Annotated in this window: 399 protein-coding genes, 15 tRNA genes, 3 rRNA genes, 1 other RNA gene, 1 CRISPR repeat array and 1 riboswitch (2 of these 420 cut by a window edge); of the genes, 241 read left to right on the forward strand and 177 right to left on the reverse strand. The window is 57.0% G+C overall.

The window, feature by feature from the left end; translation table 11 throughout:
- The 3 genes in view from DUD43_RS04200 to DUD43_RS04210 are tightly spaced (at most 9 nt apart) and all read right to left on the reverse strand, a layout consistent with a single transcriptional unit that may run on beyond the window.
- On the reverse strand, positions 1-893 hold the 5' portion of the coding sequence (locus DUD43_RS04200; RefSeq protein ID WP_153229276.1) for an N-acetylmuramoyl-L-alanine amidase. It extends 478 nt beyond the left edge of the window; only the first 893 of its 1,371 coding nucleotides appear in the window; it begins with the start codon at positions 891-893; the stop codon falls past the left edge of the window.
- Positions 857-1,357 (reverse strand): tRNA (adenosine(37)-N6)-threonylcarbamoyltransferase complex ATPase subunit type 1 TsaE, encoded by a 501-nt coding sequence (gene tsaE, locus DUD43_RS04205; RefSeq protein WP_153229277.1) that lies wholly within the window; start codon positions 1,355-1,357, stop codon positions 857-859. The genes DUD43_RS04200 and tsaE overlap by 37 nt, the downstream gene beginning before the upstream one ends.
- Positions 1,358-1,366: 9 nt before the next feature.
- On the reverse strand, positions 1,367-2,263 hold the full coding sequence (locus DUD43_RS04210) for an AEC family transporter (protein ID WP_153229278.1): 897 nt from the start codon (positions 2,261-2,263) through the stop codon (positions 1,367-1,369).
- Positions 2,264-2,471: 208 nt separating this feature from the next.
- On the opposite strand from DUD43_RS04210, the gene DUD43_RS04215 reads away from it, so the two are divergent.
- Entirely contained in the window at positions 2,472-3,410 is a 939-nt protein-coding gene (locus DUD43_RS04215; protein ID WP_022983479.1) for a tripartite tricarboxylate transporter substrate binding protein BugE, read from the forward strand.
- A gap of 72 nt (positions 3,411-3,482) precedes the next feature.
- Here DUD43_RS04215 and DUD43_RS04220 read toward each other — a convergent pair whose 3' ends face one another.
- Entirely contained in the window at positions 3,483-5,771 is a 2,289-nt protein-coding gene (locus tag DUD43_RS04220) for an NADP-dependent malic enzyme (RefSeq protein ID WP_153229279.1), read from the reverse strand.
- A 149-nt stretch (positions 5,772-5,920) separates the two neighbouring features.
- On the opposite strand from DUD43_RS04220, the gene DUD43_RS04225 reads away from it, so the two are divergent.
- Positions 5,921-6,916: a LysR substrate-binding domain-containing protein gene (locus DUD43_RS04225; RefSeq protein ID WP_153229280.1), complete on the forward strand. Its 996-nt coding sequence runs from the start codon at positions 5,921-5,923 to the stop codon at positions 6,914-6,916.
- 220 nt (positions 6,917-7,136) lie between these two features.
- Here DUD43_RS04225 and DUD43_RS04230 read toward each other — a convergent pair whose 3' ends face one another.
- Genes DUD43_RS04230 through dctP (DUD43_RS04255) form a run of 6 tightly spaced genes read right to left on the reverse strand, consistent with a single transcriptional unit; the run spans position 7,137 to position 13,142 of the window.
- Positions 7,137-8,621 carry an aldehyde dehydrogenase gene (locus tag DUD43_RS04230; protein WP_153229281.1) on the reverse strand — a complete coding sequence of 495 codons (1,485 nt, stop codon included), beginning with the start codon at positions 8,619-8,621 and terminating at the stop codon, positions 7,137-7,139.
- Positions 8,622-9,509 carry a 4-hydroxy-tetrahydrodipicolinate synthase gene (dapA, locus tag DUD43_RS04235; protein WP_153229282.1) on the reverse strand — a complete coding sequence of 296 codons (888 nt, stop codon included), beginning with the start codon at positions 9,507-9,509 and terminating at the stop codon, positions 8,622-8,624. It lies immediately after the preceding gene.
- Positions 9,510-9,544: 35 nt separating this feature from the next.
- Positions 9,545-10,195 (reverse strand): GntR family transcriptional regulator, encoded by a 651-nt coding sequence (locus DUD43_RS04240; RefSeq protein ID WP_153229283.1) that lies wholly within the window; start codon positions 10,193-10,195, stop codon positions 9,545-9,547.
- Between the two features lie 24 nt (positions 10,196-10,219).
- Positions 10,220-11,539 (reverse strand): TRAP transporter large permease, encoded by a 1,320-nt coding sequence (locus tag DUD43_RS04245; protein WP_153229284.1) that lies wholly within the window; start codon positions 11,537-11,539, stop codon positions 10,220-10,222.
- Positions 11,536-12,057: a TRAP transporter small permease subunit gene (locus DUD43_RS04250; RefSeq protein WP_153229285.1), complete on the reverse strand. Its 522-nt coding sequence runs from the start codon at positions 12,055-12,057 to the stop codon at positions 11,536-11,538. The genes DUD43_RS04245 and DUD43_RS04250 overlap by 4 nt, the downstream gene beginning before the upstream one ends.
- A gap of 26 nt (positions 12,058-12,083) precedes the next feature.
- Complete coding sequence (gene dctP, locus DUD43_RS04255) at positions 12,084-13,142, reverse strand: TRAP transporter substrate-binding protein DctP (protein WP_042483708.1); 1,059 nt, start codon at positions 13,140-13,142, stop codon at positions 12,084-12,086.
- Between the two features lie 553 nt (positions 13,143-13,695).
- Here dctP (DUD43_RS04255) and DUD43_RS04260 point away from each other — a divergent pair.
- Positions 13,696-13,770, forward strand: a tRNA-Arg gene (locus DUD43_RS04260).
- A gap of 241 nt (positions 13,771-14,011) precedes the next feature.
- On the opposite strand, the gene DUD43_RS04265 is transcribed toward DUD43_RS04260, so the two are convergent.
- Positions 14,012-14,341 (reverse strand): hypothetical protein, encoded by a 330-nt coding sequence (locus DUD43_RS04265; RefSeq protein ID WP_153229286.1) that lies wholly within the window; start codon positions 14,339-14,341, stop codon positions 14,012-14,014.
- 293 nt (positions 14,342-14,634) lie between these two features.
- Between DUD43_RS04265 and DUD43_RS04270 the strand changes: the two genes are divergently transcribed.
- Positions 14,635-15,231, forward strand: a complete 597-nt coding sequence (locus tag DUD43_RS04270) for a low affinity iron permease family protein (RefSeq protein ID WP_322742796.1) — start codon at positions 14,635-14,637, stop codon at positions 15,229-15,231.
- 25 nt (positions 15,232-15,256) lie between these two features.
- On the opposite strand, the gene DUD43_RS04275 is transcribed toward DUD43_RS04270, so the two are convergent.
- Positions 15,257-15,868, reverse strand: a complete 612-nt coding sequence (locus DUD43_RS04275) for a hypothetical protein (protein WP_125303644.1) — start codon at positions 15,866-15,868, stop codon at positions 15,257-15,259.
- 326 nt (positions 15,869-16,194) lie between these two features.
- Between DUD43_RS04275 and DUD43_RS04280 the strand changes: the two genes are divergently transcribed.
- Positions 16,195-16,620 (forward strand): PACE efflux transporter, encoded by a 426-nt coding sequence (locus DUD43_RS04280; RefSeq protein WP_009461311.1) that lies wholly within the window; start codon positions 16,195-16,197, stop codon positions 16,618-16,620.
- 60 nt (positions 16,621-16,680) lie between these two features.
- On the opposite strand, the gene DUD43_RS04285 is transcribed toward DUD43_RS04280, so the two are convergent.
- On the reverse strand, positions 16,681-17,073 hold the full coding sequence (locus DUD43_RS04285) for a winged helix-turn-helix transcriptional regulator (RefSeq protein ID WP_153229287.1): 393 nt from the start codon (positions 17,071-17,073) through the stop codon (positions 16,681-16,683).
- A gap of 151 nt (positions 17,074-17,224) precedes the next feature.
- On the opposite strand from DUD43_RS04285, the gene DUD43_RS04290 reads away from it, so the two are divergent.
- Both DUD43_RS04290 and DUD43_RS04295 read left to right on the forward strand, forming a co-directional pair.
- Entirely contained in the window at positions 17,225-17,836 is a 612-nt protein-coding gene (locus DUD43_RS04290) for an NAD(P)-dependent oxidoreductase (protein ID WP_153229288.1), read from the forward strand.
- A 16-nt stretch (positions 17,837-17,852) separates the two neighbouring features.
- Positions 17,853-18,332 carry a nuclear transport factor 2 family protein gene (locus tag DUD43_RS04295; protein WP_153229289.1) on the forward strand — a complete coding sequence of 160 codons (480 nt, stop codon included), beginning with the start codon at positions 17,853-17,855 and terminating at the stop codon, positions 18,330-18,332.
- A gap of 173 nt (positions 18,333-18,505) precedes the next feature.
- On the opposite strand, the gene DUD43_RS04300 is transcribed toward DUD43_RS04295, so the two are convergent.
- The 3 genes from DUD43_RS04300 to xerD all read right to left on the reverse strand — a co-directional run bounded on the left by DUD43_RS04300 (position 18,506) and on the right by xerD (position 21,504).
- A complete protein-coding gene (locus DUD43_RS04300) occupies positions 18,506-19,735 on the reverse strand; it encodes an MFS transporter (RefSeq protein WP_153229290.1) in 1,230 nt (409 codons plus the stop codon).
- Positions 19,736-20,097: 362 nt separating this feature from the next.
- Positions 20,098-20,592: a Cys-tRNA(Pro) deacylase gene (gene ybaK / locus DUD43_RS04310; protein WP_153229292.1), complete on the reverse strand. Its 495-nt coding sequence runs from the start codon at positions 20,590-20,592 to the stop codon at positions 20,098-20,100.
- A gap of 15 nt (positions 20,593-20,607) precedes the next feature.
- Positions 20,608-21,504, reverse strand: coding sequence for a site-specific tyrosine recombinase XerD (gene xerD / locus DUD43_RS04315; RefSeq protein WP_153229293.1), 897 nt, complete (start codon positions 21,502-21,504; stop codon positions 20,608-20,610).
- 187 nt (positions 21,505-21,691) lie between these two features.
- Here xerD and modA point away from each other — a divergent pair, with 187 nt between their 5' ends.
- The 3 genes from modA to DUD43_RS04330 are packed head-to-tail and all read left to right on the forward strand — an operon-like array spanning position 21,692 to position 23,838.
- A complete protein-coding gene (modA, locus tag DUD43_RS04320; RefSeq protein ID WP_153229294.1) occupies positions 21,692-22,441 on the forward strand; it encodes a molybdate ABC transporter substrate-binding protein in 750 nt (249 codons plus the stop codon).
- An 18-nt stretch (positions 22,442-22,459) separates the two neighbouring features.
- Positions 22,460-23,140 carry a molybdate ABC transporter permease subunit gene (gene modB / locus DUD43_RS04325; protein ID WP_042483729.1) on the forward strand — a complete coding sequence of 227 codons (681 nt, stop codon included), beginning with the start codon at positions 22,460-22,462 and terminating at the stop codon, positions 23,138-23,140.
- Positions 23,137-23,838, forward strand: a complete 702-nt coding sequence (locus tag DUD43_RS04330) for a sulfate/molybdate ABC transporter ATP-binding protein (protein WP_045930992.1) — start codon at positions 23,137-23,139, stop codon at positions 23,836-23,838. The genes modB and DUD43_RS04330 overlap by 4 nt, the downstream gene beginning before the upstream one ends.
- Here the strand turns inward: DUD43_RS04330 and DUD43_RS04335 are convergent.
- Positions 23,828-24,640 carry a TOBE domain-containing protein gene (locus tag DUD43_RS04335; RefSeq protein WP_042483735.1) on the reverse strand — a complete coding sequence of 271 codons (813 nt, stop codon included), beginning with the start codon at positions 24,638-24,640 and terminating at the stop codon, positions 23,828-23,830. The genes DUD43_RS04330 and DUD43_RS04335 overlap by 11 nt on opposite strands.
- A gap of 108 nt (positions 24,641-24,748) precedes the next feature.
- Between DUD43_RS04335 and DUD43_RS04340 the strand changes: the two genes are divergently transcribed.
- From DUD43_RS04340 to DUD43_RS04385, 10 genes are all read left to right on the forward strand, one after another.
- On the forward strand, positions 24,749-27,397 hold the full coding sequence (locus DUD43_RS04340; RefSeq protein WP_153229295.1) for a PD-(D/E)XK nuclease family protein: 2,649 nt from the start codon (positions 24,749-24,751) through the stop codon (positions 27,395-27,397).
- The gene (locus DUD43_RS04345; RefSeq protein WP_153229296.1) at positions 27,397-30,699 is read left to right on the forward strand and encodes a UvrD-helicase domain-containing protein; all 3,303 of its coding nucleotides are present in this window, start codon (positions 27,397-27,399) and stop codon (positions 30,697-30,699) included. The genes DUD43_RS04340 and DUD43_RS04345 overlap by 1 nt, the downstream gene beginning before the upstream one ends.
- A 16-nt stretch (positions 30,700-30,715) precedes the next feature.
- An RNA gene (gene ffs / locus DUD43_RS04350) (signal recognition particle sRNA small type) lies at positions 30,716-30,813 on the forward strand.
- A gap of 115 nt (positions 30,814-30,928) precedes the next feature.
- Complete coding sequence (dnaX, locus tag DUD43_RS04355) at positions 30,929-33,379, forward strand: DNA polymerase III subunit gamma/tau (RefSeq protein WP_153229297.1); 2,451 nt, start codon at positions 30,929-30,931, stop codon at positions 33,377-33,379.
- 41 nt (positions 33,380-33,420) lie between these two features.
- Positions 33,421-33,747 (forward strand): YbaB/EbfC family nucleoid-associated protein, encoded by a 327-nt coding sequence (locus tag DUD43_RS04360; protein WP_153229298.1) that lies wholly within the window; start codon positions 33,421-33,423, stop codon positions 33,745-33,747.
- Positions 33,747-34,358 (forward strand): recombination mediator RecR, encoded by a 612-nt coding sequence (gene recR, locus DUD43_RS04365; protein WP_003803396.1) that lies wholly within the window; start codon positions 33,747-33,749, stop codon positions 34,356-34,358. The genes DUD43_RS04360 and recR overlap by 1 nt, the downstream gene beginning before the upstream one ends.
- A gap of 103 nt (positions 34,359-34,461) precedes the next feature.
- Complete coding sequence (locus tag DUD43_RS04370; protein WP_153229299.1) at positions 34,462-35,502, forward strand: ABC transporter substrate-binding protein; 1,041 nt, start codon at positions 34,462-34,464, stop codon at positions 35,500-35,502.
- On the forward strand, positions 35,495-36,301 hold the full coding sequence (locus DUD43_RS04375; RefSeq protein WP_153229300.1) for an ABC transporter ATP-binding protein: 807 nt from the start codon (positions 35,495-35,497) through the stop codon (positions 36,299-36,301). The genes DUD43_RS04370 and DUD43_RS04375 overlap by 8 nt, the downstream gene beginning before the upstream one ends.
- 1 nt (position 36,302) lies before the next feature.
- The gene (locus DUD43_RS04380; protein WP_009463067.1) at positions 36,303-37,097 is read left to right on the forward strand and encodes an ABC transporter permease; all 795 of its coding nucleotides are present in this window, start codon (positions 36,303-36,305) and stop codon (positions 37,095-37,097) included.
- 287 nt (positions 37,098-37,384) lie between these two features.
- On the forward strand, positions 37,385-38,122 hold the full coding sequence (locus tag DUD43_RS04385) for a class I SAM-dependent methyltransferase (RefSeq protein ID WP_153229301.1): 738 nt from the start codon (positions 37,385-37,387) through the stop codon (positions 38,120-38,122).
- Between the two features lie 52 nt (positions 38,123-38,174).
- On the opposite strand, the gene tal is transcribed toward DUD43_RS04385, so the two are convergent.
- The gene (gene tal / locus DUD43_RS04390) at positions 38,175-39,137 is read right to left on the reverse strand and encodes a transaldolase (protein WP_153229302.1); all 963 of its coding nucleotides are present in this window, start codon (positions 39,135-39,137) and stop codon (positions 38,175-38,177) included.
- Positions 39,138-39,306: 169 nt separating this feature from the next.
- On the opposite strand from tal, the gene carA reads away from it, so the two are divergent.
- The 4 genes from carA to DUD43_RS04410 all read left to right on the forward strand — a co-directional run bounded on the left by carA (position 39,307) and on the right by DUD43_RS04410 (position 45,543).
- Positions 39,307-40,470, forward strand: a complete 1,164-nt coding sequence (gene carA, locus DUD43_RS04395) for a glutamine-hydrolyzing carbamoyl-phosphate synthase small subunit (RefSeq protein WP_042483754.1) — start codon at positions 39,307-39,309, stop codon at positions 40,468-40,470.
- An 8-nt stretch (positions 40,471-40,478) separates the two neighbouring features.
- Positions 40,479-43,721, forward strand: coding sequence for a carbamoyl-phosphate synthase large subunit (carB, locus tag DUD43_RS04400; RefSeq protein WP_153229303.1), 3,243 nt, complete (start codon positions 40,479-40,481; stop codon positions 43,719-43,721).
- Between the two features lie 141 nt (positions 43,722-43,862).
- Positions 43,863-44,759 (forward strand): lipid A hydroxylase LpxO, encoded by an 897-nt coding sequence (gene lpxO / locus DUD43_RS04405; protein WP_153229304.1) that lies wholly within the window; start codon positions 43,863-43,865, stop codon positions 44,757-44,759.
- Positions 44,760-44,772: 13 nt separating this feature from the next.
- Positions 44,773-45,543, forward strand: coding sequence for an SDR family oxidoreductase (locus DUD43_RS04410; protein WP_153229305.1), 771 nt, complete (start codon positions 44,773-44,775; stop codon positions 45,541-45,543).
- A gap of 21 nt (positions 45,544-45,564) precedes the next feature.
- On the opposite strand, the gene DUD43_RS04415 is transcribed toward DUD43_RS04410, so the two are convergent.
- Complete coding sequence (locus DUD43_RS04415) at positions 45,565-46,203, reverse strand: histidine phosphatase family protein (RefSeq protein WP_153229306.1); 639 nt, start codon at positions 46,201-46,203, stop codon at positions 45,565-45,567.
- A 320-nt stretch (positions 46,204-46,523) separates the two neighbouring features.
- Between DUD43_RS04415 and DUD43_RS04420 the strand changes: the two genes are divergently transcribed.
- Complete coding sequence (locus DUD43_RS04420; RefSeq protein ID WP_153229307.1) at positions 46,524-47,849, forward strand: solute carrier family 23 protein; 1,326 nt, start codon at positions 46,524-46,526, stop codon at positions 47,847-47,849.
- 407 nt (positions 47,850-48,256) lie between these two features.
- Positions 48,257-48,733, forward strand: coding sequence for a transcription elongation factor GreA (greA, locus tag DUD43_RS04425; protein ID WP_153229308.1), 477 nt, complete (start codon positions 48,257-48,259; stop codon positions 48,731-48,733).
- 96 nt (positions 48,734-48,829) lie between these two features.
- Here greA and DUD43_RS04430 read toward each other — a convergent pair whose 3' ends face one another.
- A complete protein-coding gene (locus DUD43_RS04430) occupies positions 48,830-49,426 on the reverse strand; it encodes a YhbY family RNA-binding protein (protein WP_026485246.1) in 597 nt (198 codons plus the stop codon).
- A 17-nt stretch (positions 49,427-49,443) separates the two neighbouring features.
- Between DUD43_RS04430 and DUD43_RS04435 the strand changes: the two genes are divergently transcribed.
- The 5 genes from DUD43_RS04435 (at position 49,444) to DUD43_RS04455 (ending at position 55,163) form a co-directional block, all read left to right on the forward strand.
- Positions 49,444-50,082, forward strand: a complete 639-nt coding sequence (locus DUD43_RS04435; RefSeq protein WP_153229309.1) for an RlmE family RNA methyltransferase — start codon at positions 49,444-49,446, stop codon at positions 50,080-50,082.
- A 107-nt stretch (positions 50,083-50,189) separates the two neighbouring features.
- Entirely contained in the window at positions 50,190-52,103 is a 1,914-nt protein-coding gene (gene ftsH, locus DUD43_RS04440) for an ATP-dependent zinc metalloprotease FtsH (RefSeq protein ID WP_153229310.1), read from the forward strand.
- Between the two features lie 26 nt (positions 52,104-52,129).
- On the forward strand, positions 52,130-52,972 hold the full coding sequence (gene folP / locus DUD43_RS04445; RefSeq protein ID WP_194273438.1) for a dihydropteroate synthase: 843 nt from the start codon (positions 52,130-52,132) through the stop codon (positions 52,970-52,972).
- A complete protein-coding gene (glmM, locus tag DUD43_RS04450) occupies positions 52,969-54,312 on the forward strand; it encodes a phosphoglucosamine mutase (protein ID WP_153229311.1) in 1,344 nt (447 codons plus the stop codon). Before folP ends, glmM begins: the two co-directional genes overlap by 4 nt.
- Positions 54,313-54,380: 68 nt before the next feature.
- Positions 54,381-55,163, forward strand: coding sequence for a GNAT family N-acetyltransferase (locus tag DUD43_RS04455; RefSeq protein WP_045931004.1), 783 nt, complete (start codon positions 54,381-54,383; stop codon positions 55,161-55,163).
- Positions 55,164-55,483: 320 nt separating this feature from the next.
- On the opposite strand, the gene DUD43_RS04460 is transcribed toward DUD43_RS04455, so the two are convergent.
- The gene (locus DUD43_RS04460) at positions 55,484-56,974 is read right to left on the reverse strand and encodes a Ppx/GppA phosphatase family protein (protein WP_153229312.1); all 1,491 of its coding nucleotides are present in this window, start codon (positions 56,972-56,974) and stop codon (positions 55,484-55,486) included.
- 240 nt (positions 56,975-57,214) lie between these two features.
- Between DUD43_RS04460 and ppk1 the strand changes: the two genes are divergently transcribed.
- From ppk1 to pstB, 5 genes are all read left to right on the forward strand, one after another.
- The gene (ppk1, locus tag DUD43_RS04465; protein WP_153229313.1) at positions 57,215-59,287 is read left to right on the forward strand and encodes a polyphosphate kinase 1; all 2,073 of its coding nucleotides are present in this window, start codon (positions 57,215-57,217) and stop codon (positions 59,285-59,287) included.
- A gap of 96 nt (positions 59,288-59,383) precedes the next feature.
- A complete protein-coding gene (pstS, locus tag DUD43_RS04470) occupies positions 59,384-60,427 on the forward strand; it encodes a phosphate ABC transporter substrate-binding protein PstS (RefSeq protein ID WP_153229314.1) in 1,044 nt (347 codons plus the stop codon).
- Between the two features lie 220 nt (positions 60,428-60,647).
- A complete protein-coding gene (pstC, locus tag DUD43_RS04475) occupies positions 60,648-61,586 on the forward strand; it encodes a phosphate ABC transporter permease subunit PstC (protein ID WP_153229315.1) in 939 nt (312 codons plus the stop codon).
- A 12-nt stretch (positions 61,587-61,598) separates the two neighbouring features.
- The gene (gene pstA / locus DUD43_RS04480; RefSeq protein ID WP_153229316.1) at positions 61,599-62,462 is read left to right on the forward strand and encodes a phosphate ABC transporter permease PstA; all 864 of its coding nucleotides are present in this window, start codon (positions 61,599-61,601) and stop codon (positions 62,460-62,462) included.
- A 33-nt stretch (positions 62,463-62,495) separates the two neighbouring features.
- On the forward strand, positions 62,496-63,275 hold the full coding sequence (pstB, locus tag DUD43_RS04485) for a phosphate ABC transporter ATP-binding protein PstB (protein ID WP_009463840.1): 780 nt from the start codon (positions 62,496-62,498) through the stop codon (positions 63,273-63,275).
- 217 nt (positions 63,276-63,492) lie between these two features.
- Here the strand turns inward: pstB and DUD43_RS04490 are convergent, their stop codons facing one another.
- The gene (locus tag DUD43_RS04490) at positions 63,493-65,118 is read right to left on the reverse strand and encodes an acyl-CoA synthetase (RefSeq protein WP_153229317.1); all 1,626 of its coding nucleotides are present in this window, start codon (positions 65,116-65,118) and stop codon (positions 63,493-63,495) included.
- A 253-nt stretch (positions 65,119-65,371) separates the two neighbouring features.
- Complete coding sequence (locus DUD43_RS04495) at positions 65,372-65,794, reverse strand: VOC family protein (RefSeq protein ID WP_153229318.1); 423 nt, start codon at positions 65,792-65,794, stop codon at positions 65,372-65,374.
- Between the two features lie 216 nt (positions 65,795-66,010).
- Here DUD43_RS04495 and DUD43_RS04500 point away from each other — a divergent pair, with 216 nt between their 5' ends.
- From DUD43_RS04500 to DUD43_RS04510, 3 genes are read left to right on the forward strand one after another with little or no spacing between them, the layout of a single operon-like run.
- On the forward strand, positions 66,011-66,559 hold the full coding sequence (locus tag DUD43_RS04500; protein ID WP_153229319.1) for a PepSY domain-containing protein: 549 nt from the start codon (positions 66,011-66,013) through the stop codon (positions 66,557-66,559).
- A 1-nt stretch (position 66,560) separates the two neighbouring features.
- Entirely contained in the window at positions 66,561-67,226 is a 666-nt protein-coding gene (locus tag DUD43_RS04505) for a response regulator transcription factor (protein ID WP_153229320.1), read from the forward strand.
- Positions 67,223-68,584, forward strand: coding sequence for a sensor histidine kinase (locus DUD43_RS04510; protein ID WP_153229321.1), 1,362 nt, complete (start codon positions 67,223-67,225; stop codon positions 68,582-68,584). The genes DUD43_RS04505 and DUD43_RS04510 overlap by 4 nt, the downstream gene beginning before the upstream one ends.
- 19 nt (positions 68,585-68,603) lie before the next feature.
- On the opposite strand, the gene DUD43_RS04515 is transcribed toward DUD43_RS04510, so the two are convergent.
- Entirely contained in the window at positions 68,604-69,005 is a 402-nt protein-coding gene (locus DUD43_RS04515) for a DoxX family protein (protein ID WP_009457944.1), read from the reverse strand.
- Positions 69,006-69,087: 82 nt separating this feature from the next.
- Between DUD43_RS04515 and DUD43_RS04520 the strand changes: the two genes are divergently transcribed.
- Positions 69,088-69,813 (forward strand): transporter substrate-binding domain-containing protein, encoded by a 726-nt coding sequence (locus DUD43_RS04520; protein ID WP_153229322.1) that lies wholly within the window; start codon positions 69,088-69,090, stop codon positions 69,811-69,813.
- On the opposite strand, the gene DUD43_RS04525 is transcribed toward DUD43_RS04520, so the two are convergent.
- Entirely contained in the window at positions 69,797-70,702 is a 906-nt protein-coding gene (locus tag DUD43_RS04525; RefSeq protein WP_153229323.1) for a LysR family transcriptional regulator, read from the reverse strand. The two genes, DUD43_RS04520 and DUD43_RS04525, sit on opposite strands and share 17 nt — an antisense overlap.
- A gap of 97 nt (positions 70,703-70,799) precedes the next feature.
- On the opposite strand from DUD43_RS04525, the gene DUD43_RS04530 reads away from it, so the two are divergent.
- A complete protein-coding gene (locus DUD43_RS04530; protein ID WP_153229324.1) occupies positions 70,800-71,237 on the forward strand; it encodes a PACE efflux transporter in 438 nt (145 codons plus the stop codon).
- A gap of 95 nt (positions 71,238-71,332) precedes the next feature.
- Here DUD43_RS04530 and DUD43_RS04535 read toward each other — a convergent pair.
- A tRNA-Pro gene (locus DUD43_RS04535) sits at positions 71,333-71,409 on the reverse strand.
- Positions 71,410-71,695: 286 nt separating this feature from the next.
- Here DUD43_RS04535 and DUD43_RS04540 point away from each other — a divergent pair.
- Positions 71,696-73,324, forward strand: a complete 1,629-nt coding sequence (locus DUD43_RS04540; protein ID WP_153229325.1) for a flavin monoamine oxidase family protein — start codon at positions 71,696-71,698, stop codon at positions 73,322-73,324.
- Complete coding sequence (locus DUD43_RS04545) at positions 73,321-73,737, forward strand: c-type cytochrome (protein WP_153229326.1); 417 nt, start codon at positions 73,321-73,323, stop codon at positions 73,735-73,737. The genes DUD43_RS04540 and DUD43_RS04545 overlap by 4 nt, the downstream gene beginning before the upstream one ends.
- Positions 73,738-73,767: 30 nt before the next feature.
- Here DUD43_RS04545 and DUD43_RS04550 read toward each other — a convergent pair whose 3' ends face one another.
- From DUD43_RS04550 to DUD43_RS04570, 5 genes are all read right to left on the reverse strand, one after another.
- Positions 73,768-74,028: a hypothetical protein gene (locus DUD43_RS04550; RefSeq protein WP_153229327.1), complete on the reverse strand. Its 261-nt coding sequence runs from the start codon at positions 74,026-74,028 to the stop codon at positions 73,768-73,770.
- Between the two features lie 100 nt (positions 74,029-74,128).
- Positions 74,129-75,007, reverse strand: a complete 879-nt coding sequence (locus DUD43_RS04555) for a bifunctional helix-turn-helix transcriptional regulator/GNAT family N-acetyltransferase (RefSeq protein ID WP_153229328.1) — start codon at positions 75,005-75,007, stop codon at positions 74,129-74,131.
- A 148-nt stretch (positions 75,008-75,155) separates the two neighbouring features.
- A tRNA-Pro gene (locus DUD43_RS04560) sits at positions 75,156-75,232 on the reverse strand.
- A gap of 59 nt (positions 75,233-75,291) precedes the next feature.
- Positions 75,292-77,181 (reverse strand): LTA synthase family protein, encoded by a 1,890-nt coding sequence (locus DUD43_RS04565; protein WP_153229329.1) that lies wholly within the window; start codon positions 77,179-77,181, stop codon positions 75,292-75,294.
- A gap of 240 nt (positions 77,182-77,421) precedes the next feature.
- The gene (locus DUD43_RS04570) at positions 77,422-80,979 is read right to left on the reverse strand and encodes an indolepyruvate ferredoxin oxidoreductase family protein (protein ID WP_153229330.1); all 3,558 of its coding nucleotides are present in this window, start codon (positions 80,977-80,979) and stop codon (positions 77,422-77,424) included.
- 127 nt (positions 80,980-81,106) lie between these two features.
- On the opposite strand from DUD43_RS04570, the gene DUD43_RS04575 reads away from it, so the two are divergent.
- Complete coding sequence (locus tag DUD43_RS04575; RefSeq protein WP_194273493.1) at positions 81,107-82,060, forward strand: LysR family transcriptional regulator; 954 nt, start codon at positions 81,107-81,109, stop codon at positions 82,058-82,060.
- Positions 82,061-82,063: 3 nt separating this feature from the next.
- Here the strand turns inward: DUD43_RS04575 and DUD43_RS04580 are convergent, their stop codons facing one another.
- Positions 82,064-83,365, reverse strand: a complete 1,302-nt coding sequence (locus tag DUD43_RS04580; protein WP_153229332.1) for a phospholipase A — start codon at positions 83,363-83,365, stop codon at positions 82,064-82,066.
- Between the two features lie 269 nt (positions 83,366-83,634).
- On the opposite strand from DUD43_RS04580, the gene DUD43_RS04585 reads away from it, so the two are divergent.
- From DUD43_RS04585 to DUD43_RS04595, 3 genes are all read left to right on the forward strand, one after another.
- Positions 83,635-83,711, forward strand: a tRNA-Arg gene (locus tag DUD43_RS04585).
- Positions 83,712-83,926: 215 nt separating this feature from the next.
- Positions 83,927-84,235, forward strand: coding sequence for a DUF485 domain-containing protein (locus DUD43_RS04590; protein WP_026485267.1), 309 nt, complete (start codon positions 83,927-83,929; stop codon positions 84,233-84,235).
- Positions 84,232-85,950 carry a cation acetate symporter gene (locus DUD43_RS04595; RefSeq protein ID WP_063692375.1) on the forward strand — a complete coding sequence of 573 codons (1,719 nt, stop codon included), beginning with the start codon at positions 84,232-84,234 and terminating at the stop codon, positions 85,948-85,950. The genes DUD43_RS04590 and DUD43_RS04595 overlap by 4 nt, the downstream gene beginning before the upstream one ends.
- A 208-nt stretch (positions 85,951-86,158) precedes the next feature.
- Here DUD43_RS04595 and paaX read toward each other — a convergent pair whose 3' ends face one another.
- From paaX to DUD43_RS04615, 4 genes are all read right to left on the reverse strand, one after another.
- Positions 86,159-87,118, reverse strand: coding sequence for a phenylacetic acid degradation operon negative regulatory protein PaaX (gene paaX, locus DUD43_RS04600; RefSeq protein ID WP_153229333.1), 960 nt, complete (start codon positions 87,116-87,118; stop codon positions 86,159-86,161).
- A 162-nt stretch (positions 87,119-87,280) separates the two neighbouring features.
- On the reverse strand, positions 87,281-88,750 hold the full coding sequence (locus DUD43_RS04605) for a phospholipase D-like domain-containing protein (protein ID WP_153229334.1): 1,470 nt from the start codon (positions 88,748-88,750) through the stop codon (positions 87,281-87,283).
- 4 nt (positions 88,751-88,754) lie between these two features.
- Positions 88,755-88,991 carry a hypothetical protein gene (locus tag DUD43_RS04610; protein ID WP_153229335.1) on the reverse strand — a complete coding sequence of 79 codons (237 nt, stop codon included), beginning with the start codon at positions 88,989-88,991 and terminating at the stop codon, positions 88,755-88,757.
- Positions 88,992-89,358: 367 nt separating this feature from the next.
- Positions 89,359-89,434: transfer RNA gene (locus DUD43_RS04615), tRNA-His, on the reverse strand.
- 198 nt (positions 89,435-89,632) lie between these two features.
- On the opposite strand from DUD43_RS04615, the gene DUD43_RS04620 reads away from it, so the two are divergent.
- The 6 genes from DUD43_RS04620 (at position 89,633) to DUD43_RS04645 (ending at position 94,248) form a co-directional block, all read left to right on the forward strand.
- Positions 89,633-90,259: an L-threonylcarbamoyladenylate synthase gene (locus DUD43_RS04620; RefSeq protein WP_153229336.1), complete on the forward strand. Its 627-nt coding sequence runs from the start codon at positions 89,633-89,635 to the stop codon at positions 90,257-90,259.
- A gap of 158 nt (positions 90,260-90,417) precedes the next feature.
- Positions 90,418-91,068, forward strand: a complete 651-nt coding sequence (locus tag DUD43_RS04625; protein ID WP_153229337.1) for a site-2 protease family protein — start codon at positions 90,418-90,420, stop codon at positions 91,066-91,068.
- Positions 91,069-91,147: 79 nt separating this feature from the next.
- On the forward strand, positions 91,148-92,053 hold the full coding sequence (gene dapA, locus DUD43_RS04630) for a 4-hydroxy-tetrahydrodipicolinate synthase (protein ID WP_153229338.1): 906 nt from the start codon (positions 91,148-91,150) through the stop codon (positions 92,051-92,053).
- Entirely contained in the window at positions 92,050-93,183 is a 1,134-nt protein-coding gene (gene bamC, locus DUD43_RS04635; RefSeq protein WP_153229339.1) for an outer membrane protein assembly factor BamC, read from the forward strand. The genes dapA (DUD43_RS04630) and bamC overlap by 4 nt, the downstream gene beginning before the upstream one ends.
- A 359-nt stretch (positions 93,184-93,542) precedes the next feature.
- Positions 93,543-93,863, forward strand: a complete 321-nt coding sequence (locus tag DUD43_RS04640; RefSeq protein ID WP_153229340.1) for a sigma factor-like helix-turn-helix DNA-binding protein — start codon at positions 93,543-93,545, stop codon at positions 93,861-93,863.
- A 10-nt stretch (positions 93,864-93,873) separates the two neighbouring features.
- Positions 93,874-94,248 carry a FecR/PupR family sigma factor regulator gene (locus DUD43_RS04645; RefSeq protein ID WP_045931023.1) on the forward strand — a complete coding sequence of 125 codons (375 nt, stop codon included), beginning with the start codon at positions 93,874-93,876 and terminating at the stop codon, positions 94,246-94,248.
- 16 nt (positions 94,249-94,264) lie between these two features.
- Here the strand turns inward: DUD43_RS04645 and bioD are convergent, their stop codons facing one another.
- The 7 genes from bioD to mutS form a co-directional block, all read right to left on the reverse strand.
- Positions 94,265-94,957 carry a dethiobiotin synthase gene (bioD, locus tag DUD43_RS04650; protein WP_153229341.1) on the reverse strand — a complete coding sequence of 231 codons (693 nt, stop codon included), beginning with the start codon at positions 94,955-94,957 and terminating at the stop codon, positions 94,265-94,267.
- Positions 94,954-96,294: an adenosylmethionine--8-amino-7-oxononanoate transaminase gene (gene bioA, locus DUD43_RS04655; protein ID WP_153229342.1), complete on the reverse strand. Its 1,341-nt coding sequence runs from the start codon at positions 96,292-96,294 to the stop codon at positions 94,954-94,956. The genes bioD and bioA overlap by 4 nt, the downstream gene beginning before the upstream one ends.
- A 6-nt stretch (positions 96,295-96,300) precedes the next feature.
- Positions 96,301-97,467: an aminotransferase class I/II-fold pyridoxal phosphate-dependent enzyme gene (locus tag DUD43_RS04660; protein ID WP_153229343.1), complete on the reverse strand. Its 1,167-nt coding sequence runs from the start codon at positions 97,465-97,467 to the stop codon at positions 96,301-96,303.
- Entirely contained in the window at positions 97,464-98,660 is a 1,197-nt protein-coding gene (locus tag DUD43_RS04665; protein ID WP_153229344.1) for a cytochrome P450, read from the reverse strand. The genes DUD43_RS04660 and DUD43_RS04665 overlap by 4 nt, the downstream gene beginning before the upstream one ends.
- Before the next feature lie 342 nt (positions 98,661-99,002).
- A CRISPR array of direct repeats spans positions 99,003-99,330; the repeat unit is 28 nt; unit sequence GTTTGCTGCCGTGTAGGCAGCTTAGAAA.
- 315 nt (positions 99,331-99,645) lie between these two features.
- A complete protein-coding gene (locus DUD43_RS04670) occupies positions 99,646-100,890 on the reverse strand; it encodes a benzoate/H(+) symporter BenE family transporter (protein ID WP_153229345.1) in 1,245 nt (414 codons plus the stop codon).
- Positions 100,891-101,439: 549 nt separating this feature from the next.
- A complete protein-coding gene (locus DUD43_RS04680) occupies positions 101,440-102,630 on the reverse strand; it encodes a JmjC domain-containing protein (protein ID WP_153229346.1) in 1,191 nt (396 codons plus the stop codon).
- Positions 102,631-102,867: 237 nt separating this feature from the next.
- On the reverse strand, positions 102,868-105,504 hold the full coding sequence (gene mutS, locus DUD43_RS04685; protein WP_153229347.1) for a DNA mismatch repair protein MutS: 2,637 nt from the start codon (positions 105,502-105,504) through the stop codon (positions 102,868-102,870).
- Between the two features lie 217 nt (positions 105,505-105,721).
- Between mutS and DUD43_RS04690 the strand changes: the two genes are divergently transcribed.
- From DUD43_RS04690 to DUD43_RS04710, 5 genes are all read left to right on the forward strand, one after another.
- A complete protein-coding gene (locus DUD43_RS04690; protein ID WP_153229348.1) occupies positions 105,722-106,834 on the forward strand; it encodes a YncE family protein in 1,113 nt (370 codons plus the stop codon).
- Positions 106,835-106,846: 12 nt separating this feature from the next.
- Positions 106,847-109,042 (forward strand): TonB-dependent receptor, encoded by a 2,196-nt coding sequence (locus DUD43_RS04695; protein ID WP_153229349.1) that lies wholly within the window; start codon positions 106,847-106,849, stop codon positions 109,040-109,042.
- A 320-nt stretch (positions 109,043-109,362) separates the two neighbouring features.
- Positions 109,363-110,541 (forward strand): efflux RND transporter periplasmic adaptor subunit, encoded by a 1,179-nt coding sequence (locus DUD43_RS04700; RefSeq protein WP_153229350.1) that lies wholly within the window; start codon positions 109,363-109,365, stop codon positions 110,539-110,541.
- Complete coding sequence (locus DUD43_RS04705) at positions 110,535-112,493, forward strand: ABC transporter permease (protein WP_153229351.1); 1,959 nt, start codon at positions 110,535-110,537, stop codon at positions 112,491-112,493. The genes DUD43_RS04700 and DUD43_RS04705 overlap by 7 nt, the downstream gene beginning before the upstream one ends.
- A gap of 2 nt (positions 112,494-112,495) precedes the next feature.
- A complete protein-coding gene (locus DUD43_RS04710) occupies positions 112,496-113,926 on the forward strand; it encodes an efflux transporter outer membrane subunit (RefSeq protein WP_228125891.1) in 1,431 nt (476 codons plus the stop codon).
- Here the strand turns inward: DUD43_RS04710 and DUD43_RS04715 are convergent.
- From DUD43_RS04715 to DUD43_RS04740, 6 genes are all read right to left on the reverse strand, one after another.
- Positions 113,879-114,643 (reverse strand): glucosamine-6-phosphate deaminase, encoded by a 765-nt coding sequence (locus DUD43_RS04715; RefSeq protein ID WP_153229352.1) that lies wholly within the window; start codon positions 114,641-114,643, stop codon positions 113,879-113,881. The genes DUD43_RS04710 and DUD43_RS04715 overlap by 48 nt on opposite strands.
- A gap of 132 nt (positions 114,644-114,775) precedes the next feature.
- Positions 114,776-116,620 (reverse strand): ABC transporter ATP-binding protein, encoded by a 1,845-nt coding sequence (locus DUD43_RS04720; RefSeq protein WP_153229353.1) that lies wholly within the window; start codon positions 116,618-116,620, stop codon positions 114,776-114,778.
- A gap of 413 nt (positions 116,621-117,033) precedes the next feature.
- Complete coding sequence (locus DUD43_RS04725) at positions 117,034-118,641, reverse strand: gamma-glutamyltransferase family protein (protein ID WP_153229354.1); 1,608 nt, start codon at positions 118,639-118,641, stop codon at positions 117,034-117,036.
- Positions 118,638-119,666: a Bug family tripartite tricarboxylate transporter substrate binding protein gene (locus tag DUD43_RS04730; RefSeq protein WP_153229355.1), complete on the reverse strand. Its 1,029-nt coding sequence runs from the start codon at positions 119,664-119,666 to the stop codon at positions 118,638-118,640. The genes DUD43_RS04725 and DUD43_RS04730 overlap by 4 nt, the downstream gene beginning before the upstream one ends.
- Before the next feature lie 75 nt (positions 119,667-119,741).
- Entirely contained in the window at positions 119,742-120,668 is a 927-nt protein-coding gene (locus DUD43_RS04735) for a LysR family transcriptional regulator (RefSeq protein WP_153229356.1), read from the reverse strand.
- A complete protein-coding gene (locus DUD43_RS04740) occupies positions 120,665-121,663 on the reverse strand; it encodes an LLM class flavin-dependent oxidoreductase (RefSeq protein WP_045931039.1) in 999 nt (332 codons plus the stop codon). Before DUD43_RS04740 ends, DUD43_RS04735 begins: the two co-directional genes overlap by 4 nt.
- A gap of 88 nt (positions 121,664-121,751) precedes the next feature.
- Between DUD43_RS04740 and DUD43_RS04745 the strand changes: the two genes are divergently transcribed.
- From DUD43_RS04745 to DUD43_RS04755, 3 genes are all read left to right on the forward strand, one after another.
- Positions 121,752-122,360, forward strand: coding sequence for a class I SAM-dependent DNA methyltransferase (locus DUD43_RS04745; RefSeq protein ID WP_153229357.1), 609 nt, complete (start codon positions 121,752-121,754; stop codon positions 122,358-122,360).
- A gap of 528 nt (positions 122,361-122,888) precedes the next feature.
- Positions 122,889-123,701 (forward strand): mechanosensitive ion channel family protein, encoded by an 813-nt coding sequence (locus DUD43_RS04750; protein WP_194273494.1) that lies wholly within the window; start codon positions 122,889-122,891, stop codon positions 123,699-123,701.
- 207 nt (positions 123,702-123,908) lie between these two features.
- Positions 123,909-124,844, forward strand: coding sequence for a LysR substrate-binding domain-containing protein (locus tag DUD43_RS04755; protein WP_153229359.1), 936 nt, complete (start codon positions 123,909-123,911; stop codon positions 124,842-124,844).
- Between the two features lie 25 nt (positions 124,845-124,869).
- On the opposite strand, the gene DUD43_RS04760 is transcribed toward DUD43_RS04755, so the two are convergent.
- The 11 genes from DUD43_RS04760 to DUD43_RS04810 all read right to left on the reverse strand — a co-directional run bounded on the left by DUD43_RS04760 (position 124,870) and on the right by DUD43_RS04810 (position 136,145).
- Positions 124,870-125,799 (reverse strand): acyltransferase domain-containing protein, encoded by a 930-nt coding sequence (locus tag DUD43_RS04760; protein WP_153229360.1) that lies wholly within the window; start codon positions 125,797-125,799, stop codon positions 124,870-124,872.
- Between the two features lie 2 nt (positions 125,800-125,801).
- The gene (locus tag DUD43_RS04765; protein ID WP_153229361.1) at positions 125,802-126,764 is read right to left on the reverse strand and encodes a triphosphoribosyl-dephospho-CoA synthase; all 963 of its coding nucleotides are present in this window, start codon (positions 126,762-126,764) and stop codon (positions 125,802-125,804) included.
- Positions 126,754-127,458 (reverse strand): malonate decarboxylase holo-[acyl-carrier-protein] synthase, encoded by a 705-nt coding sequence (gene mdcG / locus DUD43_RS04770; RefSeq protein WP_153229362.1) that lies wholly within the window; start codon positions 127,456-127,458, stop codon positions 126,754-126,756. Before mdcG ends, DUD43_RS04765 begins: the two co-directional genes overlap by 11 nt.
- Positions 127,458-128,171, reverse strand: coding sequence for a biotin-independent malonate decarboxylase subunit gamma (gene mdcE / locus DUD43_RS04775; protein ID WP_153229363.1), 714 nt, complete (start codon positions 128,169-128,171; stop codon positions 127,458-127,460). Before mdcE ends, mdcG begins: the two co-directional genes overlap by 1 nt.
- Positions 128,168-129,070, reverse strand: a complete 903-nt coding sequence (locus tag DUD43_RS04780; protein WP_153229364.1) for a biotin-independent malonate decarboxylase subunit beta — start codon at positions 129,068-129,070, stop codon at positions 128,168-128,170. Before DUD43_RS04780 ends, mdcE begins: the two co-directional genes overlap by 4 nt.
- On the reverse strand, positions 129,067-129,417 hold the full coding sequence (mdcC, locus tag DUD43_RS04785; protein ID WP_026484239.1) for a malonate decarboxylase acyl carrier protein: 351 nt from the start codon (positions 129,415-129,417) through the stop codon (positions 129,067-129,069). The genes DUD43_RS04780 and mdcC overlap by 4 nt, the downstream gene beginning before the upstream one ends.
- 34 nt (positions 129,418-129,451) lie before the next feature.
- Entirely contained in the window at positions 129,452-131,134 is a 1,683-nt protein-coding gene (gene mdcA / locus DUD43_RS04790; protein ID WP_153229365.1) for a malonate decarboxylase subunit alpha, read from the reverse strand.
- A gap of 57 nt (positions 131,135-131,191) precedes the next feature.
- A complete protein-coding gene (locus tag DUD43_RS04795; protein WP_153229366.1) occupies positions 131,192-132,472 on the reverse strand; it encodes an amidase in 1,281 nt (426 codons plus the stop codon).
- A gap of 9 nt (positions 132,473-132,481) precedes the next feature.
- Positions 132,482-133,891, reverse strand: a complete 1,410-nt coding sequence (locus DUD43_RS04800) for a short-chain fatty acid transporter (protein ID WP_153229367.1) — start codon at positions 133,889-133,891, stop codon at positions 132,482-132,484.
- Between the two features lie 489 nt (positions 133,892-134,380).
- The gene (locus DUD43_RS04805) at positions 134,381-135,151 is read right to left on the reverse strand and encodes an IclR family transcriptional regulator (RefSeq protein WP_121738390.1); all 771 of its coding nucleotides are present in this window, start codon (positions 135,149-135,151) and stop codon (positions 134,381-134,383) included.
- 145 nt (positions 135,152-135,296) lie between these two features.
- Positions 135,297-136,145 carry an RNA methyltransferase gene (locus DUD43_RS04810; RefSeq protein ID WP_153229368.1) on the reverse strand — a complete coding sequence of 283 codons (849 nt, stop codon included), beginning with the start codon at positions 136,143-136,145 and terminating at the stop codon, positions 135,297-135,299.
- 108 nt (positions 136,146-136,253) lie between these two features.
- Between DUD43_RS04810 and DUD43_RS04815 the strand changes: the two genes are divergently transcribed.
- Genes DUD43_RS04815 through DUD43_RS04825 form a run of 3 tightly spaced genes read left to right on the forward strand, consistent with a single transcriptional unit; the run spans position 136,254 to position 139,574 of the window.
- A complete protein-coding gene (locus tag DUD43_RS04815) occupies positions 136,254-137,045 on the forward strand; it encodes an inositol monophosphatase family protein (protein WP_009457824.1) in 792 nt (263 codons plus the stop codon).
- Positions 137,046-137,103: 58 nt separating this feature from the next.
- A complete protein-coding gene (locus tag DUD43_RS04820; protein ID WP_153229369.1) occupies positions 137,104-138,687 on the forward strand; it encodes a TerC family protein in 1,584 nt (527 codons plus the stop codon).
- A 26-nt stretch (positions 138,688-138,713) separates the two neighbouring features.
- The gene (locus DUD43_RS04825) at positions 138,714-139,574 is read left to right on the forward strand and encodes an undecaprenyl-diphosphate phosphatase (RefSeq protein WP_153229370.1); all 861 of its coding nucleotides are present in this window, start codon (positions 138,714-138,716) and stop codon (positions 139,572-139,574) included.
- Positions 139,575-139,709: 135 nt separating this feature from the next.
- On the opposite strand, the gene DUD43_RS04830 is transcribed toward DUD43_RS04825, so the two are convergent.
- The 4 genes from DUD43_RS04830 to DUD43_RS04845 form a co-directional block, all read right to left on the reverse strand.
- The gene (locus DUD43_RS04830) at positions 139,710-142,316 is read right to left on the reverse strand and encodes an autotransporter outer membrane beta-barrel domain-containing protein (RefSeq protein ID WP_194273439.1); all 2,607 of its coding nucleotides are present in this window, start codon (positions 142,314-142,316) and stop codon (positions 139,710-139,712) included.
- A gap of 568 nt (positions 142,317-142,884) precedes the next feature.
- Entirely contained in the window at positions 142,885-143,682 is a 798-nt protein-coding gene (locus DUD43_RS04835) for a UDP-2,3-diacylglucosamine diphosphatase (RefSeq protein ID WP_153229372.1), read from the reverse strand.
- A complete protein-coding gene (locus DUD43_RS04840) occupies positions 143,672-144,181 on the reverse strand; it encodes a peptidylprolyl isomerase (RefSeq protein ID WP_194273440.1) in 510 nt (169 codons plus the stop codon). Before DUD43_RS04840 ends, DUD43_RS04835 begins: the two co-directional genes overlap by 11 nt.
- Before the next feature lie 169 nt (positions 144,182-144,350).
- Positions 144,351-144,962, reverse strand: coding sequence for a tetratricopeptide repeat protein (locus DUD43_RS04845; protein ID WP_228125893.1), 612 nt, complete (start codon positions 144,960-144,962; stop codon positions 144,351-144,353).
- Between the two features lie 264 nt (positions 144,963-145,226).
- Between DUD43_RS04845 and cysS the strand changes: the two genes are divergently transcribed.
- From cysS to DUD43_RS04890, 10 genes are all read left to right on the forward strand, one after another.
- Entirely contained in the window at positions 145,227-146,678 is a 1,452-nt protein-coding gene (cysS, locus tag DUD43_RS04850) for a cysteine--tRNA ligase (protein ID WP_035270889.1), read from the forward strand.
- Positions 146,663-147,334 carry a DNA-3-methyladenine glycosylase family protein gene (locus DUD43_RS04855; RefSeq protein WP_042483969.1) on the forward strand — a complete coding sequence of 224 codons (672 nt, stop codon included), beginning with the start codon at positions 146,663-146,665 and terminating at the stop codon, positions 147,332-147,334. The genes cysS and DUD43_RS04855 overlap by 16 nt, the downstream gene beginning before the upstream one ends.
- A gap of 26 nt (positions 147,335-147,360) precedes the next feature.
- Positions 147,361-148,326: an acetyl-CoA carboxylase carboxyltransferase subunit alpha gene (locus DUD43_RS04860; RefSeq protein WP_042483971.1), complete on the forward strand. Its 966-nt coding sequence runs from the start codon at positions 147,361-147,363 to the stop codon at positions 148,324-148,326.
- 130 nt (positions 148,327-148,456) lie between these two features.
- Positions 148,457-149,404, forward strand: coding sequence for a tRNA lysidine(34) synthetase TilS (tilS, locus tag DUD43_RS04865; RefSeq protein WP_416202945.1), 948 nt, complete (start codon positions 148,457-148,459; stop codon positions 149,402-149,404).
- Positions 149,405-149,571: 167 nt separating this feature from the next.
- Positions 149,572-150,825, forward strand: coding sequence for an aspartate kinase (locus tag DUD43_RS04870; RefSeq protein ID WP_153229374.1), 1,254 nt, complete (start codon positions 149,572-149,574; stop codon positions 150,823-150,825).
- A 60-nt stretch (positions 150,826-150,885) separates the two neighbouring features.
- Positions 150,886-150,978: transfer RNA gene (locus DUD43_RS04875), tRNA-Ser, on the forward strand.
- 419 nt (positions 150,979-151,397) lie between these two features.
- A complete protein-coding gene (locus tag DUD43_RS04880) occupies positions 151,398-151,958 on the forward strand; it encodes a hypothetical protein (protein WP_228125895.1) in 561 nt (186 codons plus the stop codon).
- Positions 151,959-152,130: 172 nt separating this feature from the next.
- Complete coding sequence (locus DUD43_RS19095; RefSeq protein ID WP_022983530.1) at positions 152,131-152,271, forward strand: hypothetical protein; 141 nt, start codon at positions 152,131-152,133, stop codon at positions 152,269-152,271.
- Positions 152,261-153,181: a prohibitin family protein gene (locus DUD43_RS04885; protein WP_153229375.1), complete on the forward strand. Its 921-nt coding sequence runs from the start codon at positions 152,261-152,263 to the stop codon at positions 153,179-153,181. Before DUD43_RS19095 ends, DUD43_RS04885 begins: the two co-directional genes overlap by 11 nt.
- Before the next feature lie 89 nt (positions 153,182-153,270).
- A complete protein-coding gene (locus DUD43_RS04890) occupies positions 153,271-153,630 on the forward strand; it encodes a DUF4870 family protein (RefSeq protein ID WP_153229376.1) in 360 nt (119 codons plus the stop codon).
- On the opposite strand, the gene DUD43_RS04895 is transcribed toward DUD43_RS04890, so the two are convergent.
- The 3 genes from DUD43_RS04895 to DUD43_RS04905 form a co-directional block, all read right to left on the reverse strand.
- On the reverse strand, positions 153,631-154,614 hold the full coding sequence (locus DUD43_RS04895; protein ID WP_153229377.1) for a helix-turn-helix domain-containing protein: 984 nt from the start codon (positions 154,612-154,614) through the stop codon (positions 153,631-153,633).
- Between the two features lie 212 nt (positions 154,615-154,826).
- A complete protein-coding gene (locus tag DUD43_RS04900; RefSeq protein ID WP_153229378.1) occupies positions 154,827-155,897 on the reverse strand; it encodes a nitrilase in 1,071 nt (356 codons plus the stop codon).
- Between the two features lie 220 nt (positions 155,898-156,117).
- Positions 156,118-156,375, reverse strand: a complete 258-nt coding sequence (locus DUD43_RS04905; protein ID WP_022983531.1) for a hypothetical protein — start codon at positions 156,373-156,375, stop codon at positions 156,118-156,120.
- Positions 156,376-156,488: 113 nt separating this feature from the next.
- On the opposite strand from DUD43_RS04905, the gene DUD43_RS04910 reads away from it, so the two are divergent.
- The gene (locus tag DUD43_RS04910; RefSeq protein ID WP_153229379.1) at positions 156,489-157,082 is read left to right on the forward strand and encodes a phenylacetic acid degradation protein PaaY; all 594 of its coding nucleotides are present in this window, start codon (positions 156,489-156,491) and stop codon (positions 157,080-157,082) included.
- Between the two features lie 281 nt (positions 157,083-157,363).
- Positions 157,364-158,155: a hypothetical protein gene (locus DUD43_RS04915; protein WP_153229380.1), complete on the forward strand. Its 792-nt coding sequence runs from the start codon at positions 157,364-157,366 to the stop codon at positions 158,153-158,155.
- A 177-nt stretch (positions 158,156-158,332) separates the two neighbouring features.
- Here the strand turns inward: DUD43_RS04915 and DUD43_RS04920 are convergent, their stop codons facing one another.
- The 3 genes from DUD43_RS04920 to DUD43_RS04930 are packed head-to-tail and all read right to left on the reverse strand — an operon-like array spanning position 158,333 to position 162,076.
- A complete protein-coding gene (locus tag DUD43_RS04920; RefSeq protein ID WP_153229381.1) occupies positions 158,333-159,337 on the reverse strand; it encodes an extracellular solute-binding protein in 1,005 nt (334 codons plus the stop codon).
- A gap of 16 nt (positions 159,338-159,353) precedes the next feature.
- Positions 159,354-161,021, reverse strand: a complete 1,668-nt coding sequence (locus DUD43_RS04925; RefSeq protein ID WP_153229382.1) for an ABC transporter permease — start codon at positions 161,019-161,021, stop codon at positions 159,354-159,356.
- 5 nt (positions 161,022-161,026) lie between these two features.
- Positions 161,027-162,076, reverse strand: coding sequence for an ABC transporter ATP-binding protein (locus DUD43_RS04930; protein WP_153229383.1), 1,050 nt, complete (start codon positions 162,074-162,076; stop codon positions 161,027-161,029).
- Positions 162,077-162,732: 656 nt separating this feature from the next.
- On the opposite strand from DUD43_RS04930, the gene DUD43_RS04935 reads away from it, so the two are divergent.
- Genes DUD43_RS04935 through DUD43_RS04945 form a run of 3 tightly spaced genes read left to right on the forward strand, consistent with a single transcriptional unit; the run spans position 162,733 to position 165,609 of the window.
- On the forward strand, positions 162,733-163,851 hold the full coding sequence (locus DUD43_RS04935) for an NAD(P) transhydrogenase subunit alpha (RefSeq protein ID WP_042484046.1): 1,119 nt from the start codon (positions 162,733-162,735) through the stop codon (positions 163,849-163,851).
- 4 nt (positions 163,852-163,855) lie between these two features.
- Positions 163,856-164,176, forward strand: a complete 321-nt coding sequence (locus DUD43_RS04940; protein WP_009457776.1) for an NAD(P) transhydrogenase subunit alpha — start codon at positions 163,856-163,858, stop codon at positions 164,174-164,176.
- The gene (locus tag DUD43_RS04945; RefSeq protein ID WP_153229384.1) at positions 164,173-165,609 is read left to right on the forward strand and encodes an NAD(P)(+) transhydrogenase (Re/Si-specific) subunit beta; all 1,437 of its coding nucleotides are present in this window, start codon (positions 164,173-164,175) and stop codon (positions 165,607-165,609) included. Before DUD43_RS04940 ends, DUD43_RS04945 begins: the two co-directional genes overlap by 4 nt.
- 80 nt (positions 165,610-165,689) lie before the next feature.
- Here the strand turns inward: DUD43_RS04945 and DUD43_RS04950 are convergent, their stop codons facing one another.
- The 3 genes from DUD43_RS04950 to DUD43_RS04960 all read right to left on the reverse strand — a co-directional run bounded on the left by DUD43_RS04950 (position 165,690) and on the right by DUD43_RS04960 (position 166,762).
- Positions 165,690-166,025 (reverse strand): hypothetical protein, encoded by a 336-nt coding sequence (locus DUD43_RS04950; protein ID WP_153229385.1) that lies wholly within the window; start codon positions 166,023-166,025, stop codon positions 165,690-165,692.
- A 341-nt stretch (positions 166,026-166,366) separates the two neighbouring features.
- Positions 166,367-166,443, reverse strand: a tRNA-Arg gene (locus tag DUD43_RS04955).
- A 163-nt stretch (positions 166,444-166,606) separates the two neighbouring features.
- Positions 166,607-166,762: an ATP-binding protein gene (locus DUD43_RS04960; protein WP_153231536.1), complete on the reverse strand. Its 156-nt coding sequence runs from the start codon at positions 166,760-166,762 to the stop codon at positions 166,607-166,609.
- Positions 166,763-166,917: 155 nt separating this feature from the next.
- Here DUD43_RS04960 and DUD43_RS04965 point away from each other — a divergent pair, with 155 nt between their 5' ends.
- Complete coding sequence (locus DUD43_RS04965) at positions 166,918-167,391, forward strand: hypothetical protein (protein WP_153229386.1); 474 nt, start codon at positions 166,918-166,920, stop codon at positions 167,389-167,391.
- A gap of 197 nt (positions 167,392-167,588) precedes the next feature.
- Complete coding sequence (locus DUD43_RS04970; RefSeq protein ID WP_153229387.1) at positions 167,589-168,743, forward strand: FAD-dependent oxidoreductase; 1,155 nt, start codon at positions 167,589-167,591, stop codon at positions 168,741-168,743.
- 56 nt (positions 168,744-168,799) lie between these two features.
- Here DUD43_RS04970 and DUD43_RS04975 read toward each other — a convergent pair.
- Positions 168,800-168,876, reverse strand: a tRNA-Arg gene (locus DUD43_RS04975).
- A 291-nt stretch (positions 168,877-169,167) separates the two neighbouring features.
- Between DUD43_RS04975 and DUD43_RS04980 the strand changes: the two genes are divergently transcribed.
- Positions 169,168-170,337: an alpha-hydroxy acid oxidase gene (locus tag DUD43_RS04980; protein ID WP_153229388.1), complete on the forward strand. Its 1,170-nt coding sequence runs from the start codon at positions 169,168-169,170 to the stop codon at positions 170,335-170,337.
- On the opposite strand, the gene DUD43_RS04985 is transcribed toward DUD43_RS04980, so the two are convergent.
- The 7 genes from DUD43_RS04985 to DUD43_RS05015 form a co-directional block, all read right to left on the reverse strand.
- A complete protein-coding gene (locus DUD43_RS04985) occupies positions 170,331-171,344 on the reverse strand; it encodes a glutathione S-transferase family protein (protein ID WP_153229389.1) in 1,014 nt (337 codons plus the stop codon). The two genes, DUD43_RS04980 and DUD43_RS04985, sit on opposite strands and share 7 nt — an antisense overlap.
- A gap of 14 nt (positions 171,345-171,358) precedes the next feature.
- Positions 171,359-171,958 carry an NAD(P)H:quinone oxidoreductase gene (gene wrbA, locus DUD43_RS04990; protein WP_009457766.1) on the reverse strand — a complete coding sequence of 200 codons (600 nt, stop codon included), beginning with the start codon at positions 171,956-171,958 and terminating at the stop codon, positions 171,359-171,361.
- A 179-nt stretch (positions 171,959-172,137) separates the two neighbouring features.
- Entirely contained in the window at positions 172,138-172,545 is a 408-nt protein-coding gene (locus tag DUD43_RS04995; protein ID WP_026484264.1) for a PaaI family thioesterase, read from the reverse strand.
- 6 nt (positions 172,546-172,551) lie between these two features.
- On the reverse strand, positions 172,552-172,866 hold the full coding sequence (locus tag DUD43_RS05000) for an I78 family peptidase inhibitor (RefSeq protein ID WP_153229390.1): 315 nt from the start codon (positions 172,864-172,866) through the stop codon (positions 172,552-172,554).
- Between the two features lie 58 nt (positions 172,867-172,924).
- On the reverse strand, positions 172,925-173,542 hold the full coding sequence (locus tag DUD43_RS05005; RefSeq protein WP_153229391.1) for a DNA-3-methyladenine glycosylase: 618 nt from the start codon (positions 173,540-173,542) through the stop codon (positions 172,925-172,927).
- The gene (locus DUD43_RS05010) at positions 173,535-174,572 is read right to left on the reverse strand and encodes an adenosine deaminase (protein WP_153229392.1); all 1,038 of its coding nucleotides are present in this window, start codon (positions 174,570-174,572) and stop codon (positions 173,535-173,537) included. Before DUD43_RS05010 ends, DUD43_RS05005 begins: the two co-directional genes overlap by 8 nt.
- A 57-nt stretch (positions 174,573-174,629) precedes the next feature.
- Positions 174,630-175,010 (reverse strand): DUF423 domain-containing protein, encoded by a 381-nt coding sequence (locus tag DUD43_RS05015; RefSeq protein ID WP_153229393.1) that lies wholly within the window; start codon positions 175,008-175,010, stop codon positions 174,630-174,632.
- Positions 175,011-175,102: 92 nt separating this feature from the next.
- On the opposite strand from DUD43_RS05015, the gene DUD43_RS05020 reads away from it, so the two are divergent.
- From DUD43_RS05020 to DUD43_RS05055, 8 genes are all read left to right on the forward strand, one after another.
- Positions 175,103-176,107, forward strand: coding sequence for a magnesium and cobalt transport protein CorA (locus DUD43_RS05020; RefSeq protein ID WP_153229394.1), 1,005 nt, complete (start codon positions 175,103-175,105; stop codon positions 176,105-176,107).
- Positions 176,108-176,148: 41 nt separating this feature from the next.
- The gene (locus tag DUD43_RS05025) at positions 176,149-177,750 is read left to right on the forward strand and encodes an acyl-CoA dehydrogenase family protein (RefSeq protein ID WP_153229395.1); all 1,602 of its coding nucleotides are present in this window, start codon (positions 176,149-176,151) and stop codon (positions 177,748-177,750) included.
- A 102-nt stretch (positions 177,751-177,852) separates the two neighbouring features.
- Complete coding sequence (locus tag DUD43_RS05030; protein ID WP_228125896.1) at positions 177,853-178,425, forward strand: thermonuclease family protein; 573 nt, start codon at positions 177,853-177,855, stop codon at positions 178,423-178,425.
- Positions 178,419-180,605 carry an ABC transporter substrate-binding protein gene (locus DUD43_RS05035; RefSeq protein ID WP_153229396.1) on the forward strand — a complete coding sequence of 729 codons (2,187 nt, stop codon included), beginning with the start codon at positions 178,419-178,421 and terminating at the stop codon, positions 180,603-180,605. Before DUD43_RS05030 ends, DUD43_RS05035 begins: the two co-directional genes overlap by 7 nt.
- On the forward strand, positions 180,605-181,582 hold the full coding sequence (locus tag DUD43_RS05040) for an ABC transporter permease (RefSeq protein ID WP_153229397.1): 978 nt from the start codon (positions 180,605-180,607) through the stop codon (positions 181,580-181,582). The genes DUD43_RS05035 and DUD43_RS05040 overlap by 1 nt, the downstream gene beginning before the upstream one ends.
- 7 nt (positions 181,583-181,589) lie before the next feature.
- Entirely contained in the window at positions 181,590-183,044 is a 1,455-nt protein-coding gene (locus tag DUD43_RS05045; RefSeq protein WP_153229398.1) for an ABC transporter permease, read from the forward strand.
- The gene (locus DUD43_RS05050; RefSeq protein ID WP_153229399.1) at positions 183,041-184,726 is read left to right on the forward strand and encodes an ABC transporter ATP-binding protein; all 1,686 of its coding nucleotides are present in this window, start codon (positions 183,041-183,043) and stop codon (positions 184,724-184,726) included. The genes DUD43_RS05045 and DUD43_RS05050 overlap by 4 nt, the downstream gene beginning before the upstream one ends.
- An 87-nt stretch (positions 184,727-184,813) precedes the next feature.
- A complete protein-coding gene (locus DUD43_RS05055) occupies positions 184,814-185,290 on the forward strand; it encodes a DUF1178 family protein (RefSeq protein ID WP_153229400.1) in 477 nt (158 codons plus the stop codon).
- Here the strand turns inward: DUD43_RS05055 and DUD43_RS05060 are convergent.
- Entirely contained in the window at positions 185,241-187,130 is a 1,890-nt protein-coding gene (locus DUD43_RS05060; RefSeq protein ID WP_228125897.1) for a sigma-54-dependent Fis family transcriptional regulator, read from the reverse strand. The genes DUD43_RS05055 and DUD43_RS05060 overlap by 50 nt on opposite strands.
- A 242-nt stretch (positions 187,131-187,372) precedes the next feature.
- Here DUD43_RS05060 and DUD43_RS05065 point away from each other — a divergent pair, with 242 nt between their 5' ends.
- Together DUD43_RS05065 and DUD43_RS05070 are read left to right on the forward strand one after the other, a co-directional pair.
- Complete coding sequence (locus DUD43_RS05065) at positions 187,373-188,899, forward strand: aldehyde dehydrogenase family protein (RefSeq protein WP_026484276.1); 1,527 nt, start codon at positions 187,373-187,375, stop codon at positions 188,897-188,899.
- Between the two features lie 135 nt (positions 188,900-189,034).
- Positions 189,035-190,183 (forward strand): iron-containing alcohol dehydrogenase, encoded by a 1,149-nt coding sequence (locus DUD43_RS05070; protein ID WP_153229401.1) that lies wholly within the window; start codon positions 189,035-189,037, stop codon positions 190,181-190,183.
- A gap of 274 nt (positions 190,184-190,457) precedes the next feature.
- Here DUD43_RS05070 and DUD43_RS05075 read toward each other — a convergent pair whose 3' ends face one another.
- The 4 genes from DUD43_RS05075 to DUD43_RS05090 all read right to left on the reverse strand — a co-directional run bounded on the left by DUD43_RS05075 (position 190,458) and on the right by DUD43_RS05090 (position 196,159).
- Positions 190,458-192,161 (reverse strand): ATP-dependent nuclease, encoded by a 1,704-nt coding sequence (locus DUD43_RS05075; protein ID WP_153229402.1) that lies wholly within the window; start codon positions 192,159-192,161, stop codon positions 190,458-190,460.
- A gap of 265 nt (positions 192,162-192,426) precedes the next feature.
- Positions 192,427-193,257, reverse strand: a complete 831-nt coding sequence (locus tag DUD43_RS05080; protein WP_153229403.1) for an SDR family NAD(P)-dependent oxidoreductase — start codon at positions 193,255-193,257, stop codon at positions 192,427-192,429.
- Between the two features lie 11 nt (positions 193,258-193,268).
- Positions 193,269-195,131 (reverse strand): TRAP transporter large permease subunit, encoded by a 1,863-nt coding sequence (locus DUD43_RS05085; protein ID WP_153229404.1) that lies wholly within the window; start codon positions 195,129-195,131, stop codon positions 193,269-193,271.
- Positions 195,132-195,148: 17 nt separating this feature from the next.
- A complete protein-coding gene (locus DUD43_RS05090; RefSeq protein ID WP_153229405.1) occupies positions 195,149-196,159 on the reverse strand; it encodes a TRAP transporter substrate-binding protein in 1,011 nt (336 codons plus the stop codon).
- Positions 196,160-196,388: 229 nt separating this feature from the next.
- Between DUD43_RS05090 and DUD43_RS05095 the strand changes: the two genes are divergently transcribed.
- The 5 genes from DUD43_RS05095 (at position 196,389) to DUD43_RS05115 (ending at position 201,658) form a co-directional block, all read left to right on the forward strand.
- A complete protein-coding gene (locus DUD43_RS05095; protein ID WP_153229406.1) occupies positions 196,389-197,189 on the forward strand; it encodes an IclR family transcriptional regulator in 801 nt (266 codons plus the stop codon).
- A gap of 65 nt (positions 197,190-197,254) precedes the next feature.
- On the forward strand, positions 197,255-198,424 hold the full coding sequence (locus tag DUD43_RS05100; protein WP_153229407.1) for an acetyl-CoA acetyltransferase: 1,170 nt from the start codon (positions 197,255-197,257) through the stop codon (positions 198,422-198,424).
- The gene (locus tag DUD43_RS05105) at positions 198,421-200,043 is read left to right on the forward strand and encodes an acyl-CoA synthetase (protein ID WP_322742797.1); all 1,623 of its coding nucleotides are present in this window, start codon (positions 198,421-198,423) and stop codon (positions 200,041-200,043) included. The genes DUD43_RS05100 and DUD43_RS05105 overlap by 4 nt, the downstream gene beginning before the upstream one ends.
- The gene (locus DUD43_RS05110) at positions 200,037-200,906 is read left to right on the forward strand and encodes a hypothetical protein (RefSeq protein ID WP_153229408.1); all 870 of its coding nucleotides are present in this window, start codon (positions 200,037-200,039) and stop codon (positions 200,904-200,906) included. The genes DUD43_RS05105 and DUD43_RS05110 overlap by 7 nt, the downstream gene beginning before the upstream one ends.
- A complete protein-coding gene (locus tag DUD43_RS05115; RefSeq protein WP_153229409.1) occupies positions 200,906-201,658 on the forward strand; it encodes an SDR family NAD(P)-dependent oxidoreductase in 753 nt (250 codons plus the stop codon). Before DUD43_RS05110 ends, DUD43_RS05115 begins: the two co-directional genes overlap by 1 nt.
- 93 nt (positions 201,659-201,751) lie before the next feature.
- Here the strand turns inward: DUD43_RS05115 and efp are convergent, their stop codons facing one another.
- From efp to prpB, 11 genes are all read right to left on the reverse strand, one after another.
- Positions 201,752-202,309 carry an elongation factor P gene (gene efp, locus DUD43_RS05120; protein ID WP_153229410.1) on the reverse strand — a complete coding sequence of 186 codons (558 nt, stop codon included), beginning with the start codon at positions 202,307-202,309 and terminating at the stop codon, positions 201,752-201,754.
- Between the two features lie 72 nt (positions 202,310-202,381).
- A complete protein-coding gene (gene earP / locus DUD43_RS05125) occupies positions 202,382-203,521 on the reverse strand; it encodes an elongation factor P maturation arginine rhamnosyltransferase EarP (RefSeq protein ID WP_228125899.1) in 1,140 nt (379 codons plus the stop codon).
- A gap of 1 nt (position 203,522) precedes the next feature.
- Positions 203,523-204,734 (reverse strand): DUF2863 family protein, encoded by a 1,212-nt coding sequence (locus tag DUD43_RS05130; protein ID WP_228125900.1) that lies wholly within the window; start codon positions 204,732-204,734, stop codon positions 203,523-203,525.
- Between the two features lie 160 nt (positions 204,735-204,894).
- A complete protein-coding gene (locus DUD43_RS05135) occupies positions 204,895-206,817 on the reverse strand; it encodes a TRAP transporter large permease (RefSeq protein ID WP_153229412.1) in 1,923 nt (640 codons plus the stop codon).
- Positions 206,814-207,446, reverse strand: coding sequence for a TRAP transporter small permease subunit (locus DUD43_RS05140; protein ID WP_026484281.1), 633 nt, complete (start codon positions 207,444-207,446; stop codon positions 206,814-206,816). The genes DUD43_RS05135 and DUD43_RS05140 overlap by 4 nt, the downstream gene beginning before the upstream one ends.
- A gap of 140 nt (positions 207,447-207,586) precedes the next feature.
- Positions 207,587-208,753 carry a TRAP transporter substrate-binding protein gene (locus DUD43_RS05145; RefSeq protein WP_153229413.1) on the reverse strand — a complete coding sequence of 389 codons (1,167 nt, stop codon included), beginning with the start codon at positions 208,751-208,753 and terminating at the stop codon, positions 207,587-207,589.
- Positions 208,754-209,055: 302 nt separating this feature from the next.
- Positions 209,056-211,641 (reverse strand): bifunctional aconitate hydratase 2/2-methylisocitrate dehydratase, encoded by a 2,586-nt coding sequence (gene acnB / locus DUD43_RS05150; RefSeq protein WP_153229414.1) that lies wholly within the window; start codon positions 211,639-211,641, stop codon positions 209,056-209,058.
- A 139-nt stretch (positions 211,642-211,780) separates the two neighbouring features.
- Positions 211,781-212,056, reverse strand: coding sequence for a GNAT family N-acetyltransferase (locus tag DUD43_RS05155; RefSeq protein WP_153229415.1), 276 nt, complete (start codon positions 212,054-212,056; stop codon positions 211,781-211,783).
- 11 nt (positions 212,057-212,067) lie between these two features.
- Complete coding sequence (locus DUD43_RS05160; RefSeq protein ID WP_153229416.1) at positions 212,068-212,469, reverse strand: hypothetical protein; 402 nt, start codon at positions 212,467-212,469, stop codon at positions 212,068-212,070.
- An 88-nt stretch (positions 212,470-212,557) separates the two neighbouring features.
- A complete protein-coding gene (prpC, locus tag DUD43_RS05165; protein WP_153229417.1) occupies positions 212,558-213,721 on the reverse strand; it encodes a 2-methylcitrate synthase in 1,164 nt (387 codons plus the stop codon).
- Between the two features lie 103 nt (positions 213,722-213,824).
- Positions 213,825-214,724 (reverse strand): methylisocitrate lyase, encoded by a 900-nt coding sequence (prpB, locus tag DUD43_RS05170; protein WP_153229418.1) that lies wholly within the window; start codon positions 214,722-214,724, stop codon positions 213,825-213,827.
- A 254-nt stretch (positions 214,725-214,978) separates the two neighbouring features.
- Here prpB and prpR point away from each other — a divergent pair, with 254 nt between their 5' ends.
- Positions 214,979-216,892 carry a propionate catabolism operon regulatory protein PrpR gene (prpR, locus tag DUD43_RS05175; protein ID WP_153229419.1) on the forward strand — a complete coding sequence of 638 codons (1,914 nt, stop codon included), beginning with the start codon at positions 214,979-214,981 and terminating at the stop codon, positions 216,890-216,892.
- A gap of 67 nt (positions 216,893-216,959) precedes the next feature.
- Here the strand turns inward: prpR and DUD43_RS05180 are convergent, their stop codons facing one another.
- Positions 216,960-218,408 carry an MFS transporter gene (locus DUD43_RS05180; protein ID WP_153229420.1) on the reverse strand — a complete coding sequence of 483 codons (1,449 nt, stop codon included), beginning with the start codon at positions 218,406-218,408 and terminating at the stop codon, positions 216,960-216,962.
- 101 nt (positions 218,409-218,509) lie between these two features.
- Between DUD43_RS05180 and DUD43_RS05185 the strand changes: the two genes are divergently transcribed.
- Positions 218,510-219,325: a helix-turn-helix transcriptional regulator gene (locus DUD43_RS05185; protein ID WP_153229421.1), complete on the forward strand. Its 816-nt coding sequence runs from the start codon at positions 218,510-218,512 to the stop codon at positions 219,323-219,325.
- Positions 219,326-219,514: 189 nt separating this feature from the next.
- Here the strand turns inward: DUD43_RS05185 and DUD43_RS05190 are convergent, their stop codons facing one another.
- Complete coding sequence (locus DUD43_RS05190) at positions 219,515-220,504, reverse strand: malate dehydrogenase (protein WP_042484133.1); 990 nt, start codon at positions 220,502-220,504, stop codon at positions 219,515-219,517.
- Between the two features lie 289 nt (positions 220,505-220,793).
- Between DUD43_RS05190 and DUD43_RS05195 the strand changes: the two genes are divergently transcribed.
- From DUD43_RS05195 to DUD43_RS05245, 11 genes are all read left to right on the forward strand, one after another.
- A complete protein-coding gene (locus DUD43_RS05195) occupies positions 220,794-221,564 on the forward strand; it encodes a GntR family transcriptional regulator (RefSeq protein WP_153231540.1) in 771 nt (256 codons plus the stop codon).
- Between the two features lie 102 nt (positions 221,565-221,666).
- Positions 221,667-222,080 (forward strand): succinate dehydrogenase, cytochrome b556 subunit, encoded by a 414-nt coding sequence (gene sdhC / locus DUD43_RS05200; RefSeq protein WP_153229422.1) that lies wholly within the window; start codon positions 221,667-221,669, stop codon positions 222,078-222,080.
- Complete coding sequence (gene sdhD / locus DUD43_RS05205) at positions 222,080-222,463, forward strand: succinate dehydrogenase, hydrophobic membrane anchor protein (protein ID WP_003802535.1); 384 nt, start codon at positions 222,080-222,082, stop codon at positions 222,461-222,463. Before sdhC ends, sdhD begins: the two co-directional genes overlap by 1 nt.
- Positions 222,464-222,466: 3 nt before the next feature.
- Positions 222,467-224,245 (forward strand): succinate dehydrogenase flavoprotein subunit, encoded by a 1,779-nt coding sequence (gene sdhA / locus DUD43_RS05210; RefSeq protein ID WP_022983547.1) that lies wholly within the window; start codon positions 222,467-222,469, stop codon positions 224,243-224,245.
- A gap of 13 nt (positions 224,246-224,258) precedes the next feature.
- Positions 224,259-224,975 (forward strand): succinate dehydrogenase iron-sulfur subunit, encoded by a 717-nt coding sequence (locus DUD43_RS05215; RefSeq protein ID WP_003802530.1) that lies wholly within the window; start codon positions 224,259-224,261, stop codon positions 224,973-224,975.
- An 18-nt stretch (positions 224,976-224,993) separates the two neighbouring features.
- The gene (locus DUD43_RS05220; RefSeq protein WP_003802528.1) at positions 224,994-225,254 is read left to right on the forward strand and encodes a succinate dehydrogenase assembly factor 2; all 261 of its coding nucleotides are present in this window, start codon (positions 224,994-224,996) and stop codon (positions 225,252-225,254) included.
- An 18-nt stretch (positions 225,255-225,272) separates the two neighbouring features.
- Positions 225,273-226,577, forward strand: a complete 1,305-nt coding sequence (gene gltA / locus DUD43_RS05225; protein ID WP_153229423.1) for a citrate synthase — start codon at positions 225,273-225,275, stop codon at positions 226,575-226,577.
- Between the two features lie 262 nt (positions 226,578-226,839).
- Positions 226,840-226,912, forward strand: a riboswitch (Fluoride riboswitch).
- 82 nt (positions 226,913-226,994) lie between these two features.
- The gene (locus DUD43_RS05230; RefSeq protein ID WP_153229424.1) at positions 226,995-228,236 is read left to right on the forward strand and encodes a voltage-gated chloride channel family protein; all 1,242 of its coding nucleotides are present in this window, start codon (positions 226,995-226,997) and stop codon (positions 228,234-228,236) included.
- Between the two features lie 326 nt (positions 228,237-228,562).
- The gene (locus tag DUD43_RS05235; protein ID WP_153229425.1) at positions 228,563-229,321 is read left to right on the forward strand and encodes a class I SAM-dependent methyltransferase; all 759 of its coding nucleotides are present in this window, start codon (positions 228,563-228,565) and stop codon (positions 229,319-229,321) included.
- Positions 229,322-229,649: 328 nt separating this feature from the next.
- Positions 229,650-230,285: a YbhB/YbcL family Raf kinase inhibitor-like protein gene (locus DUD43_RS05240; RefSeq protein ID WP_153229426.1), complete on the forward strand. Its 636-nt coding sequence runs from the start codon at positions 229,650-229,652 to the stop codon at positions 230,283-230,285.
- A gap of 141 nt (positions 230,286-230,426) precedes the next feature.
- Complete coding sequence (locus DUD43_RS05245) at positions 230,427-231,203, forward strand: helix-turn-helix transcriptional regulator (RefSeq protein WP_228125901.1); 777 nt, start codon at positions 230,427-230,429, stop codon at positions 231,201-231,203.
- Positions 231,204-231,516: 313 nt separating this feature from the next.
- Here the strand turns inward: DUD43_RS05245 and DUD43_RS05250 are convergent, their stop codons facing one another.
- Entirely contained in the window at positions 231,517-233,811 is a 2,295-nt protein-coding gene (locus tag DUD43_RS05250) for an NADP-dependent malic enzyme (RefSeq protein ID WP_153229427.1), read from the reverse strand.
- A 520-nt stretch (positions 233,812-234,331) separates the two neighbouring features.
- On the opposite strand from DUD43_RS05250, the gene DUD43_RS05255 reads away from it, so the two are divergent.
- From DUD43_RS05255 to DUD43_RS05275, 5 genes are all read left to right on the forward strand, one after another.
- Positions 234,332-237,199: a 2-oxoglutarate dehydrogenase E1 component gene (locus DUD43_RS05255; protein ID WP_153229428.1), complete on the forward strand. Its 2,868-nt coding sequence runs from the start codon at positions 234,332-234,334 to the stop codon at positions 237,197-237,199.
- A 34-nt stretch (positions 237,200-237,233) separates the two neighbouring features.
- The gene (odhB, locus tag DUD43_RS05260) at positions 237,234-238,445 is read left to right on the forward strand and encodes a 2-oxoglutarate dehydrogenase complex dihydrolipoyllysine-residue succinyltransferase (protein ID WP_153229429.1); all 1,212 of its coding nucleotides are present in this window, start codon (positions 237,234-237,236) and stop codon (positions 238,443-238,445) included.
- A gap of 161 nt (positions 238,446-238,606) precedes the next feature.
- Complete coding sequence (gene lpdA / locus DUD43_RS05265) at positions 238,607-240,034, forward strand: dihydrolipoyl dehydrogenase (protein ID WP_153229430.1); 1,428 nt, start codon at positions 238,607-238,609, stop codon at positions 240,032-240,034.
- Between the two features lie 217 nt (positions 240,035-240,251).
- Positions 240,252-241,343, forward strand: coding sequence for a cell division protein ZapE (gene zapE / locus DUD43_RS05270; RefSeq protein ID WP_042484467.1), 1,092 nt, complete (start codon positions 240,252-240,254; stop codon positions 241,341-241,343).
- Between the two features lie 75 nt (positions 241,344-241,418).
- Entirely contained in the window at positions 241,419-242,741 is a 1,323-nt protein-coding gene (locus tag DUD43_RS05275; RefSeq protein WP_153229431.1) for a tryptophan--tRNA ligase, read from the forward strand.
- 300 nt (positions 242,742-243,041) lie between these two features.
- Here the strand turns inward: DUD43_RS05275 and DUD43_RS05280 are convergent, their stop codons facing one another.
- The 3 genes from DUD43_RS05280 to DUD43_RS05290 all read right to left on the reverse strand — a co-directional run bounded on the left by DUD43_RS05280 (position 243,042) and on the right by DUD43_RS05290 (position 246,803).
- Positions 243,042-243,698 (reverse strand): CatB-related O-acetyltransferase, encoded by a 657-nt coding sequence (locus DUD43_RS05280; RefSeq protein WP_153229432.1) that lies wholly within the window; start codon positions 243,696-243,698, stop codon positions 243,042-243,044.
- A gap of 240 nt (positions 243,699-243,938) precedes the next feature.
- Positions 243,939-244,451 (reverse strand): hypothetical protein, encoded by a 513-nt coding sequence (locus DUD43_RS05285; RefSeq protein WP_153229433.1) that lies wholly within the window; start codon positions 244,449-244,451, stop codon positions 243,939-243,941.
- Between the two features lie 3 nt (positions 244,452-244,454).
- Positions 244,455-246,803, reverse strand: a complete 2,349-nt coding sequence (locus tag DUD43_RS05290) for a Tex family protein (RefSeq protein ID WP_153229434.1) — start codon at positions 246,801-246,803, stop codon at positions 244,455-244,457.
- A gap of 160 nt (positions 246,804-246,963) precedes the next feature.
- Here DUD43_RS05290 and DUD43_RS05295 point away from each other — a divergent pair, with 160 nt between their 5' ends.
- The gene (locus DUD43_RS05295; RefSeq protein ID WP_153229435.1) at positions 246,964-249,018 is read left to right on the forward strand and encodes an ATP-dependent DNA helicase; all 2,055 of its coding nucleotides are present in this window, start codon (positions 246,964-246,966) and stop codon (positions 249,016-249,018) included.
- Between the two features lie 29 nt (positions 249,019-249,047).
- Here DUD43_RS05295 and DUD43_RS05300 read toward each other — a convergent pair whose 3' ends face one another.
- On the reverse strand, positions 249,048-249,527 hold the full coding sequence (locus tag DUD43_RS05300) for a hypothetical protein (RefSeq protein WP_153229436.1): 480 nt from the start codon (positions 249,525-249,527) through the stop codon (positions 249,048-249,050).
- 164 nt (positions 249,528-249,691) lie between these two features.
- On the reverse strand, positions 249,692-250,105 hold the full coding sequence (locus DUD43_RS05305) for a winged helix-turn-helix transcriptional regulator (protein WP_153229437.1): 414 nt from the start codon (positions 250,103-250,105) through the stop codon (positions 249,692-249,694).
- Between the two features lie 91 nt (positions 250,106-250,196).
- Here DUD43_RS05305 and DUD43_RS05310 point away from each other — a divergent pair, with 91 nt between their 5' ends.
- The 7 genes from DUD43_RS05310 to DUD43_RS05345 all read left to right on the forward strand — a co-directional run bounded on the left by DUD43_RS05310 (position 250,197) and on the right by DUD43_RS05345 (position 256,727).
- Positions 250,197-251,084: an NmrA/HSCARG family protein gene (locus DUD43_RS05310; RefSeq protein ID WP_153229438.1), complete on the forward strand. Its 888-nt coding sequence runs from the start codon at positions 250,197-250,199 to the stop codon at positions 251,082-251,084.
- A 357-nt stretch (positions 251,085-251,441) separates the two neighbouring features.
- Positions 251,442-251,807 carry an ethanolamine utilization protein EutQ gene (locus DUD43_RS05320; protein ID WP_228125902.1) on the forward strand — a complete coding sequence of 122 codons (366 nt, stop codon included), beginning with the start codon at positions 251,442-251,444 and terminating at the stop codon, positions 251,805-251,807.
- Positions 251,804-253,129 carry an NAD(P)/FAD-dependent oxidoreductase gene (locus tag DUD43_RS05325; RefSeq protein WP_153229439.1) on the forward strand — a complete coding sequence of 442 codons (1,326 nt, stop codon included), beginning with the start codon at positions 251,804-251,806 and terminating at the stop codon, positions 253,127-253,129. The genes DUD43_RS05320 and DUD43_RS05325 overlap by 4 nt, the downstream gene beginning before the upstream one ends.
- A 48-nt stretch (positions 253,130-253,177) precedes the next feature.
- Entirely contained in the window at positions 253,178-254,170 is a 993-nt protein-coding gene (gene dctP, locus DUD43_RS05330) for a TRAP transporter substrate-binding protein DctP (RefSeq protein WP_153229440.1), read from the forward strand.
- Positions 254,171-254,190: 20 nt separating this feature from the next.
- Complete coding sequence (locus DUD43_RS05335; protein WP_153229441.1) at positions 254,191-254,697, forward strand: TRAP transporter small permease; 507 nt, start codon at positions 254,191-254,193, stop codon at positions 254,695-254,697.
- Positions 254,698-254,699: 2 nt separating this feature from the next.
- Positions 254,700-255,995, forward strand: a complete 1,296-nt coding sequence (locus DUD43_RS05340) for a TRAP transporter large permease (protein WP_153229442.1) — start codon at positions 254,700-254,702, stop codon at positions 255,993-255,995.
- 51 nt (positions 255,996-256,046) lie between these two features.
- Positions 256,047-256,727, forward strand: coding sequence for a TetR/AcrR family transcriptional regulator (locus DUD43_RS05345; protein ID WP_051316344.1), 681 nt, complete (start codon positions 256,047-256,049; stop codon positions 256,725-256,727).
- A gap of 256 nt (positions 256,728-256,983) precedes the next feature.
- Here DUD43_RS05345 and DUD43_RS05350 read toward each other — a convergent pair whose 3' ends face one another.
- Positions 256,984-257,781, reverse strand: coding sequence for an outer membrane protein assembly factor BamD (locus tag DUD43_RS05350; RefSeq protein WP_026484309.1), 798 nt, complete (start codon positions 257,779-257,781; stop codon positions 256,984-256,986).
- A gap of 95 nt (positions 257,782-257,876) precedes the next feature.
- On the opposite strand from DUD43_RS05350, the gene DUD43_RS05355 reads away from it, so the two are divergent.
- From DUD43_RS05355 to phaR, 5 genes are all read left to right on the forward strand, one after another.
- Positions 257,877-258,842: an RluA family pseudouridine synthase gene (locus DUD43_RS05355; RefSeq protein WP_153229443.1), complete on the forward strand. Its 966-nt coding sequence runs from the start codon at positions 257,877-257,879 to the stop codon at positions 258,840-258,842.
- Positions 258,824-259,591, forward strand: coding sequence for a peptidoglycan editing factor PgeF (pgeF, locus tag DUD43_RS05360; RefSeq protein WP_153229444.1), 768 nt, complete (start codon positions 258,824-258,826; stop codon positions 259,589-259,591). Before DUD43_RS05355 ends, pgeF begins: the two co-directional genes overlap by 19 nt.
- A gap of 142 nt (positions 259,592-259,733) precedes the next feature.
- On the forward strand, positions 259,734-261,365 hold the full coding sequence (locus tag DUD43_RS05365) for a PHA/PHB synthase family protein (protein WP_153229445.1): 1,632 nt from the start codon (positions 259,734-259,736) through the stop codon (positions 261,363-261,365).
- Positions 261,366-261,490: 125 nt separating this feature from the next.
- A complete protein-coding gene (phbB, locus tag DUD43_RS05370) occupies positions 261,491-262,228 on the forward strand; it encodes an acetoacetyl-CoA reductase (protein ID WP_153229446.1) in 738 nt (245 codons plus the stop codon).
- 59 nt (positions 262,229-262,287) lie between these two features.
- A complete protein-coding gene (gene phaR / locus DUD43_RS05375) occupies positions 262,288-262,830 on the forward strand; it encodes a polyhydroxyalkanoate synthesis repressor PhaR (protein WP_153229447.1) in 543 nt (180 codons plus the stop codon).
- Between the two features lie 4 nt (positions 262,831-262,834).
- Here phaR and DUD43_RS05380 read toward each other — a convergent pair whose 3' ends face one another.
- Positions 262,835-263,977 carry a GNAT family N-acetyltransferase gene (locus DUD43_RS05380; protein ID WP_153229448.1) on the reverse strand — a complete coding sequence of 381 codons (1,143 nt, stop codon included), beginning with the start codon at positions 263,975-263,977 and terminating at the stop codon, positions 262,835-262,837.
- A gap of 140 nt (positions 263,978-264,117) precedes the next feature.
- Here DUD43_RS05380 and DUD43_RS05385 point away from each other — a divergent pair, with 140 nt between their 5' ends.
- Positions 264,118-265,083: a hypothetical protein gene (locus DUD43_RS05385; RefSeq protein WP_153229449.1), complete on the forward strand. Its 966-nt coding sequence runs from the start codon at positions 264,118-264,120 to the stop codon at positions 265,081-265,083.
- A gap of 217 nt (positions 265,084-265,300) precedes the next feature.
- Here the strand turns inward: DUD43_RS05385 and DUD43_RS05390 are convergent.
- Positions 265,301-265,377: transfer RNA gene (locus DUD43_RS05390), tRNA-Met, on the reverse strand.
- Between the two features lie 826 nt (positions 265,378-266,203).
- Positions 266,204-266,280 (reverse strand) — tRNA-Met (locus DUD43_RS05395).
- 132 nt (positions 266,281-266,412) lie between these two features.
- Between DUD43_RS05395 and scpB the strand changes: the two genes are divergently transcribed.
- The 10 genes from scpB to DUD43_RS05445 all read left to right on the forward strand — a co-directional run bounded on the left by scpB (position 266,413) and on the right by DUD43_RS05445 (position 279,668).
- Positions 266,413-267,372: an SMC-Scp complex subunit ScpB gene (gene scpB, locus DUD43_RS05400; protein ID WP_153229450.1), complete on the forward strand. Its 960-nt coding sequence runs from the start codon at positions 266,413-266,415 to the stop codon at positions 267,370-267,372.
- Positions 267,373-267,374: 2 nt separating this feature from the next.
- A complete protein-coding gene (rluB, locus tag DUD43_RS05405; protein ID WP_153229451.1) occupies positions 267,375-269,195 on the forward strand; it encodes a 23S rRNA pseudouridine(2605) synthase RluB in 1,821 nt (606 codons plus the stop codon).
- A gap of 323 nt (positions 269,196-269,518) precedes the next feature.
- Positions 269,519-270,010 (forward strand): ribosome maturation factor RimP, encoded by a 492-nt coding sequence (gene rimP, locus DUD43_RS05410; protein WP_042484488.1) that lies wholly within the window; start codon positions 269,519-269,521, stop codon positions 270,008-270,010.
- Positions 270,007-271,491, forward strand: coding sequence for a transcription termination factor NusA (gene nusA / locus DUD43_RS05415; RefSeq protein WP_042484214.1), 1,485 nt, complete (start codon positions 270,007-270,009; stop codon positions 271,489-271,491). Before rimP ends, nusA begins: the two co-directional genes overlap by 4 nt.
- Positions 271,492-271,558: 67 nt before the next feature.
- A complete protein-coding gene (gene infB, locus DUD43_RS05420; RefSeq protein ID WP_153229452.1) occupies positions 271,559-274,615 on the forward strand; it encodes a translation initiation factor IF-2 in 3,057 nt (1,018 codons plus the stop codon).
- Positions 274,616-274,618: 3 nt separating this feature from the next.
- Complete coding sequence (rbfA, locus tag DUD43_RS05425; protein ID WP_009457603.1) at positions 274,619-275,032, forward strand: 30S ribosome-binding factor RbfA; 414 nt, start codon at positions 274,619-274,621, stop codon at positions 275,030-275,032.
- Positions 275,033-275,065: 33 nt separating this feature from the next.
- The gene (gene truB, locus DUD43_RS05430) at positions 275,066-275,818 is read left to right on the forward strand and encodes a tRNA pseudouridine(55) synthase TruB (RefSeq protein ID WP_022983561.1); all 753 of its coding nucleotides are present in this window, start codon (positions 275,066-275,068) and stop codon (positions 275,816-275,818) included.
- 3 nt (positions 275,819-275,821) lie between these two features.
- Positions 275,822-277,639: a translational GTPase TypA gene (gene typA / locus DUD43_RS05435; RefSeq protein WP_153229453.1), complete on the forward strand. Its 1,818-nt coding sequence runs from the start codon at positions 275,822-275,824 to the stop codon at positions 277,637-277,639.
- Positions 277,640-278,004: 365 nt separating this feature from the next.
- Entirely contained in the window at positions 278,005-279,195 is a 1,191-nt protein-coding gene (locus DUD43_RS05440; RefSeq protein ID WP_153229454.1) for an NAD(P)/FAD-dependent oxidoreductase, read from the forward strand.
- Positions 279,196-279,209: 14 nt separating this feature from the next.
- Positions 279,210-279,668, forward strand: a complete 459-nt coding sequence (locus DUD43_RS05445) for a DUF1641 domain-containing protein (RefSeq protein WP_194273441.1) — start codon at positions 279,210-279,212, stop codon at positions 279,666-279,668.
- 75 nt (positions 279,669-279,743) lie between these two features.
- Here the strand turns inward: DUD43_RS05445 and hisM are convergent, their stop codons facing one another.
- The 4 genes from hisM to DUD43_RS05465 all read right to left on the reverse strand — a co-directional run bounded on the left by hisM (position 279,744) and on the right by DUD43_RS05465 (position 282,716).
- Entirely contained in the window at positions 279,744-280,445 is a 702-nt protein-coding gene (gene hisM, locus DUD43_RS05450) for a histidine ABC transporter permease HisM (RefSeq protein WP_153229455.1), read from the reverse strand.
- The gene (locus DUD43_RS05455; protein ID WP_153229456.1) at positions 280,445-281,134 is read right to left on the reverse strand and encodes an ABC transporter permease; all 690 of its coding nucleotides are present in this window, start codon (positions 281,132-281,134) and stop codon (positions 280,445-280,447) included. Before DUD43_RS05455 ends, hisM begins: the two co-directional genes overlap by 1 nt.
- Before the next feature lie 16 nt (positions 281,135-281,150).
- Positions 281,151-281,945, reverse strand: coding sequence for an ABC transporter substrate-binding protein (locus DUD43_RS05460; RefSeq protein WP_153229457.1), 795 nt, complete (start codon positions 281,943-281,945; stop codon positions 281,151-281,153).
- 102 nt (positions 281,946-282,047) lie between these two features.
- The gene (locus DUD43_RS05465) at positions 282,048-282,716 is read right to left on the reverse strand and encodes a TIGR00730 family Rossman fold protein (RefSeq protein WP_153229458.1); all 669 of its coding nucleotides are present in this window, start codon (positions 282,714-282,716) and stop codon (positions 282,048-282,050) included.
- On the opposite strand from DUD43_RS05465, the gene polA reads away from it, so the two are divergent.
- Complete coding sequence (polA, locus tag DUD43_RS05470) at positions 282,715-285,432, forward strand: DNA polymerase I (protein ID WP_153229459.1); 2,718 nt, start codon at positions 282,715-282,717, stop codon at positions 285,430-285,432. The two genes, DUD43_RS05465 and polA, sit on opposite strands and share 2 nt — an antisense overlap.
- Positions 285,433-285,523: 91 nt before the next feature.
- Here the strand turns inward: polA and DUD43_RS05475 are convergent, their stop codons facing one another.
- Both DUD43_RS05475 and DUD43_RS05480 read right to left on the reverse strand, forming a co-directional pair.
- Positions 285,524-287,188 (reverse strand): Na/Pi cotransporter family protein, encoded by a 1,665-nt coding sequence (locus DUD43_RS05475; RefSeq protein ID WP_153229460.1) that lies wholly within the window; start codon positions 287,186-287,188, stop codon positions 285,524-285,526.
- Between the two features lie 60 nt (positions 287,189-287,248).
- Positions 287,249-287,698 (reverse strand): MarR family winged helix-turn-helix transcriptional regulator, encoded by a 450-nt coding sequence (locus tag DUD43_RS05480; protein ID WP_153229461.1) that lies wholly within the window; start codon positions 287,696-287,698, stop codon positions 287,249-287,251.
- A gap of 177 nt (positions 287,699-287,875) precedes the next feature.
- Here DUD43_RS05480 and aceE point away from each other — a divergent pair, with 177 nt between their 5' ends.
- The 5 genes from aceE (at position 287,876) to DUD43_RS19205 (ending at position 292,846) form a co-directional block, all read left to right on the forward strand.
- Complete coding sequence (aceE, locus tag DUD43_RS05485; RefSeq protein WP_153229462.1) at positions 287,876-290,551, forward strand: pyruvate dehydrogenase (acetyl-transferring), homodimeric type; 2,676 nt, start codon at positions 287,876-287,878, stop codon at positions 290,549-290,551.
- Positions 290,552-290,736: 185 nt separating this feature from the next.
- Positions 290,737-291,681 carry an alpha/beta hydrolase gene (locus tag DUD43_RS05490; RefSeq protein ID WP_153229463.1) on the forward strand — a complete coding sequence of 315 codons (945 nt, stop codon included), beginning with the start codon at positions 290,737-290,739 and terminating at the stop codon, positions 291,679-291,681.
- A gap of 62 nt (positions 291,682-291,743) precedes the next feature.
- Positions 291,744-292,202 (forward strand): GNAT family N-acetyltransferase, encoded by a 459-nt coding sequence (locus DUD43_RS05495; RefSeq protein ID WP_153229464.1) that lies wholly within the window; start codon positions 291,744-291,746, stop codon positions 292,200-292,202.
- Between the two features lie 39 nt (positions 292,203-292,241).
- On the forward strand, positions 292,242-292,550 hold the full coding sequence (locus DUD43_RS19200) for a hypothetical protein (RefSeq protein WP_228125904.1): 309 nt from the start codon (positions 292,242-292,244) through the stop codon (positions 292,548-292,550).
- On the forward strand, positions 292,547-292,846 hold the full coding sequence (locus tag DUD43_RS19205; protein WP_228125905.1) for a GyrI-like domain-containing protein: 300 nt from the start codon (positions 292,547-292,549) through the stop codon (positions 292,844-292,846). The genes DUD43_RS19200 and DUD43_RS19205 overlap by 4 nt, the downstream gene beginning before the upstream one ends.
- Before the next feature lie 88 nt (positions 292,847-292,934).
- Here DUD43_RS19205 and htpX read toward each other — a convergent pair whose 3' ends face one another.
- On the reverse strand, positions 292,935-293,816 hold the full coding sequence (htpX, locus tag DUD43_RS05505; RefSeq protein ID WP_009457574.1) for a protease HtpX: 882 nt from the start codon (positions 293,814-293,816) through the stop codon (positions 292,935-292,937).
- 245 nt (positions 293,817-294,061) lie between these two features.
- Between htpX and DUD43_RS05510 the strand changes: the two genes are divergently transcribed.
- The 11 genes from DUD43_RS05510 (at position 294,062) to DUD43_RS05560 (ending at position 303,459) form a co-directional block, all read left to right on the forward strand.
- Positions 294,062-294,970 (forward strand): DMT family transporter, encoded by a 909-nt coding sequence (locus DUD43_RS05510; RefSeq protein WP_153229465.1) that lies wholly within the window; start codon positions 294,062-294,064, stop codon positions 294,968-294,970.
- Positions 294,963-295,814, forward strand: a complete 852-nt coding sequence (locus DUD43_RS05515) for a sulfurtransferase (RefSeq protein ID WP_153229466.1) — start codon at positions 294,963-294,965, stop codon at positions 295,812-295,814. Before DUD43_RS05510 ends, DUD43_RS05515 begins: the two co-directional genes overlap by 8 nt.
- 181 nt (positions 295,815-295,995) lie before the next feature.
- On the forward strand, positions 295,996-296,262 hold the full coding sequence (locus DUD43_RS05520; RefSeq protein WP_003802451.1) for an exodeoxyribonuclease VII small subunit: 267 nt from the start codon (positions 295,996-295,998) through the stop codon (positions 296,260-296,262).
- Position 296,263: 1 nt separating this feature from the next.
- Entirely contained in the window at positions 296,264-297,172 is a 909-nt protein-coding gene (locus tag DUD43_RS05525; RefSeq protein ID WP_022983568.1) for a polyprenyl synthetase family protein, read from the forward strand.
- A 114-nt stretch (positions 297,173-297,286) separates the two neighbouring features.
- Complete coding sequence (gene dxs / locus DUD43_RS05530) at positions 297,287-299,152, forward strand: 1-deoxy-D-xylulose-5-phosphate synthase (RefSeq protein WP_153229467.1); 1,866 nt, start codon at positions 297,287-297,289, stop codon at positions 299,150-299,152.
- Positions 299,153-299,301: 149 nt separating this feature from the next.
- Positions 299,302-300,105 (forward strand): GTP cyclohydrolase FolE2, encoded by an 804-nt coding sequence (gene folE2 / locus DUD43_RS05535; protein ID WP_153231543.1) that lies wholly within the window; start codon positions 299,302-299,304, stop codon positions 300,103-300,105.
- Between the two features lie 143 nt (positions 300,106-300,248).
- On the forward strand, positions 300,249-300,647 hold the full coding sequence (gene rpsF, locus DUD43_RS05540) for a 30S ribosomal protein S6 (RefSeq protein WP_003802446.1): 399 nt from the start codon (positions 300,249-300,251) through the stop codon (positions 300,645-300,647).
- 13 nt (positions 300,648-300,660) lie between these two features.
- Positions 300,661-300,978, forward strand: coding sequence for a primosomal replication protein N (gene priB / locus DUD43_RS05545; RefSeq protein WP_153229468.1), 318 nt, complete (start codon positions 300,661-300,663; stop codon positions 300,976-300,978).
- A gap of 89 nt (positions 300,979-301,067) precedes the next feature.
- Positions 301,068-301,340 carry a 30S ribosomal protein S18 gene (rpsR, locus tag DUD43_RS05550; RefSeq protein WP_003802444.1) on the forward strand — a complete coding sequence of 91 codons (273 nt, stop codon included), beginning with the start codon at positions 301,068-301,070 and terminating at the stop codon, positions 301,338-301,340.
- Between the two features lie 18 nt (positions 301,341-301,358).
- On the forward strand, positions 301,359-301,814 hold the full coding sequence (gene rplI / locus DUD43_RS05555) for a 50S ribosomal protein L9 (RefSeq protein WP_153229469.1): 456 nt from the start codon (positions 301,359-301,361) through the stop codon (positions 301,812-301,814).
- Positions 301,815-302,088: 274 nt separating this feature from the next.
- The gene (locus tag DUD43_RS05560; RefSeq protein WP_121738462.1) at positions 302,089-303,459 is read left to right on the forward strand and encodes a replicative DNA helicase; all 1,371 of its coding nucleotides are present in this window, start codon (positions 302,089-302,091) and stop codon (positions 303,457-303,459) included.
- A 328-nt stretch (positions 303,460-303,787) separates the two neighbouring features.
- Here DUD43_RS05560 and DUD43_RS05565 read toward each other — a convergent pair whose 3' ends face one another.
- The 5 genes from DUD43_RS05565 to DUD43_RS05585 all read right to left on the reverse strand — a co-directional run bounded on the left by DUD43_RS05565 (position 303,788) and on the right by DUD43_RS05585 (position 308,550).
- Complete coding sequence (locus DUD43_RS05565; protein WP_153229470.1) at positions 303,788-304,759, reverse strand: bile acid:sodium symporter family protein; 972 nt, start codon at positions 304,757-304,759, stop codon at positions 303,788-303,790.
- Complete coding sequence (gene pdxA, locus DUD43_RS05570; RefSeq protein ID WP_153231544.1) at positions 304,756-305,748, reverse strand: 4-hydroxythreonine-4-phosphate dehydrogenase PdxA; 993 nt, start codon at positions 305,746-305,748, stop codon at positions 304,756-304,758. The genes DUD43_RS05565 and pdxA overlap by 4 nt, the downstream gene beginning before the upstream one ends.
- 117 nt (positions 305,749-305,865) lie before the next feature.
- Positions 305,866-307,590: a PhoH family protein gene (locus DUD43_RS05575; protein WP_153229471.1), complete on the reverse strand. Its 1,725-nt coding sequence runs from the start codon at positions 307,588-307,590 to the stop codon at positions 305,866-305,868.
- 52 nt (positions 307,591-307,642) lie between these two features.
- Positions 307,643-308,110 (reverse strand): peroxiredoxin, encoded by a 468-nt coding sequence (locus tag DUD43_RS05580; protein ID WP_153229472.1) that lies wholly within the window; start codon positions 308,108-308,110, stop codon positions 307,643-307,645.
- Positions 308,107-308,550, reverse strand: a complete 444-nt coding sequence (locus tag DUD43_RS05585; RefSeq protein WP_153229473.1) for an Mth938-like domain-containing protein — start codon at positions 308,548-308,550, stop codon at positions 308,107-308,109. The genes DUD43_RS05580 and DUD43_RS05585 overlap by 4 nt, the downstream gene beginning before the upstream one ends.
- Positions 308,551-308,717: 167 nt before the next feature.
- Here DUD43_RS05585 and alaC point away from each other — a divergent pair, with 167 nt between their 5' ends.
- The 5 genes from alaC (at position 308,718) to speG (ending at position 313,478) form a co-directional block, all read left to right on the forward strand.
- Entirely contained in the window at positions 308,718-309,905 is a 1,188-nt protein-coding gene (gene alaC / locus DUD43_RS05590; protein WP_153229474.1) for an alanine transaminase, read from the forward strand.
- Positions 309,902-311,200 (forward strand): homoserine dehydrogenase, encoded by a 1,299-nt coding sequence (locus DUD43_RS05595; protein ID WP_153229475.1) that lies wholly within the window; start codon positions 309,902-309,904, stop codon positions 311,198-311,200. The genes alaC and DUD43_RS05595 overlap by 4 nt, the downstream gene beginning before the upstream one ends.
- On the forward strand, positions 311,200-312,609 hold the full coding sequence (gene thrC / locus DUD43_RS05600; RefSeq protein ID WP_153229476.1) for a threonine synthase: 1,410 nt from the start codon (positions 311,200-311,202) through the stop codon (positions 312,607-312,609). The genes DUD43_RS05595 and thrC overlap by 1 nt, the downstream gene beginning before the upstream one ends.
- A 94-nt stretch (positions 312,610-312,703) precedes the next feature.
- A complete protein-coding gene (locus DUD43_RS05605; protein WP_153229477.1) occupies positions 312,704-312,880 on the forward strand; it encodes a hypothetical protein in 177 nt (58 codons plus the stop codon).
- Between the two features lie 40 nt (positions 312,881-312,920).
- Positions 312,921-313,478 carry a spermidine N1-acetyltransferase gene (gene speG / locus DUD43_RS05610; protein ID WP_153229478.1) on the forward strand — a complete coding sequence of 186 codons (558 nt, stop codon included), beginning with the start codon at positions 312,921-312,923 and terminating at the stop codon, positions 313,476-313,478.
- 134 nt (positions 313,479-313,612) lie between these two features.
- Here speG and hpnE read toward each other — a convergent pair whose 3' ends face one another.
- Genes hpnE through hpnC form a run of 3 tightly spaced genes read right to left on the reverse strand, consistent with a single transcriptional unit; the run spans position 313,613 to position 316,626 of the window.
- Positions 313,613-314,899, reverse strand: coding sequence for a hydroxysqualene dehydroxylase HpnE (gene hpnE / locus DUD43_RS05615; protein WP_153229479.1), 1,287 nt, complete (start codon positions 314,897-314,899; stop codon positions 313,613-313,615).
- The gene (gene hpnD, locus DUD43_RS05620) at positions 314,896-315,759 is read right to left on the reverse strand and encodes a presqualene diphosphate synthase HpnD (RefSeq protein ID WP_153229480.1); all 864 of its coding nucleotides are present in this window, start codon (positions 315,757-315,759) and stop codon (positions 314,896-314,898) included. The genes hpnE and hpnD overlap by 4 nt, the downstream gene beginning before the upstream one ends.
- A 6-nt stretch (positions 315,760-315,765) precedes the next feature.
- The gene (gene hpnC / locus DUD43_RS05625) at positions 315,766-316,626 is read right to left on the reverse strand and encodes a squalene synthase HpnC (RefSeq protein ID WP_153229481.1); all 861 of its coding nucleotides are present in this window, start codon (positions 316,624-316,626) and stop codon (positions 315,766-315,768) included.
- 70 nt (positions 316,627-316,696) lie between these two features.
- On the opposite strand from hpnC, the gene alr reads away from it, so the two are divergent.
- The 12 genes from alr (at position 316,697) to phoU (ending at position 327,428) form a co-directional block, all read left to right on the forward strand.
- Entirely contained in the window at positions 316,697-317,827 is a 1,131-nt protein-coding gene (gene alr / locus DUD43_RS05630; RefSeq protein ID WP_153229482.1) for an alanine racemase, read from the forward strand.
- 18 nt (positions 317,828-317,845) lie between these two features.
- A complete protein-coding gene (locus tag DUD43_RS05635; RefSeq protein ID WP_153229483.1) occupies positions 317,846-318,562 on the forward strand; it encodes an SDR family oxidoreductase in 717 nt (238 codons plus the stop codon).
- Positions 318,563-318,571: 9 nt separating this feature from the next.
- Positions 318,572-319,957 (forward strand): DNA repair protein RadA, encoded by a 1,386-nt coding sequence (gene radA, locus DUD43_RS05640; protein ID WP_153229484.1) that lies wholly within the window; start codon positions 318,572-318,574, stop codon positions 319,955-319,957.
- A gap of 5 nt (positions 319,958-319,962) precedes the next feature.
- The gene (locus DUD43_RS05645) at positions 319,963-320,742 is read left to right on the forward strand and encodes a sulfite exporter TauE/SafE family protein (protein WP_153229485.1); all 780 of its coding nucleotides are present in this window, start codon (positions 319,963-319,965) and stop codon (positions 320,740-320,742) included.
- Positions 320,743-320,751: 9 nt separating this feature from the next.
- Positions 320,752-321,471, forward strand: coding sequence for a 3-deoxy-D-manno-octulosonic acid kinase (locus DUD43_RS05650; RefSeq protein WP_153229486.1), 720 nt, complete (start codon positions 320,752-320,754; stop codon positions 321,469-321,471).
- Positions 321,472-321,548: 77 nt separating this feature from the next.
- Positions 321,549-322,655: a polyamine ABC transporter substrate-binding protein gene (locus tag DUD43_RS05655; protein ID WP_153229487.1), complete on the forward strand. Its 1,107-nt coding sequence runs from the start codon at positions 321,549-321,551 to the stop codon at positions 322,653-322,655.
- 6 nt (positions 322,656-322,661) lie between these two features.
- The gene (locus DUD43_RS05660) at positions 322,662-323,792 is read left to right on the forward strand and encodes an ABC transporter ATP-binding protein (protein WP_153229488.1); all 1,131 of its coding nucleotides are present in this window, start codon (positions 322,662-322,664) and stop codon (positions 323,790-323,792) included.
- Positions 323,789-324,709, forward strand: coding sequence for an ABC transporter permease subunit (locus tag DUD43_RS05665; RefSeq protein ID WP_153229489.1), 921 nt, complete (start codon positions 323,789-323,791; stop codon positions 324,707-324,709). The genes DUD43_RS05660 and DUD43_RS05665 overlap by 4 nt, the downstream gene beginning before the upstream one ends.
- Positions 324,706-325,512, forward strand: coding sequence for an ABC transporter permease subunit (locus DUD43_RS05670; protein WP_153229490.1), 807 nt, complete (start codon positions 324,706-324,708; stop codon positions 325,510-325,512). The genes DUD43_RS05665 and DUD43_RS05670 overlap by 4 nt, the downstream gene beginning before the upstream one ends.
- Positions 325,513-325,539: 27 nt before the next feature.
- On the forward strand, positions 325,540-325,884 hold the full coding sequence (locus DUD43_RS05675) for a Spx/MgsR family RNA polymerase-binding regulatory protein (RefSeq protein WP_153231545.1): 345 nt from the start codon (positions 325,540-325,542) through the stop codon (positions 325,882-325,884).
- 38 nt (positions 325,885-325,922) lie between these two features.
- Positions 325,923-326,606 (forward strand): ribose-5-phosphate isomerase RpiA, encoded by a 684-nt coding sequence (gene rpiA, locus DUD43_RS05680; RefSeq protein WP_153229491.1) that lies wholly within the window; start codon positions 325,923-325,925, stop codon positions 326,604-326,606.
- A gap of 87 nt (positions 326,607-326,693) precedes the next feature.
- Positions 326,694-327,428 (forward strand): phosphate signaling complex protein PhoU, encoded by a 735-nt coding sequence (gene phoU, locus DUD43_RS05685; RefSeq protein ID WP_153229492.1) that lies wholly within the window; start codon positions 326,694-326,696, stop codon positions 327,426-327,428.
- Between the two features lie 111 nt (positions 327,429-327,539).
- Here phoU and DUD43_RS05690 read toward each other — a convergent pair whose 3' ends face one another.
- The 3 genes from DUD43_RS05690 to argA form a co-directional block, all read right to left on the reverse strand.
- Positions 327,540-328,826: an EAL domain-containing protein gene (locus DUD43_RS05690; RefSeq protein WP_153229493.1), complete on the reverse strand. Its 1,287-nt coding sequence runs from the start codon at positions 328,824-328,826 to the stop codon at positions 327,540-327,542.
- A 497-nt stretch (positions 328,827-329,323) separates the two neighbouring features.
- Positions 329,324-329,596, reverse strand: a complete 273-nt coding sequence (locus DUD43_RS05695) for an oxidative damage protection protein (RefSeq protein WP_009461661.1) — start codon at positions 329,594-329,596, stop codon at positions 329,324-329,326.
- 70 nt (positions 329,597-329,666) lie between these two features.
- Positions 329,667-331,022, reverse strand: coding sequence for an amino-acid N-acetyltransferase (gene argA / locus DUD43_RS05700; RefSeq protein WP_153229494.1), 1,356 nt, complete (start codon positions 331,020-331,022; stop codon positions 329,667-329,669).
- 72 nt (positions 331,023-331,094) lie between these two features.
- On the opposite strand from argA, the gene hrpA reads away from it, so the two are divergent.
- From hrpA to DUD43_RS05740, 8 genes are all read left to right on the forward strand, one after another.
- Complete coding sequence (gene hrpA, locus DUD43_RS05705; protein ID WP_153229495.1) at positions 331,095-334,886, forward strand: ATP-dependent RNA helicase HrpA; 3,792 nt, start codon at positions 331,095-331,097, stop codon at positions 334,884-334,886.
- 157 nt (positions 334,887-335,043) lie between these two features.
- Entirely contained in the window at positions 335,044-338,520 is a 3,477-nt protein-coding gene (gene dnaE, locus DUD43_RS05710; protein ID WP_153229496.1) for a DNA polymerase III subunit alpha, read from the forward strand.
- Positions 338,517-339,623: a glycosyltransferase family 4 protein gene (locus tag DUD43_RS05715; RefSeq protein ID WP_153229497.1), complete on the forward strand. Its 1,107-nt coding sequence runs from the start codon at positions 338,517-338,519 to the stop codon at positions 339,621-339,623. The genes dnaE and DUD43_RS05715 overlap by 4 nt, the downstream gene beginning before the upstream one ends.
- Positions 339,620-340,462: a polysaccharide deacetylase family protein gene (locus DUD43_RS05720; protein WP_153229498.1), complete on the forward strand. Its 843-nt coding sequence runs from the start codon at positions 339,620-339,622 to the stop codon at positions 340,460-340,462. Before DUD43_RS05715 ends, DUD43_RS05720 begins: the two co-directional genes overlap by 4 nt.
- Positions 340,435-341,241: a glycosyltransferase family 2 protein gene (locus tag DUD43_RS05725; RefSeq protein ID WP_153229499.1), complete on the forward strand. Its 807-nt coding sequence runs from the start codon at positions 340,435-340,437 to the stop codon at positions 341,239-341,241. Before DUD43_RS05720 ends, DUD43_RS05725 begins: the two co-directional genes overlap by 28 nt.
- 33 nt (positions 341,242-341,274) lie before the next feature.
- On the forward strand, positions 341,275-341,991 hold the full coding sequence (locus DUD43_RS05730; protein ID WP_153231546.1) for a polysaccharide deacetylase family protein: 717 nt from the start codon (positions 341,275-341,277) through the stop codon (positions 341,989-341,991).
- Positions 341,988-343,166, forward strand: coding sequence for a glycosyltransferase family 4 protein (locus DUD43_RS05735; RefSeq protein ID WP_153229500.1), 1,179 nt, complete (start codon positions 341,988-341,990; stop codon positions 343,164-343,166). Before DUD43_RS05730 ends, DUD43_RS05735 begins: the two co-directional genes overlap by 4 nt.
- A gap of 152 nt (positions 343,167-343,318) precedes the next feature.
- Positions 343,319-344,461 carry a glycosyltransferase family 4 protein gene (locus DUD43_RS05740; protein WP_153229501.1) on the forward strand — a complete coding sequence of 381 codons (1,143 nt, stop codon included), beginning with the start codon at positions 343,319-343,321 and terminating at the stop codon, positions 344,459-344,461.
- A gap of 55 nt (positions 344,462-344,516) precedes the next feature.
- On the opposite strand, the gene DUD43_RS05745 is transcribed toward DUD43_RS05740, so the two are convergent.
- Genes DUD43_RS05745 through DUD43_RS05755 form a run of 3 tightly spaced genes read right to left on the reverse strand, consistent with a single transcriptional unit; the run spans position 344,517 to position 346,452 of the window.
- A complete protein-coding gene (locus tag DUD43_RS05745; protein WP_153229502.1) occupies positions 344,517-344,789 on the reverse strand; it encodes a YkgJ family cysteine cluster protein in 273 nt (90 codons plus the stop codon).
- On the reverse strand, positions 344,786-345,550 hold the full coding sequence (locus DUD43_RS05750) for a YdcF family protein (RefSeq protein ID WP_153229503.1): 765 nt from the start codon (positions 345,548-345,550) through the stop codon (positions 344,786-344,788). Before DUD43_RS05750 ends, DUD43_RS05745 begins: the two co-directional genes overlap by 4 nt.
- Positions 345,547-346,452, reverse strand: a complete 906-nt coding sequence (locus DUD43_RS05755) for a glycosyltransferase family 9 protein (RefSeq protein WP_153229504.1) — start codon at positions 346,450-346,452, stop codon at positions 345,547-345,549. The genes DUD43_RS05750 and DUD43_RS05755 overlap by 4 nt, the downstream gene beginning before the upstream one ends.
- Positions 346,453-346,599: 147 nt before the next feature.
- Between DUD43_RS05755 and msbA the strand changes: the two genes are divergently transcribed.
- From msbA to DUD43_RS05770, 3 genes are all read left to right on the forward strand, one after another.
- Positions 346,600-348,393, forward strand: a complete 1,794-nt coding sequence (msbA, locus tag DUD43_RS05760) for a lipid A export permease/ATP-binding protein MsbA (RefSeq protein WP_153229505.1) — start codon at positions 346,600-346,602, stop codon at positions 348,391-348,393.
- A 30-nt stretch (positions 348,394-348,423) separates the two neighbouring features.
- On the forward strand, positions 348,424-348,882 hold the full coding sequence (locus tag DUD43_RS05765) for a hypothetical protein (RefSeq protein ID WP_153229506.1): 459 nt from the start codon (positions 348,424-348,426) through the stop codon (positions 348,880-348,882).
- A 130-nt stretch (positions 348,883-349,012) separates the two neighbouring features.
- Positions 349,013-349,543: an AAA family ATPase gene (locus DUD43_RS05770; RefSeq protein WP_221079792.1), complete on the forward strand. Its 531-nt coding sequence runs from the start codon at positions 349,013-349,015 to the stop codon at positions 349,541-349,543.
- Positions 349,544-349,583: 40 nt separating this feature from the next.
- Here DUD43_RS05770 and rng read toward each other — a convergent pair whose 3' ends face one another.
- A complete protein-coding gene (gene rng, locus DUD43_RS05775; protein WP_153229507.1) occupies positions 349,584-351,047 on the reverse strand; it encodes a ribonuclease G in 1,464 nt (487 codons plus the stop codon).
- Positions 351,048-352,729: 1,682 nt separating this feature from the next.
- Here rng and DUD43_RS05785 point away from each other — a divergent pair.
- The 6 genes from DUD43_RS05785 (at position 352,730) to DUD43_RS05810 (ending at position 360,215) form a co-directional block, all read left to right on the forward strand.
- Positions 352,730-354,266: ribosomal RNA gene (locus DUD43_RS05785) — 16S ribosomal RNA — on the forward strand.
- Positions 354,267-354,359: 93 nt separating this feature from the next.
- A tRNA-Ile gene (locus DUD43_RS05790) sits at positions 354,360-354,436 on the forward strand.
- An 11-nt stretch (positions 354,437-354,447) separates the two neighbouring features.
- A tRNA-Ala gene (locus DUD43_RS05795) sits at positions 354,448-354,523 on the forward strand.
- A 377-nt stretch (positions 354,524-354,900) separates the two neighbouring features.
- Positions 354,901-357,784 (forward strand): 23S ribosomal RNA (locus DUD43_RS05800).
- Between the two features lie 180 nt (positions 357,785-357,964).
- A 5S ribosomal RNA gene (gene rrf / locus DUD43_RS05805) occupies positions 357,965-358,077 on the forward strand.
- Together the 16S, 23S and 5S rRNA genes with 2 tRNA genes alongside form the textbook arrangement of a ribosomal RNA operon.
- Positions 358,078-358,634: 557 nt before the next feature.
- Positions 358,635-360,215, forward strand: coding sequence for a phytoene desaturase family protein (locus DUD43_RS05810; protein WP_153229508.1), 1,581 nt, complete (start codon positions 358,635-358,637; stop codon positions 360,213-360,215).
- A gap of 9 nt (positions 360,216-360,224) precedes the next feature.
- Here DUD43_RS05810 and glcC read toward each other — a convergent pair whose 3' ends face one another.
- Positions 360,225-360,989: a transcriptional regulator GlcC gene (glcC, locus tag DUD43_RS05815; protein ID WP_153229509.1), complete on the reverse strand. Its 765-nt coding sequence runs from the start codon at positions 360,987-360,989 to the stop codon at positions 360,225-360,227.
- 195 nt (positions 360,990-361,184) lie between these two features.
- Between glcC and glcD the strand changes: the two genes are divergently transcribed.
- From glcD to glcF, 3 genes are read left to right on the forward strand one after another with little or no spacing between them, the layout of a single operon-like run.
- Positions 361,185-362,684 (forward strand): glycolate oxidase subunit GlcD, encoded by a 1,500-nt coding sequence (glcD, locus tag DUD43_RS05820; RefSeq protein ID WP_153229510.1) that lies wholly within the window; start codon positions 361,185-361,187, stop codon positions 362,682-362,684.
- On the forward strand, positions 362,684-363,769 hold the full coding sequence (gene glcE, locus DUD43_RS05825) for a glycolate oxidase subunit GlcE (RefSeq protein WP_153229511.1): 1,086 nt from the start codon (positions 362,684-362,686) through the stop codon (positions 363,767-363,769). Before glcD ends, glcE begins: the two co-directional genes overlap by 1 nt.
- On the forward strand, positions 363,754-364,974 hold the full coding sequence (gene glcF / locus DUD43_RS05830; protein ID WP_153229512.1) for a glycolate oxidase subunit GlcF: 1,221 nt from the start codon (positions 363,754-363,756) through the stop codon (positions 364,972-364,974). The genes glcE and glcF overlap by 16 nt, the downstream gene beginning before the upstream one ends.
- A gap of 198 nt (positions 364,975-365,172) precedes the next feature.
- Here glcF and DUD43_RS05835 read toward each other — a convergent pair whose 3' ends face one another.
- Positions 365,173-366,639: an aldehyde dehydrogenase family protein gene (locus DUD43_RS05835; RefSeq protein WP_153229513.1), complete on the reverse strand. Its 1,467-nt coding sequence runs from the start codon at positions 366,637-366,639 to the stop codon at positions 365,173-365,175.
- 219 nt (positions 366,640-366,858) lie between these two features.
- On the opposite strand from DUD43_RS05835, the gene DUD43_RS05840 reads away from it, so the two are divergent.
- Positions 366,859-367,836, forward strand: coding sequence for an AraC family transcriptional regulator (locus tag DUD43_RS05840; RefSeq protein ID WP_153229514.1), 978 nt, complete (start codon positions 366,859-366,861; stop codon positions 367,834-367,836).
- A 21-nt stretch (positions 367,837-367,857) separates the two neighbouring features.
- On the opposite strand, the gene DUD43_RS05845 is transcribed toward DUD43_RS05840, so the two are convergent.
- A complete protein-coding gene (locus DUD43_RS05845; protein ID WP_153229515.1) occupies positions 367,858-368,292 on the reverse strand; it encodes a hypothetical protein in 435 nt (144 codons plus the stop codon).
- Positions 368,293-368,610: 318 nt separating this feature from the next.
- Between DUD43_RS05845 and DUD43_RS05850 the strand changes: the two genes are divergently transcribed.
- Positions 368,611-369,669 carry a DUF1176 domain-containing protein gene (locus DUD43_RS05850; protein ID WP_194273445.1) on the forward strand — a complete coding sequence of 353 codons (1,059 nt, stop codon included), beginning with the start codon at positions 368,611-368,613 and terminating at the stop codon, positions 369,667-369,669.
- A gap of 102 nt (positions 369,670-369,771) precedes the next feature.
- On the opposite strand, the gene DUD43_RS05855 is transcribed toward DUD43_RS05850, so the two are convergent.
- Positions 369,772-369,847 (reverse strand) — tRNA-Thr (locus DUD43_RS05855).
- A 111-nt stretch (positions 369,848-369,958) separates the two neighbouring features.
- On the opposite strand from DUD43_RS05855, the gene DUD43_RS05860 reads away from it, so the two are divergent.
- On the forward strand, positions 369,959-370,342 hold the full coding sequence (locus DUD43_RS05860) for an MAPEG family protein (protein ID WP_194273500.1): 384 nt from the start codon (positions 369,959-369,961) through the stop codon (positions 370,340-370,342).
- A 104-nt stretch (positions 370,343-370,446) separates the two neighbouring features.
- Here the strand turns inward: DUD43_RS05860 and DUD43_RS05865 are convergent, their stop codons facing one another.
- Entirely contained in the window at positions 370,447-371,535 is a 1,089-nt protein-coding gene (locus DUD43_RS05865) for an AI-2E family transporter (protein WP_153229517.1), read from the reverse strand.
- A 170-nt stretch (positions 371,536-371,705) separates the two neighbouring features.
- The gene (locus tag DUD43_RS05870; protein WP_194273446.1) at positions 371,706-373,283 is read right to left on the reverse strand and encodes a Na/Pi cotransporter family protein; all 1,578 of its coding nucleotides are present in this window, start codon (positions 373,281-373,283) and stop codon (positions 371,706-371,708) included.
- A gap of 217 nt (positions 373,284-373,500) precedes the next feature.
- Between DUD43_RS05870 and DUD43_RS05875 the strand changes: the two genes are divergently transcribed.
- Entirely contained in the window at positions 373,501-373,947 is a 447-nt protein-coding gene (locus tag DUD43_RS05875) for an IrmA family protein (protein WP_153229518.1), read from the forward strand.
- Positions 373,948-374,059: 112 nt separating this feature from the next.
- Here the strand turns inward: DUD43_RS05875 and DUD43_RS05880 are convergent.
- Positions 374,060-374,135 (reverse strand) — tRNA-Asn (locus DUD43_RS05880).
- Between the two features lie 546 nt (positions 374,136-374,681).
- Here DUD43_RS05880 and DUD43_RS05885 point away from each other — a divergent pair.
- Complete coding sequence (locus DUD43_RS05885; RefSeq protein ID WP_153229519.1) at positions 374,682-375,824, forward strand: porin; 1,143 nt, start codon at positions 374,682-374,684, stop codon at positions 375,822-375,824.
- Between the two features lie 261 nt (positions 375,825-376,085).
- Here the strand turns inward: DUD43_RS05885 and DUD43_RS05890 are convergent.
- Positions 376,086-376,161, reverse strand: a tRNA-Asn gene (locus DUD43_RS05890).
- Positions 376,162-376,493: 332 nt separating this feature from the next.
- On the opposite strand from DUD43_RS05890, the gene DUD43_RS05895 reads away from it, so the two are divergent.
- On the forward strand, positions 376,494-377,414 hold the full coding sequence (locus DUD43_RS05895; RefSeq protein ID WP_153229520.1) for a DMT family transporter: 921 nt from the start codon (positions 376,494-376,496) through the stop codon (positions 377,412-377,414).
- 18 nt (positions 377,415-377,432) lie between these two features.
- On the opposite strand, the gene DUD43_RS05900 is transcribed toward DUD43_RS05895, so the two are convergent.
- Positions 377,433-378,656, reverse strand: a complete 1,224-nt coding sequence (locus tag DUD43_RS05900) for a DUF3734 domain-containing protein (protein ID WP_153229521.1) — start codon at positions 378,654-378,656, stop codon at positions 377,433-377,435.
- A gap of 122 nt (positions 378,657-378,778) precedes the next feature.
- Positions 378,779-379,684 carry a LysR family transcriptional regulator gene (locus DUD43_RS05905; protein WP_153229522.1) on the reverse strand — a complete coding sequence of 302 codons (906 nt, stop codon included), beginning with the start codon at positions 379,682-379,684 and terminating at the stop codon, positions 378,779-378,781.
- Positions 379,685-379,784: 100 nt separating this feature from the next.
- Between DUD43_RS05905 and DUD43_RS05910 the strand changes: the two genes are divergently transcribed.
- Positions 379,785-380,840, forward strand: a complete 1,056-nt coding sequence (locus DUD43_RS05910; protein WP_153229523.1) for a YeiH family protein — start codon at positions 379,785-379,787, stop codon at positions 380,838-380,840.
- A gap of 75 nt (positions 380,841-380,915) precedes the next feature.
- Here DUD43_RS05910 and DUD43_RS05915 read toward each other — a convergent pair whose 3' ends face one another.
- Positions 380,916-381,296, reverse strand: coding sequence for a SirB2 family protein (locus DUD43_RS05915; RefSeq protein WP_153229524.1), 381 nt, complete (start codon positions 381,294-381,296; stop codon positions 380,916-380,918).
- Positions 381,297-381,413: 117 nt separating this feature from the next.
- Positions 381,414-382,280, reverse strand: a complete 867-nt coding sequence (locus DUD43_RS05920) for an MBL fold metallo-hydrolase (RefSeq protein WP_153229525.1) — start codon at positions 382,278-382,280, stop codon at positions 381,414-381,416.
- Positions 382,281-382,354: 74 nt separating this feature from the next.
- On the opposite strand from DUD43_RS05920, the gene DUD43_RS05925 reads away from it, so the two are divergent.
- Genes DUD43_RS05925 through DUD43_RS05935 form a run of 3 tightly spaced genes read left to right on the forward strand, consistent with a single transcriptional unit; the run spans position 382,355 to position 383,520 of the window.
- On the forward strand, positions 382,355-382,681 hold the full coding sequence (locus DUD43_RS05925) for an ArsR/SmtB family transcription factor (RefSeq protein ID WP_153229526.1): 327 nt from the start codon (positions 382,355-382,357) through the stop codon (positions 382,679-382,681).
- Positions 382,668-383,099, forward strand: coding sequence for a YeeE/YedE family protein (locus DUD43_RS05930; RefSeq protein ID WP_259672551.1), 432 nt, complete (start codon positions 382,668-382,670; stop codon positions 383,097-383,099). The genes DUD43_RS05925 and DUD43_RS05930 overlap by 14 nt, the downstream gene beginning before the upstream one ends.
- Before the next feature lie 10 nt (positions 383,100-383,109).
- Positions 383,110-383,520: a DUF6691 family protein gene (locus DUD43_RS05935; protein ID WP_153229527.1), complete on the forward strand. Its 411-nt coding sequence runs from the start codon at positions 383,110-383,112 to the stop codon at positions 383,518-383,520.
- Positions 383,521-383,538: 18 nt separating this feature from the next.
- On the opposite strand, the gene cadR is transcribed toward DUD43_RS05935, so the two are convergent.
- Positions 383,539-383,970, reverse strand: coding sequence for a Cd(II)/Pb(II)-responsive transcriptional regulator (cadR, locus tag DUD43_RS05940; RefSeq protein ID WP_042487623.1), 432 nt, complete (start codon positions 383,968-383,970; stop codon positions 383,539-383,541).
- Between the two features lie 78 nt (positions 383,971-384,048).
- Between cadR and DUD43_RS05945 the strand changes: the two genes are divergently transcribed.
- A complete protein-coding gene (locus tag DUD43_RS05945) occupies positions 384,049-386,370 on the forward strand; it encodes a heavy metal translocating P-type ATPase (RefSeq protein ID WP_228125907.1) in 2,322 nt (773 codons plus the stop codon).
- A gap of 347 nt (positions 386,371-386,717) precedes the next feature.
- Positions 386,718-388,436 carry a SulP family inorganic anion transporter gene (locus DUD43_RS05950; protein WP_228125908.1) on the forward strand — a complete coding sequence of 573 codons (1,719 nt, stop codon included), beginning with the start codon at positions 386,718-386,720 and terminating at the stop codon, positions 388,434-388,436.
- A gap of 191 nt (positions 388,437-388,627) precedes the next feature.
- Here DUD43_RS05950 and DUD43_RS05955 read toward each other — a convergent pair whose 3' ends face one another.
- The 4 genes from DUD43_RS05955 to glpK all read right to left on the reverse strand — a co-directional run bounded on the left by DUD43_RS05955 (position 388,628) and on the right by glpK (position 393,812).
- Positions 388,628-389,737, reverse strand: coding sequence for a formylglycine-generating enzyme family protein (locus DUD43_RS05955; protein WP_153229528.1), 1,110 nt, complete (start codon positions 389,735-389,737; stop codon positions 388,628-388,630).
- A complete protein-coding gene (locus DUD43_RS05960) occupies positions 389,724-391,445 on the reverse strand; it encodes an arylsulfatase (protein WP_194273447.1) in 1,722 nt (573 codons plus the stop codon). Before DUD43_RS05960 ends, DUD43_RS05955 begins: the two co-directional genes overlap by 14 nt.
- Positions 391,446-391,838: 393 nt before the next feature.
- Positions 391,839-392,291: a TM2 domain-containing protein gene (locus DUD43_RS05965; RefSeq protein WP_153229529.1), complete on the reverse strand. Its 453-nt coding sequence runs from the start codon at positions 392,289-392,291 to the stop codon at positions 391,839-391,841.
- A gap of 27 nt (positions 392,292-392,318) precedes the next feature.
- Positions 392,319-393,812, reverse strand: a complete 1,494-nt coding sequence (gene glpK, locus DUD43_RS05970) for a glycerol kinase GlpK (RefSeq protein WP_153229530.1) — start codon at positions 393,810-393,812, stop codon at positions 392,319-392,321.
- 199 nt (positions 393,813-394,011) lie between these two features.
- On the opposite strand from glpK, the gene DUD43_RS05975 reads away from it, so the two are divergent.
- Positions 394,012-395,610: a glycerol-3-phosphate dehydrogenase/oxidase gene (locus DUD43_RS05975; protein ID WP_153229531.1), complete on the forward strand. Its 1,599-nt coding sequence runs from the start codon at positions 394,012-394,014 to the stop codon at positions 395,608-395,610.
- 124 nt (positions 395,611-395,734) lie between these two features.
- Here the strand turns inward: DUD43_RS05975 and DUD43_RS05980 are convergent, their stop codons facing one another.
- Positions 395,735-396,232 carry a C40 family peptidase gene (locus DUD43_RS05980; RefSeq protein WP_153229532.1) on the reverse strand — a complete coding sequence of 166 codons (498 nt, stop codon included), beginning with the start codon at positions 396,230-396,232 and terminating at the stop codon, positions 395,735-395,737.
- Positions 396,233-396,669: 437 nt separating this feature from the next.
- Here DUD43_RS05980 and flhD point away from each other — a divergent pair, with 437 nt between their 5' ends.
- The 14 genes from flhD (at position 396,670) to flhF (ending at position 413,146) form a co-directional block, all read left to right on the forward strand.
- Complete coding sequence (gene flhD / locus DUD43_RS05985) at positions 396,670-396,996, forward strand: flagellar transcriptional regulator FlhD (protein ID WP_153229533.1); 327 nt, start codon at positions 396,670-396,672, stop codon at positions 396,994-396,996.
- Between the two features lie 30 nt (positions 396,997-397,026).
- The gene (flhC, locus tag DUD43_RS05990) at positions 397,027-397,677 is read left to right on the forward strand and encodes a flagellar transcriptional regulator FlhC (protein WP_153229534.1); all 651 of its coding nucleotides are present in this window, start codon (positions 397,027-397,029) and stop codon (positions 397,675-397,677) included.
- 191 nt (positions 397,678-397,868) lie between these two features.
- Positions 397,869-398,744, forward strand: a complete 876-nt coding sequence (gene motA / locus DUD43_RS05995; protein ID WP_153229535.1) for a flagellar motor stator protein MotA — start codon at positions 397,869-397,871, stop codon at positions 398,742-398,744.
- 12 nt (positions 398,745-398,756) lie between these two features.
- Positions 398,757-399,695 carry a flagellar motor protein MotB gene (gene motB, locus DUD43_RS06000; RefSeq protein WP_153229536.1) on the forward strand — a complete coding sequence of 313 codons (939 nt, stop codon included), beginning with the start codon at positions 398,757-398,759 and terminating at the stop codon, positions 399,693-399,695.
- 86 nt (positions 399,696-399,781) lie between these two features.
- The gene (gene cheA, locus DUD43_RS06005; protein ID WP_153229537.1) at positions 399,782-401,878 is read left to right on the forward strand and encodes a chemotaxis protein CheA; all 2,097 of its coding nucleotides are present in this window, start codon (positions 399,782-399,784) and stop codon (positions 401,876-401,878) included.
- 16 nt (positions 401,879-401,894) lie between these two features.
- Positions 401,895-402,395, forward strand: coding sequence for a chemotaxis protein CheW (locus tag DUD43_RS06010; RefSeq protein WP_094196094.1), 501 nt, complete (start codon positions 401,895-401,897; stop codon positions 402,393-402,395).
- A 127-nt stretch (positions 402,396-402,522) separates the two neighbouring features.
- Entirely contained in the window at positions 402,523-404,259 is a 1,737-nt protein-coding gene (locus DUD43_RS06015) for a methyl-accepting chemotaxis protein (RefSeq protein ID WP_153229538.1), read from the forward strand.
- Positions 404,260-404,263: 4 nt separating this feature from the next.
- The gene (locus DUD43_RS06020; protein WP_222668598.1) at positions 404,264-405,106 is read left to right on the forward strand and encodes a CheR family methyltransferase; all 843 of its coding nucleotides are present in this window, start codon (positions 404,264-404,266) and stop codon (positions 405,104-405,106) included.
- 63 nt (positions 405,107-405,169) lie between these two features.
- Positions 405,170-406,228 (forward strand): protein-glutamate methylesterase/protein-glutamine glutaminase, encoded by a 1,059-nt coding sequence (locus DUD43_RS06025; protein WP_021446831.1) that lies wholly within the window; start codon positions 405,170-405,172, stop codon positions 406,226-406,228.
- A gap of 44 nt (positions 406,229-406,272) precedes the next feature.
- Positions 406,273-406,662, forward strand: a complete 390-nt coding sequence (gene cheY, locus DUD43_RS06030) for a chemotaxis response regulator CheY (protein ID WP_153229539.1) — start codon at positions 406,273-406,275, stop codon at positions 406,660-406,662.
- A 13-nt stretch (positions 406,663-406,675) separates the two neighbouring features.
- Positions 406,676-407,317, forward strand: a complete 642-nt coding sequence (cheZ, locus tag DUD43_RS06035) for a protein phosphatase CheZ (RefSeq protein ID WP_153229540.1) — start codon at positions 406,676-406,678, stop codon at positions 407,315-407,317.
- A gap of 215 nt (positions 407,318-407,532) precedes the next feature.
- Positions 407,533-408,684 carry a flagellar biosynthesis protein FlhB gene (flhB, locus tag DUD43_RS06040; protein WP_153229541.1) on the forward strand — a complete coding sequence of 384 codons (1,152 nt, stop codon included), beginning with the start codon at positions 407,533-407,535 and terminating at the stop codon, positions 408,682-408,684.
- A gap of 5 nt (positions 408,685-408,689) precedes the next feature.
- Positions 408,690-410,801, forward strand: a complete 2,112-nt coding sequence (gene flhA / locus DUD43_RS06045; RefSeq protein WP_153229542.1) for a flagellar biosynthesis protein FlhA — start codon at positions 408,690-408,692, stop codon at positions 410,799-410,801.
- Positions 410,798-413,146 (forward strand): flagellar biosynthesis protein FlhF, encoded by a 2,349-nt coding sequence (gene flhF / locus DUD43_RS06050; RefSeq protein WP_153229543.1) that lies wholly within the window; start codon positions 410,798-410,800, stop codon positions 413,144-413,146. The genes flhA and flhF overlap by 4 nt, the downstream gene beginning before the upstream one ends.
- A gap of 41 nt (positions 413,147-413,187) precedes the next feature.
- Here flhF and DUD43_RS06055 read toward each other — a convergent pair whose 3' ends face one another.
- The 5 genes from DUD43_RS06055 to flgA form a co-directional block, all read right to left on the reverse strand.
- Complete coding sequence (locus tag DUD43_RS06055; RefSeq protein WP_153229544.1) at positions 413,188-414,462, reverse strand: type II toxin-antitoxin system HipA family toxin; 1,275 nt, start codon at positions 414,460-414,462, stop codon at positions 413,188-413,190.
- 20 nt (positions 414,463-414,482) lie between these two features.
- Entirely contained in the window at positions 414,483-414,746 is a 264-nt protein-coding gene (locus DUD43_RS06060; RefSeq protein ID WP_052363008.1) for a helix-turn-helix domain-containing protein, read from the reverse strand.
- A gap of 241 nt (positions 414,747-414,987) precedes the next feature.
- Positions 414,988-415,437 (reverse strand): flagellar export chaperone FlgN, encoded by a 450-nt coding sequence (gene flgN, locus DUD43_RS06065; RefSeq protein ID WP_153229545.1) that lies wholly within the window; start codon positions 415,435-415,437, stop codon positions 414,988-414,990.
- Between the two features lie 16 nt (positions 415,438-415,453).
- The gene (flgM, locus tag DUD43_RS06070) at positions 415,454-415,744 is read right to left on the reverse strand and encodes a flagellar biosynthesis anti-sigma factor FlgM (protein ID WP_153229546.1); all 291 of its coding nucleotides are present in this window, start codon (positions 415,742-415,744) and stop codon (positions 415,454-415,456) included.
- 84 nt (positions 415,745-415,828) lie between these two features.
- A complete protein-coding gene (flgA, locus tag DUD43_RS06075; RefSeq protein WP_153229547.1) occupies positions 415,829-416,533 on the reverse strand; it encodes a flagellar basal body P-ring formation chaperone FlgA in 705 nt (234 codons plus the stop codon).
- Between the two features lie 175 nt (positions 416,534-416,708).
- Between flgA and flgB the strand changes: the two genes are divergently transcribed.
- From flgB to DUD43_RS06155, 16 genes are all read left to right on the forward strand, one after another.
- Positions 416,709-417,125, forward strand: coding sequence for a flagellar basal body rod protein FlgB (gene flgB, locus DUD43_RS06080; RefSeq protein ID WP_153229548.1), 417 nt, complete (start codon positions 416,709-416,711; stop codon positions 417,123-417,125).
- Positions 417,126-417,137: 12 nt separating this feature from the next.
- Positions 417,138-417,542: a flagellar basal body rod protein FlgC gene (gene flgC / locus DUD43_RS06085; protein WP_009458120.1), complete on the forward strand. Its 405-nt coding sequence runs from the start codon at positions 417,138-417,140 to the stop codon at positions 417,540-417,542.
- A gap of 22 nt (positions 417,543-417,564) precedes the next feature.
- Positions 417,565-418,257, forward strand: coding sequence for a flagellar hook capping FlgD N-terminal domain-containing protein (locus DUD43_RS06090; protein WP_153229549.1), 693 nt, complete (start codon positions 417,565-417,567; stop codon positions 418,255-418,257).
- 54 nt (positions 418,258-418,311) lie between these two features.
- Positions 418,312-419,700 carry a flagellar hook protein FlgE gene (locus DUD43_RS06095; protein WP_153229550.1) on the forward strand — a complete coding sequence of 463 codons (1,389 nt, stop codon included), beginning with the start codon at positions 418,312-418,314 and terminating at the stop codon, positions 419,698-419,700.
- A gap of 8 nt (positions 419,701-419,708) precedes the next feature.
- The gene (flgF, locus tag DUD43_RS06100; RefSeq protein WP_153229551.1) at positions 419,709-420,458 is read left to right on the forward strand and encodes a flagellar basal-body rod protein FlgF; all 750 of its coding nucleotides are present in this window, start codon (positions 419,709-419,711) and stop codon (positions 420,456-420,458) included.
- Positions 420,459-420,502: 44 nt separating this feature from the next.
- Positions 420,503-421,288 carry a flagellar basal-body rod protein FlgG gene (flgG, locus tag DUD43_RS06105; protein WP_021446824.1) on the forward strand — a complete coding sequence of 262 codons (786 nt, stop codon included), beginning with the start codon at positions 420,503-420,505 and terminating at the stop codon, positions 421,286-421,288.
- 19 nt (positions 421,289-421,307) lie between these two features.
- Entirely contained in the window at positions 421,308-421,994 is a 687-nt protein-coding gene (locus DUD43_RS06110) for a flagellar basal body L-ring protein FlgH (protein ID WP_153229552.1), read from the forward strand.
- A gap of 26 nt (positions 421,995-422,020) precedes the next feature.
- The gene (locus tag DUD43_RS06115; RefSeq protein ID WP_153229553.1) at positions 422,021-423,151 is read left to right on the forward strand and encodes a flagellar basal body P-ring protein FlgI; all 1,131 of its coding nucleotides are present in this window, start codon (positions 422,021-422,023) and stop codon (positions 423,149-423,151) included.
- Positions 423,151-424,116, forward strand: coding sequence for a flagellar assembly peptidoglycan hydrolase FlgJ (gene flgJ / locus DUD43_RS06120; protein ID WP_153229554.1), 966 nt, complete (start codon positions 423,151-423,153; stop codon positions 424,114-424,116). The genes DUD43_RS06115 and flgJ overlap by 1 nt, the downstream gene beginning before the upstream one ends.
- Positions 424,117-424,221: 105 nt before the next feature.
- Positions 424,222-425,937 carry a flagellar hook-associated protein FlgK gene (flgK, locus tag DUD43_RS06125; protein ID WP_153229555.1) on the forward strand — a complete coding sequence of 572 codons (1,716 nt, stop codon included), beginning with the start codon at positions 424,222-424,224 and terminating at the stop codon, positions 425,935-425,937.
- A gap of 35 nt (positions 425,938-425,972) precedes the next feature.
- Complete coding sequence (gene flgL, locus DUD43_RS06130) at positions 425,973-427,190, forward strand: flagellar hook-associated protein FlgL (RefSeq protein WP_153229556.1); 1,218 nt, start codon at positions 425,973-425,975, stop codon at positions 427,188-427,190.
- Between the two features lie 67 nt (positions 427,191-427,257).
- A complete protein-coding gene (locus tag DUD43_RS06135; protein WP_416202941.1) occupies positions 427,258-428,682 on the forward strand; it encodes a methyl-accepting chemotaxis protein in 1,425 nt (474 codons plus the stop codon).
- Entirely contained in the window at positions 428,682-429,119 is a 438-nt protein-coding gene (locus DUD43_RS06140; RefSeq protein ID WP_153229557.1) for a hypothetical protein, read from the forward strand. Before DUD43_RS06135 ends, DUD43_RS06140 begins: the two co-directional genes overlap by 1 nt.
- A gap of 21 nt (positions 429,120-429,140) precedes the next feature.
- On the forward strand, positions 429,141-430,847 hold the full coding sequence (locus DUD43_RS06145) for a methyl-accepting chemotaxis protein (RefSeq protein ID WP_153229558.1): 1,707 nt from the start codon (positions 429,141-429,143) through the stop codon (positions 430,845-430,847).
- Positions 430,848-430,967: 120 nt separating this feature from the next.
- On the forward strand, positions 430,968-432,878 hold the full coding sequence (locus tag DUD43_RS06150; protein ID WP_153229559.1) for a DUF294 nucleotidyltransferase-like domain-containing protein: 1,911 nt from the start codon (positions 430,968-430,970) through the stop codon (positions 432,876-432,878).
- A complete protein-coding gene (locus tag DUD43_RS06155) occupies positions 432,875-433,564 on the forward strand; it encodes a PolC-type DNA polymerase III (protein ID WP_153229560.1) in 690 nt (229 codons plus the stop codon). Before DUD43_RS06150 ends, DUD43_RS06155 begins: the two co-directional genes overlap by 4 nt.
- Here DUD43_RS06155 and fliR read toward each other — a convergent pair.
- The 20 genes from fliR to DUD43_RS19105 all read right to left on the reverse strand — a co-directional run bounded on the left by fliR (position 433,561) and on the right by DUD43_RS19105 (position 449,727).
- Positions 433,561-434,346: a flagellar biosynthetic protein FliR gene (gene fliR, locus DUD43_RS06160; protein WP_153229561.1), complete on the reverse strand. Its 786-nt coding sequence runs from the start codon at positions 434,344-434,346 to the stop codon at positions 433,561-433,563. The genes DUD43_RS06155 and fliR overlap by 4 nt on opposite strands.
- 95 nt (positions 434,347-434,441) lie before the next feature.
- Positions 434,442-434,711 carry a flagellar biosynthesis protein FliQ gene (fliQ, locus tag DUD43_RS06165; protein ID WP_153229562.1) on the reverse strand — a complete coding sequence of 90 codons (270 nt, stop codon included), beginning with the start codon at positions 434,709-434,711 and terminating at the stop codon, positions 434,442-434,444.
- A 9-nt stretch (positions 434,712-434,720) separates the two neighbouring features.
- Complete coding sequence (fliP, locus tag DUD43_RS06170) at positions 434,721-435,488, reverse strand: flagellar type III secretion system pore protein FliP (protein WP_228125911.1); 768 nt, start codon at positions 435,486-435,488, stop codon at positions 434,721-434,723.
- 7 nt (positions 435,489-435,495) lie between these two features.
- On the reverse strand, positions 435,496-435,771 hold the full coding sequence (gene fliO, locus DUD43_RS06175; RefSeq protein WP_153229564.1) for a flagellar biosynthetic protein FliO: 276 nt from the start codon (positions 435,769-435,771) through the stop codon (positions 435,496-435,498).
- Between the two features lie 30 nt (positions 435,772-435,801).
- Positions 435,802-436,305 (reverse strand): flagellar motor switch protein FliN, encoded by a 504-nt coding sequence (fliN, locus tag DUD43_RS06180; RefSeq protein ID WP_153229565.1) that lies wholly within the window; start codon positions 436,303-436,305, stop codon positions 435,802-435,804.
- Entirely contained in the window at positions 436,302-437,309 is a 1,008-nt protein-coding gene (fliM, locus tag DUD43_RS06185; RefSeq protein ID WP_153229566.1) for a flagellar motor switch protein FliM, read from the reverse strand. Before fliM ends, fliN begins: the two co-directional genes overlap by 4 nt.
- Complete coding sequence (locus DUD43_RS06190) at positions 437,310-437,795, reverse strand: flagellar basal body-associated FliL family protein (RefSeq protein ID WP_228125912.1); 486 nt, start codon at positions 437,793-437,795, stop codon at positions 437,310-437,312. It abuts the gene before it with no gap.
- Between the two features lie 212 nt (positions 437,796-438,007).
- Positions 438,008-439,354 (reverse strand): flagellar hook-length control protein FliK, encoded by a 1,347-nt coding sequence (locus tag DUD43_RS06195; RefSeq protein ID WP_228125913.1) that lies wholly within the window; start codon positions 439,352-439,354, stop codon positions 438,008-438,010.
- Positions 439,355-439,366: 12 nt separating this feature from the next.
- Positions 439,367-439,816, reverse strand: coding sequence for a flagellar export protein FliJ (fliJ, locus tag DUD43_RS06200; protein WP_153229568.1), 450 nt, complete (start codon positions 439,814-439,816; stop codon positions 439,367-439,369).
- A 2-nt stretch (positions 439,817-439,818) separates the two neighbouring features.
- Positions 439,819-441,261: a flagellar protein export ATPase FliI gene (fliI, locus tag DUD43_RS06205; RefSeq protein ID WP_409049744.1), complete on the reverse strand. Its 1,443-nt coding sequence runs from the start codon at positions 441,259-441,261 to the stop codon at positions 439,819-439,821.
- A complete protein-coding gene (fliH, locus tag DUD43_RS06210; RefSeq protein ID WP_153229569.1) occupies positions 441,261-442,001 on the reverse strand; it encodes a flagellar assembly protein FliH in 741 nt (246 codons plus the stop codon). The genes fliI and fliH overlap by 1 nt, the downstream gene beginning before the upstream one ends.
- A gap of 85 nt (positions 442,002-442,086) precedes the next feature.
- Positions 442,087-443,097 carry a flagellar motor switch protein FliG gene (gene fliG / locus DUD43_RS06215; protein WP_153229570.1) on the reverse strand — a complete coding sequence of 337 codons (1,011 nt, stop codon included), beginning with the start codon at positions 443,095-443,097 and terminating at the stop codon, positions 442,087-442,089.
- The gene (gene fliF, locus DUD43_RS06220; RefSeq protein WP_153231557.1) at positions 443,084-444,817 is read right to left on the reverse strand and encodes a flagellar basal-body MS-ring/collar protein FliF; all 1,734 of its coding nucleotides are present in this window, start codon (positions 444,815-444,817) and stop codon (positions 443,084-443,086) included. The genes fliG and fliF overlap by 14 nt, the downstream gene beginning before the upstream one ends.
- 104 nt (positions 444,818-444,921) lie before the next feature.
- Positions 444,922-445,257: a flagellar hook-basal body complex protein FliE gene (gene fliE, locus DUD43_RS06225; RefSeq protein ID WP_009458068.1), complete on the reverse strand. Its 336-nt coding sequence runs from the start codon at positions 445,255-445,257 to the stop codon at positions 444,922-444,924.
- Between the two features lie 142 nt (positions 445,258-445,399).
- Positions 445,400-445,720, reverse strand: coding sequence for an EscU/YscU/HrcU family type III secretion system export apparatus switch protein (locus DUD43_RS06230; protein WP_153229571.1), 321 nt, complete (start codon positions 445,718-445,720; stop codon positions 445,400-445,402).
- A complete protein-coding gene (locus tag DUD43_RS06235; protein ID WP_153229572.1) occupies positions 445,710-446,999 on the reverse strand; it encodes a flagellar hook-length control protein FliK in 1,290 nt (429 codons plus the stop codon). Before DUD43_RS06235 ends, DUD43_RS06230 begins: the two co-directional genes overlap by 11 nt.
- Complete coding sequence (locus DUD43_RS06240; protein ID WP_021446816.1) at positions 446,996-447,331, reverse strand: flagellar protein FliT; 336 nt, start codon at positions 447,329-447,331, stop codon at positions 446,996-446,998. The genes DUD43_RS06235 and DUD43_RS06240 overlap by 4 nt, the downstream gene beginning before the upstream one ends.
- A gap of 78 nt (positions 447,332-447,409) precedes the next feature.
- Positions 447,410-447,841 carry a flagellar export chaperone FliS gene (gene fliS / locus DUD43_RS06245; protein ID WP_153229573.1) on the reverse strand — a complete coding sequence of 144 codons (432 nt, stop codon included), beginning with the start codon at positions 447,839-447,841 and terminating at the stop codon, positions 447,410-447,412.
- Positions 447,842-447,847: 6 nt separating this feature from the next.
- Positions 447,848-449,236, reverse strand: a complete 1,389-nt coding sequence (gene fliD, locus DUD43_RS06250; protein WP_153229574.1) for a flagellar filament capping protein FliD — start codon at positions 449,234-449,236, stop codon at positions 447,848-447,850.
- A gap of 89 nt (positions 449,237-449,325) precedes the next feature.
- Positions 449,326-449,727: a flagellar protein FlaG gene (locus DUD43_RS19105; protein WP_194273448.1), complete on the reverse strand. Its 402-nt coding sequence runs from the start codon at positions 449,725-449,727 to the stop codon at positions 449,326-449,328.
- A 237-nt stretch (positions 449,728-449,964) separates the two neighbouring features.
- Between DUD43_RS19105 and DUD43_RS06260 the strand changes: the two genes are divergently transcribed.
- The 3 genes from DUD43_RS06260 (at position 449,965) to DUD43_RS19325 (ending at position 451,422) form a co-directional block, all read left to right on the forward strand.
- Positions 449,965-450,726 carry an RNA polymerase sigma factor FliA gene (locus DUD43_RS06260; RefSeq protein WP_153229575.1) on the forward strand — a complete coding sequence of 254 codons (762 nt, stop codon included), beginning with the start codon at positions 449,965-449,967 and terminating at the stop codon, positions 450,724-450,726.
- A 129-nt stretch (positions 450,727-450,855) separates the two neighbouring features.
- Complete coding sequence (locus DUD43_RS06265; protein ID WP_153229576.1) at positions 450,856-451,107, forward strand: type II toxin-antitoxin system prevent-host-death family antitoxin; 252 nt, start codon at positions 450,856-450,858, stop codon at positions 451,105-451,107.
- Between the two features lie 150 nt (positions 451,108-451,257).
- Positions 451,258-451,422 carry a hypothetical protein gene (locus tag DUD43_RS19325; protein WP_265588070.1) on the forward strand — a complete coding sequence of 55 codons (165 nt, stop codon included), beginning with the start codon at positions 451,258-451,260 and terminating at the stop codon, positions 451,420-451,422.
- Positions 451,423-451,510: 88 nt separating this feature from the next.
- Here DUD43_RS19325 and DUD43_RS06275 read toward each other — a convergent pair whose 3' ends face one another.
- From DUD43_RS06275 to DUD43_RS06285, 3 genes are all read right to left on the reverse strand, one after another.
- Entirely contained in the window at positions 451,511-454,633 is a 3,123-nt protein-coding gene (locus DUD43_RS06275) for a tetratricopeptide repeat protein (protein ID WP_194273449.1), read from the reverse strand.
- Between the two features lie 187 nt (positions 454,634-454,820).
- Entirely contained in the window at positions 454,821-455,897 is a 1,077-nt protein-coding gene (locus tag DUD43_RS06280; protein ID WP_153229578.1) for a FliC/FljB family flagellin, read from the reverse strand.
- A gap of 460 nt (positions 455,898-456,357) precedes the next feature.
- Positions 456,358-458,448 (reverse strand): PhoX family protein, encoded by a 2,091-nt coding sequence (locus DUD43_RS06285; protein WP_153229579.1) that lies wholly within the window; start codon positions 458,446-458,448, stop codon positions 456,358-456,360.
- Between the two features lie 487 nt (positions 458,449-458,935).
- On the opposite strand from DUD43_RS06285, the gene DUD43_RS06290 reads away from it, so the two are divergent.
- Together DUD43_RS06290 and DUD43_RS06295 are read left to right on the forward strand one after the other, a co-directional pair.
- Positions 458,936-460,417, forward strand: coding sequence for an SrfA family protein (locus DUD43_RS06290; protein WP_153229580.1), 1,482 nt, complete (start codon positions 458,936-458,938; stop codon positions 460,415-460,417).
- A gap of 16 nt (positions 460,418-460,433) precedes the next feature.
- Positions 460,434-461,373, forward strand: partial view of a virulence factor SrfB gene (locus tag DUD43_RS06295; protein ID WP_153229581.1) — the 5' portion only. It continues 2,279 nt past the right edge of the window; 940 of the gene's 3,219 nt are visible here — the first part of the coding sequence; it begins with the start codon at positions 460,434-460,436; its stop codon lies off the right edge, out of view.

Below are 461,373 nucleotides of genomic sequence, written 5' to 3' on the forward strand. Positions count from 1 at the left end.
AGGTCTGCTTTTACCCGACGAGCCTTTTGCACACGCACTTGCAGCGGCACGAAGAAGTCCGAGTCACGCGTCAAATAAGTACGCATATTGGGCTGCGCATCAATCAGACGCTTCAAGCGTCGGGCGATGTTCAGCACCACATCTTTTTCACGCGTGCCACCGGGGCCGATGGCACCGGGGTCCTCACCACCATGGCCGGGGTCCAACGCAATCAGCAGAGGGCGATTGGGCGTGCCAGGCGTAGCCGCAGGCGAAGGAGAGCGCGGTGGCGTGGTAACAGGCGGAGGCGTGTTGCGGGCGACAGGCGGCAAAGTTTGCCCTTGTACCGTAGGCACAGGAGCGTCAGGCGAGTTTTGAGCCAGACTTTCCAGAACGGAAGCCAGGGGATCGTTGTCGTCCTGAATTTGCAAAGCCAGCAGCGGGTCTTGAGCTACGCGCGGGTACAAGTCCAGCACCAGACGGTACTTGTATTCGCCAACGGGCTTAAGCGTAAAGATCTGGGGAGCGACGGCCTGTTTCAGATCCAGCACCAGGCGCACGACGTCGGGGCGGTTCTGGCCCACGCGCACGGAGCGAATGTAGGGATCGTTAGGACGGACCTTGGAAACCAGCTCCTCGATGGTGCGGTTCATGGTCAGGCCCTGGATGTCCACCACCATGCGATGGGGGTTTTCCAGTGTGAAATGCTCTGCCTTGAGCTCGCTATCCATTTCCAGGGTAACGCGGGTGTATTCGTCTGCCGGCCAGGTACGGACGGCCACGATAGTGCTGGCATTTGCCAGTCGCGGGATGACGGGAAGCAAGAACAGCGTAGTGGCCGTGGCGACGAATCGGCGACGGGCCTTGCCGGCTGGGGCTACTTCTGCTGGCTGGGGGCGAGTGTCGTAATCCATAGCGTTCCTTTGGCGCTGCGTGCATCCAGGGTGGCCAAACGACCGTCACCACAATAATCCAGGTGTAAATCCAGATCGGGCTCGGGCAATAAATCCCCTGCTTTTTCGGGCCATTCGATCAGCACAACAGCATTGTCTTGCAAAATATCGCGAAAACCTGCGTCGACCCATTCTCGTGGATCGCTAAATCTATAAAAATCAAGATGATAGAAGTATAAGCTAGAAACTTTATAACTTTCAAGCAAAGCGTAGCTGGGACTTTTGATACGACCGGTAACGCCGCAGGCCCGCAACAGGGCTCGAACAAAGTGGGTTTTACCGGCGCCCAGGTCACCATGAAGATGAATTCGGCCACCTGCAGGCACGCCGGAAACCTGACCGCCAAGCAGCGGAGCAAGGCGCTCGGCCAGGGCCGTGGTGGCGTCCTCGTCAGGCAAGGACAGGGTTAAAGCTTGCGGATTCATAGGCTTGGATCAGGTGGTGAGGGATAACCACAATGGAATGGTCAAGCCAGCTAGTATAGTGCCGATCGACATGGTCAGCGCGACCAGACGGCTATCGGCTCCCATGCGAGCGGCCAGTACGTGGGCAGAAGAGGCCGTAGGCAGAGCCGCAAATACCAGTAACATCTGGCGCTCCAATGTGCTCATATCCAACACCCAGGCAATCGCCAGGGCGGCCAGAGGCAAAGCCAGCAGCTTGATCGCCGTAATCCAGCTGATCAAAGCGCCTGCCCGGCGAGAGCCTTGCAGCGACAAGGTGGCGCCCACACACAACAAACCAATCCCCAAGGCGCAGGCCCCCAGGCGGCTAAAGGCCAATTGAACCGGGCCAGGTACGGACAAACCGGCCAGATTCCAGGCCAGAGCGGCCACGGTAGACAGGATCAGGGGATTTTTAAGCAGCTCGATGGCAATGCGGCCTTGCTGCCCACGCGCCAGTACGGTTACCGCCACCATATTGGCCATGGGAACAGAAAAGCCCACCAGCAAAGCCATGACAGCGACACCCGATGGCCCGGCAATCGCACTGGCCAGAGACATCCCCAAATAGGTATTGAAGCGAAATGCGCACTGTGTCAGGGCTGCGTGCTGCAGATGCTCGGGTTTCAGAATGGGCAGGGCCAGCCAGGCCAGTATCGTGCCCACGGCAATTAAAACAGCCGCGGCCACCAGTAAAGGCCAGGTATCACCCAGATTGAGCGGGATGCGAGTAATGGAATCAAACAGCAGGGCTGGAAACAGGACGTAATAGACCAGCTTTTCTGCGCCCTGGAAAAAATCCCGGCTGAAATGGAAGCGATGCAGCAGTAAAGCCCCTAGTGCAATCAGCAGAAAATCGGGCAGGATCAGCGGGAATATTGTGGCCATGATGACGGTAAATAGAAGCAGATATAGGTATATCCCCTGTAGGTATCTGCTTTCAGAATTAACAATTAATGGGGTTTAGCTGCGCTATTATTGGTTGGTTCCCCTTACCCAGGGGATGGATCTACAAAAAGACTAAAGAGGAGATGTTCCCATGATAGAGAAGTTTCCCAAGAAATTTGCGCTGCTATCCCTTTGTGCAAGTTTGTCCATGATCGGCACGGCGAATGTCGCTCATGCTCAAGCGGATTATCCTAACCAGGCAATTCGCGTCATTGTTCCTTTTGCACCCGGTGGCTCCACCGATATTGTGGCGCGTATTGTGACCAAAGGCATGAGCGAAGTGCTGGGCCAGTCCATGGTTGTAGAAAACAAGGGCGGTGCTGGTGGCGCTATTGGAGCGGCAGAAGCTGCTCGCGCCAAACCTGATGGCTATACCTTGTCGATTGCCACTATTTCGACGCTGGCCGTGAATCCCGCTTGCCGCCCCAATGATTTGCCTTACGATCCCTTGAAAGATTTTGTGCCGGTCAGCAACTTTGCCAACCTGCCCAACGTGATCGAGGTCAATCCCAAATTTCCGGCACAGAACTTCAAGGAGTTCGTGCAGCAGCTGAAAGACAACCCCGGTAAATACTCCTACGGCAGTTCGGGTACCTGCTCGGTGCTGCACTTGTTTGGCGAAGCCTTCAAGCTGGAAACCGGCACTGACATCGTGCACGTGCCTTACCGTGGAGCCGGCCCGGCTGTGACGGATGCGGTGGGCGGCCAGATCAATGCCATGTTTGATAACCTGCCTTCGTCCATGGCCCAGATCCAGGCTGGCAACTTGCGCGCACTGGCCATTGCCTGGCCCGAGCGTCTGCCTGCTCTGAAGGATGTGCCTACCCTGGCCGAAGAAGGTTACCCGCAACTGAACAGCCCGGCCTGGTACGGTCTGCTGGCTCCCAAGGGTACACCTCCTGAAATCGTTGCCAAGTTGCATGCCGCTGCTGCGGAAGCCTTGAAGAAGCCCGAAATTATTTCGGCTCTGGAAAAGCAGGGTGCAACACCGTCGGGCAACTCGCCTGAAGAGTTCGCCAAGGAAATCAAGGAGCAATACGACTGGGCTCACGACGTGGTCAAGAAAGGCAATATCAAGCTGGAATAAGCCTTGGACTGTAAACGTCAGCCATAAAAAAACCGGCCTTCACAGGCCGGTTTTTTATTTCAGCCCCAAGGCTTAGCTGCGATTGGCTTGCAGCACGGTCAAGGCCGTCATATTGATAATGCGGCGTACGGTCGAGCTGTAAGTCAGGATGTGCACAGGAGCATTGGCGCCCATCAGGAAAGGGCCGATGGCCACGTTGCTGCCAGCAGCGGTTTTCAGCAGGTTGTAGCTGATGTTGCCAGCGTCCACGTTCGGGCAGACCAGCAGGTTGGCCGAGCCTTTCAGCGAGGAGTTCGGCAAAGTGCGGCTGCGCAGGGCTTCGTCCAGCGCGCAGTCGGCGTGCATTTCGCCGTCCACTTGCAGGTCGGGGGCCTGTTCATGAATCAGCTTCAGGGCTTCGCGCATCTTGGGACCGGAAGCGGCCGAGTCCGAACCGAAGTTGGAGCGCGACAGCAGGGCCACCTTGGGTTCCAGGCTCAGCGTGCTCAACATGCGGGCCGCTTCAATCGTGTATTCCGCAATTTCCTGTGCGTTCGGATCGTCGTTGACGTGCGTGTCGGTCAGGGCAACCGTGCGCTCGCCCAGCAGCAGGATGTTCATGGCGGCGTACACGCTGGAGTCGGGTTTGCGACCGATCATCTCGTCGATGTAGCGCAGGTGGTTGTGGTAGGAGCCGATGGTGCCGCAGATCATGCCATCAGCATCGCCCAGGTGCACCATGGTCGAGCCAATCAGGGTCAGGCGGCGACGCATTTCCACGCGGGCCATTTCCTTGCTGATACCGCGACGGCACATTTTTTCCCAGTACGTTGTCCAGTACTGGTGGAAACGGTCGTCGGACTCGGGGTTGGTCACTTCCACATCCACGCCCAAACGCAGGCGCAGACCAAATTTCTTGATGCGGGACAGCAGCACGGCAGGGCGGCCAACCAGAATCGGGTGAGCCAGCTTCTCGTCCACAATCACTTGCACGGCACGCAGAACGCGTTCTTCTTCACCTTCGGTAAAGACGATGCGAGCCTTGCCGCCTTCGCGTACCAATTGCTTGGCCACGGCAAACACGGGCTTCATGAATGCGCCGGAGTGGTAGACGAACTGCTGCAACTTGGCGATGTAGCCTTCCAGGTCAGCGATAGGGCGGGTTGCCACGCCTTCTTCCATGGCGGCCTGAGCCACGGCGGGGGCGATACGCACGATCAGACGTGGGTCGAATGGCTTGGGAATCAGGTAATCGGGGCCAAAGCTCAAACCGTAACCACCGTAGGCAGCGGCCACGGCTTCGTCTTGCTCTTCTTCAGCCAGGGCGGCAATCGCGCGGGCAGCCGCTTTTTCCATGCCACGGGTAATCGTGGTCGCACCCACATCCAGCGCACCGCGGAAGATGTAGGGGAAGCACAGCACGTTATTGACCTGGTTCGGGAAGTCCGAACGGCCGGTTGCCATGATCACGTCGTCGCGAGCGGCTTTGGCCACTTCAGGCAGAATTTCGGGAGTGGGGTTGGCCAGTGCCATCACGAAAGGACGGTCTGCCATTTTTTGCAGCATTTCAGCTTTCAGCACGCCACCGGCGGACAGGCCCACGAACACGTCAGCGTTTTCGATCACATCGGCCAGCTTGCGGGCTTCGGTTTCTTTGGCGAAACGGGCCAGCTCAGGCACTTGATGACCGGGGCGACCTTTGTAGACCACGCCATCAATGTCCGTGACCCAGACGTTTTCTTCAGGCAGACCCATATCCACCATCAAGTCCAGGCAAGCCAACGCGGCTGCACCGGCACCGGAGGTCACAACCTTGATCTTCTTGATGTCTTTGCCGACGACTTTCAGGCCGTTCAGGAAAGCGGCCGTCACACAAATGGCGGTGCCGTGCTGGTCGTCGTGGAAGACGGGGATGTTCATGCGTTCGCGCAGCTTGCGCTCCACTTCAAAACACTCGGGTGCCTTGATGTCTTCCAGGTTGATGCCACCAAAAGTAGGCTCCAGACCGGCGATGATATCTACCAGCTTGTCGGGATCGGTTTCATTGATCTCGATGTCAAACACGTCCAGACCAGCAAACTTCTTGAACAGAACGGCCTTGCCTTCCATCACGGGCTTGGAGGCCAGGGCACCAATATTGCCCAGACCCAGCACAGCGGTACCGTTGGAGATCACACCCACCAGATTGCCACGGCCGGTGTAGCGGAAGGCGTTTTTCGGGTCGACCACGATTTCTTCGCAGGCGGCAGCAACACCAGGGGAATAGGCCAGGCCCAGGTCACGTTGGCTGACCAGGGGTTTGGTCGCGGCAATGGTGACTTTGCCGGGAATGGGGAACTCGTGGTAATCCAGGGCGGCTTGTCGATCTACAGGTGAACTCATCGTGTCCTCTTGCTCAGGCGCCAAACAGGTGTTTGGTGAAATCCAGGGAAGGCGTGGCGAATAGCGCGTCACTGCCGGCTTTCAACAAGTGTAGATAATTAAACAGGCTTGGATATTAGGGCTTATTATTACCCCATTAGTAAATGCTTATGGATAGGGGTAAAGGCTTGGAAACAAACGATATCGCTCATCGCCTGGTGCAACGACTCAAGCTGCGTCATTTGGCCTTGCTGATCGAGATCGAACGCTTGGGTTCGCTGACCAAAGTGGCGGATTTAATGGCGATGAGCCAGCCCGCGGTAACCCAGGCTCTGGCCGAGGTGGAACAAGTCTTTGGCACGCCGCTATTCCTGCGCTCCTCCCGTGGCATGGAGGCAACACCCCAAGGGCAGATCGTGATTTCACGTGCTCGTGCCATGGTGCAGGACATGGAGTTGTTGAGTCTGGACTTGCAGGCGCACAGCATGGGGCGGCAAGCGCATTTGCGACTGGGGGTGATTCCCCTGGTGTCCGGCAAGCTGGTTTCCACGGCCTTGCGGGCGACCCGCCCCCAAGGACAAGTAGTTTCCGTCAGCATTACTGAAGGGCTGACGGAAACCCTGCTGGAACAACTGCGCGATCACGCCCTGGATGCGGTGGTTGCACGCAGCTCTCCGGATTTGAATATGAAAGGCTTGCGGCATGAGGCGCTATACGCACAGCAACCGCGCCTGATCGCCAGCCGGGAGCTGGCAGGCCGACTGGGGCGGCGCAAGCTGGACTGGTCGCAATTGCAGGATCTGGATTGGATTCTGGGACCGCGCAATACCCCGATGCGGCGGCAGGTGGCGAACCTGTTTTTACGGGCTGGTTTGCTGGAGCCGGTGCCCAGTGTGGAAACCTCCTCACCCAAGCTGATCGGGGAGTTGATCGTGAACCACTCCCGTGCCGTGTCTGTGGTGCCTACCGAAATTGCTGAAGAGCTGGTGCGCGTGTCCGGGGTGGCAATTGTGCCGTATTCCTTTGAGTGGGGATTGTCGCCCATCGCCTTGTTTACGCGCGCTGCGGGCCCGCAGCGCCCGGTGGATAAATTATTCGCACAGGAGCTGAAACGGGTGTGTACCGACAAGACGGTGCCGCTGGAGCGAGGGGCGTTTTTCTACTAGTGTCGCTCTGTCTGTTGCGGGCTGATTGCTAGGGTCACATGGTGAATGCTTCATGCCGAGGGAGCCGGACGAGATCTCGAAGCAGGATGTCATACCTGCCCAGGAAACCGAAGCAGCTCAATGGCAAGAACCACCCCCCCGTTTTGATGTCCAGAAATCTGGGAGGGGGGGCGGTGTACAGCGGCCTGCTTAGTGCTGCCTGGGCTATGCAAGCAGCGGCTTACTGATTGACATACCAGATCGCCTTGGTTTGCTGGTACTGATCCAGGGCTTCCATGCCCTTGTCCTTGCCGCCAAAACCGGACAGTTTGAAGCCGCCAAAGGGAGCGGTGATGTCGCCTTCTGAAAAGCCATTTACCGACACTGTGCCCGCTTTGATCTTGCGCGAGACACGTTGTGCTCGGCGCACATCAAGGGTGTAGATGGAGGCGGCCAGACCATATTGGGTATCGTTTGCCAAGGCGATCGCTTGCTCTTCTGTCTCGAAGGTAGTGACGGCCAGAACGGGGCCGAACACTTCTTCCTGGAACAGGCGGTCTTCCGGGGTAATGTGATCGAAGATAGTGGGTTCGATATACCAGCCACTGCCCAAGTCACTATGAATGCGTCCGCCATGAACCAGCTTGGCATTTTTTCCGGGATTTTCCAGAAAGCTGGCCACTTTTTCAAAGTGTGCTTTTTCCACCATCGGTCCGATAGATACATCCGGATCCGTAGGCAAGCCCACTTTCCAGGAGCCTAGCCCCTGTTTGAGTTTTTGCAGCAGTGTGTCTTTCAGGCTGCTGTGTACGATCAGGCGGGAGCCGCAACTGCAGTTTTCGCTCATGTTCCAGAATGCGGCCGCCAGGATGGAGGGGACCGCTTCGTCCAGCAGGGCATCTTCAAAAACGACCTGGGGGCTTTTTCCGCCGCATTCCAGCACGACTTCCTTCAGGTTGCTTTCTGCGGAGTATTTCAGAAACAGGCGACCCACTTCAGTGGAGCCGGTGAACGACACAATGTCCACGTCCTCGTGCCGTCCCAAAGGCTCCCCGACTTCCTCGCCTGTGCCGGTGATCAGGATCAGTGCCCCTGCGGGGATGCCTGCCTGGTGTGCCAGCTGTGTCATGCGGTAGGCGCTAAGGCTGGTCAGCTCGGACGGTTTCACAATGACCGAGTTGCCGCACACCAGAGCAGGAGCCACTTTCCAGGCGTACATCTGGGCCGGGAAGTTCCAGGGCAGGACGGCCGCCACCACCCCAATGGGTTCCTTGGTGATCAAGCCCAACGCGTCTGAGCCGGTTGGGGAAATGCGGCCAAAGCATTTATCAGCCGTTTCCGCATACCAACTGAAGGTGTCGATGGTGGCGGGCATGTCGGTGTTCAGGCATTCAGTGATGGGTTTGCCTGCATCCACGCAATCGAGTGCAGCCAGTTCCTCGGCATATTGCTCCAGCAAGGCCACCCACTTGAGCATGATCTTTTTACGTTCTGCCGGAGACAACTCAGACCACTCACCGGACTCAAAGCTTGTGCGTGCGGCAGCGACAGCCGCTTGCACATCCGAGGCTTGGCCAGCAGCGATTTTGCCAATCACGGCCAGGTCGATAGGGCTGATGTTATCGAGCAGGGCCGAAGCCGTGGTTTGATGGCCCGGAATCAAATGGGAAGCGTGCAGCTTTCCGGCGCGGGCCAATTCAAAGACAGTCTCTTTCTGCGTGGGCATTCAAGCCTCCTGTTCTACTTGGTAAGCGTTGATCTGGGCCAGGAAGTCGTCGCGTTCCTGCGCTTGAACCGGCAGCAGGGGCAAGCGCACCGAACCGACATCAATGCCGTGACGCACGCAGCCCAGTTTGGCTTTCTGGTTGTAGTTGCCGGACTCCATGGCGGCAATGGCGGGCAGCATGGCTGCCATCATGCGACGTACGCTGTCCCAGTCCTCTTGCTCGGCTGCCTTGAGCATTTGAACCTGCTCGGCAGGAAACACATTGGCCCCGCCGCTGATCCAGCTGCGCACGCCCCAGAACAGGAAGTCGGCAGCCTGATCATCACACCCGCAAACAACCTGGAAGTCGGGCAGATTGGCATTGACCATGGCAACCACCCGGCTGAAGTTGCCGCTGCTCTCCTTGATGCCCACAATGTTCTTGACCTTGGCCAGCTCGTAGACGGACTCCAGCTCAATTTGTATGCCAATGCGCGCCGGGAAGTTGTACATGACGATGGGTAGTTCAGTGGCCGCAGCGACCTCCTTGAAATACGCCACCACTTCATTTTGGCCGGGCAGGCTGTAGGGGGTGGGGGAGAGCATCAGCGCTTCGTAACCCAGCTCCTCGGCTTCACGGATCCGGCTGATTGCTTCGGCAGGTGACATGGAGTTCACGCCGGCAATCAGTGTTGTACGGCCACGGCCGGTTTTGGCAACAATCTCCAGTACGCGGCGACGTTCCTGTGCGCTCAGTGCGTAGTATTCGCCTGTGGTACCGCAGGCCACGATGCCGCCCACTCCGGCCTCAATAAAGCACTCAACCAGACGCTCCAGAGCGGCTTCATTTAACTGGTTGTTGGCGTCAAACGGGGTAACGATGGGAACGAGAATGCCGTTCAGATTCATGATGTCTCCAGATTATTAATAGTTGATCTATTGGTTTACTCAATGACTTTGCGGGTGAAGGCGCTGAGGTAGGCCATCAGCGTTTCAGAGCCCTGCAAAGCCATGTCGGGATTGCCGTCCTGGATTCCTTCAGCCAGGGTCAAGTGGGCTTGAGCCCCGGCTTCCAGGTCGCCTTCATATTGGTAGGCGTACCAGAATCGTCTGCACTGAACGATCATGGGTGTGACCGCTTGCACAGCAAAAGTGTTGCGACAGGCCTGGTGGATTACCTCGTCCAGATGCTGGTCGGCCAGCATATAGGCGTCGATATCCTTGGCATTGGCGGCATCCACCATGGCCTGGGCGTGGCCGAGCAAGGTGCTGCGCTGGGCCGGGGTCGCCCAGCGGGCGGCTCCCTGCACAATCAGGCGTTCCAGAACCCGGCGCGTTTCAATCAGAGTCAGGTGTTCAGCCACACGGATTTCACTGACACGCAAACCACGGCGTGGCTGCTGCTCGATCAATCCCAGGGCCACCATGCGCATCAGGGCTTCACGCAAGGGGGTGCGCCCCAAACCTGTCATTTCCACCAGATCACTTTCCACAATGGCCTGACCAGGCTCCAGTTTGAGAGTGGCAATTAACTGCTCAATCGCTTGATAGGCGGTTTCAGCGGCACGAGAAGAAGGGGTGGGGGCGCTACTCACGGAGACTCCAATATAAAAATTGCGTTAAAAGCCGGATACTTGCTGGGGCAGCCAGGTTGCAATCGCGGGAAACAGGGCCACGATCAACAAGGTCAGCAACTGGGCAAGAATAAACGGCACGACACCTCGACAAACTTGTCCGTATGTCATGTCTTTCGGGGCAATGGACAGCAGGTAGAAAATGGATGAGGCCAGGGGTGGTGTCAGATAGCTGGTCTGAATGACAACGATCACCATCACGCCAAACCATAAGGGGTCCAGCCCGGTTGCCACAATAAAGGGCAGGAAAAGCGGAACGCAAATCAGCACGTTCGCTGTCCAGTCCAGCACAAAGCCCAGCAGAAAGACGATGCCCAGGAACAGAATGATCGTACCTGTACTGCCCAATCCCAGGTCGCTGGTCAGCATCTGCACCAGCTTGGCGCCACCATTGGCTGCGAAGGCGCCGGTAAACATGGTGCCTCCAGCCACAATCAGCATGATCATTGCCGTAATGCGTACCGTAATCCGCAAGGCTCCACTGAAGACTGCCCAGTTGAACTGACGGTAGAAGATGCACAAAACAGCGGCGGCAGCAGCGCCCAGGGCAGCGGCCTCGGTAGGCGATGCGATCCCTTTCATCAAGGAGCCCAGAACCGCGATGATCAGCAGCATCATGGGCACCAGACCACGCATCGTGATACTGATTTTTTCCCCTAAAGGCCGGCGCATATCCTCATCATCGGCCCGCGGCCCCAGTTCCGGCTTGAGCGTGGTAGCGATCAGGATGTAAGCCACAAAGAGCGTGGTCATCAACAGGCCTGGGAAGAGCATGGCGGCAAACAGCTCGCCAACCGGAACCTGTGCCAGGGAAGCATAGACGACCGCGACCACCGAGGGCGGGATCATGGTGCCCAGAGAGCCCCCGGCGCAGATCGTGCCAGCGATCAGCGAGTTGTTGTAGCGAAAGCGCTTCATGGCCGGGATGGCCATCAGCCCCACCATGATCTCCACCGCGCCAACCACCCCTGCCGCAGCGGCAAAGGTCGCCGCCATGGCGATGGTGGCAATGGCCAATCCACCTGGCAGACCACCCAGCCATAACTGCATGGTGCGAAACAGACGTGCGGCAATGCCTGAGCGCTCCAGCAGGGCTCCCATCAGAACAAACATGGGAATCGCTGACAGGATATGGTTGGTGGCCGCGCCGTACAAAGCGCCATACATCTGGTCAAAGACCATGGGGCCAAAGGCGTACCAACCGGCCAGAAAGGCGGGCAGGATCAGCGCAAAAGCCACGGGCATGCCCTGAAAAATCAACAGGAACAGGGCAGGGAACATCAGTCCGGCGATCCATAAATTCATGGGTTCACCTCGACGTCAGCAGGGCTTTGTTCTTTGACTGCACAGCGCAGGCCATGGGCCAGCAATTGCAAGGTAAAGGCGATCAGGCCAAGGGCAATGCAGGCGTAGAACGGCCACATCACCGGAGCCCAGGGGCTGACCATTTCCACTTCGTTCAGCTTCCAGGCCATCCAGGCTTTGTTGACTCCGACTTTGCTCAACACCGCAAACAGGGGAAACAGCACCAGCAGGTACAGGACCACGTCTGAAATGCGGGCAAGGGACTTGGGCAAGTGCTTGCGAACCACATCAATGCTGATGTGTTCGTTCTGGCGCATTACCCAGGCCATGCCCAGCAGAAAAATAGCCCCGTTCATCATGTAGGCGACATCGAAGGCCCAGACCGTAGGAGCATGCAGGACGTAGCGGGCAAAGACCTCCCACACCATGGCCGTGACCAGGATGGCCGCAGCCAGCTCCGCCAACCTGGCACTGACAAGGGCAACAAAGTCGATCAGTTTTGAAATAGGCTGCAGCATGGCAGCTCTCCTTCAGAAAGTAGGACTTAGTCGCGGATCAAGTAATTGCTTTCGCTGCGCCAACGATTCAGAAAACCATCGTAGTCAGTCAGCAGGTTTTTCATGTAGTCGTTGCCGGACTGTGCCTGGGCGTCGGCTTTTTTGTGTACCCAGTCATTGCCAGCCTCGGCCAGCTGCTTGATGAAGGCCGGATCTAGGGTGATGACTTCGTTGCGTCCCTGGCGATACTTCTCCATGGCCTTGATGTCGGCGTTGTAGAAGTAGTCCAGCGATTGATGGGTGGTCAGCTCGGCGGCAGCCTCAATTAACTGCTGCAGATCGGCGGGCACCTTGTCCCAGGTTTCCTGCTTCAGCACGACTTCCCACATGAAAGTAGGTTGATGCACACCTGGTACGACGATGTATTTGGCGGCCTGATGAAAGCCTTCTGGCGTATTGGAGGAGGGGGTTGCCCATTCCACTGCATCCACCCCTTTGCGTTGCAGCAGGGTGTAGGTATCGCCGGGAGGAACCACCGTGGGAACGGCACCGAAATAGTCTTTCATCACATCGGCCCAGGCACCGGAGGTACGGTACTTCAGCCCTTTCAGATCTTCAGCTGTCCGAATCGGGGTATTGGAGTGCGCCAGGACTTCGGTGGAGCCCAGCCCCACAATCATGGTTTTCAGGCCATTTTTGGAACGCAGCTCCTGCAGCTTTTCCTTGCCACCGCCTTCATATAGCCAGACACGATAGGCATCGGGTCCCATGCCGCCGGGATAACCTGCAAAAATCGCATTGGCCGGGTCTTGATTGACCAGATAGCTGGAGGTGGAGTGGCCCGCTTCCACAACGCCTGTCTCTACCGCTTCAAAGACTTTAAGGGCGGGAACGATAACCCCGGCTCCAAAGGGCTGAATCTCGACACGATCCCCCGTCATGAGTTTCACGTTCTTTGCAAAACGTTCCAGAAAGTTTTGATAGAACGGGGAGCCTTCGGGTACAGAAGTGGGTACGCGCCAGCTGATTTCGGCTGCTTGTGCCGAGGCCATGCTGCCCAGCAAAAACAGGCCAGCCAAGGTGGATGCAACAAGTTTGGATTTCATGTTTGTCTCCGGTGGTTTTTTTATAGTTCAGCTCTGTCAGAGGCCGACGGCCAGCTTCAGAGCATGGGATGGATATTAATATTTTCTAAATATATTAACAACATATTTAGATTGGGGTTTGTCCTAGAAAGTGCCGGAGGTGGCTTGCTGATTGGCTTTCAGTGTTCGTTCCTAGTGTTGAAACGGTAGGGGGCGGACGTTCCTGGTCTGGTTTTGATGCGGATTTCAGGGTTGAAGTGATGGGTGATGCGGATCTTTTTTATGCTTGTGTGAAGCATCATGGGGCAGCCTTGTTTAGCTGTTTCAATCCTTTCGTCCCTGCGGTCTAGCTGGTACACTTTGCGACTGCTTTTTTATAAGCACGCGGCGGCAGGACAGGGTCTTTGGACCGTTCTTTTGCTGCAGCACTTTCTGTAGCAGCAGGCAGGAAAATAGCTGGTTTTTTTACGGACTGGAGAGGGCGTCGGATCTGCCCTTGTGTGTTGTAAAGCCAGGATTCCTGCGGTGCATGTAGTGTCTGGCCCGCCTGGGCCCACTGCGCAGACCAGCCACCGGGCCCATAGTTAAATGGATATAACTTTCCCCTCCTAAGGGAAGATTGCAGGTTCGATTCCTGCTGGGCCCGCCATTTTGCTGCATGAGGCCCGTCTGCCTTCATGGCTTTTAGCTCCGCACCTGATAGGCCGAGCGTTGAAATCTCACTTGATGACTGATCTTCCGCGATGTGTGCGGAGCGCCCCGTGTGTCTGCTCGCTTTGCGTTTAATCGAGCCAGCCTTGTTGTGAGAAAACAAGGCTGGCAGGAAGCGAAAGACGATTGTTTCACGACTGAAACTTGATGGGCATGCGCGTTCTGGAGAGTCAGTAGCGCTAATGGAGCGGCCGAGTGCCAAGACTTGTGGGTGAGGTTCTGGGGGCTTGTGCACTGCCCCAAGCATTCACAAGCCCTTTTGTTGAGGCCAGATAGTCATCCACACTACCGGTCCAGAGCTTGAATCCCAGACAACTTTTCCATTTGTCTTGTTGATAAAGCCAGTGGGTCTGGCAAACGGAGCAGCGAAACAGGCTCTGTGCTCCCTGGTCGCCATAGTCCTCTGTTTTGGTGACGCGTTCCATGTAGGCATGCTTGGGTGTATGCGCTTTGGAAAGCGGCAGCGTCTGGCACAAAATACACATTGTTTTATGGTCGATCTTGCCCACTTCTTGCTCCTTTTTAAATAAAGGCTATGGAAATAGCGTGTTTTAAAAAAAGACAGCAATGTGCTTTCTACAAAAACTATCAACCTGAAAGCAAGATAGTCAGACGCATCTTACAAAGCTTGTCGTGACCTGGGTAGTGGCGGCTGTAAAAAATCATTTCGTTCGCAAAAACCCGTAAGAAGAAACTCTGAAAAACGTAGCCATTGCTCGTTCAGCCTAGGGGAAAGTCGGTCTGAACGTCTGGGCTGGGCCGGAGCCGGTGTTTTTTACAGGGCAGGGTTGGCAAAACAGTTGTGTCGCTGTTTGAGCTGCGTTTGAATTTTGCCCAGTTTCGTTTTTATTTGAAATATATGCGCGGGTCCCACGACTACACTGCTTTTATTTATAAGGGATTTGCCATGAAAAACGACAAGCATTCCTTGGAAAAAGATCCGCTCTCTTCTGCTTCTTCTTCTGCTGCATGCAGGCAGGAGGACCCCCCGTTGGTCAAGCCGTGCAAGCCAGATTCGGTAGACAGTTTTTTTGATCGCTTTGCCAAGGCGGTGACACGCTTTGCCGGCTCCCCCATCATGTTTTCCGTTGCTGTTTTAGCGGTGCTGGTGTGGGCCTTGTCCGGGCCGTATTTTAATTATTCGGAAACCTGGCAATTAATTATTAATACTGGCACGACTATTATTACTTTCTTGATGGTTTTTTTAATTCAGCAAAATCAAAATAAAGATAGCAAGGCATTGCATATAAAGCTTGATGAGTTAATTATTTCACTGACAGATGCCAATGAGCGTTTGATTGATGTTGAAGAGCTGGATGAAAAGCAGCTTAAAAAACTGGAGGCCTATTATTCCTCCATTGCTTTGAAAGCTCGCCGACGTTTGGACGGCGGGGAATAAAGAAAAGGGCCTTGCGGCCCTTTTTTTATAGCAATTTGCTGCGTTGCTGCTCGGCTCGCGAGGCTCCGATTGGCGTTTCGACTTGCTTTTGCTCTTCTGGGGGTGGCAGTACCGCAGGAAAGCCCAGGGACTGAATCCACAGTTCGCGAGACCAGCCCTGAGTGTGGTAGAGATGATGGCCTTCATCGGGAGCGACGGCATCGTGCGCCTGCTTGAGCAGCGTCGCCAGCTTTTTGTCTTTGCTCTGCTCGCCAACTAGGCCAATCAACTGCCAGTTCAGATGATCTTTGGTTTCGGCCAGAATCACGCATTCGGACGCCACCAGCTCAGCGGCTTTCGGGTCCCCAGCCTGTTTAGCCAGATCCATCGCCTTGACCAGTGCCGAGGCGATTTGTTTCAGCACTTGTCGGCCGGGTGTTTGTTTGGCGGGGTCCAGTGCCAGCTCCTCAAAGATACTTTTCAGCACCTGTTGATGTGTCAGCGTTTCTTCCAGGTAGCCTTCCCATTCTTTCTTTAGATCCGCGTTCTTGGCACAGGAAATGGCTGCTTTATAGACTTGCTCCCCGCCCAATTCGGTTTCCAGGGCTTGATACAAGAGTTCATGCAGCTGCTCGGTGTTGGCTTTATGTAATGTCATTGTTCGCTCCAGTCCATAGGTTGAGGGGTAGAACCATCACCATAAATGCTGGAGCACACACAGATTATTCGATTTGATGAGGAGTGATACGGGCTGTGAATGGCGTAAGGCCAGGGTAACAATATGCCTGGGCAGGGCTTGAAAAGGGTTATTGGAGCTGGCCTAGCAAACCGTCTGCGTGCCTGTGGTAGGATTGTGCGCTTTATCGCAGCTTCGATGCGGGCCGGGGGCCCTCTCGTCAGGCTTGCCATTCCATTTTTGAACGCATCGTCTTGTCGGGCTGAACCGCGTTCAGCGCCAGGCTGATGCACCGCAGCAGGTTAGTCATGACACTCCAAGGTTGGAAACGCCGCGTTTTTTACGTGGGTTTGTTCGAGTTTTTTGCCATTGTTTTTTCTTCGTTTCTGCTGGCGTATTTTGCCGGTGGAGAAGCCTCGGAATCTGCGCCTATTGCAGTAGCGATCTCGGTGATTGCGATTGTCTGGAACTATGTGTTCAACACGGCGTTCGAGCATTGGGAGTCCCGCCAGGCCGTCAAAGGCCGCAGTCTGTTGCGTCGCAGTGTGCATGCGATCAGCTTTGAGGCCGGCCTGGTGATTGCCATCGTGCCTTTGTATATGTGGTGGTATCAGGTCGGTTTGCTGGAAGCGCTGCGTATGGAAGTGGCCATTCTGGTGTTCTTCCTGATTTACTCGTTTATCTTCAGCTGGACCTTTGATCGGGTGTTTGGCTTGCCGGCCAGCGCGGCCTGAACTCCATCGCCCAATAAAAAAGCCGCGTCATGCGGCTTTTTTGTTTCTGCTGAATTGACTCTATCCCCCCACCTGAGCCTCCCGACGCGCCTGGCAGATGCGCCCATGATGTACGTCCGCCCATTTCACCAGTTCCCGCATGGGCACCAGAAAGGACTGCCCCAATTCGGTCAGCGTGTATTCCACGCGCGGCGGCACTTCTGCGTACAAGGTCCGTTGTACAAATCCATCAGTTTCCAGCCGCTTGAGGGTGCGCGAGAGCATTTGGCGGGAAATATCGCCGATTTCCCGACCCAGCTCGTTAAAGCGCATAGTGCCCGGCGCCAGGGATTCCAGGATCAGCAGGCTCCATTGGTCGCCAATTCGATCTAGTACATCCCGGATGGGACAGGGTTGCTCAAATTCTTCCTGTATGGGGCTGGAAGCCAGTGTGGCTGCGCTTGTCGAGGGCATGGCGAGTTGCTTTCCTGTGTTCAATAGTCACTTCCGTGTGACCTGGTATGGCCTGCGTGACTTCTTGTGGACTGTGAAAAAACTGTCTAGCATCACGCTTAATGGTCTACTTTATAGACCAGGTCTTTATTTGAGCACACAAGGAGCTGTTATGTCTCGTATTGCATTGATAGGTGCTTCTGGCGAAGTCGGTTCGCGCCTTTTGAAAGAACTCTCGGATCGCGGTCATACGGTGACAGCGATTGCTCGCCATACTGAAAAAATTGCCAGCCTGCCCAATGTCACGGCTGTTCAGGGTGACGTGAATGATCTGGACGGTTTGATTGCGCTGTTGAAAGGGCACGATATTGCGATCAGCGCGGTGCGTTTTGCGTCGTCCGATCCTTCCAAGCTGATCACGGCCGTTCGTGCTGCCGGTGTGACGCGCTATCTGGTTGTGGGTGGTGCAGCTAGCCTGGAAGTGGCTCCCGGCCAGCGATTGATTGATCAGCCTGCCTTCCCAGACGCTTACCGTACCGAGGCTCTGGGTGGCATTGCCTTTCTGGATCAGCTGCGTCAGGAGAAAGAGCTGGATTGGACTTTTCTGTCGCCTTCGGCAGAGTTTGGTCCCGGTCAGCGCACGGGCAAATTTCGTATCGGCAAAGACAGCCTTTTGGTCTCCGACCAGGGCAGCAAGATTTCTTATGAGGATTACGCCATCGCTTTGGTTGACGAGATTGAACGTCCTGCCCATTCGCGCCAGCGCTTCACCGTAGGTTATTGAACAAGGAGTGGGACTGATGAAAGGTTTAATCCGATGGGTATCTCCAGTGTTATTAGCGGGCTCTTTCTTGTTGAGCACAAATGCAGTGTTGGCTGCCAATTCGCAGACTCGTGATGTGGCTCAGGAAGAAAGCAATCGCAAGCTAGTGGTCGATTTTTACGACAGCTTCTTCAACAAGCAGCAGGTGCAGGAAGCGGCAGCAGTCGTGGCCGAGGACTATATCCAGCACAATCCGGAAGTGCCGGATGGAAAGGCGCCTTTTGTGGGTTATTTTGGTGGTTATTTCAAAGAGAACCCGGAGTCTCGTGCGCGGATTGTGCGTAGTGCCGCAGACGGGGATCTGGTCTATCTGCATGTGCATTCGACCAATGGCAACGCCGATCGCGGACAGGCGGTAATTGATATTTTCCGGGTGCAAGACGGCAAGATTGTGGAGCATTGGGATGTGATTCAGGCTGTGCCGGAGCAGGCTGCCAATAGCAACACTATGTTCTAAGGACACTAGTTTGGGGTGGATGTTGAGCCCCGGTGCAAAGAGGATGTATGTGTACCAGAAATAAAAGACCCGCCATCACTGGCGGGTCTTTTTGTTGCTGGGGTAGTTAAACGGAATTCTTGCCGGGGCAACCGTTTTTGTTTTTGCTTTGCGGTGTTTCGATTTAGAGTCGTCTAAGCCGCTTGCATCTTGATCTTGGCTTCGCGTATCGGCAGATTGACAATGGCAGCCAGTACAGCCAGCACAATATCCGCCCACCACATCCAGCTGTAGTCACCAAAACGAGTCAGGGCAATACCACCCAGCCATGCGCCCAGAAACCCGCCGATCTGGTGCGAGAACAAGGCCAGACCGAACAGGGTTGCCAGATAGCGCGTACCAAACAGCTTGGCGACGATATTGGCGGTAGGCGGCACGGTAGCCAACCAAGTCAGACCCAGGCCGATGGCAAAGATGTAAAACACCAGATCGGTTTTAGGCATCATCAAGTACCACAGGATCAGCACGGCGCGCGAGGCATACATCAACGCCAGCACGTACTTGCTGCGCCAGCGGGCAATGCAGGAACCGGCGGCAATACTGCCAAAGATATTGGCCAGGCCGATCAAGGCCAACGACCAGCTTGCTACCGACGGTGGCAGACCGCACAGGTCAATTTCCCCCGGCAGGTGGGTGACCAGAAAGGCAATGTGAAAACCGCAGGTGAAAAAGCCCAGGCTCAGCAGCAAGTAGCTGCGATCCTTCATGGCGCTTTTCAGTGTCTCGGCCAGACCTGGACCGCTGGCAACCGGAGACGGGGTGGGGGCAGCCGCGGCTTTTTGGGACTTGTCGCCTGGGCTCAGTTTACGGATCAGGGGCAGGGTCAGCAGGGCGGTCAGGGCCAGGACCCAAAAGGTCGACATCCAGCCTACCCAGCCAATTAGCTTTTGCACGACCGGGGCAAAGACAAACTGCCCGAAGGAGCCGCCTGCATTGATCAGGCCCGAGGCCTGACCACGTGCGTGATCAGGAATACGCTGGGCGGCAGCGCCAATCAAGGTGGAGAAACTGGCTGCACCCGAGCCGATATTGGCCAACAGTCCCAGGGTCAAGGTCAGACCCAGGCCAGTGCCAATAAATGGAGTGACGGCGCAGCCCAGTGCCAGAATCAGGAGGCCCGCGATCAGAACCCGGTCCGGGCCCCAGCGGTCGGAACAGGCACCGGCAATAGGCTGGATCGCACCCCAGGCCAGTTGGCCCACGGCCATGGCAAAGCTGATGGACATGATGCCCATGCCGGTTGCTTTATCAATGGGGCCGACGAACAGGCCAAAGGATTGGCGTATCCCCATGGTGACCATCAGGATGCCAGCAGCAGCCAAAGTCACCGTCATCACGGCGGGCTGGCGCAAGGATTGAAACATGGGGTCCCCTCTTATTATTCAGGTTTGAATTATCTGGCGAAATGCCAAGGAGGTGCAATCACCTTGGCTGACGAAAAGCGATTGGGTGGACAGTGTTGTAGAGCGCCGTGATCCAGCTCCAGTTCTAGTTCCAGCTGCGGGAGGGAGGAGGAGGAGGAGGTGGTGGTGGTGGTGGTGGTGGTGGTGGTGGTGGTGGTGGTGGTGGTGGTGGTGGGCTGAGCGTGGCAGGAAGTGCAGGGTGCAGAACCAGACTGTTTATTGCGGCGTTTGATGGTTCAAGCAAGCGAGGGGCATAAAAAAAGACGGGCTAATAGCTCCGTCTTTTTTGTATTTGCTGCTCAATAAGATCAGCCTTTTTAAGCTCAACCTTTTTCCAGACCCGCTTGTACTGGTCGTGCCCCCAGCTTGTCGATCAGAACCTGGGGGTTGATACCCAGCAAATAGCCGCGTCGGCCACCATTGATGTAAATGGTGTCGAACTCCAGCAGTTCTTCTTCCAGCCACACAGGCATGGCCTTGCGGGTGGCAAAGGGCGAGGTACCGCCAACCATATAACCGGAATGGCGCTGGGCCACATCCGGTTTGCAGGGCGCGATCTTTTTCGCGCCGGTTTGACGGGCCAGATTCTTGGTAGAGACTTCACGGTCGCCGTGCATCACGATGACCAAGGGCTTGGCGTTTTCATCTTCCATGATCAGGGTCTTGGCCACCCGGTGCAGGTCCAGACCCAACTGGGCCGCTGCTTCCATGGCTCCGCCATGATCGACATAGTTGTAGCTATGCTCGGTAAAGGAAATGCCATTTTTACGTAGCCATTGCGTGGCCGGTGTTTCGCTAACGTGTTTTTCTTTAGCCATATCTTGGTAGGGCGCTCAGGCGCGTGGATGATGGGCTGCGTGCAAGGCTTTCAAGCGCTCACGTGCCACATGAGTATAAATCTGGGTCGTGGAAATGTCGGCGTGTCCCAGGAGCATCTGCACCACGCGCAAGTCGGCGCCGTGATTGAGCAAATGGGTCGCAAAAGCATGGCGCAAAACGTGCGGGGACAAGGGGGCCAGAATCCCGGCCTGCAGCGCATATTTCTTGACGATCAGCCAGAAGGACTGGCGGCTCATGCAGGTGCCACGCCCCGTAATAAAGACAAAGTCACTGCGGCGCTGGCCCAGCAGGGCAGGGCGGGATTCCTGCATATAGCGCTCGATCCAGTGCAGGGCTTCCTGCCCCAAGGGCACCAGCCTGTCCTTGCCGCCCTTGCCCTGGTCGATGCGCAGTACGCCATCGCTCAGGCTCAGGTTTTGCAGGGGCAGTTCAGTCAGCTCCGTGACGCGCAAACCGCTGGCATACAGGGTTTCCAGCATGCAGCGATCGCGCAGTCCCAAAGGATTATGGATGTCCGGTGCGGCCAGCAGGCGTTCAACCTGCTCTTCAGACAAGGTGTGCGGGATACGCGGGGCTTGTCGGGCGCTGCTCAAGTCCAGACAGGGGTCGTCCTGCCGCATGCCTTCTTGCACTGTCCAATCGTAAAAGCGGCGCAAGGTGGCCAGTCTGCGGTTGGCCGTGCTGGCCTTGCTCTGGTCGGCCTGGCTGGCCATCCATTCGCGCAAATCACTGGCTTCCAGTTGCTCCAGTGCTTTGCCTTCGCGTTCTTGCTGTGCCCATTCCTCCAGGCGCTCCAGGTCCTGCCGATACGCTTGCTGCGTGTTGGCGGACAGGCCGTCTTGCAACCAGAGCATGGTGATGAAATCGGAAATCAGACTGGCTTGCGTCATGGGGATGAAAGAGTCGTAAAGCGGGGCGGTCAGCGAGCTTTTGGGAGCCGGAATGAAGCGGGAAAGCCATCATGCTATCACTCCGGGGTGATGACCTTCATTCAGTGGATGGGTAGATTTACGCTATATACCTATATATATTTCCTGATTATACTAATTCGTTACACCCGTCCCGGAGGAGAAAACAATGTTCAAACGCGTCGTATCGGTAGCCGCCTTATCCCTGTTTCTGCAAAGTACAGCACAAGCTGATGAGTTGGTTGTGGCCGCGGCTGCCAGCCTGACCAATGCTTTCAAGGAACTGGCAGGCCAGTTTGAGGCAGAGCACCCCGGCACCAAGGTGCTGACCAGCTTCGCCGCATCGGATGTATTGCTGCAGCAGATCGTCAATGGTGCTCCGGTGGATGTGTTTGCCTCGGCCGACCAGAAAGCCATGAACAAGGCGGAAGAAGCCAAGGCTGTGGATCCTGCTACCCGCAAGAATTTTGTACAGAATCAGGTTGTGCTGATTGTGCCGACTGATAACCCCGCCAAAGTGAGCAACGCTGGCGATCTGGGCAAGGCAGAAGTCAAACGCGTGGCTTTGGGTAACCCGGCTGTTGTGCCTGTAGGCCGCTACACCCAGGCTGCTCTGGAAAAGGCCGGTCAGTGGGACGCAGTCAAACAACGCGAAATTCTGGGGCAAAACGTGCGCCAGGTGCTGGATTACGTTGCCCGCGGTGAAGTGGAAGCCGGTTTCGTGTTCGCTACCGACGCGGCCATCATGAAAGACAAGGTGGAAGTGCTGGAAGTGCTCAAGACCACGGAACCTGTCACTTACCCCATCGCCCTGGTGCAGCGCGAAGGCCGTAATGACAAGGCTCAGGCCTTCCAGGATTTCGTCATGTCCGAATCCGGGCAGCAAGTGCTGGCAAAATACGGTTTTGCCAAGCCTTGATAGGATTTTGATAGACGGATGACTTCACTTTGGATTCCCCTGTGGTTATCGCTCAAGGTCGCCGGTTGGGCGACCTTGTTCGCCTGTGTGCTGGGTATAGGGGTGGCCTATGCCTTGTCACGCTGGCAGTCGCGTTGGTGTGACCTGCTTGATTCCATCCTGACCTTGCCCATGGTCTTGCCGCCTACCGTTATCGGCTATTACCTGCTGGTCTTGCTGGGTCGACGCAGTACCTTTGGGCAATGGCTCTCCAGTATGGGGATTGAACTGGTCTTTACTTGGCAGGGCGCGGTGATTGCCGCGACTGTCGTAGCTTTTCCCATGATTTTGAAGGCCGCGCGTGCGGCTTTTGAGGATGTGGACCCCCGTCTGGAAAATGCCGCCAGCGTGCTGGGCCTGAAACCTTTGGCCATTTTCTTTCGTGTCAGCCTGCCTTTGGCTGCGCGTGGCATCATGGCCGGTGTTTTGCTGGCCTTTGCCCGCGCCCTGGGCGAGTTTGGCGCGACCTTGATGATTGCTGGCAGCATACCGGGGCGCACCCAGACCATGTCCATCGCCATTTACGAGGCGGTGCAGGCGGGCGAGGATCAGCAGGCTTTAGTGCTAGTCGCCATTATTTCGATTACTTGTGTGCTGGTCTTGTGGAGTACCAGTGCTTTGTCACCCCGTCACGTACGCCGCAAAAGAGGGATGCAATGAGCCTGAATGTACAGATTCAACGCACAGTGGTCAGCGAGGCCCGTCATTTCGACTTGAATATTCAGATTCAAACTGAAGCCCGTCATATTGCCTTGTACGGGCCTTCGGGCTCGGGCAAGTCCCTGACGGTGCAAAGCGTGGCGGGCTTGTTACGGCCCGATCATGGTCGTATTCAGATTGGCGATCAGGTCTACTTTGATTCTGAAAAAGGCATCAACCTGAAGCCGCGCGAGCGTCGGGTGGCCTATCTGTTTCAGGACTACGGTCTGTTCCCGCATCTGACAGCGGCACAGAATATTTGCTTTGGTTTGAATACAGGCTTGTTCAACCGCTCCGTGCGGGACATGCCTGCAGCTGCCCAGCGTTGGGTAGAAGCGTTTCAGCTGGAGTCGGTATTGAGCAGCTACCCCGCCCAATTGTCGGGCGGGCAAAAGCAGCGTTGTGCCTTGGCGCGAGCCTTGGCTATTCAACCTCAACTGCTCTTGCTGGATGAGCCTTTGGCGGCCCTGGATCAGGATTTGCGTGCTCGTTTGCGGGCTGAACTGGCTCAGTTGCAAAGCCAGATCGATATTCCCACCATCTTGATCACACACGATCCCGAAGATGCCAGGGCCTTAGCCCAAGAGGTCTATCGTATTCGCGAGGGGCGCATCATTGAATGCTGTACCAGCGCGGATCTGGAAGTCCTTACAGCGTAGCGATCATCACGCTGGATGCCTTGAACAGCGCATAGGCGGACTGGCCTGCTTCCAGGTGCAAGCGCTGTGTGCTGTCCAGGGTGATGCTGGCGGTTACTGTCAGGCCCTGTGGTAGTTCCAGGCGTACTTCTGCATTGACGGCACCGGTAATGACGTCCGTAATGGTGCCGGGTAGCTGATTGCGAGCGGATAGAGAGTTGCGGGTGTCGCCCGTGCCAATCATGATCGAGGACGCTTTCAGAAAGGCCAGAACCTTCTGCCCTTCACGCAGGCCCAGGTTTTCTGTGCTTTCCCGTGTAATCGAAGCAACAACGGTTTGGCCTTGGCCAATATCCACATGAATTTCGTCATTGACGGCGCCGGTCTTGATCGTGGTAACGATGCCGGGCAGTTGGTTGCGAGCCGAAGTTTGCATGATCATGGTTTGGAGTAACTCCATTTGAGTCGCCACGGAAGGCATTAAACGACCAATACGGCTCATGAAGCGTTGATGCAGCCGGTCGTAGGTTTGATACAGCTCCAGCAGTTCGATGGCTTTGGGCGTTAGGGTGGCACCGCCACCACGATGACCGCCCGTACTGCGCAGCACCAGAGGTTCGCCCGCCATATTGTTCATGATGTCGATGGCGTCCCAGGCCGCCTTGTAGCTGATGCCAATATGACGGGCAGCGGCAGAGATCGAACCCTGCTCGGCAATGGCCGCCAGCAAGGCCATACGGCGGGCGCTGCCCCAGGTATGGTCGCCAGTACGCAGCGACAGGCTGCCGGTTAATTCGGTATTGGGAGTGTTTGAACTAGACATGGTGATAAGTGTAAGGGCGGGAGCAAACTAGGGATAGAGCGCCGGTACAATGGCCGGATCAGCGCTGCTGGCCGTTCTGTTTTCTTGCAACCTTAACTGGTTTTTTCTATGTACGACACCCCTGCTGTTTCCATGGCTCAATTGCAGGAGCTCAATAGTGCCGAGACGGTTGTCCTGACCGTGAACAAGCGCTATGCGCGCCGCCTGCTGGGACATTTGTCGGCCCGTCTGGCCGGAGCAGGCGGGACGGTGGCCGTGCCGGAAATCGTGCCCTTGGGCGCGTGGTTGGCACAGGCCAGCGATCAGCTCTGTTTTTCCGAACAGTGGCAACCGGCCGCGCACCAGATGGATCGTTTCGCCGCCTTGCAGCGTTGGGAACACAGCATCGAGCAGTGCGAGGAAGAGGGCTATTTTCTGGATGTAGGCCAGGCGGCGCGTCTGGCTTGTGAAGCCGATACCTTGCTGGATGAATGGAGTATCGAGCTGAAACCCGGTGAAGCCAGTGTGGATTTCGAGCGCTTCATGCAATGGCGCTCTCATTATCGGCAAAGCCTGGAGCAGGCAGACCTGGATGACGCGAATCTGGCTGCCGAGCGCGTGCTGAAAGCGGTGCAGGCTGGAGCCTTGCACATACGTCATCGCCATATGGTGCTGCATGGTTTTCACGAATATTCGCCGCGTCTGCAAAGCCTCTTGAGTGGTTTGCAGGATATGGGGGTAGAGATTCTGCAGCTGCAGCATGAAGAGGCCCTGGCGACTGAGGTACATCGAGTACAGGCGCAGGATGCGGATACGGAATGGCGCTTGGCCGTGCAATGGGCGCGTCGTCAATTGGACGAGGACCCGAATCGCACGGTAGCCATTGTGGCGGCGCAGCTGGAAACACAATTGCCGCTGGTGCATCGTCTCTTGCGGCAGGCCATGCACACGGATCAAGGCGCTTTGCCCTATAACGTGGCAGCGGCCCGATCCTTGGCTGAATGGCCGGTAGTTGAAGCTGCCCTGGCCTGGTTGAAAGCCTTGTTTACGCTGGCGACCAAGGGGCAGGCCGAGCCGGCCATGCTGGGCGAAGCCTTGCGTTTCGGGGCATGTCAGGCCGAGCAGTCCGAAGCGGGTGGCCGTGCCCGTATTGACAAGGCTTGGCGCGACAATCGCATCACGCAAGTGAGCCGTAAAGAATTTGCCGACATGCTCAGCTTCCACACGCCCGAACTGGCTCTGGCCTGGGGCAAGGCGGTGGAGCGCTTCGAGTCCGTGTCGTCAGGCGCTCAAGGGGTGGATACCTGGGCGTCGGTCATGCGCCAATGTCTGGAAGCCTTGGGCTTTCCGGGAACCAACCGTCTGGACAGTGCCCAGTTTCAAACCTTGGAAGCCTTGGAAGCCTTGCTGCTGCAACTGGCACAGCAAGCGCCTGTCCTGGGGCGTATCAGTGCCTTGAGGGCGCAAAGCGCTCTGGCTCGCATGGCCCGTGAAAATCTGTTCCAGCCACAACGAGACCCGCGTTCCCGTCTGGACGTGCTGGGTTTTCTGGAAGCGGAAGGTGGGCGCTGGGATGCTGTATGGGTGCTGGGCCTGACTGACGATATTTTGCCCGCCGCCGTCAAACCGAATCCCTTGATTCCTGCCCAGGTGCTGCGCCGGGTGCAAGCTCCCCGCAGCACGCCAGAGCGGGAGCTGGAATGGGCGCGCTGGATGTTGAGCGCCTTGCTGCGCTGTGGCAATCAGGTTTTGCTAAGCGCACCTTTGCATCAAGGCGAACAGGAACTAAGACCCAGTCCCTTGATTGCCCAGTGGCCTGTGTTGGAAATGCCGTGGGCGGTGCAGGCAGAGCAGGCCGTCGCACAGGAAGCCCTGCTGGACGAGCAAGGTCCCAGCCTGAAGCTGGAAGAGCGTATACGCGGCGGGATCAGTGTGCTGGATACGCAGGCTCGCAATCCCTTGTGGGCTTTTGTGAAGTTCCGCCTGCATGGTCAGGCCTTGCCCGATTACGCCCGTGTCGGCGATATGAATACACGTGGGATGTTCCTGCACCGCGCCGTCGAATTGTTCTGGCTGCGTGTGAAGGATCAGGACAGCCTGCATGAGCTGATTGGCGAGGATTCGCTGCTGGATGTGGTGCAAGCATGTATCGAACAGGCCGCTCAGGAAGAGCTGGCCGATTACGGCCCGGTGTTGCGCAGCCTGGAAATGGAGCGCGGTCTGGTGGTCCTGAATGAGTACGCTCATCAGGAAGCCCAGCGTCCGCCATTTGCGCTGGGGGCGACGGAGCACGAGTTGAGCTGGAACCGTGGCTTGTTGCGCCTGAACCTGCGTCTGGACCGTCTGGATGATCTGGCCGATGGCGAGCAATTGCTGCTGGATTACAAAACCGGCATAGGCGAGCTGCGGCCTGATAAAGACTGGCTGCGACCCAGGCCCGTGAATCTGCAATTGCCGTTTTATGCTGCCGCCTTGCAGGATCAAGGCCGTAGCGTCAGTGGCTTGGCCTTTGTGCGCTTGCATGCCCGTCAGGTGGGCCTAAGCGGCTTGGCCGCACCCGGTATGGATATTGAGGGCCTGACCGAACTGGAAAGCGCCCAGCAGTGGACCGCACAAATCGTGCAGTGGAAACAGGCGGTAGAAGGCTTGGCGGATGAGTTCCTGCAAGGGCAGGCGGCCAACCAGATCTGGAACCGCAACGATTTGCTGTATTGCGATGTTTTGCCCTTTTTACGTTTGTTCCAGGAAGACCTCCAAGACAATGGAGGAGAGGTGTAATGCTGACAGTCCCTAGCGATAGCCCCGCCCGTGCACGGGCACTGGACCCCGAGTCCTCCTTTCTGGTGCAAGCCCCAGCCGGCTCCGGCAAGACGGAACTGCTGACTGACCGGATTCTGGCCTTGCTGGCTCGCGTGCAGCGGCCAGAAGAAATTGTGGCCATTACCTTCACCCGTAAAGCCGCGGCTGAAATGCATGCGCGTGTGCTGGAGAAGTTGGCCGCTGCCAATCAGGAACGTCCTGCCGAGCCTTATCGGGTACGTAGTTGGGAGCTGGCGCGCGCGGCCATGCAGCGTAATCACGAACAGCAGTGGGATTTGCTGGCCTATCCGGCACGCTTGAGTATCCGTACCATCGATTCCTTGTGTGCTCACCTGGTGCGTGCCATGCCCTGGATTACGGGGTTGGGTGGGGTGCCCGCTATTACCGATAAGGCACAGGAGCATTACGAAGCGGCGGCCTGGGCCACGCTGGAGATGGCAGAAAGCGTGCCCAGCGTGGCGCGCTTTCTGGAGCATATGGATGTGAACCTGCTGCAGGCGCAAGCTCTGTTGGCCGGTATGTTGGCCAGCCGCGATCAGTGGTTGCCAGCCGTGGGGCAGGGCGGTGATGTGGCCTTGCTGCAAGAGAGTTTGCGCAAGGTAGTAGAGCATCAGCTGCAACAGCTAAGCGATTCTTTGCCACCCGGCTGGGCGCGGACCTTGGCCCCCTTGGCCTGCTTTGCGGCCTCGAATCTGGAAAGCGGCGATGTGTTGGCCCTGGCGGATTGGCACGGTGACAACCTGGCCCCGGTCATGGATGATTTGCCGCGCTGGCGTGGTCTGGCAGCCTTGTTGCTGACGGATAAAGGCGATCTGCGCAAAAGCCTGACGGTGCGTAATGGCTTTCCCCCGAAAACGGCACAAAAAGAAATTCTGACCGAATGGTTGGGCAATTGTCTGGGGGCAGAACCCTGGATTGCTCGCCTGGCTAGTGCGCGCCTTTTGCCAGAGCAATATTCCGCGCAGCAGCAAGAAGTCCTGTCCAATTTGATTCAGGTTTTATGGCTGGCTGCGGCGCAATTAAAGCTGCGCTTTGCCGAGAAAGCCGAGGTCGATTTCACCGAGATTGCTCAACGTGCCCTACAAGCCCTGGGTGACGCAGACGAGCCGGGCGAGCTGCTCTTGCGCATGGACAGATCCATACGACATTTGCTGGTCGACGAGTTTCAGGACACCAGCCAATCCCAGGTGCAATTGCTGGAGCGCCTGACCAGCGGCTGGGAACCGGGTGACGGGCGCAGTCTGTTTCTGGTGGGTGACCCCATGCAGTCCATTTACCGTTTCCGCAAGGCGGAAGTGGGTTTGTTTCTGCAAGTCTGGCAAGCCCGATGCCTGGGTGAAGTGGAGCTGGAACCGCTGAACCTTAGCAATAACTTCCGGTCGCACCCGCGCTTGGTGGAGTGGGTAAACAAGGTGGGGGCGCAACTGTTTCCGGCGCGACCTGACCCGGATCTGGGCATGGTCACCTACGAACACTCGACTGCCTTCAAACCGGACATTCCCGAGTGGGCGGTGCACTTCCACCCTTCCTGGCATTTCCGGGTAGCACGGGGAGAGGATGCCGTGCCTTCGCAGCAAGCGGCTCAGGAACGTGCAGTGGAAGAGGCGGTTCAATGCGCGGCTCAAGCTCTGGAGCGTTATCAGGATAGCGAACACCCGGTGGCGATTCTGGTACGAGCCCGCTCCCACTTGCATGGTTTGGTGCGCAAGCTGGGCGAGCAGGGCATCCCGTGCCGAGCCGTAGAGCTGGAGCCCTTGCAGCAGCGCCCTGTGGTGGCGGATTTGGTGCAACTGGTCCGTGCCTTGGCCCACCCGGCAGATCGACTGGCCTGGCTGTCCGTATTGCGTTCGCCATTGATCGGCCTGCGTTTGGAGAGCCTGCATCGCCTGTGTGCCTTGCATCCTACGCAGACCTTGGCCGAGCTTACACACAATCAGGATTTTGCAGATTGGGATGCCAACGAGCGCTCCCGTCTGCTGTTTGCCTGCCAGATCTTGCTGGATAAAGGCAATCGCAGTGGCTTGATGCCTTTTGCTGCCTGGGTACAGGAATGCTGGACGCGCCTGGGCGGGCCGCAAGTCTACCCAAGTCTGGCCGATCAGGCGGATGCGGAACAAGTCTTGCGCCTGCTGGAAGAGCTGTGCCCCTACGGGCCGCCCGATCAGCAGCAATTGCAGGCCCGCGTGGAATCGCTGTACGCCACTCCGCAAGGTACGGGCAAGGCCGTGGAGGTGATGACGATTCACAAATCCAAGGGTCTGGAGTTTGAAACCGTTATCTTGTTTGGCTTGCACAAGCAGTCGGCAGCCGATTCCGAGCCCTTGATTCGTCTGGAGCACAGCGCCGAGCGCCTGATTCTGGGACCGATCAGTCACAAGGGCAGTGAGCAGCGTGACCCGGTATCGCAGTTTCTGGCGGCGCGGGAGCGTATCCGAGCCGAGCAGGAAAGCCATCGTCTTTTATACGTAGCCCTGACGCGAGCTCGTCAGGAACTGCATCTGTTTGCGGAACTGAGCATCACCCAGGACAAGGGCCTGCGTGAGCCGGATGGCCGTTCCTTGTTGAGCCGGGTCTGGCCTGTCCTGGATCAGCCGCAGGCTCCGGTGTGGCAAGCCGAGCAGGGCGGACAGCAAGAGGAGTCCGGGCAAAGTTCTGCTGCACTATTGCAGCGTGTGGTGAGCCCGCCCGCTGCAGCGCCCGAGCAGTTGCAGAGTGCCAGCCCGCAATATCAAAGCTGGCAGTGGTCCCTGGATACAACTCATGAAAAAGCCATCGGTACGGTTGCCCACGACTGGCTGGAAAAGCTGGGTCGTGAAGGTCTGGAGCAGTGGCCGGTAGAACGCTTGCGGCAAAGCCGCGCCGTGATGCGTCGCCAGTTGCAGCGGGCCGGTGTGCCCGCCACCTATCTGGATGATGCTGCCCAGTCCTTGTTTGAGGCCATTGCCGCAACTGTGCAGACCGAACGGGGCCGCTGGTTGCTGGGTGTCAGCCGCGCGTATCGGGAATGGTCCTTGCTGGACGTTAGTGGCCGGGTGTCGATTATCGACCTGGCCATTTCCCAGGAAGATCACTGGCTGGTGGTGGATTACAAGACCGGACGGCCTGCCGAGCATGAAAGTCTGGATGATTTCAAGGCCCGAATGCTGGATCGTTATGCACCGCAATTGCAGCGTTATTGTGAGCAGGTGCAGGCTCTGGATGGACGGCCCGCGCAGGCTGCGCTTTATTTCCCGAGAGCCGATCTTTGGCTGCCGTATTAATGCTACACTATTGGTCGGCGGGCCCCTCCGCATGGTTCGGCGGTGAATCTGGTCAGGTCGGGAACGAAGCAGCCACAGCCGTGCAGAATCAGTGCCGGAGTCAGGCTCGCCACTTCATTTGCTTATCGGGTTATGCGCGCCCGGTCTATCTGCTTCCCTTCAGCACCGAATCCGGTACACTTTTCCTTTCGCTTATTTGTATTGATGGTTCACGCCGTCCGGAATTCGCATGACCTATCTCGTTCTGGCCCGCAAGTGGCGCCCTCGCTCCTTTGACACCCTGGTTGGTCAGGACCACGTGGTGCGCGCTCTGACGCACGCCCTGGATACCCAGCGCCTGCACCATGCCTGGCTGTTTACGGGCACACGCGGCGTGGGCAAGACCACCTTGTCGCGTATTCTGGCCAAGTCGCTGAACTGTGAAACCGGCATCACCTCCAAGCCCTGTGGCGTTTGCCGCGCTTGTACCGAGATTGATGCTGGCCGTTTTATTGATTATGTAGAGCTGGACGCCGCCTCCAACCGCGGCGTGGAAGAGATGACCCAGTTGCTGGAGCAGGCGGTCTACGCCCCCAGCTCGGGCCGCTACAAGGTCTACATGATTGACGAAGTTCACATGCTGACCGGGCACGCTTTCAACGCCATGCTCAAGACGCTGGAAGAACCGCCAGCGCACGTCAAATTCATTCTGGCCACCACGGACCCGCAAAAAATTCCGGTTACGGTCTTGTCGCGCTGTCTGCAATTCAATTTGAAGCAGATGACAGTGCCTGCGATTGTGGGCCATTTGCAGGACATTCTGACCCAGGAAGAAATGCAGTTCGAGCTGCCCGCCTTGCGTTTGCTGGCACAGGCAGCCGATGGCTCCATGCGGGATGCCTTGTCGCTAAGCGATCAGGCCATTGCTTATAGCGCGGGCGATCTTAGCGCCCAGGCTGTGCAAGCTATGTTGGGCACCATTGATCAACGCCATCTGGCGCAATTGCTGCAAGCGCTGGTCGCTTACGATGCGCAGGCCATTATGGGTGTGGCTGATGATCTGGCCTTGCGTGGCCTGTCTTATTCGGGTGCTCTGGCGGATTTGGCCACCTTGTTGTCCCGTATCGCCATCGAGCAGCGCATTCCCGGCACGATTTCTGATGATGATCCTTTGGCAGAAGCAGTGCGGCAATTGGCGCCCACGCTCTCGCCCGATCATGTGCAGTTGTTTTATTCGGTAGCGGTGCATAGCCGTCAGGAGCTGTCTTTGGCTCCGGATGAGTACGCCGGTTTTGTGATGGCTTGCTTGCGCATGCTGGCCTTGTTGCCCGAGCCTGTCTCGGCGTATGTGCCACCGCCAGCAGGGCCTTCGGGGTCTGATACTGCTGGTGCTGGTGCTGGCGCGGCTCAGGCTGCTCCCGCTCCTGCGACAGCCCCCGCTGCCTCAGAGCTTGCGTCGGCATCAGTTGCTTCTGCAGCCTCTGTTGATACCGCCTCTGCCGCGCCTGTACAGCCAGCTGCGCAGGGAGCGCAAACAGAGCCGAGCACGCAAACCGCACAAGCCGTACAAGCAGCGCAAACAGCTCAGCCTGCGGTTGACCCACAGGCCGCGTCTCAGCAGGCACAGGCTTCTGCCCCCACAGCCGCCCCGGCCGCTGGTGTTGCCAGTGCACATGCAGCCCAAGCAGCGCCTGTCGCAGAATCCATTCCTGTGGACGACGATTTTGTCCCAGCCTGGGAAGATGCTCCCGAACCTGCCGGGGCAGGGGGTAGCTATGACTCTTCAGAGTCTGCCCCAGCGGATGCAAACTTTGACGCCCGTTCCGCGACCAGTCAGCCTCAAGAAGCTGCGACCGCAGTTGCTGACAGCAGCGCTGTTGAAGCCGCCCAAGCGCCATCAACGCCATCCGCTTCGTCAGCCCAGCCAGCCGCAGAGTCCACCTCCGCAGACCAGGCAGACTCCTCTGCCGACCCTGCAGCAGAACCTTCCAAAACCCAGGGCAAAAGCAGTGCTCAGCCCCTGATGTCCTCTCAGGCTCAGACAGCCGCTCGTGTAGAGCCCGTGGCCGAAGAAGCTCCGCCAGCCGCCTCCACCCAGGACGGCCCGGAAGAGCCCGCCTGGTTGTCCGAGGGCATGGACGAAGAGTTCGAGAATTACCAGCCTTTGGATATGGACGCGGCTCGTGCCGAAGAAGATGGCGATGTACCGTCTGTGTCCATGTCCGATCGCTTCATGCCCGACACCGAACTGGGACTACCCGTGCCGCAAGGCGGCTCGGACAGCCCGCGTGCGGTTCGTCTGGGTGGCATGAAACCGGAAACCTGGCCCGATGTGGCAACCAGCTTGCCCTTAAGCGGCTGGGCCGCCGAACTGGCTCGCCAGAGCGAATGGCTGGGCGTGAAAGGCCAGGAAATCCACCTGCGTGCCAAAATCAAGGCCACTGAAGGCAGCCAGGGCAAAGCGCGCTTGCGCACCGTCTTGTCGGAATACTTTGCCCAGTCCATTCAGTTGGTCATCGAATACGGGGATACGGGCGATGCCACCGCGCATGCCGTGGAGCAGGCCAAGCTGGCCGAGCGTCAGCGGCAGGCCGAAGAGCAGGTTGCCCAGGATCCCTTTGTCTTGAGCCTGATCCAGGACTTTGATGGCAGCGTCAAAGCCGGGTCGATCAAGGCTGCTCCTTTGGTTCGGGCCGCCTGAATGGCCCCTTGTCAATTTATATCAATCAGGAAAACCAAACCATGATGAAAGGTCAGATTGCCGGCTTGATGCGCCAGGCGCAGCAAATGCAGGAAAACATGAAAAAGGCCCAGGAAGCCTTGGCCGATATCGAGGTCGAGGGCGTTTCCGGTGGTGGTCTGGTCAAGGTCACCATGAACTGCCGCCATGATGTGCGCCGCGTCTCTATCGACCCCAGCCTGCTGGAAGACGAAAAAGAGATGCTGGAAGATTTGATTGCTGCTGCCTTTAACGATGCACAGCGCAAAGCCGAGGCAACATCGCAGGAAAAAATGGCGGGTGTAACCGCTGGCCTGCCACTGCCACCCGGTATGAAGTTCCCGTTCTAATGAACGAACCGCAGATCGCTGAGCCCGAACCACTTCGGGCTCTGATCCAGGCTCTGCGTCGGTTACCCGGTGTGGGCGAGCGTAGTGCTCGCCGCATGGCCTACCACTTGTTGCAACACGACCTGGTGGGCGCCGACCAATTGAGCCGCGCTCTTGAACATGCCACGACGGCACTGCAGCACTGCCAGCGCTGCAATGGTTTCACTGTCCAACCTATCTGTGAAACCTGTGCCAATCCCCGCCGTGATCCGGCGTTGTTGTGTGTGGTGGAGACGCCTGCTGATCAAAACATGATTGAGGCTACGCATGGCTATCGAGGTCTTTACTATGTGCTGATGGGGCGTTTGACGCCGCTGGAAGGCATAGGCCCGGATGCCTTGCAATTTGACCGCTTGCTAGAGCGAGCCGGTGATGGCCAAGTGCAGGAAGTGATTCTAGCGACCAATTTCACCGCAGAGGGCGAGACCACCGCCCATCATCTGGCGGAGATGCTGACTAGCCAAGGTTTGAAAGTGACTCGTCTGGCCCGCGGTGTGCCAGCTGGGAGCGAGCTGGAGTATGTAGACCCCAGCACCATTGCCTGGGCCTTGATGGAGCGTCGCGCCACCTAATCAGGTTTGACCGCGTAGCGGACAAGGGGGGTATCCCCCTTTTGTTTTTAGTATAAGTATCAAACCTAAATAGTTAATGACCAACAACAAGAAGGGGATTGCCATGAAACTGACACGTCGTCATGCACTCAAGCTGGTTGGAGCATCGGGACTGGCACTTTCGCTGCCAACTCTGGCCCGTGCACAGGAAATAGAAAAAAAGAGCATCACGATTGCCGTCGGTGGCAAAGCGCTGATCTACTATCTGCCCTTGTCCATTGCCGAGATCAATGGCTACTTTGATGACGAAGGTCTCAAAGTCAAAGTGGCGGACTTTGCCGGTGGCTCCAAAGCCCTGCAAGCCGTCGTGGGCGGTAGTGCCGATGTGGTATCGGGCGCTTTTGAACACACAATCAATTTGCAGGCCAAGGGCCAGATGTACCGTGCCTTTGTGCAGCAGGGACGTGCGCCCGCCATTGTTTTGGCTGTGTCCAATAAGACGATGGCTGACTATAAGTCGCCAGCCGATCTGAAAGGCAAGAAAATCGGTGTGACTGCACCCGGTTCCTCGACCAATATGATGGTCAACTTCTATCTGGAACAAAACGGTCTGAAACCCTCGGACGTGGCCTTTATCGGTGTGGGCGCTGGCGCCGGTGCCGTGACCGCCATGCGTACAGGTCAGATCGATGCCATGGCCAACCTGGACCCGGTTATCGGCACCTTGCTCAAAGAAAACGAAGTGCGCGTCATTGCTGACACCCGTACTGTTGCTGACACCAAGACCATTTTTGGTGGCAATATGCCTTCGGCCTGCTTGTACGCCTCTGAAGACTTCATCACCAAGAACCCGAACACGGCTCAGGCTCTGGCCAACGCCATCGTGCGCGCCGACAAATGGATTCAGGCCAACGACGCTGAAACCATTGCCAAGACCGTGCCTGCGACCTACCTGCTGGGTGATGTAGAGCTCTACAAGCAATGTCTGGATGCCAATAAAGAAGCACTCTCGCCGGATGGTCTGGTTGATTCTGATGGCCCGACTACCGCCTTGAATGCACTGGCCGCTTTTGTGCCGAATCTGGATGCATCCAAGATTGATATCAGCAAGATCTACACCAACGAATTTGCTGAAAATGCCAACAAGAAGTACCCCAATGTCTGAGGCGGCACTTTCTTTAGATAACATCAGCTGTGTTTTTGCCTCCCGGGATGGCAAAGGTACGTACACAGCGGTTCGTGACGCCAGCCTGAGCATTGCTCCAGGCGAATTTGTGTCGGTTGTAGGCCCAACGGGCTGCGGCAAGTCCACGCTCCTGAACGTAGGGGCGGGTTTGCTGAGCCCTTCGTCGGGCGAAGTGCGTGTGTTCGGCAAACCCCTGGAAGGGGTGAACGAGCGCGCTGGCTACATGTTCCAGGGTGAAGCACTGATGCCCTGGCGCAGTGCCGAATCCAATGTGATGGCCGGTCTGGAGTTTGCCGGTGTCCCGCAGGACGAGGCCCGCGCTCGCGCCCAGGACTGGCTCAAACGGGTTGGCCTGGGTGGTTTCGGGGATCGTTACCCGCATCAAATGTCTGGCGGCATGCGCAAACGCGTCATGCTGGCCCAGACCCTGATTCGTGATCCCGACATCATTCTGATGGACGAGCCGTTCTCGGCACTGGACATTCAGACCCGTCAATTGATGGAAAACGAAGTGCTGGAGATCTGGATGGCGCAGCGTAAAGCGGTGCTGTTCATTACTCACGACCTGGACGAAGCCATTGCCATGAGCGATCGAGTGGTGGTTCTGTCTGCCGGGCCGGGCACTCACCCCATCGGCGAATTTCATGTCGATCTTCCACGCCCTCGTGACGTGGCCGAAGTACGCAACGACCCCCGCTTTGTCGAATTGCATGCGGCAATCTGGGCCGTCCTGCGTGATGAGGTTCTGAAGGGTTATGCCCAGCAAAAGCGTGCCTGATATGTCTAAATCTATTACTCAATCCAAGCTGGCCCTGCGCGGCTGGCAAATCTCGCTGCTCATCGTCATTCTGGCTGCCTGGCATTTCTTCACGCTGGACCCCAAAGTGGCCTTCTTCTTTGGGCAGCCACTGGAAGTGGTCAAGGTGATCTGGGCCTGGTTCGTCACCAACGGTGATATTTACCTGCACCTGGGCGTGACCTTGAGCGAAACCCTGCTGGCCTTTGCCATCGGTACGATTGCCGGTCTGGCTTGCGGCCTGTGGTTAGGTCTGTCGCCCCGTGCGGCGGCCCTGCTGGACCCGTACCTGACGGCGGCCAACTCCATGCCTCGCGTGATTCTGGCGCCTATCTTCGGCATGTGGTTCGGCCTGGGTATCTGGTCCAAGGTTGCCTTGGCGGTGACGCTGGTGTTTTTCATCGTGTTCTTCAACGTGTACCAGGGTGTGCGTGAAGTCAGCTCCACGCTGCTGGATAACGCCCGCATGTTGGGTGCCAGCCGTCGTCAGTTGCTGCGTCATGTCTACATTCCTTCGGCTACCAGCTGGGTGTTTTCCAGCTTGCACACCTCGGTCGGTCTGGCCTTTGTGGGTGCTGTGGTGGGTGAATACCTGGGTTCAGCCAGTGGGGTCGGTTATCTGATCCTGCAGGCAGAGGGCACGCTGGATGTGAATACGGTGTTCGCCGGTATTGTGGTCCTGACGGTATTTGCGCTGATTCTGGATGGCCTGGTCAGTGTGTTTGAAGATCGCCTGCTGGCCTGGCGGCCTCAGGGTGGCGGTACAGAGAAACTCTGATCGTATGCCTGATCAAGTCATTGATTAGCTTGCTATGCGTTGAAAAACCGGCTTCTGTTTCAGAAGCCGGTTTTTTTTATGTTTGCTCTTCGTAGCAGGAGCCAGGAAACAGTTAGGCACTTAAATAGATAGAAAAAGATCCGGAAATGCAGGGGTATGTTTTTTCCGTGCGATAGCGGCTTCAACAAAGTGCTATAGAAAAAGGCCGTACCGCGTGATCGGTGGGTTCAAGCAGTCTCAATACATCGTGGTTTTGTTTTCAGACAAACGGAGATGGAGAGTTGAACATGGAAAAACAGCATGACTACAACGCAATCGGTACGATTTACGAGGAGTTCAACCGGACCTCGCCCGCCCGCTTGGCGGAGGTGGCCACTGTGGAGCAATTGTTGGGGGAGGTGAAGGGCAAGTCGGTACTGGATCTGGCCTGTGGCTATGGCTTTTTCGGGCGCAGCGCCTACGAGCAGGGGGCGGCCAGGGTCGTGGGTGTGGATATTTCAGAGAGCATGATTAATCAGGCCAAAGACATTTCCAGACAGCAAAAGGAGGAGATCGAGTTCCGGGTGGGGGATGTACTGGAAATGGGGGTGATCGGGCAGTTCGACCGGGCCATTGCGGCTTTTCTGTTCAATTATTCCCGTTCGCTGCAGGAGCTGGAGCAGATGTTTCAGGCGGTGGCAGACAATCTGAAACCGGATGGTCGTTTGGTGGCATATACCGTTAATCCGGATTTTCAGTTGGGCAAGGAGGATGTCGCCAAATACGGCTTGAAAGTGTTGACTGAGGAGCCATACCACGAGGGCTTTCGGCATACGGCCCATTTCAATGTGGGGCCGCCGATTCGCTTTACCTATCACCGCTGGGGCAGACAACACTATGAAGCAGCCTTGAAAAAGGCAGGTTTTCGTTCCTTCCGCTGGCAGGCGCCGGTAGTGACGCAGCAAGCTTTGGATGCCTATCCACCAGGGTTTTGGGAGGACTACGAGAAGAACTGTCCGCAAATCAGCTTGCTGTGCGAGCGTTGATAGAAAAAGGCCGCAATCTATGCGGCCTTTTTTAGGGGGGCGAAGGGATAGGTCAAGCCTGCTGACGTGCCTGTTGAATCAGGGTATCCAGCTTGATGCCATCTGCGGTGAACTGACGGATGCCTTCGGCCAGTTTTTCAGTGGCCATTGCGTCTTGGTTCAGGTCGGTGCGGAAGGTTATTTCGTTGCTGGCACGCCATTCGGGGGCGACGGCCTTGGCGCGGGCCACATCCAGCATGGCAGGGACTTCACCTTGAGCCGCATCCAGCTGGCCCAGCAGATCCGGGCTGATGGTCAGCAGATCGCAACCAGCCAGGGCCTTGATCTGGCCGATATTACGGAAGCTGGCGCCCATGATCTCCGTGGGGATGTCATAGGTTTTGTAGTACTCGTAAATGCTGCGTACCGAGCGTACGCCGGGATCGTTTTCGCCCTGGTTGGCGCTTTCGTCCCAGTCCTGGCCGGCAGTTTTCTTGAACCAGTCGTAGATGCGGCCCACAAAGGGCGAGATCAGGGTGACTTTGGCCTGGGCGCAGGCAATGGCTTGCGGCAGGCAGAACAAGAGGGTCAGGTTGCAGTTGATGCCTTCGGCTTGCAGCGTTCGGGCGGCCTGAATGCCTTCCCAGGTGCTGGCCAGCTTGATGAGCACGCGTTCGCGGGCGATACCGGCTTTTTCGTAATGCTGGATGATGTGGCGGGCGCGCTCGACGCTGGCCAGGGTATCAAAGGACAGGCGGGCATCCACTTCGGTGGAGACACGGCCCGGCACAATATCCAGAATCTGGCGGCCAAAGGCGACCAGCAGCAGATCGCTGGTTTCAGCCAGGCTGGCATGAGGGTGGTCGGTGATGACGCGTTCCAGCAACGGTCGATAGGCCGCTTGCTGGACAGCCTTCAGAATCAGGGAAGGATTGGTTGTTGCATCGGTAGGGCGATACGCACGCATCGCTTCAAAATCGCCCGTATCGGCCACTACGGTTGTGCACTGGCGCAGGGAGTCAAGCTGAGTAGTCATGTCTGTTACTAGTCCATCGCAAAGCCATCAAACCAATCGATTACTGTAGTCGATTTTCCAAGTTTTCGTGCCTGGTTTCAGTGTTATTACCGATAAACTACCGGAAAAACGCCGTTTGAGCATATAATTAGAAGGTTTAATATTAATTTCAGAATCCGGGGTTTTTAACGTGCTGCCGTCTTTATTTCCTGAGGAGTCCCGCACTATCACTAGTGCCGTCCTAGCCCTGGCGGATGGAACCCTATTCAAAGGGGTATCAATCGGTGCCGAGGGGCACTGTGTTGCTGAGATCGTTTTCAATACAGCCATGACGGGCTATCAGGAAATCCTGACAGACCCAAGCTACAGCGGGCAAATTGTTACGCTTACCTATCCGCACATCGGTAATACCGGTGTCAATCCAGAGGACTCCGAATCCACCAAAGCCCACGCTGCCGGGCTTGTCATTCGCGATTGTCCCGCCCGCCTGTCCAACTTCCGCTCCACCCAGTCCTTGCCCGACTACCTGAAAGCTCAGGGCGTTGTGGCCATCTCCGGTATCGATACCCGCAAGCTGACCCGCATTCTGCGCGAGAAAGGCTCCATGGGTGCCTGCATCCTGGTCGGTGACGATGCCGAACGTGCTCTGGAACTGGCCCGCTCTTTCCCTGGCCTGAAAGGTCAGGATCTGGCCAAGGTGGTTACCACCGACAAGACCTACAACTGGACCGAAGGTTCGTGGGAACTGGGCCAAGGTTTCTCCAAGCCCGAAGGCGAGCGCTTTCACGTGGTGGCTTACGACTTTGGCGTCAAGGCCAACATCCTGCGCCTGATGGCAGACCGTGGCTGTAAGGTCACTGTGGTGCCTGCGCAAACTCCATTGGCCGATGTGCTGGCTTATGAGCCCGACGGCGTGTTCCTGTCCAACGGCCCTGGCGATCCGGAGCCTTGCGATTACGCCATCGAAGCCTGCAAGGGCTTGCTGGAGCGCAAGCTGCCTGTGTTTGGTATTTGCCTGGGTCATCAGATCCTGGGTCTGGCCGTGGGTGCTCAGACCTTGAAGATGAAAAACGGCCACCACGGTGCCAACCACCCTGTACAGGAACTGGCCAGCGGCCGCGTGTTCATCACCAGCCAGAACCACGGCTTTGCGGTGGATGCCACCACCTTGCCAGCCAATGCCAAGGTCACGCACATTTCTTTGTTCGACCAGAGCCTGCAAGGCTTCGAGTTGACAGATCGCCCCGCGTTTTGCTTCCAGGGTCACCCCGAAGCCACTCCCGGCCCGCGCGATATTGCCTCGCTGTTCGACAAATTCATCAGCCTGATGGCTGCTCACCAGGCCAATAAATAAATCGCACTATGCCAAAGCGTTCAGACTTAAAAAGCATTCTTATCATTGGCGCAGGCCCGATCATCATTGGTCAGGCTTGTGAATTCGACTACTCGGGAGCCCAGGCATGTAAGGCCCTGAAGGCCGAGGGTTACCGGACTGTGCTGGTCAACAGCAACCCGGCCACCATCATGACGGACCCGGACACGGCCGACGTCACCTACATCGAGCCCATCACCTGGCAAGCTGTCGAGAAAATCATTGAAAAAGAGCGTCCCGATGCGCTCTTGCCCACCATGGGCGGCCAAACCGCGCTGAACTGCGCCCTGGATCTGGCCAAGCATGGCGTGCTGGAAAAATTTGGTGTCGAGCTGATCGGTGCCAATGCCGCCGCTATCGAAAAAGCCGAAGACCGCCTGAAGTTCAAGGACGCCATGACCTCCATCGGTCTGGAGTCCGCCAAGTCCGGCGTGGCTCATTCCATGGACGAGGCCTGGGCTGTTCAAAAGCGTATCGCTGAAGAAATCGGCACAGCCGGTTTCCCCGTCGTGATTCGCCCCAGCTTCACGCTGGGCGGTACGGGCGGCGGTATTGCCTACAACCCTGAAGAATTCGAAACCATCTGCCGTCGTGGTCTGGAAGCATCGCCTACCAACGAACTGCTGATTGAAGAATCCCTGCTGGGCTGGAAAGAGTTTGAAATGGAAGTCGTGCGCGACCGCGCCGACAACTGCATTATTGTGTGCTCCATTGAAAACCTGGACCCCATGGGCGTGCACACGGGTGACTCCATCACCGTGGCTCCTGCCCAAACCCTGACCGACCGCGAATACCAGATCATGCGTAATGCTTCGATCGCCGTACTGCGCGAAATCGGTGTGGATACCGGTGGTTCGAACGTGCAGTTTGCGGTGAACCCCGATAACGGCCGCATGATCGTTATCGAAATGAACCCGCGCGTGTCCCGTTCCTCGGCCCTGGCTTCCAAAGCCACGGGTTTCCCTATCGCCAAGATTGCTGCGCGTCTGGCTGTGGGTTACACCCTGGACGAGCTGCTGAACGAAATCACCGGCGGTGCTACCCCCGCTTCGTTCGAGCCCACCATCGACTACGTGGTTACCAAAGTGCCACGTTTCGCCTTCGAAAAATTCCCTCAGGCCGACTCGCGCCTGACCACCCAGATGAAATCCGTGGGTGAAGTGATGGCCATTGGCCGTACTTTCCAGGAATCCTTCCAGAAAGCCCTGCGTGGCTTGGAAGTGGGTGTGGATGGTCTGAACCAGAAAACCACCGACCGCGAAAAACTGCAGGTCGAGCTGGGCGAACCCGGCCCAGAGCGTATCTGGTACGTAGGCGATGCTTTCGCTCAAGGCCTGAGCCTGGACGAAGTTCACAACCTGACCAAGATCGACCCCTGGTTCCTGGCCCAGATCAAAGAGATCGTGGACATCGAACTGGCTCTGGAACAAAAGACGCTGGCCGATCTGGACCGCGACACCTTGTTCGGTCTGAAGCGCCGTGGTTTCTCCGACCGCCGTCTGGCTTTCCTGCTGGATACCGTGGAATCGGAAGTGCGCAAACTGCGTCACCAGCTGAACGTGCGTCCTGTCTACAAGCGTGTGGACACCTGCGCTGCTGAATTCTCCACCGATACGGCCTACATGTACTCGACCTACGAGGAAGAGTGCGAATCTAATCCTACGGACAAGAAGAAGATCATTGTTCTGGGTGGTGGTCCTAACCGTATTGGTCAAGGTATCGAGTTTGACTACTGCTGCGTGCACGCTGCTCTGGCATTGCGCGAAGATGGTTACGAAACCATCATGGTCAACTGCAACCCCGAAACTGTTTCTACCGACTACGACACCTCCGACCGTCTGTACTTCGAGCCTCTGACTCTGGAAGACGTGCTGGAAATCGTCCACATCGAAAAACCAGTGGGCACCATCGTTCAGTACGGTGGCCAGACTCCTCTGAAATTGGCCCGTGCTCTGGAAGCCAACGGTGTACCTATCATCGGTACCAGCCCTGAATCCATTGACGTGGCCGAAGACCGTGAGCGCTTCCAGAAGCTGCTGACCAAGCTGGGTCTGCGTCAGCCACCAAACCGTACCGCTCGTACCGAAGGCGAAGCCATTTCCCTGGCTGCTGAAATCGGTTACCCGCTGGTGGTGCGCCCAAGCTACGTGCTGGGTGGCCGTGCCATGGAAATCGTGCACGAACAGCAAGACCTGGAGCGCTACATGCGCGAAGCGGTCAAGGTCAGCAATGACTCGCCCGTGCTGCTGGATCACTTCCTGAACAACGCCACGGAAGTGGACGTGGACTGCCTGGCCGATGGCGAGCGCGTCTTTGTGGGCGGTGTGATGCAACACATCGAGCAGGCTGGTGTTCACTCCGGTGACTCCGCTTGCAGCTTGCCTCCTTACTCGCTCAGCGACGAAACCGTGGCTGAAATCAAGCGCCAGACCGCACTCATGGCCAAGGCCCTGAACGTGAAGGGCTTGATGAACGTGCAGTTCGCCATTCAGGACGGTGATGTTTACGTGCTGGAAGTGAACCCACGTGCTTCGCGTACCGTGCCGTTCGTCTCCAAGGCTACCGGTTTGCAGCTGGCCAAGATCGCCGCTCGTGCCATGGCCGGTCAGACTCTGTCCGAGCAAGGCATTACCGAAGAAGTCACGCCGCCTTACTACAGCGTGAAAGAAGCCGTGTTCCCCTTCGTGAAGTTCCCTGGTGTGGATACCATTCTGGGACCTGAAATGAAGTCCACCGGCGAAGTCATGGGCGTGGGCACCTCGTTTGCCGAAGCCTTCGTGAAGTCGCAGATGGCTGCCAGCGTGAACCTGCCCAAGGGCGGTCTGGCCTTCATCAGCGTGCGTGCTCAGGACAAACCTCAAGCCGTTGAAGTGGCTCGTGGCCTGATTTCGCTGGGCTTCAAAGTTGTGGCTACTCGCGGTACCGCCAGCGCCATCGAACAGGCCGGTCTGGCTGTTCAAGTGGTGAACAAGGTTACCGAAGGTCGTCCGCACATTGTGGACATGATCAAGAACGGCGAAATCTCCTTGGTCATCAATACGGTTGAAGAGCGTCGCAACGCTATCGTTGATTCGCGTACAATCCGTACACATGCGCTGGCTGCCAACCTGGCCTACTACACCACCATTGCCGGTGCTGTAGCTGCGGTTCAAGGCTTGCAGTATCTGAGCCAAGGTGAAGGCTTGAAGGTTTACGCGGTTCAAGAGCTGCACGCTCTGCTCGCGAAACACTAAGTCTTGCCCAGCTGGAAAGGCGCACCTTAGCGGTGCGCCTTTTTTTGTTCTTGCATCAGACAAGACCAAGCCGTCGTATTGGGGCAGCACGCAGGCCACCGCCTGCACAGTGCAGAAGTTTTCTTCTTTGGAGATCATGTCGTGAAATGGTTCATTCTTGCCTTGTTCATCGTGTGCACGATTGTTGTGCACTTCAGGGGTCGAGTCAGGCACCGCTTTTCCCGCCAGTTGCTGGACCATTCCACCTTCACGGCTCCTCTGAACGTCTTCATGTATGGCTTTTCGGCAGTGCCCAACGAACCGTATCTGGATCTGAAGCACTTTCCCGAGCTGAACAAGCTGCTGGAGCACTGCGACGAAATCCGTGCCGAGGCCGAGCAGCTATTTGGTGAGGGCCATATCAAGGCCTCGGACAAATACAACGATGCGGGCTTCAACTCCTTCTTCAAAACCGGCTGGACGCGCTTTTACCTGAAGTGGTATGACGCCGACCACCCTTCGGCGCGCGAGCTGTGCCCGGTGACGACCAATCTGCTCAAGGATATTCCTTCGATCAAGGCGGCCATGTTCACCTCCTTGCCGCCCGGTGCCCGTTTGCCGCGTCACCGCGACCCTTATGCGGGTTCGCTGCGTTTTCACATGGGCTTGATGACGCCCAATAGCCCCGATTGCTATATCGAAGTGGACGGCCAGAGGTATCACTGGCGTGACGGCGAGGCTGTGGTGTTTGATGAAACCTTTATTCACTATGCCGAAAACAAGACCGATCAGAACCGCATCATCCTGTTTGCCGACGTAGAGCGCCCCATGCGTTACCGCTGGGCTCAGGCGGTCAACCATGCCGTGGGTGGTTTCTTGCTGCGCGCTGCTGCTGCTCCCAACCAGGAAGGGGACCGCACGGGTGGCATCAACCGTATTTTCGGTACGGTTTATGCGGTACGTCGTTTCGGCAAGGCGATCAAGAAAAAGAACGAAACCCTGTACTACATCCTCAAGTGGTTGCTGGTGCTGGGTATTGCAGCCCTGATCTTCCTGTAAAGTGCGGCTGACGATGCAAACCGTCTTTATTACAGGTGCCAGCAGCGGTTTGGGTAAGGCGCTGGCCCAGGAATACGCAGCCCAGGGCGCTTGCCTGGGTTTGCTGGGACGGCGTCAGGAAGAACTCCAGACGCTGGCCGACAGCCTGCCCGGTGAGCACCGTATTTACGTTGCGGATGTGCGTGACAGAGACGCTTTGCATCAGGCGGCCCAGGACTTTTTGCAGTTCACGGGGCAAAAGATTGATGTGGTCATTGCCAGTGCAGGAATCAGTGCTGGCACCTTGACGGAAGAAACCGAAGACTTCGCTGTCTTCAAAGCCATTGTGGATACGAATCTGCTGGCCATGGTGGCAACTTTCGAACCCTTTATCGGCACCATGAAAGCGACAGGCAAGGGCACTTTGGTGGGCATTGCCAGCGTGGCCGGTATACGTGGTTTGCCGGGTGCAGGTGCTTATAGCAGTTCCAAGGCCGCGGTCATTGCGTATTGCGAAAGCCTGCGTCTGGAGCTATCGCTGCACGGTGTATCCGTGGTCACCATTACTCCCGGTTATATTCGCACGGCCATGACGGAGCATAATCCGTACTCCATGCCGTTCCTGATGCCTGCCGAGGACTTTGCCCGTAAAGCCCGTAAAACGATAGAGCAGGGTGTTTCCTACCGGGTCATCCCCTGGCCGATGGGTATTGTGTCCCGTCTGATGCGTCTGCTGCCCAACTGGCTGTACGATCGCCTGGCCCGTGGAGCACCGCGCAAGCCGCGCTTGAAGAAAGACTCCTGAGCTTGCCCTGAAACAGGCTGCTTAGCGTTGCTCGTCCAGCGCCGTATTCAGATGTGGTAACTGCCCCCACTGCGTACAGGTCCAGTTCAAGTCTGCATCAATGCTGAAGAAGTTCAGGCTGGTATTCAGAATTGCGTGAGTGCGTTTTGCATTCAGCGGTTGCTGGTTCAGCTTGCGCCAGACCATATCAATAACGCCACCGTGTGCAAAAACCAGCAGGTTCTTGCCTGCATTTTGCTGGGACAGCTCTTCAAAGCAGCTCAGTATCCGTGTCTGGAATTGGCGTAGCGACTCACCACCTTCTACCGCGTAGTCGATATCCACCGTGTCGTCTGGCTGATCGGGGCCGTGGCGACCCGCTGCATCCCAGGCCTGGCCTTCCAGTGTGCCAAAGCCGCGCTCGCGTAGCCCCTGAACGTGCTGGACTTCAATATCCCAGTGCTGACAGGCAATCGCCGCTGTTTCCGAGGCGCGTTGCAGATCACTGCTGATGACGGCGTCCACAGACATGTGAAACGCTGGGGAGCTCAGATAGCTTTGCAGGGCGCGGGCCTGTTCGCGGCCAGTCTCGTTCAGTTCTATATCCTGCCAGCCCTGTAAACGGCGTACGGCATTCCAGGCGGTTTCACCATGGCGGATCAGACAAATAGACGTACTCATGCTGGTGTAATCACTCTGCTAGGGAATCGGACTGCCAAAGGCAGGCTGATTGTCTATTGTAATGGGCCCGTCAAGCGCAGGCAGATAGAGGGGGTATATACCGCATATAGCGCGAGCATCGACGCCAAAAGGCAGTTTGAAACCTCTATTAGCTAGAACCATGTTGGGGTTTACCGCGTACTGCCTTATTTTCAGGTGCCTTGTTGAGTCTTTCACGTTTAAAATCATGCCTCAACGAATCGGCCAGTCCCTTGCGGGTATGCTGCGCCAACGTCTAACGAATTGCGCTGTATTTCTTTATTCCTTTTCTGGAACCCTTTATGTCTCAGTCTTACTTCCCGCGTTGGCGCCGTGTGTCCGGCAGCGAACCCGGTGCGGTTGTGCAGCCCGACGAATGTCTGGCCACACCGCAAAACATTGCCATGGGTGCGCAGCACGTGGTGGCCATGTTTGGCTCCACCATTCTGGCTCCCTTGTTGATGGGCTTTGATCCCAATCTGGCCATCCTGATGTCCGGTATTGGTACGCTGATTTTCTTTGTGTTTGTCGGTGGCCGGGTTCCCAGCTACCTGGGTTCCAGCTTTGCCTTTATTGGTGGTGTGATTGCGGTTACCGGCTACGCTGGCAGCGGCCCGAATCCCAATATTGGCGTGGCCTTGGGGGCCATTATCATCTGCGGTTTGGTCTACACGCTGATCGGTATTCTGGTCTGGGTGTTCAATGCCCGTACCCAGGGTGGGGCAGCGCGTTTGATCAACCACTGGATGCCGCCTGTTGTTACCGGCTCGATTGTGGCGGTGATTGGCCTGAATCTGGCTCCTATTGCCGCCAAGGGCGCCATGGGTAGCGGCACCTTCGATTCCATGATGGCCCTGATGACCGTCCTGTGCGTGGGCGGTATCGCGGTCTACACCCGTGGAGTTGCCCAGCGTTTGCTGATTCTGGTGGGTCTGGCTCTGGCTTGCGTGCTGTACTGGGTTTTCACCAACGTGATGGGCTACGGCACGCCCATCAACTTTGCGCCGGTTGCGCAAGCGGCCTGGTTGGGTCTGCCCAGCTTTGCTGCTCCTGTGTTCCAGGCTCATGCCATGACCGTGATTGTGCCAGTGGCCATCATTCTGGTGGCCGAGAACCTGGGGCACATCAAGGCTGTTAGCGCCATGACGGGTCAGGATCTGGATGGTTATCTGGGTCGTGCCTTCGTGGGTGATGGCGTGGCGACCATGCTGTCCGGCTCCGTGGGCGGTACCGGTGTGACGACCTACGCTGAAAATATCGGCGTAATGGCTGCTACCCGTATCTACTCCACGCTGGTATTTGCCTTTGCCGCCGTAATTGCGATTTTTCTGGGTTTTTCGCCCAAGTTTGGCGCGGTGATCCAGTCCATTCCTGGTCCTGTACTGGGTGGCATGTCCATCGTGGTGTTTGGTTTGATTGCCATTGCTGGTGCCCGTATCTGGGTGGTGAACCAGGTGGATTTCAGCGATAACCGTAATCTGCTGGTGGCTGCCGTCACCCTGATTCTGGGCGCTGGTAACTTCTCCTTGCAGTTTGGCGTGATTCGTCTGGACGGCATTGGCTGCGCCACTTTTGGTGCCATCTTGCTGCACGCTCTGCTGCGAGGCCGTCGCCAGAATATGCTGTAGTCGGCCCAAGGCTGATCAATACTGGCCCGGCTCCGAGAAGTTTGAGCAGCAGCCTGTCGCTAGTCTTGAAATGGCCTGTTCCAAACCCTTGGCCCTTGAGCCTCTGTTTTTTTACACAGGGGTTTCAGGGGCTTGCTATTTTCAGGCAGTTTGCCGACAATAGATCTCACACCCCGGTTCTTCGCGGGGTTTTTTTCTGCCACAGAATTTCTCTGTGTCGGAAAAGCCATATTGGGGCAGCCGGCAGGTTTGGCTTGAGCAGTGTGTTTGAACGTACGCTGTAGGGTCAGCAGGACTTTCAAGTCGGCCGATTCAACCTGTTTGATTGTTTGCCCCATCATCGTTATCCCCCTATCTTCCAGGCGCTCCTGCTACGGAGCGTCTTTTACTTGTTGAGCAGGAATACTATGTCTGCGATCCCATTGACTGCGCAGGGCGCACAACGTTTGCAAGTCGAATTACACCGCCTCAAGACGGTGGAACGCCCGGATGTAATTAACGCCATCGCTGAAGCGCGAGCACAAGGCGATTTGTCCGAGAACGCCGAGTATGATGCCGCGCGCGAGCGCCAAGGCTTTATCGAGGGTCGGATTGCCGAACTGGAAGGCACTTTGTCCAATGCCCAGATCATCGAACCGGCTGCGCTGCAGGCGGATGGCCGTATCGTGTTTGGTGCCACGGTTGAAATCGAGGACCTGGAGTCCGGCAACACCGTGACGTACCAGATCGTGGGCGACGTCGAAGCCGACATCCGTGCCAACAAGATCTCCATCTCCAGCCCCGTGGCTCGTGCCCTGATTGGCAAGAGCGAAGGCGATGTGGTCGAGGTCAAGGCGCCCGCCGGTATTCGTGAATACGAAATCCTGACGATCAATTACGTTTGATCTTGCCTCTGACAGCAGGTTTGCCCTGCTGTTGATTCGAGCGCGCAAAAGAAAGGCCCCTGCACATTGTGCGGGGGCCTTATAATTTACGGCAGTTTAGCGTTTGCCCGAACCGCCCAGTCCGCGACGGGCGCCGGCCCGCAGGGACATGGCGCTGCCAGGACGGTTGGTATTGCTACGGGGCGCAGCAGCCGGCTTGACGGCCGAGAACTTCTGAACGCTGCGTGGTGCGGCCGAAGCTTTTTTCTCCTGGGTGCTGCTGCGTTCAGCTTGCATTTCCGCACGACGAGCACGTTCCGTCTTGCGTGTACGCTGAACACCGGAAGCGGCCAGTTTCTTGGGCGTGTAAGGCTCCGAGGGCTTGCGCACCGCACGGGTGGGTTTTTCAACAGGCGCTCCCAAAACAGGGGGGCGTTCGATATTGGGTCTGTAGATGGTCAGGATTTTGCCCAGATGATGAATAGGGGCAGCATCGAGCGCATCGCAGATTTGTTCTAACATGGTCAGACGGGCCTGACGGTCATCACCGGCCACACGGATCTTGATGAGCTGGTGAGCCTGCAGGTGGACGGTGATTTCTTTGATCACGGCGTCGGTCAGGCCATTGTCTCCAATCAGGACAACTGGGCGCAGAGCGTGAGCAGCAGCACGAAGTTCGCTGCGCTCATGAGGTGTAAGGTTGAGTTTTGGCATAAAGAGATTGTACGGGAATGGCCAAGAAAAAATTCTCTAAAGAGTGGGTTCAGCAGCATATAAATGACCCCTACGTCAAATTGGCGCAACAAAAAGGGTATCGCGCGCGTGCGGCCTTCAAGCTCAGTGAAATATTGGATCTGGAGAAGATTCAGGTTCAGGGCAAGGTGGTGGTGGACCTGGGGTCTACGCCGGGCAGCTGGTCGCAATTGATACGTGAACGCATGGTCGGCCCTGGCGGTGTGCTCAATGGTCGCATTATCGCACTGGATATATTGGAAATGGAACCAATTGCCGGGGTAGAGTTCATGCAGGGCGACTTTCGCGAGGACTCGGTGCTGGCGCAATTGCAGGATTCCTTAAAAGGTGCCGCGGTAGACCTTGTGATTTCGGATATGGCCCCCAACTTGTCTGGTGTGGCATCGGCCGATTCCGCCCGCATCCAGCATTTATGCGAGCTGGCACAGGAATTTGCCCTGCAGCATCTGACCGATGAAGGGGTACTGATCGTCAAAGCCTTCCACGGCAGCGGGTTTTCCCAGATCGTGGAGTCTTTCAAGCAGAATTTTGTCAGAGTCGTCGAGCGTAAACCCAAGGCTTCGCGTGATAAATCCTCCGAAACCTTTCTCGTTGCCCGAGGCTTGAAGCGCAGGTAATTTATGACTTGCCGGTCTTTGAATCGGGTAGAATGAACTATGTATGGCGCTTGTTCAGGTGTGTGTAAGCATATTTGGCAAGTTATCGCAATCGCAGGAGATTGGCTTTGAACAATTCGTTTTCCAAAGTCGCGATCTGGATGGTTATTGCGCTGGTGCTGTTTACTGTTTTCAAGCAGTTTGACGGCCGGCCACCAGCCACTGATGGCGTCACTTACACACAATTCATGAATGATGCCCGCTCCGGCCGCATCAGCAAGGTAGATATTCAGGGCGATACCCTGCATGTCACGCCGGATTCTGGCCGCAGCTACTCGCTGACGTCCCCCGGTGACCTGTGGATGGTGCCTGAACTGGTGAAATCCGGTGTGCAGGTATCGGGTAAAGCCCGCGAAGAGCCTTCCTTCCTGACCAGCCTGTTCATCTCCTGGTTCCCCATGCTGCTCTTGATTGGCGTGTGGGTGTTCTTCATGCGCCAGATGCAAGGTGGTGGCAAGGGCGGGGCATTCAGCTTTGGCAAATCGCGTGCGCGTTTGCTGGACGAGAACTCCAATCCTGTTACCTTTGCGGACGTGGCCGGTTGCGACGAAGCCAAGGAAGACGTACAGGAGCTGGTGGACTTCCTGCGCGACCCAAGCCGCTTCCAGCGTCTGGGTGGCCGCATTCCACGCGGTATCCTGATGGTCGGCTCGCCCGGTACGGGTAAGACCCTGCTGGCCCGTGCCATTGCAGGCGAAGCCAAGGTGCCTTTCTTCAGCATTTCCGGTTCCGACTTCGTGGAAATGTTTGTTGGTGTGGGTGCTTCCCGCGTTCGCGACATGTTCGAGACCGCCAAGAAGCAATCGCCTTGCATTATCTTTATCGACGAAATCGACGCCGTGGGCCGTCAGCGTGGTGCTGGCCTGGGCGGTGGTAACGACGAACGCGAACAGACACTGAACCAGTTGCTGGTTGAGATGGACGGTTTTGAAACCGGCCAAGGCGTACTGGTGATTGCCGCTACCAACCGTCCTGACGTACTGGACCCCGCTTTGCTGCGTCCTGGTCGTTTTGACCGTCAAGTAGTTGTTGGCCTGCCTGACATCCGTGGTCGCGAGCAAATCCTGAAAGTGCACATGCGCAAAGTGCCTCTGGCTCCCAACGTGGATGCCGTGGTGCTGGCTCGTGGTACTCCCGGTTTCTCCGGTGCCGATCTGGCCAACCTGGTGAACGAAGCCGCCTTGTTCGCTGCGCGCCGTAACGGTCGCACCGTGGATATGCAGGACTTCGAACGCGCCAAGGACAAGATCATCATGGGTGCAGAACGCCGCACCATGATCATGCCCGAGGAAGAGCGTCGCAACACCGCTTACCACGAAGCCGGTCACGCTCTGGTAGCTTGCATGCTGCCCAAGACGGACCCGGTTCACAAAGTCACCATCATTCCTCGTGGTCGTGCTTTGGGTGTCACCATGCAATTGCCGGAAGGCGATCGCTACAGCATGGACAAAGAGCGCCTGTTGAACATGATTGCCGTGCTGTTCGGTGGTCGTATCGCTGAAGAAGTGTTCATGAATCAAATGACCACCGGCGCATCGAACGACTTTGAGCGTGCCACGCAAATTGCACGAGACATCGTGACTCGCTACGGCATGACAGACTCCCTGGGTCCTGTTGTGTACGCCGAGAACGAAGGCGAAGTGTTCCTGGGCCGCAGCGTCACCAAAACAACGCATGTATCCGAAGCCACCATGCAGAAAGTGGACTTCGAGATCCGCAAGATTATCGACGAACAGTACGCGGTTGCCCGCAAGCTGATCGAAGACAATATGGACAAGATGCATGCCATGGCCAAGGCCTTGCTGGAGTGGGAAACCATTGATGCCGACCAGATCGACGACATCATGAAAGGTCTGCCACCACGGGCTCCACACGTGCCCAACAGCAATGACAACACACCCTCCGATGGCTCCACGCCACCAGCCGCTGGTCCTAGCCCAGCCGATGACAAGGGTGCCGCGGCTACAACGCCTGTTGCTTAACTTACAACATAGGCCACGCCTATTTCATGAATTACCCTGAGTGGTCTTGTGGGCGCTTCCAGTTTGGGCTGGAGCGCCCTTTGGTTATGGGGATTGTGAATGTCACCCCAGACTCCTTTTATGACGGCAATACACACAATGATTTGCCTCGGGCGCTGGACCACGCCCGTCAATTAATCGCCGAAGGCGCAGATATTCTGGATATTGGTGGCGAATCTACTCGCCCCGGTGCCGAACCCGTTTCCCTGGAACAAGAGCTTGAGCGTGTGATCCCCCTGATCGAGGGCTTGCGCGACAGCGGTGTGGCCTTGTCGGTGGATACGTTCAAACCCGAGGTCATGCGTGCCAGCCTGGCGGCAGGTGCAGACATGATCAATGACATCTATGCCTTGCGCATGCCCGGTGCGATCGAGGTCGTCAAGGACTCCAACTGCGGTCTGTGCATCATGCACATGCAAGGCGAGCCCAGGACCATGCAAGAGCAGGTTCACTATGATGATGTGGTCGTTGATGTACGTCATTTTTTGCAACAACGATGTGACGCCATAGTGAGCGCAGGCATTCAATCCGAGCGTATCATGCTGGATCCCGGCTTTGGCTTCGGTAAAACAGCGGCACATAATTATCAGTTGCTACGGGATTTGCAGCAGGCGGCAGTGCCTGGTTATCCCTGGTTGATCGGCTTGTCGCGCAAATCCATGATTGGCCATGTCACGGGGAAACCCGCCAGTGAGCGTTTGATTGGCAGTCTATCGGCAGCCCTTGCCTGCGTGGCACGGGGCGCAAAAATTGTCCGCGTCCATGATGTAGCCGCCACGCGCGAAGCGCTGGATGTGTGGAACGCGGTTGAATGTGGAGTCTCTGAATGAGCGATCGTAAGTATTTCGGCACCGATGGTGTCCGCGGTGAAGTAGGTGGCCCAACGATTAACCCCGAGTTCGCTTTGCGCCTGGGTTACGCTGCCGGGCAGGTTCTGGCCGCCCAATATGAAGGCACAGGCCGCCCCACCGTGGTGATTGGCAAGGACACCCGTATTTCCGGCTACATGCTGGAATCGGCGCTGGAAGCCGGCTTGTCGGCCGCCGGGATCGATGTATTGCTGGCTGGCCCCGTGCCTACGCCCGCTGTGGCTTATTTGACGCGTACGCTGCGCCTGACGGCCGGTATCGTGATCTCTGCCTCGCACAACCCGTATTACGACAACGGCATCAAGTTCTTCTCCGCCCAAGGCACCAAGCTGCCTGACGAGATTGAGCTGAAAATTGAGCAGGCCATTGACCAGCCCATGCACTGGGTGAAGTCCGAATCCCTGGGCCGTGCCCGTCGTCTGGCTGACTCGGCTGGCCGCTATATTGAATTTTGCAAGAGCGCCTTCCCGAATGACTTGAACCTGAACGGGCTCAAGATTGTTGTGGATGCGGCTCATGGCGCGGCGTACAACATTGCCCCGCACGTATTCCGCGAGCTGGGTGCTGAAGTGATTGCTGTGGGTGTCCAGCCTGATGGTTTCAACATCAATCAGGAAGTGGGCGCGACCTATCCCGAGAAGCTGGCCGAAGAAGTACGCAAGCACAGTGCTGATTTGGGTATTGCTCTGGACGGTGATGCAGACCGTCTGCAGATGGTCGATTCCCAGGGACGCATCTACAATGGCGACGAACTATTGTATCTAATTGTTGCTGATCGTCTGCAGTCTCAGCCCGTAAAAGGCGTGGTTGGCACGCTGATGACCAACCTGGGTTTCGAGAAGAAAATGCAGGAACTGGGGGTGGAATTTGCACGCGCCAAAGTGGGCGACCGCTACGTGCTGGAACTGATGCAGCAAAATGGCTGGGTGTTCGGTGGCGAAAGCTCGGGTCACTTGCTGTGTCTGGAATGGCACACGACAGGCGATGGTATTATTGCCGCCTTGCAAGTTCTGACCGCCCTGTGCCATAGCGGCAAGAGTCTGCCTGAGCTGATGGAAGGTCTGAAGATGTACCCGCAAATCATGGTCAACGTGCCATTGCAAGCGGGCCAGGACTGGAAAAACCATGCAGGTTTGCAACAGGCAACCCGGGAAGTGGAGCAAATGTTGGGTGACCGTGGGCGAGTGCTTATTCGCGCATCGGGCACAGAACCCAAGCTGCGCTTGATGGTAGAAGCAGAACAAGCGGATCTGGCTCAAGCAGGCATCGATACCTTGCTTGCAGTGGATTTAATGAAATAGTAATGTGGCTATCAAATACCTGAAACATTGTTTGTGCATGATGCACGAAAGTGTTTGGAGTCATCACGATGCTAAATCTTGAGCGCGAACGTACTGAAGTGGATTGGGCTAATACTTGGGCAGGTCATACCGTTGGAGGCCTGGCCTTGCGCCTGGCTCGTACCCAGGCAGAGCTTGAATGCCTTCAGCGCTTGCGTTTTCAGGTTTTCACCCAGGAAATGAACGCCGTCTTCCCAGACCAGCATAATGGTCTGGATATCGACCGTTTCGATCCCTGGTGCGAGCATTTCATGGTTACCGAACCCGAAGAAAATCGGGTTGTAGGAACCTACCGCTTGCTGACCCCTGAAAATGCCAATAAAGCGGGCGGCTATTACTCAGAGTCCGAATTCGATATCAGCGCCCTGGATGCGCTGCGCCCCAGCCTGGTTGAGGTTGGGCGCTCCTGCATCCACCCCGACTACCGTAATGGCTCGGCCATCATGATGCTGTGGGGCGGTATTGCTGCCCTGACGCGTGTAGGCGGTTACCGCTACCTGCTGGGTTGTGCCAGTGTCAGCCTGCGCGACGATGGTGTCACTGCTGCCGAAGTCTGGCGTGTGGCTCAGAAGTCCATGCAAGACAACAAGCACATTCCGCATGTGCAGCCCTTGAATCGCTATCCGGTTGAACGACTGAACAGCGATTTGCCAGCGCGTATTCCACCGCTGATCAAAGGCTATCTGAAGTTGGGTGCCACGATTTGTGGTGCGCCTGCCTGGGATCCGGATTTCAATACGGCAGACTTTCCTGTGCTGCTGGATCTGGAGGCCATGGACGAGCGTTATAAACGCCACTTTGGCCTGGTCTGATTGCGTACTGCTCAGGCCTGACCAAGTCGGGCCTGAATAGGGCCTGCGGATAAAAAGAACCCCCGAAAGTTGGATGGGCATCCAACTTTCGGGGGTTTTTTAGGTTCTGATGATCTGCGTGGCGTGGCGTGGCGTGGCGTAGTATGGCGTGGCTTGTGGCTTGGCTCTGCTGAGTGTGGCTGAGCCAGTTAGCAGTTTGGTACGCTAGTGCGAACTACACGCCAGTCACAGCGTCTCTCAGCCTGGGCTGGAGCAGCGACAAGCCGGGTGGATAGTTTTTCAACAGGCCCACCCAGCCTCCAGGCACTCAGCTGGTCCTGTCAGACCAGCTCCAGGCTCAGGTCATTGATATCGCTTTGCCAAGCCTGTACTTCGGCCAGCAAGGAGGCCTGGGACAAGGGGTGGCTGGCCATCCACTCATGATCCAGATGAATCATGACGGTCTTGCCACGCGCTTCCAGACTAAGCGGCAGGGTTTCCCGGTCCTCACGACGGCGCATCAGCATGACGGCCAGGCGCAGGCTCAGCAAGGTCAGCCACCAGGCGTTATTGGTTTCAAAGCGCTTGAGCTTGCCCAGTTTGCCCTGGTGACCCAGGCTCAGGAAACTCAACAAGGCTTGGTCGTCGTTGGAAAAGCCAGGCATATCGGCATGCTCCAGCACGTAGGCCGTGTGCTTGTGGTAATCCGCATGCGCAATGCTCAGGCCCACTTCGTGCAGATCGGCCGCCCAGCCCAATTGGCGTTGCAGTTCCTGCACTTCGGGGCTATCAGGCAGCTTCAGCTGTGCGAAGAACGTCATGGCCGCGTCGTGCACACGATGTGATTGGCGTGTGTCGATCTGATAGCGCTTCATCATCTGCTGAACCGTCTGGTCGCGCTGATCGTGTTCCGATTCGCGGCCCAGCATGTCGTAGAGCACGCCCACACGCAGAGCGCCTTCACCGGGCAGCATCTGACGAATCTTCAGCTCCTGGAAGGCGGCCATCATGATGGCCAGACCTGCCGCCAGCACGGGCGCGCGGTGCGGCTTGATGCCGCTCAGATTGCGCGTGTCCACCTTGCCATCGTGCACCAGGCGTTTGCGCAGCAACTCCATGCCTTCCAGGGTAATCCCCTTTTTGGACATGCCGTTCTCTTGCAGGATGGCGATCAGGCCCTTGGCGGTCCCGGAGGAGCCATAAGCTTCCTGCCAGCCCGTCTTGCGGTACTGGCGCGTAATCCCTTCCAGCTCGCGACGAGCCGTCAGGATCGCATTGCTCATGCGCTCTTCGGTGATCACGCCATCGGAGAAGAATTTGTCGGTATAGCTGACACAGCCCATGTACAGGGAGGACAGCAGCAGGGGTTTGAGGCCCTTGCCAATAATCACTTCGGTCGAACCACCGCCAATATCAATCATCAGACGGCGATTGGGGGAGGGGGGCAGCTCGTTGCTGATTCCGGAGAAAATCAGACGGGCTTCCTCGTGGCCGGAGATGACCTCGATAGGAAAGCCGAAGGCCGCCTCGGCAGCCGGCAAAACCTCGCTTAAATTGCGTGCCACCCGAAAGGTATTGGTGGCCACGGCACGAACGCGATTGGGGTGAAAACCGGCCAGACGTTCGTTAAATCGTTTCAGTATGACTACCGCGCGTTCAATGGCATCGGGGCTGATGTACTTGTCGGGGCCCATGCCGGCGGCGAGTCGGACGGATTCATTAAGGCGGTCAATGGTGTAGATCTGGGCATGACCGTTGTGCTGAACCACTCGTCCAATGGATAAACGAAAGCTGTTGGAGCCCAGGTCCACAGCGGCAAGAAGTTGTTCCATGAGGCATCGCTCGGGATGATTACTGTGCGATTATAAGGACATTAATCATGGGTTTTGTTACATAAACCGGAAAATTAAGAAAAGTTAGACGAAAGCATCTTTGGAAAGGCGATGTGGTATTTGTGCTCCGGCTGCAGATCGGTGATTTAGACTTGAATGGCCCCTGGGTCATAGAGCTGTAACATTCATGTAGTAAAAGTCTCACGATCCCATTTTCTTTGGCTTTTTAACGACCTCACCATGCTGCCTTCTCCAGATTCAACCTTGCTAAACCGTGAGTTGTCCTTGCTCAAGTTCAATGAGCGAGTGCTGGCCATGGCCGAAAATTCGACCACGCCTTTGCTGGAGCGCTTGCGCTACATCTGTATCGTGAGCTCTAACCTGGACGAATTCTTTGAAATTCGCATTTCCAGTCTGAAAGAACAGATTTTGCAGAATCCTCATCAAGTGGGGGATGACGGGTTTTTGCCTCAGCAGGCTTTTGACAAAGTGCAGGCTGCGGCGCACCAACTGGTCGAGAAACAAAACGACCTCCTGATGGACGAGGTCTTGCCTACCTTGATGGATGAGGGCATTGGCCTGTTGCTGACCGCGCTATGGACACCGGCCCAGCGCGAGTGGGCCTATCAAACCTTTTTGCGTGATGTCATGCCTTTACTCACGCCTATTGGTCTGGACCCGGCGCATCCCTTTCCTCGCGTCTACAACAAAAGCCTGAACTACATTGTCGAGCTGAGCGGTGAAGACGCCTTCGCCCGCACCGGCACGATTGCGATTGTGCAGGCCCCCCGTGCCTTGCCCCGTGTGATCCGCGTGCCTGACGATATCGCCGGCATTCCCCAGGGCTATATGCTGCTGACTTCCCTGATCAGCGTGTTCGTGGGCGAGTTGTTCCCCGGCATGGACGTAAAGGGTTGCTATCAGTGGCGCGTTACCCGCAACAGCGATCTGTTTGTGGACGAGGAAGAAGTCACCAACTTGCGCGCCGCCTTGCAGGGCGAGCTGTCCCAACGTAATTTCGGCGCGGCTGTGCGTCTGGAAATTGACCGTTCCATGCCCGAGCGCCTGGAGCGCTTTCTGCAAAGCGAGTTCTCGCTGGATGTGCCCGATACCTACCGCGTCAGTGGCCCGGTCAATCTGACGCGCCTGATGCAGCTGTGCAATGTGCCGGACCGTCCGGATCTGCTGTTCCCGGATTACCGCGCACCGATTCCTGCGCCTTTTGATTCTTCCTTCGAGTCTCCCGCCCAGTTTTTTGAGGCGATTGCTCGCAAGGATCAATTGCTGCATCACCCCTACCAGTCCTTTCAGCCTGTCCTGAGCTTTTTGCGTGCAGCAGCGGCGGACCCGGCTGTGGTGGGCATCAAGCAGACCATTTACCGGACCGGTGAAGATTCGGAGCTGATGAACATCCTGCTGTCGGCTGCCCGTGCGGGTAAAGAAGTAACGGTGGTGGTGGAGCTGATGGCTCGTTTTGACGAGCAGACCAATATCAACTGGGCCGCCAAGCTCGAAGAGGTGGGGGCACACGTCAGTTACGGGGTAGTGGGTCACAAGACGCATGCCAAGATGGCTTTGGTGCTGCGTCGTGAAGAAGGGACGATACGCCGTTACGGCCACCTGGGAACGGGTAACTATCACCCGCGTACCGCTCGTCTGTACACGGACTTTGGCTTGATTACCGCGAATCAGGAAGTGTGCGAGGACATGGACAAGGTGTTCTCCATGCTGACCGGGCTGGGTGCCTGGCGGCCTTTGAAGCGCTTGTTGCAGTCGCCGTTCACCTTGCATGACAGCATGATGGATCGCATCCAGGCTGAAACCGAGCGCGCCTTGGCAGGCAAGAAAGCCCGCATCATGGCCAAGATGAACTCCCTGCTGGAGCCCAAGATCATTCAGGCGCTTTATGACGCCAGCCAGGCCGGGGTCAAGGTGGACCTGATCGTGCGCGGTGCTTGCGCCTTGCGTCCGGGAGTAAAGGGTTTGTCGGAGAACATCCAGGTACGTTCGATCATCGGACGCTTTCTGGAGCACTCGCGTGTTTTCTATTTCTACAATGGCGGGCAGGAAGAGGTCTTTATTTCCTCGGCTGACTGGATGGACCGCAATTTCTTCCGTCGCGTGGAGCTGGGTGTGCCGGTACTGGACCGCAGCCTGAAAAAGCGCGTCATTGCCGAAGCCTTCACCTATGCCTTGCGTGACAACCAACTGTCCTGGAAGGCCAGCCCGGATGGCACGTATAACCGTATCCGCAGTCGCGGCGCCCCGTTCAATCTGCATCTGAGCATGATGCAGCGTCTGGGCGGTGTGTGAAATACAGACTGTCATGAACGTGTCACATAGCCTGTTTACTATGACGACACATACAGGGTGGGCCTGTGATCTGACTATCATCAAGAGGATTTCTCGATGTTAAAACGTGTATTCAACAAGGTAAGTATTGCTCTGGCGTTCAGCGCTTTTGCGGCTACTGCCACAGCTGCAGACGTAACCGGTGCTGGTGCGTCGTTCCCTTACCCAATCTATGCCAAATGGGCGGCTGAATACGCCAAACAAACGAATAACCGCGTCAACTACCAGTCGATTGGTTCGGGTGGTGGTCAGCAGCAGATTATTGCCAAGACCGTGGACTTCGGTGCTTCGGACGACCCAATGAAGGTCGAAACACTGGAAAAAGAAAATCTGTTGCAGTTCCCCGCCGTGATCGGTGGTGTGGTACCTGTGATCAACGTCGAAGGCATTGAGCCTGGCAAGCTGAAGCTGTCCGGTAAAGTGCTGGGCGACATCTACCTGGCCAAGATCACCAAGTGGGACGACGCTGCCATCAAGGCACTGAACCCTGATCTGACCCTGCCTAACAAGGACATCGTGGTGGTTCACCGCTCCGACGGTTCGGGCACCACCTTCGGTTGGACCAACTACCTGTCCAAAGTCTCCCCAGACTGGAAATCCCAGGTTGGTGAAGGCAAGGCTGTGAAGTGGCCTACCGGTCAAGGTGGCAAGGGTAACGAAGGCGTGGCCGCTTACGTGCGCCAGCTGCAGAACTCGATCGGCTACGTTGAATACGCTTACGCCAAGCAAAACAAACTGTCCTGGACCCAGCTGCAGAACAAGGACGGCCAATTCGTCCAGCCTGGTCAGGAAAGCTTTGCTGCCGCCGCTGCGAACGCAGACTGGGCCGGTACGCCTGGCATGGGTGTGATTCTGACCGAAGAGCCTGGTGCACAATCCTGGCCTATCACGTCGGCTACCTTCATCTTGATGCACAAGGTGCAGGACAAGCCTGAGAACGGTAAAGAAGTGCTGAACTTCTTTAACTGGGCTTTCGAGAACGGCGCCAAATCGGCTGAAGAGCTGGACTACGTAGCCTTGCCTAAAGACGTGACCGACAAGATCAAAGCAGCCTGGGCATCGGAAATCAAGTCCAAAGACGGCGCTGCGGTCTGGAAGTAAGATTCGTGTTCAAATACAGGTCAGTTGTAAATTGATCTTGTGAGACGGCCCACCTCTAGGTGGCGCCGTCTTTATTATGTAAAAATTACGGTTTTGTCTTGAACGCACAGCGCGTAGCGTTAACTGCTTTGCCGGACTGAAACAGCCCTGGCTGTTACAGAATCTGTGAATCGGTTGCAGTGCGTTTGTCCCATTCCGGCCTGACCCTTCATCTGTCTACATGAAATCAAATCAGAACGCCTTTATGGACGGCATTTTCAAGAACATGACGCGCTCGTTTGCGTTCCTCGTGTTCATATTGCTGGCTGCCATCTCTATTTCCCTGATCTATGGAAGCCGGGAATCCATTGCCGAATACGGTTTCTCTTTTCTCTGGACGAATAACTGGGATCCGGTCAATAACGAATATGGCGCATTGGTGCCCATTGCCGGTACCTTGCTCACCTCCCTGATCGCGCTCTGTATTGCAGTGCCGGTCTCCTTCGGGATTGCAATGTTCCTGACGGAACTCTCGCCCGCCTGGCTGCGTCGCCCTCTGGGCACAGCCATTGAAATGCTGGCCGCGATTCCTTCCATCATCTACGGTATGTGGGGCCTGTTTGTCTTTGTGCCCCTGTTCCAGCGCTATGTGCAGCCCAGCCTGATCTCCCTGTTTGACGGGGTGCCGGTGCTGGAGCAGATCTTTGCGGGCCCTCCCTTCGGGATTGGTGTGTTCACCGCCGGTCTGATTCTGTCTATCATGGTGATCCCCTTCATTACCGCCGTGATGCGCGACGTGTTCGAGCTGGTTCCTCCCATGCTCAAGGAGTCCGCTTACGGTCTGGGCAGCACGACCTGGGAAGTGATGTGGCGTGTGGTTCTGCCTTTCACCAAGAACGGGGTCATTGGCGGGATCATGCTGGGTCTGGGACGTGCACTGGGTGAGACCATGGCCGTCACCTTTGTAATTGGTAACTCCTTTAACTTGCCCAGTTCGCTGTTCTCGCCGTCGAACTCGATTGCGTCGGCACTGGCCAACGAGTTTAACGAAGCCGGTGGCATGCAGAAATCTGCCTTGCTGGAGCTGGGTCTGATCCTGTTCCTGATCACCACGGTTGTATTGGCGATCTCCAAGTTGCTCTTGTTGCGTCTGGCCAAGAACGAAGGCACGTCGCGCTAAGGATCACCTACCATGTTTGATAAAAAATCCGCAATTAGTCTGAGCAACCCGATCTACAAACGCAGGCAGGTGTTTAACCGCCTGATGCTGGGTGTGTCTTTTACTGCCTTGATCTTCGGCCTGTTCTGGCTGTTCTGGATCATCTGGACCCTGATCGAAAAGGGCAGCAGCGCCATGGCCTGGTCCTTGCTGTTTGAAAGCACACCGCCTCCCGGTGGTGAGGGTGGTCTGCTGAACGCCATTGTCGGCAGTGTCATGATGGCGGGCGTTGGCACCCTGATCGGCACGCCTATCGGTATTCTGGCTGGCACTTACCTGGCCGAGTACGGTCAGCGCGGCTGGCTGGCTCCGGCAACCCGCTTTCTGAACGACGTGCTGCTGTCGGCACCGTCCATCATTATTGGTCTGTTCATCTACGCCGTGTACGTGGCCCAGGTAGGACACTATTCGGGTTGGGCCGGTTCGCTGGCGCTGGCCATTCTGGTGATCCCCGTGGTGGTGCGTTCTACCGACAATATGCTGATGCTGGTTCCCAACGGTTTGCGTGAAGCGGCCTCGGCATTGGGCTGCCCCAAGTGGAAAGTGGTGATGGCCATCTCTTACCGCGCAGCCTTGCCCGGTATCGTGACGGGTGTTCTGCTGGCCGTAGCTCGTATTGCCGGTGAAACCGCTCCGCTGTTGTTTACAGCGCTGAACAATCAGTTCATGTCCCTGAACATGAACGCACCGCTGGCCAACTTGCCTGTGGTGATTTTCCAATATGCTGCCAGCCCCTTTGAGGACTGGAACCGTCTGGCCTGGGCAGGTGCGGTGCTGATTACCTTGCTGGTGTTGGGTATCAATATCCTGGCTCGCAGCCTTTTCCGCCAAAAATAACGTTTTCACGGAGCGCCCTAGTCGGCCAACGCTATGAGTCAAATTATTACCTCCGACGAATCGACCAAGATTGAAATCCGTAACCTGAATTTCTTCTATGGCAAATTCCATGCCCTGCGCAATGTGAACATGTCTATCAAGGAAAAGAAGGTCACGGCCTTTATCGGACCATCCGGTTGCGGTAAATCCACCTTGCTGCGCACGCTGAACCGTATGTACGAGCTGTACCCCGGCCAACGTGCTGAAGGTGAAATCCTGCTGGACAATGAAAACCTGCTGACCTCCAAGCAGGACATTTCCCTGATCCGCGCCAAAGTGGGCATGGTGTTCCAGAAACCGACACCGTTCCCCATGAGCATTTACGACAACGTGGCCTTTGGCGTGCGTTTGTTCGAGCGCCTGAGCAAAGGTGAGATGGACGAGCGTGTGGAATGGGCCTTGTCCAAAGCCGCGCTGTGGAACGAAGTGAAAGACAAGCTGCACCAAAGCGGTAACGGCCTGTCCGGTGGTCAGCAACAACGTCTGTGTATTGCCCGTGGTGTGGCGATCAAGCCCGAAGTTCTGCTGCTGGACGAACCCTGCTCGGCGCTGGACCCGATTTCCACAGCCAAGATCGAAGAGCTGATTGCCGAACTGAAAGCGGACTACACCGTGGTGATCGTGACTCACAACATGCAGCAGGCTGCACGTTGCTCGGACTACACCGCGTACATGTACCTGGGCGAGCTGATGGAATTTGGTGAAACTGACCAGATTTTCGTGAAACCGGCTCGCAAGGAAACCGAAGACTACATCACGGGTCGTTTCGGTTAATCAGACGGTTACGGGCAGAGCGGCCTTGCGGCGCTTTGCCTGGAGTTTGATGAAAGCCATACCTCCACATCGGGACAGTCGTTCCTGTGTGGCAAACACCCCAATCGCTGGATTCATGTCCACTGATTGGGGTGTTTTTTTATTCCTTGGCGCGGCGATGTGGAGTTGGCTCCGGTAATGGAGGGAACGACGGTCTTGAGTCATGCAGCTTGTGCGTTTACTGGCTCAATTTGCGTAAAGCATGACGTATGACTTTGCCGGTGGTCGTCATGGGCAGGGCATCTACAAATTCAATCAGCCGTGGGTATTCATGCGCAGCCACTCGGCGTTTGATGTGTTCCTGAATCTCCTTGACCAGCGCTTGTGACGGCTCTACATCTTCTTTGAGCACAATAAAGGCCTTCACGACTTCAGTGCGCTCCGGGTCGGGCACACCGATCACTGCTGCCATGGCGACAGCGGGATGCCCCATCAGGCCATCTTCAATCGGGCCGGGGCCAATGCGGTAGCCGGAACTGGTGATCACATCATCATCCCGGCCTACGAACTGGATATAGCCATCCTCGTCCTGCATGCCTTTGTCGCCAGTCAGCAGCCAATCGCCCACGAATTTCTCGCGGGTCGCCTCGGGTCTTTGCCAGTAGCCCAGAAACATCACCGGATCGGGAGCTTGCACGGCAATATGGCCTTCGACACCGGCTTTCTGAATTTGCCCCTGATCATCCACAATCGCGACCTTGTGCCCAGGCACCGCCTTGCCGATCTTGCCTGCCTGACCGGGAAACCAGGCCGAGCAGGAGGACACGATCATATTGCACTCGGTTTGCCCGTAGAACTCGTTGATGGTGATGCCCAGTTCCTGCTTCGCCCAATCCAGAAGTTGCGCGCCCAGTGACTCCCCGCCGCTGGCAATGGATTGTAGCTTCAAGGGCCATTGCTCGCGTGACCATTGGCTGCGGCGCAGCATTTTCAGGGCAGTAGGGGGCAGGAAGGTATGCGTGACGCCGTGCTCGGACATCAGCTTCCAGGTGGCCTCGGCGTCGAATTTGGGGAAGCGGTAGGCCAGCACGGGTATACCGTGATGCCAGGCGGGCAGCAGCACATCCAGCAAGCCGCCAATCCAGGCCCAATCGGCGGGTGTCCACATCAAGCCTTCGCCCGTAGGCAGGAAGTTGTGCGACATCTCTACGCCCGGCAGATGTCCCAGCAGTACACGGTGGGCATGCAGGGCGCCTTTGGCCGACCCCGTGGTGCCGGAGGTATAGATAAGCACGGCAGGATCGTCTGCGCGGGTGTTCAGTGTGCGTGGTGCCGGTTCAGGGTGTGCGGCAATGGCTTGCCACAGCGACAGTGCCTGCCCCTGATCCTGCTGGCTATCACTTTGATAAAGATGTTTAAGCTGAGGCAACTGCTCGCGCAAGGGCAGCACGGTCTCCAGGCCCTGTTGATCGGTAATCAAGGTGCTGGCACCGGAGTCATTCAGCCTATAGCGCAGCGCGTCCGTGCCAAACAGGGTGAACAAGGGCATGGCGATGGCGCCAATCTTGTAGGTCGCCAAATGCGCCAGAGCCGTTTCCAGTCCCTGCGCCAAAAAGATGGCGATACGATCGCCTGCCTGTATGCCCTGGGCTTGCCAGGCGGCGGCCAGCGAGTCGGACCAGGCTTTGAGTTGATCGAAGGTGTAGCGCTTGACCTGACCATCGGGCAATTGCTGGATCAGGGCCAGACGCCCGGAGCCATCGGCCCACTTGTCGCAGGTGTCGTGAGCGATGTTGTAGTGCTCGGGGATGGACCAGTGAAATTCCGAGTAGCTTTGTGAGTAAGCAGAATCAGCAGACAGCATGAGAGACTCTTTTCCCAAAGGTGAAACAGACCTTCATCCTAACGCCTTGGGCGGGATGACCCTATCGGGGCTAATCAGTAGAAAAGAAAAACGGCGCCAGGGGATGCGCCGTTTTTCGTCCTGCTTGCTTGCCACTGCCTTAATGGTGGTGGCAAGGTCCAACTACCGACTTTGACTGCTAAAAGAACGATGTGTTGTCACTTCAAACTACTGCTTGCGAACATCAACTGCTTAGGGGAAAGTGATTCCGTGATCAGGATTTGGCAGCCTCTTTCGTGGCGCTATCTTGACGGGCTTCGTGCCCTGGGCGGTGACCACGGCGATGCTGACCGTCTGTTTTGCGCTCTACAACGGTGAAGGCACCGTTTTCACCTTCGGAGCGGACACGGACAACTTTGCCGTCTTTATCCACGACCATGGCCATGATGTGGTCGCCACGCTGGTGCAGGCTGCCTACTTTGGTGTAGCCAGCATCTTTCAGGCGCTGGTAGGCGGGGCCAATGTCTTTCACTTCGTCGGCTGTCAGGGGCTTGTGATCACGAGCCTGACGGGTTTGTTTCTGGGCGGTTTGTGCCGGAGTGGTAGCAGCAGTCGCGGCTTCCTGGGCAATGGCGGCGGTGCCGCCCAACAGGCCTGCGCTCAGAACCAAGGCGGAGAAAAGGGAAGTGCGTTTCATGTGTTGCTCCTTCAAGTCATCAAAAAGTAATGCTGTCAGATTCCTGGGGTAGCTTCCGTTTGATGGGGAAGTGGTGTTTTCCTGTCAGCTTGGTGCCCATTATGCGCAAGCGGCTCTGAATCTAAACTGAAGCCGCTGTTCATGTTATGTTCATCCGCAGCTTGCTATATAAGGGGGGCGTGATCTTTTGATCCCTCTTTTTTTGTTGTGCACCTTATGACGTCCATTAAACAATCCGCACTGCTGATGTGTTTGGCCGCTGTTCTGACGGCGGTGATGCCATTGGCTCTCGCTCATTCTCATGATTCCTCGGACTGCGGTCGTAAACAGCAGCGGGGGGACTCGTCGTGGGACCGGGACCAGCGTGCGGATTGGTCTGAACATGATTACTTCGGGGACGATGACTGTTTTCGGCGTCTACCCCCTCCGCCACCTCCACCCGAGCCTCCCCCTCCCAACGAGCGTTTTGGTCCCAGCCCGTACTGGCCTCCGGGACCGGCTTATCGTGGCCACGATCAGGCCCGTGAAGCCGTGCGTCGTGGTGAGGCCTTGCCCTTGCGGGAAGTCCTGAAGCGAGTGCGCGAGACCTATCCCGGACGAGTGCTGCGTGTGCAGTTTGAATATGACGAGCGCTTTGAGCTTTGGGTGTATGACTTGCGCATGCTGGTTGATGACAACCGCCTGTTGCGTCTGAAAGTGGACGCCTTGACCGCCAAAGTGCTGCTTGTGCGTGGCGTAAAGCGCTCGCATTCCCGAGGACATTGATATGCGGATACTGGTTGTCGAAGACGAGCCTACCTTGGCAGCGCAATTGCAGCAGGCGCTGGAGCGGGCAGGCTACGCGGTTCAGGTGGCTCATGATGGTGAGCAAGGCCATTACCAGGGCGAGGTTGAAGCCTTTGATGCCGTGGTGCTGGATCTGGGTTTGCCGGGCATGGACGGGGTATCGGTCCTGCGCCGCTGGCGCGCGTCGGATATCAATATGCCGGTGCTGATTCTGACAGCCCGCAATGATTGGCACGACAAGGTCGAAGGCATGGATGCTGGTGCGGACGACTACGTGGCCAAACCCTTTCACATGGAAGAGTTGCTGGCCCGTATGCGCGCCTTGTTGCGCCGTGCGGCCGGGCAGGCGAACCCGCGTTTGCAACTGGGCCAATTGGAACTGGATGCGCGCTCGTCCTCGATCAGTTGTGCGGGCATGGTCCTGTCGCTGACCAGCCATGAATATCGCTTGCTGGCGTTCATGATGCATCACCCTGGTCAGGTGCTGTCGCGCACCCAACTGACCGAGCATATTTACTCCCAGGACTTCGAGCGCGATTCCAATACCATCGAGGTTTTTATTGGCCGTCTGCGCAAGAAATTGCCCGCCGGTTATATCGAAACGGTGCGAGGTATGGGCTACCGTCTGGTGGACCCTGAAGCATGATCGCCTTGCGGGGTCACACTATTTTGGGTTCTTTGCGCGGCCGCTTGCTGCTGGGGACGCTGGCCTGGATTCTGATCAGTATTGTTCTGGCCGGTTTGGGCCTGAATCGCCTGTTTCAGGACCACGTTTATCGTCAGTTCGAGCAGCGTTTGCAAACCCATCTGGATCAGATCATGGCGGACGTGAATCTGGACAATGCCGATGGCGTCACCCTGCAATCGCGCCTGAGCGACCCTTTATTTGAACAGCCTTATTCGGGTATGTACTGGCAGATCGCACGCCAGGAAGCGGGTAGTGATCAGTGGACGGTGGTCTTGCGTTCAACCTCTTTGTGGGACGAGGCTCTGGATGTGAATGCTCCCGATACGCCGAATGGCGTCTTGTCGCTGACGGGACCGGAAAAGCAGCGTCTGGTGGTGCTGCGTCAGGAGCTGGACGAGGTTAATGACAAGGGCCAAAGCTTGCAGATCATGGTGGCCGGCAACCGTGAGTTGCTGGCCGAGCCACTGGCCCGTTTCGAGCGGATTCTGTTCCTGTCTCTGGGCGGTTTGGCCGTGGGTTTGATTCTGGCTGCAATCTTGCAAGTGGTGCTGGCCTTGTATCCGCTGCATCTGTTGCGACGCCGTTTGCTGGATGTGCAGGAAGGTCGGGAGCCGCAAGTCAGCGGCAGTTTTCCCAGCGAAATTCAGCCCTTGGTGGATGACTTCAATGCCGTGCTCAGTGCCAATGCGGGCATGGTGGATCGCGCACGGGCGCAGGCAGGAAACCTGGCCCATGCTGTCAAAACCCCGCTGACGATTATGGGCAACGCAGCCCAGGCGGAAGATCCGCATCTGGCGGCTTTGGTCAGCGAACAGGTGGCCTTGGCTCAGCGACAGGTGGATCACCATTTGTCACGTGCACGGGCCATGGCGGTACGTGCCATCGGCGTGCGTACGGATGTGTCCAGCTGCCTGCAATCCTTGTGCCGGGTGATGGGACGTTTGCATAGCGACAAGCAGATTCACCTGGATTTGCCTGATCAGGAATTGATCTTTAAAGGTGAAGAGCAGGATTTGCAGGAGATGGCCGGGAACCTGCTGGATAACGCCTGCAAATGGGCGACGCAGAATGTGTGGTGCCACGTGTGGCAGCAGGACAATGTGCTGCATCTGGTGGTGGAAGATGATGGTCCAGGTCTGGACCCGGAGCAGTTGGAGCGTGTGTTTGGCCGTGGTCAGCGTGCGGATGAGCGGCATCCTGGCTTTGGGTTGGGGCTGGATATTGTGCGTGAACTGGCTCGCAGCTATCAGGGTAAGGTGCGAGCCAGTGCGTCAGAGAAAGGTGGTTTGCGGCTGGATTTGACCTTGGCGAGTTAAGGCCGGAATCAGGGCAGCATTAGTTCCAAGGGCCGCCATCGCCACCCAGGCTGTAACGTCCGGCGCCAATCAAACCGACTGTCAGCGCGCCAATCAGGAACATGCCTTGCAGCTCCAGAGCCCAAATACCTTGAGCATTGAAACTGCCGATCTGGTTGCTATGGGCCAGCAACAAGGCAATGACCATGTTCATGGCTACAATCAAACCGCCGGCGCGGGCGTAAAAGCCCAGAATCATCAGGACGGGAGCAATCACTTCGCCTATGTACACGCCCCAGGCCAGAAAGCCGGGCATATTGTTGGCGATCAGCATTCTTTCGATTCCTCCGATGCCATAACGTATCTTGGCGATGCCGTGCAGCAGGATCAACACACCGACCGTGACACGCAGCAAGAGTTTTCCAAGATCATCACGAGACATACAGACGCTCCATTATGTAGTGGGACAGGAAGGTGCGTTATTGTAGAAGACCGGGTTCTTAAAAGTATGACGGAGCATTTACATGACACAAAAGCAGGCTGTCGCAGCAGAACTGGCCCCCAGCGGGGTTTTGCGTGTTGCCATGAATTATGGCAATCCCGTCCTGGCCCAACGCGGTGCCAATGAGCAGTCGCCCAAAGGGGTGTCGGCCGATCTGGCGCGCAGCGTGGCGCAAGAGCTGGGCTTGAGCGTGCAATTTCATGGCTACGATGCGGCCCAGGCCGTCGTTGAGGCGGTCTACAAGGGCGAGTGGGATCTGGCCTTTTTGGCGATTGATCCCAAGCGTGCGGAAAAGATCCGCTTCAGTGAAGCCTATGTGCATATCGAAGGCACCTATCTGGTGCGCGAAGAGTCTGCCTTTCAGACCGTAGACCAGCTGGATCAGCAAGGCGTGTGCATTGCGGTTGGCAAAGGTGCGGCCTATGACTTGTTTCTGAGCCGTCATTTAAAACATGCCGATCTGGTACGGGCGACGACTTCTGCTGATGCGATTGATCTGTTTGTAGAGGAAGAACTGGACGCCGCTGCGGGTGTGCGCCAGCCCCTGGAGCGCTATGCGCGTTCCCGCAGTGGCTTGCGGGTGCTGCCCGACAGCTTCACCGTGATCCGTCAGGCCATGGCGGTGCCGTCCGAGCGCACGCTGGCCCATGCCTGGGTCGAGGCCTTTATTGCCCGGCAGAAGAAAGAAGGGATGGTGGCGCAGTTTCTGGCCGATAGCGGCCAGGCCAATGTCACCGTGCCGGAATAGACTGAAGGCGCGTATTCAGTTCGTCTTGCAGGGCCTGTCTGAACAGGGCCTGCGCTTTACCTGCATCCTGCCCCTTGGATTGCAGCAGATAAATGGGCAAGTCCAGCCCATTGCTGCCAGTGGAAAACTGGATGCGGCTCAGGCGACCGGATTCCAGTGAAGGCCCCAGGCAAGACATGGGCAGATTTGCCCATCCCAAACCCCGCTCCACTAGCTCCAGCGTCATGGGCAGGCTGTCCGTTTTCCATTGACGCAGGCTGAGCATGGAGCGGTCCTTGCCTATGTCGTTGTCCGGGCTGGTAATCACGATCTGCCTGTAGGCTTTCAAATCTTCCAGAGGCCGGGGGCTGTCTTGTAGCAAGGGATGGCCCGGTGCCGCCACGGCGCTAATGGTTTCGGTCCACAGCGACTGCACAATCCCCACGCTTTCCAGTTCCAGCCCGCCATAGGCAATGCACAGATCCAGCTCGCGCTTTTTCAAGGCTTCGACCAGTGTGTCTTGCGGCGCGGTTCGCAGTTCTATGTCCAGACCGGGATAGTGTTGCTCCAGCGCCTGCAAGGCAATCAAAGCCGGTTTGGGGTCTACATCACAGACGATGCCCAGTCGCAAATGGCTTTCCAGTCCCCCCGACAATTCCTGCAAATGCAGCCGCAAGCCCTGCAAGCGGCTGGCGATCAGCTTGGCATCGGGCAGCATGGCCAGCAGCTCGGCTGTGGGGACGGGTTCACGGCGGCTGCGGTCAAACAGCGTCAGGTCCAGTTCGGCCTCCAGATTGGCTACCGCCATGCTGACAGCCGATTGCGTACGTCGCAACGCCCGTGCGGCGGCAGAGAAGGAGCCGTGCTCGACCACGGCAAGCAGGAGTTCAAGATGATCACTGGTAAGCATGGTTAAACCATAAGTAAAACTGATGGAATCTGACTTTTTCTAAAAGCTGTACTGCGGATAATCATGCTTTCTGAGGTTTTGATCAAGGATATTTATCGTGCAGGGATGGAAAAGAAGAGTTGTCTACGTAGGCATGTTCGAGTTGTTGGGCATGATGGTAGCGGCAACCGTATTGGGGCACTTGAGTGGGGCGGGGGCGATGGAAAGCGGGGTGCTGTCTTTCATGATCAGCACCTGCGCGGTATCGGTGAACCTGTTCTACAACATGCTGTTTGAAGCCTGGGAGCGTCGTCGTCAGATTCAGGCGCGCACGTTCTGGCACCGGGTGCTGCATGTGGCCGGTTTTCAGATTGTGCTGGTGTCTTTGCTGATCCCGCTGATTGCGTGGTGGCTGAATGTCAGCTTGTGGAAGGCTTTTCTGATGGAAGCGGTATTGCTGGCTTTCTTTCCCATCTTCGCTTTCATCTACAACTGGGCATTTGATTCTATTTTTGGTTTGCCCGACTCGGTGGGGGTGAGCGCCAGCCAAAGTTAAAGGCTGTTGCGGTGCCGGCGGTGAATGAGGGTAATGAACTGAACCGGCAAAACTAAAAGGCCTTGCAGATTGCTCTGCAAGGCCTTTGAATTTTTTGGTCGGGGCGGCGGGATTCGAACTCGCGACCCTCTGGTCCCAAACCAGATGCGCTACCAGGCTGCGCTACGCCCCGACTAAGAAAAAAATTATATCTCGTCGTGGGGAACTTGGCAAGCATATGCCTGCATGAAAAAGGGGCTTGCAAGCATTTATCTGAAGTCAGCTAATTTTCAGCCCTGTAAAGATATGTTTCTTATGTTGGGCTTAAACATTTTAGGTGCTTATAGTTAAGTGGCAAGCTGATCATAAAGCATTGTGTTCTTTGTTTTTTTCCACACGAGTAGCATTCATGCACCGGGGGCAGGCAAAGAAGTTGGGGGCGAATGCTGCTCATCATTTTTCCAAAAGGAGAAAGGACGATGAGCCAAGTTTCACAGGGTGGAATACTGACACGGCGGCATTTCCTGACCATGGTCGGGTATGCCGCAGGTGGCGCGGCCATGTATCAGGCCATGATGCGCCTGGGCCATGCGGCGGAGGGCAGCTATGATGGCCCGATTCGCCTGGAAGGCAAGCCCAAGCCAGGGACCTCTGTGGTGATCCTGGGGGCGGGTCTGGCTGGCATGGTGGCCGCTTTGGAACTGCGCAATGCAGGGTACAAAGTCAAAATCCTGGAATATCGCGAAAAAGTAGGGGGGCGAAACTGGTCCTTGCACGGCGGGGACAGTTTTACCGAACTGGGCGGGGCCAAACAGGATGTGAAGTTCGACAAGGATCAGTACATCAATCCGGGGCCTTGGCGTATCCCTTTCCATCACAGAGCGCTGATCGATTATTGCAAGCGTCTGAAGGTTCGGCTGGAACCCTTTATCCAGTACAACTACAACGCCTATCTGCATAGCAGCAAGCACTTTGACGGCAAGCCACAGCGCTTTCGCCATATTCATGCCGACTTTCAGGGGCACGTGTCCGAGCTGCTGTCCAAAGCCATCAATACGCAGGCACTGGATGCGCCCTTGTCCAAAGAGGATCAGGAAAAACTGCTGGAAGCCCTGCGTACCTGGGGGGCGCTGGACAAGAACATGGCTTATGTAAAAGGCCATAGCAGTTCCGAGGTGCGAGGCTTCGAGAAGGATCCGGGCGGTGGTCTGAATGCCGAGCCGGTGTTTTCCGAGCCCCTGAAACTGGACGATATTGTGCGCTCCAGCGTTTGGCACAATATGGGTATGCATGATCTGTACGAGTTCCAGCAGACCATGTTCCAGCCTGTGGGCGGCATGGACCAGATCGGGGTGGCCTTTGGCAAGGAGCTGGAAGGGCTGTTCACCTTCCATGCCAAGGTGACGTCCATCAAGCAAAGCGACGGCAAAGTCACCGTCACCTATACCGACCAGCTTAAAAACGAGGAGCACAAGGAAACCGCAGACTGGTGTGTGTGCACCATTCCCTTGTCGGTGCTGAGCCAGATCGAGGTGGACTCCAGCAAGGAAATGCGTGCAGCTATTGATGCCGTGCCTTATGCCCCTTCCGTGAAAATCGGGCTGCAGTTCAAGCGACGTTTCTGGGAGGATGATGAGGCCATTTACGGCGGTATCAGCTATACCGATTTGCCGATCACCCAGATTTCCTACCCCAGTGGCGGGATGAATGGCGGTGGTAAAGGTGTTTTGCTGGGCGGCTATATGTTTGGGCCCAGCGCCTCGGAATGGTCGTCGCTCAGTCCGGAAGACCGTATCAAGCACGCATTGGAATATGGCGCGCAAATTCACCCGCAATACAAGGACGAGTTTGAAAGCGGGGTTGCCGTGGCTTGGCACCGGGTGCCGTGGACTCTGGGTTGTTATGGCTTGTGGACTGATCAGACCCGCAAGGCGCACTACGAAAACCTGTGCCAGATAGACGGGCACCTGGTTCTGGCGGGCGAGCACGCGTCTTATATCAACGCCTGGCAGGAGGGGGCGATTCTATCTTCCCTGAATGCGATTATGCGCTTGCATAGCCAGGCCGTGGGTAATCAGCAAGCCGATTCCAAAGGAGCCCAGTCATGATGATGCGATCTTTAGCGATACTGCTGGCTTCGGGCTTTCTGACGGTCAGCTATGCCGATACGGCAGTGGTGGGAGGCGACACCCAGGTCTTTACCCAGAAAACGGGCAAGGAGCTGTATGAGCAGGTCTGTGCCTCTTGCCACATGATTGATGCCAAAGGGGCGACGGGGGCGGGGACCTATCCTTCGCTGTCCAAAAACCCCAAGCTGGGGGCACCGGCCTATGCCGTGTTCATGGTCACCCAAGGTAATCGGGCCATGCCGGGTTTAGGGGGCCTGATGAATGACGAGCAAATTGCCGAGGTGGTCAATTACGTGCGCTCGAATTTTGGCAACGAGTTCAGCGATAAGGTCACGGCCAAGGATGTGGCGGCCCAACGGCCTAAAGACCATCAATACGTTGATCTGAACTGACAGGAAGCATGGAAAGGCAGGGCAGGGCCATCAGGCCCGGTAGCCCTGCTGAATCCACTGCATGCAAAACAGGAAGGTAAAGATCGCAACCGGGATCGGCAGCAGGGCAAAGAGCCGAATCCCCAGGCTGTGTGCCTGGCCGCGCAGGCCGCGTCTGTATACGTAGAGGCTGATCAGACACGCCGCAAGCGGGAACAGAAAAACCGGCAGAAGCAGAAACAGGGTAGGCACGGTCAGCAGGCACAGCAACAAGGCCAGCGTGCTCAAGCCCAGAATTTTTGAATTGCTCATTTCCTATTCCTGGTCAGAGGGTGTGCCCAGAGCATAACGCAAATGGCCTGACAAATTTGGCGCTGTTGGCAAGCAGGCGTAAGGCGGGTTTGGTGAAGTATTAAAGCGACTTCTCGAACCAGTAATGGGCGTAGGGGTTGTCGTTATAGGCGGGGATCTCGGTATAGCCATTTTTCAGATACAGCAAACGGGCTTCACCCAGGCTGCGGTTGGTATCCAGCTGGATTTTCTGCAGACCAGCCTGACGCGCCAGTTCTTCCGTGGCTTGCAGGATGCGGTGGGCCAGGCCTAAACCTCGTGCGCTGGGCGCGACCCACATGCGCTTGATTTCACCAATACGCTCATGCACTTTCAGGGCTACGCAGCCTACAGTTTCGCCGTCCAGCCAGGCCAGCAGGAAGTACCCGGCAGGCGGTGTCAGTTCTTCTGACTTGGCTGAAGTTGTTATCTCTGGATTGAAGCCGTTTTCAAAGCGTTGCCGCAGCTCGCTGAAATACGCATCAATGCAGGCACGGGCTTCGGGGGAATCGGGGTGGGCTATTTCCACTTTCAGGGCGGAGGCGCGCAGAAAGCGCTCCACTTCCGACATGGCTTGCAGCAGGCGTTCGCGTTGATGGTCTGGCAGTGGGGCAATCAGGGACTGGGCCAGATGGTCCGAACGTTTGTCCAGAGATTGCCATTCAGTCAGCCCGGCGGGGCTAAGGCGGACGCGTCGTACCCGGGCGTCGGATTCGTCCGGGCTGTTCTTGACCAGCCCATCTTTTTCCAGCGAACGTAGCAGGCGACTCAAATAGCCGGGGTCAAAACCCAGGCGTTGTCGCAGTTCGCGTACCGTGCAGCCGTGCTGACCAATTTCAAACAGCAGGCGGGCCTCGGCCAGAGGGCGGCCTGTACCCAGATAATTGGCATCCAGCAGTCCGGCGCGTTGCGAGACGGTGCGGCTGAAGCGACGTACGGTTTGAATATCCTGAGCTTGCATTGTTTGACTACGGTCAATTAATAATAATTGATCTTAGTCAGCTAAATAAATAGCGTCAAGATAGGCGTGCCAAGAGAAGCTCAATAGCGAGCAGGCAAAGAAAAAGGCTTAGTTCACTATGCAATGAACTAAGCCTTTAATTCTTTAATGGTCGGGGCGGCGGGATTCGAACTCGCGACCCTCTGGTCCCAAACCAGATGCGCTACCAGGCTGCGCTACGCCCCGACTAAAGACAAGCATAATAGAACGGATTCAGGGCTTCGTCAAGCCCTGCGCTCTTGGTTTTAGCGTTTTTGCAGATGGGGCAGGGTGTAAGCCTGTTCGTGATACGCCCAGCTAGGCCAGAGCACGTGGGCCAGGGCTTCCTTGGCCAGCGCTTCGTCTATCTGCTCCAGTGGCTCGTACTTGTCCGGTGCGGTATAGCGATATTGGCAAGGCGGCAGGTGCGGCATCAGTACGGTCAGGATGTCGCCTTTCAGATAACCGTAGTTCTCGAAGTACTGCATCATGGCCCGGTCGCTGTCTTGCTGGGTCAGGTCGCGCCCGATCATGGGGTGCTCGCTTTCAATACCCATCAGGGACAGCAGGGTGGGAGCCAGGTCAATCTGGCTCATGATGCGCTCGTCCTGACGGCTAGGCACGCCTGCGCCCAGAATCAGGGCGGGAATATGGAAGTGACGCACAGGCACCAGATTGGCACCACCCACACGCGAGTCGTGGTCGGCCACAATCAGGAACACGGTGTTGTCCCAATAGTCGGATTCGCGTGCTTTCTTGAAGAAATCCCCAATGGCCCAGTCGGCGTAACGCACGGTGTTCTCTACCGTGGCGGGATCGCCTTCCACCTGAATACGGCCTGCCGGGTATTCCCAGGGCGAGTGATTGCTGACAGAGAAGGCCAGCGTCAGGGTAGGTTGTTCGCTGTCCTGGCTAAGCAGTTGGTGCAGCTTGTTGAACATATCCTCGTCGCTGGCGCCCCAGGTGCCGACAAATTCAGGGGACTCGAAGCTGGATTGCTCATATAGCTCATCAAAGCCATTGCCCAGGAAAAAGCTCTTCATATTGTCAAAGTGGGCTTCACCGCCATAGATAAAACGTGAGCGGTAGCCTTGCTCTTTGAGCAATTGGGCCAGGGTGAAAAAGCGGGTTTGCGAGCCGGGCAGGCGCAGCACGGCGTCGGCCACGGTTGGGGGGAAACCGGCGGAAACCGCCTCCAGACCCCGTACCGAACGGGTGCCGGTAGCGTAGGCGCGGCGGAAGTTCCAGCCGGTTTGGGCCAGCTTGTCCAGTTCGGGGGTCAGGTTGGCGCCGCCCAGATTGCTGACATATTGGGCACCCAGGCTCTCTTCTACAATCAGGACCAGATTGGGTTTGCGTTCGCGTTTCTGCGCGGGCGTCTGACGGTGCAGTGTGGGCAATGTATCAGGACCAGCCGGTAAGGCAGCCGCATCGCGCACGATCTGGTTCATTTCGGCAGCGTCCAGACCACCGTAAATGTCTTCGGCCGAACGCTCGTTTTTCATGCTGTAGATGGCGTAGGCCACGTTGTACAGCGAGTTCAAGGGCAGCGTGTTGAGCATGCTGTCGCTGCTCCAGGCTACCGACGAGGGGTTGATGGGGCGGTGGGCCAGGGTGCCACGAATCGCCAGGGCGCACAGGGCCGCGCCAATCAGCATCCAGATGGGACGCAGCCACCAGCTCATTACCGGGTCAGCGGAAACATGACCAAAAATAGACCAACCCGAATACACAATCAGCCCCAGACCAATCAGGGCGATGCCTATCATCAGCTTGTAGCCCTTCCATAGCATGCCCACCACTTCTTGAGGGTGCTTCAGGTAGTCCACATACAGCCGGTTGGGGCGGGTGTCGTATTCAATAATGAATTGGGGTGTGGAGACTTCCAGCAAGGTCAGCAGAAACCAGGCGAAGGTAAACCAGATGGCGGCAATCGTCGTCATGATGGGATAGTGCCCAAGCCAGGGGGCCAGCAAGACCACGGGGGCGCTGAGCGCGGCGATCATCAGGGCGTCGATACGCAAGCCGCCAATCAGGATGGGCAGCAGACCTCCGGCCTGACGCACACGCGGCCATTGCCACAAGGCAAAAGCCAGCCTGAAAGCGGTCAGCAAAATCAGGGCTGAAGGAACAAAAACGTAAACAAGATGGCGCATAAGAATGTGGTCCTGGTCGACCTAAATGCCACGGACGGTGGCACTGGCATCGAATTGCACGATTGTATGTCAGTTTAATGAGCAAACTATCCTGCTAAACGCTAGGGCTTTTCAGGGAAGGGCGGCTGCATGCCGGTTCAGGGTTTAAAGACGAAAAAAAAGCAGGCCGCTTTGAAAGACAGCCTGCTGCTAAGGAGGAGCTAGGGGGAGCCAGCCCTGTGTCCAGGGCTGGCGATAGGTTTAGGCAACGCGTTGGCTGGGTTCGGTACGGGAACGGAACTGGCTGCGTTGTTGTTCACGCTGGGCGTAGGCTTTGACGTGGCCCGCATCTTTGACATGGCCGTAGCCACGGATCAGATCCGGGTAGTTCAACCAGCGCTGGGCCACTTCCATATTGTCCGCATCCAGGTGGGCGCTGACTTCATTCAGGTCGGCCAGATAGTCTTCAATGTTCTGGCGTTCCTGACGGCGTTCCTGGGTGTAGCCAAAGATATCCAGGGCTCCCCCACGCAAACCGCGCAGACCGGCCAGAATCGTGAACAAGCTGCGGGTCGAGGGACCAAACTTGCTCTTGATAGGCTGGCCCTGGCTGTTCTTGCGACCCAGCAGGGGCGGAGCCAGATGGTATTCAATCTGGTAGTCCTTGCCAGGTTCACCCGCAAACTGGGCGCGCAGCTTGTCCAGGAAAGCAGGGTCGGTGTACAGACGGGCCACTTCGTACTCGTCCTTGTAGCTCATCAGCTTGGCCAGTTGCGTGGCGGCGATGCGAGTCAGGGGCAGAGCCTTGTCCTGATCCAGACGCGATTCGCGTTCCATGACCTTGTTGATGGCATCGCGATAGCGCTTGGCCCAGGCCGGGTTCTGGTACGCCGTCAGGTGCTCTTCCATACGCTTGATCAGGGATTGCACGCTTTCCGGGAAAGTGACTGCGCGGGCTTTGGGTGTGGCACCTTCCATCAAGGCTTCGATACCTTTTTCAGCAGCCAGACGACCCCACTGGAAGGCTTCACGGTTGGCTTTGACAGAAACCCCGTTCAGCTCGATGGCGCGCAACAGGCTGTCCATATGCAGAGGAATCCAGCCGCGCTGGAAGGCGTAGCCCAGCAAGATGGGGTTGGCGTACAGTGCGTCGCCCATTACGTGCACTGCCAGGGCATTGGCATCCAGGTAGCGAATGTCCTGGCCCACTGCGTTTTCAATATCCGTGCAGGCGGTTTGCAGCGGGAATTTCCAGTGCGCATTGCCGATCAGGTCCGAAGTCGGGCTGGCAGCGGTATTGATAATGGTGTGCGTGCGGTCGCGGCTGACACGGCTCAGTACGTCTGTGGAGGCGCTGACCAGGGCATCACTACCAATCAGCAAGGAGGCCTCGCCAGTCGGAACGCGGGTAGCGTGGAGCAGATCGGGCTGGCGTGCAATTTGCACGTGGCTCAGCACGGCACCGCCTTTCTGCGCCAGACCGGCCATATCCAGAACGCTGACGCCTTTTTGCTCGATATGAGCGGCCATACCCAGCAGGCCACCTACCGTTACAACACCCGTGCCGCCAATACCGGCGATCAGAATGCCGTAGGTCTTGTCCAGATCCGGCAGTTTGGGCAGAGGCAAATCGGCCAGATTGAAGGACTCCAGCGAACGGCCCTGAGCTTCCGGCTTGCGTACTTGCGCCCCTTTCAGGGTGACAAAGCTGGGGCAGAAACCGTTAACGCAGGAGAAGTCCTTATTACAGGAGGATTGGTTGATGCGGCGCTTGGAACCCATGGGGGTGTCCAGCGGCTCAACTGACAAGCAGTTGGACTTGACCGAGCAGTCCCCGCAGCCCTCACAGACCGTGTCATTGATAAAGGCGCGCAGCGCTGGGTCCGGGTAAGTCCCTTTCTTGCGGCGACGGCGTTTTTCCGTGGCGCAGGTCTGGTCATACACCAGGATGGTGGTGCCGGGCACTTCGCGCAGCTCGCGCTGTACGCGGTCCAGCTCATCGCGGTGATAGATAGGTGGGTTGCCCGCCAGGGTAATGCCCTTGAATTTTTCCGGCTCGTCGGTGACCACCACAATCTTGCGGGCGCCCTCGGCATGGACCTGGGCAATCACATCCGTGACTTTCAGGATTCCGTCTACGGGCTGGCCGCCTGTCATGGCGACGGCATCGTTGTACAGAATCTTGTAGGTGATATTGGAGTTGGCCGCGATCGAGGCTCGAATCGCCAGAATTCCCGAGTGGAAATACGTGCCATCGCCCAGGTTGGCGAAGACGTGTTTTTCATCGGTAAAGGGTTGCTGGCCAATCCAGGCGACGCCTTCGCCACCCATATGACTGAAGGTGGAGGTGCTGCGATCCATCCAGACCGTCATGTAGTGACAGCCAATCCCGGCCATGGCGCGCGAGCCTTCAGGTACGCGGGTGGAGGTATTGTGTGGACAGCCTGAACAGAACCAGGGTTTGCGCTCCACGCTGACGCGCGGCATGCGGGCTTCGCGGTCCTTGGCGTCCAGAATGGCCAGACGGGCCTGGATGCGGGCTTGCAGTTCCTCGGGAAGATCCATCGTGCCCAGGCGGCGGGCAATGGCGCGCGCAATAATCGCGGGGGAAAGCTCGCCTTGAGGAGGCAGCAACCAGGGGGAGCGCGATAGCGACCATTCGCCGCCACCGTGCTCGGTCTCGTCAAACTTGCCGTAGACCTTGGGGCGCACGTCATCGCGCCAGTTGTACAGCTCTTCTTTAAGTGCGTATTCCAGAATCTGGCGTTTTTCTTCTACCACCAGAATTTCGGACAGGCCGGTTGCGAACTGGCGGGCGTCCTGCCCGTCCAGAGGCCAGATACAGCCCACTTTAAAGAGTCGGATGCCTAGCTCGGCACAGAGTTCGTCGGACAGACCCAGATCGGCCAGTGCCTGGCGGGTGTCCAGATAGGCTTTACCAGCCGTCATGATGCCAAAGCGGGCTTCAGGCGAATCAATCTCGACGCGGTTCAATTTGTTGGCGCGCACATAAGCCAAAGCGGCGTACCACTTGTGGTTCATCATGCGGGCTTCTTGCGCCAGTGGCGGGTCCGGCCAGCGGATGTTCAGGCCATCGGCGGGCATGTCCTCGATCTCGGGCAGGACGATATTCAGGCTGTCCGGGTCCAGGTCCACCGAGGCGTTCGATTCCACCACTTCGGTGACGCACTTCAAGGCTACCCACAGACCGGAGAAACGGCTCATGGCCCAGCCATGCTGGCCAAAGTCCAGGTATTCCTGCACGTTGGCCGGATACAGCACGGGGATACCGGCGGCGGCGAAAACGTGATCGGACTGGTGGGCAACAGTGGAGGATTTGGCGCCGTGGTCATCGCCTGCCAGTACCAGCACACCGCCGTGGCGGGCGCTGCCGGCCGAGTTGGCGTGCTTGAACACGTCCATGGAACGGTCCACGCCGGGGCCTTTGCCGTACCACATGGCAAAAGTGCCGTCGAAGCGGGCGCTGGGATACAGATTGGTTTGCTGGCTACCCCAGACGGCGGTAGCGGCCAGGTCTTCGTTCAGACCGGGTTTGAACACGATGTCGTGTTCTTTCAGGTGTTTGCTGGCTTGCCACAGGGCCTGGTCTACGCTCCCTAATGGGGAGCCCCGGTAGCCAGAGATAAAGCCAGCCGTATTCAGACCCGCGCGCCGGTCCCGTTCTTTCTGCAACATGGGCAAGCGCACCAGGGCTTGGGTGCCGCTCATATAGGCGCGGCCCTTGGTGACAGTGTATTTGTCGTCCAGGGACACGGATTCCAACATGGCCTTGTAAGGTTTGTTGAGTGGGGCATTCATGAGTTTGTCTCCTGCAAGAAGGATGGTTTTCGTGCAAGTTGTTGTAGTTTGTTCTTTAGTCTAGGGCAGCTTTTTGTTATCGTAAAATCAAATTTACGTGTACCTGATATCTGAAAAACGGATGGCTATGAAACACGAAGTGACCCTGAGACAGTTCCGATATTTCATTGCTGCGGCGGTCAGCGGGCAGTTCTCCGCGGCGGCCCAGGCGGAGAATGTTTCGCAGTCGGCCATCAGTAATGCGGTGCAAAGTCTGGAGCGCCAGCTGAATGTGGCCTTGTTTGAGCGCTTGCCCCACGGCGTGGAATTAACGCCACAGGGGCAGGCGTTTTTTCACCACGCTCATCACGTGATTGATGCGGTCAGCGATGCGCTGAACCATGCGGATTTGCGGCGGCAAAATATCGAAGGGCAGATTCGGGTGGCGGCGGGCTATACGGTCCTGGGCTATTTCCTGCCTGACCTGATCAGCCGTTTCAAGCACAGCTATCCCAATATCGACATCGAGCTGGTTGATATGGAGCGCCCCGAAATGGAAGCGGCCCTGGAAGCCGAGCGCATCGATCTGGGTGTTGCTATTTTGTCGAATATCACCGATTTGGCCATGTTCGGGCACCATCGCCTGAGCAGTTCCCGTCGTCGTCTATGGGTGTCGGATCAACATGCTCTGGCTAACGAGTCCAGTGTGTCCCTGGGGCAGATCAATAATTATCCCTACATCTTTCTGACGGTAGACGATGCTGATACGGCGGCCATGCGTCATTGGGGCAGTCCTGGCTTTCCGGAACGCGTGGCCATGCGGACGCGCTCTCTGGAGGCGGTACGTGGTCTGGTGGCTTACGGCTTTGGGGTGACGATTTTGTCCGATATGGTTTACCGGCCCTGGTCTCTGGAAGGCAAGCGCATTCACGCGATCGGGATTAACGATACGGTGGAGTCTGTCGAGGTGGGTTTGTTGTGGCCCAAAGGACGTGAGCCGGAGGGATTGGTGGCCTTGTTCCAGCGCTTTCTGATCCAGGCCTGTGATCATGATATGGCCCGCGCCGGCATGGGCAGCCGACGCGGTGGGGGGCTGCTGTAAGGATCAGGGCACCAGTGCCAGACCGATACGGAATTGCGAAGAGCGGTCGCGGTAGCCCAGCATGGTTTCCGCATAGCCCGAGAAGTACTGGCCGTAGATATAGCCATTCATGTTCAATGGCGTGCGGTTCAGTGGCCAGGCAATCGAGAACTCATGCGTATTGCGGCTGCCCGTGCCCTTGTTGTACATACCAGACAGTACCAGCCCATTGTCCTGGGCGTAGCGGACCTTCCAGTCGTAACGGCCACGGTAGTGGGCCCAATCTGCGTTCTCGCCCATGAACACATAGTGCTTGATGCGTGGGGCAATCGTCAGCGTGGCACCGTGATCAAAGCGGTAATTGAACTCGGGCTGGATGAAGACCTCGTTCATGGAGCGCGAGTCATCCCCGGCCTTGCCGTTGGAGGCGTGCTCATAGCCGGTTGCCAGGCCCATGAACAGACGCTTCTGCTCGGACTCCCAGATGGAGTCCTTGCGCCAGAAGAAGCTGGGGCGGTAGGTGGTGTCTACAAAGGGTTTGGAGTCTGCATGCAGATCCCACAGTGCGGTTTGCGTATAGCCGATGTAGAAATGATCGTAGAGCTTCGGATTGCTAGGATCTTCCGGCGAGTGCAGGCGGTACTTGAAGCTCAGCTGGAAGCGGGCATTCGTGCCGCCTTTATTGCCAGCAATAAAGTAGGTCGGGTCGTGGGCCGAAATCGCGTTGCTGAAGTTCTCGAAACTGGAGTTCGCGGGTTTCAGGCCTTGTCCGTTATTGATGGCTGGCCCTTCGCGTTGTGCTCCGGCCGCGACGGCCTGGGCATAGGGCAGGGCGGGGTCAATGACACGGGGGTCATGGCCAGCACCTGCGTTCACCACAGCGGCGTTTGCCGGTTGCGAGGTAATCGGGCTTTGGCCTTCCGGATTGGTGTCCAGCGCCAACATCACACGTTCGCCTTCAATATTGACGGCTTGCAAGCCGGTCAAACCATTGGGGACTACGGCTCGCCAGCTGTAGGCGGTGAAGTTGTTGGTGGGGATGGACGCTCGGGGCCGCGGGCTAACCAGCTCGGCCAGGCTGCGGATGACCTTGCCGTTATTGTCGCGCCACTGCAAAACCAGGTTTTGCGGGGCGGTCCAGCTCATCAAGCTGCCTGTGTCGTTATAGACGATGGCGTCAATATCAACGGTTTCACCAGAACTGGCCTGCACCTGGCGCAGCTGATAGCTGATACCTGCCTGTGCGGTATTCAGGACTGCGCTCAAGATAAGAAGGGGGGCCGATAGTATTAAAGAGTGCTTGCTTAGTTTCTTTTTGGTCGGCATGGAGAAGGATCCAGGAAAACGGGTTAATCCGTACACGACTGTACCATTCGGAGTCAGAAATACTACTTATAATTATTTTTCTTACAGTGTTCACACTCTGACTGGCTTGCTGCTTATCTAAAACAGCTTTTCAGGCTAGAATATTCGATTGTCCTTTTCAGGTCTGTTTTTTTACAAAAAACAGGCGTTGAAAGCGGTCCCGACTCCTTACGGGCCGTTATCTCGGACCTTGCATCGCCTGACTGTTTTGACGATGCCACCATCACCTGGCGGGTGTAGCTCAGTTGGATAGAGCACAGGCCTTCTAAGCCTGGGGCCGGGGGTTCGAACCCCTCCACCCGCGCCAACCTTACTCCCCTTTTTCTTGCGTGTTTTTCTGCTCCTAGGCATAACCCTGAGCCGATGCAATTAGTAAGTATGGTGTAAGTGTCGGGCTCTAATGTTCACCGCATAGACGTCGGCAGGCGTCTTCATAGCGCCGTTTTCAGCCTTTTCGGGCTGGGCCGGTTCAATAAGATACGCCAGCAAAATAAGGCGTTCAGAACAATGCGGAGACAAACTATGCAAGACCCCCTTGTAGGTCGGATTACGGCCAATCCTCGCTATCAGAATCTGGTCAAGACCCGGCTGCGGCTGGGTTGGATACTTACCATCGTCATGCTGGTGGCTTACTACAGTTACATCGGCATTATTGCTTTCGACAAGGAATTGTTTGCAGAGCGCTTGGGTGATGGCGTCATGACCCTGGGTATTCCTATCGGTTTTGGAGTCATTGTGTTGGCCGTCGTGATCACAGGCATTTATGTCTGGCGCGCCAATACCAAGTTTGACCAAATGGCCAAGGAAGTCCTTGAGGAGGTGCGTAAATGAAGCATTCCTATCTTCGTTCCGGCCTGGCTCTGGGCCTGATGCTGGCCAGCCCCGCCTTGCTGGCGGCTGGTGGCGACCTGGGCGAGCTGCAAAAGCAGCCGACCAACTGGACTGCGATTGGCATGTTCGCGGTCTTTGTGCTGGCGACCTTGTGGATTACCAAATGGGCGGCTGCCCGCACCAAGTCGGTCTCTGACTTCTACACGGCAGGGGGCGGTATTACGGGCTTTCAAAACGGCCTGGCCATTGCCGGTGACTATATGTCTGCGGCTTCCTTTTTGGGTATTTCGGCGGCGGTGATGATCAACGGCTACGACGGCCTGATCTACTCCATCGGCTTTTTGGTCGGCTGGCCCATCATTACGTTCCTGCTGGCAGAAAAGCTGCGTAACCTGGGCAAATTCACCTTTGCCGACGTGGCGGCTTACCGCTTCCGCCAAGGTCCGATTCGCGCCTTTGCGGCTTCGGGCACGCTGGTTGTGGTTCTGTTCTACCTGATCGCACAGATGGTTGGTGCAGGCCAGTTGATCAAGCTGCTGTTTGGTCTGGAGTACTGGGTTGCCGTGGTGCTGGTGGGTGTGTTGATGATGGTCTACGTACTGTTTGGCGGTATGACAGCCACGACCTGGGTGCAGATCATCAAGGCTGGCTTGCTGCTGTTTGGTGCTTCCTTCATGGCCATCATGGTATTGGCACAGTACGGTTTTTCCCCTGAAAAACTGTTTGCCGCTGCCGTTCAGGTCAAGACCGATGCCGCTATTGCTGCCGGTAAGGATGCGGTTCAGGCCTCCACGATTGGTCAAGCCATCATGGGCCCTGGCAACTTCATCAAGGACCCCATCAGCGCGATTTCCTTCGGTATGGCTCTGATGTTCGGTACGGCTGGTCTGCCACACATCCTGATGCGCTTCTTCACCGTGCCTGATGCAAAAGAAGCACGTAAATCCGTGTTCTGGGCAACGACCTGGATTGGCTACTTCTACATCCTGACCTTCATCATTGGTTTCGGCGCTATCGTGCTGGTGTCCACCAACCCCCGCTTCCTGGAAATTGGCGGCGACCTGATTGGCGGCTCCAATATGGCTGCCGTGCACTTGGCTGATGCTGTGGGTGGGGACGTGTTCCTGGGCTTCATGTCGGCAGTTGCTTTCGCCACGATTCTGGCTGTGGTGGCTGGTTTGACACTCTCCGGTACATCGGCTGTGTCGCATGACCTGTACTCCACGCTGATCAAGAAGGGCGAAGCCACGAACGAGGAAGTGATGCGTGTATCGCGCACTACCACCTTGATCCTGGGTGTGGTTGCCGTGTTGCTGGGCATTATTTTCGAGAAGCAGAACATCGCTTTCATGGTGTCTCTGGCCTTTGCGATTGCCGCTTCGGCTAACTTCCCTGTCCTGTTCCTGTCCATTCTGTGGAAAGGTTGCACGACACGTGGTGCCACGATTGGCGGTTTCCTGGGCCTGATCGTTGCCTTGCTGCTGACCTTGCTCTCCCCATCGGTGTGGGAAGCTACGCTGGGTAACCCTGCTGGTTCGGCTCCGTTCCCTTATGCATCGGCTGCCTTGTTCTCCATGCCTTTGGCCTTTATTGCGATCTGGTTCTTCTCGATCACCGATAAAAGCCCACGTGCCGAGATTGATCGTGCCGGTTTCGAGGCTCAGTCGGTACGTTCCGAAACAGGTGTGGGTGCAGAAGCTGCCTCTGCGCACTAATCTGCTCTGACAGGCCGGGCTTTGGCGCCCGTGCCTGATCCTGACAGCGTACAAAAAACCCCGGTGTGATTCGAATCACACCGGGGTTTTTATTTGTCCCTTCGTCAGTCCCTTCGTCAGTCCCTTCGTCAGTCCCTTCGTCAGTCCCTTCGTCAGTCCCTTCGTCAGTCCCTTCGTCAGTCCCTTCGTCAGGCTGCAGGTTCAGGTATCAGGCTTGGCTCTCGGATGGAACCGGCAGTCCGTCAAAACGCTCGTAGAAGTAAGCGGCGGCTTCCGGCGCCTGCTCATCCTCGGCACGCAGGGTAGACAGGATATAGCGTTCGGCCTTGCCGCAAACCTGACGATACACATCCCGGCACAGCTCATACGCCTGTTTTCCCGCCCAGCCTGCCGGCAGCAGTTCAATAGGCAGTTGCGGGTCGTGCAGCTGAATACGGCGGAACTCGTGAATCAGCAGGGTGCGTATCACAAAGGCCAGTTCGTCGTTGTAATCGTGGCCTGCGTCCAGCATGGCCAGGGCAGGCGCAAAGCGCTGGATGAACTGACCGTAGCCGCTGGCTACCTGAGCCAGATCCCAGCTGTCCTGAATCAGCTGAGACAGGGGGCGGGTCTGAGGTAGTTGAGACGGCTCCAGCTTGCCCACATACACCTGCGACTGCGCCTGTGTCGCCTGCAGGATGTAATCCAGAATCGTGTGATCCGGGTTCGGGTGCAGGAAGGCGGTGGGTGACAAGGCGCAAAAGCCTTCCCACAGCAGTTCCTTGCGCAGGTCGGCCCGTTGCTTGGAGTTCATCATCAGGCTGGGCATGCTGAAGATCAGCGTCCATTGACCGTCCCAGGCCAGATAGGTGGGGGTGTAGATGCGCTGATAGGCGTGCTCGAAGCGCTGGCTGGCTTCGGGGCGTAGGGTGTACTGGCTGCGTCGCCCTTCACGTTGCGCGCTCAGCCAGCCCTCCTCGGCCAGCCTGTACACGCTGGTACGCACCAGCCGATCGCTGATCCCGAAGGGGGCCAGCAACTGAATCAAACTACCCAGCCAAAGTTTGCCCCCATGCGGACGAATCACGTCGCCAAACAAGGTCATGACCAGGGACTTGGCACGGGGAGGGCGGTTTTCCAGATGATGGGCGGCCCATTGGGCCAGGTCGGAATAAGAAAGCTCGGACATTGTTTTTTTAAAGGCGCTCAAGGCTGTATGGGAACGGCACGCCTGTCTGTGTAGACCGTTTAAGCGCTTGATTATAAAGGGTGGGTACGCCAGCGGATTGAAAGATTGTGCAAGCCAAGGGCTTTCTTGAAGCTTGCAGCAGTTTTATGTGAACACACACTACTACAGATAGGGGCTGGCCAGCCAGATCAGGCGGTTGCGCAAGCGCTTGCCAAAGCCAATCGAACTCAAGGATTCCAGGCTGACGGCTTCAGCCTCTTCAATTTCCAGATCAATCAGGTTCTGGATCTGGCGGGCCGTATCGCGGCTGTAGATTTCCACGTCCAGTTCGAAGTTCAAACGCAAGCTGCGCGGGTCCAGATTGGACGAGCCTATATAGGACCAGACGCCGTCAATGGTCATCAGCTTGGAGTGGTTGAAGGGGCCGCAAGCGCGCCAGACTCGGCAGCCTGCGCGCAGAACCTGATCCAGCTGGGCTGTCATGGCGTAATTGACCAGACGCAGATTGTTTTGTCCGGGGATGACGATATCGACCTGGATACCGCGGCGGGCGGCCGTGTTCAAGGCCCCCAGCAGGATCTGGTCAGGCAGAAAGTAGGGGGACTGAATACGGATATGGCGCTGAGCAATGGCAAACGCCCCTTGCAGCATATGGTGGGTGCTGGCCATGAAACGATCCGGGCCGGAAGCAATGCAACGCGCCGGAACGTGAGGTCTGGGGGCGGGCGAGGAACTGGCATGCCAGTAGGCGGGGGACAAATCCTCGCGAGTGGTGAATTGCCAGTCGTGGCGGAAGGAAGCCAGCAATTGCATGACGGCAGGCCCTTCCAGGCGGAAATGGGTGTCCTGGGACGGCTTGCCGTCGCTGTACTGCGCCATAAAGGATTCACGCAGATTCATGCCGCCGGTAAAGCCTACCGTGCCATCCACAATCAGCAGTTTGCGGTGACTGCGTAGATTAGCGTAGGGCATGCGCAAAAAGCCCAGGGGGTTGGTCATGAACAGGGCGCAGCGTATGCCTTCGCGGCGCAGCAATCGCACAATGGGTGTGCGTGAATATTTGGCACCAATAGCATCGACCAGCACGCGAATCTGCACACCACGTTGATGGGCGCGAGACAGGGCGCTGACAAATTCGCGCCCCAGGCGGTCGCTATCGAAGATATAGCTTTGCAGGGCAATGGTGCTGTGGGCTTGATCAATGGCTTCCAGCATGGCGGGATAGGCCTGATCACCACCGACCAGAACGCGCACATTATTGCCATTACGTAGCTGGCTGCGGCTGACGCGGTCGCCCAGAATTTGCAGAGAGCGGAACGGTGCGCCTACCAGGGCGCCAATGTCTGAGACGGGAGGGTGCAGATACGTGACCTGTTCATAGAACACGTCCGCACTTTGTTCCAGGCGGCTTTGTCTGCGTACCCGGTTGATCCCCGCGATCAAATACAGAAACGGTCCCAACAGGGGCGACATGATGATGACGCCTACCCAGCTGATGGCCGCGCGGACATCATTTTTGGTCATGGCGGCATGAATGGCCGCGGAAGCGCCCAGTATCACGCTGAGCGCCAGAGCCAGATGCGGCCAGTAATCGTGCAGCAGGGAGCGCAGGTGTATCAGATGCTCTTGCATGGGTTCAGGTGCTACGGTTCTTGTCGGGCAGGTCCGGACGTTGGTAAAGGCTGTGCATCCAGGACGGGTTCGGTTCTCCGCGGGCGGCAAACTGCTGCAGGCGGGAGGGAGAGCGCCATACGCCACCGCCTATGCCGGGCGAGGGCTGGACGCCATACCAGAACCATTGGCCGTCTTCATCCTGTGCAAGCCAGTCCCAATTGGCGGGTGCCTGATCCCAGCAGGGGAAACCGAGTGTCATCAGCAAACTTCCAGAAAATGGGACAGATTAGAGTATAAGAAAGCGTGGTTTTGTGCCAGTTTCTATTACAGAGGGTGCGGGCTGAAATGACGGGTGTCTGATGGAGGAGGGGCTTTTGCCTTGCGGGCCTGCCAACTTGAAGTGCAGCGCAGCAGGTGAAAGTGAGCACTGGCCTGGGGTTCACAATCGAACACAGTTTATTGTCCTGCCCGAACTTGCGTGGGGGTGTGCGAAGGCGCCAAACTTGCTACGATGAACAAACGCAAAAAAGCCCGCTGCGTGGCGGGCTTTCAAGTCTGTTCTTTTCCAGTTCCTGGTCTTGTCACCATTTAAGGAGATCTGCAAAACCTTGGAAGCGGTAAATTTCTGGGGTGACCGATGGGGCTCGAACCCACGACAACCGGAATCACAATCCGGGACTCTACCAACTGAGCTACGGTCACCACTGTGTACTGCTTTTTTTTTGCTTCTGGCCTACATCAAGGTGGGCTGCGAAGTAAAAAATGTATTCTAGCATGATTTTTTCAAATAGTGCAACACTCGTGCAAGAATACTTCGACCCTGAGTCGTGCTCCGGTCTTGCCGGTCACGGCGAGACTCAGGTTTAATGATTTCCCCTCGTAATAGCAAGGAAGCGCGAAATGTCTCAATTATTCGTCGTTCATCCCGAAAACCCCCAACCCCGCGCATTGGCTCAAGCAGCCGAACTATTGGCTAAAGGAGGGCTGCTCGCCATTCCTACCGATTCCAGTTATGCCGTTGTCGCTCGCCTGGACGACAAGTCCGCCGCTGACAGCCTGCGTCGTTTGCGTGGCCTGGATGATCGTCATCATCTGACCTTGCTGTGTCGTGATCTGGCCGAGATCAGCCACTTTGCCAAAGTGGACAACCCGCAGTATCGCTTGTTGAAAATGGCCACCCCTGGCCCGTGGACATTCATTCTGGAAGCCACCAAGGAAGTGCCGCGCCGCGTGTCGCACCCTTCGCGCAAAACCATTGGTATTCGTGTGCCCGACCAGAAAGTGGCCCTGGCCCTGATGGAACAAGTTGGCAGCCCCTTGATTTCCACCACGCTGATTCCTGACGGCGAAGACGAACCCCTGAACGATGCCCAGGAAATTCTGGATCGTTACGCCCACCAGTTGGCGGCGGTTGTCGATGGTGGACCGTGCCCCTTGCAGGCCACTACCGTGATCGACCTGACCGGCCCCACGCCGGAAGTGCAACGTCGTGGCTCGGGCGATCCTGCCATCTTGGGCTTGTCCTGATCTTCGGACTTGCACAAAACTCGCGTCCAGGTGCCTATCCGTGTTTCAATTCTGAACCTTGGGGCAGCACTCGCTGTCCCAATCAGACAGGCTGATTGCAGGCGACTTATCGTCTTGAAAAGTAGGGGACAAGTCCCCGGCCTGGACCAAGGATCACCATGGACTCTTTTATACAGACCTTGACGGTCTATGCTTTACCAGTCATTTTCGGTATTACGCTGCATGAAGCCGCCCACGGCTACGTCGCCCGCATGTTTGGCGACCCGACAGCCATGCTGGCCGGTCGTATCAGCCTGAACCCACTGCGTCATATCGACCCTATCGGCACGATTGTGGTGCCGGCCGTCCTGTTGCTGTCCAGCGCCATGATGGGCATGGGCGGCATTCTGTTTGGCTGGGCCAAACCCGTCCCCGTGGACTGGGGCCGCCTGCGCAATCCCAAGCGCGACATGCTCTGGGTTGCCCTGGCCGGACCAGCCTCCAATATGGTGATGGCGATTTTGTGGGTTCTGTATGCCCATTTGATGGTCAAGATCGGGCAGGGCGACAGCCGCTTCTGGATGGGTATGGCGGTGGCCGGCGTGCAGGTCAACCTGGTTCTGATGGCACTGAATCTGCTGCCTTTGCCACCTTTGGACGGCGGGCGCATTGTATTTAGTCTATTGCCTAATCGTTTGGCCTATCATTATTCTCGTATCGAGCCTTATGGCATGGTCATTCTGATCCTGCTGATGTTTACCGGCGCACTTTGGACCCTGATGAGTCCCTTGATTGCGCTGGGCGAAGGCATATTGAAATGGTTCTTATGATTTAACGGCTTATCCGTTAAACTTGTGAGTCATACTTTTTTTCGGCTATAGGGCCTTAAACCCGGAGATTCATCTCATCATGGCAAGTTCGGACTCTGCTATTTCCAATTTTCAGGGCAGCATGGTTGCCCTTGTTACACCCATGGATCCCAATGGGGGTCTGGATTTTGCCGCTTACCGAAAGCTGATCGACTGGCACATTCAGGAAGGAACGCGTGTGCTGGTGGTCGTTGGAACCTCGGGCGAATCGCCCACGGTGTCGGTTGATGAGCACGCTGAACTGATCAAGGTTGCCGTTGAGCACGCTGCTGGCCGTGTGCCCGTGATTGCCGGTGTGGGTGGCAACTCCACTCGCGAGGCCATCGAACTGTCGCGCCACGCCCAGGAAGTGGGTGCAGACGCCGGTTTGTCGGTGGTGCCCTACTACAACCGTCCTACCCAGGAAGGCATGTACCAGCACTTCCGCGCGATTGCAGAAGCGGTGGATCTGCCCCAGTTCCTGTATAACGTGCCCGGCCGTACCGTAGCCGACCTGCAGAACGACACCGTGCTGCGTCTGGCTCAAATCCCCAACATCATCGGTATCAAGGATGCAACGGGCGATCTGGCCCGTGGTGGCTTGCTGCTGCGTGATGCACCGGAAGATTTCATTGTGGTCAGCGGTGATGATCCTACTGCTGCTTCGTATATCTTGCTGGGCGCCAAAGGCAATATCTCCGTGACGGCCAACGTGGCCCCACGCCTGATGAGCCAGTTGTGCCAGGCCGCTCTGGATATGGATGTACCGACGGTACGTCGTTTGAATGCCTACCTGGCAGGTCTGAACAAGAGCCTGTTTGTTGAGGCTAACCCCATTCCCGTGAAATGGGCCGTTGCAGAAATGGGCCTTACTCAGCTGGGATATCGTTTACCATTGACGCCGTTAAATGCACAGCATCACGAATTGCTGCGTCAATCTTTGAAACTTGCGGATCTTCTTCCATGATTGCTAAGCCAGTTAATAAAAGCCTGATCGGGCTGTCTCTAAGCCTGTTGGTGCTGTCGGGCTGCTCGACGATGGACCAGATTATGGGCCAGGGCGAGTCGGTTAATTACAAGAGTACGGTTGCAGGCGATCCCTTGAGCATTCCGCCGGATCTGACCCAGGCTAACCGCGACGCACATTACCGTGCGCCAGAAGGTGCCACGTCTTACTCGGTCTACTCGCAAGGTCAAAATGCGCAGCAGGCCAAGGGCGGTGCCGATACGATCCTGCCTCAGTCCGAGGCCATCAAGGTGATGCGTGACGGCGATCTGCGCTGGCTGGTTGTAGACCGCCCCGTGGAAGACCTGTTCCCCCGCATCGTCGATTTCTGGGGTGATCATGGCTTCACCATTCAGTCCCAGGACCCTCGTGCTGGCTTGATCCAGACCGACTGGGCTGAAAACCGTGCCAAGATTCCAGAAAGCTGGATACGCAGCGCCCTGGGCTCCATCATTGACCAGGTCTTTGACAGCGGCGAACGTGACCGCTTCCGTACCCGCTTTGAGCGCGTCGGCAACAAGACCGAAATCTATGTGTCCCACCAGCACATGGAAGAGACCCCAACGGCAGACGGTTCCGCCTTTAAATGGGTGTTCGCCAAAGAAGATCCAGGTCTGAATGCAGCCATGCTGGCTCGCATGATGGTCTTCCTGGGCTCTGACATTGAAACAGCACGTGAACAAGTGGCTAACGCCTCCAAGGATCCTGCTGGCGTTCAAGTCCAGGCTTCCGACAAGGGCGATCAGGCCGAGCTGGTGCTGAACGAGTCCTTTGACCGCGCATGGCGTCGTGTTGGCGTAGCCATCGACTCCGCCGGTTTCTCGGTGGAAGATCGTGACCGTTCCGCTGGTGAGTTCTTCATCCGCTATCTGGATTCGGATACCGGCGAGAAGATCGAACAGCAAAACATCATTGGCCGCATCTTTGGCAGCCGCAATACCGCCGAAGCCACACCATTCCGCATCAAGCTGAGCGCCCAAGGTGCTGGCACGCGCGTAACGGTGCTGGATCAGCAAGGTCAGGAACAGACCACGGCGACAGCCAAGCGCATCATCAATGTGCTGTCCACTAATCTGCGCCCCGGCAACTGATTGTTTTGAGTCGGCCTGCGGGCCGTCTGGAAAAAGCCCTGGTTTCATGCCAGGGCTTTTTTTTATGTCCGCGATTCGTCCTGAATCAGCTTGTTCTCCCTTGATAGAAGCAGAGCTGGTTGGGGCTTTTCCAGAACGGGCATAGTGTTTCTGTGCAGGCCGCGCTGGGTTCCGTTGGTAGCGGCTGCCTCGCTGCCACCTTTGAAATGGCAGAAGGCTTTTTTGGCGAGAGCAGTTTGAGAAGAGCGGCTATTTATTTTGTGAGCAGAGTTAATCTTTATCGAACAGGGCTGGACTTTCTCTAAAACAGTAAAGATAATAGGAACCATTATCATTTGACGTGTTTTAGGGAGTGGCCCATGCTGAAATCGTTTTACCGTAACGGTTTAAGTTTTTGCCTGCGTATGCTGCGTGGCACACAAGCCTCTGCTCACGCTCCTTCAGAACCACGTGCTCGTATGCTGGCCATGATCGAGGCCCTGCCTCGTCGTCGCCGTGAAGCCTTTGTGCTGCATCGCTTCGAGGGCCTGAACTACAAAGAAATAGCGACTCGCATGGGCACCAGCCCCCGAGTCGTTGAGCACTATATCCGCATGGCCATGCTGGCGTGCCGTCATAATCCGGCGCCGGTCAATCGGGTGGACGGGGCTGTGCCGCGTCCGGCTGGTTCGTATGTCTAAGGACGAACACATGCAGCACATTGATGAGCAGGCCTTGAGCTGGCTGCTCAAACAGCACGATCCCAAACATCAGAACGATGCCCGCAGCCAGTCCGCATTTCGGGCCTGGCTGTCCATTGATCCTGAGCATCAGGCCGCTTTCTTGCGCTGGAAGCTGGAGTGGGAAGCTATGGACGGAATCAGCGAGGAGCATCTGAGCCGTTTGCGTGCAAATTCCCGGCAAGCCGCAGACGCGGCAGGGCAGGGAACATGGCGTCAGCGCTTGTTAAATAGCTGCGTGGACGCCTGGTCTGCCAACCCCGCCTTGCGCTTTGCCTTGGGCGGCGCGGTCTGTCTGCTGCTGGGCGTGGCGTTTCTGGGTAGCGTCGGCAGCTACTTTCTTTAAGTCTTGTAAAAAGCGCTTAGTCTTTATCTTCCCAGGGTGAACGTAGATATTGTGCAGCTTGCTGGATACGATCATCCAGTGTGGTGGCATTCAGTCTTGGAATGACACCTAGACAAGGGCCGGGCAGATAGTCATGCAGCGTTTGCAGGTTCTCCTTGGCATAACTCATCTCCGGGGCGATGTGGTTGGCGACCCAGCCCAGCAAGGGCAAACCGCTGGCGCGTATGGCTTGAACCGTCAGCAAAGCATGATTCAAGGCACCCAAACGTAAGCCGATAACCAGCACCACGGGCAACTGCAAAGCTTGCGCCAAATCTACACCCGTCCGTTCTTGCCCCAAGGGCAGCATGAAACCTCCCACTCCTTCAACGACTGCATAGTCGGCTTGTTCTGCCGCTGCTTGAACTGACTTTTGGATCAAGGCCGGATCTAATTCGATTCCTGCCTGCTCAGCCAGAATGTGGGGTGCCGCAGCTGGTTTAAACAAGTACGGCGTTAGGGTCTCAGGAGCAGGTTTCAGGCTGGAGTGCCGTGCCAGAGCATCCACATCTTCGTTATGCAGACGGCCCTCTATTTCTTCGGCTCCTGAGGCAATAGGCTTGATCCCCAGCGTGCGTGCACCGCTTTGGCTTAGTAAATGAAGCAAGGCCGAACTGACCAGCGTTTTGCCAATTTCCGTATCAGTGCCCGTCACAAAGCAGGCCTTCATGCGTATTCCTTCAACAGACGACCCAGGCCATTCAAGCAATGCTCTACCTCTTTCGTACCCCAGAGATAGCCTGGCATCAGGTACACCGTATTGCCGATAGGACGCAGCATCAGCCCCTGTTGCAGGGCAGAGCGGTAAAAGCGTCGGGCAAAACCCTGGTGATCGTAGCGAACCGGGCCGGTGTCCAGATCAAAGGCCCAGATCACCCCGCAGCGGCGCAGGTGTTGCATCTTGGGATATTGCAGGTTCAGTCTGTGCAAACCCTCATCCAGTGCTTGACCCAGTGTTTTTTGCAGCTCGTAGACGGGGTATTGCTGGAACAAGTCCAGAGTGGCCAGCGCTGCGCGGCAGGCCAGGGGATTGCCGGTGTAGGAGTGGGAATGCAGAAAGCCTCGGCGCAAATCCTGGTCATAAAACCCTTGATAAGTCGTGGGGCTGGAGAGCACCACCGACAAGGGTAGCGTGCCGCCGGTAATTCCCTTGGACAGGCACAGCAAATCAGGCCAGATACCCGCTTGCTCGCAGGCAAAGAAGGTGCCGGTACGCCCGCAACCCACGGCAATTTCGTCCAAAATCAAATGCACCTGATAGCGGTCGCATAGCTCGCGCACACCGCGCAGATACTCGGGGGAGTGCATGTGCATGCCAGCCGCACATTGGACCAGCGGCTCCAGAATCACGGCGGCAATGTCCTGATGGCTCTCCAGAATCTGTTCCAGCGATTGCAATGCGTTAGCGGTGACCTGACTGTGTTCGTCCGGGCTATGGGCCTGGCGCAGATCGGGACTGGCTGCGGTGTATTGCTGGCCCAGTTGTGAGCCATAGTTTTCCCGGAACAAGGGCACATCAGTGACAGCCAGAGCGCCCAGCGTTTCGCCGTGGTATCCCTGTGCAATGCCTACAAAACGGTGCTTGTGCTCCTGGCCCTGGTTGCGCCAGTAGTGCACGCTCAGTTTCAGGGCAATCTCCACTGCAGAAGCGCCGTCGCTGGCATAAAAAGCATGGCCTAGACGATGATTGCTCAAGGCGGCCAATCGTTCGGAAAGCTGCACAACCGGCTCATGGGTCAGGCCGCATAGCATGATGTGATCCAGTTGCTGAACCTGATCGCTAATTGCCTGCACCAGATGCGGGTGGCTATGTCCAAAGAGATTCACCCACCAGGAGCTGATGGCGTCCAGATAGGCGTTGCCGTCGGCATCATAAAGCCAGGCGCCTTGGGCGCGTTTGATCGCCAGCAGCGGCACGCCTTGATCGTGATGCTGCATCTGAGTGCAGGGATGCCAGACCGCTTGCAAGCTGCGTTGGGCCAAAGGGGGAAAGGAGTTGGAGTTCATGGCAAATCACCGTAAAGAGTGGGCGGCTTCATGTAGTGCCTGGACCAGTTTTTCAATATCCTGACGCCGGTGGGCGGCAGACAGGGAAATGCGTAATCGGGCTTGATGGCGGGGAACAGTAGGCGGGCGTATGGCCGGTGCCCAAATCCCTTTTTGCAGGAGGATTTCGGACAACTGCAAGGCAGGTTCCACCTCGCCCATCAGCAGGCTTTGCACGGGCGTATCGGATGGAGCCAGGCGCCAGGGCAGATCCTGGTTCAAGGTTTGCAGAGTCTGGATGTGTTCTTTCAGCGAGGCCCGCTGGGGCTGGGCTTGTTTGATCAGTTGCAGGCAGGCCAGCAAGGATGCGCAGTGCGCGGGAGCCAGCCCCGTGCTGTACACATAGCTGCGGGCGGATTGGGTGAACCAGTCGGCCAGACTGTGGGAGCAGGCAATAAAAGCCCCGCCTTGCCCGGCTGCCTTGCCAAAAGTCCCCAGATAAATCAGGCGCTGACGCTGTGTGGTATTGAGCAGGAAATGCTCAGGCGCTCCGCGCCCGTTTTCGCCCAAAACTCCCAGGCCATGAGCATCGTCCAGATACAGCAAAGCGTCGTGGCGTTCGCATAAGGCGATCAGCTCATCGACCGGGGCAACCGTCCCGTCCATGCTGAACAGGCTATCCGAGATCACCAGCTTGAATCCCGTCGTTGGCCGGCTGAGCAAATCATCCAGACGTGCCATATCTCTATGGGGATACACACGCAAACGAGCGCCGGATAGACGGCTGGCATCAATCAGGCTGGCGTGGTTCAGCCTGTCGCAGAAGATCGTGTCGCCAGTGCCGACCAGCGCGGGAATCACCCCCAAGCTGGCTTGATAGCCGCTGACAAAAAGACGGCAAGCCTCAAAGCCGCTCCAGTCAGCCAGCTCCTGCTCCAGCTGCTGAGCCAGCGTATGATGCCCGCAAATTAGCGGGGAGGCCGTGGCTCCGGCGACGTCTTGTGCTTTTAGTAGTTTGAACTGTGGATGCTGACTAAGACCCAGATAGTCATTGCTGGCGAAGTTCAGCAAGACTTGGCCATTGCGCTCGATATGCGCGTTCGGCAAGGGATGGCTGATTGCTCTTTGCCGCCACAGATTTCTGGTCTTCAAAGCCTCCAGTTGCTGATCCAGATGAGTGAGAAAAGCACTCATGACTGCGTAGCCCGGTATTGAACCGGCAAGCGGTTCCAGCCCCGATAGGCGGGGAGCTGAATACGCTCACCTTGAGCCAATTGCAGGCGAGGCAGCAAAGGCAGGAACTGCTCAAGTAGCAGTTTTGCCTCCAACTGCACCAAACCGGCACCCAGACAATGATGAATCCCGTGGCCCATGGACAGCTCGGCCTGATTGTCGCGGCTGAAGTCCAGTTCATCGGGATTGGCAAAAACCTCCGGGTCCCGGTTGGCAGCGCCCAAGAGCAAGAGCAGCAACTGTCCTTTACGCAAATGCTGACCGTGCCAGTGCTGGTCCTGCATCAAACGCCTGGCCGTGTACTGAATCGGGCTGTCGTAACGCAGCACCTCTTTGATCGCAGCAGGGATCTTCTGCGGATTCGATAGCAAGTCCTGCAGCTTTATGGAGTCGCCAAGCAGAGTCTGAAACAGGGAGCTGAGCAGGTGCCGGGAGGTTTCATAGCCCGCAAAGAGCAACATACAGGACTGCGCCAAACGCTCGCGCCTGCCTTGAAGAGAGAGTTGCTCGTCATGCAAAAGCCGCCAGGCCAGCCCACCTTCTTGCAGATTGGTGCTGTCCCCCAGAAAGTCAGCCATATCCAGCAAGGCGTCCTGTGTGTCCATCAACAGAGGCAGATCCGGCGTCGCCTGCCCGATAAAGCGTGCCAGTTGCTCTGACCAGGCCTGAAAAACAGACAAAGGTAGTTGCTGCAAGCCAAGCACATCCATCATGACCAAGGCGGGGAGCGGACGACAGACCTCATCAACCAGATCCGCAGAGCCGTCTCGCAGCTTGTCTTTCAAACCACGATGGATTTGCGCAGTGCGATTCTTGATCGTGCCGTGCAGGGATTCCAAACCCTTCGCGCTAAACCCCGCATTCACCACCCGCCTTACGCGTGTGTGGCGGGGACGGTCCAGAAAAACCAGCGTCCGGGCCATCAAGCCCTTGAAGGCTTGCAGGCGAGGGGAGGGAGCAGCGCCCGCCTGGGCCACCCACCCGCCAACACGCCGCACGCTTAAATCGGGATTACGCAGGGCGGCTTGTACATCACAGTGTCGGTGAACCAGCCACGCCCCACCACAGAAATCCGCATCCCACACCACAGGCGGCCCCTGCCGAAGGCCGGCATAAGCCGCATAGGGAGACGCAAGATTGAAATCGCCAAACATGACACCGTTTCCTGAAGATCAAAGCCAGCGCAGGCTAGCACTTGAGCCGGAAAGAGGCAGTCAGGAGATTGTGTCTATTAGTTCTTTCTGGGTGTTTTGAGTGAATTAGAAGTTTATTTGCGGTTTATGGGGGAAATTGCTTGATCTTGTGTGACTATTTTTTACAATAAATTTGATTAGTGCATTCGGGATGATTGCCTTCTCCTTGCAGAAACCCTTTTTTTATTGGTTTTGAAATCTTATTTAAAATCAGATGCTTATGAAATGGCCTGAAAAAAGGGTTTTGGTGGCAGAAAAAGCCATAAGATAGAACCTGCTTGGCCTTCAGGGATAGACGCTCTAGTTTGCTGCCGTGTAGGCAGCTTAGAAAATCAGCCGCGCCATGTTGCCTTGAGCACCGATGTTTGCTGCCGTGTAGGCAGCTTAGAAATTGATGCGGCCAGCGCACACCAGCGGCCAGACGTTTGCTGCCGTGTAGGCAGCTTAGAAAAGCTCGGTGATGGCAGCGATCAGATAGATAGAGTTTGCTGCCGTGTAGGCAGCTTAGAAAGTGACAGCTAAAGAATGGAACCTGCCCGGCCTGTTTGCTGCCGTATAGGTAGCTTAGAAATTTCGATGGCCAGGGATGCTATGCACAAAATAGTTTGCTGCTGTATAGGCAGCTTAGAAAATACTGGGACGTTGTGGGCTGGTTGTCCACCCGGTTTGCCGCTGAATAGGTGGTTTAGAAACGCTGATCGTTCGATGGGGGGCTGATTCAAATGTTTCTGTTGCCTAAGCAGCGTGGAAAAGCTTGTGGGTCTCTCTCATGCACATGCAAAGTTTGCTGCTCTATGAGCCGCTGAAAAATCGTTTAATTTCAGCTGTTTAGTCAGGTTTTTGTAATTGGCTATCGCCTGTCCAGTTGCTAGACCGCTGCTAGTAGCGTCCCTGCCGCATATGCAGGTTAGGGCTTACAGCCCCAGCCTGCATTAATTCCAACTAATCACCGAGCATCAGAAGCCGCTGGAAGTCCTTCATTACCCAGTTTTTCTGTTTTACGCTGCGGCAACTTCCCATTCAAAATGAAGTACGCCAGCAGACCGATCACCAGTCCCCAGAAAGCCCCGCCAATCCCGAACAGCGTGATATTGGCTGCCGAAGCCAGGAAGGTAATCAAGGCTGCTTCCCGCGACTTGACGTCTGCCATGGCCCCCGCCAGGCTGCCGCCAATGGTGCCCAGCAGTGCCAAGCCCGCCAGCGTGGTGATAAAGGTTGCGGGGAAGGCCATGAATACAGCGGCCAGCGTGACCCCAAAGACTCCAACCAGAATGTAGAACACACCGGCGGCAACCCCGGCGACCCAGCGTTTGGAGGGATCCTGGTGCGCCTCCGGCCCGGTGCAGATAGCGGCGGTGATGGCGGCCACGTTCATGGCGTGGGAGCCAAAGGGAGCCATAATTAGCGAACCCAGGCCTGTCACCCACACAATCGGGTTGGCGCTGGTACGGAAGCCGTCGTTACGCAGGACTAGCATGCCGGGCATGTATTGGCCAGTCAGCGTGATCAGAAACAAGGGCAAGGCCACGCTTAGCAAGGCATTCAGGGTGAAGACCGGCATGGTGAACACTGGCGCGGCCAGTTCCAGTTTCAGGCCGCTCAGGTCCACACGATGTTCCAGCAGCAGGAAGCTCAGGCCCAGGATCAGAATGCCCACCACAGCGTAACGTGCGGAAAAACGTTTGATGATCAGGTAGGCCAGAATCAGCAAGCCAGCCAGCTTCGGATCCAGCGTCATGCTGCCAAAGGCTCCAATGCCAAATTGCAGCAGAATCCCGGCCAGCAGGCCTGCGGCGATGCCGTTTGGAATCAGGCGGATCAGGCGCTCGAAGTAGGAGGACAGGCCCAGGACTACAAAGGCCGCTGCCGAAATCAGGTAGGCGCCGACGGCTTCCTCGTAGGGGGTGCTGGCCAGAGCTGTCACCAGAAATGCGGCTGCCGGAGTAGACCAGGCGGTGATGATGGGTTCACGCGACACCCAGCTCAAGAGCAGACCCGTAACACCCACACCAATGGAAATCGACCAGACCCAGGAGGCGGTCAGCTCAGGGCTGAGGCCGGCGACTTTGGCGGCCTGGAAAACCAGAATAAAGGTGCCGCCATAGTTGACGATGACCGAGATCAGACCGGCCACGATAGGCGGGATCAGGTCGCTGATTAAATAGGATGAGGACGATCGAGAGGTAGACATAGTGCTCTGCGCTTTCCAAAAGGAGAGATGACAAATGAGCACTATTTATAGCGATTAAATGGACTGGCCAGATAGGACGCTTTCTGGATATAGGGCAGACCACTTTTGAATTGGGTAGGTGCCTGACTATATTGAGTGGGATGGCTACGTGATTCTTGAGTGTGGCCCGAGCTGGATTGAAGCTGGGCTGCAAAGCCACTAAGGGTGGCTTTATGACGAGTTGCTCGTCTTGTGAATCGTGTTTTGCATGATAGTACTTTTTCTTGCTGTACGGCGTGAATAATACTGCCGCAACCGCAACCGCAACCGCAACCGCAACCGCAACCGCAACCGCAACCGCAACCGCAACCGCAACCGCAACCGCAACCGCAACCGCAACCGCAACCGCAACCGCAACCGCAACCGCAACTGCAACTGCAACTGCAACTGCCACCGTAATCAGCAAATATATCGGGCTTTCGATTCCTGGGGGCTAGAAATGAAAAAGCGAGGCAGCCTGCAAGCTGCCCCGCTTTTTTTCTGAACTTGCCAGCGCTAGTGGCTCAGTGCTCAGTTTTCTTTGAACTGCAGCCAGCCGTCATCCAGCCAGGCATTCAGCATTTCGCGCTCATCTTCATCCAGGGCTTCAAAACTGTCGCCGGGAATTAAGAGTTCACGCTGGTCAGCCAGTTGTTTCAGGGCAGGGCTGGCCGGGCAGGGGGCGACTTCACCGTTGATGTACAGCTCATCACCGCGATACATCATGCGCGAGCAGCGGTCCAAAGCCAAGCGGCCTTCAGGCAGTTCGGGGTCGTGCAGATCAACCGGGTCTTCGGCAATGTCGAACCAGCTATTGCTGGGCAATTCGGTCAGCCAGACGCCCAGAAAACGGGAGGCCAGCGCTTCGTCAAAACGAATGGCGTTCAAGGCATCCAGCGACTTCTGAATCAGGTTTTCCGGCAAGGCGGCAGGTGTGGTGCTGGCCTGTGCCTCCGGGTCGGTGTAGCGCTGCTGCATGGCCTCGGGCATGGACATCGGTGGGTCGGCGTACAAGCCAAAGCCTTCGCCACTGGCGGCAGCCAGTTGATCCGATGCGGCATCCATCAAGCCACGGGCAAGTGTTGCCTGGGTAGGCGAACGAAAGCCGATGGAAATCGTCATGCAGTCGCCAATCGCAATCCCGTCATGCGCCACGTGCGGGGGCAGATAGAGCATGTCGCCGGGTTCCAGGGTGAACTCTTCTTCTACCTGGAAATTGCGCAAAATCTTCAAGGGCAGGTCGGGCACCAGACTCAGGTCTTTTTGCTGGCTGATGCGCCAGTGACGCTTGCCGTGGGCTTGCAGCAGGAATACGTCGTAGCTGTCGAAGTGCGGGCCTACGCCACCGCCGTCAGAAGCAATGCTGATCATGGCGTCGTCCAGACGGGCATCGCCAATGAAGCGGAACTGACGCATCAAGGCAGCGGTATTGTCGTCGTGCAGATCCACGCTTTGTGCCAGAGCGGTCCAGTTGGGCTGCGAGGCGGGTGGCAGCTCGTCAAAAGGCCCGGTTTCCATTTCCCAGTCTTTGCCGTCATGGATGATCAGGCGCGACTCGACTTCTTCACGCGTTACCAGCTCGCGGATATTGTCTATGCTCAGCGAGTGCTTGAAATTAGGGATGGCGCCGCGTATCAATAAAGGTTTGCGTTGCCAGTAGGTTTGCATGAACTCATGCGCGCTGATGCCGCCCAAAAGGGTCAATGGCTGGTCGATATTCATGGACTGCCCGAACAAGAATTAAATTAGCCCGTAGCTTAACTGATCCGGCTTGTCCCGGTGTATGGCTAGCCAGCGTATCAGGCGTATCCAGCGCAAAGAATTCAGAGAAATACTCACGAAATAGAGTGATTGATTCACGGTGGAAAGGCTAAGAATGATTGATTGTCGATCTGCTCGCCAACGGCCCTCGGAAAACTGCATAAAAAAGGGAGCCTCTTGGGCTCCCTTCTGGGCTGTTTAACCAGCCGCCTTCATCTCTTTTTTCCAGCGATACAGCAGATCCAGGGCATCGCGTGCGCTCAAGTCATCCACATCGAGCTGCTTGAACTGATCCAGCAGGTCCAGTGCTTTTTCTGTGGTCGGGTCAGGTTCGGCGACCGTGGCTTCCGGAGCGCTGCCCGCATTGAACAAATCCAGTTGTGCACTAGGATCGTTTTGCGCTTCCAGGCGGCTCAGCTCGCGGCTGGCCTGACGGATAACGGCAGAGGGAATGCCGGCACGCTGTGCAACCTGAATCCCGTAACTGCGGCTGGCCGGGCCTTCCTGAACTTCATGCAGGAACACAATGCCTGAAGCCGATTCTGCGGCGGCCAAGTGCACGTTGGCAGCGGCAGGCAGCTCGTTGGGCAGGCGCGTGATTTCAAAGTAGTGCGTGGCAAACAAGGTCAGTGCCTGATTGTGGCTGAGCAGGCGATGCGCAATGGACCAGGCCAGGGCCAGACCATCGTAGGTGGAGGTGCCGCGACCAATCTCATCCATCAGCACGAGGCTGTAAGGGGTGGCACCGGCCAGAATCGCGGCTGCTTCGGTCATTTCCATCATGAAGGTGGAGCGGCCACCGGCCAGATCATCAGCCGCGCCGATACGGGTAAAGATGCGGTCGATCTGGCCAATACGGGCCGTGCTTGCCGGTACAAAACTACCGATGCGGGCCAGCAAGGCAATCAGGGCAACCTGACGCATATAGGTGGACTTACCGCCCATATTCGGGCCGGTAATCAGCAACATGCGGCGCTGCGCGTGCATTTCACAATGGTTGGGCGTGAAGCGCTCGATGCTGTGTTCCACCACAGGGTGACGGCCTGCCTCAATCCAGATGCCAGCCTGTTCGGTCAGCTCGGGGGCGACCCAGTTATTGTCCAGCGCATGCAGCGCCAGGGAGGACAGGGTATCCAGTTCAGCCAGGGCGCTGGAGCACAAGGCCAAGGGCCCTGCATAGCTTTGCAGCTTGTCCAGCAGCTCATCGAACAGGAACTTCTCGCGGCTCAGGCTGCGGTCCTTGGCGGACAGGACTTTGTCTTCCCACTCTTTCAGTTCAGGCGTGATGAAGCGCTCGGCGTTTTTCAGTGTCTGGCGTCGGCGGTAGTCGTCAGGAACTTTGTCGGCCTGACCGCGGCTGACTTCAATAAAGAAACCATGCACACGGTTGTACTCGACGCGCAGGGTGGCAATGCCGGTGCGCTCGCGTTCGCGGGCTTCGATCTTGACCAGCACATCGCCGCTGTCGCTGGCCAGGCTGCGCAGCTCGTCCAGATCGGCGTCGTAGCCGTCTGCAATGACACCGCCATCGCGTATCAGCAAGGCAGGCTCGGAGGCGATGGCAGACTGCAGCAAGCAGGCCAGTTCCGGATCCAGAGCCAGGCTCAACAAATGTCCATGCAGATGTTCAGACTGACCAAAGTTTTGTTCCAGCTCCTGACGTAGTTCAGGTAGTGTTACCAGCGCATCGCGCAAGCTGGCCAGTTCCCGAGGACGTACGCTGCGCAGGGAAATACGCGTGGCAATACGCTCCAGGTCCGGGAAGCGGCGCAGGGCATGGCGCAGCACACCCAGAGGATCGCCTGCATTCAGGCTGGCGCTTTGCTGGGTTTGGAAAAACAGGGATACCACATCCTGGCGCTGCTGAACGGCTTGATTCAGGCGCAAAGGGTGGTGCAGCCAACGGCGCAGCAAACGGCTGCCCATGGGGGTCTGGCAATGATCCAGCGTGGAGAACAGGGTTGGGCTGGTTTCACCGCTAATGGTTTCGGTAATTTCCAGGTTCTTGCGCGTGACAGCATCCAGCACCAGAAAGTCCGAGCTGTGCTGAACGCGGATAGCGGTGATGTGAACCAGGGACTGGGATTGCGTGCTGCCTACATAGCGCAGCAAGGCTCCGGCTGCCGCCGTTGCCGCAGGCAGATCGTCCAGACCAAAGCTGGCCAAGGAATCCAGATCAAAATGGTCCAGCAGGGTTTCGCGTGAACCGTCTTGCGCAAAGTGCCAGTCCGGCAAGGTGTGGCAGCTGGCTTGCGGCCGTTCCGGGGCAGGGCGCAGCGATTCGGGGTAGACCAGTTCTACAGGACCGATACGGTTCAGTTCCGTATCCAGCATGCCCGGCTCGCACTGGCTGACCAGAAATTCGCCACTGGCCAGGTTCATCCAGGCCAGCCCCACCATTTCCTGACGTTGCACCTTGATCAGAGTGCAGGCGGCGATCAGGCGGTCTGCCTTGGGAGGCAACAAGGCGTCATCCGTCAGTGTGCCAGGGGTGACCACACGCATGATCTTGCGCTCCACCGGGCCTTTGCTGGCCGCCGGGTCACCGACTTGCTCACAGATGGCGACGGACTCGCCCAAGGCCACCAGACGCGCCAGATAACCTTCCATGGCATGAAAAGGCACACCCGCCATCGGAATAGGCTCGCCGTTGGAGGAACCACGCTTGGTCAACGTCAGGTTCAGCAGGCGTGCGCCACGTTCGGCATCGGCGTAGAACATCTCATAGAAGTCCCCCATCCGATAGAACAACAGATGCGAGCCAGCCTCCGCTTTGAGCTGAAGGTATTGACGCATCATGGGCGTGTGGGCGGACAGATCGGCAGCAGAAGTCATAGCGCAGTACAGGTCAGGGAATTCAACAACAAGGCCGCCCAGAAGGCGGCTGAGTCGATATTGTAGCGAGCGCAGTCAAGTGGGGGATAGGGAGCGGGCTGATTTAGTCCCGCGTATTTCCCCTTAAAAAGAAGGGATATCCCGATTTTGAGCATGGAAGTACTTGATGTAATAATGCAAATGATAATCACTTCTATTTCGAAAACAGGATATCGTCATGTTCACACGTCGCCTTGCCTTGTCTGTGTTGTCTGCCGCTTTGCTCAGCGCAGGATCGCTTGCCTACGCCCAATTGTCCGAGGCGGTCTCGCTGCCCCTGACGCCGGAGCTGGCACAAAAGACCTCGATTACGTCAGAAGGAGCCTTGCGCAAGGATCTGGCCTACGGGATTTACCAAACGGTTTACAGCCCCTTTGACAATTCCTTGTATGTAGCCTCGGCAGAGCGGGCACCCTCGGTTCGTGGTGGTGTGATCTACAAACTGGACCCCATCACCCTGGATGTGAAGGGGACGATTTATACCGACGAGAGCAACTTCGGCCTGGCAAGGAACGCGTCGGGTGACACCCTTTATGTCACCAATAGTCTGGCTGCGGCCGCCTCCAAAGTGGAGTTGAAGGAGGACGGGGGCATAGAGCGCGTCCGTTTCAGCAACAAGAGCTTTGATGACACCAAAATGGGGCCGCGCACGATTCGTCACGATCCCCAGCAAGGCCGTGTGTATGTGGGCGCCGTAGGCGCGCCTGCCGTGATCTGGGTATTGGATGATCGTAATCTGGAGCTGATCGACACCATTGAAAACGCAGGCAAATGGGTGACCGGCCTGCTGGTGGATTCGCCATCGCATCGTTTGTATGCCGCCAATGGCGATGGCGAAGTGATGGTGGTGAACACCCAAACCAACAAGATCGAACAGCGCTGGAAACCGGCTGGCGTCAAACCCGCCTTGCTCTTGAATTTCGCGCTGGATTCGGCCCGCAATCGTCTGTATGTGACGGAAACCAAAGACCAGAAGACCGTGTATGTGCTGGATGCCCGCGACGGTAAATTGCTGCAGGAACTGCCGGTGGGCGATGCCCTGGACGTGTTGTACAACGCCGATCGTGACGAGCTGTATTTGACTCATCGCGAGCAGGGCAAGGTGTCTGTACTGGATGGCGCCAGCTATGCGATCAAGGCGCAATACAACTTGCCCGATAACCCCAACAGCCTGGAGCTGGGCCCGGATAGTCAGTTGTACGTCACTGTTAAAGCACCGTTCACCCCTCAGTACAAAGCCAGCAAGCGAGAAAGTGTGGTGCGTATTGACCTGAAGAACATCAAGGGTTGATAGGTAATCGTGATGACCAATCTATTCAAGCCTTGCCTGGGACGTTCTCTTGTCTTGTCCCTGTTTGCTCTTCATTTTCAGGCTCAGGCGCAAAACCAGGCTGATGCTACCCAGGCGCAGGAGTTGTCCACCATCACCGTTAATGCCAGCGCGGATGCTTCGCGTCAGGGTTTGCTGCCCGAGTATGCGGGCGGCCAGGTCGCCAGCGGTGGCCGGGTGGGGATATTGGGTTCCCTGGAAAACATGGACTCGCCCTTTAGCGTCAACAGCTATACCAGCCGCTATATCGAGCAATTGCAGGCGTCCACGGTAGCCGATGTGGTGCGCCATGATCCTTCCGTGCGTGTGGCCCGTGGCTTTGGCAACTTCCAGGAAAGCTTTTTCATTCGGGGCTTTTTGACGGCTTCCGACGATATTGCCTACAACGGCCTGTTTGGTTTGCTGCCCCGGCAAGCGACTGCGGCTGAACTGGCGGAGCGTATTGAAGTGCTGCATGGAGCCGGCGGCTTTCTGTACGGTGCCGCCCCTTCTGGCGGTGGCATTGGGGGCACGATCAATGTGCTGCCCAAGCGAGCGGGGGAGAATCCGCTGACCAAGGTCGGTGTGGGTTATGGCAGTGGCGGGCAAAGCCAGATCAAGGCGGACATTTCGCGTCGTTTTGCGGATGATGCGGCAGGCATTCGCGTCAATGCCATCAAGCGCAGTGGCGATACGGCGGTCGACAATGAGCACACCAACCTGGATCTGTACACGGTGGGGATGGATTGGCGTGGTGAGCGCCTTCGTTTGTCCGCCGACCTGGGCTATCAGGAGCACAAGCTGCGCGAGGTCCGGCCCAATGTCACCTTGCAGGCAGGTTTGTCGGCCTTGCCGGAGCTGCCGTCTCACAAGCGTAACTTCGCTCAGCCCTGGACCTATTCCAATGAGAAAACCGTCTTTGGCACGGTGCGTGGGGAATACGACCTGAATGATTCCATCACGCTGTGGGCGGCCTATGGCATGAAAAATGGCAAGGAAGAAAACCAGCTGGCGGGTCTGACGGTGACCGACGCAGTTTCAGGCAAATCCACCTTTTCGCGTTTCGATAATTCCCGGCGCGATGAGGTAAAAACAGGCGAGCTGGGCTTGCGAGCCAGTTTTGAAACCGGGCCTGTGCTGCATGAGCTGGTGGCGGCTGCCTCCCTGTATGACCACAAGGAGAAAAACGCGTGGGCCATGGGCAGTGCGCAGGACAGCAATCTTTATGATCCTGTGAATCACGCTTTGCCACCCATTGCCTTTTCGGGTGGGGATCTGGGCTCGCCCGCTTTGGTGGGGCGCACCAAATTGAGCAGCTACACCTTGGGCGATTTGATGTACCTCTGGGATGACAGGCTGGAAGTCATGCTGGGTTTGCGTCATCAAATTATGGAAACACGCAGCTATGACTATGGCACCCAGGCTTTGCAGCGCAAAGATCGTCAGCAACACACCAGCCCCGCGGCGGGTGTGGTGTTCAAGCTGACTGATGAATGGGCCTTGTACGGCAATTACACGGAAAGCCTGGCGCAAGGCGATCTGGCACCGACCCGCTTTAACAATCAGCCGGTTCAAAACGCCGGGCAGCGTTTGTCGGCCTTTGTGGCCAAGCAAAAAGAGCTGGGAATCAAGTATGACAACGGCTCCATGGGGGGCGGGCTGACTTTCTTCACCACGACCAAACCGCGTGGTGTGGTGAATGATGATCTGCGCTTTGTGGAGGCGGGCAAGGATCGCCATAACGGCTTGGAGCTGAGCTTTTACGGTCAGTTGACGGATTCTCTGCGCATTCTGGGCGGTGTGACCGCCCTGGATACCAAGCAGAAAAACACGGGTGATCCGCTTAGCGAAGGTCAACGCGTAATTGGCGTGCCGCGCTGGCAAGGCAGCCTGGGCCTGACCTGGGATGTGCCGCAGGTGACAGGCTTGTCGCTGGATACGCAGTTGCTGGCAACCGGCGCCCGTTATGCGGATTCGGCCAATGCGATCCGTGTGCCAGGCTGGGTGCGTTGGGATCTGGGAGCCAGCTATCAGCGCAAGGTTTCCGGTGTGCCCATGACGTTCAGGGCCAGTGTCGAGAACGTAGCCGATACGGCGTATTGGGCTTCGGTAGGTGGCTATCCCAATAATGGCTATCTGGTCTTGTCGCAGCCACGCACGTTCATGCTGAGTGTCTCGGCAGAGTTTTAAGGAAGGGAGCAGGCAGGGGATCAAAACCCTGCCTGCTTCGACTCCTACACCCTTATTTCCAGCCCATCGCCATAACTTTTACAAAATAAATGTCCGGAAAGTGGGCTCTCAAACGTCTTTATAAGGAAGGCCTGAAAAAGGACCTCTTGCCTTGTCCGCTTGATTGCACTGTTCAGGTGTGAACCCAGGCTGTCTGCCAGGCAGCCTGGAGTCAGTTTCGGTGCAAGCAAGTCTCTGCCTTCTTGACCACTATTACTTTTTTGATCACCTGCCACGCATGACACGGCGGGTGTAGATCTACGGTTTTAACGGGATTATTTATGAAGTCCAAAGCAGTAAAGCGCCGCTGGGCGTTGGCCCTGGTGGCGGTGCTGGTACTGGGGGCGCTGGCCGCACAGGCCGGGCGTTCTTCAGAGCAGTTTGAAACGGTGGCCGTGGAGCAAAGCGATATACGCGCTACCGTTGCTGCGGTGGGGACCTTGAAACCCAGTCGCTATGTCGATGTGGGTGCGCAAGTGTCGGGGCAGATTACGGCTTTGCCGGTTGCGCCGGGCGATCAGGTTGAGCAGGGCCAGTTGCTGGTGGAAATTGATCCCAGTGTGCAGCAAGCCACCGTCGATGCAGGCCGCGCTTCTTTGGCCGCGTTCCGTGCCCAGTTGGCCGAGCAGCAGGCGCAGCTTTTACTGGCGCGTCAACAGTTGACTCGTCAGCGTCAATTGGAGCGCCAGCAGGCTAGCCGTCAGGAGGATATTCAGATTGCGCAAGCCAATCTGGCGACTTCGCAGGCTCGGGTAGCGCATGTACAAGCGCAGATGGAGCAGACTCAGGCCACGCTGAAAGCTGATGAGGCGCGCTTGGGCTACACGCGTATTTATGCGCCCATGAGTGGCACGGTCATTGGCGTGCAGGCTCGTGAAGGCCAGACGCTCAATGCCACGTACCAAACTCCCAATATTCTGCGCATTGCAGACCTGAGCACCATGACGGTGTGGACCAGCGTGTCCGAGGCCGATATTCGTCGTATCAAGCCCGGCATGACGGTTACCTTCACAACCTTGGGTGAGCAGGGCGAAACGCAGGCGCGGCAATGGCAGGCCAAGGTTCGTCAAATCATGCCTGCGCCGGAAGGCAGCACCCAGGATGAAAGCACGGCGGCGGCACCGACGGCCACGCAGGCCATCATGTATACGGTGCTGTTTGATGTGGACAATGAAGATGGCGAGCTGATGCCGCAGATGACAGCGCAGGTGCTGTTTGAGATTGATCGTGCCGACCAGGCTTTGCTGGTGCCCCTGGTGGCTTTGCGTCCCGATCCTGCTCGTGGTCCTGAGGCTTTTAGGGTGCCGGTGCTGGAACGGGGCAAGTTGCAGGAAAAGCCGGTTGATCTGGGGGTGCGCAATCGCCATCAGGTGCAGGTCGTGGAAGGGCTGGCTAAAGGAGAGCAAGTTATTCTGGCGGTGGTCACTCCCGAGCGTGGCTGGCGGTGGTTGCAATGGTAGGGTCTGCACCTCCTTTGATTGAGCTGCGCGACATTAACCGTATCTACGGCGGTCCTCCCAGCACCAAGCCTGCTGTGCAGGTTTTGTTTGATGTCAGCCTGAGTATTGAGCCGGGCGAGTTCGTGGCGATTGTGGGGGCCTCGGGCTCGGGTAAATCGACGCTGATGAATCTGCTGGGTTGCCTGGATAAACCCAGCAGCGGCACCTATCTGTTTCAAGGTCGGGATGTCGCGCAGCTCAGTCCTGATGAGCTGGCTCAGTTGCGCCGTGAAACCTTTGGCTTTGTGTTTCAGGGCTATCACCTGATTCCGACTGAAAGCGCCAGTGAAAATGTCCAGATGCCCGCCATTTATGCGGGCATGGATGAGGACGCACGTGCCGCACGGGCTGCAGAATTGCTCAGCAGCCTGGGACTGGCGGACAAGCTGGATAACCGGCCGAATCAGTTGTCGGGCGGCCAGCAGCAGCGGGTGTCCATTGCTCGTGCCTTGATGAACGGTGGCCGTGTCATTCTGGCTGACGAACCGACGGGCGCACTGGATTCGCGCAGTGGTGCAGAAGTAATGGCCTTGTTGCGCAAGCTGTCTGACTCCGGGCACACCATTATTCTGATTACGCACGACCATGAAGTCGCGGCCATGGCAGACCGTATCATTGAAATCCGTGACGGCTGCATTCTCTCGGATAGTCGTCCTGAAATGGCTTCGGAGAGCAAGCTCAAGCAGCCCTTGCCACAGCCCGAACACCGCCGCTCGCCCTGGTTTTCGGAAATCAAGGATGCCACCCGCAGCGCCTTGCGCAGCATGTTCATTAACCGTCATCGCACGGCCTTGACCTTGTTGGGGGTGATTATCGGCGTGGCCTCGGTCATTGTGATGCTGGCGGTGGGCGAAGGTGCTCGCCAACGTGTCATGGACCAAATGGGCACGATGGGGACCACGATCATTTACTTGAGTAGCTCATCGCCGCCCAATGGCGTGGCCAAGGGGCAACTGACGGAAGAGGATCTGGAGGCCATTGGCGAGCTGCCCTTGATACGGCGTGTCATGCCGGTGATCGGTGATCCGATTACTGTTCGGCGTGGCAGCGTGGACCGTCAGGTATATGTGTTTGCCGCCAATGAAACCATGCCGGATATTCACCGCTGGGAGCTGGCACAAGGCCGTTACTACACTGATACCGAGGACCGGGATCTGGCTCCTCTGGTTGTTCTGGGACACCGTGCCGCCAGGCATTTCTTCCCCGATATGGAGGTGCCTTTGGGGCAGCAGCTCCTGATCGGCAATTCCCCTTTTGAAGTGATTGGGGTGATGCAGGAGCGCGGTGCCGACTCGGGCGCACAGGACTATGACGATATGGTGTTTGTGCCCTATCACGCGGCGCGTGCCCGTGTGTATCAGGCCCAGACGCAGCCCGATTATGTGGTGATTGATGCGCAGGACAGTTCCACCGTTCTGGAGGCGGAACAGGAGATGCGTCAGTTGCTGACACAGCGTCATGGCGGGCGAGAGGACTTTTCAATCGGGAATGCGGCAGCTCGCTTGCAGGCGGAAGCGTCCACGCGTCAGGCCATGAGCATGATGCTGGGCCTGATCGCCGCCGTGTCTTTGGTGGTGGGCGGCATCGGCGTCATGAACGTGATGTTGATGACGGTGCGTGAACGCACGCGGGAAATTGGCATACGCATGGCAACGGGTGCGCGACAAAGCGACATCATGCGCCAGTTTCTGACTGAGGCGGTTTTGTTGACGATTACAGGCGGTTGTTTGGGTGTGCTGGCTGGTGCTGTTGTGGGCATCGGCCTGATTTTTGGTGGGGTAGATGTGGTGTTTTCCTTGCGGGCGGCCTTGGGCGCCTTTGGCTGTGCCGTGGTGACGGGCATGGTTTTTGGCTATATGCCAGCACGTACGGCGGCCGCTCTGGACCCCGTTCAGGCTTTGGCAGGAGAGTAAGCATGGCTCATTACCGATGGATAGTGGGGGCCATGAGCACGCTCTTGCTGCAAGCGTGCAGCTCCTTGTCCTCTGATCTGGACAAGACCCCGCCGACCTTGCCCCAGGCGTATCAACAGCAAGGCAAGGCAGCACCTGGCCCGGCTCTGGCTCAGGTAGAGCCGGAGTGGTGGCGTGCCTATAACAGTCCTGCCCTGAATAGTCTGATGCAGGAAGCTTTGAAAGATGTGGCGGTGCTGCGTCAGGCCCAGGCCCGGATCTTGCAAGCGCAGGCTCAGGCACGAATCTCCGGTGCCAGTTTGCTGCCAGAGTTGCAGGGCAATGTGTCCGCGCAAAGAGATGCGCCGTTTTCTTCGTCTCATGGCGATTCCCGCTCGCAATATGTGGCCGGTGTGTTCATGAGCTACGAGCTGGATCTGTGGGGGCGCAATCGTGCTCAGGCCGACAGTGCCGTGTTCCTGGCCCAGGCGGCAAATTATGAGCTGGATGTGCTGCGTGTCAGCGTGCAGGCGCAGGTGGTGCATTTAAGCCTGCAGGCCCTGGGTGATAAACAGCGTGTCGCCATTGCACGTCAAAACCTGGCTGTTGCACAGCGCTTGTTGAGTTTGCTGGAGGCGCGCTTGCAGGCGGGGGCGGCTTCGCCGTTGGAACTGGCACAGCAACGTCAATTGCTGGCTTCGCAACAGCGCAAATTGTTCGTGATTGAAGAGCAGGCCATTCGCACGCGGGTGGAGCTGGCGACCTTGTTGGGTCGTACGGAGATCATGCCCGAACCGCAGGAAGATATTGCCAGCTTGCAGGTGCCAGAGCTGGAAGCAGGGCTGCCTTCACAGCTATTGTCGCAGCGTCCTGATATTGCGCGCATCGAGGCCCAGTTGTTAGCCGCTCATGCCGATGTGCATGTGGCTCGCGCTGCCATGTATCCCAGCCTGACTTTGGGGGCGCGGGCAGGGGCATCGGGTAGTCATTGGGAAGAAAGCTTGCGCCATCCGGTCTACAGCCTGATCAGCGGGCTGGTGGCTCCTATCTTCAATGCCGGTCGTCTGGAGGCGGGCAAGGATTTAAGCGACGCCCGTTTGCAGGAATGGCTGGCGCAGTATCGTCAGACCATTGTGCAGGCCTATATGGATGTGGAAGGTGTGTTGGCGCAGCTGCATAGCCTGGATGCCCAGGCGCGGACCATGGAGCTGGAGTGGGAGCAGGCCAGACTGGCGTTTCAACTGGCCGAAGCACGTTATCGCTCCGGCTCGGAAACCTTGCTGTCTTTACTGGATGCGCAGCGTACCTTGTACGCCGCTCAGGATGTGCGCGTCAGCTTGATGCAGTCGCGTTTGCAGTCCCGCGCGGCGCTCTTCCGAGCGCTGGGCGGGGGCTGGCAAGCCAGTTCAGGCAGCCTGACTGATCAGGGGACGGTGGCAGAGGTTGGGGTCTAGCAGGCTGGCAGCCGCCTCATCCAGCAGGATGTGGGTGTTGGCGTGTTGCTTCAAGGCCGTGAAAGGCAGCTCGGGCGTGACACCGCCTTCCTGATAATTGAGCATGGTGCGAGCCTTGTGCTCGCCCGTCACTACCAGGGCAATTTCACGAGCGCTCAGAATATCGGCAATCCCCATGGTGATGGCCGATGCGGGCACTTCGTCCATGGAATCAAAAAAGCGGCTGTTGTCGATACGGGTGCGCTCGGACAGGGCAACGATATGGGTGCGGCTGTCAAAGGGAGTGCCCGGTTCGTTAAAGCCGATGTGGCCGTTGGTGCCTACGCCCAGCAGTTGCAGGGCAACACCCCCGCTGGCGGCAATCGCCGCGGAGTAGTCCTGGCAGTGCTGTTCCAGTTCTTTGGTCAGGCCATTGGGCAGATGCAAACGGGCAGCATCAAAAGGCAATTGGCCGAACAGGTGCTGGCGCATGTAGTAGGCGTAGCTTTGCTCGTGCTCTGCCGACAAACCTACATACTCATCCAGATTGAAGCTGTTGATTTTGGAGACATCCAGCCCATTGGCACGCACGTCCTGCACGAAACGGGCATAAACGGGTTCCATGGTCCCCCCGGTTGCCAGACCCAGAGTCGCTTGTGGATCCTGACGAATAATGTCCTGAAGACGGGCGCTCAGGTGTGCCGCAATGGCGGCGGAATCGGGGAAGACTAAAAACATAATCTTGTTCTTCGTATGGGCTGAATAAGTTGAAAAAAAACTTCGCCGCAAGCACGGCGAAGTTTGATCTTCCGAAATTCTAATGGGACAAAGACGTAACGTCAGTTTTTTTTTGCAAGCAAGTGACACCTTTTAGACATCTTGCTTGCCGGTCTCTCCCAGGAATCCGCCACTTTGACGTGCCCACAAACGAGCATACAAACCACCTTTTTCCAGCAATTCCTGGTGGCTGCCTTGTTCGATGATGCGGCCCTGATCCAGCACAATCAAGCGGTCCAGCGCCGCAATGGTGGACAAGCGGTGGGCAATGGCAATGACCGTCTTGCCGTGCATCAGGGTGTTCAGGCTTTCCTGAATGGCGGCTTCCACTTCGGAATCCAGTGCGCTGGTGGCTTCATCTAGTAACAGGATGGGGGCGTCTTTAAGCATGACGCGGGCAATCGCCACACGCTGACGCTGGCCGCCAGACAGTTTCACACCGCGCTCACCCACGTGCGCATCCAGACCTTCACGGCCCTGGCGGTCGTGCAGTTGCGGGATGAAGTCGGCAGCGGCGGCACGGTCTACCGCCATATGCAGCAGCTCGTCGTTGGCATCGGGGCGGCCATACAGAATGTTGTCGCGCATGGAGCGGTGCAGCAGGGAGGTATCCTGCGTCACCATGCCAATGGCGGCACGCAAACTGTCCTGGGTGACATGGGCAATGTCCTGGCCGTCAATGCGGATGGTGCCGCTATCCACGTCATGGAAACGCAGCAGCAGGTTGACCAGTGTGGATTTGCCCGCGCCCGAACGTCCAATCAGGCCAACGCGCTCGCCTGGTTTGATCACCAGATTGAGCTTGTCGATAACCTGACGGCTTTTATCGCGGTAGGCAAAGCTGACGTCCTGAAATTCGATACGGCCTTGCTCGATTTGCAGGGGCTTGGCATCGGGCGCATCCACCACGGTGGGTTCTTGCGTCAAGGTGTTGATGCCGTCCTGAATCGTGCCCACGTTCTCGAACAGATTGGTCAGCTCCCACATCAGCCAATGGGAATGGCCGGACAGGCGCAGTGCCATCGCAATGACAGCCGCCACTACACCGGCGGTGGATTGATCAATCGACCACAGGTACAAGGCCAGACCTGCCGAGCTGATCAGCAAGAGGGTGGCCAGCACATGGTTGGCCACTTCAAACATGCTGATCAGGCGCATCTGGGCATGGCCGGTTTCCTGGAAACGGCGCATGGCGTTCTTGGCATGGTCTGCTTCACGGCGTGTGTGGGCAAACAACTTGACCGTGTTGATATTGGTGTAGGCGTCGGTAATACGGCCCGTCATCAGCGCACGGGCGTCAGCCTGCGCCGCACCGACTTTGCCCAGACGGGGCACAAAGTACACGCAGGCCAGGGCGTAGCCCACCAACCAGAACAGGAAGGGCAGGATCAGCAGGCGGTCAAAGCTGCCAGCCAGAATCAGAATACCGATCAGGTAGGCGCTCATGCCCACGACCACTTCCACGGCCATGAACAGGGTTTCACGCACCGCCAGAGCGGTTTGCATGATCTTGGTGGTTATGCGACCGGCGAACTCGTCCGCGTAAAAGGACATGCTCTGGTTCAGCATCAGCTTGTGAAACAGCCAGCGCAGGCGCATGGGGAAATTGATGGCCAGCACCTGGTGCATGACCAGCGTATGCAGGCCAATCAGCATCACACTGCCCAGCAGCACAGCAGCAATAGTCAACAGCGTGCCGCCCTGCTGGCTCCAGAATTGGGCAGGTTCAATCGAGGGCAGCCAGTCCACGATATAGCTGAGCAGGGCAAACAGCATGGCCTCGTAGGCCGACAGGCCGATGGAGGTCACGGTCATCAGGCCAATCCAGCCGCGTGAGTTTTTTGTACAGGCCCAGATGAAGGGGAAAAAACCTTTGGGAGGAGTGGCTACGTGTTGTTCGGGATAGGGATCTAATCGACGTTCAAAGAATGACAGCACCGAATGGGCTCCAGCGGACGGCCCCAAGGATGACAGGGCCGTTTAGACAAATAGAAAACCGCTTCCGGGGTATGGAGCGGCAATTTTTGATGGTACAGCAGTCATTCTGTCTGGCTGAAGAAAACCTGATAAAAACACAGTCTTTGTGTATGAAAAGTGTCAGATATTGACCACGGTGTACGTTTAGTGAGCCAAGCCGATGTTGGTGTCTGCTGTGGCAGAGCATGGCTCTTTGGTGGACAGTGCAGGGTGTCGAAGGAGACTGAAGGGATGGGGCCCTGGTACGCGTGTTTTTGTTGTGTTGAGCGGTTTGCCTACATAGAGATAGGGAGGCCCAAAGGTATTTGGGGTCTGGATAAGGATATCCAGACCCCAATCAGAGAGCGGCAGTGATCTCTGGAAGGTAAGCAGGCTTAGTAAGCCACCACCTGCCCGTCTTTGCGCGGGTCAGAGCCACCCACGTAATGATTGCCCTGGCGCAGAATCAGTTGTGCGCCGCCAAAGGCGAACACACCGCTGCCGGGCTCAACAAGGACCTCATGACCGCGCTCGCGCAGAGCCTGAACCAGAGCGGGATCGAAAGTAGGTTCTACCGCCACGCCACGGCCACCCGTCACGCGCCAGCGTGGGGCATCGGCAGCGGCTTGCGGGTTCTGGCCGTACAGCAGCACACGCAGCGCCATTTGCATATGGCCTTGAGACTGGAAGGGGCCACCCATGACACCAAACGACATTTGAGGCGTGCCATCAGCATTCATGGCAAAAGCCGGAATGATGGTGTGCGAGGGGCGCTTGCCACCGGCTACTTCATTCACATGACCGGGGCGCAGGGTAAAGCCATGACCGCGGTTCTGCATGCTGATGCCGGTGCCTGGCACGACCACGCCGGAACCAAAGCCCATGTAGTTGGACTGGATCAGGGACACCATCATGCCGCTGGAATCGGCGGCGGTGACATAGACCGTGCCGGAGGGGCCGGGCAGGCCATGTTTGGGATCGCCCGCCTTGTCCATTTGAATCAGGGCAGCGCGCTCGCGCAGATAGGCCGGGTCCAGCAGATGCTCGGGATGATGAATCATGTGCTCCAGATCTGCGTGGTGCTCGTACAGATCGGCAAAAGCCAGTTTCATCGCTTCAATACTCAAGTGCACCGTGTCGATATGATCCAGCGGCTGCTGGCCGATACCGGCCTGCTCCATGATGCCCAGCGCCATCAAGGCGGCCAGACCCTGACCATTCGGGGGGATTTCATGGATGACGGATTGCGCAAAAGGATGGCTGATGGTGCCGCACCAGTTTGCACGGTGCTCGGCCAGATCCTGCTCGTCCATGGCACCGCCATGCAGGCGGGAGAAGTCGGCAATGCGCTTGGCCAGTTCGCCGGTATAAAAGTCCTGACCCTGGGTGGCGGCAATGCGCTCCAGCGTATTGGCCTGATCCTGGTTCTGGTACCACTGACCGGCTACGGGCGCTTTGCCATCACGTAAAAAGGCTTCGGCAAAACCGGGCTGATCGCCCAGGCGCTGACGACCCAGTTCCCACAAGCGTGCGATCACGGGTGAGACCGGGAAACCTTCTCGGGCGTAATGAATCGCGGGGGCGGCGACTTGCTCCAGACTCAGGCGGCCCAGCTTGCAGGACAGCTCGGCCCAGGCAGAAACAGCACCGGGAACGGACACACTTTCCCAACCTTTGTCGGGGATGGCGGCGTGGCCTTTGAAGCGGTCCGGCGACCAGCCACGGGGCGAGCGCCCGGAGGCATTCAAACCATGCAGCTCCTTGCCGTCCCAGACGATGGCAAAGGCATCACTACCTATGCCGCAGCCCGTGGGTTCGACCACCGTCAAGGCGATGGCGGCCGCCAGAGCGGCATCGACCGCATTGCCACCGGCCTGCAAGATGCGCAGGCCCGCTTGCGCAGCTAAAGGATGGGAGGTGCTGACCATGTTCTGGCCAAGTACCGCAGAGCGGGCGGACGGGTAGGGGTTGTTCCAGTCCATACAGGTGTCAGTCTTGTTCATTGAATCTGTATTCCAGTCAGTTGGATCAGGCCTTGCCAACGTGCGCTATCCTCGCGGACCAGAGAGACAAACTCTTCTCGGCTGGTGCTGCGGGGTTGGTCCACGCCCAATGTTTGCAGGCGCGAGCGTACTTTTGGGTCCTGAATGGCATGTGTAAAAGCCTCATAAGCTTTGTCACGGATGTCGTCGGGCAGGCCTGCGGGAGCGTACAGACCAAACCAGGTAACCGATTCATAGCCCGGCAGACCGGACTCTTGAAAGGTAGGCAAATCGGGAGCCAGCGGCGAGCGCTGTTGGCCTGTGACCGCCAGGGCGCGCAACTGGCCACTGTTTACATACGGCATCCCGGTAGGGATGGCGTCCAGTAAAACATGGATGGAGCCGCCCAGCATATCGTTAATGGCCTGACCGGTTCCACGGTAAGGCACATGGGACATGACGATATTGGCCTGATTCAAAAAGGCCTCGGTGCCCAGGTGCACGATGGTGCCATTGCCACTGCTGGCGTAGTTCAATTCATCGGGGTGTGCACGGGCGAATTCAATCAGTTCTGGCAGCGTTTGCGCGGGCACTTTCGGGTTCACCAGCAAGACACTGGCGGCATCGCCCAGGTGGGCGATGGGGGTGAAGTCCTGCTCGGCATCGTAGGGCAGGGACTTGTACAGGTGCGGGGCAATCGCGTGTGTGCTGCTGGTGGTGAACAGGAGGGTGTAGCCATCGGGCTTGCTGCGAGCCACTTCGCCTGAACCAATTGTGCCGCCTGCGCCTGTGCGGTTATCCACAATAATGTTGGCGTTCATTGCCTTGGCGGCGCTTTCGGCAATCAGTCGGCTGATGACGTCGGTGGCTCCGCCGGTGGGAAAGGGCACGATCAGGCGAATGGGGCGATCCGGCCAATCGCTGGCATGGGCGGCCACGCTGCTGACGGCCAGAACGGCACCCAATAATGTTTGGGCAAGACGTCGCCAGGGGCGACAGGTCGATGGGGGCTGTACGTTGCTTGCGGCGTTGCTGGTTCTTGTCATGGCTATCTCCTCAATCAAGAGATGATAGGAAAGGCGATGATGCCGAACCAGCAACAAATAAGCAGGTCAGCGTTGCTATTTTGGCAAGGCCTGCGGGTCGACTTCAAGCTGTGGCAGCAGCTCGTCCAGAAAGCGGCGAACAATAGAGGGCAAGCGGCGGCCAGCCAGCGCCTGCACTTCAATCTGGCGGTTCAGCAAGCCGCGTTCGTGGATGAAACTGGCTTGCAGCAAACCTTGCTCAATCAGGTGACGGGCTGACAACAAGGCCGATACAGTTACGCCCGCGCCGGACAAGGCAAATTGGTGCAGGGATTGCATGTGATTGCTGCTGAATACCGGGTCCAGACTCAGGTTTTGCGCACTGCACGCCACATCCATCATTTGCCGCACCGTGGTGTCCGGACCGGGCAAGGCCAGGGGGTGCGCCAGAAGGCTTTTCAGGCTGATGCGTTCGGTGCGGGCTACTGGGTGGCCGGGAACCGCCAGGGCCATGACGGGGGCATCGCGGCGGAACAAGGTCTTGATGTCTTTCTCGGCCGTTTGCGTGAATTTGATGCCTATATCAATCTGGCCGCTTAACAGCAGCATGGTGATGCGGTGTGGCGGCAGTACGTCCAGCTGAAAGCGTATGCCCTGATGCTTTTCACGAAACTGCGCGATGCATTGCGGCAGAAGCTGGGCGGCCAAACCTTCAGAAGAAGCAATACGGATCAGGCCGGTTTGCAGCCCTTGCAGGGCAGCAATATCGTGCAAGGTACGCTCGGCATCCATGGCACTGCGGCGCGCATGGGCCAGCAGCAGTTCACCTGCAGCGGTCAGGTTCATGCCACGGGCATGGCGCTCGAACAAGGCCATGCCCAGGTTTTCTTCCAGTCCGCTGATCTGTCGGCTGATGGCCGATGTGGCCACATGTAGATTGCTGGCCGCCTGCGAGATAGAACCACAACGCGCTACTTCCTGGAAGTAGCGCAGTGCTGTCTCTTGAAGATGGCGTGGGTTCATACCAGACTGCCGCGCAGCTCGGCGGCAATCTCGTAGGAGCGCAAGCGCTTGTTGTGGTCAAAGATATTGGCATTGAGCATCAGCTCGTTGGCGCCTGTCAGTGCAATGAAGCCCTTCATCTGTTCAAGCACCTGCTCCGGATTGCCAATGGCCGTACAGCTGAGCAGGGAGTCCAGCAGATGCTGGGCCGGTGGGCTGCATTGCTCGTAGTAGTCACGCACGGGCGGTGGCAGTTGGCCGGGACGACCGCTGCGCAGGTTCACGAAAGACTGTTGCCAGGAGGAGGCCAGCAGCTTGGCTTCGTCTTCCGTGTCGGCGGCAAAAACGTTGTAGCCCAGCATGACGTACGGCTTTTCCAGATGCACGGAAGGCTGGAACTGACGGCGGTAAACCTCAATGGCATCCATCAACTGAGCGGGCGCAAAATGCGAAGCAAAGGCATAGGGCAAGCCCAGCGCAGCAGCCAGTTGAGCACCAAACAGGCTGGAACCCAGAATCCAGACCGGCACATTCAGACCACGACCGGGCACGGCCATGATGCGGTTGCGCGGTTCGTCGGACATATAGTCCATCAGCTCCAGCACATCGCGTGGAAACTGATCGGGGTCGCTGTTCAGATTGCGGCGCAAGGCACGGGCCGTTTCAGGGTCGGAGCCAGGAGCACGACCCAGGCCCAGGTCAATACGGCCGGGGTACAGGGAGGCCAGGGTTCCAAACTGCTCGGCAATCACCAAAGGGGAGTGGTTGGGCAACATGATGCCGCCCGCACCCACACGAATGCGGCTGGTTTGACCGGCAATGTGCCCGATCAGCACCGAGGTGGCTGCACTGGCAATACCAGGCATGCCGTGGTGTTCGGCCAGCCAGTAACGGTGATAGCCCCACTGCTCGGCATGACGGGCAATGTCCGCCGAACAGCGAAAGGACTGGGCGGGGGTGGAGCCCTGAACAATAGGGGACAGGTCTAGGACGGAGAGCGGATAGCTTGGCTTCATGGCATCAGATTCAAATTGGACTCAGGATATAGTCGATCCATCGTTAGGCAGCGTCAAGTAAACCCATAGCATAGGCAAGGATGTTCAGATGAAAGAAACCAGTCGTCGCACCGTCAATCATTACCAGGACCATGCGCAGGCGTTTCGGGATGGCACCTGGGACCATGATGTCAGCCAGAATCGTGATGCATTGCTGGCGGCCATCGGCTTGCCGGGGCCTGTGGATATTCTGGATCTGGGCTGTGGACCGGGGCGGGATCTGGTCGCGTTTCAGGCCATGGGGCATCGCCCGGTGGGGCTGGATGGCTGTGCCGCTTTTGTGGACATGGCTCGTCAGCAAACCGGCTTGCCGGTGCTGCATCAGGACTTTCTGGATTTGAACTTGCCGGCTGCCGCCTTTGATGGCGTGTTTGCCAATGCGGTGCTATTCCATATACCCAGTGCCGAGCTGCCCGCTGTTCTGGCGGTCTTGCGGCACAGTCTGCGTCCGGGCGGCGTGCTGTTTTCGTCCAATCCGCGCGGTCAGGGACAAGAAGGCTGGAATGGTCAGCGCTACGGTTGCTACTACAGTTGGGAGCAGTGGTCGGAGCGGCTGGAGCAAGCCGGCTTTGAATATATAGACCACTTTTATCGCCCTACAGACAGGCCGCCGCAGGAGCAACATTGGCTGGCTTCCTTGTGGCGTGTACCCGCCTGATCAGCAGCAAAATGGTGAATCCCTGACCTGGCTACTTAGAGGATTGTTTTATAAGCCTATTTTTTGCTAATACAGGGGTTTTCCCTATTTTTATGCACATCTTTTGTGGATAAGCCGGTTTTTACCTGGCGCGGGCGCTGCGGGGGAAAAAAATGGTAAAGAATTGTCGATTCTCTGATCAGCTGTTCTAAGTCATTGATTAGATTGCTCTAAGTGAGCTGATCCACGGTTTATCCTGTGACTTGTCCACATTTTACGGGGATAAGCTGGCGCTTATTTTGCAATTTGGCCGTTTTCTGTACGCCCGTTTTAAGTCGCTGATACTACAGATGGTTTTCCTGATTTGCCCAGTTTTTCCTATGAGCTATCCACAGTTTTCGGGGATAAGATGGAGAGCTTGTCCAACTTGGGTTCAAGTCCGTCCCAAGGCTATGATGCGCACTAGCAATGTTTACCCTTAGCGGCCAGTCCCTTCGGCTCTTTGGCATTTTTTGAGGAGATTGAAACGTGGAAAAATTGCAAACCTGGATGACAGAGTTTCCCGCGGTAGGCGCCATCGCGCTTAACGTCGTGATCGCTTTGTTGATTCTGATTATTGGCTGGTGGCTGTCCGCCATCGCCGGTCGTGCCATCAAGCGCATGGCAGCCCGCTCTCCCCGTGTGGACCCGACGATTGTGCCTATGGCCCAGTCCGTGACGGTCTGGACAATCCGCATCTTTGTGCTGATTGCCGTCCTGGCTCGTTTTGGTGTGCAGACCGCCAGCATTATTGCGGTACTGGGTGCTGCCGGTTTGGCGGTGGGCTTGGCCTTGCAGAACACGCTGCAAAATATTGCCGCTGGCATCATGCTGCTGATGCTGCGTCCTTTGCGTGCGAGCGAGTTTGTATCGGTGGTCGGTAAAGGCGACGGCACCGTGCTGGAAGTGGGTTTGTTTTTGACCCGCTTTGAGCAAGTGGATGGCATTCAGTTCACCCTGCCTAATAGCCTGATCTGGGGCAACCCCATCATCAACTACAGCCGCAACCCCACCCGTCGTTTGGACTTTGGTGTGGGCGTGCGTTATGGCGATGATCTGGACCTGGCCATCAAGCTGCTCCAAGGCCTGCTCAATGAACATCCCAAGGTGTTGAAGGACCCGGCTCCCTTGGTCATGGTCATGGAGTACAAGGACAGCGTGATCACGGTTAATCTGCGTGCCTGGATCAATGCCGCTGACTTCTGGGATGCGCGTTTTGATCTGTACCGTCGTGCCGTTCAGGTATTGAATGAGGCTGGTCTGCAGACTCCGGTGCCTGTGCGAGAAATCGTGCAATCGGTGGGCGATAAAAAGGCCGCTTAAGTGTTGATTCAAGGCCTGGATTCCAGACCTTGAACATGATCTTGCCGGGTTCAGACCCGTGCTGTTCTGATCTAAAATAGAAATGCCCCAAGCCTTGCTTTTAGCGGCTTGGGGCATTTTTTTCGGGTTAGCCTGCATTGGACTTACTTCAGGCTTCTCCCATACTGTACTCTTTGCTCTAGCGCTGTTTTTCTACCTGCCCTCACGATGTTTCTGATCGACGAAAAAATCACGGTACGACGCCTGGAAGTTCTGCTGGCTTTTCTGGAAGCCGGCACGATTGCCCGTGCCGCTGAACAATTGGGCACCAGCGCGGTCAGCGTGCATCGGGCATTGAAAAGTCTGGAAGAAGGGTTGCGCTGTCCCCTGTTCTTGCAGGAAGGCCGCAACCTGGTGCCACAGGAGTCGGCCCGCGAGCTGGCGGAGGCAGCCAAGGAAACCATACGCACCTTGCAGCATGGCATTGATGCTGCCCGTGAAGCCGGGGGCTATTCATCGGATCAGCTACGCATAGGCTCCATGTATTCGCTAACGATTCGTTTAGTGCCACGCCTCTTGGTGGAGCTGAAGGTTCACAAGCCTTTATTGCAGATTGATCTGGTGCTGGATTCGAACGAGAAGCTGCTGCAAAAGCTGCGCGGCGGTCATATCGACGCGGCCCTGATCGAGCTGCCTCAGGAGCAGCCAGATGATCTGGAAGTACTGCCCATTTTTGATGATGAACTGATGTTTGCCGCCCCCATGGATTGGCAAGGTTCGGAGTCATCCGTGGTGGATCTGGAGCGTTGTTCCAAGGAACGCTTTGTGTCGCTGACCGATGACTTTGCGACAGGTCGGGACATGCAGCGCATGCTGGCCAAAGCCGGCTTCGATGCCGATATTGTGATGCGCACTGGGGACATCTTTTCCTTGATGAGTCTGGTCAGCGGCGGGGTGGGATGTTCCCTTTTACCTGCCCGCGCCAAAGAGGTTTTCTCTGACAAGATTCAGTGGCTTAGTTTGGAGCCGCAGTATCGACATTCACAGCGCATCGGTCTGGTTTGCATGAAGTCGCGTGAGCGCAGCCCGAATGTCTTGAGTCTCTTGCGGGCGTGTCGAATTGTGCGCACTCAGCTGGAAAAAGAAGGGCAGAAATCGGCCTGATGCTGGACGGCTTGTAGATGTCTCTTTATCCCGCCCAGCGTGACAACCAGCGCTGCAAACCATCCAGGGTTTGGAACTCATCCACACTACGCGCAGGAATCTCGGGATAGCGCTGATTCCACATGGTCGCCAGACTGCGTCCCGGTCCAATCTCCAGCACCACATTAGGCTGTCGTTCTTCAATCTGTTCCATGCAGGAATCCCATTGCATGGTTTGCATGATCTGTGCCGATAAAGCCTGCGCTGCGGTGGCGGCGTTATGCACCCATACACCGGCATTGGTCGGCCACGGTACGTTCGGGGCAGCCAGTTCGCTTTGATTCAGTTGCTCCTGAAAGGCTTGGGCCGCGCTGCTCATCCAATGGGTATGGGACGCAATATTCACAGCCAAGGGTGTGCAACGTGCCCCTTGTTCCTGAGCGAATTTTTCCAGGGCAGAAAGCTTGTCACGCGGACCCGCACACACGGCACTATCAGGGCCATTGCGTATGGCCAGGGCAGCGCCTTGTGCCTGGCACCACTGCTCAATCGTCCGAATTGAAACACCGCTTATCGCCAGCATGCTGCTGTCTTGTCCGGCTCCAGCCTGATCCATCAAGGCGGCTCTTTGTTCGGCCAGTTTGACGGTATCGCTGGTGGATAAGACACCCGCCACACAAGCGGCTGCCAGTTCACCAATGCTGTAGCCCGCCACGGCGGCCAAAGATCGACTGGAGGATTGCAGGGCAGGGACTTGCTCCTGCAACTCCTGCCAGGCGGCCAGTGCGCAAGCCGTCAGCACGACTTGGGCATGGGCATTGGTGCTGGCCCAATGGGTATCGCGCATGGCAGCGCGCCAATCGGGAACGTGCAATTGCTCCTGCATTTGCAGCAGCAGGGGATGGGCCGGGTTCATCCAGGGCAGCATGTCTGCGTATTGCATGCCTTGCCCGGAAAACAGCAGGGCGATTTTCATAGTCAGGCTCCAGTAGGGCGACGCTGGCTGGCACCACCGGGGGCATAGGCTTGCAAGCGGTCCAGCCAGCAGCAGGCCGACAAGGTATCGGCTGCGCCTCCGGGGGACAGGCGGCGTTTCATGAAGGCTTGATGCAAGGCCTGGGCGCGTTGCACTGCATCCGGGGTAAACGCACTGCCTGCCTGCAGATATTGCGCGGCGCAGCGGCGCGCGTAGTGTAGCCCCTCCAGTCCGCCACGATGGGCCAGATTACTATCGTCAAGGACCGCCATAACAGAAAAGAAGGTATGCAAACCCACGGTCTGCAACTGATGTTCTGCCACTGGTGTGCTGTGCGGAGACAAAGTTTTGACAGCGACTTGCCAGGCGGGCCAGGCCGTTTCAAACAAGGTGGGAAAGCCCTGGGCGGCTTCCTGGTTCGCGCCTTGCAAGCCATAGCGGCGTACCGCCCGTCCGCCCGGCAGTGCGGACGAAGCTTGCAGGCTGCGGGCCTGTAAAGCCGCCCCCCATAATGTTTGAAGTTGGTCCCGAATCGTGGCGGGAGTCAGGGTGCGAAAAGGAAGGCAGGCGCCTGCGGCTGCGCACAACAGGCCCAGCATGAAGATGGCGCCACGGTGGGTATTGATGCCCCCCGTGGCTGTCTGCATGCGAGCCTCCGCTGCAATCCCGCGAGTTTGCAGCAGGCTGAATGGAGCACGCTGTTGGCCCAGGGCCGCCATGTCTGAAAAATAATGGCGCAGGGCAAACAGACTGCGATAAAAGGTGCTGGCATCCATATCGTCATGGCTGCCGCTGTCGATCAGGGAAACCAGCCCCGGTTTGGGGGCCAGAATCAGCTCGTCATACAGCGCCAGAACGGCTGCCCGGCCTATGGCCGCGCAACTCCAGGAACGGGATGGATCCATGGAGTCGGGAGCAGTGGGTAACTGCGCCAATGCCCTTGTTTCAATTGCATCAAGCAGCATGAGGTGACTCCAGGGTAGGGGCGTGTTCGGGCCAGTCCGAGTGCGCCTGAATACGTAAACCATGCGTGTGTTTGATCATGACTTTGTTGCTGGCACCGCTGCGCCATTGCTGCCATTCACGCCAGGCGATGGCGGCGTCATCCGGAAACAGCAGCTCGCCATCCAGACGGGGCAAACCGGGCAATTCGCTGGCCGCACTTAATAGCTGCACCAGACGATCGGCCTGCGTGGCACACTGCACGGGTAGCAGCAAATCCAGGTCCGAGCCTTCACGCACATAGCCTTGTCCGGTGATCAGTTCCCAGCCATAACTGCCATAAACCTGAGCGGTGCAGCTGTGTGCCTGCATCTGCTGGCATAAGCTCAGCCAGCCCTGTGCCAAGGAAACCGGCAGCAAGGTTTGGGCTTCATGGGCGGGAGGGAAACGGCCCCAGGCCAGGCTCCGCGCCTGGGGAACGATCAGGGACAGCCTTTGCCGTCCCCAATCGGTCGGCAAGGGAATGCCCACTTGCAGCTGCCCGCTACGCAGTTCGCCCGGCTGACGGCTGACGACCAGCGGCCAGTCACGGGCCTGCCATCTGCGCAGGCACTGATGGGCGTGGCTGGTCGGCTCCAGATCAGCCAGCACCTGATCCCAGGCTGGGCTGTCCAGCGTGATCAGGTGGTGACGGCGAGCGGGCAGTTGGGCTGTCATCAGGATGCCTGCAAGACCTGTTCAATGATCTGGGCAGCCAGACGGCGGCCACCGCGTTCGGCACCATCGCTGGCGCGGCGGTCCTGATCATTGGATTGGGCCAGCGCTGCACGCAAGGATGCACGCAGTTGCTCTGGCGAACTGCTGTCCCAAACAGATTGAATGCCACCCATCGCCACGTAGTTGCCTACGCCGGGTGCAAAAACCGGATTGGATTGCGCCAGTTCTTCCAGCATGGATTCGGGCAGCTTGGTGACGCGGGCCATGGCAGGGATACGCATCACGCGAATCTCGGCTTCGGGCACGGCATAGCAGGCATCGGCAATCAGACCGGAGGTGATGAAACCACCGGACAGGGCCTGGTCATACACCAGCCCAATAACCTTGTGACCTTTGCGTCGAGCCAGATCCAGGCACATGCCCAAGTGAGCCATGGCGCGGTTGATGCCCAGCAGTTCATCGCGGCGGCGCAGTTGCTGGCCTTGGGTATCGACCAAAAGCAGCAGGCTGCGGCCAGGATGGTTCTTGATGGTGTCCAGCACGGCCTGTGCCTGGGTCAAGGCCAGGGCCACGCCGATGGGGGCGTGTTCGGTGGTGCCGATAACGGCCAGGGTCTGGCCATCAAACTCGGCATGGCCCTGCAAGAACAAATCCTGTTCGGTAATGCTGTGCTGCGTATCGAACAGCGATTGCACCAGTGTTTCCCATTTCATGACAGCGCCTCCTGGCTGCGTAATGCTTTGACGGCTGCAGCGTCCATCTGCCCGACTTGATCGCTTTGTTCCAGTCCCAGCGCTTGCCACAAGGTCTGGGCCTGATTCTCGGTGTGATCCCATTGCTCCACAGGTAGCAGGGCCGCGCGTTGTGCCAGCAACTGATGTTCCTGTTCCAGCTCTTCCAGGGTGACCGGGCCACGGGCCGGGTTTTTCAAACCTTGTACGGCTGCGGTGCGGAAAGCGGCCACGGTGTCAGGCACGAGGTCATCGCAATCGGCGGTCAGCCAGCGGTGTTTCCCGCCACTGGTTTGCCAGACCAAAGCACGATCCTTGGAGTCGTATTCTTCGACCCCGTGGGAGGCTTCAATCACTTCCGGGCCGGACATGGCCAGACGGCCTACGTCACTCATGATCAGGTGGTTGGTGCAGCGGGCCACAATGCCCATGCCACCAAAGCAACCGTTTTGCCCGCCGACCAAAGCAATTACCGGCACTCCGGCATTGCGCGTATCCAGCAAGGCACGCATCACTTCGGAGACGGCAATCAAACCGGCATTGGCTTCGTGCAAGCGCACACCACCGGACTCCAGCAGCAGCACCACGCCAGCAGGGCGTTCGATCATGGCGCGGCGCAGCAGTCCCACCAGCTTGGCACCGTGGACTTCACCCACACCACCACCCATGAATTCGCCTTCTTGCGCGGCCACATAAACCGTTTGCCCTTCCAGCAAGGCATGGCCGATGGCCACACCATCATCAAAGGAAGAGGGCACACCCAGTTGGGCCAAGTGAGGGCTGCTCAAGCGCTGGGCAGGGGGCAGCCATTCGTGAAAGCTGTTGGCGTCAAACAGAGCCTGGACGCGCTGGCGGGCAGAACATTCCAGATAACTGCTCATGACTGGGTTCCTTGTGCTTGGCTGCGTGCCAGTGCTTCGCTGGCGGCCTGGTCCAGACGCAGGCTGACGACGGCAGGGGTGGCCCCCATATCGTTGATGTCGAAGTGGATACCGGCCAGCGGATGGCGCTGGTGAAAGTCCCGCACCACTGCATCCCAGATCGTGGAGAAACCGCGCGCCGAGGTATGAATATGGATGGTGCATTCGGGGCTGTCCTTGGGCTCGGCCAGCACTTCCAGATTGCCCGAACCCACCACGCCAACCAGCACAGGCTGGAAGGTGCCAATAGGCTCTTGTCCCTTGAAACTGTAGGCCAGGGTTTCCAGGCCGTGAGGAATGTTTGTCATCGTGATCTCCTAATGCAAATAGCGTGGCGGGCTCTTACCAGTTACGGAAGCGTGCCGGGGGTTGATACAGCCCGCCGGAGGCTTGAACCAGATCCCGCATGCTGCGTGCGGCCAATAGATTGCGTGTGGCCTGACGTGGGTCTATGCCCAGATCCTGAGGGCGACGGATGATGCCGCGATCGCGCAGGTTCTCCACCATGCGCGCATCTCGGCCCAGACCTACTTGTGTGTAGCCCGCAACGCCGCGTATGGCTTGCTCGCGTTCTTCGTCGGTACGGCACAGCAAGAGATTGGCGATGCCTTCTTCAGTCAGGATGTGGGTGACATCGTCGCCGTACACCATGATGGGAGGCAGATCCATGCCGGTCTGCTCTTGCAGGGTCCAGGCATCCAGAGTGTCCACAAAAGCGGGGGTCATGTGTTCGCGGAAGGTTTCCACGATTTGCACCACCAGCTTCTGACCACGCGGTGTACCGGCTGCGCCCTGACGACCTTGGCGGGCTTGTTGACCGGCCTTCAACCAGGCCGGGCTGGCGTGGCGACGACCGCGTGCATCCGCGCCCATATTGGGGGCGCCACCAAAACCGGCAATGCGGCCCAGCGTGGCGGTGGAGCTATTGCCATGCAGGTCGATCTGCAAGGTGGAGCCAATGAACAGATCGCAGGCATAGTGGCCTGCTGCCTGACAAAAAGCGCGGTTGCTGCGCATGCTGCCATCCGGGCCGGTGAAGAACACATCGGAACGGGCACGCAGATAGTTTTCCATGCCCAGCTCGGAGCCGAAGGAGTGCACCGATTGCACCCAACCGGCTTCAATGGCCGGGATCAGGGCGGGGTGAGGGTTCAGGGCCCAGTGCTGGCAAATCTTGCCTTTCAGGCCCAGTGACTCCCCGTAAGTGGGCAGCAGCAATTCAATGGCGGCGGTATCAAAACCGATACCGTGATTCAGGCGTTGCACGCCGTATTCTGCGTAGATGCCTTTGATGGCCATCATGGCCATCAAGACCTGGATTTCGCTGATCTGGGCAGGGTCGCGGGTAAACAGCGGTTCAATAAAGTGGGGGCGTGGAGCAGGCACCACGAAGTTCACCCAGTCGGCGGGAATGTCCACGCGTGGCAGGCGGGTGGTCTTGCTATCGACCAGCTCGTTGACCTGGGCGATGACAATGCCGCCGGAAAATGCGGTGGCTTCCACAATGGCCGGGGTGTCCTCAGTATTGGGGCCGGTGTACAGATTGCCGTGCTCATCGGCGGCCTGGGCCGCGATGAGCGCGACATTCGGGGTCAAGTCTACAAAGTAACGGGCAAACAACTCCAGATAGGTATGAATGGCACCGATGTTCAGCCGTCCTGCCGAGGCCAGCCTGGCCAGGCGCGCACCTTGCGGGCCGGAAAAGCTGAAGTCCAGGCGATTGGCGATGCCTTTTTCAAACACATCCAGATGCTGGGGCAAAGCCAGCACGGATTGCACCATGTGCAGGTCATGAATCTGCGCTGGGTCGACTCCTACCAGGGCGTCGGCCAGAAAGTCGGCCTGCTTCTGGTTATTGCCTTCCAGACATACTCGATCTCCTACTTGTAATATGGCTTCCAGCAAGGCGCTGGCTTTATCCGTGCTGCATATTTTGCCTTGCAAAGAGTCTCCCAGTGCGCGGCTGGCACGTTGCAGTCTTTGCTGGCGGGCTTGATTCTTAAGATTCCAGTTGCTGTCCGTCATTGGGTTTCCCTGTGATACCTCTGTCGATGTGATCCGTTAAATAAGCTGCCTGACCCTTCAGGATCGGAGTTCAGGCAGCGCGATAGTTAATGTGCCCAGGCGATGGGCAATGCGGGTGGCCGCTTCCAGCAGCAGGTCGTCCTGGCCGGGGCGGGCGGCCACTTGCAGTCCCAAAGGAAGCCCGTGCTTGCCAAAGCCGATGGGCAAGTTGATGCATGGAGTGCCCAGCGCCGTCCAGGCACGACACAGCACCGGATCGCCCGTGGTGTCGCGTGTGGGGGCCTCGCCCAAGGCGGCTGCGCTCAGGATCAGGTCCGCGTCCCCGAAGATCAGCTCGGGATGGCGCTTGACCTGATTGATCAGACCTTGGGCCTGGATCAGTTCGGCTGGTTGTGTCTGCGCGCACTTGTCCAGATAGGTCTGCAAGGCAGGCGAGAGCAGTTCCAGGTGCTGCTGGCGTTCATGGCTTAAATGGGCCAGCACTTCAGCCCCCATGACGGCTTGCTGCGCGTGGGTCAGTTCGCCAAACAAGTTGTCCTTGTCGCTAAGCTGAACTTCAAACTGGCCGTCATCCGTTTTCAGGTGGCTGATGCTCGCTTCCAGCCGATCACGCAGATCCTCGGCAATATCCTCCCACCAGGGCGTGTGTAAAAAGCTCAGGCGCAAAGGAGCTTGCAGCAGGACTTGTGATACTTCCGGGGTGCTGCGCAGTGCATTGAAGACACGGCGCACATCCTCCAGACGCTGGCCCAAGATTCCCAGGGTGTCCAAAGAGGGGCTGATGGTTTTCAGCCCGCTGCTGGGCAAGGCACCAAAGCTGGGCTTGAAGCCATAAATTCCGCAGAAGGTGGCGGGGCGTACCACGGACCCCGCTGTCTGCGTGCCCAAGGCCACCGGAACCACATTGGCGGCTACGGCGGCGGCCGAGCCTGACGACGAGCCGCCCGGTGTGTGCTCCAGATTCCAGGGGTTGCGGGTCTTGGGCGGGCTGAACAAGGCAAATTCCGTGGTGACGGTTTTGCCAAAAGGCACGGCACCGGCCGCACGCAGGGCCTGCACAATGGCGGCGTCCTGCGTGGGGCGGTTATCGCGATAAATAGGCGAGCCATAGGTGGCCGGAGCGTCCGCCGTATTGATCAAATCCTTGATGCCGATGACCAGCCCCTTCAAGGGGCCGGTGTTGTTCTCCTGTTCCTGGGCAACACGCCGTACTTGCTCCTTGTCCAGATGGGCAAAGGCCTGAATCAGATCCTCGGTTTGCTCGTAGCGGGCAATCGCCGCTTCTGCCGCCTCCTGGCTGGATGTCGTGTTTCGGGTAGCGAAATCATTCACAGACATGACAAGTCCTTAGAGCGTGAAGGGTGCAATAAGAATAGCAATCGTCAAAATGACGGTGCCAATCAGAAAGGCCACGACGGTAAAGCCCATGACCTGTCGTACATTCAGGCGCGCAATGGCCAGCACGGGCAGCAGCCAGAAGGGCTGGATCATATTGGCCACCGCCTCACCAAAAGCCACGGCCATGGACATCAGGCCCAGATAGGCGGGGCTGTCCTGACCAATGGCCAGGGCCGATTGCACGGCGATGGGGCCTTGCACACCCCAGTGTCCGCCACCGGAAGGCACAAACAGCGAGATGATGATGGAGGCGATAAAGGTCAGGAAGGGCAGGGTGTATTCATTGGCCCCGGTGACCAGCGCGGAGGACAGGATCTCTTCCAGTGCGCGGCCGCCTTCCATGGGGATATAGGCCAGCAAGCCCATGATGCCGCCGTACAGTGGGTACTGCAGAATCAGCGGGCCTGCCGTTTTGGCGGACTCGACAAAGGACTTGATAAAGCGGATAGGGGTCCAGTGCAGCAGGGCACCGGTGACGGTGAACAGCATGATCATGGATGAGATGTTCAGCGCAAAACCGCTGCGCACGAAGTAGTACATACCCGCGGCAAAGAACAGCACATTCAGAATCCACAGGTTTTCCAGCTTTTCGGCCGGAGTGCTGGGCTTGGTTTTGGGCAGGTCTTTTTCAATGTCCGCAAAGACGGCCGGGTCGGGCGGCAGGGCGTAGTCAGGCTCCATGCGCCAGATCGTCAGGAACAGCAGGATGATCAGGGCCACGACTGGAATCCAGCTATAGGGCTGGAAAATCGTCAGACTGAACGGCACCGTCATGCTGGTCAGTTGATGGATGACGTTGATGGGGCTGTTGGGATCGGTATTGGCCAGGGCAATCGAGCTGGACAAACCTTGAGTCCAGAGCAGGTAACCCATATAGCCCGAGGCAATCAGATAGCCAAAGTGCACATTGGGCAGACGGCGGGCAACCTGGCGTGCAACCAGGGCACCGGCCACCAGACCCAGGCCCCAGTTCAGCAGGCAAAAGATCGCGCCCACGGCAAAGCACAGCAGGGCACCTTCAACCTGTGTGCGGGCACGGGAAGCCAACCAGATGATGGCGCGTTTCAGGGGTGGAGCTTCGGCCAGGGTGTAGCCCGTCACCAGAATCAGCACCATTTGCAGGGCAAAGGTGAAAATGCTTTTGGGTCCCCACACCCCGCGATACCAGGCATCCACCATTCCTCCGGGGGTGGCGCCATCAACAAACAGGGCAATCAGTCCTACAACCAGCAAGCTCAGGATGACGGCGAACAGATACGGGTCCGGCATCCACTTTTCTACGTAACGCACGCAGATGTTGGTAAAGCGGGTCAGCAAGTTTGGCCTGGGTTTGGCCGAGATGGTAGCAGTGGTGTTCATGATGAACTTATCCTTGTTTTTGTCTCCCCGACCTGGCTAGTGGGTCGGCTTATGGATTTGGATGCTGGATACACAGTCCCGCTAGCGCGTACTCCTCGGTAATGACTGTTGCCTGTATCTCGCCTTCCTTTTTTTTGGTGTGCCCCTTAGGGGGCTTATCGTTGTGCCCACAAGATAGCGACAGGCGAGTGCGTGGATCAATAAAGCAAATGTCGTTTTATTTACGCGCGGCGAAACGATGACGTGTTAACCCTAGGGAGAAAAGGGCGGGGGCGCGCGGCGACAAGCGGCTTTCGATATAAAACCGGCTGTTTTTTGAGAGAAGGGGATATTTAGCTAAAACGAACTGATTAGAGGATCAGTTTGAATGGGGCAGAGGGAATAAGGTTGGAAATAAAAAAAGCAATAAAAAAGCACACAGGGAGCGCTGTGTGCTGATGAGGGTTTTAACGGTCCCGGCACCGTTCAGACGGAGAAACCCACCCGGACCTAAAACTTGTCGGCTACTGAATCCAGTGCATCGCGCAGCAAACCGGCAATTTCCTTTTGACGGGGCGCTGGCATGCGTTCGGTAATGGCTGTGACACTCATGGCCAGAATGGGGCGGCCTTTGTGGTCGCACAGGGCGCAGCCCACACCCAAGGCACCGCGCACGGCGTAATTGCCTACAACCGAGTAGCCTCGAATGCGGGTGTTGGTGACCAGCTGGCGCATCTCGCGCTGGGTCATGCCGCCGTACTGGTCCAGCTGATTGGCGTTGCGCTCGATAATCTGCTCGATCGCTTCATCCCCAAGGGTAGCCAGATAGGCCATGCCACCGGAACCTACGCCCAAAGGCTGACGCTTGCCCACATAGGTCGCCAGAATCTGTACCGGGTAGGGGCCGATTTCGCGCCACAGGCTGATGGAGTCGTCGCCATCGCGGCCCACCAGAAAGACCGCATCGCCAGTAAGCTGGGCCAGCTCCTGCATGATGGGCTGCATGATGGTGACACGCGGGTCCAGTCCAAACAGGCCCTGATCTTGGCGCGTGGCGCTGTAGCGACGGCTATGGCTGCTGTTCTGCACCAGGCCGTGATCGATCAGGGCGGCCAGCAGCCGGTAGATGGTGGGGCGCTGTAGTTGCGTGGCACGCGACAGGTCAGTGACGCTCAGCCCTTTGCCTTGATGATTCTGCAAAGTCTTGAGCACCAGCAGGCCGCGTTGCAAGGTACGCGGCCCGGCCTGATCCTGCGGTTCTACGGTCTCGGGAGTGTTCATGCTTGAAAACAGCTATTGCTTACCGAAAAAGTAACTCAGTAAGAATATACGCCAGCCAAGAAAGTGTCCACTGTGCGATCGCTCATAAAAGACGATGCCCGCTGGGTGCAGCGGGCAAGCGGGGCAGAGCGTTTGAATGCGGGTTTTAGCGATGTTCCGGGCCAGCCGATTCGTCTTTACGCTGTTCGGGGATGGGGTGGCCCGCTGTTTTGGCGGTCTTGATCATGGCGGTACACAGGCCGCGCAACATATCCACTTCATCCAGACTAAGCTGGGCACGCCCGAACAGGTGCTGCATGCGGGGCACCAGTTTCTTGGGATGCTTGGGGTCCAGGAATTTGACGCTTTCAATGGCCTGTTCCCAGTGTTGCAGCAAGGCTTGCACCTTGGCCTGGGGAGCCAGCTCCTTGCCAGGGTCTGCCTTGCCATCGGTATTGGGCAACAGGTTGGCACCGCTTTCAGCCAGCAGGGCGTAGCGCAATTCCCAGGCGGCCAGTTGCAAAGCCTGGGCGACATTCAGGGAGCTGTATTCAGGATTGGCCGGAATATGGCACACATACTGGCACTGGCTGATGTGATCATTGGTCAGGCCCACGCGCTCGGTACCCAGCACAATGGCGACGGTTCCGGCGTGCTGGCGCAGATGTTCACGGCTCAGTTCGGCTGTCTGGCGTATATCGGCGGCCGGTGGTCCCAGGTAGCGGGGGCGGGCCGTCAGGGCAAAAGCCAGGGTGACGGGTTCCAGCGCATGCGCCAGGGTGGGAACAATCGTTGCCTGCTCCAAAACGTCCACGGCACCGCTGGCCAGCGAGATTGCCTGAGGGTTTTGTGCAACGTCCGGGTCTAGCGGGTCGACCAGACATAAGTCGCCAAAGCCCATGGTTTTGATCGCTCGCGCTGCTGCGCCCACGTTTCCAGGGTGGCTGGGTTGCACCATAATGAAGCGAACCCGGTGAAAATTATCATCAAATGCCGATGCTTGCGTCTGAGTCATTTAAAATAGCTACTTTGAAGCTACGCTTCCTGTGTCTGCTCACGCGATTTTGCCCTGCAACAGGGCACGCCAGGCAGGCTCAATTATTGTTAAAAAAACGGAATTTCCATGCACCCGATGCTCAATACCGCCATCAAGGCGGCTCGCCGTGCCGGCACCATTATCTCTCGCGCCAGTCTAGACCTCCAGCACCTGTCGGTTGCGCGTAAAGGCCCTAAAGATTATGTCACGGAAGTGGATCGCGCAGCAGAGGAAGCCATCATTGAAGTGTTGAGCGAAGCCTACCCCGATCACGGCTTTATCGGAGAGGAAACGGGCGAGCGTCCACCGTTGGAACCCGCAGGCGAAGGCACTCCTGAATACCAGTGGGTCATTGATCCGCTGGATGGCACCACCAACTTTATTCACGGCTTCCCGTGCTATGCGATTTCGATTGCCCTGATGCACCGTGGCCAGGCTGCCCATGCCGTTATTTACGACACCAACCGTAATGAAATGTTCACGGCCAGCCGTGGCGGTGGCGCCTTCCTGAACGACCGTCGTATTCGTGTGTCGGGCCAGACCCGTTACCACGATGCCTTGATCGGTGCGCACGTGCCGGATTCGGGTGCAGGCGTGAAACCCACCTCCCCATTTGCCGATATGCTGGCCGAATGTGCCGCCGTGCGTCGCGTGGGTGCAACGGTTTTGGATCTGGCTTATGTGGCCGCCGGTCGTCTGGATGGTTTCTGCGCCGTCAACCTGCAACCCTGGGATCTGGCTGCCGGCACCTTGCTGGTGACCGAAGCCGGTGGTCTGGTGGGTGACTTTGAAGGTGAGCAAACCTGGAAAGAAACTGGCAACGTCATTGCCGCCAGCCCGAAGATCTTTATTCAGATGCTGTCGCACCTGCAAGATTAAGAACCTAGACCCCGGCATTGCCGGGGTGTTCTTTTAATCACAGCGCCAAGGAGCTGAGATGGAGTGGTTGATGGACCCGACCGCCTGGGTTGGGTTACTCACACTGGTAGTTCTGGAAATTGTGCTGGGCATCGATAACCTGGTGTTCATTGCAATTTTGGTCGACAAGCTGCCTCCGGCGCAGCGCGACCGGGCTCGTGTGCTGGGCCTGTCACTGGCCTTGCTGATGCGTCTTGGCCTGCTGACGGTCATGTCCTTCCTGGTGCAGCTGACCGATCCTTTGCTCTCGGTGCTGGGCCTGGATTTCTCGGGCCGCGACCTGATCATGATCGTGGGCGGCTTCTTTCTGCTGTTCAAAGGCACGCTGGAACTGCACGAGCGCATTGAAAACCGCAGTGCCCATGCCTCGGGATCGCGCATGTATGCCAGTTTCTGGGTCATCGTGGCGCAGATCGTGGTGCTGGATGCCGTGTTCTCCATTGATGCGGTGATTACTGCCGTTGGCATGGTCGAGCACTTGCCCATCATGATGGCCGCTGTGGTTATTGCCATTGGCATCATGCTGGTGGCCTCCAAACCGCTGACCATTTACATCAACAGCCGACCCACGGTGGTGATCCTGTGCCTGGGCTTTTTGTTGATGATCGGTTTTTCCCTGCTGGTCGAAGGCTTTGGCGTACATGTACCCAAGGGTTACCTGTATGCGGCCATTTCCTTCTCCATCCTGATCGAAATGTTCAACCAGCTGGCGCGCCGCAAGCTGCGTCTCTTGCAAGCTGGCCGCCCCATGCGTGAGCGTACCGCCGAGGCCGTTCTGCGCATGTTGGGCAAGCGTCCTGCCTCTGGTGAAACGACAATCGGGCCGGATCTGCCCGGTGGGGCAGCACAAATGGTGTTCGGTCAGGAAGAGCGCAATATGGTCAGTGGCGTGCTGACCCTGTCCGAGCGCACCGTGCATTCGGTGATGACGCCACGCAATGCGATTACCTGGGTGAATGTTCAGGACGATCCTGAAGTCCTGCGCGAAAAAATGACATATGAACCCCATAGCATGGTGCCCGTGTGTCGCGGCTCGCTCGATGAGGTTATTGGCATTGGTCGAAGCAAAGAGTTACTGGCAGACCTGCTGATTCATGGTCATATCCGTGTGGACCAATTGCGTCAGCCGGTTTTTGTGTATGAGTCCATCGGGATTCTGGACCTGATGGAAACCATCAAGCAAAGCCGTGGGCAACTGGTTATGGTGACGGACGAGTTCGGAACCATTGAAGGGCTGGTAACGCCTTTGGATATTTTCGAGGCGATTGCGGGCGACTTCCCCAGCGAGGACGAGACACCCGATATTGTTCAGGAATCCCAGGACCATTGGCTATTGGATGGCTCCACGGACTTGCATCATCTGGAACAGATGCTGGGCGTGGATGGTCTGGTGGATGAAGAGGAAGAATATGCCACCTTGGCCGGTTATCTGCTGACGCGTTTTGGTCAGTTGCCCAAGGTGGGCGATGTGTGTGTTCTTGAGCAAAGCGATGCGGTGTATCGCTTCAAGGTGGAAGAGCTGGAAGGGCGTCGCATTTCCCAGGTCAGCCTGGAGCGCGTGCCCCATGATGATGAACAAATCGATCCATTTCTGGCGTCTTAATTTTTATTGGCTTTGATTCGCACAACATGACTGAGCAAACTCTCTATTTGTTGAAAGCCCTGTTCCTGGGGATTGTTGAGGGCATCACGGAATTTATTCCGGTTTCCAGCACGGCGCACTTGCTGATCCTGGGTTCCTGGATTGATTTTTCCTCCGGCGATGCCAAGGTGTTCGAGGTCGTTATTCAGTTTGGTTCGATTCTGGCCGTGGTATGGATTTTCCGCGCCCGTCTGATTCAGCTGATCATGGGTACCTTGCGCGGTGACCGCACCGAAATGATGTTCACGCGCAATCTGCTGATCGCGTTTTTGCCTGCTGCCGTCATCGGTGCCTTGACGATTCAGTACGTCAAAGCCTTGTTCCATCACCAGATTGTATTTGTGTTCACGCTGGTGCTGGGTGGTTTGCTGATGCTGTGGGTAGAGCGCAAGCCGCAGTACGCGAAGAACAGCTCCGAGCTGGATCAGGGTGAAACCGCTACCTCGCAAAAGGCCACGGCCTTTGCCCTGGAAGAGATCACCTGGAAGCAGGCTCTGGTTGTTGGTTTTGCCCAGTGCATTGCCATGGTGCCAGGTACTTCGCGTTCGGGGGCGACGATTATTGGTGGCATGCTGGCCGGTATTCAGCGCAAGACCGCCACGGAGTTTTCTTTCTTCCTGGCCATGCCAACCATGCTGGCCGCCACGGTCTATGATCTGTATCGCAACGGTGCATCCTTGAGTGCCGATCAAGGCACCGCAATTATTGTGGGCTTTATCGCGGCGTTCTTTAGCGCGCTGTTCCTGGTGAAAGCCGTGCTGCGTTTTGTATCCAGCCGCACCTATCGTCCCTTTGCCTGGTATCGCATTGCGCTGGGCGCGGTGCTGTTTGTCTGGCTGATGGTCTAAAGATTGCTTCGATAAAGCGGTCCCGCTATATGAAAAACCCCAGCATCAAGATGCTGGGGTTTTTTATTGGACGTGAACCTGGTGTCTGATGGGACTTGTAAGGCAATCCGCAGACCAGCAAGTGTTTTGTTCCCTCTACCACCTGAATCGGAAACCTAGCGTGCCCTTGTAGCCGTAGCTATCACCAAAGTGCTTCACGCTGGAGTTCACCGAGCCTTCCCCATAGATGGCGTATTTGTTGTTGTCCCAGCTATAGGCTCCACCTACTCCCAGGCTGGCCCACAGCCTTTCTTGCTGATGGCTCAGGTCGGTGCCGCTGACTCGTACCTTGGTTTTGCCAGAGAACTCGTTATACAGATTCAGAATGCCGTAAAAGTTGGAGTGCGTGCGTTGGCCTTGGCGGTTTTCTCCTGTGTCCTGGAAGTCGATGCTCACACCCAGACGGGCTCGGACACTCTCGCCCTTTTTCAGGGAGACCTCGGAGTTGCCGCTGCTCCATTGCGTGGTGAAATCATCAAAATCCACCTTGTTGTATTGCACCTGCGCCTGGGGTGTCAGAGACCAGCGTTCGCTCAAGGCCAGCTTTTGTCCGGCCTCCAGGGACAAGGCATAGCCCTTGCCTTTGTTCTTGCCATTGGCCAGGTCCTTGCCAGCCAGAGAGGAATGCAGCTTGCTATCGAACCAGTTGTACTGAGCTTGCCCGTCCACATAAAAACCTTGCTGAGCAAACCAGGTCAGGCTGGCCGCAAGGCCATAACCGTCGGTCTTGATGTTGCCGTCCCCGTGGGGAGAGGACACATCTGCCTTGCCATGGCCATACAAGAAACTGGCGCCCGCCAGCAAACGGCCCGAGGCGGTTTCTTTGACGACTCTGTCCAGACCCAGTTGCAGCTTGAAGGTATCCATGTCGTAGCGGGAATCCGTGGTGGATTGACGCGGCTTCATCTTGCTGTGCTCGCCTTCGACACGCAGCCAGGTGCCATTCAGTGCACGGGGACTTGCATCGTCGGAGAAACTGGCTGTGCCTTGTAATGTGCTGTCGGTCAGGCTCCAGTAGCGCTGGCCCAGACGCTGCTGCAAGGTTGGCAGCGTATTCAGGGACAGCAAAAGCTGAGGATAGACTTCATTGATGGGAGCGCCTGCATTGTAGAGAGGCTGTGGGTCTGGATCTGGATCCGGGTCAGGACCTGGGCCTGGTCCGGGGTCGATGGCTTTCAGTTCGGAGCGTAAAAACCAGTCGCCTTCCGCATTGGCCACTTGTCCTTTACGCAGCTTGTAGGCATAGGCTCCCGCGACCACGGATTGCTCGCCTTGGTGGAGGTAGTCCCCCTCCAGGGTGAAGTTGGCACCGGATTGACCCTGTACCTCAATCACACGTATGCCCTGGGCTGTCTGTGCACCAGTGCCGCCCAGATTGGTCACGCGCAAGCTGCTCTCGCCGCTAGCGTTGCCGGTGATGATTAATTTATCGGTGACAGATTGGTCGTCCTGCAAAACGCTATTGATCAGAATCTGGCCCTGGTCCCCGATATAGTCGCCATCAATCGTCAGGGTGTCTCCCGCAAGCGCGTTCTGGCTTAAATCGATAATCCCTTTTTGACTGTTTACTGTGCCTGTCAGCGTGTGATTGCCGGGGGCAGGGGAGTTGGCGTTCTGAGGCCGCAAACGAGCGCCATCGGCCAGAGTCAAGCTGGAAAGGCTGGAATCGCCCGTCATGGCCCAACTGCTGTTGGGGCCAGCCAGTTGCAGATTCAGTACACCGTTTTGGTCGATAGCGCTGGTGCCAGTGAATTGGCTGCCATTGCCCATGTGCAGATCAATCAGCCCGGAACGGGTCGCCAGCATATTGCCCTGAACCAAATAGACCTTGTCAGCGACAACTGTGCCTAACGAGCTGTCAAAAGAGCGGATCGAGGCGACCTTGCCTTCCGAGTCCTGCCCGGACAGTTCCGAGCCGCTATCTGCATGAAACGCGTAGGCATTGGCTCCTTGGACGGTTACGGCGACATTGCCGCGCAACTCTATATTGCCGGCATAGTCCTGGCTGCCCTGGTCGTTTGATTTGTAGTAGAAGCGGTCATTGATCCGGTTGACCGCCAGCCCGTGGGCATTGTCGGCCTGGGTCTGGACCTGAATATTGTTGGCAACAATAGTGCCTTTTCCGGAGGCATACAGGCCGTGGGCGGCGACGCCTTCAGTGCTTATCGTGTGCAGCTTGTCGCTATCACCCAGTAGATTGACTTCGGCTCTGCCGTTGGCCTTGCAGTCAAAAAACGGTAGTCCGAACGGGCCACAGCCTTTGGATTGGGTGCCTGCAAAAACGGCATGGCCAGCATCATTTCCACCGTTTCCGTAAGTCTTGATGGTGGAGTTGCCATTGAAGGTGATGATGTGCGCTTTGTCGTCCTGTTCCGAGGCAACCGCCCGTACGCCTATGCCTTGCACGGATTCGATGGTGGCGTTTTGATGGACTCGTACTTGTCCATTGGAGTTGTCGCGCCCTACGTTGATGCCGTCCCCGCTGATGCCGGAAGCACGAATGCTCAGATTATTGAAATCGACCTGTGGCCCCCAGTTGCGTACGGTGACACCATCGCTTTGGCTGCCCTCTACCGTGATGAACACGTCCTGAAAAACAATCTGGTTGGAGAACTGGGCGTAGCCATGGGTATTGGCGGCAGTACGGTGAAATGTCACCGTGGCGTAGTCCTGCAATGGCTTGCCGCCGTGGTTCGCGGGCACATAGACTTCCCCCGGTCCGCAATTGACAGTATTTCCCGATACTGTGCAATCGGCGGCAAATGCCGTCACGCTGCCGCTGAGTAACAGAAACGGCACAGTTGCTAATTGTTTTCGCATCCTATCCCCCCATTGTCATAATTTGTAATGGTTTTTCATAAGTTGCTGTTTTATCGATGATATACAGCTTATTTTTTAATGAAACCTTTATTGTTTTTATAAATGGGGGTGAGCGTTGATTTTTATGTCGGGAATTTCTCCGGGGATTTTTATTTTTGTTTTTTTGAACAATATTTATTTCCGGAAAGTTTTTCTTTTTACTGGGGGGATGCTGGTGTTTTTTCCCTGTTTATCAAATGGCAGCGGAAATTGGGTCGGCGTTTAATGTGCTTTTTTCAGTTCTGGAGCAAGACGACCCTTTGTCGTTTATCGGTGACAAGGTCGCGCCAGTTTCCGCTTGCTGTGTGTCGTCACAGAGGCAATGAACTGCAATGTATTGAAAATAAGGGAGAAATTTGCGCAAAGTGCGCAAAACCTGCAGCAGGAGCCACGAACGCAAGTGGGTATTGCTTCAGCCCGCCTTCAGTGTCTGGCACTGGTCCGGCTGGTCCCATTGATGCAGGCACAAGTCGGAGCCTTGAATGCTGATATAACCGCCACGTTTGGCGTTGTCAGATTCGGCATCCCAATCCGGCAGTACCCAACGGCGCATCGGCTCAAAGCCAGGAATATCATGCACCGCCGGTCTATGGGTATGGCCATGCACCATGGCGTGCACGGGATGTGCCTCGCAGGCTGCCACAATAGCCGCAGGCTGCACATCCATAATCTCTTTGGACTTGTATTGCTTGCCGCGCTGGCTGCCCGCACGGGCCGAGTCGGCAATGCGCTGGCGCAGGCTCAATGGGCAAGCCAGATACAGTTTTTGCAGCCAGGGTTTGCGTACCCAATAGCGAAAGCGTTGATAGGCCAGATCGTCCAGACAATACTCATCGCCGTGTGACATCAGAATCAAACCGGCCGAGGTATCCAGGATCACTTGATCCGGCAGGAGCGTGGCGTGGACATGGCGGGCGTAGGTCTTGCCCAGCAGAAAGTCGCGATTGCCGCGCATCAGATATAACGGGTGCTGCTGCGCAAAGGTGCGCAGCGCCTCACTGACTTGAGCAAGCCAGGGAGCAGGGTGGGCAATTTGATCGTCACCAATCCAGGCATTGAAAATATCACCGCCCAGGATCAAGGCATGAGCTTGATGCTGGGCGGAGTGCAGAAACTGCAGAAAATCCTGGACGGTGTCTGGATTGTCCGGACCCAGGTGCAGGTCCGCGGCAATCCAGATAGTGCCCGTCAGCGTGAGCTTAGTCGACAAGCGTGGCTTTTTCCAGAATGACGTCCTCAACGGGCACGTCTTGGTGGAAGCCCTTGTTGCCGGTGCGCACGGTCTTGATTTTGTCGACCACGTCCATGCCTTCGATCACGCGGCCAAATACGGCGTAGCCCCAGCCATTGGCGGTAGGAGCGGTGAAGTTCAGGAAGTCGTTGTCAGCCACGTTGATGAAGAACTGAGCCGTAGCCGAGTGCGGGTCGGAGGTGCGAGCCATGGCCAGGGTGTACTTGTCGTTCTTCAAACCGTTGTCGGCTTCGTTCTTGACAGGCGCGTTGGTCGCTTTTTGCTTCATGTCGGCCTCAAAGCCGCCGCCCTGGATCATGAAGTTGTTGATCACACGGTGAAACACGGTGCCGTCGTAAAAACCGCTGGACACGTAGTCCACAAAGTTGGCCACGGTGTTGGGGGCTTTTTCTGCGTTCAGTTCGATCAGGATGGTGCCCTGGTTCGTCTGCAGTTGGACGCGTGGAGAGGTGCTCATAGAAGTGCCTTCAGAAGAAGTGGAAGAATCTGCTGCCATAGCCGGACTGCTCATCATAGGCATAGCCATACAGGCAGCAATAAGCAGGGTGCGCAAGCTGCGAGCCTGATCACACCATTGAAATGTGCTTGCAAACATAAGATAGGGACAACCCAGTCAAGGAAAAATCTTATTGTTGCAGAATTTGGCCAGTTTGTTGCGCACGCTGGGCTGCTTTGGGCACACCACTGGCGGCAGCCTGACGGTAGGTGTCATTGGCCAGCATCAGTTGGACTTCACCCATGTTGGCGCGGGCCAGTGCGTAGGATGGATCGGCGGTCAAAGCCATTTTCAGGGCTTCCAGGGCCAGGTCCAGCTTGTCTTGCGCAATGTACTCGGCCGCCAGATTATTCCAGGGCTCGGGCAGCTCCGGGTAATAGGTGGTCATGTTCTGGTAGAGGCTGATGGCGCCATTGTGGTCACCACTGGCCGACAGGGCGCGTGCTTTCAGGAACAGCAGTTGCACATTGGCACCGGGTTCGCCACGGTCCTTGCGCTGCTCCAACTGCTTTTCGATGGCCTGCAAGGCGTCGGCATGACGGCCCTGGGCAATCAGGGTGCTGATGCGCTGGCTGACTTCGGCCGCGCTCAGGGGCAGGGCGGTATCAACGCCGGGGGCGAGCACGTCCAGAGCACGGGCCAGACCCTTCCAGCCACGTTCAGGTTCGGGGGCAATATCCAGCAAGGGATCGTTCACCCGCGCACTGGGTGGGGGCAAATCGGGCAGGGATTGGGCGCTCACGTTTTGACCCAGGGCCAGCAAAAGGGCCAGGGTGCAAGGAGCGAGAAACCGAGTCCGTCTAGGTGTACTGAACACAGAGGGGGCGCCTATAAAATCTGGCTTGAAGACCAGGAAGGTTGGTAGATTGCTGCCTTTAACGAGGTCTGCTTGCTATACTTATTGACCATCATTCTAACCTTGCCTCTTGCCGGGCGGGAAATACGGAACCTCAGCCAAGGGCAATTGTTCTGGCACAAGGTTCCGATTTTATGACGATTACAGGCCATGTTGCGCATTTATAACTCGTTGTCACGCTCTAAAGAGGTGTTTTCTCCGGTTGAACCGGGCCACGTACGTATGTACGTCTGTGGCATGACGGTGTACGACTTCTGTCACCTGGGACACGCTCGTATGCTGGTCAGCTTTGACATCGTGCAGCGCTGGTTGCGAGCAAGCGGCTACCGCGTCTCCTATGTGCGCAACATTACCGATATTGATGACAAGATCATCCGCCGTGCCGTCGAGCGCAAGCAACTGATGTCCCAGGTGACGGACTTCTATATTGCTGCCATGCATGCCGACGAAAAAGCCCTGGGTGTGCAAAGCCCCGATTCGGAGCCGCGCGCCACGCAGCACGTGCCCGATATGCTGGGCATTATTGCGAAGCTGGAAGAAAACGGCCTGGCCTATCAGTCCGAAGACGGTGATGTGAACTACGCCGTGCGTCAGTTCCCCGGCTACGGCAAGCTGTCGGGCCGCTCTCTGGACGATCTGCGCGCCGGTGAGCGTGTTGCCCTGAACTCGGCCAAGCGCGACCCTCTGGATTTTGTGTTGTGGAAGTCGGCTAAAGAAGACGAACCCGCCGAATCCAAATGGGAATCCTCTTACGGCCTGGGCCGTCCAGGCTGGCACATCGAGTGCTCGGCCATGAGCAAGGCACTGCTGGGTCTGCCTCTGGATATTCACGGTGGTGGCCCGGACTTGAAGTTCCCCCACCACGAAAACGAAATTGCCCAAACAGAAGGCGCCTTTGGCGGCCAACTGGCCAATGTCTGGATGCACTGCGGTCCCCTGATGGTGGACTCGGAGAAAATGTCCAAGTCCCTGGGCAACTTCCGTCGCATCCGCGATACCGTGGCGCCTGAAGGTCTGGCCGACGAAGAAAGCAGCTACATCGCCAATCCGCGTGAAGCTGAAATGCTGCGCTTCTTTATTGTGCGCAACCATTACCGCAGCCTGCAAAACTACGCGCCGGACAATCTGCGCGATGCCCAGCAGGCTCTGGATCGTCTGTACCAGACCCTGCAACACGTTCCTGCCGCCGACGTCCAGATTGATTGGACTCAAGGTCCCGCTTTGGCGTTTGCCGAAGCCATGAACGACGATTTCAATACTGCTGGTGCCATTGCCGTTCTGTTCGAACTGGCTGGCCAGGCCAACCGCGACAAGGATGCACAGGCCGCTGGCCTGATGCGCGCTCTGGGTGGCGTGATTGGTCTTTTGCAAGTGGACCCTGCCGTCTACTGGCGCGCCAGCACACGCTTTGGTCAGGCGGCCAGCGTGGCCGGTGCCGACTCCCTGAGCGACGCCCAGATTGACGAACTGCTGGCTGAACGCGGCCAGGCCAAACAGAACCGCGACTTTGCCCGCGCCGACGCCATCCGTGAGCAGCTTAAAGAGCAGGGCGTTGAGCTTGAAGATCGGCCAGGTGGAGCAACACAATGGCGCAGGGCCTAAGCGGCGTTCAATCCGGCCCGCAAGTTCGTTTGGTGGGCAAACCTGATTACTGGGACGACGCGTGCGCCCAGCTGATGAAGCGCGATCGTATCTTGCGCAAGCTCATCCCCCAGCATGGCGACTACTGGCTGCAACATCAGGCTCCAGCTTTCACCACCTTGGTGCGTTCCATCGTGGGCCAGCAACTGGCCTCGCGTACGGCCGACCAGCTGTGGCGCAAGCTGCTGGACGGTTGCGGTCAGGCGCTCTCGCCCGAACTGATTCTGGAACTGGGTTACGAGGCCTTGCATGGTTTGGGTTTGCCCAAACGCAAGGCCGAATATATTGTTGATTTGGCGACTCACTTTGATGCTCGTAAAATCGACCCCCAGGCATGGCAGTCCCTGTCTGACGAAGCCGTTATTGCGGACCTGTGCGCCATTCGTGGCGTGGGTCGCTGGACGGCAGATATGTTTCTGATTTTCAACTTGCACAGACCCGATGTTCTCCCTTTGGATGATGCGGGCCTGCTCAAGGCAATCTCTCAGCACTATTTCAGCGGCGAGCCGGTATCCCGGTTCGAGGCGCGTGAAGTTGCCCAAGCGTGGGCACCGTGGTGCACGGTGGCTACCTGGCATCTGTGGCGCAGTCTGAACACAGTTGCGGTACGATATTAAATTAGGCCTAAACCTTAAGAACCGACATGCGAAATACATTCCTGGAATTTGAGCAGCCTTTGGCCGAGCTCGAAGGCAAAATCGAAGAGCTCCGCTATGTGCAATCTGATTCCGCTGTGGATATTTCAGAGGAACTCAGCCGTCTGCAGCAAAAAAGCCAGACGCTGGCCAAGAACATTTACGCCAAGCTCACGCCTTGGCAAACGGCCCTGGTTGCTCGCCATCCACAACGTCCATACACGCTGGACTATGTAAACCAGATCTTCTCGGACTTTCACGAGCTGCATGGCGATCGCATGTACGCGGACGACCTGGCAATTGTGGGTGGACTGGCTCGTTTCAACGGCACGCCTTGCATGGTCATTGGTCACCAGAAAGGTCGTGACACCAAAGAGCGCGCCCGTCGCAACTTCGGCATGCCGCGCCCAGAAGGCTATCGCAAGGCCCTGCGCCTGATGCATCTGGCTGAAAAATTCGGTATCCCCGTTTTCACCTTTGTGGACACCCCCGGAGCCTACCCCGGTATTGGTGCGGAAGAGCGCGGCCAGTCCGAGGCTATTGGTCATAACCTGTTTGCCATGGCCAAACTGCGTGTACCTATCATCTCCACCATTATTGGTGAAGGCGGTTCGGGCGGTGCTTTAGCGATTGCCGTGGGTGACGTGGTCTCCATGCTGCAATACTCTACCTACGCCGTGATCTCGCCCGAAGGTTGTGCCTCGATTCTGTGGCGCAGCGCGGACAAGGCTCCTGTGGCCGCTGAAGCCCTGGCCATTACCGCTCCCCGTCTGAAAGAACTGGGTCTGGTTGATCGCGTGATCAATGAACCTATCGGTGGCGCACATCGCGACCCCACCATGATGGCGCGTCAATTGGGCCGTGCCCTGGCCGACGCCTTGCGTCAGGTCTCGGGCCTGAGCACCGAACAACTGCTGGCGCAGCGTATGGAACGTCTGCTGGCCTACGGTCGTTATCAGGAAGTTCGTGCCTGATCCATTGCCTTCCAGTCAGCTGGGGGGCTTTAGCCCCTCACCCCCGCTGCTGGAGGCGCTTAACCATCACCTAAGTTTCAAAAGCGGCGATAGCGTCGCTGTCGCCTTAAGTGGTGGTGCGGACTCGGCAATGCTGGCGGTACATGCCCATCTTTGGGCCAGCCGCCGCAAAGTCACACTTCATTTTTTTCATATTCATCACGGCCTGCAAGCCATTGCCGATCAGTGGCAGGCGCATGTACATGATTTGGCTGCGCGTTTGCAGCGCCCCTGTCACAGCTTGCGGGTCCAGGTGCAGTCCCGCCGTCTCAGCGCTGATGGCATGGAATCTGCCGCGCGTGATGCCCGCTATCAAGGTCTGGCTGAACTGGCGCGTTTTGTTGGCTTGCAGCATGTGCTGCTGGCCCATCATCAGGACGATCAGGCTGAAACCGTTTTGATGCGTTTGCTGCGAGGTACGGGCACAACCGGCCTGGGTGCGATGGCACCCCATATGCAGCGCGATGATCTGAATTACTGGCGACCCTGGCTGGACCAGCCCAGGGCACTCATTCTTCAAGCCAGTGAACATTTTGCGGCGGCCACAGACTGGCACGCAGTACAAGACCCTACCAATACCAATCCTGATTACACCCGTGGCGCGGTGCGCGACTTGCTCACGCCTGTGCTGGACGCACGCTGGCCGGGTTGGCAGAGCCGTTTGCAAAGACAGGCTCAACTAAGCCGTGAAACGCAGGAGGTTCTGGATAGTGTGGCCCGCCAGGACTGGCTGGGTCTGGAGCCGGATGAAACCGGCCGCAGCTTCAGTCTGAGCGCCTGGCGCAACCTGGAGGCGGCCCGGCAAAGCATGGTGATCCGTTATTGGTTGCAGGAGCAGGGCGCTGGTTTGCCCACGCATGCCCGTCTGGCGGAGTTGCTGCGCCAGCTGCGTGGCGTGCACGCCCAGGGTCACGATAGAAATTTGATGTGGAAGCATGGACCTAATCTGATCCGCTGTGTGCGCGGTCGGGTGCAGATCGAATCTGCCGGTTCAGGCGACCGGAAAACAGGCCTCGTGGCCGATCAAGCAAGTAAGTAGTTTGGGGTGGCCTGTGGCAGGAGCGTGGGCTATGGTGTTGAGTCGACAAAGTATGTGTTTTTTTGCGTGCGTATGTGGTAGAGCCTGCGCTTGGGGCACAGAAAGTCGTTAGAATAGTTGGGTTTTGTGTCTATCCCAGACCTTAGCCCTTTGATGCAGAGTAAAAGATGTCCCTGATCGTACATAAATATGGCGGCACGTCGATGGGCTCGATCGAGCGCATCCAGAATGTGGCGCGTCGGGTTGCCAAATGGCATGCCGCCGGGCACCAAGTTGTGGTGGTTCCTTCGGCCATGTCCGGTGAAACCAACCGTTTGCTGGGCCTGGCCAAAGAACTGAGCATTCAGCCTGATCCGCGTGAGCTGGATATGCTGGCTGCCACGGGCGAACAAGCCAGTAGCGCTTTGTTGGCCATGGCTTTGGCTGCCCAGGGCGTTCCCGCCCGCAGCTACGCCGGTTGGCAAGTTCCCGTCAAGACCGACAATGCCTACACGCGTGCCCGCATTAGTTCTATTGATGACACCCGCATTCGCCAGGATCTGGACGCAGGCCGTGTGGTCGTTGTGACCGGCTTCCAGGGTGTGGATGATGAAGGCAATATCACGACCCTGGGTCGTGGTGGTTCGGACACTTCCGCAGTGGCCGTTGCCGCTGCCATGAAGGCCAGCGAATGCCTGATCTATACCGATGTGGACGGTGTCTACACAACTGACCCGCGCGTGGTGCCAGAAGCCCGCCGCATGAAAGTGCTGTCCTTTGAAGAAATGCTGGAAATGGCCTCTTTGGGCTCCAAAGTTCTTCAAATCCGGTCCGTGGAATTTGCTGGCAAGTACAAGGTGCCTGTGCGCGTCTTGTCCTCCATGACCGACCCCATGATTCCGCTCGAAGAAGAAATGTCTTCGGGCACGCTGATTACTTTCGAGGAAGACCAAAAAATGGAAGCTGCCGTTGTCTCTGGCATCGCCTTCAGCCGTGATGAAGCCAAGTTCACCCTGCGTGCCGTTCCTGACACCCCCGGCGTGGCCTATTCCATTCTGGGGCCCATCGCAGCGGCCAACATTGAAGTCGACATGATTTTGCAGAACCTGTCGGTTCAAGGCACAACAGACTTTTCCTTTACCGTCAGCCGCAACGACGCGCTGCGTACCAAGGAACTGTTGATGAACCAGGTCGGTCCTGCCGTGGGCGCTGGCGAAATCGTGTTTGACGAAGCCGTCTGCAAAGTGTCCATCGTCGGTATCGGCATGCGTAACCACGCTGGCATTGCCAGCTCCATGTTCCGCGCCTTGTCCGAAGAGGGCATCAACATCCAGATGATCAGCACCAGCGAGATCAAGACCTCCGTGATCATTGCCGACAAGTACATGGAATTGGCTGTACGTGCTCTGCACAAGACTTTCGAGCTGGATCAGGAAAAATAATCCCTTTTGCTATTTGCATTGGTTTTTTATAAATGCTATAGTAGCTTCTTTCCTAGAGCTGGAGACGTGGCCGAGAGGTTGAAGGTACTCCCCTGCTAAGGGAGCATACGGCTTATACCCGTATCGAGGGTTCGAATCCCTCCGTCTCCGCCAGCTGGAATTAAATTAAGCCCTTGTTTTCAAGGGCTTTTTTTATTGTCTGACGTATTGCGCGATTAGCGTTCGAGCCAGAACGGAAGTCTGGCCTGCTTCAAACAGCCCCCTGATTTGCGCATCAAGATCGTCAACAAGACGGGCATTACGCCTTTCCAGACACAAGAACAAAAAAATAATTGTTACTTTTTTATTTCGGCCGACTCCGGCGAAGTGAAACTGCAGACACTCCCTGGCTACTCCGTTTCAAACAACATGGATTGTTAAAGCGCAAGGCTTTTCAACTCAAGACTGTTGAGGATTGAAAAGGCTGTGTCGTTTTTGGCACAGGCAAAGAAAAGCGGTCACTCTCGTGCTTACAATTGACCCATGTGTTTTACGTCGTTCAAGACGGCTAGTCTTGTTTTTTAGAGCGAGCGATGATTAAACGAGTCCTCTGTATCTGTAGCATGGCCTTGATGGGCCTGCCTTTCTTGGCATCGTCAACTGAGCTGGCATTGGATGACCAGGTCGTGACTCGTTATGTGCAAAGCCTGGGCGAGATCTTGCCGGTGCTGCAAACCGTAGAGCGTAGCGAGCCGGTATGGGATGGCGGTCTGCCTGACGGTTTTCCACCCATGCTGGAGGTGGACCAGCTCGAGCGTGGTTCGGACATTTACCGTCAATTGAACAGCCTGACGCAGAAGTACGGCTTTGCCGGACTGGAGCAATGGGACACCGTGGGACGCCATATCTGGCTGACCCGTCTCTATATTCAGGAGCGCGAAGATCTGGACTCGGTTTACGAGCAACTGGATGCGCTGGAAGCCGCCTTACGCGATAACGCCCGTCAATATTCCACGGCCGAGCTGGAGCAACTGATGCGCACCTTCCAGACCAGCAAGAACCATATCCTGCGCTTGATTGCGACCCGTAGCGATGTGCCGCCGGTGCAGGCGCATCTGGCCGAACTGGACTCCGCCCTGGCGTCCCTGGAATAGTCAGACAAGCCGCTTTTTCTGTTTTCCCGGACGCCGCAATGGCGTCCGTTTAAGATTTGTTACCAGCAATACTGTCCATTTGTCATATTTTGACGCTTCTTTTCTGAGCGTGACAGAGGGAATCGGGGATAATTGCGCTCTGACTGAAATCTAGTGGGAAGACTGAAGCGTCATGCGTATCATCTTGATTTTGTTGGGGGCCGCTGTGCTGGCCTACCTGATTGCCAAAGGCATACGGCAACTGATGGTGGAACGTCGTCAATTAAAAGACCAGACGCGTCAGCCACATAAAGGAAGCCGTGATGAGCACTGATAAAAATCCATTTACTAAACTGGCTGCTAAAACAGCGCCAGAAGGTGGTCGTAGTATTTCCAAGGGAGTCAGTTTCCTTGGTGCTGCGGTTGTTATTTTCCTGATCCTGATTGTGGCCTCCATGGGCTCTTTCTTGCAGGTTGATCAGGGTGAACGTGGCGTGGTGCTGCGTAACGGTAAGCTAGTTCGCGTGGCTGATCCAGGTCTGGATTTCAAGGTTCCGTTCTTTGATACGGTACGTACCATCTCGGTACGTGATCATACTGTTCGCATGCAGCTTGAAGCGTACAGTTATGACCAGCAGTCCGCCTCCATGGTGGCGTCGGTAACCTACCGCGTGCCTGAAACGGATGTGGCCCAGCTGTACTCTGAGTACGGTTCGCTGGAGGCCCTGGAAGCCCGTTTGCTGGAGCGTAAGGCTCTGGATGTGATCAAGAACGTGTTCGGCAAGTATACGGCTGCTCAGTCCATTCAGAATCGCGAGAAGCTGGGTGCTGACATCAACGAAGCCATGCGCGTGACCCTGGAGTCTGCTCCTTTGCAAATGATGGGCGTGCAGGTTGAGGAAGTGTCTTTCTCCAAAGCTTACGAGCAGTCGATTGAAAACCGCATGTTGGCCCAGGTTCAGATTGAAACCACCCGCCAGCAAAAAGAAACCGCTTCCATTCAAGCTGAAATCAAGGTGGTTCAGGCTGAAGCCGAAGCCCGCGCCCAGCGCGAACGTTACATGGCCGAAGCCGACGGTATTCGCCTGCGTGGTGACGCCGAAGCCAAGGCCATTTCTGCCAAGGCCCAGGCATTGGCCCAGAACACCAATCTGGTCAACTTGAATGCGGTGGAGAAATGGGACGGCAAGTTGCCAGAAAGTCTGGTTCCCGGTTCCGCCATGCCATTTATTGGACTGCGTTAATCTTCTGGCAGTCACTGACCTGAACAGGTTTTCTTCGGTAGCGTTATGGCACACGTAACGCTACCGTTTGTTTTTCCAAGGAGTCACGGATGAATGAGGAAATGAACCCGGTCCCACAAGGCGGGGGTACAAACCAGTTGGTCAGTCTGCGTAATCTGACACTTATCAATTACGCGCTGTACATCTTGTCCATGTTTGGCGGCATCACTGCACTGGTCGCCATCATCATCAACTACATCAAGCGCGATGAAGTGCGCGGCACCTATCTGGAGTCGCACTTTGAGTGGCAAATCCGTACCTTCTGGTGGGGTTTGGTTGGCGTGGCGCTGTCTTTCTTGTTGATGGCGATTCTGGTTGGTTTTGTGACCATCGTTATTGTCAGCGTGTGGATTCTGTACCGTCTGATCAAGGGCCTGCTGGCTTTGAATGACGGCAAGGCCATTGCCTGATCAGATAGGCATCGAGTCAGTTTGAACCAGGGCCCGTATATTCTCGCGGGCCTCTTTGGGCGGTACACCAAAGTGCTGCCGAAATGCCCGGCTGAAATGGGCAGAGCTGCTAAACCCCCAGTGGTAAGCAATCTCCGTGATGGTCTTGTGGTGATGGGCCAGACGGCGCAAATCCTGTTCAGCACCTTTCAGGCGCATGGACCAAATCCAGTTTGTCAGTGAATCGGCTTCGCCCTCCCAGGCGCGATGCACGGTGCTGGCCGTCAGACTCAGGCGCTTGGCAATCTTGCCTATATTCAGCTCCGGGTCGCGCAGATTCTCCAGCACATAGGCTTTGATACGGTCGCGCCGCAAGGACGTCGTATCGTCCTTCAAGGACAGGCTGCCCAGGTTCTCGGCCAACGCTGCGACCAGAACGCCGACCAGGCTGTCGGCCAGCGACATATCCACAATAGGGCCGCCGGAGGGCGGGCAATCCATCAGCTCGCTCACCATATAGGAGAGCAGGCGAGCCGTGCCGGATTGGGCGCTGGTGATTTTGCAGGCCGTCATGTCCTCGGCATTGCGCAAACGCTTGCGCAAGATGGAGCCGGGCAAGGACAGCACATACTGCTCAAAGTCATGGTCAAACAAAAGCTGATAGGGGCGGGTGGAGTCGTACAGGGCCAGATCGCCGGGTTTCAGGTGGGCGGTCTTGTCATCCTGAACCAGTTGCCCCGCTCCGGCCACTTGAATGCTGAGCAGAAAAATATCCTCGGATGCTCTGGAGATCTGCAGCGGCGTGCGCAACACGGTCTGTGTGGTCGAGGTGATATGAGAGAGGCTGACCGCCGCCAGTTCGCGGCGCGTAATGGCCCCGAAAAAAGGGGCGCTGGAGCGGGAGGGAACGGCGCATTCCAGCTGTACATAGGCTTTGTTGACCGCTTCCATCCAGTAGGGCGCGCGCCGGGTAGCGGGAATTGCCGTGGTGGACCATTGCTCCATTGATGACCTCTCCGTCTTGGATCCAAAGGCTGACGGCAGGGACTGCGATCAACTGGACTGACTAAGTATCAGGCAAGATCTCTGGTTTGAGCCAGACCAGAAAGAGTGACAGGCGACGATAATTTCCGACCAGGACGAGGCGGATGCGGGATCGGGGATGCAGCAGGAATCAAGGCCCGGACAGACTGCCCGGGTCTTGTCATCTTCGGGGATCAGGACGGCTCTTGTACCAGCAGCGTGTCCGAGTCCTGAGTCTGGCTGATGGTGACGGGCGCAGCCGTACTTTGCACGCGAGGCTCGGGAGCGTCTTCCTTTATCACGCTTTTGGAGTGCACCCGAGTCATGGGTTCACGGTGCCCCAGGTCCAGCACCAGACGGGTGGCCTCGGGTTTGGAGTAGTGGCCCACAGGGTCGTTGATCGCCTTGGCGAAGGCAATTTCTTCCATGTTCAGATCGGCAATGATCAGCCCTTCAGCATCGTGCGGCAGGTAGGGAGCCAGGGTGCGTCCGTCCGGTGCAAAAATCATGGAACTGCCACCGCCTACTTTCAGCAAAGAGGCGTTGTGTTCCCCCACTTCCAGCATGTCCAGCGTCTCCTGGGTGACGACACTGCTGGCGGCGATGGTAAAGCACTGGCCTTCAACCGAATAGATTTGCGAGGCGGCCATGTTCACCTTGGCGCTGAGCGCATGGGCCTGCTCGCTGTACAGCGAAAAAGACGGCCAGGCGGCAATGTGAATGGCCTCGTGCTGGGAATACAGTGCGTACTTGCTCAAGGGTGACAGATGTTCCCAGCAGCACAGCGCGCCGACGCGGCCCAGTTCGGTGTCGGACACAATCAGGTCACGGGCATAACCTTCACCAAATACGGTGCGCTCTACATGCGTGGGTTTGAGTTTGCGACGTGACCACAGCATCTCGCCCTTGTCGTCGATCAGGCATTGGCCCAGATACAGGCTGCCCCCGCTGCGCTCGCTATAACCCAACGCGATAAAAATACCCAGGCTACGTGCAGCCTGTGCAATGCGCTGAAACTCTGCACTGTCCAGCGAGAGCGAGTTGGCATAGTAGCGGGCGCTGTATTTCAGCGACCAGGCCGGTGCGCCCAGCCAGACGTGGAAGGGATAGCCGGGCAACCAGGTTTCACCAAACACGATCAGGTCGCAGCCTTCATCGCGTGCCTGACGCGCCAGCTCAATGGTTTTATCAACACCCGCTGCCAGATCGTAGTTGGGAGAGGCGGCCTGTACGGCGGCTGCCCGGACGATTTTCCTTGTCTGCATACATCCTCCTTGTCGCGGTATCCGCGATCCTGATCGCTAGACCGCGCTGCTTACCGAGCCCGGCCATCTTGGTTTGCGTCAGTGTAGGAGGGGGGGGGCGGCGCTGAATTGACTGACAGGCGCAAAATGCTTGACTGGGAGTCGCAAGCATGGGGTCAGGAAGACCTCACCCTGATCCGGGCGTCCGGGTAGTGAACGAGAGAAGTGTGGCTTGCCCGGCTTAAAGCGCGAAGCTGTATTGCACCGTCAGCCCCAGGCCCACGACCCACAGAATCAGGGGGATGGGACGCATCAGCAGGCCGGGAATGGCGCGCAGGATAAAGCCGATCAGGCGGGTGAACAGCCAGAGCAGGGGCGGCGATTGATCTTTTTCCTTCATGTAGATGATGCCTTGCGACAGCAAAAAGGACTGCGACAAGTAGGCGGCGTAAAACACCATGCCCAAGGAAAAGGCCAGCCAGTAATACAACATGCTCATAGGATGCAAAAAGAAAGAGTACGGCGCATTATATCGGTCTGTAGCAGCTATGATCGTATTTTTGGCCGGACCTGGGGCCGGCTGTGGGTGCAGGCTTTTTGTACGAGGCAGGTATGCAAAATATTTATTCTATTGATGGGCTGGTGCCGGTGGTTCATCCCACGGCCTATGTTCATCCTACCGCTGTACTGATTGGTGACGTCATTATTGGCGAGGGCGTGTATATCGGCCCTCTGGCCAGTTTGCGAGGGGACTTCGGACGCATCATCATGAAGGCAGGCTCCAATATTCAGGACACCTGTGTCATTCATGGCACGCCTTATCAGGACACGGTGGTGCATGAAGACGGCCACGTCGGGCACGGCGCGGTGCTGCACGGCTGCGTCATTGGCCGCAACGTGCTGGTGGGCATGAATGCCGTCGTCATGGACGCGGCGGACATCGGTGCGGACAGCATTATTGGTGCCATGGCCTTTGTGAAAAAAGGCATGCAGGTGCCGCCCCGCAGCCTGGTGGCGGGTTCTCCGGCTACGGTGGTCAAGGAGCTGGATCAGAAAGCCATTGATGGCAAATTCTTCGGTACGCGCATGTACCAGCGTCTGGCCCAGCGTTCCCTGGCAACGATGCAGCGCGTGGAGCCTTTGACAGAAGTGGACGCAGACCGCCCGCGTTTGCGTGAAGATCAGATTTATCCGGTGGATAAGTAAGGCAGGTCAGCCTGTCTCCATACTGGTTGCTTTCCGAGGGGGCGCTTTGCCAACAGCACGCCGACTTGTCGTCTGTCCTGCCCACTGGCTTCCCCCCGGAACGACAAAGCGTAGCCGCGCATTGTCGCCGGTGTGATGGTGTGGACATCAGTGCTGTTCCTGCTGGACAAGCTCGGCTGTTGTTCTTTTTCTGAAACCCCCATCCTTGACCTTGAATACCCCCCCCGCGTGTGGGGATCAAATCCTTGACATCGACTGCATCACCATTTTGAAGATCCTTCATGGAAAATTTCCTCTATGCCATTGATTCATATTCATGGCTGCTGCTGATTTGCATCTTTATCAGCCTGAGCCTGGCCGCGTTTTTGGGGAAATTCTCCTGGGGGCGGAAATTCAAGCGTGATGCCGCGACCGAGGATGAACTCAAGATCGTGCTGGGCGCAACTTTGTCCCTTTTCGGTTTGTTGATCGGCTTTATCCTGTCGTTCGCGATTAGCGGCTATAACACGCGCGTGGCAGCCGAAGAGAACGAGGCCATTGCCGTGGGGAACGCGTTTCAGCGCACCACGCTGCTGCAGGAAAGCCATCAGGAGCAGGCAAAGAGCATACTGATGGATTACCTGAACCTGCGAAGCCAGTTTTTTGAAACCGCAGATGAGGACCAGCGTGCGGAAATCCGCATGGAGTCCATTCGCATGCAAACCAGCATGTGGACTTTGATTAGCCGGATCGCCAAGGCCAATCCCGACCCCATCATTGTCACGGTGCTGAATGCCTGCAATGATTTGTACATTGCGCAGCAGAAAACCATGGCCAGTTGGCGGCACCAGATTCCTGGCGCGGCGTGGACCATTCTGATCATCTTCGGCCTGTGTTCCAACTTCCTGATCGGCTACAACATTCGCGGCAAAGGTGGCCGCAATACCCTGATATTTGTCATTCCGGCAGTGACGGCGCTGGCCCTGTTCATGATCGCGGAGATTGATGTGCCGGGTAAAGGCATCATTCGCGTCGCGCCGGATAATCTCAAGGCGATCCGCGTTACGGTGTCCAGCGGGGGGCTGATGCCCTGATTTCCGTTCGCGCTTGTTCAGCCAGCGCAATTTGCTGCTGGAGTCATGGGGAAATAAAAAACCCCTTGAAAGCCGGATGAGAATCCAGCATCAAGGGGTTTTTCGATTCAGTGCCTATCAGCAGGCGGGTGGAGCAGGTCCACCACGCCTCGCTATTGGGCTCTGAATGTCTCCGGCTTATTTGCCAGCCGCAGCCAAAGCCTGTTTCCAGGCTTCGATGACCGTTTCGTACTCGGCAGCTGCCTTCAAAGGATCGATGTTGGCGATCTTGATCTGATCCAGGTTAGGCAACTTGGTCAGCTCGGCCACATTGATGTCGCTGCGAGTAGGACGGCGGAAGTTTTCCACCAGTTCGGCTTCCTGGACTTCTTTGGACAGCAGAACGTCGACCAGCTTGCGGGCCGCTTCCTGACCGTTCTTGGGGTTCTTGATCACGGCCACGCCTTCGGGAGCGATGAAGGTACCGTCTTCAGGGTAGATCAGCTCAATACCTTTCTGACCACCGGCCACGTACGCGTAGGCCGCGTATTCCATGGTCACACCCAAGGGGTACTCGCCGTTCGCTACGCTCTTGTAAACCTGGCCCGAGCTCTTGGACACGATCACGTTGGCAGCCAGCTTTTGCAGGCCTTCAGCGCCGTACAGTTGGTAGATGCCATAAACCTGGTCGTAAGCACTGCCCGATGAGGCTGGGTCACCAATAATGACCTTGCCTTTCCACTGAGGATCGAACAGGTCAGCCCAGGTCTTGGGAGCGGCCTGGCCTTTCAACTGGCGGTCGTTGGCCATGATGACCATGACGTGGGCGTTGGAGCTGGTCCACAGGCTGTCCTTGCCGTGGAAGGCTTCAGGAATGGCCTTGTTTTCGGGCGATTCGTAGGCTTCGAAGTTCTGCTGGAAAGCAGCCATGGTGCCGTAGCCAGTGCCCCATACCACATCGCCCAGCGGGTTTTTTGCTTCGGCTTCGATACGCTTCATCAAGGCGCCAGCGCCCGAGGTCACTTGTTGAATGGACAGGTCAGAAGCGGTCTTGCGAGCGATTTCCAGCGCCGTATCAATAGTTTGCACATTGTTGGGCGTGTACATCACGGCATTGGCAGCCATGGCGGCACCGGACAGGGACATGGCGCCGACACTGAGGGAGAGTGCCAGACCAGTTTTCAGAAAACGTGTAGTCAGCATAGTGAGCCTTTTTAGATTAGCGGCTGGAAAACAGATCCAGCTTGAGAAAACGGATAGCCAGATAAATCGGCACCAGAATCACGACCATCAGGATCACCCCGTAAGCCGAAGCGCGGGCCAGAAAGCCGGCGTCGATCTGACGGAACATCTGGATGGGCATGGTCTCCATACCACCGTAATACAGCACGATAGTGGCGGAAATTTCAGCCAGCGAAGTGACCCACATCAGGATGGCCGCGCCCAGAATGGCGGGCTTCATCAAGGGCAGAACCACTTTGAAGAAACTCTGGAAGGGACTGACACCCAGATTGATGGAGGCCTCTTCAATAGAGTCGGGAATGTTGTAGAGCGAGGCCGAGGCCGAGCGAATGGAGAAGGGCACTTTACGCACAAAGTACGCGCCCGCCATGATCACCCAGGTGCCGGTCAGCACCAGCATGCCGCTGTTGTAGGTCTGGATCAGGGCAATACCCAGCACGGTGCCGGAAATGGCCAAAGGCAGCATCACCATATAGTCCAGCGCGGTCACTACGAACAGGCGCTTTTTTACGATCAGGTAACTGCAGATCGTGGCAAAGCAGGTGCCTGCAATGGTGGCGACACTGGCCAGCATCAGCGAGTTCAGGATGGGCTCGGGAGCGTAGCGCAGGGCACGCTCCATATTGTCCAGGGTGAAGGTGCCGTATTGCATGACCGGGCCGCTGGCTTTGGTGAAAGCACCAATCAGCACGATGAAGGCCGGGATCAGTGAGAAGGTCACAAACAGCACTGCGCCAACCGTTAGCAGGATACCGGCCAGGCCTTGAGCACGAACCGGGCGCGGGGCGCGGCCTTGCTGCATCTGGAAGGTCTTGCGCTCCAGTACCCGTTTCTGGATGAACAGCACTGCACCGACCAGAATTACGGACACCACGGCCAGCACACCTTGCATGGTGGGGTTGCCGCTCATCTCGGACAGGAAGGTGGTGTAGGTCAGCGAAGACAGCACATCAACCTGACCACCCAGAATCATCGGGATGGAGAAGTTGTCCACGGCCAGCGTGAACACAATCATGGCGTTGACCAGCAGCGCAGGCATCAGCACCGGGAAGGTCACGCTAAGCGCACGCTTGAAGTTGCTGGCACCCAGGTTCACGGCGGCTTCTTCCAGCGTGCCGTCAATGGCCTTGAGCGCAGCCAGCATACCGATATACACGTAGGTGTAATCGTTCAGGATCAGCACATAGGACATGCCGAACCAGCCGTAGAAGCTGGGCAGATCAATGCCAACGCTCTCCAGCGCCAGACGCACCACACCGTTATTGCCCAGCAACATCAGCCAGGCCTGCGAGACGATGATGTCCGGCAGCACAATGGTGGTCAAAGGCAGGATCGCCACAATGGCCTTGCCGGGGAAGTCGTAGCGGGCCACCACATAGGCCAGTGGAGCGCCCAGCAGCAAGGTGCCGATGGTGGAGATCAGACCCAGCTTGATGGTGTTGAAGAAGGCTTCAACATAGCGCGGGTCGTTAAAGAAGGTTTCAAAGCCGTGCAGGCTGGGCATGCCCGTTGCCGGGTCGATCACGCTTTGATAGAACAGGGAGGCGAGTGGCCAGACGACCCAGAACACCAGCACCACCAGACAAACCAGGGCGGGCAGGAACCAGGGAGAACGAAGGGCCAGGGGTCTTGCAGCAATAGCCATGGGTCTTACGCCTCGACCAGACGACATTCAGGGCTAAAGCTCAGGTTCACCGAAGCACCTGCAGACAGATGCGGGTCCTGGGCAGCGGCCACGTCGGCAATAATCTGCTTGCCGTCGCTCAGCTTCAGGCTGTAGGCCGTTTTGGTTCCCAGATACTGGCGAGCCACAACGTGGGCAGGAATGCTGCCAGCCTGGGCTTCGGTATGCAGGGTGATGTTTTCAGGGCGCACGGCCAGCAGCACCTGACCAGCAGGTGCGGGGCTGTTCACCATAATGTGTCCACCGGCAATGCTGACGGTGGTGTGATCCGCTTCCCCATGCACGCCCAGGGTGTCGATCAGGTTGGCCGCGCCAATAAAGTCGGCAGCATAGGCCGTGCGTGGGGTGGAGTACATGGCTTCGGGGGTATCGAGCTGGTCGATACGGCCCTGGCGCAGCAAGGCAATGCGATCCGACATGGACAGGGCTTCTTCCTGGTCATGCGTCACGAAAATAGCCGTAATGTTGGATTCCTGCTGCAATTCGCGGATGACCTGGCGCATTTGAATACGCAGCTTGGCATCCAGGTTGGACAAGGGCTCGTCCATCAGCAGAACACGGGGTTCAATGACCAGGGCGCGGGCCAGGGCCACACGCTGGCGCTGGCCGCCGGACAGTTCGGCCGGGTAACGCTCGCCCATGCCACCCAGTTCCACGCGGTCCAGGATGTAGGCGACTTTCTTCTTGATCTCGCTGCTGCTGACTTTGCGTACCCGCAAGCCGTAAGCCACATTGTCAAACACGGTTTTATCGGGGAACAGTGCGTAGTCCTGGAACACCATGCCGGTCTCGCGCTTGTGCGCGGGCAGGTAGGTAATGTCTTCCTTGTCCAGAAACAGGCGGCCTTCATCGGGGATGATGAAACCGGCAATCATGCGCAGCAAAGTCGTTTTGCCACAGCCGCTGGGCCCTAATAAAGTGAAGAACTCGCCGTGCCGGATTTGCAGGCTCAGTTCATTGATGATGGTATTGCTGCCGTAGCGTTTCACTACGTGATCGATGTGGATTTCTGCCATGGGGATAGATCAGCCTGGGACTGAATAGTGCAGGTAAACCGCGCATCAAGGGGGCGGTTGCCTAGGCTTTAAAAAGAAGTGGCTCAGCGGCCATTAGCGACGCAAACATCACTGTGGCGTGAACACGAACATTAATTACAAGTTAATGACAAGTTTTATAGGAAGTTGCTATCTTAGCAGCAGGCCAATGCTTGTAGTTTTAATTATCAGGCGTCTAAGTCCGGAGCAAAGGCTGATCTGCTCAGTGTTACCCAGTAGGCAAGCAAAAAAAATTCCATAGAACAAGCATCATATTGCGATAATCAGGTGGTAGTAATGTGTCTTGCTTTTTCGTCTAAAGCGGTCTAGTGCGGGTCGGGGTTTCTTGTGTCAAATAAAGGCCCTTATAGTGAGTTCAAAAAGAATGACAGTTTCCTGCAAGGGGCAGGAGTGGGAGAGGGACACAACAGGGTAGGTTTCTATCCTGTTCAGACAGGTCTGCAACAGGCCTGTTTTTTGCACATCCGAATTTATAGATGGTGTTCCGGTGTTGTGGACAGACACAGACCGGGCCGGAGAGGTTGTTGGGTCGTGTCCTGTTGGTGACAGACTCACCCATCCGGGTACTGCACGTCGTCAGAGATCGTAGAAGTTAGTTAATTAACTGGAGATTGAAGATGCGACTGGGTGTACTAAGCCCCCGGGGGACCGGGGAAAAGAGGGTAGCGGCCACGCCCGATACCATCAAGGCTTACCGCAAGGCGGGCCATGATGTGATTATCGAGGCGGGTGCCGGACAAGGTATTGCCAGCTCGGATGCCGATTACGAGGCAGCAGGGGCAACGATAGGAGATCCCTATCAAGCCACTGTGCTGCTGGTAGTGGGCCCGGCTGATGTCGATTCGGCACGTTTACGTGCCGAGCATGTGGTCGTCGGTATGCTGGACCCTTACGAGAGCGAGGGTCTGGACAGGCTGGCTTCTTCGGGCTGCCAGGCATTCGCCCTGGAGCTGATCCCGCGTACCACGCGGGCGCAAAGCATGGACGTTCTGTCCTCGCAGGCCAATATCGCGGGTTATGCCGCGGTGCTGAAAGCGGCCACTTTATATCCCCGATTCTTTCCCATGATGATGACCGCGGCAGGTACCGTCAAAGCGGCCCGTGTCGTGGTGCTGGGCGCGGGTGTGGCCGGTCTGCAGGCGATTGCGACGGCCCGTCGTCTGGGGGCGGTAGTAGAAGCCTCTGACGTGCGTCCTGCCGCGCGTGAGCAGATCGAGTCCCTGGGCGGCAAGTTTATTGATGTGCCCTACGAGACCGACGAAGAGCGTGAAGCGGCGCAAGGGGTAGGCGGTTATGCCCGTCCCATGCCTGCTTCCTGGTTGCAACGGCAGGCGGCGGTGGTGGCGGCACGTTGCGCCCAGGCCGACGTCATCATTACCACGGCCTTGATTCCGGGGCGTCCTGCCCCGCGTCTGATTGCCGAGGAAGTGGTGCAGTCCATGCGGGCGGGTTCGGTCATTGTTGACCTGGCTGCGGCACGTGGCGGTAACTGCGCCTTGACCGAAGCCGATCAGATTGTGGAAAAGCATGGCGTGACCCTGGTGGGCGAGACCAACTTCCCGGCCCGAGTGGCGGCGGATGCGTCTGCCTTGTATGCACGCAATATTCAACAGTTCCTGGGCTTGATGCTCAAGGATCAGTCTGACGAGCTGCATATCCCTGCGGACGACGACATTGTGAATGCCAGCCGTGTCGTACAGGGTGGCAAACGACTCTTTCCACAGCAGGGAGCCTGACGCCATGGATATTATTTCTCCCCTGGTCATTAACCTGATCATCTTTGTGCTGGCCATTTACGTGGGTTATCACGTGGTCTGGACAGTAACCCCCGCTTTGCACACGCCCTTGATGGCGGTGACCAATGCGATCTCGGCCATCATTATTGTGGGCGGGATGCTGGCGGCGGCGCTGACCGAAAGCCCTTGGGCCCAGGCGATGGGCATTATTGCCACTGCGCTGGCCTCGGTAAACGTGTTTGGTGGTTTCCTGGTAACCCGCCGCATGTTGGAAATGTTCAAAAAGAAGGGCGCTAAAAATACGCCCAAGGAAGGGCAGTCATGATTTCCATGAATACCGTTACCTTGTGCTATTTGCTGGCCTCGGTGTGTTTCATTCAGGCCCTGAAAGGCTTGTCGCATCCGGCCAGTTCGCGTCGTGGCAACTTGTTCGGCATGGTGGGGATGGCCTTGGCCATTGCGACCACAGCCGTGCTGATCTACAGCCTGGCTCCTGAAGGCAAAGAGCTCTCTGGCCTGTTGCGGGTTCTGATTGGTCTGGTGATTGGTGGCGTATTGGGCACCATCATGGCACGCCGTGTCGAGATGACCAAAATGCCGGAACTGGTGGCCTTCATGCACAGCATGATTGGTCTGGCTGCGGTAGCCATTGCGATTGCGGTGGTGCTGGAGCCGGTGGCCTTCGGGATTGGTTCGGCCGAGGTGGCTCTGCCCATGGGTAACCGTGTGGAGCTGGCTTTGGGCGCGCTGGTCGGTGCCATTACCTTCTCTGGTTCGGTGATTGCGTTTGGCAAGCTGTCGGGCAAGTACAAGTTCCGACTGTTCCAGGGTGCACCCGTCACCTTCAAAGGTCAGCACATGCTGAACCTGCTGCTGGGTCTGCTGGCCCTGGCTTGCGGCGTGATCTTTGTGATGACTCAGGCATGGTGGGCTTTTGGTGTGCTGCTGGCCTTGTCCTTTCTGCTGGGCGTGATGCTGATCATACCGATTGGCGGGGCAGACATGCCCGTGGTGGTGTCCATGCTGAACAGCTATTCGGGCTGGGCGGCAGCGGGGATTGGTTTCTCCCTGAACAACTCCATGCTGATCATTGCCGGTTCGCTGGTGGGCTCCTCCGGTGCGATTCTGTCCTACATCATGTGCAAGGCCATGAACCGTGCCTTCTTCAACGTGATTCTGGGCGGCTTCGGTGCCAATCCGGAAGCGGCTGCGGGTGGCGCGGATCAGGGCAATCGCTCGGTGAAATCCGGCAGTGCAGAAGATGCCGCTTTCATGATGAGCAATGCCGAGTCCGTGGTGATTGTGCCCGGTTACGGTTTGGCCGTGGCCCGTGCTCAACACGCTTTGAAAGAGCTGTCGGACAAGCTGACCAGCCAGGGTGTGAATGTGCGCTACGCCATTCACCCGGTCGCCGGTCGTATGCCTGGCCATATGAACGTCTTGCTGGCCGAGGCCGAAATGCCTTACGAGCAGGTCTTTGAAATGGACGACATCAATAGCGAGTTTGCTCAGACCGATGTGGTGCTGGTTCTAGGTGCTAACGACGTGGTCAACCCGGCCGCCAAGAACGATCCGGCCTCGCCGATTGCAGGTATGCCGATTCTGGAAGCCTACAAAGCCCGAACCGTGATCGTGAACAAGCGTTCCATGGCCGCCGGTTATGCCGGTCTGGATAACGAACTGTTCTATATGGACAAGACCATGATGGTGTTTGGCGATGCCAAAAAGACCATCGAGGATATGGTCAAGGCGCTGTAAGACGCTTGCGTCATTGCGCTGAAAGTAAAAGCGCTCTGGTTCCTTACGGGCCAGAGCGCTTTCTTATGGAGTGCAGAGTCTTAGAACTTGGGGCCGGAGCGCAATTGCTCGCACATCTGCTGGCGCTGCTCGGCAGTGGCTTTTTCCAGATCCTGACGGCCACGGTCCAGACCTTGTTCAAAGGCTTTGTCAAAGTCCTCGTCGTTCAGGCCCATGCTTTGAATGGAAGACTTCTGCTGTTTTTTCATCTCTTGCAGTTGATCTTGGCTGTAGTCACCGCAAACTTCGGCGGCAGCGTGCATGGCACCGCCCATTTGTGCCAGTTGAATGGCAGGGCTGCTATCCTGGGCGTAGCTATTGGCGCTGGCCAGAAGGAGGGCCGCTAAAGGCAAAAGAAGTTTTGTGCGCTCAAACATGGTCAATCCTGTCGATTAAGAAGAGGTCCGCGCAGACCTTGCGGGCTATCAGGAGCAGGCAGATCCTGTCTGGCGGAAGTCGCTACTTTACACCGCTTGTCCCGTTGCGGTTGAGGCCGCAGGGGCAGGAAAGTGCAACAGATATTGTGCCCGGTCCTGGGGGATGGGGTTTTGATCTGCTTGTGGGTAAGCCGCAGTCGGTGAGGAAAAAGTAGCAGGCAAAGAAAAAGCCCTGATGACGATGTCATCAGGGCTGATCTTTTCAGAGTCTCATCCATTGGGTTTGACCCCACGAGTTCTAACTCTGGTTGCTGATCTCGGTAAAGAAATCAACTTGAATATGGCGCGGCTGGCAAGATTCGAACTCACGACCCCTTGGTTCGTAGCCAAGTACTCTATCCAACTGAGCTACAGCCGCTAAAGAAGTGAAACTATAGCAGACTATTTATTGGCGTGACAAGCCTAAAAGGCATTTTTCTTCAAATAAATGCAAAATAGTTTGGGAAAGCACTAAAAATCAGGCTTGGAGAGGGGGCGGAGCCCCTTGCCGCGCAGATTTAACCCGGCACTTTGTAATGTTTTTATCCTGCTGGTTGCAAGGGTAAATGGATGCGTACACAAAAACGCTGTTCCTGGTGTCCAAACTCCAGCCGTCCACCATGGGCGCGCAGGGCTTCATCGCAAATACTCAAGCCCAAACCATAGCCTCCTGTGGAGCGATTACGGGAAGTCTCCAGGCGGTAGGTTACGGCTCACATCCATTTCAAGCCCGCTTCTAAACACGCTTTTGGATAAGCCGGTATCGTTGTGGCGGGTGTGCCAGGGTCCAGAGTTATGATGCAGCTGCGATAGGTCGATTCGCCGCAATTTATCCACATCAGGAGTGACAGGCATGGTTCCATTCGGGTTAAGTTCAGTACAGTTTCAGCTACGCTATAAGCGCTGTCTGGAGCGAGCGTCAAAGCATTTCATCACCGAGCTACGGACCTTGTTCACTTTGCCTGTGCCGGACAGTGTGGTGGATGCCCAGGTGCAAATCTTCTTTGGTGAGGATGGCCTGGAAACCCCGTCGGCATGGATTTACTACAGCGGCGAAAATAATAAAGTAGATAGCAGCGACCCTTCCATTTTTCCCGGTAGAGCCATGGAGCTGTCTCTGGGTTTGGACAAGATGGACGCCTTCCACGAAGACTATTTCCTGGACGAAGACTTTGATGGCCTGAGCATCGCGGCTAACACCACCAAAGCGTGGTTTGCAGAATGCTGGTGGAAAGCGGGTGGATGGAGCTATGCGATTCCCGTGACGGTATGGGTGCACGATGGTTTTGGTGACGGGGTGGGTGTTGAGCTGTCCGAGCGCGGCTAAGGGTGTTGCGTCGTCTTGCTTGCGTGCTAGAATTTTCGGACTGATCGCGAAAAATGGCTGTAGCTAGGTGCTAGTCCTCCTCTAACAGCCGCGCACACGTCTCTTCGCATTTACTGCGACATGGGCCAGCGTCTCCCTCCGACAACTGTCGGTTTTTTATGAATTGTTGGAACAGTTCATGACAATAGGAACGCACCATGACAATCACTTCCCTTTCTTCGTTCAAACCTGCTCGCATCGCTATTGTGGGCGGGGGCCTGGGTGGCTTGATGCTCGCCCGTATCTTATGGCTTCGTGGGATATCAGCCACTGTTTTTGAAGCCGAGGCATCCTGCAATGTGCGGGCTCAGGGTGGCCTGCTGGATATTCATGAGTACAACGGTCAGGTGGCCTTGAAGGTTGCCGATCTTTACGAGGACTTTCAGGCGCTCATCTTGCCGGGTGAGGACGCCAAGCGCGTGATGGATAAGCAGGCTCGGGTTCTGTTTGATACGCCTGACTCTTCGCGTGCAACCAGGCCTGAAGTCGAGAGGGGCGCATTGCGTCGCTTGTTGATAGCGTCTTTACCGGCAAACAGCATTCGATGGGGCAGCAAGCTCGTTCATATTGGTGACAGGTCTGAGCAGGGCAGCAGGCGCTTGAGCTTTGCGGATGGCACGTACTACGAGGCGGATCTGCTTGTAGGCGCGGATGGGGCGTGGTCTTCTGTGCGCCCGCTCTTGTCGGCAGCGCAGCCTGAATATGTAGGCACCACTTTTTTTGAAATCAATCTGCAAGCTCAAGGCAAGCAGCTGGGTGCTATTGCCGCTGCGGTGGGAAAAGGCACCTTGATGGCCGTAGAACCCGGAAAGGCGATTTTGGCCCACCGTTATGCCAGTGGCAGCATACGTGCTTATATCGCATTGAATAAACCGGAGGATTGGGGTGCCCGCAGAGTCAGTGGCTTGACCCTGAATCAGGCCTTAGCCAGTCTGGTGCAGGAGTTTTCGGACTGGTCCAGTGTGCTGCAAGAGATCATCCTGCGCAGTGATAGCCTGCCTATCGTAAGACCGCTTTATGCCTTGCCTGTGCATCACCGTTGGGAGCCTGTAGCGGGAGCCACCTTATTGGGGGATGCCGCACATTTAATGACGCCGTTTGCTGGCGAGGGGGCGAATCTGGCCATGTATGATGCCGCAGAGCTGGCGGCTGCACTATGCAAGCACCCAGCAGATCTAGATGTGGCGCTGGCAGAATATGAGCAGGCGTTATTTGCGCGCAGTGCTGAGCTTGCACACAGAACGGCCGAGAATCATCAGCGTTTCTTTGGTGTGAAGGCACCTGGCAGCGTAGTGGGTCTTTTTTCTGCCTGATATCTGAACGGAAAATAAAAAAGCCATTTCCGAGGAAATGGCTTTTTTACTGAATATGGCGCGGCTGGCAGGATTCGAACCCACGACCCCTTGGTTCGTAGCCAAGTACTCTATCCAACTGAGCTACAGCCGCTAAAGAAGTAGAAATATAGCACGGCTATTTTTACTTGTCACCAAAATATCAATAAATTTTACCGAAATCGTCTTTTTTTATGGCTTTCGGGGGCGGTGGGCAGGCTGTAAAGCCAGAGATGACAGGGCTCGCAGCGGGAAAACAGTGAATCTCTTTATTTTTTGCCTTGGGGGTTCGTCTTGGTGGTCCTTTAGGCGCACCAGACAGAAACTTCGAACAGTCTGCCCCGGATGACTTGCCCCACCGGGCACAAAGTCGCATTATTACGCCATTGTTTTGGAGCCCAATGTAATGGATCTGTCGAAAATTACCTGCACTGAAGATTTCCGCCTGGCGGCCAAACGCCGTGTGCCCAAGATGTTTTATGACTACGCCGACTCCGGCTCCTGGACGCAAGGCACGTATCATGCGAACGAGCAGGATTTTCACAAACTGAAATTCAAACAGCGCGTGGCGGTGGATATTGACCATCGCAGTCTGAAGACCAAGCTCCTGGGCCAGGATGTGGCCATGCCCGTGGCAATTTCCCCCACCGGCCTGACTGGCATGCAGCACGCCGATGGTGAAATGCTGGCAGCCCTGGCTGCGCGGGATTTTGGTATTCCCTTCACCCTGTCCACCATGAGCGTGTGCTCCTTGGAAGACGTGGCCCAGGCGACCCGCGCGCCATTCTGGTTTCAGCTTTACGTGATGCGTGATCGCAGCTTTATTGAAAACCTGATTGCGCGTGCCAAGGCCGCCAATTGTTCGGCCCTGGTGCTGACCCTGGACTTGCAGGTCTTGGGCCAGCGTCACAAGGACATCAAGAATGGCCTGACCACACCTCCACGCCTGACCATCCCCAATATGCTGAATCTGGCGACCAAGCCTTACTGGTGCCGCAATATGCTGCGCACGCACCGTCGCAGCTTTGGCAATATCGTTGGTCACGCCAAGGGGGTGTCGGATCTGCGCTCCTTGTCGACCTGGACTGCCGAGCAGTTCGACCCGACCCTGAACTGGAAAGACATTGAGTGGATCAAGAATGCCTGGGGCGGCAAGCTGATTGTGAAAGGCATTATGGATGCGGACGATGCACGTTACGCCGTGGATAGCGGTGCCGATGCCCTGATCGTGTCCAACCACGGTGGCCGTCAGCTGGATGGGGCGCCATCCTCAATTTCCTGCCTGCCTGCCATCAGCAAGGCGGTGGGCGACAAGATTGAAGTGCTGATGGATGGTGGTATTCGCAGCGGTCAGGATGTGCTGCGCGCCCGAGCCTTGGGCGCTCAAGGTGCCATGATTGGCCGTGCTTTCCTGTATGCCCTGGGTGCTGCAGGCCAGGCCGGTGTGGCTCGTTTGCTGAAACTGATGGCGAATGAGCTGGACGTGTCCATGGCGTTCTGCGGTCGTACCGATATCAATCAGGTAGACCGCTCCATCTTGCTCAATCCCGATATTTTCGATCGTCCCGGTTACTGAAGACCGATATGCAAGGGCCCTGGCTGGACGGGTAAATGACCTCGTCCGTGGGGCCCGTTCAGATCCAGCATCGGGCCAGCCGGCACAATGCCTGTCGGGTTCAACTGACGGTGGCTGCTGTAGTAGTGGATCTTGATGTGGTCCAGGCTGACGGTGCTGGCTACGCCGGGCATTTGGTACAGCTCCAGCATGTAGTTCCACAGATTCGGATAATCAATCAGACGGCGCAGATTGCATTTGAAGTGGCCGACATAGACCGGATCAAAACGAATCAGAGTGGTGAACAAGCGCCAGTCGGCTTCGGTCAGTTGCGTGCCAGTCAGGTAGCGTTGCTGGCTCAGGCGGGCTTCCAGTCCTTCCAGACTGTCGAACAGAGCATGAACCGCCGTATCGTAAGCGGCCTGTGAGCGGGCAAAACCTGCCTTGTAGACCCCGTTATTGACGGTGTCATATACATGGGCATTGATCTGGTCGATTTCCCCCAGCAGCTCGGCAGGTGCCATATCCAGACTGCGCGCGCCCAAAGTATCAAAGGCGCTATTGAAAATGCGCATGATCTCGGACGACTCGTTATTGATAATCGTGCCGCGCTGCTTGTCCCACAGCACGGGTACGGTAATGCGCCCTGTGAATTGCGGGTCCGCCTTGGCGTAGAGCTGATGCAGGAATTGAGCATCCATGACCGGGTCCGGCACCACGCCGTCCGCCGGCTCAAAGGTCCAGCCCTGATCGCCCATGATGGGGTTCACCACCGAGACCGAAATCAGTTTTTGAAGCCCCTTTAATTCGCGCATGATAAGTGTGCGATGCGCCCAGGGGCAGGCCAGCGAGACATACAGATGATAGCGATTGGCCTGGGCAGGCTGCGCTGCCTGGCCGTCCGGGCCGGGGCCGCCATCGGCGGTAATCCAGTCCCGGAAGGCAGACTGGGCACGTTGAAATGTATCGGACTGAGTGCTGCTGACAGGCTCTTTGCTATGCCATTGTCCATCTATCATCATGCCCATCTGTGTACTCCGTTTTAGCCTTTCAGCTTGATTGCAATTTCAGCGATATGACGGCCCTGGTAGCGCGCGCCGTCCAGCTCGTTCTGGCTGGGCTGACGCGAACCGTCGCCGCCGGCAATGGTGGATGCGCCGTAGGGGCTGCCGCCAGTGACTTCGTTCAGCAGGGTCTGGCCCGCAAAACTGTAGGGCAGGCCCACCACGATCATGCCAAAGTGCATCAGGTTATGAATAATGGACAGCAGCGTCAGCTCCTGCCCGCCGTGTTGGGTGGCGGTAGAGGTAAAGGCACCGCCTACCTTGCCATTGAGTGCGCCACGCGCCCACAGACCACCGGCCTGATCCAGAAAACTGGCCATTTGCGAGCTGATGCGCCCGAAACGGGTGCCGGTGCCGACAATAATGGCGTCGTAGTTTTCCAGGTCGCCAATAGTGGCCACCGGGGCGGCTTGATCCAGCTTGAAATTCGCTTTCTGGGCCACGGCTTCCGGGACCAGTTCGGGGACACGCTTGATGTCCACCGTCGCGCCAGCGCTTTGCGCACCTTCGGCAACCGCTTGGGCCATTTTTTCTACGTGGCCATAGGCGGAGTAATAGAGAACCAGGACTTTTGCCATTTGAACTTCTCCAGAAAAGCGATCAACAAGGAATCGGGCGGGGCAGCGGCCCCAGGACCATGCCGGGGCGCAGCTGCTATGACGATGATAGTCGTGCCAGGCCCGCTATGCCAAACCCTTGGACGGATTGTTTTGTGTCAGAGTCTGTCTTGCAAAGCGGGCGGGAGTGTCGGGCGGAATCAGCCCGGCAACAGGGCGTAGGTGGTGGTGGCGTGGGCTGCCAGTCGACCTTGCTCGTCCAGCAGCTTGATGTCGCCAAAGACCATGCTTTTGCCACGTTTCAGCACCTGGGCGTGCACCAGCACATCTCCCTGGCTGACCGGACGTACAAAGCTGGTGTTCAGCGAAACCGTAGTCATGGGGCGAAATTCCCCCAGGCTTTGGCTGACGGCCAGCACCATGGCGGTATCGGCGGCCGCCATATACACCTGACCGCAGACCACTCCGGCCACGTGTGTCAATTGATCCGAAAAAGGCAGGCGCAAAACCACGCCGTCTTCGTTCAGATTTTCTACACGCAGCTTCAACGCTTGGACCCAGGGGGCGAACAGCGTGTCCAGCAAGTGTTGGCTTTGTTCGTGAGTCATCAGGGATCAGCCGCAGTAAACAGAGGTAATTTTGTTTTGTTCGTCCACGCGAATGCTCAAACGGGTGGGGTCGTAGTCGGTGGTGTACATGCGGTCTGGAGCCAGGACGCGAGCTTTGGCTGCACCGGCCTGCTTGACCAGACGCTCAACCTGGCTTTGGCTGGCGGTTTGACCGGCTGGATTCAAGGCGTCCGCATTGCACAGACCGCCAGAGGAGTCGCTGAACGAAGAAGTCGAACCTGTTTGCGCGCTATTACCCGTGGCCGTGCAAGCAGCGAGCAAAACGGCGGGAAGTACGCTAAGTAGTACGGAGAGTCGCATGGGAAATCCTTAAAAACAGCTGGGAAGCATTCAGCTTGAAGGATTAATAATACCTGTTCTAGGCGGGGCGTTTAAGGCCTTTGGCACTGCGTTTTATGGTGGTTTTGCCCGGCTTGACCGATACCTCGGGATGCTGGGCAATCGAGTAGCGCAAGGGGGCCTGAGCCCAGACGCCCGCATAGTCCACACCGATACGCGGGCCGATCAGGATTTGCTCTGGCGGCAGGGCGGGGGCGTCCAGCAGATGCAAGCTTGGGCCGCAGGCATCCGCGCCGTTATAGCCTTTGTCGATACCCAGCCCTTTGCACAGACGGCCGGGGCCAGACAGGGAGGGGCCACCTTCGGGCGAGGTCCATTGCGCTGCCCGCAGCAAGACTGCCGTGCCATCGCCTTCCACACCGCTGACGATATTCATGCAGTGGTGCAGGCCGTAGATCAAATACACATAGGCGTAGCCTGCCGGACCAAACATCAGCCGCGTGCGTTCGGTAATGCCGCGTCGGCTGTGGGCGGCCTGATCCTGAGGGCCCAGGTAGGCCTCGGTTTCCACAATGGTGGCGCAGCGCTCCCCGCGTTCGTCATTCAAAACCAGGGTTTTGCCCAGCAATTCAAGGGCAACGTAACGCGGATCGCGGGCAAAGAACGCTCGTGGCAGGTACAGCGCGGGCTCAGTCATTTCCGGGAATCTGCTCCAGCTTGTTCAACCAGGCCTGTTTTTGCTCTTTGGGTAAAAAGGAGGAGCGCAAGCTGTTGGCTGCCAGAGTGCGTAAATCCGCTTCCTCCAGATGCAGGGCCTGGGCAGTTTGCATATAGTTGTCCAGCAGATAGCCGCCAAAATAGGCCGGGTCGTCCGAGTTCACGCAGACATTCAGGCCGCGATCCAGCAAATGCTTTAGATTGTGCTGGTGCAGGTTGTCAAAAACTTTCAGCTTGATGTTGGACAGGGGGCAGACCGTCAAGGAAATGGCGTGGTCGGCCAAATATTGCATCAGGGCCGGATCGTCCTGGCTGCGCACGCCATGGTCGATGCGCTCCACTTTCAACAGTTGCAGGGCATCGCGCACATAGCTGGCCGGGCCTTCTTCACCCGCGTGGGCAACCAACCGGAAATCCAGCTCCCGGCAACGGGCATAGACCTTCTCGAACTTGGCGGGCGGATTGCCCTTTTCCGAGGAATCCAGGCCAATTGCAATCCACAGGTCGGAATACTGATTGCGCAAGGGCAGGGCGGCTTCCAGGGTGGCAAATGCGTCGGCTTCGCTCAGGTGACGCAGGAAGCTCAGGATCAGATAGCTGCTGATCCCAAGCTCGGACTTGGCCTGGCGGGCGGCACGGGCAATCCCGGCAAACACGGTTTCCATGGCAATCCCGCGTGCCGTGTGCGTTTGCGGGTCAAACATGATTTCCGTGTGGACAATGCCATCGGCCTGGGCGCGCAGAAAGTAGGCCCAGGTCATGTCAAAGAAATCCTGCTCGGTGATCAGGACTCCAGCCCCGGCGTAGTACAGGTCCAGAAAGGACTGCAAATCGGTGAACTGATAGGCGGCGTGCAGGCTGGCCTGATCGGGATAGGGCAGCGTAATGTGATTACGCTGGGCCAGTTTGAAGATCAAGTCCGGCTCCAGCGTGCCTTCAATATGAAGGTGCAGTTCAGCCTTGGGCAGTTGGCGGGTAAATTCGCGTAAGGAAAAAGCGGAATCAGACACGGGGCGCTCCTGGTAGGCAGAATATGCGCCCCATTATACGAAGGCAAAGGCTCGGGGTCAGGCGGCCTTGCCACGCAAGGCGGCAATCGCCAGAAAGAGCCAGGCCAGAATCATGGCCACTCCGCCAATAGGGGTAATTGCGCCCAGCCATTTCACGCCGCTAAGCACCAGAATGTACAGGCTGCCGCTGAAAATCAGCACGCCAGCCAGCATCAGAATCGCGCTGCGGGACTGCCAGGCTGCATTCAGTTGGGGGCCCAAAGCGGCGATCAGCAGCAGGCCAAGACCATGCAGCAATTGATACAGCACGGCGGTGTGCCAGGTCGCTAATGCCGAAGCATCAACCATGGCGCGCAGTGCGTGAGCACCAAAAGCGCCCAGACCTACGCCCAAGGCCATAATCAGTGTGCCCAGGCACAGGATGGATCGTGATTTCATGTCTTTCCTTGCAAGTCGCCGCAGTCGCAGCGCGGAGGGAGGCCAGTGCTATTATCGAACAAAAAAATTGGCTTTGTCTGCAAGGAGACAGCATGCAAGAAATAGCTCCGGTCGCCCCTGATGCACAAGACGTTGTGGTGGCCGCGTATCGCTATCAGTCTGGCCAGCCTGCACAGGCTTTGGATATTCACCACCTGCCTGCACACGACCCCTTGAAGGACGGCTTTATCTGGATTGGTTTGAAAGACCCCAGCGAAGCAACTTTGCGCGAAGTGGGGGCGCAGCTGGGCCTGCCCGACAATGCGGTTGAAGAATTGATTGCTCCCCATCGCCGTCCCAAATTGCTGGAATTCAGCAATTGTCTGATTGTGGTGGTGGTGACTCTGGGCCTGAAAGACCTGCGCCCGCTTTTTGGCACCACACAGATTCTGATTGCCCATGGTTTGTTGCTGACAGTACGGCGCGGTTCCAACAGCAGCTATCTGGAGTTGCGCTCCCGTCTGGAAAGCACCCCGGCCTTGCTGGAACGGGGCAGTGATTTTGTGGCCTCGGAATTGCTGGATCTGATTGTGGACCAGTACCAGACTTGTCTGGAGCAAACCGAAAAGGCGGTAGAAGCCATTGAACAGCAATTCTTGATTCGGGGCTTCAAGGAAAACGATGTACGGCGTATTTATCGTTTACGACGCGATTTGCTGCGTGTGTATAACGCGGTGACGCCTTTGGCGGAGCTAAGCCGACGTTTGTCGCGCATCGAGCTGGCGTATGTGGATGCAGAAAGCCGGGCGTATTTTGGCGAAGTGTCAGACCGCATTGCCCGCACGTCCGAATTCATTAACAGCCTGCGGCAAGCCTTGGCCTTCGCCTTTGAAGGCGGCTTGATGATAGGCCAGATGCAGCAGACGGATACCACCCGCAAGCTGGCGGCCTGGGCGGCCATTCTGGCTGTGCCGACCGCGGTGGCGGGGATTTACGGCATGAACTTCAAATTCATGCCCGAGCTGGAATGGACGCTGGGCTACCCGCTGGCCTTGGGCCTGATGGGTAGCGTTTGCGGATTTTTGTACTGGAAATTCAAAAAGGCCAAATGGCTCTAGCCTGAATTAAACAGAGCCAAGGTCGGTATCAAGGAGGCGAGATGGGTCTGGAACAGCAGTTACAGAATCAGGTGCCGGATTTGATGGATGATGATCTGTTTGGCGAGGATCCGGCTTTACAACATTGGCAACGCAAACTGGCCTCTGACGAGGCCCGGCAAAGTCTGGCGGACTACGGCAAGAAACTGGGCTCTGCCCATTGGCGCGAGCAAGGCGCCTTGGCCAATCGCCAGCCGCCGCAATGGCGAGGCTGGTCTGCCCAGGGGCAGCGAGTCGATCAGGTGGACTTTCATCCCTCCTGGCATTGTTTGATGAATCTGGGCATGGAACAGGGCCTGCATATCTGGCCCCATCAGCCCCAGCCCGGCCAGCATTTGCAGCGGGCCATGGGTTTTTACCTGCACGGCCAGATCGAGGCAGGCACCTTGTGCCCCTTGACCATGACACGCGCCGCTGCACCCTTATTACAGACTGAGCCGTTTCAGGAATGGGCCGCCAAACTGGACATCAATCAGTACGATTCTTCCAATCAGTTGATGGCAGAAAAACGCAGTGTGCTGCTGGGTATGGGCATGACGGAAATGCAGGGCGGATCGGATCTGCGCGGCTGCACTACCGAAGCCCATCCCGAGGCCCAGGCTTTCCGTCTTTACGGGCACAAATGGTTTTTCTCTGTGCCGCAGGCGGATGGGCATCTGGTACTGGCGCGCGAGCACGAGCAGTTTTCCTGTTTCTTGATGCCGCGCTATACCGAATACGGTTTGAATCGCCGTTATATACGCAGGCTGAAAGATAAATTGGGTAACCGTTCCAACGCCAGTGCTGAAATTGATTTTGACGGTGCGCTGGCCTGGCGAGTGGGCCAAGCCGGTCGTGGTATTGCTTTGCTGGCCGGAATGGCCGCCCGTACTCGTATTGATTGCGTGCTGGGCAGCGCCGCCCTGATGCGACAAGCCTTGGTGCAGTCCCTGCATTACTGTCAGCACCGACGCTGCTTTGGCAAACAATTGATCGAGCAGCCTTTGATGCAGGCGGTACTGCTGGATATGAGCCTGGAAAGCGAAGCCGCCACCCATCTGGCCCTGTTCCTGGTGGACTTGCAGGAACGGGCCGATGATCCTGTGGCGCAGGCGGTGCTACGCGTGCTGGCCCCGGCTGCCAAGTTCTGGGTATGCCGTCGGGCTATCGCCCTGTGTGCCGAAGCCATGGAAACCTGGGGCGGCAACGGTTATATCGAGGATGGTCCCATGCCGCGTTTGCTGCGCGAAGCCCCCGTCAATTCGATTTGGGAAGGTTCCGGCAATGTGATGTGCCTGGATGTGCAGCGCGCCTTGAGTCAGGAAGGCGTATTGGAAGCCTTGCAGGCAGACTTGCGTGCCCGTACTGGGGATGATGCGGAACTGGGGCAGGCAGCGCAGGATTTGTTGAACACAGTCTCCCAGGCCGGAGGCCGTGTCTGGACACAGAAACTGGCTCTTCTGTACCAAGCCTGTCTGATGCGCCAGGTGGCTCCCGATGCCGTCGCGGATCTGTTTGCGACCCATCGTCTGCAAGAAGGCCCCGCTGCCGTATTCGGGCTGGAAGGCGTGGAGCAGGCTTCCTGGTATTTGCATCGCATCTGGCCTCGCCTGCAGGCGTCTTGATGCAGGCCTGCCTACTAGGGACATTGCTCTGGACAGGCGGTGCGCAGTATCTATAATTTGTTAGCCTAGTTTCTGCTACCCGCCTGGAGTGTTGTCCGTATCATGACTGTGTTTTCCCTGTCCGGCTTTTCTTCTTTGACGCGGCGCACAGCCGTTTGTGCTGGTTTGACGGCTGTGATGGCTGTCTGGGCCTTGCCTGTTCAGGCTCAAGACTTCGAGCTGACCGGGCGCGTGGTGCGGGTGGCCGACGGCGATACGCTGACGATTCTGCCCAGCAGTAACAAGCAGGTGCGTGTGCGTCTGGCCAGTATTGATGCCCCTGAAACCACCAAAGACAGCCGTCGCCCTGGCCAGCCCTTTGCAGTGGCCTCGCGGCGCTACTTGTCGGATTTGGTGTCCGGCAAACACTTGACCCTGTCTTGCTATGAAAGCGACCGCCACGGTCGCGCGGTATGCGATGTGCCACTGGAAGATGGCGAAACCGCCAATCAGAAACTGGTACGGGCCGGAATGGCCATGGCCAATCGTGAAAAACGTGGCCGTTTCCTGCGCGACCCGCGTATTGATCAGCTGGAACGCGAAGCCAAAGAATCCGGTGTAGGCATCTGGTCCGAACCCAATCCTGTCCCGCCATGGAAATGGCGTTATGACTGCTGGCAGCAAGGGCAATGCTAAGCCCTTTGCGACGGATCGGGCTGGCTCTGTTGTGCGTCGGATTGGCAGCCTGCTCCAAGCCCGTTAACAGCCCGTATCAGGAAGGCAGCGCAGCAGAAAACGCGCTGTATAGCGCCTTCACGACTCGTTCTCCCAATCACCTGGACCCGGCCTTGTCCTACTCCGGTGACGAGACGCCGTTTACCTATTCGATTTACGAGCCGCTATACGGCTATCACTATCTGGACCGGCCTTATCGCCTGATCCCGAAGGCGGCGGCCGAGCTGGTAGACCCTGTGTATCTGGATGAGCAGGGCAATCGTTTGCCTGCCGATGTGCCAGGTGATCAGGTGGCCATCAGCCGTTATGACATTCCGATCAAGCAAGGCATTCGTTTTCAGCCGCATCCGGCCTTTGCCTTGGATGAGCAGGGCGAGTTTCGTTATTACCCCATGCGGGCACCGGATCTGAACGATGCCTTCAGCATTGCTGACTTCGCCCATACCGGCTCGCGCGAGCTGACGGCTCACGATTACGTTTACGCCTTCAAGCGTCTGGCCAGCCCGCGTTTGGCATCCCCTGTGCTGGGTGTGATGGCCGAGCATATCCGGGGTTTCAAGGAGTTCAGCGAAGAACTGGCCCAGATCGACAAGCAGGAGCCGCGGCCGCAATGGCTGGATTTGCGGCCCTTCACTTTGCCGGGCGTGCGGGCTCTGGACAAGCATACGCTGCGTATCGAGGTCAAGGGCAAGTATCCGCAGTTCAAGTACTGGCTGGCCATGACTTTTACCGCGCCCATGGCCTGGGAGGCCGAGCGCTTCTACAGCCAGCCACGCATGGCGCAGCACAATCTGACGCTGGATAGCTGGCCGGTGGGCACAGGCCCGTTCATGCTGACGGAGTCCTTGACCAACCGCCGTCACGTCCTGAGCCGCAACCCCAATTACCGGGGTGAACCCTACCCTTGCGTAGGTGAGCCGGGCGACCGGGAGGCTGGACTGCTGGAGGATTGCGGCAAACCCATGCCTTTCCTGGATAAAGTCGTGTTCTCTTTGGAAAAAGAGAGCGTCCCCTTGATGGGCAAGTTTCTGCAAGGCTATTACGACATTCCGCAGGTGGAGCGAGGCGAGTATGGTGTTGCCATGACCGTAGCCGCACAGGACTCGGTAGACAAAGCCAATCTGTATCAGGAGCGCGGTCTGCAATTGCGCACCGCTCCTGAAGCGCAATTGTTTTATATGGGCTTTAACTGGCACGACCCGGTGGTCGGGCAGGGCGATACGCCCGAGCAGTTCGAAAAAAATCGCAAGCTGCGTCTGGCTATCAGCATTGTGTTCGACTGGGAGCAGTATGTTTCCATTTTCATGAACGACCAGGGGGAGGCCGCGCATAGTCCTTTGCCGCCTGGCGTGCCGGGCTATCAGCCGCTGCCTCAGGGTGCCAATCCTTACGTCTACACCAAGGACAATGGCGTGGTGAAACGCCGCAGCCTGGACGAAGCCCGTGACTTGTTGCGACAGGCAGGCTATCCCGATGGACGGGACAGCCGTACCGGCAAGCCCTTGATTCTGTATTACGACTCCATGATGGGCATGGGCTCGGATGCCACGGTGGACTGGATGCGCCGTCAACTGGCTCAAGTAGGCTTGCAGCTGGAAGTGCGCGCCACCGACTACAACCGCTTTCAGGACAAGATGAAACGCGGCGCGGCACAGCTATTCCTTTGGGGCTGGGTAGCCGACTACCCGGATGCGGAAAACTTTTTCACCTTGCTGTATGGCCCCCAGGCCAAGAAAGATTTTGGGGGCGAAAACGCCGCCAACTATCAAAGCGCCGAGTTTGATCGCCTGTACGAGCAAATGCGCTTTCTGAACGATGGTCCGGACAAGCAGGCGGTGGTGCAGCAGATGATTCATCTGGTCCAGCACGATGCCCCCTGGATGTTTGGCTATGTGCCCAATGCGGGCGGTGCGTATCAAAGCTGGGTGCGCAATGCCAAGCCGTCCATGATGGTGCGCGACAGTATCCAGTATTACCGTATCGACCCCGAACAGCGTGTGGAGCGCATTGATCGCTGGAACGGCCCTGTCTGGTGGCCCGCCATTCCGCTGGGCTTGCTGGCCTTGATTCTGGTGTGGGTGGTGCGCTCGCAGGCTTTGGCGCGTCGTCGCCACGTGGCTCTGCGCAAGGAGAAAGACTGATGTTTTCCTATATGCTGCGGCGCATTCTGTATGGCGTGCTGATTCTGATCGGGGTCAATCTGCTGACCTTTGTGCTGTTCTTTGCCGTGAACACGCCCGATGATATGGCCCGCCTGTCCATCGGCGGACAGCGCGTCAGCCAGACTGCCATTGAAAACTGGAAGGCAGAGCGCGGTTATAACAAGCCGCTGTTTTATAACGCACAGGCGGAAGGCTCCCAAAGCTTTACCGACACGATTTTCTACGAACGCTCGGTTCCCTTGTTGCGCCTGGATTTTGGCTTGTCTGATCAGGGGCAGGATATTGCCTATCAGATCAAGCAACGCATGGGGCCCAGTCTGGCGCTGGCCCTGCCCACTTTCTTTTTAGGTTTATGGGTGTGCATCAGCTTTGCCTTGCTGATGGTGTTCTTCCGGGGCACCCGACTGGATTTTTCGGCCGTTGTGCTGTGCGTGGTGCTGATGTCCATTTCGGGCCTGTTCTACATCATCGCCGGGCAGTGGCTGTTTGCACGGGTCCTGCGTTGGGTGCCGTTCTCGGGCTGGGTGGAAGGGATGGATAACTGGCGCTTTCTGGTCTTGCCGGTGCTGGTGGGGATTTTGTCGCGCATCGGTGCGGAATCCCGCTTTTATCGCAGCCTGTTCCTGGAAGAAGCCAGCCGTGATTATGTGCGTACGGCGCGCTCCAAGGGGCTGACGGAATCCACTGTCCTGTTCCGCCACGTTTTGCCCAATGCGCTATTGCCCATTCTGACGGGCACCGTATCGGCCTTGCCCTTGCTGTTCATGGGCAGTCTGATCTCCGAGTCTTTTTTTGGTATTCCGGGTCTGGGCAGCTTCACCATTGATGCCATCAATGCCCAGGACTTCTCCATTGTGCGTGCCATGGTGTTTTTAGGATCGATGCTTTATATCGCCGGTTTGATTCTGGCGGATATCTCCTACACCCTGGTTGACCCCCGCATTCGTTTCAGTTGAGCCCGCCATGCCACAGTTCGTCTTTCTCTGGACCGATACCTTTGTGCTGGCGCTGTTCCTGGCCATGGCGCTCTATACCTGGCGCGTCGTCAAACGTCCCGCCTTGCGCTCGGCCTGGGCCAGTGTGGCGCGTACGCCATCGGCCATGTGTGCCGCGGTTTTTCTGGTCTTTTTCCTGCTGATTGGTCTGCTCGATTCCATTCACTATCGGCCGCTATTGCCGGCTGCTCCAGGGCAGGAAGCCAGCACGGCAAGCTATGCCCCTGTCGCCCGTTCTGCTTTGGACGATATTCTGAAAAAAGCCGGGCTGGCCGAGGTGGAAAAAACTTATTCAGCTCCCTTGGCCCGCTTTCAGCTGACCAAGGAAAGCATGCTGATTGACGGCAAGCCCGTGCGAGACTTCCCGCGTCTGGTCAATGCCGGGGTGGGCATGGATACGCCTGCCGAGCATAGACACGATATTGTGCAGCTAGGCCTCAAAGGCCTGGCCTGGGGTGTGCTGGGCAGCGTGGTGCTGGCTGTCCTGCTGACGCTGTGGGGGCGCAAGCAAGCCATGGAACCGGGCTGGGGCGCGGCCTGGCGTTATTGGTGGCAAGGGCAGGGCCTGGTGAATTGGCGACTGGTCTGGTTCAGTGCCTGCGTGCTGGTGATACTGCTATGCCTGGTTCTGAGCCTTAGCGCGAACTATTACGTGCTGGGCACGGATCGCACGGGTAACGACATCATCTGGCAAGCCTTGAAAAGTGTGCGCACCGCCTTGGTGATTGGCACCTTGACCACCTTCGCCATGTTGCCGCCTGCCATCATTCTGGGCTTGGCTGCTGGGTACTTCCGGGGCTGGGTGGATGATGTCATTCAATACATTTACACCACCTTGACCTCCATCCCCGGCGTACTGCTGATTGCCGCTTGCGTGTTGATGATGCAGGTCTATATCGACACCCATCCCGACAGCTTCGACACCGTGGCTGCTCGCGCCGATCTGCGTTTGTTCATGCTGTGTCTGATTCTGGGCCTGACCGGCTGGGCGGGCCTGTGCCGTCTGCTACGTGCCGAGGTGCTGAAACTGCGCGAGCTGGATTATGTTCAGGCTGCCCAAGCGTTTGGTGTTGGTCATCTGCGCATCATGTTCCGCCACCTGCTGCCTAACGTCATGCACATTGTGCTGATCACCCTGATTCTGGAGTTCTCCGGTCTGGTGCTGTACGAGGCCGTGCTGTCTTATCTGGGCATTGGTGTAGACCCCAGCATGCCATCCTTTGGACGCATGATTGATGCCGCTCGCAGCGAGCTTTCCCGCGATCCGATTATCTGGTGGGGGCTGGCCGGGGCCTTTGTGATGATGCTGGGGCTGGTTCTGTCCGCGAACATTTTTGCCGATGCGGTGCAAACGGCCTTTGATCCTCGCACCCGCCGCTTCAAGGCTTTGCGAGTACGCCGCACAGGAGGAGCCAAGGTATGAGTGAGCTTGAAAATGTCTCCGCCGTGAAGCCCTCCGCCACGCCTGCCGTGTTGAATATCGAGGGCCTGGAGCTGCGCGTGCAGTCCGATGCCGGTGTGCAAAGCGTGGTGCGTAATTTGTCTTTGGCTGTGCAGCGCGGTGAAACCTTTGCCTTGGTGGGGGAGTCTGGCTGCGGCAAAAGCATGACAGCCATGGCGATCCTGCGCCTCTTGCCCGAAGCGGCCTGGATGCAGTCCGGTCAAATTGCCTTGGACGGGCTGGAGTTGCCGCCTTTGCCTGAACAGCAAATGCAGGATGTGCGCGGTAAGCGCATCAGCGTGATTTTTCAGGAACCCTCCACCAGCCTGAATCCGGTCATGTCCATTGGTCGGCAGATCAGCGAGGTGATTCGTCGTCATGCTGTGGTTCCCGCGGGGCAGGAGAGGGCAACGGCTATCAAATGGCTGGAGCGTGTCGGTATTCCCGGTGCCGCCCAGCGCTACGACGACTTTCCGTTCCAGTTTTCCGGCGGCCAGAAGCAACGCATCATGATTGCGATTGCCCTGGCGGCAGAGCCCGATTTGCTGGTGGCTGACGAGCCAACCACCGCGCTGGATGTGACGGTTCAGGCGCAGATTTTGCAGCTGCTGGCCGATATACAGAAAGAGATGGGCCTGGCTATCTTGCTGATTACGCACGATTTGCTGCTGGTGAAGCAGTACGCCGACTATGTGGCCTTGATGCGGCATGGGCAAATTGTGGAAGCCGGGCTGGCCAGCCAGTTCTTTCTGCGCCCCAGCCATCCGTATGCCCGTGAATTACTGGATGCCATTCCTACTTTTGAAAAACGCGGACGTCCCTTGTCCCGCGCCATTGCACCTATCGAAGCCGTAGCCCCGCGCAGTAGCGGCAAAGAGCTGGTGCTGGATATTCAGGGTTTGTCTGTTTCCTATAAGCAGGCTGGCTCCTGGTGGCGACGCCTGCCTGTGATTCCCGTGGTCAAAGACTTGAGCCTGCAATTGCACAAGGGCGAAACTCTGGCTTTGGTCGGTGAATCCGGCTGCGGTAAAAGCACGGTTGCGCGCACCTTGATGCGCTTGCTGGATCACCAGGCGCAGATCAGTGGTCAGGTGCAGATGCAGGGGCAGAATGTCTTGCAAGTGAAAGGCAAGGCCTTGCGGCAATTGCGCTCAAGCTTGCAGATCATTTTTCAGGACCCGTATGGGTCGCTGGACCCACGCATGATGGTGGGCGATATCCTCTTGGAAGGTCTGACTGCGTTGCGTCCCGAGCTGGATGCCAAGGCGCGTCGCAAACGAATTGAAACTTTAGTGGATCAAGTCGGTCTACCCAAGAATGCCCTGGATCGTTACGCGCATGAGTTCTCCGGTGGGCAACGTCAGCGCATCGCCATTGCACGGGCCTTGGCAGTTGAACCCGCTGTTCTGATTTGTGACGAGCCCACTTCGGCCCTGGACGTGTCCGTACAAGCGCAGATTCTGGATCTGATGCGCGAATTGCAGATGGAACTGGGTCTGGCTTATTTGTTCATTACCCATAATTTCGGGGTTGTGGAGTATCTGGCCGATCGAATTGCTATCATGGCCAAGGGGCGCATCGTGGAGCAGGGCAGTGCCCAGCATGTTCTGTTCCATCCGCAGGAAGAATTGACGCAGCGTCTGCTGGCCGCTGTTCCCCGTTAAGCCGCGCCACATGCCGGACTTGCCCTGATCAGTCCGGCACTTCTATGTCACAATACGGCGGTCTGTCCGCCCATTGATACACACATTATGAGTCTGAAGGTTTTTGATCTTGAATGCGAACACGGTCATGTGTTCGAGGGTTGGTTTAGCTCACGCGAAAGTTACGATGAGCAGATCAGTCGTGGGCTCTTGTGTTGCCCCGTCTGCGACAGCCACGAGGTCATACGCAAGCTTTCGGCTCCCCGTATCAATGTAGGAGCACAGGAAAGCATCAGCGCTCCAGTTAGTGCTCCGGTTCCGCCGCCTTTGCCTTCAACCATGCCGACCGAAGAGCAAATGCGGGCGATTCAAGGCCAGCTCTTGCAGGAGCTGCGTTCGGTAATACGCAAGTCGGACAATGTGGGCACCCAGTTTGCCCAGGAAGCGCGCCGTATGCACGAAGGCGACATTGAACCGCGCGCAATCCGTGGTCAGGCCACCGCGCAGGAATATCAGGAACTGGCCGACGACGGCATTATTGCCATGCCGATTCCGGACTTTCTGGATGATGACCGCCTGCAGTAATTAACGGCGCCATTTCTTTTAGTCTGCGATGCAAGGTGCTGCGATGCAGTCCCAAGGCGCGCGCTGCCTGTGAAATATTTCCCTGATGTTGCTCCAAAGCCTGCTGCACGGCGGCGTATTCCTGTTCCTTCAGGGTTTGTGGCTTAGGCGCGGTAGGGGTACTTGTTTCCGTGATATTCCGGGCTGCTGAGGCGGCAGGCTCTTGAGCCAGCACCGGGTGTTCGACATTCAAACACGGCAAGGCAGGCAGATCCTGTGCCAGCCACAGACGCCCCGGCGAATCTTGCACAATGATTTGCAGCAACACTGATCGCAACTGGCGGTAATTGCCTGGCCAATCGTAGTCCTGTAGTGTTTGCAGGGCTTCAGGATGTAGCTGGGGGACTGCCTGGCCTTGCGCCAGAATGGCCAGTTCCCTGGAAATATAGTCGCCCAGATCGTTGCGTTCTCTAAGGCTGGGGACGGTGCAGATATAGTCTTGCAGCCGGAAGTACAGGTCGGCACGGAAGCGGCCATCACGTACCAGTTTTTCCAGCGGCTGATGGCTGGCGCTGATCAGCTGGAAGTCCAGCCTGTGTGTGCGTTCTGAACCCAGTGCCTGAACTTCACGCTCTTGCAGAACCCGCAGTAGGCGGCTTTGCAAACCCACCGGCATATCGCCAATCTCATCCAGAAACAGCACACCGCCATGGGCCTGACGCAATTTGCCAGCATAGCCTTGGCGACGCGCCCCGGTAAACGCACCGGCTTCATAACCAAACAGCTCGGCTTCAATCAGGGTTTCGGGCAGGGCGGCGCAGTTAATCGCCACAAAAGGACCGGACTGCGACTTGTGACGGCGATGCAGCTCACGCGCCATACGTTCCTTGCCCGAGCCGCTGGGGCCGCTGAGCAAGATGGACAGGCCCATTTGCATGGCTCGCAAGGCGGGTTCCAGCGCATTTTCCTGTTGAGGCGAGAGTTGCGGGTTCTCCGCAGTTTCGGTTTGAGTTCGCGTTTGAGTCTGAACGCTGCGGGCAGGCCCCTGAGATTTGGTCGCCGTACTCAGGTGCAGTGTTGTTGGTCTATTCGTATTCTTGGCCTGCTCCAATACGGCATTCAGATCCTGGCCTGGTAGTTCCTGCCAATCGTGTCGCAATAAATGGGCTGCCAGCTCGTCGGCAGCCACAATCGTGTCGTCTTCCAGAACCAGACGACCGCTAAAAGCGCTATTGAGCAGGCCGGGGTCGGTATGAAGATGCAGCAGACGACGCGTAGGTGTGCATAGCGATTCCAGCATCTGACGACTGATCTGGCGGGCGTACAACTGCGCCAAATCCAGCGCGTAGTGATGTTCCAGCTCTGAAGGCCCGGAAATATCCAGCACCCCAATAATCTGACCATAAGGGTCAAAAATGGGGGCGGCATGGCAGCTCAGAATCCGGTTGTCAGGCAGATAGTGCTGGCTGCCGTGAATCTTGATGGGCTGCGCGCAGAACAGTGCGGTGCCAATTGCATTCGTGCCGCGATGGTTCTCGGCCCAGCTGACGCCTGCACGCAAGGCAACCTGCTCGGCCCGTTGCAGAAAATGTGGGTCCCCCGCCTGTTGCAAGACCGTGCCTTGTGCGTCGCACAATAAAACCAGACTGCGATGCGGGTGCACCAGCGCCGCCAGATCCTGTACCGCTGCCGAGGAGTGATGCAACAAGTGATGCTGTTGTTCCAGCAACTGTCGCAGCGCACCTTGGCTCATGTCCCTGGGTTCCGCGCTTAACTCCGACTCCATCGTCTGACAGCGCTCCCAGGACTGACGCCACATGGTTTCGTTGGTCTGCGGGCAAAACGAGTGTAGAGAAGTCATGAGTGTGCTCCGGGAGGGGTGTCGCATCCTGCGACAGTGCTCGCATTTTGCGACAGTAGCTGTCGCAGCCTGCGACTGGAGGTCGTTCCATTATGGAGGCGGGCAAGCCCAGGAGCGAGTCGGGACAATCGCTACTTAGTTTGGCACGTTATTTGCTTTAGTTAAATCAGGATAAAGGCACCCCTAACCTTTCCCTGCGGTGCACGTCTGGTGACACCGAACTAAATCAATAAGGAGACATCATGAATCTGTCCGATCTCAAATCCATGGGCCTGGATCTGGAATTCCCCTTCAAGTCCCGTTACGACAACTACATTGGTGGACGTTGGGTGCCGCCGGTCGAAGGCGAGTATTTTGATAATGTCTCGCCTGTAACTGGGCAGGTGTTTTGCCAGGTAGCCCGCTCGGGTGCAGCGGATATCGACCTGGCGCTGGATGCCGCGCACAAGGTGCGCCACCAGTGGGCCAATACTCCGCCTGCCGAGCGATCTGCTGTTTTGTTGCGCATTGCTGACCGTATTGAACAAAATCTGGAACGTTTGGCGGTGGCGGAGACCATCGACAACGGTAAACCTATCCGTGAAACCCGCGCGGCTGACTTGCCCCTGGCGGTCGACCATTTCCGCTACTTTGCCGGTTGCCTGCGCGCACAAGAAGGCAGCATTTCGGATGTGGACAGCACCACGGTCGCTTACCACTTCCACGAGCCTATCGGTGTCGTCGGCCAGATCATCCCCTGGAACTTCCCGCTGTTGATGGCCGCCTGGAAACTGGCTCCCGCCTTGGCTGCCGGTTGCCCCATCGTCCTGAAACCGGCTGAGCAAACCCCCGCTTCCATCCTGCTGCTGATGGAAATCATCGGTGATCTTCTGCCTGCAGGCGTACTGAACGTCGTCACTGGCTACGGTAAAGAAGCTGGTCATGCCTTGGCCAACTCCAAGCGCATCGCCAAAATCGCCTTCACCGGCTCCACACCTGTCGGCCGAGAAATCCTGCACGCAGCGGCTGACCGCCTGATCCCAGCAACGGTAGAGCTGGGCGGCAAGAGCCCCAACATCTTCTTTGAAGACGTGATGCAGGCTGATGATGCTTTCCTGGACAAAGCCCTGGAAGGCTTGAGCATGTTTGCCCTGAACCAAGGTGAGGTTTGCACATGCCCATCGCGCATCCTGATTCAGGAGTCGATCTACGAACGCTTTATCGAGCGCGCCGTAGAGCGAGTCAAACGTATCCAGACCGGCAATCCGCTCAATGCCGGGACAATGGTGGGCGCGCAGGTGTCCGAGAAACAGATGGAGCGCATCCTGGGCTACATCAATATCGGTCGGGAAGAGGGCGCACAAGCCCTGACCGGTGGCGAACGCAATCGTCTGGGCCAGGGTTTGGATAATGGCTACTACATCAGCCCCACCATGCTGCTCGGTAAAAACAGCATGCGTACCTTCCAGGAAGAAATCTTCGGACCGGTGGCCGCAGTGACCACCTTCAAGGACGAAGAAGAAGCCATCGCTATCGCCAACGATACCGAGTTTGGCCTGGGTGCTGGTGTCTGGAGCCGCGACGGCTCGCGTGCCTACCGCGTAGGCCGTGGTGTTGAAGCAGGTCGAGTCTGGACCAACTGCTATCACCTGTATCCTGCTCATGCTGCCTTCGGTGGCTACAAGCAGTCCGGCATTGGCCGCGAAACCCACAAGATGGCTCTCAATAACTACCAGCAAACCAAGTGCCTGCTGGTCAGCTACAGCCCGAACGCCCTGGGCTTCTTCTGATCTCTTGATCTATTCGTAGTGTTGTCAGACCTCCCCCCATGCAATATGGGGGGATGCCCTTCTTGCGCGCTTGCTATGTGTTTATCCCAGAGGGCCGCAAGGAATCTCTTCGATCATCAATAAGGAATACGCACAATGACAGTCTCGGAATTCTTTATCCCCTCGCACAATATCCTGGGCCCCGGCGCGCTGGATCAAGCCATGCCTATTGTCGGGAAAATGGGCTTCAAAAAAGCCTTGATCATCACCGATGCCGATCTGGCCAAGCTGGGCATGGCCCAATTGGTAGCCGACAAGCTGACCGCACAAGGTATTAACACCGCGATTTTTGACAAGGTGCAGCCCAACCCCACTGTAGGTAACGTCAATGCAGGCCTGGACGCCTTGAAAGCACACGGCGCAGACCTGATCGTGTCACTGGGCGGCGGCTCCTCCCACGACTGTGCCAAAGGTGTCGCCCTGGTCGCCAGTAACGGCGGCAAGATTGCCGACTACGAAGGCGTAGATAAATCCGCCAAGCCGCAACTGCCACTGCTGGCTATCAATACCACTGCTGGTACAGCGTCGGAAATGACACGCTTCACCATCATCACCGATGAAACCCGCCACGTAAAAATGGCGATCATCGACCGCCACATCACACCTTTCCTGTCAGTGAACGATTCGGACCTGATGGAAGGTATGCCTGCATCCTTAACCGCTGCCACAGGCATGGATGCACTGACCCACGCAGTCGAAGCTTACGTATCTACAATCGCCACCCCCATCACCGACGCCTGTGCGGTGAAAGTGGTAGAGCTGATCGCGAAATATCTGCCAACTGCCGTGCGTGAACCGCACAATAAAAAAGCCCGTGAACAAATGGCCTATGCACAGTTCCTGGCAGGCATGGCATTCAATAACGCGTCTCTGGGCTATGTCCACGCCATGGCGCACCAGTTAGGTGGCTTCTACGACCTGCCGCATGGCGTCTGTAATGCCCTGCTGCTGCCGCATGTGCAGGCTTTCAATATGCAGGTGGCAGGGGAGCGTTTGAATGAAATCGGCAAACTGCTATCGGATAACAATGCAGATCTGAAAGGCCTGGATGTCATCGCGGCGATTAAAAAGCTGGCGGACATTGTGGGGATTCCGAAGTCGCTGGAAGAGTTGGGCGTGAAGCGGGAAGATTTCCCGGTTCTGGCAGATAACGCACTCAAGGATGTCTGTGGTGCGACTAATCCGATTCAGACGGATAAGAAGACGATTATGGGGATTTTTGAGGAGGCGTTTGGGGTGAGGTAAGGTAAGTAGGTGTTGAGGGGAAGAGCTGAAAACTCTTCCCATTCTATTTGTTGGATGACATCGAGTTGAGAGGGGCGGTACGACTGCTTTCGACCCATTAGAGCCGGTCAGCCGGATTTCTTGGAAGCTTGCAGTGCAGCGGTAAGCTGCCATTCAAAATTCACCGACGACCGATTGAGTCCGTACTCGCAGGCAATATTTAAACTCGAGCCATATCAGCGGAGGGGCGTTCGTTTTTTCGGAACTACCTGCTAAACAAGACGGAAATTGACTCCTACTTTGATGCGACACCGCTCATGGCTAGTTTTGCCTCTATAGCGCTGACTAATGCGTCAATTGAAGCACGTTTGTGAATATTTAGCGCTGTAGCAGGCGACTTGGCAACGGCACGAGCGACGGTATCTTTTAACTGCGCCTTAATACGTTCACCCCAAGGCTTCGCTGCGTTCTCGAAGGATTTTTTTGCCCGGTCAGACCATTTTTCATTCCCCCGGAAAGTTGTTGATCTAAAATCAACACCAAATTTCGCCATAACATCATCGGCATACACATCCACATCAAAACAGTCTTCAAGTTCTGAATTTCGCATGCCTTTACACACAACTAGAGTAAGGTCGGCAATCCTCAAAAGACCGTCGCTTTCTGCCTTTTCATAGCCAAGTCGTCCAGCAGCATCATGATCCAACAATACATGCGCGGAACATAAAGCATTGTTTAACATATTAAGTTTGTACGAGAGGTTTCCTGCCCCAGCCAAACCTTCAATCACTAGAAAGTTTTGCTTTAATGCGGTTCCAATAACGTCGCTCAGTGTCGGCAAGAGCGTCTTTAATGCTATTACATCTTCATTTCCTTCCACCACCAATACCAGGCCCGCATTCACGAGATTGTCAGATGCTCGGATACCGAGCATCTCTCGGATACTTGCTATCGTTCTAGCTGGCTTCGCACTATTGGTATCGACTAGGATGTTGCGCGCGATTTGATCGCGATCTGCGAATAGCGGGCAATGACTGGTCAACACGACTTGGTTTTCCGGCACCAGATTCAGGATCGCTTCACGAAGGCTATGAATCGCGCCCGGATGCAAATGCGATTCTGGCTCTTCAATTGCGATAATAGAGGCGGCGCCAAGCGACCTGCGTTTCGCCCTTAGGAGACCAAGTACAGCAAGGCTCTTGACACCGTCGCCCTTAAATTCAAGCAAAGTTCGCGTGCCGTCGTCAATCTCCACGCGGCACTGACTTCGCAATGCACTACGTCGCGCCGCGGGTGGGACTTGGACATACACCCTACTAATGCTTGGCAAAAATTCGCTCAACGATTCCTTGATAGAGTTACCGATTCTTTCCAGAATTGGTTCTTGAAGGTCTGCAATAGCCTGCAACGCCGCAATGTAGCTTGGCTCAGTTTCAAGCTTTGCTAGCTCATCAGCAAGCATCTCTTGCACCACCTCTTCCGCATGCTCCTCCGTTCGTACGGCCGGAATGTAATTGAATTCAATTTTCGTAGCAATATATTGCGCGATTTTTGCAGATTTCGAGGACAGTGTGTTTCCGCCAGGACCTTTTTTAGGGACATGAATAGCATGCTCGTTGGTTTTTCCGATCTTTATTTCAATCGGGAGAGTTCCGTTGAGATTGCTTTTAATAGCATTCCGAAATTCGTTGACTTCATCATCGTCGAGAGCAAATTCAAGTCTAAATTTCGATTCCAAACCGCTTTTTCGGCCTTGCAACGAAATAGGAAAATCGCGACGCCATAAGAACCTGTCGCGTTCGGGTGGTCGTGCAATGCGATTTGGGTTATGCCTTGTTCCATGGTCGGTTAACATCTTCATTGAAACGGCAAGAGCTCTTAATATGTTCGATTTTCCTTCATTGTTTTTTCCTAGAAGCACCGCAATGTCACCGATAGGGATCCTATGTGTGCCAATGATGCTTCGATAGTTGGTAACGGAAAAAAAAGCGAGGCGCATATATTCCTGATTCGGTTGAAATTTAGAAAGCTTGCTTTAAATATAAAGCCGTATTCGGCGACGGATGGGAAATGTGAATGGCCGATTTTCGACGATTATACGCGGTGGCCGACCCTCCGCAGTCTGTATCGAAATGCCAGTAAAAATTCCCATCCAACCGTCAGTAATGCGTTGGAAAGGATATGTTCATTTCGTTCGCGTGATTGACTGGAAATGGCCGATTGTAGACTTTCGGGAGGTGCACATACCGATCGGAACTAACCGCTCACCTCATCCCCGGCATGGCACAAGAATGCCCCCCATCCACTGGCAGACAAACCCCCGTAATAAACCTTGCTGCATCTGAAGCCAAAAACACCGCTGCATTCGCAATATCCCACGGTGTCCCTGTCCTCTTCATTGGCACCGCATTGGCCCGCTGCTCCTTGATGTGTTCAATCGAATCATACTGAGCCGCAATCTGCTGATAAACTAGCGGTGTATCAATCACCCCCGGCAAAATGGCATTCGCCCTTATTCCTTTATCAGCAAACTCCAATGCCGTAGCAACAGTAGCCTGATTCAGTGCCGCCTTAGACGCGTAATAAGCGAAGTAAGAGTAGCCACTCCAACGGATTGAAGCCAGGGAAGATATATTAGTAATCACTCCCGAGCCTTGTTTCAGAAAATGCGGTAATACAGCGCGGGTGGTTCGCAGAATAGAGCCGACGTTAATATCCATGGTTTTTTGGAATAGGGCATCGTCTATATCTAATGGTCCACCAGCAGGTGCAATTCCCACGTTGTTATGCAGGACGTCGATTTGTCCGAAATGCTCTAGTGCTAACGCTATCGTTCGTTCTACTGTTTCGGTATTACAAACATCCGCCTCCAAAGCCAGCGCTTCTCCACCTTCCCCACTAATATGATCCGCGCTGCGTTTCGCCGCCGCCCAATCCTTATCCACACAAACCACCTGCGCCCCAGCCCTGGCATAAGCGACCGCCGCCGCTTTCCCGTTATTCCAGTCCTCTAAAGGCGCGCCCGCCCCAAAAATCAAGACTGTTCTGCCTTGCAAGCTTTGCGTGAAAACGGCGGAGTCGTGTTGCTGTGTCATAGCCATATCTCTTACAGAAAACCAATCGAAATCCAAGGAAAGGCGACCACAAAGACCAGGCCAATCAACAGGGCCAGCATGTACCCCCAGATCGGTCGTATGCCTTCATCCGGGTTGACGCGGGCGATGGCGCAGGCGGTGTAGTAACCGACACCGAAAGGTGGTGCGAACAGGCCCAGGCCCATGGAAAGGATCACGATCATGGCGTAGTGCACGTCATGCACTTCCATGACTCGGGCTATGGGAAAGAGCAGGGGGCCAAAGAGCACGATGGCGGGGATACCTTCGAGCAGGCTGCCCAGGATGATGAAAGCGATCACCGACACCACCAGGAAGCCAGTTCGGCCGCCGGGCAGGGTTTGCATGAACTGGGCCAATTCGCGCGAGAAGCCCGATTGCGTTAGTGCCCAGGCCATACCGGAAGCTGCACCGATAATGATCAGGATGGCACCGGATAGAACGGCGGTATCCACCAGCATGGGGTAGAGCTTGCGCCAGTCGAATTGGCGGTAGATCACCAGGCCCGCGATCATGGCGTAGACGATGCCGATGGTGGAAACCTCGGTGGCTGTGGCTACGCCTTTGACCACGGCGGCGCGGATAACGAAAGGCAAGGCCAGTGCGGGCAGGGCGATCAGGAACAGTTTTAGCGATTCTTTAGCGGGGACGCGCACGACATTGGATAGGTCCTCGTGGCGGTTGCGCCAGCCTACCACTACACACAAGCCGATACCCAGCACCAGTGCGGGAAGCATGCCGCCTGTAAACAGGGCCGCGATGGAGACGCTGGCTACCGAGCCAATCGTGATCAGCACAATGGACGGTGGGATAGTTTCTGTTTGCGCGCCGGTCGCTGAAAGCAGGGCGACTAGTTCACCTTCTTTTGCGCCGCGCTTGGTCATTTCCGGGAACAGGGCCGGGGCGATGGCGGCCATATCTGCTGCTTTGGAACCGGAGATGCCGGACACCAGATACATGGCGCCAATCAGCACATAGGACAGGCCACCTTTTACATGACCCAGCAGACTGGCCAGAAACTGCACCATGGCGCGTGCCATGCCGGTCATCTCCAGCAGCAGGCCCAGGAAAATAAAGGTGGGGATGGCCAGCAGCATCAGGTGCGACATGCCTTCGTCCATGCGACCGACCAGGGTCATGACGGGAACGCGGGTGGTCAGGGCCAGATAGCCCAAGGTAGCCAGTGCAAAGGTGAAGGCGATAGGCACGCTGCTCAGCACGCTAACGCCCACAATCAGCACAAAGAAAATCAGCAGGTTGATATAGCCCAGCCCTTGCAGATAGGGCTTGATCAGCCACACCAGAAGGGTCAAGGCCAGCACGCTCAGCACGGCCAGCATGGCTTTAGGCTGGCGTATGACTTCAGCCATCTTGCCCAGGCCAAAGATCAGCGCCAGGCCAAAGCCCACCGGTAAGGCCGAGGCACGCCAGGCGTTGGAGATTTCCAGGGCAGAGGTGGTGATGAAGGCCTCTTCCATCGCAAAATCAATCGCCGGATACAGGATCAGGGCGAAGAACAGCGTGGTGGCCGTGATGGCAAAGGCGGTAAAGAAGGGCTCCCATTCGCTACCCAGGCGCGAGACCACGGCGGTCATGCGCATATGGGAAAAGCGATACGTAGCCAGGGCGGCGCCAAAGGTGGTCAGCCACAGGAAAAGAATGCCGCCCAGCTCGTCGGACCAGGTCAGTGGTGCGTGCAATACATAGCGCGACACCACGCCCGAGAGCAAGAGAACAATGACTAAGGCCAGCAGAATCGCACTGATAAAGGCCGTCGCTTTAAACAAGCAAGTTTCAAATTTCTGCCACAGTGGTGGCCGTTCCTGTATCTGCAGGTTCTGACTGTCATTTGTCATTGTGCTGTGCCCCTAGCTTATAAACTTCCGACCACCGATTCCAATTGCTCCCAGCCTGCTGCCGGGAATTTCTTTTTCCATTCGGCATAGAAACCGGCATCAATCAGACGCTGCTTGAAGGCGGCGGTATCGGCCTGAACAAACTGCATGCCTTTGCCTTCCAGATCGCTTTGCAATTGCTCGGACAGGCTGAACAGGTCGGCACGTTCCTGGACGGCGCTCTGGTTCAGGTTCTTGCGCACGATCTCCTGAATGTCCTCGGGCAGACCGTCGAAGTTGCGGCGGTTGGCCAGCAGCCAGAAACCGTCCCACATATGGTTGGTCATGGCGCAGTACTGCTGCACTTCGTACAGCTTCAGGGTGGAAATCACGGCCAGTGGGTTCTCTTGGGCATCGACAATCTTGGTCTGCAAGGAGGAGTACAGCTCGTTGGCGTTGATCGTGGCCGGTGCAGCACCCAGAGAGCTGAACAACGAGGTCCACATGGAGGAGGGCGGAACACGAATCTTCATGCCGCTGATGTCAGCGGGTGTGGCAGCGGCGCGGCCCGAACTGGTGATCTGGCGGTAGCCGTTGTCCCAGATTTGTTCAAAGGCAAACAGCGAGCGGGTTTTGGCGATCTCTGCGCGAATGAACTCGCCCAGGCCGCCGTCCATGGCTTTCCAGACCTGGTCGTAGTCTTTGAACGCAAAGCCCAGACCGCTGATGGCGCTGGAGGGAACCAGGGTAGAGAGCACCACACCGGACAGGCAAAGGAAATCAATCGCACCCGAACGGATCTGGCTCATCACATCGGTCTGCGAACCCAATTGGTCCGAGGGGAAAATGCGCAGGTCAAAACGCCCATTCGTTTGCTCCCGAATACGGTCTGCGGCTTCAACCATACGGACATGCAAGGGGTGATGGGTGGGCACGCTGTGCGCAATGCGATACTCGAATTCGGCAGCCTGAGCGGATTTGGAAAAGCTCAATGCCCAAGGCAGGGTGCTGCTGGCAGCAACCGTTTTCAGAAATGTGCGACGCTTCATTTTTTAATCTCCTGTGGGGTCCATTTGATGGACCTATAGATTTATGCAAGCTGACCTGCTGCATTACAAGGCAGGCCTGAAATTAGGACAACCTAGTATTTTTACCTACAGGATTTACGTAAATATTTAATATACTGCCCAAAATACTTCGCTAAAGGGCGGTTCACGTATTCCAATCTGAATCACTAAATGGTCCAATATACGGACCTATATTATAAAGAGTGTGAAAATGGATTCCAAAGAGAGCCCAGAGTCGATTTCTTCCAGCCAAACCCTGGATAGGGCCGTGCAAGTCATGCAGGTGGTCGTAGGCCTGCGTAACCAGGGCATAGGCTTGAGTGATGTCGTGAAAAAGGTCGAGCTGACCAAGCCCACCACCCGTCGCCTGTTATTGGCTTTGATGGGCAATGGCTTGATCGAGCAGGACCCGGTATCGCGCAAATATTTTCCGGGCCCCGAGCTGTATTCCTTGGGGCTGATGGCAGCGCATCGCTTCGGCATCCAGCGTATTGCCGAGCGCAGCTTGACGCGTATTGCCAAGGTGTCGGGCGACAGCGCCCTGCTAAGTGTGCGGCGCGCTTATGAAACCGTGTGTCTGGCTCGCGAGGAAGGGCATCACCCCTTGCGCTCGCATGTGCTGCAACCGGGGGATCGTCACCCCCTGGGTTGCGGTGCCAGCGGGATTGCATTTCTGGCGGCCATGACGGATGAGCAGATTGGCGAAGCCCTGGAGGCGAATGAGGAGCGGTTGCGCAATTACCCCCAGCTGAGCACCGACATTCTGTGGGATCTGGTGGCCGAGACGCGTGAGCAGGGCTATGCCTTTAACCGCGGTTTTATTTTTGAAGGTTCCTGGGGGGTGGCAGTCTGCGTTTCTCATCCCACCAGTGGCATGCCGGCTTCCCTGGCCATTGCCAGTGTAGAGAGCCGCTTGCGCAACAAGCGACATGAGGAGCTGGTGGCGCTCTTGCTGGAAGAGAAGGCGTACATCGAGTCTCTGAAGATTGGGGAACAAGTTACGGGCCCTTGAGCTGCCGTTCCGGCTTTTCAGGGGTGCGCGATTCATTGATCAAATTTTTACGTTCAAGGAAAACTATGTCTGGACACACATGCATTGTGGGATGGGCACATACCCCGTTTGGAAAGCTGGATAACATCGACATTGAAGAATTGATTCAAGCCGTGGTCAGGGATTCGATTGCGCACGCAGGCATACAGGCCAGCGACATCGATTTTGCGGCCGTGGGTGTCTATAACAATGGTTTGAACCCTCAAGGGTTTGAGGCCGGATTGCTGTCTCTGCATCAGCCTGATCTGCGTTTCACGCCTGCCGTACACGTGGAAAATGCGTGCGCCACGGGTAGTGCCGCCATTCATAGCGTGATGGACGCCATTGAAAGTGGCCGTGCCCGCATCGGGATTGCGGTGGGTGCAGAAAAAATGACGGGTGTGCCACCTACCCGCATTCCTGAAATTCTCAGCTCCGGTTGCTATCGCAAGGAAGAGGACAATCCGCTGGGTTTTGCGGGAATCTTTGGTCAGATCACCCAGGCTTACTTTGATCGTTATGGCGATCACAGTCATTCCCTGGCGCAGATTGCCGCCAAGAACCACGTGAATGCCTTGGCTAACCCTTACGCCCATGTACGCCGTGATCTGGGCCTGGAGTTCTGCGATCAGGTTTCGGAAAAGAATCCTTTGGTTGCTGGCCCGCTGCGTCGTACAGATTGCTCCATGGTGTCCGATGGTGCTGCCGCCCTGATTCTGGCGGATGAAGAAACCGCCCGTGCCTTGCGCCGCGCGATTCGCTTCCGTGCCCGTGTGCAGGTAAACGACTTCATGCCTTTGTCGCGCCGCGACCCGATTGCGTTTGAAGGGGCGCATCGTGCCTGGCAGCAGGCTTTGTCCAAAGCCGGTGTGGGCATTCTGGATCTGGATCTGGTGGAAACTCACGACTGCTTTACCACGGCGGAAATGCTGGAGTATGAAGCCATGGGTCTGGCTCCGCGTGGCGAGGGCTGGAAAGTGATTCTGGAAGGTCGCACCCGTAAAGATGGTCAGTTGCCAGTGAACGTGTCTGGCGGCTTGAAAGCACGCGGTCACCCTCTGGGCGCAACGGGTGTTTCCATGCACGTGATGGCAGCCATGCAGCTGGCTCAGGAAGCGGGTGATATGCAATTGCCGCAAGCAGAACTGGCCGGCATCTTCAATATGGGTGGTGCGGCTGTGGCCAACTATGTCTCGATTCTGGAACGCTTGAAATGATGACAAACGCCGTAGTACAGCCCATGTCGAATCGGGCCATGAACTTGTCGCATCTGCTGACCCAGAATGCCCGCCGTTTGCCGGATCAGCCTGCGCTGATCTGGGGTGAGGAAAGCTGGAGCTGGCAGGAACTGGACGCCCAGGTGTCCGCCCTGGCGGCGGGCCTGAAAGCCCGTGGCGTGCAGGCTGGCAGTGCGATTCTGGTGCACTCCAAAAACAGCAACGAGATGTTCCTCTCCATGTTCGCCGCCTTCCGTTTGGGGGCGATCTGGGTGCCGACCAACTTCCGCGTCAAACCGGAAGAGTTGCTGCATATGGTGGACGTCTCCGGTAGCACCGTGTTTCTGTGTCAGACAGATTTTCCGGAACATGCGGAGGTCGTCAGCAAGCATTTCCCGGATATGGATTTGCTGTGGCTGCGCGGTACGCCAGAGCCTAGGGATGCGCGTCCACTTGTGCGGGATTTGCTGGAGCAGAACCAGGGCGCCATCACGCCCAATGCGGATGTGTTTTCCAATACGCCTTGCTGGCTGTTGTTTACCTCCGGTACGACGGGCAAGCCCAAGGCGGCGGTGCTGACGCATGGGCAAATGGCCTTTGTCCTGACCAATCATCTGGCCGATCTCTTGCCGGGTACGCGCAGTGAAGATGGTGGTTTGGTATTGGCCCCCTTGTCGCATGGTGCAGGTGTGCATCAGTTGAATCTGGTGCTGCGTGGCGCAAAAACCGTGCTCTTGCCGGGTGACAGCTTTAGTACCGAACAAGCCTTTGCCTTGATTGAAAAGTACAAGCTCAGCACCTTGTTCACGGTGCCGACGATTTTGAAGCTGCTGGCCGAATGTCCGCATATTGATCAGTACGATCACTCCAGCCTGCGTCATGTGATTTATGCCGGTGCGCCCATGTACGAGGCAGACTTGCGTCTGGCACTGCAAAAATTTGGCCCGGTGCTGGTGCAGTATTACGGCCTGGGAGAGGTGACGGGCAATATCACCGTGCTGCCATCCTTCGATCATCAAGATGCTGATGGTCGTATCAGCCATCCAGCCAGCTGTGGGTATGAGCGTGCGGGTATGCAAGTGTCCATTCAGGACGAGCAAGGCCAGGAAGTGGCGTATGGCGAAACCGGCGAGGTCTGCGTGATTGGCCCAGCCGTGTTCGCGGGCTACTACAACAATCCCAAGGCCAATGCCGAGTCCTTCCGCAATGGCTGGTTTCGCACGGGCGATATTGGCCATATGGACGAGCGCGGTTATGTGTACCTGACTGGGCGTGCTTCTGATATGTACATCTCGGGCGGCTCCAACATTTACCCGCGCGAGATCGAGGAATACATCCTGCTGCACGGTGCAATTACCGAGGTGGCGGTGGTAGGTGTGCCGGATCGTCAGTGGGGCGAGGTCGGGGTGGCGGTGTGTGTGCTGAAGGAAGGGGCCGCCTTGACGGAGGCCGAACTGCGCACCTGGTTGAGCGAGCGCATCGCCCGCTACAAAATGCCCAAGTACATCCAGTTCTGGGATTCCCTGCCCAAATCCGGTTACGGCAAAGTCCCCAAGCGCATGGTGAAAGATGAGCTGATGAAATGTTTGCCGCAGCTGGCACAGGAGGCGCCATGCTAAGAGAGGTCAAACATCCTGGCGTGCAACGGGCTCAGCCTTATCTGTTGGCCCCTTGTGAGACGGAAAGTCATACCCAGACCTTGCGGGCCGGGCATTCCTTGCTGGATGCCTTGCGCCTGGCGGGGGAGGCGCATGACTTGCACAGCGCGGTCGGGCGTTTCAAGGGCGGGCAGTTTGCAGATTTGCATTATGTGATGCCCGCATTGTCCTCCTCGCCCGATCATTCGGTGTACTACAGCCAGCATTACACCCATCCAGGCCCAGTGCTGATTGAACAGGCTAGTGTGACTTTGGGACGCAATAGAGATGGCGAGCTATGGCTGCATTGCCATGCCGCCTGGCGTGACTCCCAAGGGCAGTTGCAGGCCGGGCATATTCTGCCGGATCAAACCATTTTGGGCGGCTCGCCCGAGCTGGATATAACGTATGTGCGTGGCGCAGCCTTTGAGACTCTGCCTTGCCCGGAAACGAATTTCAGCTTGTTCACGCCTGTGGCTAGACCTGAGCTTTCCCCGGTGCAGGCTGGTAGTCCCAAAAGCTGGATTGTGACCCTGGCTCCGAATCAGAACATCTCGGCTGTCTTGCGAGACATTTGCCAGGAGCTGGGCCTGACGCGTGCCCTCATTCGTGGCGGTGTGGGGAGTCTGGTGGGGGCGATTCTGGAGCCAGAAATCGTTGTTGAGCCCTTCGTAACCGAGGTTTTGATCGAGGAAGGCCGTATTGATCTGAGCCTGCCCGCCGATCAGCAAGTGCAGTTGGATGTGATCATTGTTGATTACCAGCACGGCGTGCACCGTGGTCGTTTGAAGCCGGAGGTGAACTCGGTGCTGGTCACCTTTGAACTGGTTCTGGAGGCGGCCTGATGCAGAACTCCTGGATGGTAGTGACAGGCGCGGCGTCGGGCATTGGACTGGCAACGGTTGAGCTGTTGCTGGAGCAAGGCGCGTATGTTCTGGCTCTGGACAATAACGCCGAAAAACTGGCGGCCTTGACGGAGCAGTTCAAGCACTATGGTGATCACCTGGCCGCCGAGCTGCTGGATATTACCGATGAAGCGCGTATCGCTCCTGTGCTTGAAACGTATCACTTGCAGCGCCCCATAGGCGGCTTGGTGAATTCTGCCGGTTTTGGGCGGGACGTTACTTTTTTGAATACGGATTCGGCCTTGTTACGCGCCACTTTCGAGGTGAACGTGCTGGCGGCTTTCAGTATCAGCCGGGAAGCGGCCTTGTTGATGCGTGAGCACAAGCAGGGTGCGATTGTGCATATTTCCTCGGTATCCGGTCTGGTAGGCAACCGCGGGCGTGCAGCCTATGGCATCACCAAGGCGGGTTTGATCAATCTGACGCAGGTAATGGCCAATGAGCTGGCTCAGGAAGGCATACGGGTGAACTGTGTGTGTCCCGGTCCCATCATGACGCCGTTGGCCATGCAGGTGCATACGGAACAGGTGCAGGAAACCTGGAAGTCTGCCGTGCCCATGCATCGCTATGGCACGCCGCGAGAAGTGGCGCAGGCGATCTGCTTTTTGCTGGATAGCGAAAAAACAGCCTATATGACCGGGCAGATCATCAGCGTGGACGGTGGCTTTGTGAACACCGGCTTGCTGGCCTGAGGATGCTGCGGTGAATCTGGCAGGCAGGAAAAAGGGGCTGTAAAAACAGCCCCTTTTTTTGCGCGTACCGCACTGGGCGGCACGACGTCTTTCTTACATCACGCGGCTGCGGTATTCGCCAGTGCGGGTGTCGATTTCGATCTTGTCACCGATGTTGCAGAACAGAGGCACGCTGACTTCGGTGCCAGTGTTGATCTTGGCGGGTTTCAGCACTTTACCGGAGGTATCGCCTTTCACGGCTGGCTCGGTGTAGGTGATTTCGCGCACGATGATGGTGGGCAGTTCAACCGAGATGGCACGACCTTCGTAGAAAACGGCCTCAACAGACATGTTTTCTTCCAGGTAGTCCAGGGCGTCGCCCATGCTTTCGGCTTCGATTTCGTACTGGTTGTACTCTTCGTCCATGAAGACGTACATGGGGTCAGCGAAGTAGGAGTAAGTGCATTCGCGCTTTTCCAGCTGAACAACTTCAAATTTTTCGTCAGCTTTGTGCACGGCTTCGCTGTTCGAGCCGGTCAGCAGGTTCTTGAACTTCAGTTTGACAACGGCGGAGTTGCGACCGGATTTGTTGTATTCCGTTTTCTGAACGACCAGAGGGTCGCCATTGACCATCGCGACGTTACCAACGCGCAGTTCTTGTGCGGTTTTCATTAAAAAAACTCCGAATGGGACAGGCTCCGCCAAACGCAGTGTCAGGGAGCTTTTAAGAGGTAATCGGTTATTTTAGCGTTTTCGGGCGACTTGGGTGTAAAAACTCAGCAAACTGCTGGCCAAATCGGCTTGTTCAGCCAGTTTTGCACTATATGCACGGGCTTCTTGTTGCCATAGACGCAACACCTGGGGTTCCAGGCAGCGGCTCAAAGCGGCGGCAGCACCTGTCTGATCGGCACTGCTCCAGGCCAGATGCAGGGCTTGAACCGGCTCAGGCAAGTTGCCGGTATCCAGCCAGGCTTGCAGCTTGTCCAGATGGGCCTGCTCTTCCTGTACGTAGGGCTGCCACAGCATGGGCTGGCCGGCCCAGATGGCGCGCACCAGGGAGTCCTCGCCGCGCACAATATTCAGTGCGCTACGCCAGAGCAGGGCATCAAATTCGGCCTGGTTCACAGCGGGGATACGCTGGATCAGCAGTTGGTCTTTGGCTAATTCCGGGATGCGTTGAGCAACCGACTCGGGCACCAGCAGCAGGGTTTTCTGCTCCAGCGTGGACAGGACTTCTGGCAGAGCCAGGACGGGCGCATCGGGATAGCAGAACAGGAACATTTGCTGCATCTCGCCCTGGAGCAGGGCTTGAATGTGCTCCTGTGCCACGCCCAGACGGTTCAGCATGGTCTGGTAGGCGGCATCGTCCTGTTGGAAGGCATCGCGGCGGGCCAGCAGATCGCTTTCACGCAGCAGGCCCCCTGTTTGCGGGACAAAACCGGGGAAAAAGAAATACTTGTTGGCTCCGTTTGCTTGTGGGGATGGCAGGCCGTGGCAGCCTTGCACCCAGGGCTCGGCGCTCAGGTAATCCAGATTGATCCACACATGGCTATCTGCCCTTAACTGCCGTGTCATGGCTTCGGGCGGTTCGCAGGCAAAGGCCTCGATCACAAAGGGGTGTGGTGCGGGGTAGCCCTGGCGCACATCATGCCAGTGTTCAATATCCACACCTTGTAGTTGCTGGCTTTCCAGCCCACTTTGTACTTCAGCCTGGATGCGGCTGAAACTGTGCAGATCATCCACCCACAGGCGTAGCTGGGCGACCTCGGCTCTGGCCGCCAGCTGACGGGCCAGCCGCCAGCACACGCCTATATCCCCCAGATTGTCGATAACACGGCAAAACAGGTCTATGGATACAGGCTGGGAAATAGAAGCGGTATTCAATTTAGTGCAGCTGTACGGGGTCCAGATCGATTTCGTCCGGCAGTTCCGGGTGCTGCATCTCGCCGTTAATGTCCGGGAAGAAGGGCGCGTTGCAATCGTCGCAGGTCTCGGTGGAGTGCAGGCCGGGCAGGCGCTGAATCTGGACCAGGCCCAGGGTGCTGAGCAGGGCGGCAATCACGTCCGGGATATCGATATGATCATCGCTGTGGAAAGAGGACTCAGCCTCTTCCTGGCTCAACACAGGCCAGATACAGCCATAAATCACGGTGGGCGAGGAAATGGTGCTAAAGCCCACGCGATATTCTTCGATCTGCTCTTCGCCGCAAGCCACAATGACGGCCCGCAAATGGTCGGGCGACAGTTTCACCGCCGTTTGCAGCCAGGTGATGCCTGCGGTCAAGGCCAATGGGCGGATTTCACGATCCGACTCACGGTTGTTCACGTAATAGGCATTCGGAGCCAGAAACTGCAGTTGGCAACCCGTGAACAAAGGCGTGACGATGGCGGAGTAGCGCTCCACCCACTGCTCTACGCAACGCAGGTGGTCGGCTTGCAGATTGTCGCTGGATTGCTGCCAGCGAAACAGAGGCTGGCCGACCGGTGCCATGACCACGCCAATCAGAAAGCGGGCGTCGGCCAGCAGGCTGCTGGCTTCTTCAGGTTTGTTCAGCGGAACGGGATCCTGGCTGCGGCCCAGAGCTTGTGCGGTCAGGCTGCGCGTCCAGGCGTAAGCCTGCTGGTAGGTTTGCGGCATCTCGTCGTAATTGACCAGATTAGGCAGCAGGGCGCACATCGTGCCTTCGGCCAGAACCGTGGCGCGCAAGGCTTCTTCCAGTTCCTTGTGTTGCTGGGGCTTGAGCGTGCCCTGAGGCAGTTGATAGCGAGTCCAGGCGGTCAGTGGGGCCGAAAACAGCAGGGCGTCGTACAGCACGCCGTCATGCTCGATTTGCTGGCATTCGGCGTGGGACTCGGCCAGTTCCATCAGGATTTCGTAATGCTGGTTTTGTTGCTCGCTGCCCAGCAGTTCCAGTGTCTGTTCCACCGCCGTATTGCGGCGTCCGCTATAGAGCTTGTCTAGCAATTGAGCGGCCAGCCCCTGCCAATAGCGGTCTTCGATCTGCGAGCCGGAACGCACCAGTGCGTCGGTGTAATTGATCAGACGCTGGATTTCTTTGGGTTGTTGGGCGAGCAGTTTGGAATTGAGTTGCGACATGGACATACAAAACCGATAGAGGGACAGGCTAGTTTACCCTTTGCCACGACCGGGGTGTGTGAATGAGGGAAGCTCCTTAGGAAGGATCATGAAGCAAAAAAAACCGCCGCATCCGGAAATGCGGCGGCTTCTGCTGTGATTCAGTGCCGCCGGGCTGAGGTCAGTACAGTACCCTGGGCAGCCACAGGCCGATGTCGGGGAACAAATACAGGATGATAATTGCCAGGATCTGGATACCCATGAAAGGCATCATGCCCAGGAAAATCTGGTTCAGTGTGACATGAGGTGGCGAGACTCCCTTCAGGTAGAAGGCCGACATGGCAACCGGCGGCGACAGGAATGCTGTCTGCAGGTTCAGCGCCACCAGCAAACCGAAGAACAGCGGATCGATCTGGTAGTGCGCCAGCAGCGGCAGGAAAATGGGCATGAAGATGATGATGATCTCTGTCCATTCCAGTGGCCAGCCCAGCAGGAAAATAACAATCTGTGCCAGGATCATGAACTCGATGGGCGTCAGATCCATGGACAGCACCCAGCCGTTAATCAGTTCCTGACCACCCAGCAGGGCGAAGGCCGCCGAGAAAATACTGGAACCGACAAACAGCCAGCAGACCATGGCACTGGTCTTGGCACTGAGGTACACCGATTCGCGCACCATGGAGAAGTTCAAGCGGCGATAGGCGAAGGCCAGCAGGATGCCGCCCAACGCGCCCAGGGCTGCCGCTTCGGTGGGCGTGCACAGGCCGACGATGATACTGCCCAACACGGCAAGGATCAGCATGGTCAGCGGAAAGAAGGAGCTGAGCAGCATCTTGAAGATTTCCAGCCGTGCGAAGTTCAGCATTGCGTAGTAGCACAGCAATGCCAAACTGCCCACGATCAGAAAGATCCAGAATGTGATTGGGGCTGCCTGGCGCTCTGCTGTAGTGGCGTCTTCGGTGGTCGCTGTTTCAGGGGCGGGAGCCTCTGCGCCCAGCTCGCTCGCACCCAGCGCAAGGAGTGGTTCACTGCCTTCAGGTTCGGACAAACCACCAGCGCCCGGAGGTTCAGCCAGCCCACCGCCACTGTAGTTACTATCGAAATCGCTGAAACCCCCACCCATTTCCTGCAGCTCGTAGTGCTCGGCTACTTGGGGAGCGGTGACTGATTGATAGCTGAAACCCATAACGGCCAGGAAGATCACGGCAGGTAGCAGAGCAACTGCCAGATTCTTGAGTAGCAGCTTCATGGGGACATCAACATTGCGAGGTCCCTTCATGGCGCTGATCAGGCCGGGAACGGCGCGGTCTGTGATGGTCTCCTTGATGGTTTGAGCGAAGGCTGGCAGTGGGACGATCCGGTCTTCCGGGGAGAGAGGGGGAGCGACGCTGGGCTTGAGCTTGGCCAGGATAATCACGTACAGCACGTACATGACCGCCAGCATCAGGCCAGGGAAGAAGGCCCCGGCATACAGTTTCACCACCGAGACACCGGCAACAGCGCCGTACAGGATCAGCAGCACGGAGGGGGGCAGCAGAATGCCCAGGCAGCCCCCGGCGGTAATGGAGCCGGCTGTCAGCTGTACGCTGTAGCCCGCCCGCAGCATGGCTGGCATCGCCAGCAGGCCCATCAGTGTTACCACCGCCCCCACAATGCCCGTGGCTGTGGCAAAGATGGCGCAGGTGGCAATCGTGGCTACAGCCAGTGAACCTGGAACACGCGCCATGGCCAGGTGCATACCCTGAAACAGGTTCTGGATCAGATTTGCGCGTTCCACCAGGTAGCCCATGAAGATGAACAGGGGCACGGCAATCAGCACATCGTTGGTCATGACAGCGTAAGTGCGCAGAACCATCAGGTCCAGGGTCTGCTGGATCGCTTGCTGTGTGCCCATGTCGCGATAGGCAAGCCAGGTAAAGATCACCCCCATCCCCATCAGGGTGAAGGCAGTGGGAAAGCCCAGCATGATAGTGACGACAATCAGAGCCAGCATGAGCAGGCCCAAGTGACCATTAGTCATCTCAGCTGGGGACGGCATGAATACGGCAATGCTCAGGACAATGCCGATCAGTATGGTGAGCCCGAACCAGATTTCTTTTCTCATGTTGGACTCCCTTTCTTTCCGTCGCCCGTGACAAAGGCATCCAGCTTTTTAATATCGTCGCTGTTGACGTCCACCATATCCATCAGCTTGTCTACATCGACCTCTTCAACGTCCTTGTCGCGCGAAGGCCATTTCCCGTCCCGCAGACAGCGCACGCAGTACACCATTTCCACGAAGCTTTGCAGCAGAAGGCAGAAACCGGCTAGTGGGATGATGGCCTTGAATGGGTAGATAGGCGGCCCGTTGGCCGTGATGTTCGAGTGCTCCGTGATGGCCCAGGATTCGGCAGCGAAGTAGTAGCCGGCCCAGAACATGGCGACCACCCCGGGAATGAAAAACAGGATGTACAGGATCAGGTCCAGGCCCGCCTGCAGGCGGGGCGGGAAAAAACCGTACAGCACATCCCCGCGGACATGGCCGTTCTTGGAGAGCGTATAGGCACCGGCCATCATGAACAGGCCGCCGTACAGCATGTTCATCATGTCAAAGGCCCAGGCATGCGGGTTGGACAACACGTATCGAGAGAAGACCTCGAAGGAAACGAACAGGGTCAATGCCAGGACTAGCCAGCCGAACAACTGGCCTATCCACGTATTGAACCGGTCGATAAAGACCAGAATTTTCTGCATGGTAGGTTCACCTTGCTAGCGCGGAAAGGGTCTGTGATGCGTGTCGGCTGCGGCTTTGGGCGCGGCCGGCCTGGGGTGGGGCAGGAGACGTCATCCACATCCGGCAGGACGGGATGACGCGGTGCTATTGCCGATAGGGGTCAGCTCTTGGCGGGCGCAGCCTTGCGACCGAAGTAGTGGTTGTAGGCCATACGGCGGTTATTGTTGGTGTCCATGTCCCACGCCATGGCGCGTGCCGCGAACGCTCGTTGCGATGCGTCGATTTCCTTGAAAAGGGGATTGGTCTCGGCCTTCTTGGCGACGATCTGGTCCCACACGACCAGTTGTTGCTGCAGGATGGTGTCGGGCGTTTTGTAGAACTTGACGCCATCTTCCTTTTGCAAGCGCTGGTAGTCCTGCGAGTAACGGTCAACTGCTTTCCAGGACATGTCGGCCGATGCAGCCTCGACAGCGTTGTCGACAATGGCCTTTAACTGTGTCGGCAATGCGTTGTACTTGTCCTTGTTGAACATGATCTCGAAAGTTTCCGAGGCCTGGTGGAAGCTTTGCAGCATGCAGACCTTGGACACGTCCGGGAAACCCAGAGCGCGATCCGATGCGGCGTTGTTGAACTCCGCACCATCGAGCAGGCCACGGTCCAATGCCGGAACAATTTCACCGCCCGGCAGGGCATTGACGGCAGCGCCCATTTCGGTGAACAGGTCGATCGCCAGGCCGTTGGTACGGAATTTCAGGCCCTTGAGGTCTTCGGTCTTGGTGATGGGTTTTTTGAACCAGCCGAATGGTTGTGTGGGCATGGGGCCGGTCAGGAAGGAGACGACATTGCCACCGATGGCATCGTACAGCTTGGCTAGCAGTTCCTTGCCGCCGCCGTATTTATGCCATGCCAGCACCATATTGGCGTCCATGCCAAAGGCCGGTCCCGACGAAAACAAAGCCAGGGCGTTCTGTTTGCCGTAGTTGTAACCCAGCACACCGTGGCCGCCGTCCAGTGTTCCCTTGGAGACGGCATCGAGCAGGCCAAAGGCCGGTACAACAGCCCCTGCGGGCAAGACTTCGATTTTCAGGTCTCCACCTGTCATGTCGTTGATCTTCTTGGCGAAATCAAGAGCGAATTCGTGGAAGATGTCGACGGTGGGCCAAGTGCTTTGAAAGCGGAAGTTGATGGGACCCTGCGCGCGAGCGATGGCAGGAAAGCCCATCGTTGCTGCAGCCGCGGTGCCGGCTGCAGCACCGCTCAGGAACTTGCGCCGGGATGCGCCGGTGTGTTCTTGGGGCGCGGTGCTTTTTTTGATCCTGTTTCTCATGAGGTGTGTCTCCGAAGTGGCTGTAAGCGTTCGAGAGCAAACTGCAGCAATCTGATTCCGTTTTCAGCTGTATTTCAGTATTCTTTCAGTTTGCTTTCAGCTTTATAGGCGATTCGAACGCTGGCCGTACATACGGAGTAACCACAAGAGTAATAGGGGTATACCCGCGAGCGGAGAGCCGCAGGTCGCCTTTGATACGAGGATTTTTGCATGCCCCTTGGAGGGGAGGGCATTTCAAACAGGCAAAGAAAAACGCCTTCGCCGCATGAAGCGGCGAAGGCGTTATTTGCAAGCGCTAGGGCTTACAGACCTACGGAGTCAGCAATTTCCTTGAACTCTTCGATCTGGTCGAAGTTCATGTAGCGATAGATGTTTTCGCTATTGGCTTGCAGTACGCCCATGTCGGCCAGGTACTCTTCGCGGGTTGGGATGCGACCCAGACGCGAGCAGATGGCAGCCAGTTCAGCCGAACCCAGGAACACGTTGGTGTTCTTGCCCAGACGGTTGGGGAAGTTACGGGTACTGGTGGACATGACGGTGGCGCCTTCGCGAACCTGTGCCTGGTTACCCATGCACAGCGAGCAACCGGGCATTTCCATACGAGCACCAGCCACGCCCAGAACGCCGTAATGGCCTTCTTCGCTCAGCTGTTGCTGGTCCATCTTGGTCGGAGGAGCGACCCACAGGCGGGTTGGAATGTCGCGCTTGCCTTCCAGCAGCTTGGAAGCGGCACGGAAGTGACCGATGTTGGTCATGCAGCTACCGATAAATACTTCGTCGATCACGGTGCCGGACACGTCGGACAGGGTCTTCACGTCGTCAGGGTCGTTCGGGCAAGCCACGATAGGCTCGTGGATTTCAGCCAGATCGATATCGATAACAGCGGCGTATTCGGCGTCTGCATCGGGTTCCAGCAGTTCAGGGTTGGCCAGCCAGGCCTCCATGCCCTTGATACGACGGGTGATGGTGCGCTCGTCTTCGTAGCCATTGGCGATCATCCACTTGAGCAGCGTGATGTTGCTGTTCAGGTATTCGATGATGGGCTCTTTGCTCAGACGCACGGTACATGCGGCAGCGGAACGCTCGGCGGAAGCGTCGGACAGCTCGAAAGCCTGTTCGATCTTCAGGTTGGGCAGACCTTCGATTTCCAGAATGCGGCCGGAGAAGATGTTCTTCTTGCCTGCTTTCTCGACAGTCAGCAAACCTTGCTTGATGGCGTACAGAGGAATGGCATTAACCAGGTCACGCAGGGTGACGCCGGGCTGCATTTCGCCCTTGAAGCGCACCAGCACGGACTCTGGCATGTCCAGAGGCATCACACCGGTAGCAGCAGCAAAGGCCACCAGACCGGAACCAGCGGGGAAGCTGATGCCGATAGGGAAACGGGTGTGGGAGTCACCGCCAGTACCAACGGTATCGGGCAACAACATGCGGTTCAGCCAGGAGTGGATGATACCGTCGCCTGGACGCAGGGAAACGCCACCGCGTGTGCTGATGAAAGCAGGCAGTTCGTGGTGAGTTTTAACGTCAACAGGTTTGGGGTAAGCAGCGGTGTGGCAGAAGGACTGCATCACCAGGTCGGACGAGAAGCCCAGGCAAGCCAGGTCTTTCAGTTCGTCGCGAGTCATTGGGCCAGTGGTGTCCTGGCTGCCAACGGTGGTCATGCGTGGTTCGCAGTAGGTGCCGGGACGCACGCCTGCGCCTTCAGGCAGACCGCAAGCACGGCCAACCATCTTCTGGGCCAGGGAGAAACCTTTACCGGAATCAACAGGGCTTTGTGGCAGACGGAACAGGGTGGTTGGAGGCAGACCCAGTGCTTCGCGAGCACGGGTGGTCAGGCCACGGCCAATGATCAGAGGAATACGGCCACCGGCACGCACTTCGTCAAACAGTACGTCGGACTTGACCTGGAATTCGGAGATCAGCTCGCCATTCTTGAAGGCTTTGCCTTCGTAGGGACGCAGTTCAACCACGTCGCCCATTTCCATTTTGGAAACGTCCAGCTCGATAGGCAGAGCGCCAGCATCTTCCATGGTGTTGTAGAAGATAGGAGCGATCTTGCTGCCCAGACACACGCCACCAAAGCGCTTGTTGGGAACGAAAGGAATGTCTTCGCCGGTGAACCACAATACGGAGTTGGTGGCCGACTTACGCGAAGAACCGGTACCGACCACGTCGCCCACGTAGGCAACCAGGTGGCCCTTTTCTTTCAGGGATTCGATGAAGCTGACAGGACCTTTCTTGCCGGGCTCTTCAGGTTCGATACCTGGGCGCGGGTTCTTCAGCATGGCCAAAGCGTGCAGCGGAATGTCCGGGCGGCTCCAGGCGTCAGGGGCGGGGGACAGATCGTCCGTGTTGGTCTCGCCGGTGACTTTGAAAACGGTCACGGTCAGGCTTTCTGGAACTTCAGGACGGCTGGTGAACCATTCGCCGTCGGCCCAGCTTTGCAGCACTTCTTTTGCAAAGGCATTGCCTTTTTCGGCTTTTTCCTGAACGTCGTGGAAAGAGTCAAACATCAACAGGGTGTTTTTCAGGCCGTTGGCAGCGATCTGGCCCAGTTCGGGATTGTCCAGCAGATCGATCAGCGGGCTGATGTTGTAGCCACCCAGCATGGTTCCCAGCAGCTCAGTGGCACGCTCGCGGCTGATCAAAGCACAGGTTTCTGTGCCCAGCGCGATGGCGGCCAGGTAGGAGGCTTTCACTTTGGCAGCATCGTCCACACCGGCGGGGACGCGGTGCGTCAGCAGGTCGACCAGAAATGCTTCCTCACCGGCAGGTGGGTTCTTGATGAGCTCGATCAGCTCGGCGGTCTGCTGAGCCGACAAAGGCAGCGGGGGAATGCCCAGAGCAGCGCGCTCGGCAACATGTTCGCGGTAAGAGTCCAGCATAGTGCGGGTGCCTATCGGTAAATGGTTGATATGAAAATGCAATAAATCGCTTGTTGCCCCAATTGTAATTTGAAGCGGGCAGCGAAGCAATGGTCTTATATCTTATATAAGACTTACGAGAAGCTGAATGCTGCCGGGTTCAGGCCAGCAAGTCGGCGTATTCAGGGTGACGGCGGAAATAGACCACCGCATAGCTGCAAACAGGGCGTACTTTCCACTGTTGGTTTTTTGCCGTTTCCAGCGCAAAGCGGGTCAGTTGCCCAGCAATGCCGCGGCCTTCCAGCTCGGGCGGCACGCGGGTGTGGGTGATGCTCATGACAGCATCGTCCAGTTCGTATTCGATCACGCTGCGGCGGTTTTCAACGTCGCAGTAAAACAGACGCGCTTGCGGGTCGTGGTGGATCTCGGTAGTCATGGCAGGCTCCTTCAAGTGGGGTTGGAGTGCAGGGCGATCAGAATCCAAACAGCCAGAATGAAGATCATGCCCAGAAAGCAGCCGCCCCACAGTCCCATCAGGGGCCATTTGATGCCCATGGGGACATCCTCGGGTTGTACGTGCTTGAGCAGACGGTTGGCATTGCCAAACAGCGAGCTTTGGCGTTTGGGGAAATTCAGGCGCAAAAAATAATCCAGCAGCACACCGGCCTTCAGGGACAGCGTCAGCTTTTCCCAGGGGTACTGATCCAGATAGGGGTGACGCAACACCTGGTTGCTGCGGCGCAGATTGAACAGCAATAAATAAGCACCGGAGACCAGACTGGTCAGGGCACAGGCAATCATCAGGGTGCCGGCCAGCGGCAGGGCGTAGCGTACAAATTCAGAGAGCATGGAAGTCACCAGCAAGACGGCCCCGCGTGCGCAATGCAGCGGGGCCGTGAGTCAAATCACAGGCGAATAATAGCCCAGGATCTGTGACTTATGGGCGCTGATCCAGAGGCACAAAGCTCTGGTTTTCAGGGCCAATGTAGTTGGCGGTAGGACGAATAATCTTGTTGTCCACGCGCTGCTCAATCACGTGAGCCGCCCAGCCAGCTGTACGCGCGATCACGAACAAAGGCGTGAACATGGCGGTAGGCACACCCATGGTGTGGTAGGACACGGCCGAGAACCAGTCCAGGTTGGGGAACATTTTTTTCACTTCCCACATCACGCTTTCCAGACGCTCGGCAATGTCGAACATGCGGGTGTTGCCATCGGCCACGGCCAGCTCTTTGGCTACCGATTTGATGACTTCGTTGCGTGGATCGGAGATGGTGTAGACGGGGTGACCAAAGCCAATAATGACTTCCTTGTTTTCCACGCGCTTGCGGATGTCTTCTTCAGCCTGGTCGGGGTTCTCGTAGCGCTTCTGGATTTCAAAAGCCACTTCGTTGGCACCGCCGTGCTTGGGACCGCGCAGGGCACCGATAGCACCGGCAATCGCGGAGTAGAAGTCCGAACCTGTACCGGCGATAACGCGGCTGGTAAAGGTGGAGGCGTTGAACTCGTGCTCGGCGTACAGGTTCAGCGACACGTGCATGGCTTTTTCCCACTCGGCCGATGGCTTCTCGCCATGCAGCAGGTGCAGGAAGTGTGCGCCGATGCTGTCATCGTCAGTCTGCACATCAATCATTTCGCCGTTGTGGCTGTAGTGGTACCAGTACAGCAGGGCCGAACCCAGGCAAGCCATCAGACGGTCAGCGATGTCGCGCGCGTCGGGCAGGTTGTGGTCGTCTTTTTCAGGCAGCACGCAACCCAGAACCGATACGGCAGTGCGCATCACGTCCATGGGGTGGCTGTGGGCAGGCAGGGTTTCCAGAGCGGTTTGCAGGGCCAGAGGCAGGCCGCGCAGACGCTTGAGCTTTTGTTTGTACGCGCGCAGTTCGTCGCGGTTAGGCAATTTGCCGTGAATCAGCAAATGGGCCACTTCCTCAAATTCGCAAGCCCGGGCCAGGTCCAAGATATCGTAGCCGCGGTAGTGCAGATCATTGCCACTGCGACCAACCGTGCACAAGGCGGTATTGCCTGCAACAACGCCAGACAGGGCAACAGATTTCTTGGGCTTGAAGCCAGTGCTAGGGGTGTTCTCAGTACTGCTCATAAAGGTCTCCTGGTTGCTGGGCAGCCAGCACGAGGCTGGCTGCTGAATGGGTTTTACCCGCGCGAAAGCCCTGTCAAAGGGCCGGGCGGGAGCCTGTGGTGGCTCAGGACTTCTTGTTTTTCTGGAACAGCTTGTCGAGGCTTTGCTCGTAAGCATGGTAGCCGATACGATCGTACAGTTCTTCACGAGTCTGCATCAAATCGATGACATTTTTTTGATGTCCGTCACGACGGATCGCCTGGTAGACAGTTTCGGCGGCCTTGTTCATGGCGCGGAAGGCGGACAGGGGGTAGAGCACCATGGCCACATTGGCCGAAGCCAGTTCTTCCACGGTGAACAAGGGGGTTTGACCGAACTCGGTAATGTTGGCCAGCACGGGCACATTCAGGGTTTCGGTAAAGCGACGGTAGGTGTCCAGGTCGTAGCAGGCTTCAGCGAAAATGCCGTCTGCACCGGCTTCCACGCAAGCCTGGGCACGTTCCAGAGCGGCGTCCACGCCTTCAACCGCAATCGCGTCAGTACGAGCCATGATGAAAAAATCCGGGTCAGTACGAGCGTCGACAGCGGCTTTCACGCGGTCAGCCATTTCGCCGGTGCTGACGATCTCTTTACCGGGGCGATGGCCGCAACGCTTGGCACCGACTTGGTCTTCAATGTGGCAAGCGGCTGCGCCGAACTTGATCAGGCTTTTGATGGTACGGGCGATGTTGAAGGCCGAGGCACCAAAGCCGGTATCAATGTCCACCATCAAAGGCAGGTCGCACACATCGGTAATGCGACGAATGTCGGTCAGCACGTCATCCAGCGTGTTGATGCCCAGATCAGGCAAACCCAGAGAACCAGCTGCTACACCGCCACCCGACAAGTAAATGGCGCGGTAGCCGGCGCGTTGGGCCAGCAAAGCGTGGTTGGCGTTGATGGCGCCAATGATTTGCAAAGGCTGTTCTTCACGCAGGGCCTGGCGGAAACGGGCGCCTGCCGATGTCAGTTGGTTTTGGCTCATTTGGGGCTCCAGATCTCAAAATAAAAAAATGTCGTCAGCGTGATGCTGCGATGGGTTGGTTCTACTAAAGCAAATGCTGTGCCAAGTTCAGGTATGGGGGCGATGAAACGCCTGAAGCCAGACCAGGCGGGGATCTCTCGCGTGGTTTGCAGTCGTCATTCCTTTCTGTGAATACTGCCTTTTCCTGTTTTGTGTTTCAATGTTGAAACGTAATTTGAAACAGTGTCGCATTGTTGATGCCTGGGTGAAACTGCATGCCTTATCCTTCTTCTCCTCCTGCTCGTCTGCGTCTGGTGGCTTTTGGCCTGCATGGATTGCGTTCCCTATTGGAAGAACTGGTGCCGCAGTTCCGCGCCCAGGCCGAAATTCTGATCGTGGACAAAGCCTATGGCGAGGCCGTGGAGGCTGTGCAGGTTTTACGACAAACAGGTGAAATCGACGTGCTGGTGTCTGCCGGTTCCAACGGCAGTTATTTGCGCGAACATCTGGACTTGCCGGTGGTGCTGGTGCATCCCGGTGGCTTCGACATTATGGGCAGTCTGGCCTCGGCCCAGGCCGAGCGCAAAGCCGTGGTGACCTATGGCGAAATGCCGCTGGAGCTGATGGAGTTCGTGCAGCGTTTTGATCTGCCCGTGGAGCTACGCAGCTATCGCAGCGAGGCTGATGCACGTAGCTGTGTTCAGGATTTGAAAGAGCTTGGTGTGGAGTGGGTGCTGGCACCCGGTCTGGTGGTGGACTTAGCGCGCGAGAACCAGATGGAAGGCGTGCTGCTCTATTCACAAGGAGCAGTGCGGCAGGCACTGGAATCCGCTATCGAACTGGCCCGCGTTGCTCGCGCCGAAGCGGCTCGTCGGGATCGCTTGAATACGATTCTGGCGCAGTTGCGTGACGGCGTGGTGTCAGTGGACAGGGACGAGCGGATTGAAACCGTGAACCCGGCGATGGAAGCCTGGTTGGGCCAACCGGCTCAAGCCATGATTGGCCGTCGTTTGGGTTCCTTGTATCCCGAGCTGGATCTGGCCGGCACGCTGCGCAGTCTGGAAGTGCAGTTGGATACGGTGCAGCAAGTGGGTGGCCGTACCGCGATTGTGACCCGTATGCCGATTTTGGAGCAGGGGCGCTTGAGCGGGGCAGTGCTGCTTTGCCAGGACCCGGCAGCGATTCAACGACTGGACCGCAGCTTGCGTTCACGCAGTCAGCAAACCGCATCGCGTCATGCCCGTTACGAGCTGTCTGATCTGGTGGGGCAAAGCTCGCCCATGCGCAAGCTGCGTGCTCAGGCCCAGGCTTGCGCACAAAGCACAGCCACAACCTTGATTATTGGTGAAAGCGGTACGGGTAAGGAGTTGCTGGCCCAAGGCATTCACAGCGCCAGCACCAGACGCGCGCAACCTTTTGTGGCCGTGAACTGCGCGGCTTTCCCTGACAGCCTGTTGGAAAGCGAACTGTTCGGTTATGTGGAAGGCGCCTTCACAGGCTCCAGCCGGGGCGGCAAAGTCGGGCTGGTGGAAGCGGCTCACACCGGCACCTTGTTTCTGGATGAAATCGGGGAAATGCCCTTGCCGCTGCAAACCCGTCTGCTGCGGGTGCTGCAGGAAAAAGAAGTCCTGCGTATCGGAGCGATTGAGCCAACGCCCGTCGATGTGCGCGTGATTGCGGCTACTCACCGCGATCTGGCTGCGCAAGTTAAAGAGGGCGTTTTCCGTCAGGACTTGTTTTATCGCCTGAACATTCTGGTGCTGCGCTTACCGCCTTTGCGTCTGCGCACCCAGGACTTGCCGGAACTGGTGGAGCATCTCTTGGCAAAAGTGGCTCAGCGTCTGGGTGGAGCCGTTACGCTGAATTCCGATTGGTTGACCGAGCTGCTGGAACTGGGGCGTCACTACACCTGGCCCGGCAATATCCGCGAGCTGGAAAACCTGATCGAACGCTTGATGGTTTTGGGCACAGTGCAAGGTGATCAGGTCGTGGTGCTGGAAGACATTGCGCCGGAGCTGCGGGCAGTGGTGGCAGAGCCTGCTATGCCTGCGCTGCGTGATCAGCAAGAGCGCAGCGAGCGGGAGCATCTGGCCAAGGTGCTGGAAGAGTGTGGGGGTAATCGCGCCCTGGCCGCCCAGCAACTGGGGATTAGTCGCAGCACTTTGTGGCGGAAGTTGCGTAAAGGCTGATGGGCTCGTCAATACTTCTTGGGGGTCAAGGAAAGCCCATCCGCCGCCGTTTCCTTTAAGGCTGGTTTTAGTTTCGATTGATTCTGCTTAAAGCTATTAAGAGCACGCTGACCAGCAAGGAGGCCACAAGGTTATACGTCAGCCCCATGCCAAAGGCAGAGACATAGTGCTCAGCCTGACTCAGGGCGGCGTTGCCTGTGTTTCGTCCGGCATTAAACAGGAAGCCGACCACGGCAACTCCCAGAGCGGCACCAATTTGCTGAATGCTGGAGATCACACCCGAGGCCATGCCAGCTTGAGTCTCGTCGATAAAGCCTAGTATCAGATTCAGTAAGGGCGTCATGATCAGGCCTTGGCTGGCCCCCAGGAAAATCAAGGCAGGAATCAGGTGGGCAGGCTCCAGTTGTGTACCTGCCCATGCCACTTGGCTGATTAGCCAGGCAAAGGAGAGGGCGTAGCCTATCGCTCCCGCCGTAATAGCCTGGGTGCCGTAGCGGGTGACAAGACGTGGCGCGTAGAGAGAGGCGGCAATAAAGCCCACGCTGGCGGGTGCAAATATACTGCCTGCGTGGAAAGGGCTTAAGCCAAAGCCGCTTTGCAGTAATAAGGCAAAGCAGAGAAAAAAAGAGCTGGCGGTGGAGTAGACCAGCAAGACCAGCAGGGCGCCCAGAGCAAAGCGGGGCTGTGTCAGCAGTTGCATATCGACCAAGGGCAAATGCCCGGCGCGTCGGCGTCTTTCCTGGTGCCCGTAAAAAATAAACAGCAAGGCAATTGAGGCCACCAGACTCGTCAGGCTGGAAAGGGACCAGCCATGCTCCGAGCTTTGAATGATAGGGATCAGTAGCAGGCTTAGGCTCAGGCTGATCAGTATGACGCCCGTGCCGTCCAAGCCCTGGCTCTGAGGGCCTCGGGTTTCAGGGATATAGCGAGCCGCCGCAATCGCCAGTAGACCGATAGGGATGTTGATCAGAAAGATGTTGCGCCAGCCCAGCTCAAACAGATCTGCGTGAATCAGCCAGCCTCCCAGTATCTGTCCCGCAATAGCGGCCAGCCCCAGCGTCATGCCCAGCAGGCCGAAGGCGCGACGGCTGTCATCGCCGTCAAAGTTGACCCGAATGGAAGCATAGACTTGGGGAAAGAGCAGGGCGGCAGCCAGGCCCTGCAATACCCTGGCGATGATCAGCAAAAAAGCGTTGGGTGCCAGACCGCATAGGGCAGAGGCCAGCGTAAAACCTGCCATGCCGATGATAAAGAGCTTGCGTCGGCCAAATAAATCGCCCAGCCGTCCCCCTGTAATCAGCAGCACGCCAAAAGCCAGTTCGTAGCCCGCCACGATAAAGCCAATCTGGCTAAAGCTGGCGCCCAGTTGGCTCTGAATATTGGGGATGGCGACATTGACGACGAACAGGTCAAAAATGGTGACGAAGCCCGCCAGAAGTAGCACGGACAGGCCCAGCCAGGGCGGGGTGTTTTGGGTGGATGGATGAGGGTTTGGGGAATACGGCTTGGCGTTCATGATGCTTGTTTGAGGTGGAAACCCGTGTATTCTTGAACTCTTTTTAAGCAATTACAATTTAACTGTTTATGCTATTACTTAAAGCAATGGGGTCTTGAATCATGAGAACGCTGGAACGAACGCGCCCGGATCTGGCAGCCTTCTTGCGTGCATGCCGTGAACGCCTCTTGCCGGAGGAAGTGGGGTTGCCCAGTGGTGGGCGTCGTCGTACGCCGGGGTTGCGCCGTGAGGAAGTGGCCGCTTTGGCGGGTGTGGGGCTGACCTGGTACACCTGGTTGGAGCAAGGGCGTGATATTGGAGTGTCGGCCAGCTTTTTGGACAATTTGGCGCGTGTTCTGAAACTGGATGCGGCCGAGCGACGGCATTTGTTTTTGCTGGCGCATGAGCGCCTGCCTGCCGAGCCTGGAATTACCTGGTGCGTCTTGCCGCCATTGGTGCGACGCTTGATGCACGACTTGCCTCATCCCGCTTTTGTCTTGAATTTACGCTGGGATGTTCTGGGCTTTAATGCCTTGGCGGATGATTTGTTGGACTTGGGGGTGTATCCCGATGGGCAGCGCAATTTTCTATGGCAGATGTTTACGAATCCCGCTTTGCACACACGCTTTACGCCTTGGGAGTCGCAGGCGCTGGAGATGTTGTCCAGTTTTCGTCGAGACTTTGCTCGGGCCACAGATGGTACGGACATTCATGAACTGGCTAATGAGCTCAAGCGTGTGTCACCGGAATTCAAAATATGGTGGGAGCAGCATGATGTGCATCCGCCTTGCGGTGCGCTGCGCACATTGTTTGTAGATGGAGAGTTGCGCGAGTTTGAGCAGACCTCGCTCATCATTGATGAGAGTCGGCATTTGCGGATGGTGGTGTACGTGCCGCCTTTGCAGCAAGGTCAAGGCGATGGGGGCGGTCCACGCTAGTAGTGTGTAGAGCTTGTAGAACGCAAGTGAGTGCTCAGTACTGCCGTGATGTTAATGGCAGGATCCTGGTTTTACGTGTTGAGTTCCAGTATTCAGTATCAAGCACTAAGCATCGAGCCGCAGACGGTAGGCATCAGGCAAAAAAAATCCCCGCCGATCAGGCGGGGATTGCAGACACTGGCGGCTTAATTAGCCCAGCAGGTCTTTCACACCGTCGCGCTCTTCCAGCAGCTCGTTCAGGGTGTGGTCCATGCGCTCACGCGAGAAGGCGTCGATTTCCAGACCTTCAACACGCTTGTACTCACCGTTTTCGGTGGTCACAGGCACGCCGTAGATGATGCCTTCAGGAATGCCGTAGGAGCCGTCCGAAGGAACACCCATGGTGACCCATTTGCCGTTGGAGCCCAGAACCCAGTCGCGCACGTGGTCGATGGCAGCGTTGGCAGCCGAAGCAGCCGAGGACAGGCCACGGGCTTCGATGATGGCGGCGCCACGTTTGCCCACGGTGGGGATGAAGGTTTCGCGGTTCCAGGCCTGATCGTTGATGATCGCGTCGATCTTCTCGCCGTTCACGGTAGCGAAACGGGTGTCAGGGTACATGGTGGGCGAGTGGTTGCCCCAAACAATCAGGTTCTCGATGTCAGCAACAGCCTTGCCGGACTTGGTGGCCAACTGCGACAGGGCGCGGTTGTGGTCCAGACGCAGCATGGCGGTGAAGTTCTTTGCTGGCAGATCAGGAGCCGACTTCATGGCGATGTAGGCGTTGGTGTTGGCAGGGTTGCCGACCACCAGCACTTTCACGTCACGGCTGGCCACTTTGTTCAGGGCACGGCCTTGTGCAGTGAAGATCTGGGCGTTGAAGGCCAGCAGATCTTTACGCTCCATGCCTGGGCCGCGAGGACGGGCACCGACCAGCAGGGCGATATCAACATCCTTGAATGCGGTTTCAGGGTCGCTGTGGGCGGACATGCCTTGCAGCAGCGGGAAGGCGCAGTCGTCCAGTTCCATCATGACGCCCTTCAGGGCCTTTTGGGCTTTCTCGTCGGCGAGTTCCAGCAACTGCAGGATTACAGGCTGGTCTTTGCCCAGCATTTCGCCAGAAGCGATGCGAAACAGCAGGGCGTAGCCAATCTGGCCAGCAGCGCCGGTAACGGCGACGCGCATTGCGGGTTTGGACATGAGAGTAAGACTCCGTTTTTGGGTTTGAAGACGGTGACGAAAAACACAGTTTAAATCTTTTGCAGACCGGGCGGCTGGCGTGGAAAACGGTTTTTCGCAAGAGGAAAAGCCTCTTTTTTCACTGCGCAGACTAGACCAAAACGATAGCGCCGTCAAACGTCTTATATCTTATATAAGACATAAGAGCGTTAGACATTCGGGGCCGGTCATGCGAAAATTAGTGCACTGTCTATTTTATGAACAAATGCGCGCCGCAGGCTGTATTGATCGCGCATTTTTTATGAGCCCCATGTCTGATAACGTGCCGCCGCTACGCACCCAGGAAATCGAAAAATCCGCTCCTAGCGCGGCCTATAGCCCTCTGTATCAACAGATCAAGGCTTTGTTGCTGCAGGGGCTGGACCGTGGCGAGTGGAAACCCGGCGAAGCCATCCCCAGCGAACTGGAACTGGCCGCCCGTTTTCAGGTCAGCCAGGGCACGGTGCGCAAAGCCATTGACGAGCTGGCCGCCGACAACCTCCTGATTCGTCGCCAGGGCAAGGGCACCTTTGTGGCCACCCATCACGAGGCTCGTGTGCGCTTTCGCTTTTTGCGCCTGGCCCCGGACGATGGCAAGCCCGTCGCCTCCCAAAGCCGCATTCTGGATGTGCGCCGCATGAAAGCGCCCACTGATGTGGCCGTGCTGCTGGATTTGCGCACCTCGGACATGGTGGTGAACCTGCGTCGGGTTCTGTCCTTTGATCAGGTCCCCACCATTTATGACGATATCTGGTTGCCCGGCTCCGTCTTCAAGGGTCTGACCCTGGAAGCCGTCGAGCAGAACAAGGGCCCGATGTACGCCTGGTTCGAGAGCAAGTTTGGCGTCAGCATGGTGCGCGCCGATGAAAAGATTGGCGCAATCAGCGCTACCGAGGAGGCCGCGTCGGTCTTGCAGGTGGCGGCTGGATCGCCACTCCTGCACGTGGAACGCGTGTCCTATACCTATGGTGACCGACCGATGGAGTTGCGCCGGGGCTTGTACCTGACTGAGCGCTTCCATTACCGAAACACGCTCAGCTAGTGCGGCGGCATACGGTATTTGATACTGCACCGTAGTGTCAAATAGGTGAAAATACCAAGGTTAAAAATTTTATGACTTTTTTTTATCTACTTCGAGGCCATCATGTCTGATACCGCACCCAAGCAGCGCCCGCAGTATCGCAATATCAGCGTGCCGCAGATATTGAATTACCGCTTGCCCCTGGCTGCAAAATCGTCGATTTTGCATCGCGTCAGTGGCGCATTGCTGTTTCTTTGCCTGCCGCTCGTTCTATTGCCACTGTTCTCTTTGAGCGTTGGCTCTCCAGAGTCCTTCGAGACCTTGCGCAGCTACGTCAACAACCCTGTCTGTAAGCTGATCCTTCTGGTCCTGATCTGGGGCTACCTGCACCACTTCTGTGCCGGTATCCGCTATCTGGCACTGGACCTGCACCTGGGTAACGACAAAGAGTCTGCCAAGAAATCGGCCGGTATGGTGTTCGGGGTCAGCCTGGCGCTGACCGTTGTGTTTGGTTTGAAACTGTTTGGGGTGTGGTAATGGCAAATCGTGAGCGCATTGGCGCAAACCGCCTGGTAGTGGGTGCCCACTACGGTACCTTGGACTTTCTGGCACAGCGTGTCACCGCAGTCATCATGGCCATCTACACCTTGGTCATCATCGGCGGCATCCTGTTTAGCAGTGAACTGAATTTCGAGACCTGGCGCGGCCTGTTCTCGTTCACGGTCGGCTCCCTGCCTTTGGGCCAGTTGCTGGCAACCTTGTTCTTCCTGTCTTTGTCCTGGCACGCCTGGATTGGTGTGCGTGACATCTGGATGGACTACGTCAAGCCCGCTGGTCTGCGCTTGTTCCTGCAAGTGTTGACCTTGCTGTGGCTGGTCGCCAGTGTCGTCTTTTTTGCAAAAATTATCTGGAGTCTCTAAACCGTGGCTTCCATCACAAAATCTTTGCCCCGCCGTCAGTTTGACGTAGTGGTGGTCGGTGCCGGTGGCGCCGGTATGCGTTGTTCCCTGCAATTGGCTCAGGCCGGCTTGTCCGTTGCCGTGCTCAGCAAGGTGTTCCCAACCCGCTCCCACACCGTGGCGGCTCAAGGTGGCGTCAGTGCTTCCCTGGGTAACATGAGCGAGGATCACTGGTACTGGCACATGTACGACACCGTTAAAGGTTCGGACTGGCTGGGCGACCAGGACGCCATCGAATTCATGTGCCGTGAAGCTCCACACGCTGTGTACGAGCTCGAGCACTTCGGTATGCCGTTTGACCGTAACCAGGACGGTACGATTTACCAGCGTCCATTTGGTGGTCACACTGCCAACTTTGGTGAAAAGCCAGTTCAACGTGCCTGTGCCGCTGCTGACCGTACTGGTCACGCCATGCTGCACACTCTGTACCAGCGTAACGTAGCTGCCCGTACCCAGTTCTTCGTGGAATGGATGGCTTTGGATCTGCTGCGTAACGAAGCTGGCGACGTTCTGGGCGTAACCGCTCTGGAAATGGAAACCGGCGAAATCTACGTTCTGGAAGGCAAGCGCGTGGTGCTGGCTACCGGTGGTGCTGGCCGTATCTGGGCTGCTTCCACCAACGCCTTCATCAACACGGGTGACGGCCTGGGTATGGCTGCGCGTGCCGGTCTGCCTTTGCAAGACATGGAATTCTGGCAATTCCACCCCACTGGTGTTGCCGGTGCTGGCGTGCTGATTACCGAAGGCGTGCGCGGTGAAGGCGGTATCTTGCTCAATAAAGACGGCGAGCGCTTCATGGAGCGTTACGCTCCTACCCTGAAAGACTTGGCCCCACGTGACTTCGTGTCCCGTTCCATGGACCAGGAAATCAAGGAAGGTCGCGGTTGTGGCGATGGCAGCTACGTGGTTCTGAAACTGGATCACCTGGGCGCTGACGTCATCAAGAAGCGTCTGCCCTCGATTCGCGAAATCGCGATCAAGTTCGGTAACGTGGACCCGATCAAAGACCCAATCCCTGTGGTTCCAACCATCCACTACCAGATGGGCGGTATCCCTACGAACTACTACGGTCAGGTTGTGACCCAAACGCCAACGGGCGAGAACAAGATCGTCAACGGTCTGTACGCCATCGGCGAGTGTGCCGCTACCTCTGTGCACGGTGCCAACCGTCTGGGTACGAACTCCCTGCTGGATCTGATCGTGTTCGGTCGCGCTGCGGGCAACCACATTGTGGATTCGCACCCCGAGAAAACGCACGCTCACCAAGAAATCAACGAGTCCTCCATCGAGTACTCGCTGGACCGCGTCAACCGTCTGGAATCCCGTACCTCGGGCGAAAAGGCACAGGACGTGGGCAACAAGATTCGTGTGGCCATGCAGGCTCACTGCGGTGTGTTCCGTACCCTGGATCTGCTGCACAAGGGTGTCGACCAGATCGAATCCCTGGTTCCCGAAGTCAAGGACATTTACTTCAAAGACAAGTCCAAAGTGTTTAATACCGCCCGTATTGAAGCTCTGGAAGTGGCCAACATGATCGAAGTGGCTCGCGCCACCACGAAGTCGGCCGCCAATCGTACTGAAAGTCGCGGTGCTCATGCCCTGAACGACCACCCAGAACGTGACGACGAAAACTGGCTGCGTCACACCCTGTGGTTCTCGGAAGGCAGCCGTCTGGAGTACAAGCCTGTCCAGATGAAGCCTCTGACAGCCGAAACGATTCCGCCCAAGGCCCGGACTTTCTAAGCAGGATACTGATATGAGCCAAAAACGTAAGGTCAAATTTGAAATCTATCGCTACGATCCTGATAAGGACGAGCGTCCCTACATGCAGAAAATCGAAGTCGAGTTGGAACCAACCGACAAGATGCTGCTCGATGCGATCCTGCGCATTAAAAACGACATGGACGACAGCCTGGCGCTGCGTCGTTCCTGCCGCGAAGGTGTGTGCGGTTCCGATGCCATGAACATCAATGGCAAGAACGGTCTGGCCTGCACCACCAATATGCGTGACTTGAAAGAACCTGTGGTCTTGCGCCCACTGCCAGGTCTGCCGGTTATCCGTGACCTGATCGTGGACATGACCCACTTCTTTGATCAGTACCATTCGGTCAAGCCATTCCTGATCAACGATGCACCTCCTCCAGAGAAAGAGCGTTTGCAAACGCCTGAAGCCCGTGAGGAGCTCGATGGTCTGTACGAGTGCATTCTGTGCGCCTGCTGCTCGACCTCTTGCCCATCGTTCTGGTGGAACCCCGACAAGTTCGTCGGTCCTGCTGGTTTGTTGCAAGCCTATCGTTTCATTGCTGACTCGCGTGACGAAGCAACGGGCGAGCGTCTGGATAATCTGGAAGATCCATACCGCTTGTTCCGCTGCCACACGATCATGAATTGCACGGACGTCTGTCCAAAAGGACTGAACCCGTCGCATGCCATCGGCAAGATCAAAGAAATGCTGGTGCGTCGCAGTATCTAAAAAGGTGGGTATGTACCGATGAGAACATTGACGGAATTGGAGCGTGCGCGCCTGCGCTGGCGTGCGCGCCGGGGCTTGCTTGAAAACGACTTGATGATCACCCGTTTTCTGGATCAATACGAAAACGAGCTGACTGATCAGGACGTCTCGGCCCTGACCCGCTTGTTCGAAATGGACGATACAGTTTTGCTGGATGTCCTTCTGGCTCGCTCCGAGCCAGAAGGGCAGTACGCCACACCGGACATTCAGCGACTAGTAGACATTATGCGAAAGCTATAACCATTGAGGAAAAAAGTGATGGAATTGTCAGATAAAAAAGCCACGCTATCCTTCTCCGACGGTAGCCCTTCGGTTGAGTTCCCTGTACACAAGGGCACCGTAGGTCCGGACGTGATCGATATCCGTAAGCTCTACGGTCAGACAGGTATGTTTACCTATGACCCCGGCTTTATGGCTACGGCGGCTTGCGAATCCGGTATCACCTACATTGACGGCGACAAAGGTCAGTTGATGTACCGTGGCTACCCGATCGACCAGTTGGCACAAAAGTGCGATTTCATGGATGTGTGCTACCTGATCCTGAACGGCGACTTGCCGAACGCAGATCAGAAGCAGGAATTTGATTCCCTGGTCACGAACCACACCATGGTTCAGGAACAGATGCAGCACTTCCTGCGTGGCTTCCGTCCGGACGCTCACCCCATGGCAATACTGACTGGCCTGGTCGGTGCCCTGTCGGCGTTCTACCATGATTCCACGGACATCACGAATCCTCATCACCGTCATGTGTCGGCTATTCGCTTGATCGCCAAGCTGCCTACTCTGGTTGCGATGGCGTACAAGTATTCTTTGGGACAGCCTTTCATCTATCCCAAGAATGATTTGTCCTACACCGGCAACTTCTTGCGCATGATGTTCGCTACCCCTTGCGAAGACTACAAGGTCAACGAAGTGGTTGAGCGCGCTCTGGACCGTATCTTCATCCTGCATGCAGATCACGAGCAAAACGCCTCGACTTCCACCGTGCGTCTGTGCGGTTCGTCCGGCACCAATCCTTTCGCTGCTATTGCTGCGGGTGTTGCTTGCTTGTGGGGTCCTGCCCACGGTGGTGCAAACGAAGCTTGCCTGAACATGCTGGAAGAGTTGCAAGCCAACGGCGGCATCGACAAGGTTGGCGAGTTCATGGAGAAGGTCAAGGACAAGAACTCGGGCGTTCGCCTGATGGGCTTTGGTCACCGTGTCTACAAGAACTACGACCCACGCGCCAAGCTGATGCAAGAGACTTGCAAGGAAGTTCTGGAAGCCCTGGGCCTGGAGAACGATCCTCTGTTCAAGCTGGCCATGGAACTGGAGCGCATTGCTCTGGAAGATCCATACTTCGTCGAACGCAAACTGTACCCCAACGTGGACTTCTACTCGGGTATCGTTCAGCGCGCTATTGGTATCCCGACATCCTTGTTCACCGCTATCTTCGCCCTGGCTCGTACCGTGGGCTGGATCGCTCAGTGGAACGAAATGTTGTCCGATCCAGATTACAAGATCGGCCGTCCACGTCAGCTGTACGTGGGCCCAACTCAGCGCGACGTACCTGCTCAGCGTTAATCGCTGCTGCTTTTCCCCTGCGGCATCTGCAGTAGGGGAAGGCAAAAGTACGCACTCCTTGATGGGGTGCGTTTTTTTTTGGCTGCGGTCGTGAGATATAGGGGGGGCAAGCATCCTGTTGTTTGAGACTCCATAGTTATGCACAAGTTATTTGAGCTTGCCATTTCAGTGGCTTGAAGGGACGCCGAGCTCGCCACAGTGCAGGCTCTCGAGCAGCAAAAAAATGGAATTAGGCTTCAACATTCAGGAAGCTTCTTGTAGAATTTCCCTTGGAGATGACGTTCCTCCCTTAACCGCCGCTTCGTTCTGAAGCAGCTGATGACGTCTACAGATACCTGACCAATGTCGGGGCTGTAGGCGTACACGCTCACATGTTCTGTTGTTGGTCAGCCCTGTTTTTTACTGTGCTTACGACCTATGAACAGACTCAAAACCTCCCTTTCACTGCATCTGTTGGCCTACTACGGCAAATGGTTTGTGCTCGCTTGCCTGATTGCTGTGCTGGCAGGCAGCGCTTCTGCTTTTTTCCTCTTTTCACTTGAGCAGGCTACCTCTTGGCGGATACAACACGCTTGGCTGATCTGGCTACTGCCGCTGGCGGGCCTGGCTGTGGGCTGGGTGTATGAGCGCGTGGGGCAGTCTGTTAATGCGGGCAATAACCTGCTTATCGAGGAAATTCATGATCCCAAGAAAGTGGTGCCACTGCGTATGGCCCCCTTGGTGCTTGGTGGAACCGTGATTTCGCATTTGTTTGGCGCATCGGTAGGCCGAGAGGGCACCGCCGTGCAAATGGGTGCCGCCTTGTCGGACCAGCTAACGTATGTGTTTCGCTTGGGCCGGGAAGATCGACGCATTCTGTTGATGGCAGGCATGAGTGCCGGTTTTTCATCTGTCTTTGGAACGCCCTTGGCCGGAGCCGTGTTTGGCATGGAGGTACTGGCTATAGGTCGCATGCGCTACAACGCCTTGTTCCCGTGCCTGATCGCTGCGATTGTTGCCGATCAGGTGGGCCTGGCCTGGGGCGTGCAGCACACCCATTACGTCGTTGAGCAAATCGTACCATTGGGCGGTTGGAGCATGGTGGCTGTGCTGATAGCCGGAGTCCTGTTTGGCTTGGTCGGTATGTTGTTTGCCATGCTGACTCACAAGCTGTCTGCCTGGATGAAGAAAATCATCAAGTACGCACCCATGCGCCCGTTCTGGGGCGGGCTGGTGGTGGCGATCGCTGTCTGGGCTTTGGATGCCTATCAGTACATTGGCCTGGGTCTTCCGGAAATAGTGCGCTCTTTCCATGAACCTATGCAGCCTTGGGATTTCCTGGGCAAGCTGGGGTTTACGGTCCTGTCTTTGGGTTCCGGCTTTAAAGGAGGGGAGGTCACGCCCTTGTTTTATATCGGTGCGACCTTGGGTAATGCGCTGGCTCCCTTGCTGGATATGCCTTTTTCCATGATGGCGGGCCTGGGCTTTGTGGCGGTCTTTGCCGGTGCAGCCAATGTGCCGATTGCTTGCACACTGATGGCGATGGAGCTGTTTGGTACAGAACTGGGGCCTTTGGCGGCGATCGCTTGTGTAGCAGCTTATGTGTTCTCGGGACATGGTGGTATCTATCATGCGCAACGAGTGGGGCATCGCAAGTTCAAGCGTCGTCAGTCTGCTTGAACTGAGTCATTCATTTGTTTAGTTACTCAGTCTATCTATCTATCTATCTATCTATCTATCTATCTATCTATCTATCTATCTATCTATCTATCTATCTATCTATCTATCTATCTATCTATCTATCTATCTATCTATCTATCTATCTATCTATCTATCTGTCTGTCTGTCTGTCTGTCTGTCTGTCGCTCGCTCGCCGCTCGGTGAGCAAGTGACTGGTGGAGTCTTATGTGCACGCTAAAAAAAGAACCTCTTTTTGAAGCTGACCTCCAGCCCCCTCGTTTCGCAAACTACTATATGGCTTGAAATTAAGAGACAAAGGCAAAGCGATGGAAGACCCTAAATTCAAAGATCACTTTTCCCAGGTTGCGTCTGACTATGCCAACTACCGTCCCAGCTACCCCCAAAAGCTGGCTGACGTATTGGCCGAACTCAGCCCCGCACAGGATAGAGCGCTGGATTGCGCCTGCGGAACCGGGCAGCTTTCTGTGTTGCTGGCCAAGCGATTCAAGGAAGTGATTGCCACGGATGGCAGCGCCGATCAGATTGCTCAGGCGCAACAGCAAGAGGGTGTGAGTTATCGCACGGCTTTGGCTGAAAACAGCGGTCTGGCTGATGGCAGCGTGGATTTGATTACCGTCGCGCAAGCGGCTCACTGGCTGGATCTGGAGCTTTTCTATGCCGAGGTTCAGCGTATCGTCCGCCCTGATGCTTTGCTGGCTTTGATCACCTATGGCGTTCTTCATGTGGAGGGCGAGGTGGATAGCGTCATGCAGCATTTCTACTATGAAACCATCGGTGCTTACTGGCCACCAGAGCGTCGCCATGTGGAGGACGGTTACCGCCGTTTCGCCTTCCCTTTTCAGGAGCTGAGCTTGCCGCCTCTGGCCATCGAAGTGGATTGGAATCTGCCGCAGTTATTGGGATACATCAGAACCTGGTCTGCTGTAAAAGCGGCTGAAAAAGCGCTGGGCACCAGCCCCTTGAGCGCAGTAGAAGTGGAGCTGCGTAAGCAGTGGGGAGACCCTGATCAGCACCGCCGAATCAGCTGGCCTTTGTCTGTGCGTGCAGGGCGCGTGCGGAAGTAAGCCGCTCTTGGGGTGTGATGTTGCTGTTCAGGTATTCGATGATGGGCTCTTTGCTCAGGCGCACGATACATGCGGCAGCGGAACGCTAGGCGGAAGCGTCGGATAGCTCGAAAGCCTGTTCGATCTTCAGGTTGGGCAGGTGCGCGGCTTTCAGGACTTGGGTGTTCTCATCCATCAAACAATTCAAAAGAGATCAATTTGATTGGAAATGAAAAACAATTGATTGGATATGTTGTGTTGAGGGAATGCCTGCGTCCTTAGAATAATCATTTGCTGTGCGTAGGCTGTACAGCATTAATTGTTCAACAAGCACGAGACGAAATTCCATATGCAACTCATCAGTCAAAGTTTTCAGGATGGTCAGGCGATTCCTGGCGAATTCGCTTTCGCCGTCCCCGATGCCAGTGCACTCATTGCGCTGTCGTCGAATCGCAATCCGCATCTTGCCTGGAGCGATGTGCCCGCAGGTACTCAGTCATTCGTCGTCGTCTGCCACGACCCGGATGTGCCCAGTCGTGGGGATGATGTGAATCAGGAAGGCCGCGAAGTGCCTGCCGACCTGCCACGAGTCGACTTTTTTCACTGGCTGCTGCTCGACATTCCCGCCAGCACGACAGAGATCGCGCCCGGCTCGCATTCCAGCAGTGTCACACCGCGCGGCAAGCCTGGCCCTGAGCTGGAGGGTGGTTTGCGTCACGGCATCAACGACTACACCGGCTGGTTTGCCGGTGACAAGCAAATGAAGGGCGATTACCACGGCTACGATGGCCCATGCCCGCCCTGGAATGACACTTTGGTTCATCACTACATCTTTACGGTCTATGCCTTGGCTACACCGGCTCTTGCAGTGGATGGGCCACTCACAGGCGCTAATGTGCGTGCCGCACTAGCCAGCGCTCCGGTACTGGGGCAAGCCAGCCTGACAGGCTTGTATAGCCTCAACCCATCCGTGTCTCCTGGCTGATCTGTGAGTCAGCGCAAACAGGCCACAGCAGAGCCTCGGCAAAACGCCCAAGCAATCGCCCAGGCAACTGCGCAATCTGAGCCTTGCCGTCACTGGTCGCTGCCATCTGGCACGCCAGTGCTTCGGCGTGGCTTGTGCGCCTTGGCGCAGCCTGTTCTGACGCAGGTGCAGTACACACCGCGTTTTTTGTTCCATGATGCCACCGTGCTGCTTGTCGCTGCCGGACGGCTCGACTTGAAGGACGATCTTCACCCGCTTGCGGTCGATGTAGTCAGCGATGCTCCAAGGTCGCTGCTGCTCGTCGAGCCGGGCACCAGCGTGGATTTGCTGAAAACACCGGATGGCCTGGAGAAGCGTTTTCGTTCTGTCTTTTTGACGCTCTCGACAAACTTGTTGGAGCTGTTTCAGCGTGATCGCTCTGCCCCCTCGTCGGAGAGCAGTAGCTTGGCCCCTTATCGGCTGGCACCGCTGGATGAGGACCTTGAATCAACGTTACGCCGGGTACTCGAAAGCGTGGACGCCAAGCGTGTGAGCGACGAACGACTCCAGTGTCGGCTGATGGATTTTCTTTTTGCACTTGCTGAACGAGGCTATGCCTTCAAGGGCAGCAAGCAGAGCGGGACAGCCGCGCGCTTGCGCACCTTGATAGGCGAGGCGCCGGATCAGAACTGGACAGCGCATGAGGCTGGTCGTGCATTGGCGATGAGCGAGGCCACCTTGCGACGACGTCTTGCTGGTGAAAGTGTGCGTTTCGAAGAGCTGCTGATCGACACTCGCATGCACCATGCCCTGATGCTGCTCCAGACGACATCCTGGACCATTCCACACATTGCACAGGCTTGTGGATACCAGTCCCGTGCTCGTTTCTCTGACCGATTCCGCGCACGTTTTGGTTATTTGCCATCTGCTGTTCGCTGAAAGTCATTGATCCTTACGCGAATCTGCAATATCGCTTTTTATGTATTGCCTGTGAGGGTTCGTCAGAACCTGCGACATGAGCACTTCATGGCTGACGGAGCGAGCTTGCTCAAGATACGGGGTACTCGGTATGCCGTAGAGAGGGTATGCGCCTGTGCTGTGTCCACTGCGGGGTAACTGAGCTTGAGCATTAATACTGTGTTAGATCAGGCGACAGTTTTGTTTATTGAAACAGGGTGCTGAAGTCAGCATGGAATAAAAAAAACCGGATGCCGCTTTACGCCGCATCCGGTTTTTATTCAGCTAAACAGGATTAGCTGTTTTGCTGGGCTTCTTGCTGAGCATCCACAACAGCCAGGGCTGTCATGTTGATGATGCGACGCACAGTAGCGCTGGTGGTCAGGATGTGGATGGGGCGAGCCGCACCCAGCAGGATGGGGCCCATGGCCACACCGTTGCTGCCTGTCATCTTCAGCATGTTGTACGTGATGTTGCCGGCGTCCAGGTTAGGAGTGATCAGCAGGTTGGCCGAACCGCGCAGCGTGCTGTCGGGGAAGGCTTTCAGGCGGATCTTCTCGGACAGAGCGGAGTCAGCATGCATTTCGCCGTCCACTTCCAGGTCTGGAGCGCGTTCAGCCAGGATCTGACGAGCCTTGGCCATCTTGCGCGAGGACTCGGTCTGGCGACTGCCAAAGTTCGAGTGCGACAAGAGAGCAACGCGAGGGACCACGCCAAAACGACGAACTTCCTCGGCGGCCTGGATCGTCATGTCGGCGATCTGTTCGGCGTTGGGGTTCTCGTTAACGTGTGTGTCGCACACAAACAGAGTTTGTGTAGGCAGCATCAGCACGTTCATGGCGGCGAAGGTTTGTGCTTCTTTCTTCAGGCCAATGACTTGCTCAACGTATTGCAGTTGGCTGTCGTAGTTGCTGGCCACACCGCAGATCATGCCGTCTGCGTCACCGCGTTGCAGCAGCATCACGCCGATCAGCGAGTTGTGCTTGCGGATCATGGCTTTGGCGATGTCCGGAGTAACGCCTTCACGTGCCTTGAGCTTGTAGTAGGCGGTCCAGGTGTCGGTGAAGCGATCATCATCTTCGGGGTCAACGATTTGCACGTTCTTGCCTGCTTCCAGACGCAGACCGGCTTTCTTGACACGCATTTCGATCACGTTGGGACGACCGACCAGGATAGGCTGGGCCAGCTTTTCGTCCACCACGGTTTGTACGGCACGCAATACGCGCTCGTCTTCGCCGTCAGCGTAAATGATGCGCTTGGGCGCAGCCTTGGCCTGCATGTACAACGGACGCATCAGCGGGCCGGTGTGGTAGGTCATGGCGATCAGTTTCTGACGGTAGGCGTCCATATCTTCGATGGGACGGGCGGCAACGCCGGAGTCCATCGCAGCTTGGGCCACGGCAGGAGCGATCTGAACGATCAGGCGGGAATCAAACGGTTTGGGGATGATGTACTCAGGACCAAAACGCAGATCTTCGCCGCCGTAAGCGGTGGCCATATCGTCGCTTTGCTCGACCTGGGCCAGCTCGGCAATGGCTTTCACGCAAGCCAGCTTCATTTCTTCGTTGATCACGCTGGCGCCAACGTCCAGGGCGCCACGGAAGATGAAGGGGAAGCACAGCACGTTGTTGACCTGGTTCGGGTAGTCCGAACGGCCGGTTGCGATGATGCAGTCAGGGCGGGCAGCCTTGGCCACTTCAGGGCGGATTTCAGGCTCGGGGTTAGCCAGGGCCAGAATCAGAGGCTTGTCGGCCATGGTCTTGACCATGTCGGCGCTCAGAACGCCAGGAGCCGAGCAACCCAGGAATACGTCAGCGCCGACCATGGCATCAGCCAGAGTGCGGGCGTCGGTTTCCTGAGCGTAGCGAGCCTTGTTGGGCTCCATGTTCTCGTCACGGCCTTTCCAGATGATGCCACGCGAGTCAGCCACGAAAATGTTGCTCAGCTTCACGCCCAGGGCAACCAGCAAGTCCAGGCAAGCAATGGCAGCAGCGCCAGCGCCCGAGCAAACCAGCTTGATGTCAGCGATGTTCTTGTTGACGACTTTCAGGCCGTTCAGAACCGCGGAGGACGAGATGATGGCGGTACCGTGCTGGTCGTCGTGGAACACGGGAATGCTCATGCGCTCGCGCAGCTTCTTCTCGATGTAGAAGCACTCGGGGGCCTTGATGTCTTCCAGGTTCACACCACCCAGGGTGGGTTCCAGTGCGGCAATGATGTCGACCAGCTTGTCCGGATCGGTTTCGTTCAGTTCGATATCGAACACGTCGATGCCGGCGAATTTCTTGAACAGGCAGCCTTTGCCTTCCATGACGGGCTTGGCGGCCAGAGGGCCGATATTGCCCAGACCCAGCACGGCGGTACCGTTGGTGACCACGGCAACCAGGTTGGCGCGCGAGGTGTACTTGGCGGCGGCTTCTTCGCCTTCGGCGTGGATGGCCATGCAAGCAGATGCGACGCCGGGGGAGTAGGCTAGCGAGAGGTCATCTTGATTGGCTAGGGTCTTGGTAGGGACCACCGAGATTTTCCCGGGAGTGGGATACGCGTGATAGTCCAGCGCAAGTTTGGCCAGATCGGCGTTGGCATCCATTTTGGTAAAGCTCCTGATAGGATTTTCTAGTGTAAAAGTGAATCTAATTTATAAGAAATACAGTCACCAGGTAGGTGCTGATTTGTTATAGGCAGCATATGTCATGGCAACGCTTGTTGCCTGCCTCAAGGTGACCAAGGGCAGGCTGGGCTCGGTTTGGTGGAAAAGGGGCCCGCGAAGCGCGTACTTGCTGCACCCGATTAGCATATCGGAATTTTTCCTTCATGTGGGGCAGCCAAGGGGCGTCAATCATGATTTGGAGCGCTTCTTTTGTAAGAATTCGCCCGTGTGATAGATCGATGTGTTTGTTAATGCCAACGGTCTGATGTAGTTGCCAAGCATTTTAGATGTCATCAATTGCGCCTTTTGTGTGCGGCGTTATACTAGATCGATACGGCTTGTATAAGGCGTCCTACGTTGCCTTCTGCTCCTGCTATCCGCTAACCGGCGAGGTCCGTGTCGCGGAAGGTTTTCCTGCATCTCAACACGAGTGAAACACTCGGATAGGTGAAGCGTAATAATGTCATCGCAAAAAGAACTGCTCAGTAACTCTTATTTGTTCGGGAGCAATGCTCCTTACGTCGAAGAACTCTACGAGTCCTACCTCGACAATCCAGGCTCCGTCGCCGACCAATGGCGCGAGTACTTCGATCAATTGCAGCATCAGCCTGCTACTGACGGCCGCGACAGCACCCGCGATCAAGCTCACGCTCCTATCGTTGAGTCCTTCGCCCAACGTGCCAAAGCCAATGCCTTCCTGACCAGCGCGCAAGCTCCGGACCTGACAGTTGCCATGAAGCAAGTGTCGATTCAGTCCATGATTGCTGCTTACCGCTCCCTGGGTGCCCGCATTGCCGAGCTGGATCCCCTGAAGCGCTCCGAACGCCCCAGCATTCCAGAACTGGACCCCGCTTTCTACGGTTTGACCGAAGCGGATCTGGACCAGGTCTACTCCGCCACCAACACCTACTTCACCAAAGCCGACACCATGACGCTGCGCGACATGCTCAAGGCCTTGCGTGACACGTACTCCCGTTCGGTGGGCGCAGAATTCATGTACATCTCCGACCCGGTCGTCAAGCGCTGGATTCAGCAGCGCCTGGAGTCGGTGCATGGCACAGGTTCTTTCAACGTTGACCAAAAACGCAACATCTTGCAGCAGCTGACCGAGGCCGAAGGCCTGGAGCGCTTCCTGCACACCAAATACGTAGGTCAGAAACGCTTCTCCCTGGAAGGTGGCGAGAGCTTCATCGCTTGTATGGATGAAGTCGTCAACCACGCTGGCGAGAACGGCGTTCAGGAAATCATCGTGGGTATGGCCCACCGTGGTCGTCTGAACATGCTGGTCAACATCATGGGCAAAATGCCCGGTGACCTTTTTGCCGAATTTGAAGGCCATCACGCTGAAGGTCTGACCGACGGCGACGTGAAATACCACAACGGTTTCTCCAGCGACCTGTCCACTCGTGGCGGTCCGGTTCACCTGTCCCTGGCCTTTAACCCATCCCACCTGGAAATTGTGAACCCAGTGGTCGAGGGTTCGGTCCGTGCTCGCCAGGATCGTCGTAACGACGAAGAAGGCAGCCAGGTTCTGCCCGTGCTGGTTCACGGTGACGCGGCATTTGCCGGTCAGGGCGTGGTCATGGAAACACTGAACCTGGCCCAGACCCGTGGCTACGGTACCGGTGGCACACTGCACATCGTTATTAACAACCAGATCGGTTTCACCACCTCTGACCCCCGCGATACACGCTCCACGCTGTATTGCACGGACGTGGTCAAGATGATTGAAGCCCCTGTGTTCCACGTCAACGGCGACGATCCCGAAGCCGTGGTGTTCGTGACTCAGCTGGCTCTGGATTTCCGCCGCGAGTTCAAGCACGACGTCGTGGTTGATATTGTTTGCTTCCGTAAACTGGGCCACAACGAGCAAGACACTCCCTCGATGACCCAGCCGCTGATGTACAAGAAGATTGGTCAGCACAACGGTACACGCAAGCTGTACGCCGACAAGCTGGTTGCTCAAGGCATTCTGGCCGAGAACGAACCCGAAGATCTGGTCAAGGGCTACCGTCAACTGATGGAAGACGGCAAGCGCACGGTTGAACCTGTTCTGACTGACTACAAGAACAAGTACGCTACCGACTGGTCTGCTTTCCTGGGCGCCAAATGGACTGACCAGGCTGACACCGCCTTGCCTATGTCCGAACTGGCCCGTATCGGTGAAAAACTGACCACCGTACCCGAAGGCTTTACCGTTCATCCACTGGTCAACCGCATGCTGAACGACCGTCGTGCCATGGCACGTGGCGAAGCTCAAGTGGACTGGGGCATGGGCGAGCACTTGGCCTTTGCAACTTTGGTGAACAACGGCTACGCCATTCGTATTACCGGCCAGGATTCGGGCCGTGGTACGTTCACGCACCGTCACGCTGTGCTGCACGATCAAAAACGTGAGCGCTGGAACGACGGCACCTACATTCCTTTGCAGAACGTCTCCGAAGGTCAGGCTACCTTCACGGTGATCGACTCGGTCCTGTCCGAAGAAGCCGTGCTGGCTTTTGAATACGGTTACGCTTCGGCAGAGCCCAACATTTTGACCATCTGGGAAGCCCAGTTCGGTGACTTCGCCAACGGTGCCCAGGTTGTGATTGACCAGTTCATTACGTCGGGTGAAGCCAAGTGGGGCCGTCATTGCGGTCTGACCTTGATGCTGCCACACGGCTACGAAGGTCAGGGTCCGGAGCACTCCTCGGCCCGTATCGAGCGCTTCTTGCAACTGTGCGCAGACAACAATATCCAGGTTGTTCAGCCCACCAACGGCGCCCAGATCTTCCACGTTCTGCGTCGTCAGATGATCCGTCCTTTCCGCAAGCCTTTGGTCATCATGACACCCAAGTCCTTGCTGCGTAATAAAGACGCAACCTCGCCAATGAGCGATCTGGCTGAAGGTCACTTCATGCCCGTGATCGGCGAGACGGATCAGGCGATTGATGCCGCCGCTGTCAAACGTGTTCTGGCTTGCTCGGGCAAGGTTTACTACGATCTGGTGAACCACCGTAAAGAGCTGGAGCGCAACGATATTGCCATTATCCGTGTGGAGCAGTTGTATCCGTTTGCCCACAAGGCCTTCCAGGCAGAGCTGGCTAAATACAGCAACGCCAAGGAAGTTATCTGGGTTCAGGACGAACCTCAAAACCAAGGTGCATGGTTCTACGTTCAGCATCACATCTACGAGAACATGACCGAAGGTCAGAAGCTTGGCTACGCCGGTCGTGCCGCTTCCGCTTCGCCTGCAGTGGGTTACCTGGCCAAACACCAGGAACAGCACAAGGCGTTGCTGGAGCAGGCTTTCGGCGCTCGCAAAGGCTTCATGCTGACCAAATAACGCACCCCAAATTTTAAATACGGAAAATATAATCATGGCAATTACTGACGTTCTGGTTCCCCAACTCTCTGAATCCATCTCCGAAGCAACCTTGCTGGAATGGAAAAAACAACCTGGCGAAATGGTCCAGGCTGACGAAATCCTGATCGAAGTCGAAACCGACAAGGTCGTTCTGGAAGTTCCCGCTCCTGCTTCGGGCGTGCTGAGCGAAATCGTCAAGGCCAACGGCAGCACCGTTACCTCCGGCGACGTGCTGGCCCGTATCGACTCCGAAGGCAAGGCTACCGCTGCTGCTCCTGCCGCCGCTGAACAAGCCGCTCCTGCTGCTGCCCCTGCCGCCGCTGCTCCTGCTGCCAGCGCTGCTGCTTCTTCCGTTGCTTCGCCTGCCGCTGCCAAGATCCTGGCTGAAAAGGGCGTGGAAGCCAGCTCCGTGGAAGGCTCCGGCCGTGGTGGTCGCATCACCAAGGGTGACGCTCTGGAAGCCAACGCTGCTGCCAGCAAGCCTGCTGCCGCTCCTGTTGCACCTCCAACCCTGTCCCTGGACGGCCGTCCAGAACAGCGCGTGCCCATGAGCCGTCTGCGTGCTCGTATCGCTGAGCGTCTGCTGCAGTCGCAATCCGAAAACGCCATGCTGACCACGTTCAACGAAGTGAACATGCAAGCTGTGCTGGATCTGCGTAAAAAATACAAGGATCAGTTCGAGAAAGAACACGGTGTGAAACTGGGCTTCATGTCCTTCTTCGTTAAAGCTGCTGTTGCTGCTTTGAAGAAATACCCCGTGCTGAACGCCTCGGTTGATGGCAAAGATGTCATCTACCACGGTTACTTTGACATCGGTGTGGCTGTTGGTAGCCCACGTGGTCTGGTGGTGCCTATCTTGCGTAACGCTGATCAAATGTCCATTGCTGACATCGAAAAGCAAATCGCTGACTTCGGTGCCCGTGCTCGCGACGGCAAGCTGACCCTGGAAGAAATGACAGGCGGTACCTTCTCGATCTCCAACGGTGGCGTGTTCGGCTCCATGCTGTCCACCCCGATCATCAACCCACCTCAGTCCGCCATCCTGGGCATTCACGCCACCAAGGACCGCGCTGTTGTGGAAAACGGTCAGATCGTGATTCGCCCCATGAACTACCTGGCTATGTCCTACGACCACCGCATCATCGACGGCCGCGAAGCCGTTCTGGGTCTGGTAGCCATGAAAGAAGCGCTGGAAGATCCTCAGCGTTTGCTGCTGAACGTCTAAGCACGCGGTAGTTTCGGTCTAGTATGTTTACGGCCAAGTGCTTGCTTCTAAGCCTTGGCCGACTTTGTTTAAGGCCCTGGGGGTTGGCTGTCGCCGCCTGATTCTTTCCCGTCTGACTTCTGGACGGTCCAGTGTGCCTTTTCACATTTATGGGATTTTTTATGGCTAAGCAATTTGATGTTGTCGTGATTGGTGCAGGCCCTGGTGGCTACATCGCCGCCATCCGTGCTGCTCAACTGGGTATGAGCGTCGCTTGCGTGGACGCATGGTCCACCGCTGAAGGCAAACCCGCTCCTGGCGGTACTTGCACCAACGTAGGTTGCATTCCTTCCAAGGCCTTGCTGCAATCGTCCGAACACTTCGAGCACGCCAATCTGCATTTGGCCGAGCACGGCGTGGACGTCAAGGGCGTGTCGCTGAACCTGGACAAGCTGGTCGGTCGTAAAGACGTGGTCGTCAAGCAAAACAACGACGGTATCTTGTACCTGTTCAAAAAGAACAAAGTTAACTTCTTCCACGGCACCGCTTCGTTTGGCGCCAAGGTTGATGGCGGCTGGTCGGTGAACGTAGCTGGAGCCAACGCTGAAGAGCTGGTTGCCAAGAACGTCATCATCGCGACCGGTAGCTCGGCTCGTGCCTTGCCCGGTGCCGAGTTCGACGAAGAGCAAATTCTGTCTAACGATGGCGCACTGCGTCTGCCCAAGGTTCCCAAGAAACTGGCCGTTATCGGTGCCGGTGTGATTGGTCTGGAACTGGGTAGCGTGTGGCGTCGCCTGGGTGCCGAAGTGACCATTCTGGAAGGTGCTCCCGAGTTCCTGTCCGCCGTGGATCGCGACGTTGCCAAGGAAGCCCTGAAAGCTTTCACCAAGCAAGGTCTGAAGATCAATGTGGGCGTGAAAGTTGGCGAAATCAAAAAGACTGCCAAGCACGTGGCCATCAACTACGTAGACGCTTCGGGCGCCGAGCAAAAGCTGGAAGCCGACAAGCTGATCGTCTCCATTGGCCGTGTTCCTAACACTGCCGGTCTGGGTGCTGACACCATTGGTCTGAAACTGGACGAGCGTGGTTTCGTGGTCGTTGACGACGATTGCGCTACCAGCCTGCCAGGTATCTGGGCTGTGGGTGACGTGGTGCGTGGTCCTATGCTGGCTCACAAAGCTGAAGAGGAAGGTGTGGCTGTGGCCGAGCGTCTGGCTGGTCAGCAACCTCACGTCAACTTCGACACCGTGCCTTGGGTTATCTACACCTCCCCCGAAATCGCTTGGGTTGGCAAGACCGAACAGCAACTGAAGACCGAAGGCCGTGCTTACCGCGCTGGCAGCTTCCCCTTCCTGGCTAACGGCCGTGCCCGCGCACTGGGTGACACCACCGGCTTTGTGAAAGTTCTGGCTGACGCCAAGACTGACGAAGTTCTGGGCGTGCACTTTGTGGGCCCTGTGGCTTCCGAGCTGGTGGCTGAAGCTGTTGCGATCATGGAATTCCGTGGCGCGTCGGAAGACATCGCCCGTATTTGCCATGCTCACCCAACCCTGTCCGAAGCCCTGAAAGAAGCGGCCTTGGCAGTGGACAAACGCGCTCTGAACTTCTGATAGACTTTCAGGGTGTTGTTGGAAAAGGGCGGGCACAGGCTCGCCCTTTTTTTCGTCACGAAAGGCTGATCAAAGCAGTCGGTAGCGGCTGCGATGCGTGAGATAATTGACCGCGCAGTATGCTCAGACCCTGCAACAGAAGCCGTACTGCTGTGGACCGCAGTGCATGCTGGCAGACCACTACCTGTCCTGGACAGGTTCTTTTATTTTCAGTGATATGAATGTTCGCGAGTATTACCATCAGGCTTTAGCGGAAAAAGGCTACCGTGCCGACCAGGCACAGGAGCAAGCTATAGACCGGCTGCAACGCTATTACGACGAGTGGGTGGAGTATCGCAAGATGCGCTCCAGTACCTTGCGTCGCATGTTTTCCCGCCCGGAAGTGCCGCGTGGTGTATACCTGTGGGGTGGTGTAGGGCGCGGCAAGAGCTTTCTGATGGACGCCTTCTACCTGACGGTGCCGCTCAAGCGCAAAACCCGCATTCACTTTCATGAGTTCATGCGTGGCGTACACAAGGAGCTGAATCAGGTCAAAGGCATGAGCGACCCGCTGGACGAAGTCGCCAAGCGTATCGCCAAGCGTTACCGCCTGATCTGTTTTGACGAGTTCCACGTCTCGGATGTGGCCGATGCCATGATTCTGTACAAGCTGCTGCTGGGCCTGTTCGAGCGCGGTACGTCCTTTGTGATGACCTCCAACTACGAGCCCTCCACGCTGTATCCGGAAGGTTTGCATCGTGACCGGATTCTGCCCGCCATTGCGCTGATCCAGAAGAACATGGACATCATGAACGTGGATACGGGTGTGGATTACCGCCGCCGTGCGCTGGAGCAGGTGAAAACCTATCTGACGCCATTGGGTCCGGAGACCACCGCAGAACTGCAATCCATGTTCACGGCCTTGTCGGACACGGCTCCTCAAGAGCCTGTGCTCAGCATCGAAAACCGGGATGTGAAAGCGGTGGCCTTGTCAGGCTCGGCTGTGTGGTTTGATTTCGAGACCCTGTGCGTCAGTGCGCGCTCGCAGAACGATTATCTGGAACTGGCCAATCGTTTCCAGACTGTGATCCTGTCTGATGTCCCTCGCATGACAGCCCGTGATGCTTCTGCAGCACGACGCTTTACCTGGCTGGTGGACGTTTTCTACGATCACAAAGTCAAATTTATTATGTCCGCGGCGGTGCCCGAGGAAGAGTTGTATGTAGATGGCCCCATGGCCAATGAGTTCCACCGTACTGTCTCGCGTTTGATGGAAATGCAATCGCGCGAGTATCTGGAGTCAGAACGGCGCCAGGCAGTTATTTTGTAGGGCTTGGGCGCGGCCGGTGGCCAATGCGCCTGATCCCTGACCCTGACACGTAGTTTTATAAGCGTATTTTTTATCATGACGACACGAGTACTGACCGGCGTTACAACGACCGGTATTCCACACTTGGGTAACTATGCCGGAGCGATTCGTCCTGCTATCCGTGCTAGCCAGCAAGCCGATGTCGACGCATTTTTCTTCATGGCGGACTACCACGCCCTGATCAAATGTGACGATCCGGAGCGCGTAGCCATTTCGCGCCGTGCGATTGCAGCCACCTGGATAGCCTGCGGCCTGGATGTGGAAAAAGTAACGTTCTACCGTCAATCCGATATTCCTGAAATCCCGGAATTGTCCTGGATGCTGGGCTGTGTGACCGGCAAGGGTTTGATGAACCGTGCGCACGCCTACAAAGCCTCCGTGGATAAAAACGAGGCTGCCGGTATTGAACCTGATGATGGCGTCACCATGGGCTTGTTCAGCTACCCTGTGCTGATGGCGGCCGACATTTTGATGTTCAACGCGCACAAAGTGCCCGTGGGCCGTGACCAGGTACAGCACCTGGAAATGGCACGCGATATCGCCAAGAGCTTCAACCATTTGTACGGTCGTGGCAAAGAGCTGTTCGTGCTGCCTGAAGTGCAGGTAGAAGAGGACCTGGCCTTGTTGCCGGGCCTGGACGGTCGCAAGATGTCCAAGAGCTACGACAACACCATTCCCTTGTTTGAAGGCGGTGCCAAGGCTCTGAAGTCCGCCATTGCCCGTATCGTGACGGACTCCAAAGGCCCAGGCGAACCCAAGAACCCGGATGATTCCCACCTGACGGCTTTGTACAAGGCCTTTGCGACGCCAGAGCAGACTCAGGCTTTCCGTCAGCAACTGATCGAAGGGATGGCCTGGGGTGAAGCCAAGGAAGCCTTGCATCAAGTTCTGGAAACCATGATCGCCCCCATGCGCGAGCGTTATGAATCCCTGATGGCCCGCCCTCAGGAAATTGAAGAGCTGCTGCAAGTGGGGGCCCGCAAGGCGCGTGCCTACGCAACGCCTTTCATCCATGAGCTGAAGGCTGCCGTAGGCCTGCGCGATCCTTTGAGTACCGCTGCCAGCAAGTCCGAAGCCAAGGCCCGTAAAGCCCGTTTTGTGAACTTCCGCGACGAAGACGGCACCTTCCGTTTCCGCCTGCAAGATGCTGCTGGGCAAGAGTTGTTCCTGTCCCGCTCCTACGCTGACCCTAAACAGGCTGGTGTAGCGATCAAGGCATTGCAGACAGCTGCGTTTGCAGAGGTGATCAAGCAAGACGGCCAGGAGCTGCAAATCCATTGTGCCGGTGAGGAAGTCGCTCGCGTATCGGTAGATCTGCGTGACGCGCTTGAAGCCGCTTTGGATTCGATGCGTGACTAAGTAGTGTGTCTGCTGCGGGATTGATCCTTGGCAAAGAGCTTGCGTAGGATTGATCCCATGCCAGATGCAGCGAGCCTTTTTGTGCTGCCGCACTCTGCGTTGAAGCAAGTTTGAAAATAAACAGCCCCAAAAACGAGATATTCATCTCACGTTTGGGGCTGTTTTATTTTTTACTTTTTTATCAATACCTTGAAAGGTATTTCAGGATCAAGCCTGCGGCAGCGACATCCCTGATGTCGGCTTGAGCTACAAAGGCTGCTCGGCAATTGCAGCCCCTGCCGCAAGGGCAAGGGCAAGGGTTCAGGTCCGGGCCTGAGCCGTGGACTTCTGATCCCAGTCTTTGCTGGCCAGTTCCAATGCCGCAATATCTTCTGCGCAGATCACGTCGCGCAGAGCCGTGAATTTCTCTTCCGGCCACTCATATATCTTCAGACCTAGCAACCGCTCAATGCTTGCCTCATCAAAGCGCTTGCGCACGGGCACAGCTGGGTTCCCGGCCACAATCGTGTACGGTGCCACGCTCTTGGTCACAATTGCCCCCGAGGCCACCACAGCGCCTTCACCAATCACGACACCAGGCATGATCATGGCCCGCATGCCGATCCAGGCACCGTCATGGATATGGGTGTCACCCTTACCGACGTAGGCATCCGTAATCTTGTCCACGAAGGGATACAGGCTGAACCAGTCCATGCGATGGGTATGATTGCCGCCCATCAGAATCACGGCCTCGGCACCGATACACACGTAGTCGCCAATATGTAGCTGGTCTACCGGCCATTGAGAGGTCCAGGCCTTGCGGCTGTATTCGTCCCCGTACAGGTAACGCACCACGCTTTCTTCAAAACTGCCGGTCCAGGCATGGCTGTAGTAGCTGTGTGTGCCACGCACATGGATATTGGGATTGGATACGGTTTCGTGCAGGAGTTCGACCTGCGACCAGTGCTTTTGCACCATGCTTCTCCTTCTGGACCTTGCCGTGCTGGATTTGGCTTTGCGCCAGTCACGGCAAAGTGGGATGTTTCTGTTTGGGCCAGGCAGCCAGGCGAGTACAGGAGGTTCGCCTTGTTGACGCTGATGGCGGGACCAGTCTAATGCGCTTTGAGGCGCTTTGCATTCAAGCGGGCCAAAAGCATCAAGCCCTGCATGAATGTTCATGCAGGGCTTGATGATGGGCTTGGGCCAGGAATACCTGTCTTATTCGGCAGGTTGGGCGGGAATATCCAGTTTTTCACACAGACTTAGAATTTCTTCCAGGTTCTCGCGTTTGACTACGATAAGCTGAAATTCCTCGTCATAGCTTTGGGCAAACTCCAGCAGGCAGTAGGAGGGGTGAAACTCCTGCAACTGCTCGTTCGCCCATTGGAAAAAGCCGTCCACATCCTGAAAAGGCATGTCGTCGTAGGGAAAGGCGGGCAGGTCCTGGCTTTCAAAAGCGGCCAGAATTTCTTCCCACAGTTCGTCCACGGTATCGGCCAGAGCCAGGTAGTCGTCCAGTTCGTAGCTGATGGCCAGGATCAGAGCGCCATCCGGATCGTGTTCCATCAGGTTCTGGGCGTGCTTGCCATACGCTTCGCCCATTGCTGCAGGGCTGGCGCTGGCTGTCAGCACGGACTGGCTGATGGCTGTAATATCCTGTTCCTTCTGATCAAATCCGGTCAGCAGATTGAGCAGACGCGTCAGTTGGGAAAGGCGCTCGGTCTCAGTCATGGCTTATCTCCGAAGTTTGCTAAAGGCGGCTGCCATAGCACCTGTTGGTGCCGGTTCAGCTTGCCGGTTGGGGCGATTGTTTCCGGAACGGCGCTGGGGAGCGTTGCTTGTGCTGCTGGAACCGCGCACCGGGGCGCTGTCGTCGTTCAGGCGCATGGTCAAACCAATACGCTTGCGGGCTACATCCACTTCCTGGACTTTAACCTTAACCGTCTGACCCACGCGAACCACATCACGCGGATCTTTTACAAACGTGTCGGACAGGGCCGAGATATGGACCAGACCGTCCTGGTGTACGCCTACGTCCACGAAGGCACCAAAGTTGGCCACGTTGGTGACCACGCCTTCCAGAATCATGCCGGGTGTCAAATCGTTCAGGGAGTTGATGCCTTCCTGGAATTTGGCGGTCGTAAATTCAGGGCGAGGGTCGCGGCCGGGCTTTTCAATTTCGTTAAAAATATCACGCACGGTGGGCAAACCAAAGCGTTCATCCGTGAAGTCCGATGGTGACAAGCCTTTCAATGCGCCGGATTTACCCATGACATCACTGGCTTCGGTTTGCAGACGTTCCAGAATACGGGCGGCAACCGGGTAGGCTTCGGGGTGAACCGCCGAGGCGTCCAGAGGGTTGGCCGCGCCGGGAATACGCAAGAAGCCGGCTGCCTGTTCAAAGGCTTTCTCACCAAAGCGAGGTACGTCACGCAACTGCTTGCGGCTTTGGAAGGCGCCGTTTTCATCACGCCAGGTGACGATGTTTTTGGCTAGTGTGTTGTTCAGGCCGGAAACGCGCGCCAGCAGGGGAGCAGAAGCGGTGTTGACGTCCACACCCACGGCGTTCACGCAATCCTCGACCACGGCATCCAGGCTGCGAGCCAGTTCGCGCTGGTTCACGTCGTGCTGGTACTGACCCACACCAATGGATTTAGGGTCGATCTTGACCAGCTCGGCCAGCGGATCTTGCAGGCGGCGGGCAATAGAGACGGCACCACGCAGGCTGACGTCCATATCAGGGAATTCCTGGGCGGCCATCTCGGAAGCGGAGTACACCGAAGCGCCCGCCTCGGATACGACGACGCGGGTCAGCGGCAGTTGTGGGAAAGCGGACTGCAGGTCAGCGACCAGTTTCTCGGTTTCGCGCGATGCAGTGCCGTTGCCAATCGCCACCAGCTCAACCTGATAACGTGTTGCCAGACCGGCCAGAGTGCGAATCGAGCCCTCGCGGTCACGGCGTGGCTCAAAGGGGTAGACGGTGGCGGTATCCAGCACCTTGCCGGTTGCATCGATCACAGCGGCTTTCACGCCAGTACGAATACCTGGGTCCAGACCCAGCACGGCTTTATTGCCAGCGGGGGCGGCCAGCAGCAGATCGCGCAGGTTGGCGGCAAAAACGCGGGTAGACTCTTGCTCGGCTTCTTCGCGCAGACGGCCAATCAGCTCGGACTCGAACGCTGTCAGCAGCTTGACGCGCCAGGTCCAGCGGCAGACCTCGGCCAACCAGTGGTCACGTGGGCTGGCGTCAGCAGAGAAATTCGCGCCAATGTTGGTCAGCTCGGCAACTTTCAGCACACAAGGGTGGGGCAGAAGTTCATCCTGTTCGGGATTCAGGCCCAGGCGCAGGTCCAGCGCACCTTGCTGACGACCGCGCAACAAAGCCAGTACGCGGTGAGAAGGCAGTTGGCGCAGCGCTTCGTTAAAGTCGAACCAGTCGCGGAATTTGTCGCCTTCCTGCTCCTTGCCTTCGGCAACCTTGGAGTACAGGTGGGCGGACTTCCACAGATAGTCGCGCATGGCTTCGAGCAGATCGGCCTGCTCGGCAAAGCGCTCGGCCAGAATGTCGCGGGCACCGTCCAGGGCGGCCTTGGCCGTGTCGATTTTGGCCTCGGCATTCAGATAGCCTTCGGCCAGCGCCAGAGGGTCTGCATCCTTCTGGGCCAGAATGGCGTCCGCCAGCGGCTCCAGGCCGGCTTCGCGGGCAATCTGGGCACGGGTACGACGCTTGGGCTTGTACGGCGCGTACAAGTCTTCCAGACGCTGCTTGGTGTCAGCCGCCAGAATGGCTTGCTCCAGCTCGGGCGTCAGTTTCTCTTGCTGGCGGATCGATTCCAGAATGGCATGACGACGCGATTGCATATCGCGCAAATAGATCAGGCGCACTTCCAGATCACGCAGGACATTATCGTCCAGGCCACCAGTCGCTTCCTTGCGATAACGGGCGATAAAAGGGACCGTGGCCCCGTTGTCCAAGAGCTCAACCGTAGAGGCGGCTTGTTGGATGCGGATGTTCAGTTCAGAGGCCAGTAGCGCCAGAATCTGTTGGTGATCCTGTTGCTGGGCGAGGGTTTCCACAGTCATTTCAGTTATGGGTCCATCGTTGTAAAAGGGTCTGCAAGCGCCGCATTTTGCCATAAAGACCGGCAGCGACCCAGAATTGGCAGGTATCATCTTGTATGTATTCCACTGTGATTGTAGACAGTTCTGTCATTCGTCACCTCTCCCTTAGCGGTTTTGCCCCATGTTGTTGCAGGATTATTCCGATATATTTTCCCCCCAAGGCCCACTGGCAGAATCTGTCCCGCACTATCGTCCGCGGCAGGCTCAGCTGGAACTGGCCCAAGCCATCAGCGAGACGGTCGCCGAGTCCGGCGTCCTGATTGCCGAGGCGGGCACAGGCACGGGCAAGACCTGGGCCTATCTGGTGCCCGTGTTCATGCAAGGTGGTAAAGCGCTGGTCTCGACCGGAACGCGCACCTTGCAGGATCAATTGTTCCGTCGGGATATTCCCCACCTGCGTAAAGCGCTGGCCTTGCCGGTCGATGTGGCTTTGCTCAAGGGAAGAAGTAATTACGTCTGTCATTACCATCTGGAACGATTGGGGCAGGATGACCGTGCCCTGAAGTCCCGTGCGGAAATCGCTTACTTGCGTGCCATTCAGCTTTTTACCGAGCGCAGCCGTAGCGGCGACAAGGGCGAGCTGGCGGAAGTCCCCGAGGACGCCGATATCTGGCACCGAGTCACTTCCACACGGGATAACTGCCTGGGGCAGGATTGTCCCTTTGTGCGCGACTGCTTTGTGATGAAAGCACGCCGTCATGCCCAGGATGCCGATGTGGTGGTGGTGAACCATGCCTTGTTCATGGCTGACTTGGCCTTGCGCGAAGAGGGCGTGACGGATTTGCTGCCCAGCGTGGATCTGGTGGTGTTTGACGAAGCACACCAATTGCCCGACGTGGCCACCCGTTTTCTGGGTAGCAGCGTGTCCTTGTATCAATTGACGGATTTGTGTCGGCAGATAGAAGCGGCAGGTCTGGCCCAGGCGCGCGAGACCGTGGACTGGAGCCAGGTCGCCCGCAAGCTGGAACAAGCCGCTCGGGATTTGCATTTGCGTACTGCGTCGCTGGCGGCTCAAGGTGGCCGTGCGACGTTCCAGGCCTTGCCCGAGCCCGAGCTGTTTGATGAAGCGCTGGAAAATTTGCTGGAGACCTTCGACAAGGTCATCAAGATGCTGGCCATGGTGGCTGAACGCCATCCAGACCTGGCGGCGGCGCATAAAAGTGCTTTGGAGTTGCGTGCACGCTTGTTCCAATGGAGCCAGCCGGACCGTCAGGGCCGCCACGCCTATCTGCCCGAAAGCGAAAAAGATGATGATCAGCCCGACGAGTTTGTGCGTTGGGTAGAAAGCGGCCAGCACTATCTGCGCCTGCACAGCGCGCCTTTGTCGGTGGCCAAGATTTTCTCGCGCTACAGAGGCAAGGAGCAGTCCTGGGTGCTGACCTCGGCCACCTTGTCGGTGCATGGGGATTTCAACCACTTCAAGCGACAACTGGGCTTGTTCGATGCCCGTACCGAAGCCTGGGCTTCGCCCTTCGACTATCCGAATCAGGCGCTGTTTTATGTACCCAGCACCTTGCCGCTTCCCAGCCATCCGAATTTCAATCAGGCATTCGTGGATGCGCTCATTCCGCTGATCAAGGCCGGTCAGGGTGGTGTGCTGGTGCTCTGTACCACCTTGCGCTCGGTAGAGCGGATTGCAGATATGCTGCGGGACCGATTTGATCGGGAAGACATAGAGCGCAATGTGCTGCGCCAAGGGGAGCGTTCACGGCAAGTTCTGCTGGACGAGTTCCGTGCGCGTGGCAATGCGGTGCTGGTGGGTAGTGCCAGCTTCTGGGAAGGGATTGACCTGCCCGGTGATGCCTTGACGCTGGTTGCTATCGACAAGCTGCCTTTTGCACCACCCGATGATCCGGTGCTGGAAGCCCGTATCAAGGAGTGCAAGGACAGGGGCGGTAATCCCTTCATGGAATACCAGTTGCCCGAAGCCGCCATTGCCTTGAAACAAGGGGCAGGGCGTCTGATTCGTACCGAGCGTGACTGGGGCGTGCTGATGGTGGGCGACACCCGTATTGTCGAGAAACCCTACGGTAAATTGCTGTGGCGTGGTTTGCCACCCTTTGCCCGTACCCGTGATCCTGCTCGTGCCTTGGCGTTTCTGCGGGAGCAGAAAGCCAAGCGGCAGAGTGCCCAGGTCAGTGATGTGGAGCTGAACGACAGCTCGGAGCAGGCTTGAAAATATTGCTTGTATTCCGCCTATTAAAACTAGGGCAAGGACTCGTCTGCGACGATGTCCTCTGCCGCCAAGCCCCATAAAAACAGGCTGGGTGTACCAGCGCCTTCCAGACTGCCCTCTATCTGCTGAAGAACGGACATGACGGCACTGCGATTGCTGACCGCCTCAAACGCTTCCCGAGTGATAGGCGCAAACCAGCCTTTTTTGAGCACCGCAACCGCCATTGCCAGCGCCACAGAAAACACATGTTGGCCCAGCATGGGGACTTGAACCGTCTCGCCTGCGCGATTGCGCACATCAAACATTTGCTCTTCATCTGGCAATGCGGCGCCTAGACGCCAGGCCAGTGCCAGCCCGAAGGCTTCGGGAATCATCACGCAAAGCTTGGTCGCACGGACTTCCGACAGGCCGTTGGCTTGCAGTTCAGCAATGCACTCCTCAATGCTTTGATCCTTTGCCAGTACAGGAATAGCTTCTAGTACCTGTGTTTCTGCTTGTTCGTGGTTCATGGAGTATGTTTTATGAAAGGGGCATTCTTGGACATTGGAAAATGTCTGTTTTCATGTTCTTGTGATGTCGGGAAGCGGAGCAGTGGGTCTTACGGGGACGACAGGTTGTAAGGTCGCAGCATCATAAGCTTGGACTTCAATTCCGCGTCGTTCTCCGTTCTACATCAAGGCTTTTTGGCATCGTAGGTTTGACGTGATTCCTGTATACGCGGAAGGTTCTCTCTGACCCACACATTGATGCCTTTCAGCGCATCGAGCATGTTTTTCCCCATCTCCGTCAGTTCATATTCCACACGTGGAGGTACCTCGGGAAAATAATGGCGTTCTACCAAGCCATCTCGTTCCAGGTTTCGCAGTGTCAGCGTCAGCATGCGCTGCGTGATTCCCTCCACCTCACGCTTGATCTCGGAGAACCGCAGTCTACGATCACCCGCGATGGCAAGGCGCCAGATGACCTGCACAGTCCATTTGTCACCGAGGCGTGTGCAGACTCCATTCAAGGGAATCGGCTGGAAGGATGAGTCGCTGTCGTGCTTCTCCTTGAGAGAATCCGACTCTGCTGGATCTATGGGTTTCATTTTTGTGCCTGAGGTTCAAAAAAGTGCCGTCTTCCGCAATTCAGATATCGAGGAAAGAATACGACATTCTCTTTTTTTTTCGAGCTGAATCATGAACAAAGTACCTCGCCCCATTCTGGTTTTCGGAGCCACAGGCCGGCAAGGCGGATCGGTGGTCAAAGCACTTCTGGAGGCTCGCTGGCCTGTGCGCGCCTTTGTGCAATCTCCATCCAAACCGGCTTCAATCGCTTTGCGGGAAGCAGGCGCTGAAATCGTGCAAGGATCATTGGACGATGCCAATCTTATCGCGTCGGCCATGAAGGATGTGCATGGCGTATTCAGCGTGATGCCTGCGAATCTATCGGCAGAAGAGGAGGTCTGCTATGGCACACGTCTTGCTGATCTGGCAGCAAAGAATGGTGTCGAGCATTTCATCTATTCCTCGGGGGCGAGCGCCGGGGACAAACTGACAGGTGTTGCGCGCTTTGATGCCAAGCCTCGTATCGAGGCACACATCCGTGAACTGCCGCTTACCGCAACCATTATTCGCCCCATGATCTTTATGGAGATGCTCGTGCGGCCAGGCTTTGGCCTGGATGAAGGGCGGCTGGTGTCCCTGATACACCGTGATCATTCGATCCAACTGACTGCCGTGCAAGACATAGGGAAAATCGTTGCCGCCCTGTTTGCGGACAGGGCGCGCTTTGCCGGGATGAGCTTGAAGATCGCCAGCGATCGCGTGACCGGCCAGGAACTGGAGGCCGCCTTTTCTGAAGCCGCAGGTCGCTCTATCACCTATACCCGATTCCCTGACGAAGTATTAGCTGCCAACGCCGATTTGGGACATATGGCGTCAAGCCTGGAAGATGGTCCTCTTGCAGAGCGGGTGGACCTCGATCTGATGCGGGAGATCAATCCTGAGCTTGTCTCGCTGCGTTCGTGGCTGATGGGAGCAGGACGTGAAAAGTTGGAAGAAGCGTTGATCAGAAAACAGGCGTAGATAGGCTTTGCGAAGGAATGTGCGCAGATGGAGTCTCGCCATCTTCCTTGCTTTCTGGCTGTGGCTGAAGAACTCCATTTCATTCCAGCGGCTTAGTGACTGCTTGTTGAGTAGTCGCCACTGTCATGCGCTATTTTTCTTATCAATAAGCCTGCTAAAAACAGCCAAAAGCGCTACCAAGAACCCTGCTTGCAGAGCCTGTCACAAGGCCAATTTAATTATTTAAATATAAAGCTCTCCCGCCTGGAACGCAGGGTAATCCCCATCTCCCCACGCATTGACGCGTCAAATTCGGCTCATTACCATCACAACATACAACTATGTATGTTCTAAAACCAATTGTGTTTGGTGATCCACATGACAACAGAAAAAACTTTGCCGCGAGTAATGCGTTTTGACGATTTGGTCTTCCAGCCCAGACAGGAAAAACCGGAGATGGCGCAGTTGGCGGAAATCGTGGGTGAGGAGGATGGAACGCCCTTGGGGGCGGGGTATGCACGCTTGAACCACGCTCGCATCGAATGGACCGTGCTGTACGACGAGGTCGTGACGGTGATCGAGGGCAGCATGCGCATTCATACGCCGCAGGGCATTCTGGAAGCCGGTCCACGTGATTGTGTGTGGTTGCCAGCAGGCACGCCCCTGATCTATGAGGCAGAATCTGCCCTGATCCACTACTGCCTGCATCCCAGCAACTGGGCCAGCGCACGGACGGCGGCATGAGCATCAAGAAAATTACGCGTCTGCCGGAGAACGACAAGACCAATGGGTGGAGTCGGCTCCTGGCTCCTCGTACGCCCAAGCTCGCTTTGGCTAAAGACGTGCAGGCTGATTGGGTGATCGTCGGTGGTGGTCTGGCGGGTTTGGCCGCTGCCCGTCGCCTGGCAGAGAACCGCCCCGGTGACAGCATCGTGGTGCTGGAGGCCGATCAGGTGGGCGAGGGCGCTCAAGGTCGAAACTCCGGCTTTGCGATTGATAGCCCTCATAACGTCGGCAGTTCCATGGGCGAGCTGGACGCCGCCCGCTCGCATGTACGCTTGGCGCGTACGGCGATTGCTTATCTGAAAACCCAGGTCGAGCGTTACGGCATTGAGTGCGACTGGAGCCCCATCGGGAAATTCCACGCTGCCGTTTCCGAGGAAGGCGTACGCACAACCTTGAAGCCTACGCTGCAAGTGCTGGAATCCTTGAAGGAACCGCATGAGTGGCTGGACGGCAAGGCCTTGCATGACAAGCTGGGGTTCAAGCATTTCCGCACAGGTATTTACACCCCCGGCACGGTGTTGCTGAACCCGGCGGGTTTGTCTCGTGGTCTGGCCGACAATATGCCTCCCAACGTCACCGTTTATGAAAAAACGCCTGTGCTGTCTGTGCAGCAAGGCGATGGCGTCACGCTGGAAACACCCGGTGGCAAAGTTCGTGCAGGCAAGATGATTCTGGCCGTGAACGTCTTTGCGGAGCAGTTCGGTTTTTATAGCGGCAAGCTGATGCCGATGGCGGCTCATGCCAGCTTGACCCGTTGCCTGACGGAAAGCGAACAGCGCGAATTGGGTGGTTTGCCCAGTTGGGGTTTGACGCCCGCCAATGCCTTTGTGGGTATCACCATGCGCCGCACCAATGACCAGCGCATTCTGATCCGTCAGCACATGACGTATGCCCCTAATTTACGTAGCGATGACGAGAGCCGTCGCCGCGTGCGCATCGAGCACAAAACCCTGTTTGACGAGCGTTTCCCGAATCTGAAAAACGTGGAAATGGAGCACACCTGGACGGGCTTTATCTGCCTGTCCCGTAATGGCTCGCCCGGCTTTGGTCAGGTGGCCCCGCATGTGTATTCCGCGGTGTGTCAGAACGGGGTGGGGCTGACCAAGGGCACGATCTCCGGCATGTTGGTCGCGGATCTGGCTTGTGGTGTGGACAATCCCTTGATTGCCGACATGCAGGCCTTGGGGCAGCCCGATGCCTTGCCACCACGGCCGTTTCTGGATGTGGGTGTCCGGGCCCGTCTGGGCTGGGAACTGTGGCGACACCGGGCGGAAGCCTGATACCCGAAGTTTGAACAATAAATTTAAAAGAAATACCCAGGAGGAGTTATGAAGCTTTTGAGCAAGACTTTGCTGACGGTGATGTTCAGCCTGAGCGCGGCCACCGTGTCCGCACAAACCATGCGCATTGCGACGGACTCGGGCGCGCAAGGTTCGCCTAGCGGTGATGCCATCGAGAAGTGGGCCGCGCTGATCAAAGAAGGCACGCAAGGCGCCGTGTTGCCCCGCGTTTTTTATCAGAACCAGTTGGGTGGTCAGGAAGAGGTGTTCGACCAGCACGTGGCCGGTGATGTGCAGTTGATGTTGAACTGGCCCATGACCTCCTACGACAAGCGCATTGCGGTGATCTACACGCCCTATATGTTCACCACCTGGGAGGAAGCCTTGGCCGCTTACCAGCCCGGTGGCTGGTTGAATGAAACGCTGGACGGTATCTACAAGGAGAATGGCCTGAAGTTCTTTGGCGCCTGGCCAGAAGGCTTTAATGGCGTCGCCACCAAGGGCAAGCATGCGGTGACGGTAGAGGATGCCAAAAACATCAAGGTACGAGTGCCCCCGATTTCCATGATGCAGCAGTCGGTGCAAGCCATGGGCTATCAGACGGCAGCCATTGATTGGGGTGAAGTGTTTACCTCGATTCAAACCGGCGTGGTGGACGGTGATGCGGCCAACGTCATTTACTACGACTACGAGTATTTCCGCGACACGCTGGATTACTACGTGCGCAGCAAGCAGCAGTTCATTACTGGCGTGTTGTCCATGAACCTGGAAGCCTGGGAAGCCTTGAAACCCGAGCAGCAGGAAGTGATCCAGGCTTCGGCCACCATCATCATGCAGGATCAGTTTTCCAAGGCCCAGGTAGCGGACGCGGCCATTGTGGAGAAGTGGAAGGCGCTGGGTAAAAACTACGTTGAACTCGACAAGGACCAACTGGCGGCATTGGGTACGCATGTCCGCTCCAAGGTCTGGCCGTCCATGCATGCCGAGGTGGGTGACAGCATCATGGCCCATATCGAGAAAAACGCCTCGGCTCTCAAGTGAACACCTTGGATCAAGGGAGTATGAATGTGAGTGAGGACATCCCGATCAAGCGCGGGCCGACCCTGATTGCCCTGGAATGGCTGGCCATCGCGTCCAGCATTGTGGTGGCGGCAGGTTTGGCTTATGTGGTGGCAGCACGTTATTACCTGAACTGGCCGGCAACCGGTGTGCACACCATTGTGATGGTGGCCGCAATTTGGCTGTACATGACGGGGGCGCTGATTGCCAGCCAGTCCCGTCAGCATCTGGTGGTGGATTACCTGTCCCATCGTTTGAAGACTCCACGGGCGCGCGCCATTCACCGTTTCTTTGTGTCGGTGCTGATGCTGATCATTGTGGTGGCCTTTGCTTATTGGACCTTGCGCATGTTCATGTGGGGAGCCCGGTTCTCGACCACCATGGCGGAGTTGGGGATTCCTGTCTGGGTGCCTCAATCCGCGATTGGCCTGAACGCAGTCGGTAGCCTGTTGTATGCCTTGCGCGATGTTTATCAGTCTTTGATGGCCTTGCGCCATGGGGGCCATTGATTATGCATGCTGGATTTTCTGTTCTCTTGCTTCTGTTCCTGCTGGGTGTGGGAGTGCCGGTAGCCTGGTCTTTTGCCGGTACGCTGCTGATGTTGACGCTGGTGTATGACGTCAACTTGAACACCTTGATGCTGCAAGGTTTCCGTTCCTTGAACTCTCTGGTTCTGCTGGCCTTGCCCTTGTTCATCATGGCGGGTTACTTGATGCAGGCAGGCGGGATTGCACACCGTTTGGTGGGCTTTGCCGAGATGCTGGTCAAGAATCGCCGTGGCGGCATGGGGGCCAGCATGGTCCTGGCTTCCGGGGTGTTCGGGGCGATTTCGGGTACGGCCTCTGCAGCGGTGGCGTCCATTGGCACCATTCTGGTCGATCCCATGGAGCAGCGCGGTTATCCGCGTCAGTACTCCGCAGCCTTGCTGGGGATTTCCTCTTTGCTGGGGATTCTGATCCCCCCGTCCATCACCATGATTCTGTTTGCCGTGGTGACACAGCAGTCGGTGGTGGCCTGCTTTGCGGCGACGATTGGACCGGGCTTGCTCTTGATGTTTGGCCTGATTTTGTTCAATTACGTCGTAGCTGGGCGCTGGTTCAAGGAGTCGCCTGCTCAGCCTGCCGATGAGGCCAAGGGGCGTTCCTCGCTCAAGACCCTGTTCTACGCCATCCCTGCCTTGTGTATTCCTGCCTTGATTCTGGGCGGCATTTACGGGGGTATCTTCACGCCCACAGAAGCGGCGGCGGTCGCGGTTGTGCTGGTCATCGGTATTGGCTGCTTTGTGTACCGCGAACTGACTATGCGTAAGTTGTGCGACAGCTTTGTGCGCACGGCAGAGACCACGGGTACGGTCATTCTGATCTTGCTGTTCTCTTTCCTTATTGGCCGCATTCTGGTCGCTCAGGGTGTGCCGCAGGACCTGACCACCTTTGTGACCGGTCTGGTGGATAGCCCCATCGGCATTCTCTTGATGGTCAATGTGTTCCTGATTCTGGTGGGCATGATTATTGATGATGTGTCCTTGACCGTGGTGGTGGCTCCCTTGCTGCTGCCTTTGGTGGGCGTGGCCGATGTCAGTCCGGTGCAGTTCGCCGCGATTGTGGCGTGTGCGGTGATTGTGGGCTCCAACAGCCCGCCGATGGCACCTGTGCTGTACATGTCCTGCCGCATCAGCAAAGTGGCGGTACATCGCTCCTTTGGTCCGGCCATCGCCATGATTGTGTTTGTAGCCATTCCGATTCAATTGATCACCACCTTCGTGCCCGCTGTTTCCTTGGCGTTTCCACGAATGCTGGGCCTGTTATAAGAGGAGCGCCGGTATACTTTGGCGACTAAAGCGACTCTACAAGCAGGCGATATGAGCGATAAGGAACTGATTGAACGCGTGGCCCAGGCCGGGGCACTGACCGAGCCCAATGTGCATTTGACGCGGGCGGATTGGCTGGAGGCCGCCATTCGCCTGTTTATGCAGGAAGGCGTGGAGGCGGTGCGCATCACCCGGCTGGCGCAGGTCATGGCCGTCACGCGGGGCAGCTTTTATTGGCATTTCAAGGACAGGGACGACTTGCTCGATGGGTTGGTCGGCTTCTGGGAGCAAAAGAACATGCGCTCCACCATGCTGGCGCTGGAGAATGTGGACAATCTGCAAGATGGCATGTTGTCCCTGTTCTCCACCTGGCTGGACGTGTCCCGTTTTGAGCCGGGTCTGGATATGGCCATGCGTGATTGGGCCAGGCGCTCCGAGCGGGTGCGTCAGGCCGTCGCGCGGGCGGACAAGGCCTGCATGAATGCCTTGGCCAATTTCTTTCAGCGTATGGGTGTGGAAGAGATCGAAGCCCAGACCCGAGCCCGGACGACGTACTTTTGTCAGATTGGCTATTACCTGATTGGCCTGCAGGAAGAGCTGGAAGACCGGATGGTGTATCTGGACGACACCATGAAGATTCTGGGCGGTCAGCCTTTGGATCCGGCCAAGGCCAAGGCTTTTGCTGAGCGTATGTATAGCGTGCAAAAGGACAATGCCAAGAAAGTGGGGTGATCTCTGGATGTTCTGGAGCCAGCGGGGATGGGCGAGCCTAGGCGACCACAGAGGAAGAAGTTACCTGACAGACAGGTAGTCCTTGCTCTGTTGAGCTAAGCAGAACGAGCTGGCAAGGAACATCAGTTTGAGGCTGGAAAACTAAAAGGGCCGAATCCTGTATGGGATTCGGCCCTTTTTTGGGCTGCGTTCTGTGAAGCGTTTTATGCTTGCTTCACCAAAGCAGCCCGTATTTTTCGCTGCTTTGCTTCAAGGTTTAGAACCAGTTAATCGGGTTCCAGTAGTTCACCTTGGCGTCCAGACCGTCCTTGAAATAGGTGGAGTCCGGGAAGTTCTGGTCCATCACGCGTTTGGTGGTGTCACGCAGCTCGGTTTGACCCATCTTGTCGTAGGACAGGTACATCAAGTACAGCGCGCGTTCTGCAATGGGCACGCCCTTGAAGTCCGTAATTACGGTTTGTGCACGGTTCACGGCAGCCACGTAAGCGCCGCGCTTATAGTAGTACTCGGCCACGTGCACTTCGTTCTGGGCGATGGTGCTGACCAGCCAGGTCAAGCGCTTGGCAGCGTCCGGTGCGTAACGGCTATTGGGGTAGCGTTGCAGCAGATCGTTAAAGGCTTCGTAGGATTCGCGCAGACCCTTGGGGTCACGCTCGCTGGGGTCCTGTTGGGTAATGTTGGACAGGGCAGCGCTAGGAGGCGTAAAGGAGATCAGCCCTTTCAGGTACAGCATGTAGTCGGTACCGGGGTGGCTGGGGTATTGCTTCTGGAAGCGGTCGATGGCGGCCAGGGCTTTGGCTGGCTCTTCGTCTTTCCAGTTGATATAGGCTTGGTCGATCAGCGATTGCTGTGCGTATGTGCCAAAGGGGTAGCGGGACTCGACGGCTTCCAGACGGGTACGCGCATCTTTCCAGTTGCCGGCCGACATTTCTTCACGGGCGTCTTTATACAGGCGCTCGGCGGTCCAACCCGAGGTGGGGTCAACTTCTTTTTTGGTAGTGCCGCAGCCAGCAAGCAAAGTGGCAGCCAGCATTAATGCGGCTACTTGGGCCAGCTTGGTACCACGAATACGTGGCAAGTTCAGGTTCAGGCGAGTCACAAAAGCGTCCTTGGTGTTAGCATTGCTGCTCAATTATATGATTTGTCGCCATGCCTGACACAGATACTGAAAAAGATAGTGTTGTTTCTTCCGACGCACTGCGTTTTATCCTTCCCATCACTGCGTCTCCCGATCGTCTGGACAAGACTTTAGCGCGTTTACTGCCACAGCATTCGCGCAGCCGTCTACAGTCCTGGGTCGAGAGTGGGCATGTTCTCGTCAACGGCCAGGCCGTCAAGGTCAAGCATACGGTTTACCCCGGTGATACCGTGCTGGTCTGGGAACAACAGGCCCCAGAAGACATGGCCTTCGAACCCGATGACGTGGACTTCGAGATTGTGGCTCAAAGCGACTCCTGGCTGGTGGTTAACAAGCCAGTGGGTCTGGTCACGCATCCTGGTGCGGGTAACTGGCGTGGCACCTTGCTTAATGGTTTGCTGTTTCGCTTCCCCAATCTGCGTCAGGTACCCCGTGCCGGTGTTGTACACCGGCTGGACAAAGACACTTCCGGCTTGCTGGTGGTGGCTCGCACGGAAGTCGCACAAACGCACTTTGTCCGACAACTGCAAGAGCGTAGCATGGGACGCCAGTATCTGGCGTTGGTCCATGGTGTCTTGGCGGGCCAGGGCTCGGTCGATGAGCCAATCGGACGCGATTTGCGCGTGCCCGTGCGCATGAGCACGGGGCCATCCGTGGCCCCCAAGCATGCTGTAACGCATTATCAAATGTTGCGTCAGGGTTATGCGGGCGAGGAAGCCGTGACCGAAGTGGCTTGCCGCCTGGAGACAGGCCGTACCCACCAGATTCGTGTCCACCTGAGTTCGATCAAGCATCCCCTGCTTGCGGATACTCTCTATGGTGGTCGCGTCGTCGCGGGGGCGCAGCGCCAAATGCTGCATGCTCACGTGCTGGAGTTTGAGGACCCCGATACGGGCGAGCGCCGCAGTTTCTCGGCGGAGCCACCGTCTGATTATCAATCTGTTGCAGAGACGATTGAATGGCACACTCAAAGCTGATTCCTACTGTTAGCGGCCCCGAACAAGCGGGGCTGCTTTATTTCTGTACCACGCGGGCAGGTGGCGTCAGCCAGGATGAACGCGACAGCCTGAATCTGGGCTTGAATACTGGCGACGATCCGGAGCGGGTACAGCTCAATCGAGAACGGCTTGCGCACTTCCTGGGTTCGGAGCCAATCTGGCTGGCCCAGGTGCACGGCACAGACGTGCTGGATGCGGATCAGGATGTCTTGCCTGCCGTGCCCAGACAGTTTGATGCCGCCATCACTACGCGCCGGGATCGCACCCTGGCCATTCTGACGGCAGATTGTCTGCCAGTTGTGATCTGGGATGAGCAGGCCCAGGTGTTGGGCGTGGCCCATGCTGGTTGGCGAGGTCTGCAAGCCGGAGCCCTGGAGCGCACCTGGCAGGCGATGACGGCCCGTTGTCCCCAAGCGCAATCCTGGCAAGCCTGGGTTGGGCCTGCGATCAGCCAGGAGCACTTTGAAGTCGGGCAGGAAGTCTTTGATGCCTATGTCCAGGACGAACCTGAATTGGCCGTCTTTTTTATTCAGGGGAAACGCCCTGGAAAATGGCAGGCGGATTTGCCCGGTATTGCACGCCACCGATTGGAAAAATTGAGCCCCGGCAAAATGACCGTGCATTTAAGTGGCCTGTGCACGTTTCAAGAGAATGATTTGTTTTATTCCTACCGCCGCTCGCCCTTGACTGGCCGACAGGCCACCATTGCTCGCTTGAACCCGCTTTGACGGTTTTTTGATCGTATTAAATACGATATGGAATCTTTAATTCCGTCTATTGGCGTGCCAGCCTAATTAATTACCCCAATTGACTGCTTTTGTTACGAACGTCATGCTCTAAGCGTATTTGCAATTCGTTTACAGGTGGCAGATGTCGAGTAACAACAGTGCTTTTCAAGGTTTTGGCAAACCGATGGATGCCACCCGCTGTGCCGACCTTCAGGCTCGTTACATGCAGCAGTGGCAGGATCTGTGGGACCAGGCCCAACGCGGTGCCTTGCCACCCCCACAGGATCGTCGGTTTGCGGATGCCGCCTGGCAGAGCAATCCCACCGCCTTGTTCAATGCCCATATCTGGCAGCTTAGTGTTCAGGCCATGAACGAGATGCTGGACCTGATGGATCTGGAAGCTGCGCAGCGTGAGCGTCTGAGCTTTTCCATGATGCAGTGGGCAGAGGCCATGTCGCCCAGCAACTATCTGATGCTCAACCCCCAGGCTCTGCAAACCATGATGGAGACGGGCGGCCAGTCTGTGCTGGAAGGCATGTCCAATTTCATGGACGACTGGCAAAAAGGGCGTCTGACGCAAACGGATGAAAGTCAGTTTCAGCTGGGACAAAACGTGGGCACCACCTCCGGTGCCGTGGTGTTCCAGAACGATATTTTTCAGCTGATTCAGTACGCACCCACCACCAGCATGGTGCATGCTGTGCCCTTGCTGATCGTGCCGCCGTGCATCAACAAGTTCTACATTCTGGACTTGCAGCCCGAGAATTCTTTTGTGCGTCACGCCCTGGATCAGGGGCTGACGGTGTACCTGATGTCCTGGCGCAATCCCCAGCCGAACGACGCCGCCCATATCCATGCCCTGAGCTGGCAGGATTATCTGGAGCAAGGCGTGCTGGAGGCGATTCGTGTCAGCCAGGAGCTGTCGGGACAGGAAAAAATCAATACGCTGGGCTTTTGCATTGGTGGCACCTTGCTGGCCAGTGCCCTGGCATTGGCACGCGATAAAGGGCAGGACCCGGCCGCTTCCATGACCTTGCTGACCACCATGCTGGATTTTACCGACGTGGGCATGCTGAACGTCTTTATTGACGAGGCACAGGTTGCGTTTCGGGAGTGGCAGTTGGGGCAGGGCGGTTTGCTCAATGCCCGCGAGCTGGCCAGTACCTTTTCTTTCCTGCGCCCCGCCGAGCTGGTTTGGAACTATGTGAACAGCAACTACTTGCAGGGCAAAAAGCCACCTGCTTTTGACCTGCTGTACTGGAACTCCGATGGCACCCATTTGCCCGGTCCTTTCTTTACCTGGTATTTGCGCAATACCTATCTGGAAAACCGTCTGGTTCAGAAAGGGGGAGTCCCCGTGGGGGCGCACCGTGCCGATCTGAGTCAGCTGGATTTGCCCGTGTACCTGTATGGCTCCAAAGAAGACCATATCGTGCCCTGGCAGTCGGCCTACGCGTCCTTGCAAGCCTTGCCTGCGGCCCAGCACCGTTTTGTGCTGGGAGCCTCGGGCCATATCGCAGGCGTGATCAATCCGCCTGCCAAGCAGCGCCGTAATTACTGGGTGCTGCAAGATGGCGAGCCGGTCGCCACGCTGGACGCCCAGCAGTATATGGAGCGGGCCCAGTCCGTACCCGGCAGCTGGTGGTCAGACTGGATTGCCTGGCTTGCGCCCTTGTCGGGCTCGCGACGTCGCGCAAAACGTCGCCTGGGCCATGCGCGTTATCCCGTGCTGGAAGAGGCGCCCGGCAGTTATGTGAAAGTGCGCGCCAGTTAATTCTTCAATTTTTCAGGTTTCGGGAGCAGGGCGGTCTGCCTGCTTCCTTTATCCCGACGCCAGGCTTTTTCATTGCCCGGGCCGGCCCAGGGATCGAGCTTTGTCACCCCTTTCAGGAGATGTATATGAGCAGCAAAGTAGCTTACGTAACTGGTGGTATGGGAGGGATAGGGACAGTCATTTGTCAGCGCCTGGCCAAAGACGGTTTTACCGTTATTGCAGGCTGTGGCCCCAACCGTGATTTTCAGAAATGGTTGGGCGAGCAGGCCGAGCTGGGCTACACATTTCATGCTTCGGTGGGCAACGTAGCAGACTGGGACTCGACCGTGGAGACCTTTAAAAAGGTATTTGCCGATTTTGGTCGTGTGGACGTGCTGGTCAACAACGCCGGGATTACACGCGACGGCACCTTCCGTAAAATGAGCCAGGAAGATTGGCGTGCGGTGATCGACACCAACCTGAACAGCTTGTTCAACGTGACCAAACAAGTGATTGATGGCATGGTAGAGCGTCAGTGGGGCCGCATTGTGAACATCAGTTCGGTGAACGGGCAAAAAGGGCAGTTTGGCCAGACCAACTATTCCACGGCCAAAGCCGGAATTCACGGCTTTACCATGGCCCTGGCCCAGGAGGTTGCCAATAAGGGGGTGACGGTCAATACTATTTCCCCCGGTTATATTGGTACGGACATGGTGCGTGCGATTCGTCCCGATGTTCTGGAGAAAATCGTGGCCACCATTCCAGTGGGCCGTCTGGGCACACCGGATGAAATTGGCTCCATGGTGGCCTGGCTGGCGTCGGCTGATTCCGGTTTTGCCACGGGTGCGGATTTCTCCCTGAACGGTGGCTTGCACATGAGCTAAGGCTTGTTGCAGTGCATAGCGCGTGTTTTTGTTTTATTGATTAGGAAGTAAGCACCAGCATGGGATCCCCTCGACTCATCAAGAAATACCCCAATCGTCGCTTGTACGACACGCAGGCCAGCGCTTACATCACTATGGTTGATGTCAAGCAACTGGTCCTGTCAGGAGAGGAGTTCGCGGTCGTCGATGCCAAAAGCGGCGAGGACCTGACGCGCAGTATTCTGTTGCAGATCATTCTTGAGGAAGAAAGCGGGGGTATCCCCATGTTCTCCACTCCGGTGCTGATGCAGATCATCCGTTTTTATGGCAATGCCATGCAGGGGGTGATGGGTTCGTATCTGGAAAAGAACATTCAGGCCTTCATGGAGATCCAGGAGCGCATGACCGAACAGTCCAAGGGCGTGTATGGCGGGCAGTTCGGCCCCGAGGCCTGGGCGCAATTCATGAGCGTGCAAGCGCCTGTGATGCAAACCGTCATGAACAGCTATATCGATCAAAGCAAGAATCTGTTCGTGCAGATGCAGGACCAGATGCAGGATCAGACCCGGCAAATGTTCTCGGTCTTTCCCTTTGCGCCACCAGGCAAAGACAAGAAAGACTGATTTTTTAGCCTGCCAGCGTTTTAAACGGGGTATGGCTGCTTAGTGTTTCCTGATAGCGGGCCACATGGCCCGCTTCTTCATGCAGGAACTCTTCAATGGCGTGGGCAAAGCGCGGGTCTGCAATCCAGTGCGCAGAGCTGGTCGGAGTAGGCAACAAGCCGCGCGAGAGCTTGTGCTCCCCTTGGGCGCCACCTTCAAAGAAACGCAGTTGCTGCGCTATGCAGAACTGAATCGCCTGGTTGTAGCAGGTCTCGAAATGCAGACCAGGCACGTAACGAGTACAGCCCCAGTAACGTCCATAAAGCGTGTGCCCGTCTCGTAGCGACAGGGCGCAGGCGACATCTTGCCCATCTTGCTTTGCCAGAATCAGCACCAGGGATTCGGGCAACTGTTCATGCAGACGCGCAAAGAAATCCCGATTCAGATAAGGACGTTGTCCGCGCTCCTGATAGGTATTGGCGTAGCACTGGTAAAAGTAGTCCAGATTCTGCTCGCTGATGTCCAGGCCCTGTTTGTGCTCAAAGGACAGGCCCTGTTCGTAGACCTTGCGGCTGTCCTGTCGCATTTTTTTGCGCTTTTGCTGGGTCAGGGAAGCCAGAAAGTCCTCGTAGCTGGCGTAGTCCTGGTTCTGCCAGTGAAACTGCACATCATGGCGAATCATGAAACCTGCCTGCTCCAGAGCCTGCCTGTCGTCCGAATTCGGGAACAGCACATGTACGGAGGATAGTTGATTGCTTTGCGTCAACTGGATCAGTTGCTGGGCCAGCAGTACGCGATCCTCCTGGGTGCGAGCCAGCAGGCGAGGGCCGCTGACAGGCGTAAACGGGATGGCGCACAGAAGCTTTGGGTAATAGTCCAGGCCATGACGTTGATAGGCCTGAGCCCAGCCTTGGTCAAACACATACTCCCCCCGAGAGTGATGCTTCAGATACAGGGGCACGGCGCCACACAGCGTCTGTCCACGATGCATCAAGAGGTAATGCGGCGACCAGCCTGTTTGTGGTGTGGCGCAGCCAGCGGCGTCCAGGGAGGTCAGGAAAGCATGGCTGAGCAGCAGGTGATGGCCAGAGAGCGCGTCCCAGTGTGCCGCGTCGAGCTGATTCAGTTGTGTGCAAAGTGAAAATTGGATGGATTCAGTGCTGGCCATGGCAAGGGGTACGTCGGTAAGCCTATTTTGAAACAGGGGTAGGGCATAGCCCCTGACGGCTTTGTATACTAGCCAGCGTTTCATGCAAAGGGAAGGCCTGTTCGGCATTGTTGCCTGTGCTGGCCCAATACGAGGAATTCATGAAGAAAATTGCTTTGACGCTGGGTGCCGCGATGGTGCTGGCGAGTTCGGCTCAAGCAGGTCCTGCTTGTGAATATTTGCGTAATCACGTCGCTTTGCAGTCGCAATCGGACGGCGAGTTGCAGATGCTGGAGCAGGATGGCGCATGTCTGGTTCAGAACGGACAGTTGTCGGCCGGTTTTTCGTCGATGTTGCTGGCCTTTGATGAGCTGGTCTTGCGTGATGAGGGCTTGGCAAAACTTTCCGAGAAACAGGCTATTCCTGATGCCATGGATCTACGAGTAAGCGGGATCTATGTTCTGACGGGGCGTTTGCCAGGGCAGGACTACGTGATGCGCCTGCAAGCCAAGCCCATGGACTTTTCCCTTAAGTACAAGTGGGACTCGGCCTCGGCGCAATTGGATTTGGAGCAGCTCCGGCTGCGCAGCAAGTACCTGCGTGAGGTTCGTGTTCAGGCTCAATTCGAGATCAAGGCGGCAGCAGGACGTTCTTTGGGCCCGGACGAGCTGGAGCAGGCGGAACTTAAAAGCCTGAATCTGTACCTGGATAATCAGAATCTGATCCAGACCATGGTCATGCCTGCATTGGTTTTGAACATGAGCATGTACGAGGACCCGCGTCCCGCTATTGAGACAGCCTTGTTGGCAGCCCGTACCTCTGTGCAGCTGATGCCTGACTCGGTGGCAGATCGGGACAGCCGCAATGCTTTGCTGGCCTTCATCGCTCAACTTCCCTCACCCGAGGGGCGTTTGTCGCTGGAGATGAACATGGACCCACCTTGGCCTGCAGCACGCCTGGAGTCCGGTTTGTCTGTGGATCAAATGCGAAAATTGATGTCTGGCCTGAAAGTGAAAGCCAGGTTCGATGCGGGGCAAGAAGTCCCTTCAGCCTATATTTGGCTGCGCGATCACCTGCGTTATGGCTTGAAGTTGTTTGGCCTGAGCAAGGCCGATGCATCGAATTGATCGGCACTAAGCACTGTTGGCTTCCAGGGCTGGCAGTGCTTTTCCAGGCTTTTGCGATTGATAGCACGGGTGCCGTTCTGCTCACACGATGGCCTTGGATGCCAGAATTATCGGAGTCATGCTGCCTGGTTTGTCGCAAACAGCAATGCCAGATACGGTGCGCGTCCTGAAGCAGGACGAAAAAAAAACCGCCGCATAAGCGACGGTTTTTTAAATTTGGTTGCGGGGGCAGGATTTGAACCTACGACCTTCGGGTTATGAGCCCGACGAGCTACCATGCTGCTCCACCCCGCGTCAGAAAAGTAACTATAACATAGTTTTTGATTATGTACATAGTGTGGCGTGTTTATTTCATTAATATTTGGCGATTGCCGCCGGGAAGGGCATGAAGGCTGGATAAAACGGTCCTTCAATTTTCTTGCGTCTTGTTGGTCGCAATGGTGTAATACGGACTGTGCTTACAGGTTCAGCCGGACTGGCATTTCTAAAAGCTCAAACGCGCAAGCGGCTCCCTGTATAGCGACCAGCTCTTAATGGCTGGCATCTGGCTGTAATAGCAGTCGGCTCCCCTACTAGGCGGGATGTCCCGGCAAAACGAATTTCTCTGTTTCTGGCTTTGCTTCAGGTTTAGGCAATCGATAACCCCTGCGGTGGTCTGTTGGTGCCTTGATGTTGGCATTTGACAATGTAGACCTGTCGCCCCGATCAGTTATTGCCCCAAACGTTGTTGTGCTGTTTTCGCGTTCCGCCAATCAGGAGCGCCAATTCAAATCCAGTCCGATAGGGCTTGCGGACATACTCATCATCAGCATGTGTGCTTACACAACATTTTTAATTGCTTTTAAAGCTGCCATTTCTGGTTTGAGCCAGGGCGGTGTGCATGCGTGCGCGTCCTGTCCTATGCAAGGCCTGGTGGCGACGGGGGTGATTCGGGTGCGTGCTGTGGCCACTGTGGTGGCCTTTGCCTTGGCTGGGATTGTTGCTGCGGTGATGGTGGCTGGCCTGCGTGTGCTGGCTGTAGGCGCCGCCGCGCGCAAGATTGAAGATCAAAACGGCGGGCAACAAAAAAGCCAGCGCAAATTGGCTGGCTTGTTTGATTCTGCTAAGCAGTTCCGGGTGATGGTTGCGGGGGCAGGATTTGAACCTACGACCTTCGGGTTATGAGCCCGACGAGCTACCATGCTGCTCCACCCCGCGCCGGAAAAGATAAATACTAACATGGAATTTTTGCTTTATGCAAGTATCGCCAGAAAGTGAGGCTTCCCAGCAGTGACTGAAAGTGAAATAATCCGAGTCCTGGAGACGGCTTTGCTGTGTGCGCAGCAGCCCATGAACAGCGCTGAGTTGCGCAAAATGTTTGTCTCCCCGCCGCTGAGCGCGGATGATCTGCGCCGTTATCTGGCTATCTTGCAACTGGATTGGAAAGAGCGTGGCCTGGAGTTGGTTCAGGTTGCCTCGGGTTGGCGCTTTCAAAGTCGCCCGGCCATGCAAGTGTTTTTGTCCCGCCTTAGTCTGGAGCGCGCGCCCAAATATTCGCGGGCCGTACTGGAGACCTTGGCGATTATTGCTTGGCGGCAACCTGTTACCCGTGGGGATATTGAGGACATACGCGGTGTCAGCGTATCGACTCAAATTGTGCGCACCCTGGAGGATCGGGGCTGGATTGAAGTGCTGGGCTATCGTGATGCGCCCGGACGCCCGGCATTGCTGGGAACGACCCGTCAGTTTCTGAACGATCTGGGTCTGCGTTCTTTGGATGAATTGCCTTCGGTTGAAACCCTGGATTCCCTGGATGTGCTGGCGTCCTTGCCAAACGGGCAGGCGGCTGCATCGGCTGATCAGGAGCAGGACAAAGAACAGGGTCAAGAACTGGACCTGCAACAGGGTCAGCAACCGGATCAACGGCAGGGTGAAGATCATCAGGATCAGAGCCAGGAGCAAGCGGCAGAGCAGGGCGCAGAGCAAGAGTTTGCCTTTGCAGCAACGCAGCAGACGGGTTCCGAAGCAGGGCAAGAAATAGAACAAGAAGCAGAGCAAGACGCTGCTTTGGAAGTGAGCATGGAGCCGCTACAGGCCTCTGTTGCTCAGCTTGAGCTGGAGTCCGAACCGGATTTCGAGCCAGGCAGTCAGGAAGATTTGCTTGAGGCCGTTCCAGAAGCGGAGCTGCCACAAATTGAACAAGCTGAAGTGAATACGACACCGGACCCCGTGGATGAGGCCCAGGCTGCGGCTGGCCTATCGGATATACAGGTACCGGACGAAATAAAAAACTCTGGAGTAAATGATTAAAAATGACTGATTCGCACGAGACGAACACAGCCTCCATGTCGGACGCCTCTGGCGCGGCCGACCCCAAGAATCCCCGCGCGAAGGGCCAAGGGCGCAAGCTGCGCACCCCGTTTCGCCGCCGTCGTGGCGACGCCACGCAAGAGTCGGCTCCCCGCCAGAATGAAGAGGCCCAGGCGGCCGCTCCTGGTGAAACCAAGGCCCGTCCGGCTCGCCCACAAAACAATCGACGCAAACCGGCACCTGCTGCTGGTGGCCGTCGCCAGGATGCACGCGGTGGTGCCAACAAGCGCCCAGGCAATGCTCAGGCCGCTCGTTTTTCGAACCCTGCTGATGATGCACCCGTTGTGATTCTGGATGGTGATGATGACATCGCATTCAGCCACCTGGACAAGCAAAGCCGTCTGTCGCAGCGCCTGGGTAAGTACATGGGCAGCGAGCTGGTGCAGCCCAAATTGCACAAGGTGCTGGCCGAAGCCGGTATCGGTTCGCGCCGCGATATGGAAGAACTGATCGTTGCAGGTCGCGTCTCCGTGAATGGCGAACCTGCTCATATCGGTCAACGTGTCAGTGCAGACGACAAGGTGCGTATCAATGGTCAACTGATCAATCGTGCCAACACCAAGCGTCCTCCGCGCGTGATTCTGTATCACAAACCGGCTGGCGAAATTGTCACGCACGACGACCCTGAAGGCCGTGCCACTGTGTTTGGTCGCCTGCCTTCCCTGAAAGTGGGCAAGTGGTTGTCTGTTGGTCGTCTGGATTTGAATACTGAAGGTTTGTTGATCTTCACGACATCGGGCGATATTGCCAACCGCATGATGCATCCGCGCTACGGTGCCGAGCGTGAATACGCAGTACGTGTTCTGGGTGAGCTGAGCGAAGAGCAAATGCAGTCCATGCGCGATGGCGTGCAGCTGGAAGACGGTATGGCCAAGTTCGGCATGATCGAATTCCTGGGCGGCGAAGGCAGCAACCGTTGGTATCGCGTCACTATTCACGAAGGCCGTAACCGCGAAGTGCGTCGCATGTTTGAAGCCATGGGTGTGACGGTCAGCCGTTTGATCCGCACTCGCTTTGGTGATGTTGGTCTGCCTAAGAACTTGCGCCGTGGCCGTTGGGAAGAGCTGGATGCCGATGTGGTGATGGCATTCATGCTGCGCCTGGGTCTGGTGAAGGAATCGGATGATGAAGGCACTTTCCAGCGCCGCGAACGTCAGCCTCTGTCTCACGACAGCGCCTTGCCTCCCGGCTTCGGTACGCTGGAGCACAATGGCCTGAGCGGTGCTCGCATGGGTCGTGGTGGTCGTGTGGCAGGTCGCGGTCGTTCCTCGAACAATGTGCGTGTGAACGAATCCGTCAGCGGCGCCTTGTTCATCAGCGGTGGTCTGGCCAATGGTCACCCCGATGGTGGTCGTCGTGAGCACGGTGGTCACGGACGTGGTGCCCCACGTGCCAGCCAGGGTGGCCGTGGTCAACAACGTGGTCGCTCGGCAGAAGGTCGTTCTTCGGAAGGCCGCAGCCATGAGGGTCGTCCACAGGAAGGTGCACGCGTGCACAATGGTCGCCGCCCAGCGCGTGGCGATCAGGCGCGCGGTGAGCAAGGTCGTGGTGATCAGGCCCGTGGCGGTCACGCTCGCGGTGGCCAGGAAGGACGTGCTCCTTCGGCCCGTCGCGGTGCTTCCGATCGTGCCGGTGCGGGGCAAGCGCCCAAGGCTCATGTGAAGAAAACAACGGTGGTGCGCCGTGTCAGCCGTCGTGATGACGACTGGCAGCCAGCCAGCTCGGCAGCCCATGAATCCCACTTGGGACGCGGGCGCCGGTAAAGCCAAGTCGCACGGACTTTGAGTTTGTGGCTCGAACCCTGCGGTTCGGGCCTGTAAGGCCGTGTGAATGCACGTATTTTCCGGTTTTCTGGTAGAATATAGAACTTGGCTCAGAGACGTTTGTGTCGGCTGGGTCTTTTTTGATGCTGCGCGCCAGCGAATAGGGCGGTCTTTCAAGGCAAGGACCGCGTGGATCATCCGGTTCGGTTGCGCCTGCAACTTTCCCGATTTGACGTTGGCAATGCGCAAGACCAGGGCCCGCTTGACTCTCAAGTGTGCATGGTGACCATGGGCTGGCGTACAGCCCATTTTTTTTGGATTTTATGGCAGACATTCTAGCTTTGGCACAAGAGACCCTGGCGGGTACCGAGTACGAACTGGTGGACGTGGAGCGTGCGCCGCTGGGCTTGTTACGCATCATTATCGATCACCCGGAAGGGGTGCGTATCGAACACTGTGAATGGGTGTCTAAACAATTGTCGCGCGTTTTCGAAGTGGAAAACGTGGACTACAACCGCATGGAAGTGACCTCGCCGGGGGTGGATCGCCCTTTGCTGCGCATTGGCGATTACGTCCGTTTTGCGGGCAGTCGGGTGCAGGTGCGCCTGCACGAAGCACTCGATAATCGGAAAGTGTTTGTGGGTACGCTCCACGCTCCCGAAGGGGCGCTACCGGCTAGTGTTCCGCTGGATACCGTTTTTAGGCTGGAACTGGACGAAGCATCGGGCAAGCTGACGCAGGTCGAATTCACCTATGACCAGGTGGATCGTGCCAAATTGGATCCCGTTCTTGATTTCAAGGGTAAGAAGCGATGAGTCGCGAAATTCTATTGCTGGTCGATGCGCTGGCGCGTGAAAAATCCGTAGCGCGTGATGTCGTGTTCACCGCGCTCGAAAGCGCTTTGGCCTCGGCCATGAAAAAGCGCTTCAAAGAAGATGTCGATATCCGTGTGGAAATCGACAGGGAAACCGGCGCCCATGAAGGGTTCCGGCGCTGGCTGGTCGTGCCCGATGAGGCCGGCCTGCAAGAGCCCGATAAACAGGAAATGTTGTCTGACGCCCAGGAAATCGATCCCGAGTTGCAAGTGGACGATTACATCGAAGAGCCGCTCGAGCCTATCGAGTTCGGTCGTATCGGTGCCCAGGCGGCCAAGCAAGCCATTTTGCAAAAGATCCGCGACGCCGAGCGCGAGCAGGTTCTGAACGACTTCCTGGAACGTGGTGAAACCATTGTTTCCGGTACGGTCAAGCGCATGGATAAGGGCGATGCCATTATCGAAATGGGCAAGATCGAAGCGCGTCTGCCTCGTTCGGAAATGATCCCCAAGGAAAATATCCGCGTGGGCGATCGTGTTCGTGCCTGGGTACAGAAAGTGGATTATGCCGCTCGTGGCCAACAGGTCATCCTGTCGCGTACCGCTCCTGACTTTATTAAAGAACTGTTCGAGAACGAAGTACCCGAGATCGAACAGGGTCTGCTGGAAATCAAGGCGGCTGCCCGTGATGCGGGTGTGCGTGCCAAGATCGCTGTTATTGCTTACGACAAGCGTATCGATCCTATTGGTACTTGCGTGGGCATGCGTGGTTCGCGCGTTACTGCGGTGCGCAACGAACTGGGCGGCGAGCAGGTCGATATCGTGTTGTGGGCCGACGATCCGGCCGAATTCGTGATCGGTGCTCTGGCTCCGGCACACGTCGAGTCCATTCTGGTGGACGAAGACAAGCACGCCATGGACGTGGTGGTAGACGAAGAAAACCTGCCCAAGGCGATTGGTTCGCGTGGTCAGAACGTGCGTCTGGCGTCGGAATTGACCGGCTGGCAGATCAACATCATGACACCGGAAGAAAGCCGCAACCGTCAGGACGAAGAGCGCGAAGAATTGCGCGCTACCTTCATGTCCCGTCTGGATGTGGACGAAGCCGTGGCCGATATTCTGATCGACGAAGGGTTTACCGGTCTGGAAGAAATCGCTTATGTGCCCATGCAGGAATTGCAGGACATCGAAGCCTTTGACGAAGAAACCGTCAACGAGCTGCGTGCCCGCGCCCGTAACGCACTGCTGAGCGAGGCCATCGCCAAGGAAGAATTGGTACAGACCGCGGTCAAGGAACTGGCAGGAGTCGAGGGCATGACGCCCGAGCTGATCGCCGTACTGGCCGAAAACGAGATTACAACGCTGGATGAACTGGCGGAACTGGCAACGGACGAACTGTCCGAGATGACCGGCCTGGCGCAAGATGCGGCCAGCGATCTGATCATGCGTGCCCGTGCCCACTGGTTTGACGACGAGGCCTGATATGTCTAGCTAGGTCCCGCGCGTTGTATTCATTAAGAATAGTTGTAGTAAAGCAAGAGAGAGTCGAATGTCGAGTAACACTGTCGCCCAGTTCGCTCAAGAACTGAAAATGCCTGCGAATGTTCTGCTGGAGCAGTTGCGTAGCGCAGGTATTGAGCTCAAATCAGTTGATGACGCCATCACTGATTCGGATAAGGCGAAGCTGCTTGAATCGTTGCGCCGCTCGCACGGCAGTCAGGAAGGCAACAAGATCACCCTGACTCGCCGTCAAACATCGGAGATCCGTCAGGATGACGGGTCGGGTCGCTCCCGCACGATTCAGGTGGAAACACGCAAGAAACGCGTGTTTGTAAAGCGTGATCCCTCCGAGCTGGTGGCAGAAGCCAATGCGGCATTGGCACAGGAAAATGCAAAGGAGCAAGCTGCTCAGGCCCAAGCGGCCAATCAGGAAAAACCGGCTGTTGAACAGGCGCCTGCCGCGCCTGTCAGCGAGCCCGTCGCTCCTGTGGCAGCCGCTCCTGAAGCGCCTGTGAAAGAGCAAGCCCCTGTGGAGTCCAAGCCTGAGCCCAAGCCAGAGCCTGAACCCGAAGTGGTCGCTGCTCCCGAGCCGACTCCTGTTGCTGAGCCCACGCCCGAACCTGCTGCTCCTGCAGAGCCCGTTGTGGCTGCCCAGGAAGATACAAAGAAACCCGAGCCTCAGCCCGAGGAACAAGCACCTGCTGCAACGGAACCTTCCGAAGCCGCGGCAGCGCCTGTTCAGGAAAAGGCCGAATCGGCTCCCTCTCCTACGGCCCAAGAAAAGCCCGTGGAACCTACTAAATCTGTAAACGACGCCCGTCAAGCTAACTCTGTGAATAAAAATCAGCACCCTCAAGGGACTAAAACGCCCACTTCGACTGGAAAACCTCGGGATATGGCCGCCAACAGCCAGCGCCGTGCAGTGCGTGGCCCGGTGATTCCTCCTGTTGCCGCCGATGTGGAGCAAGACCAGGATCGTGATCGCGCCCGCAAGGCCGCAGAGGCGGAAGCCGCTGCTCTGCGCGATATGTTGAACCGTCCTCGTAAAGTCTTGCGTGCTCCCGAGCCGGAAGCTGATAGCAAGGCAGGTGCCAAGGGCGCTCAGAAGAAAGACGCCAAAGGCTCCAAGACCGACAAGGCTCCGGGCAAACCCGTCAAGACCGACAGCACTCCTGGCTGGACCAGCGATGCCAGCCGCAAGAAGCAGCCTTCCAAGGCTGATGTGGCTTCCGCCGGTGCCGGTGGTGGTCGTGAAGGCTGGAAGGCCAATGCCAAGGCCGGTCGTGGCAAGGGTGGCCGTGGTGGCCGCAATGCTCAGGCCGAGCGTCGCGAACCACAAGTAGCCGAATTCATTGCCCGTGAAGTGCACGTGCCTGAAACCATTTCGGTCAGCGATCTGGCTCACCGTATGGCCGTCAAGGCTGCCGAGGTGATCAAGCACCTGATGAAGCTGGGTCAGATGGTTACCATCAACCAGGTGCTGGATCAGGAAACGGCCATGATTCTGGTCGAAGAGCTGGGTCACAAGGCGATTGCCGCCAAGCTGGACGATCCTGAAGCCTTCCTGGTGGATACGGATGCTCAGAACGATGCCGAACTGAAGCCACGTGCCCCAGTGGTAACCGTGATGGGTCACGTTGACCACGGTAAAACTTCGCTGCTGGACTACATCCGTCGCGCCAAGATCGCGTCGGGCGAGGCCGGTGGTATTACGCAGCACATCGGTGCTTACAACGTCAAGACAGCACGCGGCACCGCTACGTTCCTGGACACCCCCGGTCACGAAGCCTTTACGGCCATGCGTGCTCGCGGTACCAAAGCCACTGACGTGGTGATTCTGGTGGTGGCCTCCGATGACGGCGTGATGCCTCAGACTCGTGAAGCCATTCACCATGCTCGCGCTGCTGGCGTACCGCTGGTGGTGGCGATCAACAAGATTGATAAACCTGAAGCGAACCCAGAGCGCGTCAAGCAGGAACTGGTAGCCGAAGAAGTGGTGCCTGAAGAATACGGTGGCGATGTGCCCTTTATTCCTGTGTCGGCCAAGACCGGCCAGGGCATCGACGAATTGCTGGAAAACGTGCTGCTGCAAGCCGAAATGTTGGAGTTGAAAGCTCCGGTTGACGCACCTGCCAAGGGTACGGTTATTGAAGCCCGTCTGGACAAGGGCCGCGGTCCTGTGGCCACCATTCTGGTTCAAAGCGGTACCTTGAACCGTGGCGACAGCGTGCTGGTTGGCGCCTCTTTCGGTCGTGTTCGCGCCATGCTGAATGAAACCGGCAAGTCGCTGAGCTCGGCTGGTCCGTCGATCCCGGTGGAAATCCAGGGTCTGACCGAAGTGCCTGCCGCTGGTGACGAACTGGTTGTGATGGCTGACGAGCGTAAAGCCCGTGAAATCGCCCTGTTCCGCCAAGGCAAGTTCCGTGATGTGAAACTGTCGCGTCAACAGGCCGCCAAGCTGGAGTCCATGTTCGACAACCTGGGCGAAGGCATGCAAACCTTGTCGCTCATCATCAAGACCGACGTACAGGGTTCGCAAGAAGCGCTGGTGCAGTCGCTGGTCAAGTTGTCTACCGACGAAGTGCGCGTGGTGGTTGTACACGCTGCCGTGGGTGGCATCTCCGAGAGCGACGTCAACCTGGCTATCGCGTCCAACGCGGTGGTGATCGGCTTTAACGTCCGTGCCGAGCAAAGCGCCAAGAAACTGGCCGAAGCCAATGGCATTGATCTGCGTTACTACAACATCATTTACGATGCGGTCGACGAGGTCAAAGCGGCTCTGTCCGGCATGCTGGCTCCTGAACAGCGCGAAGAAGTCATCGGTATGGTTGAAATTCGCGAAGTCTACAACGTGTCACGTATTGGTAACATCGCCGGGTGTATGGTTACCGAAGGCGTGGTCCGTCGCGACTCGCAAGTTCGCCTGCTGCGCAACAACGTCGTGCATTGGAGTGGCTACCTGGAGTCCCTGCGCCGCTTCAAGGACGATGCCAAGGAAGTGCGTTCCGGCTTCGATTGCGGTATCACGCTGCGCGGCAACAACGACATCCAAGTGGGCGACCAGCTTGAGATCTTCGAGATCAAAGAGATCGCCCGGACACTGTAATTTATGGCACGACACAAGTCCAAACCAAACCCAGGGCGCAATCTGCGCCTGGCCGACCAGATCCAGAAGGATCTGGCGGTCCTGATCCAGCGCGAGATCGACATGACCCGCGCTGGTCTGATCACCTTGACCGGCGTGGAATTGTCTCCCGACTACGCTCACGCCAAAGTGTATTACTCGGTGCTGGGCGCCGAGCCCGAAGTCGCCCAGGCGGCTTTGACCGAGAAGGCCGGCTGGTTGCACTCGCTGCTGTTCAAGCTGCTGCATATCCATACCGTTCCGACTCTGCATTTTCATCACGACCGACAGTTGGAACGCGGCATGGAGCTCTCCAAGCTCATCGACAGCGCCAACCAGGCCGATAGCGAATTGACTGGCTCTGCGTCCAAATCGGACGAGCCAGACGAACAGCCCTGACGCGGCTGTTGTTTCTTCACGGATTGACACACGATGGCTACGCGAAAACGCGGGCAGTTGATTGACGGTGTGCTGCTACTGGACAAGTCCGACGGAATGTCCAGCAACCACGCCTTGCAGCGTGCTCGCCGCACTCTGGATGCCCGCAAAGCTGGCCATACTGGAACCCTGGACCCGTTTGCAACGGGCCTGCTGGTTTGCTGTTTTGGCCGGGCTACCAAGATTTCCGCCACGATGCTGGAAGCAGACAAAGCCTATGAAGCTACCTTGCAGTTTGGACAGGAAACCGATTCAGGTGACTTGACCGGCAATGTGGTGTCCCAGGCTCCGGCAGATTTTGCCGGTGTCACCCTCGAGGCGCTGGAAGCAGTACTACCTGCTTTCCGAGGACCCATTACCCAGGTGCCGCCCATGTATTCCGCGCTCAAGCGCGATGGCAAGCCCCTGTATGAATATGCCCGTCAGGGTATAGAGCTGGAACGTGAGGCACGACATCTCGTGATTCACGATTTGCAGGTGCAAGACTTTACGCCGCAATCGGCGCGTTTGTTTGTACGTTGCAGCAAGGGAACCTATATCCGGACCCTGGCGCAAGACATTGGACGTGCTCTGGGGTGTTTTGCCCATCTGACGGCCTTGCGCCGGACAGAGTTAGGACCTTTTCATATCGACGACGCCTACACCCTGGACGGGTTGCAGGCGATGGAAGACCCGATGTCGGCCTTGCTGGCCATCGAGAGCTTGCCTACCGAGATTTTGCCCAAAAAACTTCAATCAGAAGGATGAGTTATGAGACGCGCATTGCGCAATGTGGCCATTATTGCCCACGTTGACCACGGGAAGACCACCCTGGTCGATCAATTGTTGAGACAGGCAGGTACGTTCCGTGACAACGAACATATCTCCGAACGTGTCATGGACTCGGGCGATATCGAGAAAGAACGCGGTATTACCATTCTGGCGAAGAACTGTGCCGTCGAATACGAAGGCACCCACATCAACATTATCGACACCCCCGGTCACGCCGACTTCGGTGGTGAGGTCGAGCGCGTGCTGTCCATGGTTGACGGCGTGCTGTTGCTGGTGGACGCGGTTGAAGGCCCCATGCCTCAAACCCGTTTCGTGACTCGTAAAGCCCTGGAACTGGGTCTGCGTCCGATTGTGGTGGTCAACAAGGTTGACCGTCCCGGCGCCCGTCCTGACTTCGCGATCAACGCCACATTCGACTTGTTCGACAAACTGGGCGCAACCGACGAACAGCTGGACTTCCCCATCATTTACGCATCGGGTCTGTCGGGCTACGCCGGTTTGACCGAAGACGTGCGTGAAGGCGATATGCGTCCTTTGTTCGACGCGATCCTGGAGCACGTGCCCCAGCGTGAAGACGACGTCAACGCACCTTTGCAGTTGCAGATCTGTTCCCTGGACTACAGCTCCTACGTGGGCAAGATCGGTGTAGGCCGTGTGAACCGTGGTCGCGTGCGCGCTGCCCAGGACGTGGTCGTGAAATTTGGTCCGGATGGCGAAGTCATCAAGGGCCGCATCAACCAGGTTCTGAAGTTCAAGGGTCTGGAGCGTGTGTCGGTAGATGAAGCCGAAGCCGGTGACATCGTGCTGATCAACGGTATTGAAGAGCTGGGCATTGGTTGCACGGTAACCGATCCTGCTCACCAGGAAGCTCTGCCTTTGCTGCGCATTGACGAGCCTACCCTGACCATGAACTTCATGGTGAACACCTCGCCTCTGGCTGGCCGTGAAGGCAAATTCGTGACCAGTCGTCAGCTGCGCGATCGTCTGGACCGCGAACTGAAATCCAACGTGGCTTTGCGTGTTAACGAAACCGACGACGACACCGTGTTTGAAGTGTGCGGTCGCGGTGAATTGCACCTGACCATTCTGATCGAAAACATGCGTCGTGAAGGCTACGAAATGGCCGTATCGCGTCCACGCGTGCTGATTCGTGAAGAGAACGGCGTCAAGATGGAACCCTACGAGCAACTGACCGTGGACGTCGAAGACGGCCACCAAGGTGGCGTGATGGAAGAACTGGGTCGCCGTCGTGGTGACTTGCAGGATATGGTTGCCGATGGCCGTGGTCGTACACGCCTGGAATACCGTATTCCCGCTCGCGGCCTGATCGGCTTCCAGGGCGAGTTCATGACCCTGACACGCGGTACCGGCCTGATGAGCCACACCTTTGACGAGTTCCGCCCCATGCGTGAAGGCACGGTTGGCGAGCGTCGTAACGGCGTGCTGATCAGCCAGGACGACGGTGATGCCGTGGCCTACGCGCTGTGGAAGCTGCAGGATCGCGGTCGCATGTTTGTGTCCCCTGGTGATGCGCTGTACGAAGGCATGATCATCGGTATTCACAGCCGCGACAACGACCTGGTGGTTAACCCCATCAAGGAAAAGAAACTGACCAACGTGCGTGCTTCCGGTAAGGACGAGCACATTGATCTGGTTCCACCTATCCGTATGAGCCTGGAATACGCTGTGGACTTCCTGGACGACGACGAGCTGGTTGAAGTGACTCCCAAGTCCATTCGCCTGCGCAAGCGTTACCTGAAAGAACACGAGCGCCGTCGCAGCCAACGCGAAGGTTAATCCTTCGGGTTTAGCGATACGAGAAAACGCCTGCTTGATGCAGGCGTTTTTTTTATCTTATATTGTCAGGGTCAGGCCAGATTTGAAGAAATTATAAAAAAGCTGGGGTGTAGGTTTAATTACCCCCAGCTTGATTTTTTAAAATCAGCAGAGGGTGTGAGATAAATAAAATTGATTAAGCAGCTTATCAAAAAAGACGCAGCTGTTTTAATTTTGGCTTAATACCTGTTTGATACGAACTGGCTGGACACATTACCAAGCTCGCTTTGCGAAGTCTCAGTTATTGCTGTGCAGGATCTTGTTTTAACTGAATTTTTAGTGATTCAGGATGCTCTGCGCAGTTTCCCCCTTTCAGGAGAATACTGATGGTGCAGCATATTGTGATTGTAGGTGGTGGTATTGGCGGTACGATGACCGCCAATCATCTGGTAAGCAAGCTCTACCCGGAGATTCGCTCCGGCAAAGTCCGCATTACCATGTTGTCCAATTCCCCTTGGCATTATTACAAGCCCGCTTTTATGTACGTGGCGTTTGATGCTTTTTTCCGGGACGAACTGCGACGACCGCAAATTTCCCTTTTACGCCCTGAAATTGATTTTCAGCTGGAGGAAGTCAGTGGCTTTGACTTCAAGGCCAGCCGTCTGCACTGCGCTAGCGGCAAGAAGATTGATTACGACTACCTGGTGCTGTCTACGGGCTGCGTCCCTTCCCCGGAAAAAATCGAAGGTCTGAAAGAGGGCGGTGATCACTTCTACCAGCACGCCCCTGCACGCCAATTGGCTGACCGTCTGAGCAAGCTGGAAAAAGGCCGTGTGCTGGTAACGGTGACTTTCCCCAAAACCCATAACGTGCCGCACCAGTGCGGGATCGCTCCCGTGGAAACGACCCTGATGCTGGACGAGTATCTGCGTCGTCGCGGGGTGCGCGACAAGGTGGAGATTGCCTATACCTATCCCACTACCTCCCAGCTTTTGCGTAATTGCCTGTTCATGCAGAACGAGGTTTGCCAGGTCTTGCCACCGATTTTTGAGGACAGGGACATCAAGCATCAACGCGGTTTTACCTTGAGCCGGGTGGACCCCGAACGCAAGATTGCGTATTCCGTGGAAGGCGCAGAAGAGCCATTCGACCTCTTGATGGCGACTCCACCGATTACCGCCGTTGCGGCAGTGCGCGACTCGGGCATTTCGCAAGCAGCCGATAACGAAGGCTGGGTCCCCACCGATCACCAAACCATGAAGGTGCTGGGTCTGGATAATGTGTATGTGCTGGGTGACACGGTGGACCTGCCCATTAGTAAAGCCGGTGGCTCCTGCCACAACCAGTCGCCCGTGGTGGTCAACAACCTGGCCTCAGAGCTGCGATTCGGGCGCACCAGCGACGAATACGATGGCCGTGTGGTGGCGGTAGCCCAAATGGGTCTGGAGGGCGGTATGCCGCTCTGGTACGACTACAAGGAGGATGTGCATCCTACGCCCCCCACCAAGCTGGGTGGCTTGCTGCGCAAGGGCTTTAATCGGGGTATTTACTGGGCCGTGGCCCGTGGCTTGGTCTAAGTCAGGAGAGACAGATGAATTCGGTATCGGATAAATCCTTGAACCCCGAAGATGCGGGTGCGGCTCAGAAAAAACCAACAGCCCTGGAAAGCTTGCTGGGAGAAGACCCTGGCATCAAGGGCCTGGACGAACTGATCGGCAAGATCGAGCCTTTGCTGGCCGGTGGTCGCCTGAATCGGGTAGTGGATGCGGTGTCCCTGCTGGCCGATCTGGTGGATATGACGGACGACTACATGCTTGAAAAGCTTATGAAGGGCTTTGAGGAGGGCGTAGGAGCCGCCTGGTCGGTTGGAAACGCGGCACGTATGGCTTCGGACCAGGTGCGGGCTACGGAGACCACACCGACCCTGATGGGGCTTATACGCCTGGCCAAGGAGCCGGAAGTGCGTCGCGGTCTGACTTTCTTTCTGATGATGGCCGGTGTGATGGGACGCCAGATGCGTTATCAGAACCTGGATCACACGGGGGACTGATGCGATAGCTGTATCGCTAAAGAAAAATGGGCCGCTTTTGCAAGCGGCCCATTTTTTTGCTCAGCACCTCAGCGTTCAGTGATTCAAGAACGCCATTTGGCGTTTTTCCACGATACGGAAAATACCGACCAGAATGAAGGACACGCACAGGTAAATCAGTGCAGCAATCCCGTAGGAGGTAAAGGTCTGGTAGGTGGCCGCATTGGCATCACGCGCGATCTTGAGCAGGTCAGGAACGGTAGCGGTAAAGGCCAGCGAGGTGGCGTGCAGCATCAGGACCACTTCATTGCTGTAAGCGGGCAGGACGCGGCGCAAGGCTTGCGGCAGAATCACGCGGCGGTACAAGGTCCAGCCGGACATGCCATAGGCACGCGCCGACTCGACTTCACCGGGAGGCATGGAGCGGATGGCCCCGGCAAAAATCTCGGTGGTGTAGCCAACAGTGTTCAAGGTCAGCGCCAGAATCATGCAGTTGAAGCCGCTCATGAAGAAGGCTTCCAGTGCAGGCACGGATTTGATGATGGCCAGCTTGTACATGGCGGTGTAGATCAGCAGGATCTGCACGTACAAGGGAGTACCGCGGAAAAAATAGGTGAAGGCACCAATAGGGCGCGACAGCCAGGCTTTGCCCGAAACACGGCCAATGGCCATGAAAATCGACAGGAAAAAGCCGATGGCAACCGAGATCACCAGCAGCCAGAGCGTCATGGCCAGACCCGAGAGCTGACCATTGCTTTGGTACAGATAGGCGCGCCAGAATTCGTTCAGAACATCCATTAGAACTGCGCTCCTTTCACGCCAATGTTGTAGCGTCGCTCCAGGTAGCTCAGCCCGATATTGCTGACAGCGGTCAGGCCCAGATAGATCAGGGCGGTGATGCCAACAAAGAGGAAGGAGTTGAAGGTCGCGTTACCGGCGTTTTGCGCAATCTTGACCACATCGCTCAGGCCGATCAGGGACACCAGCGCAGTGGATTTGAGCAGGATTTGCCAGTTGTTGCCCAGTCCAGGCAATGCGTAGCGCATCATTTGTGGGATCTGGATGCGGTGCAAAACCTGCCAGGCGCTCCAGCCACAGGCCTTGCCGGCTTCCATCTGGCCTTTGGGGATGGCCATCAGGGCGCCACGGAAGGTTTCGGCAAAGTAAGCGCCATAAATAAAACCCAGCGTGACCACACCGGCGCCAAAGGGATCAATCTCGATCATGTCCCATTCCAGCCAGTCAGTCAGCTCGTTCAGCCAGATTTGCAGGCTGAAAAAGAACAGCATCAAGAGCACCAGGTCCGGGACGCCCCGGATCAAGGTGGTATACAAACCGCCCACCCAACGCAGCAGCGAGGCGCGGGACAGTTTCATCAGGGCAGCGACCAGACCCAGCACCAGGGAAACCAGCAGTGAGAGCACGGCCAGTTTGATGGTTTCCCAGGTGCCGACCAGCAACTGCGGCCCATAACCGTAAAGCAACATGGTTCAGGTATCCAGGTCAGGGCGCGATGCGAATGTTTTCTTTTTGGAAGTACTTGTCGGCAAAGGTCTGCATGGTGCCATCGGCCTTCATTTCGCGCAGAACTTCATCAACGGTTTTCTTGAGTTTCTTGTTGCCCTTGCGAATGCCCATGGCGATAGGCTCGTTCAGAATTGGACTGTCGTCCACGGTGCTGCCGGTCAGTTCAAAGTCGGCACCGGCTGGTTTGCTCAAAAAGCCTTCGACGGCGTTCTGGGCTTCCTGGAAAGTGGCGTCCACGCGGCCACCGGCAAGGTCATTGAACGCGTCGGTGTAGCTGGGGTAGGCCACAACGGTCACCCCGTTATTGGCCCAGTTCTGGCGCGCATAGGTTTCCATTGTCGTGCCTTGCTGCACGCCGACGCGCTTGCCTTTCAGGGACTCGGCGGTGGGCTCAAAGCCGCTGCCTTTGCGGGCGGCCAGACGAACCGGCACGATGTACATGGGTTCGCTAAAGTCGATGACCTTGGCGCGTGCCTCGGTAGCAGTCATGGTGGAGTTGGCCAGATCGAACTTGCGCGCTTGCAGGCCGGGGATCAGGCTGTCAAAGGACTGGTCGATCCACACGCACTTGGCTTGCAGGCGCTTACAGATTTCGTTGCCGATGTCGATGTCAAAGCCTTGCAGCTCGCCACTGGGGTCCAGAAACTCGAAGGGGGGATAGCCCGCTTCAGTGGCAAAACGGATTTCGGACGGCCCGGCTGCATGGGCAGCAGCGGGCACTAAGGCACTGCAAAAAGCCACCATCAGGAGGCGGGCAAGCATTTTGTTCATGTGGAGGACTCCGGCAAATATCGACTAGCTTGTGGCATTCAATACAAATTCGGCCCTGCTGATGGAGGGCCGAAGAAAGACTGCAAATTTAACCCGTACGCCTTACTGGGGCAATGCGGGTTCCGCCCTAGGCAGTACGCAACACTGGTTAATGTAGGTCATGACTTCGTCCAGATCGTCGGTTACGACCAGCAAATTCAGGTCTTTGGGGCCGATCAGACCCATCTCCATCAATTGGTCACCAATCCAGTCGATCAGGCCGGACCAAAAGGAAGTGCCGATCAGTACAATGGGTGCGGGTGGGACTTTGCCTGTTTGAACCAGGGTCATGACTTCAAACAGCTCGTCCAGGGTACCGAAACCGCCAGGCAGGGCAATGTAGGCCCAGCTGTGCATGAAGAAGGTGGCCTTGCGCGAGTAGAAGTACTCGAACTGCAGACTTTGTGTCTGGTAAGGGTTGTTGGTGGTTTCGTGGGGCAAGCGTATATTCAGGCCAATACTTTGCCCGCCTGCTTCGTACGCGCCTTTATTGGCTGCTTCCATCAGGCCAGGACCGCCGCCTGCAATCAGGGTGACGCCCGCTTCGGCCAGACGACGACCCAGTTCCTGGGCCAGTTCGTAGTAGGGATGACCGGGTTTGATGCGTGCGCTGCCGAAAACACTAACGCCAGCACCCATTTCTTTTAATGTATCGACCGCAGTTTGCAGCTCCTTCATGATGGTAGGAATCTGCTCAGAGGCCGGTAAACGGACGATTTTATTGTTAGACATGAAAAAAACCTTGTTGCTCGTTGATGGTTCCAGCTATCTGTACCGAGCGTACCATGCGATGCCCGATCTGCGAAACGCGCAAGGCCAGCCTACAGGCGCCTTGTACGGGGTCATCAATATGCTGCGCCGTCTGCTACAGGATTATCAAGCGGACTATATGGTATGCGTTTTTGATGCCAAAGGCCGCACATTCCGGGACGATCTGTACGATCAATACAAGGCTAACCGGCCCTCCATGCCCGAAGATATGGCGGTGCAAATAGAGCCTATTCACAAAGCGGTACGCGCCATGGGCTGGCATCTGATTTGTCAGTCCGGCGTGGAGGCCGACGATATCATCGGCACGCTTTCCCGTCTGGCGGCTGAAAATGGCATCGAGACCGTGGTGTCTACCGGAGACAAGGACCTGGCCCAGTTGGTCAATGAGCATGTGCAGTTGGTCAACACCATGAGTAACGAGACGCTGGATGTAGAAGGCGTTACCAATAAGTACGGGGTACGCCCGGATCAAATTATCGATTATTTGATGCTGATTGGCGACACCTCGGACAATATTCCCGGTGTTCCCAAGGTAGGTCCCAAGACGGCCGCCAAGTGGTTGGGCGAATATGGCAGCCTGGACGAACTGTTGCAGCATGCCGACAAAATCAAGGGTGTGGCCGGCCAGAACCTGCGCGATTTCAGCTCCAACTTTGACATGACGCGCAAGTTGGTCACGGTCAAGCTCGATTGCGAGGTGCCCGGCTTCACGGGCGATTTCGGCGCTCTGGAGCCGGAGCCCCGCGACAATGCCGTGTTGCAGGATATCTACGAGACCTTTGGTTTCCGCACCTGGTTGCGCGAACTGACGGATGATCCCAAGCGCGTGCCCGCCCAGGATGCTCGTGTGGAGGCTGAAACGCCTGCTGCGCCGGCTGAACTGGATTACCAGACCGTCACGACTAAAGAACAGTTGCAGTCCCTGCTAAGCCTGCTGGAAAAGGCCGAGCTGGTGGCGCTGGATACGGAAACCACCTCCTTGGACCCCTTGATGGCGCGTCTGGTGGGTTTGTCGGTGTCAGTCAAGGCGGGTCAGGCTTTCTATGTGCCGGTGGCCCACCGTGGCTCGCTGGATGTGGAACAGCTGGATAAAGACTATGTATTGGAAACCCTGCGCCCCTGGTTGGAAAACGCCGAGGCGGCCAAGGTACTGCATAACGCCAAGTACGATACCCATGTCCTGCTGAATGAAAAAGTCAGCTTGCGCGGCATCTGCGAGGACACCATGTTGCAGGCTTATGTCTTGCAATCGCACAAGCGCGTCAGCATGGAAGAGCTGGCCTTGCAATGGCTGGGTCTGAAAGGTGCGTCTTACGAGGATATTTGCGGCAAGGGTGCCAAGCAGATCGGCTTTGACGAGGTGGATATTCCGGTGGCCTCGCAATATGCCTGCGAAGATGCGGACTACACCTTGCGTCTGCATCAGTGCCTGCGTCCTCAAGTGGCCAAGGAAGAAGGTCTGGAGCGTATCTATCTACTGGAAGTGCAGGCTTCGGATGTGCTGACCATTGTGGAGCGCAATGGCGTCAAGATTGATGTGCCTACCTTGGCGCGTCAAAGCCACGAGCTGGGCCAGAAAATGCTGGAGCTGGAAAACAAGGCCTATGAGCTGGCTGACCAGCCTTTCAATATGAATTCCCCCAAGCAAGTGGGCGAGATTCTGTTCGGCAAGCTGGGTATCCCGGTGGTGCGTAAAACAGCCAGCGGCGCTCCTTCTACTGATGAAGATGTTCTGACGCGTTTGGCTCAGGATTACCCCTTGCCGCAGGTGCTGCTGGAATACCGTGGTCTGGCCAAGCTCAAGTCCACCTACACCGACAAGCTACCCAAAATGGTGAATCCGGACAGTGGTCGTGTACATACCCGTTATGCGCAGGCTGCTGTCATTACCGGGCGTCTGGCTTCTTCCGATCCCAACTTGCAGAACATTCCTGTACGTACCGCAGAAGGCCGCCGTGTTCGTGCCGCCTTTGTGTCCGAACTGGGCAAAGTGGTCTCGGCTGACTATTCCCAGATCGAATTGCGCGTGATGGCCCATGTGTCGGGCGACGAAAATCTGCAGCAGGTGTTTGAGCAGGGCGGGGACGTGCATACGGCAACCGCTGCCGAGATCTTTGGTGTGGATGCCAAGGATGTCAGCTCGGACCAGCGTCGTGCGGCCAAGGCGATTAACTTTGGTCTGATCTACGGCATGGGCGAATTCGGTCTGGCCAGCAATCTGGGCATTACCCGTGATGCGGCCCGTGCCTATATTGATCGCTACTTCGCTCGCTATCCTGGCGTGGCCAGCTACATGACTCGCATCAAGGCCCAGGCCCATGAGCAGGGTTATGTGGAAACCGTGTTCGGTCGCCGCCTGTGGTTGCCTGAACTGAAAGGCGCGAAAGGGCCGCGTATGGCCGGTGCAGAACGTGCCGCCATTAACGCACCGATGCAGGGCACCTCGGCTGACCTGATCAAGATGGCCATGGTGGCTGTGCAGCGCTGGCTGGAAGAAAAGGGGTTGCGCACGCAAATGGTCATGCAGGTACATGACGAACTGGTATTCGATGTACCCGAAGACGAGCTGGATGTTTTGCGTGAAAACCTGCCGGGCCTGATGTGCAATGTGGCCAAGCTGGATGTGCCGCTGGTGGCTGAAGTCGGCGTGGGCGACAACTGGGAACAGGCTCACTAAGGCTTCTTGGCAGGCTAAAGGAAAAGGCGACCTGATGGTCGCCTTTTTTTGTAGTAGAGCGGTTTGTTTTCACCGTCTGGCTGCAGTCTGTTTATTCCTCGTTGGCGCGTACCCGGTTGGGCAGCAGCTCGTCGTGCTTGGCCAGAATCGGATAGGCCGCAGCGCTGACCAGATAGGAGTTGATGGTGCGCACGTCGCGCAAAATCTCCAGGTACAAGGAGCCCTGCTCGGCGGAGTCCAGCTGACCGGCCTTGATTTGGCGAATATGACGGTCTCCCGCCGCCACTTCCAATTCGCGGAAGAAATCCTTTTCAAAGGCCAGGAAGCGGGCGGTTTTTACATCCTCAGCCACAAACAGGGCGGCTGCCTGACGCTGGTTGCGGATCAGCCTGTCCATGACCTTGCCGATCTCGGCCTGTTCTTCCGATTGCAGTATCCAGCCTTGCTTGCGCAGCTTGGCGGTATGGCTGAGCAAGCCATTGACGCTGATCGTGGCGGCATGCGAGATATTGGTGGAGAAAGTCAGAATATCGTTCAGACGACGGGTATCTTTCTTGCTCAGGTTTTCCTGGTCCATGCTGGCCAGATAAGTGGTGATCAGCGGTTCCAGTCGGTTGACGGCATTGCTGATATAGCGCGCATGGTTAATGCTCTGGGCGCTATTGTTCAGCATGTTCTGGCGGGCCGTATCCAGGATTTCCTGCAACATATCGGACAGGCGCAGAGCTTCCCGTGCGGCATTGCCCAAGGCCACGGCAGGCACTTCCTGAGCGGACTGGTCCAGATACAGGGGCAGGCCCGGATCATCCGGGTCGGTGCGACGGGGCAGATAACGGCTCAGCAAGCGCGAATAGGGTTTGAGCAAAGGCAGGAACAGGGCTGCCACGGCCAGATTGAAGAAGGTGTGGAAGTTGGCCACGGCACGGGCCGGGTCATCGGTGAACCAGCTCATCAAATCCGGAATCCAGGGCAGCACAATCATGCCGACCAGACAACCAAACACACGTGTGCCCAAGTTCCCGATGGGCAGGCGTTTGTTGGCTGGGTCCTTGGTGCTGCCAGCCCCTTCCAGAATTGGGTTGATGGCCGTGCCCACGTTGGCACCCAGGACCAGCGCATAGGTCAGCTGTGGGTCCATATGCTGATGGCTGGCCAGCGAGATGATCAGCACCACAATGGCCACGCTGGAGTGCGCGGCCCAGGTCAGCAGGGCGGCGAGCAGCATGCCCGTCATGGGGCTGCCTGCCAGCGCTTCCAGAATGGTTTGCAGCAGTGGGGCGTCCTGAATGGGCGAGAACAGACCCACCAGTTCATGCAAGGACAGCAGCAAAAGGCCCAGACCAATAAAGACGCGGCCCAGATCGCGACGGCGTCCAGGCTCTTGCGAGCGGAACAGCCAGACACCCAGAAGAATCAGGGCGGGGGCCAGCGCGGTCATCTTGAAGGACAGCAGTTGCACGATCAGCGTCGTGCCCACATTGGCGCCCAACATTGCGGCCAGGGCCGGAACCAGGGCAACCATGCCGGTGGCGGCAAAGCTGGTAATCATCAGCCCGGTGGCGGTACTGCTTTGAATGGCGGCGGTAATGGCCGCTCCGGCAACAAAAGCACGGCGGGGGCGGCCCAGGGCATGGCCCATCCAGATGCCCAGTTCGGCACCAAAGGCGCGTTGCACACCGCTTTGCACCATGTGGATACCCCACAGGAGCAAGGCGATATAACCCCCGAAATCGAGAAGTGCGAAGATTTCTTTCATTGCTAAATAATAGCCCAGCGCATCTTACAAGCGTGAGTCTCAGGTATCAGTTAGACACATCTAGGTGTTGGAAGATTGCCGCGCTTGTCGGGCGGCCTGATCCAGCCCTTGCGCAAACTCCGTCTGTTCCTGATCGGAAAAGGCTGACAGGAACAGCTCCTGTACGGCGCCCTGGTAGATCTGCCACATCTGTTTGCGTAAAGCTCGACCTTCATCCGTGATGCTGGCAAAGGCGGCACGGCCATCTTCCGAGGAGCGACTGCGCTGGACCAGCCCCTGGGCTTCCAGTCGGTCAACCAGTCGTGTCAGGTTATAGCGCTCTATGACCAGCCGATCGGCCAGCTCATGCATGCGACGGGTTCCCTCCGGCCCGCTTTCCAGCCCCCACAGCACGTCGTACCAGGCATAGGGTGGCAACTTTTCGGCAGCCAGTCTGCGTTCGATTTCTTTCAGGATGCTGCGGTGCGCCCGCACAAAGGAAAACCACAGATCAGCATCGGAGCGACTCATCGTTCTTTCCCCCAGGAATTTATTTTTTAGTTGCAAATGCAATTATACGCGGATAAGATGCGCTCATAAAGTAGTTGCAATTGCAATCGTATGGGTGAGGGTCTGTCCTGCCCTGCGTCTTGTTCAGGCCGTGAGGACGTCGCGTGGCGGATCCGGCCTATCCACCTGGAGATTGTTATGAATCACGCTTTGCAGATCGCGGATGTGGACCCACAAGAGACGGCCGAGTGGCTTGATGCCCTGGAATCGGTCACCGCGGCAGAAGGACGCCCCCGTGCTCACTATCTGATTGATCAATTGCTGGATTTCGATGCGCGTCATCATGGTGACCTGTATACGCGCGTGACCACCTCGTATGTGAATACCATCCCGGTGCATCAGCAAACCCCGTACCCTGGCGACAAGGAACTGGAGCGCAAGCTCAATGCCTATGTGCGCTGGAACGCCATGGTCATGGTGCTGCGTGCCGGTCGGCATTCCAATGTGGGTGGACACATTGCTACTTATCAGTCTGCGGCGGTCCTGTACGACGTGGGCTTTGACCATTTTTTCCGGGGTCGCACTGAAAGCTTTGACGGTGATCTGGTCTATATACAGGGCCACTCCGCCCCCGGCATCTATGGCCGTGCTTATGTAGAAGGGCGTCTGGACGATGAGCAGATGGACAACTTCCGCCGTGAGGCTGGACGTCGTGGCCTGCCGTCTTACCCGCACCCTCGTTTGATGCCCGAGTTCTGGCAGTTCCCCACCGTGTCCATGGGTCTGGGCCCATTGATGGCTGCTTATCAGGCACGCTACATGCGCTATCTGGATTTCCGGGGCCTGAAGCCCATGGATGGCCGCAAGGTCTGGGCGTTCCTGGGTGATGGTGAAATGGATCAGGCCGAGTCTCTGTCCGCTATTGCCGTGGGTGGCCGTGAAAAGCTGGACAACCTGATTTTCGTGGTCAACTGCAATTTGCAGCGTCTGGACGGCCCTGTGCGTGGCAATAGCAAAGTCATTCAGGAGTTGGAAGCGACCTTCCGTGCCGCAGGCTGGAATGTCATCAAGGTGATTTGGGGCGCAGGCTGGGACGATCTGCTGGCCAAGGATAAAACCGGCTTGCTGCGCAAACGCATGATGGAGTGCGTGGACGGGGACTACCAGACCTTCAAGTCGCAAAACGGTGCCTATGTGCGCGAGCACTTCTTTGGCAAGTATCCCGAACTGCTGGAACTGGTGGCGGATTTGTCGGACGACGATATCTGGGCTCTGGCCCGTGGTGGTCACGATCCCGACAAGGTCTACGCCGCTTATGCGCAAGCCGCGCGCAACAGCCATGGTGGGCCGACCGCAGTTCTGGTGAAAACCGTGAAAGGTTTTGGCATGGGCGAGGCCGGTGAAGGCCAGAACATCAATCACCAGCTCAAGAAAATGAGCGCAGATGCCGTGCGTGCCTTCAGGGATCGTTTCCAGCTCCCCGTTACGGATGAGCAACTGGAAGAGCTGCCTTATCTGCGTCCTGAGCCAGGTAGCCCGGAAGCGGTGTACTTGCAGCAGCGTCGTGCTGCCTTGGGTGGCTTTGTACCATCCCGCAGAACCTCTGTTCCTGCCTTGACGGTGCCCACCTTGGACAGCTTCGCGGCCCAGCTGAAAGGCACTGGGGAGCGTGGCCTGTCCACGACCATGGCTTTTGTTCGTATCTTGAGCACCTTGTTGAAAGACCCGGTGCTGGGTCAATTGATTGTGCCTATCGTGCCGGATGAGTCGCGCACCTTCGGGATGGAAGGTCTGTTCCGCCAGATTGGTATCCACTCTTATTTAGGGCAGTTGTACACGCCGCAGGATGCCGGCCAGCTGAGCTATTACAAAGAGGCCAAGGACGGGCAGATCTTGCAGGAAGGTCTGAATGAGTCCGGGGCAATCTCCTCCTGGATTGCAGCAGGCACGGCCTATAGCAATCACGGTGTTCCCACGATTCCGCTCTTTATTTTCTATTCCATGTTCGGCTTCCAGCGAGTAGGGGACTTTATCTGGGCCGCAGCGGATGCACGGACACGGGGCTTCCTGTTTGGGGCAACCTCGGGCCGTACCACCTTGATGGGCGAAGGCTTGCAGCACGACGATGGTCATAGCCATGTGCTCTCCAGCGTGGTGCCTAGCTGCCGCTCTTACGACCCCACCTTCTCCTATGAGCTGGCTGTGATCATGCAAGACGGTATTCGTCGCATGTATCAGGATCAGGAGGACGTGTTCTATTACATTACCGTGCTTAACGAAAACTACCCGCATCCCGAGATGCCGGAAGGCGTGGAGCAGGGCATTATCAAAGGGCTGTATCTCTTGCAGGCGGGACCGCAGCAAAAAGCCAAGGCGCCGCGTGTGCAGTTGATGGGTAGTGGCTCGATCCTGATGGAAGTGCTGGCTGCCGCGCAATTGCTGCAAGACGACTTTGGCGTGGCCAGCGATGTGTGGAGTGCGCCCAGCCTGAACGAGCTGCGTCGTGATGGTCTGGACACAGAACGCTGGAACACCTTGCATCCGGAAAGCGAGCCGCGCATTCCTTATGTGCAATCTTGCCTGGAAGGGCATGCAGGCCCGATTGTGGTCGCAACAGACTATATGAAGATTGTGGGTGAGCAGATCCGGCCATTCCTGCCAGAGCGTCGTTTGCTGGCCTTGGGTACGGACGGCTTTGGGCGTTCCGACACACGTGCGTCGCTGCGCGAGTTCTTTGAAGTGGATCGGCACTTCATCGTGGTCTCGGCCTTGAAAGCCCTGGCCGACGAAGGCTCGATGCCGCGTTCCTTGGTCAGCGATGCCTTGCAGCGCTATCAGATCAACCCTGAAAAGACCAATCCCATGAAGCCTTGAGTCTTGCCAGTCCGGTCGTCTTTTTGGGCAAATGGCGACCGGCGGCGGGACACCAGCCAGCAAAGGGTGTGATGGCCTGATGTCTCCCCCGGTCAGGTCAGCCCTTTGCTGGCTGGTCCCTTTTCATGGCGGCGGGCCCGCCATTTTCTCCATCAAATCTTCATCATTCTGTGCCACAGTACGGCATGGATTATTCTATTTTTCTGGCCCGCCTGGCGGGCCTTGTTGTCTTGGGTACCTTGGGCAGCCAGGCTTATGCTCAAGCGCAGCCTCATGAATTGGCGCGTGCGGATGGCAGCACCATTCATTATTACGTCCAGCCTGCTATCGCCCCTCAAGATGGTGTGCATGAACTGCTTCTGATTGTGCAGGGCTCGGACTGCAATAGCGTGGCACACAAGAAAGTCGTCTGGGAAACCCTGGCCAAGGCGCGCCCGCAAGCCCAGGTGCTGGCCGTGGAAAAATATGCGCTGACAGCGGCTTTGCCCGCCAGCGACGATCCCGAGCGCGGCGACTGCCCGACAGACTATATTCAGCGCGACAACCCACAACAGCGTGTGGCTGATCTGGAGGCGGTTTTAAAACAGCTGCAAAGCCAGACCCGCTATGACAAGCTCTTTGCCTTGGGTGGCAGTGAAGGAGCGGTCATCGTCCATCTGCTGGCGGCCCGGACCCCTTATCTGGATGCCGCCGTCAGTTTTAATGGCGGTGGGCGCTGGTTCCAGGATGATGTGCTCTATAGCGTGTCGGTGGAGGATATGCCGGCCGTTGACAAGCAAGCCATGCTGGAGGGCCTGGGCGACTTTCTGAAGCAGGCCAAGGCTGGTCTGGATACCGAGATGAGTCAGCATGGTCGGGACTGGTGGCAGCAAATGCTGAATCTGGATCAGGCCGATGTGCTGCGAAAAATTGACATCCCTACGCTGGTGATCCAGTCCGGACGCGATACCTCGGTCTCGCCGCAAGCGGCTGCCGAGATGCTGGTTCAGGTTGATAACTCACATCTGGTGTGGCGTACCTATCCCGATCTGGACCATGGCATGAATCAGCCCGACGGCAGTTCGGCCATGCCACAGGTGGTGGGGGATATTGCCCAGTGGCTAAATCAGTTCAAGTGCGGCACCCCTTAAGTCTTTTTTATGGTCGGCAAGGTGATGACTTGTCGTCCGCGTTCTTTTTATTGGAGTAGTGAATGAGCAAGACAATCTTGCGCGCTGCGGTGCCTGAAGACGCCCGCGAATGCCTGCGTATTCGGGGACTGACCCGCGAGAATGCCTTTTCCGAGCAGGACCTGGCGGCCCTGGGGATTACCGCCGAAAGTTGGGCCGCCGGTATCAAGGATGGCAGTTGCCCCGGTTATGTCGCCCTGGTCGATGAGCAGATGGCTGGCTATTGCTTTGGTGATAGCGAGAGCGGCGAGATCATGGTGCTGGCGCTATTGCCTGAATACGAAAGCCTGGGGTTGGGCCGTCGTCTGCTGACACAGATGATGCAGGATTTGCAGGAGCGTGGTTTTATGCGCCTGTTCCTGGCCTGTAATAGTGATCCTCAGGTGCGCTCCCATGGTTTCTATCGTCATTTGGGCTGGACCGAAAGCGGCCAGCGTGATGAGTTCGGTGACGATATTTTGGAATATCACTTTGCTGATTAAGTTTGGAGTTGTGTGAGACCCCTTATGGCTGAGGAAAACATGATTGATTTAAGTCAGGACGTTGGAACCCTGAAGATGTTGTATGCGCCGTTGCAGCACCATTTCCGGGTGCTGGACGTGCCGACTTTGCCATTTGCCATTTTGGATGGCCAAGGTGCGCCCGAGCCTGCGGCGGTGGGGGTGGCCATCAAGACCTTGCAGATGGCTATCGAGCCTATCCGTCGGGAGGCACGCCAGCGCATGGGCCGTGACTTTATGGAAGCGCCGGTTGAAATTCTGTACTGGGCTGATGATTCGAAAGATCTGGAAGCAGGGCGGCGGGAAAACTGGCAATGGCGTGTACAGTGACGCTGCCTGTGTGGGCTGACAAGGCGGGGCTGGAAGGCGCAGTGGCCCAGATGCGCGCTCAGTTGGGGAATGCGCCGGCTCCTCGCTGGGAAGCCGTGACAGAGGGCAAGTGCGTGCAGGTGATGCACGTGGGTTCCCAGGCAGAGCTGTCGGTTTTGTTGTCGCAGCTCTATACCAGGTTCCTGCCGCAGGAAGGGCTGGAGCCTTTGGGCGTGTACCACGAGATCTATCTGAATGACTGGAGCAAGGCGTCGTCGAGTCGGCACAAGATGATCGTCCGGCAGCCGATATGCTAAGTTCAGGTCAAGGTATAAAAAACGCCCCAAAAGCACATAGGCTTTTGGGGCGTTTTATTGGGCTGTGCCGTTCAGGCCGCCAGTAGTCTTAGACCGACTGGGCGCTTTGCAAGGCCTGGATACGTGCAGCGATAGGAGGGTGGGAGGCGAAGATCGCGCTGATCGAACGACCACCCGAGATACCGGAGGCTTCAAAGTTCTTGGGCAGTTCGCCAGGAGCCATGCCGCCCAGACGGGCCAGTGCATGGATCATGGGCTGACGCGAACCCAGCAACTGGGCGGAACCAGCATCGGCACGGTACTCACGCTGACGCGAGAACCAGGCCACGATGATGGAGGCCAGCACACCAAAAATCAGCTCGAACACAAAGACCGAGGCGTAGTAACCCATGCCCACGTCGCGATCATTGCGCAGCAGCACGCGGTCCACAAAGTAGCCGGCCAGACGGGCCAGGAAGATCACAAAGGTGTTCACCACGCCCTGGATCAAGGTCAGGGTAACCATGTCGCCATTGGCAATGTGGGCGACCTCGTGGCCCAGCACGGCCATGACCTCTTCTTCGGTCATGCCGCGCAGCAAGCCGGTGGACACGGCGACCAGAGCATCATTCTTGAACGCGCCGGTGGCAAAGGCATTGGGCTCGCCTTCGTAGATAGCCACTTCAGGACGGCCAATACCGGCACGGTCGGCCAGTTGGTGCACGGTATCCACCAGCCAGGCTTCTTCGGCATTGGCGGGGGCGTTCGGGTCAATGACACGGGCGTTCACGCTTTGCTTGGCCATCCATTTGCTCATCAGCAAGGAAATGATGGCGCCGGTAAAACCGACCAAAGCCGAGAAAATCAGCAATTGAGTCAGGTCCAGACCTTGCGCGTTCAGGTAACGTCCCACACCCAAAATATTCATGGAGGCGCTGAGCACCAGCATGACGGCCAGGTTGGTGATTAAGAAAAGGACAATTCGTTTCATGAATGCGGATTCCGGTGTGACAGAAAAAATCGTGATCGTGAGAACACGATCTGCGCGAATTTTAGCCTTGATTCCAGGCGGGACAATAAAAGATTCAGCTTTTAGTCAGCTTTTGGACAAGATAGTTTCTTGAGCTGTCTTTTATGCTGTTGTGTAAGTGGTCTGGATATGGGGTTACCGGGCCACTTTTACAAGGTGGGGAGTATAGTAATGGCTTTCCCTTATTACTGATTTGGTCTGATCACATGCAGTCATTGTGGATGCTGGTAGCCTGCGCCATGTTTGCCATTATGGGGGCCTGTGTCAAAGTGTCCGCCGATGCGGGCGCATCAATGGCGCAAATCGTTTTGTTCCGGGGTGTGCCCTCAGTACTTCTTCTGGTTTTCTGGGCCAAGAGCCGTGGTTTACGGCTAGCTCCTCAAAGCTGGAAACTGCATATCCGACGTAATGTCTCCGGGGTCAGTTCCATGTGGCTGGGTTTTCTGGCTCTGGCCAATCTGCCTTTGTCCACCGCCGTCAGCCTGAACTACACCGCTCCCTTGTTTATTGCTTTCTGGATGCTTGCCTGGGGCGGCACCCAGCGTGATCCTGTGCGTCTGATTGCGGTGCTGCTGGGCTTTATGGGCGTGATCGGCGTCTTGCGCCCCAGTATTACGCCGGACCAATGGTGGGCCGCCATGCTGGGCCTGTGTGCCGGTGCCTTGAGCGCAGTGGCCATGATGCAGGTACGTGCCCTGGGCCGTTCTGGCGAGCCCGAATGGCGCACCGTGCTGCTGTTTTCCTGTTTTGTCGTCTGTTCCAGTCTGGTTGGTCTTTTGTGGGAAGGCTGGCGCGAGCTCAGCTGGCGCGCCTGGCTGGCCTTGCTGGGGGTGGGTTTGTCCGGTTTGTTCGGGCAACTGACCATGACGCGTGCTTTTGGATTGGGCTCGGCCTTGTTGACCGCAGCCTTGCAATACACCACCATTATTTTCGCCGCCCTGATTGGCATTGCTTTCTGGGGCGATGTGCCAGACTGGTTAGCCTGGGCTGGCATGGCATTGATTATTGGGTCTGGTCTGTTGTCGGCCTGGCGTACCTACAGCGAGGATCGTATCTTGCGAGGTCAGGCCACGGCAGTCGAGCAGGCTCCCGTCAAGGAGGCAGAACGTGTTTGAATTTCTGATTAGCGCAGAACAAGTCCAGGCCAATCTGAATAATTCGGAGTGGCTGATTCTGGATGTACGCCATGATTTGGCCGACCATCAGGCAGGACGACGCGCTTATGAACAGGGGCATATTCCGGGTGCAGTGTTTCTGGATCACGAGGTCGATCTGGCTGCACCCAAGACGGGTCTGAATGGCCGTCATCCTTTGCCCAGCCGTCAGGAGCTGGCGCAGCTTTTGCAGAAAAATGGCTTGCGCGATGGTATGCAAGTTGTGGTCTACGATGCCCAGAGCTCTTTGTTCGCCAGCCATATGTGGTGGATGCTGCGCTGGCTGGGTCATCCCCAGGTCGCCATTCTGGACGGTGGCTGGCAAGCCTGGCAGCAATTGGGCGGAGCCGAAGAAAGCGGTCCGGCCAAACCTGCCCCAGCCGCGGCTGAATTGAGCGTGCCAGAGCAGGCCGCCATGCCTACCGTGCAAACCGAACAGGTTCTGAAAAACCTCTCCAAACCTATCTTTACCGTGCTGGATGCGCGCGCTGCTGAACGATATCGCGGTGATGTGGAACCGATGGACCCGGTCGCGGGTCATATCCCCGACGCGCTTAACCGTTCGCATCTGAATAATCTGGGCGAACAAGGGCGGTTCAAACCCGCCGAGCAGTTACGCCAGGAGTTTCAGGACTTGCTGGGGGCGATTTCGGCTGAGATGGTTGTGCATCAGTGTGGATCGGGCATTACAGCTTGTCACAATCTTTTTGCCATGGAATTGGCTGGCCTGTCCGGCTCCAGTATCTATCCCGGCTCCTGGAGTGAATGGGTCAGCGACGCCAGCCGGCCTGTTGCGCGCAGCTAGTTTGCTGACTTGCCCTCGTGGTGCTGAAAAAGCCGCCTTAGGGCGGCTTTTTTTACCGCTTTATCCCGGTACGGACTCTCTATCCTGTTTGTAGGCTACCGCCTGACGCAGGCTCCCGTACAATGCCACTTCCAATTGGGCCTCGGCTAGTCCGGACGGCCCTCATTGATCAGGAATAGTTATGGTTAAATCTCGCGATGATAATCAAAGCGCCCAGGCGCCAGCCCAGCAGGATTTCGAGTCCGCTCTGGCACAACTGGAAGCGCTGGTCGCTCGCATGGAAAGCGGGGCATTGCCGCTGGAGCAGGCTTTGCAGGCTTATGAGCAGGGCGTGGAATTAGCCCAATTGTGTCAGCGCAAGCTGGACCTTGCACAAGAACAAGTCAGCGTATTGCAAGGCAATCTGCTGCGCCCCTTGTCCGGGGATGAAGCTGTTGGAGATAGTTAAGATGAGTTCTACCAGTTTTTCTGATTGGCTGCAGGCGCGGGTTGAGCAGACTGAGACCGTACTGGAACAGTTGCTGCCCCCTGTCAGCCAGGAACCCGCACGTTTGCACGAAGCCATGCGCTACTCCGTGCTGGGTGGTGGCAAGCGCGTGCGCGCTGCCCTGGTGTATGCCGCCGGTGAGGCTGCCTTGCAAGGCAAGCCCATGGCGGCTGCCCAATTGAAAGCCCTGGAGCTGGCAGCCGCGGCAGTGGAATTGATCCACGCCTACTCGCTGGTTCATGACGATTTGCCTTGCATGGACGACGACAAATTGCGTCGTGGTCGCCCGACCACCCATGTGCAGTTTGATGAAGCCTGCGCCATGCTGGCGGGCGATGCCTTGCAACCCCTGGCTTTCGAGCTCTTGGCCCAAATGCCGATTGCTCCTGCGCTGATTGTGCAAGCCATTACCCAATTGGCTCAGGCCGCGGGCAGTGCCGGTATGGCCGGTGGTCAGGCCATTGATTGCGCTAGCGTGGGCATCGCCCTGGACCGCGATCAGCTGCAAGAGATGCACAGCATGAAAACAGGCGCCATGTTGCAAGCCAGTGTTTTGCTGGGTGGTATCGTGGCGGGTGCGTCTTCTACCGTGCGTAATGGTTTGGAGGAGTACGCCCAGGCTGTGGGTCTGGCCTTCCAGGTTGTGGACGATATTCTGGACGTGACGGCGGATACCGCCACGCTGGGCAAGACGGCCGGTAAAGATGCCGCCGACAACAAACCCACCTATGTCTCCATCCTGGGTATGGACGGATCGCGCGAGCTGCTGGGTGCGCTGAACGAGCAGGCCCAGTTGGCCTTGCGCCCCTTGGGGCCTGCCGCGGCACGCCTGACGCAACTGGCTGACTACATCGTGGGTCGCAATCATTAAGCGACGCAGGGCCTGTGCAACTTTGGCACAGGCCAAGAAGCGTTTTACAATAGCCGATTGGCGATTGTTTTTAGACAGTCGCTTCACTTATTTGCCCGGATAGACGTCTTTAGTATGACAACCGTTTCCCTAGAGCAGATCCAGTCTCCCGCCGACTTGCGCCAGCTTGATCAACGTGATCTTCCCGAGCTGGCACGACAACTGCGCGAGTTTGTTCTGCAATCCGTATCCAAAACCGGTGGGCATTTGTCGTCCAATCTGGGCACGGTTGAACTGACCACTGCCTTGCACTATGTGTTCGAGACTCCCCACGACCGTATCGTGTGGGATGTGGGGCATCAGTCCTATCCGCACAAGATTCTGACTGGCCGCCGCGATCAGATGGGTGGCTTGCGTCAGCAAGATGGCATCTCCGGTTTCCCCAAACGCTCCGAGTCCGAGTACGACGACTTTGGCACCGCCCATTCCTCGACTTCGATTTCCGCGGTGCTGGGCATGGCCGTGGCCTCGCGCAATGCCGGGATCGAGCGTCAGCACATTGCCGTGATCGGTGATGGCGCGATGACGGCCGGTATGGCGTTTGAAGCCCTGAACAATGCCGGTGTGACGCCCGATGTGAATGTGCTGGTGGTGCTGAACGACAACGATATGTCGATCTCCCCGCCTGTGGGTGCCCTGAATCATTATCTGGCTCGCCTGATGTCGGGCCGCTTCTATGCCGCGGCCAAGAATGTGGGCCGTACTGTCTTGCAGCATGTCCCGCCTGTTCTGGAACTGGCGCGCAAGTTTGAAGGCCACGCCAAGGGGATTCTGTCTCCGGCCACGCTGTTTGAAGAGCTGGGTTTTAACTACGTAGGCCCGATTGATGGCCACGATCTGGATGCGCTGGTCTCTACCTTGAGCAATCTGCGTAATCTGGGTGGTTTGCAGTTCCTGCATGTGGTTACCCGTAAGGGGCAGGGTTACAAGCTGGCTGAGGCCGACCCGGTCCTCTATCACGGCCCAGGCAAATTTGATCCCTCCGTGGGTCTGGTTACGCCTACGACCAAGCCACGTCCTACGTTTACGCAGATCTTCGGTCAGTGGCTGTGCGACATGGCCAAACAGGACCAGCGTCTGTACGGTATTACCCCCGCCATGCGTGAAGGCAGTGGCATGGTGGAGTTCGAGCAGCAATTCCCCCGTCGTTATTTCGATGTGGGCATTGCCGAGCAGCACGCCGTGACCTTTGCCGGTGGTTTGGCCTGTGAAGGACAAAAGCCGGTTGTGGCGATTTACTCCACCTTCCTGCAGCGCGGCTACGATCAGCTGATTCATGACGTGGCCCTGCAGAATCTGGATGTCACGTTTGCGCTGGATCGCGCCGGTATTGTGGGCGCAGACGGGGCAACGCATGCCGGTAATTACGACATCGCCTTTTTGCGCTGCATTCCGAACATGGTGGTGGCCACGCCGTCGGACGAAAACGAAACCCGCTTGTTGCTGACCTGTTGTTATCAGCACCCAGGGCCCAGCTCGGTGCGCTACCCGCGCGGAGCCGGTATCGGTGCTGAAGTGGATCAGGAACTGCATACCGTGCCGCTGGGCAAGGCCAATCTGCGTCGTCAGGGCAAGAATCTGGCCATTCTGGCTTTTGGTCCCGTATTACACGAAGCCCTGAAAGCGGCCGAGGTTCTGGACGCTACCGTGGTGGACATGCGTTTTGTGAAACCCATGGACGAAGCCTTGCTGCAAGAGCTGGCACAAAGCCATCAGGCGTTTGTGACAGTGGAAGAAGGCTGTTTGATGGGTGGCGCAGGCAGCGCGGTACTGGAGTTTGTCAGCCGTGATGCGCTGGTGATGCCCGTGCTGCAACTGGGCTACCCCGACGAGTTCATCGACCACGGTGATCAGAAGAAAATTGCGCAGGATCTGGGTCTGGATGCCGGCGGCATCGAGCGCTCGATTCGTGAACGCTTCTCAAGTTTGCTTGAGGCGTGAGGCAATTTCTGCACAGTTTAGGGTTTAAATACCCCAATATGCGCGTTCTTGTTAAGGTTATCGAACCTCGCTTGCGATAAGCGTAAGATAATAATTCATTATTGTTTTTATTTACGGTTGCGGCTCTGTCGTAGCTGAAGCTGATGGATATGAATACAGTGTCGGAATCGCCTTTGGTCATGCCAGATGTGCAAAGCAGCATGGATACACGCCGTGTTGCGATTCAGCGCGTGGGTGTGCGCGGGGTGCGGCATCCGATGATGCTGGACCTGCAAGGGCAGGCCGTGCCCACCGTGGCGCAATGGGAGTTGACGGTGGCCTTGCCACCCGAAGAAAAAGGCACCCATATGTCGCGCTTTGTGGCTTTGCTGGAAGAGTACCGCCGTCAAGCCATGACGCCCGCCGGTTTTGTGCAGATGGCTCAGGCCATGCTGCCTTTGCTCAATGCCGGGCGTGGCGACATGACAGCCACCTTCCCCGTTTTCCTGGAAAAAGTGGCACCCGTATCGGGTGTGGCCAGCCTGATGGATTACACCGTCAGCTGGACAGCACGTGTCGGTGTGGATGCCCAGCCTGAATTTGAATTGTCCGTGCTGGTTCCCGTAACCAGCCTGTGCCCGTGCTCCAAGGCCATTTCGGAGTACGGTGCGCATAATCAACGCTCGCACGTCACCGTGCAGGCCGTGTTTGCGGATCCGGCTGCGCTGGATTTGCCTATGCTGATCAAGTCGGTTGAAGAGCAGGCATCCTGCCAGCTGTGGGGCTTGCTCAAGCGCACTGACGAAAAATACGTCACCGAATACGCTTACGACAATCCCAAGTTTGTCGAAGACCTGGTGCGTGATGTGGCCGTCAGCGTGCGCAGCCTGCCCGGAGTGTTGCGTTATAGCATCGAAGCCGAGAATTTTGAGTCGATTCACAATCACTCTGCCTACGCAAGCGTGCAGGGCTAAGGCTTTTGGCTTGTCAGCCAGCCTTTCTTGGTGCTAGTATCTATGGTTTCTTGCTCGACCCGGATTGAATGGGCGGGCTGTCGCGCTTGGTGCCTGACTGGTTTTACAGCGGGTAGTAGGCGATATCCACAAGGAGTTGTTCCATGCGTCACTACGAAGTAGTGTTCATTGTGCATCCCGATCAAAGCGAGCAAGTGCCCGCCATGATCGAGCGCTATTCGGCGATTGTTACTTCCGAAGGCGGTGCTATTCATCGTCTGGAAGACTGGGGCCGCCGTCAACTGGCTTACCCAATCCAGAAACTGGTCAAGGCTCACTACGTGTGCCTGAACATCGAATGCGGTCAGTCCACTCTGGACGAACTGGAGCATTCCTTCCGCTACAACGACGCTATCTTGCGTTACCTCGTCGCTGGCACGAAGAAAGCCCCTGAAGGCGCTTCGGTCATGATGAAGTCCGTCGAACGCGAAGAAGCACGTAAAGCAAGTACTGAAGCCAGCGCTCCTGCAGCTGCTGACGCTGAAGCTCAAGCTGAAGAGTAATAGCTCCGACTGCGTGAACCAGTTCTCTCTTGCCGGTCAGCTTATCGACATCAAGCCTTTGCGTTATACGCCGGCGGGTGTCCCAGCTCTGGAATTGGTCCTGGAACACGAATCTTCCGTAATGGAAGCCGGTCACTCCCGGCAAATCGTCTTGACGATGCAGGTAGTGGCTCTGGGAAATAATGCATTGGGTCTGGCAGACACTCCTTTGGGAGCCCGTTTGCAGCTACAAGGTTTTATTGCCCCCGCCCGTAAAGGCTCGACGCGACTGGTGCTGCATGTACAGCACTATCAGCGTCACTTTCCGGGACAAGGCTCTGTTACGGTTTGACTGGTCTGGCTCGATCGTCGCGAAGTGTTCAACACCTCGCTTCACACTGAATTCTTCCGGGTATAGCCCGGTTACTAACGAGGCACAAAATGGCTTTCCGTAGAGGCAAAGACAAAAAACGCAAATTTGCACAACAGAACCCACTGTTCAAGCGCCGCAAATTCTGCCGCTTCACCGTCGCTGGCGTTGAAGAAATTGATTACAAAGATCTGGACACCCTGCGTGATTTCATCCAGGAAAATGGCAAGATCATCCCTGCACGTTTGACGGGCACCAAAGCTCACTACCAGCGTCAGCTGGACACCGCTGTCAAGCGCGCTCGTTTCCTGGCTCTGTTGCCGTACACCGACAACCACAAATAATCCAGAGGAACCTTAGTCATGCAAGTTATTTTGCTCGAAAAAGTCGCCAACCTGGGTAATCTGGGTGACGTTGTGCGCGTACGTGATGGTTACGCCCGTAATTTCCTGCTGCCACGCAAAGTTGCCCGCCGTGCTACGGCTGCTGCTCTGCAAGAGTTCGAAGCACGTCGTGCCGAACTGGAAAAGCTGCAAGCTGAAAAGCTGGCCGCTGCTCAGGCTCAGAACGAAAAGCTGAACGGCCAAACTTTCACCCTGGTTCAAAAAGCCGGCGTGGACGGTCGTTTGTTCGGCTCCGTGACCACCATGGACATCGCTGCTGCATTGCAAAATGCTGGCTTTGCCGACCTGGTCAAGACTCAGGTTCGTCTGCCAGACGGTCACCTGAAAGCTATCGGCGAGTACCCCGTTCAGGTTGTTCTGCACCCTGACGTGATCGCTGAAATCAGCGTTGTGGTTCAAGGCGACGTAGCCTAAGACTAGCGCGTTGACGCATGGTACATTCTTTCATGGAGTGTATCTGCCAAGCTCAAAAAAGCCGGTGCAAGCCGGCTTTTTTGTTTTCTCTTCATTCTGTTTGAAGAGAGCCAGCACGCCTGCGGCGTGACTGTGCTGCCGCATTCGGTCCTGTCAGCCCAACACCCTGTTGAGCCTGACTGTTCTGACCCCAGATACACAGACTGTTCAAGCCCGCACAACATACTCTGTTGGCTGCGGCGTCGATTTTTTTCCTTGATTTGAAGGTATATGCATGGAAAGCAAGTCAGCCAAATCCGATTCAACGCTGGATTACCTTAGGGTCCCACCTCATTCCATTGAGGCGGAGCAGTCGGTGCTCGGTGGCTTGTTGCTCGATAATGCCGCGTTTGACCGTGTGGCCGATATTGTCACCGACGAGGATTTTTATCGTTTTGATCACAAGCTGATCTGGCAACACATTACCCGCTTGATTGGTCTGGCCCGTCCTGCCGACGTGGTCACGGTGTTTGAGTCCCTGTCGGTGGCGGGCAAGCAGGAAGAGGTGGGCGGCCTGGCGTATCTGAATGCGCTGGCTCACAACACGCCCTCGGCGGCCAACATTCGTCGCTACGCCGAGATCGTGCGCGAGCGCTCCACGCTGCGCAAGCTGGTAACCGTTGCCGATGACATTTCCTCGGCAGCCTTCAACCCGCAGGGCAAGGAAGCCCGCCAGATTCTGGACGAAGCGGAAACCCGCGTGTTCCAGATCGCCCAGGAAGGAGCGCGAGGCTCGCAGGGCTTTCTGGAAATTCAGCCCTTGCTGAGCCAGGTGGTGGAACGTATTGACGAGCTCTACCACCGTGAAGGTGATTCGGAAGTTACCGGGGTGCCGACGGGCTTTGCGGATCTGGACAAGATGACCTCGGGTTTGCAAGCCGGTGACCTGGTGATTGTGGCGGGGCGTCCTTCCATGGGTAAAACCTCGTTCTCCATGAATATTGGCGAACACGTGGCTATTGCACAGGGCTTGCCCGTTGCCGTGTTTTCCATGGAAATGGGCGCGGTGCAGCTGGCCATGCGTATGGTGGGTTCGGTTGGTTTGCTGGACCAGCACCGCATGCGTACCGGCAAGCTGACTGCCGACGATTGGCCGCGCCTGACGCATGCCGTGCAGCAGGTGCAGGAAGCCCAGATTTACATTGATGAAACGCCCGGCCTGTCTTCTATGGAAGTGCGTGCACGGGCTCGACGACTGGCACGGCAGTGCGGCCAGCTTGGCTTGATCATCATCGACTACTTGCAGCTGATGTCTTCAAGCGGTGGCGAAAACCGGGCAACGGAAATTTCTGAAATCAGTCGTTCCTTGAAGGGTCTGGCCAAAGAGCTGAACTGCCCCTTGATTGCCTTGTCGCAGCTGAACCGCAGCCTGGAACAACGACCCAACAAACGTCCTGTGATGAGTGACTTGCGGGAATCGGGCGCTATTGAGCAGGATGCTGACTTGATCTTGTTTATTTACCGTGACGAGGTCTACAACCCTGACTCACCGGACAAGGGCACGGCTGAAATCATTATTGGTAAGCAGCGTAACGGTCCTATCGGTTCGGTTCGCTTGACCTTTGCCGGTGCCAGTACGCGCTTTCTGGATTACATGCCCACGTAATAGGCTAAAGGTCTGTGTTCATGTGTGTGTTCATACGCGCATGACGGACAGCAGGGTGAAGAACAAAAGGGGAGGCATACATTGGTATGCCTCCCCTTTATTTCGTGTTGCTGAGGCATATGAAGGAACAGGTTGATCTGTTGAGTTGCAACAGGCAATCGGCCTGGGAGCTGGTCTTCTTGAGGCTATGAAAGACGGATTAAAGTTTGGAGGTTCGTAGCCTGGAAGAGGGATATCAACCCGAGTTTGAAGCTAACTACTCTTGGGCAAGTAAGTAGCCCAAGAAGCAGTGTAGAGAGCGCCCCCGTCCTTTCAGCCCTCGCTCCTTTCAGCCCCCGCTGCGGGCAGCCAGTCGCTTGGCCAGCCACGCGCACACCAGTAGCTGCCATTGGTGAAACAGCATGATCGGCAAGATGATGGGCCCCACCATGGCGCTGGGGAAAATCACGTTGGCAATCGGGATGCCGCTGCTCAGGCTTTTATTGGAGCCGCACATCAGCAGACTGACACGGTCCTCAAAGGAAAAGCCCAGCCAGCGCCCCAGGTTCCAGGCCAGCACTTGCGCCAGGGTCAGCAGAACGGCGTTGGACAGCACAATCAGCCCCAAGGCACTGAGTGGGGTGGAGGACCATAGACCACCCACCACTGCGCCTGAAAAGGCCGTATACACCACCAGCAGAATCGATCCCTGATCCACGACTTTCAGCAGTTGCTGGCGCTTCATCACCCAGGCCCCGATCAAAGGGCGCAGCAGATGTCCGAAGACAAAGGGGAAAAACAGTTGCAGCATGATTTTCCCCACGGCTTCCAGCGACACCGTGGCCTGGGCACTGGTCGCACCCGCCAGCATGATGCCGACCAGCAGGGGAGTGATGAACACGCCCAGCAAGGTGGAGGCAGAGGCGCTGCAAATCGACACCGGCACATTCCCCCGTGCCATTGCGGTCAGCGCCACCGCAGACTGCACGGTGCTGGGCAGGCAAGCCAGAAACAGAATGCCCAGATACAGATTGTCGGTTAACCAGGGGCGCAGCACGGCGGCCACGCCACTGCCCAGAACAGGGAAGAGCAGGAAGGTGACGGACAGAATCAGCAGGTGCAAACGCCAGTGGGACAAGCCGCCCCAGATGGCCTCGCGTGACAGGCGGGCACCATGAAGAAAGAATAGCAGGGCAATGGCAATCTGCGTGATGTGTTGAAACAGCGGCACGCCCCAACCTTGGGCGGGCAGCAGACTGGCAAGAGCAACAGTGGCAAACAGCTTCAGCAAAAACGGGTCAATCGGCAAACGCTTGATCATGCTTGGTGAGCGCTCATGGAAAGAGCCATACGGTAGGCATAGCCCAGAGAGGAGGCATCAGCCTTGCCCTGTCCGGCAATGTCGTACGCCGTGCCGTGGTCCACACTGGTGCGAATAAAGGGCAGGCCCACCGTCACGTTCACGCCTTCGTCCAGACCCAGCAGCTTGATGGGAATCAGGCCCTGGTCATGGTATTGGGCTACCACAATATCAAACTCCCCCTGACGAGCCCGCATGAAAATCGTATCGCCGGGCCAGGGGCCGCTGGCTTGTATGCCTTCAGCGCAGGCTTGTTCAATAGCCGGGGTGATCTGCTCTATGTCTTCCAGGCCAAACTTGCCGCCTTCACCAGCATGGGGGTTCAGACCGGCCACCGCCACGCGGGGTTTGGCGATTCCGGCCTGGGTGCAGGCCAGCTGTGCCAGCCGTATGGTCTGCAAGACGCGTTCTTTGCTAATCAGGGAGGGGACACGGGCCAGCGGTTCGTGAATGGTGACCAGAATGGAGCGCAAATGCTCGTTGGCCAGCATCATGGCGTAGTGCTCGGTGTGGCTGCGCTCGGCCAGAATCTCGGTATGGCCGGGGGCATCAATACCGCCTTTTTGCATGGCCAGCTTGTTCAGCGGGGCGGTGACGATGGCACGGATCAGGCCAGCCTGGGCATCATCAATGGCGTGGCACAGGTACTCGTAGGCACCGCGTCCGGCCAGGGCGTGAACCTCGCCATAGGGCAGGTCTTCAGGCAGGGCTTGCCAGCGATTCAGTACCGCAATCACCCCCTTGGGCGTGCAAACGGGCTGCTCCACTTCTTCGACGTGCCAGTCTTGAGCGGCACCAATCAGCGTCAGGGCACGGCGCATCGCGCCCGCATCGCCATAAACCACGGCGGGGTGGGGCAAGCCTTCAACAATCAGGCGGGCAATAATTTCCGGGCCTATGCCAGCGGCATCGCCCATGGTCAGCCCGATGGGCTGTGCGGTACGTTTCATAGCAGTCATTAAAAAATCCCCCACGCTGCGTCCTTGCTGTGCTTACCTGCCTTGATGCAGCCTGGCGGTAAAAAAAAACCGGGTCCAGGACCCGGTTTGAGTGAGTAGAGATTCGGTTTAGAGTGCGTCGCTGGCGTAATCGGCCAGACGGGAGCGCTCACCACGTTGCAAGGTAATGTGGCCTGCATGCGGCCAGCCTTTGAATCGGTCTACCACGTAGGTCAGCCCCGAACTGCCCTCGGTCAGGTAGGGCGTGTCGATCTGGGCAATATTGCCCAAGCAGACAATTTTAGTTCCTGGACCGGCGCGCGTCACCAGTGTTTTCATCTGCTTGGGCGTCAGGTTCTGGGCCTCGTCGATGATCAGGAACTTGTTCATGAAGGTACGACCCCGCATGAAGCTCAGGGATTTGACCTTGATCTTGGAGCGCACCAGTTCCATGGTGGAGTTGCGTGGAGCCTCGGTGCCTTGCGGATTGTTCAGGTTGTTGGAGGACTTGCCGGTGCCCAGATGCAGGACTTCCAGGTTGTCTTCCAGCGCACCCATCCAGGGCTGCATTTTCTCTTCCTCGGTACCGGGCAGGAAGCCAATGTCATCCCCCACCGGCACGGTGGCCCGGGTGATGATGATCTCGTTGTAGCGCTTGGTCTCCAGGGTTTGGGTCAGCGCACTGGCCAGGGCCAGCAGCGTCTTACCCGTACCGGCATGGCCCAGCAGGGAGACGAAATCAAAATCCGGGTTCATCAACAGGTTCAGGGCAAAGTTCTGTTCGCGGTTGCGAGCAGTAATGCCCCAGACGTTGTTCTTGCCGTGACTGTAGTCGCGCAAGGTGGCCAGTACCGCGGTATTGCCGGCTGTTTCGCGTACCTGGGCATACAAGGGGTCGTCGCCTTCGGTAAACACGAACTGGTTGACCATGAACTGGCTACACAGCGGCCCGCTGATGCGGTAGAAGGTGGTGCCACCCTGTTGCCAGGATTCCATGTTCTTGCCGTGCTTGGTCCAGAAATTGTCCGGCAAGGGCATGACACCGTCATACAGCAGGTCGGAGTCATCCAGAACGTGATCGTGGCGGTAGTCTTCGGCCAGCAGGCCCAGTGCCTTGGCCTTCAGGCGCATATTGATGTCTTTGGACACCAGCACCACTTCGCGTTTGGGCATGCTCTGGGTCAGGGCATTGACCACGGCCAGAATGGCATTGTCCGCCTTGCCCAACGGCAGCTGGATAGGCAGGGTGGTATCCAGAGCGCTGGTCTGGAAGGTGACGGCGCCACGCGCTTCGGTATTGCCGATGCCATCCAGATTGATGGGCTTGTCCAGACCATGATCGCCCACCAGACCTTCCAGAGAGCGGCTGACCTGACGCGCATTGCGAGCCACTTCAGACAGGCCCTTTTTCTGGTGATCCAGCTCTTCGAGCACCATCATGGGCAGGAAGATGTCGTGCTCTTCAAACTTGAACAGCGAATTGGAGTCGTGCAGCAAGACGTTGGTATCCAGCACAAACAATTTGCGCTGGGTGGGGGCCAGACGGGTGCGTTTGCTGGCTGCGCTGGCGACAGGCTTGGGAGCCTGGGCAGGGCTGGCGGCAGCGCTTTTGCTGGGAGCTGCTTTGGCCACACTGGCGGGCGCAGGCGCTGCTGCGGGGGCCGCGGGCGCCGTTTTGACGGGCGCAGGCTTTTTGGAGCGTGGCGTAGCAGCCGCTTTGCTGGGGGCGGCTTTGGGGCTGGCGGGGGGAGTCTCGGGTTCGTCTAGTGGTACGGGTGGATCGGCAAGGATGACACTGTCATCTTTTTCGCTAAGCAGGGTTCCCAGCTTGGTGGGCAACGTTGGTAGCGGCATATAACACGTACTCCTGGTTGTGTGCCGACCTGCTGGCCGGCACGGTAAGGTTTCAGGCTGCTTGCTGGACAGCCTGTAATACAGCTTGAACGTGGCCGGGCACTTTGATGCCACGCCATTCTTGAATCAACACACCTTGGGCGTCGATCAAAAAGGTGCTGCGCTCGATGCCACGTACCTGTTTACCGTACATGTTTTTCATTTTCATGACCCCAAACAGTTCGCACAAGCGCTCTTCGGTGTCGGCAAGCAAAGGGAAAGTCAGGGCTTGCTTGTCGATAAAACGTTCGTGCGAACCCAGCGAGTCGCGCGAAACGCCAATGATTTGCGCGCCTGCGGCCTGGAATTCAGGCAGGACGTCGCGGAAATTCTGGGACTCGGTGGTGCAGCCCGGCGTGTTGTCTTTGGGGTAAAAGTACAACACTGTCATTTTTCCTTTCAGGTCAGCGGCGCTGAACTCGCCCTGGGTGGAGGGCACGGAAAAGTCGGGGATGGGGGCACCAATTTGTAGGGCTGTCATGCTTTTTCCTGTATGAGTAAGGCGGCGACGACTCTGCGGCCTTCGGACATGAGGATATTGTAGGTTCTGGCGGCGGCCTGGGTATCCATGATTTCCACACCTATGCCCCACTGCAGCATTTCCTGCGTGACAGCGGGGTGCAAAAAGTGCTGGCGCTGGCCAGTACCAATCAAAATCAATTCGGGGGCATTGTCAGGGCGCGCCGGTGGGGCGTCGTCCAGAAAGGCCATGGGATCTTGCTTGACCGATTCCAGTCCGGCAATCCGGCGCAGCAGCACGGCTGTCAGCTCGGAAGCGCTTTGAATGGCCAGGTCCTGAACCGGACCTTCGGGACTGAAGAAGATGGAATGATCGTGGTTTTGAAAGTTGATCGCCACATAGTCTTCACCGTAAGCGGTGATGGCATTTAAGGCTGGATTGTGTTCGCGTTGCAGTTGCACGATGAGTCTCTCCGGTTTTCAGCTTCGATGATAGCGCAAAGCGCCAGTGACGATGCGGCACCTGATCTGTTTGCAGTGATTCTCAGTAAGTCAATCATGGATTAAACTCTTTGATTTACTTCGCACCTTTTGGTCTGGGTCTTCGCTTTTTCTTATCAAGGAATGTCATGATTCGCTTTCCGCGCATCGAGCGTTTGCCGCCTTACGTGTTCAACATTACTGGCGAGCTGAAAATGGCCGCCCGCCGTCGTGGCGAGGACATTATCGATATGTCCATGGGGAACCCGGACGGAGCGACACCGGCGCACATCGTGGAAAAGCTGGTCGAGGCGGCCACCCGCCCGGACACTCATGGATATTCTGTCTCCAAAGGTATCCCGCGTCTGCGCCGGGCCGTGACCAATTGGTACGAGCGCCGCTACAATGTGCACTTGGATCCTGATAGTGAAGCGATCGTTACCATCGGTTCCAAAGAAGGTCTGGCCCACTTGATGCTGGCAACCCTGGACAAGGGCGACACCGTGCTGGTGCCCAACCCCAGCTACCCCATTCATATTTATGGTGCCGTCATTGCCGGCGCGAATATCCGTTCGGTGCCCATGGTCCCTGGCGTGGACTTTTTCGAGGAAATCGAAAAAGCCGTGCGGGAGTCCATTCCCAAGCCCAAAATGATGATTCTGGGTTTCCCCAGCAATCCGACGGCCCAGTGCGTGGAGCTGTCCTTTTTTGAGCGTATTGTGGCGCTGGCACGCGAGCACAATATTCTGGTGGTACATGATCTGGCCTATGCCGACATTACCTTTGACGGCTACGTGGCCCCCTCCATCATGCAGGTGGAAGGCGCGCGCGATGTAGCGGTCGAGTTTTTTACCATGAGCAAAAGCTACAATATGGCCGGCTGGCGTATTGGCTTCATGGTGGGGAACGAGTCCTTGGTCAATGCCCTGGCACGTATCAAGAGCTATCACGACTACGGCACCTTCACACCGATTCAGGTGGCCGCCATTGCGGCGCTGGAAGGGCCACAAGATTGTGTCAACGAGGTGGTGGAGCAGTACCGCCGCCGTCGCGACGTACTGGCCAAGGGCCTGCATGAAGCAGGCTGGATGGTCGATGTCCCCAAGGCATCAATGTATATCTGGGCCAAGATTCCCGAGTTCTACAAGGACATCGGTTCGCTGGAGTTTGCCAAGCGCTTACTGAGCGATGCCAAAGTAGCCGTATCCCCCGGCATCGGCTTTGGTGAGTATGGCGACAACTATGTGCGCTTTGCGCTGATCGAAAACGAGCAACGTACCCGTCAGGCGGTACGCGGCATCAAAGAAATGTTCCGTAAGGACGGATTTGTTCAATGAGTCCTATCAAAGTAGGTTTGCTGGGTTTGGGTGTGGTTGGCAGCGGCACCTGGAACGTATTGAAACGCAATGCAGATGAAATCGCTCGCCGCGCCGGTCGCCGTATTGAGGTGGTCGCTATTGCTGTGCGTGACCTGGAAAAGGCACGCGCGCTGGTTGGGGACGAAGTCACCCTGACCACAGACGGCATGGACGTGGTGCGTAACCCTGATATTGATATTGTGGTCGAGCTGGTGGGTGGCGACACCCTGGCACGCGAGTGGGTCATGGAAGCCATTGCCCAGGGCAAGCACGTGGTCACCGCCAACAAGGCACTGCTGGCCAAGCATGGCAACAAGATTTTTGCCGCTGCTCACGAGCGTAGCGTCATGGTGGCATTTGAAGCCGCTGTGGCCGGTGGTATTCCTATCATCAAGGCAATTCGCGAAGGCCTGACGGCCAACCGTATTCAGTGGCTGGCCGGCATTATCAACGGCACCACCAACTACATCCTGTCCGAAATGCGCAACCGTGGCGTCAGCTTTGCTGAAGCCCTGGCCGATGCCCAGCGACTGGGTTACGCCGAAGCCGATCCTACTTTCGATATTGAAGGTGTGGACGCTGCGCACAAGCTGAGCCTGCTGGCCTCCCTGGCCTTCGGTATTCCTGTGCAGTTCAGCAAGGCTCACGTGGAAGGCATTACCAGCCTGGCACTGGAAGACCTGCAACACGCACAACGTCTGGGCTACAACATCAAGCTGCTGGGTATTACCCGTGCTCGTGAAGAAGGTATTGAGCTGCGCGTACACCCCACACTGGTCCCGCTGCAAAGCATGCTGGCCAATGTGCAAGGTGCCATGAACGCGGTGCTGGTACATGGCGACGCCGTGGGCCAGACCGTGTACTACGGCGCCGGTGCCGGTGCCATGCCAACCGCCTCGGCGGTGGTGGCCGATCTGGTGGACGTGACTCGTTTGCAAACCGCAGAACCTGAACACCGCGTGCCTTATCTGGCTTTCCAGCACAACGCCATGTCCGATACCCCCATCCTGCCTATGGATGAAGTGGTGTCCTCGTACTACCTGCGCTTGCGTGTGGACGACCGTCCTGGTGTTCTGGCTGATGTGGCCCGCATTCTGGCTCAAGCCTCGATCTCGATCGGTTCCATGTTCCAGGAGCCGGCTGGCGAACAGGCCGATATCATCTTCCTGACGCACGAAGCGCGTGAAGGTGCCATCAATGGCGCGATCAGCCAGATTCAGAATCTGCCTTTTGTACAGTCTGCCGTGACCCGTTTGCGCGTGGAGAACCTGTAATGAATTACGTATCCACTCGTGGCGGCATGAAGGCCCAGCCATTCTCGGACATCTTGCTGGAAGGCTTGGCTCCGGATGGCGGCCTGGCCATGCCAGAAAGCTACCCCCAGGTCAGTGCAGAAATGCTGGAGTCCTGGCGCGCCCTGAGCTACCCCGAACTGGCCGCCAAAGTGCTGGGCCTGTTTGTCACCGATATTCCGGCTGATGAACTGTCCGCCTTGACGGCACGTGCTTACGCACCCGGCGTGTTCGACAGCGAGCAGGTGGTACCGGTCAAGGAACTGGAACCCGGTTTCTCCTTGCTGGGCTTGTCCCAAGGTCCAACCCTGGCTTTTAAAGACATGGCCATGCAGTTTCTGGGCCAGGTGTTTGAATACGTGCTGACACAGCGCAACAGCACCCTGAACATTGTGGGCGCCACTTCCGGCGACACAGGTTCGGCGGCTGAATACGCCTTGCGCGGCAAGCGTGGCGTCAGCGTGTTCATGCTCTCGCCCTACGGCCGCATGAGCGCTTTCCAGCGCGCCCAGATGTACTCCTTGCAAGACGAAAACATCCACAACCTGTCGGTCAAGGGTGTGTTCGATGATTGCCAGGATATCGTCAAGGCTTTGGCAGGCGATCTGGAATTCAAGTCCAAATGGCATCTGGGTGCCGTGAACTCCATTAACTGGGCACGCATTTCCGCTCAGGTGGTGTACTACTTCTGGGGCTGGTTGCGCAGCACGAACCAGGCGGGTCAAAAGGTCTCGTTTGCCGTTCCTTCGGGTAACTTCGGCAATATTCTGTCGGGTCACATTGCTCGTCAGATGGGTCTGCCTATCGCCAAGCTGGTTCTGGCCACCAACGAAAACAACGTGCTGGAAGAGTTCTTCCGCACGGGTATTTATCGTCCCCGTGGTTCCGAGCAAACTTACGCCACGTCCAGCCCGTCCATGGACATTTCCCGCGCCTCCAACTTTGAGCGCTTTGTGTTTGATCTGCTGGGCCGTGATGGCAGCAAGGTCAAGGCATTGTGGGAACAGTTGAGCAAGGAAGGCCAGTTCGACCTGAGCGAGCATCTGCCACGCTTCCAGGAAGAGTTCGGCTTTGTGGCCGGTGCCAGCTCGCACCAGGATCGTCTGAACACGATTGCCCAGGTGAACCAGCAGTACCAGACTCTGATCGACCCGCACACGGCAGACGCCGTCAAGGTGGCTCAGAACTTCCGCGAAGAAGGCATCCCCATGCTGGTGCTGGAAACTGCGCTGCCTGCCAAGTTCTCCGAGACCATCGAAGAAGCAATTGGTCAGCCCGCTCCGGTGCCTGCACACTTGGCCGGTCTGGCAGACTTGCCACAGAAAGTGGTGGTGATGGATTCGGATGTGGCTCAAGTACGTCGCTACATCGAGGAACACGCCCCAACCTGATGCCTGCTGCCTGCGCTGGCCTTGTGCTGGCGCAGCCATAGCGGCCAGGTAGTCGTTTCAAACCCCGATTTCGATATTCCTGCTGGCCTGACTGATGTTCAGTTTGCTTGGCAGGAAAGCAGAAATCGGGGTTTTTGCGTTTTTGGCCGGTTTTGCCGCAAGACTGGCCGGGCTGCGGTTCCGCCGCCAACTGAACTTTTTCTATCAGGTCTTCATCAAAAACACACGATATGCGGGCATGATGTCTATGGCCTTTGGTATAGGCAGATAGGCGGCTCGTCTATCGAACATAGAGAAAGGATAGAAAAATCATGAGTAAAACAACTCACGTTAAATTACGCCCTCTGGAGCGCGAAGACCTGCGCTTTGTGCACTTGCTGGACAATAATGCCAGCGTGATGCGCTACTGGTTTGAAGAGCCTTACGAAACCTATGGCGAGCTGGCGGCTCTGTACGACGAGCACATTCACGATCAGCGCGAACGCCGTTTTGTGGTGGAGTGGGAAGGACAACCCTCCGGTGTGGTGGAGCTGGTGGAAATTGATTATGTGCACCGCCGGGCGGAGTTCCAGATCATTATTGCGCCGGAGTTCCAGGGCAAGGGCATTGCCTCGCGGGCGACCAAACTGGCTATCGAATACGGTTTTGGGGTGTTGAACCTGTACAAGATCGTGTTGATTGTGGATAAGGAAAACCACAAGGCCATTCACATTTATCAGAAGTTTGGTTTCCAGGTCGAAGGCGAGCTCAAGCACGAGTTCTTCATTAATGGTCAGTACCGGGATGTGGTGCGTATGTGCCTGTTTCAGCTGGAGTTTCTGGCAGCCCATAAGCCTGCGCAGACTTTGCTGACGCCCTTGGCGCAATAATGCTTTGCCGTAATAGCCCTTGTTCTGAAGGGATGGTAAGCGCGGCCCTGGTGTATGGCCGTGTTCCTTGGCATGACTCTGTTTGATTGTCTGGGTGCGTGGTGAGCGTGTACCAGCTTGCTCAGTCGTGGCCTTTACAGATGTGCCGCTTTCAGGCCGCTGCGCACAGCGCCTTCCAGCACACCGGGGTAGCCGGTATCCGTCCAGTCACCCGCCACACGAATGGCTGGCCACGGTGTCGTTACTGAAGGACGACGCAAGCCGGGTACGGCTGCAAAAGTGGCTCGCTTTTCGATAATCAGCTCGCTGGCTCGTACCGCAGGCATGGCTTTCAGGTGCCGGGTTTGGCTGCGTACCTGCTCGATAATCGCGGCAATGGCTTGCTCGCGATCCAGTGCTTGCAGGCGCACTGCGTCGCTGATGACGATCCCCACCAGCGTTTCGCCGCTGCCCGGTTTCAGGGCGCTGTGATCAAACAGCCATTGCCCGCCGCTGCCACTGCTATCGTCCAGCATCAACATAGAGTGGGGCAGATTCCAGGGCTGTTCCAGTTCCAGATAGAGGGTGGCGATAGGGACATAGCTGAACGCCTCCAGATCCGCCAGCAGTTGTTCGCTGGCCGGGCTGCTGGGCAGGCTATGCAGCAGGCGCGCTGCTTGTACGGGCGGACAAGCCACAATGGCTGCATCAAACTGCAGGCCGTCAATTTGTACGCCCGCTTCCGTCAGTTCCAGCCTTTGCACCCGGTGACCCAGCTGTAGCTGAATATCGCGCAGGGCAGATTCGCACCAGAGCTGGCTTAAGTCTGTCAGCGGGATCAAGGTTTGGCTGGCTTGGCGGGGACCGCCCAGACTGTCGCGCAGGACATGGGCAAACAATTGGGCGCAGGCTTGCTCAATCGGGGTGTTCATGGCGGCCACACACAGCGGTTGCCAGAACAGACGGATGACATGGCTGTCTTGCTGGTGCTGCTCCAGGAGCTGCAACACCGTCAGACCGGCTGGGGTACGCCATTGCTGTTTCATCAGCCAGTGGCAGAAGCGCGCCAGCTGGATTTTTTGCGACCAGCTCAGGCCTTGGGCACCGAGCAGGCCGGTCAATAAATGGAAGGGGGCGGGCAGGGCGCGATTACGCAGGCGAAAATGTCCGTCGGCCGAGATCACGTCCAGATTCTTGCGTTCCAGACGCGAGGCTTCGTCCAGTCCGATTTCCCCCATCAAACCCAAAATGACGGAGTAGGCCCCCAGCATGATGTGCTGGCCGTTATCGGTATCGCGCCCCAGATTGGGGCTGTGGATGCGGCGGGCACGCCCACCTATATGGCGCGAGGCTTCAAAGACACTGGCCTGATGGCCTTGGGTCTTCAGTCGCCAGGCGGCGGCACAGCCCGCCCAGCCAGCCCCGATAACGGCGACTTTCATCGGCCCAGTTTGCGTTGCAAGCTGCGGCCGCCCGATACCCAGGTTTTCCAGGCCAGCCAGAACTTGCGAATGGGCGTCAGCGAAATACGCTGTTCCAGTACATGCCAGCGATCATTGGCAATTTCCACCAGCAGGGCATGGTAGATGGCCGCCATCAACAGGCCGGGGCGTTGTGCCCTGCGGTCAACAGCAGGCAGGGCGCGCATGGCCTGGCGGTACAAGTCCTGGGCACGTTCGGTTTGAAAGGCCATCAGGGCCTCGAAGCGCTCCGAGTGTTGCTGATCCAGAATCTCGTGTGGCGATACGCCAAACTTGTCCAGATCTTCCTGAGGCAGGTAGATGCGGCCACGACGAGCGTCATCGCCTACATCACGGATGATATTCGTCAGCTGAAAGGCCAGCCCCAGTTTTTGGGCATAGTCGCTGGTCTGTTCCTGGGTTTGGCCAAAAATACGCGCCGACAGCAGTCCCACCACGCTGGCGGCATGCCAACAGTAGCGTTCCAGCTCGTTCCAGCTTTGGTAGCGCACCTGGTCCAGATCCATTTCCATGCCGTCAATCACGGCCAGCAGCTCGTCCTGTGGCAGGCCGAACGCCTCAATATGAGGAGCCAGAGCCTGCATCACCGGGTGATGGGCACGGCCCTCAAACAGGTCAGCCACTTGTGTGCGCCACCACACCAGCTTCATGCGGGCAACCGATTCCTCGTGAACCTCGTCCACCACGTCATCAACCTCGCGGCAAAACGCATACAGCGCCGTGATGGCGCGGCGGCGTTCAGGCGGCAGAAACAAAAAGGCGTAGTAAAAACTGGAGCCGCTTTGGGCTGCCTTGTTCTGACAATACTCGTCTGGGCTCATGGACGTTCAGGGTCGGTAAGGGGTACGGCTCAGGCCGCGGGCAATCAGGCGTAGCCAGTCCAGGCGGGACAGGGTGGGACGATGGCTGAAGACATCAAACTTTACCGCTTCCAGGCGTTCCAGAATACGCAGGCCGCCCAGGACCATCATTTTCAGTTCCAGGCTGATACGCCCGGACAGGTAGCTGGACAGCAGCAGCCCAGCTTGCAGGCGTTGACGGGCATCGGTAACCAGCAACTGCATCATTTCCTGCCAGCGCGCATCGGCCTCGGGCTGACGCAGCAACTGGGTACGGGCCTGGATGTAATCATCATCCAGATCATATTGGGCCAGCAGGTCTTGCGGGATATAGACACGGTTCTTGTGCCAGTCCAGCGCCACGTCCTGCCAGAAATTAACCAGTTGCAGCCCCGCACAGGTGGAGTCGGCCATCTCGACCAGCTCCGGGCTGTGGGCTTCATACAGATGCAGCATCAGACGGCCAACCGGGTTGGCCGAGCGGGTACAGTAATCCAGCACTTGCGCCATATCGCTATAGCGATGGGTGGTGACATCCTGGCGAAACGCAGACAGCAGGTCCAGAAAAGGCTTGAGTGGCAACTGGAAGTTGCTGATGCTGCTGGCCAAAGGGACAAAAATTTCGCTGTGCGGGGTATCGGCCAGGACGGGCTGGTGATATTGCAGTTGTTCTATTCCGGTTTCGAACTGCGCCAGCAGTTCCAGGCGCTCGGCAGCGCTTAAATCGCCTTCATCAGCAATGTCGTCGGCGCTGCGGGCAAAACGATAAATATCGGTGACCGGTCGGCGTAGCCGACGAGGTAGCAGCACAGAGGCGACAGGGAAGTTTTCATAGTGCTCGATAGACATAGTCCGCCAGTATACGGCTTTCGTTTCCACTAGGGCTGGTTTAGACTTTCGTATTGCTTCGGGGAGAACCATGCCACGTCCTATCTCGGCCACCATTCATATTGCGTCACTGCGTCACAATCTCGATATGGTTATTCAGAGCCTGAATAACGCCACGGCTCCATCCGGCGTAAAACGGCCCCATATCTGGGCCGTCATGAAGGCCAATGCTTACGGTCATGACATCGAAAATGCGGTGCGAGCATTCAGTGCCGCCGAAGGCATGGCGATGCTGGACCTGAAAGAAGCCATACGCTGTCGGGCTGCCGGTTGGACCGGCCCCATCATGTTGCTGGAAGGTTTTTTCCAGCCTGAAGATCTGGATGTGCTGGCCGAATTTGGCCTGACCACCGTCATTCATTGCCACGAGCAACTCAAGATGCTGGAGCAGTGGAAGGGCGGGGTGGCCTTGAATGCCATGGTCAAGCTCAATAGCGGCATGAACCGTTTGGGTTTCAGCGTGGATGATTACCCCGCTGCTTTCGAGCGCGCCCAGCGTCTGCAAAAAGCGGGCAAGCTGGGCACGGTCGGTCGCATGACGCACTTTGCGCGCGCCGACGACAATATCGACGCCACGCTGGAGCAGATTCGCTGCTTTAACCGGATCACCGACGGCTTGCCCGGCCCGGTCAGTGTGTGCAATTCAGCCGCAACCCTGAGTCCCGACCTGGGCGCATACATGCCCTCCGGTCCGGATCACTGGGTACGCCCTGGTATCTGTTTGTACGGCAGCTCTCCTTTTGCGGACATCAGCGCCGATGACTTCGGTTTGCAGCCCGGCATGACCCTGGCCGCTGAACTGATCAGCGTGCGCGGCGTCAAGCAGGGTGAGGGCATCGGTTACGGCCATACCTATATTGCCGAGCAGGCCATGCGCATTGGCGTGGTGGCTTGCGGCTATGCCGATGGTTACCCGCGCCATGCGGGAACCGGCACCCCCATTACCGTCAACGGTGTACGTACCCGTTTGCTCGGTCGTGTCTCCATGGACATGTTGGCAGTAGACCTGACCCCGGTGCCCGCCGCCGGTGTAGGTAGTCAGGCGGTGTTGTTCGGTCAAGGCGGGCCCAGTGTGGATGAAGTTGCCGCAGCAGCGGGAACCCTGGGCTACGAATTGATTTGTGCGGTGGCGCCACGCGTACCGCGCATCATCCAGGATTAACACCAACAAGGCATAGCCATGAAAAATAAATGTGTACTCGTTACCGGCGCTACCAAAGGAATCGGCTGGGCAATCAGCCAAAGGCTGGCCGATGCCGGGGCCCACGTGGTGGGTCTGGCCCGCCATACCGAGAGCATTGATTTCCCCGGATATTTGTACTCCTGCGATTTGAGCAATGCAGGCGAGACCGAGGAAATGCTGCGCGTTATCCGCGAAAAATACCCCGTTGATGCGGTGGTGAACAATGTGGGTATGGTCGCCCCCGAGCCTATTGGTCAGGTGGACCTGGCTAATCTCTATCAGGTGTTTGACCTGAATGTGCGTGTGGCGGTGCAAGTGGCCCAGGCCTTCATCCCCTCGATGAAAGCGCGCAAGGAAGGCCGCATCGTCAATATTTGCAGTCGTGTCGTGCACGGCGGTTCCGACCGCACCAGCTATGCCGCAGCCAAAAGTGCCTTGCTGGGTTGTACCCGCACCTGGGCGCTGGAATTGGCTCCTTACGGCATTACCGTCAATGCGGTCTCTCCTGGTCCGATCGAAACCGAATTGTTCCGTGCCAATCATCCCGTTGGCAGTGAAGCCGAACAGCGCAGCCTGTCCTCCATTCCTTTGGGACGTTTTGGACAGGCCGCGGAGGTGGCTGCTGCGGTGACCTTCCTGCTAAGCGATGAAGCTGCTTATATCACCGGCCAGAATCTGGGCGTGGATGGCGGCGGCAGCCTGGCCGGACGTTAAGGAATTTCTATGGCCACTAGTACTCGTGCGGCCCGCAAGGCCAAAGTTGTATTTGTTTGCACAGAGTGCGGGGCAGATACACCCAAGTGGGCGGGCAAATGCCCGGCCTGCGGGGCTTGGAACAGCTTGCAGGAAACTGTGGAGACACCGGCTGCGGCCAGTGCCCACCGTTTCGCTTCCCTGGCCGGTTCCAGCCCGGTTCAAAGTCTTTCAGATGTGCAGGCGCGGGAACTGCCACGTGTGCCCACGGGCATAGGCGAGTTCGATCGTGTCCTGGGCGGAGGTCTGGTTGAAGGCGGTGTGATCCTGATCGGGGGCGACCCCGGAGTCGGTAAATCCACGCTGCTGCTGCAAGCCATGGCCGCCTTGGCCCAGCAAACCAAAGTTCTGTATGTGACCGGCGAGGAATCTGCCGAACAGGTCGCCTTGCGTGCCCGCCGTCTGGGCGTGCCTACCGAGGGCGTGGATCTGCTGGCCGAAATTCGTCTGGAATCCATCAGCCAGGCTTTGCAGTCGCATCAGCCCAGCGTGGTGGTGATCGACTCGATTCAAACCCTGTATTCGGATCAGCTCAGTGCCGCTCCCGGCTCGGTGTCGCAGGTGCGCGAATGTGCGGCCCAGCTTACCCGCTTGGCCAAGCAAAGCGGCACCTCCATGATTTTTATTGGTCACGTCACTAAAGACGGGACCTTGGCCGGGCCGCGTGTGCTGGAGCACATTGTGGATACGGTGCTGTATTTCGAGGGCGACACGCATTCCTCCTTCCGCATGGTGCGCGCATTCAAGAACCGCTTTGGCGCGGTGAATGAGCTGGGCGTATTTGCCATGACGGAGAAAGGCTTGAAAGGGGTCAGCAACCCTTCGGCCCTGTTCTTGTCGCAACACTCCCAGTCGGTAGCCGGTTCCTGCGTCATGGCCACCCAGGAAGGCACACGGCCTTTGCTGGTGGAAATTCAGGCTTTGGTGGACTCGGCCCATGTGCCCAATCCGCGTCGCTTGTCTGTGGGGCTGGAAAGCTCCCGTCTGGCCATGCTGCTGGCGGTAATGCATCGTCATGCTGGCGTGGTCACTTATGACCAGGACGTGTTTGTAAACGCCGTCGGTGGCGTCAAGATTACCGAGCCAGCTGCTGACCTGGCGGTGCTACTGGCTATTTTGTCCTCCCTGAATAACCGCCCCTTGCCACGCGGCCTGGTCGTGTTCGGGGAAATTGGCCTGGCCGGTGAAATTCGTCCGGCCCCGCGTGGGCAGGAGCGTTTGCGCGAAGCGGCCAAGCTGGGTTTCAGCATCGCCTTGATTCCCAAGAGCAATGCTCCGCGTCAGCCGGTTGAGGGCCTGGAAATCTGGGCGGTAGACCGGGTGGAAGACGCTGTCGACCGTCTGCGTAATCTGTAATCGCCATGATAAGTATTGAATTGATCCTGGCCTGTTTGCTGGGAGGCGCGCTTATTGGCTATACCGGCGGGGTTCTGGGGATTGGCGGTGGCTTGCTGGCGATTCCGCTGCTGGGCCTGATTCTGGGTATGGACCAGCAAACCGCTCAAGGTACAGCCCTGATCATGGTGGTGCCTGCGGTGCTGCTGACCGTGCGCCAGTACCATCGCCGCAACCATATTGATTTCCGCCGCGCGGCATTGGGGGCGATCTCTTCCATTATCTTTACCTGGCTGGGCGCACGTCTGGCCTTGGGTATGGATGCGATCTTGCTGCGTCGCATTTACTCGGTATTTGTGATGGCCATTGCCCTGTATTATTTCGACCAGAGTTTGGGCTTTTCCCGACGCCGCCGTCGCAGTGACAAGCCGCGTCCGGACCCGGGGTCGTTTGGTCAGCTGTGGTATATCGCGGTAGGCATGATGGCCGGTTTGGCCGGGGGCATATTTGGTGTGGGCGGCGCGGTGCTGGTGGTGCCATTCCTGACCAGTCGTATGGGCTATAGCCAGACCGGCGCACAAGGTTTGGCGCTGTCCATGATTATTCCCGGTACCCTGGTCGCCTTGGCGACGTATGCGTTTCATGGTCAGGCCACCTGGCAGGTTGGAATACCGATGGCCATGGGCAGCCTGCTGCTGGTGCCTTTTGGTGTGCGTCTGGCCTACCGTCTGCCCGAGAATCGTCTGAAGTTTATTTTTGCCTGCATGCTGGTACTGATCATGGCCCTGTTGCTGGCCCGTGCCTGAGGAGCTGCCGTGAGCGCCCAATCCGAAACTGTCTATTCCTTGCCCGGTGGCGGTACCTTGTTGGCACCGGAGCTGGCCAATCAGCTGGATCTGGAACCCGAAGCCTTGCAGCACTGGTTCGAGGCCGCTTCCTACGGCGACCAGGCCAGCAAGGTCGGGCAGGGTGGTCGTCAGGCTGCCTGGTTTGTGAACGGGCCTTTTGGTCAGGCGGTGCTGCGTCACTACCGTCGTGGTGGTCTGGTGGCTCGCTTCAATCAGTCCAGCTACTTGTGGCAAGGTGCCTCCCGGACTCGCAGCTGGCGAGAATTTCAGGTGATGTCTTATTTGCACAACAAGGGTTTGGCCGTCCCCAAAGTGCTGGCGGGCGCGTGGTGGCAGCAGGGTTTTTGGTACCATGCGGCCCTGATAAGCCAGCGGGTGCCCGATGTGCAGCCTTTGACTCTGTGCCTGGACCGCGCCTCCCCCGAAGCGGTGGCGCACGAGATTGTCCGCATGCACCAATTCGAGGTTTGGCACGCTGACCTTAACGCCTACAATATTTTGCTGGATGCGAATGACAAAGTCTGGCTGATCGATTTTGACCGTGCACGACAGGGGCCAGTCAGCCCCGCCCAGGCGCTGGGTAATGTGCAACGCCTCAGACGATCTTTGCTCAAAGTGTGTGGGCCGCGTGGCGATATGTGGTGGCAGCAGATGTTTTCTGCTTACCGCCACGAAACGCAGCGTTAATTACGACTACGGGCTTTAAAAAAGCTTTATCATCTCGCCTTTTGGGTTTTTCGCTTTCGATAGGAAGGGGACTCGTGATGTCTTTTGGGATGAACACACCACAGGTACTCGCCGGCCTGCTGGCCGCTGCTGCCATCATGCCTGTTGCACAGGCACAAAATCAGGTTGTTAACGTCTATAACTGGGCTGAATATACGGCCCCCGACACCTTGTCCGGCTTTCAGAAAGCCACGGGCATTACCGTGCGGTATGACGTTTACGATAATAACGACACCTTGCAAGCCAAGTTGTTGACGGGCAAGTCGGGTTACGACGTGGTGGTTCCCTCCACGCATTACGCAGCGCGTCAGATCGAAGGCGGTTTGTTCCAGAAGCTGGATAAAAGTCAGATTCCCAACTGGTCCCATCTGGACCCGGACATCATGGCTTTGCTCTCCGATGTGGACCCCGGCAACGAGTACCTGATTCCCTGGGGCTACGGCACCAATGGCCTGGGCTACAACGTCACCAAGGTCAAAGAGATCATGGGTGAGCAGGTGGATCTGGGCAACTGGGACATGCTGTTCAAACCTGAAAATGCCGAGAAGCTGAAAGGCTGTGGCATTTCCATCCTGGACGAAGCCGCCCAGGTATTCCCGGCCGTGCTGCACTACATTGGCAAAGATCCCAACAGCAGCAACGAAGCCGACTACCGCGAGGCTCTGGACCTGCTCAAGCAGATCCGTCCTTACGTGCGTCAGTTCAGCTCCTCCGGTTATATCGACGAGCTGGCTGCGGGTGATCTGTGCATGGTCTACGGTTTCTCCGGCGACGTGATGATCTCGGCCGACCGTGCGCGTCAGGCGAAAAAGCCTTACGCCATCGACTACTACATTCCGCAAGGCGGGGCGCCAGTCTGGTTTGACACCATGGCCATCCCCAAGAGCGCGAACAATGTGAAAGAGGCCCACGCCTTTATCAACTACATTGAAACGCCGGAAGTCCATGCTGCCATTACCAACACCATGTTCTACCCGAACGCCAATAAGGATGCGCGTGAGTTCGTGGTCAAGGAAGTGGCCGATAACCCCATGATTTACCCTTCGGCCGAAGTCTCCAAGACTTTGTTCGTCATCAAACCACAGCCATTGAAGGTGCAGCGTCTGCAAACGCGCCTGTGGGCTGAACTCAAGTCTGGACGTTAAGGCATCATGCAAGATATCCGTACCGGAACCTCGCCCTGGATGGATGGCGAGGATGCTTTCGTGCGTGTGGACGAAGTCGTCAAGATTTTTGGCGACACAGTGGCCGTCCAGTCCGTAAGTCTGGACGTCGCCCGTCACGAAATTTTTGCACTGCTGGGCAGCTCGGGTTGTGGCAAGTCCACCTTGCTGCGCATGCTGGCAGGGTTCGAGGAACCGACTTCCGGTCGGATTTATCTGGACAACGAGGACATTACCGACCTGCCGCCTTACCGGCGGCCGGTCAATATGATGTTCCAGTCCTATGCACTGTTCCCGCACATGTCGGTCGAGGCTAATGTGGCTTTCGGCTTGAAGCAGGAAGGCGTGCCCCGCAACGAAATTCACGAGCGCGTGTTTGAAGCGCTGGATCTGGTGCAGATGGCCGGTTTTTCGCGCCGCAAGCCCAGCCAGTTGTCGGGCGGCCAGCAACAACGTGTGGCCCTGGCGCGTAGTCTGGTCAAACGTCCCAAGCTGCTCTTGCTGGACGAACCCATGTCCGCCCTGGACAAGCAGATTCGTCAGAAAACCCAGATTGAGCTGGTCAAGATTCTGGAGCGCGTTGGGGTGACCTGCATCATGGTGACCCACGACCAGGAAGAAGCCATGACCATGGCCAGCCGACTGGCCGTGATGTCTGACGGGCAGATCATCCAGTCCGGTACGCCTTACGATGTGTACTCCTTCCCGAACTCGCGCTTTGTAGCGGGTTTTATCGGTTCTACCAATCTGTTCACCGGCGTGGTGACGGTGGACGAGCCCGATCACGTTCATATCGAGTGCGAAGAATTAAACCGCCCCTTGTATGTCAGCCACGGGATCAGCGAACCGCTGGGCATGGACGTGTATGTGTCCATCCGTCCCGAGCAGATCAAGGTGAGCCGTGAATTGCCTTCCGAAGACACCAACTGGGGCCACGGCATTGTGACCCACGTGTCCTGGATGGGCAGCTACACCCGTTACCAGATTCGTCTGGATGCGGGCATGCTGATCGAAGCGCAAATGCCTAGCGGCACCTTGGCCCAGCCAGATGCTCCCGGCGTGGACGAAGAAGTCTACGTGTCCTGGTCCGACGACAGCGCAACGGTACTGAGCACATGAAGAACCTGTCCTGGCGCAAACTGCTGCCCACCAGTCGCACACTGGTGGTCGCACCCACATTCCTGTGGATGATCCTGTTTCTGCTGGTGCCGTTTTTGCTCGTGCTCAAGATCAGTTTTGCCGATCTTGATTTCGGGGTGCCGCCGTATACGCCCTTGGCCCAGTTCGCCGAGGAAAGCATTTCCTTTGTCCTGAACCTGCGCGGCTATATCCTGCTGTTCAGCGACAATCTGTATTTGGCCACCTACGTCAGTTCGCTGAAGATGGCCGCCGTCACCACGATCTTTTGTATCCTGATCGGCTACCCGGTGGCTTACTACATCGCGCGTTCCTCTCCGGCCGTGCGCAGCCTGCTGTTGCTGGCGGTGATCCTGCCGTTCTGGACCTCCATGCTGCTGCGCGTCTATGCCTGGGTAGGCATTTTGCGTGGCGACGGCCTGCTCAATCAGGTCTTGCTGTGGATAGGCATTATTGATGCGCCGCTGGAAATCTATCGCACCGATCTGGCCGTCTATATCGGTTTGATCTACGCCTATCTGCCGTTTTTCATCCTGCCGCTGTACGCCAATCTGGTGAAGCTGGATATGCGCATGCTGGAAGCCGCTTACGATCTGGGCGCTCGCCCTTGGTCGGCCTTCTGGCACATCACTTTGCCCATGTCCATGTCCGGCGTGATTGCCGGTGCCATGCTGGTATTTATCCCGGCTGTGGGCGAGTACGTGATTCCGGAAATGCTGGGCGGGGCCGATACCCTGATGATGGGCCGCGTCATGTGGACCGAGTTCTTCAATAACGCAGACTGGCCCATGGCCGCTGCCGTGACCTGCGTGATGGTCTTGCTGCTGATCATTCCTTTGATTTTCTTCCAGTACAGCCAGATGCGACAAATGGAAGCGCAACGGGGAGGCCGCTCATGACCAAGCCTAATCCCTGGTTGCGTGCCATCGTCCTGACGCTGGGTTTTGGTTTTCTGTACATCCCCATTCTGTTCCTGATCGTCTTTTCATTTAATGAATCGGCCATCATGACGTCCTGGTCGGGTTTTTCTTTCCGCTGGTACGAGTCTCTGTTTCAGGACAAGGCTTTGCTGAGCGCCGCCAAGCTGTCTTTCCTGATTGCCGTGCTGACGGCCACCATGGCCACCATCCTGGGCACCTGGGCCGCTTATGTGCTGGCCCGTATGGGACGCTTCAAGGGTTTTGCTCTGTACATTGGTTTGGTCAGCGCACCGCTGGTCATCCCGGAAGTGGTGCTGGGTATCTCCCTGCTGCTGATGTTTGTGGAGCTGAACTCCCTGTTTGGCTGGCCGGAACAGAACGGTATTTTCACCATCTGGATTGGGCACGTGGTGTTGTGTACTGCTTACGCGACCGTGATTCTGCAATCGCGCATGCGTGAGCTGGATCGCTCTCAGGAAGAGGCGGCTCTGGATTTGGGTGCCACTCCCTTGAAGGCGTTTTTTCAGGTAGTCCTGCCCTCGATCGTGCCTGCCCTGATGGCCGCCTGGTTGCTGGCCTTTACCCTGTCGCTGGACGATGTGGTGATTGCCTCTTTCCTGTCCGGTCCGGGCTTTACCACCTTGCCGGTGGAAGTGTTTTCGCGCGTACGCTTGGGCCTCAAGCCCGAGATCAACGCTTTGGCGACGCTGCTGATTTTGGTGATTGGTATTTTTGTTGTGGTCGCCAGTCGCTTGCAGGTACGCCGCGAGCGTCGCGCCTGATTGATAAGGAGTTTTGCCGTGTTCACGATGTATGGTTTGAAAAATTGCAGCACCTGCCAAAAGGCGATGGCCTGGTTTGAGCAAAACGGTCTGCCTTTGAACTTTGTGGATTACCGCGAACATCCCTTGGAAGCGGCCCGCTTGCAACAATGGGCGCAGGAGCTGGGCGGCTGGCCCAAGCTGGTCAACCGTGCTTCCATGACCTGGCGTAATCTGCCTGCGGAACGTAAAGAGCCGCAGGACGACGCCCAATGGCTGGCCTTGATTGCCGAGTTTCCGGCGCTGGTGCGCCGCCCCTTGCTGATTACGCCCGAGGGCGAGGTCAGCGTGGGTTTCAACGAAGGCAAATTTGCCGCTCGTTTTCTTAAGTAAACCAAGGGGGGCCAAGCCCCCCGATTTTTATATCTGCCATGTACACACAATCCGAACTCAAACAACAGGTGGCCCAGGCCGCAGTTGACTACGTCCTTCCTTTCCTGACCCCTGATTCCATTCTGGGTGTGGGTACGGGTTCTACGGTTGATCTGTTTATTGACGCCCTGGCGGCACACAAGCATGCCTTCAAGGCTGCTGCTTCCAGTTCGGAGCGTTCTACCGCTCGCCTGCAAAGTCTGGGTATTGCCGTGCAAGACCTGAACACCATCGAACGTATGGACTGGTATGTGGATGGTGCGGACGAAATCGACGCTGGTCTGAATATGACCAAAGGTGGGGGCGGTGCACTGACCCGCGAGAAAATCGTGGCCTCGGTCTCGGACAAGTTCCTGTGTATTGTGGACGACTCCAAGCTGGTGGATCGTCTGGGCGCCTTCCCCTTGCCGGTGGAAGTGATCCCCATGGCCAAGAATGCCGTGGCTCGCCAATTGCGTGCCTTGGGCGGTAATCCCGTCGAGCGTACGGGCTTTGTGACCGATAACGGTGGCCTGATTCTGGACGTGTCCGGTTTGTCGATTGCCGACCCGGCGGCTCTGGAAGCCCAGATCAACAATATGCCCGGTGTGGTGTGCTGTGGCCTGTTCGCGATTGCTCCAGCCAGCGTGGCCTTGATTGCCGGTCAACAGGGTGTGCGTACCCTGTCTGGCGACGGTTTCTGAATTTTAATGTCTCTGTCATAATCGGTGCTTAATCTATGCACGGATTAAGCGCTGGCGCGAGCCATTTTGCTGTTACAGAAGGCCACTATGAACGAACATACCAATAAGCAGTTTCACTCCGATCTGGAGGCCACCCGTTCGCTGTTTTTGCAGATGGGCGGTATTGTCGAATCGATGGTACGGAGTGCGACCGAAGCCCTGCAATCAGGGGATATGTCGCTGGTCGATCAGGTTCGCGAGCGTGAAAAAGAAATCAACCGCCTGGAGGTGGAGATTGACGAGCGCATCACCAACCTGATCGCCCGTAATCAACCCACCGCCATTGACCTGCGCATGTTGCTGTCCATCTCCAAAATGCTGACCGATATGGAACGCTGCGGGGACGAGGCCGAGCGCATTGCCAAGATGGCTCGCCGTCTGCACGAAGGCACCGCTGGCTACGAGCCTGTGGTGGAGCTGCGTCACATGAGCTCCTCGGTCGCTGGCATGATCAACGATGTGCTGGACGCCTTTGCGCGCCAGGACGCCGTGCACGCGGCACAGATTGTGCGCAGCGACAAGGAAGTGGATCGTGAATGGAAGGGTTCGCTGCGTCACATCATCACTTACATGATTGAAGACCCACGCACGATCTCGCATTCCATTGACCTGATCTTTATCGCCCGTGCGCTGGAGCGCATTGGTGACCACGCCAAGAACATGGCTGAACGCGTGATCTACATGGTGCGTGGTGACGATGTACGCCACACCGGTGTGAAGAACACCGAACGTACTGCACGTGGTGAGCCTTTGCCCGAGCCGGAATCCGACGATAAAGTCTGATTCCGATCCAGGCCTTCTTGCTTCAAGCCTTGCATGGTTTCATGCAGGGCTTGTTTGCTTTTGGGGCGATGAAAACGTAGCAGCTCTTTGATTGACGGGCAGGACCAGGTATCAGAAGCCGAAGCCATAGCCTTGCAGTGCTTGCCCAGGGTAGAACTGGGTGCGGACGACGACCGCATCGTGCACCGTAATGGCTGCAGGCGAATCCAGCCAGGGCGGCGTCAGTGTGGGCATGGCCAGTAAAAAACCTTGTACGCCGTGCGCGCCAGATTGGCGAACGAACTCCAGATCAGCCTCGTCCTCCACGCCTTCAATCACCACATACGGGCAGTAATCGGCACAGACATTCACCAGGTTGCGTAGCAAGTGCGCAGGCTGTCCGGGGCTGCGTGCCCGTAGCAAAATAGAGCGGTCAATCTTGATGATGTCGGCATGCGTCTGCGCCAGAAAGGCCAGGGTGCTATTGCCCGAGCCCGTATCATCCAGGGCAATCCGTACGCCCAGATTTTGTAGCTGGGCAATCAGCCGGAGCGCTGTTGGTTTGTGCGCAATCGTACCGGTTTCCGTGACTTCCAGAATCAGACGTTGGGCCACATCGGGACGGCTATCCAGATAGCTGAACAGGTCTTGCCACCACAAATCATCCTGCAAGGAACCGGCAGACAAATTGGCCCCCAGGCACAGAGTGGGCTTGGTGCTCAAGAGCTCAACCACACTTCCCAAGACGCTGCGATCCAGGCGGGAAATCAGTCCCAGTCGCTCCAGGGCGGCAATGGCCTCGGGCAAGGCATAGTCGGCCCCGCTGGGGTGGCGAATCAGTGCTTCTTCATAAAAGTCTTTGTTCTTGTGCTTGTCACCCAGGTGATAGAGCGGCTGAAAGGCCAGGGCCAGCAGACCGTTTTGCAAATCGTCCAGCATGCGGACCGCCAGGCACATATCGTCCCGGTAGGTCTTGGCCCAAACCTTGTGCCAGGAGGCCAGTGTCGCCGGATGGTTGTGAGAGCAGGGGTTGGGGGCCGGAGGGTGAAGCAGGTCCGTGTCGTATTGACGGCTGTCGTAGTGGTAAGCCATCTGGGTATGCAGATAGATACGGTGTTCATCCTGGGCGATGGGGTCGCACTCCAGCGCTGCGCCCAGCAATTGGGCCAAGGCATTGGGGTGGGTGCGCTGAAAGCGATTCTGTTTGCCCAAGTGCTTCAAGGCAATCAGGACAAAATCCCCCTGGATAAAGATCTCGTCTGCGCTTAGCCCGCAGTCCAGCAGCCTTTGTTGCACCGTATTGAGCACAAAAGCATGAAACTCGGACCCATACAAAACCTGTAAATAACTGAGATTGACCAGCCACAGGCGTAAGTGGGTCGAGTACTGATCAATCTCGGGTAGGTCTAGGCGGCACATGAACTTCTTTTCCTGTGGGTAAAGCAAGTAAGCGGCTGTGCTGTACAGGGACACGGTAATGGGGGCGTGCCGGGCTGCTCAGACAGGGGCTTCGAGATAAAGCCCGTCTGGCCATTGGGTAGCTCAGCCAGTATTGGGTCGGCGTAGGGATAGACCAGGGTATGGCGGCTGCATTCTGGAAGGGCATGTCCCGACCAGCGTTATTCCTGTGTTTGTACTGCGCTTCCACCCCTTGCCTGGGCACCCCACGTGTCCATCAAGCCAGCCGTGATTTTGTGCCTTAGGAGTAGGAATAACTGTAGAAAACGCGCATTTCTTTTGATTTTTGACCAGTCGGAAACGAAAGTATCGCGATGCGTTTCATTTGTTTACGTATTCAGGGGGCTTGCTGCAAAGGTGCTGATGCTGGAGAGGGCTGGAAAAGTGCGCAGAAATAAAGAAACCCCTGAGCATGAAGGCCATGCTCAGGGGGTCAGGTGTTTGATCTGGAAGGGGGCTTAGGCGCTGGGAGCGGTAAAACCGTCGGCTTCCACGTCCTTGTCTTCAAACAGATACTGTTCCATCTGTTCTTTCAAATACGTGCGGGCACGGGCGTCAGCCAGGTTCAGACGGTTCTCGTTCACCAGACGGGTTTGCACGTCCATCCAGTTGGCCCAGGCCTGTTTGGAGATCGAGTGCCAGATCTTGGTGCCCAGCTCGCCGGGGTAGGGTGGAAACTCCAGGCCCTCGGCTTCCTGTTTCAGCTTCACACAGTGAATCATGCGTGCCATATGTGTTCCTTTTCAATCAAATGCTTGGATGGGCGTATTGTACTTAGGGGCGCAGGAGGGTCAAACCGGCTTACAGCTTTTTAATAAAGACCATGCTGTTGCGCGAACGGTTGTAATGCGACTGCTTGCCCTTGGGCAGATCCGACACGCCACCTTGCACAAAACCACGCTTGATGAACCAGTGAGAGGTACGGGTGGTCAGCACGAACAGACGCTTGAAGCCAGCCGCACGAGCTTTGGCTTCCGTGTGGCGCAGCAGGATTTCGCCTTCGCCCGAGCCTTGCCATTCCGGGTGCACGATCAAACAGGCCATCTCGGCCATGCTTTCTGCCTCGTAGGGAATCAGGGCGACACAGCCATAAATAATGCCGTCGTGCTCCAGAACCGTGAATTGCTCCACTTCACGTTCAATAACAGAGCGGCCTCGTGGTACCAGTGTGCCGTCAATTTCCAGTGGCTCGATCAGTTGCACAATCGCACCCACATCGTCCAGATTGGCCGGGCGCAAATCGTCCAGTGTGTCTTCCACCACCATGGTGCCCACCCCGTCGTGGGTGAAGATTTCCAGCAAAATGCTGCCGTCCTGCTTGTAGGGCACCAGGTGTGCACGGGCAATCCCGCGTTTGACCGCTTGTGAGGCGTAGCGCAGGAAGGTGGAGCAGTCCTCGTCCAGCTTGCCCGAGGCCAGCAGGGAGTCGGCATCGGCACGGGCAAGTTCCGAGTCAATATCCAGATTATTGGAGTGCCCGATATGCTCCGGGGTCAGGAAAATCAGTTTTTCGGCACGCAGGGCGATGGCCGTGCTGGTGGCCAGATCCTCCATGTCCAGGGTAAAGGCCTCACCAGTTGGGGAAAAACCCAATGGGGAGAGTAGAATAAGCGCTCCTTGGCTCATGATCAGCCGCATGGCGTCCACGTCCAGTTTGCGTACCGCGCCAGAATGCTTGAAGTCCAGGCCATCAATCACGCCTACAGGACGCGCGGTCACAAAGTTGCCCGAAATGATGCGAATCTGGGCGTGTGACATGGGGGTGTTGGGCAAACCCTGGCTGAAGGCCGCTTCAATATCCAGGCGAATTTCACCGGCAGCTTCCTTGGCGCATTCCAGAGCGACCGCACTGGTCGGCTCGGTACCGCGACCAAATTGCGTGGTTTCGCCTTTCAGGCGCAGTTGCTCATTGACCTGGGGACGTGAGCCATGCACCAGCACCAGCTTGATGCCCAGCGCCGACAGCAGCGACAAGTCCGGGATCAGGGTGTAGAGCAGTCCATCGTTGATGAGCTCGCCCCCAAAGGCCACCACGAACGTCTTGCCACGAAAATCGTGTACATAAGGCGCCACTTCCCTGAACCATCGCACAAATTGTGCCTGGGATTCATCAGGTGGTTCGATGGCGTTGTACGAGTCGGGGATGTCTGTGTTCATTGCGGGGGATCTTTGCGTCCAAATGGTTTCAAGCCAAAATTATAATGATGTCTGTACCAGAAACTACCTTTCATGCACGAGTCCGACGAATTGACTGAAAACCCACACTCTTTACCAACAATTTCGTACCCTGATGACCTGCCAGTCAGCGCCCGACGGGCCGAAATTGCGCAGGCGATCAAAGACCATCAGGTGGTCATTGTGTGTGGTGAAACCGGCTCGGGCAAAACCACCCAATTACCTAAAATCTGTCTGGAGCTGGGCCGTGGCCTGCAGGGCAAGATTATTGGCCATACCCAACCGCGCCGTCTGGCCGCCACCTCGGTCGCCAAACGTATTGCCCAGGAGCTGCAATCGGAAATCGGTGACTGGGTAGGGTACCAAATCCGCTTTAATGACAAGACCGGACCGCGCTCGGCCATCAAATTGATGACGGACGGGATCTTGCTGGCCGAGTCCCAGCGCGATCCTTTATTAAGCCGCTACGACACCATCATTATTGACGAGGCCCATGAACGCAGTCTGAACATCGACTTTCTGCTGGGCTTTTTAAAGCAGCTGCTGCCACGGCGTCCGGATCTGAAGCTGATCATTACCTCGGCCACGATTGATGCCGAGCGTTTCGCGCAGCACTTTGCCCACAAGGGCAAGAAGGCGCCAGTGATCGAAGTATCGGGCCGTCTGTATCCCGTCGATATTGTGTATCGCCCGATTCTGGACCCGGCCTTGGTCGATACTGAGGAACGCCGCTCTGCCTCCGAAGAAGAGCGGGATCTGATGCAAGGTATTGTGGACGCCGTGCAGGAGTGCGCCCGACACGGTACTGGCGATATTCTGGTGTTCCTGCCCGGCGAGCGCGAAATTCGTGAAGCGACTGAGGCACTGGAAAAAGAAAAGCCCATCAATACGGTGATCCTGCCTTTGTTTGCGCGTCTGTCGCAGGCGGATCAGGAACGTATTTTCCGCCCCAAAGGCAATGCGCGTCGTGTAGTGCTGGCGACCAACGTGGCTGAAACCTCCTTGACCGTACCCGGCATACGCTTTGTGGTCGATAGCGGACTGGCGCGTATCAAGCGCTACTCCTGGCGTAACAAGGTCGAGCAGCTGCGTATTGAAGCGATCAGCCAGGCCTCGGCCAGTCAGCGGGCAGGGCGTTGCGGTCGTATTGGCCCCGGTATCTGTATTCGTCTGTATGACGAGCAGGACTTCAAGAGCCGGCCCCCCTTTACGGATCCCGAGATTCTGCGTTCCTCGCTGGCATCGGTGATTCTGCGCATGAAGGCTTTGCATCTGGACGATGTGGAAACCTTCCCCTTTGTGGAGCCGCCCACGGGTCGTGCGATTGCCGATGGCTATCAGATTCTGCAAGAGTTGGGAGCGCTGGATGAACAGCAGCGCCTGACCAAAGTAGGCCGTTCTCTGGCCAAGCTGCCTGTGGACCCGCGTGTGGCCCGCATGATTCTGGCGGGTCACGAGCATCATTGTTTGACGGAAATGCTGATTGTGGCCTCGGCCATGTCCGTGCAAGATCCGCGTGATCGTCCTGTGCACGAGCGGGAAGCGGCCAATCAGGCCCACGCTCGTTTCAATGACGACAAGTCCGAGTTCCTGTCCTATGTGAAGCTATGGAACTGGCTGGAAGAGCTGTCGCAGGAACAAAGCTCGCAGCGCAAATTTGCCAATAGCGTCAAACAGGCTTTGCTGTCCCCCCTGCGTATTCGTGAATGGCGGGATGTTCACACCCAATTGCGCAGTCTGGTGCAGGAACAGCGCTGGGTCGCCAACCCCTCGGCAGCTACGTATGAGCAGGTGCATCTGGCCTTGCTGACGGGTTTGATCGGCAATATTGGCTACAAGAGCGAAGAAACCGGCGTCTACCAAGGCACGCGCGAATTGCGCTTTGTGATTCACCCCGGCTCCAAGCTGGTCAAGAAAGCAGGCCGCTGGATTCTGGCGGGCGAGCTGATGGAAACCACGCGACTCTTTGCCCGCTGCGTGGCGCGTATCGAGCCGCAGTGGATTGAAAAAGTCGGTGCTCATTTGCTGCGCAAAACCTGGGGCGATCCGCGCTGGGAGAAGAAAGCCGGTCAGGTGGTGGCCAATGAGCGCGCTACCTTGTATGGCTTGCTGATTTACAGTGGCCGTCGCATTCACTTTGGTCGCATTGACCCGGTGCAGGCGCGCGAGTTGTTCTTGCGCCAAGCCCTGGTGCCGGGCGAGATCGATTCCAACCTGCCTTTTCTGCGTCATAACCGTCAGCAGATTCAGGCAGTGGAGCGTTTGGAGCACCAATCGCGTCGCCCCGATATTCTGGTGGACGAGGAACTGATCTACGCGTTTTACGATCAGCGTATTCCCAAGGACGTGTACCAAACTGCCACCTTGGAAAAGTGGTTCAAGGGTTTATCCAAGGAAGAGGCCAAGGGCCTGGAGCTGAACCGTGACGAGCTGATGCAGCACGACGCAGCCGGTATCACCACCGAGGTTTTCCCGCGCTCGGTCGAATGGCAGGGCGTGAAGATGGCGCTGGATTATCACTTCGAGCCGGGTTCGGTGCGCGATGGCGTGACCTTGAGCGTCCCCTTGTTTGCCCTGAACCAGATCGAAGCCGCCCGTTGCGAGTGGCTGGTGCCTGGCATGCTGAAGGAAAAAGTGCTGGCTTTGCTGAAGTCCTTGCCACAGCGTATCCGTCGCCATTGCGTGCCGCTGCCGGATTACGCCGCGGCCTTCCACCAACGCTGGTTTGAGAAAGCTTCCGATCCAGGCATGAGCCTGCTGGATGCGATTTCCCAGGATATGTGGCAACAGCTCAAGCAACGGCCCCAACGCAGCGATTTCAAGCCTGAAACCTTGGCGACGCACTTGTTCATGAACTTCCGGGTGATTGACGAGCATGGCCGCATGTTGTCAGGCGGGCGTAATCTGGATCAGCTCAAGGCCGAGCATGGCCGTCAGGCCCAGGCCTCCTTCCAGCAAATGGCCGCCAGCGACGAGCAGGTGGCGCAAGTGCTGGATCACGAGCAACTGACCAGCTGGAGCTTTGGCGAACTGCCCGAGCTGATGGAAATCAAGCGTAAAGGTCGCAGTTTTATTGGCTACCCGGCCTTGATCGACAAGAAAACCCATTGTGATCTGGATGTATTTGACGATCCGGCTCAGGCCCAGCGTCAGCACCGCCAGGGTTTGCGCCGCTTGTTCCGTTTGGCCCTGCGTGAGCAGGTGCGCTTTCTGGAAAAGAACATTACGGATCTGACACGTATCAGCATGCTGTACATCAACCTGGGGACGCAGGAACAATTGCGTGACCAGATTATTGATGTGGCCCTGGAGCAGTCCTGCATGATGGAGCCCTGGCCCAAGAATCAGGCCGAGTTCGAGGCCCGCGTGCAGGAGGGGCGCAGCCGTCTGGGTCTGGTCGCTCAGGAAGTGGCGCGTCTGGCTGGGCAGATTCTGAATGAGTGGAGCGCTGCCCAGAAGAAACTGGCGCAAATCAAAGCCCATCCCGAGGCTTTGAAAGACATACAGCAGCAATTGAATGTCCTGATGCCCACTTTGTTTCTGGAAAGCAATGAATACGCGCAGCTGGCGCATATGCCACGCTATTTGAAAGCCGTACAAACTCGGGTGGACAAGTTACGTGCCGATCCGGCCCGCGACCAACGCTTGATGCAGGATATGTCGGTCTTGCTGACGAAGTATCAGCGTGCCGTGGCAGCGCTGAAAGGCGCGACCGATAGCGGCTTGCGGGACTTCCGCTGGATGCTGGAGGAATTGCGTGTGTCCTTGTTTGCCCAGGAACTGCGCACCCCCATGCCTGTCTCGGTCAAGCGTCTGGAAAAAGCCTGGGCTGCCTTGCAGCGCTAGATTGTTTGTTATTTTGGTATTGGTCGGCAGGGGGCGGGTGATTGTGCGTTTGTCGTTCAGCGAGATGTGAACCAATCGAAACATATTGCCTGCCCTTATTCACCCTGAGCATCGCTTCAGGGTCACCAATGTCTATTGGCTTAAGTACAATTCCATCATGAGCGAAACCACCCCTTCCTTTGTCCATTTGCGATCCCACTCGGAGTTCTCCGTGGTGGACGGCATCGCCCGTATTCCCGAAATGATCAAAAAAGCGCAGGCCTATGGGCAGCCTGCATTGGCTTTGACGGATTTGTGCAACTTGTTTGGGCAGATCAAGTTCTATACCTCGGCGCGTAAAGCCGGGCTGAAAGCCATCATGGGTTGTGATATCTGGCTGCAGAACGAGGAAGACCGCGAAAAACCGTCGCGCTTGTTGTTGCTGGTGCAAAACGAGGCCGGTTACCTGAGTCTGTGCGACATTCTGACCCGTGCCTGGCTGGGCAACCAGTACAAGGGGCGGGCAGAAGTACAACGCGCCTGGCTGAAAGAATGCAGTGGTCTGATTGCCCTGTCCGGTGGACGGATGGGCGATGTAGGCCAGGCTCTGGCCGATGGCAATCTGGAATTGGCCCGTGATTGTGCCCGTCATTGGGAAAATCTGTTCCCTGGCGCTTTCTATATTGAGTTGCAGCGTAGCGGTGCTGACGGCGACGAGCAGTACGTACAGGCTGCCATGCGTTTGGCCGCCGAGATGGACCTGCCCGTCGTGGCCACGCACCCTATTCAGTTTATTGCACCGGACGATTTCCGCGCGCACGAAGTGCGGGTGTGTATTGCCGAAGGCGAGCAACTGGCTAACCCCAAGCGTGTGAAGCGTTTTACGCAAGAGCAGTACTTTCTTAGCTCGGACGAAATGCAGCAGCGATTTGCGGATGTGCCGTCTGCGCTGGAAAACACGCTGGAAATTGCCAAGCGTTGCAACCTGGAACTGGAACTGGGTAAACCTTATTTGCCCGACTTTCCTACGCCCGATGGCATGTCGCTGGGCGACTTCCTGATTCAGCAGGCCAAAGATGGTCTGGAAATCCGCTTGAAGCAGTTGTATGCCGACCCCGAGGAGCGCGAGAAGCAACGCCCCACCTACGAAGAACGCTTGATGTGGGAGTGCAACACCATTATTTCCATGGGGTTCCCCGGTTACTTCCTGATCGTGGCGGACTTCATCAACTGGGGTAAACATAATGGCGTGCCCGTAGGACCGGGTCGAGGATCGGGGGCGGGTTCTCTGGTGGCTTACAGCATGGGGATTACCGACCTGGACCCCTTGCGCTATGACTTGCTGTTCGAACGTTTCCTGAACCCCGAGCGGGTTTCCATGCCTGACTTTGACGTGGACTTTTGCCAGGACAACCGCGAACGCGTTATTGATTACGTTAAGCAGAAATATGGCCGTCAGGCCGTCAGCCAGATCGCCACATTCGGTACTCTGGGTGCGAAAGCGGTGGTGCGCGACGTAGGCCGCGTGCTGGAGCTGCCCTACAGCCTGTGCGATGGCTTGTCCAAACTGATTCCGTTCAACCCTGCCGATCCCTGGACGCTGGAACGTGCGCTGGCCGATGAGCCTGCTTTCCGCGAGCGTTACGAGAACGACGAGGAAGTCAAAGCCCTGATCGACCTGGCCCGCCCCTTGGAAGGCCTGACCCGTAGCGTGGGCATGCACGCCGGGGGCGTCCTGATTGCGCCTGGCAAGTTGATCGATTTCTGCCCGCTGTACGCCCAGTCCGGCCCTGATGCCAACGCCGTGTCGCAATACGACAAGGACGACGTGGAGGCCGCGGGTCTGGTCAAGTTCGACTTTCTGGGTCTGCGTAACCTGACCATTCTGGATTGGGCCGTGCGCTATGTGCGCCAGTTCAATGCGGACAAACGTGATTTCGACATCATGGCTTTGCCATTGGATGACGACGCTTCCTACAAGATTCTGTGCGAGGGCAATACCACCGCCGTGTTCCAGCTGGAATCGCGCGGGATGAAAGAGCTGTTGCGCAGTCTGCGACCTTCCACTTTTGAAGACATTATCGCCATGCTGGCCCTGTATCGTCCGGGGCCGCTGGAGTCGGGCATGGTGGTGGACTTCGTGAACCGGAAACACGGTCGGGCTGAAGTGGATTATTTCCACCCGGATCTGGAGAGCACCCTGAGCAGTACCTACGGGGTGATCGTCTACCAGGAACAGGTGATGCTGATCTCGCAGATTATCGGTGGCTACTCGCTGGGTGGTGCCGACTTGCTGCGTCGTGCCATGGGCAAGAAAAAGCCCGAGGAAATGGCCAAGCACCGGGTCCTGTTCGAGGAAGGGGCGGTCAAGAAAGGCCACGACCCTGAATTGGCGGTCAAGCTGTTTGACCTGATGGAAAAGTTTGCGGGCTACGGCTTTAACAAGAGTCACTCCGCTGCTTACGCCCTGATTGCCTATCACACGGCCTGGCTGAAAGCTCACCATCCGGCCGAGTTCCTGGCCGCGACCTTATTGTCCGATATGGACGATACCGACAAGGTACAGATTTTCTGGAAAGACGCGCTGGCTAATGGCGTGGAAGTTCTGCCGCCGGATATCAATGCGTCCAACTATCGCTTTGAGCCTGTGCAGGACAGCTATACGGAAAAAGGCTTGCCGCCTCGCACCATGCGTTATGGCCTGGGTGCCGTGAAAGGGACGGGTCAGGCTGCGGTTGAAGCGATTGTGGATGCGCGCAAGCAAGGCGGTCCTTTCACCAGCCTGTTTGACTTCTGCCGTCGTGTGGACCGCCATCAGGTGAACAAGCGCACGATTGAAGCCTTGGTGCGCGCAGGTGCTTTTGACACGATTGATGAAAACCGCGCTGCCTTGCTGGCCAGTATCGGCGCGGCTACGGAAGCTGCCGAACAGGCCGAACGTAGCGCCAACCAGTCCTCGCTGTTTGATGACGACTCCAACGATATTGTGGAAGGCGAGGTTGCGAAAGTAGCCCCCTGGAGCCTGCAAGATCGCTTGCGTCAGGAAAAGACGGCGCTAGGCTTTTACTTCAGCGGTCACTTGTTTGATGCCTGGCGTGATGAAGTCCGCCGTTTCGCACCAACACCTTTGGCACGTCTGGAAGCCTCGCGCAGCCCGCAGTGGTTTGCCGGCGTGCTGTCGGCCGTGCGTGTACGCATGACACGTCGTGGCAAGATGCTGTACGCCATGCTGGATGACGGCTCGGCGCAGCTGGAAGTGGCTATCTTCAATGAACTGTTTGAAGAGCACCGCCAGCGTCTGAAAGAAGACCAGTTGATCATCATCCAGGGCAAGGTCAGCAACGACGATTACACTGGCGGCTTGCGCATCAATGCCGACGCTATTTTCGACTTGCAACTGGCCCGTGAAGCCCGTGCCAGTTGCCTGAGCATCGGTCTGAACAATAATGCCGACGCACAGCGCCTGCAAACCTTGCTGGCGCCACACCGCGCCGAGCAGCAGGGCGGTGTGCCGGTTGAAGTGCAATTGCAGCGTCCTGATTACGAGTGCGTCGTGCAGTTGGGCCCGCAATGGCGTGTCCGTTTGGCAGATTCCTTGCTGGAACAGCTGGAAGACTGGGATGCCACGCACGAGGTGGAGATCAGCTACCGATGAGGCCCTTGCGCATTCTGCACTCGGAAGCCGCCACCAGCTTTGGCGGTCAGGAAAACTACATCCTGCGCGCCATGCGCATTTTGCGCGAGCGGGGGCATCAGGTGGAGGCCGCCTGCCAACCCCATGCCCAGTTGACCGAGCGCCTGCGCGACGAGGGTTTTGTTGTCCATACCCTGTTGATGGATGGTCCGGCCAACTATATGCGCGGTGTGCGCCAGTTGCGTCGGGTTTTGCGCCAAGGCCAGTTTGATGTGCTGAACAGCCATAGCCGCCGCGACACCATGCTGGCCGGTGTGGCCGGGCGCTTGGCGGGGACCCCCTTGATTGTGCGCACGCGCCATCTGGCCAAGAAAGTGGGCTCCCTGATGTCTTACACCATCGTGCCCAAGCGAGTCATTACGCCCAGCGACTATGTGCGCGATCACTTGATCGAGCGCGGTGTGAAACCCGAGCATGTTCAGGTGGTCTACCCTTGTGTTGATCCCAGCGTGATTGATTCGGCACCGGCCCTGGATTTGCGTGCCGAGCTGGGTCTGGCGTCTGATACCTTGCTGGTAGGTTGCGTTGCTGTATTGCGGCGCGAAAAAGGCCATCATGAGCTGATCGCTGCCATGCAGCCCTTGTTTGATCGCTATCCTCAATTGCACTTGGTGCTGGTGGGGGGCGGCTCGCCGGGCTATGAGCAGTTGCAGGCCCTGATCGCAGAGCTGGGGTTGCAGGAGCGGATTCATATGCTGGGCGCTCGTTCAGATGTGCCCTCAATTCTGCCCAATCTGGATGTTTTTGCCTTGGCGACCCATATGGAAGCCTCGGGCACTGTATTTGTAGAAGCGGGCTGCGCTGGCATTCCCGTGGTGGGCAGTCGCATAGGCGGTGTGCCCGAGGTATTGCAGGAAGGCCGTAGCGGTTTGCTGGCGGATGTACACGATAAGCAGGCCTGGTGTGCTGCCATAGAACAATTGATTCAGAATCCACAGCTGCGTCAGGACATGGGGGCCGCAGGCCGCCTGTTTTGTCGTAGCGACGAGCGCTTTACCCCCGTCGCCATGGGCGACCGTCTGGAAAGCGCTTACTACCGCTGGTTAAAGGAGCTTCAGGGATGAAAGTGGCAAGCACTGTGCCCGTCATGATGTACCACCATGTCACCCCGGAAGGGGGCATGATCAATGCCAGTCCCGAGCATTTCGAGCAGCATTTGCAATGGTTGAAGAAAAACGGCTGGACCAGCCTGACAACCGAGCAATTCGTCGGCCATTTGCAAGGGCAGGGCGTACCGCCCAAATCGGTACTGATTACCTTTGATGATGGCTACCTGGATAACTGGGTCTACGCCTATCCCTTGCTGAAAAAATATGGCTTCAATGCCGTGATTTTCCTGGTAACAAGCTGGATCAATGAGGGGCCTGTGCGCCCTTATCTGGGTCAGGGTCAGGACGTGCCGGAGTGTCCGGATCATCGGGAATGTGAGGCGCGCATCGAGCAAGGCCGTAGCGACGAGGTTATTTTGCGCTGGAGTGAAATCCACGCCATGCAGGCTGATGGCGTGTTCGAGTTCCACAGCCATACTCACACGCATACTCGCTGGGACTTGAGTGAACAACGCGACCAAAAGAACGACAAGATGCGTTGGGAGCTGGATCAGTCCCGCAAGACCTTGATGGCCAATATGGGCACGGTCTCCGATCAGCTCTGTTGGCCGCAAGGCTATTTTGATCCGGATTACGTACAGGTCGCCCAGCAGGCAGGTTTCCGCTATCTGTACACGACGCGCGCCTTTGGCTCCAACCAGCCCGGTAGCGATCCATTGCATATTTACCGCTTCGCCGTGCGTGATACGACAGGCGTCTCGGTGGGGCGCAGGCTGAATGTCGCGGTACATCCCGTGATTGGTCCGATTTTCAACAGGTGGAAAGCATGGCGTCGTCGTCAACGACAGAAGTAGAACAAAGCGCCGTGTCCAGTTCCGGCAAGCGCCTGTCCGTGATCCTGATTACCAAAAACGAGCAGGCGCATATCCGCGCTTGTCTGGAATCGGTGGCCTTTGCGGACGAGATCATTGTGGTGGACTCGGGCAGCACGGATGAGACCGTGGAAATCGCCCGGTCCATGGGGGCGAAAGTCACGGTCACCCCGGATTGGCCTGGCTTTGGGCCGCAGAAGAATCGGGCGCTGGATCAGGCCACGGGCGAGTGGGTGCTATCCATTGATGCGGATGAGCGTGTTACCCCCGAGCTGGCACAGTTGATTCAGCAGGAAATGGCTCAACCGCGTGGTACGGCTTATCGGATTGCCCGTCTGTCAGAATTCGCAGGCCGGTGGATGCGCCATAGTGGTTGGTGGCCAGACCGGGTTCTGCGTCTGTTCAAGCGTGGCACCGCCCGCTTTAACGATGCCAAAGTCCATGAAAGCGTGCAGACCGAGCATCCCGTCCTGATTCTGGATGGTCATTTTCTGCATTACCCCTACGCCAGTCTTGAAGTCTTTATTGACAAGATCAACCGCTACTCCTCGGATGCGGCGCGTCAAATGCAGGCCAAGGGCAAGACAACCAGCTTGCCGGGTATTGCTGGTCATGCCAGCTGGACCTTTGTACGCCACTACATAGTTCGACGTGGTTTTCTGGACGGCCCCCAAGGCTTCATTCTGGCGTGCATGGCCGCTTCAGGCAGCCTGTTTCGATATAGTAAGCTGTGGTACTACACCCGTCAGAAGTCAGATTAGCCCCTTATAATGCCGCCTATGATTCCGATTCTTATGTACCACCAGGTCGGGGTGCCCGCTCCCAAAGGCTCGCCATACCGTGGTTTGACTGTGCATCCAACTGATTTTCGGCGCCAGATGACGTGGCTGAAGCGCTTGGGCTATCGCGGTTTGTCCATGGCGCAATTGATGCCGTACCTGCGGGGTGAAAAGCAGGGCAAGGTCGTGGGGATCAGCTTTGATGACGGCTACCGTAACGTCTTTCAAAACGCGATGCCGGTGCTGGATGAATTGGGCTTTACGGCCACCAATTACATCGTCGCCCGACATCTGGACGGTTCCAACTTCTGGGATCAACCCAAAGGCGTACCTCATTCCGGTCTGATGTCCTTGCCCGAGCTGCGCGCCTGGGTGAATGCCGGTCATGAAGCCGGTTCGCATACGCTGGACCATGTGCATTTGACGGATGTGTCCTCGGAAATTGCTCATTACCAGATCGCGCAATCCAAGACGGAGCTGCAGGATGCGCTGCAAGTGGAAGTCAGCGCTTTCTGCTATCCCTATGGGGATCAGAATCAGGCCATCCGCGAGCAGGTGCGTCAGGCAGGGTATCTGAACGCCACCACCACCAATCGCGGTCTGGCCCGTTCAGACGATGATTTGTTTGATTTGCCCCGCGTGACGGTCTCGCGCTCCACCAATATTTTGCGCTTCGTGCAAAAGTGCGTGACACGCCTGGAAGACAAGCGCCGTACGGTTTCCCGCTCATGAGTTCAGATCAAACCCACGATACTCCCGCTGCGATTCCCGAGCGTTTGCGTATTGCTTTTGTGGTCGATCGTTTCGGCAATCGCTTTGGCGGCGCCGAGGCGTATGGCGTGGAGCTGATGCGCGAGCTGGCCGAAAAACACGAAATTACCGTGTTTGCGCGTGAATATGACAGCCGCTGCGATTTGAAGCTGGCCTATGTGCCTATTCGTCATTGGTCTCATTGGCCAGGTTGGATACGCGGCATCTTGTTTGCCCGTCAGGCGGCCAAGGCCACGGCCCAGGGTTTTGATATTGTGCATTCGCACATGAACGGCTGGTGTGGAGATGTGGAAGTCGTCCATGTCACCCCCGTGCGCTTTAACTGGCGCGTGCGACCTTTGCCTTTGTTGAAAAAACTAGGTTCTTACTTCAGTCCGCGGGTTTGGGGTTATCTGGGTTTGGAAAAGCGGCGCTTGCGTCCCGGTCCTCATGCTGTGGTCGCCGTTTCGGGCCTGATTGCCGAACAGTTGCAGCAAGCTTATGGCAGTGTGCACGACTATCCCGTCATTGCTCCCGGTGTGGCCTTGCCACAAGCTGATGTCCAAGGTGAAGAGCGTGCCAAGGTTCGTGAGTCTTTAGGTTTTACGAAAGAACAGGTGGTTTGCTTGCTGGTGGCGCGTAACCCACTGCGTAAAGGCTTGAGCACGGTGCTGGAAGCCTTGGCGAAATTGCCATCTCATTATCGTTTGCTGGTCGTAGGTGGAAAGCCGGGTTTGCGTGATCAGATGCGCCAGCAGCTGCAGGCCCTGAACATGCAGGACCGCGTCATCTTGCAAGGTGAGACCTCTAACGTCGACCCCTTTTATCGCGCTGCCGATATTTATGTGCATCCCACCCTGAATGACAGCTTTGGCATGGCACCGCTGGAAGCCATGTCCTATGGCCTGCCGGTTGTACTCAGCCCGGCTCCGTGGTGCGGCTTTGCCCAGTATGTGCAGGGAGGTTATCACGCCTTGCTGCTCAGCCATCCGGAAGATGCTCAGGAACTGGCCCAAGCTATTGAAAAAATTAGCAAAGATCCGGTGATGGCCCGCAATCTGGTGGAGAATTCCAGAGAGTTGCTGGTCCAGTTCAGTTGGCCTGCAGTGGCCTCTCAATACCAGGCTCTGTATGCCGAGGTTTTGAAGCGCCGCTAAGGCAGGTTGTTGTATTTAGGTTGCGCTTGAACGGGTCAAAACACGTTCAGTTATTGTTCAGCCAGGGCTACAGCAGATACACTTCGTTTCGTGTGCGCATCTTCGAGGTGCTTTTTTGCAGTTAATTAAGCACGTTGCAGGCGGAGCGATTTGTGAAAGTTCTTATTACTGATATTCATCACGGCAATGGTGGTGGTCACGTGACCTACGTCCTGAGCTTGTTGCGAGAAATGTCGAATCGCTGCGAGTTCACGCTGGCTGCGCCGCCAACCGGACGTCTCTATCAAGAGGCCTCCCGCATCCCCAATGTGCGCGTGCTGCCGGGCTTGTATACCTCCCGCATCTTTACCGCTTTGCCTGAAATCTGGCGTCTGCGGCAATTTTTGAAAACCAATCGTTTTGATATTGCCCACTGCAATGGCGGGGCGGACCATCGACACCTGATGGCTGCCAGCCTGGGGCTGCGTGAAGCGCCAGCGATTGTCTGGACCAAACATAATACGAATGAAGTCGGTAGCTTCGGCCATAGCCTGCGCGCGCGCTTCGGCACCCAGTCGGCCATTGCTGTCTGCGAATTTGTGAAGCGTCAGTTGCAGCAGTCGGGCTATGCCCGTGCGCCGATTACAGTCGTGCGTAATGGTATTGATGTGTCCTATTTACAGCCGCCGTCCCGTGCTCAACGGGCGCAGGCTCGCCAGCAGTTTTTTGGGGATTTGCCTGATAACACGCTGGTTTTTGGCAGTATTGGTGGCACCGATTTGAATAAAGGCTGGTTATTGCTGGTGGAGGCGGTCAGCCGCCTGTCCCCCGAGCAGCGCAGCCGTATTCGTATTCTGGTCGCGGGTGATCCGCCCAATGAGGCGATGAAAGCACGTGTGCGCGAACTGAGCATGGAGCAATCTGTCACCTTCCCTGGCCTGGTTTCTGATGTTCGTCAGGTGCTGGCTGCCTGCGATGTGGGCTTTGTGCTGTCCTATCGCGAAGCGGCTTCCTATGCCAGTTGTGAAACCATGGCTGCCGGCTTGCCAACGCTGGTCTCCGCGGCGGGCGGTTTGCCAGAAAATGTACGTGATGGCGTGGATGGCTGGGTTGTACCAGTAGGGGATGTGGAAGCGCTGCATTCGTATTTGCAGCAACTGCTCAATGACAAATTCTGTCTGCGCACCTTGGGCGGTAATGCCCGGCGTCGTGTGGAAGAGGAGTTTTCCTTGAGCAAATTTGCAGCAGATACCGAAAAGGTTTACCGCCACGCCAGGGCTCAGCGTTTTGGGGATCGTCAGTCAAATCTCGCCTGATAAGGGCTTGAATTAAAAAGAGGTGTTCTGATTGGGATTCAGAACACCTCTTTTTTTATGCGTAGCGCTTGCTGAGTGGTGCAGTGAGCGTTTCCAACTCCGTCAGCCAGATCAAGGCGTCCTCCCGCTTTTCCCCACACATTTCCTGCGAGGCTTGCAAGCCCGAGCAACAGGCAGGGCGTTCAGGCTGGCCGAAAATCCGACAACGCAGTTGTTCGTCCAGCTGGATACAGGGCACACCCGCTGGTTTGCCGTGGGGCATGCCGGGAATGGGACTGGAAATAGAGGGGGCGATACAGCAGGCCCCGCATTCAGAACGACAAATCATGCCCAACCTCGGGACCAATACACCAGAATCCCGACATATTCCTTGATGATGGAACGGCTGGATTGCAGGGCCATCAGATTGGGTTTCCACATGGAAAACTCGGGGCTGTTCGGAACCGTTAGCTGTGGAGCGGCACCAGCCGGGATCACATTGACCCCTTGCTTGCGAAAAATCGCCATGGCACGTGGCATGTGCAGGGCAGAAGTCACCAACAAAACTTTCTTGGCCTGCTTTTCTTCCAGCAACTGGGCGGTGTACTCGCCATTTTGCTGGGTGGTCAGGCTTTCGTTTTCCATCAGCGTGGCCGAGGCGGGAACATCCAGGCTATTCAGGGTATTGGCCATGACTTTGGCCTCGCTGATGCCGCCGTCCAGAGCGGCTCCCGACAAGACAATATAAGGAGCACGACCCGCTTTATACAGATCAGCTGCCCGTTCTACCCGTGCCGATGTCTTTTGTGCTGTCTGGGGCAGGAACCAATTGCTGCGGTTTTGAGCGGTGTGGCCGCCCAGAACCACAATGGCATCGGCCTGCGTCACCTGCTCAGCCGGCTGATAGGGATACATTCTTTCCAGATAGCCGCCCGCATACAGGCTGGTGGCGGGCAGGGACCAGGCGCCGGTCCAGAGCAGTCCGGCCAAGGCCAGGGCGGCAGCGGTTTTGCGCAGGCGCAAGATAAAAAGCAGTACCGCCACAAGTAATAGGGCGGCAAACAAATTCAGTGGAATGACCAGACTGGTCAGGATGCTCGATACATTCATGGGTGCTCCCGCTCCGACTCCAGCACTTGCACCACCTCGTCCAGCGTAGGCCATTGGCCATCGCGCCCCAGGCAAATCGCCCGTGGCGACCAGGGGCCGGTGTCTTCAGGGTTGGTGACGCCACATAAGGTCAACTGCTGGGCCTTGATGGCTGCCGCGACATGGGAGACGCCAGAGTCATTGCAAATAACCCACTGCGCCTGTTGGCAAAGCCGCGCAAACGCCCCTAAAGGCAGGGGCGGCAGGCAACGTGCGCTGGGCGCATTTTGCAGGGCAGCCTCATGCTCGTTGGGCGGGGGGCACATAATGACGGTTTTGCCTTGGGCTTGCAGATGGCGGGTCAGTTGGTCGAAATACGGCCAGACTTTGACGCGGCCTTTGTGCAGTCCCGTTGCGGTAGGGGCGATCAGAATATAGTCACCGGGGCGCAGGGCGGCTTGGCGCAGACTGTTGTCGCCTTCTTGCCGTTGCAGGGGGCTGAGCGTCAAATCCAGGGTGGCTGGGGCTTGTTCAGGTGCCGGGTTCAAATTCCACAGCGCCAAAGCCTGCTGAACAATATAGAACCAGGATTGCACCGCGTGCAACTGCTTTTGCGGCTTATTCAAAGGCCAACGTAATAAAAGGCTACGGCCATCGTCCCGGTAACCGCAGGCGGGCAGGCCTGCCAGTTTGAAGCTGAGGGCACTGCTTAGCGAATCGGGCAGCAGCAGGCCGTACGCATTGCGATGGCCATGCTGGCGACGATAGCGGCGTATGGCTTTGGCATCCTGGTGCCAGTGGCTTGTCATGGGGATGAAGCCATGCAAGGGGTAGGCCGATAGCAGCTCGCGGGCCCAGGGACGGGCGCAAACCACCACGGGCAAACCGGTATCGAGCAGAGCCTGTAAACACGGCAGGCTCATGCATACATCGCCTAGCCAATTAGGCAATCGTAGGTAAAGGGCAGAGGGATCAGACATGAACAGGACAACTAGGCAGAACCAACAAGTGCGGAGACGCTCGATTCAGGCAATGAGCGTTAGAATAAACACAATTAGATAGTATATAGGGTGTCCTCGTTGTCCAACGCCATAGAAACCAAAATCAAGCCTGCTGGGCACGATCCCGTCAAATCCGATCTCTGGAAGCGCATTTACAGTCGTTTGCTGCCTTACTGGAAGGTGGTGGTGCTGGCGCTGATCCTGGTCAGTATCTCCTCGGCCACCCAGCCGGTGCTGGCCGTGATCATGAAACCTTTGCTGGACGGGGGCTTTACCGGCGCCAATCCTGACTATATGTGGTCCATCCCGCTGGCGGTGATCGGGCTGATGTTTGTGCGTGGCGTCACCAGTTACGGCAGCTCCTATTTGTTTGCCTGGATCGCCAACAAAATGTTGCTGACTTTACGCGCTGACATGTTCTCCCGCTTGCTGGGATTGTCCGATTCGGAGTTCAAGCAAGGGGATACGGGTCGTTTGTTGAACCGCTTCACGATTGATGCGGGCACCATGACTGGCGTGGCTACAGAGGTGGTCACGGTTGTGGTGCGCGAAACCCTGACGGTGATCGCCTTGCTGGGCGTTTTGCTTTACATGTCCTGGCAATTGACCGTGATTGTGTTTCTGGTCATGCCCGCTTCGGTCTTTGTGGCCAAGATGGTGTCGCGCCGCCTGCGTCGCATCAATCGCGATACCGTGAACATGAATGCCGAGCTGACCCGCGTGGTCAGTGAAGCCATTGACGCCCAACGTGTCATCAAGCTGTTTGACGGTTACGAGCGCGAAAACACCCGCTTCATGTATGTGAATGCGCGTCTGCGCCGCTTTGCCATGCGTGCGGCTGCTGCGGATGCGGCCTTGTCGCCCATCACACAGCTGTTTGTGTCCATCGCTGTGGCCGGGGTGATTTTTGTGGCTCTTTACCAGGCCAATACCGGCACGCTGACTATCGGTAGCTTTGCTGCTTTCATGGCGGCCTTGGGACAGATTTTTGACCCTATCAAGCGTTTGACCAACATTACCGGCACCATGCAGCGCATGCTGGTGGCTGCAGAAAGTGTGTTCAAGCTGGTGGATCAGGATCCGGAGCCTGATACCGGGACTCGCGAATTCAAGCAGCCTGTGCACGGTCACATCGAGTTCGACGCGGTGTCACATCGTTTCCCCAACGGCCATCGCGATACCTTGTCCGATGTCAGCTTTGCGGTGCAGCCGGGCCAAACTATTGCCTTGGTCGGTCGCTCCGGCAGTGGCAAGACCACGCTGGCTAATATGCTGCCGCGTTTCTTGATTCCTAGCAGCGGACAAGTGCGGGTCGATGGCATTCCTTCGGAAGAGCTGACCTTGCGCAGCCTGCGTAGCCAGATTTCTCTGGTCAGTCAGGATGTGGTGCTGTTTGAGGCGACGATTGGCCAGAACGTGGCCTACGGCGCAGGTGCCGATGTTCCGCCGGAACGTATCTGGGAAGCGCTGGAAGCAGCCAATCTGCGCGAGTTCGTGGAAGGTTTGCCGCAAGGTCTGGATACGATGGTGGGCGAGAACGCCAACTCTCTGTCCGGCGGTCAGCGTCAGCGTCTGGCCATTGCCCGCGCGCTGATCAAAAATGCTCCTATCCTGATTCTGGATGAAGCCACTTCGGCTCTGGACAATGAATCCGAGCGTCAGGTTCAGATGTCTCTGGAAACCCTGATGAAGGGACGCAGCACCTTGGTGATTGCGCATCGACTATCTACCGTACAAAATGCGGATCAAATCCTGGTGCTGGACGAAGGGCGGATTATTGAGCAGGGCCGTCACGACGAATTGCTGGCCCGCAACGGCGTGTATGCCGGTTTCTACCAAATGCAGTTTCAGTTCAACGAATAAGCGGCTTGAGGCTGCACGATAAGGAACATCATGAAGAAAATCATTCTTGCGCTGGCCGGGCTGGCTGTGTTGGCCGGATGTGCCAAGCCGAATGCGGAATTGCGAGAACAGGATCTGCGTCGTCCCAGCTATTTCAAGACGGAGCGACGCATCAATACGGACTTTGTGGGTATTCAGCGTGCCTTGTTCAAGCATCAGGCAGAGTGCGGTAAAGCGGCCGTTTTCAAGATGGACGAACGTCAGGCCAGCTACGGCACCTTGCGTTACGAGCTGGAACCGGGGGCGGGCTGGGATAAAAGTATTCTGATCGACCTGACCATGATGCAAAAGGGTTGGGTGGACGCCAAGGTGTATGCCTACCGTGCTGATGTGAAACGTGAGATCCAGGAGGTCTTCACTTCTATCCGTGCTCCTGGTGTGTGTAACCCGGACGATGCACCGAAAGAAGTGCTGCCCGAGGATGATTTCGTACCTGTCGCTCCGCTGTAAGTCTGTGGAGCTGGGCAGTTTTTCTTGAGCCTGGAGCTCCCAGCTCACACAGCAAACCTGCCATCACCCTTGACCCGCCTTTTCAGGCGGGTTTATTGTTTCTGGACCCTTTTTATTACTAGAGATGATTATGGATTTTGCTTCTACGCCCCAAGCCAAACAGACAGACACAAGAACAGCGATGCTCTATCTGATTTGCGGCAAGATTGCGGCAGGCAAATCCACTTTCGCCAAGCAACTGTCCGAGCAGCCCGAGACCGTACTGATCAGCGAGGACTTTTGGCTGGCCAGCCTGTATCCCGGCCAAATTGCGTCTTTGGAAGATTACGCCCGTTGTTCAGCGCAATTGCGAGCCGCCATGGCACCGCATATCGCTGCTTTGCTGCAAGCTGGAGTATCTGTGGTGCTGGATTTTCCATCCAATACATTGGCAACACGTGCTTGGGCGCGGGAACTGATTGAAAAGTCGGGTGCAGCTCATGAACTGCATTATCTGGATGTGGCTGATGAGTTGTGCAAGGCGCGCTTGCATGCCCGTAATGCCAGTGGTGAGCATCCCTTTGAAACGACGGAAGCGCAGTTTGATTTGTTCAGCCGTTATTTTGTGGCGCCTCAAGAGTCAGAGGGCTTTCAGATCATTCATCATCAGATCACGGAATAAGCTGGGGGATTGGCTTCCCAGCCAATCCCAAACCGATCACTTACAGCAAGATAATGTCGTACTGTTCCTGGGAGTAGTGCGGGTCTACCTCTAAAGAGATAGGCTTGCCGATAAAGTCTCCTGCCACGGCCAGATGCTGGCTTTCTTCTTCCAGAAAAAGATCCACCACTTCTTGCGCCGCCAGAATGCGAAATTCTTTTGGATTGAACTGCTTGGCCTCGCGCAGTACTTCGCGCAGGATTTCATAGCAGACAGTGCGGGCCGTACGTACGGAGCCACGGGACTGGCAAGTGGGGCAAGGCTCACACAGTTGGTGCGCTAAAGAATCACGTGTACGTTTGCGTGTCATCTCCACCAGACCTAATTGACTAAAGCCATTGATCGTCACGCGAGTGCGGTCTTTGGCCAGCGCTTTTTGCAGCTCCTGCAAGACAGACTCCCGGTGAGCGGGGTCGTCCATATCAATAAAGTCCAGAATGATGATGCCGCCCAGATTGCGTAGACGCAGTTGGCGGGCCAGGGCAATGGCTGCTTCCAGGTTCGTCTTGAATATCGTGTCGTCAAAGTTGCGGCCACCGACGAAACCGCCGGTATTCACGTCTACTGTGGTCAACGCTTCGGTCTGATCGATAATCAAATAGCCACCGGATTTCAAATCCACCCGACGCGACAGGGCGCGGTTGATTTCTTCATCCACATGGGCTGTATCAAACAGAGCGCGGCTGCCTTTGTGGTGACTGATACGCTCCAACACGGAAGGCGTATAAATCTGCGCCCATTCCTTCATCTCCTGTACCACGGTGCGCGAGTCCACGATGATGGATTGGGTGTTTGGCGTGACCATATCGCGCAAAACACGTTGTGCCAGGCTCAAGTCCGTATAAAGAACAGAGGGGGCGCCTTGCTCGCGGATGCGCTCCTGAATACGTGTCCACAAAGTGCGCAGATACTGCTGGTCCGCACTGATCTCTTCATCCGTTGCGCATTCGGCCTGAGTCCGTACGATAAAACCGCCTTTCTCGTCCTTGGGCATCAGGCGGCTGACACGTTCGCGCAGCTCGATCCGGTCTGCATCCGAACCAATACGTTGCGACACACCAATATGAGGATCAAAGGGCAGATACACCAGCATGCGGCCTGCAATGCTGATCTGTGTCGAGACACGAGCGCCCTTGGTGCCCAAAGGATCTTTGATGACTTGTACTAATAGAGACTGACCTTCGTACAAGAGCTTCTCGATAGGCGTGGTCGGACTGCCCTGATTGCGCTCGGCGCGATTCTGGCGCAAGTCTGCGACATGGATGAAGGCGGCGCGCTCCAGGCCTATATCAATAAAGGCACTTTGCATGCCGGGCAAAACCCGAGCCACCTTTCCCAGATAGACGTTCCCCACATAGCCGCGTTGGATGCTGCGCTCGATATGAATTTCCTGGACTGCACCTTGCTCGACCAGGGCAACACGGGTTTCAAACGGAGTGACGTTAATCAGGATGTCTTCATGCATAGTAGTTTCGCTCAGGAATATCTGTTCCGGGCTAGTGTAGGGCCAAGTCAGTGAGGCTGCTATGCCTTTATGACTATATAGAGTGTTTAAGGGTGATGAATGCTTTGCTTGCGTTTGTTCCGGAGGATTGCTTGTGGGGGAGGCGGTTCTGGTTCCAGTCGCTCTATGTAGGTCGCCACTCGAAGCCCCGGGACAGGGAGTTGGGGCGGACCACTTGCCGGCGCGTTGCGCCGGTTCCCTTGTCAGAGTCACCATCGGGGCGCAGTCTGAACTCGCCCAGTGATTGGTCCCCCGGACCAATCACAAACGCTGGGCTCAAACAGCAGACTGCTTGCATCCCCGATGGTGACTCCGACTGCGGCAAGTCGTCTGACTCGCCCCAACTCCCTGTCCCGGGGCCCCGAGCGGCTAACAGCCCTGCATAGTGCTCGATCCTGGAGGCCACTCAAGTCTTCCTCTATATATAGGTACTCTTGGTTGGGGGAGGGGCTGATGATGTGTGTTCGCCGCTGCTATCTTGTTTGCCAACCAACCAACCAACCAACCAACCAACCAACCAACCAACCAACCAACCAACCAACCAACCAACCAACCAACCAACCAACCAACCAACACACCATCTGCCTATCCAAGCATCCAAGCATCCAAGCATCTAGCCAGCCAGCCAGCCAGCCAGCCAGCCAGCCAGCACATCGACTGGCGACTATTTTTGGGAGGGAGTTTCTCCCCCTATCTATATAGAAGGGGGAATAGTCGGAGGACGGGGGATGATTTAATGAATTTCCGTGAGGAAAACAGCGTTCAGTCCGTCTTTTGCTCTATAGACGGTTGAAGCCTTCTGCCAGGAGAGAAAAATCCGAAGTTAATCCAAAAATTATTTTTATAGTTATTATTCATAGTTATCAATATGCTAGGTCGTTTTACGGAGTTTTCTCTCCTGAAATACCAAGAAAAATGGCAAAGAAGGCTTGCAAGTCTGAAAATCATCGTGCTATAGTTCTTTTCTCGCTGCAGCACACACAGGGTTTTCCCTGAAGCGCGACAGAGAGCAGTTAGACAAGTTTCACCGCCTTGGCCAAGAGGCCCGCACCGAAGCTTGAATGACTGAGTCAGGTAACTGACACGGCGTAAAACCCGGAGCTTGACAAATCAGAAAATTCTGTGTTAAAGTTCTAGGTTCTGCTCCAGAGAACGCAATGTTAAGTTTTTAAGCGGTTTCGAAGGTTGAAACAGATTTGAAAATTTACCCTTGTTTGTGAAGTTGGATGGTTAGCCTTACGGCTAATTGTTCATCAGGTAGTTCGGAACGAAAGTTCTGGTTTAAGCGGGACGAGTTAGGCAGTTTTAAAACTTTCTAACTTCTTCAAAAAAAACGCTTGACACACTGCCTGATCTGCTTCATAATCTCGTTTCTCTGCTGCTAACACAGCAAGGCACGAAGCGCCAAGCGCGACGAGCCAGCCGGGTTAGTCAGTAGAACGACAGGCAACTGTCATTGCTCTTTAACAATTAACAGCCGATAAGTGTGGGCGCTTGGAATGAGCGAGTCGAACCCTTCGGGGATCGCCACAAGTTTGTATCAAGTGCTCACAAACGAAAGATGAAGAATTACCTTGTGTAACTCTGAATTTTTCTTTGAGACACAATCGGTCTCGTCGCAAGACGGGACAACCACAGAGATTAAACTGAAGAGTTTGATCCTGGCTCAGATTGAACGCTAGCGGGATGCTTTACACATGCAAGTCGAACGGCAGCACGAGAGAGCTTGCTCTCTTGGTGGCGAGTGGCGGACGGGTGAGTAATATATCGGAACGTGCCCAGTAGCGGGGGATAACTACTCGAAAGAGTGGCTAATACCGCATACGCCCTACGGGGGAAAGGGGGGGATCGCAAGACCTCTCACTATTGGAGCGGCCGATATCGGATTAGCTAGTTGGTGGGGTAAAGGCTCACCAAGGCAACGATCCGTAGCTGGTTTGAGAGGACGACCAGCCACACTGGGACTGAGACACGGCCCAGACTCCTACGGGAGGCAGCAGTGGGGAATTTTGGACAATGGGGGAAACCCTGATCCAGCCATCCCGCGTGTATGATGAAGGCCTTCGGGTTGTAAAGTACTTTTGGCAGAGAAGAAAAGGTATCTCCTAATACGAGGTACTGCTGACGGTATCTGCAGAATAAGCACCGGCTAACTACGTGCCAGCAGCCGCGGTAATACGTAGGGTGCAAGCGTTAATCGGAATTACTGGGCGTAAAGCGTGTGTAGGCGGTTCGGAAAGAAAGATGTGAAATCCCAGGGCTCAACCTTGGAACTGCATTTTTAACTGCCGAGCTAGAGTATGTCAGAGGGGGGTAGAATTCCACGTGTAGCAGTGAAATGCGTAGATATGTGGAGGAATACCGATGGCGAAGGCAGCCCCCTGGGATAATACTGACGCTCAGACACGAAAGCGTGGGGAGCAAACAGGATTAGATACCCTGGTAGTCCACGCCCTAAACGATGTCAACTAGCTGTTGGGGCCGTTAGGCCTTAGTAGCGCAGCTAACGCGTGAAGTTGACCGCCTGGGGAGTACGGTCGCAAGATTAAAACTCAAAGGAATTGACGGGGACCCGCACAAGCGGTGGATGATGTGGATTAATTCGATGCAACGCGAAAAACCTTACCTACCCTTGACATGTCTGGAAAGCCGAAGAGATTTGGCCGTGCTCGCAAGAGAACCGGAACACAGGTGCTGCATGGCTGTCGTCAGCTCGTGTCGTGAGATGTTGGGTTAAGTCCCGCAACGAGCGCAACCCTTGTCATTAGTTGCTACGCAAGAGCACTCTAATGAGACTGCCGGTGACAAACCGGAGGAAGGTGGGGATGACGTCAAGTCCTCATGGCCCTTATGGGTAGGGCTTCACACGTCATACAATGGTCGGGACAGAGGGTCGCCAACCCGCGAGGGGGAGCCAATCTCAGAAACCCGATCGTAGTCCGGATCGCAGTCTGCAACTCGACTGCGTGAAGTCGGAATCGCTAGTAATCGCGGATCAGAATGTCGCGGTGAATACGTTCCCGGGTCTTGTACACACCGCCCGTCACACCATGGGAGTGGGTTTCACCAGAAGTAGGTAGCCTAACCGTAAGGAGGGCGCTTACCACGGTGGGATTCATGACTGGGGTGAAGTCGTAACAAGGTAGCCGTATCGGAAGGTGCGGCTGGATCACCTCCTTTTAGAGCGAATGGCTCGCAAAGCGAAAGCGTCCACACTTATTGGCTGTTAGTTAATGTCATGACCATTGAAGGTATCGCCCACTGGTGATAGATGGGTCAGTAGCTCAGTCGGTTAGAGCACCGTCTTGATAAGGCGGGGGTCGTTGGTTCGATTCCAACTTGACCCACCAACGATTACCTCGGGGGATTAGCTCAGCTGGGAGAGCACCTGCTTTGCAAGCAGGGGGTCGTCGGTTCGATCCCGTCATCCTCCACCACCGCTTTTGTGGTTGGTGTTGATACAGCAAGGTTCATGACAGAGTATAGGGCACAGGACAACAACGGTTGGCCTGGCGTTAGATTCAACGAAGAGTGTTCTTTTACAAGAATACTGCTCGTTGGGTTATACAACCCACGAATTGCTCTTTAACAATTAGGAAGAAGCACAACGAAGGTGTGTTGTCTAATAAACGCAAGACGATTAGTCGACTTGTGATGACAATACACGGGTTGTGATTGCAACAGAACAAATTATGTTCAACGAAAGTTCTCAAAAATATAGACGTTGTCTGATCTTCGGATTGGATAACAGCTAAGGATTGATGAACGGCAACAACGTATACTCATATTCCTATAACAGCACCAAGCGTTATAGGATCAAGCGAATAAGTGCATATGATGGATGCCTTGGCGATCACAGGCGATGAAGGACGCGGTAGCCTGCGAAAAGCTACGGGGAGCTGGCAAACAAGCTTTGATCCGTAGATGTCCGAATGGGGAAACCCACCGTAGTAATACGGTATCCCATGCTGAATACATAGGCATGTGGAGGCGAACCGAGTGAACTGAACCATCTCAGTAACTCGAGGAAAAGAAATCAACCGAGATTCCGGAAGTAGTGGCGAGCGAAACCGGACCAGCCTGGATGTTTTAGCGTATTGAATAGTCGAATGGAATGGAAAGTCCAGCCGTAGCAGGTGATAGCCCTGTAGGCGAAATTCAGTACGTGGAACTAAGCATCGAACAAGTAGGGCGGGACACGTGAAATCCTGTCTGAATATGGGGGGACCATCCTCCAAGGCTAAATACTCGTGATCGACCGATAGTGAACCAGTACCGTGAGGGAAAGGCGAAAAGAACCCCGGAAGGGGAGTGAAATAGATCCTGAAATCGTATGCATACAAACAGTAGGAGCACCTTCGTGGTGTGACTGCGTACCTTTTGTATAATGGGTCAGCGACTTACATTCAGTGGCAAGCTTAACCGAATAGGGGAGGCGTAGCGAAAGCGAGTCCGAATAGGGCGATTCAGTCGCTGGGTGTAGACCCGAAACCAGGCGATCTATCCATGGCCAGGTTGAAGGCACGGTAACACGTGCTGGAGGACCGAACCCACTAATGTTGAAAAATTAGGGGATGAGCTGTGGATCGGAGTGAAAGGCTAAACAAGCCTGGAGATAGCTGGTTCTCTCCGAAAACTATTTAGGTAGTGCCTCGTATATTACTGCCGGGGGTAGAGCACTGTTATGGCTAGGGGGTCACAGCGACTTACCAACCCATGGCAAACTCCGAATACCGGCAAGTACAGTACGGGAGACAGAGCACCGGGTGCTAACGTCCGGACTCAAGAGGGAAACAACCCAGACCGCCAGCTAAGGTCCCTAACTATGGCTAAGTGGGAAACGAAGTGGGAAGGCATAGACAGTCAGGAGGTTGGCTTAGAAGCAGCCATCCTTTAAAGAAAGCGTAATAGCTCACTGATCGAGTCGTCCTGCGCGGAAGATGTAACGGGGCTAAGCCATAGACCGAAGCTGCGGATGTGTACTTTAGTACACATGGTAGGAGAGCGTTCCGTAAGCCTGTGAAGGTGTTCCGTGAGGAATGCTGGAGGTATCGGAAGTGAGAATGCTGACATGAGTAGCGATAAAGGGGGTGAAAAGCCCCCTCGCCGTAAGTCCAAGGTTTCCTGCGCAACGTTCATCGGCGCAGGGTGAGTCGGCCCCTAAGGCGAGGCAGAGATGCGTAGCTGATGGGAAGCGGGTTAATATTCCCGCACCGTCGTAGAGTGCGATGGGGGGACGGATTGCAGAATGTTATCGGGGTGTTGGATGTCCCCGTTGGCGCATCATAGAAGGCACTTAGGCAAATCCGGGTGCGTAATTCAAGGGTGTGACTGGATAGAGCTTCGGCTCTAAACTAACTGGAAGCAGTTCCAAGAAAAGCCTCTAAGCTTCAGCTCTACGAGACCGTACCGCAAACCGACACAGGTGGACGGGATGAATATTCCAAGGCGCTTGAGAGAACTCAGGAGAAGGAACTCGGCAAATTAATACCGTAACTTCGGGAGAAGGTATGCCTCATTAGTGTGATGTGCCTGCGCACAAAGCATGAAGAGGCCGCAGTGAATCGGTGGCTGCGACTGTTTACTAAAAACACAGCACTCTGCAAACACGAAAGTGGACGTATAGGGTGTGACGCCTGCCCGGTGCCGGAAGGTTAAGTGATGGGGTGCAAGCTCTTGATCGAAGCCCCGGTAAACGGCGGCCGTAACTATAACGGTCCTAAGGTAGCGAAATTCCTTGTCGGGTAAGTTCCGACCTGCACGAATGGCGTAACGATGGCCACACTGTCTCCTCCTGAGACTCAGCGAAGTTGACATGGTTGTGATGATGCAATCTCCCCGCGGCTAGACGGAAAGACCCCATGAACCTTTACTGTAGCTTTGCATTGGATTGTGAACCGGCCTGTGTAGGATAGGTGGGAGACGTTGAAGCGTGGTCGCCAGATCGCGTGGAGTCATCCTTGAAATACCACCCTGGTCTGTTTGCGGTTCTAACCTAGGTCCCTTATCGGGATCGGGGACCGTGCATGGTGGGCAGTTTGACTGGGGCGGTCTCCTCCTAAAGTGTAACGGAGGAGTTCGAAGGTACGCTAGAGACGGTCGGAAATCGTCTTGATAGTGCAATGGCATAAGCGTGCTTGACTGTGAGACTGACAAGTCGAACAGGTACGAAAGTAGGACATAGTGATCCGGTGGTTCTGTATGGAAGGGCCATCGCTCAACGGATAAAAGGTACTCTGGGGATAACAGGCTGATACCGCCCAAGAGTTCATATCGACGGCGGTGTTTGGCACCTCGATGTCGGCTCATCTCATCCTGGGGCTGTAGCCGGTCCCAAGGGTATGGCTGTTCGCCATTTAAAGAGGTACGTGAGCTGGGTTTAAAACGTCGTGAGACAGTTTGGTCCCTATCTGCCGTGGGCGTTGGATATTTGACGGAGCCTGCTCCTAGTACGAGAGGACCGGAGTGGACGTACCACTGGTGTATCGGTTGTCATGCCAATGGCATTGCCGAGTAGCTACGTACGGAAGAGATAACCGCTGAAGGCATCTAAGCGGGAAACTCGTCTGAAGATTAGATATCCCGGAGGCTTGACCTCCCTGTAGGGTCGTCCGAGACCAGGACGTTGATAGGCTGGGTGTGGAAGTGCAGTAATGCATGTAGCTAACCAGTACTAATTGCCCGTGTGGCTTGATCCTATAACCCTTGAGGTTGTAGTGAGTTAAGTTGTTGACCACAGAACGTAATATTGAAGTGCAGCGCAACCCGCGCTCGACACCTTCGTAACCGCTGCTAGCTGATCCGTACTGATCGCTAGCGGTGTGCTTCTTCCAATTGGCTGGGGCGTCCCTTAAAAGACGACTCGGCAACCAGTTACGCTTGACGACCATAGCGAGGTGGTCCCACACCTTCCCATCCCGAACAGGATTGTGAAACGCCTTTGCGCCGATGATAGTGGACGGACGTCTGTGAAAGTAGGTCATCGTCAAGCTCTTATTCCTCAAAACCCCCGCAAGCTAAACGCTTGCGGGGGTTTTGTTTTATGCGGCGCCTGAACAGTGGCGACAGGCAAGACCGGACGGTCGTGATCGTCTGGCTCCTGGATCACCCGCTTTAGATGCTCCGCCACCCCTCCTGGCTTCTGGATTACCTCACCCGGTTTACATCACAGCCATCCCTTCTAGCCCGTTCTGGGCACCGCTTATCCCTGTTTTTTTGTTTACTACATTGGCCTAACCCCTATCGGGGCGGGTATTGCGTACGGTCTCTGTGCTTTAGCGACGCGGGCTGGCAACTAGTTGCCACTAAGTGGTGCCAATGCAGGCTAGAACCTGCGGCTTGATCTATCTGGTGGCTCACCGGCAGCGTGTACTCCAGCCCGGCTCCATTCTTCTAGTGATTGCCTTCATAGGCCAAGAATAAGATTGGTGCTTGATCTGCTTCTTCTACCTGTATTTCTCCTCCCCTGATTCCCCCTGAAATTCCTACTCAGTTTCCTCTTTGCGCCGTAGAATACGAATAAATACTTTAGAGCTAAAGGAGTTGCCCGTGGGTGCAGAGACGGTAGTAGATGCGATTGTGGTTGGGGCAGGGCACAACGGCTTGGCGGCAGCGGTTGAACTGGCCAGCCGAGGCTGGAAGGTTCAGGTCGTGGAAGCCAAAAGCTCGGCAGGTGGTGCGGTCAGCACTCAGGAGTTGACCTTGCCAGGCTTCAAGCATGATGTATGCGCCATGAATCTGTCCTCCTTTGCGGGCTCTGCGTTTTTCCAGCGCCATAAGGATGCTTTGGGTCGCCATGGCCTGGCGTTTGTCCCCGCAGAGCATTGCTTTGCCAGCGTGTTCCGGGATCAAAGCTATCTGGGTGTCAGTACGGATCTGGAAACGACCTTGAAACGGATTCGAGCTGTCTCTGAAAAAGACGCTCAGGCTTGGCAAGCCATGCTGGATGACTTCCAGAGCAAGGCTCCTCACCTGTTTGCTGTGCTCGGCAGTCCTATGCCTTCCTGGGGCCTGATGAAAAGCGCTTGGAAGAGCTGGCGTGAGCTGGGCAAGGATGGCGTTGCAGAGCTGATGCAATTGCTGCTGGCGACGCCTCGTGACTTTCTGGACCGCCATTTCGAGAGTGACTCATTGAAAGCCATGATGGCCGCCTGGGGGCTGCATGTGGATTTCACACCGGACACAGCCGGCGGTGCCTTGTTCCCTTATCTGGAGTCCATGGCCAACCAGGCCTTCGGCATGGTGATCGGGCAGGGTGGTGCTGACACGATTATCCGTGCCATGACGAGCTTGCTGCAGGAGCTGGGTGGAGAGTTGCTGTTGAATGTTCCGGTGCAAACCATTGAGCAGGAGAATGGTCGAGCCAGTGGCGTTGTCCTGGCCGATGGCCGCCGCTTGAAAGCACGTAAGGCGGTGATCGCGAACCTGAATCCTCAGCTAGTCTTTGGTCGCCTGGTGCAGTCTGCTGCCGTTCCCAAGGATTATCAGAAGAAAGTAGATGCCTTCCGCCCCGGTTTGGGCACCATGATGATTCACCTGGCTTTGGACGGTCTACCCGACTGGAAAGCCGGTGCCGAGCTGCAGCGTTTCTCCTACGTACATCTGGCACCCGATATGGCCATGATGAGCCGTGTCTACGCCGAGGCCGCTGCAGGCTTGTTGCCTGCGGAGCCTGTGCTGGTGGTTGGACAAGGTACGGCTTTGGATCCTTCCCGTGCCCCAGAGGGCAAACACACCCTGTGGATTCAAGTGCGCGTGTTGCCTGCCCAGGTCAAGGGCGACGCTTCTGGCAAGATTGCTGCTGGTGATTGGTCGCAGCTTAAAGACGCGTATGCAGAGCGCGTCCTGGATCTGCTTGAAAGCTATGCACCAGGCTTGCGTAGGAAGATTCTGGCCCGCCACATCATGTCACCCCAGGATCTGGAGCAGTTCAATGCGAACTTGATTGGGGGTGACAACCTCTCGGGTAGCCACCACCTGGATCAGAACTTTTTCTTCCGCCCAGTTGCCGGTTACTCCAAATACAAGACGCCGATCAAGGATCTGTATTTGTGTGGCGCTTCGACCTGGCCAGGTGCAGGAACCGGGGCGGGATCGGGCTATATGCTGGCCAATCTGCTGGCGAAGTAAGCCAAAGAACTAGAGGCCATTCAGACGTTGCCGGGCATGTTCCAGGCGCAGCTGTTTGGCCTCCATCTCCTGAAGTTGCCGCCGTATCCCATCAATATGTTCTTTAGCGGCACGTCGGGCCAAGTCAGCTTGGCCTTGCGTGACGGCATTGCATAAGCGCGCATGCTGCCTGTCCAACCTGCGTTTGGAGTCATGGTCGGGGTACAGGTGCTGTACGGACACACGCACCGTAGACAACATCAAGTCGTTGAACAGACTGATCATGTGGACCAGCACCGGATTGTGAGAAGCCTCACAAATCGCCGCATGAAAAGCATGGTCAGCCCGCGCAACCTGTTCGGGTGCTGCGTCCTGCCTTTGCAGATCCTCCAGCTCCTGAAAACGTCGTCGTATCATGATGTGATCGGCTTCCGTCCCTCTGGCGGCGGCCAGTTGGGCAGCCTCGCTTTCCAGCAGCTCACGCACTTCCAGCAAGTCATACAGCGTGCGCCCCTGCGCTTGCAGCAGATGTTCCAGCGGCTTGCTGACGGCAGAGTCAATCAGGTTGGCGACGAAGGAGCCTTTGCCATGCCGGGTTTCAATCAAGCCGCGTACGCGCAGGATTTGCAGCCCTTCCCGCAGGGCAGAACGGGACACCGCCAGCCTTTGCGTCAGTTGCCGTTCGGACGGCAGAACTTGTCCCGGTTTCAGGACGCCATCCATGATAAAAGTTTCGATGCGTTGGGCAACCAGCTCGGCGGTGACTTCCAAACGCTTGGGCTCCTGCATTTTCATCTGTGGTCCGACCAGTTGTATGCTTATGGAAATGATAACAAGCTGATTATCTATCTGTCTGATTTATAAGTATAAAGATAAACCCTAATAGGCTCTTAGGGTAAAAACTGGTCGGACCAGTAGTCTGGTGGCTGGACAAGCCCGCCTGCATCAAAGACCATCCGTTTCAGGAGACTTTAAAAGACAGGAGGCGTCATGAGCTTGCGCTACGACGAAAAACTGGACGGCGTGCTGCCCCGCGTGGACAAGATGCAGCTACTTAGCCGTTTGCGTGATGATATTCCCGGCCTGGATGTGCTGCATACCGACGAGCAACTGCACCCCTATGAGTGTGATGGGCTGAGCGTGTATCGCAGCAAACCCTTGCTGGTGGTTTTGCCCCGTAATGTGGAGCAGGTACAGGCCGTGATGCGTTTGGCTCACGAAGTCGGCGTGCCGGTGGTGGCCCGTGGTGCGGGTACAGGTTTGTCGGGTGGTGCCATGCCGTTGGAACAGGGCATTTTGCTGGTGATGGCACGCTTGAACCAGATTCTGGATCTGGACCCTGTAGCCGGAATTGCCCGTGTTCAGCCTGGTGTGCGTAACATCGCGATCTCTCAGGCGGCTCAACCCTTTGGCTTGTATTACGCGCCGGACCCGTCTTCCCAGATTGCCTGTTCGATTGGTGGCAACGTAGCGGAAAACGCGGGTGGCGTGCACTGCCTGAAATATGGTCTGACCGTACACAATATCCTGCGTCTGGAAGTCATTACCGTCACAGGCGAACGACTGATCCTGGGCTCCGAAGCGCTGGATACCCCCGGCTTTGATCTGATGGCTCTGTTTACGGGTTCCGAAGGGATGCTGGGCGTCGTCACAGAAATTACCGTCAAGCTGCTGGCACGTCCGCCCTGTACGGTGGTGCTGCTGGCCAGCTTTGATGAAGTAGAAAAAGCAGCTGATGCCGTGGCGCAGATTATTGCCCAAGGCATTGTGCCGGCAGGGCTGGAAATGATGGATCAAATGTCCATCCGTGCGGCCGAGGACTTTATCCACGCAGGCTATCCGGTCGATGCACAAGCAATCTTGCTCTGCGAGATTGATGGTGCTTTGGAGGATGTGCAGGATGATGTGGCCCGCGTTGAGCAGGTGCTGTTCAAGGCAGGCGCGCAAGAAGTGCGTGTCGCTCGGGATGAACAGGAACGGCAGCGTTTCTGGGCTGGCCGTAAGAATGCCTTCCCTGCGGTGGGCCGGATTTCCCCTGACTATTACTGCATGGACGGCACCATTCCTCGTCGTCAGCTGGCATATGTACTGAAGAAAACCGCCGAGCTTTCCGAAGAGTACGGCCTGCGTGTCGCCAACGTATTTCATGCGGGCGACGGCAATATGCACCCCCTGATTCTGTTCGATGCCAATGAGCCCGGCGAGCTGGAACGTGCCGAAGCCTTGGGTGGCAAGATTTTGGAGTTGTGTGTGGAAGTAGGCGGCACAATTACCGGCGAACATGGAGTGGGCCGAGAAAAAATCAATCAGATGTGTGTGCAGTTCAACGAAGACGAGCTGCAGTTTTTCCACGCGATCAAAGCTGCCTTTGATCCCAAAACCATGCTGAATCCTGGCAAGAACATTCCTACTTTGCATCGCTGTGCAGAAATGGGCGGCATGCACATCCATCACGGGCAATTGCCTTTCCCAGAGTTGGAGCGCTTCTGATGAGTACCGTAGAACATAAGAATCAGGATCGCAGCGCTGAACTGCTGGAGCAGGTTCAGCAAGCCCTGGAGACTAAAACCCCATTGCGCCTGCAAGGCGGCAATACCAAAGCCTTTCTGGGCAAAGCCGTGCAAGGGCAGGAGCTGAGTCTGGCAGGCCATGAAGGTGTGGTCGATTACGATCCGGCGGAGCTGGTGGTAACGGTGCGTGCTGGGACGTCCTTGCAAGCCCTGGAAACGGTCTTGAACGAACAAGGCCAATGCCTGCCTTTTGAGCCTCCTTTGTTTGATGGCCGAGCCACTGTTGGCGGAGCCACCGCCTGTGGTCTGTCGGGGCCGCGTCGTCCCTGGGTAGGCTCATTACGAGACTATGTGCTGGGCTGTCGTTTGATCAGTGGCATGGGTACGCATATGCGCTTTGGTGGCCAGGTCATGAAGAACGTGGCTGGTTATGACGTGTCGCGACTGATGGTTGGTGCACAAGGCTCTTTGGGCGTGATTACCGAGGTGTCCTTCAAAGTCTTGCCCCGTCCACGTAGCCGCGCCAGTCTGGTTCTGGAGGTGGCTCAGCAGGAAATCGCAGGCTTATTGCGTAGCTGGCGTGATCAAAGCCGCCCCATTACGGGTGCAGCGTGGCAGGACGGGCGTTTGCATTTGCGTCTGGAAGGTGGCGATAGCTCGGTGCAATTGGCTCAGGAGCAAATCGGTGGGGAAGCCTTGGACTTGTCCTATTGGGATGATTTGTGCGAACAGCGCCTGGAGTTTTTCAAGCAGCCCGGCACCTTGTGGCGAATCGCCTTGCCAGTGGATGCTCCTGTACAAACATGGCCCGGCCAGATTCTGGTGGATTGGGGCGGGACGCAACTGTGGCTGAAATCCGATGCTCCTGCCGAGCAGATTCACGCGCAGGCTCAAGCCTTGAAAGGGCATGCCCGTTGCTGGTCCGGATCGGGCGCCGGGCAGGATGTCTTGCCCGAATCCTTGCTGATATGGCATCAGCGTTTGAAACAACAGCTGGACCCTGCTGCCATTTTTAATCCAGGTCGTCTCTTTCCTTCGGCGAAGTCCACATGCAAACACAACTGACACCATGGGCTCAGCAACTGCCGCAAGCCGAGCAAGCCCAGGCCATTTTGCGCTCCTGTGTGCATTGCGGGTTCTGCAATGCCACCTGTCCGACTTATCTGGATCAAGGCAATGAGCTGGATGGTCCCCGCGGTCGTATCTACCTGATCAAGATGTTCCTGGAGGGTAAGGCTACCTCGGAACTGACCCAACATCACCTGGACCGCTGCCTGAGCTGCCGTAACTGTGAAACCACCTGCCCGTCGGGGGTGAAATATCACAACTTGCTGGATATAGGCCGGGCCGCTTTGGAACCTAAAGTAAAGCGTCCTTTGAAGGACCGCGCCATGCGAGTCGCCTTGACGCAGATCCTGCCAGAGCCCGGTCGAGTCGGTGCCTTGCTGGGGGTCGCGCGAACCATGCGCCCCTTGCTGCCATCTTCTTTACAGGAAAAAATCCCGCCCAAGCACAATGAGGATTTGACGCGACCTGCACAGCGACACAGCAAACGAGTCCTGATGCTGGAAGGCTGTGTGCAGCCAGCCATGGCGCCTTCCATTAACGCCGCGACGGCCCGAGTGCTGGACCGCTTGGGCATCAGCGTGACGCCAATCGCTCAGGCAGGCTGCTGTGGCGCCTCGTCTTTTCACTTGGGTGCGCAAGAACAGGGCCTGGAGCAGGCGCGTCGCAATATCGACGCGTGGTGGCCGCAGATCGAACAAGGGGCGGTGGCGATTGTGCAGACCTCCAGCGGCTGCGGGGCCTTTGTGAAAGAGTACGTGGACCTATTCAGAAACGATCCGGTCTATGCCGAGCGCGCTCGCCGTGTCAGTGAACTGGCCAAGGATCTGGTGGAAGTGCTGGAGGAACAGCCTTTGGAGGAATGTCTGAACTCGCAAACCCGCCCACGCCTGGCTTTTCATTGTCCGTGTACTTTGCAGCATGCGCAAAAACTGGGTGGGCGAGTCGAAGCTGTGCTGACTCGTCTGGGTTTTGACCTGGGCGCTGTGCCGGATAGCCATTTGTGTTGCGGTTCGGCGGGTACTTATTCTTTGACTCAACCCGAGATCGCAGGACGCCTGCGGGATCGCAAGATGGATGCGCTGGAAAGCAGCAAGCCTGACCTGATTGTGACGGCCAATATGGCCTGCGGGAATCATTTGAATGGCGCAGGCCGGACCTCGGTCAAGCATTGGATTGAATTGGTGGATGAGTTTTTGAATTAAGCAGGAACTGTTGCCAGATGCTCAGGCTCAATAGAGTCTGAGCATTTTCTTCAAGTTGCAAAACCTGCATTCAGGCGAAATCTTTGTAGTTGGATACGCCGTTTCGTCCGTGCTTATGCACGTACAGATTTCCTGTTAGACACAAACAAATAGAGGGGGCATATGCCCCCTCTATTTGTTTTCCGCTTGGATGTCGATTTACGCTTCAGTCGCAAACCAAGGCTGCGGCACGCTGTTTTGAACCGTGATTGCCTTCAGCTCCGAATACATATTCAAGGTTTCGCGGCAGTGTTCTCGGCCTATGCCGCTTTCTTTCATGCCGCCAAATGGGGAGCCGCTGGTCAGGTTGAAGTAGCGGTTGATCCAGACGTTACCGGCTTGCAGGCGGTCTGCGGTTTCCATGGCGTTCTTCAGGTTTGAGGTGTAGATACCTGCCGCCAGTCCGTAGCACACGTCGTTGGCTTGCTCGATCATTTCATCCACATCGCTCCAGCGAATGACGGACAAGACCGGGCCAAAGATTTCTTCTTGTGCCACCCGCATGCGGTTATTGGTCTCCAGAATGGTGGGCTCGATGAAGTAGCCGTGCTCGTGTCCTTTGACGGTTACGCGTTGTCCGCCTGTCAGCACTTTGGCGCCTTCGTCTCGGCCTGTCTGGATGTATTTCAGGACCTTTTCACCTTGTGGGGCGTTGATCAGGCAGCTTAGCTGGGTGTTCTCGTCCGCAGGGTCACCGATACGGACACGGCGAGCGGCAGCCACCAGCTTGTCGACGAACTCGGTATAGATGGCATCGTGTACAAACAGGCGTGTGCCGGCCAGGCAGGATTGGCCATTGCAGTACAGGGCCGCAAACAGGGCGTTGTCGACCACGGCGTCCATATCGTCAATGTCCGGGAACACGATATTGGGGCTTTTGCCGCCCAGCTCCAGCGAAACAGGCACCAGTCGCTTGGCGCCTGCCTGGCTGATGATGCGGCCCACTTCCGGGCTGCCGGTAAAGGCCAGTTTGGCTACACCGGGGTGGGAAGTCAGCGCGGCACCCACTTCATCCCCAAAGCCGGTCAGCACGTTGATGAGCCCGGCCGGGAAAATCTCGTTGGCAATGCGGGCAAATTCCAGGGTGGACAGGCTGGCGTTCTCATCCGGTTTCAGGATGACGGCGTTGCCTGCGGCGATGGCAGGGGCTACTTTCAGGGCCACCATAATTGCCGGAACGTTCCAGGGGATGATCTGACCCACAACGCCTAGCGGTACGCGTTTGGCGATCAGGTAACCATCGGGGATAGGGCGGCCAAAGTCTTCATGCGCCACGATAGCGGCGGCAAAGTAGCGGTACTGTGCGACGGCAATGTGATAGTCGATCAGGACTTCTGAAACGCGACGACCTACGTCTTCGGCATCCAGCTGGGCCAAACGGGGGGCGGCCTGTTCCAGTGCATCAGCCAGGCGGTTCAGCAGCATGGCGCGGGCTTCATAAGCGGCTTGAGCCCATTCTTTTTGGGCCTGGCTGGCGGTTTGTACGGCCAGATCCACTTCCTTGGCTCCGCAGCGAGCCAGCTGGCCCAGCAGGCGTCCGGTAGAGGCATTGATGGCCTGAAAGGTTTCTTCGGCAAAGTAGGTTTTGCCGCCTATATAGGCAGGGTGGTTTTGAGGACTGTTCATGGCTCGATTCCTTGAGTGGTAGAAAAAGGACGTAGCAGCCTGGCATTGTTTTAAGGGCGGCTTGCGTGCTGTTCTCATAGTGCTTAGCGGCAAGACCTGCCGCTATCCAGAAACGGCCTTAGTAGCCAGATTGCGCAGGAAAGAGCCAAGGGAAATTCCTGATCCGGTGTGGCTTGGCGAGCCCTACAATTCATCGAGCCAAACGAATTTGTTTTAGCCATGAATACAGGAATGCCAGCCGATCCCTTCCGGACTCGGGATCTGGACGAGGCGATAGGTCAGGTCAGTCGCGTGTATGCGGCGCATGACTTGCGCTTGTCGCGTCGGGTTTCCCGTCCCTTTGATATGAGATTGGGTGTGCTGGATGCCCAGACCGCGGGCTGCGTGGTGAATCTGCGTTATGACGCGGATGTAATGGTGGATGCGGCAGACTTGCCGGGCCTATACCTGATCATGACTTGCATGGCGGGGCAGGGAAGTGTGCGGCAAGGGAGCAGCGAATCTGCCTGGGCGTCGGGCATTACCTTGCCGGTTTCGGCCAATGTGCGGACTGACTTTCATTTTGGCGAAGGCTTTGATCAACTGTCTTTTCGGCCTGATGTGCAGGTGCTGAGCAAACTGTGCAGCGACTGGCTGGGTCGACCCTTGGAGTGCCCGGTGCGTTTTCGCCTGAGCCCTTTCAGTACCGAGCTGTCAGCGGCCTGGAATCAGGCGGTGCAGATGCTGGTGGTGGCTGACAAGATATCCTTGCAGCCAGCGGTGCAGGCTTCCTTGAGCGAGTTTCTGCACGGCATGTTGCTGAATGGCCATCCTCATAATTTCAGCGAAGCTTTGCGCAGTCCGGGCATGTCCTTGTCTCGCGCCATGGTGGCGCGGGCAGAAGACTATATTTACGAGCACTGTGAGAACACCCTGACCGTGGGAGAGGTGGCCGCGGCAACCGGCGTGAGTGTGCGTAGTCTGCAAGCCAGTTTCCGGGAACTGGCCCTGGGTTCCCCCGTGCAACGTATGCGGGATATTCGTTTGCAGCGAGTGCGGGCCAGCCTGGAGCAAAGAGAAGGCAGTGTGACCGAAGTGGCGCTGCGCTTTGGCTTCTTTCACTTGGGACGATTCAGTGCCCAGTATCAGCAGATGTTTGGAGAGCGGCCTGCGACGACTCTGGCGCGGGCGCGACAGCGGATGAGCTTGTTGTCATAGCTCCGGTTACAGGCTGGGTTTCTATCGCAGCTCACGTACCTTGCAGCGGGTCTTTCCCAGTTCGTCTTCGCGGCATGACGTGGCGGCGGTGCCGTCAGCATCAAAATAAATCCCCATACTCTCTTTCTTGTTGTCGGGCGGGCCGAAACGGTTGGCCGGGTTCTTGTTCTGTTCCCGCTGGGGCAGGCGGTTGCGCTCCAGTTGTTGCTCGCGAGCCGCTTGGCGTGCTTTTTCCTCATTGTTCATCGCCTTTTGGAAGTTTCGGCTGAACTCCGAGTCCTTGGCTGAATCTCTGGGGGGAGTTGGCGAGGGACTCGCTTCGCGTGGCATGACGGAATTCGAGCGCAGCTTTTTAAGATCTTCCGTGGTAACGGAAAAGTCGGGAGAAGCCGCGTGGCTGACAACGGTGAGGAGACTGAGCAAGCCAAGAGCAATGGGGTTCAGGTATTTGTGCATCAGAATTTACTCGGCGTGGATGAGGTTTGATTATCTATCGGCTGGCAGATATTTCATGGTTTTTTCGTCTGCATTCTATACAGAGGGTTTGCAAGAGCACAAACAGAGCACAAACGGAAACAGGGTGAACCAGGTGCGTGCGGCTTGGTTGGATACCGCCAAGCCTTGCAGGAGGCCGATTCAATAGAATGATGTCATGAACCTAAACGCTCAGACGTTTAATGTGGTTTTTGAAAATGGGGTTGGGGAAACGCATTGAGCGCCGCAGCGACGTAACATATGCAGTGTATTCAGATAACAAGGTAGGGAGGAGAGGAAATGAGCGGGCAGAAACAAGGTCACCGTGCGTTTTTTTTAATACGAACAGTCGCCACATCACTAGTGCTATGTATGGGAAGTGCGGCGGCCAATGCTGCGGCAGTCACGTTTTCCCACAAGGATTGGGACCTGAGCTGCGATAACACGCTAACTTGCCGTGCAGCCGGTTACTCTGCCGATGGTGAAGAGCTGGGGTCAACGGTGTTATTGACTCGTAAAGCGGGCAGTGGAGAGCCGGTGGCAAATAGAGTCATGCTTGCGCACTATAGTGATGCCGAGTGGCAACAAGGCTCCGCACCGGAACTTGTTATTGCGGGCCGTAAAGCAGGTCCGCTGAGTTTTGCGAGTGACGAGGCATGGGAAATGAACGAAGCGCAGTTCACCCAGTTTTTGACAGCCTTGAAAAAAGATCAGGCCATTTCCTTTCGTGAGAATGGCAGAACCTATGCGTTTTCGGGGGCGGGTTCAAGTGCCGTCTTGCTGAAAATGGACGACGTTCAAGGGCGTGTAAATACGCCAGGGGCTATTTTGCGTAAAGGAAAGGGCAGCGAGTCTTCGGTAAAAGCGCCTATTGCTGCGCCGGTCATCAACCGTGCCCCGGTAGAGGATAAAAGCTTGCGCCCCATGACAGTGCAAGAGGACGCCTTGATACGGCCTGTGCTGTTGAAGGTGCTGGCCGCTGAGGAAGAACAATCCTGCAGTGATGACATATTGTCTGAGCCATGGGGAATAGCACGATTGAATCAGCAGTTCTCCCTGGTGGGCGCGCCATGTTGGCTAGCTGCGTACAACGGCGGGTCAGCCTATTTTGTTATCAAGAACAATGTGCAGTCTGATCCGGTGTTAGTGAGTACGGGCGCTACTGATTACGATAATGGAACCATTTCGTCCAGCATGAAGGGCCGTGGGCTGGGTGATTGCTGGAGCTATGAAGCATCAGTCTGGAATGGAACCAGTTTTGTTGAAAGTGAACGCGGTGACACCGGGCGCTGCGCTCTGATTCGAGCTGGAGGCGCCTGGAATATTCCGGAGCATGTCAGCCAGATCGTCGGGCCGTGAGGCTGTATAAGGAAAAGTGATCAGATGCTTCCCTGCCAGGGAAGCTAAACCATTGATTCGATTAAATTATTGATTATTTTATTTCAATGGTTTTAGATTAGCTGGTGCCGATGAAAGGAATCGAACCCTCGACCTTCTCATTACGAATGAGCTGCTCTACCGACTGAGCTACATCGGCTAACCTAAGACGATAAGTATATCCTGTTTTTTTCGGGTTTGTAAATTCTGCGCGCGCATTTAGGGCGTGGCGTGCTATGTTGGGCGTTTTCAGCCTGTGAAGGGGACGATGATGCTGGGGATCAAGATCAGTTTGGTGGTAGCGGCTTTCTTGCCTTGGTTGGCGGCGATCTGTGCCAAAGCCGGTGGGGCGGGCTTTACGAATCATGAGCCTCGTCCTTGGCTGGCCAGCCTGTCGGGTTGGCGTGGTCGGGCCAATGCGGCGCAGGCCAATGCGTTTGAGGCTCTGCCTTTCTTTTACGCGGCTGTCTTGCTGGCCCTGTGGTCGGGGGCGGACGCCTTGCGCGTGCAAAGCCTGATGATTTCCTGGATTGTGCTGCGCGTGCTGTATTTGCTGATGTACATAATGGACAAGGCCACGTTGCGCTCGCTGGTGTGGTTCCTGGCTTTGGTCGTCAATATCTGGATTGTGTTTTTGCCTGTGCTGCGCACTTGATGCAATGAAAAAGGGCCTGTTCGGTGCTTTTGATCAAGCATGGAACAGGCTCTTGGATTTGATGTTTGGAACATCAGCAGGTCAGCCTTAAAGCTGGCCTGTTTTTATTTGCTGGTGCTTTCTTGGTCTTCCGCTTCCACACGGGCGCTGACGGCCGAGGGGAACAGGTCCCAGCAGGCAATGAACATGGCGGCGATCAGCGGGCCAATCACAAAGCCATTCAGGCCGAAAATCGACAAACCGCCCAGGGTGGAAATCAGGATCACGTAGTCCGGGATCTTGGTGTCTTTACCCACCAGCAGGGGGCGCAGCAGGTTGTCTACCAGGCCAATCACCAAAATACCGAAGGCAGTCAGGATGATGCCGGGGACGTAGTGCCCCGAGACAAAGAAGTAGATGGCAACCGGCGCCCAGATCAGCGAGGCTCCTACAGCTGGCAGCAAGGACAGCACGGCCATCAGCACACCCCAGAACAGGGCGCCTTGAATGTCCAGGAACCAGAACATGACCCCGCCCAGCGCACCTTGAGTCGCTGCCACAGCGATATTGCCTTTGACGGTGGCGCGTACCACGGTGGTGAACTTGCGGAACAGGTGGGTTTTCTGGTTCTCGCTCAGGGGGATCAATTGACGGTAGTGACGGCCCAGCTCCACGCCATCGCGCAGCAGGAAGAACAGCATGTACAGCATGATGCCCAGGCTGACCAGGAACTGGAAGGTGTTCTGGCCTACGTTCAGGGCTTGTTTGGTCAGGAACTGGCCGCCTTGAACAGCAAATTCAGAGAACTTCTCTTGCAGGGAGGCAAAGTCATGCAGGCCAAAACGAGCGGCAAAATCCGTCACGCTAGGAGGCAGCGCATTCAGTATTTTTTGCAGGTAGGCACCAGGATTCAGTTGTCCGCTATTCATCAAATCGTACAGAGAGGCGATTTGTTGAACCAGGGAAATGGAAATCAGGATGACCGGAATAATCACGATCAGAATAATGACCAGCAAACTGATCAGGGCAGAGAGAGAGCGCCGGCCTTTGGTTTTAGCCAGCAGCTTGCGTTGCAAGGGGGCAAACAAAATAGCCAGAACGGCACCCCAGAATACGGCGCCATAAAAGGGAAGAAGTATCCAGACAAAGGCAGCGGATACAGCGGCCAGCAAAAGCAAAAAAGTATGGAATTGTAGATTTGGCCGGGTCGACATGGAATTTTTCCATTAGCGTGAATTTGAGCCGATTGTAAGGGGGAATCCTTACTATGGGCGTGAATCTTGGTATCTGTTTATTGAGTTTCTGTCAGCTTTAAAACACGCCTGTTTGACAGTTTCTTGTCATATGAGTTTTACGCCTCAAGTAGGGCGTAGGCCCCACCGTGTCAGGCTTTGGGCTCGCGAGCCATCTGCAAATAATGACTGGTGCGCCAGACGTGCTGGCTGCTGCGTTCGAACCAGCGGTGGGTGTCCGTGATGCGCAAGGTGCGCGAGACATCATCATGGCCTTGCGGCGCGGCCAGAAGCTGGCTGCGAACGGCGCTTAACAGCTCGGCCAGAGCCTGGGCTCTGGCTTGTACTTGCTCCAGCCAGTCTGCCGGGGCTTGCCCGTGCAGGCCTTGCTGCGCCAAGGTATTCAGCTCTGTGGCCAGAGTCTGGGCTTGCTGGTAACGACTGTCATGCAGGTCCGTGCTGGGCTGATGCTGCAATCGGCTGCGCAGGCGCTGCATGTGGTCAATGGTGTGCAGGAGCGCGCTGATACGGGCGGCAACCGCAGGATCATCGGCGGCGCTGGGGATGCGCAAGACAAATTCGTAGGCTTGATCCAGCACGGTCTCAATTTGCTGCAGGTCGGCCGCAGCGGTACTGGGGCGGCTCATGTTCAGGCTGTGCTGATACAGGTTCAGCAGGCGCTGAGCCAGTTCTTCCAACGTGCGCTGTGTGGTTTCCAGGGCCAGGGCTGGTACTTGCAGCAAGCTGTCGTCCAGATGGTGTTGGGGGCGGGCAGAGCGATCCGGCACCAGCCGTTGCACCCAGCGGGCAAACTGCTGGGTAAAGGGCAGGCACAAGGCCGCCCCCAGGCCAATGAACAGGCTGTGAAAGGCCGCCAGTCCTAATGCGCCGGGAGGAACGTTGATGTACGAGCCGGTGGCGTACATGGCTTTCAGGAACAAGGGCAGGATCAGCAGCCCCAATAAACCCGCAATGACGTTGAAGAGGATGTAGGCAATGGCTGTGCGTTTGGCGTAAATGGTGCCGCCGATGGCAACCAGCACACCGGTCAGGGTGGTGCCTATGGATGCGCCTACGACAATGGCTGCAGCCTGATCAAAGCTGACGGCACCGGCATCCAATGCGGTCAGGGTCATGGCGATAGCGGCAGTCGAGGATTGCAGCACGGCGGTCAGGGCCAGGCCGGTCAGCATGATCAGCAAATGTGCGCCATAGCCACCTGTAGGCATGTGGGCCAGACTGAAATTGGCGGCCAGCCCCTGCATGCCTTCCTGCAGCATGCCCAGCCCCAGAAATAGTGTGCCAAAACCGGCCAGGGCGCGGCCCAGCTCCTTGTGTCGACCGGGGGCCAGCAGTTTGAGCAGGGCGCCCAAGCCAATCAAGGGCAGGGTGTAAAAGCCCAGATTCACTTTCAGCCCCAGGCCGGAGATGATCCAGCCAGTAGCGGTATTGCCCAGACTGGCACCAATGACCACACCGATGGCTTGTGTAAAGGAAATCAGGCCTGCACTGACAAAACCAATCAGCGTGACGGTAGTGGCGGTAGAGGATTGGGCCAGGGCGGTAATCAGTGCGCCGGATGCAAAGGCCTTGATGGGTCTGCCGGTAAACGCCAGCAGGATCTGCTTGAGAGAGCCACCCGCAAAAGCCACCAGCCCTTCGGATAGCAGCATCATGCCAATCAGGAAAAGGCCAAGCCCCCCTAAAAAGGGGAAAAGAGTATCAAGCATATAAGAGTGCGAGCAGCGAAATAATCGGCAGGTCCCGGCGAGAAAAGCCGAGATGGAAAGTAGGATGGTGCATTATCGCCAGATACGCAGCCTATGGAGTGAAATACTTGAATGTTGCAAACAGGGCGTTTATGGAAGCGTATGTTGCAAACGCAGCGGCCATTCTTTTTTTTGTGTATAAGAGCGCTTGGATTTCTATCGCAAAAGGGAGGGTAATGTGGATTTTCGTAAAAGCGTGAAGCTGGCCGCAGGGGCCATGCTGCTGGGCGGCATGATGGCTGGCCAGGCACAGGCGGTGCAAATGTGGCATTCCGATACGGTCTTTGCGAATCAGGGAATGTGCGCTGCGAACTTTACCTTTGATTCCCAAATGGAGCCGGTTCAGGAACTGAAGGTCCATATTCAGGTACTGAGCAAGAAAAACAATAAGCTGGTGGCTGAGGATGTGATCGAGGTGGATGATTTTGGCAGTTCCAGTGCTGATCGCTATGCCACGGGTTATTGGCATGACGAAATCGCTTGCGATCAGAATTTGCGAGTGGTGGTGACGGGAGCGACAGCGGTGATGAATGGCGAGCGTGTTGATTTGCTGGCCAAGGACCTGCTGGATGTGCAGAATTTTGTTCCGTATGAGATCAGCATCACGCCTGCAGGAGCAAAGTAGACGATCCTGGATAGGGGTTGCCTGCAAAGCCTCTTGAGCAATCAAGAGGCTTTTTTCATGGCGCCAGACGTAGAAAAGCCCAGCTACTTGCGTAGCTGGGCTTTTGTATTTTTGGCTCCCCGACCAGGGCTCGAACCTGGGACCTGCGGATTAACAGTCCGTCGCTCTACCGACTGAGCTATCGGGGACCAGCAAAGAAAATAATTATAGGGTAAAGCTATCGAGATTGTAAAGAGGTATTTTATGAGAAATGTATTTTCACATACGCAAAACTGGATGCGGCCTTGGCAATAGGCGTAAATCCTGATTTTTTCGTTGGGAACATACCGTCTGGTCAATAAGGTCCATGTGCCTTGTTTGTAGCAAATGGTTGCAAGCCTTTTGTTTATTGGCTTTGCGCCCATTTAGCCCGTTTTTTGCTGAATTCTCTGTAGGTGAAAAACTAGGGAAAATGCGTATGAAACCCAGCAAACACGCCGTATCCGGTTTATTGACATCAATATTGTTTATGTCTGAAATATAAATGCTTGCAGTATATGTGTCTCAACTATCAAGCCCCTTTCATCCCTGTTTCAGGGCTGATCGGTTGAGCAGTTTTGCTTCAAGAAATAGGAGGGAGTGCAGGGGTTTGGCGTCGGGAAATCAGCTTTTCAGGCGGTGGGGCCCAGCACTTGATCAAGAGCCGGACAACGATAAGAAATCCGGCATTCAGACGTTTACAGAGAACAGAGAACATGAAAAAAACTATCTTGGCAGCCTTGTTGATGCCTGTATTGGCGGTTCCCGCATACGCTGCATCGAACGTGACTTTGTACGGCGTGGTTGATACCGGCCTGGGCTACGAGCAGTGGAAAGGGAGTGACCTGAAAGGCGGCGCAGAAAAACAAAGCCGTTTTGGTCTGTACGATCAGGGTTGGATGGGTAACCGCTGGGGCCTGATGGGCAGCGAAGATCTGGGCGGCGGTCTGAAAGCCAACTTCATGCTGGAAAGCGGCTTTGATCTGAGCGATGGCAATATGCGCCAGAATCGCTTGTTTGGTCGTCAAGCCACCTTGGGCCTGAGTGGCGATTCCTGGGGCCGTGTGGATCTGGGCCGTCAAACCACCGTGACTTCCATGTATGTCGCCGGTGTAGCCAGCCCCTTTGGCGGTAACGGCTATCAGTACGGCGTGGGTGCTGCATTTGATGCAGCCAATACGGTTCGTTACGACAATATGGTCGCCTACCAGACTCCCGAATTCTCCGGCTTCCAGTTCGGTGCGGGCTACTCCTTCAACACCAATGGCACCCAAAAGTGGGATCGCAGCGGTTTGACTGGCAATGCCATCAATAGCGATGACGCTAACGTGAAAGCCTTCAGCGTTGCCATGCGCTATACCGATGGTCCTTTGAAAGCAGCCTTGAGCTTTGATCAGGCCCGTTATGGTTCGGCTCGTGAGCAAGGCGGCAACCTGGTTGCAGCTGAAAGCGGCAATGTCAGTGCCTGGAGCCTGGCAGCCAGCTACAAATTCAGCTTTGCCACCGTGCACGCTGCCTTTGGTCAAAGCCGCAATGGTTATATCGGCGGCTCCCTGCAAACCGAACAGTTTGGCCCTGGCATGCACAAAGACCTGAAGGTCAACTCTTACGCCCTGGGCGTGACGGTTCCTACCGGCAAGGCTGGCTCGGTTCTGGCTTCCTGGACCATGGCTGACCCACGTTCCACTCCACGCAGCACCGATGATGCCAAGACCCAGCACGTATTTAGCGCTGGCTACCTGCACAACCTGTCCAAGCGCACCAATCTGTACGCGATTGGCTCCTACGCTCGCAACATCGGCTACTACAGCGATCTGAAGAGCACGGTTGCCACGGTCGGTATCACGCACCGTTTCTGATCTTTCTGACTGATTCTGCCAGTTCCGGGTCGACGTAGTGCGTTAGCAGCGGCGGCATCGTCCCGGACAGGGGCTAGGTCAGGGGAAAAGAGCCACAGCGGGGCTGCATCAACATGCAGTCCCGCTGTCTTTTTTAGGCTGAGGGATTTTGTTTGTCCAAATGTTAATGGCGCCGTTTCTTCGTGATGGGATAGACGCGTTTTGCAGGGACAAAAAAATCAGCCCAAAGCAAATGCTATGGGCTGATTTCGATGGTTTTCTTGGCTCCCCGACCAGGGCTCGAACCTGGGACCTGCGGATTAACAGTCCGTCGCTCTACCGACTGAGCTATCGGGGACCAGAGAAAAAGAATATAGCATGTATTTTGAAGAATGTGCAAGTTTTCATAGAGGGAAAGCACAAAAGTTTTGGCCTGTGGGCGCTGTTTTCGGGGGCGGGCAGGCTAAGTCCTTGTCTTTGTTGAAGTAGTCGGCTTGCTGGCGTTTCTTGCGCGGTGCTTTGTTTTTTCTGTGCCTTGACGCTTTGTGCCGCCATTGGCTGCAACGCTGGCAGGGTCAACGTGGCCGCTGTCAGAAGCAAAGAGTAGAATCGACGACTTGTTGACTCTTTTTCCGCCGGGGCCAGCAGCTATTGTGCTGACAGCGTCGCCCTGCAAAGTGATGAATTCCCATGCAAGCTAGTCAAAGCCCCAGTGCGCAGCGCAGTTCCTTTTTAATTGGACTGGCCTTGTCGGGGGGCGGCTCCATTCTTTTCTCCGCCAAAGCGGTGGTTGCCAAGCTGACCTACCAATACGATGTCAATGCCTTGACCGTTATTGGCTTCCGAATGCTCTTGTCCCTGCCTTTCTTTCTGGCCATTGCTCTATGGCAGGTCAGGAAAGTACGCCAGGGCAAGCTGGCTGCACTGACAGGACGTCAGAAGCTGGAGCTGGTGGTGCTGGGCTTTCTGGGCTATTACCTGGCCAGCTTGCTGGACTTTATCGGGCTTGAATATATTTCGGCCGGGCTGGAACGGCTGATTCTGTTCCTGTCGCCTACCTTTGTGCTGATACTTTCCGCTGTCTTCCTGAAACGACGGATTCTGCCCAAGCAATGGCTGGCCTTGGCGCTGGCCTATCTTGGGGTAGGGCTGGTCTTTGTGCAGGACTTGAGCCTGACCGGCGATGATGTGCTGCTGGGCGCGTTCTGTGTGCTGGGTTCAGCCATTTCCTATGCTGTTTACTTGATTGGCTCGGGCGAGCTGCTCAAGGCAATTGGCTCTACACGGCTGGTGGCTTATGCCATGTCGTTCTCGGCGGTCTACACCCTGATTCACTTTTTCGCCGTGCTGGGTTGGCAGGGGCTGGTGCAGCCTGCGCCGGTCTATGGCTTGTCCATGATTCACGCCGTCTGTAATACGGTTTTGCCGACCTTTATGACCATGTGGGCGGTGGAGCGTGTGGGTGCGCCCATGAGTGCGCAAATGGGCTTGATTGGTCCGGTCTCGGTCCTGTTTCTGGCGAACTGGTTTCTGCATGAACCGATTACGCTCATGCAATTGCTGGGTACAGCCTTTGTACTTAGCGGCGCGATGGTCTTGAGCCGCCGCTAAGTTCCCGCGCAGGCTGGCTTACTTGCCGTTGTTGGCCAGCCGTTTTTCGATTTCGTCGCGGTGCACGTCGTAGGTGGTGAAGCCGGCCAGGTTCTCCGGCATGTTCAGCTTGTCCCGATGGATCAGTGTCTGGCGAATATCATCCAGACCACTGCGCCAGTGCTCGCGCATGGTCATGCGGCCAAACTGATAGTCCTTGTAGTGCTGCTCGTAGGGCTGGTTGCGGTAAATCAGGTGCACCACGTTGTAGCGCTTGTTGCTGGCCAGTTCTTCGGCCAGACGGCAAGGCAGCAGGTCTTTGCGTTGATCTTCGGGGATCAGGGCAAGCAGCTCCGACAGGATATGGCGCATGTACTGCGAATGACGCATGTCCTCGGTCACCATACGGGTACGGCTGGAGTAGCGGATCTCGTTCAGGCGGTCGCTGACTTCACCCATATTGTTGGGCACCGGGCCACGCGCACTCCACAAATCCACTTGAAAGACCAGGGTGTCCCGGCGGGGGGACTGGTCCAGCACATAAGACAGTGGCGTATTGGAAACCAGACCACCGTCCCAGTAATACTGACCATCAATTTCCACAGGCGCAAAAGCCGGGGGCAGGGCGCCTGATGCCATGAAGTGCTCGGCGCGCAAGGTGGTGCGATGGTTGTCAAAGTAAACAAAGTTGCCCGTGCCTACGTTGACCGCGCCTACCGAGATGCGCTGACGCTTGTCGTTGATGCGATCAAAGTCACATAGGCGCTCCAGCGTGTCTTTCAGGGCGCTGGTGTCGTAATAGCTGGCCCCTTCAGGCACGCCCGGTGTGGCTTGCATCGGAGGGGGGAAGCGGGGGCGGAAAAAGCCGCGCTGTCCCAGGACCAGCGCATTGCTGGCATTGAAGGCGCTGATGGCCTCACGCATCACATCGTTGATACCAAAGAGTGCACGCTCCAGGCAGGCCGGGCCGGACCAGCCGTAGTAGGGCTCGCAAATGGTGTTCCAGAATTCCCGCAGGCGCTCTACCTGCCGCTCGGGGGGATTGCCCGCAATAATCGCGGTGTTCAAGGCCCCGATCGAGATCCCGGACAAACAATCAGGTTCGATTCCTGCTTCCAGCAAACCTTCATACACACCGGCTTGATAGGCTCCCAAAGCGCCGCCACCTTGCAATACCAGGGCTACGGTTTCGTAGGGTGGCAAATAAGAGGGGCGGGCAAAAGCGGGGACATCTTGCGCTTGTGGCGTAGGAACAGTGTTCATGGCATCACTCGGTTCAAGAGGTGGGCAGGAGAGCGGGACTTATGATCCCTTCTGGTTGTGCTGCACTGCAGCAAGAATAACATTGCTGCGGGTGTCAACCATCATCAGAATGCAAACTTGCGTCAATTTTCAGATGCGGATGAACCGGACTCCGGGTTGTGCAAATGTTCCGCAAAGGCGCTTAACACCTGGCTGCGGTAGCGTTCCTTGTGCAGGACCAGAGACAGGCGACGCTTCAAATCCAGAAAGGGAGTATCCAGGATGCGTAGTCGCTGATTGGCAACAGCATCCAGGGTGGCCGCTTGTGGCAGGCAGGCCAGGCCCAGCCCGGCGATGACGGCCTGCTTGATGGCTTCCACCTGACCCAGCTCCATCAGCACGTGCCCACCGGGCAGCACATTCAAGGCTTGTTCGGTCAGCGCTCGGGAGGCCGAGCCACGCTCGCGCATGATCCAGCTCATGCCCGCAAAGTCCTGTTTTTCCAGGGTGGCCTTGGTAGCCAGCGGGTGATCGGGGGCGGCGCAGACGACCAGCGCATCTTCACGCCAGATCCAGGTTTCCAGTTGCGGATGGTTGACCGGGCCTTCCACGCAGGCAATGTCGCAGCCGTGTTCCAGCAACTGATTGATGATGTTGGCTGTGTTGTCTACCGACACATGCAGGGACACGCGTGGGTGCTGGCGTACAAACTGCCCCACCAGATCCCCGATCAGATAGTTGCCCACGGTATTGCTGGCCCCGATGCGGATCTCGCCGCGCAGTTCGCTTTCTTCCTGCTGGCTTTGCATCTCCCGCAGGCGCTCCAGAATTTCGCGGGCGTGCGGCAGCAATTGCTTGCCACGGCTGGTCAGCTGCATGCGCCCTGGCGTGCGTTCAAACAGGGGGCAATCCAGCTGCTTTTCCAGTTCGGCCAAGGCCATGCTGGCGGCGGGTTGGGACAAGTGAATCTCGGCTGCGCAAGCGCGCACGGTGCCCAAAGTGGCAATGCCGACAAACACTTCCAGTTGTCTGATGCTGATCGCATTCATGATAAATAAAATTGATACTTACGATAAGTAATAATGAATTTTTTAATACTCGGGGTCAACCTAAAATTACTTTTACTTATTACATATCTGGGACAACGAGATGAGCAGTGTGACCGATTTACCAGCAGGAAGCACAGCCCTGAAAGCACAGGGCAAATCGGGTTTCTCTCTGAAGCCGTCGCGTTTGTGGGGTTTTTTACTGGCGGTAGCCGTGGGTGTTGCCGCGATGGGCCTGGGTAAAGTGTGGCCTTTGATTGGCGGCCCGGTTTTTGCGATTGTCCTGGGGATGGTACTGCGTAACAGCATGGGCGTGGCTACGGTGTTTCAGCCTGGTCTGCGTTTTTCGTCCAAGGTGTTGTTGCAGTGGTCGATTATTGGCCTGGGTTTTGGTTTGAGCCTGCCGCAAGTGATGCGTACCGGCATGGATTCCCTGGCCGTCACCTTGGTGACGCTGACAGTGGCTTTTGTGACGGCGCTGGTGCTGGGCCGGGCCCTGGGGATTCCTTCCAAGCTGCGTACCTTGATCGGGGTAGGGACAGCGATTTGTGGTGGTTCGGCTATTGCAGCGGTCACGCCCATTCTGAAGCCTGAAGAGCATGAAACGGCCCTGGCGATTTCCACCATCTTTATCTTCAATATTGTGGCCGTGCTGATTTTCCCCGTGGCCGGTCACATGATGAATATGTCTGACGCCGGTTTTGGGGTGTGGGCGGGAACGGCGATCAACGATACCTCGTCGGTGGTGGCAGCGGGTTACAGCTACAGCCGTCAGGCCGGTGACCACGCCACCATCGTCAAGCTGACTCGTGCAACCTTGATCATCCCGATTTGCCTGATTCTGGCAGGTCTGGAAGTGTGGCGTTCGCGTCAGGCTGGTCGGGATTTTGACCTGATGCGTGTGTTCCCTTGGTTCATCGTCTGGTTCATGGTGGCCTCGGCTCTGCGCTCGCTGGGCTGGGTGCCGGTGGAATGGTTGGAGCCGCTGCGTTTCCTGGCCGAGTTCCTGATGGTGCTGGCTTTGGCTGCCATCGGTTTGTCTTCAGACTTGCGTGTGATGGCCCGAGCAGGTGTGCGTCCTGCCTTGCTGGGATTGGGAGTCTGGATCGCGGTGGCTGTGAGTAGTTTGCTGGTACAGCGCTGGATAGGTGTCTGGTAAGACAGGCATGTAAAAAGCCCCTGACAGTGGAAGATGGCTTCCACTGTCAGGGGCTTTTTTATTGGGGCTACGGGTTTAGACGAACCAGGAAGCCGGGCTGCGGTTCAGCGCTACGCCCACAATATAGGCAAAGATGGCAATCGCAATCAGTGCCGCCACGCCGCGGCTGAAAGCAGTTTTACCGCGCTTGATGGCATAGCTGCCCACTACGATATAGACCACCAGCAGCACAATCTTGGTCAGCAGCCAGGGCTGATTGGCCGCAGCGCCCAACATCCCGGCCAGCGCCAGACCACAGACCAGCAAGACGGTATCGATGACATGTGGGGTAATGCGCACAAAGCGATTCTGCAAACAGGATGAGCCGGACACTGACCAGAAGGCCCGAATAATGAAAAACAAAATGCTCAGCCCGGCGGCTGTCATGTGCAAGTGCTTGAGGGCCATGTAAGTCATGCCAGTTATTTCCTTCTGAATTTCAGGGTGCAGAAAAAGGCAGTATACGCAGGCTGGGGCTTAAAAGTTTTTCTGCGTCCGGGCCTGTGTCTGCCTGGACGCAAAAAACAGCCATATTTACAGTTGATTGACGGGCAGTTTCAGATAGACCTGACCATTGCTTTCTGGTTCGGGAAAGTGTCCCGCCCGGATATTGACCTGAATGGAGGGCAGGATCAGGCGCGGCATGCCCAGGGTTTTATCGCGTGCGGTGCGGCGTTCGCAAAACTGCTCCTGGCTGATGCCATCGTGCACATGGATATTGCCGTCTTTCTGTTCCTGAACCGTGCAGTGGGACTTGGGCTCCCGTCCTTCAGGCGGGTAGTCGTGACACATGAACAAGACAGTCTCTGCGGGCAAAGCCAGCAGGCGCTGGATGGATTCATAGAGCTGGCTGGCGCTGCCACCCGGAAAGTCGCAACGGGCAGTACCGACATCGGGCAAGAACAAGGTGTCGCCCACAAATACGCCCAAGCCTTGAACGTGATAGGCCATATCGGCCGGTGTGTGGCCGGGTACGTGCAGGGCGTGTACCTGAAGGGCACCGATCTGGAACTGCTCCTGATCCTTGAACAGCGTATCGAAAGGGGTGCCGTTGGCCTGGATTTCGGCCTCTATATTAAAGATGCGGCTGAAGGTGGACTGCACTTGCTTGATGTGTTCGCCAATGGCGATTTTTCCGCCTACTTGTTCCTGCAGCCAGACGGCAGCGGACAAATGGTCCGCATGGGCGTGGGTTTCCAGAATCCACTGCACTTCCAGCTGATGCTGGCGCACAAAATCCACGACCTTCTGGGCCGATACGGTGCTGCTGCGGCCAGAGGCGGCGTCGTAGTCCAGCACCGAGTCGATGATGGCGCATTCGCGTTGACCTTGGGCATAGACCACGTAGGTGAATGTGGCCGTGTCCGTGTGAAAGAAGCTGGCGACCTGGGCTTGGAGCATGTCAGACCTCTTGTTACTTATAAGATATGAAAAGATATTATATAATAATATATATTGTGTTTTTGTAGAACGATATGGATCAAATCGAACTGGAAGCTCTGCGACACGTGGCAGGCCGGGCCAGCAGCTTGCTGGGTAGCCTGGCCAACCCCGACCGTCTGATGATTCTCTGCACCTTGGTGCAGGGCGAATGCAATGTGGGGGAGCTGGCGCAGCGCAGTGGCATTGTTCAGCCTACTTTATCTCAGCAATTAACTGTTTTGCGACGCGAAGAGCTGATTGCCAGTCGCAAAGAGGGCAAATACGTCTATTACCGTCTGGAAAATCCGGCGGTGCTGGCCGTGATGCAGACTTTATATGGAATCTTTTGCGCCCCAGGAGGCACTGATGATCGCAATTGACTGGAGTTCCTTTACCCCGTGGAGCGCCTTGTTCGGTGGCGCCTTGATTGGTTTGGCCGCTGCCGTGCTGGTGCTGTTCAATGGCCGGGTGTTTGGCATATCCGGATTGCTGTCCGGCACCTGGAGCGGGGAGGCCGGTGACAAGGGTTGGCGCTGGATGGCCTTGCTGGGTTTGGCGGCGGCCCCGTGGTTGTACCGTTTAGCCGGGGAAACCGTGCCTGCCGTGCAGCCGCAGCCCTGGATGTGGGTCGTAGTGGCCGGTTTGCTGGTGGGGTTTGGAACCCGTTTGGGCTCGGGCTGCACCAGTGGGCATGGCGTTTGTGGCTTGTCGCGCCTGTCGCCCCGTTCTTTGGTGGCAACGCTGACGTTTATGGCCAGCGGCTTTTTGACCGTGTTCGTCTTGCGTCACCTGATCTAAGGAGCCCACCATGCAATATTTCATCGCTTTAGTTTCCGGCCTGATTTTTGGCTTGGGCTTGTTGATTTCCGGTCTGGCCAACCCCAGCAAGGTGCTGGCGTTTCTGGATCTGGCCGGGGCCTGGGACCCGTCTTTAGCCTTGGTGATGGCGGCGGCCATTGCGGTGGCGATTGTGCCCTTCAGTCTGGCGCGTCGTCGTCCTTGTGCTTTTGTGACCGGTCAGCCCATGAATCTGCCCAAGCAGCGTCAAATAGACCGCCCCTTGGTATTGGGTGCCTTGATTTTCGGTGCTGGTTGGGGCGTGGCGGGTTTTTGCCCTGGACCGGCCATTGTGTTGGCAGCGTCGGGCGCGCCTTTGGCCATTCTGTTTCTGGTCGCGATGCTGATCGGGATGTGGGCGGCAGGGCGGGTGCGTGGCTAAGCGCCACGCCACACTGCCTTAGCCCAGATGCGTGCTGGGAGCCGGGACTTGATCCGGCTCCATATTCACCAGACCCTGCAAGATGCCGCAATGCTCCAGGCCACCGGCCTGCCCGCAGCGGTGACGCAGTTCAATCAGTTGTTTTTGCAGGTGTTCCAGCTCGGCAATGCGCACGGCCACGTGCTCGATGTGTTCATCCAGCAAATCATTGACCGGGGCGCAGTCTTGCGCCGGGCCGTCCATGAACGCCAACAGGCCGCGAATTTCTTCGTGCGTCATATCCAGGCTGCGGCAGTTGCGAATAAAACGTAGCCGTTCCAGGTGGATATTCCGGTACAGGCGGTAGTTGCCTTCGCTGCGCTCCGGCTCGGGCAGCAGCCCCACCTTCTCGTAATAGCGGATGGTTTCCGTGTTGCAGTGGCTTTTTTCCGCCAACTCACCAATTTTCATTGCTTTGCCTCCAAAAGGCTTGACCTTGTAGCTACTTTAGGCTTTCTACTGGTCCCATGCAAGAAGCGAGGAACTGCTATGACATCAGCTAACAATACTTCAAAGCTCGGCGTGGGGCAGTGCACAACATCAGCCTGCCAGACCGAGCACGCGCATGACCATAGTCATGATCACGACCATGCAGCGGGCGATCACAGCCACGAGCATAGCCATGATCACGATCACAGCCATGCCGAACAAACGTCGCACTCTCACGAGGGGGCGTGCTGCTCGGCACCCGCTTTTGGTCCATCGGTGACTTTGGCCGCCAGTACCTCTACACGTCTGGTGGTGCACATCGCTGATATGGACTGCCCGGCGGAAGAGAACATGATTCGCTCCGGCCTGAAAAAGCTGGATCAGGTGCAGAACCTGGGTTTTGACCTGATGCAGCGTGTGTTGACCGTGGACCACGTGGATGGTGCCCGTGACAAGGTGCTGGGCGCTTTGCGCGGCCTGGGTTTTGAACCCCGTATGGCCGATGAACAGCCTGTGAAGCAGGTATCGCCCAAGCAGGGCCTGATTCGCATTGCCGGTGCCGTGGTGCTGGCCTTGGCCGCCGAGATCAGCCATTGGCTGGCGGCCCCCGAGTGGCTGGTGATTGTTCTGGCGCTGGCCGCGATTCTGTCCGGCGGCGTGCAGGTTTACAAGAAGGGCTGGATTGCGCTGCGTAATGGTCAGCTCAATATCAATGCCTTGATGAGTATTGCCGTGACTGGCGCGGTGCTGCTGGCCCAATGGCCTGAAGCCGCCATGGTGATGTCCTTGTTCAGTTTGGCTGAATGGATCGAGGCTCGTTCCCTGGACCGCGCCCGCAATGCGGTGGACAGCCTGCTCAAGCTGGTTCCGGACGAAGTGCTGGTCAGTGCCGATGGCAAGGACTGGCAGCGCGTACCCGCTAATCAGGTGCAGGCAGGCTGGCAAGTCCGCGTCGCTCCCGGCGAACGTTTTGGTCTGGACGGTAAGGTCCTTCAAGGTCAAAGCACGGTTAACCAGGCACCGATCACAGGTGAAAGCGCCCCTGTGGACAAGGCTCCCGGTGATGAAGTCTTTGCAGGCACCATCAATGGTATGGGCGAGCTGGTGTATCAAGTCCAGGCTGCGCATGATGAAACCTTGCTGGCCCGCATCACACGCTCGGTTCAGGAAGCTCAGGCCAACAAGGCTCCGATTCAGCGCTTTGTAGACCAGTTTTCCCGCATTTACACACCGCTGGTTGTGGTGGCAGCAGCCTTGATGGCTGTGGCCTTGCCCTTGATCTGGGACGTGAGCTGGTCGGAGTCCGTATACCGCGCTCTGGTTCTGTTGGTGATCGCTTGCCCTTGCGCCCTGGTGATTTCCACCCCGGTGGCTGTGGTCAGTGCTTTGGCCAGTGCCGCACGTGCCGGTATCTTGATTAAAGGTGGTGTGTATCTGGAACGGGCTCGTCAACTGCGTTATCTGGCCGTGGACAAGACCGGCACCCTGACCCTGGGCGAGCCTTCCTTGAGCGAATACGGCAGCTTGCGTCAAAGTCTGTCGGATAGCGAAGTGCTGGACATGGCCGTTGCCCTGGCCGAGCGTTCGGATCACCCCGCCTCGCAAGCGATTGCACGTGGCCGTGTCAGTTCGGGTTTGTTAAGCCTGGACCAGTTCGAGGCTTTGGCTGGTAATGGCGTGCAGGCAGAGGGTTCGACTGGCCAATTGCGTTTGGGCAAGCGTAGCTGGGTGCTGGGCCAGAACCAGGCCGAGTCCAGCCAGGCCGAGCAGCAAGCCGTAGAGAGCGGTGCCACCATGGTGTATCTGGGTGACGAGCAAGGTCTGCTGGCCTGGTTCGCCATGATGGACACGCTGCGTCCCACCACCATCCAGGCGATTCGCGATCTGCAAGCGCAGGGCGTCCAAGTGGAAGTGCTGTCGGGCGACCACGAGCAAGCCGTGCGTCATGTGGCCCAGCAAGCCGGCATCAAGGATTTCCGAGGCGGCTTGCTGCCACAGGACAAGCTGGACCGTATCGAGGAAAAGCTGGGTAATGGTCTGGTGGCGATGGTGGGCGATGGCATCAATGATGCACCTGCTCTGGCTCGTGCTGACGTGGGTATTGCCATGGGTGCGCTGGGTTCGGACATCGCGATCGAGACCGCCGACGTGGCCTTGATGGATGATGATCTGGGCAAGATTGCCTTGCTGATGCGCCAGTCGCGGGCCTTGCATGCTGTCTTGTGGCAGAACATCAGTCTGGCTTTGGGTATCAAGGCCGTGTTCCTGGTGATGGCCCTGACCGGACAAGCCACCATGTGGATGGCCGTGTTTGCCGATGTGGGTGCCAGCTTGCTGGTTGTACTGAACAGCTTGCGTCTGCTGCGCGCCCGCAATCCTTGAACTTCGCGTTTCTTGCAATCAAGCTCCATCTCTTTGAGGTGGAGCTTTTTTTTACCGCCGGGCCGCTCCCAAGGTAACAACCCCCCCCCCCCTTGGGGATGAGCCCGGACATACAGTAGTTCATTGCGGACTGCTGTGTGCCTGGCGAATCCGAGCGGCAAGCAGGCCGCGTGGTGGAGCGCAAGTCGCAGGCGCGGCGTGGGGGCTTTTTTATGGTTCATCAAATAAGCCCATCACTAACGTGAAGTTTTTTAGGGTCGCAGTAGTATCATTAAGGCTTCATTTGGGTTGAGGCCCTGCTTGTTTCTCATCTGTGTCGAACAGGCTGGGCATGACAAGGACGCGCGATGATTGCACTGCTGGAAGCGGGTCGAGCCGGACTCCTGGGGCGAAAACATTGGCTAAATAACCTGCTGGCCGGTTTGGTGGTGGGGGTGGTGGCTTTGCCGCTGGCCATGGCCTTTGCCATTGCATCCGGGGTCAAGCCCGAACAGGGTTTGTATACCGCCATTATTGCCGGTTTGGCGGTCTCTTTATTTGGCGGCAGCCGGGTTCAGATTGCCGGGCCGACGGGGGCGTTCATTGTCATCCTGTCCGGGGTAGTGGCCCAGCATGGAGTGGCGGGCCTGCAAATTGCCACGCTGATGGCCGGGGTGATTTTGCTGCTGCTGGGCCTGCTGCGCCTGGGGGCGGTCATCCGTTTTATTCCCGATCCGGTCATCGTGGGTTTTACCGCCGGTATTGGTGTGATTATCTGGGTGGGCCAGTGGCGGGATTTCTTCGGCCTGCCTGCGGTACAAGGCCAGCACTTTCACGAAAAGCTGTGGTTCTTGCTGCATAACCTGCCGTCTCTGGATTGGGCAACTACGCTGCTGGGGATATTGTCTCTGGCTATTCTGATCATTGTCCCCAGGATTCCGTCCCTGGCGCGCTTGCCCGGCCCCTTGGTGGCCTTGGTTGTCATCACGCTGTTGCAGGCAATTTTCCGGTTCGAGTCCGTGGCCACGATTGGTTCCAGCTTTGGTGCCTTGCCCAGCGGCTTGCCGTCTTTCCAATGGCCTGAAATTACGCTGACCCGTGTGGTGGAGCTGATCGGACCTGCCTTTGCGATTGCCATGCTGGGCGCGATCGAGTCCTTGCTGTCCGCCGTGGTGGCTGACTCCATGACAGGCTCGCGTCACGACTCCAATCAGGAACTGGTAGGTCAGGGGATTGCCAACGTGCTCTCGCCTTTGTTTGGCGGGATTGCGGCCACGGGTGCCATTGCCCGTACCGCGACCAATATCCGTAATGGTGGCGACAGCCCCATTGCCGGTGTGGTGCATGTGATTTTTCTGGTGCTGGTACTGCTGTTGCTGGCTCCGCTGGCGGCCTATATCCCGCTGACGGTGCTGGCAGCAATTCTGTTCATGGTGGCCTGGAATATGAGTCAGGCCAAGCTGGTCGTCCGTTTGCAGCGCCGTATGCCCACGGCTGATCTGTTCATTTTGTGGGTGACCTTTGCCCTGACGGTATTCGCGGACTTGGTGGTGGCCGTGAATATCGGCGTGATCCTGGCTATGTTGTATGTGCTCAAGCGCACTTCGGATGGAGTGCAGGTGCGGGCGCTGGAAGGCCGTCGTTTGCAACGGGCATTGGATTTGTCCTTTAGCCAGGAGTTGCGCCAGGATATTTCGGTGCTGACTCTGGAAGGGCCGTACTTCTTTGCCAGTGTGGAAGCGGTGAATCGTTCCTTGCTGACGGTGCCGGAGCAGGTTCGGGCCGTGGTCCTGCGCCTGAATTACGTGCCTTTTGTGGATGCGACAGCTATGCAGGCTCTGGAAACCGCCTTGGCGGAACTGGAGCAGCGCAATGTCATGGTGGCGCTGTGCGAGGCCAACGAGAAAGTGAACCGCAAGCTGATCCGCATGGGCCTGTTCAAGCAGATCCACGCCCATCGCGTGTTTGATAGTTTGCAGAATGCGTGGGAAAGCGTCAGCGAGACGCTGGATTATCAGGCTGCTGAGGCAGCAGCAAAAGAAGCGACCTTCCCGTCTGATAGTGGTGCTGCTGCACGAGCCGATTAAGGCATGGTCAGATGGTTGAGGAGAGCCTTATAGGTATTTTCTCTTGTGCTGCTGGATGAACGACACCCCAATTATTGGGGTGTCGTTCATTACAGAAGCGGCAGAGGGGCTGATTTTGTAGCTATACCTTTTCGGAGTCCCATGTCTTGGTCAAGACGACAAAGTCAGGGTGTGGAAAAGGGGTGCCAGCTTTATTTTGCAGGCGTATTCAGCGCAGTACGAAAGCCCACGTGCTGGGTAGACATGGTGGTTTCCTGGGGCTGTCGTGATGCCGGGCGATAGCGTACGCAGAAGTTGGCTGCACACAGAAAAGAGCCGCCCTTGATAACGCCGGTTGCCGGATTTCCTTTGGCATCCGTTGCTGCCGTGACAAGGGGTTTGGGCGTCAGGGGCCGATGCTGGGGTTGCCACGCGCTACGTGTCCATTCCCAGACATTACCGACTGAATCCCACAGGCCATAGTTATTGGCCGGGAAGCAGCCCACGGGGGCGGTGCCTTCGTAGCCATCACGTAGCAGGTTTTTGGCGGGGAAATTACCTTGCCAGGTGTTGGCCATCAAGCGGCCACGCACTTCAGGCGTATTGCCCCAAGGGTAGGTAGCACCTTCCAGGCCGCCACGCGCCGCAAACTCCCATTGCTCTTCGCTAGGCAGATCGCGCCCCAACCAGCGGGCGTAAGCCAGTGCATCCTCGTAAGCAATATGGACGACTGGATGATTCTCCCGGCCATTCAGATTGGTATCGGGGCCACCGGGGTGGCGCCAGTTGGCACCCGGCACCCATACCCACCAGTTGTAGCTGCTGGGAGGGGTTTGCTGCTCGTGCCCTTCGTGGTGATCGTGATCATGTGTGGTTGCCGGTGGCGTAAAGACGGCAGAGCCGGGCTGACGATACTGCTCGGGAACCTGAACATTCGGCGGGAATTCCGGCACCCGCTCCGCTTGGGTGACATAGCCTGTCGCCGCTACAAATTGCGCGAACTGGGCATTGGTCACTTCGTGCTGGTCTATCTGAAAGGCCTGGATCTCGACGGGGTGTACCGGCTTTTCTTCCGGGTAGCCCTCGTCGGAACCCATCAGAAAGCGTCCGCCAGGAATGGTGAGCAAGCCGGCCTGATTGGCGACGCCTTGCTTGGCCGGACCGAAGCCGGTTGGTATGCCGCTATACGCCTGGCAATCGTGGGCCGGAACCGGAGGAGGGAGGGTGTCGGAGCCTTCGGCCGCTGCGGGCAGCGGGGCTGCTGCCAGCAGCCCGCATACCGTCAGCAGTGCCTTGGCTCGGGAGAGCTTAAAGGACTTCATCCAGATCCTTGTAGTAGTTCAAGCTGTTGCTGTAGCCAGGGCGTGAGGCCAGACCTTCAAAGTCCTCTACACCGTTGCGTTTGGCATATTGCTCGTACTCGGCAATCAGCTCTTTGAGCTTTTCAGGATGTTTTTCGGACAGATCGTTCAGCTCGGAGCGGTCTTCGACCACATTGAACAATTCCCAGCGGTCTTTACCCCAGGGGGCATTGGCGTAGACGATTTTCCAGTCACCCAGGCGCATGGCGCGGCGGCCATTCAGCTCCCAGCCTTGGCGGAAGGTTTCATGTACCTGATCGCTGCGACCGGTCAGCACATCCACCATGGAATTGCCTTGCATGGGGATGACCTGGCGGCCACGGTATTCGCCCTTGGGTTGCTCGATCTGAGCCAGGGCCAGAATCGTGGGGGCGATGTCGGTTACGTGGGCCGGAGCGCGCACGAACTCGCCCTGACGCTTGCCACCGGGTATGCGCATGATACTGGGCACCGAGATACCACCTTCATACATAAAGGCCTTGTACAGATTGAAGGGCGTGGAGCCAACTTGGGCCCAGCCTGGACCGTACTCAACAAAGGAACCGGGGCGGCCTGTGTTTTCGTAGCTATTGTCGCGATGGTTGTGGGCCCAGGCGCGGGTTTCGCCTTCATCCAGCACGGTATTGCCGTCGGCACCGTTGTCGGACATGAAGATCACGACGGTGTTGTCGTATTGGCCGGTTTGTTTCAGGTGGTCGATCACGCGGCCGATCTGTGCGTCCATGGCTTCCACCATCGCGGCGTAAACAGCCATACGCTTGCTTTCGACACGTTGCTGTTCAGGGCTCAGCTCTTTCCAGCGTGGCCAGGCAGGATTGCCCACATAGCCTTGCATGTCCTGGGGCACCAGACCCAGTTTTTTCATGCGTTCCAGACGCTGTTCACGCAGCACGTCATAGCCTACGTCGTAGCGGCCTTCATATTTGCGTATGTATTCGTCGGGGGCGTGCAAGGGCCAATGCGGCGCGGTAAAGGCCAGGTAGGCGAAGAAAGGCTGATCCTTGCGCTTGTCGGCGTCTATATAAGACATCAGGCGCGAGGCAAAGAACTCGCTGGAGTAGAAGTCCTTGGGTAGTTGCACTTCCTTGCCGTTTTCACGGTACAGGGCAACCGGGGCTTTATTGGCATCAAACGTGATGATGCCGCTTTGGTCAAAATGGCTGGCACCACCGTGCATCAAAGCGTAGGACTGGTCAAAGCCACGATTGGGCGGGGCAACTTCCTCTTTCACGCCCAGGTGCCACTTGCCCGCCATATAGGTACGGTAGCCATTGTCTTGCAGGACCAGTGGAAAGGGCAGGGCCCGGTCACTTAGAAAGCCTTCGTAGCCGGGCAGGGCACGCTGCTGGGGCGTCATCAGCTCGGCCATGCCACCAAAGCCGACCTGGTGGTTGTCTGCGCCGGACATCAGCATGGCGCGGGTTGGGGAGCAGAAGGGCGAGGCGTAAAAGTCGGTCAGGGCTACGCCGTCTTTGACCAGGGCGTCCAGGTTGGGGGTGGAAATTTCCCCGCCAAACGCGCCAATGTCTGAATATCCCAGATCATCGGCCACGATCAGCAAAATATTGGGGCGTTTTGTCTCTGTGGCTGCGTGACTGTTGAGCGTGCAGGCGGCCAAAGCCAGGCCCAGCAAGCTGCGCAGTAAATAGCTATTTTTAGTGCGTCGCATTTTCTTGTGTCTCAATCTAGTTATGTTTGTAGGTAGTACGGATGTGTAGACAGAGCCAGCAACAATGGCCTCACACTTTTGATCTGAGCCGCCGCTGCCAGTCTTTTAGAGGCTGGCGTGTCTCCCCCAATTCGATTGAACACGAAGCCGCCTGGGGATTTCCAAGACTAAAAAGGTTTACTTGCATACCTGGAAGGTATGGTGGCTAATATAAGTATTGGAAATCAAGGAACTAGGCCTGTAAGCGGCGTGGGCTGTGGTTTTCCCTGATAAGTCCACAAAACGCTCTGAATGGAGCCTGTTTATTTGACGTAGCCAGGCTTCTGGCATGCGTGAAGGGGGTAGCCATAAAAAAAGCCCCAGCAAGTGGGGCTTTGGTGAGCAGTCTGGAAATCAACGGGCCAACTTGAATTCGTCGTCACCCATAAAGGCGTAACGCAAGGCGTCGATCAGGGCCAGGAAGTAGGCCAGGGGCGACCAGATGGCAAACAGCACCAGGAATAACAAGCCCATGCCGATCTGCCCCAGGTAAAAGCGGTGCACGCCCAACCAGCCCAGGAAAATCGCCAGCACAATCGCGATCTTGCGGTGGCTGTTGGGTTTGGACATTTCATCTTTCTTGTTCTTGGAGATCCAGATCACCAACGGGACGGTAATGATCAGGGCGATCAGCGCTTTGCCCCAATGCACGGTCAGGTAACGCTGAACTTCCTGCATCAGTTCGATGAAGTCATGGAACAGGAATCCCAGATACGAGGAAAGGTAGCGGAAAATGGCCTCGCCAAAGGTCAGGCCCAACATCACGATCAGGAAGATGGCAATGCCCAGAATGATTTTTTGCAGCATGGTGTTTCCGTCAAAAAAACAGCAAGTTCAATAAGTGCGTGCCTGGCGCACGGCTTGTTCCCAACTGAGCATCAGGCTTTGGGCTTCATCGCGCGACATGGCGGGCTCGAAAACCCGATCGCATTGCCACAGCGCCGCAATTTCCGGCAGACCTGAATACAGACCGCTGCCCAGGCCCGCCAGATAGGCGGCACCTAGCGCGGTCGTCTCAATAGTAACGGGACGCACGACAGGCAGGCCCAACAAGTCTGCTTGAAATTGCATCAGAAGATTATTGGCGCAGGCACCGCCATCTACACGAAGTTCGTGCAAGGCCGGGCCACCGTTGGCCTGTACATCCCGATTCATGGCCTGCAGTACGGCGGCGCTTTGGTAGGCAATGCTGTCCAGAGCAGCGCGGGCGATATGGGCCATGGTGGAGGCGCGTGTCAGGCCGGTAATGGTGCCGCGGGCCTGAGCATCCCAATAGGGAGCACCCAGGCCGGTGAAGGCGGGAACCAGTCGTACGCCTTGGGCGTCGGGCACGCTGCGGGCCAGCTCTTCGACCTGGGCGCTGTGTTCCAGTGCTCCCAGACCATCGCGCAGCCATTGGACAACCGCACCGCCAATAAAGACACTGCCTTCCAGTGCATAGGCGGGAGTGTCGCCGTGATGGGCCGCGCTGGTCGCGATCAGGCCATTATGGGATTGGGGGACTTGCGAGCCACAGTGCATCAACAGGAAGCAGCCTGTGCCATAGGTGTTTTTGGCCATGCCGGGCGTGGTGCAGGCCTGGCCGAACAGGGCGCTTTGTTGGTCGCCTGCCACACCACAAATAGGAATGGGGCTGCCCAGAATCTCGGGGCTGCAATGGCCAAACTCAGAGGCGGAGCTTTGTACCTGGGGCAAGACACTGGCCGGGATGTTGAAAAGGGCCAGCAGTTCCTCGTCCCATTGTTGGCTATGAATGTTATAGAGCAGGGTGCGCGAGGCATTGCTGACATCAGTGGCATGGACTCTGCCGCCACTTAAATGCCAGATCAGCCAGCTATCAATGGTGCCGAAAGCCAGTTCACCGCGTTCTGCCCGTTCACGGGCACCGGGTAGGGAGTCCAGCAGCCAGCGCAGTTTGGAGGCTGAAAAGTAGGCATCAATAGGCAGGCCGGTTTTGCCGGTAATGGTGGCTTCGTGCCCTTGCTCGCGCAGTTGGGCGCAGAAGTCTTCGGCGCGTCTGTCCTGCCAGACGATGGCCTTGTGCAGGGCTTGCCCGGTTTGCCGGTCCCATAGCACCGTGGTTTCACGCTGATTGGTAATGCCTATGGCGTGTATATCCTGGGGGCGCAGACCCGCCTGCTCAATCGTTTGTCGGGCTGTCCGAAACTGGGTGTCCAGAATTTCCTGGGGATCGTGTTCCACCCAGTCCGTGCGCGGATAGTATTGCTGGGTTTCCTGCTGCGCCTTGGCCAGAATGCGGCCGTCTGCCGCTACCACAAGGCTGCGCGAGCTGGAGGTTCCCTGATCAAGAGCAAGTATGAATGTCATGCGAATGAGGCAGTAAAAGCGGAGCAGACCACAGTGTACTGGCTCTGTGTGGCCTGTGTCCGGTAGCCGAAGGCCGCTTGATACGCAAGCAAACAAGTTTCACTGGACGGTAAAAGTTCAGGGGCTAAAATCAGGGTAAATCCCGAGCCAGTCAGCGTTTTTTCGGGTGTCTGCTAATTTCAGGTCCAAAGTTCATCTTATGACTACATTAAGTTCCCCCTTATTGACCGACAGAGCCCAGATGCTGGGCGCCTTGGCGCGCACCACGCAGGTGGATATGGTCGTGGTGGGTGGTGGCGCAACCGGCCTGGGCGTGGCCCTGGATGCGGCCTTGCGTGGCTTGAGTGTGGTGGTTCTGGAAGCCTGGGACTTTGCCAAAGGCACGTCCTCGCGGGCGACCAAGCTGGTACATGGTGGGGTGCGATACCTGGCTCAGGGTAATGTCAGTCTGGTGCGTGAAGCCTTGCGCGAACGCATGCATTTGCTCAGCAATGCGCCCCATCTGGCGCAGCGCCTGCCTTTTGTCATGCCCAGCTACAAGTGTTGGGAGACGCCGTTTTACGGGGTGGGCCTGATGGCGTATGACGGTCTGGCAGGGCGCGAGGGCTTGGGTCATACCCAGTTCCTGAGTGCGGCCAAGATCCGGCAGCTTTTGCCCGGCGCGCGACAAAGCGGCTTGAAAGGAGGGGTGAAATATTGGGATGGCCAGTTTGATGATGCCCGTCTGGCCTTGGCTCTGGCCCGTACCGCGGCCTTGAATGGCGCTTTGCTCATTAATTACTGCCCGGTTATGGATGTGATGCACAGCGAGGGCAAGGTCTCCGGGGTGCGCTGCCAGGACAAGGAAAGCGGCCAGACCTACGAGATCCGGAGCAAGTGCGTGGTCAATGCCACGGGTGTGTGGGTGGATCAGGTTCGACAACTGGATGCGCAGGAAGCGGGGCGTGAACTGCGCCCCATGGTGTCGCCCAGTCAGGGTGTGCATTTGGTGGTGGATCAGGAGTTCCTGCCGGGTGAACACGCCTTGCTGGTGCCCCGCACCAAGGATGGCCGTGTCCTGTTTGCCGTGCCCTGGTTGGGCAAGCTGATTCTGGGGACAACCGATACTCCCCGGGACGATATTCCGCTGGAGCCGCGTCCCTTGGCCCAGGAAGTGGATTTCATTCTGAAAGAGTCCGCGAATTATCTGCAAAAAGCGCCCACGGTGCAGGATGTGCGCAGTATCTGGGTGGGTTTGCGACCATTGGTACGTCCCGCAGCCGAGTCGGCCGCAGGGCAGACGCAATCCATCAGCCGAGAACACAGTATTACGGTTAGTGCGAATGGCTTGCTGACAGTCACCGGCGGTAAATGGACGACGTATCGTGCCATGGCCGAGGACGTGCTGGAACGCTGCCAGCAGTCCGGCTTGCTGGGGCCTTTGCCGGCCTGTCGGACTCAGGAACAACGCCTGGTAGGGGCTTCTTATGTAGGCGACCGGCGTTCTTTGGGTCGTACCGCGGGTCTTGATGCGTATGGTAGCGAAGCCGATTGGGTGCAGGCCTTGCCGGGATCGGATCAGGAATTGGCACCGGGCTTGAGTGTCGCCATGGTGCGCTTTGCCTGCCGCTTTGAATATGCCCGTACCGTGGAAGACATGCTGGCGCGCCGTTCGCGTCTTCTGTTCCTGGATGCGCGTCTGGCGCAATCGCTTGCCCCGGCTGTGGCAGCGATTATGGAAGAGGAAACGGGGCGCTCGCCCGAGCTGGAGGTCTTTCTGGAACTGGCCGAGCAATACGCCACCGTGCCTGCGCGCTAAACGCATCACAATAAGAAAGGGCCCGTTCATGACGGACTCTTTTGCTATGTGCGCTCGATGAAATAGGGCCTGCTAAAAGACCAGGCCCGGTTCTATTCAATCCCTGAGCAGGCTTGCCGATGAATCAATCAAAGAAAGTGCGAGCCGTTTCAAAGCGTTTGGAGAAATAGGGGTTATCCAGAGAGTCAATCCGCACCCGTCCGCCACTGGAGGGCGCGTTGATGAATTGTTGTTTGCCTATATAGATACCCACATGCGAGTTCGGGGTGCCCAGCGTATTGAAAAACACCAGATCGCCAGGGCGCAGCTGTGAACGGCTGACGCGACGGGACGCGCTGGCCTGATCGCTGGTACGACGTGGAATGGGGGAACTGGACTCCTGGCTGAATACATAGTGCACCAGGCCGCTGCAATCAAAGCCGGTAGACGGTTCGCGCCCGCCGTAGCGGTAGGGCGTATCCAGCAAGGTCAGGGCAGACAGGACCACGGCCGAGCGGCGCTGATCATCGACACCAATGGGTTTGCCGGCTGGCAGGCGGGAGGAGGGCGTGTGCGCACAAGCCGCCAGGATCAGTGTCAGGCACAAGGTAAGCAGACGTTGCATAAAAGCAGCAGGAACCATGGGCTGTTACAAAACGGATAGGGGGGCGGCAGGGAAAGCCGTCACCAGAAGATTATCCAATATTTCGCCATTTTTTAGGCAGAGCCTGAGAGGGTTCTGCGAAATATGCATTAATTAATGGCTAATGTATGCAACAAAACATAATTTTGATACAAGCGCTTTGATCTTTGTCATGTTACATCTAGTTTATATCTACAACATTAAGTGAGCATCTGATAATATTCTGCTGTGTCTTGATACGTTTATTGCATATATCCGACGTTTTCCATGTTTTTAGAGCATTCATAGACAATGTGTGTCGGAAGCGTCGATAATGTAAAAAATATATTCACGCAATAGATTGCAAGGCATGATACATATTTATGTAACTTTATATATTTTAAATGTGTTTTGTTACAAGAAACTAGCTGATTAACAGTTTTACAAGGATGGCTGACATGCCCGTATCGGAAAATTCGCTGCTGAATGATATTCAGGAAGTCAATTTGTCGTACTTGTTACTCGCGCAACGCCTGCTGCGAGAGAATTTTTCGGCAGGTATGTTCCGTTTGGGCTTCGACACCGATGTGGCAGAGACCTTGTTGCGTCTGTCGCCCGCCCAATTGGTCAAGCTGGCCAGCTCCAGCTCGTTGATTTGCGGCTTTCGCTTCAATGACTACGACCTGCTCACCACCTTGACGCAGAATGTGCTGGGAGGGGTATTGCAGCAGGCTCACTCCACCATTCTTCTGTCACAGCGCGCGACGGCAGAACAAGTCGGTTAAACCGGCTGCGAACTTATTACATCAAGAACTATGGCTATAAAAAGCGTCGCCAAAGAAGCCCAGGAAATTGGGCTTGCTTCCGACATGATTGAACTGGGGGCGCGCTTGCAGGTCCTGCAAGCAGAAACATCGCTAAGTTACGACCGGCTGGCCCGTTTGTACCGTGAAGTCAAAGGTTGCTCGCCACCAAAAGGCATGCTGCCTTTCTCGGTGGACTGGTTCATGACCTGGCTGCCCAATATTCATTCCAGCCTGTTCTACAGCATTTACCAGTTCATGGCCGTGCATACGCCTTGCGACAAAAGCCGTGCGCTGGTCGAGGCCTATCGCCTGTACCTGGAGCAGTCCTCGGCCGGGCGTCTGGAAGTGGGGCCGGACGAAGAGCCTGTGCTGAGCTTTACCCGTGCCTGGATGCTGCTGCGCTTTTTTGATAGCGGTTTGTTGCAGCTGTCCCAGTGCGAGCGTTGCAAGGGGGGCTTTGTAGCCCATGCGCACGATCCTGAAGCGGGTTTTATTTGTGCCATTTGTCGTCCGCCACCACGGGCTGGCAAGACGCGCGCCAGCAAGGCACGTAGTACGCCTAAATCTCCTGCCAGCAAAAGTCGAAAATCAGAGCCGGTCAAGGAGCCGCAAGCCAGGGTCCCGGGGCACGTCAACATTCAGGTAGACGTGCCCATCTAGTTGTAGCTTTTGTCGTCAGTGTGCAGCAAAGCCGGATAGATGCTGGTTTTTGATGTGGATCTGATAAGAATCTGAACGTGTCAAGGCAACTGGAAGCGTCGATCTAGGCTGGAAAAAGGCCGTTAACGCGTCGTTTTAGCCCGGTTGCTTGCCGCCATCATTAGCAGCGTGTATTTGAAGAAGGCGTATCCGTGCTTATTATCCTTGGATATATCATTGTTTTCGTCTCCGTTTTCGGGAGCTTTGTGGGGCTGGGCGGGCATTTAGGTGCGTTATACCAGCCTTTTGAATTACTGCTGATTGGTGGCGCGGCCCTGGGGGCCTATTTTGCGTCCAACAGCGGCAAGTCCATCAAGCTGCTGGCTAAAGCGTTGCCGATTGCATTTCGCAGCAGTCCCTACAACAAGCAGTTGTACATGCAGTTGATGGGCATGTTGTCTGTGCTGCTGAACAAGGCACGACGCGATGGCATGATGTCCATCGAAGCGGATATCGAAAACCCTGAACAAAGTCCCATCTTTGCCGATTACCCCAATGTGGTGAAAGATCCGGCCCTGATGAACTTTGTGTCTGACTACCTGCGTTTGATGATCAGCGGCAATATGAGCTCGTTTGAAATCGAAACGTTGATGGACCAGGACATCGAAACCCACCAGCACGAACGCAACGTGCCCGCTCGCGCCTTGCGCGAAGTGGCCGACGCCTTGCCCGCTTTCGGGATTGTGGCGGCGGTGCTGGGTGTGGTGAAAGCACTGGCCTCCGTGGACCAGCCACCTGCCGTGCTGGCTGACCTGATCTCCAAGGCCATGGTGGGTACTTTCCTGGGTATTTTGCTGGCCTACGGTTTTGTGGCGCCTTTGGCTGCCACCATCGAGCGCCGTACCTCGGATTCGGTCAAGGTGCTAGAGTGCATCAAGGTTACCTTGCTGGCCAACCTGAATGGTTACCCACCCCAGTTGGCGGTGGAGTTTGGCCGCAAGGTGCTGTACTCCTCGGATCGCCCTTCGTTCCAGGAACTGGAAGAGCATGTACGTCAGGCCCGCTCGGGTGCTGGTCGCAAAGCCTAAGCGGATGCGTTCATGAGCAATCATAAGGATCGCGTGGTCATCCGTCGCAAGAAGATGGCCCATGCCGAGCATCATGGTGGCAGCTGGAAAATTGCCTACGCCGACTTCATGACGGCGATGATGGCTTTTTTCCTCGTGATGTGGATTCTTTCCCTGGTTCCCAAGCAGGACTTGAAGGAAATTGCCGATTACTTCCGTATGCCTTTGATGGACGCCGTCTCGGGCGGCTATCAGGCGGACTATTCGCGCAGCGTCATTCCCGGTGGCCAGCCTAGCCTGGTCCCCAATCCCCATCCCGGTGTCAGTGCCAATCAGGCGGCTGATGATCGCCAGGACGTCGAACGCCTGGAAGATCTGAAATCCGCTCTGGAAGAATTGATCCGCATTGACCCCGTCCTGAAAGAGTTTCGTCCGCAATTGCTGCTGGACATGACTCAGGACGGTTTGCGCATTCAGATTATTGACCGTCAAAGCCGCCCCATGTTCTCCACGGGCAGTGCGCAGGTGCAGATTTATATGCGAGCCATTTTGCGCTCGCTCAGCGCTCCCTTGAACGAGATGCCGAACCGGATTCTGATTTCCGGCCACACCGACTCGCTGCAGTACGCCAGTGGTGAGCGTTTGTACAGTAACTGGGAGCTGTCGGCCGACCGTGCCAATGCGGCTCGACAGGAGCTGGTGGCCGGTGGTCTGGCCGAGGCCAAAGTCAAGCAGGTCGTGGGTTTGGCCGATAGTGTAAGCCTGGTTAAAGATAACCCCGCGGCAGCCGTAAATCGACGTATCAGCCTGCTCGTGCTCAATAGCCGGGCGGAACGACGCATGGACGAGCAAGCCGCAAGTGGTTCGGAAGAGTTCGATTTGCGCGAAGCCATGCAGGAGACCGAGGGGCCAATCAGTATTCATATTCCCGGTCTGCCTGAAATGCCTTCTGCCTTGCCAGTGGTGCCCTAGGGCCTGTTAACAGGCCTGACGGCCCAGGTGTTTGGGCTGTGCTTTTTGTTTTGTTGTTCTAAGCCATAACCAGGAAGGAAGTGTTCATGAGCTCCGGCGTAGATCTGAGTCAGTTTTACGAAACCTTTTTCGATGAAGCCGATGAGTTGCTGGCGGACATGGAGCGCTTGCTGCTGGAGCTGGATCTGGACGAGCCTGATCGCGATCAGCTCAATGCCATCTTCCGGGCCGCGCACTCGATCAAGGGCGGTGCAGGCACGTTTGGGTGCTTTGGCCAGTTGGCTGAGACCACCCACTTACTCGAAAATCTGCTCGATCTGGTCCGTAATGGCGAGATGCAATTGCGCAAGGACATGATTGACCTCTTTCTGGAAACCAAGGACGTGCTAACGGGACAAGTCAATGCCTACCGCGAGGAACAGGAGCCTGACGAGGAAGCCTACACCCGCATCTGCGCGCAATTAAGGCAACTGGCCCTGGAACAAAAGGGCATTCTGGCGACGGACACGAAAGGAACCGAAGCGATCCTGCAAGCCGAACCGGAACCCGAGCCGGAACCGGCCGCCAATACGGATGGCTTGCCACTGTGGGTGTCCATGGGGCCTGTGTCGGATAAAGATGCCGAGGCCTTGCAACAGGAAATGGAGTTGATGGGCAACATCGTTCATCAAACCCGCGAAGGTGATCGCCTGGATATCTGGGTGGAAACCACGGGTTCGGCTGACGATATTCTGGCCGTGTGCTGCTTCATTCTGAATGCTGATCAGGTGTCGGTAAAACCGGCCGCAGCGCCAGGACAAGCGGTCGCTCCAGCAGCTGCTCCCGCCACTGCCGTCGCCTCGGTTCCCGCCGCAGTGGCTGCCGAGCCTGCAGCCCCCGTCGCTGCACCGGCTGCTCCGGCTCCCGCTCCTGTTGCCGCTGAACCAGAAAAAACCGAAGCACCTGCGCCTGCTGCCGCTCCCAAAGCTGCTGACAAACCAGCCAAGGCCGCCGCTCCCAAAGAGTCGGGCACGATCCGTGTGGGCGTGGAGAAAGTCGACCAGATCATCAACCTGGTGGGCGAGCTGGTAATTACACAAGCCATGCTGGTGCAAACCGCCTCGACGCTGGACCCGGTTGTACACGATCGCCTGCTGAACGGTATCGAGCAGTTGGAGCGCAATGCACGCGACCTGCAAGAGTCCGTGATGTCCATCCGCATGATGCCGATGGATTACGTGTTCAGCCGCTTCCCGCGTGTGGTGCGTGAAAGCGCGGCTCGCATGGACAAGAAGATTCGTCTGGTTACCAAAGGGCAGGCCACCGAACTGGACAAGAGCCTGATCGAACGCATTATTGACCCCTTGACCCACCTGGTGCGCAACAGTATCGACCACGGCATTGAAATGCCCGAGGATCGTCTGGCTGCAGGCAAGGAAGAAGAGGGCGTGCTGACCTTGTCGGCCCAGCATCAGGGCGGCCACATCATCATTGAAGTGGTGGACGATGGCGCCGGTCTGAACCGCGAACGTATTCTGAAAAAAGCCATGTCCTCGGGCCTGCCGGTAACCGAGAGCATGCCGGACGACGAAGTCTGGCAACTGATTTTTGCCCCTGGTTTTTCCACCGCCGACAAGGTTACGGAAATCTCCGGCCGTGGCGTGGGCATGGATGTGGTGCGACGCAATATTCAAAGCATGGGCGGCCACGTCCAGTTGTACTCGCGTGCGGGCAAGGGAACGACTACCCGTATTGTTCTGCCGCTGACGCTGGCGATTCTGGATGGCATGTCGGTCCAGGTGGGCAATGAAGTCTTCATCCTGCCCCTGGCCCACGTAACCGAATCCATGCAGCCGACTGAAGAGCAGTTGCGCCGCGTATCCGATACCGATCACGTGATGTTTGTGCGTGGCGAGTATCTGCCCCTGATTTCCCTGCGTGACATCTTCTCGGTCGATGGGGCCGAGACCGATGTCACTCGTGCGATTGCCGTTATCTTGCAGGCCGAAGACATGCGCTTTGCCTTGCTGGTCGATCACCTGATCGGTCAGCATCAAGTCGTGGTCAAGAACCTGGAAGCCAACTATCGAAAAATTCCGGGTATTTCCGCTGCCACCATTTTGGGCGATGGCAGCGTAGCCCTGATTGTTGATGTTTTTGCCTTGCAACGTCTGGCGCGTGACCCCGCCTCGACGTGGGCCTGATTATTCGGAGATTTTTATGTCCAACGACTTTACTTCCCACTCCGAAGCTGCCGAGGCTGGCGGCAAGGAGTATCTGGTATTTACTCTGGGCGACCAGGAATACGGCATCGATATTCTGAAAGTTCAGGAGATCCGGGGCTACGACTCCCAGACCGTAACGCGTATTGCCAACGTGCCCAACTTCATCAAGGGCGTTACCAATCTGCGTGGCGTGATTGTGCCTATCGCAGATTTGCGGGTGCGCTTCAACATGGAACGGGTGGAGTACGACCACCAGACCGTGGTGGTGATTCTGAATCTGCGCGATCGCGTAGTGGGTGTGGTGGTTGATGGTGTGTCGGACGTGCTGGTGCTGCAATCGTCCCAGATCAGCGCGGCCCCCAGCTTCGGTACCGCCTTCTCGACCGAGTACCTGACCGGTATCGGCACGCTGGGCGAACGTATGCTGATTTTGGTGGATATTGAAAAACTGATGACCAGTGAAGAGATGGCTCTGGTTGACAGCGCAGTGGCCTGATCGCCCGAGTCTGCAAAGACTTGCCAAGCGGGGACTTGTTTAACGGGTCCTTCCAGGAATGTTCGGGTCGGGGGAGGCGTCACAAGCGCCTCTGATGTTCGGATCTACTCTAGACAAGGTGCTTGCAATGCTGGATGGATTACGTTTAGCCAATCTGAAGGTGCGGACCAGTCTGATTCTGGTACTGGTGTTTTTTTTAGCAATGCTGGTGGCAGGCGCGGCCCTGGGGATCTTGTCCCTGCGCGCCAATAACGGTGCGCTGCAAAGCATCGTGGTCAACCAGCGTGTAGGCTCGGCCATGTATCAGGCCATCGAGCGCTACAAAGAGACCCAAACCCTGATAGGACGAGCGGCCATCAGCTACGTGGTCAGCAATGATCTGCAAAACCAGGATTTGATGGCCGAGTGGAGCGATGTCGCTCCCAAAACCTCTGCGATCAGCACGGCAACCCGTGATGCCCTGGATGCCACGCGCAAGCAGTTTGAACTGGCCCAGGAAGCCTTCTTTGAATACCAGGGTGTTGCCACCCAGCTGGAAGGCACCAACGATTACTACCAGCGTGTTGACGCGGCGTTCATGTCCCTGATGCAAGGTGGCGTGCTGCCCTTGATCGCCTATCTGGAGCAAGGTGATATTGCCGGTTTCCGCAGCTATGTGGCGACCACCACCAAGTTCCTGGAAGAAGATCTGTACAGTGCCTTGAGCACTTTGCAGGAAGCCCAGCAGCGCTCTATCGACACGCAATACAAGAAAGAGAACGACCAGTACAACATGGTGATCCGTCTGGTGGGTCTGGCCATGGTGCTCTGTCTGTTTATCTCGCTGGCTGTGTATGTGTTCCTCAATCGCATGGTGCTGCGTCCCTTGCGTCAGGCTGGTGCGCACTTTGATCGCATCGCCAGCGGGGATCTGACCCAGCGCGTGGAAGTGAAGTCCACCAACGAAATTGGTGTGCTGTATGACGCCGTGCGTCGCATGCAGGGCAGCTTGCAGTCCATGGTGCAGACCGTGCGCCAGGGCGTGGAAGAAATTACCTTTGGTTCGCATGAAATCTATGTGGGCAATACGGACTTGAGCAGTCGCACCGAAGAGCAGGCCGCCTCCTTGCAGCAAACCGCTGCCAGCATGGAGCAGTTGGCCAGCACGGTTCGTCAGAACTCGGACAATGCCCAGCAAGCGGATCAGGTTGCCAAGAATGCTTCCGAAGTGGCGTTGCGCGGTGGTCAGGCCGTCTCTACCGTGGTGCAGACCATGGAAGACCTGTCGGCCAGTTCGGGGCAGATTGCTCAGATCGTGAATGTGATTGATGGCATTGCCTTCCAGACCAATATTCTGGCCCTGAACGCGGCGGTGGAAGCGGCCCGAGCAGGGGAGCAGGGCAAGGGTTTTGCTGTGGTGGCCGGTGAAGTACGCAGTCTGGCCCAGCGCAGTGCGCAAGCGGCGCGTGAGATCAAGGGCTTGATCGAGCAGTCGCTGGCCAAAGTGAAAGAAGGAACCCGACAGGTGGATGAGGCAGGCAAGGTGGTCATGGAAGTGGTCAGCTCAGTTCAGAGCGTGACGACCATCATGGCGGAAATCTCCTCGGCCTCCAATGAGCAGTCGGAAGGAATTGAGCAGGTGAACCGGGCGGTTGCACAAATGGATGTGGTTGTGCAGCAGAACGCGGCCCTAGTCGAGCAGGCAACCGCTGCGGCGGGCTCCTTGCAGGATCAGGCAACCCGTTTGTCCGATGCGGTGTCGGCGTTCAAAGTCAGCGCGCAAGACATTATTGATGATCCGTTTGAAGCGCCCGAGCCGGAACGATTACGTTCCACGGAGCGTCTGTCGACGGGGCCTTTTAGCGGGACCTTGGCCAGCCTGTAGTTATATGAGCACATCTGTGGAACCTTTTGTTTATACATTGCCCTCGATCCCGCAAGCCTCGAGGGCCGACTGTGAGCGAGCCGCGCGCTTGCTCAAGTCGTATGCGGGCATCATCTTAGGTACCCACAAAGAAGATATGGTGGCCCGCACGCTGGGTATGCGCAGTCAGAACGCGGGCATGCGCGAGGTACGCCAGTACCTGGATATTCTGGAGCAGGACACCCATAGCCAGGAGTGGCAGGACTTCGTCAACGCGTTCACCATCAACCACACCGCATTTTTTCGCGAGCAGCATCACTTCGATATTCTGGGCAAGTTTGTCAGCACACGCGGCAAACCCCTGGATATCTGGTGCAGCGCCGCGTCCACGGGCGAGGAAGCCTATTCCATCGCCATGACGGTGCGCGAACACTGCCCGTCGCCGGATGTGAACGTGTCCATTCTGGCCAGTGATATCGACTCGGCCGCCTTGGACAAGGCCCGTCAGGGCATGTACACCCTGGAGCGCATTCAGCCCGTGCCCGATCTGTGGCTGCCGCGTTACTTTCAGCGTGGTGTGGGCGCTCGCAAGGGACTGGCACGCGTCAAACCCGTGTTGCGCAATATGGTGGAGTTCGAGGAGTTCAATCTGGTGGGGCCGGCCTGGCCGTCCTCCAGCCGCTTTGATGTGATCTTCTGTAGAAACACCATGATTTATTTTGATCGGGAAGATCAGACGCGCATCCTGGAACGATTCGCCGCGGTGACCAAGCCGGGCGGCCTCTTGTTTGTGGGACATTCCGAGAACTTCTCCTACCTGACCAAGGCATTTCGTTTGCTGGGTCAGACGGTGTATGTCCGGAACTAGGGTCTAAAGAGTCTTACCAAGCCCTGAGCTCTGTTGGCGCTTGATATCGGGATTATGAGTAGCATGAAGAAAATTCGAGTTTTGTGTGTAGACGATTCCGCCCTGGTGCGCAGCCTGATGGTGGAAATTATCAACAGTCATGCGGATATGGAAGTGGTGGCGGTCGCCCCCGATCCGCTGGTGGCGCGCGAGCTGATCAAGGAACACAATCCGGATGTGCTGACGCTGGACGTCGAGATGCCGCGCATGGACGGGCTGGACTTTCTGGAGCGCCTGATGCGCTTGCGTCCCATGCCCGTGGTGATGGTGTCCTCGTTGACTGAGCGCAATTCGGACGTGACCTTGCGTGCCCTGGAACTGGGCGCGGTGGACTTTGTGACCAAGCCCAAGCTGGGCCTGCGCGATGGCTTGCTGGATTACTCGGACCTGATTGCCGACAAGATTCGCGCCGCCTCCATTGCTCGCCCACGTCGTGCGACCCCGGCCCCGGCTGGTTCCGCTCCGGCCCGTCGCCTGACGCACAACTTCTCGACCACTGAAAAACTGATCATGATCGGGGCGTCCACGGGGGGCACCGAGGCCATTCGCCAGGTGCTGGAGCCTTTGCCGGCCAACTGCCCGGCCATCATGATTACCCAACATATGCCAGCCGGTTTCACGCGCTCGTTTGTGAACCGTCTGGATGGTCTGTGCTCCATGCAGGTGCACGAGGCTGAAGATGGTCAGCGCGTCCTGCCCGGCCACGTGTATCTGGCTCCCGGTGGTGTGGCGCACATGAAGCTGGCCCGCTCGGGTGCCAACTATGTGGTCAAGCTGGTGGACAGTGAACCCGTCAACCGCCACCGGCCCTCGGTCGATGTGCTGTTTCACTCTGCCGCCGAACTGGCTGGACGCAATGCCGTGGGTGTCATTCTGACCGGCATGGGCAAGGATGGCGCGCAAGGCTTGCTGGCCATGAAACAGGCCGGTGCCATGACTTTTGCTCAGGACGAGGCCACCAGCGTGGTCTTTGGCATGCCGCGTGAAGCCTTGCAAATTGGCGCGGCGGACATCGCCTTGCCTTTGGGGCAGATCAGCGAACGAATTCTGGCCAGTGTGGGGGCCTTTGGGCACCGTGTATAAACGGGCCTGAACGCACTGGCATGCTACTCATTTGGAGAATGTAAATGGTACAAAAAAATATAAAGATTCTCGTCGTCGATGACTTTCCCACCATGCGCCGGATCATCAAGAACCTGCTCAAGGATCTGGGATACGAGAATGTAGACGAAGCAGAAGATGGTCAGATGGGCCTGGAAAAACTGCGCAACGGCAATTTCGAGTTCGTGGTCTCTGACTGGAACATGCCGAATCTGGATGGGCTGGAGATGCTCAAGCAGATTCGTGCCGATGCCAATCTGTCCTCTTTGCCTGTGCTGATGGTGACTGCCGAAGCCAAGAAAGAGAACATTATTGCCGCCGCCCAGGCGGGCGCCAATGGCTACGTCGTCAAACCCTTTACCGCCGCAACCCTGGAAGAGAAGCTGAACAAGATCTTCGAGAAAATGGGCGGTTAATACGGAGTACGTCATGGATCCACAGCAAACACCGAATCATCCCGACCCCCAAAGCGTACCGGTTGATCTGGTCTACCGCATCGCCAACCTGACCCGCCTGCTGCGGGAAAGCATGCGCGAACTGGGTCTGGATCAGGCCATTAAAGATGCCGCGCACGCGATTCCGGATGCCCGCGATCGTCTGCACTATGTGGCTCGCATGACCGAGCAGGCCGCTAACCGGGTGCTGAACGCGGCCGAGCAGGTGCGTCCTTTGCAGGAGTCATTGCAGGAGGACGCCCAAGCACTGGATGCCGAATGGGAACAGTGGTTTGAACAGCCCCTGGACCAGGATCAGGCCCGCGAGCTGGTCAAGCGTACCCGCGGTTTCTTGCGCGATGTGCCCGTCAAGGCTCAGCAGACGCAGGAAAATCTGCTGGAAATCATCATGGCCCAGGACTTTCAGGATCTGACCGGGCAGGTGATCACGCGCATGCTGGGTGTGGTCGGCACCATCGAGACCGAACTGGTCCAGGTGCTGGTCGATAATGTGCCCACCGAAAAACGCGAAGAAACTCAAAGCCTTATCAATGGCCCGGTTGTCTCGCCCGTGGCCTCGGAAGTGGTCACCAGTCAGGACCAGGTGGACGATTTGCTGGCGAATCTGGGCTTTTAATCCCCGCCCAAATCCGCTTATCAAGTTCGCTTCAGGAAGGCGCTGCACATTGCAGCGCCTTTTTGCTTGTGGGGAACAGCCTGCTTTTATCGGGCTTTCTCCGCGCTATCAGAGCCGCGACGCTCTTTTAGAATGACCCCGCGGCCTGCAGTGCGAACGCGACATTCGTGCTGGGCGCGTGATTCATTCTTTCAATTCCTGCGTCCTGGCAGTCCATGGCAGAAGACAGCGATCTCGAAAAAACAGAACCGGCCTCACCCCGGCGCCTGGAAAAGGCGCGGGAAGAAGGGCAGGTGGCGCGTTCCAGAGAGCTGACGACTTTCCTGATGCTGCTGGCCGGGATTGGCGGGATCTGGGCCGGGGCCAGCTATCTGTACGAGACCTTTGGCGGTATTGTGCGTCGCAGCGTCTGGTTTGATCCGCGCGTGGCGCATGATCCCAGCGCCATGGTGGTACAGGCGGCCGGTCTGGCGGGCGAGGCGCTCAAGGGGCTGGCGCCCCTGTTCCTGCTGTTGGTGGTGGTCGCGATTTTTGCGTCGATTGCACTGGGCGGCATGAGCTTTAGCGGCAAGGCCTTGCAGCCCAAATTCGAGCGCATGAATCCGGCCAAGGGCATCAAGCGCATGTTTTCCATGCAGACCGTGATCGAGCTGATCAAGACCCTGGCCAAAGCCGGTCTGGTGGGCTCGGTAGCGGTGTATGTGATCTGGACCGAGCGCGAGCAGATGACGGCCCTGATGTATGTGCATCCCACGGCGGCCATTGCCACGGGGATGACGCTGATCATCAAGTGTTGTGCCTTTATCGCCGCCAGCTTGCTGGTGATTGTGTTGATTGATGCGCCCTGGCAGTTGTGGAGCTTTTACAAGAAGCTGCGCATGTCGCGCCAGGACGTGAAGGAAGAGCATAAGGAAAGCGAAGGTGACCCGCATGTGAAAGGGCGCATCCGGCAGCAGCAACGGTCCATGGCCCGTTCGCGCATGATGTCCCAGGTGCCGGGGGCCGACGTGGTGGTAACCAACCCTACGCATTATGCGGTGGCCTTGAAGTATCAGGACGGCAAGAGCGGTGCGCCCCGTGTGGTGGCCAAAGGCACGGGTCTGATTGCTGCCAAGATTCGTGGGCTGGCAGCGGAACACAAAGTGGCCACACTGGAGGCGCCTGCGCTGGCGCGGGCCTTGTACTTCAACGTGGAGCTGGAGCGCGAGATTCCTGTGGACTTGTACTCGGCCGTGGCCGAAGTGCTGGCCTGGGTTTATCAGCTTCGTAACTGGAACAAGGGGCAGGGCGAGCGCCCGATCATGCCCACCCGATTGAAAGTGCCGACAGGCATGGATGAAGGTCCACTGCGTTCGCGCAAACACTAAAAGCAATGAACAATTTTTTTGCCTTACTGAAACAAAACGGTGGTCAACACGCCCGGCTTTTAGCGGGTCCGGTGCTGATCCTCATGGTGATGGCCATGATGATCCTGCCCTTGCCACCGTTTCTGCTGGACCTGCTGTTCACCTTCAACATCGCCCTGGCCGTCATGATCCTGCTGGTGGCCATGTTCACCAAAAAGCCGCTGGATTTTGCGGCTTTCCCGGCGGTGCTGCTGTTTGCCACCTTGTTGCGTCTGGCTCTGAACGTGGCCTCTACCCGAGTGGTACTGATGAACGGCCACAAAGGCCCGGATGCTGCCGGTCAGGTGATTGAGGCTTTTGGCCACTTCCTGGTGGGCGGTAACTTTGCCGTGGGTCTGATCGTGTTCGTGATTCTGGTCATCATCAACTTTGTGGTGATTACCAAGGGCGCGGGCCGTATTGCGGAAGTGGGTGCACGCTTTACTCTGGATGCCTTGCCGGGCAAGCAGATGGCTATTGATGCCGACTTGAACGCCGGTCTGATTGGTGAGGACGATGCGCGTCGTCGTCGTACCGAAGTGTCGCAAGAAGCCGAGTTCTACGGCTCCATGGACGGTGCCAGCAAGTTCGTGCGCGGGGACGCGGTGGCGGGCCTGCTCATCATGGTCATCAACGTGATTGGTGGTCTGATTATTGGTGTCTTGCAGCACGACCTGTCCTTCTCGGAAGCGGGCCGTGTCTACACCCTGCTGACGATTGGTGACGGTCTGGTGGCCCAGATTCCAGCCCTGATCATTTCTACTGCCGCCGGTGTGGTGGTGTCGCGCGTGGCCACGGACGAAGACGTGGGCCAGCAAATGGTCAGCCAGCTTTTCCGCAATCCCATGGTGCTGTATATCACTGCCGGGATTCTGGGTTTGATGGGTTTGATTCCCGGCATGCCCAATCTGGTGTTTCTGTTGCTGGCTGCGATCTTGGGTGCCGGTGCCTGGATGATGCAAAAGCATCAGCTCGAACAGCAGCAGCAAACCAGTGAACCCGACGATCAAGTCCTGGCTGCGGCGGATTCTGCCGCCAGTGAAGCCAGCTGGAATGACGTGTCCATGGTGGACCCCTTGGGTCTGGAAGTGGGCTATCGCCTGATCTCCTTGGTAGACCATGCACAAAATGGCGAGCTGCTGCATCGTATCCGCAGCTTGCGTAAGAAGTTTGCGCAGGAAGTGGGCTTTCTGCCGCCGGTGGTCCACATTCGGGACAATCTGGAACTGAAACCCAACGACTATCGCATCCTGCTGGCCGGGGTGGAAATTGGTCGTGGCACCGCCACGCCGGGGCAGTGGCTGGCCATTGATCCTGGTGGCGTCACCATGAAATTGCCCGGCACGCCCACCACCGACCCGGCCTTCGGTTTGCCTGCCGTGTGGGTGGATGTCAGCATGCGTGAGCAGGCACAGATTGCGGGCTATACCGTGGTAGATGCCAGCACGGTGATTGCTACGCATATCAACCACTTGCTGCATCGTCACGGGGCCGATTTGCTGGGCCGTCAGGAAGTGCAGCAGTTGCTGGATCACGTGGGTCGCGAAGCGCCCAAGCTGGTCGAAGATTTCGTACCGCAAACCCTGTCCCTCAGCCTCTTGCTCAAGGTCTTGCGTGGTCTGCTGGCTGAAGATGTACCGATTCGCGATATGCGCAGCATTGTGGAAACGCTGGCTGAACATGCACCGCGCATTCTGGCTCCCGGCGCGGTTCAGCCTGGCCAGGAGGCAGGCGAACTGCTCGCGGTTTTACGCGTGGCCTTGGGCCGAGCCATTGTGCAGCAGTGGTTCCCCGGCGAGGGCGAGTTGCGTGTGATTGGTCTGGATGCTCGCTTGGAGCGGGTCATGACCCAAGCCTTGACCAGCAGCGGTGCGCTGGAGCCGGGTCTGGCCGAATCGGTGCTGACCGATGCCATGCGCGCGGCCCAGTTCCAGGAAGAACATGGGGACCCGCCCGTGCTGGTTGTGCCGCCTATTTTGCGGGCCACCTTGTCGCGCTTCTTGCGTCACCACATTCCACAACTGGGTGTCTTGTCCAACGCTGAAATTCCTGAAGAACGCATCCTTCGGGTCACCACCATTATTGGTCAGTCTGAATGAATATAAGTCGCTTTTTTGGTAGTACCAGCCGGGAAGCCATGCGTCAGGTGCGCATCGCTTTGGGCCCCGATGCCTTGATTGTGTCCAACCGTCGTGTGAATGGCGGGGTGGAGATTCTGGCTACCGATTCCAGCTCGGTTCCCGGTGGTGCCACTGAACGTGTACCCATGCCCAGCAGCACACCGCATCAGGCCGCCGGAATACGTCAGCAGGAAATGGCAGCGCCACCGGCTGCCGACAATGTGATGGGTGCAATTGGAGCCTTGCGTGGTGCCTTGGAAGGGCGCATGGACGATCTGGTCTGGAGTCACCAGATGCGTCGCTCGCCAGTAGCGGTAAATCTGTTTCAGAGCCTTTTGTCGCAAGGCTTCAGTACCGCTTTGCTGCGTGCCATGCTCAAGCGCTTGCCCGAAGAGCTGGGCGCGCGTGCCGCCTTGCAATGGGTGCGCACAGAGCTGGAAACCCATTTGCCAGTACTGCGCTCCGAGGATTCCTTGTGGCAGCCCGGCTTGGCCCTGGCTCTGGTGGGCCCCACGGGTGTAGGCAAGACCACTACACTGGCCAAATTGGCTGCGCGTGCCGTGCGTCGCTTCGGTCCCGATAAAGTGGTTTTGCTGACTACCGATACCTACCGGATCGGCGCCCACGAGCAACTGAAAATTTATGGCGACCTGATGCGGGTAGCCGTGCATATTGTGCAGGACGTGGCGCAACTGCGTAGCGTGATGCTGGGCGTGCGGCCTGATCAGGTAATCCTGATCGACAATATGGGCATCAGCCAGCGCGACCGCTATGTGCGAGAACAGGCTGCCTTGCTGGCCGGTGCCGGACGCCGGGTGCAACGCTTGCTGGTGCTGAATGCTGCCAGCCAGGGCGATACCCTGGACGAAGTGGCCCGTAGCTATACGCAGGACGGTGGTACACCGCTAAGCGGCTGCATCATCTCCAAAGTGGATGAAGCCATCAAGCTGGGCGGCCCGCTGGATACAGCCATCCGTTTCAAGCTGCCTATTCATTACGTGTCCAACGGCCAGAAAGTGCCCGAGGATTTGCGCTTCATGAGTCCCGCCGAACTGGTCGACTCTGCCTTGCAGGTGCGTGAGAACCAGCGCCCCTTGTACGCCCCCAGTTCTGGCGATCTGGCTGCCTTGCTGGAAAGCGGTGGTCAGTCTGCCCAGGAACAACAGGCCGAAGAAGAACGCCGTGCACGCGTTTTGCCGCGCCTTTTGTCGGCTGCATCTGCTGGTGGCCCTATCGCTTTGGAACAGGCCCGTCGTGCAGCCGCGGATCTGGACGAACGTCTGGCCTGCGCGGAAGCCTACGACTTCTGGCGCGATCTGCATGCACAAAATGCTCCCGTTCAGGACGGAGCAGCGGCACAACGTGCCGAAAGCTTGATGCGCGCCGCGTGTCAGGAAGTCAGCGAAGGCAATGTGTCCCGTCTGCTGGTGATCCACGCCGATCATCAGCCTGCCGGAAGCCAGGAGCAATGCTCGTTCAGCTTTCTGTTCAGTCCCAAAGGACAGGCGTTAAGCGTCCCGTACTATCAGCGCCAGACGCCATCGCAATGGTCGGATGTGCGTGGTGTGCGCAGCATGGAGCGACCTGGCCCGACACAGGCACTGAATCAGGCCATGCAGGTCTTGAACGCTCAGGCTCAGCCTGTGAACCTGCTGCATATTTTTGAAGGCGGCTCGCCCACTATGTGGCGGCAATGGGCTGATATGGAAGCTGACTGGCTGGCCCTGATTCCGGGTGCGACTTCCTTGTGGCACAAGGACGGCAAGACCACGCCCAACGCCCTTGGCAAGCAACTGGCCTTCCACGCGATCCCCGATCTGGCAGCACGCCTGCATCTGGAAACGCTGGGCCGTGCCAAGCAGGGTGAGATCGCCCTGTGGTACGCCGTCGAGCCCGTGCAGTTGCGACAACGCAATGCCGAACCTGTGCATCTGGATCTGATCATCCTGCGCACTGTCCGTCGTCACGACGGTAAAGTGCTGAAAACCCGCTTTGCCTTGATGCACCAACGCGCAGGCTCCGAGGCCATCGCCCCGGCCAGCCTGGCCTGCTACATGATGCTGCGTAGCGAAGTGCAGGAAATGACGCGCTTGCTCAGCACCGTGCGCGGCATTCTGCCCGCCAGCAATTCCGAGTTTGAAGAAGAGCTCAACCTGCTGGCCGCCGCCCAATTGACGCTGGCCTCCTGGGACTTGTTGCAAGCGCCGGATAATCTGGGTGTACGCCAACTCAGCGCACGCTTGCTGGGCAAACCAAGCCTGAAGTCTGGCCAGTCGGTCGATGCGCTGGTGAAGATGCTGGTGCTGAAAGAAGCGATGAGCTAAATCCAGCGAGATTGAAAAAGCCTGCCGTGTGGCAGGCTTTTTCATTTCAAGCGCTGCAAATTGCTGCTTAGTCCCTGGAAGATGGTGTCTTTGACGTGTTCAGGGAAATGCGCTGGCAATCGTGCCGAGACATTTTGAATGGCTGGCTCCACAAGCTGGTGAAGATCTCCGATCAAGGATTCCGTGGCTTGCTGTCCTATATAGGTTTTTCCTACGGCAAGCCAATGCCTGAGAAGCATTTCCTGCATCTTGTAGCGAGTATTGCTGCTGCGTAGTGCCATCGCCATTTTGACGCGCTGAATAGGACATTGATTGTGTTTTGTGCCTACCCAAGGCCAGGCCGAGAGCACATCGTAAAGTGGTGCCAGACGGAAATAGCCGCCAGGTTCTATGGCCAGACTGAAGTTTTTGGCATGGCCATCTGGGGCGGCCAGCAAGTAGAAGGCTAACAAGGTTTTGAAGAAAGCCTGTCGGTCAGCCAGAGCATTGGACGAGCCGGATAAGACCTGCATGATGGTATGGATGCCAGGGCCACCGTCGGATTCGTATTTGGCATGCGAGGGCAAACCGCTTGCCTGTAACAGGTCTTCATGGGGCAGACGTATCAAATGACCATGACGGCTCCAGACACGGTCAAAGCGCACCACGATGAGAACCTTTTGATCTTCAAACTGGCCAATTTGGGTGTGGGCGACATTCAAGCCCAGTTCTTTGAGCAGCTCCATGCAGAGCCATTCGTTTTCCACCGAGTGGCTCAGATCAAAGCGGACATTGCCCGCCAATCCCAAGGGGAGTTTGAAGATGTGTGAGCTGGGTGTCGATCCCTGGGGAATGTGCCATTGGCCTTGATGCCGTAGCAGGGCCGTTTTTTCCTGGGCACCTGCCAGCGAAAAACGAAAGTCTTCGGGGGCCAGATCCTGGCGGGCGGTCATTGTGCCGCGCAAATGTTCGGCAACGTCACTTTCGGTGAGAGGGCGGGCCGTGAGGGTGTGAATATCCGGCGCTGGAGAGTTCTCCGGCAGAAGTTGCACGGCACCAGCAGCATCCCGACCTATTGCTTCCAGCAAGGCAAACGTTTCCAGCGAAGGGGTTTTGAAGCGGGAGGCGATGCGTTGGCGAATCTCGGGATTGTCGGGGAGCAGATTGTCAAAGTAGTTGTCTACGACCTCGCCACGGAGTGCTTCATTATTGAATGTAAAGGGCAGGGATAGAGACAGCGGCCGGCCTTGTGGATGGGCGATCCAGTCTGGCGCGTAGCTAAGTTGTGATGGGCCGCGGGCAGGCTTATGCCACTTTCCAACGAAGAGACCATTCATCCACAGGTCCAGAACAGGCATCACCACTCCATAGATTCAGGTTTGTCAGGCTCGTGAGCATCAATAATGGAGATCTTGGCTTCCAGGACGGCCAGAACCGAAAACAGGTTTTTAAGCGATAGGCCAGACGCGTCATTTTCCATGCGCGAAATGGCTTGCTGCGTTGTGTTCAGCTTGTCTGCCAGCTCTATCTGACTCCAGCCTTTGCGCTTGCGCAGCGAGCGGATGAGCTTGGGCATTTGCTCCGGGCTGTGCAGTGCAATGGCGTCTAGTCTTGTTGGCATCGCCTGGCTCCTGTGAATTCAAAATACAATAAATTTGATGTATTTTAAATATACATCGTTTTTGGTGTATTCAAAGAATACATCATATTTAATGTAATGGAGTTCAGGCATTCAGACGTTCAGCCCTTGTACCTTAGCGTGGCTTGCAGCGTTCTCCGTGTTCAGGCAGGACAAAAAAAGCGCCAACTATTTAGTTGGCGCTTTCAATATTCGGCATGTCGCTATTGGCGTCTGTTCAGTCCTATACCTTCAAACTCAAGGAAGACTGCGTATTCTGCGTCTTGCCAGATGCGTCGTAAAAGGTATTGCGGCCCGTGAAGGCTTCCAGGGCGTCCAGGTTTTGCTGGGTGTCCACCAAAAAGGTATCAACCAGAATGCGGTTATTGTCGCTGGCGTTGCGTACTTTCTCGCTCAGCTCGATCAACTGTTCCAGTTCTTGTTCCAGTTCGTCTTCTTCGGCAGCGTAGCGCAGGCCCTGGATGTTGTTTTCCAGCTCGCGCTCTTGCAGGAGTTGGGCGCGGGCCTGGTCCTGTTGCTCGATACGTTCAACCAGCTGATATTTGCGCAGGGTGATCTGGGCCAGTTCCTGTGGCTCGAAGCTGCGCAGCAGCAGGGTGTTTTCTTCTACCAATAGCTGCTCGAAATCCAGCAGGGTTTGGCGTTGATCGGCAAGACAGGTTTGCAAAGACATGGCCGTTTCGGGTGAGTTACTTGAGAAGATCGCGCACGGAGGCAATCAGGGAGTCGGCAATCCGACTGGTATCAATCTTGAGCTCGCCGGCTGCAATGGCCTCGCGCAAGGCCTCGACTTTTTTCATGTCGACATCGGCGCTGCTGTCTTGCAGGGAATTGAGCTGGCGGGCTGCAGCGCTGAAGTCCACTTCGTTGGTGCTGCTGCTGTTGTTGTACGCTTGGCGCGCACGAGGGGATGCCGTGCTGCGTTCTGCGGCAGACGTTTCAGCAAGGGGTGTCTTGAGGGGGGAGGGGCTGATCTTCACGTGTTTCTCCGTGCGGCCTGTTCTTTGCGTTGATCTTGTAACGGCGCTCTGGACGCAAACTTTAGCATGCTCATCCGATTTAGTTTAGAGAACGACCTGAACCGTGGACGCATCCAGTACCGTGGCTGAAATCACTTGCCCCGAACTGGCCTTGATCTGAATCTGGGTGCCTGGCGAGCCGCTTTGCAGCGCCTGGCCTTCGCCGGTAGCCACAAACCCCATGCCGCGCGCAATGGTGCGCACCATCTGGCCACGTGTCACTGACTGCGGATCGCGCAGCGCCGAGGCCCGTATCGCATTGCCCAAAGGAATGCGCTGGCTGGCGACATAACCAATGATCTGGTTGGGATCAATCACCACGCCATTGGCCAGCGCCAGCAAATCCCCCTCGCGCTCGACCAGATCGTCCTGATTGATGGTCTCGCCCGGATTGATGCGGCGGTTGGTGACGTAATAGTGTCCCTGAATGGACAGCGTGGCACCAATGGAGGTGCTCCAGCTTTGCGGGCTCAGGCAGCGCACGCCAATGCTCATGCGCGATCGCAGGCGCTGGCCGCTGGGCAGAAAAACCTGGTTCTGGGTGCAGGCGGGCATGGCGTTCAGGCGCGCGGTGTCCAGAGTGATCGTAGCGATCCCGGGATACATCTGCGCCTGCTTGAGCAGATAGTCCTGCGCCTGGTCCTGCATGGCTTGCACGCTCAGTGCCTGAACGCTCTCTTGAGCGCGCACGTTCGCTGTCGCACCCAGGGCGAACAGGCATACGCAGATCAGGAGTCTATATAAGGTCATGACTGAATTTTACGGACTCAGCCGCCAGGTCAAGAGCTGAACTGGCCGATAAATAGCGTTTTGTTCCCTGATTTGTGAAGCAGTGCCTCTGGCTACCATTCTGTTATGGCGGTGAAAAGGCGTGCGCGCGTTCACCTGGATCTCAAACTTGAACACAGAATATTGGCTTGACTCCATGATTGATCGCATCGGTGAGCACCTGAAGTTTTACCAGACGGCCCTGGCTGTGCGCCAGGAGCGCCAGGAGGTTCTGGCCTCCAATATTGCCAATGCCGACACGCCTAACTACAAGGCCCGGGATATGGACTTTACGGCCACCCTGAAGGCCGCTTTAGGGGGGCAGGGCCAGATGGCATTGCCCAATACCAACCTGTCCCTGACCTCGGCCCGCCATATTCCCGCCCAGGCTACCCGTCCGCCCAGCACGGACGAGTTGCTCTACCGCGTTCCTGTGCAACCTTCTCTGGACGGCAATACGGTCGAGATGGATGTGGAACGCATGCAATTTGCCGATAACACCTTGCACTATCAAAGCACGATCAACCTGGCTTCCCAGCGCTTGAAAGGCTTGATGGCGGCCTTGCAACAGTAATAGCGAGTCTTCATGTCCAGTTTCAGTATTTTCCAGATTGCCGGTTCTGCCCTGACGGCACAATCGCAGCGCTTGAACGTGTCGGCCAGCAACCTGGCTAACGCCGATAGCGTGGTCGGACCCGATGGCCAGCCCTACAAGGCCCGCCAGGTGGTGTTTCAAATGACGCCGCAGGGCAATAGCCCCGTGGGTGGCGTGCAAGTGGTGGGTGTGCAGGAAAGCGATGCACCCGGCCGTCTGCAATACGACCCCGGCAATCCTTACGCCGACGAACAGGGCTACGTGACCCTGCCCAATGTGGATGTGGTGGCCGAGACCGTCAATATGCTGGCCGCCTCGCGTTCCTATCAGGCCAATGTGGAAGTGGTGAACACCTCCAAGAACCTGATGTTGCGCACCCTGACCATTGGTCAGTAAGCCGGTTTACGGAAGATAAAGCATGAGCACAGTCAATAACGATCGCACCGCCCTGGACCCCACTGCAGGGGCGATGGCCGGGGTGGATGCCCGCAACAAAAGCGCCATGGCAGAAACGGAAGACCGCTTTCTGACCATGCTGATTACGCAACTGCGCAATCAGGACCCGCTCAACCCCATGGATAACGCCCAGGTCACGACCCAGATGGCGCAGATGTCCACGGTGGCGGGGATTCAGCAATTGAATAACACCTTGCTGGCCGTGGCCGGGCAGATGGACGTCAGCCAGTCCATGCAGGCCGCCAATCTGATTGGCAAGCAAGTGCTGGTGCCGGGCGCGAAAGTGTCTCTGGGAACCAGTCAGGATGGCGAAAAAGTGGCCATGCCCTACGGCATTGATCTGGTCAGCGGGACGACCTCGACCGTGGTGCAGATCAAGGACAGCAGCGGCAAAGTGGTTCGTGAATACGATCTGGGTGCCAAAGACGCGGGTGTGTACTCGCTGGAGTGGGATGGCCTGGATAACGATGGTTCACCGCTGGCCGACGGTTCGTACACCGTCAGCGTATTGGCCAGTAATGACGGCACAGCCGTCACAGCCAGCCCATTGACGCATGGCAAGGTCGATAGCGTGGCTTATACCTCCAGCGGTTTGATGCTGGATCTTGGCCTGGCGGGTTCGTTCTCCCTGCTGGACATACGCAAAATCATGTAAGCGCCGCTTGCCCCAAAAGCGGGCTGGGCCAACACGACATTAAAAGGAAAGTTCATGAGCTTCGGACAAGGATTGAGTGGCTTGAACGCCGCCTCCCAAAACCTGGATTCTATTGGTAATAACATCGCCAACTCGGGCACGGTAGGCTACAAGTCCTCGACTGTGCAGTTTGCTGACGTGTATGCCAACTCGCGTATCGGTCTGGGTGTGCAGGTATCGCGTGTCAGCCAGCGCTTCTCGGTCGGCAATATCAGCAACTCGGGCAATATGTTCGACATGGCCATTGATGGTGCAAACGGTTTGTTCCGTCTGGAGCAAAGCAACGGCGCGGTACTGTTCTCGCGTAATGGCCAGTTCTATCCGGACCAGGCAGGCTATCTGATTAACGCTCAGGGGCATTATCTGACCGGCTACGGCCCAGGCAGCAGCCAGCTGCAACGCCTGCAAGTGCCTTCGGCCAACGTGCCTCCCAAAGCCACCACCGCCCTGGAATTCAAGCCCAACCTGCCCGGTGGTGCCGAAGCAATTCCAACGACCAAAACACAGCAAAAAACCGATGCCAATGGCGATCTGGTTTTCAAGCCCAAGCTGGATGCCAACGGCAATCCTGAAATGACGCCCAAGCTGGATGCCAATGGTAATCCTGTTCTGGACGGCAGCGGTAACCCTGTCATGGAACCCGTGATGGAGCCAGACATGGAAACCGTGGCGGTCAACGTGTTTGATCCCAAAGATTCCACCACTTACAGCAATTCATTCAGCTACTCCGTCTACGATTCGCTGGGTAACAGCCACGAGATTTCCCAATACTTCGTCAAGCGTCCCCCCAATGGGGCCGGCGAGAGTGTGTGGGAGGTGTACTACATGGAAGGCAGCAAACCCTTGTCGCCTGCCAGCGCAACCATGACCTTTAACGGTTCGGGCGTGATGACCAGCCCCAATCCGGCGACCGTCAGTGTGACCCTGGCCAATCCCGGCGGCAATGCCTCGCCTGCGGATGATCTGGTGTTCGAGATGCGTTACACCGGCACCACCCAGTTCGGTGGCGAGTTCGCCAAGGGCAAGCCTTACCAGGATGGTTACGCCACCGGTGAGTACGCTGGCATGAATATTGACAAGGACGGCACCATGGTTGCGTCCTACACCAACGGTGCAACGCAGCGTCTGGGTTCCCTGGTTCTGGCCGACTTCAGCAACCTGCAAGGTCTGAGCCCCGTGGGCGGTAACGCCTGGGTCGAGACCGGCGCATCGGGTCAGCCTATCCTGGGTCGTCCCGGCGAGAACGGTCTGGCCACGATCAAGGGTCAGGCGGTGGAAGAGTCCAACGTGGACATGGGTCAGGAACTGGTCAATATGATTATTGCCCAGCGTACCTACCAGGCTAATGCCCAGACCATCAAGACGCAGGATCAGGTTCTGCAAACCCTGGTCAACCTGCGTTAAGAGCTGTCATGGATCGCCTGATTTATACCGCCATGAATGGCGCCCAGCGCACGCTGGAGCAACAAGACGTCATTACCAACAACCTGGCCAACGTGAACACGTCCGGTTTTCGCCAGCAGTTGGCGTATTACCGTTCTGTGCCTGTCACTAGTGATGTGGGCTCGCAAACCCGCGTCGGTACGGCCACGGTGACACCGGGCAGCCGTTTTCAGCCCGGTGCCATGGCCGAGACCGGCAACGCGCTGGATGTGGCCATTGCGGGCGAGGGCTGGTTTGCCGTCCGTGCGCTGGATGGCCAGGAAGCCTATACGCGGGCAGGCGATCTGGTGGTCAACGCCCAGAACCAGCTGGTGACACAAGGTGGCTTGCCCGTGCTGAGTGCGGATGGTCAGGCCATTGAAATCCCGGATCGCGGTTCGATCACCTTCTCCAGCGACGGTCAGTTGACCGCGCTGGGAGCGGGGGACAACCCGCGCGACATCCAGGTGATGGGTCAGTTGAAGATGGTCAATCCTCCCTCCGCCGATTTGCTGCGCGGTCAGGATGGTTTGTTTCGCATGAGTAATGGAGCGCCAGCCCCGGTTGATCCTTCGGTGCGCATGGTTTCCGGCTTTATCGAGAAAAGCAACGTGAACCCGGCTGAAGCGATGGTGGCCATGATTGCCAATGCGCGTCGCTTTGAAACCCAGATGAAGGTCATCCAGGACGCCAGCGCACGCGAAGATCGGGCCAATTCTCTACTTTCATTTAATGGCTAAGCCGCGCCCATAGCGCCGGCATTAGCTTCAAGGATTACACACACATGATTCGCTCTCTGTGGATTGCCAAGACCGGTCTGGAAGCCCAGCAGACCAATATGGACGTTATCTCCAATAACTTGGCCAACGTGAATACCACCGGCTTCAAACGTACCCGTGCGGTGTTTGAAGACCTGATGTACCAAACCATCCGTCAGCCCGGCGCTCAAGTCGGTGCCGCCAACCAGCTGCCTACCGGCTTGCAGGTTGGTACCGGTGTGCGCACCGTGGCGACCGAGCGTATCCATACCCAAGGTGACATGAAGCACACGGGCCACAATATGGACATCGCCATTCAGGGCAGCGGTTTCCTGCAAGTGGAAATGCCGGACGGCACGTTTGCCTACACACGCGACGGTAGCTTGCAGCGTGACCAGAATGGTCAGCTGGTGACTGCTGGCGGTTACCCCATTCAGCCTCCCATCAATATTCCTGATAACGCGCTGGAACTGACGATTGGCCGTGATGGCACCGTGTCGGTGACTCAGCCTGGTGCAGCCGGTACGAGTGTGGAAGTGGGCCAGTTGCAACTGAGCACCTTCGTGAATCCGGCCGGCCTGCAAAGCATGGGCGAGAACCTGTACATCGAAACCGATGCTTCGGGTGCCGCCAACTTCCTGCAACCCGGCATGGACGGTGCAGGTCTGGTCATGCACAAGTACAACGAAACCTCCAACGTCAACGTGGCCGAGGAACTGGTCAATATGATCAGCACCCAGCGCGCCTACGAAATCAACAGCAAGGCCGTTTCCACGGCTGACCAGATGCTGGCTCGCCTGACACAGCTTTAAATCTAAAGAGATCGTGACAATGTTCCAAGCTCTGATGAGCCGTCTTGCCTTGTGCGCGCTGGTGATCCTGTCCGGTTGTGCGCTGGTGCCCCCTGAAGATGTGGTAACCGGCCCCCTGACGGCGGCCCCGCCACCGGCGGTGCCTGCAGCCGTGGTGGCCAATGGCTCTATCTACCAGCCCTCGGCTTACGGCAACTATCCGCTGTTTGAAGACAGACGGCCACGTAATGTGGGCGACATTGTCACGATCATGATCCAGGAACGCACCAACGCGGCCAAGAACGTCTCGACCAATACGGATCGGACAGGCAGCGGTGGCCTGGACTTTACGGGCGTCCCGGCCTTTCTGCCGAACGAAGTGGGCAGCAAGCAGAACTTTGAAGTCAGCGGCGCGAACAAGGCCCAGGGCAAGGGTTCCAGCCGTGCCGACAATACCTTCAGCGGCACTTTGACAACAACGGTGGTCGGCGTGTTACCCAATGGCAACTTGCAGGTGGCCGGTGAAAAGCAGATCGCCATTAACCGTGGCAGCGAGCACATTCGCTTCTCCGGTGTGGTGGACCCGCGTTCCATTACTGGCAGCAATACGGTGTCCTCCACCCAGGTGGCCGATGCCCGCATCGAGTTTCGTAGCAAAGGGGTTATGGACGAAGTCCAGACCATGGGTTGGCTACAGCGTTTTTTCCTGAATATTTCTCCGTTCTGAGCCTTTTGCTTGTTATGGCGTTTTCCATGAGTCGTACTCGTTTTTCTTCTTATCGCCATGTGCTGCAAGCAGCCATGCTGGCGGCGGGCCTGTTGCTGGCTCCGGCCAGTCAGGCCGAGCGTATCAAGGATCTGGCATCCATTCAGGGCGTGCGTGACAACCCGCTGATCGGCTACGGCCTGGTCGTGGGTCTGGATGGCAGCGGTGACCAGGTGCGTCAGGCTCCGTTCACCCAGCAAAGTCTGACCAATATGCTGTCCCAGCTGGGGGTGACGATTCCCCAGGGCAGCAATATGCAGCTCAAGAACGTGGCGGCCGTGATGGTGACGGCCCGTTTGCCTGCCTTTGCCCGTCCGGGCCAGGGCGTGGATGTGGTCGTGTCCTCCATGGGTAATGCCAAGAGTCTGCGTGGCGGCACCTTGCTGATGACACCGCTGAAAGGCGCTAACGGTCAGGTCTACGCCATTGCCCAAGGCAACTTGCTGGTGGGTGGGGCAGGGGCCGAAGCGGGTGGTTCCAGCGTACAGGTCAACCAGCTTAATGGCGGCACGATTCCTGGCGGCGCAACGGTCGAGCAAAGTGTGCCCACGACCTACGCCCGGGACGGCGTGATCAATCTGGAAATGAATTCCTCGGATTTCGGTACAGCCCAGAACGTGGTGGCGGCCTTGAACAAGCAGTTTGGTCCTTCCACCGCAACGGCGCTGGATGGCCGTTTGATTCAGGTGCGCGGTCCTTTGGACCCGCAGGCTCAAACCGCCTTTATTTCGCATGTTGAAAACCTGCAAGTGAATCTGCCACCGGCACGTGCTCGTGTGGTGATCAATGCTCGTACCGGCTCGGTGGTCATGAACCGCACGGTAACGATTGATGAAGCCGCCATTGCCTACGGCAATCTGTCTGTGGTCATCAGCCGTCAACCGCAAGTCAGTCAGCCGGATACACCGTTTGGTGGTGGTCAGACCGTGGTGGCTGACAGCACCCAGATTGAAATGCGCAGTGATAGCGGCTCCCTGCAACGCGTCAAGACCAGTGCCAATCTGGCCGATGTGGTCCGCGCCTTGAATGCCTTGGGTGCCACCCCTCAAGACTTGTTGTCCATTTTGCAGAACCTGAAAAGCGCGGGCGCTTTGCGGGCTGATTTGGAGATCATCTAATGAGTGTGCAGTACTTCCCACCTCCAGGATCGGGAACACAGGTTTCGATTTTTGACCCGCAACAACTGGCTCAACTGCGTCGGCAAGCCGGGCAGGACGGCCAGAATCAGGCCACCCAGCTGCAAGTGGCTCGTCAGTTCGAATCCCTGTTCATTCAGAATATTTTGAAGCAGGCGCGGGCCGCCAATCCCGAAGGTGGCATGTTTGATACGCAGTCGGTGCGCATGGCGCAAAGCCTGGGTGATGAGCAACTGGCCATGCAATTGGCTGACCCTGGCATTGGCCTGGCCAAAGCCTTGCAAGCGCAGATGAGCGGGCAGGACAGCGAGCCTTTTGGTGCTGCGTCCTACGACCCGGAAGCGGCACATTCACGCCGTGCGGATCTGCGTTCGCGCATGCCCAATGACCGTTCCATTGATGCGGCCTCCATTGCCGAGCTGATCGACAAGCTCAGCAATAACAACACCGTGCAGCGCGTGTACTCCTCGATTCAGGGCGCGCCCAACCATATTCGCCAGTTTGTGGACCGCATGAACACGGCCGCAAAAGTGGCCGCCGAAGACAGTGGTGTACCCGCCAAGCTGATCTTGAGTCAGGCGGCGCTGGAGTCAGGCTGGGGCAAGCGTGAAATCATGCACGCGGATGGCTCCACCAGCCACAACCTGTTTGGTATCAAGGCCACCCCGTCCTGGAAGGGCAAGACGGTGGAAGTCATGACGACGGAATATCAGAACGGCGTGGCGCGCAAAATGACGCAGACCTTCCGTGCTTATGACTCCTATGCCGAGTCGTTTGCGGACTATGCGCGCCTGATCGGTAATAACAAACGCTATGAAAGCGTAAAACAAGCGGCTTCGCCTCAAGAAGCAGCGCAGCGTATTCAGGATGCGGGCTACGCCACTGACCCCTCCTACGCCAAAAAACTGATCTCCATCATGGCCTACTTTGATGGCGGCAAGTCTTAATTATTGATACAGGTCTAAATATTGCACCAAGGTGGTCGTTAAAAAGCAGCATGTTCATTTTTCGCCTTGGACACTACGGGCCGGGCAGGACAGAAAGGATTTGATATGAATCTCGCCAACCTTGGTATTACCGGCTTGTTTGCCGCTCAAAAGCGCATGCAGGTGACGGGCCACAATCTTAATAATATTGATACCGCTGGCTATAACCGCCAATCGGTCCTGGTTGAGACGGCTGGTTCGGTTGGAAGCGGCAGTGGCTATTACGGCCGTGGCGTGCAGGTGGTCACCGTGCAGCGCTCCTACGACAACTTTCTGTATCAGCAACTGGTGCGCTCGCAAACGGCTGGCGCGGCTCTGGTCAGCTACGGTACGGAAATTGCCCAGCTGGACAATCTGTTCTCGGACCGCACGGTTGGCATCAGCCCCGCTTTGCAAAATTTCTTCAATGGTCTGGAAGCCGTGGCATCGCAGCCTGCTGATCCTTCGGCTCGCCAGGAACTGCTGGGCCGTGCTGAAAGTCTGGCTACCCAGATTCGTGACGCGACGTCCTACATGAACCGCGTCAACGAGAACATCAATACCCAGGTGGGCACCGCCGTTACCCAGATCAACAGCTATCTGGAACGTATCGATAACGTCAACAAACAGATCGTCACCGCCAAAGGCACCACGCCCGGTCACGAGCCCAATGACTTGCTGGACCAGCGTGAACAACTGGTGGCCGAGCTGGGTCAACTGATTGATGTACGTACCGTCGAGCAAGATGGTCGGATGAGCATCACCACAGCGGGCGGACAGATGTTGCTGGGTGGCGAACGTGTTTACCCCTTGCATGCCGTGCGCTCGGCTGAGAATCCCGAGCGTATGGTGGTCGGCTTTACCTCTGCCCTGAATGTGGACGGCAAGATGGTGGTGTCCGAGTTCCGTGAAGGGGCCATTAAAGGTGGCACCTTGGGTGGCCTGCTGCAGTTCCGTCAGGAAAGTCTGGAGCCTGCGATCAATGCGCTGGGCCGTTTGGCAGTGGGCCTGGCTCACACTGTGAACGACATTCATCGTCAAGGTACGGACCTGAAGGGTGACGCTGGCAAAGATATGTTCAGCGTCAGCGGCCCGAAAGTGACCGCCAATGGCAATAACCCGGTCAGCAGCGGTGTTCCTGGTGTGTCTTTTTACAAAGACCCCGTTGATCCGGCTGATCCCAGCAAGGGTTACACCCAGCCAGTCGACAAGCTGACGGGCGACAACTACCGCATCGAGCGTGTGGATGGCCGCTTCCAGCTGCGTAACCTGAGCAGCAATGACGTCACCCCCTTGAACGGTCCGGACAAGAACGGCGGCATTACGCGTGTAGATGGTCTGGAAATTGATGTCTCCAGCCTGAAAACCAAATCCCAGGATGGCGACTCCTGGTTGCTGCAACCCACCGTCAATGCAGGTAGCAGCTTGCAGGTAGAGATCAAGCGTCCGCAGGATATTGCTGCAGCTGACAAAGACACCGGTTCGGCTAACGGTGCCATTGCCCAGAAACTGGCGGACCTGCGCAATACCAAAGTGCTGGCCGACGGTTCTTTGAGCCTGAATGATTCTTTTGGTCAGATCGTGAACCGTATTGCGGTGCAAACGCAGCAAAACGGCACGGCAGCCAAAGCCCAGTTAAAGCTGATCGAGCAAAACTATGCCGCTCAGCAAACCTTGTCCGGCGTGAACAAGGACGAGGAATACATCATGCTTCAGCGTTATCAGGAGCAGTATCAGGCGGCAGCCCGCCTGATTGATGTCAGCTCCCAGATGTTTGACACCCTTTTAGGCCTGCGTAGTTGAGTACGGCTCTTTAGTCTTGAAATTGGAACCTTGCTATGCGTATTAGTTCTTCTCTTTTCTTTCAGACGGGCCTGAACTCGATCAACAAGCAGCAGTCTGATCTGATGCGGGTTTTTCAGCAGATGAGCACGCAAAAGCGTTTGATCACCCCTTCGGATGATCCGCTGGCTTCGGCTCAGACCATTAACCTGGCCCAGTCCCAGGCCATGGACAAGCGCTACGGTGAAAACCGTGAAGTGGCCATGCGTGCTCTGGGTGAAGAAGAAAACCTGCTCAACGCCGTCAACCTGCAGTTGCAAAGCGTGCAGACCCGTCTGGTGGAAGCCTCTACCGGCACCATGTCCGATGCGGACCGCAGCACCCTGGCCACGGTGATGGAAAGTGCGCTGGATACCTTGTTTGGCTTTGCTAATACCAAGGATGGTTCGGGCCAGTACCTGTTCTCCGGGGCCAAAGGCACGACACAGGCCTTTGAGCGCACCGGCAATACCTACAGCTATACGGGCGATACCAATAGCCGTGATATCCAGGTTGAGCAAACCCGTCAAATGGATTCGGCCGATCATGGCCGCACCATTTTCGAGCGTGCCAATCCGGGCTCGACCGCCTATTTCACACAGGCCAATGCCAATACGGGCTCCGCTGTGGTCAGCGCGCCCAATGGCAACTCCTCTTTGGCCGGTGCTGAAGCGAATTACACCATCCGCTTTACCTCCGAAACCGAGTACGACATTGAAGTGAATGGCACGGTTGTCAGCCAGGGCGTACTGGATGAGAACGAGCGTCAGCGTATCAATCTGCCCGGTGGCGTCAGCGTTCAGATCGAAGGCAAGCCCGCCGTGGGTGACAGCTTCGAGGTCAGCTCGGTGGACAGCACCAGCTCGGCTGACATGAATATGTTCAACACCTTGCAGTCGGTGGTTGAAGCCCTGCGCAAACCCGTCAGCGGCGACCCCGCTGCTCAGGCCGAGTTCCGCAACGCGATGAACTCGGCCATGCAGCGTATCGGAGAAAACTTCGATAACGTGCAGACCGTGATTTCCTCGGTAGGTACGCGCATGAACGAAATTGATGCCTTGAGCGCCAACGGCGCGGCTCGTGCCCTGAACTACACCAATGAGCTCTCGCGTCTGGAAGATCTGAACCCTTTTGATGCGTCTACTCAGTTGCAGTTGCGCAAGGCCGCGCTGGAAATGTCGGCCATGGCGTTCCAGACGATTCAGAGCATGAGTTTGTTCAATATGAATCGCTAAGTCTGCGTTCCTTTTTTGGGTGGTTTTTCCTTAACCGGCAGTCAAGCACCACGTGCGGGAATCTTCTATGCTTTTTAAGAATTTGAGTCTAAAGGTCGGCATGACCTTTTGTATTGCTGCTCTGATGGCATTGACAGTGGCCATGGCAGGCTGGGCGCTGTATTACTTTCATGGCCTGCTGGCCTTGGGCTCGGGCGATAAGGTATTGCGCACTCTGCAAGAGCAGCAGAGCATGTTCAATATCGTTCTGACCGTTGTGCTGGTGCTGGCCGTGCTGCTGGGCCTGGCCGCTATCAGCTACTTCTTCCGTCGTGTGGTGCGTCCTTTGGGCGACTTTGCCGCGTATTTTGATGCGATTGCCAAGGGCGATCTGACTCAACGTATCCGCGTGCTGACCGCCAATGAAATCGGTGATCTGTTCGAGTCGCTGGGTCGTATGCAGGAATCCCTGGTCAAGACCACCACCACGGTGCGTTTGGGCCTGGAAGAGATCCACGCCGGTGCGCAGGAAATTGCCCAGGGCAATACTAATATCAGCAGCCGTACCGAAGAGCAGGCCGCTTCCTTGCAGCAGACCGCTGCCAGCATGGAGCAGTTGGCCGGCACCGTTCGCCAGAACGCGGACAATGCCCAGCAAGCCAACCAACTGGCTGCAACCGCATCGGATGTGGCCCATCGTGGCGGCAGTGCTGTCAATGAAGTGGTGGCAACCATGCAAGGCATTTCGGCCAGCTCCAACAAGATTTCCGACATTGTGGGCGTGATCGACAGCATCGCTTTCCAGACCAATATTCTGGCTCTGAACGCGGCTGTGGAAGCGGCGCGTGCCGGTGAGCAGGGCAAGGGTTTTGCCGTGGTGGCCGCTGAAGTGCGAGCTCTGGCTCAGCGCAGTGCCCAGGCCGCCCGTGAAATTACCGCTTTGATTGAAGACTCGGTGCGCAAAGTGACGGAAGGCTCCTCGCAAGTGGAACGTGCCGGTGCCACCATGCAGGAAATTGTGGACTCCGTGCGTCGCGTAACCGACATCATGGGTGAGATTACCGCTGCCACCATTGAACAGTCCTCCGGGATTGATCAGGTGAACCGCGCGGTCTCGCAAATGGATGAAACAACCCAGTACAACGCCCGTCTGGTGGAGCAGGCCGCTCTGGCGTCCTCCGGCCTGAGCGAGCAGGTGACCAAGGTCAACCAGGCCATCGCCTTCTTCCGTTCGCCCGGTACGGAAGTGATTGATGTCAGCGCGCGCCGTGTGGCCAACCGCCGCAGTGTGGCTGCCGCTTCCCCCGAAACAGAACAACGTCGCAGCCCCGCCTTGAACGGCAGTGCCGCGGCCGCCAAAGCCAGCCACTCCACGAAAGGCTTGTCGGCGCCTGCCAAAGCAGCACCGGCTGCCAAGGCCAGCGCTGCCCAGGACGATAGCCAGCGCCTGCTGCGCCCGGACCTGAGCAAGAGCAGCAGCGCCGCTTCGGATGATGATTGGGAGGAGTTTTAATGTCTCGCACCCGACTGAATACCTGGGTCGGGCTGGGACGTAAGACGCTGATAGGCTTGTGCTTGCTAACCCTGGCTGCGTGTGCCACCCAGGGTTCCTCTTTCAAGGCTTCGGGGTTGAATGATCTGATCCTTGGCCAAAGTACTCGTGCCGATGCCGAGCTGTCCTTGCAAGGTCGTCCTCATCAGGTCTACCGGCAGCTCGATGGCAGTGAAATGGCTGTATGGTTCCAGGGCACAACCCTGGCAACAGATGCGGTCTATTTTCGACAGGAACTGTGGCTTCAATTCGATGCCCAGGGGCGTTTCCAGCAAGTGGTCAAACGCAGTCATATTCCTTCCATGTATCGCGAGCAAGCGCGTAGTACCACGACAGGCTCGGTCACGATTGAGCACCCTGGCACGGACATGATCACCATCTTGCCGGTCAGCCACTAGAGTTTTCTTTGGATTTAGCAAATGCTGGGTATTGAAAGCAGTCTTCCGTCCGCGTCCCGCGCTTCTAAACGTCGTTCCTCCAAATCTTTTCGCCCCAGTCTGAAGTCCGCTTCGGGCCTGAAGATCAGCACCATGCTGATGATCTGCATGGGCTTGTTCATGGTCCTGATTGTGGCCGTGGGTGGCCTGGCGGCTTACTATCTGCAGCAAAGCGGCGATGCGCTGCGTACCATCAATCGCCAGGCGGATCGTTCGGTGCAGATTCTGCAGCTGAACAACAATATGATGGAAGCCCGCATCAGCCTGATGGGCGCCGCGCGTTTTTACCAGGAAGCCGGTATTGATAACGATCCGAATCTGGTGCAAAGCGCTGATAACGCCGTGATCATGGCGACTCAAAAGCTGGATGAGGTACGCAAGGCCTTTGCGGATATTCGTGCCAATATGCCGACCGAGCCGGAATTGCGTCGTCTGGCCATGGGGCTGGTCGCTTCCTACCAGGCTTATCTGGACGATGGTATCGAGCCCATGGTTCAGGCCTTGGAAACCCGTGACTACAGCACCTTTTACTTCGTCAGCGAAGGCTTTGGCGTGCTGCGTGCTGCTACCTTCCAGTTCCGTATTGAAGAGCTGAGCAAGTATTACAACGACCAGACCGATATCTTGCTGGAACAATCTGAATTGCAGACCAGCGTGGCCAATAGCGTGATTGGTCTGGGCTTGCTGATTGGCTTGGCCATTATTGTGGCGCTGCGTCTGGTGCTGGGTCGTACCGCTTTGGCTCCCCTGCGTGAAGCCGGTGTGCACTTTGACCATATTGCCAATGGCGATCTGACCAAGAAGATTACCTACCGTTCGGCCAATGAAGTGGGTGTTTTGTATGACGCCATGCGCCGCATGCAGCAAAGCCTGCAAGGTATTGTGCTGACCGTGCGCCAAGGTGTGGACGAGATTGCCTCGGGCTCCTCGCAGATTTTTGCGGGCAATACCGACCTGAGCTCTCGTACTGAACAACAAGCTGCGGCCTTGCAGGAAACGGCGGCCAGTCTGGAAGAGTTGGCCAGCACGGTGCGCCAGAACGCGGACAATGCTAGTCAGGCAGACCAGCTGGCGCATAACGCCGCCAAGGTTGCTCGCCAGGGTGGGGAGTCGGTCGGTGCCGTGGTCAACACCATGAACCAGATTTCTGCCCGTTCCGGACAGGTGGCTGATATCGTCAACGTGATTGACGGTATTGCCTTCCAAACCAATATTCTGGCCTTGAACGCGGCCGTGGAAGCCGCCCGTGCCGGTGAGCAGGGCAAGGGCTTCGCGGTGGTGGCGGGTGAAGTGCGCAGTCTGGCACAACGCAGCGCGCAAGCGGCCAAGGAAATCAAGGGCCTGATCGAAGCCTCGCAAAATGAAGTCCAGACCGGTACACAGCAAGTGGCCAGCGCGGGCGACATTATTCAGGAAGTGGTGCGTGCCGTGAATAGCGTGACCACCTTGATGAGCGAAATTTCCTCCGCCTCCCAGGAGCAAACCGCGGGTATCGAGCAGATCAATACCGCTGTGGCTCAAATGGATGCTGTGGTGCAGCAAAACGCATCACTGGTGGAAGAAGCAGCCGCTGCCGCAGGCTCCTTGCAGTCCCAATCCGAGACCCTGGCTGAGGCCGTGTCCCAGTTCAAGGTTCAGGAAGGCGATGTCATCGACATGGCCGAGCGCGACTACGATCGTTTGCGTTAAGCGCTTTGAGGGGAAAAACAGGCGCATGCCTATAGTTGAAATCCCCTAGAAAAACAGGGTCCGCGAGGGTCATGCTGCATGGCACAATAATTCTTTGCTTAATAGCCAGCAGAGACGCCCATGTCCTTCGCGATTCCCGGTGAATCCGTGGCCAAGACGGCGGTGCGCCAAAAGGCGCCCGGCATCTTGGCCTGGTTGATTGCTTACCCGCCTTTTGATCAGATGCAGGCGCAGCACTGTGATTACCTGATTGAACATAGCGAGCTACGTTTTTTTTCAGCCGGACAGGTGCTGTTGGAAGAAGGCGCGCGTGTGGACCAGCTCTACATTGTTCGCCAGGGCCAAATATCCAGCCAGGAACACGGTGAAACGCATGAATATGTGGAAGGGGACCTTCTGCCCGTGCGTGAACTGGTCTCGGGCCAGGCTTTGGACAGCGCCTACCAGGTGCAGGAAGACTGCTTTACCTTGTGCGTGGCCGGTGAAGCTGTTGCCCATCTGCTGACTATTAGCGAGCCATTTCGGGATTACTGCCTGCGCGGTACCAGCAGCCTGCTGGCCTCGGTCTGGCGTAGTGCCCAGAAAAGCGCCAGTGCCGACCTGGGGGCCAGCTATACGCTGGACATGAGTCTGCAGGCGTTGACGGAGCGTGGTTTGCTCAGCTGTTTGCCGGATTGTCCGGTCGAGCAGGCGGTGAAAGACATGCACGAGCGTCAGGTCAGCAGCATGGTGGTGGTCAATCCGGATCAGCATTTGCTGGGCATCTTTACCTTGCGAGACTTGCGCCGTCTGGTGGCGGGCGGCCAATACGACCCGACCCAGGCCATGTTCCAAGTCATGACACCGGACCCGGTCTGGCTGGCGCCACAATCCTCGGCCTTTGATGCCGCCTTGCTGATGGTGGAGCATCAGATCGGCCATATCTGTCTGGTTCAAGACCATAAAGTCGTGGGCATGGTGTCCGAGCGCGATGTGTTCTCCTTGCAGCGCGTGGATCTGGTGCACTTGTCGCGTGCCTTGCGCTGCGCCCAGGATGTGTCCGTGCTGGTGCGCTTGCAGGCGGATATCGGGCGGCTGGTGGATGCCATGCTGGCCCACGGTGCGCGTTCTGAACAACTGACCGCCGTGATTACGCGTTTGAACGACCACACGGTTCAGCGCACGATTGAATTGACCTTGCCCGGCTCCGGGCTGGACGGCATCGAGTTCTGCTGGCTGGCCTTTGGCAGCCAGGCCCGTGGCGAGCAAACCCGCCATACCGATCAGGACAATGGAATTTTGTTTGCCGCCCATTCGCACGAACAGGCCAAAGCCTACCGGGCCTTGCTTCTGCCTTTTGCCCGTCGGGTGAACGAGGCCCTGGACCGCTGCGGCATGGCCTGGTGTACCGGCAATATCATGGCCAGCAATCCGGATCTCTGTCTGTCCGAAGCCGAATGGCTGCATCGCTTCCAGATCATGATTGAACGGCCTGCGCCGGAACAATTGCTGGAGTCCACGATCTACTTTGATTGCCGCGCCATCTGGGGCCAGAGCAGTATGCTGCAACGCATGCAGCGTCGCGTGCTGGGCATGGTGAACGATAACCATGTGTTCCAGCGCATGCTGGCCCAAAGTACCTGTCAGACCCGTATTCCCAGCGGTAAAAAGCGCAGTCGCCTGGAAGCCTTGATGGGGCAGGGCGATGACAAGCTGGATATCAAGAAACAAGCCCTGGCCCCCATGGTTGATGTGCTGCGTGTACTGGCGCTGGCACATGGCTGCGAGCTGCCTTCTTCCATGGACAGGCTGGCCGTGCTGACCCAGCGTGGTGTCTTTACGGCGGAGGAATCAGAAGGCTTGTGCGAGGCCTACCGCTATCTGCAATTGCTGCGCTTGCAGCATCATCAAACCCAGCTGCAAGAAGGGCAGGAGCCCAATAATCTGGTGCGTTTGAGTGGCTTGGGAGCACTGGATGCACGTGTGTTGCGTGAGGCCTTGTCGCAAGTGCGTCGTGCGCAACGTATTCTGGCTTTCCGGTATCGCTTATGAAACTGCTTTCCTGGCTACCCTGGCGTCGAGCCTCTTTCGCTGCACGCAGCCCCTCCTTGTCCTGGAGCGGGGTGGATGAGCTGGCTTTGGACGAAGCGGCGTTTACCGTGCTGGATCTGGAAACCAGTGGTCTGGAACCCAAGCGCCACCATATTGTGCAGATGGGCGCTGTGCGACTGGAAAACGGCTCGATTGCCTTGGGTAATATCTGGTCCGGTCTGGTTCGTACCCACGGCGAGCGTAGCCCTGACAGCCTCTTGATTCATGAGATCAGTCCGCAGCAACAGCAAGAGGGCGAGCCTTTGCCGCAGCTGATGCGGGACTTTGCGCGCTATTCAGAAAACACGGTATGGGTGGCCTGGGACGCTGATTTTGATTTGGCGTTTCTGGACCGGGCCTGGCCGCAGGCCGGTCTGGAGCAGTCGCGGCCTTTGGCGCTGGATCTGGCCGAGCTGGCCGCCTGTGTACTGCCGGAATGGCGAGGCCGTCGCCTGGGTCTGGATGATTGCCTGAAGTACTGCGGTCTGCCGGTAAGCGACCGCCATGATGCCTTGGGTGATGCGCTGGTCAGTGCACAGTTGATGCAGCTATTGATTGGGCGCGCCCGGCAAAAGGGCGTCTTGACCATAGGTCAGGCCCGGCGCTTGATGCAGTCGCACAAGCAGCGGCAGGCCCACGCATTTTAAGAGCCTGCCAGCCCCAGAGCGACCCGCATCATGGCTTCGTAGCCGGAGTTGAACAGCTGGGTCAGGAAGGGCGTGGTTTGAGGGATGACCACGGTCAGCAAGGTCAGGCCTATGGTCAGGGTGATCGGGAAACCCACGGCAAAAATCGTCAATTGCTGGGCGGTACGGTTCAAGATCCCGAAGGCCAGGTTAATGGTCAGCAGCACAATAATCAGCGGCAAGGCCAGCAACATGCCGGACACCCACAGTTCGCTGCTCCAATCCAGCAAGGCACCCCAGCCATTGATGTTCAAGTCCGCGCCTATGGGCAGCACATGGAAGGTGCGCACCAGCACGCCCAGCAAGAGCAGGTGGCCGTTCAGGGCCAGAAAGGTCAGCACTGCAATCACGTTCAGCAGCCGCGACAGCACGGCTGTATTCGCGCCGGTAGCGGGGTCAAAAAATGAAGCAAAGGACAGACCCATTTGCAGGCCGATAAACTCGCCCGCCGTCTGTACCGCTGCAAACACGATGCGCATGGTCAAACCCAGCGCGACCCCGATGAACACTTGTTGGGCGGCAATCAGCAGGGCATCGTAAGAGGCCGTGGGCAGATCGGGCAGGGGCGGCAGCGAGGGCGCGACAATCAGCGTCAGGACAAAGCCCAGGCCCACTTTGGCCCGCTTGGGGATGGCGGACTCGCTGAAAAAGGGAACGGTGGCTAGCGTAGCCAGAATACGGATGAAGGGCCACAGAAAGGCATTGAGCCAGGCATAGAGCTGGGCGGAGTTCAGGTCGAGCACGGCAAGCCTAGGGCCTGTTCAGTGGGCAAGGCAGGGCGCTTTGCCAGTCACGGATTTGCGTACTCACGGAAAGCTCCTTGTTGCCGTGGCCAGTCTTAGTTGACCAGCCCGGGAATGCCACGCAAGAGGCTTTGCATGTAGTCGACCATATTGTTGATCAACCAGGGGCCCAGCAGCACCACCGTAATGCCCATGGCCAGCAGCTTGGGGATGAAGGACAGCGTCATCTCGTTGATCTGGGTGGCCGCCTGAAAAATACTGATGCCCAAACCCACTACCAGCACCACAATCAGCATGGGACCGGCCATGGACAGGGCCAGTTTCAGGGCGGTATAGGTCATGGACATGACGGTTTCGGGAGTCATGGCAGTCCTTTATTGGTAGAAGCTGCGAGCCAGGGAACCCAGCAGCAGATGCCAGCCATCGGCCAGCACAAACAGCATGAGCTTGAAGGGCAGCGAAATGGTCACGGGCGGGACCATCATCATCCCCAGGGACATCAGGACGCTGGCAATCACCAGGTCAATGATCAGAAAGGGGATGAAAATCGTAAAGCCGATCTGGAAGGCGGTTTTCAGCTCGCTGGTCACAAAAGCCGGCACCAGTACGCGCAAGGGCACATCTTCCGGGGATTCCAGTTCCGCCACGCCCGCCATATCGCCAAACAGTTTCAGGTCCGCTTCGCGGGTCTGGTGCAGCATAAAGGTTTTCAGGGGCTGGGCACCTTGCTCCAGTGCGGCCTCAAAGCTGATCTTGTTTTCCGACAAGGGCTTGTAGGCGTCCTGATACACCTGATCAAACACCGGCGACATCACAAAGAAAGTCAGAAACAGGGCCAGACCCACCAGCACGGTGTTCGGTGGTGCCGTACCCGTACCCATGGCATTGCGCAGCAGGCCCAGCACAATGATGACGCGGGTAAAGCCGGTCATCATCAGCAAGGCTGCTGGCAGGAAGGACATCATGGTCAGCATGGCCAGCGTCTGGATGCTGAGCGACCAGGTTTGCGAGCCGTTCGGACCTGCCGTGCTGGTAATGGCCGGAACTGCCTGGGCCCAGGCCTCGGCAGGCAGGAGCAGGCTGATCAGGGCCAGAAGCAGCACCAGGCCGATGCGCTGGGCGGGAGAGAGGAGTGCGGTCATGATGCGGTCAGCGGGGCGCACGGTGCTGGTCCAGATGGGCCTGGAAATCCGGCTCGGAGCCAGCAGGCGTCGTGGTGTGCAGCAGGCTGATCTGCTGAGGGGTGATGCCAATCAGAATTTCGCGGTCATCAATCTGGATCAAGGCCACGCTGCTGCGTGGCCCCAGGCGTTGGTTGTCCAGAATCTTGATGCGTTGCTGGTTTTTGTTTTTCAGCAGCCCGCCTCGGCGGGCAACCCAGGCTGCTGCCAGAATCAGGCCTACAACCAGCAGCAGGCTAAGCATGATTCTGACGAGCTGGGCTTGTTCCATGTTCTAGCGGCGGCCGTTCAGGCGCTGGATACGGTCCGATGGGGTCACGATGTCGGTGACGCGAATACCGTATTTATCATCCACCACGACCACTTCGCCTTGGGCGATCAGGTAGCCGTTCACGTAAATATCCAGCGGTTCACCGGCCAGACCGTCCAGTTCCACTACCGAGCCCTGGCCCAGTTGCAGAATATTCTTGATGGTCAGACGTGTGCGGCCCAGTTCCACCGACAGCTGGACGGGGATGTCCATGATCATGTCGATATCGGTTGTGGCGTTCGCCTGAGCGTGTTCCATGGGCGGGAACAGATTGCTGGCAGGGCTGGGTTCGTGCACAGGCGTGGCCGCGCTTTGCTCGGCCAGAGCCGAGGCCCAGTCATCCTCCAGGGGCTGTTCCAGTCCTTGGGCTTGGGTGCTGCTTTGGCTGCCAGCCTGTTGCTCAGCCATCGCGGCTGCCCAGTCGTCCTCGGGCGCAGACCGGTCGTTAGGGTTGTGAGGGTCGCTCATAGGGACTTACCTTTAGTCAAATCGCTGTCGTTGGTGGCCAAGATGTTTTCTACCCGCAAGGAGTAGCGGCCACCGGAAGTGCCGTAGTGGCATTCCAGAACCGGCACGCCATCCACGTGGGCCTCAATAAGGGTGGGGATTTCAATCGGCAAGACATCATTGGCCTTGAGCTGGGTCAGCTCGGCAATGGTCATGTCGATATTGACGAAGTTGGCAATCAGTTCGACCTCGGCGCTGCGCACTTGTCGTGACAGTTGCTGCGTCCAGCGCTGGTCAATGGCATTGGTACCTTTGTCCTGCAAGGGGCGGGTAAGCAGATCGCGCAGCGGCTCGATCATGGAGTAGGGCAGGCAGATATTCAGATTGCCGCCCTGGGCACCAAACTCGATATTGAAGGAGGTCACCACCACAATGTCGTTGCTGCTGCTGATGCTGGCAAACTTGGTGTGCATCTCCGAGCGCATGTACTCCGCTTCCAGCGGGTAGATGGACTCCCAGGCACCGCAGTAGCTCTCCAGGGTCAGGGTCAGCAAACGCTGGATGATGCGCTGCTCGGTCGTGGTGAAATCCCGGCCTTCGACGCGAGTGTTGTAGCGGCCATGGCCACCAAACAGGCTGTCGATGATCAGGAAGACCAGGTTCGGGTCGAAGGTAAACAGCGACACGCCGCGCAAGGGTTTCAGGGCAACCATGTTCAGGTTGCTGGGCACCGGCAGGTTGCGCTCGAAGTCCGAGTACTTCTGAATACGAATGGAGCCGACGGTAATGTCCGCGTTGCGGCGCATGAAGCTGAGCATGGTCGAGCGCAAGCGACGGGCAAAGCGCTCGTTGATCAGCTCCAGCGTCTGCATGCGGTGACGCACTACCCGGTCTGGCGAGGTCAGGTCATAGGCCCGTACGCCAGTCAGGTTTTCGTTCAAGGGCTTGGTGTCAGCGCCTTCGCCGGTAACACCGGCCAGCAGTGCATCGACTTCGTCTTGGGATAGGAAGCTCTGATACGACATTTATTGGATGACAAAGGCGGTGAACAGGACATCATTGATGTACGGTACAGCGGTGTTGGGCGCGTAGGGCTCTTTCAGGCCGGCGCTCAGCTGTGCAACCAAGGCTTGACGCCCTTCGGAAGTCTGGATGTAGGTGGGGCGCTGTTCAGCCAGAATCTTGAGCACGCGATCGCGCACCATGGGCATGTACTCCAGCAGCATGGAACGCGAGCCATCGTCCTGAACGCGCAAGGTAATGCCGACGTACAAGATACGCGAGCGGCCATTCTCGTTCAGGGTGACGGTAAAGGGATCGAGCGGCGCAAAGATGGGCTTGGCGTTGACCTTGACCACAGGCGGCTCGTTGGGGGCAGGGGCAGCTTCAACCGACTGGCCTTTTTCTGCCCAGGCCAACCAGGCAGGCGTGCTGCTTTGTTGCAGGGAGTAGTACAGCGTTGCGCCCACGCTAGCGGCGATAATAAACAGAACCAGCAGACCGGTTTTCATCAGGCGTGCAAGTTTGGTGGGTGCTTTTCGGGCCATGTGATGTGAGCGATGAATTTTCTAGCGTATTACAAACAGACAAACGCATGTCGGGCCTGAGCCTGACTGCATGCCTGAGCTATTGTGCCGGAGGTCAGGCAGGACAGGCCCGGCGAATAGACGCTGCTTTTCGAGCTTAATCATGCTTTTTGCCGGGCTGTCTGTGGGACTGTGAATCAGGCGAAGGTATCAACCAGCGCGTCGGGGTTCAGCGAGCGGGTGGCGCTGCTGTTCACCAAGGGGCCGGTCTCGTCAGCGGAAGCCAGGCCGTTCAGGCTGAAGGCGGGTTGATCGCCTTGGTTGCCCCTGGCGGCCAGTTGCTCGTGAAAGGCCTGGTGCGAGGCGTGCTGGTCGCCCACATCAGCCTGCCCCAGGGTCAGGCCACTTTCGGCAAACTGCTGTTGCAGCTGCTGCAAGGACTGTTCCAGGGTGTGGCGGACTTGAGCGTGGGGCGAGGTGATCATGGCGTGGGCCATGCCGTCCTGCATTTGCAAGGTAATGCGCAAGGGGCCCAGTTCGGGCGGATCCAGGCGAATATCGGCACTTTGAATGCCGCCCTGAGCCTGTTGGGCCAGAGTAATCATTTGACGACCCATGGCCGCACCCCATTCGGGGGAGTGAACCGGCGTGGCAATGGCCAGCGTCATGGGGCTGGGCAAGGCGGCCGGGCTGTTGGCCTGGATTGCACCGGGTGTGGCACCAAGCTGGGCCAGTAGCGAAGCATCCAGAGCGGGCAGATTCAGATTCACGCCTGCACGGGCATCTTCAGCAATTTGTCGGCCAAAGGCGGTCAGGGATGCCGAGGCTTCATCCATCAAACGCGTTGGGGACGAGGCCGCACTGGCGGCGATGCTGGCACTTGGCAGGTTGTTGTTCAGTATTTGTGCTGCGTTGGCCGCCGGTTTGCGAGTGGTAGTGGCTGCCAGCGGATTGCTGGTCTCAACGGCTTTAGGCAAGGCCAGCTCGGCGCTCAGATCAAGGTCGGCTTCGGCTTCAGCCGCTTTCAACGGTGCTGGCTGAGGCTGACGGCTGCTTAGCTCGGCGGCCAGATTCTGGCGCGTGTTGGCGGCAGTCAGCGGCAGTTTGCTCTCGGTTTGTGCCGCTTTGGGATCGACTTTGCTGTTCTTGATGGCCTGCACTTGCGACAGAATCGACAAGGCCATGGCAGGCAGGCCGCTATCGGCCGGGGCATCAGTGTCCAGCTCAAGATCGGTCTGATCGGCAAGCAGCAGGGCGGGGTCTTTGATCAGGGTATCCAGTTCGCTGGCGTCGGCCTGCTCGGCCACAGCGTCAGCCAGCTTGGGGCTGTCTGCGGGGGCCTGGGGTTTGGCGCTGTCCTGCTTGGCGGCTGCCGGTGTCTTGCCTGCCCCTTTGTTTTGCACCTGTTGCTGTTGCGTTTGCAGGTGCTGGGCAAAGCCTTCGTCTTTGGGCGCGTGCGCAGCCGCAGGCCCGGCCGTGTTGGTGGCGGGGGCCGAGGGTGCGGCAGGGGCCGCAGGTAAAACCGAAAGAGTGGGCGAAGTCATGGCGGCGCTTGTTTAATAGGCGGTCTGGCTACGGGTAAAGAGACGAGCAGCGATTTCATCGCTGTTACGTTGTTCCATTCTTTGTTGCTGGACTTGGTGGGTCTGGAGACGGCGGTCGATCAAGGTTTCATACGCTTTCAGGCGTTGCTGATGGCCATACCAGACCTGGCGTCCCTGTTCCATTTGCTCTTCCAGCGATTGGATAACACTATTTTGCTGGGAAATGGCCTGGTCCAATGTCACGATAAAGCGGCGGAAATTATGGTAGTTCGCCATGGTTACGCCGGTTTGGCCTACATCCAGCAGGCGCTGGGCGTAGTCCTGGCGATAGGTCTGCAACATTTCCAGCTGCGACTGGGCCGCATCGCGCTCCGTGCGCAGCTCCTGCAAATGGCGGGCTGCGTCATCCACATTGTTCTGACTGAGATCGACCAGCGTATGTAAAGAGGCGTTGGCTTTCATGGCTATTGCTCGCTATTTAAAACGGCGTTCAATTCATCAAAGGCGCGTGGCACGTCCACACGTTGCTGCATGCCCTGGCGCAGATAGGCTTCCAGCCAGGGGAAACGATCAATGGCCTGATCAATGGCAGGATCGTTGCCACGGGTGTAGGCGCCCACGGCAATCAGGTCGCGGTTGCGTTGATAGCTGGAGAGCAGGCCCTTGAAGCGGTGCACCATCTTGATCTGCTCCGGGTCCACAATGCTGGGCATGACCCGCGAGATGGAGGCTTCAATATCAATGGCCGGGTAATGGCCGGTTTCCGCCAGACTGCGCGACAGCACAATGTGGCCGTCCAGAATCGCGCGGGCCGAGTCGGCAATTGGGTCTTGCTGGTCGTCGCCTTCGGTCAACACGGTGTAGAAGGCGGTGATCGAGCCACAACGGCCTTGTGCATTGGGTTCGCCATTGCCAGCGCGTTCCACCAGAGCAGGCAGCTTGGCAAAAACGGAAGGAGGGTAGCCTTTGGTGGCAGGCGGCTCGCCAATCGCCAGGGCGATTTCCCGTTGCGCCATGGCATAGCGCGTCAGCGAATCCATGATCAGCAAGACGTTCTTGCCTTCATCACGGAAGAACTCGGCCAGGCGGGTGGCGTAGACCGCACCTTGCAAACGCAGCAAGGGTGAGACATCAGCCGGGGCAGCGACCACCACCGAGCGTTGCAGGCCTTCTTCGCCCAGGTTGTGCTCAATAAACTCTTTCACTTCGCGGCCCCGTTCACCGATCAGGCCCACGACAATAATGTCGGCCTGGGTGTAGCGGGCCATCATGCCCAGCAGCACACTCTTGCCCACGCCGGAACCGGCGAACAGACCCATGCGCTGGCCACGGCCCACGGTCAGCAAACCGTTGATGGCACGTACTCCTACGTCCAGCACCGTGTCGATGGGGCTGCGCTTGAGCGGGTTGGGTGTGGTGTGGCTGAGCGAGACGGACGCTTGCGCGTCGATCGGGCCCAAACCGTCCAGAGGATTGCCACTGCCATCAACCACGCGACCCAGCAAACCGGGGCCGACAGGGACATGGCGCGAACGGGCCTGGGCGGGCAGGCTGTCGGGCTGATCTGAGTCGGGTAGCGGAACCGGCGGCTGCAATTGAGCCTCAACCGGCACAACACGTGCACCGGGAGGCAGGCCGGAGATTTCGCTCAAGGGCATCAGATACAGGGACCGGCCCTCGAAACCCACGACCTCGGCTTCAGCCCAGATGTTTTGCGCGGCAGACAGTTCCACCTTGCAGGCAGCCCCTACCGCCAGCTTCAAACCCGTCGCCTCCAGTACCAGACCGGTGGCGCGGACAACGCGGCCACTGCGCAGGCTGGGCTCAATGGCCTGGACCCGTTGCTGTGCGGACAGCATCTGGGCGCGCCAGCGTTCGGGGGAGGAGGCCAAAAGGGGCGTTGCCATCAGGGCTCCGAGGGAACGGGCAAGCCCAGGCTGGCCAGGGCTCGCTTCCAGCGGGTGGCAAAGGTGGCGTCAATATCGCCGTAGCTGGAACGGACACGGCATTCACCGCGTTGCAGTTGGGGGTCTTCTTGCAGACGCCAGGCGCGGGGTTCGCCTTGTTCAATCAGAAACTCGCGCACCAGGCTGATGTCGTCCGGGTGCAAGGTCAGTTCCAGGGCGCCGGTGTCGCCCGGATCACTGCGCAGCACCTCGGCCACCAGATCGCGAATGCGGCTGGGCTCGGTCTTGATGGTGCTTTGCAGGACATGCTCGGCAATGCGCGTAGCCAGCTGAATCAGGGATTGGCCCATTTCCTGATCCATCAACTCGATGGATTGGGCGCAGTTCTGATTCAGGGCGACAAATTCCTTGATGTACTGGTCGATCTGTTCCTGAGCCTTGGCCATACCGGCTGCCATTCCGGCTTCATAGCCCTGGGCATGGCCGCTTTCCTTGCCAGCGGCCAGACCGGAGGCGTGGCCCTGGTTGTAACCGGCCTGATAGCCCTGGGTATGACCTTCTTCCTGGGCCTGGGTGCGCTGGTTTTCCAGATCGCGCTGCAGCTCTTCCTGGGTAGGAGGGACGAACTCGGGTTCTTCCGGTTCCGGAGCGACAACAGGATCATCCAGCCCCTGCATTTGCCAGCGGCTCCAGCTTTCCTGAAGTTCCGAATAGGCTGAGGCTTTACGGTGGCTGGACATTTACAGGCTCCCGCGCAGGCGGTTCGTGCCTGGGCACAAGGTCGTAACGGCTTGGACGGGCAGGAGCTGCCCAAACGAGGCCGTCTTAGACATACTCGTCCCCACTCAGGCCGCCCAGCGTAATCTGACCGGCTTCGGCCAGACGACGGGCCACCTGCACAATGGCTTTCTGTTCCTGTTCCACTTTGGACATGCGGATCGGGCCTTGGGCGTCGATGTCTTCGCGCAGCATTTCGGCGGCACGGTTGGACATATTGCGGAAGAACTTGTCGCGCAATTCTTCGGGTGCGCCTTTCAGGGCAATCGTCAGTGCAGAGGTCTCGATTTCCTTGAGCAGCAGCTGGATGGCAATGTCTTCCACGTCGGCCAGGTTCTCGAACACGAACATCTCGTCCACGATGCGTTGGGTCAGATCCGAATCCATGCTGCGCAGGCTGCTCAGGACGGACTCCTCAAGGCTGGCGTTCATGTAGTTCAGCATTTCCGCTGCCGTACGTGGGCCACCCATCTTGCTGCGTTTGGCCCCCTGGCCCGATAGCATGCCGTTCAGCACTTCGGTCAGCTCGTTCAGGGCAGTGGGTTGCACACCACCAAACGTGGCAATACGCAGGACCACGTCATCGCGCAAACGATCCGGGATGAAGCCCAGAATGTCAGCCGCGCGATCACGCTCCAGATGCACCAGAATGGTGGCAATAATTTGCGGGTGCTCGTCGGCAATCAGCTCGGCCACGCTGGACGCATCCAGCCAGTTCAGGGCATCAATACCACTGCTGGAGCCTTCGCTGTTTTCCAGCAGGTCTTCGATCAGACCAGCGGCTCGGTCCGAGCCCAGAGCCTTGTTCAGTACGGAACGGATGTAGGCATTGGAGTCCAGCGCCACAGCCATGAACTGGTCGGCCTCCTGGCGAAAGCTCTCCAGAGCCTCGTCCATATCGGCACGGGTCAGTTGCTTCAGGGACGCCATGGCGGTACTCAACTGCTGTACTTCGCGAGGCGAGAGGTGGCGGAACACCTCGGCGGCGGCATCTTCCCCCAGGGACATCATCAAAATCGCACTGCGTTCGATGGAATCGTCCGGTTTAGCCGTTTTCATTTTTTTCATCTTTGTTCAACCAGGAGCGCAACACCATAGCCACAGCGCGTGGGTCATCGTGAGCCATCGTGCGGGCGGTGTTCAGATTCTCTTCGTAGCGGCTCATCTCGGCAGCGCGCTGTTCGGCTGCCTGTTCGCGAGCGGATTCCTCTTTCTGGCGCTCGACGCGGGCGTCAGCCACCGCCTTGGCCTGGATCAGGCCCTGGATGATGGGGTTGATGACGATGCGCCACGCCATGAACAGAATGAATGCAAAGACGACATACTTGACCAGTTCCATGGCGAGCTCGCGGTACTCCGGATTTTTCCAGAAGGGGGTATCAATATCGCCTTGCTCGTTGAACTGTCCGTTCACCACGCTCAGGCTATCGCCTCGATCAGCCGAATAACCAACGGCCTGTTTGACCAGATCGCTGATCTTGTCCAGTTCTTCCTGGTCCAGCGGCTGGTTGTCCTTGTCCGTATTGCGGTAGTTCACCACCACGGCCACCGACAGGCGGCTTAGCTGGCCCAAGGGACCTTTGACGTGGCTGATGGTGCGATCCACTTCGTAGTTCACGGTGGAGTCGTTACGCGCATTGCCGGTGTTTTGCAGCAGACGGGCTTGCTCGGCCAGGGAAACCAGCGAAGGGTCCGTACCGGCAGCCGTTGCGTTCGCGGCATTGGCCGTTTGTGCGGCTGCATTGGCCGGGTCCGTGGCCGGAGCAACAGGTGCCTGGGGCTGATTCGGTGCCGCAGGCGGGTTCACCAGGTTGGCGGTGGCGTTGTTGGGAGCCTGATTGCTCAAGGCACCGGGCACGCCCTGGGGCTGTTGCGGGTTGCGTTGCAGCGACGAGCTGGTCTGCTGGCTGCGCACCGCGGCCTGACCGGGTTGCTGGTTGGGCTTGTAGACCTCGGAAGTCTGCTCGCGGCGCGAGAAGTCCACTTCAGCCGTCACCTGGGCGCGCACGTTGCCAGCACCGACCAAGGGGTTCAGCAAGGTCAGAATGCGCTGGACGGCGCGGTATTCAATGTCGTTTACAAAATTGCGCTGCTGATTATCTGCACCCATCTCGCCAGTGGGCGCCGTCAGCAGGCGGCCGTTCTGGTCAATGATGGACACCTTGTCGGCATGCAGATTGGGCACGCTGGAGGAGATCAGCCAGCTGATGGCGGAAACCTGGCCTTCGCTCAGGTCACGGCCCGGATACAGGGTCAGCACGACCGACGCAGTTGGGGACTGGCGATCGCGCACAAACAAGGTTTCACGCGGCATGGCCAGGTGAACACGCGCTTCCTTGACGGCATGCACGGCCTTGATGGAGTTGGCCAGCTCGCCTTCCAGGGCGCGCTGATACGTCACTTGTTCGGTGAACTGGCTGGCACCAAAGCGGCTTTGATCCAGCAGCTCGAAACCGGCATTGCCACTGCGCGGCAAGCCTTGCGAGGCCATTTGCATGCGCACATCGTGCACACGATCCTGCGGCACCAGAATGGCAGTGCCGTTGCTGTTGAACTGGTAGGGCACGTTCATCTGGCCCAGGGCCGAGACAATCGCACCGCCATCGCGGTCGTCCAGATTGGAGAACAGAACCTGGTATGTAGGGCCGCGGCTCCACAGCAAGAGGGCGACAATCAGAGCAATCAGTGCGGCACCCAGCCCGATCAGCGCTACCTTGGGCAAGGCGCGCAGCGTGTCGTAGCCAGGAAGTTTATTCAGCAACTGTGCTGTCTGACTCATGGGCGAGGCAGAGGCAGGGTTCTGCATGGAATCAGGGGAGTTCAAATCAGGACGTGCTCAGGCAGCATTAAGGAAAGGGCGGCGGGCATGAAAGAATCAGGCGCTTATACCGGCATACTGGCAATTTCTTGGTAGGCGGCCACTAAGCGGTTGCGTACCTGGACGGTGGCCTGAAAGCCAACGCTGGCTTTTTGCAGGTCAATCATCACGTCGTTCAAGGAAATTCCGGGCTCGCCCATTTCAAAGGCCTGGGCCTGGGCATTGGCCTCGTTCTGTGCCTGGGAAACCCGGTTCAGGGAGCGGGCCAGCTCGGCGGCAAAGCCACCCGGAGCGGCGCTGCTGGCCGAGGAGGACACAGAACTGGAAGCCCCGGCCGCTTGGGCGACGGCGCGCATCTGGGCCAAAAGGTTTTCAATGCTGGAAAGATTGGAAATCGACATATTCGCTTGCCAGAAAGTCAGGATGGGCCACGCGCACAGGTGCGGGCAGCTTGCCGTGCTTAATGTAACGTTTAGAACGCGAGGCTAAGCAGAGTATCTAAGCCCAAAAACAGGGGCTTTTCAGCCCTTATAAACAAGGGCATCAAGGTTTTGAGGCGTCGTGCAAGGTCTGCAAGGCTTGTGTGGCCTGGGGATGGCCTTGTTCCAGTGCGTATAGCCAGGCCAGCAATTCAGCTACGGCTTGATAAAGCTGAGGGGGAATATGACGGTCCAGATCCACCTGCATCAGCAGGCCGACCAGTTCGGGGGACTCGTGTACGTAAAGACCGTGCTCGCGGGCGGTCTCGACTATTTTTTCGGCCAAGGTGCCGTAGCCTTTGGCAACCACGCGCGGGGCCCCGTCCTTGGGGTCGTAGCGCAAGGCCAGGGCCTGCGGGCGATGGGTGGGGGAGTCATGACTCATCGGGCAGGTCCTGCGGCTGGGTCGTGTCGGCTTCAATCTGCAATTGGCTCAGGATCAGACCCTGGTCCTGCAAGCGCTCGCGCAAGGGCAGGCTGTTTTCGTCCAGATACGGTGCGGACTGATCGGCCTGAATATGGACCAGCAATTGCTGATTCAGGAGATTGAGCCGTAGTGTGATCGGCCCCAGTGTGGGCAGGTCCAGTTGCAGGGTGCTGGACCAGTGTTCGGTTTCGTCTTCCGACTGGGCTTCGTGACGTTGCACGCTCCAGTTCATGTCGGCATCCGGCCAGGCCTGACCCTGCCATTGCAGGCTCTGATGGGCCAGCGTATCCAGTTGCTGACGTACCAGCATGCTGTTGGCCGGGTCCTGGCTGCTGGCCTGGGTCTGGGTGTTGTGGCTTGCGCCAGTACTTGTTTCGGCTACAGGACGGTTCAGGTTTTGCGGCTCTTGCTGCAATTCACCCACGCTGCGTTGCCCAAAGTGCAGATCACTCAGGTGAGACTCGTAGAACAGCCCGCTTTGTTGCAGGGCCTGGGGCAGAGCCTGGGTGAAATGCTGGGCCAGGGCGGCGGTGCTGCCTGTGGGTAATGCGCTATGGGCTGCTGCGCCGGTCGCTGGCGTTCCTGCAGCGGGCATTCCTGCGGGTGCCCCTGTTCCGGAAGCATGGCTGCCTGCTGTCGTTGCACTGGCAGAACCCGCGTTTGCGCCACCTGTGGCCGTACTGCCGGGCAGGGGCAGGCGTTGCTGAGCCAGGGTTGCGATTGTGCTGGCGGTATTTTGTGCCGTGCCTGTGCGTCCCGCGGTCTGGATATCGTTGCCGGGGCGCGTGGATTCGTTGCCGTCTGCCTGCATCGTGGGACGGCCAGGCAACAAGGCCTGTCGTCCCTGAATAGCGGGGGCACGATCCGGGAAGTGTTCCAGCAGGGACAGAATCAGCTGGGCGGTGCGCCCTAGCGTGGTGGGTGCCGAGCTGGTAGTGGTCGTATTGGGGCCACGGGTATTCAGAGCCGGGTCAGTCGAGGTTTGGCCGCTTTGTGTGCGGATGTTCCGGCTATCGCGGCCCTGGGTGTGGGCGCGGGCCTGGTCTACGCTTTGGCGTTGATCGCGAGCCGTCTGGTTTTCGGCGCGATCGGGGCGTTGGCTGCCCGGTGTCTGGCTGATGGCGTCCGGGCGAGCGCCCGTGGCGATATTGCTTTGCTGTCCAGTGCTGATACCCAGAACGGCATCCAGCCGTTGAATAAGCAGCGTCCCCAGGGGGGAGGGGCCGCCTATGCTCATGGATGAACGCTAGGGCTGTAATACGCTTGCAAAACGGTTTGCTGGCGCTTCATATTGCCCAGCAGTGCACCCAGACGACCCAGTTCAGGGGTGGCCAGATGGCGGATCTGAGCATCGTCTTCCAGAATTTGGGTCAGCAACTGACGACGTGCCTGTTTTTCGGTAACAGACAGGTCTTCCATGTTCTTGAGCTTTTCCACGGCGAGTTGATAGTGTTCGGATTGTTCAAACACATCCTCCCAGCGTGCCGTTTGGGCAAGCTCCAGCATGTGACGGGTGATGCTGGCGATAATTTGATATTGATCGACGATCGGGTTAGAGGTATCGCTCATGTTCGTACCAGGCGCTAAAGGCGCAAAGGAGGTTGGAGGTGCAGGTCAGGAACAGAACCTGTCCCGCGAGCCCCGGAGTCAAGCTGGCTGCTTGGCACGTTGTGTATCAACATTGCTGCGCCAGGCATCGGCAATATCGGTCAGCAAACGCTCGGCCAGCGTCAGCTTTTCCGCGTCATTGCGAAGGTTGGCCAGCATCAGATTGTGCAAGATCAGGTCATAGGTAGCGACCAGATTGCGGGCCAGCTCTCCGCCCTTTTCGGTATCGACCGCCCTTTTCAGGCCGCTATCGACAATATCAATAGCCTTCGATAATGACTGCCCCCGCCCGGCAATATTGCCCTGTTCCATATGCAAGCGCGCTTGCAGCATGGCGGTGCGAGCACCGTTAAATAACAGGGTAATCAGATGTTCGGGGCTCGCGCTCAGGACCTCGGTTTCCAAGCCTACTTGGGCGTAGGCGCGGACCGATTGTTGGCCAAAGCGACGGGAAGGGGCAGGATAGCTCATAGGGGTTTATTTTCTGTCGTTCATATTGCCCAGCATGGACAGTTGCTGGCTCAAGTAGTTGCTGGTGCCTTGCATGCGGTTGATCATCACGTCCAGCTGGACGAACTGCTTGCGGTAGGCTTCCATCTTGTTTTCGATACGCTGATCGGCAGCATCATACTGATCCTGCAACTTTTTACCGACTTTTTCGGCGCCGGCCTGAGCATTATCAATACGGCCGTCTTTTTTGATGAAGTCGTCAGCGGCGGCTTGTACGCGACCAGCAACGCTGTTCTCGCCCACAAACATGTTCTTGACGTCCGCCATATTGGTTTTCAGGACTTCATTCAGCTTTTTTTCGTCCAGCTGCAAGTCGCCGGTCTTGGGATCGATATTGATGCCCAGACCCACCAGGGAGCGGATTTCGCCTTCGCCGGGCACAAAGCCCAGGGTGGCGTCACGCATGGCGTTTTGCGCTTCACGGGCCATGGAGTCGCCGGTCAGGGCTGCGCCCTGTTTCAGATCGACGTTGTAGGCCGTCAGGGCGCGAATCGACTTGTTGAACTTGTTGTAAGCCTCGACGTAGTCTTTCACCGCTTTGGCGGCCACGCCATCGTCTTTGGCAACGTCCACATTGATGGCCTCGTCACCGGCTTTGTTCAGCGTGATTTCTAGGCCTTCAATGGTGTTTTTCAGCGTATTGCTCTGGCTGGTGATGGCAATGCCGTTCACGGTCAGCTTGGCGTTCTGTGCCTTGGTCTGTTCAAAGCCGCTGGCAGCCGGGTCACTGGCATCAAAGTTCAGCAGATCGGCCAGATCATCATTGCCGTCCACACGAATCGAGCTGATCGAGGCGGCTTCACCTGTTGCACCGGCGGACAACTGCAAGCGGTAAGGCTCGTTCGGGTCGCCCGTATTGATGATGGTGGCTTTCATGCCCAGATCGGCGTCGGCATTGATGGCGTTCATCACGCCTTGCAAGGAGGTGTCCTGGCCCTTCATGTCCAGGCTGTGCTCTTTGCCATTGGCCAGGCGCACGGTAATTTTGCCGCCTTCTCCGATCGCGGTATCGCGCGATTCGTGGGCACCGGCTGTCAGCGTCTGACGCGTGGCCAGATTGTCGACCTTGATCACGTACTGACCGGGCGCTGCCTTGGAGTTGCCGGTCACTTTGATGTTTTCGCTATTGGCGGTGACTTTGACCGCGCCAAACGAGTCTTCCGAGTTCAGTGTCTTGGCGGCGGTTTGCAGCTCTGCCAGACTGCTTTTGAGCTGACCGTAGGCCGAGATCTTGTTGGTATTGGCCACCTGGCGGCTCTGGATGACAGCAAGGCTCTTCTTTTCCGTCTTGCGCAGATCTTCCAGCAGCTCGTCCAGCTTCAGACCTGAGCCCACGCCAATTGAAGAAATAGCCATATCAAATACTCCTGTAGTGTCCTATTTTGTCGCGAATGTGTCGCGCGCAAAGCCCATGTCAATGGGAAGTTTCGATGCCAGTTTGGTTTTTAAACCTTCACGCTGACCGCGTTGCCCTGCAACTGAACGATCATCTTGGCAATCTGGATAACCGCATCAGAAGGTACAGTGCGCAGTACCTCGCCGGTCTTGTTGTCCACAATCGAGACCACCAGACGCTGGGCCTCGTCGTCCATATTGAAGCGAATGCCGGTGGACCAGGCCTGCAAGGAGTTGTTGATCTGGTCCAGGGTGTCGTCCAGCGTGTTGACCATGCCAGGCACGGGTTCGCGCTTGTCGGGCCAGCGTTGCTGCAACTGGGTATCGGTACTGCTTTCCTTGATGGGGGTCACCGTAGTGGCCGCCGAAGGCGTAGGGGTGCCAGGGTTTTGCTCCACCGGGGAGGCCAGGGGCACCAAGGCCGTCGTTTGAGATGAAACTGAGCTGATCATGACATCACTCCAGAAGGGGCTTGGTGGCAGGCCTGCTCAATGGGGTGGGCTTGGCACCTGTAACGATCCAATTACGGCACCCACGTACGTATCTTTAGGAGGTATTTTGGTTTTTGCCCGCTCCAGGCCCGTTTAAAGCCTGAATAAGATGGCGAAAGACTGTTTGATTTGGGGACTGTCGGGCAGGGCTGGCAGGCAAAATAGCTCAATCTTTATTGTCCGGATTCGTGCCTGTCCATGCCTCGTTCAGAAGACGTCCTGGTTGAGCAGTACGCCCCATTGGTGCGCCGCCAAGCGCTCCAGCTCGTGTCGCGCCTGCCTCCCAGTGTCGAGCTGGATGATCTGATGCAGGCGGGCATGATGGGCCTGCTGGACGCCGTGCGCCGGTATCAGGTGGTGGCTGAGGCCCAGTTTGAGACCTATGCCGTCACCCGAATCCGCGGAGCCATGCTGGACGAATTGCGCAGCCAGGACTGGCTGCCGCGTAGCGTGCGCTCCAAAGCGCGCCAGATCGAAGTGGCTGTCAGCGCCTTGCGTCAGGAACTGCTGCGCGAGCCTACCGAGCCGGAAATTGCCGAAGCGCTGTCCATGAGCATGGACGATTACTACGAATTGCTGGATGAAGCGGTTGGCGTGCAGGTGATTCACTACGAAGACCTGAAACGTCATGCGGATCCCTCCGCCGATGCGCTGGAGTTTCTGGAAGACAGCACGCGTGAACAGGCTTATTTCGACAATCCCCTGAACCTGCTGACTTCCCAGGGTCTGCGACAAGCCCTGATTACCGCCATCGACCAACTGCCCGAACGTGAAAAACTGCTGTTCGCGCTGCAATTCGAGCAGGACCTGAACCAGAAGGAAATTGCTCTGGTGCTGGGCGTGACAGAAGGGCGTGTATCCCAACTGCGCAGCCAGGCCGTGGCCCGTATCCGCGCCAGTCTGGCGAAAGACCAGTGGGATGCCATTTCCGATAGCGCGGAATTTCAGGTGCTGTTGTAAGCCTGCGCTGGCGGGCTGCCAACTTTTCCCTTTTACAACTGATATAAGAGGAGCCTTTTTGGCTCTTGTGTGCTTTCGACGGTCTGATGCTAAAATGGCTCTAAATTTATAGCTTTTTTAGGAGCTGTTATGGATGCGATCTACGCTGATTATTCTATTAGCATGTCCGAGTTCAAGAAGAACCCGGCACAGGTATTGCGTACGGCTGGAGAAAAGCCGGTTGCCGTGTTGAACCATAACCGGCCTGCCTTTTATATGGTGACGCCTCGCTTGTTTGAGGCCATGGTCGAGGAAATGGCCAACCGTGATCTGGATGAGCTGGTGCGTCGACGGCTGGCCGTCAAGGATACGGCGGTCGAGGTTGATCTTGAGCAGCTCTGAGCGGCAGCCCACCAAATACACACTAAAGTTCTTGCCTGAAGCCTTGCAGGAGTGGGGGCGGCTGGATGGGAGTGTGAAAACTACCTTCAAGAACCTGCTTCGCAAACGTCTGGACGCACCGCATGTCCCGGGGTCTGCATTGCGGGGGATTTGCAGCATTGCTACAAAATCAAGCTGCTCAAGCAGGGCTATCGTCTGGTTTATACGGTAGAGGACGATGTATTAGTGGTCTTGGTGCTGGCGGTGGATAAGCGCGAGGATATGGCGGCTTACCGTGCGGCCGTGCAGCGCTTGAGCGAAGACCTGGAGCGCTGAAGGAAATCGTTTGGTGCCGTGTTGAGTACGCTTGGTTTGAAAATCTGGCCTTTCCTGCAATTCATCTGCAGGAAAGGCCAGATTTGTTTTAACGATAGTCCTGCTGGAAAGCAGTTTTTACCGCCTGAAGCTGTGTCCGGTTGATGTTGGCCTTGATCTTGAACAGGCCCGCTGTTTCAACGGTTTTTTCTGCGTCCAGGAATTCCAGGACGGGTTTGTAGAACTCGCGGTTCCAGAAGTCATGGATGAAGATCCGTGCCGAGGCCGGGTCTCCTTTTTTCAGCACGTAGTCGATACTTTCCAGCGTGCTGGCCACACGGAAACGGCCATCGACCAGAATCAGGTCAAAGGGCAGGTCCTGGGTGTGGATGGAGCGGCTGTAGTCCGGGAATTGATCCGCCGCACGCAGGTCCACGGGGTAGCCCCATTCTTTGGTAGGGCCAATGTCCACATGATTGACCTTGCAGGCCTCTCCCACTTCAGCGTGCAGTTGTTCCAGCCAGCGGCGGTCGCTTTCTACGCCATGAACGTTCAGGCCCATGCTGGCGGCCAGCTTGGTGGAGCCGCCACTGCCAAACTCGTAGTAATGCTGGGCCTGATCCAGGCAGGATTCAAAAAACTCGATCTCGGCGGAGGTCATGGCCGGGATGTTGGGAATCGTCATGCTGGGCAGGTTGCGCAAGCGGGCCTGCTTCAGGTATTCCTCGGCCTTGGGGTGCTGGTGCTGCGTCAGCAAACGCTGGGCGTAGTCGTGAGCCCCGAAGTAGGCGTGCAGAATAAAGGCCAGTTTTTCCAGCCGCTCGATGGGCAGGTCTTGCGTGTTGCGGGGCAGGAACAGCGCAATGGCCGAATGGGTGCGGCTGCCGCTGTGGCTTTCCTTGAGCTGCTCGTCGGTGTAGCCGCTTTCGCAATCGAAGGCCGTGAGTGTGTAGAACTCCAGGCCATGCGGTGCCAGCAGGTCGCGAGCTTGCGACAAGTCCAGCTGCTGCGCATCACCTGGCGCAAAATGCACTTTGATGGAAACCGCCAGGGTTTGTTCCAGCGTCTGAGCGGCATTGCTGAGCAGGGCGCGGTTGTCGTAGTTGTCGGCCAGCATCAACCAGTCAATCGGCGCATCCCGGTCCAGGTCATCTAGTCGGATAGAAGGTAGGTCAAACTGAGCCAGCTCCGGGCTGGCATTGAGCACAGGCGGCAAGGTGCCGCTTTGCCGGTTGTCCATGCGAGCCTGGAAATTGACGGCGCCGCCATGCCCCAGCACGGCTTGCTGAACGATTTGTAGCCGGTTGCGGTTCAAGGGCAAAAGCAGGTCCTGCGTGGTCGCTGCTGGATCAAAGCAAATCAGATGCAAGGCCCCGGTTGCGTAGAGCTGCTCGAACTTGGCGTCCTGAACCAGACGTGCACCATGGTCGATCACAACGACTGGGCTGGTCAGCTCGAAACTGAAGTCCTGTTTGGCATCCGCTTCCTGCAAGGGCACGGCAAGCTGGGCGCTGTCCTGGTCCTCAAAACGAACCTGGTGGTCTGCCTGGATATGGAGGGCGGCAGGAGCGGCACCCTCGCAATGACGCTGCCAGATCGCCCGCAATCCCTGACGCAAGGACTGGGCAAACGAGTCGTGATCGCAGACCGGGGAGTTTACGAATACCTGGCGCATTTCACTGCGCAAGGAGGCCAGCAAAGCATGATCCTGAGCCAGCAGGCAGGCCAGGGATACGTAGTGATCCCAGGACTGCGCAACCAGCTGCGGATAGCCCGCGTTACTGACGTGGCTGGTGGAGTGGCGGCTGGCAAAGGTGGGGCCGGGCAGGGTAATGACCGGCACACCCATCAACATGGATTCCAGCGTGGTCAGGCCACCGGAGAAGGGCCAGGGGTCCAGAGTAATATCTACGCGGTTATAGGTTCTGAGCAGTTCGCGGTGATTGGACTGGCCTTCAAAATCCAGACGCTCGGGATCAATGCCTTGAGCCTGGAAACCGTCCTGGATGCGCTGCTTGAACTCGTCGCCTTCGTACAGGGAGCCTTTGAGCAGCAGGCGTGCATCGGGCACGGCTTTCAGGATAGTGGCCCAGGCCTGGATGGTAGGCTCATTGATCTTGTTGGCATTGTTAAAGCAGCCAAAGGTAATGTGGCCATTTTCGCCAAGTGGAGCCGGACCAACTTCGGGTACGTAGAACGGTGGCATGTAGCTGATGTAGCCGTTGGGCATGCGAATCAGCTTTTCGCTGTAATCCGAATCGCTTCCTTCCGGGCTCTCGAAACGATCCGAGATCAGGTAGTCGATATAGTCCAGGCCCATGGAGTTGTTCAGTCCGCCTACCCATTTGACGATGAGCGGGGCGGGCTTCATGGACAGCATGCGCAGCCGCGTACCTTTGTGATAGCCGCTCATGTCGATCAGGATATCAATCCGGTCACGGCGAATTTGCTGATTCAGCTGCTCGTCGCTCAAGGCGGCGGCTTCGCGCCAGGCGTGGCAATGCTCTCGCAACTGTTCAGTCAGATCATCGGGCTTGTCGGTGCTGCTGTAGGCATACAGCTTGAATTCCTTTTTGGACAGACGAGTCAGCGAGCCACTGGTCATGCGGGTGACGGGGTGGTTGCTGAAGCCGTCAGACAGCAGGCCGATGCGTAGCGTGCGGCCCGCGATACGGCGTGTGTCCGCGGCAGCGTGCAGGGTATAGGCAAAGCGCTTTTGCCACTCCTGTTGCAACTGGCGTATAGCGGCCAGATCCAGACTCGGGTTGAAGTGCTCATCGGTGATGACCTTGCCCAGAATCAGATCATTTTTGGGGTCCAGGCGATGGGCCTGGCGCAGCAGCTTGCGCGAGCCTTCCAGGTCACCGCGTTTTGCATGTAGCTCGGACAGCTTGAACACGGCCACGGCGCTGGGTTTTTGTTTGATTTCTTCTTCCAGCAAAGCCTGGGCGGCCTTGTAGTCCCGGCAAGCCACGTAGACGTCCACGGCCAGATCGCGCGCGGCCAGATCTTTTTTCAGTTTGAGCTGGGGCAGGTAGTTGCGCGCATCCTGGGGGCGTTTTTCGTTGATCAGCGCCTTGATGATGAGCGACAGGCTGGCCTGATGCTCGGGGTGTTGGGCAAGCAGCTCCTCCAGAACAGAGATGGCGGCAAAGAACTGGCTGCCATTGAATAATTGGAGTGCGTCTTGGTAGCGCGTATCAGGGGACACGGGGCGGTCAGAGGAGGACATGGCGTGATAGAGGTCTGAAGTCTCGTTCAAATCTGGCTAGCATACCGGTCGGGCTTGGGGATCAATGCGTGAAATAAGCCGGTTTTTCAGGACTTTGGACCAAAAAAAACCGGATATTGCAGGCAATATCCGGTTTTCGTGCAACTGGCCGACAAGTAAACCTGTCGGCCCGGTGTGCGGCAGCTGATTAACGCAGCAGCGACAGAACCGTTTGTGGAACTTGGTTGGCCTGGGCCAGAACCGATGTACCAGCTTGTTGCAGGATTTGAGCACGAGTCATGTTGGAGACTTCGACTGCGTAGTCGGCGTCTTCAATACGCGAACGCGAAGCGGACAGGTTGGTAACCGTGTTGTTCAGGTTGGCGATGGTGGACTCGAAACGGTTTTGCACAGCACCCAGGTCGGAACGCAGGTTGTCCACGTCCTGAATAGCGGCGTCGATCGATGCCAGAGGAGCAACCAGCGACAGAGTTTCTTTGTCGGTCACTTCAGCGCCACGAGCCACGGAGATGGTGTTGGCAGTTGCGTTGGCGGTGATGGTGCCAGCAGCGTACACCTTGCCTTCGTGCAGGATGTAGTTGGTGGAAGTGGCGCCGGTGGTTTGAGTCAGAACGGTACCGCCGTTAGCTGCAGTAACCACGGTGTTGGCGTTACCCATTTGAGCAGGAACGGCCGTGCTGGTGGTGCCCGAAGCGGCTTTCATTTCGTGCTTGGTAGCGTCGAATTTCTTGGCCAGCTTGGAAACGTCCAGATCTTTCAGGTTCAGCGTTTCGGAGTCGATCTTCTTCAGGTTAACCGAGATGGTTTCGCCGTCGTTAGCACCAACTTGAATGGCCAGGGACTGGTCTTTGGCCAGAACTTTCACGCCGTTGAACTGAGTTTGCTCGGAAACGCGGTTGATTTCGGCCAGACGCTGGTTGATTTCAGCCTGGATCGAAGCCAAGTCGGTTTCGGAGTTGGTGCCGGTAGTAGCTTGCACGCTCAGAGTACGGATGCGCTGCAAGTTGTTGTTGATTTCGTTCAGCGAACCTTCGGTTGTCTGAGCGATAGAGATACCGTCGTTGGCGTTGCGGGCAGCTTGTGTCAGACCGTTCACGTTAGCGGTGAAGCGGTTGGCAATAGCCTGGCCGGCTGCGTCGTCTTTAGCGCTGTTGATGCGCAGACCGGAGGACAGACGCTCAATGGCTTGACCCAGTGCGCCTTGCGATTTGCTCAGATTGCCTTGGGCAACGAGGGAAAGCGAGTTCGTATTGATAACAGACATGGTAACTCCCAATGTTGAGTAGAGCGGCGAAACGGTTTCGCCCTTTGCCCAGGAAAGCGTTGGCGTTCTGCTAGGCCCCAGGGGGCTGATCGCGCATTCGACACACTGCGTTCTTCCTGTACAGCAACATTAACGGAAGGGGCAAAAAACTCTTTAGGGGCCTGTTGAGAAAATTTTCTCAACTTTGTCTTGAAGCCTTGATTGGTGCGGCTTCAAGCATGATGGCCTGCTGTGAAGAAAGGCCTGTTTGCTTTCCTTTCCTGACCCTTGGTCCTGGTTTTTCCCTGTCCGGCTCTGGAAATGGCGCAGATATTTCCGTGTTGCAGCAGACAGTCAGGAGGCCTTGTTTGAATTGCAGGAGCTAAAAAAGCAAAGGGGGCCATCTATTGACGGCCCCGCTTGGCAAAAACTTAGCAAAAACGGACTAGGGCGGATTCAAACCGCGAACCCGCCCTTGCGTTTAGACAGCAATAGGCTTGCCATCCGCACGTTGGATGACAACGGTCGAAGAACGCGGACGCACCGTGTTCATGCTGACAATCGTAGCGTCATGCGTGTCGTAGGCCGGCCAGTTCACAGGGTGCTGAATGTTCAGGAACAGGCTGGTGTGGTCCGGTGTCATGGCAAAGCCGGTGATTTCTGCTTCGTTCGGGCCCACAAAGAATCGACGCAGATCGGACTGGTTGCTGGCGTTGATGGCCGGGCCGGTGCCCGAGCTGTCCGCCAAGGCACCCGGAATCACGGCCAGCATCTGGTCGTTGGTGGCTCGAGCAACATTGTTCTTGCGGCCGCCGTCGATGCCGTTGTCAGTCTGAATCCACAGAATGCCTCGGCTGTCGAAGCCCAGACCGTCAGGGCTGGCCAACTGGTTCAGATCGGTCAGGCCGGAGCGGTTGGTATCTGCGTCGGCACCCGAATCCGAGCCGAATACGAAGATATCCCACTTGAACTTGTTCGAACCAGGTTCGTCATGCCAGCGAATAACGTGACCGTTGACGTTGTTCAGACGTGGGTTGGCGGCGTTAGTGCCGGACGATGCGTTGCGGCTGGTGTTGTTGGTCAGCGTCAGGTAGATGTCGCCGTTGCTGGGGTGGGTGGCCGTCCACTCGGGGCGATCCATCGGGGTGGCACCCACAAAGTCCGCGGCGCCACGGGTATTGATCAGGATTTCTTCCAGGGATTTGAACTTGTCAGACAAGGTGCCGCCATCCTTGCCTTTGGTGCTGCCTGTCAGTGCCAGCCACTCGCCGGAACCGTCTTCGTTAAAGCGCGCTACATATAGTGTGCCCTTGTCCAGATACTTGGCGCCTACGGCCAGACGGTCAGTGCGCTCGGCATCCTTGGGATCCCAGGCGGCGTCGGACACAAAGCGGTAAACGTATTCAAAGCGCGAGTCGTCACCACTATAGAAAGCCAGAGGCTTGCCAGCTTCGGGCTTGCTGTAGGCACAGCCTTCGTGAGCAAAACGGCCCATGGAGGTGCGCTTGGTGGCAATGCTGGTGGGGTCGTACGGGTCGATCTCGACCAGATAACCAAAGCCGTTGACTTCATTGCGCCAGTCTTCGGTAGCGCTGGCGCCGGTTTCGGTGATGTTGAAGCGAGCAAATTCGCCCAGCACTTCCGACGGATCCTTGGCGGCGGTTTCCCATTTGTAGCGGCCAGTTGGGCCAGCCGATACGCCGACACGTTGCTGGTGAGCGGGACGCGTGCCAGTGTTCACAAAGCAGGCTGCCCAGTTCTCTTCGGCGGTGATGTAGGTGCCCCAGGGCGTCGTGCCGTTACCGCAGTTATTGTTGGTGCCGCGCACTTGTGTGCCGTTGGGCGAAAAGGGGGTTTTGACCCAATCCGTGCCGCCAATCGGGCCAGCCAGTTTCATGGCCGTGGCAGAGGTGAAGCGACGGTTGTAGCGCGAGTTCTTGACGATGTCCCAGCGGCCATTGGCACGGCGGATATGGACGATGGCCACGCCGTGGGCATTGATTTCCTTGCGCACTTCCTCGGCCGGGCGCTTGCCATTGGGCATGGTCGGGCCGTTGGGGTGCAGGGCGTTCTCATCAATATATTCGTGGTTGACGGCCAGCAAGCCTTCGGTGGAGCTGCCCTCCAGGGGGAAGAAGTGCATGCCGTCATGGTGCATGCCCATGGAGTTGAGCAGGTCGTTGGAGCTGTTATTGCCGTTCTGATCCCAGGGCAGGGCGTTGTCATTAATGGGCGTGCCCCAGGGAGCCAGCACATGGGCGATGTAGCCTGGAGGCACGACACAGCCGTCGGTCATGGAGGTGGGCAGGGATTCAAAACCCAGTTTGACGCTTGCCGGTGGTTCCGGATCAGGGCCAGGGTTCGGGTTCTCGCCGCCGCCGTTGTCGGTGGAGTTGCCGCCTGTGCTGCTGCTATCACAGCCAGCCAGACCAAAGCTGCTCATGGTGGCCAAAGCGGCTGCCAGGCCGCCGCGCATTACGGCGCGACGTGTCATGCTGCGTTCCAGGATTTCACTAAAAGGGGTGTTCTGACTCAGGTTACGAACAGTCTTGTCGGAGATATGTTTGCTCATAGTGATAAATAGCGCCAAGGCTGAGTTGTGGGGGGTAGCGCTAATGCTAGAGGGCCAAAGTGAAAGGTCTATGACAAATAGCTGAATGTTTGAATCGTGATTTTTGGGGTATGGCCAGAACGTGCTGCTGGCGAGTGAGGGTGGAAGGTGGCTGTGCGAAGGTCTTTTCAGCCGCCTGATCGGGCCGGAATGGGACTTTTGTTTTAATTAAAAAAATCAGTGCTTTGGCTATTTGGATAATATTGATTTTGTTTTATGTACAGAGTGGTACGTTTTTATGTTTTCTGCTTGATCCATGCACGGCTATTTCGCTATCTATTTAGTACACAAGGACTAAAACGACTTTTGCTCTTTTTCAGCGTTCAGGAGTTTTTAAGGTTCAAGGCCTGCTTTTCTCATTGTGTACACCCTATGAATGGGCATTTCCCTGAGGCTTTGGGACTTCCTATTTGTTGTACTATGTTTCTTTTTTTTCTTCGGGAACTCAATGAAGCAAGGGGTTTTACTGCGCAGTGGCCGTGCCGATGCTTTCATGGCTTTAGGTGAGGGCGGCCGACCGGTATTTCGCTCCGCTTTACAGTTGCGAGAAGCCTTGCGCCGTCGGGCGGGCAACTTTGCCGACCATCTGGCGATTCCGCAAAGCAATGAAACGGGTTCCACGCTGGATTGGTACAGCCCCGTCTCCGGCCAGGTCGTGCCTTGGACCGCCGCTACCGAGCAAGAACGCGAAGAAGGCCTGAAGCAATTAAGTGCTTTCCAGGCCCGGCTGAACGAGATGGCCCCAAGCATGGATGCCGAAGAGCAAGAAGCTCTGGGCGACAAGGCCCTGTTCTCCAGCTTGCTGCGCCGCGTGCTTTATTTCCCGGACGACAACTTTGTGTATCTGGTCAACGGCAAGCCCGTGTTGACCTTCTGGGGTTTCCTGCACCATGGTGCAGATCAGAATCAGGACCCCTTGCTGCCTTTGATGCCTGCGCCTAAAGCCGCGCCTGTGGTGGCTCCACCTGTGGTGCCGCCCGTCGAGCCCGTGGTGGCCCCTGTCGTGGCCCCGGTGGCCGCCAGTTGGTGGTCCCGCTGGTGGTGGCGTTTGCTGGCTTTGCTCTTGCTGCTGGCCTTGCTCTTGTTCGGTTTGCGCTGGTGCACCACGCCGGTCGTGCCCGACACCCCTTTGGGTTCCTTCACCTCCAGCGTAGGCAGCTACTTGCCCGAGAAAGTCCGTAATTGGTTGGGCTGGTCCTTGCCCAAGCTGGATGCTGGCGCCTTGCTGCCGAATGGCCGTGTTGATGCAACAGGCCTTGTTCCCACGGGCACCGTTCCAGTGGTTCCAGGCGCCACGGGTGCGGGCGCTGCTCCCGGTGTTGAAGCACCAGGGGTTGCTGCTCCGGGGGCGGATGCTCCTGCCGCGCCGGGTGCTCCGGATGCGGGGCAAGCTCCCGATACCACGCCGCCTGCACCGCCAGCTGAGCCCGGCACGGACGCCAATCCCCAGCCGCCCGAGTTGCCACAAGACCCGGCAAGCCCGCCTGCTGATCCTGCCGCGCCGCCAACACCTGATGTCAACCCGGCTGCTCCGGCCACGCCTGCTGCCCCTCCCGGTTCTTTGGTAGTGCCGCCTGATGCCTTGCAGTCCGGCAAGATGGATTTCCTGAATGGCCAGTGGGCTGCCCGCATGGGTGTGCAAGACAGCCAGACCGGCAAACCCGTGCAGCTGCAATATCAGTTGAAAGACGGTGCAGGCAATGTGCAGATCAAGCGTGGTGACGGCGTTCAGTGCGAAGCCCCCGTATCTGCCTCGTCTGAACAGGGCCGCTTGATTTTGAATGCCAATTCCGCCGCAAAGTGCACGGACAATGCCGCTTACGATATGCCCAAGATTGTGTGTGATCCCGGTGCAGCGGGCGCAGCCGCCCAATGTGCGGGCATGTACGGCTCCAATGCCTTTCCTTTGATCTTGCAGCAATCCGAATGATGAGTGCTTGAATCTTATGTTGCCTGAATTACTCAAACACGATGGCTTGGTTACTTTGATTGAAAACACCGGAGTCCAGTTCATGGACTTCGGTTTTGACATCAACGCTCCCACTTTGGGCAGCAAGAAGCTGGGCACCTTGAACCATTCTTTCTTCAGCACGAACGGCCAGAACTGGCGTTTCCTGTTTGAAGGCTTGCAGTTTGGCCAGGAACAAACCCTGTTCCATCAGCCTGAAGGCGAGGTTGGGGTGTACCAGGGCGGCGGCCGCAATGATCAGGAATGCGATGTCTCTCTGAGCCGTACCCTGGACTTGTTCGATGGCCTGTGGCTGCCTGTGCCCTATGTGCGCTTTGTGGCGCCGCATCGCTTTGACAATGGCCCGGCCAGTTGGAGCCGTCTGCGCGTGGTGCGTCTGGAAACGCCTGATCGCGACGGCAATACACACCGTATTACGGTTGCCTGCGATACCAGCGTGGTGGACCTGACCGAGGGCGCGGCCTACCTGGCCCCCTTGCGTGAAGACATCAATGCCGGGGCCTTGTTCCGCATTGCGTGCGACAGCGCCCATATGGACTGGTTCCTGAATCGCGACTGGGTGCAGGAATGGTTGCTGGAAGTCTATAAGGACAACGTCAACAAAACGCGCAATATCGACTTTGGCGAAGACGTTAACGCCTTGCGTTCGGCCCAGCTGCATTTTCTGAATTTACTCAGCCTGTTCGCACCACCGCATGAGTGTGTGGACGGTCGCTCTGAAGCCTGGGTGCGCCTGCCGGACATCAAGGTGCTGGCCGCCAACTGGCAAAGTGAACAGGTCATTCCTGTGGACTTGGTGCTGGACGTGGGGAACTCGCGCACTTGCGGGATTCTGATTGAAAACCACGGTCAGGACGACTCCGGCTTGCGGCAGAACTATGTGCTGCAACTGCGGGACTTGTCTCATCCGCATCAGG

It is taken from the genome of Alcaligenes faecalis (assembly GCF_009497775.1).
Classification (GTDB): Bacteria; Pseudomonadota; Gammaproteobacteria; order Burkholderiales; family Burkholderiaceae_B; genus Alcaligenes; species Alcaligenes faecalis_D.

Excerpts from the sequence above, each read along its gene's own strand:
- DUD43_RS05110 (WP_153229408.1), top strand. The coding sequence starts at position 200,037 with ATGCTAAGAGAGGTCAAACATCCTGGCGTGCAACGGGCTCAGCCTTAT.
- rplI (WP_153229469.1), top strand. The coding sequence starts at position 301,359 with ATGCAAGTTATTTTGCTCGAAAAAGTCGCCAACCTGGGTAATCTGGGT.
- sdhC (WP_153229422.1), top strand. The coding sequence starts at position 221,667 with ATGTCTGATACCGCACCCAAGCAGCGCCCGCAGTATCGCAATATCAGC.
- DUD43_RS04900 (WP_153229378.1), bottom strand. The coding sequence starts at position 155,897 with ATGCAGACAAGGAAAATCGTCCGGGCAGCCGCCGTACAGGCCGCCTCT.
- DUD43_RS05870 (WP_194273446.1), bottom strand. The coding sequence starts at position 373,283 with ATGCTTGATACTCTTTTCCCCTTTTTAGGGGGGCTTGGCCTTTTCCTG.
- DUD43_RS04275 (WP_125303644.1), bottom strand. The coding sequence starts at position 15,868 with ATGACATTACATAAAGCCAACACCGAGCAGCTGCATGAACTCTTGTAT.
- DUD43_RS05250 (WP_153229427.1), bottom strand. The coding sequence starts at position 233,811 with ATGGATGCCAACGCCGATCTGGCCAAACTTGCGCTGGACTATCACGCG.
- DUD43_RS05960 (WP_194273447.1), bottom strand. The coding sequence starts at position 391,445 with ATGCGACGCACTAAAAATAGCTATTTACTGCGCAGCTTGCTGGGCCTG.
- DUD43_RS05690 (WP_153229493.1), bottom strand. The coding sequence starts at position 328,826 with ATGTGCCGCCTAGACCTACCCGAGATTGATCAGTACTCGACCCACTTA.
- DUD43_RS05180 (WP_153229420.1), bottom strand. The coding sequence starts at position 218,408 with ATGAACGCCAAGCCGTATTCCCCAAACCCTCATCCATCCACCCAAAAC.
- folP (WP_194273438.1), top strand. The coding sequence starts at position 52,130 with ATGAATTACCCTGAGTGGTCTTGTGGGCGCTTCCAGTTTGGGCTGGAG.
- ybaK (WP_153229292.1), bottom strand. The coding sequence starts at position 20,592 with ATGGCTAAAGAAAAACACGTTAGCGAAACACCGGCCACGCAATGGCTA.
- DUD43_RS06230 (WP_153229571.1), bottom strand. The coding sequence starts at position 445,720 with ATGAGTCATGACTCCCCCACCCATCGCCCGCAGGCCCTGGCCTTGCGC.
- mutS (WP_153229347.1), bottom strand. The coding sequence starts at position 105,504 with ATGACTTCTGCTGCCGATCTGTCCGCCCACACGCCCATGATGCGTCAA.
- motB (WP_153229536.1), top strand. The coding sequence starts at position 398,757 with ATGAGCAATCATAAGGATCGCGTGGTCATCCGTCGCAAGAAGATGGCC.
- nusA (WP_042484214.1), top strand. The coding sequence starts at position 270,007 with ATGAGTCGCGAAATTCTATTGCTGGTCGATGCGCTGGCGCGTGAAAAA.
- DUD43_RS05025 (WP_153229395.1), top strand. The coding sequence starts at position 176,149 with ATGGGTCTGGAACAGCAGTTACAGAATCAGGTGCCGGATTTGATGGAT.
- DUD43_RS06290 (WP_153229580.1), top strand. The coding sequence starts at position 458,936 with ATGAAGCAAGGGGTTTTACTGCGCAGTGGCCGTGCCGATGCTTTCATG.
- pstS (WP_153229314.1), top strand. The coding sequence starts at position 59,384 with ATGTTAAAACGTGTATTCAACAAGGTAAGTATTGCTCTGGCGTTCAGC.
- alaC (WP_153229474.1), top strand. The coding sequence starts at position 308,718 with ATGATTCGCTTTCCGCGCATCGAGCGTTTGCCGCCTTACGTGTTCAAC.
- DUD43_RS04225 (WP_153229280.1), top strand. The coding sequence starts at position 5,921 with ATGGATAGGGGTAAAGGCTTGGAAACAAACGATATCGCTCATCGCCTG.
- cheA (WP_153229537.1), top strand. The coding sequence starts at position 399,782 with ATGAGCTCCGGCGTAGATCTGAGTCAGTTTTACGAAACCTTTTTCGAT.
- DUD43_RS05380 (WP_153229448.1), bottom strand. The coding sequence starts at position 263,977 with ATGGCCAGCACTGAATCCATCCAATTTTCACTTTGCACACAACTGAAT.
- modA (WP_153229294.1), top strand. The coding sequence starts at position 21,692 with ATGTTCAAACGCGTCGTATCGGTAGCCGCCTTATCCCTGTTTCTGCAA.
- DUD43_RS04295 (WP_153229289.1), top strand. The coding sequence starts at position 17,853 with ATGAAAGGTTTAATCCGATGGGTATCTCCAGTGTTATTAGCGGGCTCT.
- DUD43_RS05015 (WP_153229393.1), bottom strand. The coding sequence starts at position 175,010 with ATGAAATCACGATCCATCCTGTGCCTGGGCACACTGATTATGGCCTTG.
- DUD43_RS04825 (WP_153229370.1), top strand. The coding sequence starts at position 138,714 with ATGACTGAGCAAACTCTCTATTTGTTGAAAGCCCTGTTCCTGGGGATT.
- tsaE (WP_153229277.1), bottom strand. The coding sequence starts at position 1,357 with ATGAATCCGCAAGCTTTAACCCTGTCCTTGCCTGACGAGGACGCCACC.
- DUD43_RS04300 (WP_153229290.1), bottom strand. The coding sequence starts at position 19,735 with ATGTTTCAATCCTTGCGCCAGCCCGCCGTGATGACGGTGACTTTGGCT.
- scpB (WP_153229450.1), top strand. The coding sequence starts at position 266,413 with ATGAACAGCGCTGAGTTGCGCAAAATGTTTGTCTCCCCGCCGCTGAGC.
- DUD43_RS05885 (WP_153229519.1), top strand. The coding sequence starts at position 374,682 with ATGAAAAAAACTATCTTGGCAGCCTTGTTGATGCCTGTATTGGCGGTT.
- DUD43_RS05115 (WP_153229409.1), top strand. The coding sequence starts at position 200,906 with ATGCAGAACTCCTGGATGGTAGTGACAGGCGCGGCGTCGGGCATTGGA.
- htpX (WP_009457574.1), bottom strand. The coding sequence starts at position 293,816 with ATGAAACGAATTGTCCTTTTCTTAATCACCAACCTGGCCGTCATGCTG.
- DUD43_RS05465 (WP_153229458.1), bottom strand. The coding sequence starts at position 282,716 with ATGTCTAACAATAAAATCGTCCGTTTACCGGCCTCTGAGCAGATTCCT.
- DUD43_RS04870 (WP_153229374.1), top strand. The coding sequence starts at position 149,572 with ATGTCCCTGATCGTACATAAATATGGCGGCACGTCGATGGGCTCGATC.
- flhF (WP_153229543.1), top strand. The coding sequence starts at position 410,798 with ATGAATATAAGTCGCTTTTTTGGTAGTACCAGCCGGGAAGCCATGCGT.
- bioD (WP_153229341.1), bottom strand. The coding sequence starts at position 94,957 with ATGAAGGCCTGCTTTGTGACGGGCACTGATACGGAAATTGGCAAAACG.
- DUD43_RS04890 (WP_153229376.1), top strand. The coding sequence starts at position 153,271 with ATGAATGAGGAAATGAACCCGGTCCCACAAGGCGGGGGTACAAACCAG.
- DUD43_RS04230 (WP_153229281.1), bottom strand. The coding sequence starts at position 8,621 with ATGCCCACGCAGAAAGAGACTGTCTTTGAATTGGCCCGCGCCGGAAAG.
- modB (WP_042483729.1), top strand. The coding sequence starts at position 22,460 with ATGACTTCACTTTGGATTCCCCTGTGGTTATCGCTCAAGGTCGCCGGT.
- DUD43_RS04505 (WP_153229320.1), top strand. The coding sequence starts at position 66,561 with ATGCGGATACTGGTTGTCGAAGACGAGCCTACCTTGGCAGCGCAATTG.
- DUD43_RS06240 (WP_021446816.1), bottom strand. The coding sequence starts at position 447,331 with ATGAGCGATACCTCTAACCCGATCGTCGATCAATATCAAATTATCGCC.
- DUD43_RS05345 (WP_051316344.1), top strand. The coding sequence starts at position 256,047 with ATGAGCGATAAGGAACTGATTGAACGCGTGGCCCAGGCCGGGGCACTG.
- DUD43_RS06150 (WP_153229559.1), top strand. The coding sequence starts at position 430,968 with ATGTCCTTCGCGATTCCCGGTGAATCCGTGGCCAAGACGGCGGTGCGC.
- rpiA (WP_153229491.1), top strand. The coding sequence starts at position 325,923 with ATGTACACACAATCCGAACTCAAACAACAGGTGGCCCAGGCCGCAGTT.
- mdcC (WP_026484239.1), bottom strand. The coding sequence starts at position 129,417 with ATGACAAACATTCCTCACGGCCTGGAAACCCTGGCCTACAGTTTCAAG.
- cysS (WP_035270889.1), top strand. The coding sequence starts at position 145,227 with ATGTTGCGCATTTATAACTCGTTGTCACGCTCTAAAGAGGTGTTTTCT.
- DUD43_RS05895 (WP_153229520.1), top strand. The coding sequence starts at position 376,494 with ATGCAAGCTAGTCAAAGCCCCAGTGCGCAGCGCAGTTCCTTTTTAATT.
- DUD43_RS05910 (WP_153229523.1), top strand. The coding sequence starts at position 379,785 with ATGAGCAGTGTGACCGATTTACCAGCAGGAAGCACAGCCCTGAAAGCA.
- DUD43_RS05440 (WP_153229454.1), top strand. The coding sequence starts at position 278,005 with ATGGTGCAGCATATTGTGATTGTAGGTGGTGGTATTGGCGGTACGATG.
- wrbA (WP_009457766.1), bottom strand. The coding sequence starts at position 171,958 with ATGGCAAAAGTCCTGGTTCTCTATTACTCCGCCTATGGCCACGTAGAA.
- typA (WP_153229453.1), top strand. The coding sequence starts at position 275,822 with ATGAGACGCGCATTGCGCAATGTGGCCATTATTGCCCACGTTGACCAC.
- DUD43_RS04370 (WP_153229299.1), top strand. The coding sequence starts at position 34,462 with ATGAAACTGACACGTCGTCATGCACTCAAGCTGGTTGGAGCATCGGGA.
- recR (WP_003803396.1), top strand. The coding sequence starts at position 33,747 with ATGAACGAACCGCAGATCGCTGAGCCCGAACCACTTCGGGCTCTGATC.
- DUD43_RS04380 (WP_009463067.1), top strand. The coding sequence starts at position 36,303 with ATGTCTAAATCTATTACTCAATCCAAGCTGGCCCTGCGCGGCTGGCAA.
- DUD43_RS04810 (WP_153229368.1), bottom strand. The coding sequence starts at position 136,145 with ATGACTCAGACGCAAGCATCGGCATTTGATGATAATTTTCACCGGGTT.
- DUD43_RS06285 (WP_153229579.1), bottom strand. The coding sequence starts at position 458,448 with ATGAGCAAACATATCTCCGACAAGACTGTTCGTAACCTGAGTCAGAAC.
- DUD43_RS04940 (WP_009457776.1), top strand. The coding sequence starts at position 163,856 with ATGGATATTATTTCTCCCCTGGTCATTAACCTGATCATCTTTGTGCTG.
- DUD43_RS05195 (WP_153231540.1), top strand. The coding sequence starts at position 220,794 with ATGTCTGATAACGTGCCGCCGCTACGCACCCAGGAAATCGAAAAATCC.
- DUD43_RS05240 (WP_153229426.1), top strand. The coding sequence starts at position 229,650 with ATGCAACTCATCAGTCAAAGTTTTCAGGATGGTCAGGCGATTCCTGGC.
- DUD43_RS04340 (WP_153229295.1), top strand. The coding sequence starts at position 24,749 with ATGTACGACACCCCTGCTGTTTCCATGGCTCAATTGCAGGAGCTCAAT.
- DUD43_RS04995 (WP_026484264.1), bottom strand. The coding sequence starts at position 172,545 with ATGACTCACGAACAAAGCCAACACTTGCTGGACACGCTGTTCGCCCCC.
- DUD43_RS04280 (WP_009461311.1), top strand. The coding sequence starts at position 16,195 with ATGACACTCCAAGGTTGGAAACGCCGCGTTTTTTACGTGGGTTTGTTC.
- DUD43_RS04245 (WP_153229284.1), bottom strand. The coding sequence starts at position 11,539 with ATGAATTTATGGATCGCCGGACTGATGTTCCCTGCCCTGTTCCTGTTG.
- DUD43_RS04495 (WP_153229318.1), bottom strand. The coding sequence starts at position 65,794 with ATGAAACGCACTTCCCTTTTCTCCGCCTTGGTTCTGAGCGCAGGCCTG.
- DUD43_RS06135 (WP_416202941.1), top strand. The coding sequence starts at position 427,258 with ATGCTTTTTAAGAATTTGAGTCTAAAGGTCGGCATGACCTTTTGTATT.
- dapA (WP_153229338.1), top strand. The coding sequence starts at position 91,148 with ATGGCAAGTTCGGACTCTGCTATTTCCAATTTTCAGGGCAGCATGGTT.
- hrpA (WP_153229495.1), top strand. The coding sequence starts at position 331,095 with ATGCACGAGTCCGACGAATTGACTGAAAACCCACACTCTTTACCAACA.
- DUD43_RS05335 (WP_153229441.1), top strand. The coding sequence starts at position 254,191 with ATGAATGTGAGTGAGGACATCCCGATCAAGCGCGGGCCGACCCTGATT.
- flgJ (WP_153229554.1), top strand. The coding sequence starts at position 423,151 with ATGAGTGTGCAGTACTTCCCACCTCCAGGATCGGGAACACAGGTTTCG.
- radA (WP_153229484.1), top strand. The coding sequence starts at position 318,572 with ATGGCCACTAGTACTCGTGCGGCCCGCAAGGCCAAAGTTGTATTTGTT.
- DUD43_RS06260 (WP_153229575.1), top strand. The coding sequence starts at position 449,965 with ATGCCTCGTTCAGAAGACGTCCTGGTTGAGCAGTACGCCCCATTGGTG.
- fliG (WP_153229570.1), bottom strand. The coding sequence starts at position 443,097 with ATGAAAACGGCTAAACCGGACGATTCCATCGAACGCAGTGCGATTTTG.
- DUD43_RS04570 (WP_153229330.1), bottom strand. The coding sequence starts at position 80,979 with ATGAATGCCCCACTCAACAAACCTTACAAGGCCATGTTGGAATCCGTG.
- DUD43_RS05305 (WP_153229437.1), bottom strand. The coding sequence starts at position 250,105 with ATGAAACCCATAGATCCAGCAGAGTCGGATTCTCTCAAGGAGAAGCAC.
- fliI (WP_409049744.1), bottom strand. The coding sequence starts at position 441,261 with ATGGCAACGCCCCTTTTGGCCTCCTCCCCCGAACGCTGGCGCGCCCAG.
- DUD43_RS05140 (WP_026484281.1), bottom strand. The coding sequence starts at position 207,446 with ATGCAGAAAATTCTGGTCTTTATCGACCGGTTCAATACGTGGATAGGC.
- DUD43_RS05755 (WP_153229504.1), bottom strand. The coding sequence starts at position 346,452 with ATGAGCCTGCCGTGTTTACAGGCTCTGCTCGATACCGGTTTGCCCGTG.
- DUD43_RS05235 (WP_153229425.1), top strand. The coding sequence starts at position 228,563 with ATGGAAGACCCTAAATTCAAAGATCACTTTTCCCAGGTTGCGTCTGAC.
- DUD43_RS05495 (WP_153229464.1), top strand. The coding sequence starts at position 291,744 with ATGAGCAAGACAATCTTGCGCGCTGCGGTGCCTGAAGACGCCCGCGAA.
- DUD43_RS05720 (WP_153229498.1), top strand. The coding sequence starts at position 339,620 with ATGAAAGTGGCAAGCACTGTGCCCGTCATGATGTACCACCATGTCACC.
- DUD43_RS04665 (WP_153229344.1), bottom strand. The coding sequence starts at position 98,660 with ATGTTTGGCGATTTCAATCTTGCGTCTCCCTATGCGGCTTATGCCGGC.
- DUD43_RS05695 (WP_009461661.1), bottom strand. The coding sequence starts at position 329,596 with ATGGCACGCATGATTCACTGTGTGAAGCTGAAACAGGAAGCCGAGGGC.
- DUD43_RS05455 (WP_153229456.1), bottom strand. The coding sequence starts at position 281,134 with ATGTTGCTTTACGGTTATGGGCCGCAGTTGCTGGTCGGCACCTGGGAA.
- pstA (WP_153229316.1), top strand. The coding sequence starts at position 61,599 with ATGTTTGATAAAAAATCCGCAATTAGTCTGAGCAACCCGATCTACAAA.
- DUD43_RS06195 (WP_228125913.1), bottom strand. The coding sequence starts at position 439,354 with ATGACTTCGCCCACTCTTTCGGTTTTACCTGCGGCCCCTGCCGCACCC.
- DUD43_RS04815 (WP_009457824.1), top strand. The coding sequence starts at position 136,254 with ATGCACCCGATGCTCAATACCGCCATCAAGGCGGCTCGCCGTGCCGGC.
- DUD43_RS06025 (WP_021446831.1), top strand. The coding sequence starts at position 405,170 with ATGAAGAAAATTCGAGTTTTGTGTGTAGACGATTCCGCCCTGGTGCGC.
- DUD43_RS04545 (WP_153229326.1), top strand. The coding sequence starts at position 73,321 with ATGATGATGCGATCTTTAGCGATACTGCTGGCTTCGGGCTTTCTGACG.
- DUD43_RS05230 (WP_153229424.1), top strand. The coding sequence starts at position 226,995 with ATGAACAGACTCAAAACCTCCCTTTCACTGCATCTGTTGGCCTACTAC.
- DUD43_RS05020 (WP_153229394.1), top strand. The coding sequence starts at position 175,103 with ATGCAAGAAATAGCTCCGGTCGCCCCTGATGCACAAGACGTTGTGGTG.
- flgK (WP_153229555.1), top strand. The coding sequence starts at position 424,222 with ATGAATCTCGCCAACCTTGGTATTACCGGCTTGTTTGCCGCTCAAAAG.
- DUD43_RS19200 (WP_228125904.1), top strand. The coding sequence starts at position 292,242 with ATGATTGATTTAAGTCAGGACGTTGGAACCCTGAAGATGTTGTATGCG.
- DUD43_RS04590 (WP_026485267.1), top strand. The coding sequence starts at position 83,927 with ATGCAAGACCCCCTTGTAGGTCGGATTACGGCCAATCCTCGCTATCAG.
- glmM (WP_153229311.1), top strand. The coding sequence starts at position 52,969 with ATGAGCGATCGTAAGTATTTCGGCACCGATGGTGTCCGCGGTGAAGTA.
- DUD43_RS05050 (WP_153229399.1), top strand. The coding sequence starts at position 183,041 with ATGAGTGAGCTTGAAAATGTCTCCGCCGTGAAGCCCTCCGCCACGCCT.
- mdcG (WP_153229362.1), bottom strand. The coding sequence starts at position 127,458 with ATGACAGCCCAACTGCCCGCTCGCCGTCACCACCTGATCACGCTGGAC.
- DUD43_RS05925 (WP_153229526.1), top strand. The coding sequence starts at position 382,355 with ATGGATCAAATCGAACTGGAAGCTCTGCGACACGTGGCAGGCCGGGCC.
- aceE (WP_153229462.1), top strand. The coding sequence starts at position 287,876 with ATGAATCACGCTTTGCAGATCGCGGATGTGGACCCACAAGAGACGGCC.
- DUD43_RS05340 (WP_153229442.1), top strand. The coding sequence starts at position 254,700 with ATGCATGCTGGATTTTCTGTTCTCTTGCTTCTGTTCCTGCTGGGTGTG.
- DUD43_RS05135 (WP_153229412.1), bottom strand. The coding sequence starts at position 206,817 with ATGAGAAAAGAAATCTGGTTCGGGCTCACCATACTGATCGGCATTGTC.
- DUD43_RS05905 (WP_153229522.1), bottom strand. The coding sequence starts at position 379,684 with ATGAATGCGATCAGCATCAGACAACTGGAAGTGTTTGTCGGCATTGCC.
- prpC (WP_153229417.1), bottom strand. The coding sequence starts at position 213,721 with ATGAGCAGTACTGAGAACACCCCTAGCACTGGCTTCAAGCCCAAGAAA.
- DUD43_RS05595 (WP_153229475.1), top strand. The coding sequence starts at position 309,902 with ATGAGTCCTATCAAAGTAGGTTTGCTGGGTTTGGGTGTGGTTGGCAGC.
- DUD43_RS04730 (WP_153229355.1), bottom strand. The coding sequence starts at position 119,666 with ATGACAAGAACCAGCAACGCCGCAAGCAACGTACAGCCCCCATCGACC.
- fliN (WP_153229565.1), bottom strand. The coding sequence starts at position 436,305 with ATGAGCGACCCTCACAACCCTAACGACCGGTCTGCGCCCGAGGACGAC.
- DUD43_RS04575 (WP_194273493.1), top strand. The coding sequence starts at position 81,107 with ATGAAACACGAAGTGACCCTGAGACAGTTCCGATATTTCATTGCTGCG.
- DUD43_RS04740 (WP_045931039.1), bottom strand. The coding sequence starts at position 121,663 with ATGAAGCCAAGCTATCCGCTCTCCGTCCTAGACCTGTCCCCTATTGTT.
- flgL (WP_153229556.1), top strand. The coding sequence starts at position 425,973 with ATGCGTATTAGTTCTTCTCTTTTCTTTCAGACGGGCCTGAACTCGATC.
- DUD43_RS04330 (WP_045930992.1), top strand. The coding sequence starts at position 23,137 with ATGAGCCTGAATGTACAGATTCAACGCACAGTGGTCAGCGAGGCCCGT.
- DUD43_RS04285 (WP_153229287.1), bottom strand. The coding sequence starts at position 17,073 with ATGCCCTCGACAAGCGCAGCCACACTGGCTTCCAGCCCCATACAGGAA.
- DUD43_RS05840 (WP_153229514.1), top strand. The coding sequence starts at position 366,859 with ATGAATACAGGAATGCCAGCCGATCCCTTCCGGACTCGGGATCTGGAC.
- DUD43_RS04715 (WP_153229352.1), bottom strand. The coding sequence starts at position 114,643 with ATGTTTTTAGTCTTCCCCGATTCCGCCGCCATTGCGGCACACCTGAGC.
- DUD43_RS05655 (WP_153229487.1), top strand. The coding sequence starts at position 321,549 with ATGTCTTTTGGGATGAACACACCACAGGTACTCGCCGGCCTGCTGGCC.
- flhB (WP_153229541.1), top strand. The coding sequence starts at position 407,533 with ATGGCAGAAGACAGCGATCTCGAAAAAACAGAACCGGCCTCACCCCGG.
- DUD43_RS06190 (WP_228125912.1), bottom strand. The coding sequence starts at position 437,795 with ATGAAAACCGGTCTGCTGGTTCTGTTTATTATCGCCGCTAGCGTGGGC.
- DUD43_RS04620 (WP_153229336.1), top strand. The coding sequence starts at position 89,633 with ATGTCTCAATTATTCGTCGTTCATCCCGAAAACCCCCAACCCCGCGCA.
- DUD43_RS05085 (WP_153229404.1), bottom strand. The coding sequence starts at position 195,131 with ATGACAAATGACAGTCAGAACCTGCAGATACAGGAACGGCCACCACTG.
- rng (WP_153229507.1), bottom strand. The coding sequence starts at position 351,047 with ATGCATGAAGACATCCTGATTAACGTCACTCCGTTTGAAACCCGTGTT.
- DUD43_RS04855 (WP_042483969.1), top strand. The coding sequence starts at position 146,663 with ATGGCGCAGGGCCTAAGCGGCGTTCAATCCGGCCCGCAAGTTCGTTTG.
- DUD43_RS05310 (WP_153229438.1), top strand. The coding sequence starts at position 250,197 with ATGAACAAAGTACCTCGCCCCATTCTGGTTTTCGGAGCCACAGGCCGG.
- DUD43_RS05510 (WP_153229465.1), top strand. The coding sequence starts at position 294,062 with ATGCAGTCATTGTGGATGCTGGTAGCCTGCGCCATGTTTGCCATTATG.
- mdcA (WP_153229365.1), bottom strand. The coding sequence starts at position 131,134 with ATGACGGACAGCAACTGGAATCTTAAGAATCAAGCCCGCCAGCAAAGA.
- DUD43_RS04520 (WP_153229322.1), top strand. The coding sequence starts at position 69,088 with ATGACACAAAAGCAGGCTGTCGCAGCAGAACTGGCCCCCAGCGGGGTT.
- DUD43_RS05605 (WP_153229477.1), top strand. The coding sequence starts at position 312,704 with ATGTTCAGTTTGCTTGGCAGGAAAGCAGAAATCGGGGTTTTTGCGTTT.
- DUD43_RS05955 (WP_153229528.1), bottom strand. The coding sequence starts at position 389,737 with ATGAAGTCCTTTAAGCTCTCCCGAGCCAAGGCACTGCTGACGGTATGC.
- glcF (WP_153229512.1), top strand. The coding sequence starts at position 363,754 with ATGCAAACACAACTGACACCATGGGCTCAGCAACTGCCGCAAGCCGAG.
- DUD43_RS05145 (WP_153229413.1), bottom strand. The coding sequence starts at position 208,753 with ATGAGAAACAGGATCAAAAAAAGCACCGCGCCCCAAGAACACACCGGC.
- dnaE (WP_153229496.1), top strand. The coding sequence starts at position 335,044 with ATGAGCGAAACCACCCCTTCCTTTGTCCATTTGCGATCCCACTCGGAG.
- DUD43_RS05525 (WP_022983568.1), top strand. The coding sequence starts at position 296,264 with ATGAGTTCTACCAGTTTTTCTGATTGGCTGCAGGCGCGGGTTGAGCAG.
- DUD43_RS05070 (WP_153229401.1), top strand. The coding sequence starts at position 189,035 with ATGACAGTCTCGGAATTCTTTATCCCCTCGCACAATATCCTGGGCCCC.
- DUD43_RS05865 (WP_153229517.1), bottom strand. The coding sequence starts at position 371,535 with ATGTCGACCCGGCCAAATCTACAATTCCATACTTTTTTGCTTTTGCTG.
- paaX (WP_153229333.1), bottom strand. The coding sequence starts at position 87,118 with ATGTCCGAGCTTTCTTATTCCGACCTGGCCCAATGGGCCGCCCATCAT.
- DUD43_RS04965 (WP_153229386.1), top strand. The coding sequence starts at position 166,918 with ATGGTTCCATTCGGGTTAAGTTCAGTACAGTTTCAGCTACGCTATAAG.
- DUD43_RS04460 (WP_153229312.1), bottom strand. The coding sequence starts at position 56,974 with ATGGAACAACTTCTTGCCGCTGTGGACCTGGGCTCCAACAGCTTTCGT.
- DUD43_RS04335 (WP_042483735.1), bottom strand. The coding sequence starts at position 24,640 with ATGTCTAGTTCAAACACTCCCAATACCGAATTAACCGGCAGCCTGTCG.
- DUD43_RS05745 (WP_153229502.1), bottom strand. The coding sequence starts at position 344,789 with ATGATTTGTCGTTCTGAATGCGGGGCCTGCTGTATCGCCCCCTCTATT.
- bioA (WP_153229342.1), bottom strand. The coding sequence starts at position 96,294 with ATGAACTCCAACTCCTTTCCCCCTTTGGCCCAACGCAGCTTGCAAGCG.
- flgC (WP_009458120.1), top strand. The coding sequence starts at position 417,138 with ATGTCCAGTTTCAGTATTTTCCAGATTGCCGGTTCTGCCCTGACGGCA.
- dctP (WP_042483708.1), bottom strand. The coding sequence starts at position 13,142 with ATGAAATCCAAACTTGTTGCATCCACCTTGGCTGGCCTGTTTTTGCTG.
- DUD43_RS04945 (WP_153229384.1), top strand. The coding sequence starts at position 164,173 with ATGATTTCCATGAATACCGTTACCTTGTGCTATTTGCTGGCCTCGGTG.
- flhD (WP_153229533.1), top strand. The coding sequence starts at position 396,670 with ATGCCCGTATCGGAAAATTCGCTGCTGAATGATATTCAGGAAGTCAAT.
- cheY (WP_153229539.1), top strand. The coding sequence starts at position 406,273 with ATGGTACAAAAAAATATAAAGATTCTCGTCGTCGATGACTTTCCCACC.
- DUD43_RS05035 (WP_153229396.1), top strand. The coding sequence starts at position 178,419 with ATGCTAAGCCCTTTGCGACGGATCGGGCTGGCTCTGTTGTGCGTCGGA.
- greA (WP_153229308.1), top strand. The coding sequence starts at position 48,257 with ATGTCTGCGATCCCATTGACTGCGCAGGGCGCACAACGTTTGCAAGTC.
- dxs (WP_153229467.1), top strand. The coding sequence starts at position 297,287 with ATGACAACCGTTTCCCTAGAGCAGATCCAGTCTCCCGCCGACTTGCGC.
- DUD43_RS05915 (WP_153229524.1), bottom strand. The coding sequence starts at position 381,296 with ATGACTTACATGGCCCTCAAGCACTTGCACATGACAGCCGCCGGGCTG.
- DUD43_RS04430 (WP_026485246.1), bottom strand. The coding sequence starts at position 49,426 with ATGCCAAAACTCAACCTTACACCTCATGAGCGCAGCGAACTTCGTGCT.
- DUD43_RS04725 (WP_153229354.1), bottom strand. The coding sequence starts at position 118,641 with ATGAACAAGACTGACACCTGTATGGACTGGAACAACCCCTACCCGTCC.
- DUD43_RS05460 (WP_153229457.1), bottom strand. The coding sequence starts at position 281,945 with ATGAACAAAATGCTTGCCCGCCTCCTGATGGTGGCTTTTTGCAGTGCC.
- DUD43_RS04800 (WP_153229367.1), bottom strand. The coding sequence starts at position 133,891 with ATGAACACCACTGCTACCATCTCGGCCAAACCCAGGCCAAACTTGCTG.
- DUD43_RS04755 (WP_153229359.1), top strand. The coding sequence starts at position 123,909 with ATGTTTCTGATCGACGAAAAAATCACGGTACGACGCCTGGAAGTTCTG.
- phaR (WP_153229447.1), top strand. The coding sequence starts at position 262,288 with ATGGGATCCCCTCGACTCATCAAGAAATACCCCAATCGTCGCTTGTAC.
- flgA (WP_153229547.1), bottom strand. The coding sequence starts at position 416,533 with ATGACCTTATATAGACTCCTGATCTGCGTATGCCTGTTCGCCCTGGGT.
- DUD43_RS05635 (WP_153229483.1), top strand. The coding sequence starts at position 317,846 with ATGAAAAATAAATGTGTACTCGTTACCGGCGCTACCAAAGGAATCGGC.
- sdhD (WP_003802535.1), top strand. The coding sequence starts at position 222,080 with ATGGCAAATCGTGAGCGCATTGGCGCAAACCGCCTGGTAGTGGGTGCC.
- DUD43_RS05320 (WP_228125902.1), top strand. The coding sequence starts at position 251,442 with ATGACAACAGAAAAAACTTTGCCGCGAGTAATGCGTTTTGACGATTTG.
- DUD43_RS06115 (WP_153229553.1), top strand. The coding sequence starts at position 422,021 with ATGAGTCGTACTCGTTTTTCTTCTTATCGCCATGTGCTGCAAGCAGCC.
- DUD43_RS04610 (WP_153229335.1), bottom strand. The coding sequence starts at position 88,991 with ATGACACTCGGTTTCCCCTGCTGGGATCAGGCACCCGCCAATTGGGAC.
- polA (WP_153229459.1), top strand. The coding sequence starts at position 282,715 with ATGAAAAAAACCTTGTTGCTCGTTGATGGTTCCAGCTATCTGTACCGA.
- DUD43_RS05750 (WP_153229503.1), bottom strand. The coding sequence starts at position 345,550 with ATGAATGTATCGAGCATCCTGACCAGTCTGGTCATTCCACTGAATTTG.
- DUD43_RS05300 (WP_153229436.1), bottom strand. The coding sequence starts at position 249,527 with ATGAACCACGAACAAGCAGAAACACAGGTACTAGAAGCTATTCCTGTA.
- DUD43_RS04980 (WP_153229388.1), top strand. The coding sequence starts at position 169,168 with ATGGATCTGTCGAAAATTACCTGCACTGAAGATTTCCGCCTGGCGGCC.
- DUD43_RS04680 (WP_153229346.1), bottom strand. The coding sequence starts at position 102,630 with ATGAATATCGACCAGCCATTGACCCTTTTGGGCGGCATCAGCGCGCAT.
- glcD (WP_153229510.1), top strand. The coding sequence starts at position 361,185 with ATGAGCTTGCGCTACGACGAAAAACTGGACGGCGTGCTGCCCCGCGTG.
- DUD43_RS05670 (WP_153229490.1), top strand. The coding sequence starts at position 324,706 with ATGACCAAGCCTAATCCCTGGTTGCGTGCCATCGTCCTGACGCTGGGT.
- DUD43_RS04935 (WP_042484046.1), top strand. The coding sequence starts at position 162,733 with ATGCGACTGGGTGTACTAAGCCCCCGGGGGACCGGGGAAAAGAGGGTA.
- DUD43_RS05665 (WP_153229489.1), top strand. The coding sequence starts at position 323,789 with ATGAAGAACCTGTCCTGGCGCAAACTGCTGCCCACCAGTCGCACACTG.
- DUD43_RS05475 (WP_153229460.1), bottom strand. The coding sequence starts at position 287,188 with ATGAAAGAAATCTTCGCACTTCTCGATTTCGGGGGTTATATCGCCTTG.
- pgeF (WP_153229444.1), top strand. The coding sequence starts at position 258,824 with ATGGCACACTCAAAGCTGATTCCTACTGTTAGCGGCCCCGAACAAGCG.
- DUD43_RS05385 (WP_153229449.1), top strand. The coding sequence starts at position 264,118 with ATGAAGAAAATTGCTTTGACGCTGGGTGCCGCGATGGTGCTGGCGAGT.
- DUD43_RS04215 (WP_022983479.1), top strand. The coding sequence starts at position 2,472 with ATGATCGGCACGGCGAATGTCGCTCATGCTCAAGCGGATTATCCTAAC.
- DUD43_RS05190 (WP_042484133.1), bottom strand. The coding sequence starts at position 220,504 with ATGTCCAAACCCGCAATGCGCGTCGCCGTTACCGGCGCTGCTGGCCAG.
- DUD43_RS04805 (WP_121738390.1), bottom strand. The coding sequence starts at position 135,151 with ATGAACACTCCCGAGACCGTAGAACCGCAGGATCAGGCCGGGCCGCGT.
- DUD43_RS04220 (WP_153229279.1), bottom strand. The coding sequence starts at position 5,771 with ATGAGTTCACCTGTAGATCGACAAGCCGCCCTGGATTACCACGAGTTC.
- DUD43_RS06090 (WP_153229549.1), top strand. The coding sequence starts at position 417,565 with ATGAGCACAGTCAATAACGATCGCACCGCCCTGGACCCCACTGCAGGG.
- flhA (WP_153229542.1), top strand. The coding sequence starts at position 408,690 with ATGAACAATTTTTTTGCCTTACTGAAACAAAACGGTGGTCAACACGCC.
- rpsF (WP_003802446.1), top strand. The coding sequence starts at position 300,249 with ATGCGTCACTACGAAGTAGTGTTCATTGTGCATCCCGATCAAAGCGAG.
- dapA (WP_153229282.1), bottom strand. The coding sequence starts at position 9,509 with ATGAATCTGAACGGCATTCTCGTTCCCATCGTTACCCCGTTTGACGCC.
- DUD43_RS04550 (WP_153229327.1), bottom strand. The coding sequence starts at position 74,028 with ATGAGCAATTCAAAAATTCTGGGCTTGAGCACGCTGGCCTTGTTGCTG.
- speG (WP_153229478.1), top strand. The coding sequence starts at position 312,921 with ATGAGTAAAACAACTCACGTTAAATTACGCCCTCTGGAGCGCGAAGAC.
- DUD43_RS04660 (WP_153229343.1), bottom strand. The coding sequence starts at position 97,467 with ATGAGTGCTTTTCTCACTCATCTGGATCAGCAACTGGAGGCTTTGAAG.
- cheZ (WP_153229540.1), top strand. The coding sequence starts at position 406,676 with ATGGATCCACAGCAAACACCGAATCATCCCGACCCCCAAAGCGTACCG.
- hpnD (WP_153229480.1), bottom strand. The coding sequence starts at position 315,759 with ATGAGCCCAGACGAGTATTGTCAGAACAAGGCAGCCCAAAGCGGCTCC.
- phoU (WP_153229492.1), top strand. The coding sequence starts at position 326,694 with ATGAACGAACATACCAATAAGCAGTTTCACTCCGATCTGGAGGCCACC.
- DUD43_RS04645 (WP_045931023.1), top strand. The coding sequence starts at position 93,874 with ATGCAGCACATTGATGAGCAGGCCTTGAGCTGGCTGCTCAAACAGCAC.
- DUD43_RS04970 (WP_153229387.1), top strand. The coding sequence starts at position 167,589 with ATGACAATCACTTCCCTTTCTTCGTTCAAACCTGCTCGCATCGCTATT.
- rpsR (WP_003802444.1), top strand. The coding sequence starts at position 301,068 with ATGGCTTTCCGTAGAGGCAAAGACAAAAAACGCAAATTTGCACAACAG.
- DUD43_RS05975 (WP_153229531.1), top strand. The coding sequence starts at position 394,012 with ATGACTACATTAAGTTCCCCCTTATTGACCGACAGAGCCCAGATGCTG.
- fliF (WP_153231557.1), bottom strand. The coding sequence starts at position 444,817 with ATGAGTCAGACAGCACAGTTGCTGAATAAACTTCCTGGCTACGACACG.
- bamC (WP_153229339.1), top strand. The coding sequence starts at position 92,050 with ATGATTGCTAAGCCAGTTAATAAAAGCCTGATCGGGCTGTCTCTAAGC.
- hisM (WP_153229455.1), bottom strand. The coding sequence starts at position 280,445 with ATGGATGTTCTGAACGAATTCTGGCGCGCCTATCTGTACCAAAGCAAT.
- tal (WP_153229302.1), bottom strand. The coding sequence starts at position 39,137 with ATGACTACTCAGCTTGACTCCCTGCGCCAGTGCACAACCGTAGTGGCC.
- flhC (WP_153229534.1), top strand. The coding sequence starts at position 397,027 with ATGGCTATAAAAAGCGTCGCCAAAGAAGCCCAGGAAATTGGGCTTGCT.
- ppk1 (WP_153229313.1), top strand. The coding sequence starts at position 57,215 with ATGCTGCCTTCTCCAGATTCAACCTTGCTAAACCGTGAGTTGTCCTTG.
- mdcE (WP_153229363.1), bottom strand. The coding sequence starts at position 128,171 with ATGAAATGGGAAACACTGGTGCAATCGCTGTTCGATACGCAGCACAGC.
- phbB (WP_153229446.1), top strand. The coding sequence starts at position 261,491 with ATGAGCAGCAAAGTAGCTTACGTAACTGGTGGTATGGGAGGGATAGGG.
- DUD43_RS04930 (WP_153229383.1), bottom strand. The coding sequence starts at position 162,076 with ATGGCAGAAATCCACATCGATCACGTAGTGAAACGCTACGGCAGCAAT.
- DUD43_RS05030 (WP_228125896.1), top strand. The coding sequence starts at position 177,853 with ATGACTGTGTTTTCCCTGTCCGGCTTTTCTTCTTTGACGCGGCGCACA.
- DUD43_RS05000 (WP_153229390.1), bottom strand. The coding sequence starts at position 172,866 with ATGCGACTCTCCGTACTACTTAGCGTACTTCCCGCCGTTTTGCTCGCT.
- DUD43_RS04880 (WP_228125895.1), top strand. The coding sequence starts at position 151,398 with ATGATTAAACGAGTCCTCTGTATCTGTAGCATGGCCTTGATGGGCCTG.
- fliS (WP_153229573.1), bottom strand. The coding sequence starts at position 447,841 with ATGAGCTATCCTGCCCCTTCCCGTCGCTTTGGCCAACAATCGGTCCGC.
- DUD43_RS04885 (WP_153229375.1), top strand. The coding sequence starts at position 152,261 with ATGAGCACTGATAAAAATCCATTTACTAAACTGGCTGCTAAAACAGCG.
- flgB (WP_153229548.1), top strand. The coding sequence starts at position 416,709 with ATGATTGATCGCATCGGTGAGCACCTGAAGTTTTACCAGACGGCCCTG.
- DUD43_RS05355 (WP_153229443.1), top strand. The coding sequence starts at position 257,877 with ATGCCTGACACAGATACTGAAAAAGATAGTGTTGTTTCTTCCGACGCA.
- DUD43_RS05645 (WP_153229485.1), top strand. The coding sequence starts at position 319,963 with ATGATAAGTATTGAATTGATCCTGGCCTGTTTGCTGGGAGGCGCGCTT.
- DUD43_RS05575 (WP_153229471.1), bottom strand. The coding sequence starts at position 307,590 with ATGCCGCTACCAACGTTGCCCACCAAGCTGGGAACCCTGCTTAGCGAA.
- DUD43_RS05005 (WP_153229391.1), bottom strand. The coding sequence starts at position 173,542 with ATGACTGAGCCCGCGCTGTACCTGCCACGAGCGTTCTTTGCCCGCGAT.
- DUD43_RS05220 (WP_003802528.1), top strand. The coding sequence starts at position 224,994 with ATGAGAACATTGACGGAATTGGAGCGTGCGCGCCTGCGCTGGCGTGCG.
- DUD43_RS06060 (WP_052363008.1), bottom strand. The coding sequence starts at position 414,746 with ATGCCAACAAGACTAGACGCCATTGCACTGCACAGCCCGGAGCAAATG.
- DUD43_RS04455 (WP_045931004.1), top strand. The coding sequence starts at position 54,381 with ATGCTAAATCTTGAGCGCGAACGTACTGAAGTGGATTGGGCTAATACT.
- DUD43_RS04760 (WP_153229360.1), bottom strand. The coding sequence starts at position 125,799 with ATGAAAATCGCCCTGCTGTTTTCCGGGCAAGGCATGCAATACGCAGAC.
- truB (WP_022983561.1), top strand. The coding sequence starts at position 275,066 with ATGGCTACGCGAAAACGCGGGCAGTTGATTGACGGTGTGCTGCTACTG.
- xerD (WP_153229293.1), bottom strand. The coding sequence starts at position 21,504 with ATGACGCAAGCCAGTCTGATTTCCGATTTCATCACCATGCTCTGGTTG.
- DUD43_RS04710 (WP_228125891.1), top strand. The coding sequence starts at position 112,496 with ATGGCTCATTACCGATGGATAGTGGGGGCCATGAGCACGCTCTTGCTG.
- DUD43_RS04910 (WP_153229379.1), top strand. The coding sequence starts at position 156,489 with ATGCAAAATATTTATTCTATTGATGGGCTGGTGCCGGTGGTTCATCCC.
- rbfA (WP_009457603.1), top strand. The coding sequence starts at position 274,619 with ATGGCACGACACAAGTCCAAACCAAACCCAGGGCGCAATCTGCGCCTG.
- gltA (WP_153229423.1), top strand. The coding sequence starts at position 225,273 with ATGGAATTGTCAGATAAAAAAGCCACGCTATCCTTCTCCGACGGTAGC.
- DUD43_RS04515 (WP_009457944.1), bottom strand. The coding sequence starts at position 69,005 with ATGTCTCGTGATGATCTTGGAAAACTCTTGCTGCGTGTCACGGTCGGT.
- DUD43_RS05770 (WP_221079792.1), top strand. The coding sequence starts at position 349,013 with ATGGATTTTGCTTCTACGCCCCAAGCCAAACAGACAGACACAAGAACA.
- DUD43_RS04385 (WP_153229301.1), top strand. The coding sequence starts at position 37,385 with ATGGAAAAACAGCATGACTACAACGCAATCGGTACGATTTACGAGGAG.
- DUD43_RS04420 (WP_153229307.1), top strand. The coding sequence starts at position 46,524 with ATGTCTCAGTCTTACTTCCCGCGTTGGCGCCGTGTGTCCGGCAGCGAA.
- DUD43_RS05290 (WP_153229434.1), bottom strand. The coding sequence starts at position 246,803 with ATGACTGTGGAAACCCTCGCCCAGCAACAGGATCACCAACAGATTCTG.
- pstB (WP_009463840.1), top strand. The coding sequence starts at position 62,496 with ATGAGTCAAATTATTACCTCCGACGAATCGACCAAGATTGAAATCCGT.
- DUD43_RS05945 (WP_228125907.1), top strand. The coding sequence starts at position 384,049 with ATGACATCAGCTAACAATACTTCAAAGCTCGGCGTGGGGCAGTGCACA.
- DUD43_RS04780 (WP_153229364.1), bottom strand. The coding sequence starts at position 129,070 with ATGAGCAGTTATCTGGAATGTTCTGCCCGCCAGCGCGTCCAGGCTCTG.
- DUD43_RS04625 (WP_153229337.1), top strand. The coding sequence starts at position 90,418 with ATGGACTCTTTTATACAGACCTTGACGGTCTATGCTTTACCAGTCATT.
- DUD43_RS05045 (WP_153229398.1), top strand. The coding sequence starts at position 181,590 with ATGCCACAGTTCGTCTTTCTCTGGACCGATACCTTTGTGCTGGCGCTG.
- DUD43_RS06110 (WP_153229552.1), top strand. The coding sequence starts at position 421,308 with ATGTTCCAAGCTCTGATGAGCCGTCTTGCCTTGTGCGCGCTGGTGATC.
- prpR (WP_153229419.1), top strand. The coding sequence starts at position 214,979 with ATGCCTTATCCTTCTTCTCCTCCTGCTCGTCTGCGTCTGGTGGCTTTT.
- DUD43_RS04670 (WP_153229345.1), bottom strand. The coding sequence starts at position 100,890 with ATGTCTACCTCTCGATCGTCCTCATCCTATTTAATCAGCGACCTGATC.
- lpdA (WP_153229430.1), top strand. The coding sequence starts at position 238,607 with ATGGCTAAGCAATTTGATGTTGTCGTGATTGGTGCAGGCCCTGGTGGC.
- DUD43_RS05275 (WP_153229431.1), top strand. The coding sequence starts at position 241,419 with ATGACGACACGAGTACTGACCGGCGTTACAACGACCGGTATTCCACAC.
- DUD43_RS05980 (WP_153229532.1), bottom strand. The coding sequence starts at position 396,232 with ATGGTTCCTGCTGCTTTTATGCAACGTCTGCTTACCTTGTGCCTGACA.
- rluB (WP_153229451.1), top strand. The coding sequence starts at position 267,375 with ATGACTGATTCGCACGAGACGAACACAGCCTCCATGTCGGACGCCTCT.
- zapE (WP_042484467.1), top strand. The coding sequence starts at position 240,252 with ATGAATGTTCGCGAGTATTACCATCAGGCTTTAGCGGAAAAAGGCTAC.
- DUD43_RS04950 (WP_153229385.1), bottom strand. The coding sequence starts at position 166,025 with ATGTTTGAGCGCACAAAACTTCTTTTGCCTTTAGCGGCCCTCCTTCTG.
- DUD43_RS04925 (WP_153229382.1), bottom strand. The coding sequence starts at position 161,021 with ATGGCTATTGCTGCAAGACCCCTGGCCCTTCGTTCTCCCTGGTTCCTG.
- DUD43_RS05100 (WP_153229407.1), top strand. The coding sequence starts at position 197,255 with ATGTCTGGACACACATGCATTGTGGGATGGGCACATACCCCGTTTGGA.
- dnaX (WP_153229297.1), top strand. The coding sequence starts at position 30,929 with ATGACCTATCTCGTTCTGGCCCGCAAGTGGCGCCCTCGCTCCTTTGAC.
- DUD43_RS05185 (WP_153229421.1), top strand. The coding sequence starts at position 218,510 with ATGAGAACGCTGGAACGAACGCGCCCGGATCTGGCAGCCTTCTTGCGT.
- DUD43_RS04580 (WP_153229332.1), bottom strand. The coding sequence starts at position 83,365 with ATGCCGACCAAAAAGAAACTAAGCAAGCACTCTTTAATACTATCGGCC.
- argA (WP_153229494.1), bottom strand. The coding sequence starts at position 331,022 with ATGAACACAGACATCCCCGACTCGTACAACGCCATCGAACCACCTGAT.
- DUD43_RS04735 (WP_153229356.1), bottom strand. The coding sequence starts at position 120,668 with ATGAACCCACGCCATCTTCAAGAGACAGCACTGCGCTACTTCCAGGAA.
- DUD43_RS05920 (WP_153229525.1), bottom strand. The coding sequence starts at position 382,280 with ATGCTCCAAGCCCAGGTCGCCAGCTTCTTTCACACGGACACGGCCACA.
- DUD43_RS04290 (WP_153229288.1), top strand. The coding sequence starts at position 17,225 with ATGTCTCGTATTGCATTGATAGGTGCTTCTGGCGAAGTCGGTTCGCGC.
- DUD43_RS04920 (WP_153229381.1), bottom strand. The coding sequence starts at position 159,337 with ATGCTGACTACACGTTTTCTGAAAACTGGTCTGGCACTCTCCCTCAGT.
- DUD43_RS05520 (WP_003802451.1), top strand. The coding sequence starts at position 295,996 with ATGGTTAAATCTCGCGATGATAATCAAAGCGCCCAGGCGCCAGCCCAG.
- DUD43_RS05765 (WP_153229506.1), top strand. The coding sequence starts at position 348,424 with ATGAAGAAAATCATTCTTGCGCTGGCCGGGCTGGCTGTGTTGGCCGGA.
- DUD43_RS06095 (WP_153229550.1), top strand. The coding sequence starts at position 418,312 with ATGAGCTTCGGACAAGGATTGAGTGGCTTGAACGCCGCCTCCCAAAAC.
- fliH (WP_153229569.1), bottom strand. The coding sequence starts at position 442,001 with ATGTCCAGCCACCGTAAAGCCTCAGCCTATTCGGAACTTCAGGAAAGC.
- DUD43_RS05215 (WP_003802530.1), top strand. The coding sequence starts at position 224,259 with ATGAGCCAAAAACGTAAGGTCAAATTTGAAATCTATCGCTACGATCCT.
- acnB (WP_153229414.1), bottom strand. The coding sequence starts at position 211,641 with ATGCTGGACTCTTACCGCGAACATGTTGCCGAGCGCGCTGCTCTGGGC.
- DUD43_RS04210 (WP_153229278.1), bottom strand. The coding sequence starts at position 2,263 with ATGGCCACAATATTCCCGCTGATCCTGCCCGATTTTCTGCTGATTGCA.
- hpnE (WP_153229479.1), bottom strand. The coding sequence starts at position 314,899 with ATGAAAGTCGCCGTTATCGGGGCTGGCTGGGCGGGCTGTGCCGCCGCC.
- DUD43_RS05055 (WP_153229400.1), top strand. The coding sequence starts at position 184,814 with ATGAGTCTGAAGGTTTTTGATCTTGAATGCGAACACGGTCATGTGTTC.
- DUD43_RS04345 (WP_153229296.1), top strand. The coding sequence starts at position 27,397 with ATGCTGACAGTCCCTAGCGATAGCCCCGCCCGTGCACGGGCACTGGAC.
- DUD43_RS05075 (WP_153229402.1), bottom strand. The coding sequence starts at position 192,161 with ATGCGCCTCGCTTTTTTTTCCGTTACCAACTATCGAAGCATCATTGGC.
- odhB (WP_153229429.1), top strand. The coding sequence starts at position 237,234 with ATGGCAATTACTGACGTTCTGGTTCCCCAACTCTCTGAATCCATCTCC.
- DUD43_RS05930 (WP_259672551.1), top strand. The coding sequence starts at position 382,668 with ATGATCGCAATTGACTGGAGTTCCTTTACCCCGTGGAGCGCCTTGTTC.
- fliE (WP_009458068.1), bottom strand. The coding sequence starts at position 445,257 with ATGTCGATTTCCAATCTTTCCAGCATTGAAAACCTTTTGGCCCAGATG.
- DUD43_RS04640 (WP_153229340.1), top strand. The coding sequence starts at position 93,543 with ATGCTGAAATCGTTTTACCGTAACGGTTTAAGTTTTTGCCTGCGTATG.
- DUD43_RS04490 (WP_153229317.1), bottom strand. The coding sequence starts at position 65,118 with ATGCTGTCTGCTGATTCTGCTTACTCACAAAGCTACTCGGAATTTCAC.
- DUD43_RS05850 (WP_194273445.1), top strand. The coding sequence starts at position 368,611 with ATGAGCGGGCAGAAACAAGGTCACCGTGCGTTTTTTTTAATACGAACA.
- pdxA (WP_153231544.1), bottom strand. The coding sequence starts at position 305,748 with ATGAAACGTACCGCACAGCCCATCGGGCTGACCATGGGCGATGCCGCT.
- DUD43_RS04360 (WP_153229298.1), top strand. The coding sequence starts at position 33,421 with ATGATGAAAGGTCAGATTGCCGGCTTGATGCGCCAGGCGCAGCAAATG.
- fliO (WP_153229564.1), bottom strand. The coding sequence starts at position 435,771 with ATGCTTAGCCTGCTGCTGGTTGTAGGCCTGATTCTGGCAGCAGCCTGG.
- DUD43_RS06015 (WP_153229538.1), top strand. The coding sequence starts at position 402,523 with ATGCTGGATGGATTACGTTTAGCCAATCTGAAGGTGCGGACCAGTCTG.
- thrC (WP_153229476.1), top strand. The coding sequence starts at position 311,200 with ATGAATTACGTATCCACTCGTGGCGGCATGAAGGCCCAGCCATTCTCG.
- fliD (WP_153229574.1), bottom strand. The coding sequence starts at position 449,236 with ATGGCTATTTCTTCAATTGGCGTGGGCTCAGGTCTGAAGCTGGACGAG.
- DUD43_RS04765 (WP_153229361.1), bottom strand. The coding sequence starts at position 126,764 with ATGCTGCTTGATGCAATTGAAACAAGGGCATTGGCGCAGTTACCCACT.
- DUD43_RS04895 (WP_153229377.1), bottom strand. The coding sequence starts at position 154,614 with ATGGAGCAATGGTCCACCACGGCAATTCCCGCTACCCGGCGCGCGCCC.
- DUD43_RS04905 (WP_022983531.1), bottom strand. The coding sequence starts at position 156,375 with ATGAGCATGTTGTATTACTGGCTGGCCTTTTCCTTGGGCATGGTGTTT.
- DUD43_RS05295 (WP_153229435.1), top strand. The coding sequence starts at position 246,964 with ATGTTGTTGCAGGATTATTCCGATATATTTTCCCCCCAAGGCCCACTG.
- cadR (WP_042487623.1), bottom strand. The coding sequence starts at position 383,970 with ATGAAAATTGGTGAGTTGGCGGAAAAAAGCCACTGCAACACGGAAACC.
- DUD43_RS05080 (WP_153229403.1), bottom strand. The coding sequence starts at position 193,257 with ATGACACAGCAACACGACTCCGCCGTTTTCACGCAAAGCTTGCAAGGC.
- glcC (WP_153229509.1), bottom strand. The coding sequence starts at position 360,989 with ATGAAAATGCAGGAGCCCAAGCGTTTGGAAGTCACCGCCGAGCTGGTT.
- DUD43_RS04500 (WP_153229319.1), top strand. The coding sequence starts at position 66,011 with ATGACGTCCATTAAACAATCCGCACTGCTGATGTGTTTGGCCGCTGTT.
- DUD43_RS04985 (WP_153229389.1), bottom strand. The coding sequence starts at position 171,344 with ATGGGCATGATGATAGATGGACAATGGCATAGCAAAGAGCCTGTCAGC.
- flgG (WP_021446824.1), top strand. The coding sequence starts at position 420,503 with ATGATTCGCTCTCTGTGGATTGCCAAGACCGGTCTGGAAGCCCAGCAG.
- DUD43_RS04840 (WP_194273440.1), bottom strand. The coding sequence starts at position 144,181 with ATGAGCACCTCTCCACGCGTCCAACTGCAGACGAACCAGGGCACCATC.
- DUD43_RS19105 (WP_194273448.1), bottom strand. The coding sequence starts at position 449,727 with ATGATCAGCTCAGTTTCATCTCAAACGACGGCCTTGGTGCCCCTGGCC.
- DUD43_RS04435 (WP_153229309.1), top strand. The coding sequence starts at position 49,444 with ATGGCCAAGAAAAAATTCTCTAAAGAGTGGGTTCAGCAGCATATAAAT.
- DUD43_RS05285 (WP_153229433.1), bottom strand. The coding sequence starts at position 244,451 with ATGACTGAGACCGAGCGCCTTTCCCAACTGACGCGTCTGCTCAATCTG.
- DUD43_RS05565 (WP_153229470.1), bottom strand. The coding sequence starts at position 304,759 with ATGATCAAGCGTTTGCCGATTGACCCGTTTTTGCTGAAGCTGTTTGCC.
- DUD43_RS06020 (WP_222668598.1), top strand. The coding sequence starts at position 404,264 with ATGAGCACATCTGTGGAACCTTTTGTTTATACATTGCCCTCGATCCCG.
- DUD43_RS05490 (WP_153229463.1), top strand. The coding sequence starts at position 290,737 with ATGGATTATTCTATTTTTCTGGCCCGCCTGGCGGGCCTTGTTGTCTTG.
- DUD43_RS04565 (WP_153229329.1), bottom strand. The coding sequence starts at position 77,181 with ATGCGCCATCTTGTTTACGTTTTTGTTCCTTCAGCCCTGATTTTGCTG.
- DUD43_RS06010 (WP_094196094.1), top strand. The coding sequence starts at position 401,895 with ATGTCCAACGACTTTACTTCCCACTCCGAAGCTGCCGAGGCTGGCGGC.
- efp (WP_153229410.1), bottom strand. The coding sequence starts at position 202,309 with ATGAAAACCGCACAAGAACTGCGCGTTGGTAACGTCGCGATGGTCAAT.
- glcE (WP_153229511.1), top strand. The coding sequence starts at position 362,684 with ATGAGTACCGTAGAACATAAGAATCAGGATCGCAGCGCTGAACTGCTG.
- DUD43_RS05060 (WP_228125897.1), bottom strand. The coding sequence starts at position 187,130 with ATGACTTCTCTACACTCGTTTTGCCCGCAGACCAACGAAACCATGTGG.
- DUD43_RS05105 (WP_322742797.1), top strand. The coding sequence starts at position 198,421 with ATGATGACAAACGCCGTAGTACAGCCCATGTCGAATCGGGCCATGAAC.
- DUD43_RS05445 (WP_194273441.1), top strand. The coding sequence starts at position 279,210 with ATGAATTCGGTATCGGATAAATCCTTGAACCCCGAAGATGCGGGTGCG.
- DUD43_RS04700 (WP_153229350.1), top strand. The coding sequence starts at position 109,363 with ATGAAGTCCAAAGCAGTAAAGCGCCGCTGGGCGTTGGCCCTGGTGGCG.
- DUD43_RS05725 (WP_153229499.1), top strand. The coding sequence starts at position 340,435 with ATGGCGTCGTCGTCAACGACAGAAGTAGAACAAAGCGCCGTGTCCAGT.
- DUD43_RS05255 (WP_153229428.1), top strand. The coding sequence starts at position 234,332 with ATGTCATCGCAAAAAGAACTGCTCAGTAACTCTTATTTGTTCGGGAGC.
- DUD43_RS05095 (WP_153229406.1), top strand. The coding sequence starts at position 196,389 with ATGGATTCCAAAGAGAGCCCAGAGTCGATTTCTTCCAGCCAAACCCTG.
- DUD43_RS06235 (WP_153229572.1), bottom strand. The coding sequence starts at position 446,999 with ATGAGCATAGGCGGCCCCTCCCCCCTGGGGACGCTGCTTATTCAACGG.
- alr (WP_153229482.1), top strand. The coding sequence starts at position 316,697 with ATGCCACGTCCTATCTCGGCCACCATTCATATTGCGTCACTGCGTCAC.
- flgF (WP_153229551.1), top strand. The coding sequence starts at position 419,709 with ATGGATCGCCTGATTTATACCGCCATGAATGGCGCCCAGCGCACGCTG.
- DUD43_RS04525 (WP_153229323.1), bottom strand. The coding sequence starts at position 70,702 with ATGCTTACCAGTGATCATCTTGAACTCCTGCTTGCCGTGGTCGAGCAC.
- DUD43_RS05480 (WP_153229461.1), bottom strand. The coding sequence starts at position 287,698 with ATGAGTCGCTCCGATGCTGATCTGTGGTTTTCCTTTGTGCGGGCGCAC.
- fliQ (WP_153229562.1), bottom strand. The coding sequence starts at position 434,711 with ATGACTCCCGAAACCGTCATGTCCATGACCTATACCGCCCTGAAACTG.
- DUD43_RS06145 (WP_153229558.1), top strand. The coding sequence starts at position 429,141 with ATGCTGGGTATTGAAAGCAGTCTTCCGTCCGCGTCCCGCGCTTCTAAA.
- DUD43_RS05965 (WP_153229529.1), bottom strand. The coding sequence starts at position 392,291 with ATGCTGCAAAAAATCATTCTGGGCATTGCCATCTTCCTGATCGTGATG.
- fliP (WP_228125911.1), bottom strand. The coding sequence starts at position 435,488 with ATGACCGCACTCCTCTCTCCCGCCCAGCGCATCGGCCTGGTGCTGCTT.
- hpnC (WP_153229481.1), bottom strand. The coding sequence starts at position 316,626 with ATGTCTATCGAGCACTATGAAAACTTCCCTGTCGCCTCTGTGCTGCTA.
- pstC (WP_153229315.1), top strand. The coding sequence starts at position 60,648 with ATGAAATCAAATCAGAACGCCTTTATGGACGGCATTTTCAAGAACATG.
- DUD43_RS05950 (WP_228125908.1), top strand. The coding sequence starts at position 386,718 with ATGATTGCACTGCTGGAAGCGGGTCGAGCCGGACTCCTGGGGCGAAAA.
- DUD43_RS05935 (WP_153229527.1), top strand. The coding sequence starts at position 383,110 with ATGCAATATTTCATCGCTTTAGTTTCCGGCCTGATTTTTGGCTTGGGC.
- DUD43_RS05040 (WP_153229397.1), top strand. The coding sequence starts at position 180,605 with ATGTTTTCCTATATGCTGCGGCGCATTCTGTATGGCGTGCTGATTCTG.
- DUD43_RS05735 (WP_153229500.1), top strand. The coding sequence starts at position 341,988 with ATGAGTTCAGATCAAACCCACGATACTCCCGCTGCGATTCCCGAGCGT.
- DUD43_RS04750 (WP_194273494.1), top strand. The coding sequence starts at position 122,889 with ATGACAGAGTTTCCCGCGGTAGGCGCCATCGCGCTTAACGTCGTGATC.
- rimP (WP_042484488.1), top strand. The coding sequence starts at position 269,519 with ATGGCAGACATTCTAGCTTTGGCACAAGAGACCCTGGCGGGTACCGAG.
- DUD43_RS04690 (WP_153229348.1), top strand. The coding sequence starts at position 105,722 with ATGTTCACACGTCGCCTTGCCTTGTCTGTGTTGTCTGCCGCTTTGCTC.
- DUD43_RS05155 (WP_153229415.1), bottom strand. The coding sequence starts at position 212,056 with ATGACTACCGAGATCCACCACGACCCGCAAGCGCGTCTGTTTTACTGC.
- dctP (WP_153229440.1), top strand. The coding sequence starts at position 253,178 with ATGAAGCTTTTGAGCAAGACTTTGCTGACGGTGATGTTCAGCCTGAGC.
- glpK (WP_153229530.1), bottom strand. The coding sequence starts at position 393,812 with ATGACATTCATACTTGCTCTTGATCAGGGAACCTCCAGCTCGCGCAGC.
- DUD43_RS05900 (WP_153229521.1), bottom strand. The coding sequence starts at position 378,656 with ATGAACACTGTTCCTACGCCACAAGCGCAAGATGTCCCCGCTTTTGCC.
- DUD43_RS05845 (WP_153229515.1), bottom strand. The coding sequence starts at position 368,292 with ATGCACAAATACCTGAACCCCATTGCTCTTGGCTTGCTCAGTCTCCTC.
- DUD43_RS05860 (WP_194273500.1), top strand. The coding sequence starts at position 369,959 with ATGCTGGGGATCAAGATCAGTTTGGTGGTAGCGGCTTTCTTGCCTTGG.
- DUD43_RS05730 (WP_153231546.1), top strand. The coding sequence starts at position 341,275 with ATGTACCACCAGGTCGGGGTGCCCGCTCCCAAAGGCTCGCCATACCGT.
- DUD43_RS05835 (WP_153229513.1), bottom strand. The coding sequence starts at position 366,639 with ATGAACAGTCCTCAAAACCACCCTGCCTATATAGGCGGCAAAACCTAC.
- fliM (WP_153229566.1), bottom strand. The coding sequence starts at position 437,309 with ATGTCGTATCAGAGCTTCCTATCCCAAGACGAAGTCGATGCACTGCTG.
- DUD43_RS04415 (WP_153229306.1), bottom strand. The coding sequence starts at position 46,203 with ATGAGTACGTCTATTTGTCTGATCCGCCATGGTGAAACCGCCTGGAAT.
- DUD43_RS06155 (WP_153229560.1), top strand. The coding sequence starts at position 432,875 with ATGAAACTGCTTTCCTGGCTACCCTGGCGTCGAGCCTCTTTCGCTGCA.
- DUD43_RS06140 (WP_153229557.1), top strand. The coding sequence starts at position 428,682 with ATGTCTCGCACCCGACTGAATACCTGGGTCGGGCTGGGACGTAAGACG.
- DUD43_RS05365 (WP_153229445.1), top strand. The coding sequence starts at position 259,734 with ATGTCGAGTAACAACAGTGCTTTTCAAGGTTTTGGCAAACCGATGGAT.
- DUD43_RS05715 (WP_153229497.1), top strand. The coding sequence starts at position 338,517 with ATGAGGCCCTTGCGCATTCTGCACTCGGAAGCCGCCACCAGCTTTGGC.
- infB (WP_153229452.1), top strand. The coding sequence starts at position 271,559 with ATGTCGAGTAACACTGTCGCCCAGTTCGCTCAAGAACTGAAAATGCCT.
- DUD43_RS04795 (WP_153229366.1), bottom strand. The coding sequence starts at position 132,472 with ATGTCTGTGAATGATTTCGCTACCCGAAACACGACATCCAGCCAGGAG.
- DUD43_RS04745 (WP_153229357.1), top strand. The coding sequence starts at position 121,752 with ATGAAAGAAACCAGTCGTCGCACCGTCAATCATTACCAGGACCATGCG.
- flgN (WP_153229545.1), bottom strand. The coding sequence starts at position 415,437 with ATGTCTTTGCAAACCTGTCTTGCCGATCAACGCCAAACCCTGCTGGAT.
- folE2 (WP_153231543.1), top strand. The coding sequence starts at position 299,302 with ATGAATACAGTGTCGGAATCGCCTTTGGTCATGCCAGATGTGCAAAGC.
- DUD43_RS04555 (WP_153229328.1), bottom strand. The coding sequence starts at position 75,007 with ATGCAAGCTCAGGATATTCAAACCGTACGTCGCTTCAGCCGCACCGTC.
- DUD43_RS04510 (WP_153229321.1), top strand. The coding sequence starts at position 67,223 with ATGATCGCCTTGCGGGGTCACACTATTTTGGGTTCTTTGCGCGGCCGC.
- DUD43_RS05160 (WP_153229416.1), bottom strand. The coding sequence starts at position 212,469 with ATGCTCTCTGAATTTGTACGCTACGCCCTGCCGCTGGCCGGCACCCTG.
- DUD43_RS06055 (WP_153229544.1), bottom strand. The coding sequence starts at position 414,462 with ATGAATGGTCTCTTCGTTGGAAAGTGGCATAAGCCTGCCCGCGGCCCA.
- DUD43_RS04375 (WP_153229300.1), top strand. The coding sequence starts at position 35,495 with ATGTCTGAGGCGGCACTTTCTTTAGATAACATCAGCTGTGTTTTTGCC.
- DUD43_RS05560 (WP_121738462.1), top strand. The coding sequence starts at position 302,089 with ATGGAAAGCAAGTCAGCCAAATCCGATTCAACGCTGGATTACCTTAGG.
- DUD43_RS05130 (WP_228125900.1), bottom strand. The coding sequence starts at position 204,734 with ATGTCGCAACTCAATTCCAAACTGCTCGCCCAACAACCCAAAGAAATC.
- DUD43_RS04605 (WP_153229334.1), bottom strand. The coding sequence starts at position 88,750 with ATGCAAGAGCATCTGATACACCTGCGCTCCCTGCTGCACGATTACTGG.
- carB (WP_153229303.1), top strand. The coding sequence starts at position 40,479 with ATGCCAAAGCGTTCAGACTTAAAAAGCATTCTTATCATTGGCGCAGGC.
- DUD43_RS05325 (WP_153229439.1), top strand. The coding sequence starts at position 251,804 with ATGAGCATCAAGAAAATTACGCGTCTGCCGGAGAACGACAAGACCAAT.
- DUD43_RS04410 (WP_153229305.1), top strand. The coding sequence starts at position 44,773 with ATGCAAACCGTCTTTATTACAGGTGCCAGCAGCGGTTTGGGTAAGGCG.
- tilS (WP_416202945.1), top strand. The coding sequence starts at position 148,457 with ATGCTGGCGGTACATGCCCATCTTTGGGCCAGCCGCCGCAAAGTCACA.
- DUD43_RS04820 (WP_153229369.1), top strand. The coding sequence starts at position 137,104 with ATGGAGTGGTTGATGGACCCGACCGCCTGGGTTGGGTTACTCACACTG.
- DUD43_RS04695 (WP_153229349.1), top strand. The coding sequence starts at position 106,847 with ATGACCAATCTATTCAAGCCTTGCCTGGGACGTTCTCTTGTCTTGTCC.
- DUD43_RS04540 (WP_153229325.1), top strand. The coding sequence starts at position 71,696 with ATGAGCCAAGTTTCACAGGGTGGAATACTGACACGGCGGCATTTCCTG.
- DUD43_RS04860 (WP_042483971.1), top strand. The coding sequence starts at position 147,361 with ATGCGAAATACATTCCTGGAATTTGAGCAGCCTTTGGCCGAGCTCGAA.
- DUD43_RS06265 (WP_153229576.1), top strand. The coding sequence starts at position 450,856 with ATGGATGCGATCTACGCTGATTATTCTATTAGCATGTCCGAGTTCAAG.
- prpB (WP_153229418.1), bottom strand. The coding sequence starts at position 214,724 with ATGAGCCAAAACCAACTGACATCGGCAGGCGCCCGTTTCCGCCAGGCC.
- DUD43_RS05660 (WP_153229488.1), top strand. The coding sequence starts at position 322,662 with ATGCAAGATATCCGTACCGGAACCTCGCCCTGGATGGATGGCGAGGAT.
- DUD43_RS05580 (WP_153229472.1), bottom strand. The coding sequence starts at position 308,110 with ATGACAGCCCTACAAATTGGTGCCCCCATCCCCGACTTTTCCGTGCCC.
- DUD43_RS05675 (WP_153231545.1), top strand. The coding sequence starts at position 325,540 with ATGTATGGTTTGAAAAATTGCAGCACCTGCCAAAAGGCGATGGCCTGG.
- DUD43_RS04915 (WP_153229380.1), top strand. The coding sequence starts at position 157,364 with ATGGAAAATTTCCTCTATGCCATTGATTCATATTCATGGCTGCTGCTG.
- DUD43_RS04705 (WP_153229351.1), top strand. The coding sequence starts at position 110,535 with ATGGTAGGGTCTGCACCTCCTTTGATTGAGCTGCGCGACATTAACCGT.
- DUD43_RS04595 (WP_063692375.1), top strand. The coding sequence starts at position 84,232 with ATGAAGCATTCCTATCTTCGTTCCGGCCTGGCTCTGGGCCTGATGCTG.
- DUD43_RS19095 (WP_022983530.1), top strand. The coding sequence starts at position 152,131 with ATGCGTATCATCTTGATTTTGTTGGGGGCCGCTGTGCTGGCCTACCTG.
- DUD43_RS06275 (WP_194273449.1), bottom strand. The coding sequence starts at position 454,633 with ATGTCCTCCTCTGACCGCCCCGTGTCCCCTGATACGCGCTACCAAGAC.
- fliJ (WP_153229568.1), bottom strand. The coding sequence starts at position 439,816 with ATGAAAGCCAACGCCTCTTTACATACGCTGGTCGATCTCAGTCAGAAC.
- DUD43_RS05090 (WP_153229405.1), bottom strand. The coding sequence starts at position 196,159 with ATGAAGCGTCGCACATTTCTGAAAACGGTTGCTGCCAGCAGCACCCTG.
- DUD43_RS05065 (WP_026484276.1), top strand. The coding sequence starts at position 187,373 with ATGAATCTGTCCGATCTCAAATCCATGGGCCTGGATCTGGAATTCCCC.
- DUD43_RS04250 (WP_153229285.1), bottom strand. The coding sequence starts at position 12,057 with ATGCTGCAGCCTATTTCAAAACTGATCGACTTTGTTGCCCTTGTCAGT.
- DUD43_RS05280 (WP_153229432.1), bottom strand. The coding sequence starts at position 243,698 with ATGGTGCAAAAGCACTGGTCGCAGGTCGAACTCCTGCACGAAACCGTA.
- DUD43_RS06280 (WP_153229578.1), bottom strand. The coding sequence starts at position 455,897 with ATGTCTGTTATCAATACGAACTCGCTTTCCCTCGTTGCCCAAGGCAAT.